Here is a 455,553-nt window from a genome sequence, read left to right as displayed (position 1 = left end):
GGCTGCATCGTGCTGGACGTCCGTCTTCCGGGCGTGAGCGGGCTCGATCTGCAGGGCCAGCTCGTCCGGCAGGGCATCAGCTATCCGATCATCTTCATGACCGGCCATGGCGACATTCCGATGTCGGTGCGTGCCATGAAGGCCGGCGCCGTGGACTTCCTCTCCAAGCCGTTCCGCGACCAGGACATGCTCGACGCCGTGACGGCGGCGCTCGAGCGCGATGCGCTGCACCGCGCCGAAGCCGCGACCAAGGACGACATCCGGGCCCAATACGAGACCCTGACGGCGCGCGAGCGCGAGGTGATGGGCCATGTCACCGCCGGCCTGATGAACAAGCAGGTCGCCGCCCTGATCGGCCTCAGCGAGATCACGGTCAAGATCCACCGCGGGAACGTCATGCGAAAGATGGGGGTTAGGTCACTGGCCGACCTCGTTCGCAAGGCCGAGGCGCTCGGGGTTTCCCAAACCCGCAGGTCTACGGACCAAACCTGAGTATAATTCCGGCGGGCCCACCCCAGGGTGCATAAGGCGTCATCGGCCGCGCAACGGGAGATATCCTCCTTGCCTTGCGGAACACCGCGGTCAGGATTGTGCGCGAATGGCCAAAACCCCCGTGATTGCGATTGTGGACGACGATGAGGGCGTTCGCACTTCGCTTGCGAGCCTGGTTCGCTCGCTTGGCTACGAGGCCGATGCCTACGAGTCCGGCGTCGACTTCCTGCGGCATGCACCGGGAGACGATCCGGCATGCATGATCGCCGACATCCAGATGCCTGTGATCACCGGCGATGAATTGCAGGCGCAATTGATCGCGTCCGGCCGCCGCTTCCCGATCATCTTCATGACCGCATTTCCAAGCGAAGCCGTGCGTCAGCGCGTGATGGCCGCCGGCGCGCATTGCTTTCTCGGCAAGCCTTCCAGCGGCGACGAGATCATCCGCTGTCTCGAGAACGCGCTGGCAGGCTACGGCGCAGCGCCGTAATCCATCCGTCCCTCGCTCGCGCGGCACCCTCGTCCCCCAAGCGTGCATTCTGGCAACCGGGTTGGTGGACCGGAAATACCGGCAGGCCCGGCCAACCTCATAGTCGCCGTCGATATTGTCGATATCGGCAGGGCGGGCACGCTCTGCCGAAGCGGATGGGGAAACATGCCAGTGAACGCCACCAGTGCTGCCGCGCCGCGCCCGCTGGTCTTCGCCGGCGTTCCGGCGAGCTCCTGGGCCTTCGCGTTGCGCGTCTGGCTGGCGATGCTGCTCGCGCTCTATGTCAGTTTCTGGCTCGAACTCGACTCGCCGTCGTCGTCCGCCCTCACCGTGGCCGTCCTTGCATTGCCGACACGCGGTCAGGGCATGGAGAAGGCCGGCTACCGGCTGCTCGCAACCGCCATCGGCGTTGCCGCATCGATCGCAATCGCGGGCCTGTTTTCCCAGACCGACGGTCTCCTGCTCGCGGTGCTCGGCATCTGGGTCGGGCTCTGCGTCTATGTCGCCGGGATGCTGGACGGCAATCGCGCCTATGCAGCGGCGCTCTGCTGCATCACCGTCGCCCTGGTCGATATCCAGCAGATCGACACGCCGCTCCAGGTGTTCCCGGCCGGCGTCGCACGCGGCGCCGCCATCGGCATCGGCGTCCTTGCAGTGGCGCTTGTGAACGAGTTTTTGGCCGCGCCGAACTACCATCCGGTGCTGGCAAGCCGCATCGAGGCGCTGTACCACCGGGCCGCGGACCTCGCACAAGGCGCCGAGCGCGCCTCCGCGCCGGCTGCGGCGAGCCTGTTGCATGACATCGCGGCACTGCGTCCGGAGATCGCCAGCCTTGCGACGGAATCCAGCATCGGCACGGCAAGGACCGAAGCTGCGCGCGCCGCGCTGGTCGACCTCGTCAGCGCGCTCTCGCTCGGCCGCATGCTCGCAGCGCTCCCCGCCGCCACCCCGGATACAGCCGGACTGATGGCGATGTCCCGATCCTGGCTCCAGACCGAGATCGGCCGAAAGAACGCGCAGGTCCGCAGCAGCCTCGACGCGCTGCGTGAAGGGACGCGGCCGTCCCATGCATGGCGCGCCCCGCTCTATCGCTCGCGCCGCATCGCGGCGGAAACCGGCGCGCGGGCCGCGATCTCGTTCACGCTGATCGCGGTCTTCTTCGTGCTGACAGGCTGGCCGAGCACCGAGCTCTGCCTCTCGCTCGTGGCGGTGATCATCGGTCTTGGCTCGACGACGCCAGCGCCACGCAGCTTCACGCTGGTGACGTTGACGGCGATGCCGATCGCCTGCGCGCTGGCCGGCATGCTGAAATACCTCGTCTTCAACGGCGTGTCCGAATTTCAATTGCTGGCGATCGGTCTTGCGCCCGTCGTCATCGGCCTCGCGTTGCTGATCTCATTGCCGAACCCGACGCTGTCGTCGCTCGGCCGTCTCGTCCTGGTGTTCACGATCGCCGTCCTCGTACCGACCAATCCGCAGAGCTACGATCCCGAGGTGTTCCTGGTGACGAGCCTCTTTGCCTGCCTGTCGGCGGTGCTCGTGTTCGCGGCGCAGATGCTGCTGCCTCCCCTGTCCGGCGACCGGCGGGTTCGGCTGCTGCTGGGAGAGGCCAGGCGCGAGCTGGACCATCTCGATCGCGGACGAACCCGACACCTCGCGCCGGAAGAAGCCGCGTTTCGCGACGCGGCCCGGATCGAACAGATCCTGACCGCGAACGGCGCCTTGCCTCTCGATGGTCAGATCACGGCCAAGGCGATGCGCTGTTTCGGCCAGGCCGAAGCCCTGCGGCGCTGCCGCGCCGAACTGGACCGGCTGCGACTGGGGCCGCTCGCCGAAGCGGCTCAGGACGCGCGAGAGGCCCTCGCGCAGCGGAACGGCGGCGCCATCCTCGCTTCTGCCGACGTGCTCCGCGAGGCGGCGGTGCGAAGCAACCTGTCCGCCAATTCGGCCATCGCCATCCTGATCGCAGCGAGCGGCGCATTCGCACCGTCACAGCCTGAAAACCGGGGCGAACGGCCATGACGAACACCTATCGGGAGCTGGTCGTCGGCGGCGTGCTCATCGCCCCCATCGTCACCTATGCGGCAATCGCGCTGCTTGCGTTCCTGCTGCTCCGTCCGCTGCTGCGCTTGGTCGGATTCGCAAGATTGTTCAGCAACCCCTCGCTGGCCGAGCTCAGTCTCTACATTGCGATGTTCGGCCTGCTCGCAATGTTCTTCTAGGGAGAAATGAGTCATGGACGTCGCGGTGGTCCGTTTCGTCCGCGATGCCGGCAAGCATCTTGCGACCCTCGGCATCGCACTGGTCGCGGTCCTGATCGCGGTTGCGACCTGGCAGTACTACGTCACCGCGCCCTGGACGCGGAACGGCAGTGTCCGTGTCCAGGTCGCCAACGTCGCGCCGCAGGTTGCGGGCAAGATCGTGGAGCTGAGGGTGGCCGACAACCAGTTCGTCCACAAAGGCGACGTCCTCTACGTGATCGATCCCTTCGACTTCGAGGTCGCCGTCCGCGTCGACAAGGCGCTGATGGACCAGCGGGCCGCGGACCTCGTGGTGAAGCAGGCCGAGTACGAGCGGCGCCAGCATCTGTCCGACCTTGCGACGACACCCGAAGAGCAGCAGATCTATGCCGGCAATGCGGCGCAGGCGAAGGCTGCCTACGAGTCGGCGGCGCACCAGCTCGCGCAGGCAGAGCTGAACCTGAAGCGCACCAGCGTGATCAGTCCGGTCGACGGCTACGTCACCAATCTGCTGCTGCGTGCGGGCGACTACGCCGTCACCGGCGTCAGCAACATTTCCGTCATCGACTCCAACAGCTTCTGGATCGACGGTTATTTCGAGGAGACCAAGATGGCGCGGGTCTGCGTCGGCGATCGTGCCGAAGCGCATCTGGTCGGCTATCCCAGGCCGATCCTCGGGCATGTGAAGACCGTGACGCGCGGCATCAGCGTGTCGAACGCGGCCGTAGGCACGCAAGGCCTGCCCAACGTCGATCCGATCTACACCTGGGTGCGGCTGGCACAGCGTGTACCGGTTCGCCTCGCCATCGACACGGTGCCGCCGGATGTGCCGCTCGTCTCCGGCATGACAGCGACGGTGACGATCCGGCAGCCGTCCGAGGGCGCCGGACAAACCTCGTTCGACCGGTTCCGCGCGAGCTTCGTCGATCCCGTCTTCGATCTGTTCGGCGCTGGACGTCCGCCCCGCCCCGATTGCCTGCAGACGACATCGCAGCAGCGCCCCGAGATTGAAACGCTTCCCTACACACGCGAACCTGCGGTTCCGCCGGCGGAGAAGATCGCACCCGGCCTCACGCCCGGCATCGACGCCTCGCCGCGCCTGCCCTGAGGCTGACGAGCCACCTGACATTGGGCGAGACGCACCTCGCGTCTCTTCGGTTCGCGTCGCCCGCTAACACCGGGCGCTCGTCCCAAGTGCTTGATCGCTTTGATCCAATTGAAGCATTTGCGACACCCGGTCGCAGTCTGCGCACTTGCAACATCTAACACCCTTTAAGCATCCGTAACGAGCCTTGCGACAGCTTCAGACTTATCGTTCGAGCATGAGCCAATTGCATTCTGCGAGCCGACAGCGGCAGCAGAATCCAGGACACGGGACGAACGATGTTCACTGATCTGCAAGCGGCCGGCGCCTGGTCGCCCTCTCAACCCAACCGTCATGAACCCGATTCCCCGCTCGGGGCACGCGCAATTCCGTGCGAGCGAAGATGGCGTCAGCCCGGCCAACACGCCGGCACGCCGCCAGAGGACATCACGATCTCGCGCTGGGTCTGCACGCAAGCAGACATAAGGCAGGAAGAAGCGACGACGCCTTGCGACCGATACTTCCTCGCCATCGCCTTGAAGACGACCCCCCTCAAATTGAGCAGAGGCCGTCGCACCATCTTCGACGGCATCATGCCGGCAGGCACGCTCTATGTCGGCGCGCCGTCGCAGCAGCTCTGCGCGTTGTTCTCCGCGCCGTACGATTTCCTGCATTTCCACCCCGCCGCCAGCGTCTATTTTCCATGCCCGCGCCCCGGCGCGGTTCCCGCCTCGTCCGAGATTTTCAACGACCTCCTTCTGCTCCGCGACCCCTTCGCCGAGCAGCTCGCGAAGGCGCTCACCGAACATGGCCATCTGGCCGACCGCGAATTTGCCCGCTGCATCGGCCGGACGCTGGCCATGCACGTTGCCCGGCACGAGCGTCCGCACACGAAAGTCAACGCGCTGGCGAAATGGCGGCTGCGGCGCGTCGAGGAGTATGTCGGGGCACATTTCGAGCGCTGCATCAGCCTGTCCCAATTGGCCAAGGTCGCGGGACTGTCCCGCATGCACTTCGCGGCCCAGTTTCGTGTCGCTACGGGCTACCGACCGCGGGAGTACCTGCTGCACGAGCGCGTCGAACGCGCCAAATCGATGCTATCGAGCTCGGACACGCCTTTGGCCGAGGTGGCGCTGGCCGTCGGCTTCTGCACGCAGGCGCACTTCTCGACCGTGTTCAAGCGCATGACGGGTGACACGCCCGCGCGCTGGCGGAGCGCCGTGCGGAACGCGTCCGCTTCGTCCAGCCGCTCGGACAGCGATCCCGCGTCGGCGCACAAGGCCATGTCGCGCGTGCTGGGCGTGGACCTCTCGTGAATCATGCGAAATGAGAAACAGCAGGGGTTCGTGAAATACGCCGGCTGCGGGATCGGCGATGATGTGCGTGTTACGTGACTTAAGACCCCCAAGTCACGGCTCGAGCCTTCCTCCTCCCTGGGCAACGAGCATTTTAGGGGCCGTCCTCCCCCAAAGGACGGCCCCCTTTTTTTCGACAGCCACGACGCGATCGACCGTATCATCGCTTCGGGACTTGCCGGCTCTAGGAGCTGAGGTGGCGCATGAGCCAGCTGCGGACGCCCTGAAGACTTCGGAAATCGTCCAGCGAGCGCGCTGGAAGCGTGGGGGCGATTTCCGCGGCCATGCCGCTCAGTGCATGTCCCGGGCCGAGCTCCAAGAAACCCGTCGCACCCGCCTCGACACAGGCTTGCAGGCAATCGGCCCATTGCACGGTTTGCGAGATCTGCGCGGCGAGCTTGTCGAGACCGGTTTCGCGCGAGACGACCGGAGCGGCATCGATTCCGCTCAGAATGCGCGCACCGTTCCGCGACGGGAACGACACCGGCGCCATATTTAAGGTCTCGCGAAATGCGACGGATGCGCCGGCTAGACGCTGGGTGTGGGAGGCAACCTCGACCGGCAAAGCGACGATCCTTGCGCCGTGCATTGCCCCCGCGTCTGCGGCGATCTGGTTCAATGCCTCCCGGCCACCACCGATGACAAAGGCATCGCCCGGATTGACGATGGCGATCGCTGCACCGTGGCGCCCGCAAAGGCGACCGGCCTGCTCTCGCGTAAGGCCGCGGACGAAGATCAGCCCATCGCCGGCATGCGTCGCCGCATCCATGGCCTCAGCCCGGCGCGCGACGAGGTCGAGCGTGAGGATCGCGTCGAACAGGCCGCCGACGCCCCAGGCCGCGACCTCGCCGACACTGTAGCCGGCAATGATCGCGCCGCGCGGAATGGCATCGCCGAGTGCGGCCATCGCTGCGAGCGCCTGCAAAGTACACAGAATCTGGCCGGCGCGATTGCGGTGCAGGGCCTCGTCGGGTTCGCGGCGCACGAATTCGCGCGGATCCCCGCCACCGAGCAATGTCGCCGCGTGCGCAAACAGGCGCTCAGCTTCCGGCGCATCGCCGGTGAGGGCGAACATCTCCCGGTGCTGCCTGCCTTGTCCCGAGCACAGGATCGCGAGTGTCATGGCTGCGGCCTAATGGGGAGAGAGCATCGCGATCGCAATCGCGAGGGTCACGATGCTGAAACCAGTGCTGGCGATGACCATGGAGCCGATCGTCGCGGAGTCCAGCCGGTAGTTGACGGCAAACAGAATGCCGAAGAAGCCCGACGGCAACGCCGCGAGCAGAATCGCCGTCTTCGCGGCATCGGGCGGAAGGTGCAAGCCGTAGACGATGCCGACCGCCACCAGCGGACGCAAGACGTCAGCAGCTCCCGTTGCGGCAACCACTCTCCAATTCAGGCGGAGCGACTGGGCAGACAGAACGAGGCCGGTCAGGAACAGCGCAACGCCTGCAGCCGCGCTCCCGATCAGGGTGAGACAGGCATGGACAAGTGGATCGAGATTCATGCCGGACAACGACAGCACGACGCCGAGCGCCGGCGCCCACACCACCGGCTTGATGAGCGCGCGCCGCACCGCCATCAGGACCGGATGCGACGGCGCATCGGCGCCGCGGGTCTTGGCGGCGCTCATCTCGACGATCACGAGGGTCAAGGGGCTGACAAGGATCGAGCCGGTTGCGAGCGCAACGGCGACCGGGACGACGCCTGTCGGCCCGAGTACGGTCGACAGGATCGGGAGACCAACGCCGGCAAGATTTGGAAAGCCGACCGTCAGAGCCTGCACCGATGCGTCGGACCTCGTCACCGCAAAGAAGCTGCGCTCGAACCAGTACCAGCCGGCATAGATGACCAGCATCGTCACGCCGAACACCAGGAAGACCGGAGCCTGCCCGGTGATCCCATCGCGCGGGGCCGATGCGGTTGCGGCGAACAGCGAGGCCGGCAGGGCGAAATCCATCACAAGCGCGTTGAGACCTTCGACGTGACCGTTGTCGACGATGCGAAATCTGCCGGCGCCGTACCCCAGCAGCAGGACGAAGAAGACCGGCACCAGCGCCATCAGGATGACATTCGACGTCATGAGGTCGGCCTCTCATGGGCGTCGACGAAGAGCGTCATGGCAAGCAGATCGGCCGATCCGCCCGGACTGAGACGGCGGGCGACGAAGCTCTCGTGGATCGATTGCGCCCGTGCGCGCCAGCCGGGCGCGCAGGCGCCGCCCGAAGCAATGAAGCGACGCGCGGCGTCATGCGCAAAGCGAAGGCCATCGAGCCCGCCGCGATGCAGGAGGTTGGTGTCTTCGACGGTTGCGATCAGGGCGAAGCACGCCTCGACCCGTGCGGCTTCCGTGTCTTGCGGCACGACAGACATTGCCCTCCGCAAGGCGGGCAAGCCGATTCTGTAGATACTCGGAAATCCTGACGCAGCCTCGATACGCGCACCGCCGGCGCGAAAGCGGCGGCGGGCCGCGCTGCCATGGCTGTGCAGCAGCACCGGACCGTCGAGGATGCTGTCGCCCCACAGGCGCGTCACGACATCGCCAAGCGGAAGCCGGGGATCGGCCAATCCACCGGCTCTCGCGCCGGCCGCCGCGCACAGCAGGCCGAGCCCGAAGATCGCGCCACGATGCGTGTTGACCCCCGACGTTGCCGCGAACATGGCGCGCTCCGCCTCGAGGCCGATGATCCGCAGCCGGCCCATGCCGCAGCCAAGCGCGCCCGCATCGGCCAGGCGTTGCAGATAAGGCCTGATCGCCACAGCGCTGCGGCGAAACGTGCCCGCATCCATGTCATCGTGACTGCCGTTGTCGACGTGGCTTACCAGCCCCGGCTTCGGCCAGGTTTCCAGCTCCTTGACGAGGCAGTCCGAGGCGACAGCGCCGATCGCGGAGACATCGGGCGCGATCTGCGCTCGGCGCAACTCCGTCCGTTCCACACCTCTCGCGGCTGTGGTGATCATGATGCCATCGCTCCCGAAATGAACTGATGCCTGCCGAGCAGCCCAACGCTGTCGATGCTCTTGACCAGAAGCTCGCTCGCGCCGCCGTGAAACTCGCGCCAGTTGACCGCGGCGCCGTCGGCCCCCATCAGCTCACCATCAAGCCGCATCGGCACATCGGCCTCGATCGCGGCGACATCGGCGACGAGGCGATCGATGTCGGTCTCGGTTCGAAACTCGAACAGGACATCGAGATCGGAACGAGTGGTCACGTAGTCGAGCCCGGTCAGCGACTGCCAGGCCAGGCTGCCGAAGGCGCGCGCATCCACCGCATCGCGTCGCGCCAGCGCGTCGAGCCGGTCGAGCGTCGGCCACCAGTTGCGCGGAGCGTAAGCCCGCGCCTGCCGCAGCAATGGCGGCCGCTCGACGGAGGTGACGTGGTCGTTATCAACCAGGAGGGAGATCCGCTTCTTGCCGGCCGAGGGCGGCAGGGGCAAGCCTAAAGCGAGCCCCTTTGTCTCGCCTGGCAAGGCGCGGCGCCTGATGGTCGGCCATCGCATTTTGGGCCAGCGCGCGACCAGCGCATCGGTTGCGAGATCGCCGCGTGCGTCCAGCATCGTGCGCCACCCTGCCGGGCTGACGAAGACGAGGTCGTGACGACCCGGTGGACGCTCAGCGTGCTTGCAGGGCGAGGTCACGAACACGCTCCGCGATCTCGGCAGTCTTGAGTCGGCCGCCACGCGCCTTGCCGAGCGCATCCCGCCGGTCCCGCGCGGCCGGCATATCGGCCAGCAGCGCCTCCAGCTGATCGGCGAGGGAGGTGGCATGGCTCCATGTCATGTGAACCGCGCCCATCTGCGCGAGATTGGACAGTCCCGGAGCGAACACCGGCGTCGACTTCGCCTTCTCCTCCAGCGCTTCCATCGACAGCTTGGTGACCTTCGCCATCGACGGCAGGTCCATCACCGCAGGGGCCGCCCCCGGCAATCCGATCAGCACGCGCGTTGCAAGGCCCGTCGCAAGCAGCGCGCCCGCCGCCGAATGACCGTAGAGAAGGCCGATCGTCGGCCGGCCGTTCATGTCCGCGTGGATCAATACCTTGGCGAGATGCGCGAGGAATTCGTTCAGCCCGAGCAGCTCATCGCGCTTGCTCATGCGCTGGCTGTCGCTGTCGACGAGCACCAGGATCGGACCGCTGTCCCGGCCGATCGACCGGAGCACATGACCGGACAATCTGATTGCCTCGTCGACACCCAGCGCGGTCCTATCAGCGACACCGAGGACGAGCATTGTGTCGCCGGATCGCAACGTCGCCGAGCCGAGAAGGACCCCTTTGTCGTTCCGGACCTCATGGCCGTCAGGGAACAGCGAAGTGATGATATCATCGAGCGTCACGGCTGGTCCTCCCGATCCTGTCAGCAAGCGCAATGAACTGATCGGCCGGCAGCTCCGGAACCGTTTCAGCATGTGCGATGCCTTCCGTCGTCCAGATGTCGACGGCATCCTCGCAGGCGCCGAAGCGGCGCAACCGGTCGGCAAGCCGCTCCTGCTCGGCCTTCAGGCTGTCGAGACCGAAAGGTCCGACCACACCCAGCAGCTCCAGCGCGGCCTCGCGGAAATCCTGCACATTGTCATCGGCAAAGACGTCGGCAGCGCCGAGCAGGCGGCGATGCTTGCCGCCCATGGTGCGCCAGACCAGCGCGCGGTCGCGGGAGTCGAACTCCTCGACGCCGCGATTGGTCTCGATCACCTCGGGGCCCGATACCGCGATGCGCCCGGGCTCCGAGACGGCAAGCGCGGAGCAGCAGCCTGCGATCAAGCCACCGCCGCCATAGCATCCGGACCTGCCGCCGATCAGGCCGATCACCTTCACGCCGGCATTGCGCGCCTCCATCACCGCCCGCATGATCTCGGCGATGGCGAGCTCGCCGGCATTGGCTTCCTGCAACCGGACGCCGCCGGTGTCGAACAGGATCAGGACGGGGATCGAGCCGATCTGGCGCGCCGCGCGGAGCAGCCCGGTCAGCTTGGCGCCGTGCACCTCGCCAAAGGCGCCGCCCATGAAGCGGCCCTCCTGCGCGGCAACGAACACCGGCGAACCGTCGAGGCGGCCGTGACCGACGACGATGCCGTCGTCGAACTGCTCGGGAAGATCGAATATCTTCAGGTGCGGACTGACCTCGCGCTGCTCCGGCTCGATGAACTCGACGAAGCTGCCGGCATCGAGCAGCAGCTCCAGCCGCGTCCGGGCCGATGCCTCGTAGAAGCTGGTGCCGCGGGCGCGTTCGGCCGGGGTGATGTCCTTGAGCGGCGCGGTCATTGGCCGTTCTCCGCGATCAATCGCACTGCCTGCGCCAGCCGCAGCGAGACCGTATCGGGGCGCGCGCCGCCGTCGTTGATCGAGAATCTTAAGCCGCCGGGCGAATAGCGCTCGACGAAATCGCCGATCACGGCGGTCCACACCTCGCCGAAGCCAGTCGCTGCGGTCTTGATGTCGAGGGCGCATTCCGCATCGGGCAGCACGCGCTCCACCAGCACTTCGAGATTGCCCGAAGCGACCACGCCGACGATCGCGCTCTTCCTGATGCCGCCGGCCCGTGCGCGAACCCTGTGCTGAAACCTGAGATCTTCCATGGCCCGTCCTCACCAGTTCCTGAATTTCGACGGCGGCGCGTAGAGGCCGCCCGACCAGCGCACAAGATCCTTGATCGAGCGCGCCGCCAGCAGGCTGCGATCCGCATCGAGCGGATTGATGCCGAGATCCTCCGGGCGGCGGATCACCCCGCGCTCGCGCAACTGCGCGACCATGTTGCGATCCCGTCCGCGGCCGACATCGGTATAGCCCGCGACACCGCGGATGGCCTGCTCGCGCTCCTGCGCGGTACGGCATAGCAGAAGGTTGGCCACGCCCTCCTCGGTGACGATGTGCGTGACGTCATCGCCATAGATCATGATCGGCGCGAGCTCGAGGTTCAGCTTCTCCGCGAGCTCGATGGCGTCGAGCTTCTCGACGAACAGCGGCACGTTCTTGTCCCCGAACGTCTCGCCGATCTGCACAACCAGCTTGCGGCCGCGGCGCATCAGGGCCGCGCCATCGGGGTCGGCCTCGGCTCCGGCTTTGAGCCAGGGCTCGCTCGGATGACGGCGGCCGCGGGCATCCGCGCCCATGTTCGGCGCACCGCCGAAGCCCGCAATGCGCGAGGTGGTGACGGTCGACGAATTTCCCTGCAGATCGATCTGCAACGTGGAGCCGATGAACATGTCGCAGGCATAGAGGCCGGCGGTCTGGCAGAAGGCGCGATTGGAGCGCAGCGAGCCGTCAGGACCGGTGAAATACACGTCGGACCGGGCGCGGATGTAGTCATCCATGCCGACCTCCGAGCCGAACGAGTGGATCTGCCGCACCCAGCCGGACTCGATCGCCGGAATCAGCGCGGGATGCGGGTTCAGCGCAAAATGGGTTGCGATGCTACCCTTCAGCCCAAGGCGCTCGCCGAAGGTCGGCAGCAGGAGCTCGATCGCGGCCGTGCTGAAGCCGATGCCGTGATTGAGCCGCTGCACGCCATAGGGCGCGTAGATGCCCTTGATCGCGAGCATCGCGGTCAGGATCTGTCCCTCGGTGATCGCGGCCGGATCGCGCGTGAACAGCGGCTCGACGAAGAACGGTTTGTCGGACTTGACGATGAAGTGGACGCGGTCCGCCGGGATGTCGACACGCGGCACCGTCTCGACGATCTCGTTGACCTGCGCGATCACGATGCCGTCCTTGAAGGCGGTCGCCTCCACCACGGTCGGCGTGTCCTCGGTGTTGGGTCCAGTGTAGAGATTGCCTTCGCGGTCGGCGCTGACGGCGGCGATCAACGCGACCTGCGGCGTCAGGTCGATGAAATAGCGGGCGAACAATTCGAGATAGGTGTGAACCGCGCCGAGCTCGATCTTGCCGCCGAACAGCATGCGGGCGATGCGCGCCGATTGCGGCCCGGAATAGGCATAGTCGAGGCGCCTGGCGACGCCGCGGTCGAACAGGTCAAGATGCTCGGGAAGAACGACGCCCGACTGCACCATGTGCAGATCGTTGACCCTCGCGAGATCGACGGCGAGAAGCGCGCGGCTGAGCAGATCGGCCTGCTTCTGGTTGTCACCCTCGAGGCAAACCCGGTCGCCTGACCTGATCACGGCCTCCAGCAGGCGCGTGGCGTCGCTCGCCTCCACGACCTTGCCGCGCGCAAACCCCGCGCCGGCCGCGATGCGCGCATCGCGCGCGGCGCGGTTGTTCTGCCAGTTGGTGCTCACGGAATCCTCCTGATGGGACAGTCGGACCGGCGGGAGTGCTGTCTCTCCCGCCGTCCTTCCTTCTGCCGGCCGTGCGTCAGGACCGGCAAAAACACATCGTCAGCGCGTGGCCGGTTGATCGATGCTGCGTGCAGCGCGAGTGATGACGGCAGCCACTTCCTTCGGATGCGACTCGTAGACGGAGTGGCTGGCGCCGGGGATCACGGTGGTCTGGCTCTTGGCGCGCTCGTAGTACCAGCGCTCGAGATCCGGATTGATGATCTGGTCGCTGCCGGCAACGATGCCCCAGCTCGGCTTGGTCTTCCACGCAGCCGCGGTCAGCGGCGTGCTGAACACCTGGGTCGCCGCCAGGACCTGGGAGCGCGCAACGAACTCGGCCCGCTCGCGCGGCAGATCGGGCGCGAACAGTTTCGGGAACTGCACGGGATCGAGATAGGTGAACTTGTCGGGCGTGACCTTGATGACGCCCTCGGTCTTGCCGAGCACGCTCGGCGTCTTCTTGCCCAGCGCCGATTCATCCTCGCCGACGTCGGGCGCGTGTGCGGCGACGTAGACGAGGCCGACGACGTTGGGATGGACGCCGGCCTCGGTGATGATCGAGCCGCCATAGCTGTGACCGACGAGGAGCGTCGGGCCGTCCTGGAGATCGAGAATCCGCTTCGCCGCGGTGACGTCGTCGGCGAACGAGGTTTCGGGCTCCTGCACCATCGTCACGCGGAAGCCTTCCTTGGTCAGGATCTCGTAGACCGGCTTCCAGCCCGACGCATCGACCCAGGCTCCGTGCACCAGGACGATGTTCTTCGGGGGTTCCGCGCGCGCCGGGACGGTCGCGAACAGGGAGAGGGCGGCAGCGAGGGCGAGGCCAGCGTTGAGGGGTTTCATGTCGGGATCACTCCGGGGTTGGAATGACGCGACACTAGGTTCGTCGCTCCCTTGCGTATTTCGGCAAACAACGGCGCTTGCCACTTCGCACGCCGGCAAGTCCGCCGCGGCTCGGATCCCGCTCAAGTCCGGTTTCTCTGATGGCACGACCTCGCGCGCGTGCAGGGCGGCTGACGTTCGTAAGCGAAAGACGGCTCGTATCGGTTCTGTCATTCGAGACCGACGTTCAACCATCGACACGAGAGGATCGACAATGACATCGAATTCACTCATCCCGATTGCAGCTGCCATGATAATCCTCGTGGATGCGGCCTCTCCGGTTCATGCAGCGTCCTGCGAGGCTTCAATCGGACATGTCCAGGCAAAGCTGGACGCCGCCATCGAGAAGAATGCCGGCGCGCATGGCTGGGGCCCGGAGAGCCTCAGTGCGCTGCGCAGTCATCAGCCCACGCCGCGATCGCTGGCGGAGGCTGAGGGCGCGAGCGGAGCGCAGCTTCGGCTCGCGCTCGATGCGCTCGATCGTGCGCGTGCCGCGGACCGCTCCAGAGACATCGCCAGGTGCCGCCGGGAGCTGTCCGAGGCAACGCTGCTGCTGCAAAAGCAGTCACAATGAGGGAGATGCTTCCCGATCGTGCGGTGAGACAGCGGGACGTGCTTTCAGGAAATACCGGGTCGCCGGCCGCTCCCTATCGTCCCGCGCAAATGAAAGACTCCGGAGCAGCCCATGCGAGAACAGCCCTCATCGAACAGGTTCGGATGCCGCCGGCTCGCATCGATGCATCTGCGCGCGGCGCTCGCAACTGGCCTGATATGGCTGATGCCGGCTGCGGCAGATGCGCAAATGACGCTGCCGACGACGCCGCCCTCCGTCGGCATGTCCGCGACCTCGCCGCTCAACCTCGGCGCGACGCGGCCTGAAGGCATTCCACTCGGCTCGACCGAAATCGCAACGCCCGGCATATCCCCGATCAATCCTTCGCTGGGCATGACGAACTGCGCGCCATCGGGCAATGCCGGATCGTCAGGCGCCCCGTTCGACGGCGGCGGGCTCTCCGGAAGCTCGTCGCTCGCGTGCCAGAGCGGCACGACGACGCCGTCGGCCCTGCCTCCCCAGACATCGACGATCGGACGCGTCGGGATTCCGCTCGGGTCCACCGAGCTCGGCGGTGCCGGAATCAGTCCATCCGTGCCGGTGCCCGGCCCCACGTCCATGGGCGGCACGACGTCAGGTAACAGCTCCGGCAATCCCTGAGATCAACAAGGACATCATTGTGAAGCGGAACCTCACCCTTGCACTCGTCGCTCTCGCCGCGATCCTGATCGGCGGAACTCTCTGGTTCTTCAGCCGCGACCAGAAGCCGGCGGTCGCCGCCGCGCCGGTGCCCGTCGTCGTGCCGGTGGTCGCCGCCACCGTCTCCGGCAAGGACGTCCCGATCTATCTGCGCGGCATCGGCACGGTGATCGCCTACAACACCGACGTCGTGCGCAGCCAGATTCAGGGACAGATCGTCAAGATCGCCTTCACCGAAGGACAGACGGTCAAGTCCGGCGACCTGCTCGCCCAGATCGACCCGCGCCCTTACGAAGCACAGATCGAGCAGCTGACCGCCAATCGCGACAGGGACCAGGCGCAGCTCGCCAATGCCGAGGCCAATCTCGCACGCTACAACCAGCTCGGCGACAAGGGCTATGCGACCCCGCAACTGATCGAGACGCAGACGGCGCAGGTGGCGCAGCTCAAGGCCGCAGTGAAGGCGGACCAGGCCCAGATCGACGAGGCCAACGTCCAGCTCAGCTACACGCGCCTGACATCGGCGATTCCAGGCATCACCGGCGTTCGCCAGATCGACGTCGGCAACGTCATTCATCCGACCGATCCCAACGGTCTCGTCGTCGTCACGCAGATCGAGCCGATCTCGCTGCTGTTCACCCTGCCGCAGACCGACCTGCCCGTGATCCAGCAGCACGCCGCAAAGGGAGAGCTGAAGGTCATCGCCTACAGCCAGGACAACAAGATGAAGCTCGACGAGGGCACGCTGCTGCTGGTCAACAACGAGATCGCGGGCACGACCGGCACCGTCCAGCTCAAGGCGGTGTTTCCGAACCACGAGCATCGGCTGTGGCCGGGCCAGCTGGTGAACGCGCGCCTGCTGCTCGAGGTTCAGAAGAACGCGCTCACTGTCGCCGGCTCGGCCGTGCAGCAGGGGCCGAACGGCAGCTATGTCTATGTCGTATCTCCCGACCAGACCGCGGCCTTGCGTCCCGTCCACGTCGCGCAGATCAGCGACGGCCAGGCGCTGATCGACCAGGGGCTGAAGTCGGGCGACGTCGTCGTGGTCGACGGCCAGTATCGGCTGACGGAAGGTAGCCGCGTCCGGGAGTTGCATGGCAAAGCTGCGCGCGAAGCCGACCTGCAGAGCGCCGTGCAGGACGCGCTTCCATGAACCTCTCCGCGCCCTTCATCCTGCGACCGATTGCAACCGCGCTGCTGATGGCCGGCCTGCTGCTGCTCGGCCTTGCGGCCTATCCGCTGCTGCCGGTCGGAGCGCTGCCGAACGTCAATTACCCGACGATCCAGATCTCGGCGCAATTGCCCGGCGCCGATCCCGGCACCATCGCCTCATCCCTCGCAACGCCGCTCGAGCAGCAGCTCAGCCAGATTCCGGGCATCACCCAGCTCACCTCGTCCAGTGCGCTCGGCGTCGCCCAGCTCACGGTGCAGTTCGAGCTGTCGCGCACCGTGGACAGCGCGGCGGTGGACGTGCTGGCCGCGATCAACGCCGCCAGCCCCTTCCTGCCACCGAACATCCCCTACCCGCCGACGATCAGGAAGGTGAATCCGGCGGAGACGCCGATCATGCTGATCGCGCTGACGTCGGACTCGTTGCCGCTGACGACGGTGGACGCCTATGCCGAAAACATCCTGCTGCCGAAGATCTCGCAGGTGCCTGGCGTCGGCCTCGTCGGCATCGGCGGCCAGCAGAAGCCCGCGATCCGCGTTCGCGTCAATCCGCAGGCGCTCGCCGCCCGCGGCATCGGCCTCGAAGACGTCCGCACCGTCATCGCCGGCGCCAATGTCGACCTGCCCAAGGGCACGCTCAACAGCCCGCGTGTCACCTACACGCTGAACACCAACGACCAGCTGCTGAAGCCTTCCGCCTACGAAGACCTCATCATCGCCTATCGCAACGGCTCGCCGGTGCGGATCCGCGACGTCGGCACGGCGATCGAGGCGCCCGAAAACGACCTCCTGGCCGGCTGGTACGGCAAGGATCCCGCCATCATCCTCGCCGTCCAGCGCGTTCCCGGCGCCAACGTCATCGAGACGGTCGACCGCATCAAGAAGCTGCTGCCGCAGCTGCAGGCCTCCGTTCCGCCGGCGATCAAGGTGACGATCGCGGCCGATCGCACCGCCACCATCCGCGCCGCGGTCTCCGACGTTCAGTTCACGCTGATGCTCACGGTCGCCCTGGTGGTGATGGTCATCTTCCTGTTCCTGCGGAATTTCTGGGCCACCGTCATCCCGGCGATCACGGTTCCGCTGGCGCTGATCGGGACGTTCGCGGTGCTTTATGTGCTCGGCTACAGTCTCGACAACCTCTCGCTGATGGCCTTGTCGATCGCGGTCGGCTTCGTGGTGGACGATGCCGTCGTGGTCATCGAGAACATCGTGCGCCATCTCGAGCAGGGCATGACGCCGCTGGAGGCGGCGCTCAAGGGCTCCGCCGAGATCGGCTTCACGATCGTCTCGATCACGCTGTCGCTGATCGCGGTGTTCATCCCGCTGTTCCTGATGGGCGGCTATGTCGGCAAGCTGTTCCAGGAATTCGCCGTCACCATCACCACCTCGCTGCTGCTCTCGCTCGTCATCTCGCTCACCCTGACGCCGATGATGTGTGCGCGTCTGTTGAAGGACGAATCGCGAAAGAAGCACGGCCGGATCTATCTGCTGTTCGAACGCGGCTTCGATGCGCTGCTCGCGCTCTACGCGCGGGGCTTGCGCGTCGTGCTGCGCCATCGCTTCGTCACGCTGCTCGTGATGCTCTCCACCATCGCGCTGACCGGCTATCTCTACGTGATCATTCCGAAGGGTTTCTTCCCGCAGCAGGACACCGGACAGATCGTCGGCATCACCGAGGCCGCCCAGGACATCTCCTTCCCCGCGATGTCCGAACGCCAGCAGGCGATCGTCAACATCCTCCTGAAGGATCCGGCAATTCAATCGGTGGCAAGCTATATCGGCCCCGGCGGCCCGACGGCGACGCTCAACCAGGGCCGCATCTTCATCGTCCTGAAACCGAAGCCCGAACGCCGGGCCAGTGCGGACCAGATCATCAACCGCCTGGGCCCCCAGCTCGCCCACATCCAGGGCATCAGGCTCTACATGCAGGCCGCGCAGGACATCACGATCGGGGCACGGCTCTCGAAGACGCAGTACCAGTACACGCTGACGGATGCCGATTCCAACGAGCTCACCCACTGGTCGGCGATCTTCCTGGAGAAGCTCCGCGCCCTCGACGCCATCACCGATGTCGCGAGCGATCAGGCCAATGCCGGTCCGCGGCTGGAGGTCACCGTCGATCGCGAGGTCGCCTCCAGCTTCGGCATCCTGCCCACGACGATCGACAACGCGCTCGACGACGCCTTTGGCCAGCGCATCGTCTCGACCATGTTCACTTCGCTGAACCAGTACCATGTCGTGATGGAGGTCGATCCACGCTTCCAGTACGGGCCCGAAGCGCTCAAGGACATCTATCTGAACTCGGCCTCCGGCCAGCAGGTCCCGCTCAGCACGCTGGTCCACAGCGTCATCAAGCCCGCGCCGATCCTGATCAATCACCAGAGCCTGTTTCCCTCGGTGACGATCTCGTTCAACCTGAAGCCGGGCGTCGCGCTGGGCGATGCGGTGACGGCGATCCAGAAGATCGAGAAGGACACCGGCAAGCCCGCCTCGCTGTCGACCTCGTTCCAGGGCAACGCCCAGGCGTTCCAGTCCTCCCTGTCGGGCACGCCGCTCCTGATCGGGGCGGCGCTGATCGTGATCTACATTATCCTTGGTGTGCTCTATGAGAGCCTGATCCACCCCATTACGATCCTGTCGACGCTGCCGTCGGCCGGCATCGGCGCGCTGTTGCTGCTGCTCGCGGTCCACATGGATCTCAGCGTCATCGCGATCATCGGCATCATCCTCCTGATCGGCATCGTGAAGAAGAACGGCATCATGCTGGTCGACTTCGCCCTCGAGGTGGAACGCCAGAATGGGCTGAGCCCCGAGGAGGCGATCTACCAGGCCTGCACGCTTCGTTTCCGGCCGATCCTGATGACCACGATGGCGGCACTGCTTGGCGGCGTGCCGCTGATGATCGGCTCCGGCACCGGTGCGGAGCTGCGCCAGCCGCTCGGCTATACCATCGTCGGCGGCCTGATGCTGTCGCAGATCCTGACGCTGTACACCACGCCTGTCGTCTATCTCTATCTCGACCGGCTCAGCAACTGGCTCACCGGGCGCAAGCCTCGGTCCGAAACATCCACCCCATCCAAGACCGAGGCAGAGACGGGAATGAGCCATGAATCCGCTTGAGAAAGTGACAACCGGCATGACGGCGGAAAAACTGGTGACCGTCACGCGCGAGATGACGGTCGGCCATGCGGTGCCGGGCATGCCTGCAGTCTACGGCACGCCGATGATGATCCTGCACATGGAGATGGCCGCGGGATCGGCGGTTCAGCCGTTGCTGCCTGCAGGTCATGTCAGCGTCGGAATGATGGTCAATATCCGCCATCTGGCGGCGACGCCGGTCGGCCGTACGGTGCGCGCGACGGCACGGGTCGTCGCGGTCGAGTCGAGGAGCATCCTGTTCGAGGTCGAGGCCTGGGACGGCGACCGCAAGATCGGCGACGGCACCCACCGCCGCGGCGTCGTCGATCTCGCCGAGTTCGAGCGGCGGTTCGGCGTGACAATATCCGTGGCCGAGATAGCCTAAAGTCGCACGCGGCTCGGCGGCAGCTTCGTGCGTTTTGGCAAAGTGCCTGCGAAAACACAAAAGACCTCCCCTCGGCGGCGCGCTAGACCTTCCGCATGACGCTCGAACGCCTGGATGGCTCTCATCCCGTAAAGCCGCAGCGATGGTGGCGCCGTCTGCTGCCGATCCAGACAATACAGGACCGGATTCTGCTGTGGGCTTGGGGTAGCCTTGTTTTGACCCTGCTGTCCTTCGCCTGTTCACTGCTTGGCGACAATTTCACGGCGATCGCTTTTGCCGCTTTTCTGGCCGCTTCGCTGACGCTCGTCGGCGCGATCATGGATATCACCGCCCTGAAGAAGGCCCACGTCGAGCTGGAGCGGAGCGAGCTGCGCTACCGCCATCTGTTCGGCCGCATGCCGATCGCGTTCCGGCAGCTCGACGCCAGCCGGCTCGTCGCGCTGTTTCGAAAGCTGCGCGCCGAAGGCGTCAAGGATCTCGGCACCTATTTCGACAGCCATCCCGAGTTCCTGCGGACCTGCATGGATGCGCTCACGTTCCAGGAGGCCAATGAACGCGCGATCCAGATGTTCGGCGGAGGCAGCGAGGGCTATGTCGGACGTTCCCTGGCCGACACCTGGAAGGAGCGCCCCGACACGTTCCGCCGGGCGATGGAGTCCCGCTATCGCGGCGAGACGAACTTCGAGGAAGAAACCAAGATGGTCACGTGGGACGGCCGCGTCGTCGACGTTCTCTTCACGACCGCCCGCGTCGGCCCCATCAACGATCTCGAGGTCAGCCTGGTCGGCACGATCGACATCTCACAGCGTGTTCGCGCCCAGCAGAAGCTTCAGCAGGTGCAGGCCGAGTTCGCGCATGCCGCGCGGGTCTCGATGCTGGGCGAGCTCACCGCCTCGATCGCGCACGAAGTCAACCAGCCCCTCGCCGCCATCGCCACCAATGGCGCCGCCGGGCTGCGATGGCTGAACAGGCCGGCTCCGGATATCGTCGAGATCCGCAAGACCATCGAGAACATCGTCGTGGATACAAAGCGCGCCGCAAACATCGTGGCGCGCGTTCACGGCATGGCCTCGCGGAAAGCGCCCGAGCAGGCCTCCCTGTCGTTTGACGAGATCGTTCGCGAAGCCCTTCTCTTCCTGCGGCACGAGATGGAATCCCGCAGCGTAACAATCCTGCACCGGCCTGATCCGGCCGCACCGCAGGTGCTCGGCGACCGCACCCAGCTCCAGCAGGTGATCGTCAATCTGGCCATCAACGCGGTGCAGGCGATGACACAGGCGGGATCTGACGATCGCAGGATCGTCATCAGCACGGTCGCGCAGGACGCGGCCACGCTGTGCTGCTCCGTGGAGGACAACGGACCCGGCATCGCCGGCGAACATGCCGGCCGGCTCTTCGACAGCTTCTTCACGACCAAGGAGAGCGGCATGGGCATGGGACTTCCCATCTGCCGGTCGATCGTCGAAGCACATGGAGGGCGGATCGGCGCCGAGGGCAGCGCCGCGCAGGGCGGCGCCCGTTTCTGGTTCACCCTGCCGATGTCCGTCGCGGCGGATTCGCCGCGGTCCGATCTCAGTGTGAATGCCTGACCGCAATTTTTCCGCGGTTACCTCTGTTGCTCCGGTCCGGCCGAGCGCACCAGACGGATCGGAACCCCCTTGTATGACGGAGTGAAACTGAGGGGGTCGCGGGCATAGAGCGGCACCAGCGGATTGGTTTCCGGATAGTACGCCGCACAGCAGCCGGTCGGGAAGGAATAGGCCACGACGCGGAAGTTGCGCACGATCCGCTCGGCGCCGTCGGTCGAGGCGGTGATGAGGTCGACGCGGTCGCCGTCGGCCAAGCCCCGCCTCTTCAACTCATACTCGTTGAGGAACACGACGTCGCGCTGGCCGAACACGCCACGGTAACGGTCGGACATCGAATAGAGCGTGGTGTTGTACTGGTCGTGGCTGCGTATGGTGGTGAGCCACAGGAAATCGTCATCGCTCTGCGGTGGATCCTCGCCGCAACCCGGAAAGACCAGGAAGTTGGCCTTGCCCGACGGCGTCGCCCAGATGCGTTCGCGCGCCGTCGAGGTAAGGTGGAAGCCGCCGGGCACGCGGATGCGGGCATTGTAGCCCTGGAAGATCGGGAACACCGCCTCGATCGCATCGCGGATGCGGTCGTAATCGGCAACGAAGCCGTCCCAGTCGACCACCGTGCGCTCGCCCAGCGTCGCCCTGGCGACGCCGGCGATGATCGCGACCTCGCTGAGGAGATGCTCCGAGGCCGGCTTGTTGCGGCCGCCGGACGCATGCACCATCGACATCGAGTCCTCCACCGTGATCGACTGCGGCCCCGATGCCTGGATGTCGATCTCGGTGCGGCCGAGACACGGCAGGATCAGGGCGGCACGGCCGTGGATCAGGTGGCTGCGGTTGAGCTTGGTCGAGACATGGACGGTCAGATCGAGCTTGCCGAGCGCCGCCTGGGTTGCCTGCCAGTCCGGAATGGCCGCGGCGAAATTGCCGCCCATCGCGAAGAAGGCCTTCACCTCGCCGCGGATCATCGCTTCCAGCGCAGTCACCACATTGTGTCCCGGTGCAGCCGGCGGCTTGAAGCCGAAGCGCTGCTCCAGGAGTTCGAGGAAGTCCGCCTTGGGAACCTCTGTGATCCCCACGGTGCGGTCGCCCTGCACGTTCGAGTGGCCGCGAACCGGGCAGACGCCGGCGCCTTCGCGTCCGACATTGCCGCGCAACAGCGCGAGGTTGGCGATCTGCTGGACGTTGTTCGCGCCGCGCCAGTGCTGGGTGATGCCCATGCCGTAGACGAGGATGGCGCGCTCCGCCTTCATGTAGGCGCCGGCCGCATATTCCATATCCTCGCGGGTCAGGCCGGACTGGCGTTCGATGTCGGGCCATTGCGTGCGCTTGAGATCATCGATCAACGCCTCGATGCCGACGGTGTGACCGCGAATGAAGTCCCAGTCGAGGATCTCCGGCTGCTCGGCTGCTTGGGCGGCCTCGTCGGCCTCCACCAGGATCTTCATGATTCCCTTGAGGGTGGCGACGTCGCCGCCGACCCGCACCTGGAACAGTTTCGAGCTGATCGTCGTCGACGACAGCGTGATCATCTCGACCGGACTCTGCGGTGCCTGGAAACGCTCCAGCGCCCGCTCGCGGAACGGATTGAAGGAGATGATGGAGGCGCCGCGGCGGGCCGCATTGCGCAGGCTGGTCATCATCCGCGGGCTGTTGGTGCCCGGATTCTGGCCGAAGATGAAGATGCAGTCGGCCTTGTCGAAATCCTCCAGCAGCACGGTGCCCTTGCCGACGCCGAGCGAGTGCGGCAGGCCGACGCTGGTCGCCTCATGGCACATGTTCGAGCAGTCGGGGAAATTGTTGGTGCCGTATTCGCGCACGAAGAGCTGATAGAGGAAGGCGGCCTCATTCGAGGTCCGTCCCGAGGTATAGAACTCCGCCATGTTCGGATCCGGCAAGGCCCTGAGCTCACGTCCGATCATGTCGAACGCATCGCTCCACTCCACCGGGAGATAGCGGTCGGATGCGGCATCATAGGCCATCGGATGCGTGAGCCGCCCGACCATCTCGAGATCGTAGTCGCTCCAGCTCGCGAGCTCCGTGACGGTGTGCTCGGCGAAGAATTCGGGCGTGCATCGCCTCGACGTCGCCTCCCACGCGATCGCCTTGCCGCCGTTCTCGCAGAATTCGAACGAGGAGGTGTGCTTCGGATCGGGCCAGGCGCAGCCGGGACAATCAAAGCCTTCCGGCTGATTCATCCGGCTCAGCGTCGCCGCGCCCTTCAGCGGCACGCGCTGCACCAGGAGCGCTTCGCTGAGCGCCTTGAGCGCGCCCCAGCCGCCGGCGGGTTCACGGTAGGGACGAACCGATTTCGTGGTCATCTCGACATCTCTCGATCTTGCCATTCTCCGGGCCAGTTAAGGATCGCGCAGGCAGCGCCGTCTTCCCAAAACAAACGCAATTCCTCAATTGCACACGTTCGGTCCCGGCCGCCCTGCCGCAGCAGCAGCCAGTGCATTCCGGCAAAAATAGCGCCGTTCCCGGAAGCTGAAACCACAGGCGGAAACTAGGCTTGGCGGTTGGAGCCCCATCGCGACGGAGGGCTTTCGACAATTTTCAGGAGCGACCCAAGATGTTTTCAAGACGTGATCTGCTGGCCATGTCCGCGGCAGGTGCCGCCATGGTCGGCTCCAGTGCGCAGGCCGCAACATTCGGCAATCCCGATGAGCCGCCGCAGGGCGCCATCAACGCCAAGAGCCCAGGAAGCCTGACCGATCCCGGTCCGCAAAATCCCGACCTGGCCAGGCAATTCCCCTCCTCACAAACGCCGCCGGCGACGGACGTCGGCGGGCTGCCGATGGATTGGGCCTCGTTCAACAATGCGCCGCGACGCATCCAGAACGGCGGCTGGGCCCGTCAGGTCACCGTCGAAGACTTCGCCATCTCCAAGGAGATTTCCGGCGTCAACATGCGCCTGGCCGCCGGCGGCATCCGTGAGCTGCATTGGCATCAGGCCGCCGAATGGGCGATCATGACCTACGGCAGCTGCCGCATCACCGTGCTGGACACGCAAGGGCGCCCTTATGTCGGCGACCTCAAGGCCGGCGACCTCTGGTATTTCCCGCCGGGCGCGCCGCATTCGCTGCAGGGCCTGGGTCCCGACGGCTGCGAATTCGTGATCTGCTTCGACGACGGCCACGCCAATGAGTTCAACACGCTGCTGGTGACGGACTGGCTCGCCCATACGCCGCCCGAGGTGCTGGCGAAGAACTTCGGCGTGCCGGCCGACGCCTTCGCAAAAATCCCGCTGCACAATCGCTGGATTTTCCAGGGCACTGTGCCCGGCGATCTCGCCGCCGATCGCGCCGCAGTCGCAAGGCAAGCCGAAGCACCGCCCTATCCCTTCATCCACTCGCTCGGCAGTTCTGCTCCGGTCAAGGAGAGCTCCGCCGGCAGCATCCGCGTCGCCGACAGCAGCAACTTCAAGGTGGCCACCACCGTCGCTGCGGCGCTGGTGACGATGCCGCCGGGCGCGGTGCGTGAGATGCACTGGCACCCGAACGCCGACGAGTGGCAGTACTACATCAAGGGCAAGGCGCGGATGACGGTGTTCGACACCGGGCCCAACGCGCTGACGACGGATTTCTCGGCCGGCGACATCGGCTATGTCCGGCGCAATCTCGGCCATTATGTCGAGAATGTCGGCGACACCGAGCTGCAGTTCGTCGGCGTGTTCCGCGCGCCGCGCTACGAGGAGGTCTCGCTCTCCAACTGGCTGACACACACGCCGCCCAAGCTCGTCGCCCAGCATTTCAACATCGACGAGAAGCTGGTCGCGCAATGGCCGGACAACAGCCCCGGCGTCATGCCCAAGTCCTGAAAACAAAATTCCAAGCGAGAAAGGCGCCGAAACCGGCGCCATTCTTTTTATCGATTGTGGCCCACAGCAACTTCGGACGAGCAGCCATCAATAATGATCCGCCGCCGCCGTCTTGCCCCGGAAGACACGATAACCGACCGCGACGTAGAGCAGCATCAGCGGGAAGACGAACAGGCCGGCGCCCCAAAACATGAAGGCGAGACTTGCATGCGGCGCCGCGGCCTCGTCGATCGTGACGACGAACGGGATCATATAGGGCCAGAACGACAAAGCGAGCGTGCCGAACGCCGCCGCGAAGATCAGCGAAACCATGTGGAAGGGCCAATAATCGTCGTGGCGCAGGATGCTCGTGGCGAGCACCGCGGCCGCGCCTGCGCCGGCGAGGGGAAACAGGAAAAGATACGGCCGCTCGATCCACCGGCGCAGGATTGGCAGATGTTCGATGAGGGCGTGGGTGAAGACGACGACGAGGAAGGCCAGCACCGCGACGGCGAGCAACGGGATCTGACGCCGCGTGGCCTCGCGGATGGACCCATCGCACTTCCGCACGAGCCAGCAGGCGCCGAGCAATGCATAGCCGAAGCACAGGCCGATCCCGCACAAGACCGAGAAGGTCGTCAGCCAGCCGAAGGTGCCTCCGGCATATTCGCCGTTCGAGAATTGAAGTCCCTCGACCAGCGCCCCGACCATGGCGCCCTGCATGAAGCTTGCGGCAAACGACCCCGCAGTGAAGCTGACGTCCCAGATCCAGCGCGTGCTTGACGCCTTGCCGCGAAACTCGAACGCGACGCCGCGCAGGATCAGTCCCAGGAGCATGACCAGGACCGGGATATAGAGCGCGGATAGCAGCATGGAATAGACCACGGGGAACGCGCCCCACATGATCACGCCGGTGACGATCAGCCAGGTCTCGTTGCCGTCCCAGACCGGAGCGACCGTGCGCAGCATCGCCTCACGCCTCGTCTCGCTGCCTGCAAGGCCAAACAGCATCCCGACGCCGAGGTCGAATCCGTCGAGAAGAAGATAGATCAGGATGCTGATGGCAAGCAGCGCAACCCAGAACGTCACCATGGCTATTCTCCCGCTTCGACGACTGCCGGCATCTTGTCGGCAAGCGACATCGGCCGGTTGGGCACCGGGACATGGAGCGGCTTGCCGCCGAGTCCCGCCGGGCCGGCGCGCAGCAGCCGATAGATGTAATAGGTCCCGAACGAGAAGATGAAGGCGTAGACCGCGACGAAGAGGATCAGCGAGGTCAGCGCGGCGGACGCCGTGAGGAACGGCGTCACGGCATCGGCGGTCCGCAACACGCCGTAGACGGTCCAGGGCTGGCGGCCGACTTCCGCGGTGTACCAGCCGGTCAGGATCGCGATCCACGGCAGCGGGAAGCTGAGGAAGATGCCCCACAGCAGCAGGCGGCTGCGCTCGAGCCGATGCTTGAGGCCGAGCCAGCTCCCGAACCAGGCCAGCCCCAGCATCACGAAGCCGCAGCCGACCATGATGCGGAAGGCGAAGAACGGGATCGCCACGGGCGGGCGATCCTGCGGCGCGAAGCTGGTCAGGCCGACCTCCTTCGACGTCAGGCTCATGCTGCCGATGATGCTGCCGAGCACCGGAATCGAGATGGCGTATCCGTTCGACTCAGTTGCGGAATCGGGGATCGCGATCAGCACCTCGGAGGCCGGCTGCTCGTCATGCCAGCGCGCCTCGATCGCGGCGAACTTGGCGGGCTGGTAGTCGTGGACGTAGTCGCCGACGAGATGCCCGATGAAGAGCTGGACCGGAAGCAGCACCGCCGCGAGCGCAAGACCCATGCGCAGCATCACATGCGCCTCGGCCCGATAGGTCCGCCGCAGCAGATACCACGCGCCGGTCGCCGCTACGCAGAAGGCACCGGTGAGATATGAGGCAAGCAGCATGTGCGGAAAGCGGACCCAGACCACCCGGTTGAAGATGATCTGCGCCCAATCGTTCGGCACGAACTGGCCGTTCTCCAATACGTAGCCGGTCGGCACCTGCATCCAGCTGTTGTTGACCATGATCCAGAACGCCGAAAGCGTGGTTCCGAGCGCGACCATCGCAGTGGAGAACAGGTAGAACCAGGGCGGCACCCGCGGCCGCCCGAAGATGAGGATGCCGAAGAAGCCCGCCTCCAGCATGAAGGCGGTGAACGTCTCGTAGGAGAGAAGCGGGCCCTGGATCGGACCCGACATCCTCGACAGCACGCTCCAGTTCGTTCCGAACTGGAACGCCATCACCACGCCCGATACCACCCCCATGCCGAAGGCGACGCCGAAGATCTTGAGCCAGAACTCGAACAGGGTCCGGTAGACGGGCCTGCCGGTGTACTGGTGCATCGCTTCGAGCACGGTGAGCCAGGCCGCAAGCCCGATCGTGAACGCCGGGAAGATGATGTGGAACGAGATGGTGAAGGCGAACTGCAGCCGCGAGAGGAGAAGCGCCGTCGGGTCCATGGCAAGCCCCCTCTCTTCCTACGCTCGCTTGGCGACCGCCGGCGCACGCGCGGCCGGCTGCGGGATGTTGTCGACCTTGAGCACCTCCGCCGTCGCTGCGCGGATCTGGCGGCAGAAATCCGCATCCTCGATCAGCGACACGCCATAGGACGGGATGATCTGCTTCAGCTTCGGCAGCCAGGCACTCGCCGTCAGCTCGCCGGCGAAGCACTTCTGCAGCACGCTGATCGCAATGAACGCCGCGGTGGAGGCGCCCGGCGAGGCGCCGAGCAGGGCGACCAGCGAATGATCGTCGGCGCCGACGAGCTCGGTCCCGAACTCGAGCAATCCGCCGCGCTTGACGTCGGGCTTGATGATCTGGACGCGCTGGCCCGCCACCTGCAGCCGCCAGTCCTTCGGATCGGCCTTCGGGAAATATTCGTCGAGTGCCGCAAGACGGTGGCTCTCGGACTGCAGCACCTGCCCGACCAGGTACTCCGTGAGGCCGAAATTGTCGCGCGCCACCGACAGCAGCGGCTTGACGTTGGCGGGACGAACGGACTCGAACAAATCGAGCAGCGAGCCGTGCTTGAGGAACTTGCTCGAAAAGCCGGCATAGGGTCCGAACAGCAGCGAGCGCTGGCCGCCGATCACGCGGGTGTCGAGATGCGGCACCGACATCGGCGGTGAGCCGACGGCGGCCTTGCCGTAGACCTTGGCATGATGACGTTTGTTGATCTCCGGATCGTCGCAGCGCAGCCAGATCCCGCTGACCGGGAAACCGCCATAGCCACGCCCCTCCGGAATCCCGGACTTTTCGAGCAGCGGCAGCGCACCGCCGCCGGCGCCGATGAAGACGAACTTGGCGCGCACCGATCGCGTCTCGCCGCTGTCGGTGTCGCGCACCTCGATGCGCCAGCGACCGTCCTGCTCGCGAGCGAGATCGGTGACGCAGCTCTTGTAGTGCGCCGCGCAGCCCGGCTGGCCGACGAGATGACGGACCAGGAGATGGGTCAGCGAGCCGTAATCGACGTCGGTCCCGGTGATGATGCGCGTCGCCGCGACGGGATCGCCACTGGCGCGGCCCTCCATCACCAACGGCGCCCACTCGGCGATTTTCGACGGATCCTCGCTGTATTCCATACCCTCATAGCAGTGATGCGCCGCCATCGCCTTGAACCGCTTCCTGAGGAAGGCGACGTTGTCGACACCGTGCACGAAGCTCATGTGCGGCACGGGATGAATGAAGGATCTGGGATCGGCGATCGCGCCGCGCGCGACGAGATAGGACCAGAACTGCCGCGACAGGTCGAACTCGACATTGACCTCGAGCGCCTTGGAGATATCGATGCTGCCGTCGGACCGCTGCGGCGTGTAGTTCATCTCGCAATTGGCCGCGTGGCCGGTGCCGGCATTGTTCCAGGCATCCGAGCTTTCGAGCGCGCAATCCTCGAGGGCCTCGAGCATCTGGATCGTGAGCGATGGCTCCAGCTCCTTGAGAAAGACACCGAGGGTGGCGCTCATGATGCCTGCGCCAATGAGGACGACGTCGGATTCGGAAGTTCCTTGCATGGCAGTTCTCTTCGTTTGGTTGGGGTGCGATGGTGTGCTCTGGATGGCCCGGTCAGGCCCGCGCCGGCTGACGCGCCTTGGCGCGGAACGGCACGTCGGCTCCCGGCCGCAGCACCACATAGGCGCGGCGCCAGGACGAATCGTCCGTCAGCTTCCAGCTGTGCCCGGAGCCCGCGGTGTCTTCCGCCAGCAGGACATTGCCGGGATGGATGAGGAAGTGGTGGCCGTCACGCGTCTGGAAATCGAGCGTTCCGCTGAGCGTGATCACGAGCTGGCGCACCGGCGCGGTGTGCCAGGCGAAAGCGCCGCCCGACTCGGTCTCCTGGAAGGAGACGCTGGCGGCATCGATCTTTCCGGTCAGGAAGTCGCCACGCTGGCCCGGCTCCAGCTCGAGGAAGCCTTCCTCGAAATGCGAGTTGTTGTCCTGTCCGGTCCATAGACGTACACAGCGGATCATCGTTCTCTCCTTTCAGCCGGCTTTCGCGCCGATCGTGAGCGGCACCTTGATCTCGGCAACGTAGGGTCTGACCATCTTGGCGGGATCGACGATGCGGTCGAACTCCGGCTCGGTCACGAAGCCGAGCTTCAACGCCGCCGATTTCAGCGTGAGATCGTTGTCCATCGCGTAATGCGCGATCCGCGACGCCTTGTCGTAGCCGATCACCGGTGCGAGCGCGGTCACCAGCATCAACGATCTCTCGACATATTCCTGGATCTTCTTGTGGTTCGGCTCGGCGCCTTCGACCAGGAAGGTGCGGAAGTTCGTGCAGCCGTCGGCGAGAATGGTGACGGACTGCGCGATGTTGTGGATGATCAGCGGCTTGTAGACGTTCATTTCGAGATAGCCGCCGGCGCCGCCGAAACCGACGGCGACGTCGTTCGCCATCACCTGCACGGCGATCATCGTCAGCGCCTCCGCCTGCGTTGGGTTGACCTTGCCCGGCATGATCGACGAGCCCGGCTCGTTCTCGGGGATCAGCAATTCGGCAAAGCCCGCGCGCGGGCCGCAGGACATCAGGCGGATGTCGTTCGCGATCTTGTAGAGCGAGCCGGCAAGCGTGCGCAGCGTGCCCGACAGCTGCACCAGCGCATCATGCGCGCCCTGCACGGCGAACTTGTTGGGCGCACTGACGAAGGGAAGACCGGTCAACCGCGCGATCTCGGCCGCGACGGCCTCCGCGAAACCCGGCGCCGCGTTGATTCCGGTGCCGACGGCGGTGCCGCCGAGCGCGAGCCGGAACACGCCCTTGAGCGCATCGTCGATGCGCGCCAGGTTGTCCGCGAGCATGCCGGCGTAACCGGACCACTCCTGCCCCAGCGTCAGCGGGGTGGCATCCTGCATGTGGGTGCGGCCGATCTTGACGACGTCGTCCCACTTGTCCGATTTCTCGGCAATCGCGTCGTGCAGCGCCTCGACGGCGGGCATGAGCCGCTCGGTCACGTTCGTGGCCGCGGCGATGTACATCGCCGACGGGAAGCTGTCGTTCGACGACTGCGACATGTTGACGTGATCGTTCGGATGGACCGGATGCTTGCTGCCGAGCGGCGTGCCCGCGATCTGACAGCACCGGTTCGAGATCACCTCGTTCACGTTCATGTTGAACTGCGTTCCGCTACCGGTCATCCAGACGTGAAGCGGAAACATGTCGTGGTGCTGGCCGGCCAGGATCTCGTCACAGACATGGACGATCAGCTTGTGAAGCTTGCCGTCGAGACGGCCACCGGCGTAGTTGGCGATTGCCGCGGCCTTTTTCAGAATCGCGTAGGACTGGATCATCTCGCGCGGCATCAGGTCCTTGCCGATGCTGAAATGTTCGAGCGAACGTTGCGTCTGCGCGCCCCAGAGCTTGTCCGCGGGAACGGACACTTCACCCAGGCTGTCTGTCTCTTTGCGAAGGTCGTTCATCCTTGCCTCTCGTGGCAGTTGATGTCGGAAGCGCCATCCCGGCACTTGCTGGAAATGATACGGCGCGCACCGCGCTACCTGCTTCCGCGAACGAACGTCGCTTTGCCGAATGGCATGGTGTGACGGCGCACAGCGGAGGACAAACCGCTCAGTCCGGATCGCGGCCGATCCGGTTCCGCCAGCACAGCAATAGCGCGCATGCGGACAAGGCGATCGGCACCGCAAGGCTGGCCGCGCCGAGCCGCATCGTGACAAAGCCGCCGATGGCGGCGCCGCACAGGAACATCAGGCAGAGCACGAGCATGGCGCCGCCGCCATGCGAGGCGTCGCGATCGGGCGTCGATACGAACTCATCGATGGCGCGCAGCATGTTGCCGGTGACGGTGACCGAGAGATAGCTCCAGCGTTCGACGTGCCTGAAGCTGGCCGATTGCAGCGCTACGCCGAAGGAGATGCCGAGAATGGCGAGCGGATCAGGGATCCGGTGCAGCAGCAGCATCACGGCCGCGAGGCAGACGATCTGCGCAACGAGACAGCGCAGCGGCGCCTGGATGCGGATCGCCACCCATGCGCCGAGAAGAAAGACGACGATCGGAAGCAGATGATGCGCCGCCCGCTCCCATTGCCCCGAAAGGGCGTCGATGCCGAGGAAGACGACATTGCCGGTCTGCGAGCTCGCGAACACACCGCCCAGCGAGAGCCAGGTGAAGGCATCGAGAAAGCCGCCCGACATCGTCAGCAGGGCCGCAACCGGCAGCGATCGTTCCGGAGCGTGCGCGGCGACCCGTAGCTCAGCTACGGGCTCCGGAGATGCTGCCTGCATCGCCATGCTGGCCAGCCCGCAATGTCAACATCCCGCGCGCGGCGCAGCCTCGTCAGGCAGCAGAACGCGTCGCGGGTGCGTGAACACGCCATATCCGTCGTCGCGGGCAATCGCCACAAGGGTGATGCCCGCTTCCTTCGCGGTCTGGATGGCGAGCGCGGTCGGAGCGGATACGGCCACGACGACCGGCACGCCCATCATCGCCGCCTTTTGCACCATCTCGACCGAGACGCGGCTCGTCAGCAGCACGGCGCCATCACGAGCCGGGCTGTCATCGCGCATGATGGCACCCGCGAGCTTGTCCAGCGCATTGTGGCGGCCGACGTCCTCCCTGACCGGGCCGATGCCGGTGCGGGGGCTCCAGAACGCCGCCGCGTGCACGGATCGCGTGTGCTGGTTCAACGTCTGCAGGGGTGACAGCGCCTGCATCGCGTCGAGCAGGTCTCGCGCGTGAAAGGCAACGCCGCGGCCTTCCACCCGCGAGGGCGTGCGGCGCGCCTGTTCGAGGCTTTCGATGCCGCATAGTCCGCACCCGACAGGACCGCTGATGGCGCGACGACGGGCGGCCAGCGTCCCCGCGCGGTCGCCATCGAGCCACATCCGCACCTCGATGCCGAGCTCGTTCGGGATCAGATCGATGCTTCTGATCTCGCTTCGTCGTTCGACGATGGCTTCCGTGAGGCTGAAGCCGATACCGAAATCCTCCAGATCGGCCGGCGTCCCCATCATCACGGCATGGGTCGAGCCGTTATAGGTGAGCGCGATGGCCGTCTCCTCGGCCACCAGCCGCGAGGTCGACCGTGTCTGACCGCCGCGCCAGGCGATCTCCCAATGCCGCGTGAATGTCGAACCCGTCATCATGGCTCACACCGTCGCCGGCTGGGCCGAGTGGCGCGACGCCCGGCTTCCGAGCGCGAAGCCCAGTGCAACGAACCAGCCCCATTTTCCGCTGATCGCGTGGAAGGCCCTTCCGAGCGACGCCTTCGAGTTCGGCATATCCGTCATGGCTTGTCCCTTGCACGCGCAACCGGTCTTCCGGTCATGGATGGGAGCAAGCGTACAAGCGGGCCCTGCGGCTCATCTTTCGCGGAAACGACGATATTATTGATCTGCACGATGCGGAGCGTTGCGCGGCGAGCTTGTACGCACGAGCGGCGAGCTTCCCGGATTGAACGCCCGCCTGCGCGCTCATTCGGCGGGCTCCATCCGCTCCCGCTGCGGCAGGGGCGAGATCGTCGCGAACACGCCATCGCGACGGATCAAGGCGTGGAACAGCGCCGCCGCCAGGTGCAGCAGCACGAGGGCGAAGAAGGCAAGGCCCAGATAACCATGGGCGTTCCAAAGCAACGTATGCCCGCGGTCGCTCTGCTGCAGCAACGCAGGAATTTCAATCCCGCCAAACAGGACGACTGGATAGGCTGCGGCCCAGAGCATGCCTAGCCCAAGCAAGGGCATGACGATCATGAAGCCGTAGAGCAGCAGATGCGACAATTTAGCGCCGAGCTTCATCACCGGCGGAAGATCGGCCGGCAAAGGCGGCGCGCCTAGGCGAAGCCGCAGCGCCAGCCTGATCAGGACGAGGATGAGGAGCGCAACGCCGAGCGTCTTGTGGATCAGGATGAGCGGCAGGTATTTCGGCGCCACGGTCGACACCATGCCGACACCGATGAAGAGCATGGCGATGATGCAGAGCGCCATCAGCCAGTGCAGCAGCCGCTGGATCGGGGCGAAGTGATGCGGAGCACTGGTCATGGCTTGGCGGCCCCGTTTCTCGGATAGTCCCCGGCTTCGGACGCCCGCAGATCGTAGGATTTGCGGTAGACCGACGAGCGCGCAGCCGGGAAAGGATCGTCAGAGACGCGGACTCCCTGCGGCAGCACGGTCGGGTCGAAATTGATGTCGCGGCAGGGTCCATCCCGCTCCGCTTCAATTCGCTGCACCGCGAGCGTTCCGACCTGCACCTTGCGCCGGTTCTCCGGCCAGGCCCTGCTTGGATCAGCAGTCGGATCGCCGGGATCGGCAACGGTGGTGACCATGGTCCATCGTTGCGGGGCGGACCGCACCCGGTCCGTGATGTCCTGCTCGAGGAAATCGGGGCCGCGCTTCTGCAGATCCGCCTGCGCGATGGGAACAGTCACTGCCGTGGGAACGAGCGACCATCGCACGGTGTGCTCATCGCCCTTCGCATTGGTGAAGACGAAGCTGTTGAGACTGTTGTAAGGCTCCTCCGCATAGCTTGCGGTCCAGGGCGCCGATTTGGCCCAGGCTGCGAACGCGCCGAACTCCGGATTGGCGCGGGTGAACGCTGTCATAGCTTCCGGATCCTTCTTGCCGGCCGCAACCAGCAGCTCGTGAAACGCCTCGGGCGTGGAGACCGCAAAGAACGGCGGGTCGATCATCGCCATTCGCCACTCCTCGCCGTCCGCCGCCGATATCTGCAGCCCGATGCCGCGCACGCGCACGGTCGCATCCACCGCGTTCGGATCGGCGGTGCCGAGATTGAAACGACCGAGGACCGGATAGCGGCCCTGCGCGAACACCTTGGCGCGGGAGAGCTCCACACCATTCCCGTTCGCTTCGAACGTGCCGGTGAAGCAGATTCCCTTGGCATGATTCCGCCGGTGTCCGAGTGGCGGGCCGCTCGGCGGCGTCAATGCCGCGATCATCCGATCCGGCGTGAGACGCCCAGGCGAGAGCCAGCCCGCGGTGTATGCGAAGGCCGCGGCACTACAGCCAAGGACGGCTGCAATCAGGATGAGCGATCCAACGCTCGAACGCTCCAGTCTGCCTGGCAGTTTCATCAGGTCTCCTTGCAACACGAAGGATGCCTGGCGATCGAACGCGCAGCTCTCCGCTCGAATGACATCAGGTCTTTCTAGCGGGGCGACGCTGGCGCGATCTTCCCAAACGCACCGTAAATTTCGCGAAGGCACGGCGGTTCACATCGTTCTCGGCGGCCACCACGAATCTGTTCCGGCGTTCTGAAAACGGCCGCGAGGTCGCGGTCGAACTTGCCGCCGAGGCTGCGGGCAATCCGGATACAAGCGCGCGGAATGGGAAGATCGCCCCGATCCATCAAAGCATGCTGATCCCGCAACAAGTTGCAGAACGTTCCGGAGCACGGGGGATGCGGCGCTCACCGAGGCCGCAACGGCATCGGATGACGCCCCCGGGGCATCCCACTGCAGCGAGAAGCTACGACGTCGAGAGTTCCGCGATCATTGCTTGCGCGCGTTTCAGGTCCGAAGTCTCGAAACCTTCGGTGAATTTGTCATGCACGGACGCAACAACGCGGCGTGCGTCCTCGGCACGGTTCTGACTCATCCTCAGCCGTGCCAGGCTGATCGCCGTTCGCAGCTCCCAGGACAGCGCGCCCTGCTCCCGCGCCACAAGGAACGCATTGTCGAAGGCCTGCTCGGCGGCGGCAACCGAACGGCATTCGCCCGGATGCAGCAACAACTCGCCCTTGATGCGCCAGAGCTCGGCTGCATACCAGCGCTCGTCCCTCGCCTCGCACCTGGCAAGCGCCTGGTCGGCGGTTGCGAGCCCCTGCGACACCTCGCCGGCCTCACCGAGGCATGCCGCCAGTTCGCCGAGTGGTAGCAGGAAGCGCGGCAGGAAGCGCGCCTCGCCCGCCAGCTCGAGCGCCTTGTGAAGCAGCGGCAATCCGGTGCCGACGTCGCCGTTTCGCACCATCACCACGCCGCGGAATGCACGCGCCCAGATGTTCCACAGCCGGATTGGATGACGTTCGGTGTGCTCGATCAGCATCGTGCAATAGCGCTCCGCCGCGCCGAGATCACCGGCAAGGAAGGTGACCGGGCAGGCGCCCTGGCCCAATATGCTGCAGAATGTCAGAGCGTGACCGCTCGCCCTCCCTTCCTCGACATTACGCTCGACGACACTCAATGCCTGATCCGGGCGACCGAGCAGCCACAGAATGCGCGCCTGGAAATAATGCGCCGAAGCTCTCAAATCGAAGCGGAAGCGAATGACCTGCGGCTTCGCAGCGAGGTCCGAGAGGCGCGACAAGGTCCGCTGAATGCGATGATGCGCCAGTTTCTGATCTCCGAGAAAGTGCAGCGACGTGGCGAGCAGCCGGTCGGCCATCATCCGGTCGACGGAATTGCTGCAATCGGCCGCGGCCTCGGCGAAACGGTGTGCGAATTCGAGCGCCTTGCGGAACTCGCCATTGTTGAACTGATCGATGCATAGTCCCCAGAGCGCTCGAAGCAGATAGTCTCTGTCGCCGAGTTGCTCGGCAAGCTGCAGGGCCGCGGCCCAGGCAGGTCCGGCCTCCCGGGCTCTTCCGACGCCATACATCAATGCCCAGCCCCGCGCGGCCGACAATTGCATGCGGAGCCGCGATGCGTTGGCGGCGCTCTCGTCGAGGCTGGCCAAGGCCAGTTCGGTCCGCTCGCGGCACTCGGACAGGAGCGACAATTGCACCCATAGCGGAACCGCCGCCGCAGTCAGCGCCGCTCCGACTTGCGCGTCTCCGCCAGGCGAGAAGGACCAGTCGAGGCACGCTCGTACGTTGTCGATGTGCCGGCCATAGAAGGCAAGCCACTCCGACTGCGGCTTCACCTCGCTGTCGGTTTCCGCGCTCGCGAAGAAGCCGCAATAGTACTTCGCCTGACGGCGGGCCGCGTCGGCAGCTTCTCCGCCGGTATGAAGCTTTTCCATCGCGTAAGCGCGCGTGGTATCCAGCAGGCGATAGTATGGGCGGTCGCCCCTGATGTCGGCGAGGACGAGCGACTTTGCCACCAGATTGGCGAGCTGCCCGGTGACATCGCCGATGTCCTCGCCGGCGACTGCGATCACCGCTTCGAGCAAGAACTCCCCGGCAAATATGCCGAGCCGCCGCAGCAGGCGGGCCTCAGACTCCGGCAGCAGGTCGTAGCTCCAGTCGAGCGTCGCGCGCAACGTTTGCTGCCTCGGTAGCGCCGTACGCCGGCCGGTCGTCAGGAATCTGAACCTGTCGTCGAGAAGGGCGGCGATCTTCGGCGGACTGAGCATCGCCGCGCGCGCCGCCGCGAACTCGATCGCGAGCGGAATGCCATCCAGCCTCCGGCAAATGGCGGCGACGGCATCGATGTTCTCGTCGTCGGACGCGAAGCTGGAACCCAAGGCCCTTGCTCGCGTCGTGAACAACTCCATGGCGGCATACGCGGATGCTGCGCCGGGTTCGAGCCGGGTTTGGGGCGGCACGCCGAGGGGAGTAACGCGATAGACATGCTCACCATCGATGCGCAGTGCTTCCCGGCTCGTCGCCATGATGGTGGTCTCGGGACAGCGACTGACGATGGTCTCCGCAACCTGGGCCACGGTGTCGACCACATGCTCGCAATTGTCGAGAACCAGCAACAATTTTCTGGCGCCGATCGCGCGCGCGATGGACTCAGGCGACACCTCTTCGCCTTCGAGCTTGATGCCGAGCACGCTCGCAACGGCGGAGCAGACGAGCCTGGGATCGGACAGCGCGGCCAGTTCGACCAGCAATCGATCTGCGGGAAAGCCTGCCGGCGGTTTTCTGGCGGCATCCAGTGCAAGCGCCGTCTTGCCGATTCCACCGGGGCCGACGAGGCTCACGACTCGATAGGCCGACATCAGCTCCCACAGATGCGTGGTCGCAGCCGCGCGGCCGATGAGATTGAATGACGCGTTGGGGATATTGGTCGACGACAGCTGTGCGGGTGCGGCAGATTGTAGCGGGGCGTCGGTCTGCCTGATCTGCCACACGCCCACCAGGCGATAGCCGCGGCCGACCGTGGTGACGAGCATGTCGCGTCCCGAACCGAGGGCCTTCCGGATCGCCGCAATGTGCACGCGGAGTGCGCTGTCCTCGACGAAGACGTCCTGCCACACGCGTTCGGTCAGATCGTTCTTGGTGACCAGTTCGCCCTGGGCCTGCGCCAATTCGGCAAGGATCTCAAAGGCACGCCCTCCCAAGGGAACGGGCGCTCCCATCGAGCGCAACTCCCGTCGGGCAAGATCGACTTCCCATTCCCCGCACACATACACGGGTCGCTGGCCTGGCTCAGCCATCATCGACAGCCCCAAGCGGTTCCTGGATCTCGTGCTCAGCCTACCACCAACCTTTCCAAAAAAAACACCTCGCCCGGAAGCCAATTCCGGCGTCAGCCTACGCTAATCACGCTTCGATGCGAAAATCTCAGCAGCCGCGGCAGATCGATCCTTCAAGCATCTTCGCGAGCCGGGCGTCTTCCTTGTCGATGGTCCGGTCCGTGCCGAGCAACGGCCCGCCCATCGCGTGACCGCCGCTCTCGGACGACGAAAGCGCGGTACCGAGCGAGTTCGTCCCGGGCCTGCCGGCACTCGTACCGAGCGCACCGCCGCTCGCCATCGACATCGACGAGCCGACGCCGCCGCGGGCAAGCGCGGCGCCGGAGAGAGCAAGGCAGGTGACGACGCAGAGAAACGAGATCAGTCTCATGGCTGCACTCCCAATTCTGTATGACCTGAATCGAGAACTGGGCGCCGCGCGCGATTTGACCATGCACGATCGCGCGATCGTTTCTGACATCGGTGACAGGATTCCATGCGACACGCACAAGGTATTCGTCGATAGCCTGGGCACCATGTCCTGCACTCGGCCATCTTCTCGCGAGCGTGATGCACGCGCACGGGTTTTGCCCGCAGGGCGACCTATATATCTCGACATAGAAGACAATTTTCGGAAACGCCACCAGCCGAGCAGCGATCCCCGCCAAGCGACTCTCCGCACGAGACAACAATGGAGAATCGCTATGAGCGCATTCAAGATCCTGATCGCTACGGCACTGATCTCAACAGCAACAATTTCATCGGCTTCCGCCGCCTGGTCCTTCGCCGACCAGGAGCCCGCGGCCTATGCCTCGATGTATCCCGACCGCGACGTGCTGAATGGCGGCGCGTTGACGCCGGCAGGACGTATGGGACTCGAGCGCCCCGGTGGCGCCGCTCCCGTGTTTGGCGCAGGCCAGGTTCACGGCTATCACTGGCGCCGATGACAAGGCGGGACGAGCAGACGCGATGCAGCCTGCAGATACAGGCGACCATCGTTCGCGTGCTCGAACGGAGTGCGACCGCGTCGTGCGCGCGCAATCGCCATGGATATCGCGCGCATGACTCCGTGCAAAGACGAAAATCATCGTTCGTTTGATACTGCGGATGGAGAGCACGCATGCACATGTCTGGCGAGCGAGCCGAGGCGTTCCCGGCATCGCTTTGTCAAGGAGACGTACGATGACGACACTGAAACTGCTCTCGGCCGGATTGATCGCCGCGGCGATGGTTGCTTCCCCGGCGATGGCGCGCGAAGGCAATACGAATGCGCGCCGGACGAATGTCGATGCCTACGCATCGGCGCAGCGTGTTCCGGTCACCTCCAAGCGCAGCTGTACCCGGGCTCCGGACGTCGGCTCCTATGCAACTGCCCCGTGGCGCCGTCCGCCTTGCGAGCCCACGTCCGGTTACTGAGCGGAGCCGGACGACGCTCCTTCGACGCGACGCGATCGCGCGCACCGAGCCAAAGCGGACCGCCGCACAGTCTCGCGGCTTTTCCATCTCACGCTGGAAGGAGGAATGGCAGCTCCTCGTGGCGCTGTCATTCCTCCGATTGCGATTCGGCAAATGCCGGATCGTTCACTCTGTCTCCGTCGCCGCTCGGGCGGTCGAGGACCGCCATCAGGAAAGATTGTCGCGACCCGGCAGGACGAGGTCGTACGGCAAGGTCCCCGTGGTCTCGAAACCCGCCGCAGCCGCGTTTCGCCACCGGCTGGGCGTGTTGCCGGTGAAGCGCCTGAACGTTGTCGTGAAGTGGGCCTGGCTCTGAAAGCCCACCGCGAGCGCGATTTCGACAATCGGCATCTCACAATCCCGCAGCAGATCCTTGGCCCGTCGTATCCGCTGCCGCAAAATGAACTCGTGCGGCCTGCAGCCCGTTGCCGTCCGGAACTGGGCCGCGAAATGCATGCGGCTCAAGCCCGCGGCCGCCGCCAGATCCGCCAGCGCGATCTTTCGACAGAAATGATTGTCGATGTAATCGAGCACGCGCTTCAGGCGCCATTTCTGCAGCCCCTGGATCGGCCGCTCACCTCGCTCGGCGGGCTGCGGCTGCCCCTCGGACCGCAATGCGAACAGTCTGGCGAGCACCGCAAGCCGCAGGGCATCGGCACAAAGGGCTGTGTGAGCCTCCTGCACTCTCTCGACGGCGAGGAGAGCTTCGGACAGGCTTTGAAGCACGGGATCGTCAGACGGCGCATCGTGAAGTCCCGCGCCGGCTCCTTTACCGGTGATGAGCGCCAGCCTCGCAGAGCTCAATCTGATTCCGGATGCGGACTGCGGCGGGATTTGAACGCGCAGCCAGCCGATATCACGCGCCGGTTCACGCGGCGGCGTCCCGGGATGACGCTGCGGGTGCGCATCGATGGCAATGACCAAGGCGAGTTGCTCAAAGGCTATTGTACTCGTGTCCCGGACCGCGAGGCCATGATCGCGCGCAACGGCAGCATGACCGACCGCATCCGAGAGCGATGCGAACGACGCCGGTGCGATGGCAAACGGCAACCCCACTCCTCCTTCATCCGCGATGGTCGTTGCCGGGACGTGTCCATCATTCGGTCGTCGCGAGGGTTGGGGCATGATCACGACTCTTGCTGTGTTACTCGGACTAGAAAGGAGGGCTGCGCAGGCCTGGCGTGCAGGCGACGGAGCTCTTCGATCGCGATGAGGGTAGCAAGGTGAGAACCGCTCGCCAGTTAAGAGACGCAAAATCAGGAATCTTCAGGTGCTCCAGTCCTCACGGAACCATGCATCGGATTCGCAAGGCGGGGAGCGGCGCGATCGGTCGATCTGATCGCTCGATCGATCCATTGGCGATACCGATCATCTCTCGATGCCGCGAATGCAGCACCTGACGGAGTCCGGAATGATGACGATCTAGGCTGCGCTGCTGTGAAGGTGGGCAGCAAAAGCCCTGAGCTCTTCCTCGGCGATCTCCCACCCTCGGTGAGACAGGGTCGCCGGACCCGAGCAGGCCAGAGCGGCCGGACGAATTCCGAAGCAGCCGGCAGGAAGTGGAATCGCAATGCTGCGCAGACCTTCGGCATATTCCGAGAGCGTGCTGACGAACCCGCTCTCCCGGGCGTGCGCGATGTCCCACATCAGCGACGACAACGTCGTTCGGGTGTTGGATGCCAGAGCGACCAGTTTGCCGCGGCACAACTCCTCCACCTCGGCATCGGCAAGCTGCGACAGGATCGCCTTTCCGGCCGCCGTGGCGTGAAGCGGCACCTTCTCTCCCAGCATGCACCGCGACGTCAGCGGCGTCGACCCTTGCCTGCTTGCAATGACAACCATCGCGCCGCATTGCAACGCACCGACATCCGTCGTCAGCCGCGTCGCCGCGCTGAGCTCTTCGACCTTTTGAATGACGACGCCGCGGAGCTCGCTCGCCGCGACGTAGACAGACGCAAGCTGCACCGCGAGCACGCCGATGCAGAAGCGATCGTCGCCGGTCCGCTCGAGCATGCCGATTTCGGTCAGGGACACCAGGAAGCGATGCGTCGTACCGTCGTCCCAACCGAGATGGCGCGCGATATCCTGCAGTCTGTAGACCGTGCATGCAGCACGTCCATCGACGACTTCGGGAATGAAGAGCTGGAGCAAGCTGCCGAGCTTCTGAACGGTTGGAACACGAAATCCCCTGCTCTGCGCTCCTCCGTGATCGCGTTTTCCGTTTCCTTCAGCCGCCCCTTCCACTTTCGTCATCTCCGATCGCCGTCACGAATTCGTGTAGCAAACGATCAGTGCGTCGATGCTTCCATCACGCAGTGATGGAACGCCGACTACTGAGAAGGTCTTCTTGACACGCCAACGATGTTCCCTGTACGACACACACGCGCATTCACGCTTTCAAATTCTTGCCAAGGATCGGTGATTTCCGGGTGGGTCCATTGCCTTTCACCGGATCACGGCAGTGAAGCTGATCCACGGACCCCTCTATGTCGCCTTCACAGGCTGGTCGAACCTACTCTTTCAAGAACTGGCTCATCGATTGCCAGCGCAGAGAACTGAGATACGACAACATCGCTGTACCGATCGGAAGCCGCGCATTCGAGATCCTCGAGAGATTGGCCGGTTCCGCCGGCCACCTGGTGACCAAGGATGACCTGATCGTAAGCGTCTGGTCAGGCCTCTCCGTCGAGGAGAACACACTGCAGGTCCATATATCCGCGGTCCGCAAGGCGCTCGGCGCGGATCGCGATCTGCTCAAGACGATTTCCGGCCGCGGATATACTCTCGCGGGGACCTGGCGAAGCGGAGAGCCGGATCGCTTCGCAGCCACGCCGGTATCCATCCCGACAGACTCCTCGTTCGCAAGCAACCTGCCGAACACGCACGCGCCTCTCATCGGCCGCGAGGATTGCCTGAACGAGCTGGCCGACGTGTTGTCCGCGTTCCGGGCCGTGACCCTGGTCGGCCCCGGAGGCATCGGAAAGACGAAGCTTGCGGTCGAGGTCGCGCACCGTGTCGCATCCTCATTCGACCATTCCGTTGCGCTGGTCGAATTCGCGACCTTGCAGGATCCGGCACTCGCGATATCCGCGACCGCCCGCGCCTTGAGGCTCGTCTTGAACGACAAGGAAGTCTCGGCCGCGGGCGTTGCCCAGACCATCGGCTCGCGCCGTCTGCTGCTCGTCCTCGACAATTGCGAGCACGTCATCGACGTCGCCGCGCAGATCGCGAGTGCCGCGCTTCGCTATTGTCCGAACGTCACCGTTCTCGCAACCAGCCGCGAGGCCCTCCGCATCGAGGGCGAATACGTCGCTGCGATCCCGCCGTTGTCGGTTCCCCGTCTGGACGTGCGCGAGCCGGACCTGCTTCTGCAGGAAAGCGCCGTGCAATTGTTCGTCGCTCGCACGCGGGCGTTGCGCACGAGCTTTGCTCCTGATGCGGAGGACCTCGTCAAGATCGCGGCGATCTGCCGCCGGCTCGACGGAATTCCGCTCGCGCTCGAGTTTGCAGCCGCCCGGGCCGCAAATCTCGGGGTGGATACCGTATCGCTTCGCCTCGACAAGCGCTTCGAGCTCCTGAGCGGCGGACGCCGTGATCAGCTGCCCCGGCACCAGACGCTACGCGCGACGCTGGACTGGAGCTACGATCTGTTGTCGCCGGAAGAGCAGCAGCTGCTTTGCCGGCTTGCGATGTTTCCCGCCGGCTTCACGCTCGATGCAGCCATCGCAATGATGGACCAAGACGCGTCGCGGCCGGACGTCATCGAGACCCTGTCCAATCTGGTCGGAAAGTCCCTCGTTTCCCTGGATCCATCCTTCGACGGGCGATGGCGCCTGCTGGAGAGCACCCGCGCCTACGCGCTGGAGAAGCTCGCGGAGGCTGGGCTCGTTGAGCAGGCCGCCCGGCGGCAAGCGGACTTTCTCAGGCAGCTCATACAGTCGCCCGGCGGCGGCACTGCAGCCTCCGACGACTCCTCCCGGCTCGCCCAGGAGATCGGAAACGTGCATGCGGCGCTGGATTGGACGTTCTCACCAGGCGGAGATGCCGCACTCGGGATCGCGCTGACGGCGGGATACGTCCCGGTATGGATGCAGCTGCTGTCCTTCGCGGAATGCTCGACGCGGATCGAGCATGCTCTTGCACATTTCAACCCCGAACTGGCCTGCGATCCCGGGCTCAAGGCGCAGCTCTATGTCGCGCTGGGGTTCGCGCTTCTCAACACGACGGGCTCGGCGGATCGCATGAAGGCGGCGCTGAACATCGGGCTCGTCCTCGCCGAGGAGCTGCGCGACCTCGAGCTTCAGCTCAAGGCCGTCTGGACGCTGTGGAGCTACAACCTCAATTCCGGCCAATACGGCGCGGCTAAGGAAGTCGGCGAGCGATACCTCGAGATCGCGCTGCGCACCGGAAATGCCGCCAACGAGACGGTGGGCCGGCGCCTGATCGGCGCCGCGACGCACTTTTGCGGCGCGCAGGAGGATGCGCGACGTGAGCTGACCCTGTCTCTGGATCGTTCGGCGCATGGGTTGAAGGACGGCACGAACCAGATGTGGTTCCTGCTGAACCAGAGCGTCCTGGCCAAGGCCATGCTGGCGCGCGTCCTACTACTGCAGGGAAAGATTGCTCAAAGCAGATTCCTGGCCGCCGAATGCCTCCAGGAGGCGGAGAGCGAGAACGACAAGCTTGCGATGGCATACGCCTTGCGGAATGCCGTCTGTCCGATTGCATTGATGACGCATGATCTCGACGCTGCCGATCGCGCGATCTCGTCGCTCCTGAAGCTCGTCACGCGCGAGGGCATCGCTTTCTGGGCGAGCTGGACATCGTGCCTGAAGGGGCAGCTGCTCGTTCTGCAGGGCGAGCATCGCGACGGAATTGCGCTGCTGCGCGATGGATTGAAAGCCCGGGCCGAGAACGGATGGCTGATGCGCAATCCCGAGTTTCTCGGATCGCTCGCCGAGGGCCTGTTCGCGACCGGCGAGAACGCACAGGCCCTGGCCGCCATAGAGGAAGCCCTGAACATGTCCCGGCAAGGCCGGCAGTTGTGGTGCCTTGCCGATCTGCTGAGGATCAAGGGCGAGGTTCTGCTGGCCGAAAGCACATCCGATACCGCCCGGGCGGAAATGCTGTTCTCGGAAGGACTGTCCGTCGCACGAGAGCAGCAGTGCCGCTTCTACGAGCTGAAGGTTGCGGCGACCTGGGCGAGGATCATGGCAGGGTCGAAACGCCGCCAGGCGGCACTCGACCTCGTCGGTCCGCTCAGCGCCCTGTTCGATCCGGAAGTCGATCTTCCCGCCCTCACCTTCGCGCGTGGCCTTGCCGCTAGACCGGGCATCGCTGCATCGCCCGGCGACCGCCCCCCTTCTCCCACCTGCCACTAGACCTTGCAGCGACGTGGTCAGGGCAACTTGTCCCGCACGTTCGTTCAATTCTCGGGACCGAACGTGATGAGCATCTCCAGACGACAGGTTTTGGGCGGCGTCGGCGCGTCATTGTTTTCGCCCGCCATCATCCGCGCCCAGGGCACGCGACCGATCAGGATCGGCGAAATCAACTCCTACAGCAGCGCGCCTGCGTTCACGTTGCCTTATCGCCGCGGCTGGCAGCTGGCGGTCGAGCAGGTGAACGCCGCAGGCGGCCTTCTCGGTCGCGAGCTCCAGATCATCAGCCGGGACGATGAAGGCAAGCCGAGCGTCGCGATTCGTGCCGCGGAGGAGCTCGTGCACAGGAACGGCGTCGATCTCCTGGCGGGGACATACCTGTCGAATGTCGGATTGGCGATCAGCGACTTCGCGCGGCAGAACCGGATCTTGTTCGTGGCGAGCGAGCCGCTGACGGACGCGCTCGTTTGGGATCGAGGACACCGATATTGTTACCGGCTGCGCCCCTCGACATACATGCTGGCAGCCATGCTGGTGGAAGAGGCGGCGCAACTGAAGGCGACACGATGGGTGACGATCGCGCCGAATTACGAGTATGGACATTCCGCCGTCAAATGGTTCACCGAGCTTCTCAGCCGCCGGCGTCCCGACGTCCAGTTCATCGACAGCCAGTGGCCGCCCCTTGGCGCAATCGATGCAGGGGCGGTCGTGAACGCGCTCGCCCAGCAGAAGCCCGAGGCGATCCTCAACGTGACCTTCGGACCCGACCTTGCGAGGTTCGTCCGTCAGGGCAATGATCGCGGCCTGTTCGAGGGGCGAGACGTCGTATCCTTCACGACCGGCGAGCCCGAATATCTGCATCCCCTCGGACAGGACGCTCCGAAAGGATGGATCGTGACCGGTTATCCCGTAACCGAGCCTCTGGGCGAGGCCAACAATGGTTTCGTTGCCGCCTATTCGGCGAGATATGGCGAGGCTCCGACGATGGGCTCCGTGGTCGGCCACGCCCTGATCAGCGCGATCACGGCGCCGATCGAGCGGCTCGGAAGCCTCGACACCGAAATGATGGCCGACGGCTTTGGCAATGTCGGCTTCACGACGCCGTTCGGACCGGCGAGCTGGCGTTCGATCGATCACCAGAGCACGATGGGTACGTTCGTCGGCCGCACAGCCCTCAAGGGCGACAAGGGTGTCATGGTCGACTGGACTTACCGGGACGGCGGAACGATGCTTCCATCGGACGCCGAGGTTCGCAAATTGCGCCCGTCGGCCTGAAGCGCCTGTAGATCCCTCGCATCTTTCGCGTCGCTTCAGGAATCTTCACGGCAACGACAAGGACATGCGCAGCCGCTTGGCTCATGGTGCGGCCCTGACCATGATGGTGGGGGCCGCAGATGATTCCCGAGCCGGATTCGCATGATCAAACGTCTGGCAAGTTGCGCGGCGGACCAGGCGCGGGCGGCCCGGGCCGGCCGGTTCTTGCCGAGTGGCAGTTGCGGCGCATCAGAGAGGCGATCGTATCCACCGATACGCCCTGGACGCTGGAAGCCATGGCGGCGCTGGTCGGCATGAGCCCGGATCGCTTCTGCAAGCGCTTTCGCGCCGCGACGGGATGTCCGCCGCATCGCTGGCTGATGCTGCAACGGATCGAGCGGGCCAAGCAACTGCTGGGCGATGGGAACCTCACATTGACCGACATCGCCTATGCCTGCGGCTATGCGAGCTCCGCACACTTCTCGACGAGCTTCGGACGCGCGACGGGCACGACACCGAGCGAATATCGACGGCTGCACGTCCGCGCATAGTTGCGCAGCCCGGTGAGGTGAGGCGATTATCGCTGCGCCGCGCACTCCTCAGCAGCCCGGCGGCAAGACCGGCGAGACTCCGGGCGTTGGCGCCGCACCTGTTGCGTTGGCCGGCAGCACCATTGCAGGCGACGTCAGATTCATCGTCATCCCTTCCGCGCAGGCCGACGCGTTGGGGCTGGGTGCGACCGCGGCGTTTGGATCGATGCCCGTGCCGCCGGCGTCGGTGATCGCCTGCGGGATCGTACCGGGCGAGGGTCCGGCCGGCACGTCCGCGATCGAGAGCGGCAAGGATGCGGCGCTCACGACAGTTCCGCCCGGCGTCGAACTGCACGCGGTGGCCGCCGCCGTCCCCGCCGGCGCAGCCGCGGAAACTGTCCCGATCGAGCTGGTGTTTTGCCCGATCGGCGGCGCGATCAGCGCCAAACTGCCTGACGCCGCCAATCCCGTGCTCGATACGGTCGGGGTCGCCGGCACAGGCGTCGGTGACGTTGATGGCGGCGCACAGACGACGACCGTACCCGGCGTCGTCGGATTCAGGGCGAGCGGCACAGGTGCCAGCGTGGTGTCGGGCGCGCCCTGTACAGTTGCTGCGGAAAATGGCCCCGGACTATTGAGCGGTGACGTGACGATCGCGCCCGGCACGGTCGGAAGGTCCATCGCGGTGCTGCCGGTCGTCGCCACCTGGGCTTTGCTGGCAGAGCAGCCGAGCAACAAGGCAGCGAGCGCCGCGCACGCGATCCGGATCATGTCTGCGCCCCCTGGCTTGCATCCTGCTTGCGAATGGTGACCTTGCTGCCCTCGGTCAGATTGACCGGCGGATTGAGCACAACTTGATCGCCGGGGTGCACGCCTTCACGCACTTCTATCGACGTGCCGAAATCCCGCGCGATCGAGACCTTCTGCAAATGAACGATGCCGTTGCGCACGACCGCGACATGAAGGCCGTTCTGATCGAAGACCAGCGCATCGGCCGCAACCGACACCGACGGCGTCTTGCGCGGAATCGACAGCTCGACCGTGCAGTAGATGCCGGGATTCAAGGCGCCGTCCGGATTGGGGACGTCGATCTCGGTCAGCAGCGTTCGGCTTCCCGGCTGCAAGGCTGTGGCGATGCGCGTGACCTTGCCCGGAAAGGTCCGGCCCGGAATCTCGGGGACGCGAATTTCGGCATCGACGCCCGGCGCCACGCCGAAGGCCTCGTCCTGCGGCACGAAGACCTGCGTCCGGATCACGTTCGAATGCATCAACGTGAACATGAAGGTCGATCCGGCCGAGACGAGGCTGCCGTTATCCACGTTGCGTTGCGTGATCACGCCGTCAAACGGCGCCACCACGCGCTGATAGGCCTTCTCCTGCTGCAGCACGCGAATCTGCGCCTCCTGCGCCGCGATGTTCGACTGCGCCACGTTCACGGCTGCCTGCTGCGCGCGCAGGGTGAGACGGTCATTGTCGCCCTGCTGGGCCGTCAACCAGCCCTGCTTGACCAGATTGCTGTCCCGCGCATTGGTGACGTCGGCAAGCTCCCGGCTCGCCTGCGCCTGCTGCAACGCGGCCTGGTTCTGTGCCAGCGTCGCCTGCGCCTGCGCGATCTGCTGGTCGAGCTCCGGCGCGGTGATCTCCGCAAGGAGATCGCCCTTCTTCACGCGATCGCCGATATCGACGTAGCGCTTCTCGATGTAGCCGCTGGCCCGCGCGAAGATGTTCGCCGCCTCGAACGCCGTCGTGGTCGCCGGCAGCGTGACCTTCATGAGGTCGCCGCTGGCACGGACCGTGGCCACCCGAACCTCCGGAATGGCGGTCCTGGCCTGCTCTGCCGATACAGCAAGATCGCGTGCAGCCTGATAGTGCCGCCAGCCGCCGACGCCGAGGCTACCCGCAAGGAGCAGGAGCACGGCGCCGCCGAGCCAGGCGCCGCCGTGCCGGCGCCGTGGCCGCGCGTCCTTGCCGGGCAGCTCCACGATGCGGCCGCTCTCCGGATCAGGCCGGCCGCTCACACCGTCGCTATTGGTCCGTACGCGAACATCGCTCATTCCGGTTGCTCCTCGAATACGCCGTGCTGAGCCTTGCCGTCATTGCCCTTGCGCAGCCAGGCGAAGAGATATGGCACGATCAGCAATGTCGTCGGCGTCGCGAACAGCAGTCCGCCGATGACGGCGCGGGCGAGCGCTGCGTTCTGTTCCTCGCCCGGGCCTCCGATCGCCATCGGGATCATGCCCACGATCATCGCGGCGGCCGTCATCAGCACGGGACGGATACGCGTGCGGCCTGCACTCAGCGCAGCATCGAACGCCGACTGCCCCTTCAGTTGTGCCTCACGCGCGAAGGTCACGAGCAGGATGGAATTGGCCGATGCAACGCCGACCGCCATGATCGCGCCCATCAGCGACGGCACGTTCAGCGTCGTCCCGGTAATGAACAGCATCGTCACGATGCCGCAGAAGGTCGCCGGCAGCGCCATGATGACGACGAAGGGATCGCCGAAATTCTGGTAATTCACGACCATCAGCATGTAGACCAGGATGGCGGCAAACAGCAGCCCGATGCCGAGATCGCGGAACGATTGATGCATGCTCTGGATCTGGCCCAGGACCTGGATCGAATTTCCCGGCTGGAGCTGCTTCTGAAGCGTCGAGGTCACCTTGTCGATCTCGGCCGCGACGCTGCCGAGATCGCGCCCCTGCACGCTCGCATAGACGTCGTACACCGGCTGGACATTGGCCTGGTTCAGATTGGTCGGTACGGTCCCGCGCTTGAAGGTCGCGACATTGCTGAGCAGGCCAGGCACCGTCTGTCCGCTTGCGGCCAGCGAGGCCGACACCGGCGTGTTGCCCAGCGCATTGAGTGAATTGGCGCGGTACTCCGGCGTCTGCACGGCCAGATAATAGGGGATGCCCGACGTCGGATCGGTCCAGAAGTTCGGCGAGACCTGGGCGGACGAGCTGAGGCTGACATTGATGTTGGTCGCCACCGTGCTGGCGTTCAGTCCCAGTTGAGCGGCCCGGGTCCGGTCGATGTCGGCATAGAACGCCGGTGCATCCACCTCCTGCTGGAGATGCGCATCGACGATCCCGGGAATTGCCGCAAGATTCTTCTGCAGTTCCTGCGCCACCGACAGATTGTTGGCGCCGTAGCCGACGGTCCTGATATCGATCTGCGCCGGCAGGCCGAAATTCAGGATCTGGGTGACGATGTCGGCCGCCTGGAAATAGAAGACGTCTTCGGGGAAGGCCTCCGGCAGGACCTGGCGCAGCTTCTTGACGTAGTCCGCGGTCGGCCTGTGGCCGTCCTTGAGCGATACGAGGATCGTTCCGTCGTTCACCCCGATCGTCGAGCCGTCGGTGAAGGCCAGATTGTAGGGACGCGCGGGCAGTCCGATATTGTCGACGATCAGCCCGCGATCCCGGTCCGGAATGACCTGGCGGATCTTGTCCTCGACCGCCTGGAAGATCGCCTCGGTGCGCTCGATGCGGGTCCCGGCGGGCGCACGAACATGGAGCTGGATCTCTCCGCCGTCGATCAGGGGATAGAAGTCCCTGCCCACGTAGACGAACATGACGGCCCCGAGGGCCAGCACCAGCACTGCAGCGACCGGCACGATGCTGCGCCGCCGGAGCAGGGTCATCAAGAGCGCGGAATAGCCGTTGCGCAGACGCTCGAAGCCGCGTTCAAACGCGGCCGAGGCGCGCGAAAACAGCCCGGACGGCCTCTCGCCCTCGCCATGGCGCCGCTCCCCCTTCAGCAGCAGGCCGATCGTGATCGGCGTGAGCGTCCGCGACAGCACGTAGGACGCCAGCATCGCGAACACCACGGCAAGGCCGAGCGGCGTGAACAGGTACTTTGCCGGTCCTTCGAGGAATACGACGGAGGTGAAGACGCAGCTGATCGCGAGCGTGGAGACCAGCGTCGGCACGGCGATCTCAGCCGCACCGTGCAGCGTTGCCTCCGACAGCGGCATCCCCTCCTCGGTCCACAGCCGATGCGTGTTCTCGATCGTCACCGTGGAATCGTCGACCAGGATGCCCACCGCGAGCGCCAGCCCGCCCAGCGTCATCGTGTTGAGGGTCTCGCCCAGGAAATGCAGGACGATGAGCGAGGACAGCATCGCGAGCGGGATGGAGATCAGGACCACGAGCGTCGAGCGCCACGATCCCAGGAAGACCAGGATCATCAGCGCCGTGAGACCCGCGGCGATCGCGCCTTCGCGCAGCACACCGTCGACCGAATGGGTGACGAAGACCGACTGGTCGAACAGCTCGCTGATCTTCAGCCCGGCAGGAGCCGACGCCCGGATCGACTTCAGGGCATGTTTGACACCGTTGACGACGGCAAGCGTCGAGGCGTTGCCGTTCTTGATCACGCTGAGCAGGACCGAGCGATGGCCGTCCTCGCGCACGATGTTCTGCTGGACCTGCGATCCGTCGCGGACCTGGGCGACGTCCTTCAGCAGGATGGTCGCACCGTTCGCGAACTTGACCGGGATCATGTTGAGATCCTTGATCGAGGCGGGCGTCGCGTTGGTCAGAATGGCGTACTGGGTGCCGCCGATCTTCGCCGTGCCCGTCGGCAGCGTCAGGTTCTGGGTGTTCACCGCATTGACGATGTCGAGCGGCGTCAATCCGCGCGACAGCAGCTTGTTCGGGTCGATATCGACCATGATCTGCCGATATTTGCCGCCCGCAGGCGTCGGCAGCGTCACCCCGGGAACCGGAGCCAGCTGCTGCCGGATCCGGTAGATGCCGAAGTCGTACAATTGCTGCTCGTTCAATTTGTCGGACTCGAGGCTGAGCTGCAGCACCGGTACGCTCGAAGCGTTGAACTGCACGATGACGGGCGGCTGAATGCCCGGCGGCATCAGGGCGCGGATGGCGTTCGTTGCCGAAACGATCTGCGAGATCGCTAGGTCGAGATTGACGTCCGGCTGGAAGTAGATCTTCTGAACCGACAGGCCATTGAGCGTCTGCGCCTCGATGTTCTTGATGCCGCTGACATTGGCGCTGATCGAGTACTGGCTGTACGTGCTGACGCGCTGCTCCATCTCCGGCGTCGAGAGGCCGGTATAGCTCCAGATCACCGTGACGACGGGAATGCGGATCTCGGGAAAGATGTCCGTCGGCATCGACCAGACCGCGATGCCGCCGAGGAACAGGATCAGGGCCGCGAGCACGTAGAATGTGTGCGGAAACCGGAGCGCGAAGCGGACAATTCCCATGATGACGAATGCCTGAAGCAGGTTGCGCGAAATCTCTGTTCAGATGGCGGCGACGCGCGACCGTTCAAATGAAAACGCGTTCAGCATCGCTGGCGGTTGGCGCAAGGGATGGTGATTGCGTGGCAAGGATGGCGGCGCGCCGGACCTTGGCAAAGGCGCGAATCTCGATTTGCCGAACGCGTTCGCTGGAGATCGAAAGCTCCCGGGCGAGTTGATCGAGTGTCGGAGGATGCTCCGCGAGCCGCCTTGCCTCCAGCACGCGCCGCTCACGCCCCGTGAGGGCTTTCAGTGCAATGCGCAGGGCGCCGGCCCGGCGCTCCGTCTGGTCCTGATCGGCAAGGATGGTCTCGGCGTCGCTCGTCTCGTCCACGAGCATGGCCTCCCACTCGGCACCGTGCTCGTCGTCGCCGACCCGCGCATTCAGCGACAGGTCGCCGTGCAGGCGGCCATCCATCTCGATCACATCACGCGCGGACACTTCGAGCTTCACGGCAATCGCCTCGGCGACTTCGGGCGTGAGCCCCGCCATCGCACCGCCGGCGGTCTTTCTCATCTCGCCGCGGAGCCGGAAAAACAGCTTCTTCTGGGCCGCCGTCGTGCCAATCCGGACCAGCGACCAGGAGCGCAGGATGTAGTCGTGAATGGCGGCCTTGATCCACCATGTCGCATAGGTCGAGAACCGCGAGTTTCGGCCCGGCTCGAACCGTGAGGCGGCGATCACGAGCCCGAGATTGGCCTCGGCCATGAGATCGGCGAACGGCAGGCCGTATCCCCTGTAGCTCCGCGCGACCTTGGCGGCGAGGCGGAGATGGCTCGTGACCAGCGTGTTGGCGGCATCAGCGTCCCGCGTCTCCTGCCAGCGGCGCGCAAGCTGCTGCTCTTCTTCGCGCTCGAGCAGGTCGTAACGGCCGATGATCGTGGAATACGCATTGGCCACACCGGCCGATGTTCGCCGGCCCGGCACGTCCATATCGATCTTGCTCAAACCCGCCTGGCGTGTTGGCATCTCATGCTCCCACATTCGAACCGGCGAACGGAGCGTAAGAGGCCTCCGACTGACGGCGCCAGTAAATTGCACTTAACAAGCCTGAATTCGCTTTCAGAGATCACGCCGTGATTTCCGCTTCGCACGCATCGCGCACGACCCTCGCGGTCACATCGGCGCGAGGCTCGCGTGACGCGCGCGAGCCGGATCGGATGCCGCGGCCTCGCGTGAGGTCTCCTCCGCCGGGGCGAAGATCTCCACCCGTCCGCCGGGCGCCGGGTAGATGGTCAGACGGAAGCCGTGCAGCTTGACGATGGCGGCGACGAGGCTCAACCCCAGTCCCACGCCCGGCGTGTTGCGCATCTTGTCGGAGCGGTAGAACCGCCGCAGCACCGCCTCGCGCTCCCCCGCGCCGATGCCGGGCCCGCTATCGCTCACGACGACGCGCGCGGCCTTGTCGTCGGACACCAGCGCGAGCGTCACCCGTCCACCGCACGGTGTGAACTTGACGGCGTTGTCGACGAGATTGGCGATCGCCTCGAACAGCAGGTCCGGGTCGCCCCGCACCTCCGCCTTGCGATCGATGGCGACGCGAAGCTCGACGTCCTTGTCTTCGGCGATGGGTTCGTAGACGTCGCACACCTGCCGCAGGATCTCGTCGAGCGCGACGTCGCCGAATCCGGCGGTGCGGCTGCTGCTCTCGATCTCGGCAAGCCGCAGCAGCGCGGTGATGATCGCGAGCGCCTGGTCGATGCCGGCAATCGCCTTGTCCACGACGTCCTGAAGGTTCTCCAGCGTGGCCGCGTGCGTGCGGCCGCGCTCCAGCGCCAGGCGGACCCGCGTGAGCGGCGTCCTGAGATCGTGGGCGATGTCGTTGCCGACACCGGCCAGTGCGTTGATCGTCGTCTCCATCTCGTCGAGCATGCCGTTGACGATCCCCGCCAGCCGCGCAAACGGGTCATCCGTATTGGTCTGCGGCAGCCGCTCGCGCAGATCGCCGGCCACGATGCGTTGAACATGCCGGTTCACCTGCTCGACGCGGCGCTGGGCGCGGATACTGAGCCAGGCCCCAGCCAGCAGGCAGAGGCAGAAGGCCGGCAGCAGGCCGAGCAGCAGCGCCTGCCCGACGACGATGGATATCTCGCGCGTCTCATCGACGTTCCGCCCCATCACCAGGATATGGCCGTCGCCGAGCCGCCTGCCGGCAGCCTTGACGACGGCATCGTGAGCGGCCTGCGGCGCGATCCGGGCGAGCCGCACGTTCTGCACCGGCCCGCCGAGATCGAGATGCGGCGGCAATCGCGCGATGTTGCCGGCAAGCCGGGTGCCTGTTCGATCGAACAGGCCGGCATATTGCACGCCCCTGGAATCCTGCTTGAGATGATCGGAGATCGCGTCATTGAGCCGGCCGGGCGGCAGCTCGGCCAGGAAGTTGAGCTGCGTTGCGATCATGCGGTCGGATCGCATGATCAGGTAGTCGTCGATCTTCCAGTAGATGAAGGCGAACAGGGCGGCGACGAACAGCGCCATCGCCGCCGCCACCGCCGCGGCCCAGAGGAAGGTGTTCGAACGGATGAACTCGATCTGGCGCATGATCCGCCGGCCTGTCAGCGAACGCGCAGGATGAATCCCGAGCCGCGAACGTTGTGGATGAGCTGGGTTTCGCCGGGGCCGTCGACCTTGTGACGGAGGCGGCCCATGTGCACGTCGATGAGGTTGGTGGTCGCCGGGACGAATTTGTAGTTCCAGACCTCTTCGAGCAGCATCGCGCGCGTCAGCAGCTGATCGCTTCGTCGCATCATGTATTCGAGCAGGCGGAATTCGCGCGGCAGCAGGTCGATCTCGCGCTCGTCGCGCCGGGCGGTCCGCTCGATCAAATCGAGCTCCAGCGGGCCGGCATGCAGCGTGGTCTCCCGGTTGTCGCTCGGACGGCGCAGCAGCGCCTCCACCCGGGCGACGAGCTCGACCAGCGCGAACGGCTTGGTGAGATAGTCGTCTCCACCGACGCGCAAGCCGCGCACCCTGTCATCGACCGCGCCGAGCGCGCTCAGCACCAGCACCGGCGTCCTCACCTGATCCTTGCGCAGGGCCTCGATGACGGTAAGCCCGTCCATTCCGGGCAGCATGCGATCGACGATCAGGGCATCGGGCGAGGATTCGCGCGCGCGGTCGAGACCGCCGATACCGTCGGGCGCCCATCGTACCTCGAACCCACGCTCGGTGAGCTCGGACACGATCGCGTCGGCGGTCTCGGTGTCGTCCTCGATCAGGAGAATCCGCGTCATTGTGCTGGTCCCACGTGCTGCGAGACGTTGAGGCCGGCGGCGAGGCATGGGCTCGCTGGTCCGCGACGACATGTTCAATACCCCTCCGGGCCGAACATGCGGGGCAGCACCGTCATGCGACGCGCCGCCGGCTCGTATTGCAGATAATCCCGTGCGGGACCGCGCACCATTAAATAGCGTGTCAAGGACGGACGTGCGGCCGCTGCCGGCGACGGCGCGCGCGCGACCGGATGTACCGTCGCCGTGATCATCTCTCATCTCCAAGCAGCAGGACGCTCCTACAGATATGCCCTTTGGGAGCCCGTTGTTACGCGCCGGCACCGCGAACATTGCCTGTTTGCACGATCGTGCTTGCCGGCAACGCCGCCATCACGGGCCGTTGAAGGCGGGTGAGCAATTCGTGCGTTTGGTTCACGCCCAATCGTACGCACCTTCCTCTCAGGCCGGCCTTGGACTGCCTGCTGTCACACAAGGAGAATCCCAATGACCACTCTCAAGCTGTTGTCGACCGGACTGATCGCAATCGCCATGCTCGGGGGACCCGTCCTGGCGCGCACCAGCCATGCCGTCACGCATCCATCCGCCATGCAAGCCGATCCGGTCGCATCGGAGGGGGTCGTCTATCAGGGCGGCCGCGCCTGCGTTCCGGCACCGCGTGTCGGCGCGTTCGCGACGGCGCCGTGGACCGGCAACAATGTTCCCTGTGAGCCGGGCACCGGCAGCTTCTGATCACGGCGACCTCGCGGCCGGCCGGGCGGGCGCCTCGCCCGGCCGTTCGCCGTCCAACGATGCGGGCGGGCCCGATCTCGGGCCCGCCATTGCTTTGCGAAGCGGGCCGGCGATGCGCCGGATCATCTCGTCGATGCTCAAGCGTTGCTCCTGACATCGAATTCAGTGGGACTGCCACGCGAGCTTCCTATCTTATTTCACGCAGGGGCTTGCCGACGGCACGAGGCGCAAGCGAACGCATCGGCCGCCGCGCATCCGGACACGAAAGGAGTCCCCTCATGAAACGAGCATTGATCATTCTTGCGACAGCGGCGCTGGCATCCACACTGGCTGTCGGAACGGCCGAGGCGCACGGCGGCGGTGGCGGTGGCCATGGCGGCGGCTTCGGCGGCGGCGGCCATATGGGCTTTGGCGGCGGCGGGCATTTCGGCGGCATGGGACATGCCGGCGGATTCGGCGGCGGACACTTCGGCGGCGAGCATCTCGGGTTCGGCGGCCATGTCGGCGGCCTGCGCCAGCACGCGTTTCACAGCTTCGGCCACCACCACGCCGGATATGGATTCTACGGCGCCTATCCGGATTGTTATGACTGGTACGCCTATCATCCCTACCAGCCGCTGCCGCTGAGCTGCAGCTAGGCACTCATGCACGGTGTCGATCGGTCCGGGCCACACAATGTCGAAGTGCCGGCCGATCGCACCGCGCTGGTTCGAATGCGCGGGCGTCGCGATGCATTGCGAGGCAACACGGCTTCGCATTCTCGCGGCCCATTTCGCCCGAGCTTTGCCTGGTCACTCCACCCTCTTCAAACCAAGAGGGCGCAGGGAAGACCGGGTGCTGACCTCGCACCCGCGGTCCGCTGCGCGAAGATGTAGCGCAAAGGAACCGCACAGCAGCATACAGGTGGTGCCAATCACTCGGCCTTCCCTGCGCGATGGTCGGACGGCTTATGCCGCGCTCTCCCGGGAGCCGAGTTCGTTCTGGCCTCCCTCACTCCCGCGAAATTCACCGGCACCGCGCCGGTTGACGCGATCACCGCCTCCGCAAGAGCTTGACCGTAGCAACGACGGCCAGGACCACACGGTTTTGCCGTACGCGCGGCCCGCCATTTCGCCGCAGTATTCCCAGCTCCGTCGACAGAGCCGAAAACTTACAGACGAGACGAACCTGTCAGCGCCGTTCGTCCACGCGAAGCCCTGGGCTCACGGAGAGCAATCCGCCCTGCCCCTGGCCATTCGCGCCCGACGCTGCTGCGTCCACCGCAAACCCGGCTCGCGAAAATGACGACCTCATGATCGCCCCATCAAGGATGAGCCGGGATGAGCGACACATACGACAAATCCGAATTCCGGTAAAGCGAAATATTCTTGCGGGGGAGGGTTGACGGAATGGAGGGTGTTTTGCCCGACAGGCAAGGCAACGGCTCGTAGCCCGGACCCAATCGACACGGAGACTCCGAATTTCGCTGCGCTCAATTTAGGCGCAATCATCGAGACTGGAGCTGGGTCACGGTTACCGAGGCAGCCGTCTCATGCAGGCGTAAGCTGAACCTGAAAAGGTGTAATGCGGCGGTAATCTCGCCCGCCGACTGTTTGCTCCCTTTCAAGTTGCTGACAGAGTTATGATGACAAGCTCGGATCGATGCGGTGAGGAGAGTCGGGGTACTCCGGTTGGGTTTTGGCTGATCGCTTCCATGACAGGGGGCCTGATTGGTGTGGTCGCGGGACATCGCATATCGCCGCTCACCGCCGCGATAGCCGGCTGCCTTATCGGATCTTTGCTTGGATGGTGGCTGCGATACGAATGCAGCTTGCTTGAGGATGATGAATGAGGGATCGGTTCGTTGACAGCACCGCTTGGTCCGACAGGCGCGCCTGGGAGAACTGGCGAAGTCGCAGCCATGTTGCGGGTGTGATGCTCACCGGCACACCGTTCTTGTTGTCCGGGATGATCGTCGGCCTTTTCCTGAGCGGGCAGTTCACGAGTGCAGGTCTGGCCTACGTGAGTCTTATCGTGTCCGGTGCTTTCGGATTTTGGCTCTGCGGTCTTTCAACGCCGCTGAGGACGCACGACCCAAGAAGATAGATCCCTCCGATGTACGCGAGACCCCGACCGTGCAGATTGGAGGCCGATCTGTGCACGACGGCGCCTCACTCGCCGATATCGTGACTCGAGCTGCAGCCAACAGGGCGTCAATGGAGGCGCCTGGATCGCAAAGACGTTCCGACAACTGCCCCGGATGCGCTCGTTAATGCGTCGCCGGGGATCGCGCAGCTCGATTCTGGATCAGACGCAGGAGCGTTCCATCCAGATCGATCAAGGCGCCCATTCGTCCACCCCCATCCTGCTCTTCGGGCGGATGAAGGCGGGGATAGCCGCTTCCCTTCTCTTCTAAGCCGGCCGACTTGCACAGCTCGTAGAACTCTGAGAGCTCATCGAGCCTCAGACAGCAGCTGAACCAGCTGGCCAGAGGGTCCAGGCCAGGATGCGCAAAGAATTCCAGCACCACCCGACCGCGATTCAGAATCATCCACTCATCGTCTCGGTACGCAAGGGTAAAACCTAGCCGCCGGTAGAATTCCTGCGTCCGATCGAAGCTGCGTGAGGGTAGATTGGGAATGGCGAGGTCGTTCATTCAGATCACTCTGGGTTTGACGCGCATATCAATCGCTGCGAGGCGCAGCGGGCGGCCTGCCGGCAGATTTTTTCGACCCCTTATCGCCTGGATCGTTGGCCATGAACCCAAATGAGCGCGGCCAACCTGACGCGATCCGGCCCGGAAACAATGGACGGCGCCAGTCGAGTCCCACTGCAGGCCGCTCGGAAGTGCGGGGCTGGCGTCACTCGCCGAACGGCCTGCATCTGGCGATGCGCGCAGAGCAGACTAGCGCGACCGCCGAACCTGCCCGGATCGAATGTCAATTTCGTCGTCGCACATTACGGATAGATTACGGAGCTCGCGATCGTATGGGAATTCAGGCACCGGACGATGGACGGCCTCGTCGTCGGTCTGGGTCTATCTGTGGCGCGCGCTATCGCGGAGGCCCATAACGGCCGGGCCACATACAAGGCATCTGCGACCGGCGGCTCAATTTCTGAGATTATTCTGCCTCTCAATGGCGTCAACGATGCCGCGCCATCCCGGTCCATGCAGCCCTGATAGCGGTTAGAGAACAGCGCTCAGCCTTTGACGGGTCTCATTGCGCGAACAACCACACCCTCCCGGAGCGAAGATCGACGGAGATCACGTAATACGTCTGCAATCGACATTCGCCAGTCAAGGGGACGGTCTCGTTTCGACAGGGGGCGAGAGGGTGTTCTGGCATTCGATGCGGCTCCCCTCTTTGGGCTCCTGGCATTGAGGTAGCGAATAGGGCTCTGGCGCGAGCCGCCTCGGTTCGTTCGCAAACCCCATGATCCATCCTGCAATGTCAGAGGGTTCTCCTTTGGTTAACGAACGGTCGCATGGAGTTGGATGACGGAGGCAAAGAATGGCCCATTTTCGAAGCCTGTGGCGCGCAGCTCGGCGACAGGCCGACCGGGAGCCGGCCCAGCCGACAGATGGCGGTAATCCTGTTGTAATGTTACAGTCATCCTTCAGTGCGCCAGGATCGCCGGAGGAGTTTGTATTGCGACTACTTGTCGTCGAGGACGATGAACAGCTGGGACCCTGGTTGAAATCCGAACTGGCCGGCGCCCTGGGTGGCGCAGATCTCGTCACAACGCTTGACGAGGCTTTGGCGGCAATCTCAGTGCGTCAATTTGACTTGATTGTGGTCGACAGGCGTTTACCCGACGGCGATGGCGTCGAGCTACTTGCGCGACTGAAGCAGTTGCAACCGCGGCCCGGAGTGCTCGTTCTGACGGCGCTTGACGATCCAAACGACATAGCGCGCGCGCTTGACGCCGGAGCTGACGATTATCTGGCCAAGCCTTTCGAGCCGATCGAGCTGATTGCGCGCGCCAAGGCGGTCATCCGTCGGCTTCAACTGGATCAAAGAGGCAGGGTAACGGTTGCCAATCTGATGTTCGATTCCACGTCAAGAATGGCTTATATCGACGGCGAGCCCATCGTCATCCCAAGGCGCGAGCTTGCCCTGCTGGAAGCGCTCGCGCGAAGATCCGGGCAAGTCGTTTTGCGGGATACGCTGGAAGCGGCCGCCTACGGCTTTGACGACGAAATCCAATCGAACGCAATCGATGCGCATATCTCCCGATTGCGAAAGCGTTTGCGCGACAATGGTTGCTTGGCCAGCATCAAGCCATTGCGCGGCCTTGGCTACCTCTTGTGCGACACCAGATGAACCGCATCCGCGGCTCGATCACGCTCATCGCCGCAGCGCTTTTGAGCGTTGTGATCGCCGTTATCCTGTCATGTGTATTGGTCCTGCAGTTCAGTCTCCTGGACGATGACGGCACCTTCGCACATTCCGACGCTGCGTCGGCAATTAAGGCCGCGCTTGGTCGTGACGAACGCGGAGGGCTGATCATCGACGAGCATGGCACGAAGGCAGCCAAGGTTGCGCCAACGCTCCTCGAGTTCAAACGCATGTTTTCGGGCTTTTGGTACGTCATCTCCGATGGCCGGAGCGTGATCGAGTACGGACCAGTGCCTAGGCGTGTCTTGGCAGGCTTGGCTAACGAGCAGAAGAAGTCGTCGTTTTCCGAATATGCAGTGAACGATACATCGATGCGGCGCTCTCTTTCGGCGGTGGTTGACCAAACGGATGCCGGCGAGATTCTGATCGAGGTCGGCGGAGCCGCCTATAGTCAGTGGCAGATGTTTATGAGCACGGTCCAGGATACTTCATATATAAGGATACCTATCCTTATCGTGCTCGTTGGCACAATTCTAGCTGCAATCGTCATTGTGCCAATGTTGATCGCGCGCCCCGTGCGCCGCGTCGCGGTCGCAGCCGAATTGATCGACGGAACGCGCGAGGGTGTCCGCTTGCCCGAGAACAGCGCGCCGTTAGAGCTCGTCCCGATGGTCAGCGCGTTCAATCGGGCGCTCGAGCGCATTGACGCGACGACCTCGGCACAGCGTCGTTTTCTGTCCAACGCAGCGCACGAATTGCGCACGCCGTTGGCACGGGCGCGGACACGGCTGGAGGGGGTCGACGACAAAGCACTGAAAGCAGCGCTGGTATCCGACCTGCAATCACTGTCTTCCATCATAACAATGCTTCTGCAACTGGCGCGCCTATCCTCGGCGCCGGTCCAGGAAACGGAAATCGACCTCGTCGCAACAGCGAAGCGGATCGCCGCAGAACATGCGCCCAGCGCGCTGGATTCCGGCGTTGAGATCGAATTCTCGGCTCCGGGCGGGTCCGTCAAGACCTACGGATCCGACCAGGCGATCAGGATTGCGCTCGCCAATATCGTTCGCAACGCGCTGCGGCATTCCCGAGAAGGTCAGCAGGTTTTGGTGGAAGTGGAGGCTCCTGCGACGGTGCGCGTGATCGACCGCGGTCCGGGAATCGCACCAGGCGACCGATCCGCGGTACTTCAACCTTTCGTACGCGGCCGTCAGGACGGCGATGGCACGGGACTTGGTCTGGCAATTGTCGCACAAGTGATGGCCTTGCACAAAGGGCTGGTGGAGATTGGCCATACGCCTGGCGGCGGCGCCACGATCGTCCTGAGATTTCCACCGGTTGAAGTGTCGTCAAATCCGGCTCGCGACTGCGAGCACGAAAAAGCACCCACCTAATCTGGCCGCATCGACATAGCCGGCGATTGCACTTGAGGGTGCAGCGCACCCCCGGCACGCTGCGCGGTCTGGAATTTCGGTCGCACTGACTCGATGGCGTCCCACTCATCGTCGACGAAATTGTGGCGCGTGTTAGCGACTTTGAGCTGCGTCGTTTTCATGCGCCAAAGTCGTCACTCGCAGGCATGCCACGGATGACCGTTGCGGCAAACGTGCGCAGCAGGGACTGCGTAATGTTATGGCAATGCTCCAGGCCCAGCGTCCCAGTATGACTACGTCGTCTTCCGACAAAAGGAACTGATATGAAGAAGCCAGCATTGATGGGAGCCGCGGCCCTGATCGCTATGATCTCGTTGTCGCCAACACGCGCACACGCAGGCGATGGCGCAATCGCGGCGGGCATCATTGGCGGCCTCGCAGTCGGCGCACTCGCGGGGAGCGCGATCGCGAATCCGCATCGGCCCCCTGTCTATGTCTATGATGACGCCCCGGTCTATCGGCCGAGGGTTCGCGTCTACAGATATTACGAAGCGCCCTATTACTCCGGGTACGATCATGATTCGGGTTATGGGTACTCGTCGGGGTATCGTGACGGCTACAATGACGCAGCGTCGGACTGGTGAGGCTGAGGGCGCCGTCGCGAAAGGTGCCCCTGCGGCCGACCATCGCCATCGGATCTGACGATCACTGGGTCGTCAGTGCCTCCGCCGTGTAGCCCCGCCCCCCCGAGGATCTACCTCCTCGGTCAGGATCAGGCATGTTGGCGAAAGGAGGCAAACCTGCATATCCACCAGGAACTGTTCATGCCGCGCCCCCGGCGGGGCACACCATGAGCATCGCCGGAGCGAAGGAGCAGCGATTACATGTCCACGGTCATCGACAGGAGATAGGTGCGCGGCGCTCCCAGGTAGAACGTTCCGAATGAAGCCACGCTGGACCAGTAACTCTCACCGGTCACATTCTGGATGTTGGCGCGGAAAATCGTGTTCTTGCCGTTGATGGTCGTCGTGTAACGAGCGCCGAGATCGAGCCGCGTCCAATCCGGGATCGGCTGCTTGTTCGCGGAATCGACGAACTGCCTGCCCGTGTAGATGACTGCCCCATTCAAGGTGAGCCCCCTCATCCACGGGAGATCCCACTCGGCTCCAAGATTGGCCTGAACGTTCGGAACGCCGATCGGCGTGTTGCCCACGTTCGCCGCGACGGCGGTCTTCGTCAGGGTGCCATCCAGCAGCGAAACGCCTCCGAGGACACGAACATCGGGCATGAGTTCGCCGAAGACGTTGAATTCGAGCCCACGCACCTGCGTTTCGGCGGTCGCCGCGAAGCGCCCGGCCGACAGTTCGCCGCTCGCCTTCGATATTTCGAAAGCGCTGAAGGTGGTTGCGACCCGCCCGAAGTCCACCTTGATGCCGGCCTCGTACTGCTTGGCGATGTAGGGCGAAAGCACTTCGCCGGAATTGGAAACACCCGACTGCGTCGGCGCAATATCGCCCCGGCTCAGGCCTTCGATGTAGTTCGCATACAGGGAGACGTCTTCCAGGGGCCGGACCACGAGGCCGACCACGGGAGTGGTCGCGCTCTTGTCGTAGGAGTTCAACGGCGTCCCGACATTGGAGACATAGTTGTTCACCTCGATACCCTGGCGACGGACACCCAAAGTCAGCAACACGCGCTCGTCGAGCACGGACAAGGTGTCGGCAATCGAGAGCCCCGTGAGCTGACTGTCCGAGAGCCGAGGGCGCCCGGGGATCTCATTTGCGAACTGTGTTGGCGCTACCGTCGGACTATAGATGTTCGACGCGACCGGGCTGCCATTGGTGAGCCGCCGGTACAGCTCGTCGTGATAGACCGAGGCCTGGACGGCGACGGCATGATGGACGAATCCGGTATCGAAGCGGGCGCGGACGCCGCCATCATACGTGTGCCGATCGATGCTGAGCCCAAAGAATTGCGGCGTCGAGGTGGTGTTGCCGCTGGCGCTGGTGATCGTCGGAAGACCGAAGAACCGCTCGACGTTGGTCCGCGATCCGCCGACATCGGCGAACAGTGTAACCTGATCGCTTACATCATATTCGTTGCGCCACAGGACAGACTGATCGTTGATGCGCGACCATTCCCAGGGTTGCGTCACGTTCAGCCGGGCGTCCGGTGCCTTTGGTACTTGCAGGCCGGGGGCCATGAGGAATGGACGTGACGGAGCGTCGAAGCGATCGGTTTGGGCGATGAGGTAGAGCCAGGACCTGTACCGTTCGCCCTGATAGTCGAGGGCCAGCGATCCGACGCCCGTCGTCTCGGACTGGCGGTCAATCGGCGTGTCGCCGTCGCGGAGACTACCACTGGCTCGCACGCCCCATTCTCTGCCGTCGCCGTAACGCCGCGCAACATCCCAGTGGCCGCCAAATCGTGCGGTCGAACCGTAGCTCGCAGTTAGGCGGGTCAAGTCCTCTTCCGCGCGCTTAGGCACGACATTAATGACGCCGCCAACGCCACCGTTTGGCGCAATTCCGGAGAGCGCGGCCGAGGGACCCTTCAGCACTTCGATGCGTTCGACGTAGTCTGTGAAGATGCGGTATGTCGGCGCGATCCCGTAAAGGCCCTCGAAGGCGAACTCACCGTTGTTGCCTTCATTGATCGGGAAACCACGAATGTTGAATGAGTCCACCACACCGCCCGTTGGGTGGGAACTTCGCACCGAAGGATCGAGGATCAAGGCATCCGCACCCGTCGCCGCCTGCTGATCCCGGATCAATTTGTCCGTGTAACTCGTCACGTTGAACGGTGACTTCATTGTGTCGGAGTTTCCGAGCAGTCCCAGCCGCGCGCCTCGCGCAACCTGGCCGCCTGCAAAGGCAGGCGCAACACCCGACCGCGACGGCTGCGGTTGCGCCGTGACGGTTTCCGGTTGCGGAGCGCGAGGCGCCGCGGTGCGGCGTGGAGCTGATCGGACCCGGGCCGCATTTCGGTTGATCGGTGCGCGGCGGAGCGACTGCTGCGTCGGAGCATCGACGGTGACGGGCGGAAGGGAGGTGGCGTCTTGCGGCGTTTGGGATTGAGCAGGCGATTCGAACCACGCCAACAACGCCACTCCACCCAGCAGTTTCGCACCCAAGCGAACCACCGTCCCAACCTCACCCGCACGTCGCATTTCCAGAAAGTCCCTCAACGGCAGCACATCGCCCAACGTGAAATAGCTCCACGCTCGGCCTGCAACGACCTATGGATCGAAGATCGAATCTCCGCGTCCGCGCTCGGCCGACACTCATCGCCCGCGCTTCAGCTCCTCTGCAGACTCACATTCGGGTCAATTGCCTACGTTATTATCGGCAACGTCCGATCGCTCTTCATCTGCATCGCTTCCTTAAAAAGACGCCATCGCGACCGCAACTCAAATGCGTGCGCCACGACTTAGAATCTCTCGATCATCTACGACTCGAGTCAGCGGGCTCGCCACGAGCGCAGTCAAATGGATGCGACAAAATGCGCCAGATGCTCGGCATCAAATTGAATAGTCGGCCGCTCGACTTATGAAGCGCGCTGCGTCGGACGAGTGACGGCGATCCCTGGCTAGCTGTGCCCTGCGGTTGACGAGTACGGCAGCATGCGGACGAGAATCTTGTCACGGCGAACCAGGTGATGAAACAGGGCCGCAGCTATGTGCAGGCCGACGACAGGCCAGGCGATCCATTTTCCGACGAGATGATGAATGGCGTCGACAGGCGGCTCGAACGCTTCCCAGCCGATCCCGCAGGTGACCTCGATCCAGGCGAACAGCGCCGTTTCACGAAAATTCGGCACCTTGAACAGCCCAAAGTCGGTATCGGCATCCGTGCCGATATAGCCGGTGAGTGGCATCAGGATCATCAGTCCGTAAAGCCCCCAATGCGCCGCCTGCGCAATTCGCTTCTCGAGCTCCGAAGTCTGCGCCTCCCCCGGCTGTACGTTCAGCAGCCGCCAGTACAGACGCGGGACAACCAAGACACCGACGAATATCCCGAGCACCCAATGGATGTTGAGCACCGGCAATGAGTCCGGCGAGCTGTCGTCCATAAACCAGATGACGTAGTAGACGACGACATAAGCACCGATGAAGGCGGCGGCGACAGTCCAATGCAGGAATTTGGCCAAAGCGCCGAATTCCTGCTTCGTGTTCTTCCATTGCATTGCGCGATCTCCTTGCGGCCCGCCGTCTTCTTACGCCATCGCGTCGATCGCTCGAACCGACCCGCCGACGCGCGCTCTTCTACGCGGTCAGGGTCGCGAATGGCAAACCTGCGTCGAAGCAGCAGACGTGGCGTCCCATTTCGCCATGCCGTCGGCAGTTTGGGCGTTGGCCTGATGGGGCGCGGCATCCTCAGGTGACTGCCCTGCACCCAGATGGACAATGGCTCGCACAGACTGCTGGCTTACGTCCGCGGCGTTCGCCTAGATTGTGGATGAACCTGAACCTTTTGCTGGAGAGTACGCTGGGCTGCCATGTCTGACGAACAGGTAGAGGCGAATAAGATTGCAGCACGATTACATTCACCTCTGACGCACTTGCGATACGGAGGCGCTGTCCAAGCAGTCCGCGATTTGTCGTTCAACAACGACGTTCGAACGCTCGAGGGGCGGGAATACTTCCCGACCATCGAGGGACTTCTTCCCTGAGATTGCGATGGTATTGACTCCAGCGGATGTCCTCTGCTGTGCGTGAGCGAGCATCGACACCGCACCGTTTAGAATGGAGTCAAATCGCGCGCCTCGGCGGAGGCCGCGTAATGTTACGATAATGTATCGGTAATGGTTGGACCGCACCGTTGGGCATCGGGGGCGGATTCAATGCGGGTTTTGGTAGTTGAGGACGACCCAAAGCTGGGACCCTGGCTATGTGATGTCCTTGCCGATGTGTTCGGTTCATCCGACATCGTGAGAACGCTGGATGAGGCGCGAGCAGCCGTGGCTGTTCGGCCCTTTGACCTCGTCGTCATCGACCGTGGCCTTCCCGACGGCGACGGACTCGGTCTTCTGACGGACTTGAGGCGTCAGCAGCCAAGCCCTGCGACGTTGGTCCTCACGGCACTCGATGAGCCGGCCAAGGTCGCCCGCGCACTCGACGAGGGGGCGGACGATTACATGTCCAAGCCTTTCTCGCCGGTCGAGCTGATCGCGCGTGCGAGAGCCGTCCTTCGTCGTCTGCTCCTGGACAAGGGCGCGATCGTTACAATCGCCAATATGAGCTACGACATCGTCAACCGTGCGGTATGCGTCGATCGGAAGCCCATCATGGTACCAAGGCGTGAGCTGGCAATTCTGGAGGCCATGGTGCGCCGTGTCGGCTGGGTTGTTGAGCGCTCGACCCTGGAGCTCGCTGCCTACGGCTTCGAAGACGAGATTCAATCCAACGCAATCGAAGCTCATGTCTCTCGCCTGCGCCGGCGTCTTCGTGAAGCCAGGTGCAATGTGACGATTCGGCCGATCCGTGGCCTTGGCTATGTGTTGAATGACGAATAGCGGCGCGAATTGGTTCGGCTTAAGCCGCATTTTTCGCTCGATCACGTTGACGGCAGCAACGTTGATCGGCGTTGTGACGACCATCATGTTGGTGTGTGCCGCGGCTTTGTTGATCCGCTTGGGTGGCGACGACGATGGCACGTGGGCCGCCGCCAACGTGGCCAACACTTTGGCCGCAGCTGCAGCACGAAACGACCAGCGACAATTGATCATCACGCAAACGCCGAAGCTGCAGGAGATCATTAGCGAATTCCCGTCGTTCTGGTATGTCGTATCCGACCAGACATCGGAAGTATCCGCCGGACCGGTACCCATATGGCGACCGCGGAAATCCGAATCGCAACGCAACGGAACGAGTTTTCTTGCATTTGCGATTGATGGCGACACGAGAAAGCTCAAGAGGATCACCGCCTCGAGAAATACGCCTGTCGGAGAGATCTGGATTGAAACGGGCGGCGTGGCCTACACCGCCAGACAACTCGTGCTTGGGACCCTCACCGAGGCGACGATCGTCGTGCTTCCAATCCTTCTCCTGCTGATGACAACCGCGCTGGCGGCCCTCGTCTTCGTTCCGGCGCTGATCGCTCGTCCAGTCCGCGCGGTTGCGGCGGCGGCGGAAACCATCGATGGCGTACCCGATGGTCGCCGCCTGCCCGAGGAGAACGCGCCGACGGAATTGTTGCCACTGGTTCTGGCGTTCAATCGCGCGCTCGCGCGCATCGACAACGCATCGAAGCTGCAACGGAATTTCTTGTCGAATGCCGCCCACGAGCTTCGAACACCGCTCACCAATGCACGTACCGCGCTCGAACAAATCCCGGACGCCGCACTCCGCGCCAGGGTCGTTGCAGAAAACGAAAAGTTGTCGGCGATTGTCACGATGTTGCTCCAACTCGCCCGCATTTCCATGGAGCCAGCCGAGTTGACCAAAGTCGACCTTGTCGCGCTCACGCGACGAATCGCAGCTGAACATGTGCCGATGGCCTTGAAGAACGGCAGCAGTATCGTATTCACAGAACCTGGACATCCTGTTTCGGCCTTAGGCTCCGAGACCGCAGTTGCAATCGCGCTTTCGAATCTGATCCGAAATGCCATACATCACGCGGAATCTGATCGGCCCATCCTCATCGAAGTGAGTGAACCCGCGCGCATTTGCGTCATCGATCACGGCCCTGGCCTCGGATTGTTCAAGCCCGACGCTTCGTTTGAACCATTCAAACGCGGCAATACAGCAGCGCAAGGCATGGGACTTGGTCTCTCGATCGTCTCTCAAGTCATGACCACCCATAACGGCGGCATTCGGGTACAAGAGACGCCAGGTGGCGGGACGACCGTCGAACTGAATTTCCCGGCAATGCGTGATCCTCCCGAACTCTGAGGGCGGAACAGTCCAAAGGAATCCAGGCGCGACCTGCCATCCATGGATAGGGCCTGCCTAGACGACCGGCCCATCGATGTCAGAGCCGTGGGGTTCGGCGTAACCGTCATCAGTAGTCATTTGCAGATTTTGCCTGGCTATATGGAGAGGGGCCTGGCTTGGGCACTTCGCGCGGCTCGATGGTCCGCCAGAACGGCCGTTCGTGCACGACACACAAAGAGCTGTTGCCCTGCATCGACGGACGGCTCAACCTGGAGCCGGGCGCGCCGCGCGTCAAAGTGCTGCAACGACGGAAAAGCCGTGTTCTGCCGCGTCGAGTGCCGCGGCGATGTCCGCTTCGCTATGGGCGGCGCAGAGAAACATATTGTGCTTGGGATGGAAGTACACGCCCCGCGCAAGCATCGCGTTACAAAAGGCAAAGCCCTTCCGGCAATCCGGATCGTCGTCGAACAGAAGAGTGGGCATTTGAACAGGGCCTGATTGACGAATTGACAGGCCGAACTGACGCGAACGCGTTTCGAGGCCCTCACGGAGTAATTGCCCGAGGCGCGCCAACCGCGTCGGCACATCGTCCCTGCGCACGACCTTCAATGTCGCCACGGCGGCTGCCATCGCGACGGCGCCGGCCCAGAATGATCCGGTGACAAAGACCTGGGATGCGGCGTCGCGGAGCCGATTGGCTCCGGTGACAGCCGCCAAGGCGTAGCCATTCGCGATTGCCTTGCTCCAGGCGGACAGGTCGGGGCGGACACCCAGCCCTTCCCAGCTGCCCGCGGCATTCAGACGGAAGCCTGCGCGGACCTCATCGATGATCAGCGCTGCGCCTCTGCCGTCACAGATGCGGCGCGCCGCGCGCGCGAACTCTACGGTCGGAAGCTGCTGGTCGAACCCAAAGTCGTGCCGGAACGCCGAGACCAGGATGCCGGCGAGATCATCGCCAGCGATCTTTGCCGCAGCCTCGAGACTCTCGACGTCATTGAAAGTGAAATAGACGAGATGCGCGCGATCCTCCGCGGCCACACCGAGCAGTGAGGGTGAGCACCACGGCACAGCCCCATGATAAGCCCCCTTGGCGACGAGGATCTTTCGTCGGCCCGTCGCGGCCCTCGCGATGGTGACGCACGTGGTCGTCGCATCGGTGCCGTTCTTCTGGAACTGGGTCCAATCGGCATGGCCGACCATATCCACCACGAGCTCGGCCAACTCGACCATGACTTCGGCCGGGCCGTTCAGGCAGTCGCCGTCACGTCGCTGGCGCTCGGCGGCTTCCTCCACTTCGGGATGGTGATGGCCGAGCAGATTGGGGCCCCAGCTACACATGAAGTCGACATAGCGGTTGCCGTCGACGTCCCAGAGCACCCCGCCCTCGCCCCGGCGGAAGAATTGCGGATAGGCCTCCGGCAGCTTGGCCGCATGGAGATGGCCCCACATCCCGCTTGGCACGACCTTGTTCGCGCGTTCGCGCAGCGCTGCGTCCCGTGTTCGGCTCAGTTCCGGCATAACGGCCTCTCCTCGGTTTTCGAGATGATATATCATATATTGCGCGGCATATTGCAAGCGGCGGTCATCTCGGTGTGTGTGCAAAGGGCGTCTTAAGGACGGAGCACGGCGCGCTTTCGCGTCGATCAGCACATCGGCCGATGGTTTGGGAAAACCCGGCGGCCTATATTATATATAAAGTGGATTCGAGTGGTTGGCGGGTCGGCCCGCGCCGGCCGCCCCTTGAGGGACCGAAATGAGTGACGTCGAACAGAAGCCAGGCGAGAGCGGCGTTGGCCCCGTCGCGCGCGATAGCCTGACGAGCCTCGTCTACAACAATCTGCGCCAGGCGCTGATGGAGGGCCGGTTCTGGCCGGGCCACCGTTTCAAGATCCGCGACCTCGCGGCGACCATGAACGTGTCGGAGACGCCAATTCGCGAGGCCCTGATGCAGCTCGTGCGCGGGCGCGCCCTCGAAATGCAGGCGGGGCGCTCGATCATGGTCGCCCACATGACGGCCAAGCAGTATATCGAGCTCAGGACCGTCCGGCTGTTTCTCGAAGGTCTCGCCGCGGAACACGCCACGACGCGCATCTCCGAAGCCGGCATCGACAAGATGGAGGCGATCCATCACGAGCTGATCAGCGCTGAAAAAGAGCACCGATGGTCCGACGCGGTTCGTGCCAACTGGCAATTCCACCGCGGCCTGTACGACGGATCGGGCCTTCCGGAGGTGCTCGCCATTCTCGACGACATCTGGATGCGCAACGGTCCGTTGTTGAATTTCCACTACCCCCATGCGCCGCCGATCTATCCGAACGAGCATCAGCACTTGTCCGTGCTCAACTATTTGCGACAACGCCGTCCCGACAAGGTGCGGGAAGCGATTCAGGCCGACATGATGGAGGGCGGCCAGAATCTCGTACGCCTCCTGGAAAAACATGGCGGCACGCGCAACATGACGCCGGGAGAGGATTGATCTCAGTTGCGCTTCCTTTCGCGCGCCGCCTTCACGGCGTCGACGATCGCGCGTTCCGACAAGCCGTACTTCTCGAAAAGATAGGCGGTCGAGCCGCCCTCGGCGAAGACGTCGCCGATGCCGACGCGGCGGAATCCGACATCGACGTCGGCTTCCAGCAGCAGTTCGGCGACAGCGCTTCCCAGTCCGCCGATGATGGAGTGGTTCTCGGCCGTCACGACCAGCGGCATGCCGCGCGCCAGTTCCGCAAGGTCCGGATCGAGCGGCTTCACGGTCGGCATGTCGACCACGGTCACCCACAGCCCCTCGCGAGCAAGCGTCTCGGCCGCGCATAGCGCGATTTCAACCATCATTCCGCAGGCGACCAGCAAGCCATCCACGCCTTGGCGCAGCACCCGCATCCTGCCGATCTGGAAGTCGGGCGTCGCCTTGACGCGCTGTCCCATGCCGTCCGCGCGCTTCAGCCGCAGATAAACCGGTCCCTCATGGGCGGCAACGGCTGCAACGGCCGCGCGCACGTCGGAAGGACCTGCTGGCTCGATCACCGTCATGTTGGGCAGGGCGCGCATCAATGCGAGATCGTCGATTGCCTGGTGCGACACGCCGAGCAGGGTCGTCAGCCCCGGAATGACCCCGACGATCTTCACGTTCGCGCGCGGATAGGCGACCTGCATGGCAATCTGATCGTAACAACGCCGGGTCGCGAACACGCAGAAGCTATGGACGAAGGGGATTTCGCCGGACCGGGCAAGTCCGCCGGCGATGCCTATCATGTTGGCTTCGGCGATGCCGACCTGGTGAAACCGGTCCGGCAGCATATCCCTGAATACGTCGGTCTCGGTCGGGAGCGTCAGATCGGCCGTCAGGCAGACGATGCGCGGATCACGCCGTGCGGCCTCGACCAGGGCTTCACCGTAGTGCTTGACCGCAGGTGCGACGCTCGTGTTGCGCTCGGTGAAATCGAGCACCTCCAGGGACTCGCGATCGGATGCGGCCGTCATGTCACGTTCTCCGCGCGCAAGTCCGACAGCTCGGCCAGCGCCTCCGCGGCCACCGACGGCGGTAATTTCAGATTGTGCGCCAGCACCCCTTCGAGCGACCGCACGCCTTTGCCGGCAAGCGTGCGCGCCACCAGACAGGTCGGCAGATCTCGTCCGCGCGCGCGCTCGAGACTGCCAAGCAGCGCAGGGATGTCGTGGCCATCGACCGTCTCGACCGCCCAGCCGAAGGCGGCAAATTTCTGGTCGATTGGGGCCACGCTCACGACCCTCTCGATATGCCCTTCGACCTGCATCTGGTTGTCGTCGACGATCAGGCAAAGATTGGAGAGACGAGCACTTCCTGCAAAGAGAGCCGCTTCCCAGAGCTGCCCCTCCTGCAGCTCGCCGTCTCCCAACAGCACATAGGTGCGTGCCGCAGATTGCCGGCGGCGCGCCGCCAGCGCCATGCCGATCCCGACGGACAGGCCCTGCCCCAGCGACCCGAGCGTGGCCTCGATCACCGTCCCCACCCGCTCCGACGCGTTGATTTCGAACGGCGATCCGTCGCCGCAATAGGACCCGACCTCGTCGCGGTCGACGAGGCCGCGCGCCGCCAGCGTCGCATAGAAAACGGCCGTGTTGTGCGCGGTCGACAACAGGAAGCGGTCGCGATCGACCCAGTCCGGGTCCGACGGATCGAGGCGCAGCTCCGCGAAATACAGGACCGCGAACAGGTCGGCCGCCCCCAACCCCTGCTGCACGTAGCCCTGGCCTGTCGGCGCGACCAGCTCGATGACATCGCGCCTCAGACGCCTTGCGATGCGTTCAAGCTCGTTGATGTCGGTCGTGCGTGGGGCGGGCTGTCGTTCGCGCGTGGCCTGCCCGATCATGCCTTCTCCTCGTGCGTCGACGACGTGAACCGGTCGAGAATGTTGCGGGTGATCTTCTGCGTGAACGGGTCGCCTCGCTTCAGCCCCATCACCCATTCGCAGGTCGCTGCGGTCAGAACCTCGCCCTTGCCGCGGGTCATGTGCACCATCATGCCCGAGCCGTACTTGTAGCGAGCCAATCCCTCCGGCGTGACCTCACCGGTGATGCATTCCACCAGGCCTTCGTGATCGCTGCTGCGCACATAGTAGCGAAAGCCTTCGCCTTCCGGCTCGTCCTCGGCGAGGACGGCGGGTGCCATGGCCAGGATCTGGATGGTCTCGGGTTGCCCGGCGGCGGGAACAGGAAACGGAAGCCCGTTGCGGAAGGTGTAGTCCAGCCCGTCGACCTCATAGGCAAAGATGTGCTGCTTGTCGCCGAAGATGTCCGCATAATGCAGCCCGGTGCCGGCGAAGGCCCAATGCTCGGGGCGGTAGACCGTAAAACCCCTCTGGCCGTTCGGCGCAAAGCCTCCCCAGGACGCATAGAGGCCGTGGGCTCCGTTCACGCCCACCGTCGAGGCGCCGGGCCAACGCACGTTGCGGTCTTCCCAGGCCGACGTCATGAGATGCGCCTGGCCGGTGCCGACGATCGGGTCCTTGTGGATCGCCTTGAACTTGTGACAGATCTGCTGCTTGCCGTTGTCTTCGAGCCGGATCTGCCACAGGAAGTTGGCACCGAAACGCGCGAGCCGCCCGCCGCCCTCGACATAGCGCTCGATCGCCTCGCGCATCTGCCATGTCCAGTACTCGTCATGACCGATGATGGTCACGCAAGGGTAGGCATCGAGCAGTTCGGGCCGGTAGTGGAGATCGGTCTGGGTGATCACATCGAGGGCATAGCCTTCCTTCTCCGCCCACAGCACGAAATGGCGGTCGTACTGGGCCCAGCCCGAGGCCGCGTAGTACTGGCCAAACCCGTTGGCGAAAGCCCACTCCTTCATCGGATAGCGCGGCGCATCTCCCATCTCGGGCGCAGGATCGGCGCAGATACGCGGCGCGCCGGCAGGCAGCCAGACCATGCCACGGGTCCACGGCCGCTCGAGTGACAACACCGGCGACGGCTCGTCGCGGTTCGGACCTTCGACACCGAAATAGTGATTGGCGCCGCCGAAATCGTTGTAGGCCGTCCAGGTGCCGGTCGGCAGGATCATCAGGATCTTCGCGCGCCTCGTGGCTTCCGTCGGGCGCACGACGAAGAAGTGATGCTGGACGAAGCGGCCGCCATTCGCCCGCTCGCAGGACGAGATCACGCGATAAAATCCGGAGCGCAGATCGGACGGCAGCTTCCACCGGTGCGAGACCGGCCAGTTGCAGCCATTGCGGTAGGCGTCCGGCGGCGTGGGCGCGAACGCACCATCCAATGCTTCGACCTCGTGCACCATCTCGGGGGCGAGGCCATCGCGATAGATCTGCAGCCGCCAGGTCTTCGCCGTCGCGCTGGAGTGGAATGCAACCTCCTCTCCCGGGTCGTACGACATCGCATCGGTATAGGTGTAGACCTCCGGCACGTCAGGGTCTTCGCGCGGCGCTTCGTACCAGGGCTGGCTGGCCCAATGCTCGTCCGCATGCATCGGGCGCACCTTGCGAGGCGCGACGTTGACTGCTCCCAATTCCGGAGCCTGGAAATGGCGTTTGTCAGTCATGGGATTCCCCTCTGCTCGAGGCCGTGTCCGCGCGCTAGTCCTGGGCGGGGATGACGAACGGCGCCGGATCACGGAACCGGTTCACGACGTTCAGGGTGATTGCGCTGATATTGTTGTCGTAGTTGTTGTGGCCCAGCGACATGCCGAACGTGATCGAACCGGTCGCGAATACCGCCCCGCCATTGGCGGTCTCGAAGAATACCATGTCGGCACGGACCAGGGCGTTCTGGGTACCGTCCAGTCCGTCGACCACGGTGCGAAACTCTTCCGGCGTCGGCAACGCGCCTGCGCCGAGGCCCTCGGAGGTCGCGATCCGCAACGCGTGCGGCGGCGTTCCCAGTTCGAGATCGTAGCGGTCGATCTCGCTGCCGACCGCACCATTGTAGCGAAAGCCGAAATCGCCGAGCTTATCGTCGCGGTCGACGCCCTCGAAGATGAAGGCGGCGCGCGCGTCCTCGCTCTCGACCGTGCGCAGATAGTAGCCGCATGTGTCGTTGATCATCGCCGAGAAGCCGACGCCGACGAGCTTCTGCGGCGCAAGGCCCGAGTGTCGCCACAGCGAGCCCGGCTCGCCGGTGCCAGCAAGGTGAACTTCACCCGGCTCAGACTCCCAGGTCCGCGTCCCGGCCATGCCGCGTCGAACCTCCAGCGCCGCAGGCGCGGCCGGATGAAAGCCGCAGCGCCAATAGAATGCGTTGCCGCCCATCGAGATGTGCCGCCCCCCGGCGTTCTGGTACGCCATGATCGCGTTCATCATGTTGAAGCTGAAATATTCCGGATGGGTCGGCGTCATCATCACCCGATAGGGTGCAAGGGCCCGCGCGCCTTCGCGGTCGAGTTCGACATCCGTGATCAGATCGTAGTCGATCCCCTTCTCCTCGAGCCAGTCGAGGATGTGGGTGTCGTTGATCAGATTGAACCAGTAGCCGCGCGGCCGCATATTGAGGATAGGCCGCAGCCAGGAGCTATAGGCGCGCCCCGAGCCGTCGACATGACAGTCGTAGGTCGACTGACCGATCTCCGGGTTCTCCTGCATGAAGACGTCGTCCTGCGGCAACCACAGAACATGCTCCATCAGGGTTTCGAAATGGACCTGATAGAGACGCAGCGCGCTGTTGGCGTATGCCAGATAGGTCGCGACCGACGCGACGATCACGAGATCGGCACGCCTGGACGTCCTGCCGGGCGTCACGAAGAAGGTCACGTAGCTTTCGCAGTCCGCCTCTGGAGCGTCGCCAGCCGGCGTCAGGCGAAGTGCATAGACGCCAGAGCGCCACCCGGCCGGCACATCGAGGGTGCATGTCGTCTGCCACCCGCAATCGTAGATGTCGTCGCTGTGGAAGTGGATCGCGGCATATTCGCGCGGCGAGAGTCGCCAGTCATGGACGCTGCCCGACCAGTGAAAGCCGGTGACGCCCCTGCGAGGTAACTGGCGGAGGCTGCCATGCAGGCAGTTCGGCGAGAGGTCCTTGACGGACAGGCTCGAGATTCCCTCCGAGAAGTCCCAGAAGGCGACGAGACCAGCATGCGTCGCGCCGGTCCGCGGCTGGCAGTCGAATGTGCGCAGCGCCTCCGCGTCCAGCGGACGGGCGAAAATCCGCGGCGCCTCGATCTTGCCGTCGAAATGAGACGTGTATTGCCGCTCGTCGTTCCGATGATGGGCTGCGATCAGGAACGGCAGTCCGGAGTCGAGCGCAAGCGCTTGCGGCAGAACGAACGATTTCGAACGCGCGACGACCGGCCGAACGCCGTCCGCAGGAACGACGACCGACAATGTCGCCGATCGCTGCGCGAGGTCGAGCGCGCACGATACGAACGCCCAGACGCGCTGACGCAGCTTCACGTCGAGAGTGAAGCGGGCCGGCACACCGATCGACTGGCCAAGCACCAGAACCGGACGTCCCTGCTCGTCGAGCTCGAGCGCATAACCGCGCGCTGAGGCCTCGCACCAATTGCCCATGACGGCCTTGGCGTTGTCGGCGATGCGCGTCGGATGAACGTAGGCTCCGAAGCACCAGTGATGGCCGGCAGGAACCAGTACCCCGTCATGCTCGATGATCGCGTTGGACCCCGGACGGATCGGCTGATCGCGACAGGCATGCTCGCCGTCGATATTGCTCGCCATCACCTCGCGCTTGAAGCCCGGACCATTGGCATCGACATCGCCACAGCGCAGCCGCAGCACCTCGATCTTCACCTTGGACCGCTTGCTGCTCAGCTGAAAGGAGACGCTCTCGCCGGCCGGAACGCTGATGCGGTCCGGATAGCCGAGATATTCATTCGTCTTATAGATCACCCGAAACCTCCGCAGGCAGCGTCACGCCGGTCATTTCCTTCCAGCGGAGCTTGAAGACGTGCCACTCGGCTTCGGCGAGCGACGTAAAGATCCGATCGTCGACAAAGGGCATCGGGTCGCCCCGCCGCGCGGGAATACGCGACAACCGCCACGCCTTGCCGGGCTCGAGCACGATGAGGACGAGCCGCCCCTCCGGCCGGCCCCACCGCATCCGTGCCAGCAACTTGCGCAGCTCCGGACTGTGCACACCGAGCGGGCTCGCGCGGAACTCCTCCACGAGATCGAGCCTGTCCGGATCGATGACGTAGCGCAGTGCATTGGGGTCACTGGTGTGATCCATGGTCATCCTCGTCGTGCTGGCCGCAAGGCCGATGGGCTCGCTGTGCCGACTATCGGGTCAGCCAGGCCATCCAGCGCTCGCGCAGTTCGTTGCGGCGCTCGCCGATCCAGGCGAAGTCGGGCTTGACCAGCTTGGCGTAGTTCTCCGCCGAGGTAGCGTAGAGATTGCGCTCTTCCGGCTTCATCAATTCGATGGCCGATTTGCTTGCGGTTGCATAGTTGACCGCGCGCATGAACGGCACGTGGGCGTCGGAGTTCGCGTAGAAATAATCGAGATAGGCCATGGCGGCGTTGAGATCAGGTGCGCCCTTGAGAACGGCCATGTAGCCGGTATCGCGAATGGCCTGATCCCAGGACATGGCGACCGGCGCCCCTTCCTTCACGACGGCGAGCGCACGACCCGAATAGCTCATGGCCATGACCACTTCACGGCTGCGCATGATCTGCTGCACCTGATCGCCCGTCTTCCACCAGACCGAGACATTCGGACGAATCTCGTTCAATTTCTTGTAGGCGCGATCGAGATCGAGCGGGAAGAGCTGCTCCGGCTTGACGCCGTCAGCGAGCAGCGCGGCGGCGGGAACCCACCAATCGCTGTCGCCGGTGTCGGGCAGGCCGCGCGGCCCCGGGAATTGCTTGACGTCCCAGAAGTCGGCCCACGTCTTCGGCGCCTTGTCCTTGAACGCATCCGTATTGTAGGTGATCAGCATGCCGCCGGTGGTGCGGGCGACGCCATAGGGTTGGCAAGCATCGGAGACACCGAACTTCTGGACGCTCGGCAGCTTCGCACAATCGATCTTCTCGAGCATGTCGGTGCGCCCGACCAGGTCGGGACCGGTGGCCGTGACGATATCAAACTCGATCTTGCCGGTTCGCTGCATCGCCTTGGCACGCGCCCACTGGTCGGGGACCTCGATCGCGACCGGGACGACCTCGACGTTCTTCGCCTTGTTGAAGGGCTCGTAGAAGTACTTCGCCAGCGTGTTGCCCATCAGGCCACCCGTCGTGGCAATCACGAGCTGGTCTTCGAGCTTTTGAGCGGCAGCCGGCAATGTTACGGAAAGGGTGGAGATCAGAGCAAGAAGTGCTGAGGTTCGCTTCCAGGTCTTCTTCGACATCGACGTTCTCCTCTTGGGGCTTTCACCCGGCGCTTGACTGGGTCTTGCTTCGCGACCTGAGGGCATGGCCCCCGAGCAAGATCGCGATGGACAGGACGATCAGCAGCGTCGCGATCGCGGGAATGACCGGCGTCAGGTTCTGCTCGATGTCCTCGAACATCCGGCGCGGCAGCGTCTTCTGGCGTATGCCGGACAGGAAGAACGACACGACGGGTTCGTCGAAGGAGATGATGAAGGCAAACAGTGCACCGCTCGCGAGACTCGGCAGGACCAGCGGCAGCGTCACGAAGCGAAAGGCCTGAAACCGCGTCGCACCACAGCTCATTGCCGCCGCTTCGAGATTGGCGTCGACCTTGCCCAGAGCCGCCGCCATCGTGAACACGACGAACGGCAGCGTCAGGACCGTATGCGCGAGCACGAAGCCGGGAACGGTTCCGGAGAGACCGATCGTCTGGAAAAACAGATAGAGACCGACGGCGAGCGCGATGTGCGGCACGATGATCGGCCCGATCAAGAGTATCTGGAACATGGTCACGAGCCGACTGCGACCTCGGACCATGGCGTAGGTGGCCGCGGTTCCGATCAGTGAAGCGCAGATTGCAGTCAGAAACGCCACCTGCACGCTGAGCCAGGTGGCCGCGCGCCACTGCCTGCTGTCGAAATACTCGGCGTACCATTTCAGGGTGAAACCCGTCGGCGGGAAAGCCAGGTAGTCGTTCTGGCTGAACGACATTGGAATGACGATGACCAGCGGCACGATGATGAACGCCAGGACTGCATAGACATAGGCGCCCAGTACGAGGGACCCTCGATCGGTCGGCGGTTTCACGAGGCGCCCCCCATCAGCCGGTCGAAACGCAACGTCTTGCTGAACACGATCGCCAGCAATGTCACGAAGGCCGTCAGCACCCCCACCAGTGCGGCGGCGAAGGGCCAGTCCAGGACCTCGCGGATCTGCTTTGACACGAGGGTCGAGATCATCATCTCCTGCGGCGAGCCGAGAAGTGCGGGCGTGATGAAAAATCCGAGCGCAGTGAGAAACACCAGCAGCGAGCCGGAAACGACGCCTGGCAGGCTCAATGGAAGGATGACTTCGAGAAAGGTGCGCAGGCGCGACGCGCCGAGCACGGCAGCCGCCCGCGCATAATCGTTCGGAATGCTGCGCAAGGCGCCGTAGATCGGCAGGATCATGAACGGCAGCAACACGTGGGTCATGGCGATGACCACCGCACTCTGGGTATAGAGCAGCTTGAACGGCTCCGAGGTCAGGCCGAGGGCCATCAGCGCCGAGTTGATCAGTCCGTTGCGCTGGAACAGGAAAGACCAGGCAGCGGTGCGCACCAATACGCTGGACCAGAGCGGCAGGATCACGCAGACCGCTACAAAGGCGGCGAGCGCGCCCCTCGCCCGGCTCATATAGTAGGCCACCGGAAAGCCGAGAACCACGGACAGGGCTGTCACCAGCGCGGCGGTCCAGAGCGTGCGCATCAGGACGCGCGCGTGAACCGGGTTGTCGATGACGCGGGCATAGTTGTCCAGGGTCGGATGCGGCTCTATGAAGCTGATCACGAGGAGCTGCGCGATCGGATAGATGAAGACGAAGGCGATGACGGCGAAGAACGGCAGCAGCAACAGCAGTGTCGACAGGCCGCTCAGCCTGCGGCCATCGGAATGCCAGAACTGCGATCGCACCGCCTTCGTCATCGCCGAGTTCCTCGGTAAAGCAGGATCGCCTCTCCGGGAACGGTAAAAGTGGCAACGTCGCCGGGAGCCAGAGCGTCGAGCTGCGAGGCACCGGGGATCCGCGCGCGGAGCTCGGTGCCATCCGGCAGGCGGCCGATCAAGAGCATGGCTGCCCCCGCATAGACGATGTCGCTCAGCGTGACCTTGACGACCTGACCCGCGGCACCGGTGCCGAGCCGTAGCCGCTCGGGCCTCACGGCCATCACCGCCGCTTCCCCGACTGTCGCCGCATCGACCGCCGCGGTCGCCGGCAGTTGCCACGTCTCCCCCCATGGCAGCCTCACCGAGACGACGTCGCCGACGCTTTCGACGGTGACGTCGACGAAATTCATCTCGCCGACGAATCCGGCGGTGAAGAGATTGGCGGGTCTTTCGTAGAGCTCGCGTGCCGGCCCGATCTGCTGGATCTTGCCGTCCTTCAGCACGGCGATCCGATCCGCCATGGTCAGGGCCTCACTCTGGTCGTGAGTGACGAAGATGACGGTAATGCCGAGCTCGGCATGCAGACGCTTGATCTCGAGCTGCATGTCCTCACGCAGATTCTTGTCGAGTGCGCTGAGCGGCTCGTCCATCAGCAGAACGCGCGGCTGATAGACAATCGCGCGCGCCAGAGCCACACGCTGCTGCTGGCCACCTGAGAGCTCGTTGGGACGGCGGCTTCCGTAACCGCCCAGACGCACCGTCGCGAGCGCGGCCTCGGCGCGCGCATGACGCTCGGCTTTCGGCAGCCCACGCATCTTCAGGGGAAAGGCGACGTTGTCGAGAATCGTCATATGCGGGAACAGCGTGTAGTTCTGGAAGACCATTCCCAGGTTGCGCCTGTTCGAGGGCACGTAGGTGAGGTCTTCGGAATCCACCTGGATGGTCCCGCTGGTCGGAAACTCGAAGCCGGCAACGCTCATCAGGATGGTGGTCTTGCCGGAGCCGGATGGTCCGAGCAAAGCGATGAACTCGCCGGCGGCGATATCGAGATTCACGCCGTCGACGGCGAAAACCGGGCCGAAGCGCTTCTCCAGGCGGCTGATGCGGATGGACGCTCCCGCTGCTGCTGATGTGGTCGATGCAGGCTTCACGAAGATCTCGTTTCCCATCTTTCCGTCCGGTACGCCCCAAGAGGACAATGCCCCCATGGTTTATGCCGGGGACTTCGGTCCGCGACCAATTCTCGATATAATATTTGATATATCAGGCTAACGTGCAATAAAGCGCGCGACAAGGGCCATTTGCGCGTCGAGCATCGGCTTTCCGCCGACGGTTCTCGCGCCCTGAGCGGCGGCCCGCGCCAGAAGCCGGGTCACCTCGGGGGTGACGATAATGTCGCTGACGGCGGTGTCCGGCCCCACCCCATCGATATCCAGCGGCAGCGGATCATCCGCCTTCATGCCGAGCGACGTCGTGTTGACGACGAGATCGAAGGCGCGCGCCTCCGCGCGCCCGGCGCTGACCTTCGTCTCCGGGTAACGCTGCGACACCGCCTCGGCGAGCGCCTGCGCCTTCGCTCCATCCCGGTTCATGATGGTCAGTTCGCGCACGCCGGCCTCAGCCAGACCGAAGGCGGTTGCACGCCCGGCACCGCCTGCTCCGACCTGCAGCACTTTCCGGCCGCGCACGGCAATCTGATGCTGTGCGAGGCTGGTCACAAAACCCCGCGCGTCGAGATTATCACCGATGAGGCGTCCGTCCGCCGTTCGCTTGACGAAATTGACGGCGCCGATGAGCGCCGCCGCGGGTGTCGTCTCATCCAGATGCTCGATCACACATGTCTTGTGCGGGATCGTGACACTAAAGCCGACCACATTGCGCATGCGCCTGATGCTCGCGAGAACGGCTCCCAGATCGGCCGGCAACACATGGAGCGGCGACGCCGCCACGTCATCGCCGATCGACTGAAAATAGGCATTCAAGACGGCGCTTGCGCGAACATGGTCGATCGGGTCCGCCAACACGAACATGATCTTGGTCTTGCCGGTGATCTCCACAACAACGCTCCTCGATCAGGCCGGCAAAGGTGCCCGGCCGTAGCTGGTATAACGCTCGATAACGCGAACCATCTCATCGTCGGGAAGGATTGCAGGCTTACCGGCCTGACAGGCCAGCAGATATTGCCTGGCGAGAGTCTCGAGTTTCACGGTGAGATCGAACGCCCCTTGCAGGCTTGTCCCCGTCGCGATCATGCCGTGATTGGCCAACAGACAAGCCTTGCGCTCGCTGAGCGCGGCAACCGCGCCATCTGCGAGAGCTCGCGTTCCAAACGTCGCATACGGAGCGCACGGCACATCGTTTCCACCGAAACTGGCGACCATATAGTGGAAGGCGGGTATCGGCTTTGCGAGGCAGGACAGCGCGACACAGCAATCGGCATGCGTGTGCACGATCACATTCACGTGCGGATAGGCGTTCATGATAGCCAGATGCATGTGCCATTCGCTCGACGGCAAGCCGCCATCGCGTACGGTGCCATCACGTCTCAGCCGCACGAGCCGATCGGGCGTCGTATTGCCGCTGTTGCCGCCCGTTGGCGTGATGAGAATGTCTTCGCCGATGCGGCAGCTCACATTGCCGCTGCTGCCATGGTTGAAGCCCCTGACTTCGAGCTTCATCACGAAATCCAGCAGGGATTGTCTCAGCTCAAGCTCGTTCAATTTATCTTCTCCGGATGCAGCATGGACTCCAGCGTCGTCATGAACAGGTCGACCGGGCCGAGCTTGCCGGACTTGAGGCAAAGGGCAATCGGATCCGCCTCATCGGTGGTGGCCGTACCGATACCCGGACCGCCATACGGACCAACCCGCAAGCTACGAATGCCGAGGTGATCAACGATCGACCCCGAGGTCTCGCCACCTGCAACGACGAAGCGGCGAACTCCGGCGGCACGAAGCGAAACAGCGAGACGGCCGAGGATGGTCTCGGCAAGTTGCGCAGCGCCTTCGCGCCCATATCGTTCCTGAACCAATTTGACGATCTCGGGCGATTCCGAGGTCGAGATGGCGACAGGCCCGTCCTTCAGCCGCGGTCGCGCCCAGTCGAGCGCCGATCCGACCGCCGACTCGACATCATCGGCAGCCAGGAGATTCATCCGGAACACCGGACGGAATTTTTCGAATTCGGCAAGTTGCTCGAGCGTGCGTTCCGCGCAACTGCCGGCGAGAACCACTCCGCTCCCATTCACAGCAGGCAAGCGCGCCTGATTGCCGGTCGGCGCGACGAGTCCCTGCGCCCTCCAGATCGCCGGGTAATGCTGAACGATCGTTGCGTTGCCCGTCATCAGCTTCCAGTCGGACGTCAATGCGGCGAGCACATCGAGATCGCGATCGTAGATCGCATCCGTAATGAAGTAGCGAACACCCTGACCGGTCGCGGATGCGATCGCCCGCTCCAGATCCGCAGGGCCCGCACTGACCAAAGGATGAGCGAGAAGGCCGACCCTGGTCGGCGTCTGTCTCTGCAACACGCGAACGAGGTCGGGATCGGTCATCGGCGTCAGCGGATCGTTCCGCTTCGGCGAGTCCGAGATCAACTCGGTCCCGAGAAAGAGATGGCCGTTGTAGACGGTGCGGCGAAGCGAGGGAGAGGCGGGGCAAAACGCAGTGTGGTCCGCGCCGGTGAGCCGCATCAGCATATCCGCGACGGGGCCGATATTGCCGCGGTCGGTGGAATCGAAAGTCGCGCAATATTTGAAGAATATCTGACGTGTGCCGCGCGCGAGCAGAGCCCGCGCTGCCTTCTCGTTCCTGGCAACGGCCTCGCCAGCCGGGATGACGCGCGTCTTCTGCGCAACCACGATGGCTGGGACGTCGCCAAGGGTTGCGACAAGATCAGGGTCAGAGACGAACGCGCAGTCGATACCGGCCGCGATGAGCATGGCGGCGGTCTCCATGCCGCCGGTCAGATCGTCCGCCACCACCCCAAGAACTGGTTTCATGATGCCCAATGCAGGAGATTTCACCTACGTCCCGCATTTTGATACATGATATATCAAATATTGCAACAGGGCTTCTGCCGAGGAGCGCCTCGGCTTCGGTCGCCGGTGCATGGTCCAGCCACTGCGCAACATGACGTGGAAAATGAACCCGCCCATTGATGCGGCCAAAACGTCGTTCGGGTGCAGGATCTACGCCCGCGGCGCGGAGCCAACGAGACTGGCTCGGCTCGAAGCAAGCTGAGCTCGCGGCGGCTTGGTAGCCGGGTCGGCCACCGCCATCAGCAGTACAAAATCGCAGGGAATCGCAGATTGTCGTGGGAAATCGTAGCTATGGTAGCGGAGGTCGATCCTTCATTCCCTCCGAGGCGAGCTATCCGAATTCGTAATCTCGATCAGCCGACTTCCGCCGACATATCAAAGGGTGAGCTCGGGGGGAGTGATGGTAGCGGGAGAGGGACTCGAACCCCCGACCCCAGGATTATGATTCCCGTGCTCTAACCAGCTGAGCTACCCCGCCACAGGGATCGCGGCGGCGAATAAGGCCGATCTCGCGAACGCGCGGCATATAAAGAAGGGGGCGGCGGGAAGTCAATCCGCGTTTGCTAAAAGCTTCCGCCTTCGCCGAGGCTTCGGCGGGACAAGCCGGCGGGAAACGACGGTTTTTCGCCAGATTCGTGGAATTTCCGGCACCAGACTCGCGGAGAGTCCCCTCACCCGGATCGGATCTGCGATGCGCTCCGGCCTCTCCCCGCAGGCAGGGAGAGATGAAGGAGGAAACCAGCCTATTTCGGCCTTACATTCGGGTCGCCGCCGGGGCTGCCGGGGGTGGGATCACCGGGGTGTTGCCGCCGGTGTCGGGGGCCGGGGCGTGCATGTCGGGGTCAACGCCGGCGGGCGGGCAGAGCACGCCGTCGGATTTGGCCAGCTTGTCGCCGAGCGGTTCCCGGGACTGGCCGGTGGTGGTGCCGTCGGCCTGACGGTTCGGGCGGTCCTGCGGGGTGCAGTTGGCCGCATGCTGCGGGGACGGCGGCGCGGTCTGTTGCGGCGGCGTCGCAGGTAGCGGCGGGGCCTGCGCGATCGCGCTGCCTGAGGCAGCGATCAGGAGGCCCGCCAATATGATGTTTGATGTCGTGCGCATGGGAGGAAAACGCGCCGGCCTTGGCGCGTGTTCCCGCGGCGCGATCACGATTTGCGGTAGCGGATCAGCGAGAAATGCCCCATCGGCGGCATCGGGCGGCGCTCGGTGAGCGTGACGCCGCCGTGTTTGGCGGCCCAGTTGACGAGCCGGGCCCACGGGAATTCCGGGCGCCAGCCGAGGCGGCGGGCGATGGGGGCGAAGGCGAGCTCGGAGAGCTTGCGAAGACCCTTCTCGGCGCCGATGTGGTTGACGAGGATCAGCTCGCCGCCCGGCTTGAGCACGCGGACGAACTCGTCGAGCGTTCCTTCGGGATCGGGCACAGCGGTGATGACATATTGCGCCACCACCGCGTCGAAGAGGTTTGCGGGGAAGGCAAGGTTCTTCGCGTCCATCACCGAGAGCACTTCGACATTGGAGAGGCGCAAGCTCCGCACGCGCGCCTGCGCCTTGCGCAGCATCGGCTCGGAGATGTCCACGCCGCAGATCTTCGTGGTGCGCGCGTAGTCGGAGAGCGAAAGACCCGTGCCGACGCCGACGTCGAGGATACGGCCGCCGATGCGGTCGGCTTCCGCAATGGTCGACTGCCGTCCGGCGTCGAAGACCTTGCCGAACACGAGATCATAGACCGGCGCCCAGCGGCCATAGGCCTTCTCGACCCCGGCCCGCGAGATGTCTGCTGCCATGCCCCCTGCCCTTACGCGAATTCTTAGAATGTAATGAACATTGGTGAGATCGATGCCAACCCCGACGTTGGTGCACCTCCCCCGCTTGCGGGGGAGGTCGGCGCGCGCGCGAGCGCGGCGGGTGAGGGCTTTATCCTCTCGCGAGATATCGCGTGCGGAAAGCGCCCTCTCCCCAACCCTTTCCCGCAGGCGGGAGAGGGGCGCACTTCCGGTGTCGCGTGAGTGCGGTCCGATCTCATGATCATTAGCCGCGCACGGCTTCCGCGAGCGGGCGTGACGTGTGGCCTGCGACCTTCGCCGCGGCGCTCTGAATAAAACCGCCGCCGAGCACGCGGGCCTGGCCCGAGGGCGCGTCGTAGAACACGCAGGCCTGGCCGGGCGAGACGCCCTCTTCGCCGGCGACGAGCTCGACCTCGTAATGACCATTGCCGCCGCGCAGCCAAGCCGGCTGCGGCGAGCGGGTCGAGCGCACGCGCACGAACATCTCTAAGCCGTTGCCGATCGCGCGGTCGATGTCGCCGCCGCCGATCCAGTTGACGTCGCGCAAGCTGATGCTGTGCATCTTCAACGCATCGCGCGGGCCGACGACGACGCGGCGATTGGCGGCGTCGAGCCGCACCACGAACAGCGGCGAGCCGGAGGCGATGCCGAGGCCGCGGCGCTGGCCGACGGTGAAATTGGCGATGCCGTGATGCTGGCCGAGCACGCGGCCGTCGAGATCGACGATGTCGCCGGGGTCCATCGCGTTCGGCCGCAGGCGGGTGATGATGTCGGTGTAGCGGCCCGTCGGCACGAAGCAGATGTCCTGGCTGTCGTGCTTGTCGGCAACGCTGAGGCCGAAGCGGCGGGCGAGCTCGCGCGTCTCGGGCTTGGTCATGTCGCCGAGCGGGAAGCGCAGGAAGTCGAGCTGCTCCTGCGTGGTCGCGAATAGGAAATAGCTCTGGTCGCGATCGGCGTCTGCCGCGCAGACCAGCGCGCGCGAGCCGTCGTCGCGCCGACGCGAGGCGACGTAATGGCCGGTGGCGAGCGCTTGCGCCCCTAACTCGCGGGCGGTCTTCAGGAGGTCGCGGAATTTGACGCTGCGGTTGCACTCGATGCACGGCACCGGCGTTTCGCCTAGCGCGTAAGAGTCGGCGAAATTGTCGATGACGGACTCGCGAAAGCGGTCCTCGTAGTCGAGCACGTAATGGGGAATGCCGAGCTTGGCCGCGACGTCGCGGGCGTCGTGGATGTCCTGGCCGGCGCAGCAGGCGCCCTTGCGGTGGGTGGCCGCGCCGTGGTCGTAGAGCTGGAGCGTGATGCCGACGACGTCGTAGCCTTCAGCCTTCAGCAGCGCAGCCGTCGTCGAGGAATCGACGCCGCCCGACATGGCGACAACGACTCTGGTGTCCTCGGGACGGCCTTCGAGATCCAGACTGTTGAGCATGGGTTCTTAAGCTGTGACGGCGGCGTTCGGCGATCCGCGATTTGCTTCTGGCCGGGACATGAACGGTCCCGGGGAACTTCGGTTCCCGCGGGGCGCGACTTGCCCGGTCGAAAGCGGCTGAGAGCTGCCTCTTTAATATAGGCCGCATTCCGGTGAAGCAATCACGCCGGCCTCAAGCTTAGGGCAATTCTTGCCGGGGCGGCAGAAATGGCGGGGCTTCTGCGCTCCTCGCAGCCGAGGCACCGATCTGACAATACATTGATTTCATTATATAAAATCGTCATTCAGGAGGTTGGCCCGCTCCTTGCTACCCCTCTGCCGAAGATGTTTCCGAGAGGTCGCCTGTGGTCGGTGTTTCGTCAGATCTAGCTGCCAGCGTCCAGGTTTCGAGTGCGCAACAGAAGCCTGCGCGCTCGCAAGGGCACAAGGACACGTCCCCGAGCGACTCCTTCGGCTCGCTGGTCGACAGCAACACCCAGGCGATCAGCAACAACGCGCCGGCCCAGGACACCGCGCCGCGCCGGACCGATTCCGCCTCGTCGTCCTCCGCCTCCGACCGCAGCTCGCGCGACGCCGCTTCCACAGATTCCTCCGCGCAAAGCAAGGCCAGCGACGACACCGACACCTCCGCGCCCGCCAAGAGCGAGGCCACGGACGATCAGGTCAAGGATCCCGCCAAGACGGGCAAGACCAAGGACAAGCTAGAAGCCTCCGACGCCAAATCGGCCGACAAATCCGAGGAGACCAAGGGCGACAAGACCGACGGCAGCGACAGCCTCGCCGGCGCCGTCGATGCCGCAACCGCGGCGCAAGTCGACGCGACGCAGCCCGCCCTGCCCGATCCGAACGCGGTCGTCGTCGCCGCGCCCGTGGTGCCGGTCGATCCGAATGCGGCCGCAAGCCAGGCCAGCGATGCCGCCGCCTCGCCGCTGACGATCGCCGCTGCCGGCATCGCCGCCAGCGCTTCCACCGCGGCGCAGATCGCCGGCACCAAGACCGACACCGCAACGCCCGGCGACAAGAGCGCCAAGACGGCCGGCGCGAAAGTCGATGCCGACACTTCGGCGACGCTGGCCGATGCCGCGACCGGCGCGACCGACGGCACCGAGGGCACCGCGACGGAGGCCAAGACCAATGGCGGGCTGATCGCCGCAGTGGACCAGGGCACGCCAAAGACCTCTTTCAAGGCTGCCGCGACCGCCGCCGGCGCAAGCGACGTCTCCAATATCGGCCAGGACGCGGGCAAGGCGAACGCCGCGCTCACGCCGGCAAATGCGACAGCCACCAACGCCGCGCATCCGCAAGCCGCCAAGCCGCAGGCCGATGGCAGCGCAACCGACGCGAAGGCCGACGTGAAGGCCGGCTCGACCGACGCGGCGCCCGCGGCGACGAACACGCACGCGCATGCGGGCGCTCAGGCTGTCGCGGCGCAGGTCGACACGAGCGCGCAGGCCGCCTCCGCGGTGCAGGCCCCGCTGACCACGACGACCTCGGCCGCGACCGCCTCGACCGCAACGTTGACCGCGACCGCGGCGACCTCCGCGGCGGTGCCGATCAATGCCGTCCCGATCGAGATCGCCGCCGCCGCGCGTGCCGGAAAAACGCGCTTCGACATCAGCCTCGATCCGGTCGACTTGGGCCGTATCGACGTCCGCATCAATGTCGACCGCAATGGCCAGGTGACCTCGCATCTGACGGTCGAGAAGCCGGAGACGCTGCAGATGCTGCGGCAGGACGCGCCTCAATTGCAGCGCGCGCTCGACGATGCCGGCTTCAAGACCGGCAGCAACGGGCTGTCCTTCAGCCTGCGCGACCAGAATTCGTCCGGCCAGCAGTCCGGCCAGAACAACGACAATGGCGGCAATGCCCGCCGGCTGATCATCAGCGAGGACGACAGCGTTCCCGCAGCGCCCGTGGGGCGCGGCTATGGCCGCATGCTCGGATCGAGCAGCGGCGTCGACATCAGAGTGTGAGGAGTATTCGCCAATGACCACCACGAATGCCGCCACCGCCCCCTCCGTCGTCTCCGGCACGACCGACATCCCGAAATCGTCCACATCGAACTCGCTGAGCTCGAGCACGGGATCGACGCTCGCCGGCAATTTCCAGACCTTCCTGACGCTGCTGACGACGCAGCTGCAGAACCAGAACCCGCTCGATCCGCTCGACACCAACCAGTTCACCCAGCAGCTGGTGCAGTTCGCCGGCGTCGAGCAGCAGCTCAAGACCAACGACTCGCTGGCCCAGCTCGTCACCCTGCAGCAGACCACGCAGGCGACCCAGGCGCTGGGCTTCGTCGGCAAGACCGCCCTGGTCGACGGCTCGACCGCGACCATGAAGAACTCGTCGGCGACCTGGCATCTCAACGTGCCGAGCGATTCCACCGTCGACATCACCGTCGCCAATGCCAGCGGCCAGACCGTGTTCACCGGCAAATACACCGCCTCCGCCGGCACCGACATTCCCTTCACCTGGAACGGCATGGGCAATGACGGCACGCAATGGCCCGACGGCAAGTACACGATCTCGGCCACGGGCAAGGACGTCGCGAACAACACTGTCGGCATCGCCGCGCAGGTGCAGGGCACGGTGTCGTCGGTCGACCTGACGCAGTCGCCGCCGCTGCTCACCATCGACGGCGCCAGCTACACGCTGAGCCAGGTGAAGAGCATTATTGCGACGAGCAATTGAGGGCGAGCGCGCGAGCCGCATATTCGGTGTCGTCCCGGCGAAGGCCGGGACCTATAACCACAGGCAGAAGTTTGGCGAAGACCAGTGGTTAGGAAGTCAATTTCCGGTACTGCTACCTGCGTCTGATTGATAGATCACGCGGTATGGGTCCCGGCCCCCGTGCGCAATTGCGCACTAGGTGTGGTCTTTCAGGAGGTTGTCCATCTGGTCTGAACCGAGGAAGCTGAGGTTGCGAAGCTTCAGTGTTCCAAGGAGAGACCAGATGAACGTGCACAAGAATGCGCCTTTGACGCCCAAAGGTCGAGAGGCGATGGTCCGAAGCGTGGTGCAAGGTGGGCTAAGCCAAGCTGGCGCGGCCGACCTGTTCAATACGACGCCGAAGACGGTCGCCAAATGGGTCAAGCGGTTCCGCGCGGAAGGTGTAGAGGGATTGCGAGATCGGTCCTCCAGGCCCCTTTCATCGCCAAGCCAAACCCCGGTCGCCACGTGCACCGCTGTGGAGGCGTTGCGCCGGCAGCGCCACACCGGCAAGCAGATCGCTGCCGAGGTCGAGGTGTCACCGGCCACCGTCAGCCGCATCCTGCGCCGCTTGGGATTAAACCGGATACGCGACCTGGAGCCGGCCGAACCGGAGCGCCGCTATGAGCGCGAGAACCCAGGCGAGATGCTCCACATCGACATCAAAAAGCTCGGGCGTTTCGAGCGTGTTGGCCACCGCATCACCGGCGATCCGAGTGGTCCAAACAAGAGCCGCGGCGCTGGGTGGGATTTCGTCCACGTCTGCATTGACGATCATTCCCGCGTCGCGTTCTCCGAGATCAAGCCCGACGAGACAGCGGACAGTGCTGTTCCCTTTCTCAAGGCGGCTGTGGCTTATTACAAAAGCCTCGGCGTCACCGTCACGCGCGTCATGACCGACAATGGCAGTTGCTACCAGTCCTTCGCCTTCCGCGACGCTTGCCGGGACCTGGGCATCAAGCACATTCGCACCAAGCCCTATACGCCCAGAACAAACGGCAAGGCCGAGCGCTTCATCCAAACCGCGCTTCGCGAATGGGCCTATGCCAAAGCCTATCCAACATCAGATCGGCGCGCCCAAGAGCTGCCGTTCTGGCTGCACCAATACAACTGGCATCGGCCCCACGGTGGGATAAAATCTCAAACGCCGATCAGCAGGCTCGGTTTGACCAAGGACAACCTCTTGAGGCTCCACAACTAGGCCGGGACGACAGTTAGGGGCCTTGCGACAGCACCGCAGCCCCAGTTCGTTAGTAAAGTATTTACCTTCTGCCCGCCTGGCCGGCCCGAACCATGCTGTTTCGCCCGCCAGGCCGGCCGCGTTCCCGCAAGTTTCAACGAGAATTGTATTGAAGCCTTAGGCTTAGCGGATTTTTAAGCCGCGGGGGTTACGGTTACTGCGTGAGTTCAGTGGTTGAGAGTTTGTGAGTACGCCATGACAGAACCCCATCGCCCGAGGGTAAAATACGTCATCGGGCCGGACGGCAGTCCGCTGACGATCGCAGATCTGCCCGCACCCGGCACCAAACGCTGGGTCATCCGCCGCAAGGCCGAGGTCGTCGCCGCCGTGCGTGGCGGACTTCTCTCCCTCGAGGAGGCCTGCAGCCGTTATACCCTGACGGTCGACGAATTCCTCTCCTGGCAGTTTTCCATCGACCAGCACGGTCTGGCGGGTCTTCGCACCACCCGCATCCAGCAATATCGCCAGTAAGCGATCCGGAAATCTGCGGCTATTGACGAAAATCGGCCTCGCCCAGCGAGGCCGATTTTTTTCATGTTTGCTTTTGGGGCGACTTTTGTCCGACCTCTTAACCTTCGTTAACCATATCGAAACCATCCCCTAGGCAATAATTGCCCAGTCGGCCGCTCGGTAGCGGGTCGAAGCTTCGGGGCGGTTGCTTGCAAGGTCTTGCGGACTTCTTAAAAAGTATCGGTGCCGCCCGGTTCGGGGCGATGATCGCGGTCACCGCCGCGCTCATCGGCTTCTTCGCGTTCGTCATCATGCGGGTCACGACGCCGCAGATGACGACGCTGTTCACGGACCTCAGCGTCGAAGATTCTTCCAGTATTATCAAGGACCTGGAACGCCAGGGCATCCAGTTCGAGATCCGCAATGAGGGCTCCATCGTCATGGTGCCCAAGGACAAGGTCACGCGCCTGCGGATGAAGCTCGCCGAGGGCGGCCTGCCCAAGGGCGGCGGCGTCGGCTACGAGGTGTTCGACAAGTCGGACGCGCTCGGCACCACCTCCTTCGTCCAGAACATCAATCATCTGCGCGCGCTGGAAGGCGAGCTCGCCCGCACCATCCGCGCCATCGACCGCATCCAGGCCGCCCGCGTCCACCTCGTGCTGCCGGAGCGGCCGCTGTTCGCCCGCGAGGCGCCGGAGCCGTCGGCCTCGATCGTGGTGCGGGTGCGCGGCTCGCTCGAAGCCCAGCAGATCCGCGCCATCCGCCACCTCGTCGCCTCCGCCGTCAACGGCCTGAAGCCGCAGCGGGTCTCGATCGTCGACGAGGCCGGCCAGCTGCTCGCCGACGGCGCCCAGACCGATCCGGAGCAGGCGCTCGGCGACGAACGCCGCACCGCCTTCGAGAAGCGGATGCGCAAGCAGGTCGAGGACATCGTGTCCTCCGTGGTCGGCGCCGGCCGGGCCCGCGTCCAGCTCTCCGCCGATTTCGACTTCAACAAGGTCACCCAGACCTCGGACAAGTACGACCCCGAGGGCCGCGTGCTGCGCTCGAGCCAGACCCGCGAAGAAAGCAGCATGACCGCCGACAACAACGGCCAGGTCACCGTCAACAACGAGCTGCCCGGCAACCAGCAGAACAACGGCGTCGCGGCCAAGGACCAGAGCAAGAAGACCGAGGAGACCAACAATTACGAGATCTCCCGCACCACCAAGACCGAGGTGACCGAGGCCGGCCGGGTCAACCGCATCTCGGTCGCGGTGCTGGTCGACGGCATCTACACCAAGAACGACAAGGGCGAGCTCGCCTACACGGACCGCACCAAGGAGCAGCTCGACCGCATCGCCACCCTGGTGCGCTCGGCGATCGGCTTCGACCAGAAGCGTGGCGACCAGGTCGAGGTCGTCAATTTGCGCTTCGCCGACGCCCCCTCCACCGCACCGATCGGTGAACCCTCAGGCTTCCTCGGCATGCTGCAGTTCACCAAGGACGACGTCATGTACTTCTTCGAGCTCGGCGTGATGATGCTGCTCGGCCTCGTCGTGATGTTCATGGTGATCCGCCCGCTGGTCAAGCGCATCCTCGCCTCCGACGAGGTCGCCGCGGCCATCACCGGCGTCCTCTCCGGCCCCGCCGCCTCGGAAGAGGCAGCGCCCGCCGGCCCTGCGCTCCTGCCGGGCGGCGCCGCCAGCGCGATCGACGTCGCTACCATCCAGGGCCAGGTCCACGCCCAGTCCGTTCATCGCGTCGGCGAGCTCGCCGAGCGCAACCCCAACGAAACCGTCGCCATCATCCGCCAGTGGCTCACCGAGCCAACCAAGTAACCGCCAAGTGAATCAAGAAGTGATCTGACATGGCCGCCTCCTTGCAAAACGCCAACTCCAACGACATCACCAGCGTGATCTCCACGCTCGGCCAGCGTGCCGGCAGCCGCACGGGCAAGGCCGAAACGGTGGCGGGACCGAAGCGCGCCGCGATCCTGATGCTGGCGCTCGGCGAGCAATATGGCGGCAAGATCTGGTCGCTGCTCGACGACGACGAGGTGCGACAGCTCTCGCTGGAGATGTCGACGCTCGGTACCGTTGAGGTCGACACCGTCGAGGACATGCTGCTCGAGTTCGTCTCGCGCATGTCGGCCTCCGGCGCGCTGATGGGCAATTTCGACGCCACCGAGCGGCTGCTCCAGCAATATCTGGCGCCCGAGCGCGTCAACGGCATCATGGACGAGATCCGCGGCCCGGCCGGCCGCAACATGTGGGAGAAGCTCTCCAACGTGCAGGAAGAGGTCCTCGCCAATTATCTGAAGAACGAATATCCGCAGACCATCGCGGTGGTACTGTCGAAGCTGAAGCCGGAGCACGCCGCGCGCGTGCTCGGCATCTTCCCCGAGGAACTCGCACTCGACGTCGTCAACCGCATGCTGAAGATGGAGGCGGTCCAGAAGGAAGTGATCGAGAGCGTGGAAAAGACGCTGCGCACCGAGTTCATGTCCAACCTGTCGCAGACCCGCCGGCGCGACGCCCACGAGGTGATGGCCGAGATCTTCAACAATTTCGACCGCCAGACCGAAACCCGCTTCATCACCTCGCTGGAAGAGGAGAACCGGGAATCGGCGGAGCGCATCAAGGCACTGATGTTCACCTTCGACGACCTCGTGAAGCTGGATTCCGGCTCGGCCCAGACCCTGATGCGCAACGTCGACAAGGACAAGCTCGGCGTCGCGCTCAAGAGCGCCAACGAGGACGTCCGCAACTTCTTCTTTGGCAACATGTCCTCGCGCGCGGCCAAGATGCTCCAGGACGACATGGCGGCAATGGGCCCGGTCCGCCTGCGCGACGTCGACGAGGCCCAGGCGCTGCTGGTCAACCTCGCCAAGGACCTCGCCGCCAAGGGCGAGATCATGCTGACCAAGAACCGCGCCGACGACGAGCTGGTGTACTGATGGCCGCTCCGGCAAAATTCCTGTTCGATACCGACTTCGCGGCGCCCGAGCGGACGACGCGCGAGAAGCCTGCGACCGCCGCCGAGATCGCCCAGAAGATCGCGGAAGCCGAGGCGCGGGCCTATCAGGACGGTTTTGCCGCCGGCCAGCGCGAGGCCAAGGCCGAGAGCGACCGCCGCGTCGCGCTCGCCATGGAGGAGATCAACATCGCGATCCGGGGCATCGCATCCGGCATCGGCAACATCGAATCCAAGATGGAGACCGAGGCGGTCGACGTCGCGGTCGCAGTGGCGCGCAAGCTGTGCGCCGACCTCGTCACCGCCGAGCCGCTCGGCGAGATCGTCGCGCTGGTCAAGGACTGCTTCTCGCATTTGGTCGCGACGCCGCATCTCGTCGTCCGCATCAACGATTCGCTCTACGACAGCGCGCGCGAGAAGATCGAGCGGCTCGCCAAGCAGAGCGGCTTCGAAGGCCGGCTGGTGATCCTGGCCGAGCCGGAAATTGCCACCGGCGACTGCCGGATCGAATGGGCCGACGGCGGTGTCGTGCTGGAGCGCGGCGCCATCGCGGCCAAGATCGACGACATGGTCGGACGCTATATCGCGTCCCGGAGGGGGAGCTAAGCCATGAGCGACACCGACGGACAGGTCCCGCTGCCCGATCTCAACGGCCCGATGCCGCCTGCCGGCACCGATGTCGGCTACAACGAGGATGAATATGCGGCGCGCGCCGCCGCCGACCTCGAGGCCGTGTTCGACGTACCGGTGCAGGTCTCGGCCGTGCTCGGCCGCTCCAAGATGGACGTCAGCGAGCTATTGAAGCTCGGACCCGGCACCGTGCTCGAGCTCGACCGCCGCGTCGGCGAGGCCATCGACATCTACGTCAACAACAAGTTGGTCGCCCGCGGCGAAGTCGTCCTGGTCGAGGACAAGCTCGGCGTGACCATGACCGAAATCATCAAGACCGAACGCACGTGATGACGCGCAATAGCGCGACCAGACGGACAGGAGACTGACATGCGGCTTCTCATCGTTGGCACATTGAAGGGCCAGCTCACCACCGCCACCAAGATCGCGATGGAGAACGGTGCGACCGTGACCCACGCCGAGGATCACGAGCAGGCGATGCGCGTGCTGCGCGGCGGCAAGGGCGCCGACCTGCTGCTGGTCGATGTCGCCCTCGACATCCGCGACCTCGTGATGCGGCTGGAAGCCGAGCACATCCACGCTCCGATCGTCGCCTGCGGCATCACCAACGACGCCCGCGCCGCAGTCGCCGCGATCCACGCCGGGGCCAAGGAATACATCCCGCTGCCGCCGGATCCGGAGCTGATCGCCGCGGTGCTGGCCGCCGTCGCCAACGATTCCCGCGAGCTGGTCTATCGCGACGAGGCGATGGCGAAGGTGATCAAGCTCGCGCAGCAGATCGCCGGCTCCGACGCCTCGGTGATGATCACGGGTGAATCCGGCACCGGCAAGGAGGTGCTGGCCCGCTACGTCCACAGCCGCTCGGCCCGCGCCAAGCGTCCGTTCATCTCGATCAATTGCGCCGCGATCCCCGAGCACCTGCTGGAGTCCGAGCTGTTCGGCCACGAGAAGGGCGCCTTCACCGGTGCCGTCGCCCGCCGCATCGGCAAGTTCGAGGAGGCGACCGGCGGCACGCTGCTGCTCGATGAAATCTCCGAGATGGACGTCCGCCTGCAATCAAAACTTCTGCGCGCCATCCAGGAGCGTGTGATCGATCGCGTCGGCGGCACCAAACCCGTTCCAGTCGACATCCGCATCATCGCGACCTCGAACCGCAACCTTGCCGAGGCCGTGCGTGAGGGCACGTTCCGCGAGGACCTGCTGTTCCGCCTCAACGTCGTGAACTTGAAGATTCCGCCGCTGCGCGAGCGTCCCGCCGACATCCTCGAGCTCGCCCAGCACTTCGTGAAGAAATATGCCGAGGCCAACGGCGTGCCGATGCGCCCGCTCTCGGCGGAGGCGCGCCGCGTGCTCTCCACCAACCGCTGGCAGGGCAACGTCCGCGAGCTCGAAAACACCATGCACCGCGCCGTGCTGATGGCGCAGGGCGACGAGATCGGCCCCGACGCGATCATCACCCCGGACGGCGATCGCCTCGATCTCGCCAAGACCGCGCCGGCCGTGGCGCACGCGACCATGGCCGCCGAGCAGGTGACGCGCGCGCTTGTGGGGCGCACCGTCGCCGACGTCGAGCGCGATCTGATCCTCGAGACGCTGAAGCACTGCCTCGGCAACCGCACCCATGCCGCCAACATCCTCGGCATCTCCATCCGCACGCTGCGCAACAAGCTCAACGAATACGCCGACGGCGGCATCCCGATCCCGCCCGCGGGGACGCCGGGCGAATATCCGCGCGTGCCGATGATGGGGTGAGCCCTGATCTTCAAGCTCGACGTCTGCACAAAGGCCCGGAGCGCCGCAAGCGTTCCGGGCCCGATCATGTCGCGATCTGTCCGAACTATTTGCCCGGCGGGACGTAGGAGCTTGCGAGCTTCGCGGCCTTTTCCGCGATGCTCTTGAATTCGCCCATCTTCCAGGCGCGCACGGTTTCGATCTTGGAGACGGCGCCACTGGCGGCGGCAACCATTCCAATCGCAATAGCATCGGAGCCGTCGGGAAACTCCGTGACGAGCACTGCGTCGTGCTGACCGGTCGTCATGAAAGCTCCCTGGAGCTTTCCGCCGGCTTTTTCGACCAGCGCACCGATGACTGAGGTACGATCGATCGGCTTGTCGACCATCCCCTTGATGCCCGCGTTTGAGTATGAGACGTACGAGATGAACAGCGGCATGGTTTCTCTCCGTCGAAGTTAGAGCGACAACACCTGTAATTTTGGAAAGAGCCCTCCGAGCGAGAGCAAGGCACGGCCTGCCGACAGCATGCGAGCTGCCTTGAAGATAGAGCTGCGGACCTCGGCACATCCAACTGGCAGCTTGCGCCGATTGTAACCGACTCAGCAATACTGCGCGAACGGTCAGCCAAGCCTACCCATTTGGAGCGCGACTATCGTGCCGCCGCGAGTGAAGCAGTTCACTATCGATGCGCATCAGGATCGGTAGAATTCTGGAGTGAGATGGCGCGTCCGCCTTCCGAAAGGCCTTCAAATCGAAAGGGCAAGTCATGAAATACCCTTTGTGGACGATCTCCCGCCTGTCGCTGATTGCAACGCTGATCACAGCTTCAGCGCCGCTGGCGCGCGCCGATGTGATCATGGACTGGAATGCAAAGGCCGACGCGATTGCTGCCGAGAAACAGATTCCTCCGGCGCCGCACAGCCGCGCCTTGTCCTTGATGCACGTTGCAATGTTCGAGGCGGTCAACGCGATTGAGCACCGCTATGCGCCATACAAGATCTCGTTGTCGGCAGATCGTTCGACGTCGCGGGAAGCTGCAGCCGCAGTTGCGGCGCACGATGTGCTGCTGTCGATCTATCCAGACCTCAAGCCGGACCTGGATGCGACACTGACGAACGCGCTGGCGCCGATTGCCGATGGCGAGTCCAAGACCGCCGGCATCGCCCTCGGGAAAGAGGCGGCAGTGCAGATCATCCAGCTTCGCGCTAACGATGGCAGCGCCGCCGTGGAAACGTACCGGCCCCTGACCACGCCGGGCGCCTATGTCCCAACCGTGGTCCCGCTTTTCTCGACCACGGGTGCGACGACGCCCTGGGTCATGACGTCGGGATCGCAGTTCCGTCCCGGACCGCCGCCCGCGCTCGATTCAGAGGTCTGGACCAGGGACGTGAACGAAATCCGCGAGGTCGGCGGCCGAGGCAGCGCGACCCGGACGCCCGAGCAAACGACGATCGGTCGATTCTGGTTCTTTGTCGGTGCCCGCACCTACAACCCGATCGTGAGGCAGGCCGCTTCGGTCAAGGGAATGGATCTCGTCGACTGCGCCCGCCTGTTCGCCCTGACGTCGATCACCGGCAACGATGCCATCGTCGCCGTGTTCGACGCCAAGTATCACTACAATTTCTGGCGCCCGATCACGGCCATCCGCAACGCCGATCTGACGTCGAATGCCGCGACGCCTCGCGATGCCTCCTGGCTGCCGCTCGGGGACACGCCGATGCATCCGGAATATCCCTGCGCGCACTGCATCGTCTCGGCCGCGATTTCGACCGTGCTCCAGACCGTGGTCGGAGATTTTGGCGAGTTCTCCCTGACCAGCCCGACGGCACCCGGGGTCACGCGCAAATGGTCGCGGCTGCAGGACTATAGCGACGAAGTCTCCAATGCGCGCATCTGGGCCGGCTTTCACTACCGCTTCTCGACCGAAGTCGGCAAGGACATGGGCCGAAAGATCGGTGCGCTGACCGTCGCGACGCAGCTTCGCGGTGTGGAGGCAATGGCGCAGCCAAGCCGCTAGGCCGGCGGCCGTTATGGAGCACCGAACACATAGCCGCACCGCATCCGGCGACTATGTCACGCCTGCGCAAGGTCCTATAACCGTGCGTGAGAACCACGAGGGTACATATGTCTGAAGCTCAAATCACGGACTGGCTGGCGTCGCAGAAGCAGGCGATGATCGATCTCTTGCGCGATGTCGTGAACGTCGATTCCGGATCCTATGACAAGGAAGGCGTCGATGCGGTCGGTACGCGGTTCGAGCGGCACTTTGTCGAGCACGGCATTCCGGTCCGGCGCGAGGCCAACACCACTTTCGGCGATGCGATCCATGCCGAGGTGGCAAAGCCCGGCAGCAACGAGAAGCCGGTGCTGTTGATGGGCCATCGCGACACCGTGTTCGGCAAGGGCGAGGCCGGGCGGCGTCCGTTCACGATTCGAGACGGTCGCGCCTATGGGCCGGGCGTCGCCGACATGAAGTCGGGCCTCGTCATGAACGTGTTCGTGGCGACCGCCTTCCATAAATTCGGCGGCAGCCCGCACCCGATCAAGGTGCTGATCACCTCCGACGAGGAGATCGGCTCGCCCGCCTGCCGCCCCATCATCGAGCGCGAGGGACGAGCCGCGCGCGCCGTGTTCAACTCCGAGCCGGGTCGCCCCACAGGCAATGTCGTGACGGGGCGTAAGGGCGGCATCTTCATGCACATGGCCATCACCGGCAAGGCCGCGCACTCCGGCGCCAATTTCGCCGCGGGCGTCAGCGCGATCGGCGAGCTCGCGCACAAGATCGTGCAGATCCACGCGCTGACCGATCTCGACAAGGGCATCACGCTGAATGTCGGTCTCGTCTCGGGCGGCCAGTCCGTCAACACCACTGCGCCTTACGCCGAAGGCCAGATTGATCTGCGCTATGTCGATCCGGCCGATCGCGCGCGGATCATGGCCGCGATCGAGACCATCGTTGCAACCTCCTACGTGCCGGGCACCAGCGCGACGCTGACGATCAAGGGCGAGTTCGTGCCGGTGGTGCAGAGCGCGGAGTCGAAGACGCTGTTCGAAGGCTATCAGGCCGCCGCAAGACAGGTCGGCCTCACCACGCTGCAAGGCGAGTTCTCCGGCGGCTGCGCCGATTCCGGCTTCACCGCCGCAGTCGGCACGCCGACCATCTGCGGCCTCGGCCCCGTCGGCGGGCTCGCGCACACGCCGGAGGAATATCTCGAGATCGACAGCATCGTGCCGCGCGCGCAGGCGCTGGCGCTGGCGATTTTAAGGGGGTGAGAGAGGTGCCGTAGGGTGGGCAAAGGCGCACTTGCGCCGTGCCCACCATTATCTTCATCGGATGGAACTGGTGGGCACGCTTCGCTTTGCCCACCCTACGAGACCTGCCGGGTTCTACGAATAACTCGGCGCGTCGGGCTTGCGGAAGATGTGGATGGGATCGCCCGGCACGATCGGGCGCCCTGAGAACATCGCGTAGGCGTAGAGCGCGAGATAGGCGATCGCGAGCGCGCCGATGGCGTAGAAGGCTAGGGTCGCGACGCGCTTCATCGATCCGCTCCAATGCCGTCCCGGCGGGACGGCTGAAGCAGCGCTTCTAGAGCGATGAGGCGGAAAAGGCCAGCCGGCGCCTACCGGCGGCGATCAAATGCCGCGCCGGGTGCGCGCGGGAAGGCTGACATCGGCGAGCCTTGCGGCGTCCTCGTCCTGGTCCACCGCCACGTACTGGCCGTGCCAATAGGCGAGCGCCGCGTTGCGCGTCGAGTTCCTGACGTCCCTGACACGGCCGATGACGATGCCGTGCGAATGCCGCTCGACGATCTCCTCGACCTCGCAGTCGAACACCGACAACGCACCGACGAGGAGCGGAACGCCTGAGACCGCCGTCACCCATTTGGCGCCGGCAAAGCGGTCGGCGCCCTTCAGCCCGCCCTTGCCGGCAAAGCGCTCGGCAATGTCGAGCTGATCAGCGTTGAGGATGTTCACGCCGAAGGCGCCGTGGCGCTTGATCAGCGGGAAGGACGAGGCATCGCGGTTGATGCTGACCAGCAGCGTCGGCGGCTCGACCGACAGCGAGGTCACCGAGGTCACCGTCATGCCGGTGATGTCCTTGCCCCGCCCGGCGGTGATGACGCTGACCCCGCCGGTGAGGTGGCGCATGGCGCCGCGAAAATCGGCGGGCGAAACGGGGATTTCGGTCATGAGATCGCGGGGCACTACATTCATGGCATGGTCCCCGAAATGGGGTTCCCCTGTATTTAGGTACGATCGTCCGCCGACAAAAGGTGGCTCAGGATCGAGCCTTCGAGCCCCGCGAGCTCGGCCGAGCCGCGTTCCCGCGGCCGGGCGGCGTTAACCACGACGTCATGGGCGATCCGGCCGTCCTCGATCACCAGCACCCGGTCGGCCAGGGCAACCGCCTCGGAGACGTCATGGGTGACCAGGATCGCGGTGAAGCCCTGGTCGCGCCAGACCCGCTCGAGGAGGCGCTGCATCGAGATGCGGGTCAGGGCATCGAGCGCGCCGAGCGGCTCGTCGAAGGCGAGCACGCGCGGACGGGAGACCAGTGCGCGGCCGAGCGCGACGCGCTGCTTCTGGCCGCCCGACAGCACCGAAGGCCACTGGTCGCGCTTGTCGGCAAGACCGACCTCCGTCAACGCCTGCTCGGCGCGGGCATGCACATCTTTTGAGGCGCGATCGCGGCCGAGGCCGACCTCGACATTGGCGAGCACGCGGGCCCAGGGCAACAGCCGCGGCTCCTGGAACATCACGCGGATGTCCTCCGGCTGAACATCCTGGCCGAAGCTGATGCTGCCGGCATCGATCTTGTCGAGGCCGGCGATCAGGCGCAGCAGCGTGCTCTTGCCGCAGCCGCTCTTGCCGACGATGGCGACGAACTGCCCGGCGGGGATGTGCAGATCGATGCCGCGCAGCACCTCGTTGCTGCCGAAGGACTTTCGCAGGCCGCGGATGCTGAGCGGCAGGCCGGTGATCTGCGCCGGACGCTCCTCGCGCACGATTCGGGCGTGAGGGGCGAAATTGGCGCGGCTGGCGAGCTCGGTTTCGGGAAGGGACGTACGAAGCGCTGTCTGCATGTGATTCCCAGTATTTCTGCTCAACGTTTCTGGAAGGCGGGGTGCCAGGAGAGCGTCGCCCGCTCCAGCACGCGGGAGGCGCTGTCGGCGAGCTTGCCGAGCAGGGCGTAGATCAGGATCGAGAGCACGACGACGTCGATCAGCATGAACTCGCGCGCCTGCATCGCCATGTAGCCGAGGCCCGACGACGCCGCGATGGTCTCGGCCACGATCAGCGTCAGCCACATGATGCCGAGCGCGAAACGGATCCCGACGAAGATCGAGGGCAGGGCGCCCGGGAAGATCACGCGGCGGAACAGCTCGCCGTCGGTCATGCCGTAGATGCGGCCCATCTCGATCAGCTGCGGATCGACGGTGCGGATGCCGTGCAGCGTGTTGAGGTAGATCGGGAAGAACACACCCAGCGCCACCAGGAACAGCTTGGCGCTCTCATCGATGCCGAACCACAGGATGACCAGCGGGATCAGCGCCAGATGCGGCACGTTACGGACCATCTGCAGCGTGGTGTCGGTGAGCTTGGCCGAGAGCTGCGACAGACCGTTGGCGAGCCCGAAGGCGAAGCCGATGCTGCCGCCGATCAGGAAGCCGATCGAGGCGCGCCAGAACGAGACCCAGATGTTGCGGACGAGCTCGCCGGAGAGCAGCAGCTTCCAGCCCGCCAGCGCGACGTCGCTCGGCGCCGGCAACACGCGCGTCGGCACGAAGCCGGTGACGCAGGCGATCTGCCAGATCGCGATGATGGCGAGCGGCACGATCCACTGGACCAGGCCATCGACCCGCGGCAGGCGGACGCTGCGCGGGAGAGAGATGCTGTCGATGAGGCTCATGATTGCGATGCCTGTTTGTGCGGGCGGAAGTCGTTGCCGACAGTCTCGCCGAACGGGCCATGGTTGGGATGCAGCCGCGTCACGTTGCTGCCATGACCGAGCGAGAGCAGCGGGAAGACGAGCTCGGCGAAGCGATAGGCTTCCTCCAGATGCGGATAGCCCGACATGATGAAGGTATCGATGCCGATGTCCTGGTATTCCTTGATCCGGGCCGCGACGGTCTGGGCGTCGCCGACCAGCGCCGTGCCGGCGCCGCCGCGGACGAGGCCGACACCCGCCCACAGGTTCGGCGCGATCTCGAGCTTGTCGCGCTTGCCGCCATGGAGCTGCGCCATGCGCTGCTGGCCGACGGAGTCCATCCGCGCAAAGTTCTTCTGCGCAGTGGCGATGGTGTCGTCGCTGACATGCTTGATCAGCTCATTCGCGGCGCGCCAGGCCTCTTCATTGGTCTCGCGGACGATGACGTGAAGACGGATGCCGAAGGAGAGCTTTCGGCCACGCGCCGCGGCGACCTCCCTCACCTTCGCAATCTTCTCCGCAACCAGGGCCGGCGGCTCGCCCCAGGTCAGATATTTGTCGACGGTGTCGACGGCGACGTCGATGCCGGCATCGGACGAGCCGCCGAAGTAAAGCGGCGGCCGCGGCGACTGCACCGGCGGGAACAGCAGCTTGCCGTCCTCGATGCGGATGTGCTTGCCCTCGACATTGACCACCTTGCCCGCGAGCAGGTCGCTATAGACGCCCAGGAACTCGCGGGTGACCTCGTAGCGCTCGTCATGGGCGAGGAAGATGCCGTCGCCCTTGTTCTCGACGGGATCGCCGCCGGTGACGACATTGATCAGCAGCCGGCCGCCCGTGACGCGGTCGAGCGTCGCCGTCATGCGCGCGGCCACGCTCGGCGATTGCAGGCCGGGCCTGACAGCCACGAGGTAGCGCAGCCGCTCGGTGAACGGCGCGACTGCGGAAGCGACGATCCAGGAATCCTCGCAGGACCGGCCGGTCGGCAGCAGCACGCCGAAATAGCCGAGCTGGTCGGCGGCCTGTGCGACCTGGCGCAGATAATTGAAATTGACCTCGCGACCGCCGATGCCGGTGCCGAGATAGCGGCCGTCGCCATGCGTCGGCAGGAACCAGAGGATGTTGGCGCTGGATTGGCTCATGGATGTGCCCCTAGCCGTAGGTCGTGCCGACGGCGGCCGCGACGATGCCGATCGACATGACGATGGCTGCGATCAAGCGTTGAACGATGCGCTTCATGTTCAGACCTTTTGAGATGGGAAGATCGGTCGGCACGGTCAGGCTGCCGGATTGCGCCAGACGATGTCGCGGATGACGATCGGCTTCGGGATCAGGCCGAGCTTGTAGAAGCGGTCGGCGACGCCCTGCTGGGTCGCGACGATGTCGTCGGTGACGGGACCGACCACGAAGGACGAGCGGTTGGCGGCGATGGTCTGGATATCCAGGGGGATGCCGGTGACGGCGGCGAGGGACTTTGCCACGTCATCGCGATGCAGCTCGGCCCATTTGGCGGTCGCGGTGGTGACGTCGACGATCTGCTGCAGGATGGCGCCGTGGTTCTTCGCGAAGTCGCGATTGGCGATGTAGAACGAGTTGGCCTTGGTGACCTCGCGCGCGTTGATCAGGATGCGGCCGTTCTGCTTGGTCTCGCCGATCGCGAAGTAAGGATCCCAGATGGCCCAGGCCTCGATGCTGCCATTGGCGAAGGCCGGGCCGGCGTCCGGCGGGGTCAGGTAGACCGGGGTGATGTCTGCATAGGTGAGGCCCGCCTTCTCCAGCGTCTGCACCACGATGTTGTGGGCGCTCGAGCCCTTGGTGAAGCCGACGCGCCTGCCCTTCAGTTCGGCGATGGAGCGTATCGGCGAATCCTTCGGCACCAGGATGCCCTGGCCGTTGGTGATCGGCTGTCCCGCGGCATAGACGATCGCGGCGCCCGCGGCCTGGGCGAACACCGGCGGGGAATCGCCGACGGCGCCGTAATCGACGCTGCCGACATTCATCGCCTCCATCATCGGGGGACCTGAGGAGAACTCGACCCATTTCACCTCGATGCCCTGGGCCGCGAAATGTTTTTCCAGGGCGGCCTGCTGGCGCGTGATGACCAGCACGCCGTTCTTCTGGTAGCCGATACGAATTTCCTTCACCGCGCCTTGTGCGATGGCAGGTGACGCGAAGGCAGCGGCGGCTGCTGTTCCAATCGACAGTTTCAGAAAGTCCCGACGCTGCATTCCACACTCCCGGCCGCATGCGGCCGTCATTTCATCTGCGTTCGGGAATGATGGTGCGCCTTATCGGAGGTGTCGAGACGTGCAGAAAAATAGCGATGCGAGCACTGCGCGTGTGGCCGAGTGCATGATTAATCTTTCAAGCGGCCGCGACGATGCAGACGGAATTTTTCCGCACGCGAATGTGAGAGCCATCCGGATTCGGTCCGGGGCCCTGACGGCCTGAACAAAAAAGTCGCAAAACAACCCCATGCACAGTAGCCGGGGTATGCGAAAACAATGGCTTACGTATTATCCGAAGCTCGTTTGACCCGTCGGGCAAAACAGGGGCATAATGGCATGATCGGGGACTGGGAGTTGCTATGGCGCGAAGGGTCTTCCAGCTCCGCTGTCATTCCCCGCGAAAGCGGGGAATCCAGTACGCCGCAGCCTCTCCGTATCCTCGCACTGCCTCTGGAATACTGGATCGCCCGCCTGCGCGGGCGATGACACCGAACGTATGATGGGATGCGTGCCACGGTCCCCGGTGCGCGCAGGCATGGGCCGTCCTAGTGCACCCACCTCACCGGCAAATTCTGCAGTCCGCGGAACGCCCAGCCGCCGATCCGCACCGGCTCGTCATCGGCGATCTCGATACGCCCCGCGCGGGCGAACAATGTCGGCAGCGCGACGTCGGCGATCATGGCGCGCGAAGCGAAGGCGCCGGCGCAGAAGTGTGGGCCGGCGCCGAAGGCAACGCTTTTGGTGGTGTCGCGTCTCACATCGAATTCGTCTGCGCGCTCAAAATGCTTCTCATCGCGGTTGGCGGAGCCGAACATCAGGAACACGCGCTCGTCGGTTTCGAATGCGACATCGCGGATAGTCCACGGCTTTGCGATGCGACGCGGCGACATGCCGATCGGCGAGATCCAACGGGCATATTCCTCAAAGGCCTGGAGCCAGGTCACCTCACCGCGCAGGACCAGATCGAGCTGGTCGGGATGGGTGAGCAGCGCCCACACCGTGCCGGCAATCGCCTTGCGCGGCTCGTTCTGGCCGCCCGATATCGCGAGTTTTACATTCGCGCGCACACTCTCCATGGCCATGCCCGAGGCAAGGAGCACGCCCAAAATGCTCTGGTCGGGATGCTCGCGCATCACCGGCAGGATGTCGTCGATCGCCGCATCGATGCCCGACGTCGCGGCGTGGCAGCGCGCCTCGACCGCGGGATCGCCGGCATAGTTGGCGATGCCCTCGATCATGCCCTGCGACCACGCGTCCATGTCCTCAAAGCCGATATTGGTGAGGCCGGTGATCGATTTCAGGCATTCGCCGGAGAACGGCAGCGCGAAGTCGCGCATGAAGTCGATCCGCCCCGGCCCGATCGCGTCGAGGATGCGATCGGCATGGGCCTGGAACAGCGCAGTCCAGTAGCCCTTCACCGTCTTCGGTGAGATCGTCGGGAACATCGCGCGCCGCTCGATCTGATGCGCCTCGCCATCCTTGCGCATCATGTTGTGACCCATCAGCCGGTTCATCAGGCCGGCGGGCTGGTGCGAGGAGAACACGTCGATCTGCTTCTCGGAGATCGAGATGTCGTCGCGGCTCGTCAGCAGCGTCGAGCCGAGCTGCGGCACGAAAGCGATCGGCGCTTCCTTTCGCATCTTTGCGAGCATCGGATAGGGATCGGCCCAGAACGAAGCAGGGTCGATGTCGATGCGCGGCGCGGTGCTCAAGGCTCGCTCCCTTGTTGTCTCCTCGATGCCAAGGCTAGCGCCTTCGTAGGTCGCCGTCTGTCCCCAGCGATTGGGACAGGCGGCCTGCTAAGACCCTCAAATAGTTAAAATATGGACATGATTTCTGCTAGGCGTCCATCTGGGCCAACCCGGGAAAAAGTAGCAATTGAGTTCCGCTGAAGGGGGGTATCAAATGCCTTGGACGAGCGAAGCACGAAGGTTCATGCAGCAATGCACGCCGCGCGTTTGAAAGATCGGTCGAATCTGATGGGTCCAGCGCGGCAATGACGGGCATCGATTTCGAGCAGATTGTGGATCGGATCCATGAGGCCGCGACTGTCCCGGAGCTCTGGCCGGACGTCCTGGAGGAAATCGCTCATGCCGCAGGTGCGCATGGAATGGTCATGATCACCACGGACTCCGATCAGTGGTCCGGTGTCTGGAATGGTGTGGTGACGTCGCCGTCGATCCGCGAGGCATTCTCGGCGTTCCTGCGTAGCGACCTCTCAAGCCGGACGGAGACGACCCCGAGACTCCTGGCGCTTGATCATCCCGGCTTCGTCGGCGAGCATGAGGCGTTTTCGCCGGAAGAATGGGAGCGCGATCCCTATCGGGTGGAATGGAATAAGAAATGGGGCTTCGAGCACGCTTGCGCGACGGCCGTCCGCAGCCCTTCCGGTGAGATCATCGTGTTCCATATGGAGAGATTGGCGGGCCGCCCCGCTTTTTCGCGGCAGGATCTCGATTTTCTCGACCGGTTTCGCCCCCATCTCGCGCGGGCAGCTCTGCTGTCGACGCGCTGGCGTCTCACCCGGATGCGGGCGGCGACCGAGGCGTTGTCGCTCGTCGGCTTGCCAGCCCTCGCGATTGCGCGCTCCGGACGGGTTCTGGCAGCGAACGCCTTGATCGAAGGCATGACGGACGTTCTGCACTGGTTGCCGAAGGACCGGATCGCCATCAGGGACCGCGCGGCCGACACCCTGCTGCGCGCCGGCTTGGCTCAGCTGGATTCGCCGGACAAAGCCGTGTGCTCCTTCGCCGTGCGTCGCACAAGCGATCTTGACCGGGTGGTCCTTCATCTCGTCCCGATGCCGGGTGAAGCGCGCGATTTGTTCGATGGGGCGGTTGGCCTCCTTGTTGCGACGCCAGTCACCGCCTCCCAGGCGCCGAGCCTGGCGCTCATTCGGGGCCTGTTCGATCTCACCCCCAGCGAGGCGCGCGTTGCCCGCGGAATCGCGCAAGGACAGACGATCGGCGACATCGCGGCGCATCACGGGCTAAGTCGCGAAACGATCCGCACGCAGATCAAGGCAGTGCTTGCCAAGACGGGAACGCGCAACCAGAAGAGCGCAGCTGCGCTCTTCGGTGCCATCCCCAAATTGCCGCTAAAAAACTGAAGCCGGACTCCTCCAGCCGGATCAGATCTACCTGGTATAAGCAAGCTCCTCTTCACCCAAATGGGTGAAGACACAAATCGGCCCTCCGGGTTCAACTCCGCCCAAATTGGATGCCTGACGAGAAGCGGCGGGGATGGTGACACCGGAGTTTCCGATTTTCGAAGTGACCCTGGCACGGCGCAGGCGGAGGAAATGGAACTGGAGCGTCTGCACCGTCCAGGGCGTGGTCGTGATGCGAGGCCGGGAATCCAGTCGACCTGCCGCAAAGTACCAGGCGGAAAGAGCGCTTTTCATGCTGCTGCTGACCGCGCCCTATCGGTCGCAACTTTCCGTATAGCGCAACGGTCACTTCCGCGGAAGGCAGAGAGGCTTACGCCTGCGCAGGCCCCTCATTGCTCACGAACGCCCGCTCTTCTAAGTCCCTCGACAATGTCGTCGTACTCACGACGAAACTGCGGATTGCTCGACCGTGCGTAGCCTATTCTCTGGAACCATTGGACCGTGAAGTCCGGTCTGATTGCATTCAATTCGGCCACCATTTGCTGGGCCATTTCCGACTTACCAGTAGCTCCATATGCTGAAATCAGATCCACATAGGGAAACCAGTCTAGTTTGTTCAAATTGATCGAGCGCCTGCATTCCTCAATGCCTTCGCTATATTGGTGCAGATGCACGTGAGCATGACAAAGGAAAAAGCGCCAAGTACTAGCGGCAGGATCCTTGGGGCTTAGGCGCAACGCAATCTGAACAGGCGCAAACGCTTCCCGCGCGCGTCCCGCCGTAATAAGTGCGATCCCCTTGGATGCATAGGCGACAGGCGAATTGGGATCAACTTCCAGAGCTGCGTCGTATTCAGGTAATGCTATCTGAGGATCTCCGTAGTTCAAGATATTTCCCTTGCCTATGTACGCGTTTGCGGTGGCCGGGCGTTTTGCAATAACTTGATCGAGTAATTTGATCGCGGTCTTTTTGTCCTCAACGGCGGACGTTGACCATCCGTAGATCACGTCATGGGCTATGCACCACGCTTTCCCGAGCATTGCATCGACGTTGTCCGGATCGAGGCGCAGCGCGCTGTCGAACATGTCTTTGGCCTGTGCGTTGGTCGACCTGATCCGGGGTTCATAGAGTTTCGCCCAGCCACGCATGCTGAAATCCACCGCATCTGGATTCCTTGATTGGTCCATTTGGCTGCGCCGGCTTTCAGCCTGGACGAGTTGGACGTTGAGAGAGCGGGCGAGCCGAGCCGTGACCTGCTCCTGCAGGGCGGCAAGATTCGTCCGATCACTGTCGAAGCGGTCCGACCAGACGTCGCGGCCGGTTGACAAGTCGGCAAGCGACACATTCATCCGGACCTGATCGCCGGCCCGCTGCACGGAGCCTTGGACGGCCCAGCGAATGCCAAGGTCCTTGCCGAGGGTTTTGAGATCGACCTGCTTGTTCTTATAGGTAAAGGCCGTCCCGCGCCCGATCACAAATGTACCGGGCATCTGTGCGAGGTCGGTCGTCAGGTCAGTCGTAATACCGTCCGCGAAATAGTCCTGCTCGGGATCGTTGTTGAGGTTCGCGAACGGCAGGACGACAAGGGACAAGCGGGGAGCGATATCGGGCCTGACCGCTGCTTCCTTTTGTGTGTTTTGCCCTTCCCGTAAGACGTCAGTGCGGATCATCTTCAAGAGGACGAGGCCGCCGGCCACCGCACCGACGGCGACAATCGAGGCAAGCACGCCGCGGACAGGCATCAGACGCACTCGCATCCGACCCGCATGACCAGGCCTTGAAAGCGCGCCCCGTCGCGCGCATTCGGCCTGGGCGGCCGGGCCAGGTCCATCCCGAACTACGGCATAGGCCCGCACCGCTCGATCGATATTCTTGAGATTCTGCTCGCCCAGATCGGCGAACTCAACGCCGACCTTCCCCTGGACTTGATCGTAAGCAGAAGCCGAGACGCAGATGCCGCCCGGTTCTGCGATACCCTCCAACCGCGCCGCAATGTTGACGCCATCTCCAAAGATGTCGTGGGGCTCGACGATGATGTCGCCGATATTGATACCCACGCGAAACGCAATGCGCCTATCTTCAGCATCTCCGATCGTCAGTTCATGGACGCGAGCCTGGAACTGTACAGCGCTTCGAACTGCTTCGACTGCGCTTGGAAACTCTGCCAACAACCCGTCGCCGGTGTTCTTCACGATGCGACCGCCGTGCTCGGCAATTGCGGGATGGACAGCTTCCATCAGGAGAGCCGTCAGTTTGGCATGCGTGACCTCTTCGTCTTGGTGCATGAGCCGCGAATAACCAGTCACGTCGGCGACCAATATCGCCGACAACCTGCGCTCGACCCGGTCCGGCCGCTCTTGCACCATGCCTGCGATCCAACCTAGACGCGATGTTGTACAACAGGCCACCTGAGATGCCCATACGGGCTGATGCCGCAATTGGGTCACAAGGCGACGGCCTCGGGGGCGGGCTGCGTGTCCGCTTTGCTCCCGGAAGCAGAGATTGCAGGCTCGGAGTATCCCTCAGTTCAAGCTGCCGGGCCCGGCCAGCAGCCGCAGCACGATCGCAAACAATTCATTCTGCGAAGAGATGCCGAGCCGCTCATAGGCGCGCTTGCGGTAGGTCAGGGTCGAATGCAGGCTGATGCCGAGTCCTTGCGAGATAGCTTCGGAGCTGAAGCCTTCGAGGATACGCCGGCAGACCTCCTGCTCGCGCGGCGTCAGCGCGGAGAGCGGCGCGCGCGTTGCGAACACGGCGGCGAGAGACTGGTCGGACGTTGTCCTCTCCTGAAAATGACGGGCGACGCTTGCCGCGATCGCCGGTGCGATGGCCTCGAGCCGGTCGCGCTGCGCGGCGCTGAAACGGCCCTGCGCGGCGATGCGATAAAAGTTGACGTAGAAGCAGGTGTCGCCGGTCCAGATCGCGGTCGCGCATTTGTCGACGATGCCGGAATCCTGGAAGAAGATTTTTCGGTAACGCGCGCCGTACATGCGCGGCGCGAATGTCGGCAGCATGATCGGCGCGCCGCCCTCGCCTTCGAATAGCGCATCACGGTTGGGATCGGATTCGTGGAACTGGCCGGCATAGGCCGCGCCGAGATCGCCGCCGATCGGGATGTTGCCGGCATCGAGCAGGCAGCTCGCCAAGCCGGCGCGCGTCAGCGCGAACACCATGCAGTGACCGACGTCCGCCTGCCGGCGCAGGGTATCGATCAGGATTTTTGGGAAATCGGAGCGGCCGATGGCAAGCACCGCGGACGTGACATCACCCGCCGCCAACCCTGAGCCTGTCCCGTGGGACCGCATCGCTTCCTCTGTCAGACGTTGTTTTGCGAAAGGATAGCAGCAACGGGATATCGACGGAAGCCGCGGCGGCCTCAAGTCCGCCTACGAGCGGTCTACTTGCCATCGTTCCATATGTCGGTGGTGAGCTTCCAGTCATTTCCGACCTTTTCCCAAACAACGACGTACTTCCCGGTCACGTCCTGCGGCGTCGGCGCCTTGGTCTTCAGAGCAAACGTGCCGATCTCGCGCGCCGCCAAAGGGCCAAGCGCCTTCACGTCAACAGTCGCGAGCTTGGGATCGCCGACCTGCTCCGCCATGCTTTTCCACATTCCCTCGATGGCTGCTCGACCCTGCACCATCGAAGAACCGGGCGGCAGCACGATCGCATCGTCGCTATAGAGCGAGGCAATGCCGGAGAAATCGCCCTTGTTGAACAATTCAACAAATTTGGCATTGATCGCTTCAATCTCGGGCTTCTGTGCCAATGCCGGAGCCGCCAGTGCGATCACAAATACAATCACCAACCCGATGTTGCGCATAATCACCTCCAACTCAATCTACGACTCGAATGCAGCGCGGCCGTTGCACCACAGGGGATGCGTTGAATGCCGCATCCCAGACCGCGTTTGACGAAACAGCAACACCGGAGGATTACCGTAAGCCATATTGACGAGATGCAGGATGCGGCAAACGAGATGACCGGCGTGACAAGTGTCCGCCGAAGAACCGAGAGCCGGCCGCGAATTCGCTCAATGGCGCAACAGCACGATATCGCGCAGCGCGCGGCTCGAGCTTAAGACAGAGCCAATTCCCAAGGCCATCAGCAGCAGGCCCACCCAGGTTGCCATCCAGCCCCCCTCGTCGGCCGCCTCCGCAACGCGGAGGCTCACCGGTGGCACCTGGATAGAGGCGGCGTCGCTTGCGGGCGCACCAAGCTTTTGCACATCCCCTATGGCGGGCGCGGCGTTCTCGGGCGTGAGCTGGCCGGCTGGAAGAGGGGCAGGGGTAGCGGCCGCGGCCGACATCGAGGGCGTCGTGCTCGTATCGACAACGAAAGCGGCATCAGCGACCTTGACCTCGCGTGGAGGCTGCGGCGGCTCGACGCCCTCTGCCGGTGCGGAGCGCGCCAACTCGGCGCGCGCATCAACGACCGAGATCCGCCGCCTGGGCGGCGCAGTTTCGTTCTCGACAGGATTGGCGCGGCGATGGGCCACGCGACGATAAGCCGGCTTTTTCACCGTGCTGACATGCTCGGTCAGGAACCAGCATCTGCGGCCCTGGTCTCGCCGATAGACCCAGTGCTGGTCCGCACCGGCCGAGTTACCGGGCCGCGACAAGCATTCGGCCTGCGCCGGAGCGGTCGCCGCCGGCTCGCGCGCAGGGCTATTGAAAAGATCGGCAAATGGGTCGGAGAACGCAGGTTGCGCGGCCAGAACCCCAACAAGAACCAAACTCGCCTGACAAAGTCGCAAATGACCGGACATCGAAAACTCCCGGTGTTGCGCCCCCACCGGCATGACCCTTCTCGGCGAGATGGGCCGCCATGCGGCTCAAATCTGGCGGAGCCATGGATTCATTGTGCGCGGGTAGCGAGGAACCGTCGGGCGAATGCAAGGCCCGCCCAGTAGCGCCCCGGTGGCAACGCGATGCATCTTCTTTGCTGCGCCGGAACGAACCCCAAAAGGAGTTCGGAGCTTCCGACATTGAGAAGCGGTTGGCAGGTGGGCTGCGAGCCATCAACGGAAGCCGACAGCTGGTCGACTAATTCCGATTCACCAGTCCAAGCCCAAGCCTACCTAGGTATGTCCCCTTCATACCCCTGCGCAATGGCGCCAATCGAGGGCCTGATGCTACCAATAAGTCCAGAGTGAAAAGCAACGGAACCGGTCTTGCGGGCCGGCAGTTGCGGAGCAGGGTCGGCGGCGTAATGCCCGCCGGCCTTCCTCGACCAGGCGGACTGCCACGGCTAACTGCAGAGAGTACGCCATGAGAAACATCGCCGATCTCCTGATGCGGTTTTGGCAAGGGAACCAGTCCACATCCCATACCGAGGTTGTGGCTTTTGCCGAAAACCTGGATCGATCCAGCATGGCTGATTTCGTCCGGATCCTGCAGTCCTACGATCAAGACCAGTACGGCAGGAGCTAGAGGCGACCGCGTCAGTCCGTGATGCGATTGTCAGAGCCATCGAAGCTCAGGACTTGAGACCGCCCGCGTCCAGCTTTTCATGTCTGCCACATCCGTTGCGGGTCGGAAGTCACCCGCGGTGCGGGAGCCATCAAAGTGGCCCCGCTGATCGACGTACACGACCTCTTCCGCGCAGGATGATCAGCCCACCGGCCCCAGTGTCCAGTTGTCCCCTGCAAGCGGGCTGACTTTCACGTCCTTGATGACTCCGCGCTCCAGGCTTGGATCGAAATGGCGCATCGTCCGCTCGTTGAAGTCGATGATGCGGCCGGGCCTGAGTGGTCCCACGTCATTGATCTTGACGATGACCTTCTTGCCGACGGCCTCGACCAACGCAAATTTCGGCCTCGCACCAAATAGCACTCCACCGAATTTCCGACGCAAGGTCGTCTTGATCGCAGCCGCCCAATCGGAGGGATCATAGCGCTCGCCGGAGGCTGTCTTCGGACCGCCCTCCTCCTTGCCGGGCTTGAACGGATTGTACGTGGATGCAGCGCCAACGACCGCCTCCCCGGAGGCGGCATCGACGACGGCGTTTGCGTGACCCCCACGCGTTTCACTTCGAGCAACGTTGACAGAAACGGCAAGCGCAATCAGGGCGCCGCAAAGTGCGGCGCTCGAGCGGAACAGCATCATAACTCCTGTGTTTTTTCGTCGACCGGTTCCCGTCCCCGCAAACAGGGCAAGCGAACGCGAAAGCGTTCATGAAGCTTGCGCCGGATTTTTACGGGTTCGTGCCAACCCCTTGGCTATGGAACCGTTGTGCGAACCAAAATGGTTCCCACGCAGTGTTTTACGTTGTCGCCGGTTAAGACAGAGATTGCGTCAGCAACATGACCTGACGAGCGGCCTATTCCGCCGCTGCTTTCACTGGGGCGACATTGATCGCGAGCTTGCCGTAGCGATCCGTAAAAGCCTCAGTGTCAATTTCTTCCAGCTTGATCTCACCGCTCATCACGCCTTGCTTCCACGCAGCTTGTGCCGGATCGTTCTGGAACTCCGGCATCACTTCGCGACTAAACAACTCCAGCGATTCGCAGATGTGTTCGTGGCTGTTCTTGCCCGCTTGATTTAGCAGGATGACCTGATCGATATGCGAAGACTGGAAGCGCTTCAGCTTCCTTCGGATCGTCTCGGGCGAGCCGATCAGGCCGCCGCGCAGCGCCGCCTCCTGCGCTTCCGGGTTATCGCGCTTCCACTTGTTGTACTCGTCCCACATGTTGACGGTGTAGGGCGCGGGACGCTGGCGATTTTGCGCGGCGCCGTAGTAGCGCAGCGCGAACTGGAAGAAGGTGGCGCCGTCGGCGCGCGCTCGCGCCTCTTCGTCGGTCTTCGCGCACATGAAGAACGACACCAGCGCCATGTTCGGGTTGATCTCGTAGTCCGCGAGCTTGTGCAGCCGCTTGGTCATCGCATTGTAGTAAGCATGCACCCAGGCGTGCGCGGCATCGGCACTGACGAACTGAAAACCGAGCGCACCAAAACCGTGGCGGCCGGCGCGCTCGATGGTCGGCAGTTGCGAGCAGGCCATCCACAGCGGCGGATGCGGCTTCTGCACGGGCTTCGGCACGACGTTGCGCAAGGGGATGTCGAAATACTTGCCGTGATGCTCGCTGCCTGCGTCCTTGAACATCGGGAAGATCGCGGCGACGGCCTCCTCGAACACCTCCTTCTTGGTCTCCATGTCGCGGCCGAACGGCGTGAGCTCGGTGATGGACGCGCTCTCGCCCATGCCGAACTCGCAGCGGCCGTTGCTGAGCAGGTCGAGCACCGCGACGCGCTCGGCGACGCGCGCCGGATGGTTGGTGGTGAGCTGGAGGATGCCGTGGCCGAGGCGGATGCGCTTCGTGCGCTGGCTGGCGGCGGCGAGGAAGGATTCCGGCGAAGGCGAGTGGGAATATTCCTCGAGGAAGTGATGCTCGACCACCCAGGCGTGGTCGTAGCCGAGCCGGTCGGCGAGTTCCATCTGCGAGAGGGCATTCTGGTAGAGCGCGAGCTCGTCGCCGGCCACCCAGGGCCGCGGCAGCTGCAGCTCGTAGAAGATGCCGAACTTCATGACGCCTCTCCCGCTTATTGTTGTTGAGGTCATCGTAAAGTGTGAGGCGGAGCTGTCTACGGAGCGGCAATTCCACCGTGCGGGAGAATGATCCCGGGCCTGATATGGCCACGCATGCCCGCCCCGGCGCCGCCGCTGCGACATCCGCGCAAGTCGAGAGATTGATCCAGATCAACGCCGCGGCGGCCCAATTGCAGCAAAAGTGCTGCAAGGCAACGGCCCGGATGCCGTCCCGATGATTCCCATACCATCCCGAAGAGACCGAATATGTCGGCCCCTGACGACACGACTTCGCGCGTGCGCCGTAAGCGCATGGAGATTTTTGCGTTCCTGTTCCTGACCGCGGTCGTGATGCCCGTCCTCGCGGTCGGAACGGTCGGCTCCTACGGGCTCGGCGTCTGGATCTACCAGATGTTTGCCGGCCCTCCCGGCCCGCCGACCTCCGCGCATTGATCGTCCGAACAGCGAAAGACAGGCATCATGGCCCAAGCCAGAGTCACCAGAGCCAAACTCAACCGCCGCGCCCTGATCACCGGCCGCGTGCTCGGCGCCGACCGAATCGTGCCGCCGCCGGGCGCCGAGATCGCCAGTATCATCGTGCAGGCGCGCCCCGAAAAGCTCGCCGAGGTCGAAGCCGAGATCACGGCGATGCCCGGCTGCGAGATCCACGTGCGCGACGAACGCGGCAAGCTCATCGTGGTCACCGAAGCACCCGATGCCGGCAGCCTCGGCACCATGCTCAACACCATCCAGTCGCTGCGACACGTCTATTCCGCGGCGCTGGTCTTCCACGCCATCGAAACCGCCTGAGTCAGGAAGAGCCATCATGACATCGCCGAAGCTCGACCGCCGCCAGATGCTGAAGCTCGAGGCTGCCGCGATCGCCGCGGCCGCTGCCGGGCTCCCGGCGCCGGCGCTCGCCGCCAACCTCGCCGCCGAGCGCGAGGTGAGCGAATTGAAATGGGACAAGGCCGCCTGCCGCTTCTGCGGCACCGGCTGCTCGGTGATGGTCGCGACCAAGGACAACCGCGTCGTCGCCACCCATGGCGACATCAAGGCCGAGGTCAATCGCGGCCTCAACTGCGTCAAGGGCTACTTCCTCTCCAAGATCATGTACGGCCACGACCGCCTGACCCAGCCGATGCTGCGCAAGACAAACGGCAAGTACGACAAGAACGGCGACTTCACGCCTGTGTCCTGGACCGAAGCCTTCGACATCATGGAGCAGAAGTGGAAGGAGGCGATCAAGAAGCGCGGGCCGAACGGCGTCGCCATGTTCGGCTCCGGCCAGTGGACGATCTGGGAAGGCTATGCGGCGTCAAAGCTGTTCAAGGCCGGCTTCCGCACCAACAACATCGACCCCAATGCGCGGCACTGCATGGCCTCGGCCGTCGCCGGCATGATGCGCACCTTCGGCATCGACGAGCCGGCCGGCTGCTATGACGACATCGAGGCGACCGACGCCTTCGTGCTGTGGGGCTCCAACATGGCGGAGATGCACCCCATCCTGTGGACGCGCCTCGCCGACCGCCGGCTCTCCGCGCCGCATGTCCGCGTCGCCGTGCTCTCCACCTTCGAGCACCGCTCGTTCGACCTCGCCGACATCGGCATGGTGTTCGTGCCGCAGACCGATCTCTACATCCTCAACGCCATCGCCAACCACATCATCACGACCGGCCGCGTCAACAAGGACTTCGTCAACGCCCATACCATCTTCAGGCGCGGGCAGACCGACATCGGTTATGGCCTGCGGCCCGAGCACCCGCTGCAGAAGAAGGCGACCGGCGCAGCCAAGGCCAACGACTCCACCGACATGAGCTATGACGAATACGTCAAGTTCGTCTCGGACTACACGCTGGAGAAGGCCGCAAAGATGTCCGGCGTGCCGCTGAATCGGCTCGAGGCGCTGGCGGAGCTCTATGCCGATCCCAAGACCAAGGTGATCTCGTTCTGGACCATGGGGTTCAACCAGCACACCCGCGGCGTCTGGGCCAACAACCTCGTCTACAACATCCATCTTCTGACCGGAAAGATCGCCTCGCCCGGCAACAGCCCGTTCTCGCTGACCGGCCAGCCGTCGGCCTGCGGCACCGCGCGCGAGGTCGGCACCTTCTCGCACCGCCTGCCCGCCGACATGGTCGTGACCAACAAGGAGCACCGCACCAAGACCGAGCACATCTGGCAACTGCCCGAAGGCACCATTCCCGACAAGAACGGCGCACACGCCGTGCTGCAGAGCCGGATGCTGAAGGACGGCCTGATCAATGCCTATTGGGTGCAGGTCAACAACAACCTGCAGGCCGGCCCCAACGTCAACGAGGAGACCTATCCGGGCTTCCGCAACCCCGACAATTTCATCGTGGTCTCGGATGCCTATCCGACCGTGACGGCGCTCGCCGCCGACCTGATCCTGCCGACCGCGATGTGGGTGGAGAAGGAAGGCGCTTACGGCAACGCCGAGCGGCGCACCCAGTTCTGGCACCAGCTCGTCACCGCGCCCGGCGAGGCCAAGTCGGACCTGTGGCAGCTCATGGAATTTTCAAAGCGCTTCAAGATCGAGGAGGTCTGGCCCGAGGAGCTGATCGCCAAGAAGCCGGACGTTCGCGGCAAGACGCTGTTCGACGTGCTCTACAAGAACGGCCAGGTCGACAAATTCCCTGTGACGGAGATCGAGCAAGGCTACGCCAACGAGGAAGCCAAGGCGTTCGGCTTCTACGTGCAGAAGGGCCTGTTCGAGGAATATGCCCAGTTCGGCCGTGGCCATGGCCACGACCTCGCGCCGTTCGACACCTATCACCGGGAGCGCGGCCTGCGCTGGCCCGTGGTCAACGGCCAGGAGACGAAGTGGCGCTTCCGCGAGGGCAGCGACCCCTACGTCAAGCAGGGCACCGACGTGCAGTTCTACGGCTATCCCGACGGCAAGGCGCGCATCTTCGCGCTGCCTTTCGAGCCGGCGGCGGAATCGCCCGACAACGACTATCCCTACTGGCTCTCGACCGGCCGCGTGCTGGAGCACTGGCATTCCGGCACGATGACGCGCCGCGTGCCCGAGCTGTACAAGGCGTTCCCCGAGGCCGTCTGCTTCATGCATCCGGACGATGCGCAGGACATGAAGCTGCGGCGCGGCGATGAAGTGAAGGTGGTCTCGCGCCGCGGCTTCATCCGCGCCCGCGTCGAGACCCGCGGCCGCGACCGGCCGCCGCGCGGCCTGGTGTTCGTGCCCTGGTTCGACGAATCCAAGCTGATCAACAAGGTGACGCTGGACGCCACCGATCCGATCTCGCTGCAAACCGACTTCAAGAAATGCGCCGTGCGCATCGAGCGGGTGAACCTGTCATGATGAAACGATTTGGTATCGCCCTGCTCGCGGTCGCGATTGCCGCCGGCGCGAGCTCGCTGACCGCGCAGACGGTGACCTCCGGGCTGCGCGGCGCAGCGCCGCTCAACGACGAGGGCCCGGCGCCGCCGATGCTGCCCAACCGCAACACGTCCGAGAAGGAGGTGCGCAACTATCCGGAGCAGCCGCCCGTCATCCCGCACACGATCGACGGCTACCAGATCGATCTCAACGGCAACAAATGCCTGTCCTGCCACGCGCGGGCGCGGACCGCGGAATCGCAGGCGCCGATGGTGTCGATCACGCATTTCATGGACCGCGACGGCCAGTTCCTGGCCTCGATCTCGCCGCGCCGCTTCTTCTGCACCGAATGCCACGTGCCGCAGAACACGGCCAGTCCGCCCGTCAGCAACGATTTCACGGACATCGACACGCTGCTGTCGCGCGCAAGCCCGGGTGGCCGGCGATGACGACGACTGCTGACGAGCCCAAGGAGAAGCTGGAGACCAAGCGCGGCTTCATCGCGCGAAGCTGGGATTTTGCGCTCGAGCTCTGGGGCGTGCTGACCCGCCCGAGCTCGGTGTTCGCGCTCGGCACGCTGGTGCTGGCGGGCTTCGTGGCCGGCGTGATCTTCTGGGGCGGCTTCAACACCGCGCTGGAAATCACCAACACCGAGAAGTTCTGCACCGGCTGCCACGAGATGAAGGACAACGTCTTCGCCGAGCTGAAGTCGACCATCCACTTCACCAACCGCTCCGGCGTGCGCGCGACCTGCCCGGACTGCCACGTGCCGCACAACTGGACCGACAAGATCGCGCGCAAGATGCAGGCCTCCAAGGAGGTCTGGGGCAAGATCTTTGGCACGATCGACACGCGCGAGAAATTCCTGGATCACCGGCTCGAGCTCGCCGCGCATGAATGGGCGCGCTTCAAGGCCAATGACTCCCTGGAATGCCGCAACTGCCACAGCGCCGATTCCATGGACATCACCAAGCAGTCGCCGCGGGCCTCGGTCGCGCACCAGCGCTTCCTGTTCACCAAGGAAAAGACCTGCATCGACTGCCACAAGGGCATCGCCCACCAGCTGCCGGATATGCGTGGCGTTCCGGGCTGGCAGTAGGGGCGCGGTCAGCCGGATTCGCCCCGCTTGAACCGGCGGGGCGAATGGTTAGTTTTGGGGGATGGCGAATCGCCTCGTTTCGCCCCTCCTCAAGACAGACATGGCCACTTTCACCCCGCATCAGGATGCCGCGCTCAAGGCCGTCGGCGATTGGCTCAAAGCCAAACCGGGACGGGGCGGCACGCCGCCCGTCTTCCGCCTGTTCGGCTTCGCCGGCACCGGCAAGACCACGCTGGCGCGGCATATCGCCGAGGGCGTGGACGGCGAGGTGAAATTCGCCGCCTTCACCGGCAAGGCGGCCCTCGTGATGCGCAACAAGGGCTGCGACGAGGCCTCCACCATCCATTCGCTGATCTACCGCGCCCGCGAATCCGGCGAGGAGCAGCCGAGCTTCGAATTGTGGGACGACGCGCCGGCCTCGAAGGCCAAGCTGATCGTGATCGACGAATGCTCCATGGTCGACGCCGAGCTCGGTCGCGACCTGATGTCGTTCGACTGCCCGCTGCTGGTGCTGGGCGACCCCGCGCAGCTGCCGCCGATCCAGGGCGGCGGCTTCTTCACCAATTCAGAGCCCGACGCGATGCTGACCGAGGTGCACCGCCAGGCCCAGGACGACCCGATCGTGCGGATGTCGATGGACGTCCGCGAGGGCCGCGAGCTCGACATCGGCCGCTACGGCGAGAGCGAAGTGGTGTCGCGGAAAGAACTCGACCCCGATCGCGTCATGGGCGCCGACCAGGTCCTGGTCGGGCGCAACAACACGCGGCGCGCATACAACATGCGGGTGCGCCAGCGCCAGAACATCGAGGATGTCTTTCCGGTTGCCGGCGACAAGCTGGTGTGCCTGCGCAACAACCGCAAGAAAGGCCTGTTCAACGGCGGCCTGTGGCGCGTGAAGTCGCGCAACACCTCGCGCTCGAAATCGCGCATCCTCTCCATGCGGCTGTCGCCGGACGAGGATTTCGGGCACAAGGTGACCAAGGTGTCCGTGCGCGCCGACTGCTTCGAGGGCGGCATCGAGCAGATCGCCTGGGAGCAGCGCAAGCCCTATGACGAGTTCGATTACGGCTACGTGCTGACCGTGCACAAGTCGCAAGGCTCGCAATGGGACGACGTCGTGCTGTTCGACGAGAGTTTTGCGTTTGGGGAGAGCCGGGCGCGTTGGCTGTATACGGGGATCACGCGGGCGGCGAAAAGGTTGAGTATCGTCGTCTAGAACTCCGCTGCCGTAGGGTGGGCAAAGGCGCAGCGCGCCGTGCCCACGATCTCTTTCCATAAGCAAATAAAACGCGTGGGCACGCTTCGCTTTGCCCACCCTACGGCACCTTTGCCCACCGTACGGCACTTGTAGCCCGGATGGAACGCAGCGTAATCCGGGGTTGGATCCGCGATCGCGATTCCCGGATTTCGCTGCGCTCCATCAGGGCTACGGCCTCCCTCCAAAGCCTCACTTCCCCGCAACAAAATAAAAATCCTCGCGGCCCGGCGGCGAGCCATACGTGAACGGCTGCTGCTCGTGCTTGGTCGCGGCCCAGACGTCGTCGCGGACGATGTCGAACAGCTTTCGGATCTCGACCTTCGGCTCCCTGATCTCGCGGGCGAGCGCGGTGGCGAACGGGCTGTTGGCGGCACCGTCGCCATCCATCGCGGTCTCGCCGTGCTTGGCGGCATAGACCACCATGAAGCCGGCGCCGGGCTCGATGTTGGAAAAACCCTTGTCGACCAGCTTCAGCGACAGCGTGCGCTGCATGGCCGGCGCGAACGGATTGTCGCGGCAGGCATCGAGGACCACGAGCCGCATTTTTCGCGCGGCACCGACTGCGGCGATGACCTGCTCCAGCGCGACGGCCTGCGTCTCGGCGTCCTTGTCGGCGGCGAGCTTGGCATCGACGGGGACGAGATAGTTCACCCCGCCGATCTCAAAGCCGTGGCCGGCGTAATAGACCACGGCCCAGTCGGCCTTCTCCGCCTCCTCCGCGAAGGTCTTGAGCGCGTCGAAGAACTTGTCGCGGGTGAGATCGCTGACGGAGATCACGGTCTGGAAACCGACATCCTTCAGCACGCTCGCGATCAATTTCGAGTCGCGCGGCGGATTGGGCAAGGCGTGCACGTTCTTGTAGGCGCCGTTGCCGATCACCAGCGCGACGCGGCGCCCGCTGGGCGTGCCCGCTGGGGTCTGCGGCGTCAGCGCGGCGAGCCGCTCCTGCGCGATGGCGCGGGCGCGCGCGACGTCGATCTCGTCGAACCTCGTCAGCGAGTAGGCCGCCGCGCGATAGTCGGCTCTAGCCTGGGCGAGATCCTTCCTCCGCTCGTAGATCTGGCCCCGGCCGGAATGGGCCCGGACATTGTTGGGATTGATCTCGATCGCCGTGTTGTAGTCCTTCAGCGCGGCGTCGAGATCGCCCTTCATCATCGCGACGTCGGCGCGATTGTTGATCGCGAAGACGTTCCTGGGCTGCTTCTGGATCAGGCCGTTGCAGTCGGCAAAAGCCTGCTCAAACTTGCCCATCATGCCCCAGGTGATGCAGCGGTTGCTTACGATCTGAGGCGCGGCCGGATCGATCTTCTCGGCTTCCGCAAAGTCGGCGATCGCGCCGTTGAAATCCTTCATCAGCGTGCGCACGCGGGCGCGATTGGTCCAGCCAAGCAGAAATTTCGGCGTGTACTTGATCGACAGGTTGAAATCGTCGAGCGCGCTTTGCAGCGCGCCACGGCGCAGCTGGATCACGCCGCGATTGTTGTAGGGCACGCCATAGGTCGGCCGCTTCTGGAGCGCGAGGTTGTAGTCGGCCATCGCGAGGTCGTCCTGGCCCTTGCGCTCATAGGCGAGGCCGCGCAGGTTGAGCGCAATGACGTAGTCAGGATCGAGATCGACGGCCATGGACAGGGTCTCGATGGCGTGGACGTAGTCGCGCTTGTTGATCAGGGTGTTGCCGCGCACGGACAGCGCGACGGCCTTGTCCTTGCCGGTGAGGCGATCGGCGTTGAGCAGATTGTCGCAGGCCGGTGCGCGGACCTGCATGTCGGCCTGGCGGTCGCGGCAGATGGCGAGATCGTCGCTGACTTGGTCTGCCGAAGCAACGGCGACACTGGCGATCAGGGTGACGAGGGTCAGGGAAACGACGCGCAGCATGTTGTCAGGCCAGCTCCAGCCACCACTTTTTTAGGTCGATCGTCGATCGCGCGGGTTCATCTACCGCGGAGTTCCCAACCCTGCCAAGCCGGCTGTTTCAACCCGCGTCTTTCACAGACTCGTGTCCGTATCGGCGTAACAATCGGTCCCTGCCCCCGTATCTCCAGTGACTGAAATGCGGCCGGGCAGGCTGTTCGCCCGGTGCCAACCGACCTAGACTGTCGCAACCTTCCGCCAAAGAGGCTCCGCCATGCGTCGTCCTGCCCTCCTGACCCTGCTCGCCGCCACCGCCGCCGCGACACTGGCCTTTGCCGTGCCGTCCCGGGCCGCCGAGGACGCCGTCGTGATCCCCGCCCCGGCCGTGGACGCAAGCCCGGCGAGCGGCATCCAGACCGCGGTGGTCGCCGGCGGCTGCTTCTGGGGCGTGCAGGGCGTATTCCAGCACACCGCGGGCGTCGTCAACGCGGTCTCCGGCTATGCCGGCGGCACCAAGGCGACCGCCGACTACCAGACCGTCTCGGGCGGCCGGACCGGCCATGCGGAATCGGTCGAGATCAAATACGACCCGAAGAAGATCTCTTACGGAAAGATCCTCCAGATCTACTTCTCGGTGGTGCACGACCCGACCCAGCTCAACCGCCAGGGCCCCGACATCGGCACGCAATATCGCTCGGCGATCTTCACCACCTCCGACGAGCAGAAGAAGGTGGCGGAGGCCTATATCGCCCAGCTCAACGGCGCCAAGGTGTTCGGCAAGCCGATCGTGACCAAGGTCGGCGCGCTGGAGGCGTTCTATCCGGCGGAGGCCTATCATCAGGATTATCTGACGCTGCACCCGAACCAGCCCTACATCGCCTATAACGACCTGCCCAAGGTCGAGAACCTGAAAAAGCTGTTCGCGGATAACTACATCGAGAAGCCGACGCTGGTGAATGCCAGCAAGGCCACCAACTGATCGCGAGATCATCGAAGCAAGATCACTGAAGAAACGGGAGACCCATGCCCGACACCAAGGCGAAAACCACCGACGACAAGGTCATCAAGAGCGAAGAGCAGTGGCGGCGCGAATTGACGCCGATGCAGTACGCGGTGCTGCGCGAGAAGGCGACCGAGCGTCCCTTCACCGGCGAATATGAGCACGACCCTCGCGCAGGTACCTATGTCTGCGCCGGCTGCGGCAACGTTCTGTTCGAATCCGACGCCAAATTCGATTCCGGCTGCGGCTGGCCGAGCTTCACCGCGCCTGCGGTCGAGAGTCATATCGACGAGGAGCGGGATGTCAGCCACGGGATGATCCGCACCGAGGTGCTCTGCTCCAAGTGCAGCGGCCATCTCGGCCACGTCTTCCCCGACGGCCCCGGTCCGACCGGCCTGCGCTACTGCATCAACTCCGCGGCGCTGAAGCTCGAGCCCAAATAACCCAGCGCGCCGTCGGGTTCCCCCATGGAACCCGACGGCGCGATGTGCTTTTCTTCCTTGGCGGTTCCTTGGCGGTGCGCCGATTAGCGCATTCCGGCGGGCCGCCAGGGAGGATGCCATGACCCTTGGGACCGTCCTGATCATCCTGGTGATCATCTATCTCGTCGGCGGCCTGTCCGGCCGGTTCGGCGGCTACGGCTATGGCCTCGGCCATTCCGGCATGGGCATTGGCGGGGTCGTTCTGGTGGTGCTGATCGTGCTGCTGCTTGCTGGCAAAGTTTAACCCAATAAGCCATTGAAATAACTTATGTTTATGCGGCTGCGGGGCTGCCATGCGTTGATTCATCATCTCGCATCGCGGGGGTCGCATTTCTGTCAAAACGGCCTATATTAGGGGGCGAAAATGACATGTGCGGCGGGCCCACCCGACGGTGGCCCCTGCCCTCCCAAACCCCACGCGCTTAAAGCCCCAGAGAGATCACGAGGTCTTTGACCATGCGTCCACTGCGTCCGTTCAACTTCAACACTTCCGCCGAACTCTTCCCCGCTGCGATCCGCAAGAAGAAGCGCGCCGGCTTCACCTATCGCCGGTTCGGCACCGCGGCCGAGGCTGTGCAGTTCGCGATGGAGCAGTTGCCGACGGACTCGCTGAACGGCGCCTATCTCCAGGTCGAGGAAGCGCGCTTCGACCAGAACGGCATCCGCTCGCTCTATGAGAGCGAAGCCTTCCCGCTGCCGCGCCGCCCCCGGCCGGCGCCGGCCGCAGAGACCGACGCCGACGCGGCGTAAGTTTTCGCAAAAACTCCGATGTGCACGCAAAGCGCGATGGCCGAACGGCTGTCGCGCTTTTTGCGTTTTGGGGGCTCTCTCTCCCCCGTCATTGCGAGCGCAGCGAAGCAATCCAGAATCTTTCCACGGAAGGGAATCTGGATTGCTTCGCTACGCTCGCAATGACGACGCAGAGAAATCCGGCGCATTGTCGACCAGATGGAATCGTGGCGAGCGCTCTTACATCCGCGGCTGCTTGTCGAGCCAGCGGCGGAGCAGGCGGACGTTGCGCATGTTGGCGCGGAACATGACGTCGAAGGCATCGCCTGCGAACGGGACCATGCCGACCACGCCGTCGACCGCGACATTGCCGAGCATGCGTGCGGTGATGTACCAGGGCGCCCCCAGCGCCCTCGCCTCGCGCACCAGCCACAGCGAGATCGCGGTCGTGATGATGTCGCCGACCACGGGGATCAATCCGATCAGCCCGTCGATACCGTAGCGGATCTTGGTGCCGGGCAGGATGAAGGCGACGTCGAGCAGTTTTGCGATGGCCTCGAGCCGCGCGATGCGCTGCTCGCGCGTCAGATTGCCGAACGGATTGCCTTGCCCGAACTCGAAGCGAAACTCGCGAAAACCCTGCTCCAGCGTCTCCGGGCGGATCTCGTGCCCTTCCTGATCGATGATCGGTCCGCGCGCCTCGGCGCCTGAAAAGGTCGTGCGCGAATGGCTCCCGGAACGGGATTTGCGGGGCGCAAGAATGTCGTCGTCGGACATGGTCATAACCTGATGGAAACGCGCCAACGCGGCGGAGGTTGCTGCACCGCGCCCGAACGCCGCGCGTTCAGGTCGGTGCCGCCGCGGATTGCGGCTCCTCGACATATCTATGCACGAGCCAGGAGGAAATCACCGACGGCACGAAGCCGACCATGCCGTACAGGATGAACTGCACCACGCCCGAATCCGGCCCGCGCGAGCTGTAGGTCAGCGAGGCCAGCACGAAGGCGAACAGGCCAACGAGGAGCATCCGCAAGGTGGGGCCGATCCGGCGGATGTGGATCAGGATGTCGTCGACCGCGCCGATCATCAGCGAAGGCAGGAAGCCGAACAGATAGCTGTATTGCAGGGTCTTGAAGAACACCACGAACAGCTTGCCGACCTCGCCGAGAGTGGTCTGGGTCCAATAGCCGGATTGATACGTCGTCGTCAGCAGCAGCAGGAACCCGCCGACGAACGGTCCAACCAGCGCAAACACCAGATAGCGTTTCATCAAATGCCCTCACACATCGCCCCGTTATAGCAGCGCGGCGGGAACCTTGAACAGCGGGGCGCCGGCCGCCTCGAAGGGGAACAAGTAGCAAGGCGACGAGTTCAAACAGGGATCTGAATCATCCCAGTCGGACTGGAGCCGCCGATGTCCCATAAATTCATTCTGGCGACGATCACCGTGGTCGCCCTGAGCGGCCTGCCGGGCGCGCCCGCTTTCGCCCAGGGCCACATGGGCACGCCGCAGGAGCAGAATGCCTGCTCGCGCGATGCGTCGCGGCTGTGCCGCAAGGAACTCGGCAATGACGGCGCGGTGCAGAGCTGCCTGCAGGCCAACCGGGCCAAGCTGTCGAAAGGATGCAGCAAGGTGTTCGCCAGCCACGGCATGTGAGGATCGAAAAACGCCCCTGCGAACGGAGAGTGAAGCCATGCTGCGTGACGAACAACTCTCGATCCTCAGGGACATCAGCCAGTCCGTCGCCTTCGCCGACGACAGGCAGGGCAAGATCGGCGAGTTGATCGCCGACGGCTATGTGATGAAGGACGGCGATCTGTTCGAGCTCACCGCGAAGGGCGTCACGGCGGTCGAGGAACATGCCGCTTCGCTCGGTGCTGATGATGCGGAACAGGCGAGCGCATCATCAGACCGGCTGATCTGATCGCGCCACCTCGCTTGTTGCGTGACGTGCGTGCAACAATTGCGAATTCCTTTGCGCTGACCATTGCAGGCCCGTGACAATGGCGCATACTTCGCTCGGGCGGCGCAGCACTTTCGATTCGACATCAAGTAATCGAGCGACCACATGCGGGATCAGGATCCCGGCGTGAAGGCTGTGACATGCGGCAGGTCAAGCCGCGTGCGGCGCCCCAAAACCAAGCGGCTCAAGCCCTACGGAACTCGGGGACCCATCCTTCATGACACGCTATCAGACCATCGCTTCGCTCGTCGCACTCGCCACCACCCTCGCACTCCAGACATCGCCCAGTCTCGCCTTCTCGCAAGAAGCCCAGCAGATGTGCTCGGGCGATGCGATGCGGCTGTGCTCCAGTGAAATCCCTGACATCCCCAGGATCACCGCCTGCATGGTGCGGAAAAAGGCCCAAGTCAGCCCCGGCTGCCGCGCCGTGATGGACCGCGAGCACGCGGCCGCTACGGCGGCACGGAAGCGGGAAGCGGCGGCGCAGTAGGAGGGGTGGCGACGCCTGCCGCTCCGCCGTCATTGCGAGGAGCGCTTGCGACGAAGCAATCCAGGACTGTCACCGTGGAAAGACTCTGGATTGCTTCCGCCTTCGCCAAAGGCTTCGGCGGACTAGTCGCTTCGCCCGCGATGACGGAGTGTGTGGCGACGCCTCCGGCCATGCAGGCCGCGGTCTCTCGGAGCTAACCTAATCGCCCCACTGCGCGAAGGCGTCGTTGAAGGCGCGCTCGCCCGGGGCGCCCTTCTCGATGGCGATGATGGCGCGGCGCTGGTTGGCGTAGACCAGGGGCACGTCGAACCAGGAACGCTCCTTCAGGAGCTGGACGTTGCGGGCGCGGTCGGCGTCGACATTGGAGAGGCCGACCAGGAAGAAGCCGTCGGTGACCTTGACCGCGAGGCCGGCGAGCGGCGTGCCGCGGGCCTGCTCGTTCGACTTCATCAGGATGCCCGGCACGTTGGAGACGCTGCCGCCCGGAAAATCCGGCGGCAGGATGAAGGTCAGTTCCGCGGTGTGGCTCGCCGGCAGCGAGGAGTCGGTATTGCGGCGGAACGACATCGTCATCTTGAACTTGCGGTCGGGGATCTCGATCTCGGCGCGCACGGCGACGTCGGCCTTCTGGTTGCCCGACGCCTTGATCGGCTCGAGCCGCCACACCACCGAGCCGACATATTGCTTGCCCTTCGGGTCGGACGGATCCTCGTCATAGAGCACGACCTTCTGCGCCACCGGCGCAACCGGCTGGTCGCTGGCCGAGGGCTGGCCGACACGGTCGGGGATCTTCGGCTTGCTCTGCGGCTGCGAGGTATCCTTCGGCGCCTCCACCACCTGCGTGGGCGACGACTTGAATAGATTGGTCGCGGTCTTGAGCAGCGACTCGCGCGCGACCATTCCGACGCCGACCAGGATCAGCACGATGCCGACGGCGATCGCGCTCTTGAACGGGAACGCGGAGCCGCGGCGCTTGGCCTTCTTGGCGTCGCGGTCGAGGACGGGGATGTGCGGGCGCGGCGACGGCGGCTGCGGCGTGTAGCGCTCGGCCTCCTCGATCGACTCGTCATAGGAATAGGGCGCGTCCTGCTCGCCGACGCGGTTCTCCAGGCTCGGCTCGAGCCGGTCGAATTCCGGCGAGGGCGAGGGCACGTTGGCGTAGGTGCGGCGCGCGGCGCGGTTGGCCTGCGCGGCCGCGCCGCCGAGATCGTTGGCATCAGCCGTGATGTCGCGGAAGCCGCGCACACCCGGGGCCGGCGGCAGCGCCGGCGGCGGTCCGATATCAGGCGGACGGCGCCCACCCGCACGGCCTGCCGGTGGCGGCGCCGGCGGCTCCGGCGTCGGCGGCGGCCCAGGCGGACCCGGCTGGCGCGGCGCGTCGAAACGCGGTGCGCGCGGCGGACGCTGGGCATCGCCCTGGTCATCGACGTTGAAGGACGGGCGGTCGGCCCGCGGCGGTGTCGGGGCCGGACGGGTGCGCGGCTGGGACGGGGGCGGGCCCGCCTCGGTGGCACGGGTGCTGGCGCGGCGGAAGGCATCGCCGCTGCCACTGCCGCCGCTGCGGCCGCCACCACCACCACCGGGGCGCGAGGCGTCGCGGGCGCGCTGGGCGGCCTCCGATTCGACCTTGCGAACGGCCTCTTCCAGCGACAGCCGTTCGCGGGTGATCTCGGACTCGGAGAGCGGCGGCTGCACGCTGCGCAGCTGCGCGATCAGTGCCGTGCGCGCTCGCTCATAGAGCGCGCGACGGCTTTCGCCGGGAGCGTTGGGGTCCAGGGCGGCAATAGCGCGGGCGATCAGCGGATAGTAATCAGCCATTTCTACTCAACTATACGCGCGTCCCGGTAAGATATCGTTAAGCCTCAAACGGATTTTGCACCAGGATAGTATCCTCGCGTTCGGGGCTGGTGGAAAGCAGCGCGACCGGACACCCGACCAATTCCTCGATCCGGCGGACATATTTGATGGCCTGGGCCGGCAGTTGCGCCCACGACCGGGCATTGGCGGTCGGCTCCTTCCAGCCCTCGATGGTCTCGTAGATCGGCTCGACCCGGGCCTGGGCGCCCTCGCCGGCCGGGAAATGGTCGATCTCCACGCCGTCGAGCTTGTAGCCGGTGCAGACCTCGATCGAATCGAAGCCGTCGAGGATGTCGAGCTTGGTCAGCGCGAGACCGTTGATGCCGCAGGTGCGGACCGCCTGGCGGACCAGCACGGCGTCGAACCAGCCGCAGCGGCGGGGCCGCCCGGTATTGGTGCCGAACTCGCGGCCGCGCTCGCCGATCTTGCGGCCGATCTCGTTGTCCTGCTCGGTCGGGAACGGGCCCTGGCCGACACGGGTCGTGTAGGCCTTGCACAGGCCGAGCACATAGCCGACCGCGCCCGGCCCGAGGCCGGCACCGGTCGCGGCCTGCGCCGCCACCGTGTTGGACGAGGTGACATAGGGATAGGTGCCGTGGTCGACGTCGAGCAGCGCGCCCTGCGCGCCCTCGAACAGCATGCGCTTGCCGGCGCGCCGCTCGATGTCGAGCAGGCGCCACACCGTCTCGACATAGGGCAGCAGCTGCGGCGCCAGCGCGCTCAATTCCTTCAGGATCTCCTTGCCGTCGAACTCCGGCAGGTTGAGACCGCGGCGCAGCGCATTGTGGTGCGCCAGCAGCCGGTCGATCTTGTGCGGCAGGGTGTTGAGGTCGGCGAGATCCATCAGGCGGATGGCGCGGCGGCCGACCTTGTCCTCGTAAGCCGGACCGATGCCGCGGCGGGTGGTGCCGATCGCGGTTGCCGCGTTCGAGGACTCGCGCAGGGCGTCGAGCTCGCGGTGCAGCGGCAGGATCAGGGTGACGTTCTCGGCGACGCGAAGATTGTCCGGGGAGACCGCGACGCCCTGCGAGCGCAGCTTGGTGACCTCGTCGAGGAAGGCGGTGGGATCGAACACCACGCCGTTGCCGATCACCGACAGCTTGCCCTCGCGCAGCACGCCGGAGGGCAGCAGCGCAAGCTTGTAGGTCTTGCCGTTGATCACCAGCGTGTGGCCGGCGTTATGGCCGCCCTGGAAGCGGACGACGATGTCCGCCTGCTCCGACAACCAGTCGACGATCTTGCCCTTTCCTTCGTCGCCCCACTGGGCGCCGACGACGACAACGTTGGCCATTCGCGGGTAATCCCTGTTCAATCTGTCTTCAGGAGGCATGATCCTCGCGGAAAACCGGTGTCCACTCTTCCGGGATCATGCCTGGCGCCCAGCCGATCCGCGGCCCAGGACCGCTCGCACGCAAGGCAGCCAACCGGATAAAGGAAGCGGCCCCTCTAGGCAAGCAAGAACGGGGCTTTTTCGAGGTCCCGAGGCCGGTCCAAGCCTTTGATATCCCCTTAAAATCTCGCAACCTTTGCCGCCGGCGCCAGGGCTTCGACCAAAGCCTGAGAAGCCACCTTCGCCGCGGCATGGGCGCGATGCATCCGCCCCCCGTTGATGCAACCGCGATTTCCGTGTCTTTGGACCGTGCCGGGCGATCGAAGCCGGCCCGGATATCGCCGGGCCGGGGCCTCGGCGCATGACGCGGGGCCATAACAACCACAATGTCCGCCACCGGCCAGACCACGAGCGCCGACACATCCGGTCACAACTGGGTCGCCAACCAGCCTTATCTGCTGCTCAGCATCACCGCACTGTGCTGGGCCGGCAACGCCATCGTCGGGCGGCTCGCCGCCGGCCATATCCCGCCGGTGACGCTGTCGTTCCTGCGCTGGCTGCTCGCCTTCCTGCTGGTGCTGCCGTTCGCCTGGAAACACCTGGTGCAGGATTGGCCCGCGATCCGTGGGCGGCTCGGACTGATGGTCACGCTCTCGATCACCGGCATCGGCGCCTTCAACACGCTGCAATACTGGGCGCTCGAGCACACGCAGGCGCTCAACACGCTGCTGCTCCAGTCGGCCGCGCCGCTGCTGGTGGCGCTGTGGTCGCTGGTCATCCTCGGCATCCGCCTCACCGCGGCGCAGGCCTTCGGCGTGCTGCTGTCGATGTGCGGCGTGCTGACCATCCTCCTGCATGGCGACTTCACCACGCTGTCGAACATCGAGTTCAACAAGGGCGACCTGATCTTCCTGCTCGCGCTTCTGATCTTCGCGCTCTATTCGGTGCTGAGCCTGAAGCGGCCGGCGATGCACGGCCTGTCGTTCCTCGCCTTCACCTTCGGTGCCGGCGCCGCTTGCCTCATCCCGCTGGAGATCTGGGAGCTCTCCGCGCGTCCGGTGATGAAGCCCGATGCGCAGAACCTGCTCACCCTGCTCTACGTCGCGGTGTTCCCCTCGACCCTCGCCTATCTCTGCTTCAATCGCGGCGTACGCCTGATCGGCGCCAACCGCGCCGCGCCGTTCTTCCACGTCGTGCCGGTGTTCGGCTCGATCATGGCGATGGTGTTTCTCGGCGAGCACCCGCAGGCCTTCCACTTCATCGGCTTCGCGCTGGTGCTGTCAGGCGTGTTCGCGGCGTCGAGGAAGCAGGCGGGTTAATTCGCTCTCGTAGGGTGGGCAAAGCGAAGCGTGCCCACCATGCCAGCTGCAACGGAGAGGATGGTGGGCACGGCGCGCGAAGAGCGCGCCTTTGCCCACCCTACGAATCTGTCAGACGCGGAGAGCCAAGCCTTCGATGTTCAACATATTAGCCGCCAATGACACCTCCTCAGGTGATGCGCGCATTGTAGCATTGCGGCCCTGTGACTTGTGCCACGGCGGCGATCGGGCGCAAGTTGTATCCGACACCCATGACGATTGCTTCGCCCGCGCCACCGGCCGCCAATCCGGCCAGCTGGCTCAACAACCAGCCTTATCTGCTGCTCAGCCTGAGCTCGCTGTTCTGGGCCGGCAACATCGTGCTCGCGCGCCATGTCGGCGCGCATGTGCCGCCGCTGACGATGACCACGATCCGCTGGTTCGGCGTGTTCCTGATCCTGTTGCCGTTCGCCTGGCCGCATCTGAAGCGCGACTGGCCCGCACTGCGCAGGAGCCTGCCGCTGATGCTGTTCCTGTCGCTGGTGGGCTTCGCCTTCAACAACGCGATCTCGTACTGGGCGATGCAATACACCGAGGCGCTGAATGCGCTGCTGATCCAGTCGGCAGGTCCCCTGTTCGTGGCGCTGTGGTCGCTGGTGCTGTTCGGCGTGCGGCTGACCGGCGGGCAGCTCGCCGGCATCGCGATCTCGCTGCTCGGCGTGCTGATCATCATCCTGCGCGGCGATCTCGCCGCGCTCGCCGGCATCAGCTTCAACCGGGGCGATCTCATGTTCGCCTACTCGCTGATCGCGTTCGGCCTCTACTCCGCCTTCATCCCGCGCCGGCCCAAGATCCACCAGCTGTCCTTTCTGTCCTTCACCACCTGCTGCGGCGCCGTGATGCTGCTGCCCACCGCGATCTGGGAAGCAATGAGTGGCCGCGTCCTGCATTTCGATGCGCTGACGCTGGCAACGCTGGGCTACATCCTGATCTTCCCGTCGACGCTGGCCTATCTCTTCTTCAACCGCGGCGTCGCGCTGATCGGCCCGAACCGGGCCGCACCGTTCTTCCATCTGGTGCCGGTGTTCGGCTCGGCGATGGCGATCGTCCTGCTCGGCGAAAAGCTGCAGCCGTTTCACCTGATCGGCTACGCGCTGGTGCTCGCCGGCGTCGTGATCGCCTCGCGCCAGGGTTCGGCGGCGAAGTAATTCCGCAGCGCGGACGCAAGTCTCGTGTCCCGGACGCGGCGCAGCGCGAAGCGGTGCGACGCAGAGCCGGGACCCAGATTGCCGCAGAGATGGGCCCCGGTTCAGCAGCGCATCACTACGTGCTGCGCTGCGCCCGGGGCACGAGACCAAGTTGACTCACGTCTTCCGATTTTTACGAGGACAAGCTAGGTTCCCCGCCAACGAAAAAGAGGGAACGACCAGACATGCTTTCAGCGTTGATCCGAAACCTGCGCATCGTCGGCACGGCCGCGCTTTGTCTCGCCGCGTCAGCCGCCCAGGCCGACAATTACCCCAGCCGCAACATCACGCTGGTGCTGCCGTTCGCGGCCGGCAGCGGCACCGACACCACGACGCGGCTGATCTCGCAGCATCTGTCGCAGGCGCTCGGCGTCGGCATCGTGATCGAGAACAAGGCCGGCGCCAACGGCATGATCGCCGCGACCTTTGTCGCGCGTGCCGCTCCCGACGGCTACACGCTGCTGGTGACCACCAACACCACGCATTCGGCCAATCCCTATCTGCTCAAGAGCCTGACCTACGATCCGGTCAAGGATTTCACCCCGATCGCGCGCACCGGCGATCTGCCCTTCATGCTGGTCATTCATCCCGACGTCCCGGCCAAAACCGTCGGTGAGCTCGTCGCTTACGGCAAGGCCAATCCGGGCAAGCTGAGCTACGCCTCGGGCTCGTCCTCGGCGATCGTGTCGGGCGCGACCTTCGCGCACAATGCCGGGCTCGACCTCTTGCATGTGCCCTACAAGAGCTCGCCGCCGGCGCTCAACGACGTCATGGGCGGCCGCGTCTCCATGATGTTCGTGGACATCCTGACCGGCCTGCCCCACGTCCAGGGCAACGCACTACGCGCGCTCGCCGTCACCACCAAGGACCGCTCGCCGCTGGTGCCGAACCTGCCCTCGATGCAGGAGGCCGGCGTGCCTGATTTCGACATCTCGTCGTGGCAGGGCTATTTCGGGCCCGCCGGCATGCCGAAGGAGATCGTGACGCGGCTCAACGCCGAGATCCGCAAGATCGTCGAGAAGCCGGAGATCAAGGCCCAGCTCGCCACGCTCGGCATGGACGCCTTCTCAGGCACGCCGGAGCAGCTCGGCACGTTCGTGAACGAGCAGCTGGTGCTGTGGGAGAAGCTGATCACCAACGCGAAGATCGAGAAGCAGTAGGACGGTCTCGTAGGGTGGGCAAAGCGCAAGCGTGCCCACCGAGACGTCACCGCGAACTCAAAAAGAGAAGGTGGGCACGACGCTTCGCGTCTTTGCCCACCCTACGAGATCAGGGGGGAAATTACGCCGCCCGCACCTTGGCGAGGAAGCCATCCACCGCGTTGCGCAGCGCGCCGGATTGGCTGTCCAGCTCGCGGGCGTTGGTCAGCACGTCGCCGGCCGCCGCTCCGGTCGCTTCCGCGGCAGAGGTGACGCTGCCGATATTGGCGTTGATCTCGCTCGAGCCGGCGGCGACCGACTGGATGTTGCGGGCGATCTCGCGGGTCGCCTCGCCCTGCTGCTCGATCGAGGCGGAAATGCCCGCCGTGATCTCGCTCATCTCGGCGATGGTCTGGGTGATGCCGCCGATCGCCGCGACCGCATCGCTGGTCGAGGTCTGCATCGCCGCGACCTGGGCCGAGATTTCCTCGGTGGCCTTGGCGGTCTGGTTGGCGAGCGCCTTGACCTCGGAGGCGACGACCGCGAAGCCACGGCCGGACTCGCCGGCACGCGCCGCCTCGATGGTGGCGTTGAGCGCGAGCAGATTGGTCTGCGCCGCGATCGAGTGAATGAGCTTGACCACCTCGCCGATCTTCTCGGCGCCGGTGGAGAGTTCCTGCACCGTGGCGTTGGTACGCTCGGCGTCGCTGACGGCGCGGCTCGCGACTTCGGTCGAGCGCGTCACCTGGCGGGAGATTTCCGCAACCGAGCTCGACAGCTCTTCGGCCGCCGCAGCAACCGTGCCGACGTTGCCGGAGGCCTTCGACGAAGCGGCACCAACCGTTGCAGCACGCGAGGAGGCGTCGCTGGCGGTCGCGGTCATCGACTGCGCCGTGCTCTGCATGCCGGCTGCGGCCGAGGAGACCGAGCGGACGATGCCGTTGACGCTGCGCTCGAAGTCGCTGGCGATCTCTTCCATCGCGCTGCGACGTTCCGCCGCGGCGCGTTCCTTGGCATCCGCCTCGGTCTTCTCGAGGTCGCGGATGCGGACCGCGTTGTCCTTGAAGATCTGGACGGTCGCGGCCATCGCGCCGACCTCGTCGCCGCGACCAACGCCGGGAATCTCACCCTCGAGCTTGCCGTCGGCGAGATCCTTCATGCGCGTGCCGAGCAGCGCCAGCGGACGGCTGATGCTGCGGCCGATCATCCAGGCGACGCTGCCGGCGACGATGACGATGCCGAGCATGGCGAGGCCGAGCAGCCAGTAGACCGGACCCATCTTCTCGTCGATGTCCTCGAGATAGGCGCCGGTGCCGAGATACATCTCGAAGCCGGGGACGGCGACCGCGTAGCCGAGCTTGCGGATCGGCTTCTCCTGGCCGGGCTTCATGTATTCGTAGAAGAGCAGGAGTTCACCGTTGGCCTTGACGCCGTCCATGATCTCGCGGGACAGCTTGCGGCCGTTCGTCTCCACATCCATGCGGTTCTGGCCGATCACCTTCGGATCGGGCGCAAGCTGCGTGATGCCGTCATAGCTGGTGCCGAACAGATAGCCGGAGCCCTTGTCGTAAGTCATCGCGTTGCCGTAGCGGCGCAGTTCCGCAAACGCGGCGTCCTTGGTCATCTCGCCGGCATTGACCCGCTTCATCAGCGTCGCGGCGTAGTTGCGGGCCAGCTCGACGATCGCCTTGGTCTGGTCGATGCGCGCATTCACCATCTCGCGCTTCATCAGGTAGCCGGCGAGAACTCCGGAGATGCACAGGCCGAACAAGGTGACGCCGACAAGGATGCCAAGCTTGGGGGCGATCTTCAGATTGCTCAACTTCACGGGATAGCTCCGGCAAAAAAGGGATACGGGCACGCGAGTGAATCGATCGAAATTGAGTCAACCTTTAGTGTGAGACCCCTTAGCAAGTTACTTACGCGCCTCCGTAGAAGCCCCGACAATGCCGGCAAAACCGGCAATATTCATCGCTCGGGACAACCGGCAATTGTACGCACCCGCCTCGATTTCGCGTAAAAGACGCAAAGGCCCGGGAGAAGGCCGGGTCACAACAAGAAACCAAATCGGGAGCAGGAAATGCCGAAATACAGGGTGGTGACGCCAAAGGGCGCGAGCTTCACGGTCGCGGGCAGCGATTATTCCTTTGAGCGCGAGGCGCTCGATCCGATCGATGCCGAGATCGTCGAAGCCCCCGCGAGCGAGGCCGAGTTCATCGCCGCCGCCAAGGATGCCGATGCCATCTATGCCAAGGGCATCCCGATCACCAAGACCATCATCGACAGCCTGCAGAGCTGCAAGGTCATCACGCTCGGCTCGGTCGGCGTGGACAGCGTCGACGTGAAGGCCGCCACCGCCCGCGGAATTCCCGTCACCAACATTCCCGATACTTTCATCGAGGAGGTCGCCGACCACGCCATGATGCTGCTGCTCGCCGGCTTCCGCCGCCTGGTCGAGCAGGACCGCATGGCGCGCGACGGCCGCTGGGCCGAGGGCCGGCCGGCGCTGCTCAAGATCCCGAGGCTGATGGGCCAGACGCTCGGCTTCATCTCGTTCGGCCGCGTCGCGCGCGCGGTTGCGAAACGCGCGGCGCCCTTCGGCCTGCGCATGATGGCCTACGATCCCTTCATCCAGGAAACGCTGATGTACGACCACGGCGTGATCCCTGCGACACTGGGCGAGGTGCTGTCGCAATCCGACTTCGTCTCGATGCACGCACCCGCGCGGCCCGAGGTGCACCACATGCTGACCGAGAAGCACTTTCGGCAGATGAAGAAAGGCTCGATCTTCATCAACACCGGGCGCGGCGCCACGGTGGACGAGGAGAGCCTGATCAAGGCGCTGCAGGAGGGGTGGATCGCGCACGCCGCCCTCGACGTGCTGGAGAAGGAACCGCCCTCGCACAACAATCCGCTGCTCGGCATGGAGAACGTGACCCTGACCGCCCATGTCGCCTCGGCCTCGGCACGGTTCGACGAGGCGCGCAAGCGCCGCGTGGGCTACGAATTGTCACTGGTGCTTCAGGGCATGTGGCCGGTAAGCTGCGTCAATCCGTCGGTGCTGCAGAACACCGCGCTCCGCCGCTGGCAGCCCGTCAGCATGGACCGCGGACCGAACAGCTAGGCGGCCGGCGCAACAAGCGCCGAAGACCGAAACGGCCCTTCACCGGCGATCAACGCCGGGAAGGGAACACATAGGGAGGTACTGATGAGGAGCGACATCACACGTCGTGATGCCTTGGCGCTGGGCCTGTCCGCTGCAACGCTCGCGGCCACCGGTGCTGCAGCGCAAACATCCAATATCAAAGCGGCCGATGTCACGGCCCCCAAGTTCGACATCGAGAAGGGCGCATCGCTGCGCATGCTGCGCCCGGTACGCTTCGTCCAGGCCGACGAGGACGTGTTCCGCGCCAATGCGGCCAAGTTCACCAAGGACACCGGGGTCGAGGTCAAGGTCGACTTCGTCGGCTGGGAAGACATCAACCAGCAGACCGCGGTGACCTCGAATTCCGGCGCCGGCCCCGACATCATCATCGGCTTCTCCGACGCGCCTCACATCTACATCGACAAGCTGATCGAGCTCACCGACGTCGCCGACTATCTCGGCAAGCGCTATGGCGGCTGGCTGCCACTGGCGCAACGCTACGGCAAGAAGAACAAGAGCGAGGCCTGGATCGGACTGCCGTTCGGCGCCACTGCGGGTCCCCTGATCTACCGCAAATCGGCCCTGCAATCGGTCGGCTTCGACAAGGTGCCGGAAGATCATGCCGGAATTCTCGACCTGTGCCGCAAGCTGCACAAGGCCGGCAAGCCGGCCGGTTTCGCACTCGGCAACGCCAAGGGCGACGGCAACGGCTTCGCCAACTGGGCGCTGTGGTCGCACAACGCCTCGCTGCTCGACGAGGAAGGCAACGTCATCATCAACAGCAAGGAGACGATCGCCGCCCTGAACTGGGTCAAGGAGGTATACCCGACCTTCATCGCCGGCACGCCGTCATGGAACGACGTCAGCAACAACCGCGCCTATTCCTCGCAAGAGATCTTCCTGACCGCCAACGGCGTCTCGCTGTATTTCTCACTGAAGAACGACCCGGCGACGAAGGCGATTGCCGAGGATAGCGAGCATCAGCTGCTGCCCAAGGGTCTCGCCAAGGTCTCGCCGATGGCGGGCCTGACGCTGAACGCCATGGTGTTCAAGCACAGCCCGTACCCCAACGCCGCAAAGGCCTTCCTGCAATACATGCTGGAGAAGGACCAGTACGAGCCGTGGCTCAATGCCAACTCGGGCTACTGGTCGCAGCCGCTGGCCGCCTATGCCGAGGCCGCCGTGTGGTCGCAGGATCCCAAGGTGAGGCTGTTCAAGGACACGATGAACAGCACCTACTATGACGGCTACAAGGGCCCGATCTCGACCGCGACCGGCGCGGTCAGCGCCGATTATGTGCTGATTCAGATGTGCGCGTCCGTCGCCACCGGCGCTGCCACGCCGGAAGCCGCGGCTTCGGAAGCCGAGCAGCGCTGCAAGCGGTACTTCCGGCGGCAGAGATAGAGACCGTCATTGCGAGCGAAGCGAAGCAATCCAGTCCGTCCCCGCAGTAACAGCCTGGATTGCTTCGTCGCTTCGCTCCTCGCAATGACGACGTGGTGAAAGCTTAGAACAGGACAACGCCCTAATGTCCGTGACGACCCTCTCTTCCCCCGCGCTGGCGCAGCGGCAGCCGAACTGGATCGTGCGGCTGTTCGACTACAAGCCCTTCCTGATCGTGATGTGCCTTGCACCGGCGCTCGGGCTGCTCGCCGTCTTCCTCACCTACCCGCTCGGCCTCGGCGTCTGGCTCGCCTTCACCGACACCACGATCGGGCGGCGCGGCATCTTCGTCGGCCTCGAGAATTTCCAGTATCTGCTGACCGATCCCTTGTGGTGGAACGCGGTGTTCTACAGCGTGTTCTACACGGGGATCGCGACCTTCGGGAAGTTCGCGCTCGGCTTCTGGCTCGCGCTGCTGCTCAACAACCATTTCCCGTTCAAGAGCGTGCTGCGCGCCATCGTGCTGTTGCCCTGGATCGTGCCGACGGTGCTCTCGGCGCTGGCGTTCTGGTGGATCTACGATCCGCAGTTCTCGATCATCTCGTACCTCCTGGTCGACGTGCTGCACTGGAAGTCGAGCAATATCGACTTCCTCGGCTCGCCCTGGCCGGCGCGCTTCTCGCTGATCGCCGCCAATATCTGGCGCGGCATTCCCTTCGTCGCGATCTCGCTGCTGGCGGGCCTGCAGACCATCTCGCCCTCGCTCTACGAGGCCGCGATGCTCGACGGCGCCAGCGCCTGGCAGCGTTTCCGCTACATCACCTTTCCGATGATGATGCCGATCCTCGCCATCGTCATGACGTTCTCGATCATCTTCACCTTCACCGACTTCCAGCTCGTCTATGCCATCACCCGTGGCGGTCCGGTGAACTCGACCCACCTCTTGGCGACGCTGGCGTTCCAGCGCGGCATCGCCGGCGGCGAGCTCGGCGAAGGCGCCGCGATCGCGGTGTCGATGATCCCGTTCCTGGTGTTCGCGACGCTGTTCTCCTATTTCGGCCTGGCGCGCCGCAAATGGCAGCAGGGAGAGGCCAATGACTGACACCGTCGCGCAAGGCGCCACCGTCGCCAAAGCCGCACCCGACACCATGGCCTGGGATTCCGGGCTGCGGCGGCTGATGATGATCTATCTGCCGCTCGGCTGCTTCGTGCTGATCCTGCTGTTCCCGTTCTACTGGATGGCGATCACCTCGTTCAAGCCGAACGCGGAGCTGATGAACTACCGGGATAACAACCCGTTCTGGATCTCCTCGCCGACGCTCGCCCATATCAAGCATCTGCTGTTCAACACCGCCTATCCGCACTGGCTGAAGACGACGATGCTGGTCGCGATCGGCTCGACCACGCTGTCGTTGATCGCAAGCACGCTGGCGGCCTATGCGATCGAACGCCTGCGTTTCCGCGGCAGTCCCTATGTCGGCCTCGGCATTTATCTGGCCTATCTCGTGCCGCCCTCGATCCTGTTCATTCCGCTCGCCACCGTCGTGGTGCAGTTCGGCCTGTTCGACTCGCCGCTTGCCCTGATCCTGGTCTATCCGACCTTTCTGGTGCCGTTCTGCACCTGGCTCCTGATCGGCTATTTCAAGTCGATCCCCTACGAGCTCGAGGAATGCGCGCTGGTCGATGGCGCCACGCGCCTCCAGATCCTGCGCCGGATCACGCTGCCGCTGGCGGTGCCCGGCCTGATCTCGGCCGGCATCTTCTCCTTCACGCTGTCCTGGAACGAGTTCATCTACGCGCTCGCCTTCATCCAGAGCGGCGCCAACAAGACCGTGCCGGTCGCGATCCTGACCGAGCTCGTCACCGGCGACGTCTACCAATGGGGTGCGCTGATGGCGGGCTCGCTGCTCGGCTCGCTGCCGGTCGCGATCTTCTACTCGCTGTTCGTGGACTACTATGTGTCGTCCCTGACAGGTGCGGTAAAGGAGTAATCTGCAGGCAGCTTTACAGGTGACGATCGCGTGCATAGGCTCCAGAACATTGCTTTTTCATTTTCTGGAGCATTTGACATGAAGACATTGGCGCTGATCGTGGCCGCTGTTCTGCTGCTCGCCCCTGCATCCAGCGTGCAGGCTCAAACCGGAAGCTCGACTGCAACCAAGAAGAACACCAAGCAGCCGCAGACGAAAAACCTTCCCCGATGCAGCCGCGCCATGCAGATGTCCGGCAAGCCGTGCTACGGCGGCTAACGCCCAGCGCCAGGTGCGACAAGGCTGCGGAGCATCACGCCGGAGCGTTGCGCCTGCGGCCTTTCGCCCGGCTTCACAAAACTGCAACACGCGATCCGCATAAGGCGTCGTCCGCCAAAAGGAGACGCACATGCGCGCGACTTTTCTCAGCACCGTCGCAACGATCATTCTCACCGCGAGCACCGCGCTCGCCCAGAACGAGGGCGAATTTCCGGCCAAGCTCGCCGGCCACGTGGTGATGCCGGCCGCCACCTTCATCGACGCGCCGGCCGATGCGCCCGCCGATCTCAAGACCTCCGGCAAGTACACCACGGGAAAACGCGTCGACGCGCTCGGCACCGTCATGGGCAAGTCCTATGAGCGTCCGACCGGCGTGTCGCTGCCGTTCAAGGGCCAGCCGCTGCAGGGCCATTCCGGCATCAAGCATATGCCCGACGGCAGCTACTGGGTGATCACCGACAACGGCATGGGCGCACGCGCCAACTCGCCGGATTCGATGCTGTACCTGAACCGCTACAAGATGGACTGGGCCAACGGCAAGATCGAGCGCCAGGAGACCATCTTCCTGCACGACCCCGACAAGAAGGTCCCGTTCCGCATCGTGCATGAGGACACCCAGAAGCGCTACCTCACCGGCTCTGACTTCGACACCGAGGGCTTCCAGATCATCGGCGACACCTTCTGGATCGGCGACGAGTTCGGCCCCTACATCCTGAAGGCGGACAAGACCGGAAAAATCCTCGGCGTGTTCGAGACGGTTGCCGACGGCAAGCCGGTGCGCTCGCCGGACAACTGGGCCGTCGCGACGCCGGGCGCGCCCGGCGCGACCTACACCAACGTCAACCTCCGCCGCTCCAAGGGCTATGAGGGCTTCGCCGCGTCGAAGGACGGCAAGTTCATCTACGGCCTGCTCGAGGGGCCGCTGTGGGATGCCGATAAGAAGGACTGGGAGAAGGTCGACGGCAAGGAAGCCTCGCGCATTCTGGAATTCGACGTCGCCGCCGAGAAGTTCACCGGCCGCTACTGGCAGTATGTGTTCGAGCAGAACGGCAACGCCATCGGCGACTTCAACATGATCGATCAGGCCTCCGGCCTCATCATCGAGCGCGACAACGGCGAAGGCACCGCCGACAAGGCCTGCCCGCAAGGCCAGCGCGGCGAGAACTGCTTCCCCGACATCGCCAAGTTCAAGCGCGTCTACAAGATCGAGCTCTCCGACGCCAATGTCGGCAAGCCCGTGCGCAAGATCGGCTATATCGACCTGATGAAGATAAAGGATCCCGACAAGAAGGCAAGGAAGCCGCTGAATGACGGCGTCTACACCTTCCCGTTCTTCACCATCGAGAACGTCGATCGCGTCGACGACACCCACATCATCGTCGGCAACGACAACAATCTGCCGTTCTCCTCCAGCCGCGATCCCAACAAGGCCGATGACGACGAGTTCATGCTGCTCGAAGTCGCGGACTTCCTGAAGGCGAAGTAAGGCGACGCTCTCTCCTCTCCCGCCTCGCGCGGGAGAGGAGCCCGGTCACCTCCCGAAGATCACCGGGATGTTGATCGGGACCGTCGCATAGGTGATCTCGGGCGGCATTGCTGGAAATGGTTGCGCCTGACGCATCATTGCCGCGGCCTGGGCGTCGAGCGCCGCAACGCCCGACGATCCGCTGACGCGGCTGGACAGCACCTGGCCGCCGCGGCCGAGCGTGAAGCTCAGCCCGACGACACCTTTCTGACCATTGGCACTTGCCGGATACTGGTGGAAGCGCATCAGGTGCGCACGGACGCGCTGGTAATAGGTCGCCATCGCGGAAGCGACCGCGCCCGCACTCACGGCGGAGGCCAGCGGGGCCTGGCGTTCCGCACGCGGCGGCGCGCTGGTACGGGGAGCGGGCGGCGCCTCCGACGGCTTCCGGGCGTCGGGGCGCACCACCCTGGGCTTTACCGGCGCCGGCTTCTCCACGGGCTCAATTTTCGCAGGCTCAGGCTTGGGCGGACTTGGCTCGAGCTTCTGCTCCGGCGGCGCAACCACATCCGGCTTTTCCTGCGGCGGTGTCGGTGCAAGCATCTGTTCGACCGCCTGCTGCTGCACCAGCTCGGGCGGCGACGCATCCGCCTGCTCCATCACCGGTCCCGGCGCGATATCCAGCGGCGTCGATTGCGGCGCCGACGTCTCCGGCGTCATGTCGACGAGGATCGCCGGCATGTTGACGCCCTGGTCCGGCACCTGCTTCAGCCAATTCATCGCAAGCAGTGCGACGGCAAGATGCAACGCCACGATCACCATCGCCGATACGCCCCAGCGCGCGGTTTCGCGTTCGCCGGGCGGTTCGTGCAAGGCAAAGGCGTTCGCGGCCATCAGCTGCGTCCGTCGAGGCCGACCAGAGCGACCTTGAGATAGCCGGCATTGCGCAAGGTGTTCATCACCTCCATCAGGTCGCCATAGCTCACGGCCTTGTCGGCGCGGAGATAAATGCGCTCGTCCTTGCGGCCCCTGGTTGCGGCGTCGAGTGCGTTGACGAGACCATCGCGGGTCATTCTGTCCTCGCCGACGGCAACGGTGAGATCCGGCTTCACCGTCACGAAGGTCGGCTTGTCCGGCCGCGGCTGCGGCTCGGCCGCGGTCGCGGGCAGCTCGACGCCGATGTCGACGGTGGCGAGTGGAGCTGCCACCATGAAGATGATGAGCAGCACGAGCATCACGTCGATGAACGGCGTGACGTTGATCTCATGGGTGACGTCGAGATCACCGGGGTCGCCGCGCTTGAGTGGCGAACGTGCGCCGAGCTTCGCAGCCATGGCCTACTCCGCCGCCCGCGCCAGGCGGAACTCCCTGTGGTCGCGCTGGCGGCTGACCAGCAGCATGAGTTGCGCCGAGGCGTCGCCCAGCAGCGCGCGGTAATTGGCGATGCCGCGGACAAGATGGTTGTAGATCACCACCGCCGGGATCGCGGCGACGAGGCCGAGTGCGGTGGCGAGAAGCGCTTCCGCGATGCCGGGCGCGACCACGGCAAGGCTCGTGGTGTGGCTCTCGGAGATGCCGATGAAGGCGTTCATGATGCCCCAGACCGTGCCGAACAGGCCGACGAAGGGCGCGGTGGCGCCAATGGTCGCGAGCACGCCGGTGCCGCGCGCGATCTGCCGCGACATCGCCGCCTCGACGCGCTCCAGCCGCAGCGCCACGCGTTCCTGAAGGCCGTCGTCGATGATGCCGCCGGAGAGCTCCGCTTCCTTCGCGCATGACTGGATGAGCTGGGCGACGGCATCGTGCGCATCTCCGGTCCGCTCCGCTGCCTCAGCGAGCTTCATCCTGCCTTCGAGCGCGCGCGTGCGCGCTACGGCGAGCGTGCTCTTGCGGCGCAGCTCGATGGTCTTGGCGAGCCACACTGTCCACGTCACCAGCGAGGCGACGGCGAGCCCGACCATCACCGTCTTCACGACGATGTCGGCACCGAGAAACATGCCCCAGGGCGACAGATTGCGCGGCAGCAACGCCTCGTCGATGGCGAAGGCCGGCGCCGGCGCGAGCGTCATCGCGGTTGTTAGGATCACGTGCCGAAGTCTGGACCTGCTTTGCATCCTGATCTCCCGACAAAAACAGAAGCTACGCCGCGATCCGATCTGCGAGCTGACGGAACCGCTCCAGTTGGTCGCTGCGCAGCGCGCGGGTCTCGTCGCGGCCGACGAACACCTTGAACATGATGCCGCCGTCGGCATTGACGAAGGCGATGAAGGCGGACGTCTTGCCCATGAAGGGCCGCTCGACGAGAGCGACGGCCGCGCAACGCTCGTGGCGGAGATGACCGTGCAATCCCTTGGGCTGCATCAGGTTGAAATAGCCGCGGCCGATCTCGCCCGCGGGAATTGCGCCCGTGAACTCGAAGATCGCGTCATCCGTGTGGACGATCAGCGTCACCTCGCCCCATTCCACGATGTCCTGCATGGCGGCGGCGAAATGCTCGCCGCTGCCGATGCGCACCATGGACGGCGGCAGCGCCTCGATCACCGCACGCGGTGCGACCTTGCGCTCGCGCGCAACGTCCTCAATCACCGCGCCGGGATTGTCGGCCATGTATGCCTTGAGATCGGCGAGATCGGTGCTCAGCATGTCCGGCTTCCTTCCGTGATCGGCCGCGATCTCAAGCGGCTGCGCTCGCCTTGCGCTCGGTCATGATGACCTCGAACCCTTCGAACCTGGGGTGGCCGAGATAGAGGCTTTCTCCGGTCTTGTTGTCGGCGCGCGCATGCGCGCGGCGGAATTCCTCCGAACGCGTCCAGGCCTCGAAGGCCGCCTTGTCGACCCACACCGTGTGCGAGGAATACAGCGTGTGGTCCTCGGCGACCGGACCCTTCAGCAGATGAAATTCGACGAAGCCGGCCATGCTGCCGAGATAGGATTCGCGGGTGCGCCAGACGGTCTCGAACGCGGCCTCCGAGCCGAGCTTCACCTGGAAACGATTCATGGCGATGAACATAAAGGTCTCTCCTTGTTATCAAGACGAACGGGTTATCAAGACGAAAACGCACTGAGGCCGCGCTGGAGCATCAGCGCGGCCCGGCGGAAGTTCATGGTGTTGCGGCGCCTTCCGGCTTACGCACCTCCGAAGTGGATCTTCATGCCGGCCTTGTAGACCCTGCCCGGTCCCGGGCTCGTCCACAGCACGTCGTTCTGTGAGGTGCCGTCGGTCGAGCTGCCGGGAATGGCGTAAGGCCGGTAGTACTGGTTCAGGAGATTGTCGATCGACGCCGAGAACACGATGTCCTTGGTCGCGTTGTAGGTCAGGTACAGATTGACCAGCTCGTACCCGGTCGCCGGCAGATAGCCAGCGGGCACGTCGTTGTTGGGACCGAACGAGGCCCACTGCGCCGACAGGATCAGCGTGCGATCGAGCAGGCGGACACCGCCGGTCGTGACCACCTTGCGCGGGGTGATGGTCGCGAGCCCGACATTGGTGACTGCATTCTTGCCCTGGATGTAGTGGCCGGCGACCCCGACGAACCAGTTGCCGGCATCGTACATCGTCTCCGCCTCGAAGCCCTGGATGCGGGCCTGCGCGATGTTCTGATACTGGTAGTACTGCGCGAACGAGCCGACGCCCGGGAACGTCACGAATCCGAACGAGACGAGGTCGATGTAGTCGCTGACGTCGTTGCGGAACAGGTTGATCTTGCCGCGGAAAGAGTCGGAAGCGGTGAAGATGTTGTCGTACTTCAGATTGAAGCCGACTTCCTTGTTCTTGCCGACCTCGGGGCGGAGGTTCGGGTTGGGCAGGAAGCAGAACAGGCCGACGGTGCCGTCGGGACAGGGGAAGAGAGCCGGTCCGCCACCGGTCGCGTGAGCGCCGGAGATCACGGTCTCGGTGATCGACGGGGCACGATAGCCTTCGGCATAGCTCACATAAGGCTGGAAGCCCGGCACCGGCGTGACGCCGAGCGTGATCTTCGGCGAGAAGCGGTCGCCGCTGCCGTTGGTCTTGCCCGATTCCAGATCGTAGCGGTCGTAGCGAATCGCGCTCACTGCCTCGAACCAGGTGCTGTAGTTCTGCTTCAGCTGAAGGAAGCCGCCCGACACGGTGCGGATGCCGCTCGGCGTGGTGATGTTGGAGTTGCCGCGGCTGTCGGTCGTGATCACATCATCCTGGAAGGCATCGAAGCCCACGGTGAGTGCATTGCGCCAGTCGCCGACGTTGAAGCGCGTGGTGTTGTTCGCGTCGATGCCGTACGTGTTGAGGACATAGCCACGCTTGTCGCCGACACAGCCGGAGATGTTGTTGCCGAAATTGCCGGTGCCGCACAGGGCCGCGCCCGACGTCGAATAGTGATAGGTCTTGGTCTGGTCGTTGTCGACGCGATTGCCGTAGATCGACACGTGCGAGTCGAACAGATTGTCGCTCGGCAGCGAGTAGTTCCAGGTCACCGTTCCCGTGTAGTTCTTGGCGTCAGACGCATAGACCGACGAGCCCTGATACAGCGCGCGCTGTGCTGCGGTCGCGACCGGCCCTCTGTTGAACTGGCCGATATCGTATTGATAGTCTTGGAACACCGCGCCGAACTTGACCTCGTGACCGAGGGCGGGACGCACCGTGAGCTTCATCAGGCCGGCCTCGACCTGGTTGCCGGTGTTGCCGATCTCGGTGCCGTTGCCGTCCTTGTAATTGCCTTGCGTACGGTAGACCGCGCCGCCGAAGATATCGACGTCGGGCGTGGCGCGCACGCCGCCGAAGACCGAGCCGAGGCCGCGATTGTTGTTGGAGCCGTAGGAACCCGAGAGATCGACGCCCCAGCGCTCGCCGGGACGCAGCACGTCCTCGATGTCCTTGGTGCGGAACGAGACCAGGCCGCCGATCGCACCGGAGCCGTAGATGTTCGCGGTCGGGCCCCGCACCACGTCGACGCCGCCGATCAATTCAGGATCGAGGAAGAAGGAGCCGTTGGCGTTGTGACCGGTGCGCTGATAGTTCTGCCGCGCGCCGTCGACGACCACCGCGACGCGCCCGAACTCCTGCAAGCCGCGGATATTGATGACCGTCGCCGGATCGTCGCCGCGCTCCTGGAACGACACGCCGGGAATGGCGTAGAAGATATCCGACAGCCGGTTCGGCTGCAGCCCCTGGATCTTCTCGAGCGTCACGGTGCTGACCGGCGCGAGCGAGTCGATCGCACGCTCCTCGACCTTCGTTGCCGCAACCGTAATCGCGTCGAGCGTCTGAACGGGTGCAGCGCCACCGGCCTGCGCACGGGCGTTCAGGACTTCAGGCGTTGCTTGCTGTGCGGCTTGCGGCTTGGACGGCTTGCGCTTGGCCTGCTTCGGGGACACGTTTTCAGCCCGCGGCGATGCGGTCTGCGCAAAGCCGCTTGCCGGCAGCACTGCCGCAATTGAAACCACCGACGCGCCCAAAATCAGGACGCGCGAATACCTAGCCCCGTCAGCCATATCAGCCCCAGCCTGCACTTCACTTCAGTTTTGTTGTCGTAGTTTTGTTGTCGTCTGGCTGGCGTGCGCCGCACGGCGCGGCGACTGGCTGGCTGATTTCTCGAGGCGCGGATATCCGTCCGCCGCCGTATTTGGTTACGTGGCAACACTCTGACGGTCAATGACGCCGGGTTGCAGTTTATATCAATTGTAAATTGCCGCCGTTGGAATGCGCCTGATGCCGCCTATACAAGCAGGCAGCATCTGAATTTACGAAAGCGCATCACACCCAATATGTCGGCAACATCAGGAGACAATGGCGGCGATGCGGCAGGGCCGACACAAAGCCCTTCTGCGACAACGAGAACTCTCACCATGCGCGGAAGCCGGATCGACAGCCGCGAGCTGTTCGCGCATGAGCGCGAGATCATCATCGCACATGGCGAGGACAGCTATCGGCTTCGCCTGACCTCGCAGAACAAGCTGATCCTGACGAAGTAACCTGCAATGACATTTTGTCGCACCCTTGCAAACTTCATGCTCACTGGCACCCTCGCGCTTGCGTCCAGCGTGCACGCCGCAGGCATCACGGTGCATGACGCGCGCAATCGCGACGTCACTGTCGCCGACTTCGCGCGCACGGTCTCGATCGGCGGCGCCATCACCGAGATCCTCTATGCGCTCGGTCTGGAAAGCCGGCTGGTCGGCGTCGACACCACGAGCCTCTATCCAGCGGCAGCGCTGCACGACAAACCCAATGTCGGCTACATGCGCCAGATCTCGGCCGAGGGCGTGCTCGGCCTCAATCCGACGCTGATCCTCGCGATCCAGGGATCGGGCCCGCGCGAGACCATGGACATTCTGGAGACGGCGAAGGTGCCGCTGGTGCTGGTGCCCGAGAGCTTCTCCGAGGAAGGATTGATCGAGAAGATCAAGCTCGTCGGCCACGCCATGGGCGTCGATGCGCGCGCCGAGTGTCTCAGCGCCGCGGTCGGTGCCGATCTCAAACAGCTTCGCGCGCTGCGCGCCAAAGTGGCGAAGCCGGTGCGCGTGATGTTCGTGATGTCGCTCCAGAACGGGCGGGCGATGGTCGCCGGCCACAAGACCGCGGCGGACGAGATCATCCAGCTCGCAGGCGCCGCCAACGCGGTCGACGATTACGACGGCTACAAGGTGATCGGCGACGAGGCGATCGTGGCCGCAAAGCCTGAATTCGTGCTGTCGATCGAGCGCGGCAAGGATTCGCTGCAGGCCGATGCAGTCTATGCGCATCCCGGCTTTGCGCTGACGCCGGTCGCCGCCAACAAAAGCTTCATCACGATGGATGGGCTCTATCTGCTCGGCTTCGGGCCACGCACGGCCGCGGCGGCGCGCGATCTCTCGGTCAAGCTCTATCCGGCCCTGGCCGATGGCGACGCATTCGCGTCGGCCCTGTCGGCGGCGAATTGCCGGCAATGAGCGTGGCGGTCGGGACCGAGGCACGGAGCCTGCGACGACGTGCAGGACGACGGTCCGCATCGTTCGCGATCCCTCTTCTGCTTGCGGTGCTGTTCGCCACCGCCATGGTCGCCCTGACGGTCGGAGCCGCCGGCATTCCGCTCTCCAGGCTGCCTGCGGCACTCGGCTTTGCAGGCAACACGACCGCCGATGCCATGACCGCGCGTGACCAGCTCGTGCTGTGGTCGATCCGCATCCCCCGCATCGCCGCGACCGCGATGGTCGGCGGGCTGCTGGCGGCGGCCGGCGCGATCATGCAGGGGCTGTTCCGCAATCCGCTCGCCGATCCCGCCCTGGTCGGTGTCTCCAGCGGCGGCGCGCTCGCCGCCGCGAGCGCGATCGTGTTCACGGATTCACGCTTCGGCGAGGCGCTGCGCTTCCTGCAGACCGAGCTGCTGCCGCTCGCCGCCTTCGCGGGATCGCTGGCGACGACCGCCATTCTCTACGGCATCTCCAGCCGCTCGGGGCGGACCTCGATCGCGATCTTCCTGCTTGCGGGCGTCGCCATCACCGCGATCGCCAACGCGGGCATCGGACTTCTGGTGTTCATCGCCGATGACCGCCAGCTGCGCGACATCACGTTCTGGATGCTCGGCTCGATGAGCGGCGCGACCTGGACCAAGGCGGCCGTGCTCGCGCCGGTTCTCGTCATCGGGCTCGGAGCCTGCGCCTTCATCGCGCGCGACCTCGATTTGCTGGTGCTCGGCGAAGCGGATGCCTTTCACGGCGGGGTCGACGTCGAGCGTCTCAAGCGGATCTCGATCGTCATGGTCTCCGCCATGACCGGCGTTGCCGTGTCGATCAGCGGCGTGATCGGTTTCGTCGGCATCGTGGTGCCGCATCTGCTGCGCCTCCTCATCGGACCTGCGCATCGGCTGCTGCTGCCCGCCTCGATACTGCTTGGCGCGATCCTGATGGTCGGCGCCGACACGCTGGCGCGCACTATCGTGGCACCGGCGGAGATGCCGATCGGAATCCTGACCGCGGCAGTGGGCGCACCGGTCTTCCTCGGCATCCTGCTGCGGCAGCGCGGGCTCGCTGCGCTATGAGCGCGGTGATCGAGGCACGCGGCCTGGTCAAGCGCGCCGGCCGCACGACGTTGCTCGACGGCGTCGGCCTGACGGTTGCGGCCGGCGAGATGGTCGCCATCATCGGCCCCAACGGCGCCGGCAAGTCGACACTGCTGCGGCTACTCTCCGGCGACCTCCGCCCGAGCGAGGGCGAGGTGCGGCTGAAACAGCGCGACATAGGCAGCTACACGCCGCGCGAGCTTGCCGCGCGCCGTGCGATGCTGTCCCAGCACATCAACGTCACCTTCCCCTTCACGGTCGAGGAGATCGTCCTGATGGGCGCGGGCGAGCGCAGCCCGCGTGACACCGGCCCGCTCGTCGACGTCGCCCTGGACGAGGTGGGCCTTTCGCATTTCCGCGAGCGGCAATTGCCGACGCTGTCGGGCGGCGAGCAGCAGCGCGCCCATTTCGCCCGTGTGCTGGTGCAACTCGCCTGCGGCGAGGCCGAGCATGGACCGGGACTTCTGCTGCTGGACGAGCCGACCTCGAGCCTCGACCTGCGCCACCAGATCGACCTCGTCGAAGCCTCGCGCCGCCGCGCTGCCAGCGGCACCGCCGTGATCGCGATCCTGCACGACCTCAATCTCGCGATCCGCTTCGCCGACCGGCTGGTCGTGCTGAGCGGCGGCAGGCTCGCCGCCGACGGCCCGCGCGCCGAGGTCGTCACGCGCGCGAGGATTCGCGACATTTTCGAGATCGACGCCGTCGTCCATCAGGCCGACGGCGTGCCGTATGTGCTGCCGCAGTCGATGCGAGCGGCACCCCGGTGAAGGTGCGCTCCCTCCCCCGCAAGCGGGGGAGGGTTGGGGAGAGGGTGTCTCCACAACGGGACAATCCCCTAGAGGAGAGAGCCCTCACCCCAGCCCTCTCCCGCAAGCGGGAGAGGGAGCGCACTTCCTTCGCGGCTAGCGTCCTACCCCGCCGGCACGATCACCATGCTCTTGTCCTTCGGCCAGCGGATGCGCCAGGCGAAGTTGATGTCCTTGACTTCGCCCGGCTTGGCGTCGAACGACCATTCCAGCACGCCGCGCCTGTCGCGGATGTTGCTCGCGGTCGGCGCGGTGGTCGAGGGCAGCATCTCGACGACGATGTCCTCGTTCTCGCTGACCGGCAGCTGATCCTCGATCGCGACCTTGATCGGGAAGTCGTGACCGTTGCGGATCGTGGTCTTGAATGAACGCTCGTCGGTCTTCGACGTCGTAACGAGCAAGCCCGCCGAACCTTCGTTGCGCTTGAGCACGGCGCGTTCGATCTTGATCTTGTCGTCGGCGCCGAAACCGAGCCGCACGATGTCGTCCTTGGCCGAGGCAGAAATCTTGCCGCGGCCGACGAAGACGCCGTCGCGATAGATCGCGACCTTGCCCGGCAGCAGGGTCGCCTCGTCGGTCTGCTTGAAGCTGGCTTCGAGGAAGGCGGTCGGATCCATCACCGGCGCGGCGCGCACCGCGAGATCGGCGGGCACGCTCATCGACGCGATGCGCAGGCTCTTGGCCCCTTCGGCGGCGCCGAGGCTGACGCGGCCGGGAATCTTGAAGGTGGCCTGGAAGTCGCCGATCTCGGCGACGGCCTGCTGCTCGTCGGCGCGCTCGCGCAGCTCACCCGCCTCGGCGACTTTTGCCGAAAGATGGGGTTGCATCTGACGTGCGACCGGGGCGGGCCGCGCCAGATCCGAGGCCGTACCGAGCGCCATCGGCTTCGGCACTTGCGGATATTGCGCCATCAGCGAACCCAGTTCGGGCGCGCTGCCGCCGCGGCTGATGCGGACCGTGGAGACGCCCAGCGTCACGTTCGACCAGTCCTCGCCGGTCGATTGCGTGATCTCGGCGCGGCGGACCAGCTCCAGCTGCGGCTTGCGGTCCTTGGCGCCGGTGTCGAGCCGGGCGTCATAGAGCGGTAGCCAGCGCGCATTGCGCACATTGTAAGTGACCCGCAACGTCGCCTTGGTCGCGGCTGTCGCGGCGATGTCCATGCGGACCTCGAGCTTGCTCGGCGGCTTGGCCTTGCGCTCGACATCGAGCTGGGCGATCTGCCGGTCGATCTCGCGCATCTTGCGCGTGGCGTCACGGATTGTGGTATCGGCGCTCGCAATTTCGTCGCCGACTGCGGTAAAGGCCGTACGCCATTCGGCGATCGGCCGCGCCTCGCCCTTCTCGCCGATGCCGACGGGGGCGGCTTCCGCAAAATGCTCCGCAAACTTGCGCCGTGCGTTGGCCGAGTCGATTGCGCCCTGCAGATCGGCGCGCTGGTCGTTCAGCGCCTCGATCCGCTTGTCCAGCTCGGGCAGATTGACCGGCGCCGCGCGCGGCGGCCGCGCGTCGATCGTGCCGATGGTGAGCTTTACGCCCCCCTCCCCCTCGACGCGGATGGAGGACGCATCGAGACCGAGCGGGAAGTCCTTGGCCACCAGCGTCGAGTCACCGGACGGCAAATCGACCGTGATGACGCGGGTGACGGTGGCGCCATCAGGGTAAACCGTGACGGTGTCGATCGCCGAATTGGCGTCGAGATCGGCGGCCCATGACGGCGACGCAACTGCCATGGTCACCAGAACAAGGCTCGTCGTTGCCAAACATCTTGCGGTGATGCGCATCAAGTCCCTCCTGCCGTATCGCCGCGCTGCCAGCCGGACGCGCGATCAAAATGCCTCGCCAACATGGTTGGACGCGGCAGCGAAGGAACCGGTTCGATTGGGGTTTCCGTGGGGCGCCGCTGCGGCAGCACCAAGGCCGCGGAACGTGTCATCGCCCCGCGACGGCGGCCGTCAGACCTGGGCGGGCGAGCCCTGGCCGAAGATGCGGCGAAGCAGATCGGTCACGTTCTTGGCGCCGGCCTTTTTCAGGATGCTGGCGCGGTAGCCTTCGACCGTCCGGGCGCTCAGGTGCATGCGCCGGGCGATCTCCTTGTTGGTGAGACCGGCGGCAAGATGCTCGAGCACGTCGCCTTCGCGCCCGGTCAGGGGCTCGCAGCCGGGCAACCAGCGCTGCCGGCTCGAACCGGGCTGCGCGACCTCGTCGATGGCGGCATCGATCCGGCCAACGATGTCGTGGGTGCGGAACGGCTTTTCGATGAAGTCGGTCGCGCCGCTCTTGATCGCATCGACCGCCATGGCGATGCTGCCGTTCGCCGAGGTCACCAGGACCGGCGCCATGCAGTTCTCCTCGCGCAGCCGCTTCAGCACGTCGAGCGCAGAGCGATCCGGCGGCATCTCCAGCAGCACGCAGGCCGGCATCCGCGCCTTGGCTTCCGAGAGCAGGGACGCCCCGTCGGCAAAGCAGATCACGTCATAGGCGCTCTGTTGGAGCGCGATGGAAAGTTGTTCGCGGGAGGCGGCGTCAGTTTCAATGACGAATACCTCACCCTTGGAAAGCATGTTCCCCGGCATAGTCCCGATCCAGCAATGTCTTGGTCAAATGGTCCGAGACGGCCGGGGGCCCCGTCGCGCCCGCCGTCATACGCACGGCATTCACGCCCGTGCTTCGGTTTCCCTTATGTATGTTCCGTCCTGTTCCGGGATTTGACGGATGGGGACAGAAACTTTACATTTCGGGACATCTGCGGGAATGGCTGGCAGGAACGGTTCGCATGACCGACCTCATTCGCAGCGCAAGCTTGAGCTATTACGCGGAGGTCGCCCGGTCGGTCGGGCTCGACCCCAGGCAGATGATGCGCAAGGTGCGGCTGCCGCTGGCCGTGCTGGACAAGCCCGATACGCCGATTGCCGTGACCAGCCTGCGCCGCCTGCTCGAATTGTCGGCAGAGGCCTCGGGTGCTGAAGATTTCGGCTTGCGGCTCGCCGAGCGCGGCGGACTCACCAATTTCGGAGCGGTCGGCCTGATCGTGCGCGAACAGGCGACCGTCGGTGAAGCCATCAAGGCGTTCTCGCGCTTCATCCATGTCCATCACGACGGCATGAAGCTCGACGTCACCAGCGACAAGCAGACGGTGAAAGTCACGCTGCACCTGCGCGGCCGGCAGCCGCGCGCGCCGCGGCAGTCGATCGACATGGCGCTCGGCAGCGTCCACCGCATCATCCAGTCGCTGTTCGGCAGCGATTGGCGGCCGCAGGCAGTGCACCTGCACTATCCGCCGCCGCACGACCGCAAGCGCTATCGCGACTTCTTCGGCTGCCGCGTGACCTTCAATGCCGATGACGATGCGATCCTGCTGTCGGCGCACGACATGGAGCGCCGCATCCCGAGCGCGCATCCCCTCATCGCGAATTACCTGCGCAAGCGGATCGAGGCGATCGAGACCCGGCCGGCAAGCTGGGAGGGAAAGGTCGACGAGGTGGTGCGGACCCTGCTCGCCAGTGGCGAGTGCACCGTCGAGCGCGTGGCCGAGCATCTGGCCTGCACCCGTCGCACCATCCACCGCCACCTAGCCGCGTCAGGCACCAGCTTCTCGGCCATCCTCGACGCGCAGCGCGCCGATCTCGTGATCCAGCTGATCGACGATCCCGACCGGCCGCTGGCCGATATCGCCGCGCAGCTCGGCTTCTCCGCGCAAAGCGCGATGGCCCGCTGGTTCCGCGGCCGCTTCGGCTGCACCATCACCGCATGGCGCAAGGGCGTGCGGCCGCTGGGAAAACCGGACGATATCCCCTCGGCGACCGCGGCTTAGGTTCAGCGTGCCGGAGCGGGCACGCCCATGATGGCAAGGGCGCGCCGGGGGCTGCCGGCGAGCAATGGGCCGAACGCGATCGCAAAGCCGAGGAACGCAGCGACCCAGCCGAAGGCCGCGACATGCAGCAGCACATCACCATGCGCAGGCACGACCACTGCGCAGACCCGCGCCAGCGCCGCGACGACGATCGCGACATAGATGGCTTGCGTCGCCGGTGAAGCCGTCAGCGCCTGCCCGGTGTGACCGAGGCTTGCACGCGTCATCACCGCGAGCGTCATGGTCCCTGCCGCGCCGGCCATCCAGGCATGAATGCCCGCGCTCGGCGGCAGTTCGCCGAAGGCGGCCAGGGCATTCAGGATGAAGCCGAGCGGCACGAAGACGTAACCGACATGGAGGATCAGCAGCAGCCGCTCGCGCGTGGTGCGGTCGCCGGCCCAGCGTGCGAGCCGAACCAGATGCAGCACGCCGACCACGGCCATCAGAACGCCGGTGAACGTGTTCAGCGGCGCCACGATCCACGCGATCAGTGCCAGCGCGCTCGCTCCGATCACCGCGCCGTCAAAACGTCCGAACGGTACCGGCAGGCGTCCGGGATTGAACTTGACCAGCCAGTTGCGGGTGAAGCTCGGAATGATGCGGCCGCCGATCAGCGCGATCAGCAGCATCACCACACTGACGCCGACGCGGATGCTGACATCGGCCGCGCCTTCGAAATGCGCTTCGAGATGAAAGCCGACATTGCCGGCGAGCAGCATGAGCACCAGCACCACCACCGGCAGGTTGCGCCAATTGCCGCCCGCGATGATCTCACGCGTCGCAGCCGCAACGACCAGCGCCAGGAAAGCAGCATCGACGACCAGCGCGAAGGCCCATCCGATATCGGCCGACAAGGTCACGGCAAGGCGTCCGGCCAGCCAGACCACCAGCAGCGCGCCGAGCGAGGTCCCCTGGATCGGCAGCCGCCCGGTCCAGTTCGGGATCGCCGTGAACAGGAACCCGGTGATGACAGCCGGCAGGAAGCCATAGAGCATCTCGTGGACGTGCCAGTCGCGCGGCGCGAAGGCTGAGGTCACCGACAATTCACCGTAGAACATCGGCAGCCAGGCCAGAATCGACAGCCCGGCCTGGATGGCAGCGAGCAGGAAAAAAGGCCGAAAACTGTTCGCAAACAGCGGCCAGCCCGCAAAATTGCGGGATCGGGCGCCAGCCATGGGGCAACTCCTGTCAATTCAGATCGTCGTTTGGAAAAATACTGCCGTCCGGGGCGGCCGGTTTTGCGCTATCGCAAATTGCAGGACGATTGCAGGTGCCATCACACTCCGGAGCGCCAAGGAGGCAGAATGGCCAAGGTCGACACATCGCTGGTTGCGCATTTGCCGCTGTTTGCCGGGGTCGCGCCGGACGCTCTGGACGAGATCCTGCGCGAGGCCCGCTCAGTGCGCTACCCGAAGAACACCGCCATCTTCGAGCAGGGCGCAGACGCGCAGTCGTTCTTCCTGCTGCTGCACGGCCATGTCCGCGCGGCCAAGACCACGCCGACCGGCGAGCAGATCGTGGTGCGCTATGTGGCGCCCGGCGAGACCTTCGGGCTCGCGATGGCGATCGGAGCCACGCGCTACCCAGCCACCGCGATGGCCGTCGACGACAGCGTGGTGCTGATCTGGCCGACCTCGGCCTGGCCGCGGCTGATCGAGCGGTTTCCCTCGCTCGCCGCCAACACGCTCCAGACCGTCGGCGCGCGGCTGCAGGAGAGCCACACCCGCATCCTGGAAATGTCGACCCAGCAGGTCGAGCAGCGCATTGCCCATGCGCTGCTACGCCTCGCCAAGCAGTCCGGCAAGAAGCTCGACCAGGGCATCGAGATCGACTTCCCGATCAGCCGCCAGGACATCGCGCAGATGACCGGCACCACCCTGCACACCGTGAGCCGCATCCTGAGCGGCTGGGAGAGCCAGGGTCTCGTCGAGAGCGGCCGTCAGCGCATCATCCTGCGCGAGCCGCACAAGATCGTCGTGCTGGCGGAGCGGACTCCCGACAGCGGCGCGGCGTAGTTCTTCTCCCTCTCCCGTTCTTACGGGGCCGCGACGAGCTCCGCTCGCGCTGAGAGGGTTGGGGTGAGGGGCTCTCTCCACACGCGCGATCGCGGTGAGAACTGTCCCCCCTCACCCGGATTGCATCTGGCGATGCAATCCGACCTCTCCCCGCAAGCGGGGAGAGGTGAACGCGAAAGATAGGGGTGAGGGCGCTTCCGCTCGCGGCAGAAGCTTGACCCTCACCCGGGAATCCGCGCGCGCCCGCGCGAACTCCGGATCGTCTCACGCCGGCACGCAGTCGCAGAGTGCAGCGAGGAATTTGTCGCGGTCGATGCCGTGCTCACGGCAGGCGTCTTCCACCGTGTGGAAGGTTGCGATCGGGCAGCCGACGCAGGCCAGCCTGAAAGCAAGAAACACGCGGATCGTGTGCGGCGCCGTGCGCATGATGTCATCGACCAGATCGTCGGATCCAAAAGGCATGGACAACTCCGTTCGGAAACGACGATAGCGGAGCGGGGGCCGGTTTCTTTGTTGGAGCGCAAGCTGGGTTGTCATTCCGGGGCGCGCCGTTAGGCGCGAGCCCGGAATCCATCATGCAGCGGATATCGTGGATGAATGGATTCCGGGCTCGTGCTTCGCACGCCTCGGAATGACGGAGAGAGTCTACACCGCCCTGCTGTGCAGCTGCTTTCCCGGATCCAGATGCGCGTCGAACGCGGCGGCGACGCTGCGGACCAGGAAGCGCGAGTCGCTTGCGACTGCGAGCCGGTCGCCGTCCAGCCTGACGACGCCGTCCGAGATCAGCGGCTTCAGACGCGACGCCGATTTGAGCATCGGGCCGGCCTCGACACCATGGCGCGCGCAGATGTCGCCGAGATCGGCGCTGAACTCGCACATGATGCGCTCGATGATGTCGGCACGCAGCCGGTCGTCGTCGGTGAGCCCGTAGCCCTTGGCGGTGGCGAGGCGGCCGCCGGTGATGTTTTGGGCGTAGGCGCCGATCTGCACCTCGTTCTGCACGTAACCCTGCGGCAGATGCCCGATGGCACTGGCGCCGAAGCCGAGCAGGACTTCGCCCTTATCGGTGGTATAGCCCTGGAAATTGCGCCGCAGCGTGCGCTCCTCGAAGGCCACGGCCATGGCATCGTCGGGTCGGGCGAAATGATCGAGCCCGATCTGCACATAGCCGGCCTCCTTCAGCGCATTGGCGATCGCGCAGGCCTGGTCGTGACGCGCAAGACCGTCGGGCAGGACCGCCTCGTTGATCATCCGCTGGTGCTTCTTGAAAGCGGGCACGTGCGCATAGCCGAACACTGAAAAACGGTCGGGTGCGAGCTCGAGCGCGCGCCGCACGGTGTCGAGACAGGAGGCGACGGTCTGATGCGGCAGTCCATAGATCAGATCAAAATTGATCCCTGCGATGCCCGCACCCCGAAGCATCTCGACGACGAACGCCGTCTGCTCAAAGCTCTGCACGCGGTTGATCGCGCGCTGCACAACGGAATCGAAGCTCTGCACCCCCAGGCTGGCGCGGTTGACGCCGGACAGCCGCATGGCCTCGACCATGTCGGCGGTCAGCGTCCTCGGGCCGATCTCGACCGCGATCTCGGCCGTCGGCAGCACGAAGAACGAATGCCGCATCGCCGCCATCAACTCGGCAAAGGCCTCCGGCGCCATGATCGTCGGCGTGCCGCCGCCGAAATGGATATGCTCGACCTTGATGCGGCGGCCGATGGTTTCGGCGACCTGGGAGATCTCGCTGCGCAGCGTGCGCTGATAGGCCGCGATCAGCCCGTCACGCCGCACGATCTGGGTATGGCAGCCGCAATACCAGCACATTTCGCGACAGAACGGCACGTGCAGATAGAGCGAGGCGCTGGCACCGGCAGGGAGCTCGGACAGCCACCGGGCGTAGGTCTCGGCGCCGATTGCCGCCGAGAAGTGCGGCGCGGTCGGATAGCTCGTGTAGCGCGGCAACCTCTCTTCGCCGTAGCTCGCTGCGAGATCTAGTCTCATGTCTTACCCATTCGTGAATCGATGCCGCGGCGTGGCGCGGCAAATCCCGGTTGGCATTGGATTACCCGTTTTCGAGCGAGCGACCTTGCGCTCGCTCAAAGTCTGAGCGCCTGACTTGGCCGATGATGACGTTTAAGCGTTGCTTCCTGGAGATAGGCCATGGCGTCGTTCGCGCTCGATCTCGTTGTTTGGCTCGCCGGCATCCGCGGCCACATCCCGCGCTTCGACGATTTCCGTCCTGTCCCTGCCGCGCCCGCAAGCGGTGCAAATTATCTCGCGCGCGTTCTGGCAATCATGGCCACCGTCTTTGCCGCGTTGTCGCTCGCAGTCTGGGGCACGGTCTGGATGGCGATACACCTGCTTTGATCGACCACATCCATACGTTCACGACCGAATGCAGCTGAACATGCGAACGATTTGCCGCTTGCGCGGCTGACGATGCGCGACGTCGATGCGACTTCGGCGCACCTCGTAAGGAATTTACCGGAGGCGAATCCGGCAGAAGCTTGTCGCAGCGCAAACACTCTTGCCGCAACAGGCGCACACTGCATCCGTCATCAAGACCATTTCAGATGAAGGATGCTTCCGATGTTCACCCGCAGAGCCGCATTGATCAGCGCCGCCGCGACCGCCCTGATGCTGGCGACACCCGCCCTGGCTGCCGATGATCTCAAACTGCCGCGTCAGAAGGTCGAGCTGGTCGCTCCGCCCTTCGTGCATGCGCACGAGCAGGCGACCAAGCAGGGTCCCAAGATCATCGAGTTCAAGCTGACGATCGAGGAGAAGAAGGTCGTCATCGACGAGAAGGGCACGACCTTCCAGGCCATGACCTTCAATGGCTCGATGCCGGGCCCGCTGATGGTGGTGCATGAGGGCGATTACGTCGAGACGACGCTGGTCAATCCCGCGACCAACACCATGCCGCACAACATCGACTTCCATTCCGCGACCGGCGCGCTCGGCGGCGGCGCGCTCACGCTGATCAATCCCGGCGAGCAGGTGGTGCTGCGCTGGAAGGCGACCAAGACCGGCGTATTCGTCTATCACTGCGCGCCGGGCGGCCCGATGATCCCCTGGCACGTCGTCTCCGGCATGAACGGCGCCGTGATGGTGCTGCCGCGCGAGGGACTGAACGACGGCAAGGGCCACGCGCTGAAGTACGACAAGGTCTACTATATCGGCGAGCAGGACATGTACGTGCCGCGCGACGAGAAGGGCAATTTCAAGTCCTACGACTCGCCGGGCGAGGCCTTCACCGAGACCGAAGAGGTGATGAAGAAGCTCACGCCCTCCCATGTCGTGTTCAACGGCAAGGTCGGCGCACTCACCGGCAAGAACGCGCTGACGGCCAATGTCGGCGAGAACGTGCTGATCGTGCACTCGCAGGCCAATCGCGACAGCCGTCCGCATTTGATCGGCGGTCATGGCGACTATGTCTGGGAGACCGGCAAGTTCGGCAATGCGCCCGAGGTCGGGCTCGAGACCTGGTTCATCCGCGGCGGGTCGGCGGGAGCTGCGCTGTACAAATTCCAGCAGCCCGGCATCTACGCCTATGTCACGCATAATCTGATCGAGGCCGCCGATCTCGGTGCCACCGCGCACTTCAAGGTCGAAGGCAAGTGGAACGACGATCTGATGATGCAGGTGAAGGCGCCTGCGGACATCCCGGCCAACACCAACTAGACGCGACAAGGGGCCGGTGATCCACCGGCCCCTTCTTCCTTTCGGGGGACGACCATGCTGATCGCATTCAAGCTGAAACTGCTGCTCGCCTGCGCCGCCGGGCTTGCAGGGCCGATCGCGATGGCGCCCCTGGTCTCGGACATGGCGGTCCACGGCACGGCCGCGGAGCCCGCGATCGTCAGGATCGCGCCTAGCAACGTCTCCTATCGCGAAGCCGGCGATTTCACGCGTGGCGGGCAGCAGGCGGAAGCACCGCTGCGCGCGATGCGGTTCACGAGGCCGCTGCACATCATGCGCAATCAGGTCTCGTCGTCCGACTATCAGCTTTGCGTGCAGGATGGCGCCTGCCGCGCGCTCGATCGCGGGGTAACGGTTGCCATCGATCGTCCCGCTGTGCAGGTGAACTGGCACGATGCCGAGGCCTATGCCGGCTGGCTGTCACGCAAGACCGGCCAGACGTGGCGCCTGCCGAGCGATGCGGAATGGGCGTTTGCGGCGGGCTCCAGATTCAAGGACGATGGCGCGCCGGTGGACCGGGACAATCCCTCGAAGCGCTGGATCAGCCGCTATGAGCGCGAATCCGAGCGCGATCCCTTCGACACCGCGGCCTATCCGTTCGGCAAGTTCGGCGTGAACGAGCACGGCATCGAAGATCTCGCCGGCAACGTCTGGGAATGGACCTCGACCTGCTTCGTGCGCTCGCGCGTCGACGAGGCCGGCAATGCCGGCCGGGCGACCGTGAACTGCGGCGTGCGCGTCGCCGAAGGCGCGCACCGCGCCTATGTCACCGACTTCATCCGCGACGCCCGCGCCGGCGGCTGCGCCCAGGGCGTGCCGCCCGCCAATCTCGGCTTCCGCCTGGTGCGGGAGGAGCGGACGTGGATGGCCAACGTGTCGGCGCGGTGGGGCAAGGCGTGGGCGAGGTCGTGATTGCGTAGCCCGGGTGAGCGAAGCGACACCCGGGAAAGTAGACCCGTATGTCGCTTCGCTCATGCGGGCTACTGCATATCACATCGTCCGCGCAAACATGCGAAAGCCGGGCGCGCCGATGATCGCTTCGAACGCCGGATCGCGCTTCTCTTCCGCGAAGGCAAACCCGGCCTTGGCGTAGGCGCGCTCGGCGGGCTCGTTGCCGATCAGGAATGATATCGTCGCCCGCTTGAATCCGGCCGGCCGCCCCTTCTCCAGCGCATGCGCGAGCAGTGCCTGCACGAGACCACGGCCGCCATAGGCTGGATCGGTCGCGACATGCTCGATCATCCAGTCGCCCTCGCCGCCCTGAACCCAACAGCCGCGGGTGTAGGTGCCGCGTCGGCGGATGGCGTCCACCTCTGACGCAGCGAGCCCGGTTTCGGCTGCGACCTCCTCGATCGCGCGCCAGGCCGCGGGACCGGTGCCGGCCGCAGGCACGGCACAGAGCGCCGCGCCCGGCTCACCCTCGACCTCCGCGATCCAGAACTGCGAGACGTGCCACATCGACACCGCACGCGCTGTTGCGACGCGCGCGATGAAATCCAGGCACTGGGCTTCGGGCCAGCCGAGCGCAACGTCAAACCAACCGCGCGGCCGGTAGCCGCGCATCGACCGCAGGATAGTCTTGGCGATGAATTCGGCGTCTTCGGGACGCGCAGACCGTATCGTCATGCGCGCCCCATCGCGAACCCTTACGTGTTCTTCAGCGCGACGCGGAATTCGGCTTCGGTCTTGGCCTTGACCTCGTCGAGCGAGACGCCGTCGGCGAGCTCGATCAGGGCCATGCCGCCGTCGCCGTGCTTGTCGATGGTGAAGACCGCGAGATCGGTGACGACCATGTCGACCACGCGCTCGCCGGTCAGCGGCAGGTTGCACTGCTTCAGCAGCTTCGGGCCGTCCTTGGCCGAATGCTCCATCACCACGACGACGCGCTTGACGCCGGCGACGAGATCCATCGCGCCGCCCATGCCCTTGACCATCTTGCCGGGGATCATCCAGTTGGCGAGATCGCCGTTCTGAGCCACCTGCATGGCGCCGAGGATCGAGAGGTCCATGTGGCCGCCGCGGATCATGCCGAAGGAATCCGCGCTCGAGAAATACGAGGTCGAGGGCAGCTCGCTGACGGTTTGCTTGCCGGCGTTGATCAGGTCCGCGTCCACCTCGTCTTCATAGGGGAACGGGCCCATGCCGAGCATGCCGTTCTCGCTCTGCAAGGAGACGTCCATGCCGTCGGGGATGTAGTTCGAGACCAGCGTCGGGATGCCGATGCCGAGATTGACGTAGTAGCCGTCGCGCAATTCCTTCGCGGCGCGCGCAGCCATCTGTTCACGGGTCCAGGCCATGTGAGTCTCCTGTTACGCTTAAGCGGCGGTACGCGGGCGGGTGTTGCGGAATTCGATGCGCTTCTTGGCCGTGCCGACCTCGACGATGCGCTTCACGAAGATGCCGGGCGTATGGATGTGGTCGGGATTGAGTTCACCGGCCGGAACCAGATGCTCGACCTCCGCCACCGTGATCTTGGCGGCGGTCGCCATCATCGGGTTAAAGTTGCGCGCGGTCTTGCGGTAGATGAGGTTGCCGGCGGTGTCGCCCTTCCAGGCGTGCACGATGGCGAGGTCGGCGAACAGGCCGCGCTCCATCAGGTACTTCTCGCCGTCGAACTCCTTCACTTCCTTGCCCTCGGCGATCAGCGTGCCGACGCCGGTCTTGGTGTAGAAGGCCGGGATGCCGGCGCCGCCGGCGCGGATGCGCTCGGCCAGCGTGCCCTGCGGGTTGAATTCGAGTTCCAGCTCGCCGGCGAGGAATTGCTGGGCGAACAGCTTGTTCTCGCCCACATAGGACGAGATCATCTTCTTGATCTGCCGGGTTTCCAAGAGGCGGCTGAGCCCGATGCCGTCGACGCCGGCATTGTTGGAGACGACCGTCAGCCCCTTGACGCCCGATTCGCGGATCGCGTCCGACAGCTCCTCGGCAATGCCGCAGAGGCCGAAGCCCCCCGACATGATCATCATGTTGTCTTTCAGAATGCCGTCGAGCGCCGACTTGGCGTCGGGATAGACCTTGTTCATGCAAAAAACCTCGACTGAACCTTCGGCTTGCAGCCGCCGCACCTTGTTGGCGGCGATTATTAGGCGAAATCCGCCAAAGCCGTCAATGATACGGGGTTCTCCGCTCCGCGGGGCGGTGGTAGAAGCTGCCCAGCCCGTGGGCAGAACCGCCCGCGGCCTTGAAAGCGACAAGAAAACCCATCAAGTTGCGGCACTTAACCTAACGGGACTTGTGACCTAACAAGACTTGTAACCTGACCGAACTTGTAGCCTAACAGACCTTGGGCGTGGGGCGCGCAGGTTTCCCGGCTCGCCCTTCTGGACCCAACAACCAACCCGATCAGGACATGCCATTGACCATGGCCCAAGGAATGAAGCGCCTCGGGACGCCGATCGCGGCGCTGCTCGGCATCGCGCTGATCGCCCTGGTCGCGACCTCATGGCTCATCAACCGCGACGCGCTGCGCAAGGCGGTGGAGGCGCAGATCCGCGACGTCACGGGCCTGGAGCTCAATGTCGCAGGCAGCATCGACATTTCGGTGCTGCCGGCGAGCTACATCTCCTTCCATGACGTCGGCCTGAAGGGTGGCGGCACCAGCGATCCCGCGCTCCATGTCGACGTGCTCACCGCCAATCTGCGGCTGTTGCCGCTGCTGCTGCAACGGTTCGAGATCGCCGACCTGACGCTGCTCAGGCCGCGCATCCATGTCAGCCTCAAGCCGGACGGCGAGAGCAACTGGACGCCCTTCATCCAGACCATTGCCCGCACCATGAAGCCCGGGGCCGACAACCAGGTGTCGTTCTCCGAGATCAGGATCCAGGACGGCCTGCTCAATTACGAGGACGCCGCCACCCGCGCCACCGAGAAGTTCGAGGACATCGACCTGTCGCTGGCCTGGCCGTCGATCTCGCGCTCCTTTGCCGCAACCGGGCAGTTCGACTGGCGGGGCGAGCGGGTCGACGGTTCGATCAGCTTCTCCGATTTCGTCGCCGCCCTCTCGGGCGACCGGTCCGGCCTGAAGGCGCGGATCGCCAGCGCGCCGCTCAAGCTCGCCTTCGACGGCAGCGTCGCCAACCGCACCAGCCCGATGATGGAGGGCACGCTCACCATCGACAGCCCGTCCCTGCGCAACGCGCTGCGCTGGACCGGACAGCCGCAGCCGGCCAGCGGCGGCTTCGGCCGCTTCGCGCTGAAAGCGCGCGCCAACGTGGTGGGCGCCTCGATCGCGCTCACCAATGTCAATGTCGAGCTCGACGGCAACACCGCCGAGGGCGTCATGACCTACGCCAATAACGGAAGGCAGACGCTGCAGGCGACGCTCGCCGCCGACGCGCTCGACTTCACACCTTATATCTCGACCTTCCGCCTGCTCGCGAGCGGCGCCCGCGACTGGAACAGGCAGCTGTTCGATCTCAACGGGCTGTCGACCACCGACCTCGACATGCGCCTGTCGGCAGCGCGGCTGACCGTCGGACCGACGAAACTCGGCCGCACCGCGATCGGCGCCAATTTGCGCAACGGCACGCTGGCGCTCTCGGTCGGCGAGGCCCAGGTCTATGGCGGCATCGCCAAGGGTTCGTTCGGCATCGCCCGCACCGACAGCGTCGCCGACATCAAGGCGCAATTCCAGTTCACCGACGTCGATCTGCAGGCCTGCGCCACCGAGCTGTTCGGCCTCAACAAGCTGTCCGGCCGCGGCAACATCAACGTCTCCCTCCTTGCCTCCGGCTCGAGCCCGTTCGGCCTCGTTCAGTCGCTCGACGGCAGCGCCACGGTCACCGGCCATGACGGCGCGATCTCCGGCTTCAACGCCGAGCAGCTCCTGAAGCGGCTGGAGCGGCGGCCGCTGTCCGGGGGCGGCAATTTCCGCAGCGGCTCGACCCCTTACGACAACCTCACCATCGCGGTGAAATTCTCCGACGGCATCGCCACCGCCGAAGACATCCGCGTCGAGGGGCCGGCAGCGAAGATCACGCTCACCGGCACCGCATCGGTGCCGACGCGCGAATACGACATGAAGGGCGTGGCGAGCCTCAACAGTTCATCGGGCTTCGAATTGCCCTTCGTGGTGCAGGGGCCCTGGGATGATCCCCTGATCTTCCCCGATCCGGAAAGCCTGATCCGCCGCTCGCCGGCTTCCGCGCCCCTGCTCGACATGCTGAAGGACCGCAAGGGGAGCGATGCCGTGCGCTCCGCGATCGAGCGCATCACCGGCGCAGGCAAGCGTCCCGCACCGGCGGAATCGCCGACGGCGGAGAACGCCAAAGAAAACGCTAAGGAAAACGCCAAGTCGAACTGACGCCGCTCTCTTCGGGTTCAAGCGGCCGATTGCGTCGTCGAAACCCAGCTCGCGTTCTCCTGCACCACTGGCGCTCCGCCGATCGTCGTCCCGGCCGCGGCCTCAAGAGTGGCGCCCTGCCCCAGTTCACGGGCCAATACTTCGCGGTCACAGGCATCCTCCCACAGCGAGATGGTGATGGCTGCGACACAGTTGCTGATCATGCTGGTCAGCGCCCGCGCCTCCGACATGAAGCGGTCGATGCCGACGAGCAGCGCCACGCCGGTCACGGGCAGATCCGGCATGACGGAGAGGGTCGCGACGAGTGCGACGAAGCCGCTGCCAGTGACACCTGCCGCCCCTTTGGACGTCAGCAGCATCAGTCCAAGCATCGCCGCGATCTGCCCCCACGACAGTTGAATGTCGCAGGCCTGCGCGATGAAGATGGACGCCAGTGTGAGGTAAATGGCGCTGCCGTCGAGGTTGAAGGAGTAGCCCATCGGCAAAACGAGCCCTGACACGCCTTTGCGGCATCCGAGCTGCTCCAGCTTGCGCAGTGCGGAAGGCAGCGCCGGCTCGGACGAGGACGTGCCGAGCACGATCAGCAGCTCTTCCTTGAAGTAGCGGATCGTCTTCCCCAGGCTGAAACCGTTCAGCCGCGCCAGCAAACCAAGCACGACCACCACGAAGACGGAGCAGGCGATATAGAAGGTCAGGATCAGCAGTCCGAGCGAGCCGATCGAACGGATGCCGTAGCGGCCCGCCGTGAAGGCCATGGCGCCAAACGCGCCCAGTGGAGCGAGCTTCATGATGAAGCCGAAGGATACGAACAGCACATGAGAGAATGAGGCGACTGCGTTTGTCACCGCGACACCACAATCGCCGGCTCGGCTCAGGCCGAAAGCGATCAGGATCGAGACCAGCAACACCGGCAGCACTTCACCGTCGGCGAAGGCCCCAAAGAACGAATGCGGGATGATGTGCAGCATGAAGTCCGCAAATCCGGTCGCCCCTGCCTGCTTGCTGAATTTCGCGGCCACCGACGGATCCAGCGTATTGACGGACACGTGCATGCCAGCGCCCGGCTGGATCAGTGACACGGCGATGAGCCCGGCCAGCAACGCGAGCACCGTCAGCAGGTAGAACAGCGCCATGGACTTCACCAGCGTGCGGCCGACCTCGCGGGAATCGCTGATGCTGTTGATGCCGCTCACGATGGTGCAGAACACGATCGGCGCGATCATCATCTTGACCAGCTTGATGAAGCCGTCGCCAAAGGGCTTCAGCGCAGCGCCGAATTCGGGCCAGAAATGGCCGGTGAGGACACCCAGCGCGAGGCCGATCAGCACCTGAACATAAAGAATCCGGTAGAAGGGTTTCCCAGCCTCGGTGCTCGCGTGAGCGACCAGCGTTTCCTTGTGCATTCTCATCTCTCCCATGGCTCTGATTTTTGTGACGGTTTCGGAAGCGGCGGGCTTCAGGCCGCCAGCACCGAATGAGGCACGTGCGATCGACGGGCGAAGACGTGGCCCTCGAAGATTCGCCGGGCGGTCCGCAGCACCCTGGCAACCGGGCCGGGCTCCAGCCGAACCACGAGCTGGCCGGAGGGATGGGCAAGGGTGACCGGCAGCGGGGGCGCCAGTGGTCCGACCATCTCTGCTGCAATCGTCCCTGGCGTGACGCACGCCGTCGCGATCGCGACCGCGCCGGTCACCGCCAGCGCGCTATGGCAGTCATGCGGCATGAAGTACCTGGTGTTCAACGTCGCCTCACCCCCGCGCGCGATCAGGACCGGCTTCGGGATCACCATGTTCGCGGAATCCGGAAAGCCCATCCGCCGTCCAGCCTCGATCCGCAGAGCTTCGAGTCGCGCGCGAAATCCGCCGTCGGCGAAGTCCGAGGGAGCCTCGCGGCCGGTCCATCCCAGATCCGCCGCGCGGACCAGCATGACGGGCATCGCCGCGTCGATGCAGGTCACATCGATCCCTTCGATGCGATCGACCGGTCGTCCAGTGGGCAGGAGACGACCGGTGCGTGCGCCGGCCGCGTTGGGGAACGACAGTTCGATTGGCGCGGCCGTTCCCGGCACACCGTCGATCCGCGCCTCGCCGTCGTAAGTCACGCGCCCTGCGGGGGTCGGCACGGTCGCGTCAATCAGCTTGCCGGTGTTAACGTTGTGGATGCGCACATGGGTGCGATCTACGGCGGCGGCGACCAGACCGGCTTCAATTGCGAATGGCCCCACCCCCGCCAGCATGTTTCCGCAGTTCGGTGAGGTATCGACGATGCCTTCACGAACACGCACCTGGGCGAACAGGTAATCGACATCGGCGCCGGGCACCGATGCCGGTCCAATGATCGCGGCCTTGTTGATGACGGCATTGCCGCCGCCGATCCCGTCGATTCCAAGATCGTGCCCCCCTCCCATCACAGACAGCAGGATCGCGTCGCGCAGTTTCGGATCGGCGGGAAGATCGCGGGCCAGGAAAAATGGCCCCCGCGAGGTGCCTCCGCGCATGACCACACAGGGAATGGCAATCTGATCGTTCATGGAGCTCTTCCGTCGGCGACAATTCGCACGAACCAGAACATTCACCGCCAGAACTCTTTTGTGAAATGCAAATATCTGAGGTATTATTCCGATTATCGATATAATGGAGACCGGCCAATGAACGCGGAACTACTCGACCTCAAGGCGTTCATCACCGTGGCGGAGACGGGAAGCTTCGTCCGAACCGCCAGGGCGCTGAACCTGTCGCAGCCGGCGCTCAGCCGGCGCATCCAGAAACTGGAAGAAGGTCTCGGCGCGCCGCTGCTCGAACGCTCGACGCGCCACGTTAATCTCACCATGACCGGCCGTGATTTCCTGCCGAAGGTGCGCCGCCTCATCGACGAGTTCGAGACCTCGGTGCTCGCCATCCACGATATCGGCGCGCGAAGTTCGGGCCTCGTCTCGGTGGCTGCGGTGCCGACAGCGGTGTTCTATTTCCTGCCGCGTGCGATCGGCCGGTTTGCCGAAGCGTATCCACGCATTCGCATCCGAATTCTCGACATCGGCGCCAATGAGGGATTGGAAGCGGTCGCGCGCGGAGAAGCCGACTTCGGCATCAATTTCATCGGTGCGTCACATGCCGAAATCGAGTTCGAGAAATTGGTCGAGGATCCTTTCGTTCTGGCCTGCCGTCATGACCATCCGCTGGCATCGCGCAAACAGGTCACCTGGTCGGAGATCGTGCCGCACCGGGTCATCACCGTCGGTCGCAACAGCGGCAATCGCGCGCTGATCGACAATGCGCTGGCGCGGCACGGCCTGCAGCTGAACTGGTCCTATGAAGTCGCTCACCTCTCCGGCTCCCTCGGCCTCGTCGAAGCGGGACTGGGCATCGCGGTGCTGCCGAGGCTTGCGACGCCAGCGGCCGGTCATCCCATCATCCACACCATTCGGTTGAACGAGCCGGAAGTGTCGCGGACGATCGGAATCGTCCGCAGGCACGGGGCCACACTATCTCCTCATGCGAGCCAGTTTCTCAAGATGCTCCTCGAGGCCTGGCACACGCCTTCCGGGACGAGCGGGCAAGACAAGCCGCGGCCCCGATCCGCTCAGGCAAATTCGAATGCCGTTTCGGCGGGCCGGAAGGAGAAACGCTGATAGCTCGTCGGCGCAGCGCTGTTCCCGTCGACACGGAAGTTCCTCGGATCAGCCCCGCCGGCATTTCGGCTCCTCCGGCCGCAGCAGCGTGGTGGCCGGCCAAGTGCGTTGCGTTCAGTCTTCATACCGCTTACAAAGCCCGGCTTCGCCGGTCGCGAGCAGGTATGGAATTGCGCATGGTCACGCGATCAGAACGCAGAACCCGAATTAATTGCCGCGAATTGATGCGGCGATTGGATCGATGCGCACGTTAAGCATCTCCTCCGGCGCAAGGCCCACGACCTAGGTCTGACAAGATGCCGCTAGATCGGCTCTCCGCCATGCGCTAGTGTTTTACACGACCGGTTAAAAACACCGGCCGTTTGAGGGAGAAAAACGTGAGATCCAAGGTTATTGGCGCAGTGTCACTGGCGGTCGCTGCGGTTGGGCTGTTCGCGGTCACTGCACCCGCCTTTGCGCAGCAGAAGACGATTACGGTCTGGTGGGGCAAGGGCTTCTATCGCTCCGAAGACGACGCGCTGATCGATACGATCAAGAAATTCGAAGCCAAGACCGGCATCAAGGTCGAATTGTCGCAATACGCGATCCAGGACATGATTCCGAAGACGGTTGCCGCGCTCGATGCCGGCACCGTCCCCGATGTGGCCTATTCCGATTCCTATGACGTGCAGGCGCAGGGCAAGTGGGCCTATGAGGGCAAGCTCGAGGACCTCTCGGACGTCATGGAGCCGATCAAGGACCGGTTCGTGCAGAACACGCTGGACGCCTCGATCCTCTATAACGACGTCGCCAAGAAGAAGGCCTATTACGGCTTCCCGCTGAAGCAGCAGAGCATGCACGTCCAGATCTGGAACGACATGCTGGAGAAGGCCGGCTTCAAGCAGAGCGACATCCCGAACGACTGGACGGGCTACTGGACGTTCTGGTGCGACAAGGTGCAGCCGGCGATCCGCAAGGCCACCGGCCAGCGCATCTACGCCGTCGGCCAGCCGATGGGCGTGGAATCCACCGACGCCTTCCAGTCGTTCTACACCTTCATGGACGCCTACCACGTCAAGCTGGTCGACAACGACGGCAAGCTCCTGGTCGACGATCCCACGGTTCGCGAGAACCTGATCAAGGCGATGAAGGACTACACCGACACCTACATCAAGGGCTGCACGCCGCCCTCCTCGACGACCTGGAAGGACCCGGACAACAACGTCGCCTTCCACAACAAGACCATCGTGATGACCCACAACTTCACGATCTCGATCGCGGCGAAGTGGTTCGAGGACTCGCAGAACCAGGCCCTGACCCAGGAGCAGCGCGACGCCGGCAAGAAGGCCTACGAGCAGGACATCGTCACGGCGTCCTTCCCGAAGGCGCCTGATGGCTCGACCATCCGCTACCGCTCCGACGTCAAGACCGGACTGATCTTCACCGCGGCCAAGAACAAGGCCGAGGCCAAGCAGTTCATCAGCTTCCTGCTCCAGGAAGAAAACGTCCGTCCCTATATCGAGGGCGCACTCGGCCGCTGGTTCCCGGTGACGAAGGAAAGCCAGGAAAGCCCGTTCTGGCAGGCTGACAAGCACCGCAAGGCCGTCTATGCGCAGTTCAAGGGTGGCACCGCGGCGTTCGACTTCACCAAGAACTGGAAGTTCACGATCCTCAACAACGAAAACGTGTGGGCGAAGGCGATGAACCGCGTCGTCAGCGAGAAGGTTCCTGTCGACAAAGCCGTCGACGAACTGATCGCCCGCATCAAGCAGGTCGCGGGTTAAGGTATATCCCTTCCTCTCCCCGCATCTCGCGGGGAGAGGCGAAACGCTAACACCGGCCGCCTCGTGCGGCCGGAAGTCCTTTCAAAGAGTCCGAAAAGAATGGCGATCACGCTCTCTGGCGATCAGGCACTCCCCGGCCCGCCCCTGTCGTCGCGGCTGACCCCGGCGCAGGTCTGGGGCATTATTCTGCTCGCGCCCTATCTGCTGGTCTTCCTTGCCTTCGTCGTCTATCCCGTCTGCTACGGGCTGTGGCTGGCGCGGGACCCCGCGAACTATGTCGCACTGTACAACGATCCGATCTTTGCGCGTGCCGCAGTCAACACGCTGATCTTCCTGGTCATCGGCATCAACATCAAGATGCTGATCGCGCTGTTCCTGTCCGGCTTCTTCGCCATGCAGCGCACCTGGATCAAATGGCTCTCGGTGATCTTCATCCTGCCCTGGGCGGTGCCGTCGATCCCGACCATCCTGTCGGTGCGCTTCATGTTCAATCCCGAATGGGGCGTCATCAACCACCTGATCTTCTCCTTCACCGGCGATGACGGCCCGAACTGGCTGAACGACCCGGCCGTGGCGCTCAGCATGGCGATCGGCGTGCACATCTGGAAGTCGCTGCCGTTCTGGACGCTGATCCTGATCACCGGACGCCTTGCGATCTCGCACGACCTGTTCGAGGCCGCCGAAGTGGACGGCGCGAGTTGGTGGCAGAAATTCCGCTTCATCACCTGGCCGTCGATGCAGACGCTCTACGTGACCTGCACGCTGCTCTCGATGATCTGGACGCTGGGCGATTTTAACAGCGTCTACCTCCTCACCGGCGGTGGCCCGGCCGACCTCACGCACGTGCTGGCGACGCTCGGTATCCGCTATCTCCGGCTCGACCAGCTCTCGCTCGCGATGGCCTCCATCGTCTGCGCGATGCCGTTCGTCCTGCCGCTCGTGTACTTCATGATGAAACGGTTGTCGCGATGAAGCTTCCCTCTCTCCGTGACGTCGCGACGGAAGCGCGGCTGCTCCTGATCGGCATTCCCGTCTTCCTGTGGACGATGATCCCGATCTACCACATGTTCCTGTTCGCGATCTCGCCCAAGGAGGACGCGTTCTCGGGCAAGCTGTGGCCGGACCATCCGACGCTGCACAACTTCGAGATCGTGTTCAAGCAGCAGCACTACTTCCTGCGCGACTTCTACGTCCAGTTCTGGAATTCGACGCTGATCGCAGCAGCCGTCGGCGTGCTGACGCTGTTCATCGCCACGGCCGCGGCGTTCTCGATCTCGCGGCTGAAGGTGCCGGGCGGGCGCATGGTGCTGAACCTCGCGCTCTTCACCTATTTCATCCCCGCGGCGTTCCTCGCGGTGCCGATGTATCGCACCATGGGCAATTACGGCCTGCTCAACAATCACTGGTCGCTGATCCTGGCCATGGTGACGATCGCCTCGCCTTACGCGATCTGGGTGCTCAAGCAGGCCTCCGACAAGCTGCCGGTGGAGCTGGATGAAGCCGCGGTCATGGACGGCGCCACCACGCTGCAGATCTTCCGCCTGGTCTATCTGCCGCTGATGATGCCCTCGCTGGTCGCGATCGGTACCTATGCGGTGCTGCTCGCCTGGAACGAATACCTCTACGCGTTCCTGCTGCTGTCGAACGACCGCGAGATCACCCTCCCCGTCGCGCTCGGCAACTTCCTCGCCGCCGACGACTCGCCGTGGGAGCTGCTGATGACCACCGGCTTCATCTACGCGCTGCCGCCGGCCGCGGTCTATTACGCCTTCCGCCGCTACATGGTGGGCGGGCTCACGGCGGGTGCGGTGAAGTCCTGACGCGACAGGACGCACCGGGTCGCCGCAAGCACAGCGCTTGAGCGACAACGCGAGCAATTGCGAGTTGTCTGCGCCTGCTTTAACCTCCGTGCCCCAATGTTACGGGGCACGGCAGCATGCGCAGCAACGACGCGATCCATCTCGGCCTGATGCTGCTGGCGCTCGCGGCCGCGTATCTGGTGCCGTTCGAGCTGTTGCTGCTGGCCTATGTCGTGCTCGGCCCCGCGCATTATTTCACCGAGATCTCGTGGCTGCACGACCGCAGCTACTACCTGCCTCACCGCGGGATTGCGGTGGTCCTGGCCATCGTCGCCGTGGTCGCCGCGCTGATCGACAACGCCTCGTGGTTCGGCTTCGCGATGTGGAGCGCGCTGGTCGTCTGCGCCATGCTGGCGGCGACCGCCACAGCGATCGAGAGCATGCTGCTGTTCATGGTGGCGATCGCGCTGTCCGCGATCATGTATTCGAGCGGATCGTCGCTCGCCGTCATCGGCATCCTGATTCCGACGCTGATCCACGTCTCGCTGTTCACGCTGATCTTCATGGTGCTCGGCGCCTATCGGTCCGGCAGCCGCGTGCAGGCCGCGCTGGTGGTGATCTACCTCGTCGCAATCGCCACGATCCTGCTGCTGCCGCCGGCCGCCGAAATCCGGATCGCGAGCTTTGCGCGCGTCGGGCAGGACTATTTCGGCAATGTCGGCCCGGCACTTAGCCGGCTGTTCGGCGTGCCCGGGCTCGTGCTCGACACCAGGCTGACCAGCCTGCTCGCCTTCGTCTACACCTATCACTACCTCAACTGGTTCATCAAAGCCGACGTGATCCGCTGGGCTGAGGTGCCGAAGGCGCGGCTGGCGGCGATGGCCGCTGCCAGCGCGGCGTCCACCGCGCTGTATTTCTACGACTATGCGTTCGGCTTCACCTTCCTGCTGGCGCTCAGCCTGATCCATATCCTGCTGGAATTTCCGCTCAACAGCCTTGCGCTGCGCCAGCTTGGATCCGCTATCCAGGGCACAGTGCGCGCGCGCTACGTCGGGCCCGTCGTGGTGACCACGACGCGGTCGCGCTCTACCGGCACAAAAGCCTCGAAACGAGCCCCCCGGTCGCGCTGATCACCCCGCCTTGCGCACGGTCTGCAGGAACTCCGCCACGTCCTTCTTGAGCGCGCGTGCCTGATCCTGCAAGGCCGAGGCGGCCGTGAGTGCGGCTTCGGCGCCGGCATCGGTCTCGCCGGCCACGGTGCGGACGGCGCCGACCTGGTCGGTGACCGCCGCTGTCCCGTTCGCGGCCTGCTCGACATTGCGCGCAATCTCGCTGGTTGCGGCCCCCTGCTCCTCGACGGCGGAGGCAATCGTCGTCGCGATCTCCGTCATCTCGGCGATGGTTCTTCCGATCTGGCCGATCGCAGCGACCGACTGTCCGGTCGAGCCCTGGATCTCGGCGACGAGCCCTGCGATCTCCTCGGTGGCGCGCGCGGTCTGGGTTGCGAGGCTCTTCACCTCGTTGGCGACCACGGCAAAACCCTTGCCGGCATCGCCGGCCCGTGCCGATTCGATCGTGGCGTTGAGCGCAAGAAGGTTGGTCTGGCTCGCGATCGCCTGGATCAGCTGGACCACGGTACCGATCCGCTCGGCTGAATCCGACAGCGCCCGCATCAGCGCCTCGGTGCGCGAGGCCTCCTCCTTGGCCTGATCCGATACCGATACGGAGCGTGCCACCTGGCTCGAAATCTCCTTGATCGAGGCGGCGAGTTGATGCGTCGCCGCCGCAACGGTCTGCACATTCGAGGACGCCTGGGCCGATGTCGCGGCGACCTGCTCGGCAAGCGAGCGCCCCCGCTCGGCGACTCGCGCAAGACTTCCGGCGCTCTGCCCCATCTCTTCGGCACGGCTCGAGACGCCGCCAATGACGCCCTCCATGCCGCGATCGAAGCGGTCGGCGAGCTGCGTCATCATGGCCGCGCGTTCCGTCTCGGCTGCGGCGCGCTGCGCGGCAGACTCCTGTTCCATGCGCCGGACGGTCTGTGCACTCTGGCGGAATACCTCGACCGCGCCGGCCATGTGACCGATTTCGTCGCCGCGCCCGCCGCCCGGGATCGCCTCGTCGAGTTCGCCCGCCGCAAGGCTCTGCATGCGCAAGGTCATCTGGCCGATGGGGCGCGAAACGCTGCGTCCGATCAGCCAGGCCAGCAATGCGCCCAGGACGAGCGCGACAATGGCCACCGTGAACACGAGATTGCGGGTTTGCTCGACCGATCCAGCCGTCCGCCGGCTCTGCTCGGTGCGCGTTGCGCCGAGGGCCCGGCTGATCTCGGCCGCCTTGGCATCGATCGCGCTGCTGGATTTGACGAGATCGCCCTGCGCCTTGCGCAGCTCGCTCATCGCGGCAGCAAGCTCCTTCAGCGTCGCCGATTGATCGGCGAGCACCTTCTTCAGGGCCGCGATCAGATTCTTCAATCGCGGCGCCTCGGCATCGGCGATCTCCGCCTCGCTATCGGCCACCGCGGCCAGTGCATAGCCGATCGTCAGCCCGCTATCGTCGGCGTCGACCTGGGCCTGGGTGATGGTGAAACGCAGCATCGCCACGCGTATCGCATCCACCGTGCCGGCCAGGCGCAGCGGCTGGAGCAGGCGGTCGGGCTGGTTGGCGAGCGTCACATTGATCGCGCCGACTGCGAGGCCTGCCGAGGCGCCGAGCGCCTCGCTCTTGGTGCTGGCGGCGCGCAGACGATCGACGGCGGCGGCGACCGCCGTGAAGGATTGTCGATAGGTGCCAAGCGCGTCCACCAGCGCGCTCCGGCCAGCGGCAATCGCCGGCAGGCGAGCGAATTGCTGGTCGACCTGGTCGAAGGTCTGGCCAAAGCCGTCGATCGCCTTCGTGGCGCTATCGCGGTCGCCGAGATTGCGCGTGCGGACGAATTTCTCGACCGCGACATTCGACGAGAGCAGCGCGGCGTGCACCCTCGCCATGCCGGCATCGCCATCGGCGCTGGTGACGAGCTCTCCGACGGTGCCGCCGATCTCGGACAGCCGCATGACGGCGAGCAGCGCCAGCACGCAGAGGAAACCCAGGACCAGCGCGAAGCCGCCGAAGATACGCGGGCGGATGCCGATGCGCGACAGAAGCAATGACAGGTTCATGATGTTTCCCGCGATTACGGCGTAGCCCGGATCCGGGCGAGCAGATCCTTGCCGAAGCGCTTCTCGAATTCGGGCTCCAGGGACTTCACGGCGTCGATGAAGGGCTGGCGATCGACCTTCTCGATGATCTCCATGCCGCCCTTGCGCAGCTCCTCCAGCTTCTTCGTCTCCTCCGCGACGCCACTCTGCCAGGTCGCCTCCGCAGCGGCCTTGGCCGCGGCGATGATGGCGGCCTGGTCGGCGGGCTTCAGGGCCTGGAACACCTCGCGATTGGCGACGAAGGCGATCGGCGCGAAGAAATGGCCGGTCAGGCTGGCATATTTCTGCACTTCCTCGAGATGGCTGGCGGCGATCGTCGCGACCGGGTTCTCCTGCCCGTCGATGCGACCGTCCTTCAGCGCGGAATAGACCAGCGTGAACTCCATCGGCACGACCTCGGCGCCCAGCGCCTTGAAGGTCATCTGATAGACCTCGTTCGGCAGCACGCGGATCTTCAGGCCGCGGAGGTCCGCAGGCGAATGAATCGGCCGCTTCGAATTCGTGACATTGCGAAAGCCCTGCTTGCCGATCGCGAGCAGCACCAACCCCTTGTCGGCGAAATGCTTGGCGAACAGCGCGCCGACCGGGCCCTCTGCGACTGCCTTGGCCTGCGCCGCATCGCGGAACAAGAACGGCACGTCGAAGACGCCGAACTCCGGCACAGCGGAGCTGACCACCGAGCCCGACAGCGTCGCCATGTCCACCACGCCGCTGCGCATGGCGGCCAGGATCGCCGTCTCGCTGCCCATCGCGTTGCCAGCGCGTTCATCGAGGATGACACGGCCCTGTGCGATCTCGGCGAGCTTGCGGCGAAATTCGTCGGAGCCGATCTGCTGCGGCGACTGCGGCGAGCCGTTGTACACGAGCGACACCATCTGCGTCGCACCGGCCGACGGCTGAACAGCAAGACAGAGTAACGCCAGAACCGTGCTGGCCACACCAATATAAAGCCGCTTCATCGCCCCTCTTCCCCAAGCAAGGCGACGATAGCCAGATAAGCTATATGAATTGTTAACTATGTCAGGCGGTGCCTGAGCACCACAGGCGTTCGGCTTCACCCTGCAGTTCGGTTGCGCCGATCATTCCTCCGCGCGCTTGCGTCGATACGCGACCAGCAGCGCGATGGTCGAGCCGATGAAATAGCCGGCGGTGGCGCCGGAGACGGCACGTCCGATGATGATCGCAAGCGTGCGGTCGCTGGCATCGATCGCCGAAATCACACCCACCGCGTATTGCAAGACAAACACGATGAGATTGCGGATCAAGGCGAAGTTGCTGCCGGGACGGATGATCTCGCCTGTCTTATGATCCACGTCGAACGGACGCGGCGTCAGTACGCCGACCGGCAACAGCGCAAGCGCGGCCGCGGTCCAGGCGACCATCGGCCATGAACTGTCCTGATGTCCGAGGCCGATCCGTGAGACGCCCCAGACGATGAACACGACCGGCACAATCAACGCCCGCCAGATCGATGTCGTGCGCGGCTGCATCGCCTTGATGCCCTGCCAAACAAGATAAGCCAGTAGCATCCAAACCCAGAGCGGCGTGTGGATCAGGACCTGATAGGTGAACATCATGGCCCGTCTCCCTTCCTACAGCGGCGCGGCGCTCTCGCCCTGCGAGCTCGAGAGTTTCGAGGCCAGCGAGGCGATGACGATGACGACCGCGATCAGGGCGATCACCAGCGTGCAGATCGCGTTGATCTCGGGCTTCACCCCGAGCCGCACCTCCGAATAGATCCGGATCGGCAGCGTTGCCGAGCCGGGGCCGGTGGTGAAGCTCGCGATCACGAGATCGTCCAGCGACAGCGTGAACGCCAGCATCCAACCGGCGACGATCGCGGGCGCGATCAGCGGCAGGGTGACGGCGACGAATGCGCGGACCGGGTTGCAGCCGAGGTCCATCGCCGCCTCCTCCAGCGAGCGATCGAGCGAGCCGAGGCGGGACTGCACGACCACCGCGACGAAGCACATCGTCAGCGTGGTGTGGGCGATCGTCACCGTCCAGAAGCCGCGCTCGGCGTTCAGCGCCACGAACAGCAGCAGCAGCGACAATCCGGTGATCACCTCCGGCATCACCAGCGGCGCATAGAGCATGCCGGAGAACAACGTGCGGCCGCGAAAGCGCTCGCCGCGCGACAGCGCCACCGCCGCGAGTGTGCCGAGCAGCGTGGCGATGGTCGCGGAGGCGACCGCGACCCTCAGGCTCATCCAGACCGCCTCGATCATGGCGCGGTCGTTGAAGAAATCGCGATACCAGCGCAGCGACCAGCCGCCCCACACCGTCACCAGACGCGAGGCGTTGAAGGAATAGAGCACGAGGATCAGGATGGGCAAATAGAGAAACGCCAGCCCGAGCGCCAGCGAGGCGATATTGAAGCGGGACAGGCGGGAGACCTTGCGCATCATCTCAGCGCCCCTGTTCGAGCTGCCGCTTCTGCAGCCGCTCATACAGCAAGAGAGGCACCAGCAGCACGACGAGCAGCACGATGGCCGCGGCGGAGGCGACCGGCCAGTCCTTGTTGGTGAAGAATTCGAGCCACAGGGTCTGGCCGATCATCAGCGAATTGGAGCCGGCCAAGAGATCCGGAATCACGAACTCGCCGACGATCGGGATGAAGCACAAGAGTACGCCGGCGCCAACGCCGGGCAAGGACAGCGGAAAGGTGACGAGCCAGAATACCTGCCACGGCGGCGCACCGAGATCGGAGGCCGCCTCCTCCAGCGCCGGCTCCATCTTCGCGAGCGTGGCGTAGAGCGGCAGGATCATGAACGGCAGATAGGAATAGACGATGCCGATATACATCGCGGTGTCGGTGGAGAGCCACACCACGGGCTGGCTGACCAGATGCAGCGCCAGCAGGATCTGGTTGAGCAGGCCGTCATGCTGGAGGATGTTGATCCAGGCATAGATGCGGATCAGGAACGAGGTCCAGAACGGCACGATCACCAGCACCATCGCCACCGCCTGCCAGCGTTTTGGCAATCGCGCCATGCCATAGGCGATGGGGTAGCCGATCAGGAGCAGCAGCGCGGTCGCCGTGACGGCAACGGTGAGACTGCGGACATAGGCAAAGACATAGATGTCGTCGGAGCCGAGCAGTTTGAAATTGTCGATCGAGAGCGCTGCAAAGGCCGCCTTGAGCGCTTCCCATCCTGCAGTCAGATCAAACACCGGCTCGTAGGGCGGCTGCGCGATCGCGGTCTGCGACAGGCTGATCTTGAGCACGAAGGCGAACGGCACCAGGAAGAACAGCGCCATCCAGACATAGGGCGCGATCGCAGCGAAGCGCGCCGGCCGTGCGAAGATGCGGCGGGAGCTCATGACGGCAGCACCACGCAATCGTCGGGCGTGAACCAGGCGACGACGTTCTGATTCAGGCTGTACGCGTCGACGTCGGTGCGTGCGCTGTTGGCGACCGAAGCCTGCAGCATCCCGCCGGTATCGAGCTTCACCTTGTAGGTGGTGGTGCCGCCGAGATAGCAGATATCGGCAATGACGCCGTCCAGCCGGTTGATCGCCGTCTCACGACCGGCCTCGCTCACCGGGCCGCGGCGCGACAGCTTGACCTTCTCGGGGCGGATCGCGACCGCGAACCTTCCCGCGCCGACCGGCTCGCGCGGTTCGGCCACCACCAGCGTACCCGCATCACGCGTGCCAATGACCAGACGATGGCCGTCGCGCAATCTGGACTCGCCGTCGAACAGATTGATGTCGCCGACGAACTCCGCGATCCAGCGCGAGCGCGGTGCCTCGTAGAGCTCGCGCGGGGGCGCGATCTGGGCGAGCTTGCCTGATTTGATCACCCCGATCCGGCTCGCCATCGTCATCGCCTCCTCCTGGTCATGAGTGACGATGATGAAGGTCATGCCGAGCCGGCGCTGCAGCTCCATCAGCTCGCCTTGCATGCTCTCGCGCAGCTTCTTGTCGAGGGCTGCGAGCGGCTCGTCGAGCAGCAGGAGTTGCGGCCGGCGCGCCAGGGCGCGGGCGAGTGCCACGCGCTGGCGCTGGCCGCCGGACAGCTGGTCGGGCTTGCGCTTTTCCAGCCCATCGAGCTTCACCAGCGCGACCATTTCCCCAACGCGGGTAGCGATGTCCGCGCGCGCCATGCCGGCACGCTTCAAGCCGAAGGCGATGTTGTCGCGCACCGACAGGTGCGGAAAAAGCGCGTAATTCTGGAACATCATGTTGATCGGGCGCTCATGCGGCAGCGCCTGCGCGATATCCTTGCCGCCGAGCAGGATGCGCCCCTCGTCCGGCGCCTCGAAGCCGGCGAGCATGCGCAAGAGCGTGGTCTTGCCGCAACCGCTGGGGCCCAGCAGCGCGAAGAACTCGCCGGCCTTGATGTCGAGCGACACGCCGTCCACAGCCCGGAACGTCCCAAAGGTCTTGGCGACGCCCTCGATGCGCAGCAGCGGCTGCCCCGCCGCTGGAAGCATATCTCCGCCGGCTGCATCCGCTTGAACATCCCTTCCGGGCAACTCTTCCGCCATGATCCCTGCCAACCCCGATTCCGCCGCACGCTAGCGGCCGATTGGCCTTTGCTCAACCGGTTCGGGGGGAGATCATCCCAGATAGGCCTTCATGCCGGACGTCAAAGGGCGTATGATCGCGACATGACCAAGTTGCTGGATCACGCCCTGGACATCGCGCGCAGTCTGCCGACGGATGCACAGGACGACATCGCTCGGGTCGTGCTGCAGCTCGCCGGTGAGGAAGCATCTGCGCCCGTCATCCTCTCGGATGATGAAAGGTCGGCGATTGCCGCATCCAAGGCGGCGACTAAACGGGGTGAAGTCGCAACCGAAGCGCAAGTCCGAGCGACTTGGGCCAAGCACGGACTGTGAAACTCCGCTACACGCTCCCGACGCCGGCCGACCTCGATTTCATTCTAGCCAACATTGCGGTCCCGTAGCCCGGATGGAGCGCCAGCGTAATCCGGGACGGTCCATCGGCGGAGAGACTTTCCCGGATTGCGCTTCGCTCCATCCGGGCTACGCCATGAACGCCGCCAGCTTGTCGCGGTCCGCCGTCGGCATGGTCAAGCCGAGCTTGGAACGACGCCACAGGATGTCCTCGGGGAAGCGCGCCCATTCGTGACCCATTAGATAACGCACCTCGGCGCCAGTCAGCTCGGGGCCGAAGGCGGGGCCGAGCGCGTCGCGGCTCTTCGCCTCGCCGAGCACTGCGGGCAATCGCGAGCCGTAGGCCGCGACCAGGCGCTGGGCCTCCGGCTCCGACAGAAAGCGCCAGCGGTCGCGCGCAAGGTCAACCTCGGTGTCGAAACGATCCCAGGCGAAATCGCCACCGGGCAGCGCAGCGCCGGCGGTCCAGGGCGGCGACATCGGATAGAACGGGGTCAGCTTCGTCACCGCCCGCTCTGCGCGGAGGCGCGAGGTGGTGACGTCGCCGCCGAACATCGTCAGCAGCGGCGCCTTGCGCCGGCGCGCATGGAACAGCGTCGTGCCCTCGCGCCCGCGCGCGGACGCCAGCGCCAGATTGACGCCGGAGACCGTGCGGACCACGTCGGTCGGCCCGACGCGCTCGCGGAAATAGCGGCTGGCGGCCTCGCAGAGATAGCTGACCTCGGCACCGGGCATCGCGACGATGGCAGGATCGCCGGTGAAAGCATGGGTGACAGTGCCGATCAGCGTGAAGTCGCGCTCGAAAGGCCGGGCGAAGATCAGCCGCCCGTCAGTGTGCTGGAAGACGTAGACGTTTTCAGAATCGAACAGGCGCGGCACGACGATCTGGCTCATCTGCATGGCCGCCATCGGGGCTTGCTGCTGCCGCAGCACGGTGTCCGCGACCATCGAGGTCCAGGCGCCGGTGGCGTTGGCCAGGGCCCGCGCCGTGACGATACGCCGATAGCCGCGATCGACCACGGCGAGCCGCCAGGTCTCGGTTCGATCGGCACGCACGCAGCGCGCCCCGGTCCGGATCGCAGCGCCACGTTCGGCGGCATCCAGCGCCGTGAGCACCACCAGGCGGGAATCGTCGACGACGCAGTCCCAATATTCGAACGCCGTGCCGAACGGACGTTTCAGCGCGTTGCCGACCGGATGATGCGTAATGTCGAGGGTCGCTGACGGCGGCAGGCCGCCCCGGTTGGTGAGGCCGTCATAGACATAGAGACCGGCGCGCAAGAGCCATGGCGGACGCTCCTCGGAATGCGCGGGGATCACGAAGCGCATCGGCCGGACCAGGTGGGGCGCGATGGCGAGCCAGATCCGGCGCTCGGCGAGCGCGCGGCGTACTCGCCAGAAGCCGCGGCGCTCCAGCACCGACAGGTCGCCGTGGATCAGCCGCGGTGTCGCCGACGACGCGGCGCCGGCGAGATCGCCCTGCTCCAACAGAATCACGCGCAGGCCGCGGCCGGCCGCATCGCGCGCGAGGCTGACACCGTTCAGGCCGCCGCCGATGATCGCAAGGTCGTAGTCCGCCATGAAACCGTCGAGAAGGAGCCAAGCCCTCTCATCACTAGAGCCATTTCCGCTCCGATGAAATCGGAACAGGCTCCAGATTTTTGTTTCGGCGCGTTTTCTTGACGCAAACCGGCATCCACTTTGCTCGAGGACGCTCTAGCCGGTCTTGAGCGCAAGCTCCATGGTCTCAGCGCGGCCGACGAGATCGGCATATTTGCCGATCGGCAGCGGCTTGCCGAGCAGATAGCCCTGCACGCCGTCGCAGCCCTCCTTGGCGAGGAAGGCCAGCTGTTCGAGCGTCTCGACGCCCTCGGCGATGATCGACATTTCGAGGCCGTGGCCGAGATCGATCACGGCACGCACGATCGCCGCCGATTGCGGGTTGCGGCCGAGATTGATGATGAAGGCGCGGTCGATCTTGATCTTGTCGAACGGGAACGCCTGGAGATAGCTCAACGAGGAATAGCCGCTGCCGAAATCGTCCATGGAGATGCGCACGCCCAGCGCCTTCAAGCGGCGCAACAGCGCCAAGCCGCGATCAAAATCCTCGATCAGCACGCCCTCGGTGATTTCCAGCTCGAGCCGGCCGGGCGCAAGGCCGGTCTCGATCAGGATCGAGTGGACCAGCCCGACCACGTCGCCGTGCATGAACTGCACCGGCGACAGATTGACCGCGACCTGGAGCGGCTTCGGCCATGAGGCCGCCTCGCGGCAGGCCTCGCGCAGGATCCACTCGCCCATCTCGACGATCAGGCCGCTCTCCTCGGCGATCGGGATGAATTCGGCCGGCGAGACCTGGCCGCGTACTGGATGCTGCCAGCGCGCCAGCGCCTCGAAACCGATGATCTCGCTCTCGGCGACGCTGTGGCCCGCGGCCCCCTGCGGCTGGAAGGCGAGCGAAAGCTCGCCGTTCTTGATCGCCATCGAGAGGTCCTGGTGCAGCACGCGGCGATCGCGGATCTGCTGGTCCATCTCCGGCTGGTAGAGGCTGATCGTGCCGCGCGACTTCTGCTTGGCGCGGAACAGTGCCGCGCCGGCATTGGCGAGCAGCGAGGCGCCATCCGTGCCATTGTGCGGGAAGATCGCCATGCCGGTGGTAACGCCGGCACGGACCGGCCGGCCGTCGATCTGGAACTCCTGCGCGACGGCTTCGCCGATCTGCTGCGCCAGTGCGAGACCCGCTTCCGGCTGCTTGCCGTCGATGATCAGGCCGAACTCGTCGCCGGACAGGCGCGCCACCACGCCGCCGCGGGCGGAATCCTGCAGCCGCTGGGCCACCTCGACCAGGAGCTTGTCGCCGAGCGCATGGCCGAAGACGTCGTTGACCTCCTTGAGCCCATCGAGGTCGACGCAAAGGACGGCGAACTCCTCGCCGGTGCCTTCGCAGGCCTCGATCATCTGGGTCAGCGCCTGCAGGAAGGCGGCGCGGTTGGGCAGATCGGTGAGGCCGTCGTGGTAGGCCATGTGCGCCATGCGCGACTCGGTCTGCCGGCGGTCGGTGACGTCCTCGTGGGTCTTGATCAGATATTGCGGCTCGCCGGCATCGCTGAGCACGGTGGCGCGGCGGGTCAGGAACAGCCGCAGGCCGTCCTTGGTGGAGATCGGATGCTCCTCGGTGATCATCCCGCGCTTCTTGATCGCCGCCTCGTCGCGGGCGATGATCAGCTTGGCTTCCTTGGGATTGAAGATGTCCGACGCGGTCAGGCCCGTGGCTTCCTCGCGCCGGCGGTTGAGGATCGTCTCGGCGCTGCGGTTGGCGAGCAGATAACGGCCGTCCTTGACCTGCTCCACGATCAGCGCGACCGGGATATTATCGACGACGAGCTCGAGGAACTTCTTGGTGCTTTCCAGCTCCTGCGACAGCGAGCGACGGTCGGTGATGTCCTCGAACACCAGCAGCAGGAATTCGGGCTTGTTGCTCTCGTTGCGGACCACGATCCGGATCGAGGCGACCATGCGCCGCTCACCGCCGCGGTCGACCTCGAATTCATTGCGGAATTGACCATCCGGCGCCGCCAGCGCCGCACGGTCGGCCGCCTCGATGCTCGCTGCCGAGCCCGGCGCAAACAGCTCCCGCGCGTTCCTGCCGACGGCGTAGTCCCGCGACAGTCCCCAGAACCGCTCATAGGCGCTGTTCGCGAAGATGTAGCAACCGTCGTCGATGTTCTTGGCGGCCACGCAGGCCGGCACATGGTCGAGCACCGATTCCAGAAACTGCTTGGTGGAGGCGAGCTGCCGCGACAGCTTGCGCTGGTCACTGACGTCGAGATGAGTCGCGACCGATCCGCCGTTCGGCAGGATGAAATATTTCACCAGGATGGCCCGCCCGTCGGGCAGCTCGGTGATCAGGCCGTTGGGGCTTGCCGCCTTCTCGTAGAATTCGTCGTCCGAGATGCCGCCGAGGACGCCCCGCTTGCGCCTGAGCTCGAGGATGTCGTAGCCGTTCATGCCGGCCCACAGGTCCGAGCGGGTCAGGCCGTAAATATCGAGATAGCGGTCGTTGCAGAAGATGATGCGCCGCTGCGCATCGGTCATCACCACGCCCTGGTTGAGATTGTTCATGGCGGAGGAGACGAAGGCGTTGCGCCGCAATTGCAGCCGCCTCGTCCGGCGCAGCGCCGAATGGACCCACAAGGCGACGGAGGCCAGGAACGCGCAGATGACGATGCCCGCGATCAGGACTTCCCAGATCAGGTTGGGATCGAGCTGGCCGATGTAGCTCGGCGGGGCGAGGCCGTCCGAGAGCGCAAAGGCGCGCGCAGGCGCGACCGCGCTGGCCAGGCACACGACGGCCTGCACAGCAATCGGAAGCGTGCTGCCCACGTGCCAGTTCTTCTCAGCCATCAGCCACCCGCGATTTCAACGTCGGATTGTCTGGCCTCGCGGGTTTGGATCGGGTAAACGCCTGTACGTGCAACAGAAAAATGTGACGCCAAATACGGCAATTGCCCTGACATGATAAATGCTTCCTTAACGGAAAACGGCCCCAAGCCCTCGTTCTCAGGTCCAATTCCACCGGCGCTTCCAGCGGACGTCCTGCACAACCATGGATAAGGTCGACTGCATCGTCATCGGAGCCGGCGTCGTCGGGCTTGCGGTGGCCCGGAGGCTTGCGCAGGCCGGGCGCGAGGTCATCGTGCTCGAGGAAGCCGAGGCCATCGGCACCATCACCTCCTCGCGCAACAGCGAGGTGATCCATGCCGGCATCTACTACCGCGCCGGAAGCTGGATGGCCCGGATGTGCGTCAGCGGCAAGCACGCGCTCTACCGCTACTGCGGCGAGCGCGGCATCCCCCACAAGAACTGCGGCAAGCTGATCGTCGCGACCAACGCGAAGGAAACCGAGAAGCTGCAATCGATCAAGGCGCACGCCGAGGCCAATGGCGTGCTCGACATGCAGCTGCTCACGGGCGAGGCCGCACGCGCGCTGGAGCCTGCGCTGGCCTGCGACGCCGCGCTGCTCTCACCTTCGACCGGCATCATCGACAGCCACGCCTACATGCTCTCGCTGCGCGGCGAGGCCGAGGAGGCCGGCGCGGCCTTCGCGTTTCACACGCCGCTGCTCCGCGCCAAGGCGGCGGCCGGCGTGATCGAAGTCGAGGCCGGCGGCGAGGCGCCGATGACGCTGCAATGCAGCCTCCTCGTCAACGCTGCGGGACTCTCCGCGACGACGGTCGCACGCAACATCGAGGGCATGCCGCTGGACCGGATTCCGCCGGCTTATCTCGCCAAGGGAAACTACTTCAGCTGCAGCGCCAGGGCGCCGTTCTCGCGCCTGATCTATCCGGTGCCCGAGCCCGGTGGGCTGGGGGTGCATTTGACGCTTGATATGGCAGGGCAGGCGCGTTTCGGTCCTGATGTCGAGTGGATCGAGACGATCAACTACGAGGTCGACCCGTCACGTGCCGAGCGCTTCTATCCGGCCATCCGCAAGTACTGGCCGACGCTGCCCGACGGCGCGTTGATGCCGAGCTATTCGGGCATCCGTCCGAAGATCGTGCCACCGGCGGTCGCCACGCAGGATTTTTTGATGCAGGGGCCGCGCGATCATGGCGTCGCAGGCCTGATCAACCTGTTCGGCATCGAATCGCCGGGACTGACGTCCTCGCTCGCGATCGCCGATCACGTTGCCGAGCTCGCAGAGATCTAGGCCACGCGCAACGATGATTGCGCGAGGTCTCGCACCTTGCAGCAGGGATGAGCGCAAAGGCTCTCATCCCTGCTGCAAGGGTACGATCAACTCAACACTGTTACGGGGGTTACTAGTGGAGCGTATCGCCTTGCTTCAGACGCTCGATCTGGTCCTTGACCATCAACTTCCGGCGCTTCAACTCAACAATTTGCAGGTCGTCTGTTGAAAGGTGCACGAGAGCTTCGTGCAATTCGTTTTCGAGAAGTTTGTGTTTCCGCTCCAATTCAACAAGATGTGCCTGAATTGTCATTCGAAACCTCCTCGGTAGGGTTGAACCTCAGGATTCGATCCGGACGGCGAAGTCTACATCACCGATTCGTTCTGTCGATGGGTATCCGTCGTCGCTCCGTCATTTTTGAAAATTCATATGTAATAAGGCGTGAGTACGGAACCGCGCGGGAAAAATCCATGATATCAATGCGCTTGCGCAGTGCCGCAGCGAACCGTTGAAATATCTTGCGGGAGATCGGTGCGCGACGGCCCGAGATCGCTTGCGGTCCCGCCGCGCAAGGACGATAATTTCCACAGGGCATCCACAGCCCAGATCACACGCCTATCGGTTTTCGGCCACCGCAGACATGACCCATGAAGACGAGCGTGAGCTCGAAGCCGAGCTCACCCGGTTGCAGCAGGAACACCGAGATCTCGATGCCGCGATCGATGCACTGCATCAATCGCCTGCCCCCGACCTATTGCGGTTACAGCGGCTGAAGAAGCGCAAGCTGTTGTTGCGCGACCGCATCGCGTTCATCGAAGACCAGATCACCCCCGACATCATCGCCTGATCGCGTCTCGCGCTGTCGTGACGCCTCCCCGCGCCTGAATCCGCTTGACTCAAAAAGAACAAAATAGGAACATTCCTGCGACCGACGCCCCCAGGAAACTCCCAACGGAAACGCCCAAGGGAAACTGACGAGGACAACGCAGATGCCGGCACCCGCCCTTTTGGACAACAGCCACTATGAACAGGCCTGCGATCAGGCGATCGCGATGTGCGACGGCAATCTGCGCAGCACCATCAAGGCGCTGATCATGGCCAACGAATATCTGGAGGCGGAGCTCGAAGAATTGCAGGCGGCAATTTCCGCCGGCTGCATTCCCGAGACCACGCGCAGCAAGGTGCGGAGCAAGAGCAGCGCCGCTTAACTTTCAACATTGGAGCAACGCCATGTCGGATGTGACCTATTACGTTGCAATGCCCTTTTTGATCGATGCCGACGGATCGCCGGTCGCAGGCGCGGCTGAGGAGTGTCAGTCCTCGTCGGCAGCACTGCGGCGCGCCGAGATTCTGGCGCGCGGTGCCGGCCATATCGGCGCGGTCGCCTTCAGCCGCAGCGGCGATCCCATGACCGGCGAATTCGGCGACGCGACGCTGCTGCGCAAATTCGGCAACGTGCCGGAAGATCTCGCCACGCTGTAAGAGTAATTGTTTGAGCATGATCTTTTCGGAAAACCGCTTCACACTTTTCCGGATCATGCTCTAGCTGCTGATGAGCCTGATCCGCGGCTCGTGTCGGCGACGCGCCTTGCGCACGTACATGGCGGCATCGGCCTCCTCCAGGGCGCGGCCTGCATCGGAATGCGGACCGAGCAAGGCTATTCCTGCGGAGGCGCCCGCGGTCACGTGCTGCCCGCGGAAGTCGAAGGACAATTCGTCGATCGCCTGCTCGAAGGTCGCGGCCTTCGCCTTGGCATCGGTCTCATTGAGATTCCACAACAGCAGCGCGAACTCGTCGCCACCAAGCCGGCCGACCACGTCGGAGGCGCGGACCTGCCGCGTCAGCGTCGCGACGATCGCCTTGAGCACCACGTCGCCGGCGGCATGGCCGTAGGAATCGTTGATCGGCTTCAGCCGGTCGACATCGAGCACGATCAGCGCGCCGCTGGCGCGATACCGCTTCATGTAGGCAATGGCGCGCGTAAGCTCGCGCTCGAAGCCGCGCCGGTTGGGAATCTCTAGCAGGAAGTCGGTGTCGGCGGCCGCCTCGAGTTCCGAGACCCGCAGCAGGGCCGCCTTGAGCTTGCCCCTGAGGTTTCGGATGGTCGCTTTGCTGTCATCGGCAGCCGGCGCTCTGCGCGAGGCCAGCCTGGCCGGGCGATTCGAGACGGCTTTGGATCGGCCGGCGCTGGTCTTCCGGCCCTTTTTGGCCTTCGCAGCGCTTGCCCTTTTTGGTTTCTTCATGGGCATCCTGCTCAATGAAGGCTTGCGGGGATTCACCAAGACAGGATAGTGCATTCCCTTCTCCTTGCCACCGCCTTGCGAGCCGCCGGCCGGAACCGTTAATCTGGCCTATGTTTCTGTTTTCCCGAGCACAATTGACGTCATGACCGCGCCGATCGCCATCATCATGGGAAGCCAGTCGGATTGGGACACGATGCGGCATGCCGCCGAGACGCTCGACGCGCTCGGCGTCGCCGCCGAGACCCGCATCGTTTCGGCCCACCGTACTCCCGACCGGCTGTTTGCCTTCGCCAAGGGCGCCAAGGCGGCAGGTTACAAGGTCATCATCGCCGGTGCCGGCGGCGCTGCGCATCTGCCGGGCATGGCGGCGGCGCTGACGGAACTGCCGGTGTTCGGCGTTCCCGTCGAATCGAAGACACTCAAGGGCCTCGATTCGCTTTATTCGATCGTGCAGATGCCCGCGGGCATCCCGGTCGGCACCCTCGCCATCGGCAAGGCCGGCGCGATCAACGCGGCGCTGCTTGCGGCCGCCGTGCTGGCATTGTCCGACCCGGCCCTGTCCGGCCGCCTCGCCGCCTGGCGCAAGGCGCAGACCGACGCGGTTGCCGAGCGTCCGGAGGACAAGGCGTGACTGACGCAAAGCAGGTGAAGCTGAAGCCCGGCGACACCATCGGAATCCTCGGCGGCGGACAATTGGGGCGGATGCTGGCGATGGCTGCGGCGCGGCTCGGCCTGCGCTGCCAGGTGTTCTCGCCCGATCCGGATTCGCCGGCCTTCGACGTCGTGCTCAACGCGACTTGCGCCGAATATGCCGACGTCGAAGCGCTGGAGCTGTTCGCCCACGACGTCGACGTCATCACCTACGAATTCGAGAACGTGCCGGCGGCCGCCGCGATGGTGCTGGACGCACGCCGCCCGGTGCTGCCCAATCGCAGGATCCTCGAGACCACCCAGGACCGGCTCGCCGAGAAGGATTTTGTGACGAAGCTCGGCATCGGCACTGCGGCCTATGCTGACGTCACCTCCGTCACCTCGCTGCGCGAGGCGATCCTGAGGATCGGCCTCCCGGCGGTGCTGAAGACCCGCCGCTTCGGCTATGACGGCAAGGGCCAGGCCATCATCCGCGACGGCGACGATATCGCCAAGGTGTGGACCAGCCTTGCCACCAAATCGGCGATCCTGGAAGCCTTCATCCCGTACGAGCGCGAGATCTCCGTGATCGCCGCGCGCTCGGCCACAGGTGAGGTCGAGTGTTTCGACGTGACCGAGAACGAGCACCGCGACCACATCCTGAAAATATCGCGCGCGCCCGCACCGATCCCGGACGCGCTCGCGGATGAGGCGCGCAGCGTCGCGAGCAAGATCGCAACCGCGCTCGACTATGTCGGCGTGCTGGCGGTGGAGATGTTCGTGCTTGCCAACGGCACCGGCCCGAAGGTGCTGGTCAACGAGATCGCCCCGCGCGTGCACAATTCCGGGCACTGGACGCTGGACGGCGCCTCGGTCTCGCAGTTCGAGCAGCACATCCGCGCCATTGCCGGCTGGCCGCTCGGCAAGCCGGTGCGCCACGGCGAGATCGTCACCATGACCAATCTGATCGGCGACGAGATCAACGACTACGACAAATGGCTGACCGTCCCGGGCGCCACGGTGCACATCTACGGCAAGGGCACGCCGCGCCCCGGCCGCAAGATGGGCCACGTCACCGAAGTCCGGCCCGCCAAGGAGAAGTGAGCGGGACCGCAGCAAAGGCTGCAATCCCGCTTGGCGATCACGCCGTCTTCACGCCCGCGACGACGCCGGTGGGCTCTTCGCTGAGCCAGCGATAGATCACCCCGCCGAGCGCACCGCCGATCAGCGGCGCAACCCAGAACAGCCAGAGCTGCGCCAGCGCCCAGCCGCCGACGAACAGCGCAGGGCCGGTGCTGCGCGCCGGGTTCACCGACGTGTTGGTGACGGGAATGCTGACGAGATGGATCATCACCAGCGCGAGCCCGATCGCGAGCGGCGCGAAGCCCGCAGGTGCCCTTCCGTGCGTGGCGCCCATGATGATGAACAGGAACATCATCGTCATCACCACCTCGGTGAGGAAGCAGACCATCATGCTGTACTGACCAGGCGAATGGGCATCGTAGCCATTGGACGCGAAGCCCTTGGTGACGTCGAAGCCCGGGGCGCCGCTGGCGATCACATAGAGCAGCGCAGCTGCAACGATCGCACCGACGACCTGCGCGACGATGTAGGGCAGGATCTGTCCGGTTGGAAACCGGCCACCCGCTGCAAGACCGACCGTGACCGCCGGATTGAGATGGCAGCCCGAGATGTGGCCGATGGCGTAAGCCATGGTGACCACGCTGAGGCCGAACGCCAGGGACACACCGACCAGACCGATTCCGACCTGCGGGAAGCCGGCCGCGATCACCGCGCTGCCACAACCTGCGAATGTGAGCCAGAAGGTGCCGATAGCTTCGGCAGCATATTTTTTCATATCCATTGTCGTCCCCTGATTTCAAAGATTCCGGAACAAAGCTCCGGTCGCGGCCTCGCCAGGGGCGTCAAACCGCCCAAATCAGGGCCGCGCAGGGCCATTTTCGCCTCATTTAATGGCTGAACTTGGCCCGAAAGACCTCTTGGCAGGTGGACATCTCAGGTTTTGTCTGATACATCCGCGCGCTCAAGGTTAAGGGCGTCGGGCTTTTTGCCATCCCCTTTGACTTACCAGAATTCAAATCCGATCCACTGAAGAGGATGCCGCGTGCAGGTTCTCGTTCGCGATAACAATGTCGATCAAGCCCTCAAGGCGCTGAAGAAGAAGATGCAGCGCGAGGGAATTTTCCGCGAGATGAAGCTCCGCGGTCACTACGAAAAGCCCTCCGAGAAGAAGGCCCGCGAAAAGGCCGAGGCTGTGCGCCGCGCGCGCAAGCTGGCCCGCAAGAAGCTGCAGCGCGAAGGCCTGCTGCCGATGAAGCCGAAGCCGGTGTTCGGCGCCGGCCCCGGCGGCGACCGTGGTGGTCGTGGCGGCCCGGGTGCAGGTCCGCGCGGACCGCGCTGATCTTTCGGGATTTACCAGACTTCAGTTTTCGATGACGCGGGCCCAGAGCCCGCGTTATTATTTTGTAGCGGTGCCTTTCTGGGATGGGGCACTACCGATGCGGAACCAGCGCGAGCGAACCGTAGATGGCCTCCCCTCTCCCCGAGCGCCGCTTGGCGCGACGACGCCTGATCTTGCGCCAGCCGCTCGCGCTGACTTTGATGGGAATTGCGCTCTGCGGCTGCTCCTTCGACTTGGGATCCTTGATGCCGGAGAAGGAGAAGCCGCAGGAGGCGCCGAAGGCGGCGGCGACTGCCGAGAGCGCGGTCAGCGCCGGCAACGTCACCGAAGCCCAGGCCCATACGGCAAAGGCCCAGTCCCTCGCCAAGTCAGGCGAGACCGCGGCCGCGCTCGACGAGTTCAACCGCGCCGTGGGGCTCGATCCCTACAACGCACAGGCGCTCTATGGCCGCGCGCTGATCTACCAGGGCAACAACCAGCACGATTTCGCCGTCGCCGATTTCAGCGCGGCAAGCGGGCTCAACCCGCAAAAGGCCGAGCCGCTGCTCGGCCGCGCCATCAGCTATCTCGCCCTCGGCAAGGTCAAGGAGGCCACGGCCGATCTCGACGAGGCGTCCGAGGCCGATCCGCACAATGCCCAGGTCTGGACCGCGCGCGGACAGGCCTATGAGCGGCTCGGCGACAGGGCCAAGGCGGCGGCGTCCTACAACAAGGCCGTTGCCCTGCGTCCACGCGACGATGCCGCCCGCAGCGGCCTCGCCCGCGTCGGCGGCTGACAGCGGGGTGAAGCCGCCGGCTTAATCGGGAGTGGAGCTCTTCGGCAGGACGGAGTGGAACATCGACTTCATGCCCGACAGCATCTCGTCCGCGACGTTGGTCTTCTTCGGCCGAGGCATGGTCGCGCCGGCATCGGCACGCAGGTCGAGCGGCGGTGCGATCACCGGAACGGGAATGTCAGCCGGCGGCGAGATCCGATTCGGGTCGTCGTTGCCGACCGAGGCCGTGTAGGACGGCGGCGAACCGGCATTGCCATACGACTCCGGTGAGGGCGTAGACACCGTGATCGGCGGCGGCAGCGGACGGACCGCGGACGGCTCCGTCGTGACGACACGCGGGGCCTCGGGGACGCGGGTGGCTTCGCGCACCGCGGGCTCAGGGGTCCGCTCGACCGGCTTGGTCTCGGCAGCCTTGGCTTCGGCAGCCTTGGCTTCGGCAGCCTTGGCTTCGGCAGCCTTGGCTTCGGCAGCCTTGCCCTCAGGCGACTTGCGAAGACGCTCGATGGCGGCACGCGCCAGATCGTTCGCGTCGGGGGCTGCAGCCGGGGACGCAGCGGCCGCGGAATTGGCCTCCACCACCGGGGTGGTGGCTGCCGGGGTCGACTTCGCGGCCGCCTTCTCGCGCGCCGGGCGGCCATGCGAGGCGGTCTCGGCGGGAGCTGTGTCCGCAGCCTTGGTCTCGGGCTTGTCGGCAGCCTTCTCGGCCGCAGCCTTGTCCGTCACGCTCTTCTCGGAGACGCTCTTCTCGGACACACCCTTGGCCTTGACGCCGGGCGCGGGAAGGTTGGCGGTATCCGCCGGCTTGGCGTCCTTGCCGGCCTCGGCAGGTGCAACGACGGCGGTGGGGGTATCCGCCGCCGGCTTGGCGTTGATGTAGTGGTTAACGATGTAGGCCCCGATGATCGTCGCGAGCACCGAGGGGAAAATATCCATCGAGATTTTAGCGAGGTATTTCAGCATTTCTCGGCCACTCCCCGCGCGACCAGATGCGGGAACTTTGGGGCAATTGTAAGGGATCAACTGCGACGGATCGATGGCAAAGGGTAACCCTACGCCTTCAGCTCGATCTCAAGGAACACGATCTCAGTTGAGGTTTCGTTAAGTACGTCGTGCTGGACGCCGGCCTTGCGGAAGTAGGATTTTCCGGCGGCAAGCTGCGCCTTCGAGCGCTCGCCATTGGGCGCCACGATGGTCATTTCGCCGGCGACGACGGGAACAATCACATAGTCCATCCCGTGGGTGTGGTGCCCGGTCGCGCTGCCCGGGGCGAGCCGCCACTCGGTCACCCGGACCTCTTCGTTGTCGATCTGGACGTCGGACTTGGCGGCAAGCATCGGGAACCTTTCCTGGGACGGAGCACTTCAGGGCACGAAAACCATGAACACGTAGACGGCAAATACCACCATATGGACCAGGCCGAACAGCACATTGGTCCTGCCTGTGCCGAAGGTCAGCATGCTCAGGAAGAAGGTCAGCAGCAACAGCACGCTGCCCTGGGCGCTGAGGCCGAGCTCGAGCTCCTTGTCGAGCGCGTAGGTGGCGATACCGACGGCGGGGATGGTCAGGCCGATGGTCGCCAGGGACGAGCCGAGCGCCAGATTGATGCTCTTCTGGAGATCGTTCTTGCGCGCCGCCGCGATGGCCGCGACGCCCTCCGGCATGAGGATCAGCAGCGCGACCAGAAGGCCGGCGAAGGCCGGTGGCGCGCCGATCCTGGCGCCGACGGCATCGACCACCAGCGAGAATTTCTTGGCCAGCAGCACGACCGCCAGCAGCGAGACTAGGAGCAGCGCCACGGTGAGCGCGAGCGCTCCGACCGACAGGTGCACCGCACCACCCTCGCCCTCCGCCCGTTCATGAACGAAGTAATCCTTGTGCAGGACGGTCTGGGTGTAGAGGAACACCGCATAGAGCGCGAGCGTGACCACATCGACGAAGCCGAGCTGAACGCTCGAATAGACTGGTCCCGGCGTGGTGGTCGTGTAGTTCGGCATGATCAGCGTGATGGTCGCGAGCGCGAACAGCACGCTGAGATAGACGTTGGCGCCGGAGAGCTGAAAGCCCTGCTCGCGATAGCGCAGCCCGCCGATGAAGATGCAGAGCCCGACGAGGCCGTTGCAGACGATCATGACCACGGCGAACACGGTGTCGCGCGCCAGTTCCGGCGCCGGCTTTTCGCCCAGCATGATCGTGGTGATCAGCGCCACCTCGATGATGGTCACCGAGAGCGTCAGCACCAGCGTGCCGTAGGGTTCACCGACCCGTTCGGCGATCACTTCGGCATGATGGACGGCGGCGAACACCGTTCCGAACAGGATGACCAGGAGGACGACGGCGAAGCCGAGCCCGGCCAGCGACAGCGTGAAGACGTAATCCGTCACGCTGACGGCTACGAACAACAGCACGGCCAGCGCCGGGAAAATCCAGGCCGACCGGGGCATCGGACTATGCGCGCTCATCCACTGGCTCCAGTTGTGCAACCGAGCAGTAGCAAATCGGCAGTCAGATTCAATGCCAGTGCAGGATCGGCGCGACCGGCAGGACCGTCAGCAGCAGGAACAGCGGGATCAGCACCGCGCCAGCGCGCAGCAGATAGCCGAAGAAGCTCGGCATCTCGATGCCGTTCTCGTTGGCGATGCTGCTGACCATGAAGTTCGGCGCATTGCCGATATAGGTGAGCGCGCCCATGTAGACCGCGCCCATGGAGATGGAGGCGAGCGTGCCCGACAGGGCATGCATCAGCACTTGCGGGTCGCCGCCGGCCAGCTCGAAGAACAAGAGATAGGTCGGCGCATTGTCGAGGAATGCCGACATCAGCCCGGTGCACCAGAAATAGGCGACCTCGCGCGGCGTGCCGTCCGGCCCCGTGACCGCCGACAGCAGCCAGGCGAAGGCGCCGTGATGGCCGGCATCGAGCATGGCAATGACCGGAATGATGGCGACGAAGATGCCCGCGAACAGCTTTGCGACCTCGCGGATCGGCTCCCAGGTGAAGCCGTTGGCCTGCCTGTGCTCGTCCGGCGTCAGCCACACCGAGAGCGCCGCAATCGCCAGCAGCGCCACGTTGCGGGCGAGGTCTTCCAGCTCCAGCTTCGTTCCGAGAACATCGAAGGCGATGCCGGGCTTCCACATCGCCGACACCAGCAGGCTGGCGACGATCGCCGCGATCAGCACCAGATTGACGAGGCCGCGGATCCGCACCGGCTTCCCAGGCCCCGCGTCGCTGAGTTGCGGCTCGCGCCTGAAACGCCAGACGTCGACGGCGACAAAGATCACGAGCAGCAGTCCGGCAACGATCATCGTCTGCAACCAGATGTTCCGCGTGGTCCAGAAGAAGTCGACGCCGTGCAGGAAGCCGACGAACAGCGGGGGATCGCCGAGCGGGGTCAGCGCGCCGCCGACGTTGGCCACCAGGATGATGAAGAAGATGACGACATGAGCATTGCGGCGCCGCGGCCGGTTGGCGCGGATCAAGGGACGGATCAGGATCATCGCCGCCCCGGTGGTGCCGACGACGCTCGCCATCAGCGTACCGAGCGCGAGGATGCCGGTATTCGCCGCCGGCGTGCCCTTGATGTCGCCCGTGATGAGGATGCCGCCGGCCACGACATAGAGCGAGAACAGCAGCACGATGAAACCGAGATACTCGGCAAGCATGGCGTGGACCAGCGCGGCCAGCGTCGCCATGCTTCCAGCGAAGAGCACGAGCGAGCCGAGCGCGAGCAGCGACCAGATCGCGGCGATCTTGCCGTAGTGATGGTGCCAGAATTTTGCGAACAGCAGCGGCCCGAGCGCGATCGACAGCAACAGGCCGGCAAAGGGCAGCGCATAGGGCCAACGCATCGCCGCGCCGTCGATCCCCATTGCCGCCCATGCGGGCTGCGGCAACAGCGCGAGAGGCGCGGCCATGACCACGCAGCCCCGCCAGGTCGCAAACCGTCTAGGGAGCAATGAAGCGCCTCGCTGTCTCGATCGCGCCGAACGCATCGAGATTGTCGTGTCCGCCGCCCGCAAAGCGAACGAACTGCTTCGGTTCATGCGCGAGCGCGAACAGACGCTCCCCGAACACCATCGAAATGGCAAGGTCATTAGTGCCATGCATGACCAAGAGCGGCACCGTGACGCGCTCGATGCGCTGATCGGAGCGAAACTGATCGCGCATCAGCAGGCGAACCGGAACGAAGCGGAACGCCGCGGCGGCCACGTCGACGGTCGAAGTGTACGGCGCCTCCAGGATCAATTTGCCGACGGGATGTTCGGATGCGATGGCAACCGCAACGCCCGTCCCCAGCGAGAAGCCCCATGCGACGATTCGGTCCGCGGCATAGCGCGCGGTGGTGAAGGCGTAGGCGGAAGCGGCATCGCGCAGCAGCCCCTCCTCGCTCGGCGCGCCGCTCGAGCCGGCATAGCCGCGATACGACAGCGCCACGAGACCGGTGCCGTCAGCCGTCATCGCCTTGAAGCGATCGATGCGGCCGGCGAGGTAATCGCCATTGCCCGGAAAGAACAGGATCACGGGACGGCCGGGCCTCGCCGGCACGTGCCAGAGGATGACCTTCTCGCCATCGGACGTGGTCAGGACATGCTCTTCCGCCTCTGGCAGACCAGCGGCATCGGGCGCGGTGCGGCCGACGGGCGGGATCGGAAACAGCATCTCGCGCTGGCGGACATACAGCATGACGAGACCGGCAAGATAGACGGTCACGAGCAGGATGAGGGTCCATTTGACGATGGTCATCATTTGCGCGGCCCGCCCCCGATCCAGACTAGGGCTTGCGATGGCTCCGCAGCAATTTCATGACGTCGGGCCGGATGCTGGCGGGAACGTCGCGGCAGCCGCACGCCGCCTTGTGGGCGGCGTGCCAGGCGATGCGCTGCTCGCGCGTTGCCTTGGGCGGCATGCGATGGGACCGGTGCCATTCCTTGTTGATGGCCACGGTCCCTCCCGCATTACATCGCCTTGACGATGTTCTCGGTGACCTTCTTGGCGTCGCCGAGCAGCATCATGGTGTTGTCGCGGTAGAACAGCGGATTGTCGATACCGGCATAGCCCGACGCCAGCGAGCGCTTGATGAACATCACCGTGCCGGCCTTCCAGACCTGAAGCACCGGCATGCCGTAGATCGGCGAGGTCTTGTCCTCTTCGGCCGCCGGGTTGGTGACGTCGTTGGCGCCGATCACGAAGGCGATGTCGGCCTGCGCGAACTCCGAGTTGATGTCCTCGAGCTCGAACACCTCGTCATAGGGCACGTTGGCTTCGGCGAGCAGCACGTTCATGTGGCCGGGCATGCGGCCCGCGACCGGGTGGATGGCGTACTTCACCTCGACGCCTTCCTTCTTCAGGATATCGGCCATCTCGCGCAGCGCATGCTGGGCCTGCGCCACCGCCATGCCGTAGCCGGGCACGATGATGACCTTGGAGGCGTTCTTCATGATGAAGGCGGCATCGTCCGCCGAGCCGAGCTTGGCGGGCTTCTGCTCGCCGGTGCCGCCGCCGGCCGCAGCGGTCTCACCGCCGAAGCCGCCGAGGATGACCGAGATGAAGGACCGGTTCATCGCGTGGCACATGATGTAGGACAGGATCGCGCCCGACGAGCCGACCAGCGCGCCGGTGATGATCAGCGCCGAGTTGCCCAGCGTGAAGCCGATGCCGGCCGCGGCCCAGCCCGAATAGGAGTTCAGCATCGAGATCACGACCGGCATGTCGGCGCCGCCGATCGGGATGATCATGAGCACGCCGAGCGCCAGCGCCAGGATGACGATCATCCAGAAGTCGAACGCGCCGCCGGTGAGCACGAGGCGGACGATGAAGAACACCAGCGCCAATGCGAGCGCGATGTTGATGCCGTGGCGGAACGGCAGGATGATCGGTGCGCCGCTCATGCGTGCGGACAGCTTCAGGAACGCGATGACCGAGCCGGTGAAGGTCAGCGCGCCGATGGCGACGCCGAGCGACATCTCGACCAGGCTCTGCGGATGAATATTGCCCGGCGTACCGATGTCGAAAGCCTCGGGCGCGTAGAAGGCGCCGGCGGCGACCAGCACCGCGGCCATGCCGACCAGCGAGTGGAAGGCCGCGACGAGCTCCGGCATCGAGGTCATCGGCACGCGCCGCGCGATCACCGCGCCGATCGCGGCGCCGATCGCGATGCCGACGATCACCAGCACCCAGGCGAGACCGTCTGCCGGCGGATGGTTGGCTAGCGTCGTGGCGACCGCGATCGCCATGCCGATCATGCCGAACAGATTGCCCTGGCGCGACGAAGCCGGGCTCGACAACCCGCGCAGCGACAGGATGAACAGCACTCCCGCCACGAGATACAGAAATGCAGAGAGGTTGGCGCTCATCTCAGGTCCCCATTGATCCCATCAGCCCGAGGTGGCCGCTTACTTCGACTTCTTCTTGTACATCGCCAGCATGCGCTGGGTGACAAGGAAGCCGCCGAAGATGTTGATGCAGGCAAAGATCAGCGCAACGAAGCCGAAGGCGCGCGCCCAGCCCGAGCCGCTCGAAACATTGGCGACGCCGCCCGCAAGCAGCGCGCCGACCACGATCACCGAGGAGATCGCATTGGTCACGCTCATCAGCGGCGTGTGTAGCGCGGGCGTCACCGACCACACCACGAAATAGCCGACGAAGACGGCGAGAACGAAGATCGACAGCCGGAAGATGAAGGGGTCGACGACCTGTGCAGCATGCTCCATGGCGGCTCTCCTTAAACCTTCGGCTGGAAGTTCGGGTGGACGACGGCGCCGTCTTTGGTCAGCGCGGTGGCCTTGACCAGCTCGTCGTCCCAGTTCACGGCGAGCTTCTTCTCCGTCTTGTCGACCATGGTCTCGATGAAGGAGAACAGATTGCGTGCGTAGAGGCTGGAGGCCGAGGCAGCGACGCGGCCGGCGACGTTGGTGTAGCCGACGATCTTGATGCCATCGAGGTCGACGACCTCACCGGCCTTGGCGCCTTCGACATTGCCGCCGCGCTCGACGGCGAGATCGACCAGCACCGAACCCGGCTTCATCGACTTGACCATGTCGGCGCTGACGAGCTTCGGCGCCGGCCGGCCCGGGATCAGCGCCGTGGTGATCACGATGTCCTGCTTCTTGATGTGCTCGGCGGTCAGCGCAGCCTGCTTGGCCTGGTACTCCTTGGACATTTCCTTGGCGTAGCCACCGGCAGTCTGCGCGTTCTTGAACTCCTCGTCCTCGACCGCGAGGAACTTTGCGCCGAGCGATTCGACCTGCTCCTTGGTGGCAGGGCGCACGTCGGTCGCGGTCACCACGGCGCCGAGACGGCGCGCGGTCGCGATCGCCTGGAGGCCGGCGACGCCGACGCCCATCACGAACACCTTGGCGGCGGGCACGGTGCCGGCCGCGGTCATCATCATCGGAAAGGCGCGGCCGAAGGCCTCGGCGCCCTCGATCACGGCGCGGTAGCCGGCGAGGTTGGCCTGCGAGGACAGCACGTCCATCACCTGCGCACGGGTGATGCGCGGCATCAGTTCCATCGCGAAGGCGGCGACGCCGGCATCGGCCATCGTCTTCAGCGCGGCCTCGTTGCCGTAAGGATCCATGATGGCGATGACGAGCGCGCCGCGCTTGTACTGCGCAAGCTCGGAGGCCTCGGGGCGCTTCACCTTGATGATGATGTCGGCGTCCTTCAGCGCATCGGCGCTGACGGTGGCACCCACGGCGGTGAATTCAGAATCCGGCAGGCCCGACTTGAGGCCGGCACCCGGCTCGACGGCGATCTCGGCGCCAAGCGCCTTGAACTTCTTCACCGTATCAGGCGAAGCGGCGACACGCGGCTCCGACGGATCGATTTCCTTGGCAACGGCAATCTTCATAGGCCCTCCGGCGGCGCGGGACAAAGCGCGCACGCGAACTTAGCGTCACTCCCGCAACGTTGGATACCGGTTTTGGCACCGGCTTGAATGCAAATTTTATGGGCACCGACGACGCTGGCGGTGCAGCAGGCGATAGATCAGGTGAGGAAGATCGCCATCAGGATCACGATGAGCGCGACCGAGGCCGTGCCGTACTTCACCAGCTTGATGAAGCCCTCATAGGTCTGCTCGTGGGCAACGTAGTCGTTGCCGTCGGCAGTGGTGTACGCCACTTCGCTATGGTCAGCCATGGATTGTCCCCAGTCGAAAGTCGAATTCTCGGGCTGGGATACCTGAAAGATTTAGACAGGGCAACGGCACTCGGCAGCGGTTTTCCGCCAAATCAGGTCATTTGGAATCCAGATTGTCGCGGATCCAGCGCGTCAGGCCCTCCTCGCTGACTTCGCCGGCGGCAAGGGAGAGGATGATGGCTGCCGCCTCTGCCTCGGGCACAACGAAGTCGACGCCGTTGACGCCAAGGAAAGTGTACAGCGCCAGCAGAGACGTGCGTTTGTTGCCGTCGGCCAAGGGATGGTTGCGCGCAATGCCGAAGGCGTACGCTGCCGCCAATTCAGGAAGATCGGCGTTCTCGTCAGTCCATTTGTTTCTGGGCCGATCGAGCGCGGATTCGAGCATGCCTTCGTCCCGAAGGCCGCTTGCACCACCATGGATCGCCAGCTGTTCGTCGTGGATCGCAATGATGATCCGACGTGTCAGCCAGAACGGCTCGCTCATTTGGCAAGTTCGGCGAGGGCGTTGTGATAACGCTTCATTCCTCGCCGTGCGATTTCCATCGCTTTTTCGAAGTCGGGATCATACGGCGTCAACAAGACGCCACCGTCCGATTGCTCGACCGGAAACAGCTTGTCGCCCTCTTTGAGATTCAGACGAGCGGCAAGTTCCTTCGGCAGGATAACGCCGATGGAATTGCCGATCTTGCGCACCTGAAGCACGGTGGAGTCGTTCTTCAGGTCCTTGGGGTCCGCATTCTCGTTCATGACCGCACCTCGTTATACATCTGTATAACATCCGGCAAGCAGACGTTCAACAAATGTTTTACAGACCGCCCACCGCCTCAGCCCATCGCCTCCAGCTCGTCGATCATGCCGGCGATGACGCTAAGGCCACCGTCCCAGAATTTGGGATCCTTGGCATCGAGCCCGAACGGCCGCAGCAGCTCGGAATAGTGCTTGGTTCCACCGGCGGCGAGCATGTCGAGATAGCGCTCGGCAAAGCCTTCGGCCGCGTTCTCGTAGACGGCGTAGAGCGAGTTCACGAGGCAATCGCCGAAGGCATAGGCGTAGACGTAGAACGGCGAATGGATGAAGTGCGGGATGTACATCCAGTAGTTCTCGTAGCCCGCCTTGATCTCGATCGCGGGCCCCAGGCTCTCCCCCTGCACCGACAGCCAGATCTCGCCGAGCCGCGTCGCGGTGAGCTCGCCATTCTTGCGCTCGGTATGGACCGCGCGCTCGAAGGAATAGAACGCGATCTGCCGCACCACGGTGTTGATCATGTCCTCGACCTTGCCGGCGAGCATCGCCTGACGCTGTTTTGCGCTTTTGGTCTGGGCCAGCAGCCGCTTGAAGGTGAGCATCTCGCCGAACACGCTTGCGGTCTCCGCCAGCGTCAGCGGCGTCGGCGCCATCAGCGCGCCGTTCTTCGCCGCCAGGACCTGGTGCACGCCGTGGCCGAGCTCATGGGCGAGCGTCATCACGTCGCGCGGCTTGCCCTGGTAGTTCATCAGCACGTAGGGGTGCGCCGACGGCGTGGTCGGATGCGAGAACGCGCCCGGCACCTTGCCCGGACGCACCGGCGCATCGATCCAGCGATCGGTGAAGAAGCGCTCGGCGATGTCGGCCATTTTAGGCGAGAAGCCGCGATAGGCCGTCAGCACCATGTTGCGCGCATCGGGCCAGCCGATGACGTCGGTCGCGGCAAAAGGCAGCGGCGCGTTGCGATCCCAATAGGCCAGCCGCTTCTTGCCGAACCACTTCGCCTTCAGCGCGTAATAGCGATGCGACAGCTTTGGATAGGCGGCACGGACCGAGGCGACCAGCGCATCCACCACTTCGCGCTCGACGCGGTTGTTCAGATGGCGGGAATCCGCGACGTCCTTGAAACCGCGCCAGCGGTCGGAGATGTCCTTGTCCTTGGCGAGCGTGTTGGTGATCAGCGCGAAGGTGCGCTCGTTGGCCTTGAAGGTTTTTGCCAGCGCTTCGGCCGCTGCCTTGCGTTTGGCGCCGTCGCGGTCCTGCAGGAAATTAAGCGTCGGCTCGATTGCCAGTTCTTTCGCACCGACCTTGAAACGCAGGCTGGAGATGGTCTGGTCGAACAGGCGGTTGAAGGCGGAATAGCCGGTCTGCGCCTTCTCCAGGAAGAGCTGTTCGAGCTTGTCGTCGAGCTGGTACGGCTTCTCCTTGCGCAGATCCTCGATCCACGGACGGTAATACGCGAGCTCCGGAGCCTGCATCGCGCGGGTCAAAATATTGTCATCGATGCGGTTGAGCTCGAGCGCGAAGAACAGAAGATGCGTCGACGCCGCCGTCAGGCGTTCGGACACATCGCCGTAAAACTTTGAAATCTTGGGGTCAACGCTGTCGCCGGCATGGACGAGACCGGCATAGGAGCCGAGACGGCCGGCGAGATCGTCGATCGCCTCATAGCGCCGCACGGCTCCCGCGAGCCATTTTCCGCCATCTTCGTTTGCTGTCCCTGTCGCGAGCTTGCCCTTGTAGTCGGTCTCGAACGCGACGCAATCGGCATCCATCTTCTCGAGATCGCGCGCCACTTCCGGTGCATCGATCCCGGAATAAAGATCGGCGAGGTTCCACTCCGGAAGCTTGCCGGTCTTGCTCGCAGCTTTGGAGGACTTCACCTTGGCGGCAGATTTCTTGGTGCTTGGCTTGCGGAGAGCGGGCTTGCTGGAGGCAGACTTCTTGGGAGCGGGCTTTTTGAGAGCGGGCTTGGAGCGCGAATTCATTGTGTGGGAAACCTGTGTTCAACAAGCGCGACGGCGGGCGGGGACTTCAAGGTTTAAGAGTGCGTTAATCGGCTTCGGCCAGAGTGCCCCGATTCGAGACAGATAGTAGTAGCGTGCGGGGAACACCATGGCTGCCTGTATTTTGATCGCCGACGACGACGCTGTAGCCCGCCGGCTGGTCGAGAACATGGTGCAGAAATGCGGCTATGAAACGATTGTCGTGGAGTCCGGCGATGCCGCGATCGCCGCCCTCACCGCCCCCGACGCACCCGCCATCGACGGCGTCATCCTCGATCTCGTGATGCCCGGCCTCGACGGCTTGGGCGTGCTGGCGAAGATCCGCGAAGCGGGCCTCTCCGTACCCGTCATCGTACAGACCGCCCATGGCGGCATCGACAATGTGATCTCGGCGATGCGCGCAGGCGCCGCCGATTTCGTGGTCAAGCCTGTCGGCATGGAGCGGCTTCAGGTCAGCTTGCGCAACGCGCTCAACACCTCCGCGCTCAAAGGCGAATTGCAACGCATCCGTCACAGCCGCGAAGGACGGCTGACCTTCTCCGACATCATCACCCGCGCCGAGGCGATGGCACCCGTCATGCGCGCGGCGCAGAAGGCGGCGAATTCCTCGATCCCCGTGCTGATCGAAGGCGAGTCCGGCGTCGGCAAGGAGATGTTTGCGCGCGCCATCCATGGCAGCGGCGAGCGCAAGGCAAAGCCCTTCGTCGCGGTCAATTGCGGCGCAATCCCCGACAACCTCGTCGAGTCAATCCTGTTCGGCCACGAGAAGGGTGCCTTCACCGGCGCCACCGAACGCCACACCGGCAAGTTCGTCGAGGCCCATGGCGGCACGCTGTTCCTGGACGAGGTCAGCGAGCTGCCGCTGACGGCTCAGGTCAAGCTGTTGCGCGCACTCCAGGAAGGCGCGGTCGAGGCGGTCGGCGGCCGCAAGCCCGTCAAGGTCGACGTTCGCATCGTCTCGGCGACCAACCGCAAGCTGCTGGAGCGGGTGAAGCAGGGCCATTTCCGCGAAGACCTGTTCTATCGCCTGCATGTGCTGCCGCTGACGATCCCCTCGCTGCGCGCCCGGCGCGAGGACGTCCCGCATCTGCTGCGGCATTTCCTGGCGCGCTTTGCCGCCGAGGAGAACCGTCCCATCACCGGCATCAGCGGCGAGGCCGTGGCACATCTCGCCCAGCTCGACTGGCCCGGCAACATCCGCCAGCTCGAGAACGCGGTCTACCGCGCCGTGGTGATGAGCGACGGCGACCAGCTTGGCCTCGCCGACTTCCCCCTGCTCACCACCCAGCCGCATGGCGCAACGGACATCCCGACCGCTCCGCTGATACTAGAGCCGATCGCCGCGCCCTCGGTGGTGTCGGGTAGTGAAATACCAATCGCACCGCTTCCCCTGGCGGGAAACCTGTCGATGCTGACGCCGACCGGCGACGTCCGCCCGCTGGAGGACATGGAGAGCGAGATCATCCGCTTTGCGATCTCGCACTATCGCGGACAGATGTCGGAAGTCGCCCGCCGCCTCAAAATCGGCCGGTCCACCCTTTACCGGAAGCTCGACGAAGCCGGGGTTCCCGGCCATGGCGGGAAAAGCGGTGAGGAGACGCACTGAGCCTCATGCGAACGCACGTTCGCGCGAGGCTGGGAAGCGACCGCAAGCCGTTGAATTACGGCAAAATTCGACTGTGGCTTGAACCGTGACTTGGAAGTGACAGACAGAGGGAAAAGCGCGCGCGGCAAGCGCACAATCCGTTGCCAAGAGGCTCCCTTGAAGTCAGTTTGTCGTGAGTTGTCCCGGGTAGCGCTGGCTGCAAAATCGGGGCCTGTATATCGTCTGGCGTAGGGAATCGTTGCGTGCAGGCGTGCGACTTTCGAGAGGCCGGCGCGATTAGCCGAAACTCAATTAGGCGATAACGAAGCTGTTCCACGAGGGACAGTTCACCCGAGGGGTGTGACACAATGCGTGACTGTTTGAACCACCGTGCAGGCTTTGACCGTGTCTTGATGACGGTCGCGGCCACCTTCCTCACGGTGTCGGCCGGCTCGGCGCTGGCGCAGGATCAGGCGCGCAGCAGCGCGGCCGAGCTCGCGATCGAAGCCGCGATCCCGCGCCCCGAGCCCGCCAACGTTCCGCCCCCGACCGCTTCCGACATCAAACTCGACACCACCGCCACCGTGCAGGATCCGGCGAAGGAAACTGCCAAGGAAACTGTCAAGGAGCCCGTCAAGGCGGACGGCGCGCCCGCGCCCGACAAGGTCGAGACCAAGCCGTCCGATGTCGCCACCACGCCCGCGCCGGAGGCACCGAAGAGCGAGACGGCGAAGACTGAGCCGGCAAAGAGTGAACCCGCCAAGGCTGACACCGCGACCGCCCCGCCGGCCGCGCCCGCAGCGCCTGCCACTGCGGCGGCTCCGGCCGCCGAGCCGGTCAAGGCTGCCAGCAACGTTCCCGCCGCCGACCAGCCGGTCGCCGACAAGCTCAAGGACATCATCGGCGCCAAGACCTCGCGCCATTTCGACCGCAAGAACGAGCGTGCGGCGATCGAGAAGTTCTACGGCGCCCGCGACTTCGCGCCGGTGTGGACACAAGGCGGCAGCCTGACTGCCGCGGCCAAGGGCGTGATCGCGCGGCTCAAGGATGCGGCCTCCGACGGCCTCAATCCCGCCGACTATCCGGTGCCGGATTTCGCCGCCGCCACGACGCCCGATGCGCTCGCCGACGCCGAGCTGAAGCTCACCGCCAGCATGTTCGACTATGCGCGCCAGGCGCAGAGCGGCCGCATGCACTGGTCCCAGGTCAGCGGCGACATCCTCTATCCCGAGCATCCGGTCGACCCGAGCGAGGTGCTCGCCAAGGTCACGACCGCGTCTGACGCGTCCGCGGCGCTCGACAGCTACAACCCGCCGCACAAGCTCTACAAGGAGCTGAAGGCCAAGCTCGCGGAGCTCCGCGGCCAGGGCAGCGGCCCGGTGATCGAGATCGCCGACGGTCCTGCGCTGAAGTACACCCCGGCCGGCAAGAAGCAGGCGGAGATCGTCGTGGACGATCCGCGCGTGCCGCAGCTGCGCGCCAAGCTCGGGATCACCGAGAACGCCAGCGACACCCGCTATGACGCTGCGGTTGCCGAAGCCGTGCGCAAATTCCAGAACGGCGCCGAGATGAAGCCGACCGGCATCCTCGACGACAAGACGGTCAAGGCGCTCAACACCCCCAAGCGCGACAAGCAGATCGACACCGTGCTGGTGAACATGGAGCGCTGGCGTTGGCTGCCGCGCGACCTCGGCGTGCCCGCGCTGGGCGATGCCTATGTCATCCTCAACATTCCCGACTACACGCTGAAGGTGATGCAGCGCGGCCAGCAGGTCTGGACCACCCGCGTCGTCACCGGCAAGCCCGGCCAGCACGCCACCCCGCTGCTGACCGAGACGATGAAGTACATCACGGTCAACCCGACCTGGAACGTGCCTCCGTCGATCGTCTACAACGAATATCTGCCGGCGCTTCAGCAGGATCCGACCGTCCTCCAGCGCATGGGCCTCAAGCTCGAGCAGAACCGCGACGGCTCGGTGCACATCTCGCAGCCGCCCGGTGAAGCCAACGCGCTCGGCCGCATCCGCTTCAACTTCCCGAACAAGTTCCTGGTCTATCAGCACGACACGCCGGACAAGAACCTGTTCGCCCGGGACGACCGCGCCTTCAGCCATGGCTGCATGCGCGTGCAGAACCCGGATCAGTACGCCTCCGTGCTGCTCAACATCGCGATGCCGAACGAGAAGTACACGCCCGAGCGCGTGCGCAGCATGTACGGCAAGAGCGAGATCGACCTGAAATTCCCCACCCCGATCCCGGTCAACATCACCTACCAGACCGCGTTCGTGGACGACGCCGGCAAGCTGCAATTGCGCAAGGACGTCTATGGCCGCGACGCGACCATGCTCAACATCCTGAAGAACGGCCGCGGCAAGGATCTCGAGAACGTCGTCGCGCACTCGCAGCCGAGCTATTCGCGCCCGGCGACCACCCTGCCCTCGGGCGTTGCGGTGGCCAACAATGGCGGCGGCTTCGGCTCGTCCGGCCCGAACTTCTTCGAGCGGCTGTTCGGAGCGCCGACCCCGCCGCCGGCTCCGGTCGGCCGCCGGCCGCAGCGGGTGTTCACCCGCTGAGGCCCGCCCGGCGCCTCATTTCCTGAAATTCTGCAATGAAATCAGCGCCCTCATCCCCAGGATGGGGGCGCTTAACGTTAACCATTCTCCGACCTGCCCTCAGGCAGCGGGCGTTTTTTTGCCACAGTCAACCGTTTAGGATTGTAGCCTGACTTGGTTTGGGGGCGGGAAGGTCAACCTCGAATTAACCTTCTTGCTTTAAGAAAGCGTTCACCCTCTTTCGCGCGCTAACGGGGTTGGCGGGAGAGTCCATTTGAACGCTCGTCGACTGGGTGGGCTCATACGTGCTGACTGGTCTTGCACGCCAACTTGCTGTGCTGTCGTTGTCCCATGCGGGAGTGAAGGTCGGATCCCGGATCGGCCTCGCTTCCGTATTGCTGCTGGCTGCCGCCGGCTCGGTCCATAACGCCGCCGCGCTGAACGAGACCAAGACCCTCTCCTTCCACCACACCCATTCCGGCGAAGACCTCACCGTCACCTTCAAGCGCGACGGACGCTATGACGAAGCCGCGCTGAAGCAGCTCAATCATTTCCTGCGCGACTGGCGCACCCAGGACGAGACGGTCATGGACCGTCACCTCTTCGACATCCTCTGGGAAGTGTACCGCGACGTCGACGGCAAGCAGCCGATCCAGATCATCTCCTCCTACCGCTCCCCCGCCACCAACGCCATGCTCCGCCGCCGCTCCTCGGGCGTGGCGCGCTTCAGCCAGCACATGCTGGGCCATGCGATGGACTTCTACATCCCGGGCGTACCGCTGGAGCAGATCCGCTTCGCCGGCCTGCGCCTGCAGCGCGGCGGCGTGGGCTTCTACCCGACCTCCGGCTCGCCCTTCGTGCATCTGGACACCGGCAGCATCCGGCACTGGCCGCGCATGACGCATGACCAGCTCGCCCGCGTGTTCCCGGACGGAAAGACGGTGCATCTGCCGACCGACGGCACACCGCTGAAGGGTTATGAGCTCGCCAAGGCCGAGATCGAGCGTCGCGGCAGCGGCGATGACGGCGCCAGCAAGCCGAACTTCTTCGCCGCCCTGTTCAAGAGCAAGTCGGCGCCGGCGGCCAGCAGCGGCGACGAGGATGACGAGGGCGCGCCGGCCCCGGCCGCGAAGTCGTCCGGGCCGACCGTGGTCGCCGCCGCAGCCAAGCCGGCCGACCCGGTCCCGACCCCGCGCGTCAAGCCGCAGGTCGCAGCCACCCTCCAGCTCGCCTCGGCCGATGCGCAGCTCGTCGCGCCGCCCAAGCCGAAGCCCGCGCCCGTGGCTGACAAGCCCGCCACCAAATCTGCCGAGGCCAAGCCGGAGACCCCGGCCGACATCATCAATGCCCGCGGCTTCTGGGATGCCCCCGCCACGCCGCAGCAGGCCACGCCCGCCCAGGTCGCGGCGCTGAAGGCCCGCCAGGCGCTTGCCTCCGCGAGCGATCCGCAACCCACCGCGAGCGTGTCCAGCGCAACGCTTCAGGCACTGGCTTACGCGCCTGCCGCCTCCCCGGTCGATCGCAGCAACGTGGTCGCCGCCTCCGCGCCGATCCCGCGCTCTGCCCGTCCCGGCGCGCGCGGCGCGGCACCCGCGACCGAGATCAACAGTGTGGTCGGCAAGAGCGTCGACGGCATGGTCGCGACCGCGACCCGCCTGTCCGCGGCCAAGAACGAGAGCATCTGGCTCAAGATCGTGATGCTGTCGCCGAGCGCCAGCCGTGCGATGTCGGTCACGCTGATGGGCGAGCTCGATACGGCGGCGCTGCGCGGCTATTTCGTCAAGCCGCAGACGGTGATCGCGATGGGCTTCACCGAGGACCCGATGCCGGGCCTGTCCTGCGACAGCTTCTCGGGCAGCGCGACCGCGAAGCTCGAGACGACGTCCTTCGTCATGCGCACCGCGGCGCTGCGCTAAAGGCGCAGAACGACCTCCACGAATTCAGTCTCGTAGCCCGGATGAGCGCAGCGACATCCGGGAAAACGGCGCGCGCTGAGACATCCCGGATATCGCTTCGCTCATCCGGGCTACAGGTTCACAGCATCTATTTCGCTTTCCCGCCCCGCCGATCCAGATGATAGGTCAGCGCCAGCGACAAGCAGACGGCAAGCTCCCGCTTTTGCAATTTGCCCGCCACCGGCAGCAGCAGTGCCCTGGTCTGCCGGTACTCGAACTGATCTGGAAAGCGCTCGCGAAAGCTGTCGACCAGCGTCGTCCTGCAGTTGAACAGAATGGCGGCGTGCTCGGAGTCCTTGATGCGGCCGAGCCTGATCGTTGAGCCGCTGCCCGTCTCTTCGGTCAGATAGGCGGGCTCGCCCCATTTCAGGGTTTCGCTGAGCCGGCCGACCTCCTCATGCACTGCCGCGGTCGCAAAGATCAGATCGCGCACCTGAAGGAGCCGCTTGCGCATCGGCGCCGGAAAGGCGTCGAAGGCCCGGCTCACCTCGCGCGGCAATATCGGCTCGGTCACGGTCTCGCTCTCGATGGATCGGCAATCGGTCTCCGCCGTGCGCCAGATCAAGTCGGCAGGCCAGCCCGAAGAAGGCCTGCCTCATAGCGCTGACGATCGACCTCCCGCTTATAATGCTGGGTGGAAAGATGATTGGCGACGGAAAATGCCGGCTCACGCTTGAGAACTTCGGCCGCGTGCGCGCCGGCAGCCACTGCATTGCCCATCTGCGCGAAGATCCCGGCGAGGAACGCATGATGGGTGTGATCGGGGCGTGAGATCCGCGAGAAGGCTTCGGCGGCTTCGGCGTATTTCTCGGCACAGTAATAGGCACGCCCGAGATGGCTCCAGAATCGTTCCGGGTGATACGGGTTGAGCCGCATCGCCTTCTTGATCCAGTCGATGCCCTCCTCCGGCCTGCCCAGCCAGGTCAGCAGTTCGCCCTGCTGCACCACCACGAGGTCATAATTCGGGTTGAGCGCGAGCGCGCGTTCCTGATGATAGGTGGCCTTGTCATGGTCGTCGCGATTCAGATTGAGCGCCGCGAGGATGCGGTGGACGTCGCTGTCATTGTCGTCGAGGCCCAGCGCGGTTTCCAGCTCTGAAGCCACCTGCTCAAAGGTAGCGTCGCGATCCGCGCACCAGCTATAGACCCAGGTCTGGCCCAGGACGCACGCCTTCCACGCATGCGCGTGCGCATAGTTCGCGTCGAGTTCGAGCGCCCGGTTGAGCAGAAGCTGCGCCCGCGCATTGTCTTCGCGATTGGAGCGATGGTGCAAAACCTTTGCGGCCAGCACGCATTCATAGGCCGCCATGTTGTCCGTCGGCTTGCGGTTCGCCCGATCGTGCGTCGCCGCCTCGACACGGCCGGGCAACGTGGCGGCGATCGCACGCGTCATCTCGTCCTGGATGGCGAAGATGTCCTTGAGCTCGCCGTCATAGCGTTCGGCCCAGATATGCCGATCCGTCTCCGCATCGATCAGCTGCACGGTGACGCGGACGCGATCCCCGGCCTTTCGCACGCTTCCCTCGATAACGTAGTCGACACCGAATTCGCGGCCAACGTCCTGAACCTTGACCGACTTTCCCTTGTACACGAAGGTCGAGTTGCGCGAGATCACCAGCAGGTCGTGGAAGCGGGAAAGTTCGGTGATGATGTCCTCGGTCAAACCGTCCGCAAAGAACTCCTGCTCCGGATCGCCGCTCATGTTGGCGAAGGGCAGCACGGCGATTGACGGCTTCTTCGACTTGCCGGTCGCCTTTGCAGCGGCCGTCGTGCCGGCTGGCGCGCTTGCCGACCCATCCTCCAATCGAATCCGGTAGACGCGGATGGCGCGCGCGATGTTCTTGACGTTCTGCTCGCCGATATCTTCGAACGCGACGCCATCGAGGCGCTCGCCCAACTGGTCGCGCACCGCGCTGGAGATGCAGATGCCTCCAGGCTCGGCCAGTGCCTCCAGCCGTGCCGCGACGTTGACACCGTCGCCGAAGATGTCGTTCTGATCGACGATCACGTCGCCCAGATTGATACCGATGCGGAATTGGATCCATCGCGGCGGCGGGACATCGGCGTTGCGACGCCCCATCCGGCTCTGAATTTCAGCAGCGCACAACACGGCGTCGACGACGCTATGGAATTCGACGAGCAGGCCGTCGCCCGTCGTCTTGATAATGCGGCCGTGATTTTTGGCGATCGCCGGATCGATGAGCTCGATCCGGTGGGTCTTGAGGCGCGCGAGCGTGCCACCCTCGTCGACCTCCATGAGCCGACTAAAGCCGACCATGTCAGCCGCGAGGACCGCGGCGAGCCTGCGCTCTGGTCCAGGCACATCCATAGCTCGGTCCCTTTGCCGAGCATTCTAGCAGACGCGCCGATTTTGCCCAAGCGCGGGCCCCGCAAATTGCGGCCTGGCGAGGTACTCTTACGGAGGAGGGCGGTTCTGCCGCCTTCAGAGCATCCCCAGCGCCTGCATGTAGGTCTCGAGAATGGTCTCGGCCTCGGCGCGCTCGTTGGGGTCCTGCTTGCGCAGGCGCACGATGGTGCGCAGCGCCTTGACGTCATAGCCGTTGCCCTTGCTCTCGGCATAGACGTCGCGAATGTCGTCGGAGATCGCCTTCTTCTCTTCCTCCAGCCGCTCGATGCGCTCGATGATGGATTTGAGCTGGTCCTTGGCAAATTTCGTCGCGGGCTCATCGTCGCGGACGGCGGCGGAGGTGGCCATCTTGGTACTCCCAATGGAACTGGCAAAACGAGGTGACGCCGGCATCCTCACCGCGCGTGCTGGGTAGACCCTTAAGCGTTAGCGCCCCCAGCGTTCAAGCAAGCATCGCGCTCGTCCACAGCGCGCCCACACCTTCCTGCGGCGGCCTGAAGAAAGCTGTTGTGTGGTGCGACTCAGGCGATTGCCGCCCGGGGCCGTTCAGTGCCCGTGGGGATGGACCTTCTTCATCGCCTCGAGCTGCTCAGCCGTGGCCGTGCCCTGGTACTTCGCCTTCCAGGTCTCGTAGGGCATGCCGTAGACGGCCTCCCGGCTCTCGTCCTTGCTCAAGGCGACCCCTTGCGCGTCTGCGGCGTCCTTGAGCCAGTTGGACAGGCAATTGCGGCAGAAGCCGGCCAGATTCATCAGGTCGATGTTCTGGACGTCCGTCCGCGTCTTCAAATGGTCGACCAGGCGCCGGAAAGCGGCCGCCTCGAGCTCCGTTCTGGTTTTGTCGTCGATTGCCATAGCTGGATCCCTCGGCTGGCCCTAAGACATCGTCACCCTTACGGGATCAGGTGGGGGCCTGTCACAGATTTTGCCATATCACGGCGCAAACGGGCCGGAGCTCGGCTTTGGGGCGGTTCCCCGGCCCTACGCCAAATCGTCAATCATCTGGTATACGTTCCGCGACAATGATCGCCGAATCTCCCCGCTTCCCTCTTCGCCTGCTCGCCCGGTTGGTCCCGGTGCTGGTGGTCGCCCTGCTGTGCCTGTGGAGCAACCCGGCTTCGGCCGATTTCCGCCTCTGCAACAACACCTCGAGCCGGGTCGGCATCGCGCTCGGCTACAAGGACGCCGAAGGCTGGACCACGGAGGGCTGGTGGAACATCTCGTCCCGCTCCTGCGAGACGCTGCTGCGGGGCACGCTGGTCGCCCGCTATTACTACATCTACGCCATCGACTATGACCGCGGCGGCGAATGGTCGGGCCAGGCCTTCATGTGCTCGCGCGACAAGGAGTTCACCATCCGCGGCACCGAGGACTGCCTGGCACGCGGCTATGACCGCACCGGCTATTTCGAGGTCGATACCGGCGAGCAGCGCGCCTGGACGGTGCAGCTCACCGACGCCAACGAACAGCCGGCGCAGCAGCGCGTGCCTGGCCTGCCCGGACCGGTTGGCCCGGGCGGCGTTCCGGGTTTGCCCAATGTCCCGCCCGGTGCTACGCCCCCGGGCTCGCCCGGCCTGCCACCCCCTTCCGGAAATAAGCCATGAGGCGTCTTCGCCGTATCAAGATTCTTGCGACCCTGGGACCTGCCTCTTCGGACCTCGCAATGATCCGCCGCCTGTTCGAGGCCGGCGCCGACCTGTTCCGCATCAACATGAGCCACACCCCGCATGACAAGATGCGGGAGCTGGTGGCGACGATCCGCAATGTCGAGAGCAGCTACGGCCGCCCGATCGGCATCCTGGTCGACTTGCAAGGCCCCAAGCTCCGGCTCGGCGCCTTCGCCGAGGGCGCGGTCCAGCTCCAGAACGGGCAGACCTTTACCCTCGATTCCGACAAGGCGCCGGGCGATGCGACCCGCGTCAACCTTCCGCATCCGGAGATCCTGGCCGCGCTCAGGCCGGGCCATGCGCTGCTGCTCGACGACGGCAAGGTGCGGCTGATCGCGGAGGAGACCTCGAAGGAGCACGCGGTGACGCGCGTCGTGGTCGGCGGCAAGATGAGCGACCGCAAGGGCGTCAGCCTGCCCGACACCGACCTGCCGGTCTCGGCGATGACGCCGAAGGACCGCGCCGACCTCGAGGCGGCGCTGGTCACCGGCGTCGACTGGATCGCGCTGTCCTTCGTGCAGCGCGCCGACGACGTGATCGAGGCCAAGAAGATGATCCGCGGCCGCGCCGCCGTGATGGCCAAGATCGAGAAGCCGCAGGCGATCGACCGCCTCGCCGACATCATCGAGGCCTCCGATGCGCTGATGGTGGCGCGCGGCGACCTCGGCGTCGAGCTGCCGCTGGAGCGCGTGCCGAGCCTGCAGAAGCAGATGACGCGGATGGCGCGCCGCGCCGGCAAGCCGGTGGTGATCGCGACCCAGATGCTGGAATCGATGATCCAGTCGCCGGTGCCGACCCGCGCCGAAGTCTCCGACGTCGCCACCGCCGTCTATGAGGGCGCCGACGCCATCATGCTGTCGGCGGAATCGGCGGCCGGCAAATTCCCGGTCGAGGCGGTCTCGACCATGAACCGCATCGGCGAGGAGGTCGAGCGCGACCCGACCTATCGCTCGGTGATCACCGCCCAGCGCCCGGCGCCGGAATCCACCGCGGGCGACGCCATCGCCGACGCCGCGCGGCAGATCGCCGAGACGCTGGACCTGCCGGCCCTGATCTGCTGGACCAGCTCGGGCTCGACGGCCGTGCGCGTGGCGCGCGAGCGGCCGAAGCCGCCGGTCGTGGCGATCACGCCGAACATCACCGCCGGCCGCCGGCTCGCCGTCGTCTGGGGCGTGCATTGCGTGGTGGCGGAAGACGCGCGCGACCAGGACGACATGGTGAGCCGCGCCGGCCAGATCGCCTTCCGGGACGGCTTCGTCCGCGCCGGCCAGCGCGTGATCATCGTCGCCGGCGTGCCGCTCGGCATCCCCGGCACCACCAACATGGTGCGCATCGCCTCGGTCGGCCCCGAGGGCGACGCCAACATTTAGGCCCCGCCAGCGCGGCCAAACAAAAAAGTCGGAAAACAACCCCATGCACAGTAGCCGGCCGGTCCGGCTGATAGGCTGGGGTTTCACGAAAAGGCACGCTCAGGCAATGACCTGAGCGCGATCGGGGCGCGACCTCTGTCGCTGCGCGATTTTACGCCCCGACCAGCGCCTTCGTGGTCGGCAGCAGCGTCTGCTGGACCACGAGGCCACGGGCGCGGGCGTCCATGACCCCGACGGCGCGCAGCGCCAGCAGCGTCACGGTCTGCACTGCATCGCGCATCTTGACGGGATCTTCGAGATTGTCGGGCGCGAGCGGCCCGACCAGAGCCTCATGCAGCGCCCCCAGCAGCGCGGTGGCGGCAAGGGCGGTATCCTGCGCCGGCAAATGGCCGGCACGCACGGCCGCATCGATCCTCGCGGCGATCTCGCCAGCGATCTCGCGCCGGCTGGCAAGCCGGGAGGCGCTGACGTCAACATCAACAGGCTCGGCCAGGATGCCCCAGGCCAGCCGCCGCTGCGACAGGGTATGGACCGCCACCGTGGTGACCGCCGCGGCCAGCGCCGAGGACGGGCCCGGCGCGGCGTCGGCCGCCCGGCGGATCGCCGCGAGCTCGTCCCGGGAGACCTCGGCGATCAATTCGGAGATCAGCTCGGCCTTGGAGGGGAAGTAGCGATAGACCGTGCCGGCAGCGACATTGGCCCGGACCGCGACCGGCGCGATCTGCACCGCAGCCATCCCGCCTTCCGCCGCCGCCTCCCGCGCCGCCGCCAGTATCGCACTGCGCCGGGCCGCAAGGCGCTTAACCACTTGATGCGTCCGCCGATAAACCATGGCGCGCTTCCTGTCCCACACACGCCGTCCGCACGCCCTGCGGCCGAACGCTTCGTCACGCAATTCGCTTGCAAATCGCCCCGCAAGGACTGAACAACTATTCAGGGGGGATGACAAGATGCATTTGCGTCAAGCGTCACGCCAAAGCCGCAGGCGACAAATGCGCAAAGTGCGAGTGCCGGTTGATAGACGGCTAACCACGATTGTTACCGTCATCTTAAAGCAGGTCCGCGACCTTACCGCCGGACTGCGATCCTCAAGTTTACGCATGATCTTCTCGGAAAACCGCTTCGCACGTTGCGCTGACGCGGCCCTCCGGGTCCGGATCATGCTTTCGCTCGGTGCAGCATGCTCGATTCGGACGCCCGAACCGCCTGGCGGCTCTTCAATCTGAACTGGCTTCCCATCGTTGCCATGGGCGGCCTGCTGGCGATTGGCCTCCCCGCGACCGGTCTGAGCCTCGAGCCCGTCGCCTACAGCATCACGGTGGCAATCGCGGCCATCCTGGTCGGCATCGCCTGTGGCCACCAGCTGACCAAGGGCGAGCTTGCCGATCCGAAGCTGGTGTTCTCGCTCGGCACGATCGGACAGGTCATTTTCACCTGCGCCATCGTCGGACCTCTGAGCTACGTCGCGGGCAAGATGAACTGGCCGCTCCAGGACGAGGCGCTGCTGGCGATCGACCGCGCGCTCGGCCTCGATCCCGAACCGATCGCGCGCTTCGTCAACGACCATCCCTGGCTGGCGGACGTCCTGGCGCGCGGCTACGGGCTGATCAAATGGCCGCTGCTCGGCGTTCCCGTCGTGCTGACGCTGACGGCACGTTATGTGCGGCTGCAGGTGTTCATGCTCGCGATGAGCCTCGCGCTCGCTGTCACCATCGCCGTCTCCGCAATGGTGCCGGCGATCGGCACCTATTACGGGCTGCAATTGCCGGCCGCGCATTTCCCCGAGATCAACACCGCGGTCTATGCCGGGCAGCTGCGCGACATCCTCGCGCTGCGCGACGGCAGCCTGCATGAGCTGCGGCTGTTCTTCCTCTCCGGCATCGTCTCGTTTCCGAGCTTTCACGCCGCATCCGCCGTGCTCTACATGTGGGCGCTGTGGCCGGTGCGCGGCATCGGCGCAATCGCGGCCGCGCTCAATCTGCTGATGATCGCGGCGACGCCGGCGATCGGCGCGCATTACCTCATCGACGTCGCCGGCGGCATCGCGCTTGCCGCAGCGTCGATCTGGGTGACGAAGCTTTGTGTTGAACGGCTCGGGCGCGCGGCACCGGTGTCCGCCGAACCTGCGCTGCCGCCGGTGTGGCAGCCCAGCCTTGCGGAATAGCGGGGCACTCGTCGCCGTCACAAGCACGCTGCCGTAGGGTGGGCAAAGGCGCGAAGCGACGTGCCCACCATCTCTCTGCAACTGAGATCGAAGTGACGGCACGCTGACGCCTCCCGTCATTGCGAGCGGAGCGAAGCAATCCAGAGTCTTTCCGCGCAGGCAGTCTGGATTGCTTCGCTCCGCTCGCAATGACGGTGTGGATGCGACGTGCCCCATCATCTGCGGATGGTGGGCACGCTACGCTTTGCCCACCCTACGGGGGCTTCGAGCTCGGTGGCACTTTGCCCACCCTACGATCGCTAGCTTCCATTCCGTCATCCCCGCGTAACGGCGAAGCCGTTATCGCTGGAGGTGCGAGCCATGGGGCGCAACGCGTCCCATGGAGAACCTCGAAGGATGAACGGCCGAGATGCAGCCGGGCCGTCGCCCTTCGAGGGCCGCTTCGCGGCCACCTCAGGGTGACGGTGATGAATGCGCGGGCTCGGAAATGATGGCGTCCGCCCAAAAGAAAAGAGCCCCGTCGAAGACGAGGCTCTCAGAATTCCCAGGTCGTTCGGCCTTACTTGAGGCTGGACGAGATCGAGCCGAACTTGGTGTTCAGCGTGCTGCCGAGGTTGTTGACGACGGTGATGATCGCGAGCGCGATGCCGGCAGCGATCAGGCCGTATTCGATCGCGGTGGCGCCGGATTCATCCTTCACGAAACGCGCAACGAGGTTCTTCATAGAGTGCTCCCAAAAAGTACACAAGGCTACAAGTGGTCTGGTCTCTTCGGCTTCCCAGCGCCGCCCGACCATGGAACCGAACCTAGGGACAAAGAATTGCGCCGCAGTTAATTCGACTGCGGAAACAAACAGCGGTTTGCGAGTATTCGCCGATGGTAAACCGGAATTGAAAACAATCCGTTAAATTGTAACGACATCGCACAGTCGCCGCGGTTTACCCGAAGTTATGACCGACGTGGTCGAATGCCGCTCGCCAATCCGACAAGAACAAGCAGGACGACGAGGCGGCATGTCCCTTTCCTTTGAGAGCAGCATCGCAGTACAGAACCGCGCGCGTGCGCTGGTGCCGCTCTGCGTCGGAGCGGGTGCGTATCTCTTCTTTCTCTGTGTCGGCGATACGCTGCTTCAGGACTCCGACTCGTTCTGGCAGATCAAGATCGGGCAATGGATTCTCGACCACCATGCCCTCCCCACCACCGACTTCTATTCCTTCACGCGGCCCGGGGCGCCCTGGGTTTCGACGTCATGGTTGTCGCAGGTCGCGTTCGCGCTGTCCTATACGCAATGGGGCTGGGCCGGCCCGGTGATCCTCACCGCGGCCGCGGTCGCATTGTCGGCAGCGATCCTCGTCTATCTGCTCGACGCCCATCTGGAGATGCCGCGCTCGGTGCTGTTCGCGATGCTGGCGGTCGTGCTGTCGCTGCATCACATCCTGGCGCGGCCGCACATGCTGGCGCTGCCCGTGATGATCGCATGGGTCGGCATGCTGATGGCGGCAGCCGATCGCAAGGGCACGCCGTCATGGTACTGGCTGCCGCTGATGTCGCTGTGGGCGAACCTGCATGGCGGCTTCGTGCTGGGCCTCGCGCTGATCGGCCCGATGTCGTTCGTGGCGTTGTGGGGCATGGAGTCCGGCAAGCAGGTCCGGCTGCTGCTGCGCTGGTTCCTGTTCGGCGTTGCCGCACTGGCCGCGTGCTGTGTCACGCCCTATGGCTGGCGCACATTGCTGGGTGCGACCAACATCCTCAATCTCGGCGAGCTGCTCACGGTCATTTCCGAATGGTCACCGGCCAACTTCGCAACCTTCACCGCGTTCGAAGGCGCGCTGCTCGGCCTGATCGCGCTCGGGCTCTATCGCGGCCTGACACTGTCGCCGCCGCGCATCCTGATGATCCTGCTGCTGACCTGGATGGCGCTCAGCCATGTCCGGAGCATCGAGGCCTTTGCCTTCCTGGTGCCGCTAGTGCTGGCCAAGCCGCTCGGCGAGAGATCGTCCCTGCAGCAAGCCGATGCGCAGACGGGTGAGAGCTGGCCTGCCCGGTACGTGACCGCAGCGGGCGCGTTGATGATCGTGGCCGCAAGCTGGACCTCGACCTCGATCTTCATGTCGCACCACCGCTTCACCTTCACGATGGACCAGACGCCGGTTGCGGCGACCGACCTGCTCGAGAAGCGTGGAGCGCAGCGCATCTTCAACGCCTACAGGTTCGGCGGCTACCTGATCGGGCGCGACATCCCGGTGTTCGTCGACGGCCGCGCCGAGCTCTATGGCGAGAAATTCGTGATGGACTTCTTCAAGGCGACCGAAGGGAAGAAGCCCGAGCTGCTGCCCCGCCTGCTCGAGGAGTACAAGATCGACGCAACGCTGCTGGCCGCCGATGCGCCGGGCCCCCAGATCCTCGATCACCTCAAGGGCTGGAAGCGGATCTATGCGGACAATATCGCGGTGATCCATGTGCGCGAGGACGCCACGGCTCCGTAACGATCCCATGCACGGACTGCGCGTCCATCGATCGTTGAGCTTGCCGCGCCGGCTCGCGAACGCGAGGCCCGGTGATCAATCGGGAGATCGCTCTGTCACCGACGAAGCGTCCTTCCGCGCAGTCGGCTCGCCCGCGCCCGCGGAAAATACGCAGAGCCGTTGCGTTCGATAGAGCGCGCCGCTCTGCGCGTCCGGGCTCTGGCAGATATCGATGACATAGCCGATGCCATTGCGCGATGCATAGGCGAGGCGCTCGTCGAGCGAATTCAGGCCGTCGACATCGGTCAACCTGCTTCGCCACGTCTGGTAATAGGACGGCATCCACATCGAGGTTCCGCCGCGCTTGTGATCGATCCAGACACGGCGGTGCGAGACGTATTCAAACACGCTGGCGCGATCGAGCGCCATGTCGGCGGTGCTCACCTCCGAGCCGTCAAGTCCCGGCCTCCTTGGGGTGAGGAACATGGCGTTCAAGGGCGTGTTGTTGCGCGCCCATGCGCCGACGGCGCCCCACTCTTCGATGGCCTCGTTGCAGATCCGGTTGAAGTTGAAGTCGGTTCGGATCGCGAACGGGTAGGCAACGAAAACAGTCGCGGCGAGCACCAGATGGCCCGTGGCGCGCTGATAGGATGGCGCAGGTCCCGATTCCATCGTTCGAAGCGCATACACCAGAGCGGCGACGACGAAGGCCAGGCTGCCCCAGCCGTCGAAGCTCAGGAACAGCACGATGAGACAGGTGGGAAGGAAAGTCGCATCCTTGCCTCGCCGCAACCACTTCGTCGCCAATGCTGCGATCGCAAGGCCGGCCAGAAGATGAATGACCGTGCTCGATCGCAGGAAATGAAGGTTGAGGATGAACGGCGATCGCGTGACGAAGGGAACGACGACGCCGATCAGATAGACCAGGATTGCGCCCACATAGGCCACCCGCAATTCCGCAGCGGCCTGCCTCAGCGCGAAAAACGCCAGCGCTCCGATGGCGGTGACGGCCAGGAGGCCCACGATTTCGCTCGGCGCCATCGAGTCGATCAGCATGTGGCCAGGAAAATACTGACGGAGGAAGTCGGCATAATCGATGCCGAACGGACGACCGAACTCCGGATTGGCGAGGAAACCGTAAAGCACCGCGAAAGCCAACGGCAGACACAGGGCCAGGCCGATCAGCACCCGGGACGAGAGCTCGCCGATTGTCATGTTCCGCTGCAACAGGAAGTGTATCCCGATCAGCGCCAACGGCAGCACGAGCCAGACTGCAAAGAAGGCGTTGATGAAGAACGTGATCCCGACAGCAATCGCCGCCGCGGTGAAGCGGCCCCGGGCGGCAAAGTAGATCGCCAGCAGGGCCACACCATTCGCCATCTCCGAATGGGTGAAGGTGTTGATGAAGAGGCCACCGGAGCCGGCGTAGCTGTAGCCGTCGAGAAAGGCGACGAAGCAGAGGATCAGGCTGAAGACGACCCTGTCGCGTTGTTCGGTGACTCCCAGCAACGAGGCACAGCATAGAAACCCGACAAAGCTGAGCAGCCGGGACAGGAAGAACAGAACCAGGAACAGCAGCGGAACGTTGTCAAAGTATCGTTCGACGCCGCTCAGGATCAGCCAGACACCGGACGCGAAATAGCGCAGCGACTGGATGAACCGGTCATCCGCATATTGCGGCTCATTGTAGAGACCGGCAACGATCGGCAGATGATAGAGATTGTTGGTGAGACCGAAGACGAAACCCGTCCGCAACACCGACACCGCCGACGCGAAGACGGCGACCGAAAATATCTCGACCCAGAAGTTCGAGGCGCCGACCGCGCGATGGCGGCCGATCATGTCGGAAGTGACGTTGACGTCTGCCATTCGAGTGCCGGTGAAAGCGACCGCTGCGGATCAGCCTCGGTTGAGCGCCGTGCCGGCCATCCGTCCTGAAAGCGCCCGCCCGGCTCGCAGAGCGATGAAGACGGACAGCAGCAGAGCTAAACCACAAACGCTAATGGCGGATGAATCGGCGTTCCAGAATTGGCACACCGGCTGATGGTAAATGGCGGGCAAAGGCCCGCGACACGATCGCCCCGGTCTGGAACAGCGATCGTAGGGTGGGCAAAGCGCTAGGCGTGCCCACCACGTGTGTCGCGACTGCCGAGAGATGGTGGGCACGGCGCAGGGGCGCCCTTGCCCACCCTACGGCTTGCTACGTCCTGTAGCCGGATCGGTGATTTGCGCGCCGCATTACCTGCAGGGATGGCGGCTGCCGTCGAAGCCCAGGTAGGTGCCCGTTGCCGGGTCGAAGGAACGATAGCGCTCGGCGCAAGACCGCGAGCCATCCGCGCGAGCCACCACGTTGTCCACGCCTTGCGCAGGAGCTGCGCCGTCCGGCAGCTCGAGGCCCAGCCGGCCTGCAGGCGTCAGCGTGCCATTCAGGTTGCGATTGGGGTTCTCCGCCTCGTACGTATCCGGGTGGCTGCTTGCAAAGCCGGATTGCGCGTAGGCGGTGGTTGCGGTCAGGGCCGACAACAAGGCCACGGCAGCGAAAGTCTTGAATCCAGTCATGGTCGATCTCCATCATGGGCCGGTGCATCGTGCGGCCGGTGCGGCAGGAAGTGGATCGACATGGTGCGCCGGACAAGCTAGAGGCGCCCGATACGCGCGGCGGGGCGCAATGTCGCCGTTCGAATGCAGAAAGAGTCGTTTGTTTGCGGAACGCGGCGAATGATCCATCTCCGCAGGGCCAGCGAGTTCTGCCGTGTTCACGTCTCGGTGCGACGCGGCCTCGAGACTGACGCGCCGGCGTCGCAATGCGCTAATATCCGACGATCGAACAGGAAGGCGCATCATGATAGTTCGCAATCTCTTCGCCGCATTGCTCATCGCCGTCTCGATCAGCACGGCGCACGCGGCACCGCGATGGCTGAACCTGCCGCCGACGCCGACCTTGCCCAAGGCGGCGCAGAGCGGCTTTGCGCCGGTCAACGGCATCAAGGTCTGGTACGCCGTGTTCGGCCGGGGCGAGCCCGTGCTGTTGCTGCATGGCGGTCTCGCCAACGCCAATTACTGGGGGCATCAGGTCCGCGCGCTGCAACGGCATTATCAGGTCATCGTCATGGAGAGCCGCGGACACGGGCGCAGCAGCCGCAACCAGGAGCCCTATGGCTATGATCGGATGGCATCGGACGTGATCGGACTGCTCGATCACTTAGAGATCAAGAAGGCGGCGATCGTCGGCTGGAGCGACGGGGCGATCATCGGTCTCGACATCGCCATGAAGCATCCGGAGCGGGTGAGCAGGCTGTTCGCGTTTGCAGCGAACTCCGATCCATCAGGCGTCGCCGACATTGCGGCGAGCGAGGTCTTCAACGCCTACATCGCGCGGGCGGGCGAAGAGTACAAGCGCCTCTCGCCGACGCCGACGCAGTACAAGAGCTTCGTCGACGAGATCACCAAGATGTGGGAGAGCCAGCCGAAATGGACGGCCTCGGACCTTGCGGGAATCAAGGTGCCGACCTGGATCGTGGACGGCGACCACGACGAGGCGATCAAGCGCGAGAACACAGAGTTCATGGCGGCGAACATTCCCGGCGCCGGCCTCTTGATCCAGCCGGAGGTCAGCCACTTCTCGTTCCTGCAGGATCCGGAGCAGTTCAACGAGGACGTGCTGCGTTTTCTGGAGCGGCGGGATACGCCGAGAGCTGCGGCGAAGTGAGATATCGTAGGGTGGGCAAAGCGACAGTGTGCCCACGACTTCTCTCATGACCGCCGAGAGATGGTGGGCAAGGCGCTACGCGCCTTTGCCCACCCTACGAGGCCGGTGCCGCGTCGTTAAAGCGGAGCTGCATCCACATCGTCATTGCGAGCGCAGCGAAGCAATCCAGAGCCTTTCCGCGGTGACAGCCTGGATTGCTTCGCTGCGCTCGCAATGACGAGACCAACAAAAAACGCGGCGTTGCCGCCGCGTTTTTCAATTCACTATGCCGCTTGCATTATGCCTGCGGCTGCGGCTCCAGGCCGGGATCCGGATCGGGCCGCGGGCGCGACTTGCCGGCCGGGGGCACGGCGGAGGCGCGCGGGGTGGTCGGCTCGAGCACGGACTCGCGGTTCGGCTTCTTGCCCTTGAGCAGGTCGACGATCTCGTCGCCGGAGAGCGTTTCGAACTCGAGCAGGCCCTTGGCGAGTGCTTCGAGGTCGGCGTGCTTCTCGGTGAGGATGCGGGTCGCTTCCTTGTAGCCTTCCTCGACCAGACGGCGGATCTCGGAGTCGATCTTCTGCACGGTCGCTTCAGAAGCGTTCTGCGTGCGCGAGACCGACATGCCCAGGAAGACCTCGTCCTGGTTCTCACCATAGGAGACGGTGCCGAGCTCTTCCGACAGGCCCCAGCGCGTCACCATCATCCGGGCGAGGCGCGTGGCCTGCTCGATGTCGGAGGCGGCACCCGAGGTCACCTTCTCGCGACCGAAGATCAGCTCTTCGGCGACGCGGCCGCCCATCATGATGGCGAGGCGCGAGGTCATCTGCTCCAGCGACATCGACAGCTTGTCGCGCTCGGGCAGCTGCATGACCATGCCCAGCGCACGTCCGCGCGGGATGATGGTCGCCTTGTGGATCGGATCGGTCGCGGGCACGTTGAGGCCGACGATGGCGTGGCCGCCCTCGTGATAGGCCGTCAACAGCTTCTCTTCCTCGGTCATGACGAGCGACTTGCGCTCGGCGCCCATCATCACCTTGTCCTTGGCCTCCTCGAACTCGGCCTGCGTCACCATCCGCTTGTTGCGGCGGGCGGCGGTCAGCGCAGCCTCGTTGACCAGGTTCATCAGGTCGGCGCCGGAGAAGCCCGGAGTGCCGCGCGCGATGGTCTTGAGGTTGATATCCGGGGCCAGCGGAACCTTGCGGACGTGGACCTTGAGGATCTGCTCGCGGCCGACGACGTCGGGGTTCGGCACCACGACCTGACGGTCGAAGCGGCCCGGACGAAGCAGCGCGGGATCGAGCACGTCGGGACGGTTGGTCGCGGCGATCAGGATCACGCCCTCGTTGGCCTCGAAGCCGTCCATCTCGACCAGCAGCTGGTTCAGCGTCTGCTCGCGCTCGTCATTGCCGCCGCCGAGACCGGCGCCGCGGTGACGGCCGACGGCGTCGATTTCGTCGATGAAGATGATGCAGGGCGCGTTCTTCTTGGCCTGCTCGAACATGTCACGGACGCGGGATGCGCCGACGCCGACGAACATCTCGACGAAGTCCGAACCGGAGATGGTGAAGAAGGGCACGTTGGCTTCGCCCGCGACCGCACGCGCGATCAGGGTCTTACCGGTGCCGGGAGGGCCGACCAGCAGCACGCCGCGCGGAATGCGGCCGCCGAGGCGCTGGAATTTGCCGGGGTCGCGGAGGAATTCGACGATCTCCTGCAGGTCCTGCTTGGCCTCGTCCACGCCGGCGACGTCCTCGAAGGTGACGCGGCCATGCGCTTCGGTCAGCATTTTTGCGCGCGACTTGCCAAAACCCATGGCCTTGCCGGCGCCGCCCTGCATCTGGCGCGACAGGAAGATCCAGACGCCGATCAGCGCGATGAAGGGCAGCCAGGAGACCAGCAGCGAGACGAACCAGGGCACGTTGTCGCCCGGCGGCTTCGCGGTGATCTGGACCTTGCTGTCATAGAGGCGCTTGACCAGCGTCGGGTCGTTCGGCGCATAGGTCTGGAAGCTGGAGCCGTTGGTGAAGGTGCCGTGGATGTCCGGGCCCTGGATCACGACGTCGCGCACATTGCCGCGGTCAACTTCGCTCAGCAGCTGGGAGAAGGCGATGTCCTGCGAGGAGGCGCGCTGACCCGGATTCTGGAAGAGCGTGAACAATGCCAACAGCAACAAGACAATGATGACCCAGAGGGCGAAGTTGCGCAGATTGGCGTTCATCGATCTTCCTTCGTGGTCGCGCGGATCGCGGCCCTGATCCTTCAGGAGTTACTCGACCCAGTGACTTGGGGCAATTCGAGGAAATCCCCAAGGAATCCTCATCGTTAGACGCATACAATTTAGGTGCCGCCCCGCCCGCTGCCAAGGGAACGAGATGGGACTATTTAGCCCATCTTAGAGCGATTCCCGCTGAAATAATGGCGCCGGAAGCCGGGTTTTTCCTGCCTGGTTAAGGTGTCCTGACGGCGGCATGCGGAAGCGGCCGGTGTCATGATCCGCCCTCATCCGCCCTTCTAGTCCCCTTTCGGGGCCGCCGCGCCGGCGCAGGCGCGATGTGGATACGCCCGCCGGCAAGGCTGATCAAGGCTCCCGCAAGGGTCTGCTTCAGGACCGATCGGCCATTTGCGGCTGCGCGGGGACCCAGAGCCAGGGCCTGATCGAGCACGGACAACAAAGTTTCGACCTTGCCGAGTTCCGCCGGCCCTTCATGGCCGAGGGCATTGATGGCGCGCAGCAGGAGGCGCAGGCGGACTTCCTCCGGCAGGAGGGCAAAGGCGTCGGCCTCGAAGCTGCGAACGCCCACCTGCGGCGCATCGCCGCGCGCCCGCAATTGAAGAAACCGCTCGGCACCATCGACCAGCACCTCGACCGCCGCATTGGCGCGCGACAGCCTGCCCGCGAGCCGTGCAAGGCTCCTGCTGTCGCCGCCCTCGGCTGCGAGCTGCGGCAGCAGCGCGCGCAGCCGCGGCCGGGTGAAGGCCGTGTCGCGGTTGGTGGGATCGTCGGCGAAGGCGACTTTCGCCCGCTTCAAGGTCGCGATCAGCTGCGACTTCGGGATGTCGAGCAGCGGACGCGCCAGCACGATGCCGTCGCGCTCCGTCAGCTGTGCCATCGCCGACAGTCCTGCAAGCCCGCTGCCCCGAAGCATGCGCATCAGGAGGGTCTCGGCCTGGTCGTCGCGGGTGTGGGCGGTCACCACATGGCTCGCGCCGGCGGCGCGCGCCGCTTGCGTCAGCAGGCGGTAGCGCGCCTCGCGCGCGGCTGCAGGCAGTCCAGTCTTCGGCTTGGCGCCCCGCCAGCGCAGGGTCCGGTGCGGCAGGCCGAGCTCGGCCGCAAGCCGCTTGACCTCGCGCGCCTCGCGCGCCGCCTCCGGCCGCAGGCCGTGATCGACGGTGACAACGAGCAGACGAGGACCGCGCGAAAAACTGCGCTGCCAGCGCGCCGCGAGCCACATCAGCGCGACGGAGTCGGGCCCGCCGGAGACCGCGAGCACCAGGGCCGGCGCGCCGCGGAGATCAGCGAAGAGTTGCTTCGCCGCGCGCGCCGAGATCGGTGAATTGTCGTCGTCTGACATGACGCTGCAATCGTCCACGGATGGATCGACTGTTTAGCGCAATGCCATCCGCCTTGTCAGCGGATCAGCACTTCACCCGCTTCTGCTCGCGGTCGACCGCGGCTTTGACGCCGGCGGAGGCGCGCGGATATTTGCGGCCGATCTCGCCGAAGGCGGCGCAGGCGGCCTCCTTCTCCTTCAGCGCGGCGAGCGACTGGCCGAGCCGCAGCAGCGCATCGGGCGCCTTGGCCGATTTGTCGTATTTGGTGGTGACGGCGAGGAATGCCTCGGCGGAATCGCGATATTGCTGGCGCTGGAAATAGCTCTCGCCGAGCCAGTATTGCGCGTCGCCGAGCAGCGGGTCGTTCGGATATTTCTGCGCAAAGTTCTTCATGGTCTGCTCGGCCAGCGCATAGTCCTTGCGCTGCATGTAGCCGATGCCGAGGTCGAACTCGTCGCGCGGCGTCGCCGAGGGCGGCAAGGTCGTGAGGCCAGCGCCGCCACCCTGCGCCGGATAGCCCTGCTGGGCCGGCGGATAGCCCGGCTGGGCCGCGGGCGGCACACCTTGCTGGTAGCGCGGGCTGGTATTGGCGAGATCGAGCGGGTCGCCGGCATTGCGTCCGCCGGGCGCGCCGGCTCCCGCCGACATCGGCTGCTGTCCGCCGCCGAGGGCGCGGGGCGCGCCGGGCGCGTTCGGATTCTGGTTCGGATCAAAGGCATCGCCGCGGCGGCGCGTGCCGGGGGCGCCGGGCGCCGGCTGCTCCTGAACGATCGGCGCGGGGCCTGCGGTCTGCGGCTGCTCGTAATTGGGTTGCACGGCCTGCTGCTGCTGGCGATAGGCCGGCGCGCCTTGAGGGGGCGAAATTTGCGCCGGCGGTACGGCCGCGACGCCGGGCTGGACCGGCTGCTGTCCCGGCTGGACTTGCGCGCCGCCCTCGAGCGCGCGCAGGCGCTCCTCGAGCTGCCGGTTGCGGTATTGCAGTTCCTCGTTCTGGCCGGTGAGCTGGCGCAGCTGGTTCTCCAGGCGCTCGATCCGCATCTCGGGATCGTCATCCGTCTGGGCCAAGATCGATTGAGCCAGGACCGGCGCGCACAAGGAGAGCAGCGCGGCGGTCGCCACGGAGCCGGTAAGAACCTTAAATCTGGATGACATCTTGCCCTGACGACGAAAGCGAAATGGCCTGCGACGGAACCTTCGACGCGCCACACATTGAAGTGGAGTACGCCAAAAATGTGACTGCTACAAAGGGGTTTCTGTCACAGATCGCTGAAACGAAACCGGCGCCCGTGAGGGCGCCGGCATGATCGTTTTCTGAAGATGAACGGCGCCTGACTGAAGCGTCAGGAGCTCGCGTTCAGCACGGTGACGGCGCGGCGGTTCTGCGACCAGCAGGAGATGTCGTTACAGACGGCGACCGGCCGCTCCTTGCCGTAGGAGATCGTGCGCATGCGGTTCGGATCGATGCCGCGCGAGGCGAGGAACGAACGCACCGACTGGGCACGACGCGCGCCGAGCGCGATGTTGTATTCGCGGGTGCCGCGCTCGTCGGCATGACCCTCGATGGTGAAGGAGTAGCGCGGATAGGTCTGGAGCCACTGCGCCTGCTTCTCCAGGGTCACGATCGCCTGCGGGGTCAGATCGGTCTGGTCGCTTTCGAAGAACACGCGGTCGCCCACGTTCACGACGAAGTCCTGCTGGCTGCCCGGCGTCGCCGCATTGGCCATCGCATCCGTCGCAGCATTCTTGTTGGCGCAGGCGCCCATCGACAGCGCGACGGCAAGCACCGCGGCCAGCTTCAATCCCTGGAGGATACGCATAGGATGTTTCATTCCGGAGCCTCCACGCTCACGTTAGTCCACTGCTGTCCGGTCTACAGGGGGTTGGTTAAGCGAACGTTCCGTCAACCTTGACGGAACCTTGCCACAGCCGGTCAAATGCCCCCAACCAGCGAAAAGCAACCGTCATGGTTAATGGGTTGTAAATGTGGCGCGAGGGTGAAGGCAAGCCGCGTTAGCCGGCAAAATCGCTGGCTTTGCTTGAATTTTGGGCCTGAGCCCCTTGCTGCCGACAGCCTTCAGTCAGGCGTGAACGGCGTCCGCCACCAGCACGCGCCGCTGCGGGACCTGGCGCTGACCGCCGCGCCCGAACAGCATCCGCCGCTCGAAGGCGGTGGAGCGCATGATCGGATAGCGCTCGAACACCTTCCTGCGGAAGGTCGGGAAGTCCGCCGCCATCAGTCCGAACGGCTTGGTGAGACCGGGGACCAGCCGCGGCTCGGCAATGGTCTCGTGCAGGAACACCCGCCGGTAGAAGGCCTGATGCTCCGGACGCACGATCGCAAGGCCGAGATCGGCATGGAAATGCTCGCACGCCATGTAGGCGAGCCGGGTCGTCAGATAGGGCAATTCGGGGACGCGCTTGACCTGGTCGGGATCGGCGACGAACCGGGTCGGGTCGATCATGATCTCGCCGCGATCGAGCCGCGGCAGCAGGATATCGGGAAAGACGTCGGCCGAAGTGGACTGGCGCCATTCCGAGGTCAGCACGCTGATGCGCACCGAGCTGCAGAGCTTGCCCCGGAGATAGACGCCGAAGGTCCACGCGTTCGGCAGTTCGTCGTACTGGTCGGTGACGCGCGTATCAGGAGATTCCTTGACGGCGCCCTCGCGCAGATAGGCGCGATAGCGGAGATTGTAGATCTCCTCCTTCTCCGCGGCCGTTTCCGCAAGATGATAATCGACGTCGGTCAGGAGCTCGGCACCCCGTCCAACAGCCGAAATGATCGCTCTGGCTGAGGACTGCATTCCAACTCCTTACCCGCCACCGCACACCGCATCCGCGCGGGACAACTTCCACGCGCGTGATGATTTATTAACAGCTTCTTAACAATGAAGCAAAGCAATCGAAGTGTTAGGGTTAACCCCCCGTAGCACTACGGTAGCCGGCAACAAGTTGAAACAACGGGAGATTTCGGGAAGCGGAATCAGGCGAAGGAGCGCGAGCCCACGACCTGGAGCAGGCTCTCGCCGCGCCGTCCATGCGAGGCGTTGAGGAGCTGGCGCATCCGCACGGCGGGCACCGGACGGCTGAACAGATAACCTTGCGCCTCGGACACGGTGCCGTCGGCGCTGATCAGCTCGAGCTGCTCGTTGGTCTCGATGCCCTCGACCACGACAGCCATGCCGAGGTCGGCCGACAGGCGTGCCACGCCGCGCAGCAGCGTGAGCGGCCGGTCGGTGTCGATTCCTTCCAGGAACGAACGGTCGATCTTCACCTTCTGCATCGGGAAATTGTGCAGATAGCTGAGGCTGGAATAGCCGGTGCCGAAATCGTCGAGCGAGATGCGCACGCCGAGCGCATGCAGCTGCGACAGGATATCGTGGGTGAGCTGGGTGTTGCGCAGCAGGGAGGACTCGGTGATCTCGATCTCAAGGCGATGCGCCGGAAGCCCTGAGACCTCCAGCGCGTAGCGGATCTCGCTCAGCACGTCGCGCTGGTGGAATTGCTGCGGCGAGAAGTTGACGGCGACGCTGACGCTCTCCGGCCACTTCATGCATTCCATGCAGGCGCGGCGCAGGATCCAGCGGCCGAGATCGACGATCAGGCCCATGTCCTCGGCGACCGGGATAATGTCGACAGGCGAAACCGTGCCGCGCACCGGATGATTCCAGCGCAGCAGCGCCTCGCAGGTCGTGATCTTGCCGGACTTCAGATTGACCAGCGGCTGGTAGAACAGCTCGAACTCCTCGTTGGCGAGCGCCTTGCGCAGGTCGAGTTCGAGGATGCGGCGCGCCTCGACGGTCGCCGCCATCTCGTCGCGGAAGAAGCAGAAGGTGCCGCGGCCGTCGGCCTTGGCGCGGTACAGCGCCATGTCGGCGTTCTTCAGCAGGGTGTCGGCGCTGACCTTGCCGTCCGGCGAGGTCAGCGCGATGCCGACGCTGGCGCCGATCTCAACCAGGTGATTGTCGATGCGGTAGCGCTCGCTCAGGCGCTCGACGATGCGGCGGGCGAGGCTCGCGGCGTCCTCGGCCGAAGAGATGTTCTGCTGGAACACGACGAACTCGTCACCGCCGAAGCGGGCGACGAAATCCTCGGGCCGCAGCATCTCGCGCAGGCGATTGGCGACCGCGCACAGGAGCTGGTCGCCGCAGGGATGACCGAGCGTGTCGTTGACCTGCTTGAACTGGTCGAGGTCGACGAACAGCAGCGCCGAGAGCCGTTCGGCGTGGTGGGCAAAGGCCAGCAGCCGTTCGATCTCGTCGCGGAAAGAGACCCGGTTGGGCAGCGCGGTGAGCTCGTCATAGCGGGCGAGATGGCTGATGCGGGCTTCGGCGTTGGTGCGCTCGGTGATGTCTTCGAGCAGCAGCACGGTGCCGCCGCCGGTCATCGGCTGGAACGTCCAGGCCAGGGTACGGCCGCGCGAAAGATCCGGATCGGCGGTGACGATCTCGCAGATCCGCGCATGGGCGATCTCGGCCAGGATCTGGTTGCCGCTCTCCGCCGAGATGGAGCCCGCGGCGATGCAGGCCGACACGATGTCGGCCGCGGTGGCGCCGCGCTTGACCAGGTCCTCGGGCAGGCCCATCAGCTCGCCGAAGCGATGGTTCATCACTGCGAGGCGCCGGTCGGCGCGAAACATGCACAGGCCATGCGGCATGTTGTTAAGCGCGGTGTCGAACTGGCTCGCCAGCGCGGATTCGCGGAAGCTCGAGGTCAGCGCCTTGACGAAGATCGCATGCAGGCTGAGGTTGATGTTCTTCAAGCCGATGAAGAAGAACATCAGCAGGATCGCAAGACCGACGTGGTAGGGGCCGCCGTGCAGCAGCAGCCCGAGCGACATCGGACCGCAGGCGAGCGCGACGTGCCATTGGATCACCCGGGGCTGGCCGTAATTGCGGGCGGCGCCGCCGGCGGTGTAGCCGATGCCGATGGCGACAGCGAGCATGTCGGCCACCGGATCCTCGTTGTTGTAGATGACGACGAAGGACCATATGCCGAGTACCGCCGCATAGCTGAGGGCGCCGAACCAGTAGCGCGGCTCCAGATGCTTGGCTTCCTCGAACGACAGCGGGTGCGCGCGGTTCTCGTATCCGCGCATCTGGAACGCGCGCGCAGTGCCGATGGCGATCAGCAGAAATGCGAGCGGCCATAGCCAGACGTCGCCGGTCTTGAGCGCAGTCATGACCGCGGCCACGGCCGCGGAGGCCGAGCCCAGGAAGATCGCCCAGAAATTCTGCACCATAGAGTTGATCAGAGCGGCGTAGAGTATCGGCTCCAGCTCGTCTCGATCGCTCTGCTTCTGGTCGGCCAGCTGCATTGGCTAATTACGCGTCCTGTTTAGAGCGTACTTTTACCCAGCCCAGGTGAAGCCTTTCTGAGGGAACATCGTTAAAGTCGAGTTGTTTTTCGGCAATTGCGAACTCGATTCTGCTGAAATATCAAGCAACTAGGCAAGCGTTGCCGCGCACAAGGTGAAGGAAAGCTTGCTTTCCCCACCGAACGCGAAAAAATCGGCGCTTTTTTTCGGAAACATCGCGCGTCTGAACACGCGATTTATTGGCCAGCAGTCGAGGACAATAGCGGGGACCATGCCGGGTCTGAGGCGAAGCCTGGCGTCGGCACCTTCAGCTCGTTGCGGCCGGAAATGTCGACGCTGTACAGCGACGGTCCGCCGTTGCCACCGGGATCGCGGAAGAACATCAGCACGCGGCCGTTGGGCGAGAAGGTCGGACCCTCGTTGTGGAAGCCGGAGGTGAGCAGCCGCTCGCCGCTGCCATCGGGCTTCATGACGCCGATCGAGAATTGCCCGCCGCCTTGCCGGGTAAAGGCGATGTAATCGCCCTTCGGCGACCACACCGGTGTCGAATAGCTGGCGTTGGTGTCGTCCTTGGAGAAGGAGATGCGCTGCGCCTGTCCCCCGCCCGCCGCCATCACATAGATCTGCGACCTGCCGCCGCGATCGGACTCGAAGCAGATGCGGGTGCCGTCCGGCGAATAGGAAGGCGACGTGTCGATCGCCGGCGTGTCGGTGAGGCGCGTGGTCGAGCGCGAGCGCAGATCCATCACGAACAGGTTGGAATTGCCGCCCTGCTGCAGGCTCATGATGACGCGCTGGCCGTCCGGCGAGAAGCGCGGCGCGAAGGTCATGCCGGGGAAGTTGCCGACGATCTCGCGCTGGCCGGTCTCGATGTTGAAGAGATAGACCTTCGGATCGCCCTGGCCGAACTCCATGTAGGTGATCTCTTGCGAGTTCGGCGAGAAGCGCGGCGTCAGCACGAGGTCGGAGCCGCGGGTGAGGTACCGCACATTGGCGCCGTCCTGGTCCATCATGGCGAGCCGCTTGACGCGGCGCTCCTTCGGCCCGGTCTCGTCGACAAACACGACGCGGCTGTCGAAATAGCCCTTCTCGCCGGTCATGCGCTCGTAGATCTGGTCGGAGATGATGTGGGCGATGCGGCGCCAATATTCCGGCGAGGTGAAATATTGCTGTCCCGCCAGCTGCTGGCCGGTGACCACGTCCCACAGGCGGAATTCGGCCTTGAGGCGGCCGTCCGGCTGCCGCGTCATGCGGCCGGTGACGAGGGCCTGCGCGTTGATGGTCTTCCAGTTCTGGAATTGCGGCGCGACGTCGATGTTGCTGATGCGCTCGATGAAGGCGGCCTGATCGATCGGTGCGAACAGGCCCGAGCGCTTCAGGTTGTTGGTGATGACCTGGGTGACGCCGTTGCCGACGTCGCCGTCGGACGGCGAGCCCGGCACGAAGCCGGAGATCGCGATCGGGATCGGCTGGAATTCGGTAGGATCGATGCGCAGTCGCGGCTGGCCTTGAGCGAACGCATGTCCGCCCCCGAGCATGGCGAGCGCCGATCCGGTGACGGTCATGAAGCGGCGGCGGGTGATCGATCGGGCGTCATTCATTGCAAAATTCTTTTGTTCGGATGTCACAACATATCTTTCAGGCCGAAAGTCATCGGAATGAGCTTCCAGCTCTCGTACTGCTGCTTCGGCATGAACGAATAGACCTGGCACTGCACGATGGCGCGCTTGGCGCTCTCGGCTACCGCCTGGGCGATCGACCGCGACGGTCCCCTCACCGCGACGACGATCGGCTCGGATGCCAGCGATCCATCGATCTTCATGGGAATGTCGATGTCGGCCTCGTATTGATCGGCGTCCTGGCCGTTATAGGTGGGCGTGAAGCAGCGCTTGACCGCGCCCTGGAATGCACCGCGCCAGGTCGCGACGTTGTTGGCCGCGGTCCCGGTCGCCGCTCCCAGCGAGGCCGACGCATTCAATGCGGAGCCGGTCTGCTCGTGGCGGGTCGCAGCGCGCTTGTCGAGATCGCGCTGGATCTGCGCGGGATCGAAGCTGCGCTCCTTCGGTTTCGGCTGCTGCTGCGGCTGCACGGCCGCGACCTTCTGCTCGACGGGCTTCGGCGGCGGCTTCTTGGTATCCAGCTTCTTCTGCAGCTCGGCGATCGGATCTTCCTTGGCCGGATCAGGCTTCTTTTCCTGCGGCTTCGGCTCTTCCTTCGGCTTCGCCTCGGCGACCGGCTTCGGCGGCTCAGGCTTCTTCTCGACCGGCTTCTCCACGGGCTTCGGCGGCGGCTCCGGCGTCGAGTTGGTCTTGATCAGCTCTTTCTTCTCGGTGACCTTGCCGACGGCGTCCTCTTCGGGCTTGGCCTCGGCGATCTTCTCGACCTTGGGCTTCGGCTCTTCCTTCTTGCCGGTCTTCTGCCCCGCCATCATCTTGGCGAGCTGATCGGTGGAGATGATGTCGACCGGAAGCGACTCCTCCGGCGCGATGTAGGCCTTGCTGCTAAAGGTGACGAGGCCCCATCCCAGCACGAGGACATGGAGGGCAATCGACGCAACGAGTGTCTTGTCGACGTTCACCTTCACCGGCTTAGGACCCCTGATCCGCTTCCGTGACGAGGGCGAGCTTCTTGAATCCGGCACCGGACAACAGGCCCATCACCTTGGCCACCGTGCCGTAATCCGCCTTCTTGTCGGCGCGCAGATAGATGCGCTCCTCGAGCCCGCCGCGCGCGTCCGTGATCGCCTTCAGCTTCGGTATCAGATCGTTGATCGCGATCTCGGAATCGTTGATGAACACCTTGCCCTTGATGTCCACCGACATCTGGATCGGCTTCTGGTCGTTGTTCTCGAGGCTCTTGGCCTGGGTCTGCGGCAGGTCGAGCGGCACGCCGACCGTCAGCATCGGCGCCGACACCATGAAGATGATGAGCAGCACCAGCATCACGTCGACCATCGGCGTGACGTTGATCTCGGCCACGACGGGCTTGCGCCGGCCACGGCGCCCGCCGCCGCCGGACGAACTCGCAACGTTCATGGCCATGATCGCGTGCCCAAATTGCCCTTCACACTAAAGACCTTTCCGTTCCGATGGAATCGGAGCGAGGCTCTGTATCCTGGTTTTGACGCGTTTTCTTTACGCGAACCGGTTCCCACTTCGCTCGAAAACGCTCTATACATGCCGTCCGTCAGCCCCGCTCGTCGATCTGACGGGACAAGATGGCTGAAAATTCATCAGCGAAGCCTTCGAGCCGCTGGGCCTGCCGGTTCACCTCGGAAGTGAACTTATTGTAGAAAATAGTGGCAGGAATGGCGGCGATAAGGCCGACCGCGGTCGCAAACAGCGCCTCGGCAATACCGGGGGCCACCACCGCAAGGGAGGTATTTTTCGACGCCGCGATCGACTGGAAGCTCGACATGATGCCCCAGACCGTGCCGAACAGGCCGACGAAGGGGCCGGCCGAGCCGACGGTGGCGAGCACCAAAAGGCGGCGTTCCAGCCGCTCGACTTCGCGGGCGATCGAGACGTTCATGACCTTGTCGATCCGCATCTGCAGGCCCGCGACCGAGCGGGCGTGGCTCTCGAACGAGCGCTTCCACTCGCGCATCGCCGCCACGAAGCAGGCCGCCATGGAATGCGTCGGCTTGGCCGAGAGGGTGCGATAGAGCTCCTCGATCGACTCGCCGGACCAGAAGGCCTGTTCGAACCGGTCCATCGAGCGGCGGGTGCGGGCGAACAGGAAGATCTTGTCGATGGCGATCGCCCAGACCCAGACCGAGCAGGACAGAAGTCCCAGCATCACCGCTTTCACGATCCAGTGAGCCTGCCAGAACAGCGCGATCAGCGATACGTCCGCGGAAGCGGCAACCGGAAGGGCTGACTGAGCCACGTCGGCCGGATTCATAAGCAGTATCCTCTCAAGGCGATCTTCAACCTCATGTCCCGGCCGGTAAATGTCCGCCGGTTCCCCAACCGCCGCGCCAACCGCGCAGCCGGCAAGCCCGCTCAAAGCCTTGTCTTTCTGGGGTGCAGGGCTCGTCCAAAGCCGGCCGCCTGCATTCCCTGCCAAGATGTCAAAACTAAGGGGCCTTGACCCCAGGCCTTGACTTCGGGCTCCGGGCACGCCTGTCCACCCTTACCAGAGCCCGCCGATGGTTAATGCGGGGTTACCGCCGGCGAATTTGGCTGCGGGAAAGGCAGGCGGCGCAGGGGGATGGGGGCTTTGCGGGGGCGGGAGCCGCTGCGGAGGCGGAAGCTGCCAGCTCCGACCGAGGTCAGTCCCTCCCCTTGCGGGGAGGGTTAGGGAGAGGGGGTGCCAAACGGGGATCGCTCCATAAGGCGCCTCGAAGCGCGACGACGGACACACCTTTTCCTGGGCCACCCCTCTCCCCGCCCTCCCCCGCAAGGGGGGAGGGAGCGCAGTGCGACCCGGGGCTGGTATCGCGCGTCACCTCAACCTCATGCTCCCTCCGCGGGCGCGAGCTGATAGGGTCCGTTCGCGGACAACAACGTGCCGACATCATCGGCCAGCCCTGAGGAACTCCCCATGCCGAAACCACAAACAAATGTGCGGTGGATGACCGCCGCGGTCGTATCGATCTGCCTCGTAACATCCAGCCCCGCGCGCGCGGCATCGGTTGCGCCGGTCGCCGCGGAAAACGGCATGGTGGTGTCCGCGCAGCATCTGGCGACACAGGTGGGCGTCGAGGTGCTCAAGCGCGGCGGCAATGCCGTCGATGCTGCTGTGGCCGTAGGTTATGCCCTTGCCGTCGTCTATCCGGCGGCCGGCAATCTCGGCGGTGGCGGCTTCATGACGATTCAGCTCGCCGACGGCCGCAAGACCTTCCTCGATTTCCGCGAGACGGCTCCCAAGGGGGCGACGGCCAATATGTATCTCGACAAAGACGGCAACGTCATCAAGGGCATCTCGACCAAGGGGCATCTGGCCGTGGGCGTGCCGGGGTCCGTCTCGGGTATGGAATATGCGCGCGAAAAATACGGCACCATGAAGCGCGCCGACCTGCTCGCGCCCGCGATCCAGCTCGCCGAACAGGGATTTGTGCTCGACCAGGGCGACATCGACCTGCTGCGCACGGCAACCGACGATTTCAAGGACGACCCGGCATCCAGCGCCATCTTCCTCAACAACGGCCAGCCATTCGGCGTGGGCGACAGGCTGATGCAATCCGAGCTGGCGAAAACCCTGCGCGAGATCAGCAGCAAGGGCACCGACGGCTTCTACAAGGGCTGGGTCGGCAGCGCCATCGTGGCATCCAGCCAGGCCGGCAAAGGCCTGCTGACGCAGGACGACCTCGACGGCTACAAGACGCGCGAGCTCGCACCTGTCGAATGCGACTATCGCGGCTATCACGTGGTTTCCGCGCCGCCGCCAAGCTCGGGCGGCGTCATCATCTGCGAAATCCTGAATATCCTTGAAGGCTATCCGCTCAAGGAGCTGGGCTATCACTCCGCAGCTGCGACGCACGTGCAGATCGAAGCGATGCGGCACGCTTACGTGGACCGCAACAGCTATCTCGGCGATCCCGACTTCGTGAAGAATCCGCTCGACCGCCTGCTCGACAGGGCCTACGCGGCCAAGATCCGCGCCGTGATCGACCCGAACAAGGCCGGCGTCTCCAAGGACATCAAGCCGGGTGTCGCGCCGCACGAGGGCAGCAACACCACGCATTATTCAATCGCGGACAAGGACGGTAACGCGGTGTCCGTCACCTACACGCTGAACGACTGGTTCGGCGCCAAGGTCACGGCTGCAAAAACCGGCGTGCTGCTCAATGATGAAATGGATGACTTCACCGCCAAGGTTGGCGTTCCGAACCTGTATGGCCTGGTGCAGGGTGAGGCCAACGCCATCGCGCCCGGCAAGCGGCCGCTCTCCTCGATGAGCCCGACCATCGTCAGCAAGGACGGCAAGCCGGTGATGGTGGTGGGCACGCCCGGCGGCAGCCGCATCATCACGGCCGTGCTGCAAACGATGATCAACGCCATCGACTACGGCATGAACGCGCAGGAAGCCGTCGACATGCCGCGCATCCACCAGCAGTGGCTGCCCGATATCACCAACGCCGAGAATTATGCGCTGTCGCCTGACACGCAGAAGATTCTGGAGGGCATGGGCCACAAATTCGGCCCGCCGCAGCCGGCCAACCATCTGGCGGTGATCATCGTGGGCGCGCCGTCGCTTGGCGGCAAGCAAGTCGGCAACAACCGCTACTATGGCGCCAACGATCCGCGCCGCAACTCGGGGCTCGCTGCCGGATATTGAGCCGTCGCTATGCAGCTTGTGCCACGCGCGAGGGTTTATTTCACCCGTCGATCGGCAACACACTCTATTGGCTTTGTTTGCGGGCCGCCCGACAACGCGGGAGTGGGCCGCTCGCAGGCAATCGATTATAGTGGCTGACGAACTGCCCGACGACCTCGTACGGGAGAATCCGCATGGAACAGATTCTGATCAACCTCGTCTCAGGCGCGCTTGGTGGAGTTGGCGCGGGCAAGTCTTCGCCGACATTTGATCTCGGAATGGCCGGAAACATCATTTCGGGTTTGGTCGGCGGCGGGGTGCTGGGCCAGGTCGTTACGTTGCTGCTTCCGTCCATCATGGCCGCGGCACAATCTGGAAACTTGAGCGTTGGCGGCATCGTGTCACAAGTTGTCGCCGGTGGCGCCGGCGGGGCGATACTCACCGCGATCATTGGAGCCATCAAGAACAAGGCTGCCGCCTGATCGGCGAGGCAAGTGCTAAGGCCTCACCACTTCTCCCTCGAGTGCGTAGGGTGGGTTACGCCCACCCTATAGTCACTGGGCTCCCCCTGCCCTGCCCCCGTAAGGGGGGAGGAAGCGCAATTTGCCGCGCGGCAATCACCGCCTCCGCAAGCACGGCATGAAGGCTGTCACTCTGTCGCTAGGAACCAGCCCCGGCCCCAAAAATTGTCCGGAAAATCACTTTCGGCGAGGCATTGCCATGAGCATCAACCCCAAGACGACGGCCGCCATCGGCGACCATCCGCTCCACCCCATGATCATCCCGTTCCCCGTGGCGTTTCTGGTCGGCGCGCCCATTGCCGATCTGGCCTTTATTGGAACCGGCGACGGTTTCTGGGCCAGGGCTGCAATGTGGCTGATCGGCGCCGGCATCGTCATGGCGCTGGTTGCCGCCGCGGCCGGCTTTACCGATTTCCTGAATGAGCCCCGCATCCGCCGTCTCAACGATGCCTGGTACCACATGGTCGGCAATCTTGCGGCGGTGGTGCTGGCGCTGGTCAACTTCTACCTGCGCTATGCGCAAGGCAGCGAGGCCGCGATCAAGCCCTGGGGCGTGGTGCTGTCGCTGATCGTGGTCGGCATCCTGCTGTTCACGGGATGGAAGGGTTGGGAGATGGTCTATCGCTATCACGTTGCGGTGCTGGATGCACCGGGCCAGACCAGCTCGGAGCCGGTCACGCCGCCCCATGGCGGCGAGAGCCATCGCCGCGCCGCCTGATGGCGCTTCAAGCCGCGGAGGCCGGCTCTGGGCAGTTGGTCAATCGCGCGGGATTGCCGACCGCGGTGCAGCCGGCGGGAACGTCCGACGTCAGAAGCGTGCCGGCGCCGATCTTGGCGAAATCGCCGATGCCGATGTCGCCGAGGATGGTCGCACCGCCGCCGATGTAGACGCCGCGGCCGATGCGGGGTGAACGCGCCGGCAGCTCGCTGTGACGGCCGATGCTGACGTTCTGCAGGATGGTGACCTCGTCGCCGATCACCACATTCGCGCCGATCACGATGCCGGTGGCGTGGTCGAGATAGACCGCCGATCCGATACTGGCGGCGGGGTGGATGCTGACCTGCAAGGCGTTCGAGGCCTCGTTCTGGAACAGCAGCGCCGCATCGATTTGCCCGCGATGCCAGAGCCAGTGCGAGACGCGCCAGGCTTGCAGCGCCACGTAGCCCTTGTAGTGCAGCAGTGGCGGCAACAGCTCGGCGATGGCGGGATCGCGACGCGCGATGCCCTGCAAGTCGCGGCTGGCGGTCTCGATCAGGTCCGGCTGGCTGCGAAAGGCGTCAAGGGAAAAATTGGTGAAACGCGCCCGCTCCGCTGCGGAGCCGCCAAGCCTGCGTCCGATCAGATCGGCCAGGGCGGCAGCAAAATCGCCATGGATCAGGACTGTATCGGCAAGGGACTTGCCGAAGACGGGATCGGCCGCCATCGCGCGCCGCGCTTCATCGCGTATGTTCTGCCAGAGACTGTCGCTCGCCGTGGTCGCAGCTGCCATCATCGCTGCCCCTTCCTTCTCACCTGTCGAATATAGGCCGTGGGCAGCCCGCGCGCCACGCCGTGCCGGCGGCAGAGGTGACACGCCTCGCAACATGCCGCAGGTCCCCGTGAGGCTACGAGCTTGCATGCCAGGCACCGGCAACCATATAGTCCATCGCGTTTCGGCCGACGCTGCTTCGGCCGGGGATGTACGCGCAAGGCATCCTGTCCCAGCCCCCGCGGTGGTCCGCCATCCGCGGGTTTTTCATACCCGGCGTCCTCCTGCGCTGCCGAGACAAATTCCAAGATCCCCCACTCGAGGTCACACCGAAGCATGTCGCCCAACGCTCCCGCCGACGACCATCACGACGACGTCATGTACCCCTCCGCCATACCGTTCGTGCTGGTTCATCTCGGCTGCTTCGCCGCGATCTGGTCGGGCGTCACCTGGCAGGCCATCGCGATCTGCGGTTCGCTGTACGTCGTGCGCATGTTCGCAATCGGAGCAGGTTACCACCGCTATTTCTCGCACAAGGCTTTTGCCACCAGCCGGGTGTTTCAGTTCGTCCTGGCCGTTCTCGCACAAAGCACCGCGCAGAAGAGCGTCTTGTGGTGGGCGGCCAAGCATCGGCACCATCATCTGCATTCCGATACCGAATTGGACGTGCATTCGCCGCGCCAACGCGGCTTCCTGTACAGCCATGTCGGCTGGATCTTCTATCGGGAGCACGACGAGACCGATCTCGTGAAAGTCGGCGATCTCACGGTCTATCCGGAGCTGATGTGGCTGCATCGGCTGGAGCTGCTGCCGGCCGTTGTGCTTGCAGCGCTCTGCTTCGCAGGTGCGGGGTGGTCGGGCCTGGTCGTCGGCTTCCTGTGGAGCACGGTGCTGGTCTATCACGCGACCTTCTGCATCAACTCCCTCGCCCATGTGCATGGACGCAAGCGCTACGTGACGGGCGACGATTCCCGCAACAACTGGCTGCTGGCGTTACTCACCCTAGGAGAGGGCTGGCACAACAATCACCACGCCTACCAGAGCAGCGTGCGACAAGGCTTTCGCTGGTGGGAAGTCGACGTGACCTATTACATCCTGAAGGTCCTGTCCTGGTTCGGCATTGTCTGGAACATGAAGGCGCCGCCCGAACTGGTGCTGCGCAACGAGCAGCCGCTCGGCGCGCGCGTCATCAATCGGGCGGCCCGGCAGCTCGCCGGACGGTTCGATGCTCACGCGCTGGCGCACGCGATCTCGTCGGCGCTGCACCGCGCTGACCTCGCCCAGCTGCAACTGCCGACGCTGCACGACATCTTCAATCGCGCCCACGAAGGCGTCGATGCGCTGACGCATCTGCACCTGCCGAAGATCCCGACCCGCGACGAGTTTCTCACCGAGGCCAGGGCGATGTTCGCGCGAACGCGCTCACTCAACGAGATCGTGGACCACGCCTACGAGCACTTCCTGACGTCGGTTCGCGCGCAGCTGGTCACGGTGCGCTGAACTTTTCGGCGCCGGTTGTGCCGCCGGGACGCGTGCCCGCGCGCGCGCGGCCCGGCCGCGCCCGCCTGCGCAGGCTGAGCGCATAAAGCCAGCCGCCCGCCGCGATGAGGGCCGGCAGGACGTAAAGGGCGAAATCGCGCAGCAGGATCATGGGGCAAGCTCCGCTGTCGCCAACTTGACGGCGCGCCGCAGCGCGAACGCGGCGAGTTGATAGAGGCCGAGACTGAGAAAGACCTTCCAGGCATTTCCGACCACGAATTCGGGATAGAACTTGATCTCGGTCGGCCAGTGATTGAGGAATGCGATCGTCAGCGGAATATAGTCCCCGAACCGATCGAACAGCGTCGCCGCGCGCTCAAGTAGCGCTGTCGCCTGGATGATCTCCTTGCCTTCGTTCGTCATGGCGGTGCCCGTTGGCGCTGTCAGGGCTTGGTCGGGCCGGGCGCGAAATCGGTTCTAGCGGTCCTGCACATGTGCGTGATCGACGCCACAGAGCGAGCGCCCGCCGGCACAGAGGCGAAAATGGCAGTCGGGATCGAGCGCGCAGCTGCCATAGACGACGCTGACATAACCGAGCACCGCCAATGCGGTGATGCCAAGCAGCAGGCGGGTGCGGAGATCCATGCGTCTTTGGTGTCGGCGAACCGTGTGACGGTTCGGGGACGCAATCTACTCCCTCTCCCCCGGGGCCGCGACGAGCTTCGCTCGCGCTGAGAGGGTCGGGGTGAGGGGCCTCTCTCCGCACGCGAGGTCGTCGATAGACCTGTACCCCCTCACCCGCCGCGCTTCGCGCGTCGACCTCTCCCCGCAAGCGGGGAGAGGTTAAAAACCAAACCGCCCGCCTGCGGGTTGCGCAGACGGGCGGCTCGGGGCCATCAGGACTTTGGGGGCATGCGCCTGAAGGCTTTGAGAGGTTAAGAACCTTCAGATCAGCCTTGCTGCTGGTCGGTCGGCGGCGGGGTCGGGCGCGTCTTGTGCTGCGCCATGAACTGGTCGAACTCTTCCTTGTCCTTGGCGTGACGCAGACGGTCGAGGAAGTTCTTGAACTCGACCTGCTCTTCCTCGAGCCGGCGCAACGTCTCGCTGCGGTACTCGTCGAAGGCGCGGTTGCCGGAGGACGGCGGGCCGAAGCCAAAGCCGAAGCCGCGGCGATCCATGCGGTCGCGCATGCGGTCCATCTTGTACTGCATCCGCTCCATCTTGTTCTGCCAGCGGTCCTGATTGCTCCAGCACGACATTCTTCTGCTCCCGAGTGTGAAAAAGAGAAGGGCAAGTCCGATCGGCCACCAGATGATGAAGCCGAGGATGGTCACGGCGATCCAGCCGGGATGCCAGGGCGTGTCGAGCATGCGGGGGCGCTCGTACTGTTGGTATTGATCTGAAGGGCCGCGCCATCGATTGACATCAGCGGTGTAGGCCATTTCCCATCTCCATCACGGCACCAGCGCCGTTGTGAATGTAAATAACATTTACATAGCTAGACCATCCCGCGATTTTGTCAAGCTGGCCGCCTGACAGGCCGGGCGAATTATTTGCGCAACTTTATTTCGGCTTGCCCCAGGGACCGCCGGGCGGCACGCCCGAACCGGAGGAGGCCTCCGGCGGCACCGGCGGCGGCTCGGCGCCCTTGGCCGGCGGCCTGCGGTCGGTCGGGAAGCCGAGCCCGCGCAGATAGATCAGGACCTCGGCCTCGAGCAGCTCGTCCGGCGACATCGGCAGCTTTCGCCGCGCGGCATCGCCACGCGAGAACAGCGAAGCGACGCCATGCGCCATCGACCAGATGTGCAGCGCCATCATCATCGCCGGCGGGCGCGGCGTGCCGGGCGGGGCCAGCGCAGCAAGCCGCTCGGCGGCGGCGCGGATGATGTTGAAGGCACGTTCGCTGGCGGCCTGCAGCGCCGGATTGGCGTCGACCGGCAGACCCGATTCGAACATCGCGTTGTAGAACGCCGGCTCCTCGCGGGCGAAGGCGAGATAGGCCCTGCCGACGCGCTCGAACGCGGTGACCGTATCGGGACGGCCGTCGTCCCAGGCTGCAGTGAGGCGCGCCTCGAACTGCTCGAAGCCGCGCTGGGCGATCGAGGACAACAGCTCGTCGCGATCGCGGAAATGCCGGTAGGGCGCCGCCGCACTGACGCCGGCCATGCGCGCGGCATCGGCGAAGGTGAAGCCGGCCGCCCCCTTCTCGGCGATCAGCCCGAGGGCGGCCTGCAACAGGGCTTCCTTCAGATTTCCGTGGTGGTAGCCGCGCTCGGCGCGGCGCTGCTCCTTGCGCCAGCTCATGTGAACGGCTTTTACATGAGCCGGGCGTGAAGGTCACTAGCGCAGGCCGGGTTTGATTAACCGGTATTTTCCGCAGTCATTCCGGGGCGATGCGAAGCATCGAACTACGGTGCGCGCTTGCGCACCTGAGAATCTCGAGATTCCGGGTTCGGTCCTGCGGACCGCCCCGGAATGACGGCCAACTGTTCGAGGCTACATCTGCGGAATCGGCAGCACGGGCATGACCTCGATCGCCTCGCCCGGGAAGATCGCAAAATGCGGGTGGTTCTCGAACAGCTTTGCAGCGTCCTCCTGCGAGGCGGCCCGCACCACCGTGAAGCCGGTCAGCGCGTTGCTGATCTCGGTGATGCCGCTTGCGTCGATCCTGCGGGTCTTGCCGAGCGGGCCGCCCATCTCGACGATGACGTCCTTGTGCTTCTCGACCCAGCCGGTCCAGGCGGCCATGCCCTCGCGCTCTCTGGCCTTCCGCTCCGCCTCGGGCATCGCGTGCCAGGCCTTCATTTTTTCGCCGCTCACGCTGCCGAGATAGACGGCGAGGAATTTGTGTTCGGTGCTCATCGGTTCTCTCCTTGTTGATCGATTGACGGCAGCCGCGAATGTATCCGCGGCCGCGGTGACTATTGCTTCAGTTCGTCGAAGCCGGCGGCGGCTGCCTGCACCTCCGGCGGAAAGTCGCTCATCTCCTGCACCTGCCGGATCTCGATGATTTCGTTCGACGAGGCCGGGCACTTCTTGGCCCACGCGATCGCCTCGGCGCGCGAGGCGACGTCGATCATCCAGTAACCGCCCAGAACTTCCTTGGCCTCAGCGAAGGGACCGTCGGTCACGACAGGCTCGCCGGTCGCAAACGAAACGCGCGCGCCCATCGAGGGCGGATGCAGGCCGTCCAGCGTGATCAGCACGCCGGCATCCTTCAGCGCCTCGTTGTAGCGCATCATCGCGGAGACGCGCTCGGGATCGAGTTGGACGTCCGCCGGCGCGCTCTCGTAGCCGAGCGGGATCATCAGCATCATGAATCGCATGGTGTTCCCTACCTTCACTGTCGGGAGGAGCAGCGGCGGGCCGCCTGCCCTCGCCTTCAAGACGAATGAACGCCCGGGGAACCGACATGCCGCAGAAAAAATGTTTGCGGAGGTCCCCGACGCAACAAGACCGGCAGCCGGGCAACAGCGGGGAAATCTCACCCCTCCTCGGGGAACATCCCGAAATAGGGCTCGGCTTCTCTCAAGACCCGCATCACCGATGGACGTACTTTCAGCCGCTCGAGATAGCTGGTGATATTGGGGCGGTCAGTGCCGATCGGCTCGACCCTGTTGGCATAGAACAAGGCGGGCAGCGCCGAGCAGTCCGCGAGCGTGAACGCCTCGCCCGTCGCGTAAGGTTCGGTCGCCATCCGCTGATCGAGCATTGTGTAGGCTGAACGTATGCGACCTCGCGCCGCTTCCACACCCAACGGATCCCTCTTGTCGTGCGGCCGCAGCCGATCGCCAACGATCTGCTGCATCGGCATGTGGACGTAGAGACGGTCGCACAGACGGGTCCGCAGCGCGCGGTCCGGGTCCGTCGGTATCAGAGGCGTGGGGCCGGCATAGTGGCGATCGAGGTATTCGATGATGATGCTCGACTCCGGCACCGTCTCGCGCCGCTCGGCATCCACCAGCACCGGGAACTTGCCGATCGGCCAGAGCTTCAGGAAGGCCTCACGCTCGGCAGGATTACCCAGGTCGACCGGATTCGGCGTGAACGGCACGCCGTTCTCGTAAAGCGCGATCAACACCTTCCAGCAAAAGGACGACAGCGGATGGAAATGCAGTGTCAGGGACATGGCTCCTCCTGATATCCCCTTCAAGACGAACGAGGTTTTATACAGCCGACATGATGACGGTAATTATTTGGGACGTCATCGCGCCGCGCTAGCGCGGCTGCGGCAGGAAACGGCCATCCTGCCGGGCGGCGCCGAAATAGACCTCGATGCGCCGGACCTTGCCGCCGGCGAAGGTGAAGAACTCGGTGTTGCGAAAGCTCCTGCCATCCTTTGCCAGGCAGCAATAGGTGACGAAGGCCTCGTCACCCCGGACGAAGATCCGTTCGATGTCATGCCGCGCGATCCAGCCCGTGTCCCTCCAGCAGCGTTCGAAATAGGCCGCCTTGTCGAGGTCGTCGTCGAACGGGCTGGTGAAGCGGAAGTCGTCGGCGAGCGCATCGCTCACCCGTTGCCGGTCGTTGGCGATATAGGCAGCAAACAGGTTCCGGATCACGCGCTCATGGTCATCAGACATCACCGTCTCCGCGGCAAGCATCCCCTGATGCAAGACGATTCCCGAACGGCCGTGCCGACACCGCACGCGGACTGCGGCACGACGCGGAAAATAACTCGCATGCATTCCGTACAAATACGGCCCCGTTCTATGAACTTCGCCGTGCACATGAAACGGGAACGCCTGTCAGTTGAAAGACATGGCAAACGCACGTGGAGCTTCGGAGCCGAGACAGGTTTTTCCTACGGTTTACAGATGCTCAAGAAGAGCATGCAACTTTTTCCCTGAGGGGAAACAGATTCTCCCAATTGCCACCGAAAAACATTGCGGAGCTCACGTGTTCAATTTTCAAAGCAAGAAAGTCAGACATGCGATCGCAGAGGTCGAGGCGCTCGACCGGTCGCAGGCGGTGATCGAATTCGATCTCGACGGCACCATCCTCGATGCCAATGAGAACCTGCTCAAGATGAGCGGCTACACGCTCGCCGAGATCAGGGGCAAGCATCACAGCATCTTCGTCAGCCCGGCGGAGCGCGAGAGCGCCCGCTATCGCGACTTCTGGGCCAGCCTGAACCGCGGCGAGTTCCAGACCACGCAGTACAAGCGTTTCGGCAAGGGCGGCAAGGAAGTCTGGGTCCACGCCTCCTACGCGCCGCTGCGTGACGGGAACGGCAAGGTGGTCAGCTTCATCAAGTTCGCCACCGACATCACCGCGTACAAGATCAAGACCATGGAGGATTCCGGCAAGATCGCCGCGATCAATCGCGCGCAGGCCGTGATCGAGTTCAACATGGACGGCACCATCGTCACCGCCAACGAGAATTTCCTAAGCGCGATGGGTTATTCGCTCGACGAGATCAAGGGCAAGCACCACTCCATGTTCGTGACGCCCGAGGACCGCGCGAGCCCGGCCTATGCTGCGTTCTGGGCCAAGCTGAACCGCGGCGAGTTCGAGGCAGCCGAATACAAGCGGCTCGGCAAGGGGGCCAAGGAGGTCTGGATTCTCGCGACCTACAACCCGATCCTCGACGAGAACGGCAAGCCGTTCAAGGTGGTGAAGTTCGCGACCGACGTCACCGCGCAGAAGATGAAGGCGGCCGACAATGACGGCCAGCTCGCCGCGATCCAGAAGTCGCAGGCGGTGATCGAGTTCAACATGGACGGCACGATCCGCACCGCCAACGAGAACTTCCTGAAGGCGATGGGCTATGCACTGGCCGAGATCAAGGGCCAGCACCATTCCATGTTCGTCGAGCCGAGCGAGACGAACTCGACCGCCTACCGCCAGTTCTGGGAGACGCTCAACCGCGGCGAATACCAGGCCGCCGAATACAAGCGCATCGCCAAAGGCGGCCGCGAGATCTGGATCCAGGCCTCCTACAACCCGATCTTCGACCTCAACGGCAAGCCGTACAAGGTGGTGAAATACGCCACCGACATCACCGCGCAGGCGATCGGCCGCAAGAAGGCCGACAATGCGCGCGGGCTAATCGACGCGGTCGCGGCCGGCAGCGAAGAGATGAGCGCCTCGATCCGCGAGATCGCCGAGACCATGGCGAAGTCGCGCGAGACGTCCAAGGTCGCGACCACCAGGGTCGAATCCGCCGACCTCCAGGCCCAGAAGCTGACCGCGGCCGCGCAGGCCATGAGCGGCATCGTCGAGATGATCTCCGGCATCACCAGCCAGATCAATCTGCTCGCGCTCAACGCCACGATCGAATCGGCCCGCGCGGGCGAAGCCGGCCGCGGCTTCGCCGTGGTCGCCTCCGAGGTGAAGAGCCTCGCCAATCAGGCCAAGCAGGCGACCGATACGATCACGACCGAGATCGACGCGCTGAACAGCATCTCCGGCGACGTCGCGACCTCCCTGACCGCGATCAAGGTCGCGATCGCTTCCGTCAACGAGTTCATCGCCTCCACCGCCGCGGCGGTCGAGGAGCAGAGCATCGTGACGGAGGACATGTCGACCAACATGCAGCGTGCCTCGGCCGAGCTGGCGTAAGGCGCGACTTCCGTCCATCTCCGTCATCCTGAGGCCCTCACCGTGCAAAGCACGGTGAGCCTCGAAGGATGAATCGGCCCGGCCTGTGGCCGTCGCCCTTCGAGGGCCGCTGAAGAAGCGGCCGCCTCAGGGTGACGGTTCAAACGCGTGGCGCCTAGCTCCACCTGCAAAAGCCCTTCCTCGCCGGAACGAAAGCGAAGTAAAAGGCGGTGGCCGCCCGTGCGGCTTCCGTTTCCGCCAGAAGGACAGACCAGCCCATGCCGCAAGCCCCGCAAAAAGTCGTCCTCGTCACCGGAGCCGCGCGCGGCATCGGGCTTGCGACCGCGAAGAAGTTCCTTGGCGAGGGCTGGCGCGTGGCGCTGCTCGACATCGAGGGCGAGCTGCTCGGCCGTGCGGTCGCGGAGATCGGCCGGGACGAGGCCACGCTGGCGCTGACCTGCGACGTCTCCGACGCGGCCGCCGTCGGCGCCGCGATGGCGGCGATCGAGCGGCGCTTCGGCCGACTGGACGCGCTCGTCAACAATGCCGGCATCGCCGTGTTCGCGCCGCTGATGGAGACATCGGATGCCGACTGGCGCCGCGTGCTCGAGGTCAACCTCTCCGGTCCGTTCCTCTGCACCAAAGCCGCGGTGCCCCTGATGCGCGACAGCGATGGCGGCGCCATCGTCAACATCACCTCGATCTCGGCGGTGCGCGCCTCGACGCTGCGCTCGGCCTACGGCACCAGCAAGGCGGGCCTTGCGCACCTGACAAAGCAGCTGGCAGTCGAGCTTGCCTCGCTCAACATCCGCGTCAACGCGGTCGCGCCCGGTCCGGTCGACACCGCGATGGCCAAGCAGGTGCATACCAAAGAGATCCGCGCCGATTATCACGACGCCATTCCGCTCAACCGCTACGGTCTCGAAGAGGAACTCGCGGAAGCGATCTACTTCCTGTGCTCGGAACGATCGAGCTACATCACCGGCCAAATTTTGGCCGTTGATGGCGGCTTCGATGCGGCCGGCATCGGCCTGCCGACGCTGCGCGGGCAACGGCGGAACGGGTAGAACCTTGTAGGGTGGGCAAAGGCGCTAAGCGCCGTGCCCACCACCTTCTCCGGATTTGCCGTGCCGACGGTGGGCACGCTACGCTTTGCCCACCCTACGAAACCGAGTTGGTGGAGAGTTCATGCGACGCGTCACCTCCCTCAAAGCCCTGATGCTCGCATCCGCGCTCTTCGCCGCCACGCCCGCTGCCGCCGAAATCCGCATCATCCAGTCGCCGGGGGGACAGGTGGGGCCGTTCCTCGACCTGTTCGAGAAGGTGCGCGAGAGCGGCGAGCGCGTGGTGATCGACGGTCCCTGCCTGTCCGCCTGCACGCTGGTGCTGAGCATCGTGCCGGGCGAGCGCATCTGCGTCACGCGGCGCGCCGTGTTCGGCTTCCACGCCGCGCGTTCGATCGACCGGCGCGGACGCATCTATGCCGAGCCGGAAGCATCCGAAGCGGTGCTAGCCGCCTATCCCGGCCCGGTGCGCGACTGGATCAGCCGCCGCGGCGGTCTCACCTCGCGGTTGCTGCTGCTGAAGGGGCGCGACCTCGCCGCGATCTATCCGCGCTGCCGGTGACGCCCGGCGGCGCGTGACCGCGATCAGCCCGCCACTGTCCGGCGATTAGGCAGTTCGGTGAAAATCCCCTTCCGAGGCCGCTGAATCCGCTCAAGCGCTTTGCAATGGCTGCACAATTTACGCGGTTTGCAGCTTTTCCCTGCTGACTATGATGAATTTGGCCAGACTGAGGCCGCGGCGGCGTCACAATCTCAGCGGTGGTCACAGACTAATATGGTTTTGCCTTTTCAAGATTGCTCATTTTCAAGCGGGTCGCACACTATGCAGCCCATCGATTTTCGCTACCGCCTGTCGGACCAGGGACGGATCGTCCTCGGTCAACTGAGCTCCGAGGAAACCGTCGAGTTCGAATTGCTGTCGCGACGCGACCGCGAGGGCCTGATGGACCTCGCGTCCGAGCTGCGGCTGCTCGACCTCTATGTGAAATATGTCGGCTCGGGCGTAGACGCCGCGCTCGCGCCGCAACCCGACCGGCACGGCGTCGAGCCGCGGCGACCGACGCCCTCCCGGACGGCACGACCGCGCAACTACATCGTCTCGATGCTCGTCATCGCAAGTGTCAGCTTCACGCTCATCGCATTGCTCGTGAGCTGACGGGCAAGCGCGCCGGCGACATTGCGCCTGTCCCACGCTTCGTCGGTTCTAGAAGAACCGCTGGATCATCTGCGCCAGTTCCATGCTCGCGCAGATGAGCATACCCCAGAGTGCAAAGTTGATCTGTAGCGCCGCTGCCATCGGTCGCTCCCCTTCCAAGTCACGCCCATCCCAGTTTGTAGAATTTATGAAGAAATGATTAGCGATTCTGACGCTGAGTTCACAGCCTATTATTGCGCCAGTTGTTGTGCGATGCGGGCCGCACCTCTCCACGAAGCGGCCTCACTGCTCCCGCAAAGTGATGCGAGATCATGATCCCTTATTCGGCCATGCCGGCCGTCGTTTCCCTTAAGTTCCATTTAACTGGCGCGATGCGATACTTCCCAAGCGGAATTTGCGTGTCGCGTACCGCTCCAAAGGCCCGGCATGATGCGACACGGCTTCTTCTTGCTCACTTTTTGCGCAGCGCTCATTGGGTGCGCGGTCGCACCGGCGCAGGAGCGTCGTCCGATCGCATGGGACGGCCTCGGCAAGGATCCGAATCGCACTCACGTCACAAAGCGGCGCGCCGCCAGTCCCGCACCTGCGCAGGACAATCCCAATCAGGAGCGGGAAAAGGTGCTCGCCACCTTGCGTCCGTACTCCGAGGCGTGGTGGGCGGTCCACGACGAGATCGAAGCGGAGAACGACAGGACCCTCGGCACCAAGCTCGTGATCTGTCCGCGCTGCGTTCAGCCTTCGCCGTCCGGCGAAGACGTGACCGGATCAATCCGGTGAGAGACATACCGGCCGGCCGCCAGATGACGTGCCCAGCCTGGGCGCGCCCTGCCCCGCAATGATCGAAAGGGCGCGCCGCCGGGCGTGTCAGGCGACCGCTTCTGTCACATGCCCTCGGCCGGGCAATTCACCATCCAGGGAATGCCGAACCTGTCGACGCACATGCCAAAGCCCTTGGCCCAGAACGTCTTGCTGAACGGCATGGTGACGGTGCCGCCGTCGGCGAGCGCGTTGAACTTGCGCTCGGCGTCCGCGACATCCTTGATCGTCAGGGATACCGAAAAGCCCTGCGGCTTGTGAAAATGTTCGCCCGGCGCATCGGAGGCCATCAAGACGCTGCCGTCTGGCAGCGACATCCGCGCATGCATGATCATCTTCTCGCGGCCGGGTGCAGCCGGCATGTCCGGCGGCGCTTCGGATGCACGCATCATCGCGTCGATCTTGCCGCCGAGAACCTTGGCGTAATAGGTGAACGCCGCTTCGCAGGTGTCCTGATAGAACAGATAGGGATTGAGCATCGTTTCTCTCCTCTTCTCTTCCTTGGGCAGTGAGGTTCATTATTTCTCGGTGAGCTTCTTCAGGCTCGCAAGGCCGGTCTCGAAATCCTTGCCGATCATGCTGTCCATGTTGATGAAGACCTGCATCACCTTGGACATGAACGGGGCGGGACCGTACATCGCCCATGTGACCAGAGTGGTATCGCCTTGCGGCACAAAGGTGAACTCGGCGGTGTTGTGGCCTTCGAAGGGTCGCTCGAAATCGAGCTTGATGCGCAGCTTTGACGACGCATTCGCCTCGAGGATCTCCATGTGGCCGGCGCCGACATTGTTGTTGCCGTCCCAGGCGTAGGTTGCGCCCTTGCCCTGCGTTGTTCCACCGTAAGTGCGCTTCATGGCGGGATCGCGGTTCTCGTAGGGCGACCAGCTGGTCCAGAAGCGGAAATCGGCGACCTGCGGATAGATCGCGGCGGCCGGTGCTTTCATGGCGAGGGAACGCTCAACGCGGAACGTGTCCGGTTTGGTCAATGCGAAGACGAGGACTCCGGCGATGCCGACGGCGAGAACGATGGCGATGACGGTAATGGCTTTCAGCATAAGTGGCTCCCTGGATATGGGATTAAGACGAAGGAGGATGGCTGGGGCCGACAAGACGGAAACGGAATTATTTCAGCGTCATTCCGGGGCGGTCCGCAGGACCGAACTCTGGTGCGCAATTGCGCACCTGAGAATCTCGAGATTCCGGGTTCGATGCTTCGCATCGCCCCGGAATGACGAGAATCGCCGTCACTTCACCTTCGCGCTTTCCTTTGCCTTCGGCTGGCTATCCCGGATCAGCCGGTCGAGATGCATGCGGATATGGGCGGCTTCGGCGGAGGTGTTGGCCAGCGCGATGGCGCGGTCGAAGGCGATTCGAGCCTCGTCATTGCGGCCGAGCTGCATCAGGAAGGCGCCCCGCACGCCATAGAAGTGAAAGTAGTTGGCAAGCTTCGGCCCCAATGGCTCGATCAGGTCGAGCGCGGCCTGGGCCCCGTGCACCTTGGAGACCGCGACGGCGCGGTTAAGCGTCACCACGGGCGAAGGCTGCACCAGCTCGAGCGCGCCATAGAGCAGGTCGATCTGGGCCCAGTCGGTCTCCTCCGGCGTTGCCGCACGCGCATGCAACGCGGCGATCGCGGCCTGGATCTGGTACGGCCCGCTGCGGCGATGGCGCATCGCCTTGTCGATCAGCGCCAGCCCCTCCGCGATCATGGTGCCGTTCCACAGCGAGCGGTCCTGATCGTCCAGCAGGATCAGCGAGCCGTCCGCGGCAAAGCGCGCGGCGCTGCGTGCATGCTGCAACAGGATGAGCGCGGTCAGTCCCATGATTTCCGGCTCGCTCGGGAACAGCCGCAGCAGCAGCCGCGCCAGGCGGATCGCCTCCTCGCACAGCGGCGTGCGGATCGCCGCGGTGTCGCCGCTCGCGGAATAGCCCTCGTTGAAGATGAGGTAGATCATCGCCGCCACGCCGGCGAGCCGCTCGGAGCGCTCGATTGCACCGGGTGCCTCGAACGGCGTTCCCGCCTCCGCCACCTTCGCCTTGGCGCGCGTGATGCGCTGCTCCATCGCCGCGTCCGAGACCAGGAAGGCGCGGGCGATCTGCTTCACGGTGAGGCCCGAGACGATGCGCAAGGCCAGCGCGATCTGCTGCGTCGCCGGCAGCTGCGGATGGCAGCAGATGAACATCAGCCGCAGGATGTCGTCGCGATAATGCGAGCCGTCGAGCCGCTCGGCGAGTGCGCCCTCGGCGTCGTCGAGATCGGAGATCGCCTGATCGTCCTCGGGCAGCGGCTGCTGCTTGCGGGTCCGGCGCACCTCGTCGATCGCGACGTTGCGGCCGACCATGATCAGCCACGCCGCGGGATCGCGCGGCGGCCCGTTCTGCGGCCAGGTTTTCAGCGCGCGCAGGCAGGCGTTCTGGAAGGCTTCTTCGGCGGTGTCGAGATCGCGGAAATAGCGCAGCAGCGCGCCTACCGCCTGGGGTCGCGCCGAGGTCAGCGCAGTCTCGATCCAGGCGGTTTCGGTCTCGCTCACGTCAGGTTTCCTCCGGGCCGGAACACGCCGACGGGACGCACCTCATAGGCGCCGCCGGGATTGACCGCAGCCAGTTCGCGCGCGACGTCGAGCGCGTCGTCGAGGTTCTTGCAATCGACGATGTAGAAGCCGAGCAATTGCTCCTTGGTCTCGGCATAGGGACCATCCAGCACCAGCGGCGGGTCCTCCTTGCGCAGGGTCGCCGCCGCCGTGGTCGGCAGCAGCCGCGCTACCGGGCCGAGTCGTCTCTGCTGCGTCAGCTTGTCCTGCACCACGGCGAGCTTCTTCATCACGGCCTCGTCCTGCTCCTTGCTCCAGGAGCCGACGAAGTCCTCATCGTGATAGCAAAGAATCGCATAAAGCATGGGCAGTACCTTCCCCGACCTCTTGTTCTGAAGACGAGCCACTATGCCCTGCCCCGACAGGGCTGCGGAAAAATTTTGCAAGAAAAATCCGGCAGATCGTGCCAAGGAGAGCCTCCAAAAGCGGAACCTTATGAGGCACTTCGAATGACCATGGGCACACTCGCCGTCCTGATCAACAGCACGCAGCAGAACTGGCTGCCGGAGCGCTGGAAGGCCCGGTTCGATGCGGTCTGCGGCGGCCGCCGCGTGGTGCTGCTGCCCGATCCCGGGCTCGATCCGGCCGAGGTGCACTATGCGGCCGTTTGGAAGCCGGTGCCGGGCGATCTCGGCGCGTTCCCCAATCTGCGGGCCATCTTCAATCTCGGCGCGGGCGTCGATGCGCTGATGGCCGACAACAGCCTGCCCGACGTGCCGCTGGTCCGCGTCGCCGTGCCCGACCTCACCAACCGCATGACCGAATATGTCGTGCTGCACGTGCTGATGCACCACCGCCAGGAGCTGTATTTGCGGGAGTCGCAGCGCGAGAAGCGCTGGGAGCCGAAATATCAGTGGCCGGCGAGCGCCGTCACTGTTGGTGTCATGGGGCTCGGCACCCTCGGCGCGGACGCGGCCGACGTGCTGCGGCGGCTCGGCTTCCGCGTCACCGGCTGGAGCCGCAGCCCGCGCACGATCGCGGGCGTCGAATGCTTCCATGGCACTGCCGGCATGGACGCCTTCCTGCGCAAGACCGACATCCTGGTGTCATTGTTGCCGCTGACGCCGGATACGCACGGCATCCTCAACCGCGACGTCTTCTCCAAGCTCAACCGCAAGGGCCCGTTCGGTGCACCCGTGCTGATCAATGCCGGCCGCGGCGGCTTGCAGAACGAAGCCGACATTCTCGCCTGCCTTGATGACGGCACGCTGGGCGCCGCCTCGCTCGACGTCTTCGTCCAGGAGCCGCAGCCGAAGGACAGCCGGTTCTGGACCCATCCCAAGGTGCTCTTGACCCCGCACAACGCCGCCGACACCGACGCGGAAGCGATCTCGGCCTACGTCGCCGAGCAGATCGCAAGCTTCGAGGCGGGCCGCGCGCTGGAGAACGTGGTGGACCGGGTCAGGGGGTATTGAGGCCCCGAGAGGCGCACGACGGCGCCTCATAATCGCTGTCGTCCCCGCGCACGCGGGGACCCATACCGCGTGATTTATCGTTGGGGATGGTCGCAGTACCGAACCACCAATCTTCGCCAAACTTCTCCCTGTGGTTATGGGTCCCCGCCTGCGCGGGGACGACAGCTGTGCTTTTGGCCGGCGGCCACCACCCCACAACCAGCGCGCTCCCCCGTCCCGTTCACCCTCTCTTAGCGAGAAGTTGATAGGCGTTCTTAACCAACGCTCAAACAACGAGTCGGACATGCGGGCGAGCCTCGGCCTCAGGATGCGGATCACGGTTGCGCTGGCGGTGACGGCGGCGGCGACGGCGCTGATCGCGGTGCTCGGCGCGATGTGGATCATCGCGGGGATCATCGACCGCGCCGACCAGCGCGAGCTGCGCAGCCATTACGACGCCCTGCTATCGCGCATCGCGGAGGAGTCGCATCGCGCCGCCGCGATGAGCGCCGTGGTGGCGGCAATGCCGGCGACGCAGGAGGCGATGGCGAAGCAGGACCGCGAGGCGCTGGTGCGCCTGTTTGGGCCGGTGTTTGCCGCCATCAAGTCCGACTACGGCGTCGACCAGTTCCAGTTCCACGTACCGCCGGCGACCTCTTTCCTGCGCGTGCATCAGCCGACGAAATTCGGCGACGATCTCTCCGGCTTCCGCAAGACCGTCGTCGCCGCCAACCAGGACCGCAAGGTCGTGGTCGGGCTCGAGGGCGGCGTCGCCGGTCTCGGCATCCGCGGCGTGGTGCCGATCGTGCAAGGGGCGAAGCATCTCGGCACGGTCGAATTCGGCCTGACCTTCGGCCAGCCCTTCTTCGACGACTTCAGGACCAACCGCCATGTGGACGTCGCTTTCCATCTCGCCGATGGCTCGAACTTCAAGCTGTTCGGCGGCACGCTGAAGGGCAAGAGCTTCTTCGATGCGGCCGCGTACGGCCGCGCCGCCGGCGGCGACTTCACGGTGCGGCAGGCCAGGCTCGACAATACGCCGGTCGCCGCGCTGCTCGGACCGATCAGAGACTTTTCCGGCAAGCCGATCGGCGCAGTCGAACTCGTGATGGACAATGCCGATTACGAGGCTTCCGCCGACCGCGCCTGGTGGCTTTCGATCGGCATCGCCGCGCTGGGACTCGTGCTGGCTGCGATCGTCGGCTATCTCATTGCCCGCAGCATCTCGCGGCCGATCCTGTCGATCACGTCAGTGATGCGCGATCTCGCGGACGGACGTCTCGACGTCGCCGTGCCCGTCAGCAAGGCGAACGACGAGGTCGGCGCCATGGTGAAGGCGGTCGCCGTGTTCCGCGACAACGCCGTGAATTTTGCAAAGCTGCAGACCGAGCAGCTCGAGGCCAAGGCGCAGTCCGAAGCGGAGAAGCGGCGCGCCTTTGCCGCGCTGGCCGACAATTTCGAGGCCAGCATCCGCGACGTCGTCACCACGGTGTCGGCCGCAGCGGTCGAGATGGAGCACACCGCGCGCTCGATGTCGGCCATCGTCGCGCAGTCGCGCGAGCAGACCCGCACGGTGTCGTCGGCCTCGGCGCTCGCTTCGGAGAACGTGCAGACGGTGGCTGCGGCCGCGGAAGAATTGTCCTCGTCGATGACCGAGATCAGCCGGAGGCTGGCGCATGCGACCGAGGTGGTCGGCAAGGCCGCCAGCGACGGCCGGCAGTCGAATGCGCGGGTGCAGAGCCTTGCGGACGCCGCGCAGAAGATCGGCGACGTCGTCTCCTTCATCAACGGCATTGCGGGACAGACCAACCTCTTGGCGCTCAATGCGACGATCGAAGCGGCGCGGGCGGGCGAAGCCGGCCGCGGCTTTGCCGTGGTCGCCTCCGAAGTGAAGGCACTGGCGACCCAGACCGCGAAGGCGACGGAAGAGATCGGCGCACAGGTGACGGCCGTTCAGGGCGAAACCAGTGGCGCGGTGGATGGCATCCAGTCGATCTGCGCGACGATCCAGCAGGTCGATGAGATCTCCGCGGCGATTGCCGCCGCCGTCGGCCAGCAGGGCACGGCGACGCAGGAGATCGCGCAGAACGTCCAGCAGGCCGCGGCCCGCACCGGCGAGGTCTCGCAGAACATCGCGGGCGTCACCGACGGCATCGCAGCCACGGGCACGGCCGCCGAGGAAGTGCTGGGCTCGGCGATCGAGCTGGCGAAGCAGTCGCAGCGGCTGCGGGATGAGGTCGATCGGTTCCTGGCGCAAATTCGGGCGGCGTAAGCGGGACGAGGCTGGCGCGTCATTCTCCGTGTCGTCCTGGCGAAAGCCAGGACCCATTACCCCAAGGCGTATTGCGGCGCGACGGCGGCAACCCCGAGTCATCGCCAAACTGCATTCGGTGGTTATGGGTCCTGGCTTTCGCCAGGACGACGTTGGGGAGAGAGTTCGCGCCACAAACTCGCTGTCGTCCCGGCGCAGGCCGGGACGACAGCTAGGGCTTAGCCCCCACCATCACATCGATCGCGCCCTTCACGATCGCTTCGAGCTCCTTGCGCGGGACGCGCGCGCGTGAGCGGATGGCGATGGTGTGGACGGTGGCGGAGGCGATCTGCGCCAGGGCGAACGGATCGGCGCTCTCCGGCAGCTCGCCCTTCTCCCTGGCGCGGCGGAAGCAGCTTGCAAACGCCTTGTCGAGGCCGGTGAGACCGTCGAGCACCATGGCGCGGATCTCGGGATCGCCGACGGCCTCGGAGGCCGCGGTGACAACCGTGAAGCAGCCGCGCGGACCGGTGTCGCCGGACAGATAGATGTCCAGCGCTGCAGCGTAGATGCGCTCCAGCCGCTGGCGCAGCGGCATCTCCTGACGAAAGATCTCGACCATGGAAGCAGCAGCCTCCTCGCGATAGCGCTGGTAGCTCTTGATGTAGAGCTCGCGCTTGTCGCCGAAGGCGCCGTAGAGGCTCGGCCGGTTCATGCCGGTCGCTTCGCTGAGATCGTCGAGCGAGGTGGCCGCAAACCCTTGCTTGCGAAACAGGTCGAGCGCCTTGCCGAGCGCGATGTCGGGCTCGTAGGCGCGGGGACGGCCGCGACGCTTGGGTTCGCCGCGGCGCTCGGGTTCGCCGCGGCGCTCGGGCTGATTGGCAGCAGTTGGCGGTTTCGATTTTTGTACCATTTCGCAAAATAATCCTTGACCACGGGTATATTATGCAAGATGGTACAAAAATCAATCTGGCCAGGTTGAGCGACACCCAAAGAGGAATTGCCCAAGGAGGCTACAGATGGATCTCTATTTCTCGCCGCTCGCCTGTTCCATGGCGACACGCGTCGCATTGTATGAAGCCGGCGCCGAGGCGAACTATCTCGAAGTCGATCCGCCGACCAAGACCGTGCTGAACGACGGCTCCGACTTCCGTACCGTCAACCCGATCGGCCTCGTGCCGACGCTGCGCACCGACGAGGGCGTGGTGCTGACCGAGAACGCCGCGATCCTGCAATATGTCGCGGACCGTTTTCCGCAATCCGGTCTCGGCGCCACGGCGGGCATCGAACGCACAAGGCTGCATCAATGGCTCTGCTTCATCGGCACCGAGCTGCACAAGGGCTTGTTCATCCCCGTGCTCGACCGCAAGGCGCCGCAGGAAGCGAAAGCCTATGTGCTGGAGAAGAACCTGTCACGGCTCGATTATCTCGACGACTACCTGAAAGGCCGCGAGTTCCTGCTCGAGCATTTCAGCGTGGCCGATGCCTATCTCGTCACGGTCATCAACTGGACCATGGCGACGCCGCCGATCGAGCTTGCGAAATGGCCGAACGTGAAGGCGTATTACGAACGCCTGCGCCAGCGGCCGTCGGTCGCAAAGGCGATCGCGGAGGAGTTCGAGCTGTACAAGGCCGAGCTCGCGCGGAAGAAGGCGGCGGCCTGAGGCCAACGCCGTCTCCGTAGTACGCGCGGCAGCGACGCCGTCCCGGCTCGGTCGGGACCGCGTCGTTGCGTCCTGCAGCTCGACTATCTCGGCGCCTGCAGCACGATCCCATAGCGGCCGTAGATGCGGTCAATCGTGCCGTCGCTTCGCAGCCGCTCCACGGCTCCGTCGATGGCTTCGCGCAACGCATCGTCCGGACGGATCATGCCGACGGCGACGTTCCAGTTGAGATCGGCGACGCTCTCGTCGCGATCCAGGATCCGGAGCGCCTTGTCCGGATGCGTCAGGTTGAAGTAGCTCGCCGCGGTGGGCGTGACGGCGGCGGCATCGATCTCGTGGTTCGACACCGCCTCCAGGCTGTCGTTCTCGAAGCCGAAGGTCGACGTCGGCACGCGTCGTTGGCCGATGATCATGGCTGCGATCGATCCAACCTGCACGCCCACCTTGGTTGCCGCGTTAAGGCTCCCGAACGAGGTGAGCGTGCTGGATGACGGCACCGCGAGCGCGACGCCCGTGCGATAATATGGCTTCGAGATCCTCAAGCGGGTTTCGCCCTGCGCTTCGCGGTCCGCGATGACGTCCAGAAGAATGTCGCAGCCGGCGCTGCGCATCTGATACTGCGTGATGATCCAGTCGAGCCTGAGCGAGACGCCGAGCTCGCGTGCCAGCACCCGGCCGAACTCGACCTGAAAGCCGGGGGGATCACCGGCCTTCTGCGCAAAGGGAAGCGAATTGGGATGCGCGCACAGCCCGATCACGCCGCTCGACCGGATTGCGTCCAGGGTTCGCGCCGGCGCCGGTCCCGACAGAACGATGGCGGCAGCGACGATGGCCGGGGCGAATGCCTTCATTCCGTGTCTCTTGGATGGATCGGGTCTTGATGGATCGAATCTTGATGGGTCGAGTCCTGGCGGTTCAGCCCTCGCGCGGTTTCAAGGCGCGGATGTATTTGACGATCTGATCGATCTGGGCGTCGGTGAACGCGCCGTCGAATGCCGGCATCGCCCCCTGCTTGCCGTGCTTGATGCGGTCGCGAATGAAGTCGTCGTCGCGCGGCGAGTTCATCAGTTGCGGTCCCTTGCCGGCTGCCCGGCCACCGTTGGAGTGACAAAAGCCGCAAGTTCCCGCGAACACCTGCTCGACCTCGATCGTCCCGTTCTCGGGCGCCGGCGTGGCGGATTGTGCTTGAGCCATCACAGCGCACAGCAACGAGGCGGCCAGTGCCGCCGGAACCGTTTTCAAATGCAATCTCAACACGTCCGCTCCATTCCTGAATCACGCCGCCGCTTCGATCCACCGGGGAGCGGGCTTGCGCCCGCTTCCCGACGAACGTTTACGGCAGACTATTTCAGGCTGAAGACGATGAGCGCGCCGTCGTCACGCGGCATGCTCTTGTAGGCGCCGCCGAAGTTCGGCGCATACTCGTCCGCCAGCATGCCGCCGAAGCCCGCGGTCACGGCGATATATTGCTTGCCGCCGGCGGAGTAGCTGACGATGCCGCCCTGGTGGCCGGTGCCATTGTTGTGCTTCCACAGCTCGGCCCCTGTTTCGGCATCGTAGGCGTGAAGGACGCCGCGGGAATCAGGCACGAACACCAGATTGCCGGCGGTCGACAGCACGCTCCCGAGCGGCGGCTCGGGGTAGCGAACCTCCCATTTCTTTGCCCCCGTGATGGGGTCGCGCGCGTCGAGGTGTCCATAGATCTCACCGCCCGGAGGCGGCACCATCTTGAAATCGGCGCCGATGTTGAGCTGAACCTGCGGCGCGGTGACCGGCGTCGTCTTCTGGATATCGAGCGTCATGCACCATTCCTGGCCGATCTTGTAGTAGAGACCGGTCTTCGGGCTGTACGAGCCGGCATTCCAGCTGATGCCGCCGCCGATGAACGGACACAGCGGCGGTTCGGTGACCTTCCCGACCGGGAAATCGCGACGGCCGATCAACGCGCCGGTCTTGGGATCGATATCCTTGACGAAGTTGATGTTCTCGACCAGCCGCCAGACGTTCTTCACGCCGAGATTGCGGTCGTAGACGAAGACGAAGCCGCCCTTGTTCGGATGAACCACGTATTTCTGGCCGTCTCGCTCGAGCATCACGAATTCGCCGACGGCGCTGTCGAAGTCCCAGGCATCGTGCGGCAGCTCCTGATGGTAGGATTTCAGCTTTCCGGTATCGATATCGAGAGCGATCACTGAACTCGTATAGAGATTGTCGCCGGGACGCGCCCCTTGCGTCTTGTAGTCGGCGCCCGACCAGTCGTAGAGCGGCGCCGGGTTGGCGGTGCCCCACAGGATGGTGTTGGTCTCGGAATCGTAGGTGCCCGGCATCCAGCCGCCACCGCCGCCGGTGCGCCAGGAATCGTTGCCCCAGGTCTTCATGGCCTCGTCCGTGCCCGCGACCGTCAGGAACTCCCATTTCTTCTTTCCAGTGGTGGCATCGACCGCGAAGATCGGGCCGCGGCCCGGCCATTCGCCGCCTTGCGAGCCGATGATCACACTCCCCTTCGCGTAAAGCGGCGCTCCGGTGAAGCCGACCGTGAGCTTCTGCGAGTCGATCAGCCTGGTCTCCCAGAGGACCTTGCCGGTCTTCGCATCGAGCCCGAAGAGACGACCATCCATCGTGCCGACGAAGACCTTGCCTTCGCCGAGAGCTACGCCGCGGTTGTAGGGAGAGTGGGTCTGGCGGCTGATGAGCGCCTCATCCAGCTCCGGAAAGAACGACCAGATCACCTCGCCCGTCGCGCCGTTCAGCGCGAAGACACGGCTGTAGGAACCCGAGTAGTACAGCACACCGTCGGCCGCGAGCGGCATCGACTGCAGTCCGCGCGTCGATCGTCCTGGAATGTGCATCCAGGCGACGCCCAGATTGCCGACGTTGTTCGCGTTGATCTGCGCGAGCGGGCTGTAATGGTGGGATTTGTATGAACCGTGATAGGTGAGCCAGTCGTTCTGACCGGCGCCCTCGATGCGGGCCGTATCCACGGTTTGGGCCAACGCCGCCGACGCCGCAAATGCCGCAACGGCGAGAACAGGTAAGCCCGAGTTGAGCCACTGCTTCCTCATATGCACTTCCTCCCGCTTGATGTTTATTGATTGCGTCTCGTGAACGCCGCTGCGAGGAATGTTTGCAGTTCAGTATGCGTCGATTGTCCTCCACCGGACATGAGTTGCAAACAAATGCCCCTTCTCTCGGCGCTTGTCGCCAAGGGAGCCACGTTCACTGCCGTGATTGCTGTCGCACGTCTGCTTGCACAGCGTACGACGGATCACAGAACGTGCAAAGACGGAATGCGCGCGAGGGGCGAATTGGCGCGGGGCGAATTGAAACGACAGCAGCGCTGACCGTTCGATCGCCATCGGACTGAAACGGCTATCCGTAAAGCACCCGCGGCAGGATCGTGACGCTGCCGGGCCAGAGCGTCAGCAGCGGCACGAAGCCGATCGATCCGTTGGCATCAACGCGCATACCCGTAAAGCTTGATTGCGTTGGCCGAGGACACGAGACCGCTCGCGACGTCGTCGTTGACGGCCGCACGGTCGCGTTCGGTCGGTGCGCCGATGCCCGCGCCGCCGGGCGTCATCACGACCAGCCGGTCGTCCGGCGGCACCTGTTGAAAACCTTTTCCACGCAGCTTCTTGCCGGACTTGAGGCCGACATAGCCGGCCTCGCCATTCCGGCCGCCATCGCGGCCGCGTGGCGGATGATCGATGCGATCGAACGCCGCGAGAATATCGAACGGAGCATCGACGCCGCTGCCGACCTCGATGATCTGACCGAGGCCGCCGCGGGTGCGCCCTGCTCCACCGGAATCCGGACGCAGCTCCTTGCGCCAGAAGATCAGCGGCGTCTGCGTCTCCGCGATCTCGACCGGCGTGCCGCGCACACCGCTTGGGTAAGCGGTGGCGGAGAGGCCGTCCTTGCCGAAGCGCGCGCCGGTGCCGCCGTTGGAGGTGACCGCCATCGAGAACCCGTAATTGCCGCCGGCGCCCGAGCGGGTCTGGCCGCGGACGACGAGATTCCAAAGGCACGAAGTACCCTCCGCCGGCACGCGCTCCGGAATGATCTGGCGCAGGCAGCCGAACACGACGTCGGGCAGCATCTGGCCGATGATGTGGCGCGAGGCGACCGGTGCCGGTTTCGGCGCATTGAGGATCGCGCCAGGGGGAGCCGACACCGTCAACGGCGCGAGCGAGCCGGCATTGTTGGGGATCTGCGAGGCGACGACGCAGCCGAGGCCGAACACGGTGTAGGCCGTGGTGTAGGACAGCGGCACGTTGATGCCGAATTTCGACGCGGCCGACGTGCCGTCGAAATCGACGTGAATCCCCTGCTCCGAGATCGTCAGCGTCGCGGCCAGCGTGACCGGCGCATCATAGCCGTCCACGACCATGGTGTTGCGCCAGCTGCCCTTCGGCAGCTTTGCGATCTCGGCCAGCACCGCCTCGCGCGAGCGGTCGCAGATGTAGTCGCCGAGCTCGTCGAGCGTGTCGATGCCGAACTCGGTCATCATCTCGACCAGGCGCTCGCAGCCGACGTCGTTGCAGCCGGCGAGCGAGTAGGTGTCGCCTTCGGTGTCGATCGGCAGCCGCGTGTTGGTGCGGATCATCGCCATCAGCGTCTCGTTGACGACGCCCTGGTCGATCAGCTTCAGCATGGGGATGTAGAGCCCCTCCATGAACACGTCGGTAGCGTCAGGCCCGAAGCCGATGCCGCCGATGTCCATGAGATGGCTGGTGCAGGAGAACAGCGCGACGACCTTGCCGTCCTTGAAGCAGGGCGTGGTCACGACGAAGTCGTTGAGATGGCCGGTGCCCATCCAGGGATCATTGGTGATGTAAGCGTCGCCTTCCTTCATCGTTTCCAGCGGGAAGCGGTTGATGAAGTGCTTGACCGATTCCGCCATCGAGTTGACGTGACCGGGCGTGCCGGTCACCGCCTGCGCCAGCATCCGCCCCCTGAGGTCGAACACGCCGGCCGAGAGGTCGCCGCATTCGCGCACGATCGGGCTGAAGGCAGTTCGGAGCAGCACCTGCGCCTGCTCCTCGACCACGGCGATCAGCCGGTGCCACATGATCTGAAGGTCGATCAGGCTCGCGCCGCTTGCCTTGCTCATGATCAAGCCGCCTTTCGTTCCATGACGATGCTGCCGGCACCGTCGATATGCGCGTCAAAACTGGTGGAGACGAAGGTGGACGTCTCGTCTTCCGCGATCACGGCGGGGCCCGCGATGGTCGCCCCCGGCGCCATGTCCTCGCGGCGATAAAGCGGGATCTCGATGACCTCGCCTGCGCGGCCGTCGAAGAATTTTCGGCTGCCGACAGCCTTGGCCGCGGGCTTGCGCGCAACGGCCGCAACCGCGGAAGGATTGCGCGCGTCGGTGGTTGCGAGCACCGACCAGCTCAAGACCTCGATCGCCGCGCCCGGGATCGGACGCTCGAACATCGCGGAATAATCCGTCTCGAACTTCTGGCGCAGGCCGGCGAGATCGGCCGAGGTCAGCGGCCGGTTCGGCAGCTCGACGGTAATCTCATGGCCCTGACCGACGTAGCGCATGAAGGCCGCGCGGCGTTCGCGCACCGGCGCACCGGCTGCACCGGGCTCGACCAGCGCACGCGCCTCGGTCGCCATCTCCTGAAGCAAATCGGAGACGGCCTTGGTGTCGAAATCGTCGAGCCGGACGTGACGGCTACGCACCAGCTCGTAGGCGATGGGCGCCGCCAAGAATCCGACCGCCGAGCCGACGCCGGCATTCGACGGCACGATCACGCGGGAGACACCGATCTTCTCGGCGACGCGCGCCGCATGCAGCGGCGCGGCGCCGCCGAAGGCGATCAGCGTATGCTGACCGACGATCTCGCCACGCTCGACGGCGTGCACGCGCGCCGCGCTCGCCATGTTCTCGCAGACGACCTCGTGCACGGCATAGGCCGCGGTCTCCGCCGATAGGCCCAGCGCCTCACCGACATCGCGCAGCAGCGCCTGCTTCGACAGCTCCGGGTCGAGCTTGATCGTGCCGCCCGCAAACGCGTCGGGATCGATCATGCCGAGCGCGACGTCCGCATCCGTCACCGCCGGACGCTGGCCGCCGCGGCCGTAACAGGCGGGGCCAGGCTCCGACGAGGCGCTCTCCGGACCCACGGTGACGCGCTTCATCGCGTCGACATGCGCGATCGAGCCGCCGCCCGCACCGATCTCGACCATCTCGATCACCGGGATGCGCACCGGCAGGCCCGAGCCCTTGAGGAAGCGCGCGGCACGGTCGACCTCGAACACGCGCGAGGTCTCCGGCTGGTATTTTTCGATCAGGCAGATTTTTGCCGTGGTGCCCCCCATGTCGAAGGAGAGCACCTTGCTCTCCCCCAACCGTGCCGCGATCTGCGCCGCGAAGATGGCGCCGCCGGCCGGGCCGGATTCGACGAGACGCACCGGAAAGCGCCGCGCCGTCTCGATCGAGGTGACGCCGCCGCCTGACGTGACGAGATAGATCGCACCGCGAAACTGCTCGACCTGCAAGGCATCGGCCATGCGGGCGAGATAGCCGTCGATCAACGGCTGCACATAGGCGTTCGCGACCGCCGTGGAGGTGCGCTCATATTCGCGGATCTCCGGACACACGGCCGATGACACCGTCACCGAAATGCCGGGCATCTCTTCTGCAATGATCGCGGCGGCGCGGCGCTCATGCTCGGGATTGGCATAGGAGTGCAGGAAGGCGATCGCGACGCTCTCGACGCCCAGCTGACGCAATTTCGGCGCGAGTGCGCGCACTGCCGTCTCGTCGAGCGGGAGGCGGACGGCGCCATGGGCGTCGATGCGTTCGGGCACGGTGAAGCGGAGGCTGCGCGGTGCCAGCGGCTTCGGCTTGTCGATGCTGAGATCGTACTGGTCGTAACGGCTCTCGGTGCCGATATCGAGCACGTCGCGAAAACCGTCGGTCGCGATCAGCGCCGTCTTGGCGCCGCGGCGCTCGATGATCGCGTTGGTCGCGAGCGTGGTGCCGTGAATGAAGACGTCGATGTCGCTGATATGCGCGCGCGCATCGGCAAGAATAAGGCGCATACCGTCCAGCACGGCCTGCTCGGGGCGCTGCGGCGTGGTCAGCACCTTGCGCGTCTTGCGCGCCTCGCCCACGTCCAGCACGATGTCGGTGAACGTGCCACCGATATCCACGGCAAGCCGCACCTCGGCTCCCTCAAGCATTCCAAATTCTCCGTGCTGATCGTCAAGACTGGGGTCCAAAAACGCAGCAATTTTCATACCAGCAGGAGCGCGTTTGGTGAAGCCGCCGGGGCGGGCTTGCGTGGCACCTATGCAGCATTGCCAGCCGCGCTTTGGGCGTCCCCGACAGGTCAGGGTCGGTCATGCGACCGGCCCTGACAACATCGCTCATGAACGGTTCGGCAACCCGCGCATGAATTCGACGAGCGCGGCGCTGACCTCGCTCGGACGCTCCTGCTGTGTCCAGTGGCCGCAGCCGGGAAGCATCTGCACCTTCCGCAGGCCGGGAACGAGCGTCTTCAGATTTGCGAGCAGCTGGTCCGTCCCGGGAGAAGACAGCAGGAAGTCGCGATCACCCGCCATGTAGAGCGCGGGGATCGTGACCTGGAGGCCCGCCAAGGCACCTGTGATTTCCCAATTGCGATCGAGATTGCGGTAATAGTTCAGCGCGCCGCGAAAGCCGGTTCGCCTGAACTCCTCACCGTAATGGTCGATGTCGCGCTCGCTGATCCAGGATGGCAGGGTTGCCGGCGCACTTGGTCCCCGCAGGAAGCCGCCGCCCTTCGGGACCATCGCTAGGTTCGGCGTCGTTCCGCCGGCCGCACGGCTCGCTGCTACACCGTCACCGGACGCGCCGAACAGCATGTTGCGTAGCGTCGCACGCGGATCGCGGCCGAGCTCGGCCTCCGCGGGCCCCGGCTCCTGGAAATAGAGCTGGTAGAACTGCGCGGTCTCCGTGCGCGGCATGAGACTGGTCGGTGACGCCTTGGCGCGGGGCCGGAACGGGACGCTGAGCGCAGCGATGGCCCTGAAGCGATCGGGCCGCGTGAGCGCCGCCTGCCAGGCAACGCTGGCGCCCCAATCATGCCCGACGATGACAGCGGTCGGCGCGCCCAATGCGTCGAGAATGCCGACCATGTCACCGACGAGATGCAGGATCGTATATTGGTCGATCGCCGGCGGTGCATCGCTCCTGCCATAGCCCCGCATGTCGGGAGCGACGACGCGGAAGCCGGCCGCAGCAAGATCGTCGATCTGGTGCCGCCAGGAATACCACGTCTCAGGAAAACCGTGGACCAGCAACACCAGCGGCCCTTCGCCCCGTTCGGCAATGTTGATGCGGAGTCCGTTCGCTTCGATCATTCGTTGTGTGATCCCAGTCATTTTCTCATCCCGTTCCGCACTCGCTGCAAAGGCGTTTGATGACACCGCGGGTGGCATCGCCTGCAAAGCGATCGGAGCCAAAGCCGCACCCAGAAACCGTCGTCTGTCCATGAGCATTCCTCCGGTCAGGCCGTCGGCTTCGCGGCGGGCGCCAGCAACTCGGACTGCCGCTCGCGAACGAATTGCTCGAACGTCTTCGGCGCCGCACCGCCGATCTCCTCGATGGTATCGGTGACGGCGAAACGCGCGGTCTCGGCCGAAAGCCGGGCGGCCCGTAGCGACTTCCAGAGCGAGGACAGATGCTCGACCGCGTGCGCGTTCCAGCCGCGCGACAGAACCTCGTCGCGCCATGCTTCGTCGCTGATCTCTTCGTAGTGGACGTCCCTGTCGAAGACGTGCGCGAACGCTCGGACGATGTCGCCCACGGAATTGACGCTCCCGATGATGGGATACGCGGATCCCGCAGCTTGCGCGGGACCCGCGAGCAGACCGACGGCGACCCGCGCCACGTCCTCGGCCGAGATCAACGGCAGGATGGTGCCTTCGTCGCCGAGCGGCAGGCGGATGGCACCGCGTTCCGGCAGGTTGGCGCCGACAAGACGCGCCACGTTCTCGTAGAACACCGTGGCCCGCAGATGCAGCGGCCCGACGCTGGCCCATTCGAAGACCTGTTCCGACAGATAGTTCTGCCGCATGCGCGGTGTCGGCGCATCGAGCGACGACTGGTACATCACGAGATTGACGAGCCGGGAAACGCCATGTCGGCGCGCCGCAAACGCGACCGCGGCGGTTGCTTCCGCCAGTCCGTCCTGGACGGGATAGGCAAAATAGACCGACGAGACACCCTTGACTGCCAGTTCGACGGACCGGACGTCGAGGAAATCGCCGACGAAGATCTCAGCGCCGAGCGACTTCAACCGGTCGGAACGGCTGTCGATTTGACGCACGAATGCACGGACGTGATGACCCTGCCGAAGCAGCATTTCGGACACATGCCGGCCAGTCTGGCCCTGGGTGCCGCCTGCCGCGGCGGTCACGAGGATTATCTCTGCCATCGTCTCGATCCTTTCCCGTTTCACTTCGCTGTGGTACGATACGGTACCAGGCGAGGATCGATATGGTACCGACTGGTACCGAGTCAAGGGGAAGCAAGGAGAAGATTGCGTCCATGAGTCCGAAGACAGAGCCGCCCGAGCAAGACGCTGAAGGCCTTGAAGTCCGGAAGCGGATCCTGGGCGCAGCGCTTTCCGCGTTCATGGAGGGCGGCTACGCGCAGACCAGCACCCTGGAGATCGCGACGCGCGCACGCGTGTCAAAGCGCGAGCTCTACTCCCTGTTCGGCAACAAGGAGGCGATGCTGGTCGCCTGCATCACCGAGCGCGCTCAGCGGATCAAGGCTCCGGCAGACCTGCCGGCGATCCACGACCGAGAGATGCTGGCGAAGGTGCTCACCGCGTTCGGAATGAAGCTTCTGACGGAAACGACCGACCCGGTCGTCGTCGCCGTGTTCCGGCTGGCGATATCCGAAGCCGTCAATGCACCAAAGGTCGCGCATGCGCTGGACAGCATCGCCCGCAAGCCCACTCGCGATTCGCTGCGGACGATCATGGCGAACGCCAGATCGACGGATCTCGTCGCCGGCGATCCTGAAGCAATGGCCCAGACCTTCCTGGGTCTGTTATGGGGAGACCTGATGACGGGTCTGCTGTTGGAGGCCATCAATCGCCCAAGCAGCAGCGAGATCGCGCGGCGCGCGAGCGAGGCGTCAACGGCGTTCCTGAAGCTCTATCCGCAGTCCGGCTAACCGCCCCGTTTCAGAGCAGGAATGCAAGCGCCGCTTCGCAGCGCTCCTCGACTTTCAGCGTCAGAAGATCGTCGGCGCGGGTGCGACCGAGATTGACCGCGGCGATCGGAATCTGCCGTTTCGCCGCCGCCTGCACGAAGCGGAATCCGGAATAGACCATCAATGACGAGCCGACGATCAGCATGGCGTCGGCCTGCGCCAGGTGATCCTGCGCCGTGGCGACGACGTCGCGCGGCACGTTCTCGCCGAAGAACACCACGTCGGGCTTGAGGATGCCGCCGCAGGCTTCGCAAGGAGGCACCCTGAACGACGAGAACTCCGCGTGCTCCAGATCGGCGTCGCCATCAGGCGCATCCGCGGCATCGAGCGTCAGCCACTCCGCGTTCATGCGCCCCAGCGTGTCCTGGAATTCGCTCCGCGGCGTCTTCGTCCCGCAGCCCATGCAGCGGACGAGATCGAGCCGGCCATGCAGGTCGATGACCTGCCGGTGGCCGGCGGATTGATGCAGCCGGTCGACATTCTGGGTCAGCAGCATGCCGCAGCGCCCGCCCGCCTCGAGCCGGGCCAGCGCACGGTGCGCATCATTCGGCTTCGCCTGGCCGAACCGCCGCCAGCCGACCAGGCTGCGCGCCCAATAGCGCTGGCGCGTGTGCTCGTCCGACATGAAGGCCTGGAAATTGACCGGCTGGGTCCGCTTCCAGTTGCCATGACTATCTCGGTAGTCGGGAATGCCCGAATTGGTGCTGCAGCCGGCGCCGGTCAGCACGAACAGATTTCCGTGCCGACCGATGAAATCCTGAAGGGGAGCGTTTGCCAGCGGAGCATTTGTCATGGCGCAGATGTAGTCTGCGCCGGCGGATTCTGCCAGATGCCGCGGGGATCCCGCCTGCGGCGAACCGAGCTAGCTCGCCCAGTTCTCGCGAAACTCCGGAAACAGCGTGATACCTCCGCAAGCGTAGATGGTCTGCCCGGTGATGTAACTGGCGTCATCCGAGGCGAGGAAGGCGAACACGGCGGCGATCTCTTCCGGCGTGCCGACACGGCCCATGGGAATGTGGCTGGTGACGACGCCGCGCTTTTCGGGATCACCGGTCCAGGCTGCGTTGATCGGCGTGTCGATCGCGCCGGGACCGACCGCATTGACGCGGATGCCGCGGCCGGCGAACTCCAGCGCCAGCGTCCGCGTCAGACCGGCCATGCCACTCTTGCTGATGGAATAAGCGAGATAGCCCGGCTTCGGGATGATCTGGTGGACGCTGGAGCAGTTGATGATGCTGCCGCCTCCGCCGCGCGCGACGAAGTGCGCCAGCGCCTTCTGCGCACAGAGCACGGCGCCGTTCAGATTGACGTCGATGATGCGGCGATAGGTTTCGACGTCGAGCGCATCGCTCGGGGATTCCCGTTGGAAGCCGGCATTGTTGACGAGACAGTCGAGACGCTTGAAGCGCGCAAGAACCGTCTCGAACATCGCGGCGATCTCCTGCGCGTTGCCAACATCGGCCTTGACGATGACATGATCGAGCCTGCCGTGGCCGCGGTCGCTCGATGCCGTCCGCGCAAGGGCGAGCGTCTCCTCGGCCTTCTCAGGATGATCGAAATAGTTGATGGCGACGGTCGCGCCTTCCTGCGCCAGCCGGATGGCGACGGCGCGGCCGATACCTTGCGAGGCGCCGGTCACCAGCGCGTGTTGGCCGACGAGGCGCGAAGGAAAGGAAGTTGAGCGTTCGATTTGCGGCATGTGTTGTCTCCGGAATGCCTCATCATGGATGGAACCGGCGTTTTGTTCCATCCCTTCGGCGCATTGCTGGGATTCATTCGGCGCGGCACGCCAGCGGCGAGGTCAGGATCTGATACAGGATGATGGCGCCGAAGGTCGCGGTGCCGATGCCGCCGATGGTGAATGCACCGAATTTGAGCGTGAGGTCGCCCGCGCCTGCGGTCAGGGCCACGGCGACGGTGATCAGGTTCGCCGGGTTTGCGAAGTCGACCTTGTTCTCGACCCAGATCCGGCCCGCCATCGCCGCGATCAAGCCGAACAGCACGATTGAGAGGCCGCCGATGACGGGGCCCGGGATCGACAGGATCAGCGCGCCGAATTTCGGCGAGAAGCCGAGCAGGATCGACACTGTGGCCGCGAAAGCAAACAGCAGGGTCGAATAGACCTTCGTTGCCGCCATGACGCCGATATTCTCGGCATAGGTGGTAACGCCGGTGCCGCCGCCGCAGGCCGCCACGATCGTCGCGAGGCTGTCGGCAAACAGAGCGCGACCGAGATAAGCATCGAGGCTGCGGCCCGTCATGGCGCCGACGGCCTTGATGTGCCCGAGATTCTCGGCGACGAGGATGACCGCGACCGGCGCGATCAGAAAGATCGCATCGGCCTGGAAGGTCGGCGTGGTGAATTTCGGCAGGCCGAGCCACGCCGCGGCCGAAAGCTGGGTGAAGTCGATCGGCTTGCCGAAGCCGAGGCCGTTCGCGAAGAGAAAATACAAAAGATATCCGCCGATCGCCCCGAGGATGATCGGCAGCCGGCGCCACAGGCCTGGCGCTGCAACGGCAACCACGCCGATGATCAGAATGGTCGCAAGCCCGATCCAGGTGTCGAACGCATTGGCGCTCACCGCCTTGACCGCGACCGGCGCGAGGTTGAGACCGATCGCGGCGACCACGGCGCCGGTGACGGCCGGCGGCATCAGCCGCTCAACCCAGCCGACGCCCGACCACATCACGATCAGCGCAATCGCGCCGTAGAGCACCCCGGCCCCGACGATGCCGCCGAGCGCAACGGAGATGTTCGGGTTCGGCCCCTGCCCGGCATAGCCCGTGGCGGCAAGGACGACGGCGATGAAGGCGAAGCTCGAGCCGAGATAGCTCGGCACGCGCCCGGCGACGATGACGAAGAAGATCAGCGTGCCGACGCCGGAGAACAGGACCGCGACATTGGGATCGAATCCCATCAGCAGCGGCGCGATGATCGTCGCGCCCGACATCGCGACGCAATGCTGCAGACCGGAGATGATGGTCTGGCCCCACGACAGCCGCTCCTCCGGCATGATCACGCCCGAGGTCTTGAGTTTCCAGCGCGGAAAATAGCCTTGCGTCTGCTCGTCCGAGCCTGTCGTGGTTGTCATATTCCCCCCGTTGCGGTGCAGCGATCGATGTTCGTGCGATCCGACAAAAATGTGATTGTCGCTTCTGCGGCGGCCATCACATGATGCGAGTCATGCAAGATTCAAATCTTGCAAAATCAATGTGTTCCGGGGCTCATCATATGACACAGATTGCGATCCAGCCAGCCGTCCATCGCCGGCACCAGCCCTGGTACAAGATCCTCTACGTCCAGGTGCTGATCGCGATCGTGCTCGGCGTGCTCATCGGCTATTTCTATCCCGATCTCGGCAAGGCCTTGAAGCCGCTCGGCGACGGCTTCATCGCGCTGATCAAGATGATGATCGCGCCAGTGATCTTCTGCACCGTGGTGCACGGCATCTCCTCGATGGGCGACCTCAAGCGGGTCGGCAGGGTCGGGCTGAAGTCGCTGATCTACTTCGAAACAGTCTCGACCGTCGCGCTCGCGGTTGGCCTCCTGGTCGGCGAGGTTCTCCAGCCCGGACACGGCTTCAACATCGATCCAGCCACGATCGACCCGAAGTCGGTGGCGACCTACGTCACCCAGGCCAAGGAGCAAGGCATCGTCGCCCATCTGATGGCGATCATTCCCGACAGCTATCTTGGCGCGATCGCACGCGGCGACCTGCTCCAGGTACTGCTGATCTCGATCCTGTCGGGCTTCGCCATCGCTTTCCTCGGCAAGGCCGGCGAGCCCATTGCGGAGGCGATCGACAAGGCGGCGAAGATGTTCTTCGGCATCATCCGCATCATCGTGCGCGTGGCGCCGATCGGCGCCTTCGGCGCGATGGCGTTCACCGTCGGCGCCTATGGCCTCGGCTCGCTGCTCAACCTCGCCGCCCTCATCGGCACGTTCTATCTCACCAGCATCCTGTTCGTGCTGATCGTGTTGGGTGCGATCGCCCGGCTCGCCGGCTTCTCGATCCTGCGCTTCATCGCCTACATCAAGGACGAGCTCCTGATCGTGCTCGGCACCTCGTCCTCGGAGACGGTGCTGCCGCAGATGATCCAGAAGATGGAGCATCTCGGCGCCTCGCGCTCGGTGGTCGGTCTCGTGATCCCGACCGGCTACAGCTTCAACCTCGACGGCACCAACATCTACATGACGCTGGCGACGCTGTTCCTGGCACAGGCGACCAACACGCATCTGACCATCTGGCAGGAGCTCGGCATTTTGGGTATCGCCATGATCACCTCGAAGGGCGCCTCGGGCGTGACCGGCGCCGGCTTCATCACGCTCGCCGCGACGCTGTCGATCGTGCCTGATATCCCGATCCAGTCGATCGCGATCCTGGTCGGCATCGACAAGTTCATGAGCGAATGCCGCGCGCTGACCAATCTCATCGGCAATGGCGTCGCCTGCGTCGTCATCAGCATCTCCGAAGGTGAGCTCGACCGCGACGCGCTGCACGAGACCATGGCGCATCCGCTGGAGATCGGTGAGGCGCTGGAACCGGGCGGCGGCGCTTCTTAACCTCTCCCGCCCTTCCGCGGGGAGAGGTCGGAGCGCACCGGCGATGCGACGCATCGTCCGGCGCGATCCGGGTGAGGGGCAGGGCACGTCGCCACTCCGGGCAAGCGTCCATCCGACTCGCAAGGACAGTTGCCTCGCAACCAAGACTGAGTTCGCGGAGGCGGCCCCTCACCCCACCCTCTCCCCGTAAGAACGGGGAGAGGGAGTGAGACAGTAGGCCCAGTCTCCGACCGCGGTAGTTTCCCGGAGTAGAAATTTGATGCGGCGCGCGTCACAACAGTGGCGTTGGGATCACTGATTGATACTCATTTCTTTCCACCCGACGCGCTGGGGGCAGGGCGTCGGGTTTTTATTGTTCGACTAACGGGCGTTTGGAATCACGTTCGCCGGTGAGATCGAATCGCCGCGTAATGCCGATCGCCTGCAGGAATGCCTCGTCATGACTGACGACAAGCAACGCGCCCTCATAAGCTCTCAAGCCTGATTCAACGGCCTCGATGGACTCGATGTCCAGATGATTGGTCGGCTCGTCCAGGATCAGCAGAGACGGCGGCATTGGCCCGCCCAGCACACAGGCAAGGCCGGCGCGAAGCATCTGCCCGCCACTGAGATGTCCGACTTCTTGCAAGGCAGCATCGGCGCGAAACATGAACCGCGCCAGCGCGGCATGGCATTCATTCGCGCCCGCCTTCGGGTTGAGACGCCGGAAGTTTTCCAGGATCGAGATCGCGGGATCGAGCAGGCTGACCTTCTGGTCGAACAACGCGAAGTCCGGCCTGACTCTCACGGTGCCCGAGAGCGGGCGCAGCTCGCCCGCGACGAGTTTCAGCAGCGTCGTCTTGCCGGAACCGTTCGGGCCAACCAGCGCGACCCGTTCCGGCCCGACAATCGCAAGCGAAAGATCGCGCAAGACCGGCCGCTCCGGCCGATAGCCGGCGCTGATCCGGTCCAGTGAAAGCACCTCCCTGCCCGCCGGCAGGACAGCCGCGGGCAACTTGACCGACAGCGGCTGGAGAATCTCGATGCGTCGGCGCGCCGTGTCGACAGCCTCGAGAGCCTCCGCGCGCCGCCGCTCGGCGATCAGTGCGGCCTTGCCGCCAGTGTCTTCGCTGCGATCCCTGCGCGCGCCGGCGAGGATGCGCGGCATGTCGCCCTTCGCACGCTTCTTCCGGCCGCCGCTGTCCTTGCGCGCCTTCCTCTCTGCGGCCTCCTGCGCCTTGCCGTCAATCTCGGACAGGCGCTTCTCGGCATGCGCGAGGTCGTGCCTCACGGCCGCCAGCTCGACGGCCTTCTGTGCGCGATAACTGCTCCAATTGCCGCCGTATCGCGTGACGCCGAGCGACGTCAGCTCGACGATCGCATCCATCGTTTCGAGCAGATCCCGATCATGGCTGACGACGATCGCTCCGCCGCGCCAGGCGCCGAGGAGATCGGCCACGGCCTTGCGCCCGTCCCGGTCGAGATTGTTGGTAGGCTCGTCGAGCAGGAGGAAGTCCGGCTCGGCGAACACCAGTGCCGCGAGGCGAACCCGTGTGATCTGGCCGCCGGACAGGCAGGAGAGCTCCGTGTCCGGGGCAAGATCGAACCCGGCGCGCGCCAGAGCGGTTTCCAGTCGCGCTTCGAGCGTCCAGTCGATCGCAGCGATGTCGTCAGCGGAGGCATCGCCCCGCTCGGCGCGGCGCAACAGCTCCAGCGCTGGCCGCACGCCGAACAGATCGGCCACGGTCGCGCCCGCGAGCACCTGCACGTCCTGGCGCAGCAGGCCGATGGTGCCGTTGACCAGAACGCGCCCGGATTGGGGGACATGTTCCCCCGAGATCGACGCAAGCAACGTCGTTTTCCCGACGCCGTTGCGGCCGACGAGACCAATCCGCTCGGCAGCGAATGTCAGATCGATGTTGGAGAGAAGAGGACGGCCGTCAGGCGTGGACAGCGACAGGTTCGACAGGATGATTGAAGCAGGCATGGAATTCCCCGTGGGCAAGGCGGATGAGCGTTGCGGTCGGGGTGAAATCCATGGCTGCGAATATCCTGGTTGAGGAACTCCCTAAGTAGTCCCATCGAAGGGCGAGATCAAGGCGCGGGGACAACGGCGCGGAGACCGCCGTCGTCCTTCGTCGGCCTTTCGCGATCAGCCCTTGAGCGCGGTGACGACCACCTCGATCAGCGCGCCGCCTCCGAGATCGCCGACGCCGACGGTGGCGCGGGTCGGCAGATTGTCGCCGAAGAACTCGGTCCAGGCCGCGTCCATCTCCTTCTTCTTGGAGAGGTCGGTGACGAAGATCGAGGCGCTGACGACGCGGCTCTTGTCGGTGCCGGCTTCCTTCAGATAGCCGGCGATCTTGCCGAGGATGTTGCGGGTCTGGTCGCCCATCGAGACCGAGGTGTCGTCGGCGATGGTGCCGCCGACGAAGACGAAGCCGTTGGCTTCGACCGCGCGGTGCATGATGGGCGTGCGGATGCTGCGGGTGATGCTCATGAAATCCTCTTATTGCTAGAGCGTGGAAGGATGGAAGCGGTCGATGCCGAGATCGCTGACGCGGGTCTGGGTGCCGCCATTGACGATGAGCTCGGCCATGACCGCGCCGGCACCGGGGCCGAGCTGGAAGCCGTGCAGCGAGAAGCCGAACTGGTGATAGAGGCCCCTGTGGCGCGAGCTCGGCCCGAACACGGGGATGTCGTCCTTCATCTTCGCCTCGATGCCGGCCCAGGCGCGGACGATGGTGGCGCTGCGCATCACCGGGAACAGCTCGAACACGGTCTGCGCGCTGGTCGCAAGGCTCTTCCAGTCCAGCACCGTCTCGTTGCGGTCCTGATAGGGCTTTGCGAGATGGCCGCCGCCGATCAACACGGTGCCGTTCTTGAACTGCTTGAAGGAGAGTTTTCGCCCGCGCAGGATCACGACGGGATCGATGAAGTGCGGCACGCGCGAGGTGATCATCAGCATCGGTGCCACGGTCTCGACCGGCACCGGCTCGCCGAGATCAGCCGCGATCTTGCCGGCCCAGGCGCCGGCGGCATTGACCAGCACCGGCGCGGCAAAGGTTTCAGTGCCGACATCGACATACCAGAGGCCGTCGCTGTAGCGGATGTTGTGGGCCGCCACGCCCTCGCGCACGGTGGCGCCGAGCTGCTGGGCCTTGCGGCGGAATGCCGTCGTCGTCTGCGCCGGATTGGCCGCGCCGTCGCGGCGCGAGACCACGCCGCCGGGACAGGTCTCGGCCACCGCCGGCACCAGCCGGCGCAATTCGGTTGCGTCGATCAGCTCTTCATGGGTGAAGCCGAGTGCATTGAGCTCGGCGACGCGCGCGCGGCAGACGGCAAGCTCCTCCTCGTCCTCGGCGACCAGCACCTGGCCGTGGCTCTCGAAGCTGCAATCGTCGTCGAGGAGATCGTTGATCTTCTCCCAGATCCCCATCGAGCGGATCGACAGCGGGATCTCCGGAATGTGCCGCGCGAGCTGGCGCACGCCACCGGCGTTGACACCGGAGGCATGGCGGCCGGCATAGTCCTTCTCGATCAGCACCGGTTTCAGGCCGGCGAGGCACAGATGCAACGTGGTCGAGCACCCGTGGATGCCGCCACCAATGACGATCGCATCCACGTTCTTGCTCATCCGCGCACCACGGCCTTGACGTCGGCCTCGCTCTTCGGAACGGCGGCGAGCTCGGCGAGCGTGATCGGCTTCACCGGCGCGCGCAGCCGGTAATAGCCGATCTCCTGCGGGGTCTTGCCGCGTGCCTGCGCCATCAGCTCGGTGACGGTGAGGCCGCAGAGCCGGCCCTGGCACGGGCCCATGCCGGTGCGGCGATAGGCCTTGAGCTGGTTCGGCCCGGTCGCGCCGATCGCGACGGAATCCAGAACGTCCTTTGCCGTCACTTCCTCGCAGCGGCAGACGATGGTATCGCCCGAGGGAATACGGAACTGCGGCGCCGGCCGGAACAGCGTATCGAGGAACAGGCGACCACGCTCGGCCTTGGCGAGATCGGAGCGGAGCGTTGCCATTGCGGGAAGTTTTGCGGCAGACGCGGGCGCGAGTGCGTCCACCGCGGCGCGCGCGGCAATGCGACCGCGCACCACGGCAGCATTGGCACCGCCGATGCCGGCGCCGTCGCCGGCGATCGCGATGCCGGCGACCGAGGAATTGCCGCTCGCGTCCAGCACCGGCGACCAGCACAATTGCAGATCATCCCAGCGATGCTCGATGCCGGCCGCCATCGCCAGGTTGACGTTGGGCACGACACCCTGATGCAGCAGCAAGAGATCGGTGGGAATGGTCTCGCGCTTGCCGCCGGCAACATAGCTGACGCTCGCGAGCTGACCGTCGCCGGATGCGGCAAGCTCGGTGACGCCCGACACGACCTGCACTTTCGCCTTCACCTCGCGCATCATCGACAGGCCCTTGGCGAAATAGGGCGAGGTCAGGAACGCGAAGGCGTGCGGTAGCGCGGCGAAATAATTGCCGCGTTCAGTCGTGTCGAGAATGCGATCGATGCGGCCGCCGAGACGCAGGATCTGCGCGGCGAGCAGCCAGAGCAGCGGGCCCTGCCCCGCGATCACCGTGCGTCCATCCGGCACCAGCGCCGAGGACTTCAGCATGGTCTGCGCCGCGCCAGCGGTCATCACGCCCGGCAGCGTCCAGCCGGGAATCGGGAACGGCCGCTCCAGCGCGCCGGTCGCGAGGATCACGCGCTTCGCCTTGACGAAGGCGGAGGCGCCGCCGATCGAGACGGCGATATCGAGATTGCGGTCGAGGCTCCAGACCGTCGCACGATGGATCACTTCCGCATTGCTCGCGCGCAGCGACTGCACCAGATCAGCTCCGACCCAATAATCGGCGCCGAGCTGATTGCGCTCGGTCACGGGTGTCGATGCGATCGCGCGGAACACCTGGCCGCCGGGGCCGATATTCTCGTCGAGCAGCAGCGTGGACAGGCCGGCTTCGGCGGAGGTCGCGGCGGCGGCAAGGCCAGCGGGGCCTGCACCAATCACCACGACGTCGTAATCTTCGCGTTTGGGAGCCACAGTCATCTTCCGATCTCCCGCTTGCCCTTCTGAATCTCGATCTGCATGCCCTCGGCGACAGGCACGAGGCAGCCCTGCCGGTTGCCGACGCCATCGATGGTGACGAGGCAGTCGAAGCACACGCCCATCATGCAATAAGGCAGACGCGGCGCGCCGCTCACCGCGGTGGAACGACGAGCGTCCTGACCGGATGCCAAAAGCGCGGCGGAGACGGTGTCGCCCTGGCGCGCCGCGACGGCAACGCCGTCGACGAAGATCTGCACCTGTGGCCGCTTGTCCTGTTCGGATCGTCTAAACATGGGGATGCCTCTTGGCTCCTTAAAAATCTCTAATACCCGCTGCTGTTGGCAGCGCCCGCGCCGCCAAAGCGGCTGGCCGAGAACGCACCGACCAGCTCGGGCTCGAGCGCGCCCTGCGCCACCATGCGCGCGATCTCGAAAGCGTGGTTGGAGGCGAGCGTCACGCCGGAATGGCAGCAGGCGACGAAGGCGCCGGGATGCGTCTCCGACTGGTCGTAGATCGGAAAGCCGTCCTGCGGCATGACGCGGATGCCGGACCAGCTCCTGACCACGTTGAGTCGCGACAGATGCGGGAACATCCGCTGCGCGCGATCAGCCATCACGCCGCTGATCGAAGGCTTCAGCGTGCGATCATCCAGCTCATCCTCCTTGCTGTCGCCGATCATCACCGTGCCCTCGTCGGTCTGGCGGATCGTGGTCAGGGGATGCGGCAGGAACGGCATGGTGCGCTCGGTCACGACGACCTGGCCGCGGGTCGGCCCCATCGGCGCATAGAGACCGACCATCGGCGCCAGCGTCTGGTTGGCATTGCCGGCGGCAAGCACGACCTTGGCGGCACGCAGCTCGCCCTCGGGCGTGGTCAGGCGGAATTCGCCGCCGCTCTTGCTGAGCGCCGAGACCGGACGCTCCGGAAAATAGTCGATGCCGAACGCCTTGAAGCCGGTGTGGAACGCGCGGAACGTGCGCAGCGAATTGACGTGGCCGTCGAGCGGACAATAGCTGCCGCCGGAGACCTCGGGCCCGATCAGCGGCAGCGCCTTCTTGATCTCGGAGGGCCGCAGCATCTCCATCTTGTAGTCGGCAGCGCCGGATTGATTGTGCATGCGCTTGACCAGCTCGGTGCGCTGGCCGAATTCGTCCTCGCCGAGCGTGAGATGGAAGCCGCCATTCTGCTGAAGGGAAACATCGAGCCCCGTCTGCTGCTTCAGCTCGGAGGCAAGCCGGCCCCACGCCTGCGACGCCTGCACGGTCCAGACCGTGTAGGCCGGCATGCCCAGGCCCTTGCTCTGCACCCACACCAGCGCAAAATTCGCGCGCGAGGCGCGCTTGGTGATGTCGCCTTCGTCGAACACGGCAACCTTCTTGCCGAGGCGGCCGAGGCCCCAGGCAATGGCGGAGCCGAGCAGTCCGCCGCCGACGACGGCGACGTCGTAGTCTCCTGACATAATTTCTCCTATCGTCCCGTGTCGCCCTTGCCGGCGAGCACGCGGTCGAGCCCGTAGAAGCGGTCGAGCAGAATGAGGGCGGTCATGGTGATCGCGATCACGCAGGCCGAGACCGACGTCACCAGCGGATCGATGTTGTCCTGGATGTAAAGGAACATGCGCACCGGCAACGTCTCGGTGCCGGGCGCAGCGAGGAAGACGGTCATGGTGAGATCGTCGAAGGACTGGATGAAGGCGAGCGCCCAGCCGCTGATGACGCCGGGCAGGATAAGCGGCAGCGTCACGCGGCGGAACAGCGTCCAGCCGCCGGCGCCGAGCGAGACCGCGGCCATCTCGACGGTGCGATCCATGCCGGTCGCAGCCGCCAGCGTCAGCCGCAGTGCGAACGGAAACACGATGATGACATGGGCGATGATCAGCGCCGCAAAGCTGCCGCCAAGCCCGGCCGAGGTGAAGAAGCGCAGGAAGGCGATGCCGAGCACGACATGCGGGATCATCAGCGGCGACAGGAACAGCGCCGCGAGCGCATCGCGGCCGCGGAAGCGATAGCGCGCGATCGCCAGCGCCGCGGGCACCGCGAACAAGAGCGACACGAAGGACGAGAGCGCACCGAGGCCGAGGCTGACCCAGAAGGCGTGGATGAATTCGGGGTAGTTCAGGATGGTCCTGAACCAGCGCAGCGAGAAGCCGTTGGTCGGCAGCGACAGAAAGCCTTCGGGCGTGAAGGCGACGAGGCAGACCACCAAGATCGGCGCCACCATGACGATGACGAAGATGGTGTGGAAGATCAGCGCGAGCGGGCCGTTTTGTCTCATCGAAACACCTCGGCATAGCGGCGCTCGATCAGCGAATTGCTGCCGACGACTATCAGCACCAGTGCGACCAGCAGGAGCGTCGCGACCGCAGCCCCCAGCGGCCAGTTCAGCGTATTGAGGAATTCGTCATAGGCGAGTGTCGCCGCGACCTTGAGCCGGCGGCCGCCGATGATCGCGGGCGTCGCAAAGGCGCTGGCCGAGAGCGAGAACACGATGATCGCGCCTGACAGCACGCCCGGCATGATCTGCGGCATGATGATGCGGCGGATGATTGTCATGGGGCCGGCGCCGAGCGACATCGCAGCGTTCTCGATCTGCGGATCGAGCCGCTGCAGGGCTGCCCACACCGACAGCACCATGAATGGCATCATGACGTGCGCGAGCGCGACGACCATGCCGGTTTCGGTGAACATGAAGGGAATGGGGGAGCGGATCGCGCCGAGCGACATCAGGAGCTTGTTGACAAGCCCGTTGTTGCCGCCGAACAGCAGCGCCCAGCCGAGCGTGCGCGCGACCACGGAGATCAGCAGCGGCCCGAGGATGACCAGCAGGAAGAAGCTCTTCCAGCGGCCGCTCATGCGGTTGAGGATGTAGGCTTCGGGCGCGCCGAGAATGGCAGTCAGCAGCGTAGTCAGGATCGCGATGCGAAACGTCCGCCAGAACATCTCGGCGTAATAGGGATCGGTCGCGATCTCATGCCAGTTCTTGAGGATGAAGACCGGCTCGATGCCCTTGTACTGGCCCCAATCGTGGAACGACAGCATCACCGTCATCGCCAGCGGAATCAGCAGCACGCCGACGAACAGCATCAAGGCGGGCGCCGTCAGCGCCCATGGCGCACGTGCGCTGCGCTCCTCGGCGACCGCGCTCATGCGTCAGCCCTCGCGCGGACGCTCATGTCCTCGGGCCGCCAGGTGAGGCGAACCGCGTCGCCTTCGGCCGGCTGCGCCTGGCCGTCATTCTGGCGGATCACGATCGCCGGGCCGCATTCGCTGTCACACTGGAACAGCCAATGATTGCCCTGGAAGATGCGCGTGATGATTTTTGCGCTGAGCCCTGTATCGCCGAAGCCGATTCTTTCGGGACGAACGCTGACGGTGACGGGACCGCCGAGCCCGGCCGGCGCCGGCGCGCGCCAGGAGCCCGCCACCAACTGCGTCGGCGAGACGGTCCGGTCGATCGTTCCGGCAAAGTCGTTGGTCTTGCCCAAAAACTGCGAGACGAAGGCCGAGGCCGGCTTCTCATAGGTTTCCTGCGGCGTGCCGATCTGCTCGATCTTGCCCTGGCTCATCACCACGATGCGGTCGGACAGCGACATCGCCTCGTTCTGGTCGTGGGTGACGAGGATCGTAGTGGTGCCGATGGTGCGCTGGATCTGGCGCAGCTCGATCTGCATCTCCTCGCGCAGTTTTGCGTCGAGGTTGGACAGCGGCTCGTCGAGCAGTAGCACGCTCGGCTTGATCACCAGCGCCCGCGCCAGCGCCACGCGCTGCTGCTGGCCGCCGGACATGCGGCGCGGATGGCGATCCTCGTAACCGGCAAGGCCGACCATGACGAGCGCGGCGCGGACGCGCTCGGCCCGCTCATTGCGCGGCACATTGCGCATCTCCAGACCGAAGGCGACGTTCTCCGCCGCGGTCATGTGCGGAAACAGCGCGTAGCTCTGGAACACGATGCCGAGGCCGCGCTTGGCCGGATGGATCGCGGTCAGGTCCTTGCCCTCCAGGCGGATCGCACCGCGCGTGGGATCGAGGAAGCCCGCGATCATCTGCAACGTCGTGGTCTTGCCGCAGCCGGACGGGCCGAGGAAGGAGATGAACTCCCCCTTCCCCACCGACAGGCTGAAGTCGTCGACCACAGTCTGCGCGCCGAACTGCTTTGCGACCCGATCGAGCTCGAGATAGGCCATGACGCTGTCTCCGCTGCGAACGATCAGCGTTCGACCTCACGATTCCAGCGCTTGGTCCACTCCTCACGCTTCTCGTTGATGACGGTCCAGTCCGGATTATAGAGCTTCGCCGCGCGCTCGCCGATCGGCGCCATCTTGCCGAGCTCCGGCGGGATCACCAGCGATTTCAGCACCGGGCCGTAGCCGTAATCCTTGAGCATCACGAGCTGGATCTTGGGATCGAGCAGCATCTTGACGAAGCTTACAGCGAGCGGCGAAGCATTCGGCTTGGTGATCGGGCACGCCGTCGTCAGCAGCGTCGCGGCGCCTTCCTTCGGATAGACGAAATCGACGGGGAAGCCGGTATTGGCAAAGCTCTGCACCCGGCCGGTGCCCCACACCGCGATCACGGCCTGGCCAGACTGGAACAGCTCGGTCATCTTGCCCGGCGACGGCTCATAGGCGAGCACGTTCGGATTGATCTGCTCCTTGAAGATCTTGAAGCCGGAATCGACGTTGGTCTCGCCGCCGCCATTCATCTTCGACAGCATCACCAGCGCTTCGAGACCGTAGGTGTTGTTGATCGGCGGGATCACCAGCTGCTTGGCGTATTTCGTGTCCTTCAGATCGTTCCACGAGGTCGGCGGCGCCCAGCCTTTCTCGGCGAACACCTTGGTGTTGTACATCAGGCCGGTGGCGACGATGCCGATCGCAACGGCGCGATCGTCCTTGAAGCGCGCGGTGTCGTAGAGATCGGCCGGCAGGCCGTCGAGCTTGCCGCAGAAGCCGAGCTGGATCGCCTGGTACATCGGGCCGTCATCGACGATGGCGACGTCGATCTGCTGATTGCCCTTCTGCGCCTGAAGCTTGGCCAACGTATCGGTGGAGTTGCCGGCGACGTATTCGACCTTGACGCCATTCTCTTTCTCGAAGGCCGGGATCACCTCGTCGCGGATGGTCTTCTCGAACGAGCCGCCGTAGCCGGCGACATAGAGCGTTTTCTGCTGGGCCGAGGCGACCGAGGGGGCGGCAATGAGCGCCGCGATGCTGACCGCTGTCAGAAGGCGAAGAGTCTTCATATGGACCGATCTCCAATACCGGAATGAGGTGACGTGCCGACGAGTCTCGCTGGCTGGAGCGTCTTCCGCATCTCCTTCCGCGCGAATCCCTCTCCGATCAGGGCTCCGGCCCCCATTCGGCGGGTTTTGGCGCGATCTGGAGGTTTGAACCCCTCCAATCTGCCGAAAAAGCGGGCTGTCTCCAGTCCTGATGAAAAAGATCGCAACCTATACTTCCATCGTCCAATGAATAATGGCACCCTTTGCATGCCAAAATGTTATGAATGGAATTGAGGATGGCGCGGATCAATTCGCGGCAGGTGGAGGCATTCCGGGCGACGATGCTGACCGGCAGCGTCACCGAGGCGGCGAAACTGATGGCGGTGACCCAGCCGGCGGTCAGCCGGCTGCTGCGCGACCTCCAGGCGCTGCTGAAGATGGAGCTGTTCGAGCGGCGCGGCACCGGCCTCGTGCCGACCGCGGCGGCGATGGCGCTCTACACCGAAGTGGAGCGCTCCTTCGTCGGTCTCGAACGCATCACGGCGGCGGCCGAGGAAATCCGGGGACGCCGCACCGGCTCGTTGCGCATCGCTGCGCTGCCGGCACTGGCGAACGGATATCTGCCACGCCTTGCCGGACATTTCCTGATGGAGCGCCCCAACCTCAACCTTGCCTTCTTCGGCGTGATCTCGCCGATCGTGGTCGACTGGGTCTTGAACAATCAGTGCGACATCGGCTTTGCCGAGGTGCCGATCGCGCATTCCGGCCTGCCGAGCCAGCGGCTGCCGGCATTGGCGCGCGTCGCGGTGCTGCCGACCGGTCATCGTCTCGCCCAGAAGGAAGTCCTGGAGCCGCGCGATTTCGAGGGCGAGACCTTCATCTCGCTGTCGGCGGGATCGTCGAGCCGGCATCTCGTCGACCAGGTCTTCCACCGCCACGATGTCCGCCGCGTGCTCCGCGTCGAGACCACGCTGTCGGAGATCATGTGCGGCATGGTGTCGTCGGGGCTCGGCGTCTCGATCTGCGATCCCTTCACGGCGCAGGAATTTGCAACGCGCGGCGTCGTCGTGCGCCACTTCCTGCCGCGCATCGACTTCGAATTCTCCGCGGTGTTTCCGGCGCAGCGCAGCCCCTCGCCGGTGGCGCTGGATCTGGTCGAGACCATGCGCAAGGCGCTGGTGGCATTTGACGACTAAGCCGAATGCCTTTGGGTCCAGACCACCTAGCCACGCACTCGCTGCGACCTCTCCCGCTTGCGGGGGAGGTCGGCGCGAAGCGCCGGGTGGGGGCTCTCTCCGCATAGGGAGTGTCCCGGTTGGAGAGAACCCTCTCCCCTGCCCTCTCCCGCAAGCGGGAGAGGGAGTGCACCTTCTTCGTCGCTCCCGAGACGCCCGTCACCCGTTGAACGCCGCCTGCGCCTCCGGCAAATCCCAGATCTTGCTGATGGCAGCGCTGCCCGCTGCCGTGATCGCCGCTTCGTCCGCGCCGAGATAGCGTCCCTCGTCGACCAATACGCGGCCGTCGACCATGACCTGGTCGATATTGGCGCGGTTGGCGAGCGCGATCAGCGCGCGGCGCGGATCGAACAGCGGCTGAAGATGCGGATGGGTGAGATCGACGACGGTGAGATCGGCGGTCGCGCCCGGTTCGATGCGGCCGAGATCCGGCCGCTTGATGACATCGGCGGCGACAGCCGTGTTCGCCTCGATCAGCTGAGGCGAGTTCGCGACATCAGGGCGCGCCGAGGTGATCTTGGAGATCAGCGAGGCCGCATTGAGCTCGCCGAGCAGGTCCATGTTGTAGCCGTCGGTGCCGACCACGGTGCGCACGCCGTGCTCGGCGAAGCGGCTAAAGGCGGCGGTGATGCCGGCGCGCGCGAACACGCGCGGGCAGTTCAAGACAGTCATGCCGCGCGCGGCCATGAGCTTGAGATCGTCGTCGCTGCTGAACATGCAATGCGCCGCCATCAGATCGGGCGCGAGCAGGCCGAGCCAGTCGAGATATTGTGCCGGGGTGCGGCCGCCATAGCGCTTGCCGATGGTCTCGACCTCGGCGCGGCTCTGCGCCATGTGCGTCGTGATGGGGACGCCGAGTTCGCGCGCCCGGGTGGCGCAGGCCTTGAGCAGATCGGGGCCGCAGGTGTCGGTGGCATGCGGACTCATGGCAAGCGAGATGCGGCCGTCGCCGCGATTGTTCCAGCGCTGATAGAGCGCGTCCCACGTCGCCATGTCGGCGGCGCCGTCATCGCCGGAATAGCGCACCACGCCGTCGGGGCCGGCCTTGGCATCGGACGTCGAGAACAGGTAGGGCGCGCCGTAGAAGCGGATGCCCATCTCCTCCGCCGCGTCGAACATCTCAGGGATCGAATTGCGGAACGGCTCCATCACCGTGGTCGCACCACCCTTCAGAAGCTGGAGGATGCCGAGCCGCGCCACCGCGAGGCGCTCTTCCGCCGACAGGATATCGGCGCCGCGCTTGGTGAGCGGCAGCAGCACCGTGTAGACGATGCTCTGGTTGTTCTTGCGGCCGTTGCCGTCCTCGGTGTGGCTGCGCGCCACCGCCTCGGAGAAGCAGTGATTGTGCAGGTTTAGGAGGCCCGGCAGCACGAAGCGGCCGGGCCGGTCGTAGACCGTATCGGCGCGCGGCTTGTCGCGCGTGATTGCGGCGATCCTCTTGCCCTCGACCAGGACCCAATGGTCGCGCAGCACATCCTGCGCGCCGTCTTTCCGTGACAGCACATAGCTGCCAAAAATTGCTGTGGTGCTCATGCGGGGCGTACGTTCCAGAACACGGCGGTGCCGTCGAGAATGCCGGTGATGGCCTTGCGATAGGCGGTCGGCTGCTTGTACAGACCGATCGGAATATAGGGGATTTCCTCGAACGCGACCGCCTGGATCTCGCGGCAGATGCGCTGCTGCTCGGCGAGCTGGGAAGCCGCCAGCCACTGGCTGCGCAATTCGCCCATCTTCGTGCTCGCATACCAGCCGGCGACCTTGCCTTCGCCGCGAATGTTGGTGTTGCCGGCCGGATTGAGCCAGTCGATGCCCTGCCAGTTGCCGACCGCCGCGCTCCAGCCGCCCTGCGGAAGCGGATCCTTCTTGAGCTGGCGCTGCAACACCACGGCGAAATCGAGCCCGGCATATTCGACGTTCATGCCGGCCTTGCGCAAGCTATCCACCGCGATCTCGCCGAGCGGCTTCTGCGCCAGCGAGTTGGTGGGGACGAGCACCACGATCTTCTCGCCATTGTAGCCGGCGGCCTTGAGGTCAGCCTTGACCTTGGCGTAGTCGCGCGGACCACGGAACACATCGAGACCGACGTCGCTCGCCATCGGCGTACCCGGGGCGAAATAACCGATCGGCGAAACCTGAAAGGCTGGATCGACGCCGGCGACCGCGGTCATGAACGCGGACTGATCGATCGCGCCCAAAAGCGCGCGGCGGACGGCCGGATTGTCGAACGGCGGCTGAAGGTGATTGAGGCGCAGCATGCAGGCGTAGCCTCTGGGATCGAGGACGCGGGTCTCGATATCGCCGGCAGCCTTGATCACCGGCAACAGATCATGGGGCGTGGTCTCCTGCCAGTCCTGCTCGCCAGTCTGGAGCGCGGCGACGCCGGTGCCGGCATCGGGCGTGGTGGTCCAGACCACGCGGTCGTAGTGGACGATCTTCGGACCGGCCGTCCAATCCGGCTTGCCGTCGGTGCGCGGCTGGTAGCGCTCGAATTTGGCATAGGCGTTGCGCGCGCCCTGCACCCGCTCGTCGGCCAGATAGCGGAACGGGCCGCTGCCGATGACCTCGGTCAGCGGCTTGAACGGGTCCTGGCTCGCCAGCCGCTCCGGCATCATGAAGCAGGCATTGATCGCGGCCTTGCCGAGCGCCTGCGGCAGCAGCGGGAACGGACGCTTGAGACGGAAGCGGATGGTGCGGTCATCGGCGGCCGACAGTTCGGCGGTCGCTTCCAGCAGTTCGCCACCAAAGCCGTCGCGCGCCGCCCAGCGGCGGATGCTGGCAACGCAGTCTCGCGCCAGCACGCGCTCGCCATCGTGCCAGAACAGGCCATCGCGCAGGCTGAGATCCCACTGGAGCTGGTCGGCGGAGACGACATGGCCCGACAGCATCTGCGGCGAGACCTGCAGGGACGAGCTCATGCCGTAGAGGGTGTCATAGACCATGAAGCCATGGTTTCGCGACACCTGCGCGGTCGAATAGATGGGATCGACGAAGGCGAGATCGATGACAGGGATGAAGCGCAGCGTGGACTGGGATTCAGCGCGGACGATGCCCGGCAGCGACAGCGCCGGCATGGCTGCGGCGGCCTTGAGGAGCGAGCGGCGGGAGATGGGCATTACGAGAGGCTCCTAAGTGCGCGGCATTGGCGGTGTGCTCCCTCCCCCGCTCGCGGGGGAGGGTTGGGGAGAGGGTGCTTCCGCAGGCGAGGACCCCCAAGAGGAAACAACCTTCACCCGCGCCTTCGGCGCGACCTCTCCCGCAAGCGGGAGAGGTTGCAGCGAGTGCGCGGCCTGAGAGGTGCCAGAAAAACGGAGGTTCATCACTTGCCGCCTACGTGTTGAGCAAGACCGCGCCGATCGCGGCAGCGACCGCCTGCTGCGCCGGCTCGATCACGGGCACGCCGATCGCCTCCGCGATCGCCGCACGATGCGCAGCCATGCCGGCGCAGCCCATCACCACCACGTCGGCGCGGCATTGCGTGACCAGCGCACGCCCGGCGTCGATCAGCCGCCCGCGGATATCGGCGCCTGCCGTCTCGGCGGCGCTCGCGCCGACCGACCAGCTTCCGGCATAGCGGCTGTCGACGCCCATCACCCGCGTCATGCGCTGCTGGCGGCGAATGCTCGACGGCGACAGCGCGATGATTCCAAAGCGTTCGCCCAGCATCAGCGCACGAAAGATGGCGCATTCCGCGATGCCCATCACCGGGCGTCCACCGGCCGCCTCACGCACCGCATGCAGGCCGGGATCGCTGAAGCAGGCCAGCACGAAGGCATCGGCATCGTCACGCGTGACGCGATTGACCAGCGGCATGACGACGCTGTCGGCGTCGCGTTGCGAGCTGATGCCCGGCGGGCCCTCGGCAAGGCCGACCACCTCGATCTCAGGCCCGCCGGCGATGCGCAGCGGCGCCACCGCGTCGTCGATCGCCGCCGTCACCGACGCCGAGGAGTTGGGGTTGATGACGAGGATGCGGGACATGGCGTTGCCTAGCGGTTGGCCGCTTCGTGGCGCAGGAAGTTTTCCGCGATCTTCTCGCCGGTGGTGATCCAGACATCCGGGCACGACTTGGCGTAAGTGAGGAACTCACGCAGCAGACGCAGCCGCATCGGACGGCCGCTGCATTGCGGATGCAGCACGGTCGTCACCATCGCGCCCCAGTCGCGGATCTCGTCGAGCTCGTCCTTCCACATCGAGAGCACATGCTCCTTGGGGAAGATCGAGCGCGGGCTGAAGCGGGCGGACAGACCGTGCATCCAGTCGTCATAGCTCGCGGTGACCGGCAGCTCGATCGTGCCGGGCTTGCCGTCGGCGAGGCGATGGCGATAGGGCCGCACATCGTCGCGGAACGAGGAGGTGTAGACGATGCCGTGGCGCACCAGCGCAACGCGCAGCTCCTCGGTGAACTCGCCATAGGGCGCGCGATAGCCGGTCGGCTTGACACCAAGCCGGCGCTTCAGCGCCTCAAAACCGCGCTCCAGCTCCTCCTCGATCCAGGGATCGCCGGGATCGGGCAGCAGATGGTGATAGCCGTGATGGCCGATCTCGTGGCCGGCCTTCAGAATCGATTCGGCCATCGCGGGATGCGCGTCGACCGACCAGCCCGTGACGAAGAAGGTCGCCTTGAGATCGAGCTGGTCGAGCAGCTCCAGCAGTTTTGGCGTGCCGACGCGCGCCTCATAGCCGCCATAGCTCATGGTGATGAGCCGCTGCGCATGCACCGCGTCCTTGCTGGTCCACGCACTCTCCGCATCCACGTCGAACGACAGGAACATCGCCGACGTATACGGCTTCGGCCAGGGATATTCGGGCGCGGGATCCGCAGTGTTGGCCGGGACGAGCGGGATGCTCTTGAGTGCCTTACTGTCCAGCATTGATGGTCGCCTTCTCTAATCCGTTGTCGTTGAGTTTCCACTTGGCAAGCAGGGTACGATAGGTGCCGTCGGCGATCAGCGCATCGACGGCCTCGAGAATGGCCTGCTGAAGTGCCTTTTCCTTGACCGGCAGGGCGATGCCGGTGAACTGCGTCGCGAAGGGATCACCGACCGGCGCATAGGTGCCCGGCTCGAGATCCATCAGATAGGGCAGCGTCTCGTTGCCCTGCACGGCGGCGTCGATACGGCCCTGCCTGAGCTGGTTACGCGCATCGGCCGAGCCGTCGGTGCCGACGAACTGGATCGGATTGCTGCCGCAGTTCTTCTGGCTCCACTTTTCGATCTCTGCCGGAAACATGGTCCGGCGGCTGGCGCCGACCTTCTTGCCGCAGAACGCAGCCATGTCCTTGAACTCGGACGCACGGGACTGCTGCACGAAGAACTTCGGACCGCTGCGCAGATAATCGACGAAGGACGCGATCTCGTGCCGGCTCGCATAATCGGTGAAGCCGGACAGGATGGCATCCACCCGCCCGGTCGAAATCGACGGCATGAATTCGGCGAAGCTGGTCTCGGTCCATTCGATCTTGACGCCGAGCTTGCGGCCGATCGCCTCGCCGAGATCGATGTCGAAGCCGGACAGCGCGTTGGTGGCGGGATCGCGGAACTCCATCGGCGGATAGTTCGGCACCAGCGCCACCTTGAGGCTGCCGCGCTTGGCGATGTCAGGCGGCAGCTCGATCGCCAATGCCGAAACGGTCATGGCACCAACCAGCGCCGCCGCAACCAAAAGCCTCTTCATCACCACACCCCCAATGTCAGATCACTGCCGAAAGAAATGCCTTGGTGCGCTCCTCGCGCGGCGCGCCCAACACGTCCGAGGCGCGGCCCTGCTCGACGATCGCGCCCTGGTCCATGTAGACGACGCGGTCGGCGACCTCGCGCGCGAAGCCGAGCTCGTGCGTCACCACCATCATGGTCATGCCGCTTCGCGCCAGCTCCTTCATCACCGCAAGCACCTCGCCGACGAGTTCGGGATCGAGCGCGCTGGTCGGCTCGTCGAACAGCATCAGCATCGGCTTCATGGCGAGCGCCCGCGCGATCGCGACGCGCTGCTGCTGGCCGCCGGAGAGCTGCGCGGGATACGAATCGGCCTTGGCCGCAAGCCCGACGCGGCGGAGCAGTTCGAGCGCTTCAGTGCGCACCTCATCGGCTTTACGCCCCTGCACCTGAGTCGGGCCCTCGGTAATGTTCTCCAGCGCGGTCTTGTGCGGAAACAGATTGAAGCGCTGGAACACCATGCCGGTCTTCAGCCGCTGCCGCCCGATCTCGCGCTCGGAGAGGCGATGAAGCTTCCCACCATGCTCGCGCACGCCCAGCAGCTCGCCGTCGAGCCAGATGCCGCCACTGTCGATCGTCGCGAGCTGGTTGATGCAGCGGAGCAATGTGGTCTTGCCCGAGCCGGAGGCGCCGATCAGGCACATCACCTCGCCGGGCCAGACGTCGAGCGAGACGCCTCTGAGAGCCTGAAACTCTCCAAAATTCTTGCTGACGGTGCGGATCGCGACGAGGGGTTTTGTCATCGCGCCAGCCGCAATGTGCCGCGGGCAAAGCGGCGTTCGAGCAGCATCTGCAGCGGGGTCAGGATCGAGACCACGAGCAGGTACCAGAGCCCGGCGACGATCAGGAGCTCGATGACGCGGGAGTTGGCGTAATAGATGTTCTCGGCGTTGTGCAGCAGTTCCGGATACTGGATGACGCTGGCGAGCGAGGTCGCCTTCACCATGCCGATGAACTCGTTGCCGAGCGGCGGGATCACCACCCGCATCGCCTGCGGCAACACGATCCGGCGCAGCGCGCGCAGCCGTCCCATGCCGATCGCCTGCGCCGCCTCATATTGCCCGACATCGACCGACAGCATGCCGGCACGCATCACTTCGGAGGTGTAGGCGCCCTGGTTGATGCCGAGCCCGAGCAGCGCGGCGAGGAACGGCGTCATGACGTCGACGGCCCGCGCGCTCCACAGGCCGGGAATGCCGATGGTCGGAAACACCAGCGCGAGGTTGAACCACAGCAGCAGTTGCAGGATCAGCGGGGTGCCGCGAAACAGCCAGGTGTAGCCGGCGGCCACCGTCTTCAGCACCGGATTGGGCGAGAGCCGCATGATCGCGACGACGATGCCGAGGACAATGCCGAGCATCATCGCCAGCACCGCCATCACCATGGTGTTGACGATGCCTTCGAGGATGACCTTCACGGTCAGGAAGCGGCTGACATAGGACCACTCGATCTGGCCGTTCGCAAACGCGCGCGCGATCGCCGCCAGCACGAGGATAATCAGGGCCGCGCTGATCCAGCGAAACCAGTGCGGCTCGCGCGCGATCCGCATGCCCGACAGATCGGGAAATCCCTCCGCGAGTGCCGGCGCCGGTTTCATTGCGGCGCCGCGTTCAGCATGGGCTGGGCCACCGCATTGGCCCCCAAGCCCCATTTGTCGAGAATGGCCTTGTAGGCGCCGTCGGCGATCATGGCGGCGAGCTTCTCGGTCACCACCTCGCGCAAGGCGGCATCGTCCTTGCGGAACATGATGCCCTGATATCCCCTCGCGAAGGCCTCACCGACGATGCGGTATTTTCCGGGCTCCTGGGATTGCGCATAGGGCAACGTCTCGCTGCCCTGCACGGCCGCATCGATGCGGCCCTGCTTGAGCTGGTTGCGGACGTCGATCGAGTTCTCGCCCGGAACATACTGGATCGCCGGCTTGCCGGCCGGCTCGCAATTCTGCTTGCTCCACTTCTCGATCTCGACCGGGAAGCTGGTGCTGCGGGTGGTGCCGACCTTCTTGCCGCAGAGATCGGTCGCGTCCTTGGCGGCGCTGTCCGCCATCACGAAGAACTGCGGGCCGGTCGCGAGGTAGTCGACGAAATCGGCGGTCTCGCGCCGCGAGGCGCGGTCCGAGATGCCGGAGATGATGAAATCGGCGCGCCTGGTCTGGAGCGAGGGGATCAGCTCGGCGAACGGCGTCTCGCTCCAGACGATCTTGAGACCGCCGAGCCGCTTGGCGAGCTCATTGGCCAGATCGATGTCGAGCCCGACCAGCTCGTTGGTCGCGGGATCGCGATATTCCATCGGCGCGTAGGTGGAGTTGACCGTGAGCTTCAGCGTGCCGGCCTGCTTGATCTCCGCCGGCAACTCTGCGGCCCGCGCGGAGGTCACCGCGGCCAGCGCAGCAACAGCGAGAGAAAACGAGAGGCGTGTCATGTCAGCTCCTTTGCCCATGTCAGCTCCTTTGCCAGCGCTGTGCCACTTGCTCAGTCGGCGTCGAGAACGGCCGGCTCGATGACGCCGGCGCGTTCGGTGATCACCCGGTATTGCTCGGGCCGCCGGTGGGCGGCGAAGTTGAACATCTTGTCCTTGCCCTGGCGGCAGAGATCGAGATCGATGTCTGCGACGATCACCTCGTCCGCGAGCGTCTGCGCCTGTGCGACGATGCGCCCGTTGGGATCGACGATGCAGGAGCCGCCGATCAGCCCGGAGCCGTCCTCCTCGCCCGCCTTCGCCACCGAGATCGCCCAGGTCGCGTTCATGTAGGCGTTGGCCTGCGTCACCAGCGTCGAGTGGAAGGTGCGGAGCGCGCCGTCTTCAGTGGTGCCGCCGTTCGGATCATAGGCCGCCGAATTGTAGCCGATGCAGACGAGCTCGACGCCCTGCAGACCGAGCACGCGCCAGGACTCCGGCCAGCGGCGATCGTTGCAGATCATCATGCCCATGATGGCGTGGGCCCAGGCCGAGCCGGCGCGGAAGGCGGGAAAGCCGAGATCGCCATATTCGAAATAGCGCTTCTCGAGCTGCTGGTAGCGGGCGCCCTCGCGCGGCTCGACCGAGCCCGGCAGGTGCACCTTGCGATAGCGGCCGAGGATCTCGCCGTCGCGATCGACCAGGACGGCGCAATTGTAGCGGCGGCCGTCCGGCGTCAGTTCGGCATAGCCGACATAGAAGCCGACGCGCAGCGCACGCGCGCGGTCGAACAGCTTCGCCACCGCCGGGTTCGGCATGCCGCGCTCGAAATAATGGTCGAGCGCCTCGCCCTCGAGCAGCCAGCGCGGAAAGAAGGTGGTGAAGGCAAGCTCTGGAAACACCACGAGGCTGGCGCCGCGGCCGGCGGCCTCCTCCAGCAGCGCGAGCATCCGCGCCAGCGTATGCTCGCGCGTATCGGCTTTTTGCGTCGGCCCCATCTGGGCGGCGGCGGCGCGAAGGACACGAACCAAGATTGCCTCCAATCTGTGCGCAGTGCTGCCTCAATGGGCGAATGAACCCATTGATGCAACGCGCAAATCCGCTGCCATTACGGAGAAGCGGGGCTGCAAAATCAATTCGTTCTGCTATGATGTTTTGGCCCTGAGTATAACCGGCAGTGATATGAACCTGCGCCAGCTCGAGATCCTCCGCGCCGTCATCCGCCACCGCACCACGGTGGCGGCGGCGGACGAACTGGCGCTGTCGCAGCCCGCGGTCAGCAACGCGCTGAAGATCATGGAAGCGCAGGCGGGCTTTGCGCTGTTCGAGCGCGTCAACAACCGGCTGTTTCCTACCGCCGAAGCGATGGCGCTCTACAAGGAGAGCGAAGCAATCTTCGCGCTGCACGCCAAGCTCGAGAGCCGCGTGCGCGATCTGCGCGAGAACCGATCCGGGCATCTCGCGATCGTCGCGACACCGCCGCTCGCCTACAGCATCATCCCCTCCGCGCTGTCAGGTTTCCTGCGCAGGCGCCCGGAGACGCGCGTGTTCTTCGACGTGCGGCGCTATGAGGGCATCATCGAGGGCGTGCTCAGCCGTGTCGCCGAGCTCGGCTTCGCGCTCGGGCTGACGCATCATCCCGGCATCGCGTATGAGGTCGTGCACACCGGCGAGATGGTCTGCGTGCTGCCGCCGCAGCACCCGCTCGCCGACAGGCCAGTGATCTCCGCGGCGGACCTGTCCGGCCTGCCCTTCATCGGGCTCGAGCGCGGCACGCGGCTTGGCGAAGCCGTGCGCGACAGTTTTGCCCGTGCCGGCGCCCCCTTCCAGCCGACCGTCGAGGTGCGCTACTGCAACACGGCCTGCGTGCTCGCCGCCGCCGGCGTCGGTGCCGCGGTGGTCGACCCGTTCTCGCCGCGCCAGAACGGTGGCAGCGGCCTCGTCGTGCGGCCGTTTGCGCCGACAACGCACGCCGTCGCCTATATGCTGTGGTCGGAGGCCGAGCCGCTGTCGCGCCTCGCCAAGGCTTTCCTCAACGAAGTGCGCAAGGAAAGCGCGCTGCTGGAGCGTACAGCGCCACACCAGCAACATGGGGCAGAAAGCGACTGAGCTTCGCAACCTTTCGACCCGGGGGGCACATGGCACGCATCACCATCATCGAGACCGGACAGGTCCCGCCGAAATATCGCGAGCGGCACGGCTCGTTTCCGGACATGTTCGAGCGCATGGTCCGCGCCGAGGATCCGACGGCGACCGTCGAGGTCGTCAGCATTCCCAACGGCGATGCGCTTCCCGATCCCGGCAAGCTCGAAGCCGTGCTGATCACGGGCGCTGCCGCCGGCGTCTATGACGGGCTCGAGTGGATCGCGCCGCTCGAGGACTTCGTCCGCAAAGCCTACACCAACAAGACACCGATGGTCGGCATCTGCTTCGGCCATCAACTGATCGCGCAGGCGCTCGGCGGCATCGTGCGCAAGTCCGAGAAGGGCTGGGGCATCGGCCGTCACGTCTACCAGGTATTGCCCGAGAACGGCGTCGTCGACGGCGAAGCGGTCGCGATCGCCGCCTCGCACCAGGACCAGGTGATCGAACCGCCAAACGACGCCCTGACGATCCTCTCCTCCGAATTCACCCCGCATGCCGGCCTGCTCTACGCCAACGGCGCCACGCTGACGGTGCAGCCGCACCCGGAGTTCGATGTAGGGTTCGCACAAGTGTGCTGCGACCTGCGCGACGGCAAGGCTCCGGACGACGTCGTCGCCACGGCGAGAGCGTCGCTGGCAGAGCCGATGGATAATGCGAAGCTCGGCGGGGCGATTACGAGGTTTTTGGCGCGCAAATCTCTCCCCTCATCCTGAGGAGCGCGCTCTTGCGCGCGTCTCGAAGGATGAAGGCCCGGATGCAGCAGCGGGGCCTGCATGGTTCGAGACGCCGCATCGCGGCTCCTCACCATGAGGGGCGAGAGTTGTTTGCGCGTCTCAGAACGGATCCGTCCCCAGCCCCGGCACATCCGCCGGCCGCGGCCCGGGCGCCGCCCAGTGAAAGCGGCGGTCCTTCTCCGCAATCGCGATGTCGTTGATCGAGGCCTCGCGGCGTTTCATCAGGCCGTGCTCGTCGAACTCCCACTGCTCGTTGCCGTAGGAGCGGTACCACTGGCCGTTTGCATCGTGCCATTCGTACTGGAAGCGCACGGCGATACGGTTGCCGTCGAAGGCCCAGAGGTCCTTGATCAGGCGGTAGTCCTGTTCCTTCTCCCATTTGCGGGTGAGGAACGCGACGATGGCTTCGCGGCCCTGAAACACTTCGGAGCGGTTACGCCAGCGGCTGTCCTCGGTATAGGCGAGCGAGACTTTCACCGGATCGCGAGAATTCCAGGCGTCCTCGGCCATGCGGGCCTTCTGCGCGGCGGTCTCTCGGGTAAAGGGCGGAAGCGGCGGGCGCGACATGGTGGCCTCATCGGTTGGCGGGAGCGGCAATCTACGCCGGCATGCCGCGGAGTCGAGAGGCCATCACCTATCGGCCGATCACTTATCGGGCGATCAGGAAATCAAATCAGCCTTCATCAAGGTGCGGATCGATTTCGGGATCGGCTGGGCGCGGCCGTCGCTGATGAAGGCGACGCGCACCTCGGCCTTCACCAGCACGTCCTCGCCGCGCCGCACCTCCTGCGCCAGCATGATGGAGGCGCCCTTCACCGCGATCGGCCAGGTCACGACGTCGAGCACGTCGTCCATCCGCGCGGGCTTGAGGAAATCGAGATGCATCGAGCGCACGACGAAGGCAAAGCCGGCGCCTTCCGTCTCCACCTGCTCGAACAGCGCCTGCTGCTCGGCGCCCATCAGCCTGAGATGATTGGTCCGGCCGCGCTCCATGTAGCGCAGATAATTGGCGTGATAGACGATCCCGGAAAAATCCGTGTCCTCGTAGTAGACGCGGACCTGCATGTGGTGGCGGCCGTCGCGGATCTCGCCGTCGAGATGGGCAGTCACGTCGCGAGCCTCTTCGCTTGTCGCTGTCGCTCCGTTTTGCGCAAAAATCGCGGTCCGCGCAAGCGGGTCAGGATACTACCGGCGCGGCCCGCCCCAACGTAACCTCGACGATCTCCGGCGGCACGCCGAAACGGACCGGCATGATGCTGCAACCGAGACCGCCGGAGATGATGACGTCGCATTTCAGCCTGACGTGACCATAGGCAAGCCGGATGCCTTGCTGCTTCGGAACGGCCGGCGACCAGCCGAGCAGGCGGACCTGGCCGCCATGGGTATGACCGGACAGTTGCAGCGCGACGCGCGCAGGCACGCGCGGCGCGATGTTGGGCTCGTGTGCAAGCAGGACGACGGGCGCGTCGTCGGTGACCTTGGCGAGCGTTGCCGTGAGATCGTCGGCGCCGAAGCGCCCCGTGCTGCGGAAACGCCGCGCCGGCAGGAAGGCGAGCTGATCGCCGAGACCGGCGAGCCAGAACGGGCGGCCGTCCTTGCTGAGGCGCACGGCATCGTTCTCGTAGACGGGAATACCGGCCGCCTCCAGCGCGCGGTGAGCAACCGTCGGCCCGTGCCCGACCTGCTGCACGGCCTTATCGACCCAATAGTCGTGATTGCCCATGACGGCGTGGACGCCGAGCGGCGCCTTCAGGCCCGCCAGCACCCTCGCCCATTCGCTCGACGGAATGAAGCGCGTGACCTGGTGAAGGCCGGCGACATAGTCGCCGAGCAGCACGATGAGGTCGGGGTTGAGCGCGTTGGTGCGATCGACGATGCCCTCGATCCGCTCCAGCGACATCCAGGGATCGCAGGCATGGATGTCGGCGATCGCGGCAATCTTCAGCGGAAAATCCGCCGGCCATTGCCGCGGGATCGGATGGTAGCGGGTGACGCGGAGCCGCAGCACCGGCTCGATCCCGACGCCGTAGGCAGCGGTCGAGACGCCGAGGGCTGACAAGGCCCCGATGGACCGGATGAAACGACGCCGTGTGATCATGGAAGCCCGATGGTGATGCAGCTTCTTGATGCGGTCCGATTGGAGCGGAATTGGGGTGCGCTCGTGCAGGCCGTCTGCATTTGCGTGCAGAGGCCTGCACAAACCTACCAGCGGCTCTCGCCGACCAGCGCATCCAGCCGTGACTTCAGCTCGTCGGACGCCCGGTAATACCAGACACCGCCGAGCAGGTCACGAAAACGTTGGTTGATCCGCGCCTCGTGCTCGATGCGGTCGATCGTGCCGACACTGATCACGTCTTCGAGGGGACCAGCGGCCAGCAGGGCCAGCAGCACCGGATTGGACTCGATCTTCACGATCTCGAGGATCAGGTCGATCATCCCGTCGGGATCTTCCTCGCGCAGGTCGCGCTCGAAATCCATGATGGTGAACAGATTGTCGTCCTGGTCGCGATCGGACCTCGAATATTGCTCGACCCAGGCGTGGGCGAGCTCGGAGACCGACATGCTGGCGCAATCGAGCGGCTCGCGCGGCGTGCGCTGCGCCAGATGGTCGGCCTGCCAGGCCTCGCTGTCGGCGATGCGCGCGATGCGGGGCGTCAAGGGTTCGTCAGGGCCACCATGCACGCCGCCGAGCAGCCAGCGCAGCCGGTCATTGTGCGCGGCCTCGCGCTCGATCCGCGCGATCACCTCCGGGCCGTGCGCATAGAGCAGCGCCAGCAGGAATTTGTCGTTAAGCTGCATCACCGTCGGCTTGTCGGCCTCCGTCTTCAGCACCCCCAACACCAGATCGAGCGCAGCCTGCGGCAGGCGGTGCGGCAAATGGTCGAAATAGAGTTTGATGGCCCAGATGCTGCCGGCCTGGTCGCGCCGGCTGACGCGCTGGAGCGCGCACCACATCGACGCCAGCTCACCCAGCGGCAGGGAATCGAGGAATGCCTCGGTCTGGTCGGGCGTGCGCAGCTGCGGTGCCGCCGCGACGGTCTCGAGCAATCCGCTATCGTCCGCTGGCGCCATTCCTTCCCAATCCAATCCTCGGCGGCGATCACGCCGCGCGTTCGGATTAGTGATCGAATGAAACCCGCGGGTTCATCGGCTGCGGCGATCAGTCGTCGCTCTCGTCGGTGCCGAACAGGCCGAACTGTGCCGCATCGCGATTGGGCTCGGCGAGGCCGAGATGGCGGAAGGCATGCGAGGTGAGCAGGCGGCCGCGCGGGGTGCGCTGGAGATAGCCGCACTGGATCAGATAGGGCTCGATGATGTCCTCGATCGCATCGCGCGGCTCGGAGAGCGCGGCGGCCATGGTCTCGACACCGACCGGACCGCCACCATAGTTGAGCGCGATGGTCGAGAGATAGCGGCGGTCCATGGCATCGAGGCCCGCGGCGTCGACCTCGAGCGCGCTCAATGCATGGTCGGCGATCTTGCGGTCGATCGTATCGGCATTCGCCGCCGACGCAAAATCGCGGACACGACGGAGCAGGCGGCCGGCGATGCGCGGCGTGCCGCGGGCGCGGCGCGCGATCTCGTTGGCGCCGTCCGCGCTCATGCCGACATTGAGCACGCGCGCGCCGCGGCTGACGATGCTCTCGAGCTCCTCGATGGTGTAGAAATTGAGCCGAACCGGAATGCCGAAGCGGTCACGCAGGGGATTGGTGAGGAGCCCTGCGCGCGTGGTGGCGCCGACGAGGGTGAATTTCGACAGCTCGATCTTCACCGAACGCGCCGCCGGACCCTCGCCGATGATGAGGTCGAGCTGAAAGTCCTCCATCGCGGGATAGAGCACCTCTTCGACCGCGGGGCTCAGGCGATGGATCTCGTCGATGAAGAGCACGTCGCGCTCTTCGAGATTGGTGAGCAGGGCGGCGAGATCGCCGGCCTTGGCGATCACCGGGCCCGAGGTGGCACGAAAGCCGACGCCGAGTTCTTTCGCCACGATCTGCGCCAGCGTGGTCTTGCCGAGGCCGGGAGGACCGACGAACAGCACGTGATCCAGCGCCTCGCCGCGCTTTCGCGCCGCCTCGATGAAGATCGAAAGGTTCTTGCGCGCCTGCTGCTGGCCGACGAAATCGGACAGCGATTGCGGACGCAGCGCGGTGTCGCCGACATCGTCGCTGCGGCGCTCGGGCGAGACCATGCGGGAGGCTTTGGGATCGCTCACTTCGCCAATTCCTTCAAGCCGAGGCGAATGAGCTGCGCCGTCTCGGCGCCTTCACCCGCGCTGCGCGAGGCCGAGGCAATCGCGGCGGCGGCCTGCGGCTGGCCGTAGCCGAGATTAACCAGCGCGGAGATCGCATCCGCCACCGGCCGCGGCGCGCGCTGGTCGTCGACGGCGCCGGCGAGATGCACGACGGCGGGATCCACACTGGCAAAGGCCGGCGCCTTGTCCTTCAGCTCGGTGACGATGCGCTCGGCGACCTTGGGGCCGACACCGGGCGAACGCGACACCGCCGCCTTGTCGCGCAGCGCGATGGCATTGGCGAGATCGGAAGGCTGTAGCGTGCCGAGCACCGCGAGCGCGACCTTGGCGCCGACGCCCTGCACGGTCTGCAGCAGGCGAAACCATTCGCGCTCCTGGTCGGTGCGGAAGCCGAACAGTTTGATTTGATCCTCGCGGACGTAAGTCTCGATCGACAGCACGGCGGCTTCGCCGGGCGAAGGCAGATGCTGCAGCGTGCGCGACGAGCAGTGCACCTGATAGCCGACGCCGCCGACGTCGAGGATGACGAAGTCCTCGCCGTAGGTGTCGATCAGGCCCTTGAGCTTGCCGATCATAACCCCGCCACCTTCAGCCTGAGCGCCGTGCTCTGGCGGTGATGGGCGTGGGTGATGGCGATGGCGAGCGCGTCGGCAGCATCAGCGGACGGCGGCTCGGCTTTCGGCAGCAATATCTTGAGCATCATCGCAATCTGTTGCTTGTCGGCGTGGCCGGCGCCGACCACCGTCTTCTTGACCTGGTTCGGCGCATATTCGGCGACACTGATGCCGAACATTGCGGGCGCCAGCATGGCGACGCCGCGGGCCTGGCCGAGCTTGAGCGTCGCAACGCCGTCCTTGTTCACAAAGGTCTGCTCGACCGCGGCTTCCATCGGCTTGTGGCTGGACAGGACGGACGCGAGCCCTTCATGGATCGCGAGCAGCCGGCTCGACAGCGGCAGATCATCCGGCGGTTCCACCGAGCCGCAGGCGACATAGATCAGCCGATTGCCCTCGGCCTCGATCACGCCCCAGCCGGTGCGGCGCAGGCCGGGGTCGATGCCGATGATGCGTACGGGGCCACGAATCGGGAGCGCAGTCATGGGCCAGTGATAGCGGCTGGCCGCGGCGGGGGAAACAGAAACAGAACGGAAGTAACAGGGGAAAGGCGGTCTCGTGCCCCGGGCGCGACGCAGCGCAAAGCGGTGCGGCGCTGAACCGGGGCCCATATTGCCGCCGGCATATGAGGCATCATGGGTCCCAGCTCTGCGCAGCAGCGTACCGGACGATGCTTCGCATCGCCGGGGACGCTGCAGCGCGTCCGGGACACGAGCTGCCCTACCCGCCCATCTTCGCAACAAGCGCGTCCGACACCTCGAAATTGGCGTAGACGTTCTGGACGTCGTCGTGCTCGTTGAGCAGGTCCATCAGTTTCAAGAGCTTCTCGCCGGTCTCGTCGTCGACCGCGACCGTGTTCTGCGGCTTCCAGATCAGCGCGGCCTTGCGCGGCTCGCCGAACTTGGCTTCGAGCGCCTTGGCGACGTCGCGATAGCCTTCGGTCGAGGCATAGATCTCGTGGCCGCCTTCGCCGGAGACGACGTCGTCGGCGCCGGCCTCGATCGCGGCATCGAGCACCGCATCGTCATCGGCGACGCTGCGGTCGTATTCGATGATGCCGGTGCGGTCGAACATGAAGGAGACCGAGCCGGTTTCGCCGAGATTGCCGCCGGACTTGGTGAAGAAGGAGCGGATGTCGGAGGCGGCGCGGTTGCGGTTGTCGGTCAGCGCCTCGACGATGACGGCGACGCCGCCGGGGCCATAGCCCTCGTAGCGGATTTCGTCATAGTTCTCGCCGTCGCTGCCGAGCGCCTTCTTGATGGCGCGCTCGATATTGTCCTTCGGCATGTTCTCCTGGCGCGCGGCGATCACGGCGGCGCGCAGGCGCGGGTTCATGGCGGGGTCGGGGGTCCCCAGCTTGGCGGCGACGGTGATTTCCCGCGCCAGCTTGCCGAACAGTTTCGACTTCTGCGCATCCTGCCGCCCCTTGCGGTGCATGATGTTCTTGAATTGGGAATGTCCGGCCATGCGTGGTCTCTTGTGGGATAGTCAGCCAAAGGTGAGCGTGGGAAGCGCGGCCTTATAGGCCGCCAACCCACCGGAATCAAAGGGCCCTGAGGCTTCAAGGTAGCACTGCAGAGATAGCCACCCCAACGGTCCGTGCCCAGATGTCGGGCATTGTTAACCCTGATTTCATTCCGGCCTGCGAAAATAGCGTCCGCCCGCCCGCCGACAAGAGAGACCTCATGGCATTCGGACTGTTTCGGAAGCGTCCGCCGGATACGGCTGCGCCGGCGGCCACCCCGCAGGCTGTGCAGCCGGCGACCATTTCCGAGCCGGTCCCGGCCAATGAGGGCGATTCGGCCAGGGAAATCCTGGAACTGCTGGAACTCGAGCTCGGGGCCATGATCCGCCAGCTCGAGCGCGCCGCCAATTCGGTGGCCGGCGGCGCCGAGGCGACCGCTGAGACGCTTGCCGCCATTCGCGACCGCACCGATGCCCTGACCGGCCGCACCAACGCCGCCCAATCGACCGCATCCACCTTCGCCCATGCGGCCGACAAGTTCACCCAGTCCGCGCAAGGCATCGGGGCGCAGGTGCGCGCGGCCGGCAAGCTCGCCGACGAGGCCAGTGCTGCGGCACAGGAAGCGCGCGCCAATGTCGACCGCTTGCGCGAGTCCTCCGCCGCGATCGGCAACGTCGTCAATCTGATCGCGCAGATCGCGCGGCAGACGACGCTGCTCGCGCTCAACTCGACCATCGAGGCCGCACGCGCCGGCGCCGCCGGCAAGGGATTTGCGGTCGTCGCCACCGAGGTCAAGGCGCTCGCGGTGCAGACGCAAGGCGCGACCGAAGAGATCACAAAAAAGATCGACGCGCTGCAGCGCGATGCCGCGGGCTCGGCCGATGCCGTGCACCGCATCTCGCAGGCGATCGAGGCGATCCGCCCGGTGTTCGAGACCGTCAACGGCGCGGTGGCCGAGCAGAACGCCACCACGAGCGAAGTCTCCGGCAATGCCGCGAACGCCTCGGAGTTCATCATCTCGGTCGGCGAGAGCGCGGCCGAGATCGACGCCGCGACCAAGGCGGCGGAAACCCATGGCGAGAGCGTCGCCAGCGCCGGCAGGGCCGTCACCACCTTCGCCCGGAAGCTGAAGTCGCGCTGCGCCGTGCTGCTGCGCCAGAGCGAGCACGACGACCGCCGCAAGACCGAGCGGCTGCCCTGCCACCTCAAGTTCGAGAGCGCGCGCGGCGTGATGCCGGTCTATGAAATCGCGATGGACGGCGTCCTGATCGGCGGCGCGGACGCCGGCCGGCTGGCGCCGCAGGCGATCATCGAAGGCAGCCTCGAACAGGTCGGCGCCTGCCGCCTGCGCGTGACGGAGCAATCCAAGGCCGGTGCCCGCGCGCAGTTCGTCAGCCCCAATGCCGAGCTCTGCGAGAAGATCGAGGACAAGCTCTGGTCGATCCACGAGGAGAACACCGAGTTCGTCACCCGCGCGATGGAGGCAGGCAACGCGCTGACCCAAATCTTCGAACAGGCGGTTGCTCGCGGCGAGATCAAGGTCGACGACCTCTTCGACACCGACTATGTCGAGATCGCCGGCACCAATCCGCAGCAATACCGCACCCGCTATCTGGACTGGGCCGACCGTGCGCTGCCGCCGTTCCAGGAAGCCTTTCTCGCCAAGGACCCGCGCATGGCGTTCTGCGCCATGGTCGACCGCAACGGCTTTTTGCCGGTGCACAACAAGATCTATTCGCACCCGCAGCGGCCGGGCGATGTCGCCTGGAACACGGCCAACAGCCGCAACCGGCGCATCTTCAACGATCCGGCGGGGCTCGCCGCCGCCCACAACCAACGCTCGTACCTGGTCCAGAGCTATGCCCGCGACATGGGTAACGGGAACACGGTGATGATGCGCGAGATCGACGTGCCGATCCGCGTCACGGGCCGGCACTGGGGCGGATTCCGCACAGCTTATAAGCTGTAATGCCCGCTCTCGTGCACTCCTGGGCAAGACGCCGGACGCGAATCATCCTCTAAGGTCAAAACTGGAATGGGAATGCCGCCGAGGGCCGATCACCGGCTCGGACTGGAGAAAGCGCGTACATGTCCCTGGCACAACTTGCAGTACTGGACACCGGATCGAACCGGACGCTTGCCGAACGCCTGATCGATCAGCTTGCCGACCGCATCGGCGGTCTCGGCGTCGAGCTCGCCGACATCGCCGGCAACGTCCAGGAAGTGGCCAACCGTGTCGCCAACCAGTCGGAACGGTTCCACCATCTCCAGAAGACGGCGGAGACGATGGTCTCGGCCAACCACGACATCGCCAACGCATCGCAGGCGGTGCAGACGACGACGTCCGCGGCGGTCGGCGAGATCGCGCAGTCGCGCAGCGCGGTCGATACCGCCGTCAGCCACATCTCCGAATTGGTCGCAGCGGTGGAACGCATCGAGGCGCGGCTGAGCGCGGTGGGCTCGGCGCTGGCGCAGGTCGCAAAGGTGTCCGGCTCGATCGAGGCGATCGCGAAGCAGACCAACCTGCTCGCGCTCAACGCAACCATCGAAGCCGCGCGCGCCGGCAATGCCGGCCGCGGCTTTGCGGTGGTCGCGAGCGAGGTGAAGAACCTCGCGGAAGCCACCCGCCAGGCCACGCATCAGATCTCCGACACCGTGCGCGATCTCGACGGCCAGATCGAAGGCCTGATCGGCGAAAGCAGCGACGCCTCGCAACGCGCCAAGACCGCCGGCGAAGGCGCGCAAGCGATCTCCGGCATCATCTCGCGCGTCCAGCAGGGCTTCGCCTCGGTGGAAGCCGAGATAGACAGCGTCGCGCGCGCGGCGACCTCCAATCTCGGCCACTGCGACACCGTCATCAGCGAGCTCAACGAGCTCGCCAAGGGCGTCGACCTCTCCTCGCGCGATCTCAAGAGCGCCGATCAGCGGGTGACGAAGCTGCTCGACACCTCCGAAGGCCTGATCGCGCTGATCGCCGACAGCGGCGTCGACACGTCGGACGCGCCGCTGATCCGCGTCGTGGTCGAAACCGCCAAGCGCATCACGGCCGAGTTCGAGGCCGCGATCGACCGCGGCGAGATCACGCTCGACCAGCTCATGGACGAGAACTACCGCGAGATATCAGGGACCGATCCAAAGCAGTACAACACGGCCTATGTCGAGTTCACCGATCGCGTGCTGCCCGCGATCCAGGACCCGATCCAGAAGTCCGATCCCCGCATCGTGTTCTGCGTCGCCTGGGCCAAGGGCGGGTATCTGCCGACCCACAATCCGAACTACCGCCTGCCGCAGGGCAAGGATCCGGTCTGGAATAACGCCAACTGCCGCAACCGCCGCCTGTTCACCGATCGCGCGGTGAAGAAGGTCGCGGCCAACACGAAGCCGTTCCTGCTGCAGACCTATCGCCGCGACATGGGCGGCGGGCAGTTCGTGCTGATGAAGGACCTGTCCTCGCCGATCGTGATCCGCGGCAGGCACTGGGGCGCCTTCCGGATGGGCTTTCGCCAGGGCTGACGGGCGGCGCGACGGCGTCCCTGAAATAAAAGCTCGAAACAACCCCATGCACAGTAGCCGGGGCGTGCGGAATCAATGGCTTGAACCATGATCGATTGAAGTCGAATCGGCCGACAGTGCCAGGCGTTAAGGGTTAGGCGATCGAACGGTCTCCGCCGAGGTCACGGTCGCGGCCAGCCCGCGTGAATATGCGTCGAATGGCCGGCATCGCCGGGCCCGAGCACTTCCGTTGCTCCAAGCTCGCGGCAGCGTTGCTGAAACGAACCAGCCGACGGGCCGGCGCCCACATGCTGGCCGTTGATTGTGTTGATGTCGGCGGTGCACCCTGCGTAGTGCCGGGAGTTCGTGTTGTGGCTGCCACCGCAAAACTCCGATACCGAGAAGCTGAACGATTCCGCCAAATCGAGCATGCCTCTGAGCATTCGGGGATCGAGGTTGACCACACCGCCGGGCGCGTTTCCGTAGGAGCTGCGGTGAGCCGCGCGCCCCTCAGCCGTGTCCTTGATGTTGTCGAAGGCGGTGGCGTTGTCCTGGACTCCCGAGGAATGCCCGCGGGCAAGGACGATTTTCGGTGATTGTAGTATTCGCATTGCCAGCGAGGCCGTCGTTTCGCTGGCATCCATTGCGAGATGGGCCGCCGGCGGCTCGAGCTCGCTCCAGACTTCGTCCGCTACGCTGTCTGCGACGAAGCGCGCGTCAGCAGGCCGGGTGGCGTTCGAATACCACGCAAGGACGAGAGACCCCCCGGTCAATGCGCTCACGACCTCCGTAGCATATCGATTCTCGACGGCGAGACATCCGTCGCTCCGTCCTATCCGGCCGGTACGCCTGATCATATCCTGGGAAACATAATCCGCGCCGTGCACGACAACGGCGCGCGCGCGAGCGTTGGAGTTGGACGGTTCAAGGCCATCGAGGCGCATCGAAAAGCCGTGCGCTCCATTATAGGTCTCGGCGCAATGGTAGACACCGAGCGACGTGCAGTTCGACCGGGGTTGATTGGAGAAGACGCTCGCATAACCGTCGTCCGTCGGGCCCTCAGATCCCTTGCCGTGAACGCAGAGGTAGGACTGGACGTGGTTGTCCCTGACGTCGAACAGGAAGAGTCTGGGCTCGCTGGATCGCCGGTCGAAATCGGCAATCGCCCAGTAGCGGGCCGATATGGGAGCGCCGTGGTCGTTCCTGAATCTGATCAGGGTGTCCATCGGCTCGGAGAGTTCATGGCTCGCTGCGAGCTCGCGCAAGATCGCCTCGTCGTTGTCGCGCGCGGCGACTGCGGGAGCGTCCGCCACGGCCGGCTCCGCCAGCAGGGGGCTCGCGAACGCCGCCACATCCATGGCGGGGCCCCGGGTGACGAGCATCGGCGCGCTGCCGAATGCATCGACGAACGTCACGTTGCGATCGATCGCAACGCCGCCGATCTTGTCATCCGGAATGATGTGCTGAACCATGCAGTAACCACGGTGCGGAATGTCGGGCACGTTGCTGCCGGACTTCCAATAATGTTTTGTCTTGAGACTTAAATAGAGCTCGTCCGCAGACAGAATACAGTTCGCGCCGACGTAAACACCTGTCGTATAGCCGGCGCTCTCCACCTCCTTGAACCAGGCATTGCAGTAGGCGATGACCGCGCTCGCCGGCGTCCCCGCCGCGATCCCCTCCAGATCGAGCCATACGCTGGACTTCTCCGGCAACCCGATGGCCCGGGCATGCGCAGCGGCGTTGTCGCCGCACTCGACCCCGAGCGTATCGGAAGGTGTCCAGCCGGACGGAGCGACATGCTGGACCGCCATGACGGCAAGCCCCGCGTCCAGGATGATATCGAGCTCGTCGGCGGTCAGATCCTTGGCAGGCGGTTTCGCTTTGCGTGACAAATAGCGGATCGCGAACTTGAATCCCGCTTCTTTCAGAGCCTTCGCCGTCGTCGCCGTCAGCTTTGTATTCGCGTCGAATCCATGCATCCCGGCCTCGGCCGGTTCTGCTCTCACGCTGGGAATACTGTCCGCCTCCACGCTGTCCGATCGCAACGCCCGGATCATGGAAGGAGCCCCCAGCACGGCTAGAAACTCGTCGACGGCGTCTCGGCGCAGCCATTCGTCAATTTCATGTCGCTTGACGGGGCCATTGGCCCTTACGGTTCGGCGCAGAAGGCGAGCAATGTATTCCATCGCCAGAAGATGGTCGCGCTTCATGGCCTTTTGGAATGCGTTCCCATCCAGTGAGCCGACCTTTGTGAGAACAAGATTCTTGAGCTCCGGCCCAAATACCATGGAGTTCGCACTGACCTGCCAGGCGCCCGCTTCAATCGTGGTCGGCGTCGTCGATGTCGGATTGTGGCTATCGACACCTGCGTTCCAGTCCCAGGATGATTCAAAACCCGCAAGCACGCGCATCACTTCCAGCATGGCGGCGCGGCGATGCGGAAGCCCCTGCCAGGGGCCGAGCACCTCGACCACGCTCGAATAAACGTCTGCGTTTTCGTTCGGGGCGAAGATGTCGTCGGGCGCCGTTCTGCCCCAGGCAATTAATTCATCGAGAAAACCGTCCGGCGGGATACCGCGATTGAGAACCTTCTGCTTCGTCGCACGGAAAGCCATCGTGAGATTCTCCCTCGCGTGTTCGTGCGGATTGTTGGTTTAATGATGCCAGCCAACAATTTGGCTTTGCAGTTGCCGTTCTACCAAAAGATGAACTATTTCACGATGCTACATCAAGGTGGGAATGCCGGCAAGTAGTGGCATCTCAGGACATATTCCAGGACGCGATAAGCCGGGTACTGGCGATCAGCGAGACTGATGCAAGAGGCAGCCGCGGCCTGACACCCATCCCCGGACATGTCGCCAGGGTCGACCAAGCGGAAAACAACGGGTCGACAGATCTCGCAACAGCATGGCCTTCTGAACAAGGCATGCTCGCCACCGCCCGACTTTCCCGATCGCACGAATTTCGTCATCGCACGTCTTTGCGCATTCGCACGACGATTTGCGAAGGCCGACGACGCGCGCGATGAAAATGCGTCAAAAAATGACGATTATCATATCAATTAGCCCAAAACGCTCGCCGCGATCCCGCACAAATTCGTGAAAGTCATGGCCTGTCGCTTCAACCGCGCAAATATGCATTGCGAGAAATAACGATGCTTCATCGTTTCGCATCGATATGATTAGGGTCGCGCGCAAATCGCGGACGCCGTAAGCGCTCGTCGAGCAAGGGGATCACATGGCAACAACTCTCATCGTCAACGGCGAAACGAAATCGTTCGACGCGCCACCTGAAATGCCCTTGCTGTGGGTGCTGCGCGACATCCTCGGCATGACCGGCACCAAGTTCGGCTGCGGCATCGCGCAATGCGGCGCCTGCACGGTGCATGTCGACGGCAAGGCGGTGCGCTCCTGCGTGCTGCCGGTGAGCGCGGTCGAAAACCGCACGGTGACCACCATCGAGCATGTCGGCAGCACGCCAACAGGCGCGAAGGTGCAGAAGGCCTGGCTCGAGGCCGAGGTGATCCAGTGCGGCTATTGCCAGTCCGGCCAGATCATGGCGGCCGCGGCGCTGCTGGCGGCAACGCCGAACCCTGACGATTCCGACATCGACGCCGCGATGGCCGGCAACATCTGCCGCTGCGGCACCTATGTCCGCATCCGCGAGGCGATCAAGCACGCGGCCTCCGGCCGGCAGTCGTGAGGTCCGCCATGAATGCACACAACAACCTCACCCGCCGCGCGCTGCTGACCGGCGGCCTCGCCACCGGCTTCGTGCTCGCCTTCCATCTACCGCTGCGCGCCGCCGTCAACGAGCCGGTGCAGCCGCGCGATACGACCAAGGGCAAGTTCGCGCCCAACGCCTTCATCCGCATCGACGAGACCGGCCGCACCGTGCTGATGATGCCGCAGGTCGAGATGGGCCAGGGCACCTATACCTCGATATCGGCGGTGCTCGCCGAGGAGCTGGATGCCGACTGGAGCAAGGTCGAGGTCCAGCACGCGCCTCCCAACGACAAGCTCTACGGCAATCCGACCTTCGGCCTGCAGGTCACCGGCAATTCCAACTCGATCCGCGCCTGGTGGCTGCCGCTGCGCAAGGCCGGCGCCACCGCGCGCGCGATGCTGGTGCAGGCCGCCGCCAGCCAGTGGGGCGTCGAGCCTGCAAGCTGCACCGCGTCGAAGGGCGAGGTCGCGCATGCCGCGAGCGGCCGCAAGCTCGCTTACGGCGAACTGGCGCTCGCAGCGCAGGGCCAGACGCCGCCGAAGGACGTCGCGGTCAAGGATCCCCGGGATTTCGTCCTCATCGGACAGCCGCTGAAGCGGCTCGACACGCCCGACAAGGTCAACGGCAAGGCCGTTTACGGCATCGACGCGATCCTGCCCGGCATGAAGTTCGCGACCGTCGCGGCCTGCCCGGTGTTCGGCGGCAAGGTCGGCAAGGTCGACGACAGCGCCGCGGTGAAGCTGCCCGGCGTGCGCAAGGTCGTGGTGCTCGACGACATGGTCGCCGTGATCGGCGATCACATGTGGGCGGCAAAGAAGGGCCTCGAAGCGCTTAAGATCGAGTGGAACGAGGGCCCCAACGCTGAGATCACCACGAAAGACATCTGGGACGATCTGCGCAAGGCCAGCCAGAAGGACGGCGCGGTCGCAAAGTCCGACGGCGACATCGCCAAGGCGCTCGCCAGCGGCGACCGGTTCGAGGCGGCCTACGAGCTGCCCTTCCTGGCGCATGCCTCGATGGAGCCGATCAACGCCACGGTGCACGTGAAGCCCGACTCCTGCGAGATCTGGACCGGCACGCAGATCATGACGCGCGTGCAGTCGGAGGCGGCGAAGGCCGCTGGGCTTCCCGTCGACAAGGTCATCGTCAACAACCACCTGCTCGGTGGCGGTTTCGGCCGCAAGCTCGAGCCCGACATGGTGGTCGCGGCGGTGAAGATCGCCAAGCAGGTCGACTACCCCGTGAAGGTGGTGTGGACCCGCGAGGAGGACATCCAGCACGACGTCTACCGTCCGGTCTATCGCGACCAGATCACGGCGTCGCTGGTCGACGGCAAGGTCGCGGGCTGGAAGTACAAGGTCGCCGGCTCCGCCGTGCTGGCGCGCTGGCTGCCGCCGGCGTTCCAGAAGGGCATCGACATCGACGCGATCGACGCCGCGGTGGATGCGCCCTACGACTTCGCCAACTTCCACGTCGAATATGTCCGCGCCGAGCCGCTGTCGGTGCCCACAGGCTTCTGGCGCGGCGTCGGTCCGAACAACAACGTGTTCGCGGTCGAATGCGCGATGGACGAGCTCGCGCGCAAGGCCGGCAAGGATCCGATCGAATTCCGCAAGTCCATGCTGACGAAGAACCCGCGCATGCTCGCGGTGCTGGGCCAGGTCGCGGAGAAATCCGGCTGGGGGCAGCCACTGCCGCCCCGCGTCGGCCGCGGCGTCTGCGTGCAGCCGTCATTCGCGAGCTTCATCGCAACCGTGGTGGAAGCCGAGATCGACGACATCGGCGAGATCACGCTCCGCCGCATCACCTCGGTGGTGGACACCGGCATCGCGGTGAACCCCGACACGGTGAAGGCGCAGATCGAGGGCGGACTGATCTTCGGCCTCACCGCCGCGCTCTATGGCGAGATCACCATCGACAAGGGCCGCGTGCAGCAGTCGAACTTCCACGACTACCGCATGATGCGCATCAACGAGACGCCGAAGATCGAGGTCACCGTCGTGAAAAGCGGCGAGGCGCCCGGCGGCATCGGCGAGGCCGGCGTCAACGCCGGACCGCCGGCGCTGCGTAACGCGATTTACGCGGCAACCGGCGTGGCGCTGCGGCGCCTGCCGATCGATCGGAAACTGCTGGCTGCGGGGAAGAAGGCATGAGCAGGACAATGCGTATCCTCGGAAGCCTCGTCGTGATTGCCATCGTGGTGGCGGGACTCGCGGTCTGGATCATCCGCGGGCCCGGCCCGCTCGACTTTGCCGGCGGCAGCAAGGTGGCGCTGGCGGATTACCGCGCCGGCAAGCCGACGGGCGTGCCGGCCAGGCTCGAGAAAGCGAGCCTGGTCGAACGCGGCGAATATCTGGCGAAGGCCGCCGACTGCATGGTCTGCCACACCAAGCCCGGCGAGAAGGACTATTCCGGCGGGCTCGCCTTCAAGCTGCCGTTCGGCACGCTCTATTCGACCAACATCACCCCGGACAAGGACACTGGCATCGGCAATTACAGCGACCAGGATTTTCTGAACGCGGTCCAGCACGGCAAGCGCCGTGACGGCGCGCGGCTCTATCCGGCGATGCCGTACACGTCCTACACCTTCATGACCGACGAGGACGTGCTGGCGGTGAAGGCCTACCTGTTCAGCCAGCCGGCGGTGCGCGCCAAGGCGCCGGACAACACGCTGTCGTTCCCGTTCAACCAGCGCTGGGCGATGATCGTCTGGTCGGCCGTGTTCAATCCGGATACGCGATTTATGCCTGACACCTCGAAGAGCCCGGAGTGGAATCGTGGTGCGTATCTTGCGGAGGCACTGGCGCATTGCGGCGAGTGCCACACGCCGCGCAATCTCGGCTTCGCGCTGGATAACCGCAAGAAGTTCGCCGGCGCCATCACGGCAGGCTGGCGCGCATTCAACATCTCCTCCGACAAGGCGACGGGTCTCGGCAACTGGAGCGACCAGGACCTGATCTCGTATCTGTCGCTCGGCCATGCGCCGGGTCACGGCTCGGCCTCGGGTCCGATGGGCGAAGCGGTCGACCACAGCTTCAGCCAGTTCGCGCCCGAAGACATCCGCAGCATCGTTGCCTACTTGCGCAGCGTACCGCCGCAGCCCTCGCCCGACCTGCCCGCTACCACCGCCCCGGTCGCCCCCGCCTCGCACCGTGACGGCGTCACGGCAGACGCGCGCGGCAAAAAAGTGTTCGCCAGCGCCTGCGCCAGCTGCCACGGCTGGAGCGGCGAGAGCCCGGTCTCGCCGATGGCAACGCTCACCGGCACCTGGGCCGTCAACGACCCCGCCGCCACCAACGTCGCGCAGATCGTGATCTCCGGCACCAAGCGGCATACGCCTGACGGCGCCCTGTCGATGCCGGCGTTCGGGAGCGCGTACACGGACGACGAGATCGCAGCGGTGGCGAACTATGTCACGGCGCGGTTCGGTGCGAAGGGCTCGAAGCTGACGGCGAAGGATGTCGCGGAGCTGCGGGAGCAGACGGCGGAGTAGGCGCGATCTGGCGGAAGGCAAAAAAGCGTCAAGCGTGATCAGAGGATCTTTCGGGTCCCGGTGGTTGCCCCGGCGCTTTTCTTTCTCGCCAGAGGACCTCGAATTCCTCAAAGAAGTCATGTCTGTCGATGTGGCCGAAGCGTTGAAACAGATTAACTGAGACGCCGTGCTTGGCAGCCGCTTGGGCAAACCAATTGGGGTGGTGGACTTTGAACCAAAGAAGAAGGCATCGCTCTTCCATATCAAACGCCGCACCAAGACGCTGCAGTCCGCTGAGACAGGCGACTAGAATTGCTTCGTTTGTAGCTTGGTCGAATTCAATTTCGCCGTCGGGGTCTTTGCGTGCATGCTTCCAAGTTAGGCTTTTTTGTCTATCGATATGCCAGCTAGCGGCATCAAGAATGTGAGCGAGAAAAATATGCCAAACAACAGAACCGCTAGCAGTATCACGTCGCTCGTTTCGCCCGATCCGCGTTGGATGAAGATGACATATGATACAATGCAAATGGCGCAGAAACCGGACAGACCGACAACTAGGACCATCCGCTTAGTACCAGCGAGTGTTTTGCTCAATTGACTGCCAACCGCAAAGCCAGCCATGGACGCGCCTGCAGCTATCAAGCTGAATGACCGCAAGTCAGACGGCACGAGAAGTCCGTAGCTAAGGATTAGCGAAACGAATGCCAAAAGCGCGGCGATGCCAAGTCCCACCATACTATCGAGCACTATTTGCGGGAACGAGCAGCCGGATGGTCGTTGCGAAGAACAAACGGTCTTCTCTGTCCATTAGAATTAAGTCCGATGAAACTTGTCGCAAGGCTGAAGCCGGGACGATTGCGACGGATTTCGGGTCGCGAGCTGGTGGAGCTAGCACGAGATACTGTTGCTGAGAGCGACTGTCTATCTCTTGCTCAGAGTACAGATCGCGAAGCGCTTTGGAATCCAGCTTGATAGGACCTCCCGAACCAAGTTGCTTGGATAAGGAAGTATATTGCTCACTACTAAGATCGCTGGGAATTGCTAGTGCAAGCTTAGCGTTTGAGGTTCGTTCAAAAACAATTCTCCAACGATCCTGATCAGTCTTCCCTTGGTCTGTCCAAAGTGCAACGTGCACTGCTTCGATGGTTCCGGATGATGTGCGATAGCTCGTATCAACAATCGATGCTGTAGACGGAGTGCTAGCAGTTTTCGTCTCAGCAAACACAGCGGCTCGTTGAGTGGTCTCATTGGTGCCAAATGTAATCGGAGCGTTATCATCTAAAGCGGTAGAACCCGTAACGACGTAGCGATTGCAGTCGACCCCATTCGGCTCTAGCGGATTTCCCAACGCGCGTCGTAAGTCAGCTTTGGGCCACTTATAGGAAAGACCGCGCTGATCCGTGTTTTTGATGTAATGCCAGACCCACCTGCGATCGTTCCTCACATCAACATCTGACGCCCATTCGAAATGGATAGTACCGTTGTTGACGTTGTCGACGATCTTCGCCGGAGGCGTCTGGTCATAGCCAGAAACATCGCAGCCAGCACTGCTTGTACAAGAGCCAGAAATTAGAATTCCGAAGACTAGTATCGAATACGTGAAATTCGCTCGCGGCGTCATGATTTAACTCCTCAGCTGACTTTCGCGAGCAAGTATCTGATTGTCAATCAGAAATTGTACCCTCGTTGCAAGGTCACCGCCGATACCGATCCGGCCTGTTGGCGTGCGCCATCTCCGCGAACGCCCTCGCCAACCGTTCGCCGCCGTGCTTGTCCTTGAACGCCAGCCACGCCGCTTTGAAGCGCACTGACGCTTGGTCTCACGTCGCTTTCGGGAAATGCTTGGCTACCCACGCTGCGGGGTCTGTTCTCAGCAGCCGAGCGTCTGCGCAGTCGCGGGCCATCTGGTCTAGCTGGGCCTGCTTCCGCTCCGGAGATGGAGCGGCCCTCTCCTGCTGACCGGCGTTGTAGGTTGCCTTGGAGAAGCTGGGGCCATTGTCTGGATGCCGATTGCTCATCTTGAAAGTATAGCACAAATGGGTGCCGGGCGGCCCGTGAGGGGCTTTTCAGGGACTTTGCCCGGCCAACTATTTGAAATCTATAGCATTCCGTTCTCCCACAACAAGGGGAGAAGGTGCAGCGGCGATTGCCGCGCTAATCAGCTCAACCAGAACCTCGGCGTCGCCGGCTCCAGCCGGCCGCCGACGCGCACCGGCGCAATCTTCAGCGCGAGGCCTGTCGCGTCATCCGTCTCCACCGCCACGCCGCTGAGCGTCGCAGCGCCCGCGGCCGGCTCGAAGCGGCTTGACGGAATCCCTGATGTGAACCGGCGCAGCGGTTCTTCCTTCTGCATGCCGATAATGGAATCGTAATCGCCGGTCATGCCGGCGTCGGTCATGTAGGCGGTGCCGCCTGCGAGGATCTGGTGGTCGGCGGTCGGCACATGTGTGTGGGTGCCGACGACGAGACTGGCGCGGCCGTCGCAGAAGAAGCCGATGCCCTGCTTCTCGCTGGTCGCCTCGCAATGGAAATCGACGACGATGGCGTCGGCGGCAACACCGAGCGGGCAGGCGCCGAGCTCGCGCTCGAGCGCGGCGAAGGGATCGTCGAACGGGGTCATGAAGACGCGGCCGAGCGCGTTGACGACGAGGGCGTGCTTGCCGTTCTTGGTCTCGACCAAGGCGGCGCCGCGGCCGGGCGTGCCGCGCGGATAGTTTGTGGGGCGCACCAGGCGGTCGGCGCGCTCGATGAACACCAGGGCCTCGCGCTGGTCCCAGGAGTGATTGCCGAGCGTCACCGCGTCGGCGCCAGCCTCGAGAAACTCCTGATAGATCGCTTCGGTGATGCCGAAGCCGCCGGCCGAATTCTCGCCGTTGACCACGACGAAATCGAGCGACCAATCCTTGACCATGCCGGGCAGATATTCGGCGACGGCCTCGCGCCCGCTACGGCCGACGACATCACCCACGAAGAGAATGCGCAACTTCAGAACTCCGGAAATCGAACACGTCCGATTCCGTTAGCACATAATCCAGCGCCACGTCGTGGGATAGTGCCGGAACCGCCTCGATCTCCTGCGCCGCAAACGCAAGGCCGATGCCGACGATCTGCTTGGCTTTCCGCAAGTGCGCGAAGGTGTGGTCGTAGTGCCCCGCGCCATAGCCGATGCGATGGCCGAGGCGGTCGAAGGCGGCGAGCGGCGTCAGCATGATGTCGGGGATGACCTCGGCGGCTGCCGGCGACGGCTCGGGAATGCCGAGCGGGCCGAGCATCAGGCGGTCGTTCGGATGGAAGATGCGGAAGATCAGCGATTGGCCGCGCGCGGTGACGCAAGGCAGCGCCAGCCTGGCGCCCTGCTCCGCAAGCGTCTTCAACAGCGGCATCGGATCTATCTCGCTGCGGATCGGTGAATAGCCAGAGATGATGCTCCCGGGCAGCAGCTCGAACGGCAGCCCGCGCTTGGCGAGCTTTGCGGCCGCTGCCGTGCGCTTCTTCTCGCTCAGCGCATCGCGCTTGGCGAGGGCTTTGGCACGGAGCTCGGCTTTGGAGTTGGACATGCGCTTTGGTCCCCCACGTCATCACCCGCGAATGCGGGTGATCCAGTATTCCAGAGGCGGTGGTGATTCACACAAAGGCCGCGGCGTACTGGATGCCCCGGTCCTCCGTGCGCAATTGCGCACTAGGGGGCATGACACCTGTTGAACTGGCCGCAGTCCGTTTCAACAAGCACAAACCAAGCAAACAAAAGTGCGAAGCCGCGTACGCCGTTGAAGCACTCGATCCCGGAGTTCCCTACGAAAGTAGGTGGGCACCATATGTCCGGGCCCACGGGCCCGGCCAGGGACAGTTCCCTAAAGGATCGATAAGGCCCCGGGGATATATGGCTCCTGACGCACGTCGCAGCCTCGCCTGCGCAATGTAACAACGATGCTGACGAATCGCCAGCCCGGCGAGCGGCCTCGCTGTCGCGGCCCTCACGGTGCCACCCTCCCCTGGAGGGGGACGGTCGATCGCGCGAAGCGCGAGCGGGGTGGGGTGATCTCTCCACACGAACAGTGCCCGAGTGGAGAGATCACCCCACCCCGCATCGCATTCCGCTGCGCTCCATGCGTTGCGACCCTCCCCCTCCAGGGGAGGGTAAGGGCGCGTGGACAGATCGAGAAACCAAATGCGATCCGCAGCCTCTACCCGATCGCGATCCCGTTGCCCACGGTCCGGTTCAGGACCTGGGTCGACTTCTCGATGCGTTCGGCGGCGGCGTTCAGGGCGTTCACCACCGCGGTCTGGGTCATGCGGGCGCGCTCGACGGCGGCGTTGCGGAAATCCCGGAGCTCGGTCAATTCCTGCTCCAGGGTTCGGACACGGTTGGTGGTGTCGACCAGCTCGTCGCAGACGGTCAGCGCCGCCATCACGGTCAGCCGTGCATCGCCGATCTCGCCGAATTTTCCGCGCAGCGACTGGATGCGTGTCTCCAGGGCTTCGGCGAGCTTGAGCAGCCGCACCTCCTGGCCCTCCTCGCAGGCCATGCGGTATTGCCGGCCGTTGATGGTGACGTTGATGTGGCTCATCCATCCTCTCCGGTATCGAGCACCGAACGTATCGTGACGATCGCGGAATCCAGCCGGTCGGAGATCTCGCGATTGGTGCGCTCGAGCTTGCGCGCCTTCACCAGCGCGCCGTCGAGCTCGTCGGCAAGCCGCGAGCGGTCCGCACCCAATGCCTGGATTCGCGCCGCAAGTTCGTTCTCGTCGCGATCGGCATCGCGTCGCCGCTCGACCGCGCTTTCGAGCGCATCGAGAGCCGCCATGAGCCTGCGGGTCGCGATCTCGATCTCGACGGCGGAGGACTCCGTCATGGCAGAGCTGTTGGACACGCGATCGTTCATGCAGTCAGCGGCGGAACCTGGCGGCCTTTGCCCAGTGGCCTTTCCCTGGAGCTTGCCGTCCGGCAAAAGACTCGGTTCGGCAAGCGGTTAGAAGCAGAAATTTACGTGGCAAGCTAGCCAAGCGCAACGCCGCCCCGAAATTGTGCACCGATAGATCGGAAGGCATCGTCCTGATCCGTCAATTCCTCCCGGTGCAATCTCGGGGGAAAACCGGGCTCCACAGAGGCAACTTTTACGGTCAAACGGGCGTTTGATTGCCTTGGACTCCCGGAACTGAGGTGCTATCCCAGCCCCGACCTTCCAGCGGCCGAAAGGCTCCTTCCCCGCGCGGGCGTGCACGCCAAGCGCCTCATTTCAGACGGATTTCAGACATGACGCAGGTCGACCACACCCGTATGGCCAACGCCATCCGCGGCCTTTCGATGGACGCCGTCGAGAAGGCGAAATCGGGCCATCCCGGCCTGCCGATGGGCGCCGCCGACATCGCCACGGTGCTGTTCACGCAGTTCCTGAAATTCGACGCTGCCGCGCCCGCCTGGCCGGACCGCGACCGCTTCGTGCTGTCGGCCGGCCACGGCTCGATGCTGCTCTATTCGCTGCTGTATCTCACCGGCAATGCCGAGATGACGCTGGACCAGATCAAGCAGTTCCGCCAGGTCGATTCGCTGACCCCCGGCCATCCCGAGAACTTCCGCACCAAGGGCATCGAGACCACGACCGGTCCGCTCGGCCAGGGCATCTCGACCGCGGTCGGCATGGCGCTCGCCGAGAAGATGCTCGCCGCCGAATTCGGCAAGAAGATCGTCGACCACCACACCTATGTGCTCGCCTCCGACGGCGACCTGATGGAAGGCGTCTCGCAGGAAGCGATTGCGATGGCCGGGCACTGGAAGCTCAACAAGCTGATCGTGCTCTATGACGACAACGGCATCTCGATCGACGGCCCGACCTCGCTCGCCGATTCCGTCGACCAGGTGAAGCGCTTCAAGTCCGCCGGCTGGGCCGCCGAGAAGATCGACGGCCAGGACCAGGCCGCAATCGCCGCTGCGATCACACGCGCGCAAAAATCCAACAAGCCGACGCTGATCGCCTGCCGCACCACCATCGGCTTCGGCGCGCCGAACAAGGCCGGCACCTCGAAGGTGCACGGCGAGGCGTTAGGGGCCGACGAGCTCAAGGCCGCCAAGGAAAATCTCGGCATCTCGCTCGAGCCGTTCACGGTCGCCGATGATGTGCTGAAGGCGTGGCGTGCAGCCGGCAGCCGCGGCGCCGCGGCACGTCAGGAATGGGAAGCGCGGCTCGGCGAGCTCGGCAGCCGCAAGCGCGCCGAGTTCGAGCGCCGCCTGCGCCACGAGCGTCCGGCCTCGCTGGCGAAGGCGCTGCGCGCGCACAAGAAGGAGCTGCTGGAGAAGCCGCTCGTTGCCGCCACGCGCAAATCGTCGGAAGCGGCGATCGAGGCGATCGCTGCCGCAATGCCCATGGAATTTTTGGCGGGCTCGGCCGACCTCACCGGCTCCAACAACAACAAGGCGAAGTCGGCGACCGCCTTCTCGGCGAAGACGCCGAAGGGCCGCTTCATCCATTACGGCATCCGCGAGCACGGCATGGCCGCCGCGATGAACGGCATCTTCCTGCATGGCGGCTTCGCACCGAACGGCGCGACCTTCCTCGTCTTCACCGACTACGCACGGCCTGCGATGCGCCTTGCCGCGCTGATGGGCGCCGGCGTCGTCTACGTGATGACCCACGATTCCATCGGCCTCGGCGAGGACGGCCCGACCCATCAGCCGGTCGAGCATCTCGCCGCACTTCGCGCCATGCCCAACATGCGCGTGTTCCGCCCCTGCGATTCCATCGAGGTCGCCGAGTGCTGGGAACTGGCGCTGAACCGCGTCGACGGTCCGACCGTGCTGGCGCTGACGCGGCAGAACCTGCCGCAGCTCCGCACCACCGCACCGAACGACAGTCCCTGCGCCGCCGGCGCCTATGAACTGGTTCCGGCGCAGGGCGAAGCCAAGGTATCGCTGTTCGCGTCGGGCTCCGAGGTCGAGATCGCGGTTGCCGCGCAGAAGCAGCTCGCCGAGCGCGGCATCGCGTCACGGGTGGTGTCGGTGCCCTCGCTCGAGCTTTTGTTAGCGCAACCAGAAGCCAAGCGCGCCGCCATCATTGGCAATGCGCCGGTGAAGGTCGCAATCGAGGCCGCGGTGCGCTGGGGCTGGGATGCCGTGATCGGCCAGGATGGCGAATTCATCGGCATGCATTCGTTCGGCGAAAGCGGTCCGGCGAAGGAGCTTTACAAGCATTTCGGCATCACCGCCGAGGCTGCGGTTAACGCTGTGCTGAAGCGCGTTAGCTGAGAGTTGAGCTTGCCAAAAAAAAGGACTACGTAACGTCTCATATGATCAAGCCCCCGCCCGGCCGAACCGGGCGTCCGCCCTAAAAAACCCACGCAGGCGCGCGAAGCGCGTTGTGCGGGACGACAACGGTCATTGAAGGAGACGAAACATGGCAGTCCGCGTCGGAATCAACGGTTTTGGCCGCATCGGCCGCAACGTGCTGCGGGCCATCGCCGAGTCAGGCCGCAAGGACATCGAGGTCGTCGGCATCAACGATCTCGGCCCGGTCGAGACGAACGCCCATCTGCTGCGTTTCGACAGCGTCCATGGCCGCTTCCCCGGCACCGTCACCGTCGACGGTGACTCGATCAGCCTCGGCGCCAACAAGATCAAGGTGACCGCCGAGCGCGATCCCTCGAAGCTGCCCTGGAAGGATCTCGGCGTCGACATCGCGCTCGAGTGCACCGGCATCTTCACCTCGAAGGACAAGGCCTCCGCGCATCTGACCGCCGGCGCCAAGCGCGTGCTGGTCTCCGCGCCCGCCGACGGCGCCGACGCCACCATCGTCTACGGCGTCAATCACGACACGCTGACCAAGGATCATCTGGTCGTCTCCAACGGAAGCTGCACCACCAACTGCCTCGCGCCGGTCGCCAAGGTGCTGAACGATCTCGTCGGCATCGAGACCGGCTTCATGACCACGATCCACGCCTACACCGGCGACCAGCCGACGCTGGATACGCTGCACAAGGATCTCTACCGCGGCCGCGCGGCTGCGATGTCGATGATCCCGACCTCGACCGGCGCCGCCAAGGCGATCGGCCTCGTGCTGCCCGAGCTGAAGGGCAAGCTCGACGGCGTCGCGATCCGCGTGCCGACCCCGAACGTCTCGGTGGTCGACCTCAAGATTGTCGCCAAGCGCGCGACCGATGCCAAGGAAATCAACGCGGCGATGAAGCGCGCCTCTGAGCAGCAGCTCAAGGGCATCCTCGGCTACACCAGCGCGCCGAACGTCTCGATCGACTTCAACCACGACCCGCACTCCTCGACCTTCCACGAGGACCAGACCAAGGTGCAGAACGGCACGCTGGTGCGCGTGATGTCCTGGTACGACAACGAGTGGGGCTTCTCGAACCGCATGGCGGACACCGCCGTCGCGTTGGCGAAGGTGATCTAAGCCAAGGTCTTCGTGTCCCGGACGCGGCGTAGCGCGCTTGCGCTGCTCCGCAGAGCCGGGACCCATCTTAACCGCGGGACTCGCCGCAACGTGGGTCCCGGTTCTGCACAGCGGCACTGCGCGCCGCTATGCGCCCGGGACAAGGGCCTCCGATGACCAACAAATTCCGCACCCTCGACGACGTTGACGTGAAGGGCAAGCGCGTGCTGCTGCGCGTCGATCTCAACGTGCCCATGGACAACGGGCGCGTCACCGACGCAACCCGGCTCGAGCGCGTCGCGCCGACCATCACCGAAATCTCGGACAAGGGCGGCAAGGTCATCCTGCTCGCGCATTTCGGCCGGCCCAAGGGCCGCGATGCCAAGGACTCGCTGAAGCCCGTTGCTGAAGCGCTATCGAAGGTCGTGAAGAAGCCCGTCGCCTTCGCCGACGACTGCATCGGCGAGCCTGCGGCCACGGCCGTCGCTAGCCTGAACGACGGCGACATTCTCTGCCTCGAGAACACCCGCTTCCACAAGGAAGAGGAAAAGAACGATCCCGCCTTCGTCGCGGAGCTCGCAAAGCTCGGCGACATCTGGGTCAGCGACGCGTTCTCGGCGGCGCACCGCGCGCACGCCTCGACCGAAGGCCTCGGCCACAAGCTGCCGGCCTATGCCGGCCGCACCATGCAGGCCGAGCTCGACGCGCTGGAGAAGGCGCTGGGCTCGCCGACCAAGCCGGTCATCGCCATCATCGGCGGCGCAAAGGTCTCGACCAAGATCGACCTGCTCGAAAATCTCGTGACCAAGGTCGATGCGCTGGTGATCGGCGGCGGCATGGCCAACACCTTCCTGCACGCCCAGGGCGTCGCGGTCGGCAAGTCGCTGGCCGAGAAGGACCTCGCGCCGACGGCGCTGCGCATCATGGAGAAGGCGGAAGCCGCCAACTGCGCGATCATCCTGCCGGTGGATGCCACCGTCGCCTATCATTTCGCGGCGAACGCGCCCTCGCATGCCTATGGCCTCGATGCGATCCCCGCCGACGGCATGATCCTCGACGTCGGCCCGCAATCGGTCGTGCGCGTCCAGGCCGCGATCGACGATGCGGCAACCCTGGTCTGGAACGGCCCGCTGGGAGCCTTCGAGCTGCAGCCGTTCGACCGCGGCACCATGGCGGCCGCCAAGCACGCTGCCGGACGCACCAAGGCCAAGAAGCTGATCTCGATCGCGGGCGGCGGCGACACCGTTGCGGCCCTCAACCAGGCCCATGTGGCCGGTGACTTCACCTATGTCTCGACCGCCGGTGGCGCATTTCTTGAATGGATGGAAGGCAAGCCCCTGCCCGGCGTCGAAGTCCTGCGCATCAAGTAATTCGTCGGCAAGAAAGAAGCGGCCCATAGGCCCAAACGGAGAAAAAGACACATGGCTCGGATCACGTTACGTCAATTGCTCGACCATGCGGCGGAGAACGATTACGGCGTACCGGCCTTCAACATCAACAACATGGAGCAGGCGCTGGCGATCATGGACGCGGCCAACCAGGTCGACGCCCCCGTCATCATCCAGGCCTCGCGCGGCGCGCGCTCCTACGCCAACGACATCATGCTCAAGCACATGATGGACGCGGTCACCGAGATCTATCCGCACATCCCGGTCTGCGTGCATCTCGACCACGGCAACGAGGCCGCGACCTGCATGACCGCGATCCAGGCCGGCTTCACCTCCGTCATGATGGACGGCTCGCTCAAGGCCGACGGCAAGACGCCGGGCGACTGGGGCTACAATGTCGGCGTCACCAAGACCGTGACCGACATGGCCCATCTCGGCGGCATCTCGGTGGAAGGCGAGCTCGGCGTGCTCGGCTCGCTCGAGACCGGCATGGGCGACAAGGAAGACGGCCACGGCGCCGAGGGCAAGCTCAGCCACGACCAGCTCCTGACCAATCCGGACGAGGCCGTGAAGTTCGTGCAGGAGACCAAGGTCGACGCGCTCGCGATCGCGATGGGCACCTCGCATGGCGCCTACAAGTTCACCCGCAAGCCCGACGGCGACATCCTCGCCATGAACGTGATCGAGGAGATCCACCGCAAGCTGCCGAACACGCATCTCGTCATGCACGGCTCCTCCTCGGTGCCGCAGGACCTGCAGGACATCATCAACGCCTATGGCGGCAAGATGAAGCCGACCTGGGGCGTGCCGGTGGCCGAGATCCAGCGCGGCATCAAGCACGGCGTGCGCAAGATCAACATCGACACCGACAACCGCATGGCCATGACCGGCCAGATCCGCAAGGTGCTGAAGGACAATCCGGAAGAGTTCGATCCGCGCAAGTACCTGAAACCGGCGATGGAGGCGATGACCAAGCTGTGCAAGCAGCGCCTGCAGGAGTTCAACACCGCGGGCCAGGCCTCCAAGATCAAGAAGGTGCTGACCACCGCCGAGATGGCCAAGCGCTACGCCAAGGGCGAGCTCGACCCGAAGGTCGCGTAAGGCCCTCGGAGCACTCCACTCCCGTCATTCCGGGACACGCGAAGCGTGGGCCCGGAATCCATAACCCCAGGCTGTGGTTATGGATTCCGGGCCTGCGCCTTTCGGCGCATCCCGGAATGACCGAGAACGGCTTTACCCTGCGACGAACGTTAACTCGGCAATTGCCCGAGAACGGTCTATTTTCACAGGCAAGGGCAGAATCGTTTTGGGAGGACCTCTCGATGAATCTGACTGAGCTCAACAGGATCGCGACCGCCATGGTTGCCCCCGGCAAGGGTATCCTTGCCGCCGACGAATCCTCCGGCACCATCAAGAAGCGTTTTGACGCGATCGGCGTGGAATCGACCGAAGCCAATCGCCGCGACTACCGCGAAATGCTGTTCCGCTCCAACGAAGCCATGAGCCAGTATATTTCCGGCGTGATCCTCTATGACGAGACGATCTGGCAGGATGCCAAGGACGGCACGCCCCTCATCAAGCTGATCGAGCAGAGCGGCGCCATTCCCGGCATCAAGGTCGACGAGGGTACGCAGGCCCTGCCGATGTGCCCGGGTGAGCTCGTCACCGTCGGGCTCGACAAGCTCGCCGAGCGGCTGAAGAAATATTACGAGCGCGGCGCGCGCTTCGCCAAATGGCGCGCGGTGATCGACATCGGCAGCGGCATCCCCTCGATGACGGGGATCAGCGTCAACGCCCATGCGCTGGCGCGCTATGCCGCGCTGTGCCAGACCGCGCAGATCGTGCCGATCGTCGAGCCGGAGGTGCTGATGGACGGCGACCACGACATCGAGCGCTGCTATGACGTCACCCAGCGCGTGCTCAACAAGACGTTCCAGGAATTGCGCGTGCAGCGCGTCGCGCTCGAAGGCATGGTGCTGAAACCGAACATGGCGATCTCAGGCAAGAAGTCACCGAAGCAGGCTGGCGTGGAAGAGGTCGCGGAGAAAACCGTGCGCCTCCTCAAGGCCTGTGTACCCGCAGCCGTGCCGGGCATCGCTTTCCTCTCCGGCGGCCAGTCGGACGAGGAGGCAACCGCGCATCTCAACGCCATGCACAAGCTCGGTCCGCTGCCCTGGGGCCTGACCTTCTCCTACGGCCGCGCGCTGCAGGCCGCGCCGCAGAAGGCCTGGTCCGGCAAGGCCGAGAACGTCGCGGCCGGACAACGCGCCTTCAGCCATCGCGCCCGCATGAACGGCCTCGCCTCCAAGGGCGAATGGCAAAGTAGCCTGGAAAAGAAGGCAGCCTAGATCTTGTCGAACAAACCGCCCCCGCCGCGCCCGGCGCCGCGTCTCTATCTCGCGACGCCTGTCGTCGATGATCCCGCTGCGCTCGTCGCCGAATTGCCGGGCCTGCTCGCGGCCGCCGATGTCGCAGCCGTGCTGCTGCGACTGAAGGAGACCGACCAGCGCACCATGATCACGCGCATCAAGGCGCTGGCGCCGCCGGTGCAGAAAGCGGGCGCGGCGCTCCTCGTCGACGGCCATCCTGAGCTGGTCGCACGGGGCGGCGCCGACGGCGCACACCTGCCCGGCATCGCCGCGCTGAAGGAGGCGCTGCCATCGCTCAAGCCCGATCGCATCGCCGGGGTCGGCGGGCTGACGACGCGGCACCATTCCATGGATGCGGGCGAGATCGGTGCCGACTATTTGCTGTTCGGCGAGCCCGACGCGAAGGGCCAGCGGCCGTCGGCGCAAGCGATTGCCGAGCGGCTGGACTGGTGGGCCGAGCTGTTCGAGCCGCCCTGCGTCGGCTTTGCGACGTCGCTGGAAGAGGCCTACGACTTCGCGGCCAGCGGCGCCGATTTCGTGTTGGTCGGTGAGTTCATCTGGGCCGATCCGCGCGGACCAAAGGCTGCGCTCATCGAGGTCGATGCTGCGATCAAGAAGGCCCATGCGGCCGCGTCTGGCGGCCAAGATACTGCCGGCCAGGAGCACGGCTAGCGCCCGACATGAAGCTCCCGCGCATCACCATTCTGGCCACGCTGCTGCTCACGGCGCCGGCGGCCGCACAGCTCCAGATCACGCCGCCGGCCACGACGCCGAGCCCTGCGGCCGAGAAGCAGAAGCCTAAGGCGCCTCCGGCCGCCAAGAAGAAGGAGGCCGCGCCGGCGCCAAAGCCTTCGGCCTCGCCCAAGCCCGCCGCCTCCCCAAGCCGGCCCTGCCCGCGACCGTGATCCCGGCGCCGCCGACCGACACGCCCGGTGTCGACCTGGTGTTCGGCGCCTATCAGCGCGGCCAGTACAAGACGGCGTTCGAGCTCGCCACCGCCCGCGCTGCAACCGGCGATCCCAAGGCGATGACCATGCTGGGCGAGCTCTATTCCAACGCCATGGGCATCCGGCGCGACTACGCCAAGGCGCTGGAATGGTACAAGCGGGCCTCCGATGCCGGCGACCGCGAGGCGATGTTCGCGCTCGCCATGCTGCGTATCTCCGGCCGCGGCGGCCCGGTTGACAAGGGTGAGGCGGTCAAGCTGATGGCGTCCGCCGCCAAGCTCGGCGAGCCCAAGGCGGCCTATAATCTCGCGCTGCTTTATCTCGACGGCCAGACCCTGCCGCAGGACGTCAGGCGTTCGGCCGAGCTGTTGCGCCAGGCTGCGGACGCCGGCCTGCCCGAGGCGCAATACGCGCTCGCGACCTTCTACAAGGAGGGCACCGGGGTGCCGAAGGACCCGGAACGCGCCGTGCGCCTGCTGCAGGCCGCCTCGCTGGCCGACAATGTCGATGCCGAGGTCGAATACGCCATCGCCATGTTCAACGGCACCGGGACCCTGAAGAACCAGCCGGCGGCCGTCGCGTTGCTCCGCAAGGCCTCCCGCCAGGGCAGTGCGATTGCACAGAATCGTCTGGCCTGGGTGCTGATCAACGGCATGGGCGCGTCCGCGGACAAGATCGAGGGTTTCAAATGGCACCTGGTGGCCAAGACCGCCGGCAAGGGCGATCCGGAGCTCGACAAGCAATTGTCCGATCTGCCGGCCGAGGAACGCTCCAAGGCCGAGGCCGCCGCCAAAAAATGGCTCGGGACCAAATGACTTGACCTTGCGGCTCCCGCAGGGCACCCAATCCCTCAACAGGCGCGATTTCGCGCCAATTCCCCCCGATCAAGACCTAGAGCTCATGCTGTACTCCGCCACTATCAACGTCATGGTCAAGGCCGCGCGCCGCGCCGGCCGCAGCCTCAAGCGCGATCTCGGCGAGATCGAGCATCTCCAGGTCTCGCTGAAGGGGCCGGCCAATTTCGTCTCGCTCGCCGACAAGCGTGCCGAGGAGATCCTGTACCAGGACCTCGCCAAGGCCCGGCCCGGCTACGGCTTCATCGGCGAGGAAGGCGGCATGCGCGAGGGCACCGACAAGAGCCACACCTGGATCGTCGATCCGCTCGACGGCACCACCAACTTCCTGCACGGCATCCCGCAATTCGCGATCTCGATCGGCCTCGCGCGCGAGGGCACGGTGATCGCGGGCGTGATCTACAATCCCGCCAATGACGAGCTCTACATCTCAGAGCGCGGCAAGGGCGCCTTCCTCAACGACCAGCGCCTGCGCGTCGCCGGCCGCCGCCAGCTCAATGAATGCGTGGTGGCCTGCGGCCTGCCCCATATCGGCCGCGGCGATCACGAGGAATTCCGCCGCGAGATGACCGCGATCCAGGACCGCGTCGCGGGCCTGCGCCGCTTCGGCGCCGCCTCGCTCGACCTCGCCTTCGTCGCCGCCGGCCGCCTCGACGGCTATTGGGAGCGCAATCTGCAATCCTGGGACATCGCCGCCGGCATGCTGATGGTGCGCGAAGCCGGTGGCACCGTGAGCGACATCGCAACGCCGGGCGACCCGCTGGTTACGGGACACGTCGTGTGCGGGAACGAGTTCGTGCACGGGGAGCTGGTGAGGATTTTGCGGAAGCCTGCGACTTAACCTCTCCCCGCTCTTCCGCGGGGAGAAGTCGGATTGCATCTGGCGATGCGAAGCATCGTCCAGTGCAATCCGGGTGAGGGGCAAGGCAGGACGTCAGCCAAGCCGATAGTCGATCCGGCACACATGGCCGTGGCGCGGGTCGGGCGCTCAGAGCGCAGCATGAAAAGCGAGTTCGCGGGAGCAGCCCCTCACCCCACCCTCTCCCCTAAGAACGGGGCGAGGGAGTGAGACAGCGTGCGCCCCTTACCGGTCTGTTGCCTTACGGCTTGACCGACAACGGCGCGGCCCGCAACGACTAAGAGTCGTCTTCGTCGGATTCCTCGTCGCGATACTCACCGCCGAGGGTCAAGCCCTCGATCGTCGTGGCGCCTTTCTGCTTGATCACCCGGCGAAGCGGGACCGAGCTCTCGCTTCGCAATGCCTCCATCAGTTGGTCCGAATGGGTGACAATCCAGATGTCGGCACGGCGTGATGCCTTGGCGACCAGCCGCGCCAATGGCGCCAGCAGCGACGGATGCAGGCTGCTCTCCGGTTCGTTCAGCGCGATGAAGGGCGGCAGCCGATAGCCCATGAATACCGCGAGCAGGCAGATGTATTTCAGCGTCCCATCGGACAATTCGTGAGCCTTGAATGGCCGCGGCATATCCGCCAGCTGCAAATCAAATTCACATAAGCCATTGTCTGCCCATGCGCGGAGCTCGGCGCCCGGGAATGCATCCTGGATCGCGTCCTGCAGGTCGGTGGCATCCTCCCGAATGGAATAGAGGGTCGCAAGGGCGGCAGCCAAATCGCTTCCATCGGCACTGAGCGAGGGCGTCGTGATCGCCAGACAGGGCTTTCGTATCGGCGACGCCGGATCGGTGCGAAAGTCATGATAAAATCGCCAGCCCAGCATCGCGTTTCTGATCAGTTCGATCTCAGGGCATTCCTTGCCATCGGAGAAACCCGCAAGCGCCGTCTCTGACGGCAGCACCGCATCCTTGTGGCTGTTCCAGGCACCGCTCTCGCCGCGGACGCTGACGAGCGAATTTTTCCGCTCCATGAGTCGAACCGTTCGTCTGCCTTGCGTCGCCTCGATGCTTTCGGCCTTGATCATCGGCTCGCCGGAAAATGCCGCCTCAACCGGGCCGGGAAATCCGAGCTCAATGGAATATCTGAGACGATCGAATCTGGCCGACAAACGCAGTCGACCATCTTCGCCTCGCCTGCGAAGGCCGGACCAGCAGACGGAATTCAATCCGCCCTCCTCGGCGATCGTGCGCGTGATTCGACCTGCCGCCGCGTCGCGCAACAGCGACAAGGATTTGTAGAGATTGGATTTGCCGACACCATTTTCACCCACGAACACGGACAAGGGGTGAATGGGTATCGAGAGCTGGCGAATGGAGCGATAATTGGAGATCGCAACGTCGGTCGGACGCATCACATGCTCTCAATCGGCGGGTTCGCACCGCAGTGCGAATGCATGTCCATTCAATCCAGAGCTGCAGTCTGGATTGACGACCCCGAGAAAGCAAGCCGACCGATCCGGCGCTCAGTGGCCGGCTCTTGCCGGCGCCGGTGGCCCGTAGGCCTCGCCGTCCCGCGCCGCCTTCGGCTCCCGATCTCCCGCCAGCACGCGCTGCACGGAGACGAAGAACACCGGCACCATCAGCAGCGCCAGGATCACCACGGCGATCATGCCGCCCATCACGACGCTGCCGAGCGCCTGCTGGCTGGCGCCGCCGGCGCCATGGGCGATGGCCATCGGCAGCACGCCGCAGATGAAGGCAAGGCCCGTCATCAGGATCGGGCGGAAGCGCAGGCGGCAGGCTTCGATGGTGGCTTCGACCAGCGGCTTGCCCTCTTTGCGCAGATCCTTGGCGAATTCGATGATGAGGATCGCGTCCTTGGCGGCAAGGCCGATGATGGTGATGAGGCCGACGGTGAAATAGACGTCGTTCGGCAGGCCGCGCAGCATCGCCGCGGCCACGGCGCCGACGATGCCGAGCGGCACGGTGAGCAGCACCGCGAGCGGGATGGTCCAGCTCTCGTAGAGCGCGGCGAGACACAGGAACACCACGAACACCGAGAGCGCGAGCAGGAACGGCGCCTGCGAGCCCGACAGCTTCTCCTGCAGCGACTGGCCGGTCCATTCATAACCGAAGCCGCGCGGCAGCTTGCCTGCGAGCCGCTCCATCTCGGCGATGGCATCGCCCGAGGTGAAGCCGGACCTGGCTTCGCCGGAGATGCGCACCGCCGGATAATAGTTGAAGCCGGCGATCTGCGTCGGGCCGCGCGCCCATTCCACCGTGGCGAAGGAGGAGAACGGCACGAGCTGGCCGCGGCTGTTCTTGACGTTGTAGTTGAGGATGTCCTCGGTCCGCATGCGGTCGCGGCTATCTGCCTGCACCACGACGCGCTGCATGCGCCCGCGGTTCGGGAAGTCGTTGATGTAGTTCGAGCCGAGATTGGTCGAGATCGTGTTGTTGATGTCCTCGAAGGTGACGCCGAAGGCGCCGGCCTTTTCGCGGTCGATCACGAGGTTGACGACGCCCGCCTCCGGCAGGCCTTCGATGTAGACCTTCTGCAGCACCGGGCTCGCATTGGCTTCCGCGATCAGCTGGTCGGCGGCGCGCATCAGGGCCGCATAGCCCTTCTGGCCGCGATCCTGCAGGCGGAACGAGAAGCCCGAGGAGTTGCCGAGATTGTCGATCGGCGGCGGCTGCAGCGCCGAGATTTTTGCGTCGCGGATCGACGCCCCGAGATCGCGGTTGATGTCGTTGACGATGGCAGCGGCGGAGTCCTTCGGCCCGCGCTCCGACCAGTCCTTCAAGGTGATGAAGGCCTGCGCGGTGTTCATGCCCTGGCCGGAGAAGCTGAAGCCGGTGAGGAAGGTAACGTTGTCGACGCCGGGCCGCTGCGCGAGATATTTCTCGACCTTCTCGATCACGGCCTCGGTGCGGGCATAGGACGAATCCGAGGGCGTCTGCACGTCGGTGGTGACGAAGCCCTGGTCGTCGATCGGCAGGAAGCCGCCCGGCAGATTGACGAAGGCCCAGGACAGACCGACCAGCAGCGCGACATAGACCAGCATCAGCCGGCCGGTGCGCTTGAGCGAGAAGCCGACCGTGCGGGAATAGCCCTCTTTGCCGCCCTCGAGCATGCGGTTGAACCAGCCGAACACGCCCCGCTTCGCGTGGCCGTGGCCGGCGGTGACCGGCTTGAGCAGCGTCGCACACAGCGCCGGCGTCAGCGACAGCGCCAGGAACGCGGAGAAGCCGATCGCGGCCACCATGGTGACCGAGAACTGGCGGTAGATGATGCCGACCGAGCCCGGGAAGAACGCCATCGGCACGAACACCGCCATCAGCACCAGGGTGATGCCGATGATGGCGCCCGAGATCTGCGACATCGCCTTGCGCGTCGCCTCCTTCGGCGGCAGGCCTTCCTCGCTCATGATGCGCTCGACATTCTCGACCACGACGATGGCGTCGTCGACGAGGATGCCGACCGCGAGCACCATGCCGAACATCGAGAGCATGTTGATGGAGTAGCCTGCAAGCAGCAGCGTGGTGCAGGCCCCTAACAGCGCCACCGGCACCACGATGGTCGGAATGATGGTGTAGCGGATGTTCTGCAGGAACAGGAACATCACCACGAACACCAGCACCACTGCTTCGACCAGCGTCATCAGCACCTTCTTGATCGAGGCCTCGACCACGGGCGTGATGTTGTAGGGAATCTCGTAGGAGATGTTGGCCGGGAAGAAGCGCGACAGCTCCTTCATTTTCGCTTCGACCGCACTCGCCGTCGCCAGCGCGTTGCCGGTCGGCGACATCAGCACGGAGAGACCGGCGGTCGGTTTGCCGTCGAGACGCGTGTTGAACTGGTAGCTGAGGCCGCCGACCTCGACGCGCGCGACGTCGCGCAGGCGCACGGTCGAACCGTCGGCATTGGCGCGCAGGATGATGGCGCCGAATTCATCGGGCGAGGAGAGCTGGCCCTTGACCAGCACCAGCGCCGAGGTGCGCTGGCTCGAGGTCGACGGCTCGGCGCCGATGCTGCCGGAGGCGACCTGGGCGTTCTGCGCGGCGATCGCCTTGTTGACGTCGTCGGCGGTCAGCCCGTAGCCGACCAGTTTTGCCGGATCGACCCACACACGAAGACTGCGTTCGGTCGAATACAGCGTGGCGCGGCCGACGCCGGGAATGCGCCGGATTTCGCCGAGCACGTTGCGGATCATGAAGTCGCCGAGGCCGACCTCATCCAGGCTGCCGTCGGTCGAGTTCAGCGTGATGATCTGGAGCACTGCGCTCGAGGCTTCCTCGATCAGGATGCCCTGCTGGATCACCGCGCGCGGCAGGCGCGCCTCGACGCGCTTGATGCGGTTCTGCACCTCGACCGAGGCGGCGCTGGTATCGGTGCCCGGCTGGAAGTTGGCGATGATCTCGACCTGGCCGAGCGAGTCGCTGGTCGATTCGAAATTGAGGATGCCGGAGGCGCCGTTGAGCTCCTCCTCGATCAGGCGCGTGACGCTGTTGTAGAGGTTTTCCGGCGAGGCACCGGGATAGCTGGTCGAGATCGAGATCGAGGGCGGCGCGATGATCGGATATTGCGCGATCGGCAGCAGCGGCACCGAGATCGCGCCGATCAGACAGATGAACAGCGCGACCACCCAGGCGAAGATCGGCCTGTCGATGAAGAAACTGGCCATGGCGCGTTACCGCGTGAGCTTCTGGGCGTGCCGGTTGTCCGCGGTCGCATCCGCCTCGGACCAGGATTGCGGCTTGACCCTGTCACCGGCCGCGAACTTCTGGAAGCCCTCGACCACGACCTTGTCACCGGCCTTCAGGCCTTCGGTGACGAACCAGAGTCCGTCCTGCACCGAGCCCGTGCGCACCGGCTGCACCGCGATGTGGTTGTCGTCCTTGACGACGAACACCTCGCTGCCGCCGCCGCCATTGCGCTGGATCGCCTGCTGCGGCACCGCGATGGCGTCGCTGTCGAGACCCTGGTCGATGCGGACGCGGACATACATGCCCGGCAGCAGCTCGCGCTTGGGGTTGCGGAATTCGCCGCGCAGCGTCACCTGGCCGGTATGGGCGTCGACCTTGGCATCGGAGAACAGCAGCTTGCCGTCGAGCGAATAGAGCGTGTTGTCGTCGAGCACGAGGCGCACCTTGGCGGCATCCGCCGCAATGCGCTCGAGATCGCCGCTCTCGAAGGCGCGGCGGAGCTGGTTGAGCTCGGTCACCGACTGGGTGAAGTCGGCATAGATCGGATCGAGCTGCTGGATGGTGGCAAGATTGGTCTCGTTCTGCACCGCGAGCGCGCCCTCGCTGACGAGGGCCGCGCCGACGACGCCGTCGATCGGCGCGCGCACGGTGGCGTAGTCGAGGTTGAGCTTGGCGCGGGCGAGCTCGGCCTTGCGTCCCTCGACCTCGGCATGGGCCTGGCGTTCGGCTGCGATCGCCTTCTCGTTCTCGGCTTCCGGCGCCGCGCGATCCCTGGTGAGGGTGGCGATGCGGTGCGCCTGCTGCTTGGCCTGCATCAGCGCAGCCTCGGACTTGGCGACCGCCGCCTCATTGGCCATCACCTCGACCTCGAACGGACGCGGATCGATGCGGTAGAGCGGATCGCCGGCCTTGACCTCGCTGCCCTGGCGGAACAGACGCTCGACCACGATGCCGGAGACGCGCGGCCGCACGTCGGAGACGCGCGTCGGCGCGATGCGGCCCGGCAGCTCGCGCACCACGGCGCGCGGTTGCGGCTTGACGACGACGATGCTGACGTCAGGATCGGTGGGCGGAGCGGCAGAGACGGCCGAACTCGATTCATCGCAACCCGCGAGCAGCGGCGCCAGGGCCGCGAGCATCATTGCAACGCATGCCGATCGCGCGCGAAGTCCTGACATGAAGTGAAGTGCCCCGAAATTGTTGAATCTGATCACGCACGCCTGCCCGTTCTGGGCGATTTGCGCGCAGCTGATGTCGTCAAGATAGAATGGACCTGCTGCGACGCAACGGATGCTGCGGGCGGCTCAATGTCACACGACCTATCGTGCTGACTTTTTGAGGCTTTTCGGGTCTCACCGGATTGTGAGTCGGGTTCCATCAGCGGCTGCTGCGACAGAAGATCGCAATCACTCGGCCGCCTTCATCCGGTAGCGGCTGACGCCCCATTCGGTTCCGTCGGCATAGCCGAACAGGCCCGATGTCACCAGGAACAGCCAGCGCCAGCGGCGCATCCAAAGACCGGTGTCATCGCCATAGACCTTGCGCAAGGCCGCCTCGATCGTCTCGCGATGCGCGTCGAAATTGGCGAGCCAGTCGTTGGCGGTGCGCTGATAATGCGTGCCGCTCCAGCACCATTCCTTCTCGACGGTGAAGATGTCATCGAACTGCCCGACGAGGTGATGGCTCGGCATCAGCCCGCCGGTGAAGACGTGCTGGGCGATCCAGTCCTCGCGATCGGCCGGGTCGAACAGATGGGAGCCGGTGCGATGCGTGGCGATGTGCATGAAGCAGCGCCCCTCGGGCGCAAGCCATGAGCGCAGGCGCGGCATCAGCTTGCGCCAGTTCATCATGTGCTCGAAGGTCTCGACCGCGACGATGCGATCGAACTGGCCATCGGGCGCGAACACGTTCATGTCCGCACTGACCGCGCGGAGGTTGGACAGCCCGCGCAGCCGCGCCCCCTCCTCGATCAGGGCGCGTTGCGCCCGCGAGTTCGACACGGCCGTCACCGTGGCGTGCGGAAATTGCCGCGCCATCCACAGCGAGAGCGAGCCCCAGCCGCAGCCGAGCTCGAGGATGGCCTGGCCGTCGGCAAGACCGGCATGCTCCACGGTCTGGCGCAGCGCCTCCTCCTCCGCCTCCTGCAGGGTGGTCGCGTCCGTTTTGTAGAAGCAGCACGAATATTTACGGTTGGGGCCGAGCACCTCTGCGAAGTAGGACGCAGGCACCTCCTCATGCCCAGCATCCGCGTCCCCGGCGATGGGCCGCAGCAGCATCCGCCCGGCGATGGCGGCATCGCCGGCCGCATCGTGCGCGGTGAGACGGGTTGCGGTGCGGGAGCAGAGGCGCTGGATCGCAGCCCGGATCATGACATCGGGCAGCGGCACGCGTTCTGCTGTCCCGATGATCGCGGAAACGACGCTCATGCGACCACTCCCTTGGTCAGGTCTCGTCGGGCGGCGGAGGGAAGAACGGGCAGGTGCCGGCAACGGCCGGGGCAGCCACAGGGCACCGGCGGCCTGCGGGATGCCGAAGTCTTGCAAATGTCACGCTATCAAAGCGCGATTTCCGCTTCGGGTTCCGGCGCTGTCCACGAAATCGGCGTATCCGGCGCTTTTTTTGGGCCGGGCCTGTGCCATAGTGCGCCCCGCAATCACGTTCGTAACGGATGATACCGGCCATGCCGTCTGGCACCTCGCCCCGCTCCCCCATGGACATCGAATATACAAAACTGTCCTCGCCCAGCGTGTTCCTGGTGCGGATGCTGGTCTTCCTGGTGCTCTGCACCCTGGTCGGCGTGGTGCTCTACAAGCAGATCATCCTGGCCTTCTTCGCCAATCCCGGGCTCAACGCCCTGATCGGCGGCGTCCTGTTCATCGGCATCATCCTGGCCTTCCGCCAGGTGATCCGGCTCTACCCTGAGGTGTCCTGGGTCAACAATTTCCGCATTGCCGATCCGGGCCTTGCGCCCGCCCGGCATCCGAAACTGCTGGCGCCGATGGCGATGATCCTGGGCGGCGAGCGCACCGGGCGGATGACCATCACCCAGACCACCATGCGGCATCTGCTCGATTCGATCGCGACTCGCCTCGACGAGGCCCGCGACATCTCCCGCTACATGACCGGCCTCTTGGTCTTCCTCGGCCTGCTCGGCACCTTCTGGGGCCTGATCGAGACGGTCGGCTCGGTCGGCAAGGTGATCGACGGGCTCAAGGTCGGCGGCGATTCCGGCGCCCTGTTCGACACGCTGAAGGAGGGTCTCGCCGCCCCGCTCGGCGGCATGGGCATCTCGTTCTCCAGCTCCCTGTTCGGCCTCGCCGGCTCGCTGATCCTCGGCTTCCTCGATCTGCAATCGAGCCAGGCGCAGAACCGCTTCTACACCGACCTCGAGGACTGGCTCGCCACCACCGTGCGCGAATATGGCCGCGGCGAGGTACCCGTCGCCGCCGCCGCCGGCGGCGGGGTTGCCAGCGGCGAGCTTCAGGCAGCGGTCGAGCGCTTGCGCTCCGTGCTCGAGGAAGGCAGCGCCAGCCGCGGCACCACGGCGGCGATGGCGAGCCTTGCTGAAGCGATCCAGGCGCTGGTCTCGCACATGCGCACCGAGCAGCAGATGATCCGCGAATGGGCCGACGGCCAGGGCGAGCAGAACCGCGAGATCCGGCGCCTGCTGGAACGCCTCGCGCGCCAGCCCGAGAAGGGTTAGACGCTCGCGTGCCCCGGACGCGACGCAGCGCGAAGCGATGCGGCGCTGAGCTGGGGCCCAGAGACGAGGGATAGGTCCCGGCTCTGCGCAGCAGCGTTGCACGCTGCAGCGCGTCCGGGACACGAGAGAACGGAGACGTAAATGGCTCTAGCCCGCGGCCGCCGCAGCGAAGGCGCCTTCAACTACTGGCCCGGCTTCGTCGACGCGCTGTCGACGCTGGTCCTGTCGATCGTGTTCCTGCTGTCTGTGTTCCTCGTCGTGCAGTTCTTCCTGTCGCAGGAGGTGACCGGCAAGGACAAGGCGCTGGAGCAGCTCAACGCCAAGATCGCCCAGCTCAACGAGCTGCTGTCGTTGGAGAAGCTGGGCAAGCTCACGCTGGACGACCAGGTCTCGCAGCTGAGGGCCGGCCTCGCTTCGGCCGAGTCCGAGCGCGACCGCGTCAAGGGCCTCTATGAGGGCCTGGCGGCCGCCGGCAGCGACGCGCAAGGAAAGACCACCGAGCTCGGCAAGGCGCTGGACTCCGAGAAGGCCGTTTCAGCGCGGGCGCTGGCGCAGATCGAGGTGTTGAACCAGCAGATCAGCGCGCTGCGCCGGCAGCTGGCGGCGCTGGAGGAGGCGCTCGATGCGAGCGAGAAGCGCGACAAGGAATCGCAGAACCGGATCGCAGATCTGGGTTCTCGCTTGAATGTCGCCTTGGCGCAGCGCGTGCAGGAATTGTCGCGCTACCGCTCGGAGTTCTTCGGCCGGCTGCGCGCCATCCTCGGCAATCGCCCCGACATTCGCATCGTCGGCGACCGCTTCGTATTCCAGTCCGAAGTGTTCTTCGACACCGGCCAGGCGGTGCTGCTGCCCGAGGGCCGCGCCGAGCTCGACACCTTGGCAGCCGCGCTGATCGAGCTCGACAAGAAGATCCCGAGCGACATCCCCTGGGTGCTGCGCGTCGATGGCCACACCGACGTGCGGCCCGTCAGTGGTGCGAACTTCAAGTCGAACTGGGACCTGTCGGCGGCGCGCTCGATCTCGGTGGTGCAATACCTGATCTCGCTCGGCGTGCCCGCCCAGCGCCTCGTCGCCGCCGGCTTCGGCGAGTTCCAGCCGCTCGACACCGGCACCACGGAAGAGGCCTTCAAGCGCAACCGCCGCATCGAGCTGAAGCTGACGGAGCGGTAGTGAGCGCGCTCCACCTCCGCCCTTACCGCCCCGAGGACGAGACAGCCTCGATCGACCTCTGGCATCGCACCTGGCAAGAGGCCTATCCGCAGATCGATTTCGCCGCGCGGCTGGAATGGTGGCGCGAGCGTTGGCGCAAGGATCTGGTGCCGAAGGCCCAGGTCGTGGTCGCCGAGCAAAACGGCGTGCTGACCGGCTTCGTCACCATCGACGGCGAGGGTTATCTCGACCAGCTCGTGGTCGATCCCGCGCATTGGGGCTCGGATGCGGCACGGCTGCTGGTGGACGAGGCCAAGCGGCTGTCGCCATCAGGCGTCACGCTGCTCGTCAACAAGGACAATTCCCGCGCCATCCGCTTCTACGAGCGCAACGGCTTTGCCCACGCCGGCGACGATGTGAACCCGACCTCGGGCCGGCCGGTGCTGAAGATGGTGTGGCGGGCGTGAGGCCTGTCACGGTTGGATCCCGCGGCGCCGGTTATTCGTTGTCCCAGGCATGACAAGCCGATGGAGACGATCGATGAAGCTGAGCGAGCTGGCCAAGGGGTCCTCGGTGATGCTGGGCGTCATCGTCGCCGGATATCTGTCGACGACCTATGTCGACCAGCGCTTTGCGACATCGAGCGTCCCTGCGAAGACGAACGGCCCCGGATCATCAGCCTGCGTGGACGCGGACGGAAGCTGGAAGAACTGGCTGTGGCCGAACGTGCCGGCGCTCTCGCCGAAGTGCCGGTAAGGTGCGAAGTTCCCTCCACACGTCATTGCGAGCGCAGCGAAGCAATCCAGAGTCTTTCCGCTGAGACAGTCTGGATTGCTTCGCTTCGCTCGCAATGACGAGAGTGAGGCGACGCCTCACGCTCCCTCGAACTGCAATCTCGCCAGCCGCGCATAGAGCCCGTTCGCCGCCACGAGCTCGGCATGCGTGCCCTGCTCGACGATCTTGCCGTGGTCCATGACCAGGATGCGGTCGCAGGACAGGACGGTGGCGAGGCGATGGGCGATCACCAGCGTGGTGCGGTGGCGCATCAATTCTTCCAGCGCGGTCTGCACCAGGGTCTCGCTTTCGGCATCGAGCGCGGAGGTGGCCTCGTCGAGCAGCAGCAGCGGCGCATCGCGCAAAATGGCGCGGGCGATCGCGATGCGCTGGCGTTGGCCGCCTGACAGCGTCACGCCGCGTTCACCGAGCGGGGTGTCGAAGCCTTCCGGCAGGCGGCGGATGAATTCGGAGGCATGCGCGAGCTCGGCGGCGCGCTCGACTTCGGCATCGCTCGCATCGGGCCGGCCGAAGCGGATGTTCTCGCGGGCACTCGCGGCAAACACGTTGGATTCCTGCGGCACCAGCGCGATGCGGGAGCGGAAGTCGCGGGGATCGGCGGACTTCACCGGCACGCCGTCTAGCGAGATCGCGCCACCACGCGGATCGTAGAAGCGCAGCAGCAGATGGAAGATCGTGCTCTTGCCGGCGCCGGAGGGACCGACGATCGCGACCTTCTCGCCGGGGCGCACGGTGAACGACACGGCGTCGAGCACGTTGACGTCGGGACGCGCCGGATAGGCGAAGCTGACGCGGTCGAAGCCGACCTCGCCGCGCGGCGGCACCGGCAGCGCACGCGGAGACGCGGGCGCCTTGATGTCGGGCTGCACATGCAGGATCTCGAACAGGCGCTCGGCGGCGCCCGAGGCGGCCGAGACCTCGCCCCAGACCTCGCTGAGCTGGCCGAGGCCGGCGGCGGCGAAGGCCGCATAGAGCACGAACTGGCCGAGCCGGCCCGGCGTGATCGCGCCGGTCAGGACGTCATGCGAGCCGATCCAGAGGATCGCGACCACGCTTGCGAACACGATGAAGATGATGATGGCGGTGAGCACGGCGCGGGCCTGGGTCGAGGTGCGCGCGGCTTCATAGGCCTGCTCGACCTCACCGCCGAAACGCTTCTCGGCGAAGCCCTCGCTGGTATAGGCCTGCACGGTGCGGATCGCGCCGACCAGCTCGCCGGCATAGGCGGACGCGTCGGCGAGCGTGTCCTGCGCGTTGCGCGAGAGCCGGCGCACCCAGCGCCCGAAAGCGACCAGCGGCAGCACGATCAGGGGAATGGCGAGCAGCACGAAGCCCGACAGCTTCGGGCTGGTGATCACCATCATCGCGGCCGCGCCGAAGAACATCATCAGGTTGCGCAGCGCGATCGACACCGAGGCGCCGACGGCGGACTTGATCTGGGTGGTGTCGGCGGTGAGGCGAGAGATCAGCTCGCCGCTGCGCGCGGAATCGAAGAAGGACGGCGACAGCGACAATAGATGCGCGAACACGTCACGGCGCAGATCGGCGACGATGCGCTCGCCGATCGTCATCACGAGGTAGTAGCGCGCCGCGCTCGCCAGCGCGAGCACGGCGACGACAGCGATCATCACCGAGAAGTAGCTGTTGATCAGCTCGATGCCCTCGGGCGTCAGACCGAAATCGATCATCCGGCGCACTGCGACCGGCACCAGCAGCGTGGTCAGCGCCGCGATCGTGAGCGCGACAAAGGCGAGCGCGGCGCGCCCGCGATAGCGGCTCACATAGGGCGCGAGCGCCAGCAGCGGCCGCAGCTTCGCGCGTCCCTTGGCGGGCTGCTCGATCAGCTCGGCCTCGATCGACGGGGTGTCTGCCGGCGCGGTGTCGCGCCCGTCGCGGTACTGGTCGTCAAGCCGTTCCACAGCGCTCATGAGATCGGACCCAAGGAGACAATTCTCCCCACATAGGCCGGTGCAGGAGGAGTGGCAAATCCGGGATGTCCCTTAGGGGGCGGCCCGGTTCTCCAGTCCCCACAATGGCTTGTTTTGAGGGGGACTGTGGGGTATAGAGCCGCCCAAATCCGTCATCGATCATCACTCTAGCGATAGGCGCAGGGCGCCGAGGAATTGCCATGAAAGCCGAAATTCATCCGAATTATCATACGATTACGGTCGTGATGACCGACGGTTCCGAGTACCAGACCCGCTCGACCTGGGGCAAGGAAGGCGACAAGCTGCACCTCGACATCGACCCGAAGTCGCACCCGGCCTGGACCGGCGGCTCCCAGCAGCTGATGGACCGCGGCGGCCGCGTCTCGCGCTTCCAGAAGAAGTTTTCGGGCTTTCTCAAAAAGGATTGATCCGGCCCGCAAGGCTGGAGACGAAAAACGCCCCCGGAGGACCGGGGGCGTTTTTGTTTTTGTCCGTCATTCCAGGGCGCCCGAAGGGCGAGCCCGGAATCCATAACCACGATCGGGAGTATGGATTCCGGGCCCGCGCCAAGTGGCGCGTCCCGGAATGACGAAAGAGATTGTTGATGGACCTTACCGCTCGAACGCGGCCTTCAGCGCGTTGAGGTGCGGCACCAGCGGGTTGCCGATGGCGACGTGTTCGGCAGGCGCGGTGTGGATCGAGCTGTCGAGGCGGCGCACGCGGGTCTGCAGGCTCATCGAGCGGTGGATCAGCTCCTGGAGCTGCGAGGGCAGCTTCTCGATGGTGTCGGCCGGGCCGGGATCGGCGGCGGTGAGCTTGACCTTGGTCTTCTCGCGGTTGGCCTGCATCAGCGTCATCTCGCCTTCCTTCACCGCGCGGTGCAGCAGCAGCCAGGAGGCGAGCTGCATCAGGCGGGTGGTGAGGCGCATGCTCTCGGTCGCGTAGGTGAGGCTGACGGCGCGGTCGAGCGCCTTGGCCTCGGTGCGGCCGGCGCCATCGAGATAGGCCGCGGTCTCTTCGACGAGGTCCATGCCCTCGCGGAACAGGGCGCCGAACGCCGCAGAATTGGTGAACCGCTCGCTGAGTTGAACGAGAGCACCTTCGACTTGCAAACGTTCCATGGTTAACGCCCCTTACGCAACTGTTTACCCGCCCGGCTTGGCGCCGGATTATGATGAACAAATCATTGCGCGGGCGAAGCGCGGAGTCCAGCGACAAGCGCGGATATGGTTTCCGCGGGTCATTCCTCGGAATTCAACCTATGAGAGACGCAAAAAAAGAGCCGCCGGAGACCGGCGGCTTTGAAAGTTGATAACAGGGAGGCGTCAAACAGAGTGGACAGGAGCCACTCGGTGTCCAAACGAGGACAGTTCCAGTCATAAACCCGAAAGCTTAATCGACCGTAAACGAGCTAATTTTTTGAGAGTTCGTTAGCCATGTCGGCCGCTGGCCGAGTGCGGTGCGGAACAAAACTCGCCGTCTTCGCACCGGGCCAGGTTGGGCACGGGGCATTTGGTACTGGCTGGCGCAACGCGCTCCGCTGTCGTCCCGGCGAAGGCCGGGACCCATAACCACAGGGAGTAGTGTGACGAAGACTCGTTGTTCGGTTCTGCTGTCAGCGCCCATAGAGAGATCACGCGGTATGGGTCCCGGCCTTCGCCGGGACGACAGCGGTGATGCGGTGGCGACTACGACTTGAAAAAACTGTCCGCCGCATCGCGCGAGGCGCGCTTCTTGGTGGCGGCTTCTTCCAGCCTGGCGATCTCGGTCTTCAGGAGAGCGACGCGCTCGGTCAGTTCCTCCACTGACAAGAGTGAGAGATCCTGTCCGATTTCGTGCGTGACCTTCTTGCGCGGGCGGTCGTCGTCTTCGATCGGCATGTCGTTCCTCCTGCGTTCGCGCCTGTCACACGGCTGAGGCGGTTGCCAGCTTGGGCCGCGCTGGCTAAGCAATGGCCTCGTTCCTCCCGCACCTTTGCTCAAGGACACATCATGGACAAGCTGCCCGCGCAAATGACCGTGGTCGCCATCTCCACGCCCGGCGGACCGGAGGTGCTGGTGCCGGAACAACGCAGCGTTCCGCAGCCCGGTCCCGACGAGATCCTGGTCAAGGTGATGGCCGCCGGCGTCAACCGGCCCGACGTCGCGCAGCGCTCCGGCGCCTATCCGCCGCCGCCCGGCGCCAGCGACCTGCCCGGCCTCGAGATCGCCGGTGAAGTGGTCGCGGTCGGCAGCAACGCCAAGCGGCACAAGATCGGCGACAAGGTGATGTCGCTCGTCGCCGGCGGCGGCTATGCGCAGTACTGCATCGCCCAGGATGCCCAGGCGATGAGCGTGCCGCCGGCGCTGTCGATCAAGGAAGCCGGTGCCCTGCCGGAAACCCTGATGACGGTCTGGCACAACGTGTTCGAACGCGGCGGCCTGAAGGCCGGTGAGACGCTGCTGATCCATGGCGGCTCCTCCGGCATCGGCACCATGGCCATCCAGCTCGCCAAGGCGTTCGGCGCAAAAGTGTTCGTCACCGTGGGATCGCAGGACAAGGTCGATGCCTGCCTCAAGCTCGGTGCGGACCGCGCCATCAACTACAAGACGGAAGACTTCGTCACTGTCGTCAAGGAAGAGACGGGCAAGGCCGGCGTCAACCTGATCCTCGACATGGTCGCCGGCGACTATGTCGACCGCAACTACGATGCTGCCGCGGTCGACGGCCGCATCGTCCAGATCGCGACCCTCAACGGCCCCAAGATCACGGCCAACATCGCCAAGGTGATGGTCAAGCGCCTGACCCATACCGGCTCGACGCTGCGCCCCCGTAGTAATGCGGACAAGGCGGCGATGGTGGCCGCAATCGAGCAGAAAGTGATGCCGCTCTTGCGCGAAGGCCGTGTCAAACCGCTGATGGACAGCACTTTCCCGCTGGAAAAGGCAGCCGACGCCCACCGGCGCATGGAGACGAGCGCACATATTGGCAAAATTGTGTTGGAGGTGTAGGCCAGCGACCCACAGGGGACGCCGGAAACCCTTTGATTTTCCTCGCTTTCGTGGCATCTATCGCGACGCACCGAACCAATTCTGTCCGGTGTGAAATCGTCTTCCACCGAAGAGTTGCGTCGAACGCGGAGAACTGACCTTGCGTCTGATCAGGTGCCTCGCGCCCATCGCGCTGGGCCTCATGATTCTCGTCGCCGCGTACCCTGCGCGCGCGCTCGACGCCGTCAGCGTCCGCGGTGACGCGCCCGCGATCGACCTCACCGGCGTGCTCGAGCATCAGCGCAGCGATGCCGACCGCATCCAGGTCTCGACCGCGCCCGGTACCGACGGCATCGTCCGCCGCATCGAGGTGCGTGCCCGCGAAGGCGGCCAGAACTGGGTGGTATTCGCGCTCGCCAACAACACCGACGACCAGCTCGACCGCCTGATTGTCGCGCCGCATTACCGCATCGTTTCGTCCGGCCTGCTGTGGCCCGACCTCGGCCTCTCTCGCATCGCGACCATCACACCGTCGATCGGCGACCGCCCGGAGCGGCAGGAGAGCGCGACGGCCGACGTGTTCCGCATCACGCTCGATCCCGGCGCCGTCGTCACCTTCGTCGCGGAGCTGCGCACCGACAAGCTGCCGCAACTCTATCTGTGGGAGCCCGAGTCCTACAAGGACAAGGTCAACTCGTTCACGCTGTACCAGGGCATCGTGATCGGCATCTCCGGACTCTTGGCGCTCGTTCTCACCATTCTGTTCGTGGTGAAGGGCAGCATCATGTTCCCGGCCGCCGCGGCGCTGGCCTGGGCGGTGCTGGTCTATATCGGCGTCGATTTCGGCTTCTGGGGCAAGGTGCTCGACATGTCGAACAACGCCGAGCGCATCTGGCGCGCGGCGGGCGAGGCGATTTTGGCGGCAACGCTGCTGGTGTTCCTGTTCGCGTATCTGAACCTCAGTCGATGGCATGTGCGCTACTCGCACATCACGGTGGGCTGGCTTGCGTTCCTCGGCTCTCTCGTCGCCCTCGCTTTGTTCGATCCGGCGGTCGCCTCCGGCATCGCGCGCATCTCGCTGGTGCTGATCGCCTTCGCCGGCTTTGCGCTGATCGTCTATCTCTCCACTCACGGTTTCGACCGCGCGGTGCTCCTGATCCCGACCTGGTTCCTCCTCGTGGTCTGGGTGGTCGCGGCCGGCATGACGGTGGCGGGCTCCGTCACCAACGACATCGTCGGCCCCGCCCTGCTCGGCGGCCTCGTGCTGATCGTGATGCTGATCGGCTTCACGGTGATGCAGCACGCCTTTGCCGGCGGCGGCGCCACCACCGGCGTCGTCTCCGACATCGAGCGGCGCGCCTTGGCGCTGGCCGGCTCCGGCGACCTGATCTGGGATTGGGACGTCTCCGCCGACAAGGTCTTCACCAGCCCCGAGACCGAAGCCCTGCTCGGCCTCAAGCGCGGCACGCTGGAAGGCCCGGCGGCCTCGTGGCTCGAGGTGCTGCACCCGCTCGACCAGGACCGTTTCCGCGCCGCGCTCGACAGCGTGCTCGACCAGCGCCGCGGCCGCCTGGTGCAGGATTTCCGTCTGCGCACGCCGGACGGCCACTTCATGTGGTTCGCGCTGAAGGCCCGCCCCGTGGTCGGCTCCGACGGCGAGGTCTCACGCGTGGTCGGCACGCTCACCGACGTCACCGAGCTGCGCAACGCCGAGGAGCGCCTGCTGCACGATTCCGTGCATGACAACCTCACCGGCCTGCCCAACCGAAAACTGTTCATGGACCGGCTCGGCGCCGTCGCAAACTTCGCTAAGACCATGCCGACGCTGCGGCCGACGCTGATGGTGATCGACCTCGACCGCTTCAAGCAGGTCAACGATTCCGTTGGCATCGCGGTCGGCGACTCCATCCTGCTGACGCTCGCGCGCCGCCTCACCCGCATCCTGAAGCCGCAGGACACGCTGGCGCGGCTGGCCGGCGACCAGTTCGGCCTGATCCTGCTGTCGGAACAGGATCCGGCGCGGATCACCAATTTCGCCGAGACCATCCGCAAGACCATCCGCGCGCCGATCGCTTTCAACGATCGCGAGATCTTCCTCACCGCCTCGATCGGCCTTGCGCTCTCCGACCCGCAGGTTCAGCTGACGGACGAGATCATCAAGGACGCCGAGCTTGCGATGTATCATTCCAAGCGCATCGGCGGCGACCGCATCGATGTGTACAAGCCGGCGATGCGCGCGCGAAAAACCGATCGCCTGACGCTGGAGAGCGAATTGCGCCGTGCCATCGAGCGGCAGGAGATCACGATCCTCTACCAGCCGATCGTGCGGCTGGAGGATCGCTCCGTCGCCGGCTTCGAGGCCCTGGCGCGCTGGGATCATCCCAAGCTCGGGCGCATGGCGCCCTCGGAGTTCATCTCAATCGCGGAAGAGACCGGCCTGATCGTCGACCTCGGCATGTTCGTGCTCGACCAGACCGCAAAGCAGCTTTCGGTGTGGCAGCGCGCCATGCGCTCGCGCGAGCCGATCTTCGCGAGCGTCAACGTCTCCTCGCGGCAGCTGCTGCGCCACGACCTCATCCACGACATCCGCACCGTGCTGTCGCGCTCCTCGGTGGCGCGCGGCACGCTCAAGCTCGAACTGACGGAATCGCTGGTGATGGAGAACCCGGAGCACGCAGCCCAGATGCTGACGCGCATCCGCGAGCTCGGCACAGGGCTCTCGCTCGACGATTTCGGCACCGGTCATTCCTCGCTGGCCTATCTGCAGCGCTTCCCGTTCGACACCATCAAGATCGACCAGTCCTTCGTGCGCACCACCAACCGCGGCACGCGGCCGGTGATCCTGAAGTCGATCATCGCGCTCGCGCACGACCTCGGCATGGACGTGGTCGCCGAAGGCGCCGAGACCGATTCCGACGCGGTCGAGCTCTACCAGATGGGCTGCGAATACGCGCAAGGCTTTGCCTTCGGCGAGCCGATGGACGCCGATGCGGCGATGCGCCTCTTGACGGAAGTGCGGCTGGAAGCGGCGAGCTGAGGCTCCCGCGAGTCCGGTATCGTAGGGTGGGCAAAGGCGCACTTGCGCCGTGCCCACCATCCCTCCACACATGCCGCGCCAATGGTGGGCACGCTTCGCTTTGCCTACCCTCCGATTCCAACTGGAAGCGGCGAACAGCCCCCCTCCTCCCCCTTCTTGAGGGGCCGCCCGCGAAGCGCGCGGGGTGAGGTGCCGATGAGGCCGTGCTTGATCCAGATCAATGGACTGCTGTTCAACCGCCGCGAAAATTGGCGCGCAGCATTCGATCCAGAACGGGTTCGTCATCGAGATCGTTGGGCTCGCCACTGTCGTTCTCGGCGTGCTCACACGCGTCAAACGCAACGACAGGAATGAGCAGACCAAGCGCGTCCTTCTCAGGAGTTACGGATGAGCCGGCACCTTTTCTACGCGATCACCCTCATAGGCACCGGAATGTTCCTCGCCTCCTCGGCCGAAGCAGTGACGGCTGCACGATGCGAGGATCGAGGCGCAAACTGCGTCGGCACATGTGCCGACTACACCGGCGGGGCTGGTGACGTTCGGGGCCGCCAGAACGTGTGCATGCGCGCCTGCGACCGGCAGACAACGAGGTGTCTGATACGAGCACACGCCGACGTCGAACGCTGGCTCCGTGAGCGCTAATGAAGGTCTTGGCTCGGCACCTCGGCTAGCGGCGACCGTTCCCACGCTCGCGTGGAGCGCGCGTCCACTTGATCTCGTACCGTAGGGTGGGCAAAGGCGCACTTGCGCCGTGCCCACCATCCAACCCTACGACAGAGGTGGTGGGCACGCTCCGCTTTGCCCACCCTACGATACTTGTCTTACTCTCCCCTGGAGGGGGAGGGTCGATCGCGCGCAGCGCGAGCGGGGTGGGGTGATCTCTCCACTCGGGCACCGTTGGACGTGGAGAGACCGTCACCCCACCCCGTCTCACATTTCGCTACGCTCAATGTGAGCCGACCCTCCCCCTCCAGGGGAGGGTGGAGAGCGTGCCGTACGCACTACCGCCGCCGCTCGCTCTTCTGCTTCCTGAACCGCACGCTCTGGCCATCGGGCATCCGTGTCGCCACGAAGCCGGCGGCGAGGCAGGCTTCGCGCTGCGGCATCTGGATGTCGGGGCTGCGCAGGCTGTCCCACCATGAGGCACGATTGGCCGCGCGCGGCAGCGCCGCGCCGATGATCTCCTCGATCTCTTCGAAGGTCAGCACGAATTCCGTCTGCTTCTGCCGCAGCAGATAATCGCGCAACGTGTCGTAGTCGTTCACACTCGTCCTCTCGTCCGCAGCCCGGATCTCTTCACATGAGGCCTGCCGAAAACCGCTAGCCGCATCAACCGATTCTTAACTCATTGCGGCAGCGCCGTACCAGCTTAAACACTGCTCAAGGTTTAGGGCGCATCCATCAGGGTCGGGAGCAAACGATGCTGTCTGGATGGCGCGAAGTCATGGCCCGCCGGCCGTGGCGGATTTCGGCGAAACTGCTGATCATCTCGTCCGTGGTGACGGTGATCGGCTTTTCCGCCATTTGCGTCAACGTCATGCTCGACATGCGCCGCGGCGAAGAGGCGCTGGCCCGCCAGACCCTGGAAAACCTCGCCACCACCATCGAATCCGACATCAGCCGCAACATCGAAATCTACGATTTGTCGCTGAAGGCGGTCGCCAGCAACATGCTGCTGCCGGAGCTCGCCACAGTCTCGAAGCCGGTCCGGCACCTGATCCTGTTCGATCACGCGACGACGGCCCGGCATTTCGGCGCCATCCAGGTCTATGACGCGGAGGGCCGGCTGACCATCGACGCCTCCACGCTCGATCCGTCTCCCGAGAACCGCGGCGACGAAGACTATTTTAGGGTTCACCGTGACAATCCCGGCGCCGGCCTCTTCATCAGCCGCCCGATGCTGTTCCGCGGCGCCTATTCGATCGTGCTGAGCCGGCGCATCAGCGACACCGACGGCGGCTTCCTCGGCGTCGTCACCGGCTCGATCCGCTTCAGCTATTTCCACGAATTGTTCGAACGCCTGAGCCTCGATCCCGAAGACACCATCACGGTGCTCAAGCGCGACCGCACCATCATGATGCGGCGACCGTTCGACCTCGACGTGATCGGCAGGAATTTGAACGACCGTCAGAACTGGAAGGCCGACAATCTCCGCGCCGGCACCTCCTATGCGGGGCAAGGCCCGGTCGACACCACGCCGCGGCTCTATGTTCGCAGCAACGGCGACAGCCCGCTGTTCGTCGTGGCCGGCAAGCCCCTGAGCGCGGTGTTCGAGCTGTGGCAGAAGGAGGCCTATCGTATCGGCGCCGTGGTGCTGGCGCTGATCGTGTTCATGCTGGCATCGACACTCGTGCTCGCCCGCGAGATCGGCCGGCGCGCCGAGGCCGAGCGCAAGCTCGAGGAGCTGGCGACGACGGATGCGCTCACCGGCTTGAAGAACCGCCGCAAGTTCGACACCGTCATCGACGTGGAATGGCGGCGCGCCATGCGCCAGAAGACGCCGGTCGCGCTGCTGATGATCGATGCCGATCACTTCAAGGCCTACAACGACACCTTCGGCCATCAGGCCGGCGACCAGGTGCTGGTCGGCATCGCCATCTGCATTTCTGACTCGGTGCGGCGCGCCGGCGACTGCGCCGCGCGCTATGGCGGCGAGGAATTCGCGGTGCTGCTGCCGGACACCTCGGCAGCCGACGCCTTCAAGACCGCCGAGACGATCCGCCTTAAGGTGCAGGGCTGGTCCGACGACCAGGCGGCATCGACGGTGTCCTGCGGCATCGCCAGCCTCGTCCCCGCCGCCGGCATGGACTGGACGATCCTGGTCGCCGCCGCCGACAAGGCGCTCTACGCCGCCAAAGCCGGCGGCCGCAACCAGTCCGTGGTCGCGAGCCTGCCGAAGCTGTCGCTGGTGGCGTGACGAGTTCTCTCCCCGTCATTGCGAGGAGCTCTTGCGACGAAGCAATCCAGACTTTCTCCGCGGAAAGATTCTGGATTGCTTCGCTTCGCTCGCAATGACGGCGGGAACTACTGCCCCAGATACTTCTTCATCTCCGCGATCAGCCCGTCGCGCAGCTCGGGGCGCTTGAGGCCGTAGGCGATGTTGGCGCGGAGGAAGCCGGGCTTGGAGCCGCAATCATGGCGCTCGCCCTCGAACTCGACGCCGTAGAATTTCTGCGACTTGGCGAGGCCGATCATGGCGTCGGTGAGCTGGATCTCGCCGCCGGCGCCGCGCTCCTGCGTTTCGAGGATCTTGAAGATCTCCGGCTGCAGGATGTAGCGGCCGGTGATCGAGAGGTTGGAGGGCGCGGTGCCCTTGGCCGGCTTCTCGACCATGCCGTCGACCTCGAACATCTTGCCGGTGCGTTTTCCGACGCCGCAGATGCCGTATTGATGGGTGAGATGATCGGGCACCGCCTCGACCGCGATGACATTGGATTTCTCGCCGAGCGTTGCGGCGGTCTCGATCATCTGCTTCAGGCAGCCGGGCGTGTTGAGCACGAGCTCGTCCGGCAGCACGACCGCGAACGGCTCGTTGCCGACGATGTCGCGTGCACACCAGACCGCGTGGCCGAGGCCGAGCGGCGCCTGCTGGCGGGTGAAGCTGACGGCGCCGGCATCCGGCTGGTTCTGCGCCAGGATCTCCTGCTCGGCCTTCTTGCCGCGTGCAGCCAGCGTGGCGTCGAGCTCGAACATCTTGTCGAAATGATCTTCTATGACGTTTTTGTTGCGGCCGGTGACGAAGATGAAGTGCTCGATGCCGGCCTCCCTCGCCTCGTCATACACGTACTGGATCAGCGGCTTGTCGACGATGGTCAACATCTCCTTCGGCATCGCCTTGGTGGCGGGCAGGACGCGGGTGCCGAGGCCGGCGACGGGGAATACGGCTTTGCGAATTTTCATGGGATTGATCGAATACCTGAGGACGTGAAGGGAGCAATGGTGTCTTGCTAGACTGTTTGCAGCCGCTAACAAAGGCGGATGTGGGGCCTCGCGATCACAGAGTTAAGAAAAAAGAAGCCACTAAAATTTCACCTTTGTTAAGCTATTGGCAACCGGTACCGGGCCTCCTGATGACGGATTTTTGGCCGGACAGGTGGGACATGATGCAATCGATGGCAGGGCTGGCAAAACGTGCGGCATCCGTGACCGGTGGAGCTGTGATTGCGGCCGCCTTGTTGCTGCCGGTTCATGCATACGCCCAGTCGCAGAACGGGCTGTCGAACCTGTTCGGCGGCATTTTCTCCGGGACGAATCCCGCGCCCTCGCAAGGCGCACCAAGCCCAGGCGGCGCGCAACCCTGGAGCGGCGAGGACGGCGCCTCCGGCCATCCGCTGATGACGGCCGCCGCGATCCGCGAAGCCGCCGGCAATTTCGACAATTGCGTCGCAGGCATGTGGCCCGATGCCGCACGGCGGGGCATCACCCAGGACAACTTCCAGCGCTTCACCGCGGGCCTCAGCCCCGATCTGCGCATCATGGACCTGATGGACTCGCAGCCGGAGTTCACCAAGTCGATCTGGGATTATCTCGACATCCTCGTGAACGACAATCGCCTCGCCAAGGGCCGCGAGGTGCTTGCCAAATACAAGGCGCAGTTCGATGCCACGGAAAAGGCCACCGGCGTCGATCGCTACATCATCGCCTCGATCTGGGGCATCGAGTCCAATTACTCGACGCAGATGGGCGATCGCAGCGTGCTGCAATCGACCGCGACGCTCGCCTGCATCGGCCGCCGCCAGGCCTATTTCAAGGATGAATTCCTCTCCGCATTGGAGATCCTCAACCGCGGCGATCTGCGTCCGGAGCAGATGCGCGGCTCCTGGGCCGGCGCCTTCGGCCCGACCCAGTTCATGCCGACCGCGTTCAAGCGCTTTGCCGTCGACGGCGACGGCGACGGACGGCGCGACGTCGTCGACAATCCGACCGACCTGATTGCGTCGACCGCCAACAATCTGAAGAAGGACGGCTGGCAGTCCGGCCAGACCTGGGGCTTCGAGGTCGTGGTGCCGCAAGGATTCAACTACATGCTGGCCGACCGCGCCAAGGCGCAGACGATTGCGCAGTGGGAGAAGCTCGGGCTGAAGCGCCCGGCGGGCCAGCCCTTCCCGAACCCGGCGGAGAAAGCCTATCTGCTGGCGCCGGCGGGCGCGCAGGGCCCGGGCTTCCTGATGTTGCAGAACTACCGCGTCATCATGAAGTACAACCCGGCCGAGGCCTATGCGCTGGCGATCGGCCATTTCGCCGACCGCCTGCGCGGAGGGCAGCCCTTCGTGCAGCCCTGGCCGCGCCAGGAGCGCGAGCTGTCCCGCACCGAGCGGCTGGAACTGCAACAGCTTCTGGCCCAGCGCGGCTTCTATAAGGGCACCCCGGACGGCCAGTTCGGCGGCCAGACGAGGGAGGCCCTGCGCAACTTCCAGGCCTCGATTGGGGTGCCGGCGGACGGATTTGCCTCCTCCGACGCGCTGGACCGGCTGCGCGGGCGGTAAAATCGCGCTGAAAGTAACCCTGAACAGGGATTTTGCCCGGCGGTCTTGACGGGACCGGCTGTTCCCCGGTGTATGGCGCGAGAATCCGTCAAAAATCCGCAACGGAATCTGCCCGTTTGGCGCCCAATTCCGTTATTATACCGAGCCTATTCCAGACCCCATTGTGCGCGGCCGAGATCGCATGTCGAAGAAGTCCCTGTTCAAGGCGCTGACCGAGACCGGCCCGCTGATCGCGCTGGGGACGGCGCTTGCGATATTGGTCTCGGTCGCGGGGCCCGCTTCCGCGCAGTTCTTCAACTTCCCCGGCTTCGGCGGCCCGCCGCAGCGTTCGGCCCCGCCGCCGCGCCAGGGCGGAGGCGGCGGTGGCTGGTTCGGCGGCGATTTCTTCGCGCCGTTCCAGCAGCAACAGCAGCAGGCACCGCGCCAGGATTTTTCGCGCGCACCGGCACCAGCCAAGCGCGACACCACGCCCGACAAGAACGTGCTGGTGATCGGCGACGCCATGGCCGACTGGCTCGCCTACGGCCTCGAAGATGCCTATAGCGAGCAGCCCGACATGGGCGTCGTCCGCAAGCACAAGACCACGTCCGGCCTGATCAAGTACCAGCCGAAGGGCGAGCCTTCGGACTGGACCGCGGCGGCGAAGGGCATCCTCGAGACCGAGAAGCCCGACGTGATCGTCGTCATGCTCGGCCTCAACGACCGCATCGCGATCCGCGAACCTGTCGCCGACAAGTCGGACAAGGACAAAGACAAGGACAAGAAGAACGACAAGGGCGCCCGCGCCAAGCAACCGGCGAAGCCCGGCGATGCCAAGCCCGGCGACACCGCCGCCAAGCCGGACGACAAGCCTGCCGATGCCGACCTGCCGCAGGATGACGCCGACAATGCCGACACGCCTGCGGCCGCACCGGAAAAGACGGCGCGCAATCCCAACGGCCTCTACGAATTCCGCGACGAACGCTGGGTCGAGATCTACACCAAGAAGGTCGAGGAACTGGCCAATTTGCTCAAGGCCAAGGGTGTGCCGGTGCTCTGGGTCGGCCTGCCCGCGATCCGGGGACAGAAAGGGACGGCCGACATGCTGTTCCTGGATTCGCTCTATCGCGAGGGCGCGGCCAAGGCCGGCATCACCTATGTCGATGTCTGGGACGGTTTCGTCGACGAGGCCGGCCGCTTCCTGCAGAAGGGCCCGGACTTCGAAGGCCAGATCCGCCAGCTCCGCAGCTCCGACGGCGTCTACTTCACCAAGCCCGGCGCGCGAAAACTCGCTCACTATGTCGAGCGCGAGATCACGCGCCTCCTGGCCGGGCGCTCCGGCCCGATCGCGCTGCCGAGCGAGCCTGCGACGCCCGATACCAGCGCCGAGCCCGGCAAGCCGGCGCCGCGGCCGCTGGCCGGCCCAATCGTGCCGCTGGTCGCGGCCTCGATCTCGACCGATCAATTGCTGGGCGGCCCAGGCTCGCGTCCCGCCGCCGTCGATGCGCTCGCTGCGAAGACGATGGTGAAGGGCGAGCCGCTGACGGCGCCCGCCGGACGCGCCGACGATTACGCCTGGCCGCGCCGTGAGGTCGGCCGCGAGCAGGCCAAGGGTGATACGCCGATGGCGGCGACGACGCCTGACGGCGCCACCGCCTCTCCCAATGCATCGGGTGCGGCCGCTGCGATCGCCCCGCCCAAGCTCGCGCCGAAAAAGCCGCCGGTCGCGCCACAGCAGCAGCCGGCGCAGGCCACGCCGTCATTCCGGGATTTCTTCGGCTTCGGCTCGCCGCCGCCGGCGCCGCGTCAACTGGCGCCGGCGCCCGGGCCGCGCAATCCGGCGCAGAACCCCGCGATTCCGCGTCCGCCGGGTAATGTCGGGCGATCGGCGGAAGTGATCCGATAGTCGATTTCGTGTCCCGGACGCGGCGCAGCACCTCTTGGTGATGCGACGCAGAGCCGGGACCCAGCATCTACTTCAAAAAGAATGGGCCCCGGCTCTGCGCAGCAGCGCTCTAGCGCTGCAGCGCGTCCGGGGCACGAGAGATACGTGTTTACGGCTATCAGCCGTAATAGCGCCAGCGCGGCGGCGGACGGCGGGCGGGGCGCGACATCAGCAGCGCCAGCGCAAAGCCGATGCCGCCGGCAACGAGCAGCGCGCCGAGCGGATTGTCCTGCACTTTCTTCGACAGCGCCTGCGTGCCATCACGGAAGGTGTCGCCGCTGTTCTCATAGGCGTCCTTGGCGTAGTTCGTCGCGGTATCCGCAGCATCACGCACCGCATCCTTGGCCTGGCCGTAGAGGTTCTGCACCGTGCCTGCAGCTTCGCGCGCCTTGCCCGACGCCTCCGTCTTGGCATCGCCTGCCATGTCTCCGACTGCGCCTTCCGCGCGTCCGGCGTATTCCTTGGCTGATCCGACAATCCGATCCGTGTCCATGATGCTCCTCCTCGGGGGTCAGCCCAAGTAACCGATCAGGCGCAGCGCAGTTCCAAGTGTCGACGAAAGTGTAGTGTGTAGCCCGGATGGAGCGCAGCGTAATCCGTGACAGCGTCAGTCGTATTGAAGGACCCCGGATTGCGCTGCGCTCCATCCGGGCTACGGGATCCTCTACAGGATCAGCCCGCCATCGACGACCAGCGTCTGGCCGATGACGTAGGACGACAGCGGCGAGGCCAGGAACAAGGCTGCGCCTGCCATGTCGGCCGGCGTGCCCAGTCGCCGCAGCGGAATGCGCGCGAGCGCGCCTTCGAGCCGCTTGGGGTTGTCGGTCGTCACCTTCGTCATCTTGGTGTCGACGAGGCCGGGTGCGATGCCGTTGACGCGGATGCCGTCCTCGGCCCAGGCCTCGCCCAGCGTGCGCGTCAATCCGACCGCGCCAGTCTTCGAGGCGTTGTAGGCGGGATTGCCCATCGTGGAATGATAGGCCGCGGTCGAGGACACCATGATCAGCGCGCCCTTGGCATCCCGCAACATGGAATGAAACCGCGTGGCGCAGGCCATCAGGCTCATCAGATTGACCTCGACGACCTTGCGGAAGCCGCTCATCTCGAACTCGCCGCGGCGATAAATCACCGCGCCCTGCGCGAGCACCAGGATGTCGAGCCGCTCGAACGACGGCTTGAACGCATCGATCGCAGCGGCATTGCTGACGTCGAGCTGCGCATAGGAAAGACCGGTGAGATCGGAGCCTTCTTCGGCTGAATATTCCGTTGCGTGAGCACGCGTGCCGCAAACGGCGACGGCTGCGCCCCTGGCGCGAAAGGCCTGTGCGATGCCGTTGCCGATGCCGCTGGAACCGCCGACGACCAGCACCTGCTTGCCTGAAAAATCCAGCTCGTTCGCCATCGCGGCCTCCCATTTTGTCTTGCTTGTTTGACCTGTCTGCGGATCGATGCCAGCCTTGTCAATCATAACAACAAACAAGACCCAGCGAGGAAACAGCATGTCCGAGTTCAAAGAGCTCAGCCGCTCCGTGAAGGGCCTGACCGTTCTCGTCACCGGAGCTGCCAGCGGCATGGGGCGCGCCACCGCGCGCGTGTTCGCAAGCGAGGGCGCGAACGTCGCTGTCACCGATTACGACGAGCAGGGTGCATTGTCTCTCGCGAAGGAGATCGCGGCGAGCAGCGGCGCGGCGAAGGCGTGGAAGCTCGACGTTGCCGACGCCGGCGAGATCAAGCGCGTGGTCGGCGATGTCGCCGCGCATTTCGGCGGGCTCGACATCGTCGTCAACAATGCCGGCATCTCCGTGCGCGTTGCAATCGACGACGAAGGTTACGAAGACGCCTGGGCCAAGGGCATCGCCGTGATGCTGACGGCGCATCCGCGCATCATCCGCGCCGCGCTGCCGCATTTACGCCGGTCGAAGAGCCCGCGCATCGTCAACATCGCTTCCACCGAGGCGCTCGGCGCCACCGCATTGCACAGCCCCTATTCGGCGGCGAAGGGCGGCGTCGCGAGCCTCACCCGCTCGCTCGCGGTGGAGCTCGGCCGTGAAGGCATCACCGTCAACTGCATCTGCCCGGGCCCGATCCGCACCGCCATCACCGACCGCATTTCCGAGGAGCACAAGACCATCTACGCCAAGCGCCGCACCGCACTCGGCCGTTACGGCGCCCCCGAAGAGGTCGCGCATATGACGCTGAGCCTGTGCCTGCCGGCGGCGTCCTTCCTGACCGGCGCGGTGATCCCGGTCGATGGTGGGTTGATGGCGCGGAACGCGTGAGAGGCATCAAAGGTGCGTAGCCCGGATGGAGCGCAGCGCAATCCGGGACGGTCTTTCCACGAGGTGAGAACCCCGGATTACGCTTCGCTCCATCCGGGCTACGGGCTGCTATGCGCACTGAGCGTTGACAACCACGAGTGCGGGAGTAGCTTTTTCACCGACAGAACGGGACCAACCGTTCGCGGCACGCGGGAGAGAACGTCATGACGATCGCCATCCGGCAGCTTCAGAAACATTTTGTGGGCGAGGTGTCCGGCCTCGATCTGCGCAAGCCTCTCACACCTGACGAGGCGCGCGAGGTCGAGGCCGCCATGGACAAATACGCGGTGCTGGTCTTCCACGACCAGGACATCAACGACGAGCAGCAGATGGCCTTCGCGCTGAATTTCGGCCAGCGCGAGGATGCGCGCGGCGGCACCGTGACCAAGGAGAAGGATTACCGGCTGCAGTCGGGCCTCAACGACGTCTCCAATCTCGGCAAGGACGGCAAGCCGCTGGCGAAGGACAGCCGCGCGCATCTGTTCAATCTCGGCAACTGCCTGTGGCATTCCGACAGCTCGTTCCGCCCCATCCCGGCAAAATTCTCGCTGCTGTCGGCGCGGGTGGTCAACCCGAAGGGCGGCAACACCGAGTTCGCCGACATGCGCGCGGCCTACGACGCGCTGGACGAGGAGACCAAGGCGGAGATCGAGCATCTCGTCTGCGAGCACTCGCTGATGTATTCGCGGGGATCGCTCGGCTTCACCGAGTACACCGACGAAGAGAAGGAGATGTTCAAGCCGGTGCTGCAGCGGCTGGTGCGGACGCATCCCGTGCATCGCCGCAAATCGCTGTATCTCTCATCGCATGCCGGCAAGGTGGTCGGCATGAGCGTGCCGGAGGGACGCCTCTTGCTGCGCGATCTGAATGAACACGCGACGCAAGCAGAGTTCGTCCACGTCCACAAATGGAAGCTGCATGATCTCGTGATGTGGGACAACCGCCAGACCATGCACCGCGTCCGCCGCTACGACCAGTCCCAGCCCCGCGACATGCGCAGGGCGACGGTCGCAGGGACCGAGCCGACGGTGCAGCAGCAGGCAGCGGAGTAGGCGCGGCAGTCGTGGTGAAGGCAGCGACGGCAGAGATGCCGACGACAGGGCGCGGGCGCTTCAACACACTCCGTCATTGCGAGCGAAGCGAAGCAATCCAGAATCCCTCCGCGTCGGGATTCTGGATTGCTTCGTCGCTTCGCTCCTCGCAATGACGTGGTGGGAGTTGAGCTACACTCAACTCCAGCTACGCGTGCCCCGCCTCGTTCGAGAGCATGCCGGGGTCGATGCCGATCTTGCGCAGGGCGCGGCCGTATTTCTCGTCGACGTCGTCGCCGAAGATCAGGTCGGCGTCCGCATCGCAATGCAGCCAGCCATTGCTCTGGATCTCGGTCTCGAGCTGGCCCGGTGCCCAGCCGGCATAGCCGAGCGCGAGGATGGCGTGCTTGGGGCCGGAGCCATTGGCGATCGCGCGCAGGATGTCGACGGTCGCGGTGAGGCAGACACCGTCGTCGATCCGCAGCGTAGCCTTCTCGATGTAGAAGTCGCTGGAATGCAGCACGAAGCCGCGGCCGGTGTCGACGGGACCGCCTTGCAGCACCTTCATGCTCTCGGCGTTCCCCGGCAGCTTGATGTGCTCGCCCTTCTTGATGATGCCGAGCTGCTGCAACAGCTCGGGGAAATCGATGCTGCCGGCCGGGTGGTTGACGATGATGCCCATGGCGCCTTCGGCCGAGTGGGCACAGAGATAGATCACCGAGCGCTCGAAACGGGGATCGCCCATCACGGGCATCGCGATCAGGAGTCGGCCGTCGAGATAACCGGCCGAATTGGGGAGCCCGGCGCCCGCGCCGCGGGTGCTTTCGCCCGTCCTCTTGCCAGTGGGAGCCATCGCTGAAGCACTCCGGTTTCAATTCCTATCCTGATGTCGGACCTAGCCGCTGTCAAATCAAGGCTTGCAGAGATTTGATTCGAGTGCATGCATCACAAGCAATTCAATGGTTTGCCTAGGTGTGACCCTGTAAAGACGTGCCATGCTGACAAGAGTTCCCCTGCGTGCGGCGATTGGCGTCGCGACAACCCTGCTTGCGTCGGCGCTTGCCGCGCGCGCCGACGACGCCTCGCCCTGGCAGCGCGACGGACATTCCGCAGTGCGGCTGCTGGCGGGATCGCGCAGCGGCGCCGTGCTGCTCGGCGGTATCGCCTTCCAGCTCCAGCCCGGCTGGAAGACCTATTGGCGCATGCCCGGCGATTCCGGCGTTCCGCCGCGGTTCGATTTCTCGAAATCAGAAAATGTCGAAGCGGTGACGGTGATGTGGCCGGCGCCGCTGAAGTTCGACGACGGCGCGGGCGGCCATTCGATCGGCTATCGCGACCAGATCGTGCTGCCGCTGCGCATCGTCGCCAAGTCGGCCGACAAGCCGGTGACCTTGCGCGCCGAGATCAACTACGCGGTGTGCGAAAAACTTTGCATTCCTGTCGAGGCCAGCGCCGAGCTTGGCTTCAACAGCGTCGCATCGACCGAGGACGCGAACTTGCGTGCCGCGCTCGACACCGTGCCCAAGCCCGCCACGATCGGCGATCCCAATCCGCTCACCATCCGCGACATCAAGCGCGACGGGGCCAAGAATGTGGTGGTCGACGTGATTGTGCCTGATGGCCGCAACGTCAATCTGTTCGTCGAAGGGCCGACGCCCGACTGGTCGTTGCCGATCCCCGCGCCGGTCGAGCCCAGCCCGCCCGGCGTGAAGCGCTTCTCATTTGAGCTCGACGGGCTGCCGCCGGGCGCCAAGGCCGAGGGCGCAGCGCTGAAGTTCACGCTGGTTGGGCCGGAGAAGTCGTACGAGTTCAATACGAACCTGGAATGATGTTTCCCGATCGTCACGCTCCCGTGCATAATTGCACACGAGAACGTGTACTCGAGAAGGCGCAGACGTCAGCCTCTGACGCTCAAGCGGAAATCTTACGATCAGCCAGAGCATTACTGTTCCTGGACCAGAGCAGTCCCAATTTTGGCGATGCCGAGCAGCATGGTCAGTCACGCAAGCGTCGTATAGGCTCTGTCAAGCGTGGCATTCAGCGCCACGTCAAACCACAAGGAGCAAGCCATGATGAATCCAGGGATTCTTGGCGCGGCCGTGGTTGCGGCATCCGCCTTGTTCAGTTCTGCTGCACCAGCGCAGTGGGCCCAATCCAATCCGGACCTCTGCCAAGCTGAATTCGCCAACTGCACGGGTCTTGGGACCGGCAATACCCCCACCGCTCCTCGGTATCGGCAAGCAGCTCGGCGAGCGGCGTATCAACAGCCGGCGCCAGCAGGCGCTCCCGCCGCCGGCAGCTGGGGCAATCCCGGCGGTTGGGGCAATTCCTACGCGATGTACGGCGGCGGCGGCGGTCCCGGCTGGAACGGCAGCTGGTCTCAATATGCCGCCCGCAACGGCATCGTCTGCAGGCCTGGCACCCTTTACAAGGGTACTGACGGTCGCCAGCATCTCTGCCAATAAGCCATCTGCACTTAGGCTACGTCAGGCGGCCCCAAAGGGCCGCCTGTTTGCCGGACCGTGGTTCTCGTCCTGAGCGGGTCAACGTGGAGGCGGCCAGGCGCTTGTCTTCCAGCTGATGGTCGCTGGCCCCTCTCGGCACAGCACTGACCTCATACGCGGCCTGATCACCGCGCCAGTTCATGCGTACGCGCCCTAGGCCGGGACAACATCGTTGACCCAACCGTATCTTAACGAATGGTTGCTAGGTCAAAGGCTGCCGCAGCATGCGGAACGCTTGGTGCGGGACGCTTGGGGATCCTCGAATTGGCCGTGATGGATGCAGAGCCAGCAACGACCGGACCGGCCGGACTGATCGCGCGGCTGCGGGCTAAGCTCACGGGCGGATCGAGCGAGGCGTCGCTGACGCGGCGGCTGGCAGGCACCATCTTCATCATTCGCGTGATCAGTGCGGGCCTTGCCTATGTCTCGCAGGTGCTGCTCGCGCGCTGGATGGGCACGTCCGACTACGGCATCTATGTCTATGTCTGGACCTGGGTGCTGCTGCTCGGCAGCATGATGGATTTCGGCATCTCGGCCTCCGCGCAAAAAATCATCCCGGAGTACCGCACGAGCGGCGCGCATGCGCTGCTGCGCGGCTTCCTCTCCGGCAGCCGCTGGCTGACCTTTGCCGTCTCCACGCTGGTGTCGCTCGGCCTTGCCGGCATCGTCAGACTGCTGTCGCCCTGGATCGATCCGGCCGAGGTGCTGCCGCTCTATATCGGCTGCATGACGCTGCCGGCCTTCGTCGTCGCCAACACCCAGGACGGCATCGCACGCTCGCACGACTGGATGCAGCTCGGCCTGATGCCGCAATTCATCATCCGCCAGGCGCTGATCATCGGCATCACGGGCGCCGCCTTCCTGCTCGGCTACCATCTCGGCGCGGTCGCCGCGATGGTCGCAAGCCTGGGCGCGGTGTGGATCGCGATGACCGGGCAGATGGTGGTGCTGAACCGCAAGCTCGCCGATCACATCGAGCCGGGCCCGAAGGCCTACGATGTCAGCGGCTGGCTCGCCATATCGCTACCGATCCTGCTGGTGGAGAGCTTCTACCTGCTCTTGTCCTATACCGACGTGCTCGTGCTGCAACAGTTTCGGCCATCCGACGAGGTCGGCGTCTATTTCGCCGTGGTGAAGACGCTGGCGCTGGTCTCGTTCATCCACTACGCGATGTCGGCGACAACGGCGCATCGCTTCGCGGAATACAACGCCAGCGGCGACAAGGCGCGGCTGTCGGCGTACGTCGCGCACGCCATCAACTGGACGTTCTGGCCGTCGCTGGCGGCGACCATCGTGCTGCTCGCGCTCGGCAAGCCGCTGCTGTGGCTGTTCGGGCCGCAATTCGTGGTCGGCTACGATATCATGTTCGTCGCCGCGATCGGCCTCGTGGTGCGCGCCGCGATCGGCCCGGTCGAGCGCCTGCTCAACATGCTCGGCGAGCAGAGGATCTGCGCGCTGGCCTACGCGCTGGCCTTCGCGATGAATCTCGTGCTCTGCATCGCGCTGGTGCCGCGCTATGGCGGCCATGGCGCGGCCGCGGCGACCTCGATCTCGCTGAGCTTCGAGACGGTGCTGCTGTTCTGGATCGTGCGGCAGCGGCTGGGACTGCACGTGCTGGCGTTCGGCAAGTAGGCGCTGCGCGTCTTGCCGGTGCGGTGGAACGGCTGTTTCGCGGCATGGCGCGGAATGAGGCGAAACTCCTACCCATTCAGAACCAGCAGCATGATTTTTCTTATTCCTCCCAAGTAGTTGCCACTCAGGGAAAGTTTATTCTACGTCGTATTGCCCAACCGACGAGATAACCCTAAGATTCTCCAGACCATGATCGATCCACTCTACGTCGCCTCCGGATTTGGCGTCGGCCTGCTTGTCGGGATGACCGGCGTAGGTGGCGGCTCGTTGATGACGCCGCTGCTGATCCTGCTGTTCGGCGTCCATCCCTCCACCGCCGTCGGCACCGACCTGCTCTATGCCGCCGCCACCAAGACCGGCGGCAGCATCGTGCATGGCTGGTCGCGCAGCGTACACTGGCCGGCGGTGCTGCGGCTCGCCTGCGGCAGCATTCCGGCGAGCGCGCTGACGCTGCTGGTGCTGTGGAAGCTCGATCTCAAAAGCGATACCGAGCGCAGCCTGGTCAATCTGGTGCTGTGCTTCGCACTGCTGCTGACCGCCACGTCGCTGATCTTCCGCAAGGCGATCATGGAGCGCTATCGCAGGAGGCTGGAGCAGGTCGACGATCGCACCACGGCGGTTGCGACCGTCATCACGGGCATCGTGCTCGGCGTGCTCGTCTCGATTTCGTCGGTCGGCGCCGGCGCCGTCGGCGTGACCGTGCTGCTGCTGCTCTACCCGCGCCTGCCGATGGCAACCATCGTCGGCTCCGACATCGCCCATGCCGTGCCGCTGACGCTGGTGGCCGGCGTCGGGCACTGGGCGCTTGGCGATGTCGACTGGGCGCTGATGGGCGTGCTGCTGCTGGGCTCGCTGCCCGGCATCATCGTCGGCAGCTACAGCGCGACACGCGTCCCCGAGACGGTGCTGCGCCTGACCCTTGCCAGCGTGTTGTTCGTGGTCGCCGGCAAGATCATGTTCGCGGAGCTGAACCTGTCGTCGGCGATCGTGACGGCGCTGGCCTGGACGCATTGAGCGAAGACCCAGCGCAGCTCTCGTAGGGTGGGCAAAGCGAAGCGTGCCCACCGCTCTTTCTCAACCGCGGACAAATGGTGGGCACGGCGCTGGCGCGCCTTTGCCCACCCTACGGCATCGAGCGCTTACTCCGCGGTCCAGCCGCCGTCGATCGACAGGTTGGTGCCGGTGATCTGCGCGGCATCGTCGCTGCACAGGAACAGCGCAAGGGCGGCGACCTGCTCGGAGGTGACGAACTCCTTGGTCGGCTGCGCGTCGAGCAGCACATCGTTGATGACCTGCTCGCGCGTCAGGCCGCGCGCCTTCATCGTGTCGGGGATCTGCTTCTCCACCAGCGGGGTCCAGACATAGCCGGGGCTGATGCAATTGCAGGTGATCTTGTGGGTCGCGACCTCGAGCGCCACGGTCTTGGTCAGGCCGGCGATGCCGTGCTTGGCCGACACGTAGGCCGACTTGAAGGGCGAGGCGACCAGCGAATGCGCCGAGGCGGTGTTGATGATGCGGCCCCAGCCCTTCTTCTTCATGCCGGGCACGGCGGCGCGGATGGCATGGAAGGCGGAGGACAGGTTGATCGCGATGATCTGGTCCCACTTCTCGACCGGGAACTCCTCGATCGGCGAGACGAACTGGATGCCGGCATTGTTGACGAGGACGTCGACCGAGCCGAACGACTTCTCGCCGAGCGCGATCATGCCGGCGATTTCGGCGGGCTTGGTCATGTCGGCGGGCGAGTATACCGCCTTGACGCCGAAATCGGATTCGATCTTGGCGCGCTCCTTCTCGATGTCCTCGGGCGAGCCGAAGCCGTTGATGACGACGTTGGCACCGGCCGCGGCAAAGGCGCGCGCATAGGCGAGCCCGATGCCGCTGGTCGATCCGGTCACGACGGCGTTTTTGCCTGACAGAGTACCCATGTTATTCGCTCCTTTTTGGCGGGGGCGCGGTGACGTCCCCCGTGAGATCGTAGGTCACCATGGTCTCGCCGGACTGCGGCTGCTCGAGCCAGTCCTTGTGGCGCATCGACAGGTGCACGTCGCGCACGCCGGCTTCCCAATGCTCGACCATGGCGACATGCGAGAAGTCGTAATCCTTGGACGAGGATTCGTAGTTCTTGCTGCGATAGATCAAATGCACCACCGTGACGGTGCTCTCACGTGCTGCCTTGGCAAGGAATTCGACGGAAGGGTCGTTCTTGAGATAATCGGGCAATTTGGAAATCAGGTCGCGCACGGCCCGGCGGGCATTGTGAATCTGCTTGTTCTTATCCGTATTCATGCGCGTGCGGCTGGAGAAGCGGATGTCCTTCTCGCGTTCGGTGGCCTCGAGCAGCGAATTCGGCAAATCGCCGCGCGCCGAGAACAGGTCGACCTGGAAGATCAGCATGTCGCGCGCGAGCTCGGCATCGAGCACGTAGTCGAGCGGAGTGTTCGAGGCGATGCCGCCGTCCCAGTAATGCTCGTCGTCGATGATCACGGAGGGAAAGCCCGGCGGCAGCGCGCCGGAAGCCATGATGTGCTCGGGGCCGATCTTCTTGCCGAGCTTCTTGAACTCGTAATTGTCGAAATATTTGAAGTTGCCCGAGGTGACACCGACCGCGCCGACCGAGAAGCGTGTCTTGAGGTCGTTGATGCGGTCGAAATCGACCAGCCGCTCCAGCGTCTTCTTCAGCGGCGCGGTGTCGTAATAGCTTTCCGCTTCGGGATGGCCCGGCGGCCACATCGGCGCGGGCGGGACGCGCGGCACGAAGAAGCCGGGCACGCCGAAAGTGGCGATCAGCGCCGCACTCGTCGAGTTGAACAGCTCGCGGCTGTGATCGCTCTTGCCGACCGGCTTCCACGGCACCGGCGCCGAGACCATTTCCCAGAATTCCTTCAGCCGCTTGACGCGGGTGTGGCCCTCGTTGCCGGCGATGATGGCGGCGTTGATCGCGCCGATGGAGATGCCGGCGACCCAATCCGGCTCGAAGCCGTAGCCGCATAGCGCCTGAAAGGCGCCGGCCTGATAGGAGCCGAGCGCGCCGCCGCCCTGCAGGACCAGGACGCGTTGCGCATTGGCGGGGACGCTGGCGGATTCCGGGCTATGATCGGTCATAAGGGAACAATAGCATAAGGGAACAACAGCAAATGGCGCGCCACCCTGGCGACAGTCCGCCGCGGCGTCAATGCATCCGGGGATCAAGTCTGGCTTATCGGGGCTCGGTCGAGGCCAGGATCATGGTCCAGAACACCTTGTACTTGGTGCCCGGAGCATAGCTCGCCGCGATGCCTAATTTTGTGACACCGCTCTTGAGCATGTTGGCGCGGTGCGGAGGCGAGTCGCGCCAGCCGGAAAAAGCTTCCGCCAGCGTATGATAGCCGGCCGAGACGTTCTCGACGGCAACCGTGGCCGGATAGCCTCCGGTGGCAAGGCGCTTGGCCAGCGGCGCGCGGACGTCGTGGTCCATCTTGTTGGCCGCGGCCATGGCCTGGGACTGGGATTCGGCGAGCCGCATCAGATCAGGGTCGATCACGATGGTGCCGAGCATGTTGTTCTGGCGGTATTGCGAGATCATCACCGCGGCAGCCTGCGCGTCGAGCTGGGCGCCGGGGACCGCCATGTCCGTATACATCGACGGCTGCTGGACCGGCGCTTCATTGCCGGCGCAGCCAGCGAGCAGCAAAGTGATGAGAATTGCGGCCGCAGCGCGCATGAATCGAGGCCCCCAATGAGGGGGCCGTTGTTGCATACCAACCGTGGCTGAAAGGTGAATTTTGAAGAAAATCGTAGCCGTCATTCCGGGGCAGTGCGCAGCACTGAACCCGGAATCTCGCGCCACAATCTCAGGATTCCGGGTCTGGTCCTTCGGACCATCCCGGAATGACGGGGCCTTAGCCCGCAAAGATCCGGTAGCGGCGGGGATTGAGGCCGATGGTGTCGCCGGCGCGCAGTTCCTTGTCGCGGGGGGCGTCGATCTCGATGGTTTCGCCGCCTGACAGCGCGACCTCCGCCCGCTGTACCGGGCCGAAATTGCGGACATGCTGGACCGCGCCCTCGAAGGCGCCGGTGCCGGGCGGGCCGACCAGCATGTCATGTCGCCGTACGAACAGCTTTGACGCGCCAGGCACGAGGCCCTCCGCCGCGAGCTGAAGCGGCCGGTCGCCGAGCCTGATCACGCCGCTATCGACCTGGACCGGCAGCTCGATGGATTCGCCGATGAAGCCATGCACGAAGGCCGTCGCCGGGGTTTCATAGACGTCGTCGGGTGAGCCGATCTGCTCGATCCGGCCCTTGTCCATCACCACGACGCGGTTGGCGACCTCGAGCGCCTCCTCCTGGTCGTGGGTGACGAAGATCGAGGTGACGTTGATCTCGTGGTGCAGCGAGCGCAGCCATCTGCGCAGCTCTTTCCGCACCTTGGCATCGAGCGCACCGAAGGGCTCGTCGAGCAGGAGGATGCGCGGCTCGATCGCCAGCGCACGGGCGAGCGCAATGCGCTGGCGCTGGCCGCCGGAGAGCTGGCTCGGATAGCGGTCGGCGAGCCAGTCGAGCTGGACGAGATCGAGCAGCTCTTTGACACGCGCGCGAATGGTGGACTCATCCTTGCGGACCGCGCGCGGCTGCACGCGCAGGCCGAAGGCGACGTTCTCGAACACCGTCATGTGGCGGAACAGTGCATAATGCTGGAACACGAAGCCGACGTGACGCTCGCGGGCTCCTTGCGCCAGCGCGTCCTCGCCGTTGAAGGAGACTTCGCCGGAATCCGGCCAGTCGAGACCGGCGATGATCCGCAGCAAGGTGGTCTTGCCGGAGCCGGAGGGCCCGAGCAGCGCCAGCAGCTCGCCATTGTCGACCTTGAGGTCGACGCCGTCGAGGGCGGCAAAGCTGCCGAACTTCTTGACGAGATTCCTGACTTCAATGGTCACTTGCGTCTTCTCCTTCGTCGAGATGACGTTCGAGGACGGTTTTTGCGATCAGCGTGATCAGCGCCAGCATCGCCAGCAGCGAGGCGATCGCGAAGGCGGCGACGAACTGGTACTCGTTGTAGAGGATCTCGACCAGCAGCGGCATGGTGTTGGTCTCGCCGCGGATGTGGCCGGAGACGACCGAGACCGCGCCGAACTCGCCCATCGCGCGGGCGTTGCAGAGCAGGACGCCGTAGAGCACGCCCCATTTGATGTTGGGCAACGTGACGCGGAAGAAGGTCTGCAGGCCCGAAGCGCCGAGCGAGATCGCGGCCTCCTCCTCCTGCGTGCCCTGCTCCTGCATCAAGGGGATCAGCGCACGCGCCACGAACGGGAACGTCACGAAGGTGGTTGCAAGCGCGATGCCGGGCACCGCGAACAGGATCTGGATGTCGTGATCCCTAAGCCAGCTGCCGAAATAGCCTTGGGCGCCGAACAGCAGCACGAAGACGAGGCCCGAGATCACCGGACTCACGGAGAACGGCAGGTCGATCAGCGTGATCAGGAAGGTCTTGCCTCTGAATTCGAACTTGGCGATCGCCCAGGCGGCGACGAGGCCGAACACGAGATTGAGGCCGACCGAGATCGCCGCGACGATCAACGTCAGCTTGATCGCCGCTATCGCCTCCGGCTCGGCAAGTGCGGAAAGATAAGCCAGGACGCCTCTCGAGAACGCCTGCGCGAACACGACCACCAGCGGCAGCACCACGAAGACGCTGAGGAAGACGATCGCCAGCGTGATGATGGCGATGCGCACCGCGCGCGGCTCAGTGCGCAAATTGTCCTGCGCCGCTGCGGCATGCGCGCGCGACTTGGCCTCAGAGGCCGAGAGCGACACGGTATCTGCGATCTGCATCGTCATCGCATCCTCCTCAGCGCGCCGGAATCCGGCTCTGCGCCCAGCGCTGGAGCCGGTTGACGGCGAAGATGACGACGAAGGAGACGACAAGCATGACCACCGCAATGGCGGTCGCATCGGCATAGCGGAATTCGGAGAGGCGGATCACGATCAAGAGCGGTGCGATCTCCGAGACGTTGGGCAGATTGCCGGCGATGAAGATCACCGAGCCGTATTCCCCGACGGCGCGGGCAAAGGCCAGCGCAAGCCCCGTCAGCAGCGCCGGTGCGAGCGAGGGCAGGATCACGCGAATGATGGTCTGCCAGCGGCTGGCCCCCAGGCTGCCCGCGGCCTCCTCGATCTCGGGGTCGAGATCCTGGAGCACCGGCTGCACGGTGCGGACCACGAAGGGGATGCCGATGAAGATCATGGCAACGAATATGCCGACCGGCGTAAACGCCACCTTGATGCCGAGTGCCGCGAGCGGCGCTCCCAGCCAGCCCTTCTCGGCGAACAGCGCGGTCAGCGCGACGCCGGCCACCGCCGTCGGCAGCGCGAAAGGCACGTCGACGATGGCATCGAAGATGCGCCGGCCGGGAAAGCGGTAGCGCACCAGCGCCCAGACGATGATGCTGCCCATCACCAGATTGACGCAGGCGGCCGCGAACGCGAGCCCGAAGGAGACGCGGAGCGCGTTCAGAGTGCGGCGGCTGGAGAGGATGTTCCAGAACTGCTCGGGACTGAGCTCGAACGATTTCAGGAACAAGCCGGCGAGCGGAATCAGGATGATGATCGACAGCCAGGAAAGCGTCAGTCCCATCGTGAGACCGAAGCCCGGCAATGTCCGGCGTCGTGCTGCTAGTGCGCTCACCAGGCCCCCTGCTAAAGCCTCCTACGACAGCGCCCGATCAGTTCTTGTAAATCTGATCGAAAACGCCGCCGTCGGCAAAATGTTCCTTCTGCGCCTTGGTCCAGCCGCCGAAGACGTCGTCGATCGTGAACAGCTCGACCTTGGCGAAGGCGTTTTCGTACTTCTTGGCGATCTCGGCATCGCGCGGACGGTAGAAGTTGCGCGCGGCGATCTCTTGCCCCTCCTTGGTGTACCAGTACTGAAGGTAGGCATCGGCCGCGTTGCGCGTGCCCTTCTTGTCGGAAACCTTGTCCACGATCGCGACCGGCGGCTCGGCGAGGATCGACTGGGGCGGCGCCACGATCTCGAACTTGTTCGCGCCGAACTCCTTCAGCGCGAGGAACGCCTCGTTCTCCCAGGCGAGCAGCACGTCGCCGACGCCGCGCTCGACGAAGGTCACGGTGGCGCCGCGCGCGCCGGTGTCCAGCACCGGAACCTGCTGGTAGAGTTTTCCGATGAAGTCCTTGGCCTTGTCGGCCGAGCCGTACTTCTTCTGCGCAAAGCCCCAGGCGGCGAGATAATTCCAGCGCGCCCCGCCCGAGGTCTTCGGGTTGGGCGTGATTACGGCAACGCCCGGCTTGAGCAGATCGTCCCAGTCCTTGATGCCCTTGGGATTGCCCTTGCGCACCAGGAACACGATGGTCGAGGTGTAGGGTGATGAATTCTGCGGCAGCCGCTTCTGCCAGTCGGCCGCGGTGAGGCCCTTGTTTGCGATGGCGTCGATGTCATAGGCGAGCGCCAGCGTCACCACATCGGCCTGCAAGCCGTCGATCACGCTACGCGCCTGCGAGCCGCTGCCGCCATGCGACTGCTTGATCTCGACGCTCTTGCCGGTCTCCTTCTGATAGGCGGTCGCGAACGCCTTGTTGAACTCGGCATAGAGCTCACGCGTCGGATCGTACGACACGTTCAGAAGATTGATGTCGGCGGCGAGAGCCGAGCTTGCCCAAAGCAGTCCTGCCACGAGCGGAACGATACGGCGCATCATGTCCATCTCCATTCACCTCGACGACATCGGCGTCATCGATGGCAGGCATAACTCGGGGCGAAACGCGCTTAAGTCAACGGAACCGGATTTTCTTGTTCGCAGCCGGGCAACTCAACTGTGCTACGAAATCTTCATCGTGTGGATGCCGCATTCCGTCTTCGACCGGCCGCGCCAGCGACCGGCGCGCGCATCCTCGCCCTCGGCCGTTCTGCTGGTGCAAGGCATACACCCAACCGACAGGAAACCGGAGGCAGCCAGTGGATGACGCGGCAATTTGGCGCGGACGAAGATCGCCTCGAGTTCCTCACGCGAGACATTGGCGAACGGATTGAACTTCAACCGCGCACCGTCGATCTCGACGACGGGAATATCGGCGCGTGCATTGCCTTGGAAGCGCTTGCGGCCGTTGAGCCAGGCGTCGAACGGCTGCAGCGCGCGCGCCAGCGGCTCGACCTTACGAATGCGGCAGCAGGCATCGGGATCGGAGAACCAGAGGTCGCGGTCGGGATCCTCGCGCGACAGCGTCTCCTCCGCCGGCTTGATCGAGCGCACGTCCTTCAAGCCCAGCGCCGCGATCAGCGTGTCGCGATAGGCCAGCGTCTCCTCGAACAGCCATCCGGTGTCGAGGAAGACCACGGGGATCGCAGGATCGACATCCGCCATCACCTTCAAGAGCGTCGCCGATTCCGTGCCGAAGGACGACACCAGCGCAAGCTTCTCGCGCCCGACCGTCTTCACCGCCGCGGCAATGACCTCCGCGGGCGAGGCATCGCGCAAGGCGCGATCGAGCTCCTCCGCCGAAGGCAGCGCAGAGATGGACGAAACCTGAGGCGCGATCGCGTTCACGTGCCGACACCTTCGGAGTGACGCAGCTGCATGCGCCGGTGCAGCGCCGTGACACGGCCGTCGCCGGTCGGCTGGTAGAACACCGAATAGCGCTTGGCGGTCTGCATGAAGGCTTCTGCGTCGGCCTGCTTCTTGACCTCGAAGGAATCGAAGCCGGCACGCAGCATGAACACGAACTGGTCGCGGAGCACCTGGCCCGTCGCGCGCAGCTCGCCGCGATAGTTGTAGCGTTCGCGCAGCAGCCGCGCCTGGCTGTAGGCGCGCCCGTCCCGGAAGGTCGGGAACACCAGCGCAACCGCGGCGATCTTGCCGAGATACGGCACAAGCTCGGCGATGTCGCGATTGTTCGGCCAGATCACGCCGACCTTGCCCGAACGCTTGAGCAGCGCGTCGGCCTCGCCGAGGAAGCGCTCTGCCGGCACCAGGATGTCGCCGCCCTCGGGCAGCGGGGTGTCGACGGCCAGCTTGACGAAGCTGTCGTCGGCGATCTTTCCGCCGTTAACGAGTGGCATAGACGCGCTCCTTGAAGGGTTCGACACCGAGGCGCTTCACCGTGTCCATGAACAATTCTTCCGGGCGCTCGCGCAGCGCCAGATACGCCTCCACGACGTCCTCGATGACGTCGGCGACCTCGTCGAACTTGACGCCGGGACCGATCAGGGTGCCGAGCGCGGCGTTCTCGTCGGCGCGGCCGCCGATGGTGATCTGGTAGACCTCCTCGCCGTTCTTCTCGACGCCGAGAATGCCGATATGGCCGACATGGTGATGTCCGCAGGCATTGATGCAGCCGGAGATGTTGATGTGCAGCCGCCCGATCAGGTTGGCGAGCTCATGATTGGCAAAGCGCCGCGTCAGCTCCTGCGCGATCGGGATCGAGCGCGCATTCGCCAGCGAGCAATAGTCGAGCCCGGGGCAGGCGATGATGTCGGTGATCAGATTGACGTTGGGCGTCGCAAGACCAAGCTTGTCGAGCGCCTTCCATAACGCCGGCAAATCGCGCTTGGCGACGTGCGGCAGCGCCAGATTCTGCTCATGGCCGACCCGGATCTCGCCGAAGGAATATTTGTCGGCGAGGTCAGCGAGCGCGTCCATCTGCTCGGCCGTGGCATCGCCCGGAGGCCCGCCGGTCGGCTTCAGCGAGATCGTGACGATCGAATAGCCCTGCACCTTGTGCGGAGCCACCGAGTTCTTGCGCCACGCCTCGAACTCGGGATCGGCCGCGGCCTGGCGCAGCTCGTCCGGCATGTGCGGCAGCTTCTCATAGGCCGGATAGGTGAAGCGCGAGCGGATGTCCTCGATCACCTCGTCGTCGATCTGGAGCGAGGAGTTGCGAATGTGCTGCCACTCCTCCTCGACCTCGCGCGAGAATTTCTCGATGCCGAGCTCGTGCACCAGGATCTTGATGCGCGCCTTGTAGATGTTGTCGCGGCGGCCGTACTGGTTGTAGACGCGCAGGATCGCCTCGATGTAGCTGAGGATGTCGCGGCCGTGCACGAAGTGCTTGATGGTCTTGGCGATGAACGGCGTGCGGCCGAGACCGCCGCCGACCAGCACCTCGAAACCGGTCTCGCCCTTCTCGTTCTTGATCAGGCGGAGGCCGATGTCGTGGATCTTGATCGCGGCGCGATCGTGGTCCGAGGCGGTGATCGCAATCTTGAACTTGCGCGGCAGGAACGAGAATTCCGGATGCAGCGTGGTGTGCTGGCGGATCAGCTCCGACCAGATGCGGGGATCCTCGATCTCGCCCGGCGCGACGCCGGCCCACTGGTCCGAGGTGACGTTGCGCATGTTGTTGCCGGAGGTCTGCATCGCGTGGATGCCGACCTCGGCGAGATCAGCCAGCGCATCCGGCAGCTCGGCGAGCTTGATCCAGTTGAACTGGATGTTCTGGCGCGTGGTGAAATGGCCATAGCCGCGGTCATATTTGCGCGCGACATGCGCCAGCGCCCGCAACTGGTTCGTCGCCAGCGTCCCGTAGGGGATCGCGACGCGGAACATATAGGCGTGCAGTTGCAGATAGACGCCGTTCTGCAAGCGCAGGATCTTGAACTCGTCCTCGGTGAGCTCGCCGGACAAGCGCCGCTTCACCTGGTCGCGGAACTCCGAGACGCGCTCGTTGACGAGCGTGCGGTCGATTTCGTCATAAGCGTACATAGAAGGATGCCTTAAACCTGGGCCGGCTGTCCGATGGTGACGCCGGTGCGGCGGATCTGTTCGCGCAGGTTGCCGGGCAGGATCTTGCCGTCCTCGCCGACCTGCACGGGCGCGATATAGGGACCGATGGCGCCAACGTCATCGGCCACCGACTCCGCAAGCAACGCCTTGGCCTCATCGGAGTTGCGCACGATCGCAGCTTCCGAGAGGTCCGCGGACCAGCTCTTGGCGGCGGTGCGGTACACCACGATGCCGTCCCAGGTGCGATTGGCGGTCACAACCGAGGGGCCGGCGATCTTGATCTTCTTCTGTTCGAGCGGAGAGGTCATTCGGCTGCATCCAATAGGTCAGAGATGATTTGCTTGGGTGTTTGGCGGCGAAGCGAGCCGGCATGCCGGACCACGTCGCCGATGATGAGGATGGCGGGACCGCCCTGGATCCGCCGCACGAGCTCGGGCAGGTCGCGCAGCGTACCGACCGCTCCTTGCGCATCGGGCCGGGTGACACGAGCGAACACGCCGACCGGCGTTTCCGGCGAACGTCCGGCCGCGAACAGGCCGGCGCGCACGGCGGGTGCCGCAGTCATGCCCATGTAGACCACGACCGTCATTTTCGTGTCGGTCATCGTGGACCAGTCCACGGCTTCGGCATCGCGCGCCTTGTGCGCGGTGAGGAAGGTGATGCGGGTTGCTTCGTGACGGTAAGTGAGCGGCACCTCGAAATCGGCAGCGCCACCCAGTCCTGCGGTGATGCCGGGAATGATCGAATAGGCGACGCCGGCGGCACGCAGCGCTTCCACTTCCTCACCGCCGCGGCCGAACACGAGGGGATCGCCGCCCTTCAGCCGCACCACGCGCTGGCCTGATTGCGCGGCCTCGATCATACGCTTGTTGATGGCGTCCTGGCCGATGCCGGGCTTGCCGACGCGGCGGCCGACCGGCACGCGCGTGGTGTCGCGGCGGATGCGGTCGAGAATCTCGGGCGAAACCAGCTCGTCGTGGAAGACGATGTCGGCGTCCTGAAGTGCGCGCAGCGCCTTGATGGTGAGGAGGTCAGGATCGCCGGGACCGGCACCGACCAGCGCGACCGAGCCTTCCGGCTTGTCGGCACGCGCGAAATCGGAGGGATCGGTAATCGCCTTGAGCGCCGCGTCCGCTTCGCCCTTGCGCCCCGAGAGCACGGCGGCGCCGATCGGACCGTCGATGACGCGCTCCCAGAAGCGGCGGCGCAGCGGAAACTCGGCGATGCGCTCGTTGATGGATTTGCGAAAGGTGCCGATGAACTCGGCGAGCTCGCCGATGCGCGCCGGCAGCAGCGCCTCGATCTTCTCGCGCACGCGCCGCGCTACCACCGGCGATGTGCCGCCGGTGCCGACCGCGACCACGACATCGCCGCGATCGACGATAGCCGGGAAGATGAAGCTGGAATGCTCGAGATCGTCCATGACGTTGACGGGCAGGCCGAGCGCCTTCGCCCGCGCCGACATGGCAACGCCGACGTCGCCCGCACCCGCACAGACGATAGCGATGACGCCGGAGAGATCAGCGGTCAGCGGATCGCCGGCCGCGATTTCGATGCGCGCCGCGTCCTCGGAGCCAAGGCCCAGGTCATGATTGCCGTCGATCGCATGCACGCGGAGGCGCGCGCCGGCAGCGGCGAGCACGCGCAGCTTGGCGCGCAAAAGCTCACCCGCGCCGATGAGGACCACCGGACCGGCCTTCAGATCGAGAAACACCGGCAAGAACCGCATGCGATACTCGCTTCCCCCACATCCGGGGTTGACTGGAATTATTTTCTATATATGTGTCGTTTCGAGCGCGCAAAGAGAAAATTTTTTCTTCTCTTCTGCACCGCAACTATAGAAAATTCGCCTCCAAACGCAAAGTGGCAGAGATGCATCTTCTCAAGGACGATTCCGCAGCTGTCGGAGTGAGCAGCCCGGCCTCCGCCAGCCGCTCAGGCTCGCAAGAATTTTCTGCTGACGTTGCGCCCAGCATGGACCACCTCGACCAGCTCGAGGCGCAGAGCATCTACATCTTTCGCGAGGCCTTCGCCCGCCTGAAGAAGATCGCCCTGCTGTGGTCGCTCGGCAAGGACTCCAACGTCATGATCTGGCTGGCGCGGAAAGCGTTCTTCGGCCGCATGCCGTTCCCGGCGCTCCATGTCGACACCGGCAAGAAGTTTCCGGAGATGTATCGCTTCCGCGATCATTACGGGAAGGAATGGGATCTCGATCTGCGCGTCGAGCCCTGCCCGCCCATCGATGCCGTCGACCCGACGCTTCCCCCCGCCGCCCGTTCCGCCGCGCGCAAGACCGAGGGCCTCAAGATGGCGCTCGCGAAGTACGGTTTCGACGGCCTGATCGCCGGCATCCGCCGCGACGAGGAAGCGACCCGCGCCAAGGAGCGCGTATTCTCGCCGCGCGGCCTCGAAGGCAATTGGGACGTGCGCGACCAGCCGCCGGAGTTCTGGGACCACTTCAACGCCTCGCCGCCGCAAGGCGCACATTTGCGCATCCATCCGATCCTGCATTGGACCGAGGCCGACATCTGGGCCTACACCAAGCGCGAGAACATTCCGATCATCCCGCTTTATCTGTCGCAGAACGGCAAGCGCTATCGCTCGCTGGGCGATCAGGACATCACCAACCCCGTGAATTCGACGGCATCGACCATCGACGAGATCCTGGTCGAGCTCGAGCAGACCAAGGTGCCGGAGCGTGCCGGACGCGCGCTCGACCACGAGACCGAGGACGCCTTCGAGCGCCTTCGCGTCGCCGGCTATCTCTGACCTTAGGACGCTTTGCGGCTATGAACATGATCGTCACTCCCGCTTCGCCTGCGACCCCGAACGGCACCACGCGTCCGCAAGTGCGCATCGTCATTGTCGGCCACGTCGACCACGGCAAGTCGACGCTGGTCGGCCGCCTGCTGCATGAGACCGGCAGCCTACCCGACGGCAAGCTCGAAATGCTCAAAGCCGTCAGCGCGCGGCGCGGCATGCCGTTCGAATGGTCGTTCCTGCTCGATGCACTACAGACCGAGCGCGACCAGGGCATCACCATCGACACCACGCAGATCCGCTTCCGCACCAATTCGCGCGACATCGTCTTGATCGACGCGCCCGGCCATGCCGAATTCCTGCGCAACATGATCACCGGCGCCTCGCAGGCCGACGGCGCGGTGCTGATCATCGACGCGCTGGAGGGCGTGCGCGACCAGACCAGGCGGCACGGCTATCTCCTGCATCTGCTCGGCGTGAAGCAGGTCGCCGTCGTCGTCAACAAGATGGACCGCGTCGATTTCTCGGCCGATCGCTTCAAGGACATCAGCGACGAGATTTCCGCGCATCTCAACGGTCTCGGCGTGACGCCGACCGCCGTGATCCCGATCTCCGCGCGCGACGGCGACGGCGTTGCCGAGCGCACCGACCGCATCGGCTGGTACAAGGGGCCGACCGTGGTCGAGGCGCTCGACAGGCTCGAACCCGCGCGGCCGCTCGAAGCGCTGGCGCTGCGCCTGCCCGTGCAGGCGATCTACAAGTTCGACGACCGCCGCATCGTGGCAGGCCGCATCGAATCCGGTAGCCTCATTGCTGGCGACGAGATCGTGATCATGCCGGCCGGCAAGATCGCGAAGATCAAGACGGTCGAGAGCTGGCCGGTGACGCCGGTCGCGGGACGGCAAGGAGCGGGCCGCTCGGTCGGCATCACGCTCGACCGCGAGCTGTTCATCGAGCGCGGCGATATCGTCGCGCATGCCGGCACCGCCCCGCGCGAGACGCGCCGCCTGCGCGCGCGCATCTTCTGGCTGCACGACAAGCCGCTCGCCAAGGGCGACCAGCTGCTGGTGCGCTGCGGGCCGAAGGAAAGCCGCGCCACCGTCGTCGCCATCGAGAAGGCGGTCGATCCCGGCGAGCTCTCGAGCAGCGAGAACAAGGCGATCGGCCGCAACCATGTCGGCGAGATCGACATTTCTCTGTCCAATCCGATTGCCACCGATCCCTACACCGAGAATCCGCGCACCGGCCGTCTCGTCATCGAGGTTTCCGGCCGTATCGCCGGCGGCGGCCTCGTGCTGTCGGTCGATGCCGGCCAGCGCGCCGTGCCCGTCGATATCGTACCGGTGGAATCGGCACTGCGACCCGACGAGCGCTCGGCGCGCTATCGCCACAACGGCGCCGTGGTCTGGCTCACCGGCCTGCCGGCCTCCGGCAAGTCGACGCTGGCGAAGGCGCTGGAGCGGCGTCTCTTCAGCAATGGCGGCTCGCCGATCCTGCTCGACGGCGACACGCTCCGCGCCGGCCTCAACGGCGATCTCGGCTTCTCGGCCACCGATCGCAGCGAGAACATCCGCCGCCTCGCCGAGGTCGCGACGCATCTCGCCCGCAACGGCCACATCGCCATCGTCGCCGCCGTCTCGCCGGCGCGCGAGGACCGCGCTACCGCGCGCCGCATCGCCGATACCGCGTTCCGCGAGATCCATGTCGCAACGCCGGCCGGCGTCTGCGAGGAGCGCGATCCCAAGGGCCATTACAAGAAGGCGCGCGCCGGCGCGCTTGCCTCTTTCACAGGCATCGGCAACGACTACGAGGCGCCGCAGGCGGCCGAGCTCGTGATCGACACGTCGAAGCGGACGGTGGCCGAGGCGGCCGACGAGATCGAGCAGATGCTGAAGAGATCAGGCGTACTGTTCGACGAGCTCGTGGACCTCGCCGCGAATATTTGAGGCACGTGCTCCGCTTAAGGGGCACACTCCGCGCCACATCAACGGTGTCGTCCTGGCGGGGGCCGGGACCCACCGCGTGATCTTTCGGTAGGGATGGGTTGCCAGTCCCCGAACGACGAGTCTTCGCCAAACTCCTCCCTGGGAGAATGGGTCCTGGCTTTCGCCAGGACGACGTCGGGGAGAGACCGTCGCCTTCGCGTCCACGCGATCCGACCCAGTCCCCCACCTCACCTTGACATTTTGACAAACCCCCGGGGGTCTTCTCACCGCCCCGATTTTGGGGCTAATAGGTCCCGAAAGCCGCCCCTCGTGGGCGCATTTTGCTGCTGTCGGGTCAAAAGCAGCCAAAAACAGCCATTTCCAACAAGAAAGCCCATCATGAAACGCGTCGACGCCCACGGATTGAAGATCGCTCCCGTCCTGTTTGACTTCATCGCCAAGGAAGCGGCCCCGAAAACGGGGATCGCGCCGGATGCGTTCTGGGCCGGGGTTGCCGCCATCATCAAGGACCTCGGACCGAAGAACCGAGCGCTGCTGGCGGTGCGTGACACGCTGCAGGTCAAGATCGACGACTGGCACCGCGCCAATAAGGGCAAGGCGTTCGACCTCGACGCCTACACGGCCTTCCTGAAGGAGATCGGCTATCTCGTCCCGGAGCCGGCGACGCAGAAGGTCGAGACCGCCAATGTCGACGAGGAGATCGGCAAGATCTGCGGCCCGCAGCTGGTCGTGCCGCTCACCAATGCGCGCTATGCGCTGAACGCGGCGAACGCGCGCTGGGGCTCGCTCTACGACGCCTTCTACGGCACCGACGCGATCCCGCACGACCCGTCCGAGAGCGGCAAGGGCTATAACAAGGCGCGCGGCGACAAGGTGATCGCGAAAGCAAAAGCGTTCCTCGATGCCGCCGCGCCGCTGGCGACCGGCAGCCACACCGACGTCACAGCCTACAGCGTGGTCGCGGGCCAGCTCGCGGTGAAGCTGAAGAGCGGCAACGCCACCGCGCTGAAGAACGCCGCGCAGTTCGCCGGCTTCCAGGGCGATGCGGCTGCACCTTCCGCGGTGCTGCTCGTCAGCAATGGCCTGCATGTCGAGGTGAAGATCGACCGCAGCAGCACGATCGGCAAGGACGATCCGGCCGGCGTCGCCGACATGATCATGGAAGCCGCGGTCTCCACCATTCTGGACATGGAAGACTCGGTCGCCGCGGTCGATGCCGAAGACAAAGTTCTCGTCTATCGCAACACGCTCGGCCTGATGAACGGCACACTGTCAGCCGATTTCGAGAAGGGCGGCAAGACGCTGACGCGTTCGCTCAACGCCGACCGCGTCTACAAGACGCCTGACGGCAAGGGCGAGCTCAAGCTGCATGGCCGGAGCCTGCTCTTGATGCGCAATTGCGGTCACCACATGTTCACCGACGCGGTGCTGGACGAGAAGGGCGAAGAGGTTCCGGAAGGCCTGCTCGATGCCGCCGTCTCCGGACTGCTCGCCATCCACGACCTCAAGGGTAACTCCAAGGTCAAGAACAGCCGCACCGGATCGGCCTATATCGTCAAGCCGAAGATGCACGGCCCCGACGAAGTCTCGCTCACCTGCGAGATCTTCGACCGCGTCGAGAAAATGCTCTCGCTGCCGGAGAACACGCTCAAGGTCGGCATCATGGACGAGGAGCGGCGCACCACCGTCAACCTCAAGGCCTGCATCCAGCGCGCCTCCAAGCGCATCATGTTCATCAACACCGGATTCCTCGACCGCACCGGCGACGAGATCCACACCTCGATGGAAGCGGGCCCGATGATCCGCAAGAACGAGATGAAGGCGCAGGCCTGGATCAAGGCCTATGAGGACTGGAACGTCGACATGGGCCTGACCTGTGGCCTGCCCGGCCATGCCCAGATCGGCAAGGGCATGTGGGCCGCGCCCGACAAGATGGCGGACATGCTGGCGCAGAAGCTCGCCCATCCGCAGGCCGGCGCCACCACCGCCTGGGTGCCCTCGCCGACGGCTGCGACGCTGCACGCACTGCACTACCACCAGGTCAACGTGATCACGCGCCAGCAGGAGCTGACCAAGGGCGGGCCGCGTGCAAAGCTCTCCGACATCCTCACCATTCCGGTGTCGAAGTCGAACTGGGCGCCCGACGACGTCAAGCAGGAGATCGACAACAACTGCCAGGGCATCCTCGGCTATGTCGTGCGCTGGATCGACCAGGGCGTCGGCTGCTCCAAGGTGCCCGACATTCACGACGTCGGCCTGATGGAAGACCGCGCGACATTGCGCATCTCCAGCCAGCATCTCGCCAACTGGCTGCACCAGGGCGTGATCACCGAGGCGCAGGTGATGGAATCGCTCAAGCGCATGGCGGTCGTCGTCGACAAGCAGAACGCCGGCGATCCCATCTACAAGCCGATGGCGCCTGCCTTCGACGGCGTTGCCTTCAAGGCCGCCTGCGACCTGATCTTCAGGGGACGCGAGCAGCCGAACGGTTATACCGAGTACATCCTCACCGCGCGCCGCCGCGAGGCGAAGGCGCTGGGTTGAGCTGATCTGTTGAACGCCAAAAGCCCCGGCAACAGCCGGGGCTTTTTTGTTGGGCACGCGTAGCCCGGATGAGCGAAGCGACATCCGGGACCGGCGGAGCTTGGGGCAAGACCCCGGATATCGCCTCGCTCATCCGGGCTACAAGGCCATCGCTTGTGGCAGACGAAACGTCGCGACACACCACGGAACGGCTGCGCGCGCCTCGCGTTGTCCGGCCATCAACCCATGGGAGATGGTCATGGACTGGAATCGGATCGAAGGAAACTGGAAGCAGTTCAAGGGATCGGCCAAGGAGAAATGGGGCAAGCTCACTGACGACGATCTTCAATTGATCGAGGGCCGCCGCGAGCAGCTCGAAGGCCGGATCCAGGAACGCTACGGCAAGGCCAAGGACCAGGTTCGTCAGGACGTCGACGACTGGCTGAAGTCGCTGCACTAGCATAGCATGAACGAAGCCCCGGCTCAGGCCGGGGCTTCTTGTGTGGTGATCCGTAGCCCGGATGAGCGAAGCGACATCCGGGACCTTTGTTGCGGCTCCCCGGATATCGCTGCGCTCATCCGGGTTACGATACTGTCGCTAGAACACCGCGAGATATTTCAACAATGACACGATGCCGATGATGATGACGATGACGCGCGCGATCTGCTTGGCACGGCCATCCATCGGCAGCATGTTGATGAGATAGAGTACGAGGATGACGACGAGGAAAGTGACGAGGACGCCGATCAGCATTGCAGGGACCCCCCTTCTGGCAAATTGCTAACGGTATCCTAACGCCCATCTCGCGCGCCGGTTCCATCCAGGCAACCCATTGCAACTTCTAGTAAATGCGTATTTCTACCAGCCGGCTGGCTGCCTAAAACTTTACCCTTTTCCTTTCACATGCGGAAACCGTCTGGCCTTGAGGCGCCAACGGCATGTGATTGCCGATCCTAACGGGCCCCTTTGTTTTCGATGTTGCCGGGGCGCCGTCTCGAACTTCGATATGGGAATTGGGGGACCTCGATGCTGAATCGTCTGACCGTATCCGCGCTGCTCAAGGCAGTGATCGCGATCACGTCGGTCTGCGTGGTCGTCGTGCTCTCGCTCACGGCCTATGCCTCCTGGGACCGGTTGAAGACCGCCAACCGCATCTCGCAGATCGCCGACGCGTCCGCCGACCTGTTCAAGGCGATGCACAATCTGCGCACCGACCGTTCGACCACCAACCGGCTCCTCAACGCGACCGAGCCGATGGATGCAGAGATCGAGAAATATCTGCGCGCGATCCGGGATGCCGAGATGCCGGCAATGGCACATGCGCTGGAGCTGCTGCCGACGATGGAGTTTCCGCAGTCCGGCACGCTGGTGCCGGAGCTTGCGCGCCTCTACAAATCGGCGAGCGAGCAGCAGAAGCAGTTCTGGGAGGAGGTCGTCAAGCCCAAGGACCAGCGCCGCGCCGGCCTGCCGAAGGACTATATGGAGACGACGCAGGGCCTGCTCGACACGCTCGACAAGCTCTCGAACGCCTTGGCCGCGACCGTCAATCACCAGGACGCGGCGATCGACCAGCTGCTGTCGATCAAGCAGAATGCCTGGCTGCTCCGCAACACCGCGGGTGAGGCGTCGCTGATCATCTCCCTCGGACTCAACAGCGGCCGCATCGCGCCGGAGGCGCGCCTCGCCTACACACAATTCGTCGGCGGAACGGCCGCGATGTGGAAGGCGCTGGAATTGTCGGCCTCGGGCATGGAGCTGCCGCCGGCCCTGTCGTCCGCCATGACTGCTGCCAAGACCGCCTATTTCGATCCGCAATATCTGGCCCTTCGCGATCGCCTTGCCAACACGCTCGCCAATGGCGAGAAGGCCGAAATGACCGCGAACCAGTGGACGCCCGTCACGGTGGGCCGTCTGTCGAGCGCGGTTGCCGTCGCCGAGACCGCTCTCGACGCCGCCAAGAACCACACGCTGGAGCAGCGCGGTGCTGCGCTGCGCGCGCTGATCGTGCAGCTCGTGCTGCTCGCGCTCGCCGTCGCCCTCGCCGTCGGCGCGATCATGCTGGTCAGCCGCCGCGTGATCCGTCCGCTCAACACCATCCGCGACGCCATGCTCAAGGTCGCCGGCGGCGATCTTGCCGTCGACAGCGGCTATCTCGACCGCAGGGACGAGATCGGCGCGCTCGCCGGCGCGCTGGAGGCCTTCAAGCAGCAGGCCACCGACAAGCTCAAGATCGAGGCGCAGGAAAGCGAGCGCAATGCCGGCGCCACTGCGCGCCAGCGCGCGATCGAGACCTATGTCGGCGAGTTCGAGGGCATGGTCCGCAAGACGCTCGGCGAACTCAGCGAAGCTTCCGGCGAGATGCGCAAGACCTCGGGCGATCTGTCCGCCGTGTCGCGCCAGACCAACGACCGCGTCCAGGTCGCCGGCAAGGCCTCCAACGACGCCTCGATGAGCGTCGACAGCGTCGCCGCCGCTGCCGAGGAACTCTCGGCCTCGATCAACGACATCAGCCAGCAGGCCGCCCATGCCGCCGGCATCGCCGGCCGCGCCGTCACGCAAGCGCGCGAGACCGACGGCACCGTGCAGGGCCTGGCAAAATCCGCCGGACGCATCGGCGAGGTCGTCGGCCTCATCAACACCATCGCAGCGCAGACCAATCTGCTCGCACTCAACGCCACGATCGAGGCGGCGCGCGCCGGCGAGGCCGGCCGCGGCTTTGCCGTGGTTGCCTCCGAGGTGAAGTCGCTGGCGAGCCAGACCGCGAAGGCCACTGAGGAAATTTCGGAGCAGATCGCTGACATCCAGAAGGTCGCCGGAGACGCCATCAACGCGATCCAGACCATCGGCGGCATCATCGGCGAGGTGAACGAAGTTGCCACCGCGATTGCGGCCGCCGTGCAGGAGCAGGGGGCGGCGACCCAGGAAATCACGCGCAGCACGCAATTTGCGGCGCAGGGCACCAAGAACGTCTCGGACAACATCACCGGCGTCAAGGCCGACGCGGATGCCGCCGCCGCGGCCGCGGACAATGTGAAGCACGCCTCCGAGATGCTGGAGAGCCAGAGCCGCCAGCTCGGCCACGAGGTCAGCGACTTCCTCGGCAAGATCCGCGCGGCGTAGGGCGAGGTCGCCACACTCCCGGTGTCGTCCCGGCCTAGTGCGCAATTGCGCACGGGGGCCGGGACCCATACCGCGCGATCTATCGATCTGAAGCGGCAGAAGTACCAACAACGAGTCTTCGCCAAACCGCTCCCTGTGGTTATGGGTCCCGGCCTGCGCCGGGACGACGGCGTAGATTGAGGCACTAGCTTCGGTCAAATGCCGGCAGCGCAACGGCTCCTCATCATCGTTAGCGCCCGTAATTTTACGGCAGAAGCACTGTCTAAGTTTTTACCCTTTTCGGGCCAAATGCGCCTCAGGCGCCTGCCGCACGGCAGGCGCCTCTGTCACGTGCAACCCTTTGGTCTTTCGAAGTTCGTCGAGGGGCTGCCGTTCGGGGCCACGAACTTCGAAATGCGTACCGGGGTGTCCGATGCTCAACCGCCTGACCGTATCCACGCTGCTGAAAGCGGTGATCCTCTCCACCGCGCTCGTTGTGGTCGTCGGCTTCTCGATCAGCGCATGGAGTTCATGGACCCGGCTTCAGCAGGCGAACCGGATCGTTGCGGTTTCCGGCGCCTCGGCCGAAGTGTTCAAGGCGATGGCGAACATCCGGGCCGACCGCTCGACCAGCAGCCGTCAGCTCACCTCGGATGTCCAGTTGGACCAGGACATTGAAAGATACATCCGCGGAATCCGCGACATCCTGATGCCGGCACTGGCGCGCGCAATCGAGATTCTTCCCTCCATCGACTTGCCGCAGGGCGAGGCGATGGTGTCCGACCTCAGTCGGCTGAACAAGCTGCTGCTTGAGAAGCAGGCAGAATTCTGGACCGAGGTCGCCAAGCCCAAGGCTTCGCGCCGCGCAGCACTCGCCAAGGAATATACCGACGCCGAGGACGGGCTGATGGCGATCCTCGAAAAGCTGGCGCCGATGCTCGGCGCGAGCGTCAATCATCAGGACGCGATCATCGACCAGTTCCTGATGATCAAGCAGATGGCCTGGCTCTTGCGCCTGAGTGCCGGCGAGTCCTCGCTGATCGTCGGAAACGCGCTCGGCACTGGCAAGATCACGCCCGAGCTTCAACTCGCCTATACGAAGTTCGTTGGTGGCACCGATACCGCCTGGAATGCGATCGAGCTCGCCACGGTCGGCATGCAACTACCGCCGGCGCTCGCCGCGGCCATGGCGAACGCCAAGGCGGTTTATTTCGACCCGCAATACGCCGCCACGCGCGACGGCATCATTGCCGCGGTCGCCAAGGGCGAAAAGCCGTCGATGACCGCGAACCAGTGGAGCCCCTACTCGGTGGGCCGCATGGCGAGCGCGATCAAGCTCGCCGACGCCGCGCTCGAGGCGGCCAAGGACCATTCCGCGGCCCAGCGCGCGGCCGCGGTGCAGCTGCTGATCGTCAACATCGCCCTCCTCGTTGCCGCGATCGTCCTGACCGGCGCTGCCATGCTGGCGGTCAGCCGCCGCGTGATCACGCCGCTGCACCGGATCCGCGACGCCATGCTGGAGGTGGCCGGCGGCGACCTCACCATCGACAGCGGCTATCTCGACCGTCACGACGAGATCGGCTCGCTTGCGGGCGCGCTGGAGACGTTCAAGCAGCAGGCGATCGACAAGCTGAAGATCGAGGAGCAGGAGCGCGAGCGCAATGCGGGTGCCGCCGCGCGCCAGCGCGCGATGGAGGCCTATGTCGGCGAGTTCGAGGGCGTGGTACGCAAGTCGCTGGGCGAATTGAGCGAGGCCTCCGGCGAGATGCGCAAGACCTCGGGCGACCTCTCCGCGGTCTCGCGCCAGACCAACGAGCGCGTCGAGACCGCCGGCAAGGCCTCCAACGACGCCTCCATGAGCGTCGACAGCGTGGCCGCTGCCGCCGAGGAACTGTCGGCTTCGATCAACGACATCAGCCAGCAGGCCGCGCATGCCGCCGGCATCGCCAGCCGCGCCGTCAACCAGGCCCGCCAGACCGACAGCACCGTTCAGGGACTGGCGCAATCGGCCGGGCGGATCGGCGAGGTCGTCGGTCTCATCAACACCATCGCGGCGCAGACCAACCTGCTGGCACTCAATGCCACCATTGAAGCCGCACGCGCCGGCGAGGCCGGACGCGGCTTTGCCGTGGTCGCCTCCGAGGTGAAGTCGCTGGCCAGCCAGACCGCGAAAGCGACCGAGGAGATCTCCGAGCAGATCGCCGACATCCAGAAGGTCGCCGGCGATGCCATCAACGCGATCCAGGCGATCGGCGGCATCATCGGCGAGGTCAACGAGGTCGCGACCGCGATCGCCGCAGCCGTTCAGGAACAGGGCGCGGCGACGCAGGAGATCACCCGCAGCACACAATATGCGGCGCAGGGCACCAAGAACGTCTCGGACAACATCACCGGCGTCAAGGCCGACGCCGACACCGCGGCCGGCGCCGCGGAGAACGTCAAGCAGGCCTCCGAAACGCTGGAGACGCAAAGCCGCCAGCTCGGCCAGCAGGTCAGCGACTTCCTGGGCAAGATCCGCGCGGCGTAAAAAAGCGAGTTGGTGAGAAGGCTGTAGCCACACCTTCGGTGTCGTCCCGGCGCAGGCCGGGACCCATACTCCCAGGCAGAAGTTGCGGCGCGAGCCGGCAACTACGAATCATCGCCAAACCACCTCCTGTGGTTATGGGTCCCGGCCTGCGCCGGGACGACGACAATGATTGTGGTACCCGCATCGCATCCCACGTGATGCCAGCCTATTCCTTCGCCACCACCGGCATCTGGCGGAATTGGGCCCGGACCGAATCCGGCAGCGGCGAGAAATTCATCGCGACGCCGCGGCGGTCGTTGGCGTTGCGGTTCGCAACGACCAAACCGCCCGCGCCCGCAACGATGTCACCCTTGCGCAAGGTGGGGTCGTCCTCGACCTTGACCTGGGAAAGCCCCACCGGATCCTTGCCGTTGCAGGTGCAGCCCGCAACGATCTCGTTGCGGTAGCGGAACGCGTTCGGCAGGTCGGAGTAGGATTTCCCGCTCTCGGTCGTGGCGTCGTCGATGTTGCTGCCATAGACCAGCGAGGTCTCCGACGTCGGACAGAAGCTCTTGCAGGATTGCGCCTTGCTCTCGGCGTCACTCCCCTGTGCAGGGAAATAGCGACCGTCACAGCCGCGCACACAGTAGGCCGTGCCGCCGCCATAGGCGGCCCGCTGCCGCGGCGCATCGTAGCGCGGCATGTCGTCATTCGGGAACGGAGTGCGGATTTGTGGAGGCCGCACTCCGAAGGCGCCGAACAGTGCCGAGAAAAAATCTTCCGCATGCGCGGACGGCGCCAATCCCAGACCGGCTGAGATAGCGACCATAACTGCCGCTCCGCCAGCCAGCTTGCCAATCACGCGTCTCTTCATATCACCTCACTCAAACTCTTCAGTTCACGGCAGACGGCGAGATGTTCAAGGCCTGCCGGCCCGAGGGCAACGCCGTCGCCGCGGGGCGCCTGCGCCAGGAATCACTTCCCTTGTCACCGCCCTTCGCCATCAGCGGGGCGTTCTTCGGCAGCACGACGACCTTGGCGCCGACATTGACGCGGCTGAACAGGTCGGTGACGTCTTCGTTGGTCATGCGGATGCAGCCGGAGGAGACGAACTTGCCGATGGTGGTGGGATCGTTGGTACCGTGGATGCGATACTCACTCGATCCCAGATACATCGCGCGCGCGCCGAGCGGATTGCCGGGGCCGCCGGCGACGAAGCGCGGCAGGTAAGGCTGGCGCGCGATCATCTCGGCGGGCGGATGCCAGTCCGGCCATTCCGCCTTGCGGCTGATGTTCTGGACGCCCGACCAGGTAAAACCCTCGCGGCCGACGCCGACGCCATAGCGGATCGCCCGGCCATTGCCGAGCACGTAATAGAGGTATGTATTGCCGGTATCGATCACGATGGTGCCGGCCGGCTCGCCGCGGTCGAATGCGACGATCTGCTTGCGCAGGCGGTCGGGGAGCCGGGCATCCTCATCGGTTGCCTGCGCCTCGTCGTTCACATAGCCGTGCGAATAGGTCTGACCTTGCGGATAGGCTTGCGGCTGCATCGGGACATAGCCGAGCGTTTGCGCGCTCGCGGCTCCGAAGGGCACGACAAGCAGTGCGGCGGCGAAGGCAAAAGCAGTGGCGGCGCGCGGCGAGAAGCGGCGGGCTGGAGAGACCATTGTCATGAGCTGCCCCGTTGGATCTGCGCATCAGGGTGATGCGGCTTGCCAACAAACGCAGCCGGGCCGACTCAGGTTCCGCCTCTCCATGCAGCGACGACGTCACAGTCAAGCGAGCGCAACTTCACGAAGCCGCGATGGAACCCCGGCGCCGCCTCGGACGTTGTGACGTCATCAATGGGCGCGCGGAAGCTTTCCGTGCAGGAGAGGTATTGTGCGCGTCCTTCCCAGTGAACGTCTGATTCCCGGCAGCGGCGAAGGTGACCCGCTCCCCGGCAGTCATAGCGAACTGCCGCCGATCATCCGCCGCACCGAGTTCGTCGCCTTCGCACTCGCCGGCCTATTGCTGATCGCAGTGGTCGCGGTGCTCTATGTCGCCAAGGCGTTCTTCCTCCCCGTGGTGATGGCCTTTGTCATCGGCACCATGCTGTCTCCGGCGGCAACCTTCCTGGAAAACCGCAAAGTGCCACGCGGTCTGGGCGCCGTCCTGATCGTGATTGCCGTGACCGCCGTGGTGACCTTCGTCGTCGCACTGATCGCCTCGCCCGTGATGGAGTGGAGCTCGCGCCTGCCCGAGCTCGGCGCGCAGTTGAAAGGCAAGCTGCACGTGTTCGACCGCCCGCTGATGCTGTGGCGCGAGCTGCAAGCCATGATCGGCGGCTCGGAGGGGCTGCCGAGCTTCCAGCTGCCGAAATTCGAATGGGTGCAGCCGACGCTGGAATTCCTCTCGCCCACCTTCACCGAATTCCTGCTGTTCTTCGTCACGCTGATCCTGTTCATCGCGAGTTGGCGCGATCTACGGCGGGCGTTGATCATGACCTTCAGCGATCGCGATGCGCGGCTGCGCACGCTGCGCATTCTCAACGAGATCGAGGTCCATCTCGGCAGTTACCTGCTGACGGTGACCGTCATCAATATCGGCGTGGGCATTGCCGCCGGACTTGTCTGCGCCCTGACCGGCATGCCCAACCCGGCCGGCCTGGGCGCACTTGCAGCAACCCTCAACTTCATCCCGATCATCGGGCCGATCGCGATGTTCGCCATATTGGTCGTGGTGGGGCTCGTCGCCTTCCCGACCATCGGCGGCGGCCTGGCTGCCGCCATCGCCTTCGGCGGCATCACGTTCCTGGAGGGACATTTCGTCACGCCGACCATCATCGGCCGCCGCCTGGCGCTGAATGCGCTGGCGGTGCTGCTGGCGCTGGCGTTCTGGACCTGGTTGTGGGGGCCGATGGGTGCCTTCCTGTCGTCGCCGCTGCTCATCGTCGGGCTGATCCTGAAGGAACATCTTTTGCCGGAGGATGCGCCGCAGCTGCCGCAGGAGTAACCGGTTTCCGCAATCGGAACTTACCCGACGACGAAACGTTTTCCGGCTATCTCAGCCGCAAACAGTTCGGAGCTTCCTGATGTCAACGACAAGTGCCGAAGCCGGGATGAGCGACTGGACCGACAAAGCCTCCAGAGAACGCCTCGAGAAGGATGTAGCAGCCGTGAAAAGCGATATCGCCGCCCTCACCGACCAGATCACCGACGCGCTCAATACCTTTGCCAATTCCACCAGCAAGCAGGCCAGGCGGGGCTATCGCCAGGCCCGCGAGAACATGGATTCCGCGATCGACGACATGTCGGAGCGCAGCAGCGCCATGATGGGCGCGGCGCAGGATGCCTATGGATCGATCGAGGAGACGCTGGAAGAGGCGATCACGCAGCGGCCGCTGGCGACCGTCGGACTCGCGCTCGGCATCGGCTTCCTGATCGGCGTCGCCTGGCGCCGCTAAGGATGCCCGGCCAACGTTGAGGCGGCGCCGCCGCGCCGCCAAGGCCGGCTTGTGACATCCAGGCTTGTGGGGATCTGAGGAGCAAGGCCATGTTCCAGCGCATCATCGACGGGATCAGTGCATCCACCGGCACGACTGTGCGGCTGACCTCCCTTGCCGCGGGCGCGGCATTCGCGCTGTTCATCACGACATGCTTCCTCTGCGCTGCAGCCTTCATTTCGGTCCTCGAAAAATATGGTCCGGTGCAGGCCTGCCTCGCGGGTGCCGGCGTTTTCTTTCTGCTGACGCTGACCGCCGCGGTGAGCTATTGGGCGTACAAGCGGCAGTTGCGCAAGGAAGCCCACATCGCCGCCGAGCGCGCCGCAAAGTCGACGGCGCACAGCATGCTCACCGACCCCATGCTGCTCGCCACCGGGCTGCAGATCGTCCGTGCCATCGGGGTCAAGCGGCTGTTGCCGATCCTGGCCATCGGCGGCGTCGCACTGGGAATCATGGCGAGCCGCGCCGGCGTCCCCGACGAAGCATCGGCGGAGCCCGCCGAGTAACGGCGAGCAATTCAGCTGCGGCTGCGGACGATACAGATCGCGGCCACCGCGAGCGGAATGGTCAACGCGCCCCAGGACAGCGGCAGCCAAATCCCGGTCTGACCAATCAACGCCGCGAACAGGCCGAAAATGCTCAGGGCCGCCAGCAACGCAGGCCAGCGCCAGATCAGGTTGGGCGAGCGGCGGGCAGTCATTCTGCTGCTCCCGGCGACGACAGCGGCAGGGCCGCGGCGGGCCGCTGTTGCGTCTTCGCGGCCTGCGACCGCGCAAGCCAGAGATAGAGCCCGCTGCCGAGCACGAAGATCGTCACGAGATCCAGCACCACCCAGATGATCTTCAGCGGCATGCCGCCATAGTCGCCGAAATGCAGCGGGCGCGAGAGCTCCAGCGCGCGCAGATACCAGGGCATGGTCACCGCCGACACCAGGGCGCCGCTTCTCGCATCGACCAGCACCGGGCTGAACAGGCGGGAGGTCAGCGGCTCCTTGCCCTTGGTCCAGACCACGTAGTGGAAGGGCGAACCGAACGGCGAGCCCGGATACACCACGCTGGTCGCTGTCATGTCGGGGAAGGCCGCCTTCACCGTGTCATAGGCCGCCTGCGGCGACGACAGCTCCGAGGTGTGCGGCACCGGCTTGCCCTGCAGCGGCGCCAGCATCGCGCGCACGTCGGTCTGTTGCCACAGCGCGAACAGCGGCGTCGAGAGCTCGTTGATCACGCCGGTGGCGCCGACCACCAGCGCCCAGCCGACGGTGACGACGCCGAGCAGGTTATGCAGGTCGAGCCATTTCAACCGTGGCGACCTCGCCGCGCGCACGGTGCCGAAATCCAGCTTGCGCATGAAGGGCCCGTAGATCGCGATGCCGGAGACGATCGCCGCGATGAACAGAAGCGCCATCGCGCCGAGGAACAATTCGCCCGCAAGCCCTGCGAACAGGTCGCGGTGCAGCGACAGCATCAATTGCAGGAAGGTGAGTCCGTCCTCCCCGAACGGCTTGGTCTGCTTCAGCACGTCGCCGGTGTGGACGTCGAACCTGATCGAGTGCAGCGATCTGCGGTTGGTCTTGAAGGCCTCCCAGGAGCTCGCCATGAACACCATGATCTTGGGCTCGTCATCGTCGACGAACACCGAGAGGATGGTCTCACCGGGATACAGCTTCCGACTGGCCTCGACCACCCGGTCGAGGCTCACATTGGGCGTGCCCTCCGCGACCTGCGCATAGGGCAAGGCGTCGTCGAGCAGGCCGTCGATCTCGTCGCGCAGCACCAAGGGCAGGCCGGTGATGCAGATCAGCAGCAGGAACAGCGTGCAGATCAGGCTCGACCACTTATGCACGAACAGCCAGCGCCGAAGCGCCGGCTTTCGCTCATAGATGTGTCTCCTGGAGAGCGCCTGTTCGGTCATGCCGTTCCTCTACCAGTGGTAGCGCAGCGTCGCAATCACGTTACGACGGAGGCCGTAATAGCAGCCGATGTCCTGGCAAAGCGTCACATAGGTCTTGTCGAAGATGTTCGTGGCGTTGACCTGCGCCGAATAACCCTTGAACATCGCCCCCAGTGTGAATCGCCGCATCGAACAACGTGACGTCCGGGACATAGAAAGTGTTTGCTGTGTTACCTGCCGTCTCGCCGATATAGCGCACGCCGCCGGACAGGCCGAAGCCGTCGAGCGGGCCGCCATGGAAGGTGTAATCGACCCAAGCCGATGCCGAGTTCATCGGGGCGATGACCGGATGCTTGCCGAGCTGGCTCGGCGTGTTGGTCCGCGTCACGATGTTGTCGAGATAGGTGTAGGACGCCAGCACTGTCAGCTCACGGCTGATCTCGGTCTTGGCCTCCAGCTCGATGCCGCGCGAACGGATTTCGCCGGTCTGAACACGCGAGCCGGGAGGATGGGTCGGATCCGTATCCGGCGTCAGCACGTTCTGCTGGATTAGGTTGAACGCGGCGAGCGTGTAGAGCGAGTTTGCGTTTGGCTGGTACTTGATGCCTGCTTCTTCCTGCTTGCCGGTTGTCGGCGAGAACGGACGGAGAAGAGCATCCGTGCCGGCGGTCGGCTGGAACGACTCGGTGTACTGGATGTAGGGCGCGATCCCGTTGTCGAACTTGTAGAGCAGCGCACCGCGCTTGGTGACCGCCGTGTCGGACTTTGGCGCGGTCGAGGTGGTCCCGTTCGCGTAGGTCAGCGTATCGGTGCTGGACTGCGCCCGATCATGACGGATACCGAGCAGCGCGACCCAGCGGTCGAATTTGATCTGATCCTGCGCATAGACACCGAGTTGATCGATCGTCTGCCGGACATTCGTCGTATTGGGCACCGGACCGAACGGCACGCCATAGACCGGATTGAACGCGTTGATCGACGGCGGCCCAACCAGGAGCTGGCCGTTGAGCCGCTTGTCGACGGCGTTGGTGTAGTCGAGGCCCGCGAGCACGGTGTGCTCGAACGGACCGGCGTTGAATCTGGTCTCGAGCTGGTTGTCGACATTGATCGAGCGGATCGATTCCAGCGTCGTGAAGGCCGCGCGCTTGAGGTTGGTCGGATCCGTCTGGCTGCCGTTGGGGGACACCACCGCGAAATCGGTGCTGAGGTCCATGTAACGCAGGTTCTGTCGCACCTTGACGTTATTGTTGAAGCTGTGTTCGAGCAAATAGCCGACTGTACCGACTGTGCGGTCGGTCTTGTCGAAATTCGGCTCGCCGGAATAGAAGCTCGTCGGGATGTAGCTGCCCTTGTAGGGCGTGATGGTGCCGATGCCGCTCGGCAGCAGCTGGTTGTAGAAGCCGGCCTTGGGATCGCGTTGATAGGTGCCGAGCACCGTCAGCGTGGTCTGGTTGTCCGGCCGCCAGGTCAGCGACGGCGCGATCGAGATGCGCTGGTAGTCGGCGTGATCGACCTGGCTGCCCACATCGAAGCCGGACGCGGTGAAGCGGTAGAGAAACTCCCTGTTCTTGTCGATTGGACCGGACAGGTCGACGCCCGCCTGGACGCGGCCGTAGCTGCCGGTCGACACGAACATCTCGTGATAGGGCTCCAGCGTCGGACGCTTGGAGACGAGATCGACGATGCCGCCCGGCGACGACTGACCGTAGAGAACGGAGGCCGGACCATGCAGGATCTCGACGCGCTCGAGATTGAAGGGCTCGACGATCGGATAGGCGAAGACGCCAAAATTCAGCAGCCGCAGCGAGTCCAGGTATTGGTCGGCCAAGAAGCCGCGAATGTAGATATTGTCGAAGCGCGCGTCGGCCCCGAGATTTTCGCTCCTCACGCCCGACGTATAGCGCACCGCCTGCGCAATGCTCTGCGCGCCCTGGGCCTGGATCTGATCCTGCGTCACGACGGAGATCGCGACCGGCGTCTCGATCAGCGGCGCGTCGGTCTTTGTGCCGGTCGCGCTCCTTGTCGCGACCACGCCGTCGACATGGCCGAACGCCGATTCCTTGTGGCCTCCCCCCGCGCCGGCGCCAGCGGCGGCTGCCGCGGCGGCGCCAGCGGGCGCATTGCCGCGCGAAACCGCGCGCGCGCGGGCCGCGCTGCGGCTACGCGAGGATGGTGCGCTGGTGCGCTTGCGAGCCTCGCTTGCCTGGACGACGACCGTTCCAAGCTCGGTCCCCGCCCCCGCGGACGCACCCGAGGTCGATGATTGGGCCGCCGCCCCACCCGTACCAACGATCAAGACAACCGAGCTGACGGCCCCCATGAGCCGCCAGCGCCCCACTTCCAAAATGCCCACCGCAAACTTCCCCAACTTCCAACGACTGCGCAATGCAGCCAGCCGGAACAAGGAGTTAGCGCAGCGGTTCGACGTTGCGGGGTGAAAGGTTTCCAGCCTGGAGCTTTTCTATTTCCAGACTACAGAGACATTGCAGCCGGTAGCAGAACGGTGCAGTACCGGGAGCGACCGATGCCTGTCGCGACCGCAGGCGGATTGTCGCCTTTGCAAAAGTTGCGACTGGGGCGGGTTCAACGCAGACCTGCAAAAGCAGCGGCATGCCCTGCGCAATTTCAGACCAATCGGGACAAACCAGTCTCGCTCACGTAAACGCTACTCGGATAGGCAGGCGGTTGCCGGTAAAAGCATCACCCTGATTCTCAAAGCTATTTTACTCAATGAAACCGTCCGTCAAGGCGAACCTCGCCGCATTTCAGCACGACGCCAGACTCTATCTGACGCTCGGCATCGCCAATTGGTCCGTATTCGTCGACCATATTCCGAACAACGTCGTCAACCTGCTGACGCTGCGGAATTTCGGCTTCAGCGGCGCGGCCGATCTATTCGTGTTCGTGGTGGGCTACGGCGTCGCCATCATCCACGGCAGGATGGCGCTGGAGCGCGGCTACATCGTCGCGGCGACGCGAATCTTCCGCCGCGTCTGGCGGCTCTATGCCGCCTATGTCGTGCTGTTCGTGATCTATATCGACACCATCGCCTACGTCGCCTCGCAATCGATGGCGCCGGAGATCATCCACGAATACAACATATCCGGGATTCTCGAGCACCCGTTGCGCATCCTGATCCGCGGCCTCGTGCTCCAGGAAGAGCCGCTGAACCTCGACCTGCTGCAACTGATGATCCCGCTGATGGCGTTCTTTCCGCTCGTGCTGTGGGGGCTGCTGCGATGGCCGAACCTGACGCTGGCGGCATCGGTCGCGCTGTACGTCGCCGCGCGCTGGTTCGACTGGAATTTCCGGGTCTACCCGGACCAGGAATGGACCTTCAATCCGCTGTGCTGGCAGATGCTGATGGTGCTGGGCGGCTGGTTCGCCGTCACAGGCGCGCCGGGGCGTGCGCTGCGCGGCATGTCCTGGCTGCGGATGCTCGCAGGCGCCTATCTGGTCTTCGCGATGGCCGTCACCCTGATGCGCCACTCGCCGACGCTGTCCACCTACCTGCCCGATCTGCTCCTCAACAGCATCGCACCGACCGACAAGGAAAACCTCGCGCCCTATCGCGTGCTCCACTTCCTCGCCCTCGCGCTCATTGCGACCCATCTCATTCCGGCGGATCATCCCGGCCTGACATGGAGGCCGCTGCAGGCGGTGATCGCATGCGGCGAGGAATGGCTCGCGGTGTTCTGCGTCGCCGTGTTCCTGTCCTTCGCCGGCCACCTCATCCTGATCACCGGGCCGAACCTGGTAGTGATGCAGGTCGCGGTGAGCATCACCGGCTTCGCCGCGATGACCGGGCTCGCCTATTACATCGCATGGTCGAAACGGCAGGATCTGCCGGCAGCCCTGCGGCAGCAGGCCTAAAACCAAATCGCTCCGACAACAAAATCGTGCGATTCTGCTAGGCCGAAAGCGGCCGCTGCGCTATGCCGGGACTCTGCGTGAGGAGACCGGCGTGGCGATGGCGAAAGGCGGGGGTGAAGAGGCGGAGAGCGCGCCCCGGCGCGGTCGGCCAAGGTCGATCGAGACCACCAACGCCATCCTCGAAAGCGCCTATGCGCTGATGGCGGCCACGGGCCTTGCCACCACCACGATCGATGCGATCGCACGCCACTCCAGCGTGTCCAAGATGACGATCTACAAATGGTGGCCCTCGCGGGAGGCGCTGCTGATCGACGCCTTCCTCCACCATGCCGCGCAGATGCTGCCGCTGCCGCCCGCAAGCGCCGGTACGCCCGCGGCGCGCGCGCGCCGCCACGCCGCCGCCTATGCCGAGGCGCTGCAGGGCGAGTTCGGCAAGGTCCAGCTCGCCGTCATCTCCGAATGCATCTCCAAGACCGGCTCGGCGGAGCTGTTCTACGCCCGCTACTTACAATTCCGCCGCGACGCGCTGGTGGACATGATCGCCGCGGGCCAGCAGGACGGCAGCATTCTGGCCGGGGGACTGCCCGAGGATCTCTACGACGCGATCTATGGCAGCCTGTTCTACCGCTACATCTTCGGCATCGCGCCGATCACACCTGGCTACGCGCGCAATCTGGTCGATCTGGTGTTGCGGCCGAAGGATTAAATCAGCGCACGGGGCGCACCGGCGCCGAGATCTTGTCCGTGCGGTCGCGCTCGGTCATGTCGACCACCGTCTCCATCGGCGCGGTCAGTTCATAGACGTAGGAGACGTCGGTGAAGAAGCGCTTGGCGGTGCCCCCCAGCGCCTCGGGCGCGACGCGGTCCAGCAGGATCAGGCCGAAGTCGGAATCGGGCCGGCGCGTCGCCTCGCTGGTGTTGAACTCCTCCCAGCGGAAATGGAAGACCTCTTCGGGCGCTTCGCCGGTCACCGTCCAGTTGGCGGTGATGTGCGGATGCTTGCCGACCAGCGACAGACCCTCGTCGGAATGCGAGGCGAGCTCGAAGAACAGCAGCGACAGGCTCTGCGCGGCGCGCGCGCTGACCGCGATGTCGGGGCCGGTGACGGCAATGCGATCGGCATGCGGAATCGCGCGCGCCTCGAACAGGCCCTTCAGCTTGACGCCCTGCCACTGGCTCTCGCTGAGCAGCGAGACCACGTTGGACATGGCGTGGATGCGGCCGATCAGGAGCTCGCGCGCGACGTCGATGTCCGAGCCGTGGCGCAGCGTGCGCGTCACGATCGACTGGATCACGGCCAGGATGTTCTTCACGCGGTGATTCAGCTCGTCGATGACCGCGGTCAGGCGGCGCTCGAAGCCGATCCGCACCTGGATCTCCCGGCTGAGCCGCAGATTGTTGTAGGCGACATACCCGAACAGGCCGCACACCATCGCGGTGATGGCAAAACCGATCGCCGCCACGATGATCGCGGTCTGCTCGGCGCGGCGTGCCGAATTGGTCTTCGCGTAGTAGCTGAGCTGCCAGTCGCGGCCACCGAAGCTCACCGTGCGCGTCGCCGATGGCGCCGGACCGTCCGCGCCCATGCGCGTGGAGACAATGCCCTGGTCGTTGGCGACGAGCTCGCCGCCCTCCTTGCGCGGATCCTTGAGTGCAACCGAGAACAACGACATGTCGTCGTTGGTCAGCATCAGTGTGGCAAGCTCGTAGGAGAACGTGACGAAACCGGCCGGCTCCGTTGCCCCCTCGGGAACCACGGGCGCAGCCACAATGATGCCGATCGGGCCGTTCCCGCGCAGCAGCGGCACCGGATCGGAAGCAACCGATCGCTTCTCGATCCTGGCCCGGGCGAGCATCGCGCTGCGCACCGGATCCTGGTCATAGCTGCGGCCAGGCAGCGCCTTGGTCTCGTCACTGCGCGGCTCGAGGTCCATCAGCACGTCGATCGGATGGGTGAGGCTCGCGGGGGCGATGGGCTTGTCACTGTAGTCACGGATCTGGGGCTTCGGGAATCCGGCCGCCGCGATCGCTGCCTGCGCCGCCGCGAGCTCGTTCGGCTGAAGCCGGGCAACCCAGCCGGCCACCACGAAGTCAGTCTTGAACGCGTAGATCGCCGAGCGCAGCGGCTCCAGCATATTGGGCTTGAGCACCGACGGCGCACGGAACAGGCCTGAGGCGACGCGCGCGAGCAGCTCGCGCTCGGTAAGCCGGTCCTGAACCAGGCTGGCATGGACGTCGATCGCACGCGCGAGCGCGATCCGGTCCAGCGCCAGCTCCTGGTCGTGGACGCGATAGGCCGCAAGCCCGGAAAGCAAGGCTCCGAGCAGAGCGATGAAGCCGATAATGAAACCCAGCCGGACCACGCGACTACTCAGACGGAAGCGGGAGGTCGGCAATAAACACGGAGCATATGAACGCCGCTCGAACGGCCATGTGCCGAAACAGGGTGAACCCCAATGGCGCAGATAATGGAGGAGGAGGCATCAGTACGCAACTTGGGTCGCCTGGAAAGCTTAATCCGCCCGGCCGAGGGTCCGGCCGGGGATGGAATTGCCCCGGGCACCGGAGGTATTCAATCGCCGTGTCCGAAATTTGTTCCGCAAGGCGCGGCCCTGCCCCAGGCGTTAACGACGAAAACCGCCTGCGCCAAGTCGTCGCGTCGGTCAGCCCGCCCGTTTCAGCCCGCCTTTGGCCTCGATGAAGCCGACGATGCGGTCGAGCCCCTCGCTCTTCTTCAGGTTGGTCATGACGAAGGGGCGCTCACCGCGCATGCGCCTCGCGTCCGTCTCCATCTTCTCGAGGGAGGCGCCGACATGGGGCGCAAGATCGATCTTGTTGATGACCAGCAGGTCGGACCGGGTGATGCCGGGGCCGCCCTTGGACGGGATCTTGTCGCCGGCGGCGACGTCGATGACGTAGATGGTGAGGTCGGCGAGCTCCGGGGAAAAAGTGGCAGCGAGGTTGTCGCCGCCGGACTCGATCAGCACGAGATCGAGGCCCGGGAATTTCGCGCGCATGTCCGCGACCGCCGCGAGGTTCATCGAGGCGTCCTCGCGGATCGCCGTGTGCGGGCAGCCGCCGGTCTCGACGCCGGCGATACGATCTGGCGTCAGCGAGCCCGAACGCACCAGGAATTCCGCATCCCATTTGGTGTAGATGTCGTTGGTGATCGCGGCGATGTCATAGCGCTCGCGCATGGTCTTGCAGAGCAGGTCCATCAGCGCGGTCTTGCCTGACCCGACCGGGCCGCCAACTCCGACACGCAAGGGGCCGTGAGACGTAGCCATAGATTTTTCCCTATCGTCGTCCTGGCGAAAGCCAGGACCCATTACCACCGAACTCAATTGTCGCGGCAAGCTGTGGCCCCAGCTGTCCATAATCACAGGCATTCGTGGTTATGGGTCCCGGCCTTCGCCGGGACGACGCTGAGAGCATAGCACTCATGACCTGAACAACCGCGTATACTGCGTCTCGTGCCGCAGGCTGGCGAGATCGGCGCGGAAGGTGGCACTGCCGAGATCGTCCAATGCTGCAGTCAGCGCACGGCTGGCGGTGGCTGCCACCGCCGCTTCCAGCCTCACCAGCACGCGCTGGCTGTCGGTCTGGCCGAGCGGAACGAGGCGGCTGGCCGCCGAGATCCAGTTCGAGACCAGCGCATGCAGGAAGGCGTGCAGCGTCGGTGCCAGCGGCACGCCGTGCATTGCGGCAACCACACCGACGGCGACGGGATAGACCACTGGCGTGCTGCATGCCGCAACCATGGCATCCAGGCCTTCCGCATCCCACGCGGCGCGGGAGATATCGATGAAGGCGCGGCCCTGCGAGACAGTCTCCAGCTGCCGCTCGCGCGACGGCACGAAGGCGCTCGCGAGTTCCGCGATGTCGCGCAGGGAGGTCTCCTCGCCCGCCTCGGTGGCGCGATAGGCCTGGACCAGGAAGACTGCATCGCAAAAGCCCGAGCCGTCGCCGAGCATCGCATCGAGCCAGTCCGCCAGCGTCGCGACGTCGACGATGTCGCCCGCTTCGACCGCCCATTCGATGCCGCTGGAATAGGAGAAGCCGCCGACGGGGAACGCCGGCGACAGCCAGGTCATCAACCGGTACAGCGCCGCCGCCTCGCGCCCGGCGAGGTCACCGGCACCGACAGGCTCATTTGTGGTCATGAGCATGCTTGTGGCCGTGGTGATGGTCGGGATGGTCGCAATGCTCGTCGTGGTGATGGTGGTGCTCGTGTCCATGATCATGCGCGGCATGGTCATGATGATGGTGGTCATGGCTGTGATGATCATGACCGTGATGGTCATGGTGATCGTGACCATGATCGTGATGGTGATGGCCGTGATCGTGGTGCGCATGGTCGTCGTGCCCATGCGCGTGACCGGCGTCCGCATAGGCGCCGCCTTCGGGATCGAACGGTGCCTCGATCTCGATCACGCGCGCGCCGAGGCCTTTCACCATGGCCTCGATGACGTGGTCGCGGCGGATGCGCAGGCTCTTGGCCATGATCTGCGTCGGCAGGTGGCGATTGCCGAGATGCCAGCCGACGCGGATGAGGTGGTGCGGATCGCGGCCGCGGATCTCGAGCAGCGGCTCCGGAGCCGCGACCACCTCGACCAGTCTTCCGTCCTCCAGCACCAGCGCATCGCCGCCGCGCAGCGCGACGGCGTTCTCCAGGTCGAGCAGGAATTCGAGGCCGCGCGTCCCCGTCATTGCCATGCGGCGACGGTGCCGATCGTCAAAATCGAGCACGACCGTGTCCGCTGGCGCTTCCGTGAAGCGGTGTTGTCCCCTGACCTGCGTCGCCCGGATCATGCGTCTTACCTCTTTACCGTGTCTCGACCTTCTCGGGCGTGATGATTTCGACCTTCGGTGGCGCCGAGAAACACTTCACCGCGATGCGGCCGAACGTCTTCATGTGCTCCATGGCGCGATGCGGCACCAGCGCCTCGGCATTCTCCCACTGCTCGACGAACACCATCTTGCTGGGATCGGTGACGCTCTCATGCATGTCGTAGGCGATGTTGCCGGGCTCTTTCCGCGTCTCCTTGATGCAGGCGGTGGCACCTGCAATGAATTCGGCGCGCGTCTCGGGCTTGATGGTCAGGGTTGCAACGACGTAGATCACGAGAAATCCTCCCGGCTTTTCTTCTAAGGGTTAGATACCGGGCGGGACATTAGACCAGGCGGGACCGAACGCAAAACCGGAAAAGCCGTCCCCGGACACGCACTCAAGCCATATTCCTGGGACATGCGTTGAGGCGCTATTTCAGTACATGAAATAACGCTGCGCCATCGGCAGCACCTCCGCCGGCGCACAGGTGAGCAGCTCGCCGTCGGCGCGAACCTCGTAGGTCTCCGGATCGACCTCGATATTGGGCGTGGCGTCGTTGTGGATCATGCTCTTCTTGGAGATCTTGCTGCGGGTGTTCTGGACCGCATAGAGCTTCTTCTCGATGCCGAGCTTTCGCGCGAGACCCCCGGTGATCGCAGCCTTCGAGGTGAAGACCACCGAGGACGAGGTGCGCGCTCTCCCGAAGGCGCCGAACATCGGCTGATAGTGCACCGGCTGCGGCGTCGGAATCGAGGCATTGGGATCGCCCATGGGCGCTGCGACGATGGTGCCGCCCTTGACGATGCAGTCCGGTTTGACGCCGAAGAAGGCGGGCGACCACAGCACGAGATCCGCGAGCTTGCCCTTCTCCACTGAGCCGATCAGCTTCGACACGCCGTGCGCGATCGCCGGATTGATGGTGTATTTGGCAATGTAGCGCTTGACGCGAAAGTTGTCGTTGTCCTTGCCCTTGTCCTGCGGCAGCGACCCGCGCTGCTTCTTCATCTTGTCGGCGGTCTGCCAGGTGCGGATGATGACCTCGCCGAGACGGCCCATGGCCTGCGAGTCCGAGGACATCATCGAGAGCGCGCCGAGATCGTGCAGGATGTCTTCGGCCGCGATCGTCTCCTTGCGGATGCGGCTTTCGGCGAACGCCAGATCTTCCGCAATCGAGGGATCGAGGTGGTGGCACACCATCAGCATGTCGAGATGCTCGTCGATGGTGTTGCGGGTGAAGGGCCGCGTCGGATTGGTCGAGGACGGCAGCACGTTCTTCAGCCCGGCGACCTTGATGATGTCAGGGGCGTGACCGCCGCCGGCGCCTTCGGTGTGGAAGGCATGGATGGTGCGGCCCTTGAACGCCTTGATGGTGTCCTCGACGAAGCCGGATTCGTTCAGCGTGTCGGAATGCAGCATCACCTGGATATCGTAATCGTCGGCAACCGACAGGCAGTTGTCGATCGCGGCCGGCGTGGTGCCCCAGTCCTCGTGCAGCTTCAGCGCGCAGGCGCCGCCCTTGATCATCTCGACCAGCGCGGCGGGCCGCGAGGCATTGCCCTTGCCGGAAATGCCGAGATTGACCGGGAAGGCGTCGAACGACTGGATCATCCGGCCCATGTGCCACGGCCCCGGCGTGCAGGTGGTGGCGAAGGTGCCGTGCGAGGGTCCGGTGCCGCCACCCAGCATCGAGGTGACGCCTGACATCAGCGCGTGCTCGATCTGCTGCGGGCAGATGAAATGGATGTGGCTGTCGAAGCCGCCGGCGGTGAGGATCTTGCCCTCACCCGCGATAACGTCGGTGCCGGGCCCGATGACGATGGTGACGCCGGGCTGGATGTCGGGATTGCCGGCCTTGCCGATCGCGGAGATCATGCCGTCCTTGATGGCGACGTCGGCCTTCACGATACCCCAGTGATCGACGATCAGCGCATTGGTGATGACCGTGTCGGCCGCGCCCTGCTTGTTGGTCACCTGCGACTGCCCCATGCCGTCGCGGATCACCTTGCCGCCACCGAACTTCACCTCCTCGCCGTAAGTGGTGAAATCCTTCTCGACCTCGATGATGAGGTCGGTGTCGGCCAGCCGCACCTTGTCGCCGGTGGTCGGGCCGAACATGTCGGCATAGACGGAACGCTTTATTTTGACGGACATCACAAGCCCCGTTTGCGATTGAACTGTTGGCTGCTCACAGCAAAGCTCTCGCTGCTTTCACAGCATCGTCGAATTTCGTATCGAGCCACGCATTGCCGCCGCGGCAACCCGCTACGACCTGCGTGGCCCAGTCGCTGTAGTCGGCGAGGTCGTCGCGTTCTTCAGCGGTCGGATCGGTTTGAATGCGCGCGCCGATGTTGCTGATCTTGTCGGCGATCTTGATCAGCTTTGCGCCGGGGGATTTGTGCGGAGCGTCCTCGATCTGTTTCTGGCGCCGCTTTGCCTTCGGCAGGCTCATGTCATCGGTACACTCGACGACGAGGGACGCGACACGCTCGGAGAACGTCTGCGCGAGCTCCTCGCGCGTGGTATCGGTGTCCTCGATCGTATCGTGCAGCCAGCCGGCTGCGACCAGCTCGGCATCGGCGCCATCGGTCGCGGTCGCAAGCAGGTTCGCGACCTCGGCGAGGTGATTGATATAGGGCTCCTTGCCGCGCCCTTTGCGCGCCATGCCGTTGTGGCGGCGCGCGGCGAGGTCGGCAGCTTCCGATACGAGGCGGATTGGGAAAAGCATGGCAAATACCTCCGTTTCCGCCTCAACCGTGCCGCGCCGCGCTCGTTCCTGTGGAGGTCACAGCTTCCCCATGACGTCGCCGCGGAAGCCGTAAATCGTCTTCTTGCCCGCCATGGCGACGAGCTGGACGTCGCGGGTCTGCCCGGGCTCGAAGCGAACGGCGGTGCCGGCGGCGATGTCGAGGCGCATGCCGCGCGATTTCTTGCGATCGAACTTCAGCGCGGGGTTGGTCTCGAAGAAATGGTAGTGCGAGCCGACCTGGATCGGCCGGTCACCGGTGTTGGCCACCGTCAGCGTCACGGTCTTGCGGCCGGCATTGAGCTCGATCTCGCCGTCCTGGATGAAGAGTTCGCCGGGGATCATGTTTGCCTTCCTCCGTCATTCCGGGGCGAGGCGAAGCCTCGAACCCGGAATCTCGAAACCAAAACCTCTGGATTCCGGGTTCGCCCTGCGGGCGCCCCGGAATGACGAATTCGAATTACCTGATCGGCTGGTGCACGGTGACGAGCTTGGTGCCGTCGGGAAAGGTCGCCTCGACCTGGATGTCGTGGATCATCTCGGGGATGCCCGGCATCACCTGGTCGCGGGTCAGGACCTGCGCACCGGATTGCATCAGCTCGGCGACGGTGCGGCCGTCGCGCGCGCCTTCGAGGATGAAATCAGAGATGATCGCGATCGCCTCGGGATGGTTGAGCTTGACGCCGCGGTCCAGCCTGCGGCGCGCCACGATCGCCGCCATCGAGATCAGAAGCTTGTCCTTTTCGCGGGGAGACAGGTTCATGAAGAATCTCTTCCGTTCAACACGTCAATTCAGCCAGTCATCAGTTCAGCCAGAGCCGCGGCAGGACCGCGCCGGTGCGCGCCAGCACGGTCATCATGTCGGCGCGCAAACGCGCCGCATCTTGGGCACAGAACCGCGCCATTGCAAAGCCATTCCACGCGGAGATTCCGACCTCGCCGGAGAAAGACTCCGACGCTTCCCGGATGCGCTCGACCAGGGCCTCGTCGCCGGGCACGATCAGGGCCGTGCCGATCGCCGCACCGCCCTTGGCCACGGCCGATCGCGCGAGCTTCGCGCCGATATCGCCGTCGAGCCGGACGGTTTCTGCGAACACCAGTCTGCCGCCGCGGCGCATCCGCCAGCGGTCGACGAACTCGCCCTGCTCCATCCGCTCGCCCATGGCGGTGCGGCCGAACACGACGATCTCGCAGAGCAGGAGCGAAGCCGTCTCGTCGAGCTCGATGTCGAAGCGGCGCTGCACGCGCGCACGGTCGAACAGAATCGTCTCTTGCGGCAGCCAGGACAAATGCGCGCTGGCGCCGGCCTTCAGTGAGATATTGAGCTGCGCCGCGGGCCCCGGCGCGCGATAGACCTTTTCGGCGGCCGCCGTGGTCAGCGTCAGCCGCGCCGCATCGGAGGCTGATATCTCGATATCGAAGCGATCGCCGCCGGCAACGCCGCCGGCCGTATTGACGAACACGCCGGAGAGGCCCTGATCTTCCGGCGATGGAAAGCGGACACGGAGCGAGCCGGATTCATGCAACGCGCCGCGCCGCGTCACGCCGTCGCGCGCATGCACGTCGAAGCGCACCGCGCCACGGGCACGGTTGGCTTCGAATAGCATGGACGTGGCTGACAGCTCGCTGCGCATCCGTCTCCCCAGCCGGTCGCGGCAGGAATTTTGGCTTACAGCGCCATCTGGCGGCTGATTTCGCCGGGATCGAGATTGGAGCGGTCGCAGGTGAATTTCACCGCGCCGCGATCCATCACCGCGAAACTGTCGCCGAGTTCGCAGGCAAAGTCGAGATATTGTTCAACCAGCACGATGGCGATGTTGCCGAGGTTGCGCAGGTACGAGATGGCGCGGCCGATGTCCTTGATGATCGAGGGCTGGATGCCCTCGGTCGGCTCGTCGAGCAGGAGCAGCTTTGGCCGCATCACCAGCGCGCGGCCGATCGCGAGCTGCTGCTGCTGGCCGCCGGAGAGGTCGCCGCCGCGCCGGCCCAGCATGGATTGCAGCACCGGAAACAGCGAGAACACGTCGTCCGGAATGTGCTTGTCCTCGCGCTTGAGCGGGCCGAAGCCGGTCTTGAGGTTCTCCTCGACCGTCAGCAGCGGAAAGATCTCGCGGCCCTGCGGCACGAAGCCGATGCCCTTGCGCGCCCGCTCATAGGGCTTGAGGCCGGTGATGTCGCTGCCGTCGAACACGATCGCGCCCGATGAGATCGGATATTGCCCGACCATGGCGCGCAGCAGCGAGGTCTTGCCGACGCCGTTACGCCCGAGCACGCAGGTCACCTTGCCCGGCTCGGCCGAGATCGAGACGCCGCGCAGCGCCTGCGCCGCGCCGTAGAACAGGTTGATGTCCTTGACCTCAAGCATCGCTCAGCGTCCCAGATAGACTTCGATGACCCGCTCGTTGGACGAGACCTGGTCGATGGTTCCTTCCGCGAGCACCGTGCCTTCGTGCAGGCAGGTGACCTTGACGCCGAGCTCGCGCACGAACGTCATGTCGTGCTCGACCACCATGACGGTGTGGGTCTTGTTGATCTCCTTCAAGAGCTCGGCGGTGAGATGCGTCTCGACGTCGGTCATGCCCGCGACGGGCTCGTCGACCAGCAGCAGCTTCGGATCCTGCGCCAGCAGCATGCCGATCTCGAGCCATTGCTTCTGGCCATGGCTGAGGCTGCCGGCGAGGCGGTTGCGGGCCTCGGTGAGGCGGATCGTCTCCAGCACCTTGTCGATGCGCTCCGACTCCGCCTTGCTGCCGCGCCAGAACAGCGTGCCGCGGACCGAGTGGTCGACATTGAGCGCAAGCAGGAGATTGTCCTGCACGGTCTGGCTCTCGAACACCGTCGGTTTCTGGAATTTGCGGCCGATGCCGAGTTCGGCGATGCGGGTCTCGTCGAGGCGCGTCAGGTCGGTGACGCCGTCGAACAGCACGGTGCCCTCGTCGGGCTTGGTCTTGCCGGTGATGATGTCCATCATCGTGGTCTTGCCGGCGCCGTTCGGACCGATGATGGCGCGCATCTCGCCAGGCTCGAGCGTCAGCGACAAATTGTTGATGGCGTGGAAGCCGTCAAACGAGACGTGCACGCCGTCCAGGTAAAGCATCGCGGAGGTTGCGCGGGTGTCCATGACGTTCATGACCGCCTACTCCGCCATCTTGGGTTCGGTGACGCCGTCTTCGGCTGCGGCGCTCACCGTGGTCGCGGCGGCGCGTTTCTCCTTCGACTGATCCCACCAGGCATTGAAGGTGCCGACGATGCCCTTGGGCAGCAGCAGCGTCACCAGGATGAACAGCGCGCCCAGCATGAACAGCCAGTACGGCGCGAGCATGCCGGAGGTGAAGAAGGTCTTGGCGTAGTTGACGACGACGGCACCGAGTGCGGCACCGACCAGGGTGCCGCGGCCGCCGACCGCGACCCAGATCACCGCTTCGATCGAATTGCCCGGCGCAAATTCGGACGGGTTGATGATGCCGACCTGCGGCACGTAGAGCGCACCGGCGACGCCGGCCATGCAAGCCGACACCGTGAACACGAACAGCTTGTAGGATTCGACGCGGTAGCCGAGGAAGCGCGTGCGCGATTCCGCGTCACGGACCGCGATCAGCACCTTGCCGAGCTTGGAGGAGACGATGGCGCGGCAGATCAGGAAGCCGATGATCAGCGCCAGGCAGCTCAGCGCGAACAGCGCCGCGCGCGTACCCTCCGCCTGCACGTTGAAGCCCAAAATGTCCTTGAAGTCTGTCAGGCCGTTGTTGCCGCCGAAGCCGAAATCGTTGCGGAAGAAGGCGAGCAGCAGCGCGTAGGTCATCGCCTGCGTGATGATCGACAGATAGACGCCGGTGACGCGGGAGCGGAAGGCGAGCCAACCGAAGCAGAAGGCGAGCAGGCCCGGCACGAACAGCACCATCAGCGCCGCGAACCAGAACATGTCGAAGCCGTACCAGTACCAGGGCAGCTTCTGCCAGTTCAGGAACACCATGAAGTCGGGCAGGATCGGATTGCCGTAGACGCCGCGGGTGCCGATCTGTCGCATCAGGTACATGCCCATCGCGTAGCCGCCGAGCGCGAAGAAGGCGCCGTGACCAAGCGAGAGGATGCCGCAATAGCCCCAGATCAGGTCGATCGAGAGCGCCAGGATCGCGTAGCAGACATACTTGCCCCAGAGCGCGACGAGATAGGTCGGCACCTGCAGGAACGAGCCCGCGGGCAGCAGCAGGTTGGACAGCGGGATCAGCACGCCCAGCGCGGCGACCACCAGCAGGAAGATCGTCGCGCCGCGGTCCAGCGATCGCGTCAGCATGTGAGGGGTCATGCTTCCACCGCACGGCCCTTGAGCGCGAACAGGCCGCGCGGCCGCTTTTGAATGAACAGGATGATGAGAACGAGGATCGCGATCTTGCCGAGCACCGCGCCGGCGACCGGCTCCAGGAACTTGTTGGCGATGCCGAGCGTGAAGGCGCCGACCAGCGTGCCCCAGAGATTACCGACGCCGCCGAACACCACGACCATAAAGCTGTCGATGATGTAGCTCTGGCCGAGATTGGGGCTGACATTGTCGATCTGCGACAGCGCCACGCCGGCGATGCCGGCGATACCCGAGCCGAGGCCGAAGGTCAGCGCGTCGACGCGCGAGGTGGCGATGCCCATCGAGGCCGCCATGCGGCGGTTCTGCGTCACCGCGCGCATCTCGAGACCGATCGCGCTGTAGCGCAGCATCGCAAGCAGGATCGCGAACACGGCGAGCGTGAAGCAGAGGATCCAGAGCCGGTTATAGGTGATGGTGATCTGGCCGAGCTCGAACGCGCCGCTCATCCAGGAGGGGTTGCCGACCTCGCGATTGGTCGGACCGAACATGGTGCGCACCGCCTGCTGCAGCACCAGCGACAGGCCCCAGGTCGCCAGCAGCGTCTCCAGCGGGCGGCCGTAGAGGAAGCGGATGATGCTGCGCTCGATCAAGACGCCGATCGCGCCGGCGACGACGAAGGCGAGCGGCACGGCGATCAGCAGCGAATAGTCGAACAGGCCGGGGTAGCGGGTGCGGATCACCTCCTGCACCACGAAGGTGGTGTAGGCCCCGATCATCACCATCTCGCCATGCGCCATGTTGATGACGCCCATCACGCCGAAGGTGATGGCAAGCCCGATTGCGGCGAGCAGCAGCACCGAGCCGAGCGACAGGCCGTACCAGGCGTTCTGCACCGTGGACCAGACCGCGAGCGAAGACTGGATCGAGCTGATCGCACTGGCTGCAGCCTTGGTCACCGAAGGCGGCTGATCACCCATGCCGGTGAGCAGCGCCATCGCCTCCTGGTCGCCGCGCGCCTTGAGGGTGGCGACGGCCTCGAGCTTCTCGACCTCCGTGGCATCGGACTTGAACAGCAGGATCGCCGCACGGGCTTCACCGAGCGCCGTCTTGACCGACTTGTTGGTTTCCTTGGCCAGCGCGGCATCGACGGCCTCGAGCGCCGTCTCCTCGTGCGACTTGAAGACGGATTGCGCGGCCTGCAGGCGCGTTCCGACTTCCGGCGACTGCAGGGTCAGGCTGCCGAGCGCGGCATCGACGCTGCGGCGCAGGCGGTTGTTGAGGCGGACCGCGCTCGCACTGTCGGGAACGCTGGCGACGGCCTCGCCGGTCGCGGCGTCGATCGACTTGCCGTCGGTGCCGGTGACGTAAACCTTCTTGCTATCAGGATCGGCCATCAACCGGCCGTCCTGGAGCGCGCTGATGATGGGAAAAGCCAGCTTGTTGCCGCTGCTGGCGATCACACCGACCGCTTCCTCGGTGTCGGAAAAATCGTCGTTGGCGAACTTGGCGACCGCATCCTCGAACGGACCGGCAAAGGCCGGCAGCGCGAACGCGATCAGAAACAACGAGAGTACAAACGAGCAGAAGCGAGCGGACAATTTGGTTGGCACTTTGGATCACCCCGGCAGAAGTGGGGAGAAGGCGGCGGAATAGCCGTCTTCTCCCGTCGTGCGATAAAACGTCAGATCCGGATCAGGAGCCGGAGCCGAGGCACTTGTTGGTCTTGGTGTTGAAGTTGCCGCACTTCTTGCCGACCCAGTCGCCGATCAGGTCCTTGGAGCCGTCGAGCTCCTTCGACCAGGCGTCACCCGCGACGAGGCCCGGGGTCTTCCAAACCACGTCGAACTGGCCGTTGCCCTTGATCTCGCCGATGAACACCGGCTTGGTGATGTGGTGGTTCGGCAGCATCTTCGACACGCCACCGGTCAGGTTCGGCGCCTCGATGCCGGGAAGCGCGTCGATCACCTTGTCCGGATCGGTCGACTTCACCTTCTCGACCGCCTTCACCCACATGGCGAAGCCGATCACATGCGCTTCCATCGGGTCGTTGGTCACGCGCTTCGGATTCTTGGTGTAGGTCTGCCAGTCCTTGATGAACTTCTCGTTCGAGCCGTCCTTGGTCTTGATCGACTCGAAGTAGTTCCAGGCGGCCAGATGGCCGACCAGCGGCTTGGTGTCGATGCCGGCGAGCTCTTCCTCACCCACCGAGAACGCGACCACCGGGATGTCCTTGGCCTTGATGCCCTGGTTGCCGAGCTCCTTGTAGAAGGGAACGTTGGCGTCGCCGTTGATGGTCGAGACCACCGCGGTCTTCTTGCCGGCCGAGCCGAACTTCTTGATGTCGGCCACGATCGTCTGCCAGTCGGAGTGACCGAACGGCGTGTAGTTGATCATGATGTCTTCCTGGGCGACACCCTTGGACTTCAGGTAGGCTTCCAGGATCTTGTTGGTGGTGCGCGGATAGACGTAGTCGGTGCCCGCGAGCACCCAGCGCTTCACCTTCTCTTCCTTCATCAGATAGTCGACGGCGGGAATCGCCTGCTGGTTCGGCGCCGCACCCGTGTAGAACACGTTGCGCTCGCTCTCCTCGCCCTCATACTGCACGGGGTAGAACAGGATGTTGTTGAGCTCCTTGAACACCGGGAGCACCGACTTGCGCGACACCGAGGTCCAGCAGCCGAACACGACCGAGACCTTGTCCTTGGTGATCAGCTCGCGCGCCTTCTCGGCGAACAGCGGCCAGTTCGAGGCGGGATCGACCACGACGGCCTCAAGCTTCTTGCCGAGCACGCCGCCCTTCTTGTTCTGCTCGTCGATCAGGAAGAGGATGGTGTCCTTCAGCGTGGTTTCGCTGATGGCCATGGTGCCGGAGAGGGAGTGAAGCACACCGACCTTGATGGTATCGTCCGCGGCCTTGGCGCCGGTCAATGAGGCCAGACCGAGCATCAGTCCGGCGGTCGCGGCGAGAACGCCGCGGCGGCTAAATGACGCCGCTCTATCGCGAGTGGATTTGGTAAGCATTTGTGTATCATCTCCCTGACGCAGACGTGAAAAGTCGCTGCGAAACGGCCCCACGGCCGCCTGCGATTAATGGAATCGCAAGAACCATGCCATGGGCTGAACACGCGGTAACGCGTTGGTTTTGTTTAGAAATTCTGCAGAAAACAAAGTTTCGCCGTAGTCAAATTGCTCAAATCTTGAGCGAATAAAATGTATGCTAATGCGGCAGACAGTTCATTTTCTGGGCAAAATGGCGCTTCTGTCTAAATTTCCGGCATAACTATTTCTGCACCGCAACCGCGGTTTGGCGCGGACTTGCCTTGAAAGCGCCCCCTCGATGTTCCATATGAACAGCCGAGACCTCTTGCGAATCAAGGGGTCGTAGCGAGCCGCGTGTTCTTAAGCCCCCTCCGGGCCTCTGGCTTGCCCCATATCATCCAAGCCATCCGACACCCCAAACACGCAGGTGTCTTCTCGACACCCTTTTGCGCGCGCCGCGCTGAATGCGCCGGGCGCCCGCTTTTGACATGGAAAGAACCCATCTTTTGACTTCGTTTCAGGACTTCGGCCTCGCCGAACCCATCGCGCGCGCTCTTCGTGAAGAGAATTACGTCACCCCAACCCCGATCCAGGCCCAGACCATCCCGCTGGCGCTGACCGGCCGCGACGTCGTCGGCATCGCCCAGACCGGCACCGGCAAGACCGCGTCCTTCGCGCTGCCGATCCTGCACCGCCTGCTCGAGAACCGCATCAAGCCGCAGCCCAAGACCGCCCGCGTCCTGGTGCTGTCGCCGACCCGCGAGCTTTCGGGGCAGATCCTCGACAGCTTCAACGCCTATGGGCGCCACATCCGCCTGTCCTCGACGCTCGCCATCGGCGGCGTTCCGATGGGCCGCCAGGTCCGCGCCCTGATGCAGGGTGTCGACGTGCTGGTCGCCACCCCCGGGCGCCTGCTCGACCTCGTGCAGAGCAACGGATTGAAGCTTTCGAGCGTTGAATTCCTCGTACTCGACGAGGCCGACCGCATGCTCGACATGGGCTTCATCAACGACATCCGCAAAATCGTCGCCAAGCTGCCGATCAAGCGGCAGACGCTGTTCTTCTCGGCCACCATGCCGAAGGACATCGCCGAGCTCGCAGACTCCATGCTGCGCGATCCCGCCCGCGTCGCGGTGACCCCGGTCTCCTCGACTGCCGAGCGGATCAACCAGCGCATCCTGCAGGTCGACTTCTCGGCCAAGCCCGCCTTCCTGACCAAGCTGCTGAAGGACGAGCCGATCAACCGTGCGCTGGTCTTCACCCGCACTAAGCACGGTGCCGACAAGGTCGTGAAGACACTCGAAAAGGCCGGCATCCCCGCCAGCGCCATCCACGGCAACAAGTCGCAGAACCATCGCGAGCGCACGCTGGCACAGTTCCGCTCCGGTGAAATCCGCACGCTGGTTGCCACCGACATCGCCGCCCGCGGCATCGACGTCGACGGCATCACCCATGTGATCAATTTCGACCTGCCCAACGTGCCCGAGACCTATGTGCACCGCATCGGTCGCACCGCGCGCGCCGGGGCCGATGGCACCGCGATCTCGCTGGTCGCCGGCGGCGAGGAGCTCAGCTACCTCCGCGACATCGAGCGGCTGATCAAGGTGGCGCTGCCGCGCGAAGACCTCCGCACCGATGCCGGCCGCCGCGATGCGGGTCCTCCCGCGCCGCAGCAACGGCAGGGCCGCGGAGGCCGCCCGGGCCAGCGTCCGCAAGGCGCACGGCACGGTGACGGACGTCGGGCCGACGAAAGGCATGGCGACGGACGTCACCATAGCGCCGGCAAGCAGGGCGACGGACGTCCCGGCGAAGGCCGGCACGGCGGCGACGGGCGGCATGTCGACGGACGATTCAACGACGGCCAGAACGCCTCGAAGGGGTCTCGCCGCCGCCGCCGCTCCGGTGCTAATAAGCTGGGACATTCGCAATCCGATCGGTCGGAACAGCGTCCCGCGCATAGCGCCGGCAAGCCTGATGGGATACAAGGCGTGGCCTTTCTGCGCCGTGAGAGTCGGCCGAACGGCCAATCGACCCGCAAACCCTATTCGCACTAGCCGTCCACGACCTGGAGATATCAATGGCTAAGGAAGAGCTGATCCAGTTCGAAGGACTGGTCACCGAAATCCTCCCCGACGCCCGCTACCGCGTGCAGCTCGACGCCGGACACGAGATCGTCGCCTACACCGCCGGCAAGATGAAGAAGAACCGCATCAAGACGCTCGCGGGCGACCGGGTGACGGTGGAGATGTCGCCCTATGACCTCGAGAAGGGCCGGCTGATTTTCCGCCACAAGGACGAGCGTCCCGCAACGGCCGGAGGACCGCCTCGCCCCGGTCAACGTGGTGGCCAGTTCCGCCGTCGTTGATCCGCTTCCAGCGCATCGATACGGAAGTAAAATTCTGACCTGTATGCTGATCCGCCGCGCGCATCGCGGCGGATCAAAAAATCGTGCACGTCCGGATTGTTTTGAAGCCCCAATTCCAATAAAATGAATTAATCGATTTTCGGCCGGACGACATTGGCATCCACCGGTATAGCCGGTTCAGACACGCTGACGACCCTTCCAGAAATTCGATCTAACCTGTCCGCGCGAGCGGACTTTTACATTGTTTATCTGAGAGGGAACTACCCCATGAGCATGGGAACCGTGAAGTGGTTTAACGCGACCAAGGGCTTCGGCTTCATCCAGCCCGACGATGGCGGCCAGGACGTGTTCGTTCACATCAGCGCCGTCGAGCGCGCCGGCCTCGGCACGCTGCGCGAAGGTCAGAAGCTCTCCTACGAGATCGTCGCCGATCGCCGGTCCGGCAAGTCGGCCGCCGACAATCTTCGCTCCGCCGGCTGAACCTGCGGACCTTCGGTCCGGATCGGCTCGACCGAGCAAGTCGAAGCAACAATGGAAAAGGCCGTGCGCGACGCACGGCCTTTTTTCATGTCGGAGATCGATGCACTCAGTAGATCGTGCAGGCGGTATCCGGGCTGTAATAGACGCAGGTCGACTGGCGCGGCCTCGTATAGGCGACGTCACTCAGCGTGATCGCGCTCTTCAGCGCATAGCCGACCGACGGCGTGTAGGTGTAGCTGACCTCGCTGAAGATCAGATAGGTGCCACCGATCGCCAGCGTCGTGGGAATCGTCACCGCGGACTTCGGCGTCCGTGGCACCGATCCCTTGCTCCACTGCACATGCGCTTGCAGAGTCGAGGGATCGACATAGAGCTCGGTGATCGTCGCCGAGACCGGCGAGGTGGCATAAGGCGTCATGATGCCGGTCGAGGCAGCGAAGAAGTTGGTCATGTCGGTATCGCCGACCGACGTCGACTGCGAGGTGAGGTCCGACAGCGTCCGCGCCATCAGCGTCACCTTGCGATCGATTGCCACCGCCGACGAGAACTCCACCGTGCCGAAAAACATCACCAGCATCAGCGGCACGACCACGACGAATTCGGTGGCCGCAAGCCCCCTGCTATCGGCGAGGAATTCGTACGCGGTCAGACGCGTCGCCTGCCACAATTTCGCAATCGCCTGCATCGTTTCGCCCGATCACTTGTCCTGTTGTTTGAGCATGATCTTGCCGGAAAACCGCTACGCACCTTTCCGGATCATGCTTTAGTAAGGCTCGTTCTTGAACGCGGCCGTGGCCACCAGCAGTCGCTTGCTGCCGGTGAGATTGGCGATGTTGTACCCGAGCCCGGTGACGAACAACGGCCACTGATAGAACAGCCGCACCACCACGATGTCGCCGGCGCTGCCCGGGCTGTAGCTCATGCTCGTGTCGAAACCTCCGGAGCCGTCGATGTGGCTCGACAACGTCACTGCAGAGAAGGACGAGTAGCTCGTGACGTCGACATAGAGCTTGCTGCAATCGAACAGCGCCGGGATCTGGCTGCAGACGTAGGTCTTGAACGTTGCTTGCGTGCACGGCGTGCCGACGCCGGACACCGCGCAGGCGGTCACCGAACCCGATTGCGCCTGCCCGGTCAGCACCACCCGCGCAGAGTTCTGCGTGATGGTCTCGAGCACCTGGCTCGCAAAGAACATGAGCGCCGTTTCGATGATGGCGAACAGCAGCGCGAAGAAGATCGGCGCGACCAGCGCGAACTCGACGGCCGCGGAACCGCGGCGATTGCCGCGAAACCGACGCAGCACGGTTCGGAACGTGAACCTCACAGGTGCAGGCGATGGCATCGCGTCAAATTTCCCCAGCCAGCGGCGATCATCCGCTCAATGAAATAGCTAAAACTGATTGTTTAAGTGTTGCAGGCCGGCCGCGGCCGGCGACGCGCGCCGTTAAGGGGTCGTTAACCAGGGACCACCCGAGGCGCGCGGAAGAAGGGCGCAGGAAGAAGAGCTCGTCCTCGCCGGTGCAGGTGCCCGGACCACACGATCCCGCCCAAGCACCTCGCCGATCTGACTTACTAGTTGGTCTTGCTAGTTGGCTTGCTAGTTGGTCTTGGCGCCCGCGCCGGCGTTGCCGCTGGCATTGCTGCTCAGCGAACCGGCCTGGCCCATCGTGGTGTTGAAGTAGTTGTCGCTGTCGCCCAGCGTCACGCGGCGCTGGCAGAGCGGCAGGCAACTGTAGGACTCGCGCTCAACCCCGCGATAGACGGTGACGAGCCGATCGCTCGGACCTTCGACCTGGATCTGGCGGTCGACCAGGATCTCGCCGGCCCGGTCCAGCGCGATGAAATTGGTGGCGCCGTAGCCCTTTCCAGTCACGACGATCATGCCGCCGGGCTGGAGCGTGACGTCGGCGATCAGGGGATTGCCGACCACGATGGTCGCCACCTTGCCGGGCAGCCGGACCAGCTTGGCCTGGTCGACATTGACGGCGATGGTATCGGCGGTGGGTTCGGCAAGGCCGGCAGAAGGCAATGCCAGCACCGCAGCCGCAACCAGAAGACAGACGCGCGCATGGCGGCGCAGCAGTTCTTTACGCATACTCTTACCCCCGGGACGTCACAAACCGGCAGAAGCGATCAGATACAGCGGAGCCGGTGCCCGACCCCGCTAACCTGCCCTCAATTCGTGAACGTTCCGCAAATTCGCCTTCTATTGTTTGAACGGACTGACGATTTGCCGCTCTGGAGCCCCCTAAAGCGCGATGAGATTGGGATGAATCGTCATCGCGCTTTAGGTTGTTGTTTACGCATGATCTTTCCGGAAAACCGCTTCGCACTTTTCCGGATCATGCTTTAGCGGCGGAACGGATAGGCAAGCTGCCCTCCGATCTCCTTCGGCATGGTCGCTTCGTCCTTGCCGTAGTCCTGCGGCAGTTTCCCCTCCGGCATGCGGAAGGTGCCGAACAGCACGTCCCAGATCGGAAACGTCCCGGCGAAATTGGTGTCGCCACCGTCTTCGAGCGGGGTGTGGTGCCAGCGATGGAATACCGGCGTCGCCAGCACATATTTGAACGGCCCGAACGTCCAGTTCAGGTTGGCGTGCACGAAGGCCGAATGGAAGGTCGTGAACGGGGAGACCCAGATCATGACGTTCGGGGAGATGCCCGCCATCAGCAGCACGACGTCGACCCCGATCGTGCCGAGCACGAGATTGACGGGATGGAAGCGGGCCGCCGAAATCCAGCTGATCTCCTCGGAGGAGTGATGGATCGCGTGGTACTTCCAGAACTCGCCGCCATGGAAGAGCCGGTGCAGCCAGTACAGCATGAAGTCCGACAGCACCAGGAACAGCGCGGCCTGCATCCAGAGCGGCAATTGCGCCAGCGGGCCGTGGCCGTTGTCGTAGAAGGCGATGAGATCGTCGGCGTCGTGGATGTTGAAGAAGACGCCCGCCCCAACGATCAGGAGCCCGATCCGCATGGTCCGGGCGAATACGGGGACGAAGAACCAGTAGCAGATGTCGGTGACGATCTCCCGCTTGCGCCACCACGGCAGGCCGGGATTGCAGGCCCAGAAATGCTCGAGCACCGTGAAGACCAGCGCGAGCACGAAAGTGACGGGGACCACCTTCGCAATGGTCTCGCCGAGCATCAGGGCGACTTGCATGGGCAGGCTCGACATCGTCGCCTCTCTTCCGAATTGCTGGTCCTCTTACGCCTACTCCGCGAAATTTAAGGGAGGGTGAAGCCGGCGACGCAGTTACAGTGCGTCCGGAACCGGAGCGAATTTCGATGGGTGCTTTAAGGTGAGATTCACTCTGGGCAAAAGCATCGCGCAGCAATTGGGTTTACACGATCGAATTAACTCTACCGAAAGAGCTCGGCTCTCATGGTCATCGCGTCAACGACAGCGCCGAACGAGGCGATCCCACCCAAGATGGAGTTTGTTCATGAAGAACTTGATTGCGCGTTTCGCCAAGGATGAATCCGGCGCCACTGCCATCGAATACGGCCTGATCGCCGCCGGCATCGCGCTGGCCATCATCACCGTCGTCAACAATCTCGGCAGCACGCTGAACACCAAGTTCGGCTCGATCAGCAGCTCGCTGAAGTAAGCGACCGACAAACGACGGCAAAAGCCCCGGACCTCCGGGGCCTTTGTTTTTCCGAGTACGGCGAGTTCCAGTGGCGTTGCGAAAGTACAGAACGGATGCCGCGGTTGCGGCGAGCGAGGCGCAGGCGGCGCCGACCGGCTCGCCGGCCTATTGGGTGTGCCTTGCATTGCTGCTCGCAACGGTCGCACTCGCGGCGCGCATCGCCAGCCTCTGGTGAGCGGGCCGCTACGGGGTTCTCGCTGCCGCCATTGTCGGTTTGTTTAGCACTGCCGGCTAGCATCGCGCGACGGCAGATCCCGCGACAAACCCAGGCCTCAAGACGCAGCCCATGATCCTCGACCTTGCGCGCCTCATGATCTTCCCGGCCCTGATGGCGTTCGCGGCTGCGAGCGATCTCTTCACGATGACCATCTCGAACCGTGTGTCGCTGGCGCTGGTCGCGGGCTTCTTCGTGCTCGCCCTTGCCGGTGGCATGGCACCTTACGAGATGCTCACACATGTCGGCGCCGGCGCGCTTCTGCTGGTCGTGGCCTTCACGTGCTTTGCGATGGGCTGGGTCGGCGGCGGCGACGCCAAGGTCGCGGCCTCCGTCGCGCTCTGGTTCGGCTTCGCGCACCTGATGAACTTCCTGCTCTACGCCTCGCTGTTCGGCGGAGCGCTGACGCTGCTCCTGCTCCAGTTCCGGCAATGGCCGCTGCCCTACGGCCTCGCGGGCCAGGCCTGGCTTGCACGGCTGCACGCCAAGGAGAGCGGCATTCCCTACGGCATCGCGCTCGCGCTGAGCGCGCTGATGGTCTACCCGGAGACCGAATGGGTGAAGGCGATCGACCTCGCTCACCTCGCACTGCGCTGAACGCCCTGGGTAAACCCGGCGTTAAGCCGATTTAGATACGCCTCATTAACCATGCTTTGACGAATAGCTGGTCAACTGCCGATTACGGCGGCGGCAGCGTCGCGGCGTTTTTGTTGGAAAGTGAAGCGTATGAATAGGGCACGCATTGTCGTCCTGACGGTCGCCATCTGCGCCGGCGGCGTCGCCGCGTACCTGGCGAGCGGCTCGGACAATTCTGCGCCGCCTCCAGCGGCTCCGGTCGCGCAGCTTCCGACCGTCGACGTGCTGGTGGCCAAGAACGACATCGGTCTTGGCCAGACCGTCAAGCCTGAAGACGTGCAGTGGCAGACCTGGCCGGCCGCGACCGCCAGCGCCACCTTCATCCGCCGCAACGAGCGCCCGGAGGGCGCGACCCAGGTGACGGGCTCGATCGCGCGCGCCCCCTTCATCCAGGGTGAGCCGATCCGCGACCAGAAGCTGGTCAAGGCCGAGGGCTCCGGCTTCATGGCGGCGATCCTGCCCACCGGCATGCGCGCGATCTCGACCGAGATCTCGCCCGAGACCGGCGCGGGCGGCTTCATCCTGCCCAACGATCGCGTCGACGTGCTTCTGACCCGCCGCCTCAAGAACCCGGACCAGAGCAGCGGCGCTCCCGATCTCATCACCTCCGAGATCATCCTGGCCAACATCCGCGTCCTGGCGATCGACCAGGCACCGAAGGAGAAGGACGGCCAGAACGCGGTGGTCGGCAAGACCGTCACCCTCGAGCTCAATCCCGCACAGACGGCGACGCTATCCGCCGCGCGCCAGAGCGGCACGCTGTCGCTGGCGCTGCGCAGCATCGTCGACGTCAAGATGAGCGAGATCACGCTCGATGATTCCGCACAGAAGCGCGATGGCGTTTCGATCATTCGCTACGGCATCCCGAGCGCGACGGCAAAGGCACGATGAGGGCAGTCGATATGAAATGCAGGGCAGATTTGACGACGATGCGAACCTCCGTGGTCCGCGCCCTGTCGTTTTCGGCCGCCCTCGCGCTGGTGCTCAACCCGGCGCTGACCCCCGTGGTCGCCGCCGACTACCGCCCCGTGGCGCCGGCCGCCGCCGACGGCCAGATGAACGCGCGCTTCCTTTCGCTCGGCGTCGGCAAATCGATCGTGATCGACCTGCCGCGCGACATCAAGGACGTGCTCGTCGCCGACCCCAAGATCGCCAATGCGGTGGTGCGCTCGGCGCAGCGCGCCTACATCATCGGCGCCTCGGTCGGCCAGACCAACATCGTGTTCTTCGATTCCGCCGGCCAGCAGATCGCGGCCTACGACATCGCGGTCAAGCGCGACCTCAACGGCGTGCGCGCCGCATTGAAGCAGGTCCTGCCCAATTCCGACATCCAGATCGACGGGCTCGGCGAGGGTGTCGTGCTGACCGGCAGCGTGGCGAGTCCGATGGAGGCGCAGCAGGCCAACGAACTCGCCGCGCGGCTCGCCGGCGGCGCCGACAAGGTGGTGAACTCGATCGTGGTCCGCGGCCGCGACCAGGTCATGCTGAAGGTGACGGTGGCCGAGGTCCAGCGCAACATCGTCAAGCAGCTCGGCATCGACCTCTCGGCGAACCTGAACTACGGCACCTCGGTGGTGAGCTTCACCAATTCCAACCCGTTCACCGCCCTTGGCCACAATCTCGTGGACGGCAACAGCCTGACCACAAAGTTCGGCGCGACGCCTTCGGTGCAGGCCACCCTGCGCGCGATGGAGACCGCCGGGGTGATCCGGACGCTGGCCGAGCCGAACCTGACCGCGATCTCCGGGGAATCGGCGACCTTCATCGCCGGCGGCGAATTCCCGGTGCCGGCGGGCTATGCGTGCGATCCCACGACGCATGTCTGTACCACCCAGATCAGCTTCAAGAAGTTCGGCATTTCGCTCAACTTCACTCCCGTTGTTCTGACCGAGGGCAAGATCAGCCTGCGCGTGATGACTGAGGTCTCGGAGCTTTCGAACGAGAATTCGATCACGCTGTCGCAGGCCGTGACCTCGACGTCGGTGAACTCGGTGACGGTGCCCTCGATCCGGACCCGCCGCGCCGAAACCTCGCTGGAAATTCCCTCCGGCGGCGCAATGGCGATGGCCGGCCTGATCCAGCAGCAGACCAAGCAGGCGGTGAGCGGACTGCCGGGCCTGATGCAGCTTCCGGTCCTCGGCACGCTGTTCCGCAGCCGCGACTTCGTCAACAACGCGACCGAGCTGGTCGTGATCGTGACGCCCTATGTCGTTCGCGCAGCAGCGCCGAAGGACCTGTCGCGACCGGATGACGGCTTCGCCGCGCCTGCCGACCCGCAGGCCGGCCTGATCGGCAACATCAACCGCATCTACGGCGTGCCTGGCCGGACCGAACCGGCCCAGAACTACCGTGGCACCTACGGCTTCATCACCGACTGAGGCGGAACGGGGACTTCACGATGATCACAAGACCACCCCAGCTTCGCCAACGCGCCATCCGCTTCGGTGGCGCGCTCGTCGGCATCGCGCTTGCGCTCGGCGGCTGCCAGCACGACGAGGTGATGACCGCCTCCATCCCCGACGACTACAAGCAGCGTCACCCGATCGCGGTCGAGGAGCAGAACCGCTCGATCGTCGTCTTCGTCGGCCACGCCCGCGGCGGATTGACCGCCGCCCAGCGCGCCGACGTGATGGGCCTGGCATCGGCCTGGCTGCACGAAGGCACCGGCGCCATCCATATCGACGTGCCGTCCGGCACGCCGAATACGCGCCCGGCAGCGGAATCGATGCGTGAGATCCAGGCCATGCTGGCGGCTGCGGGCATTCCCCCGCGCGGCATCATCACCCGTCCCTACCAGCCGACGGACAAGCGCTTCCTGCCGCCGATCCGGCTGACCTATTCCAGGATCGCCGCAGTCGCGGGTCCCTGCGGCCTGTGGCCGGAGGACATCGGCCCCTCGATGAAGAACAAGAGCTGGTTCGAGAACAAGGACTATTACAATTACGGCTGCGCCTATCAGCGCAACATGGCCGCCATGGTCGACAACCCGGCGGACCTCGAGCAGCCGCGTTCCGAAACGCCGTCCTACACGACGCGACGCACCGCCGCGTTCGAGAAATATCGCAAGGGAACTCCAACCGCGGTTATCTATCCTGACGCCGAAAAGGCCAAACTCAGCGACACCGGCAAATGATCAGTTACGCTCGCCAGTCACAAGAAGAGCAGCCGGAAGCATCGCTCCCGCCGGTCGAGGAGCATATTGCGCCCGCGCCGCGCGTGTCGGTCCAGGCCTTCTGCGAGACCGTCGAGACGGCTGCCGCGGTGCAGTCGGCCGGCGAGGATCGCCGCCTCGGCAAGGCTCACCTGAAGATTCAGATGGGGGGCATGGCCGCCGCGATCGAAGCCTACCGCTCGGCGCCCACGCCGAACGTGATCGTGCTCGAGAGCGACGGCCGCAACGACCTCTTGGGCGGCCTCGACCAGCTCGCCACCGTCTGCGACGCCGGCACCCGCGTGGTGGTGATCGGCCGCATCAACGACGTCACGCTCTATCGCGAGCTGGTGCGTCGCGGTGTCAGCGACTACGTGCTCGCGCCGGTCGGCCCCATCGACGTCGTGCGCTCGATCTGCAACCTGTTTTCCGCACCGGAAGCCAAGGCGGTCGGCCGCATCATCGCGGTGGTCGGCGCCAAGGGCGGCGTCGGCGCATCCACCATCTCCCACAACGTCGCCTGGGCGATCGCACGCGATCTCGCGATGGACGCGGTGGTCGCCGATCTCGACCTTGCCTTCGGCACCGCCGGGCTCGACTACAATCAGGACCCGCCGCAGGGCATTGCCGACGCCGTGTTCTCGCCCGATCGCGTCGATACCGCCTTCATCGACCGTCTGCTGTCGAAATGCACCGACCACCTCAGCCTGCTGGCGGCGCCTGCCACGCTCGACCGGGTCTATGATTTCGGCACCGACGCCTTCGACGCCGTGTTCGACACGCTGCGCTCCACCATGCCGTGCATCGTGCTCGACATCCCGCACCAATGGTCGGGCTGGACCAAGCGCGCCCTGATCGGCGCGGACGACATCCTGATCGTGGCGGCGCCGGACCTCGCCAATCTGCGCAACACCAAGAACCTGTTCGACCTGCTGAAGGCCTCGCGCCCGAACGACCGGCCGCCGCTCTACTGTCTGAACCAGGTCGGCGTCCCCAAGCGGCCCGAAATCGCCGCCACCGAGTTCGCCAAGGCGATCGAGAGCCAGCCGGTCGTCTCGATCCCGTTCGAGCCGCAGATCTTCGGCTCGGCAGCCAACAACGGCCAGATGATCGCGGAGATCTCTGCCAACCACAAGTCGATCGAGATGTTCCTCCAGATCGCCCAGCGCCTGACCGGCCGCAGCGAGACGAAGAAACAAAAGTCATCCTTGCTTTCACCCCTGATTGAGAAGTTGCGGGGAAAATAAGCCGCCGCATGGAGTCGTTAAGTGTTCGGTAAGCGTAGCGGAACAGACACCGATCTTCGGGCCCCCAAGCCCGGCGCCGTGTCGCCAGAGCCTGCCCCGGCTCCGGCGCCGACGGTGTCGCGCGCGCCGCCCCCGCCGGCCGTCGCCTCGCCGCCGCTCGCCCCGATCAAAGCCCCGCCGCCTCCTCCCATGGAGAACCGGCGCTCGGACAATTATTACGAGGTCAAGGCGACCATCTTCGGCGCGCTGATCGAAGCCATCGATCTCGCCCAGCTCGCCAAGCTGGACTCCGAGTCCGCGCGCGAGGAAATCCGCGACATCGTCAACGAGATCATCGCGATCAAGAACATCGTGATGTCGATCGCCGAGCAGGAGGAGCTGCTCGACGACATCTGCAACGACGTGCTCGGCTACGGTCCGCTGGAGCCGCTGCTGTCGCGCGACGACATCGCGGACATCATGGTCAACGGCGCCAACACCGTCTACATCGAGGTCGCCGGCAAGATCCAGCGTACCGGCATCCGCTTCCGCGACAACCAGCAGCTCCTCAACATCTGCCAGCGCATCGTCAGCCAGGTCGGCCGGCGCGTCGACGAATCCTCGCCGATCTGCGACGCACGCCTCGCCGACGGCTCCCGCGTCAATGCCATCGTGCCGCCGCTGTCGATCGACGGGCCCACGCTCACCATCCGCAAGTTCAAGAAGGACAAGCTGACGCTGGATCAGCTCGTCAAGTTCGGCGCGATCTCACCGGAGGGCGCCGAGATCCTCCAGATCATCGGCCGCGTCCGCTGCAACGTGCTGATCTCCGGCGGTACCGGCTCGGGCAAGACCACGCTGCTCAACTGCCTCACCAACTACATCGAACACGACGAGCGCGTCATCACCTGCGAGGACGCCGCCGAGCTCCAGCTGCAGCAGCCCCACGTGGTGCGGCTCGAGACCCGCCCGCCCAACATCGAGGGCGAGGGCCAGGTCACCATGCGCGAGCTGGTGCGCAACTGCCTGCGTATGCGTCCTGAACGGATCATCGTCGGCGAAGTCCGCGGACCCGAGGCGTTCGACCTGCTGCAGGCCATGAACACCGGCCATGACGGCTCGATGGGCACGCTGCACGCCAACAATCCGCGCGAGGCTCTCTCGCGCTGCGAATCCATGATCACGATGGGCGGCTTCTCTCTGCCCTCGCGCACCATCCGCGAGATGATCTGCGCCTCGATCGACGTCATCGTCCAGGCGGCGCGCCTGCGCGACGGTTCGCGCCGCATCACCCACATCACCGAGGTGATGGGCATGGAGGGCGACACCATCATCACCCAGGACATCTTCGTCTACGACCTGGTCGGCGAGGACGCCAACGGCAAGATCATCGGCCGGCACCGCTCGACCGGCATCGGCCGTCCGAAGTTCTGGGAACGCGCCCGCTATTACGGCGACGAGAAGCGCCTTGCCGCCGCGCTGGACGCTGCGGAAGTGGCGCCGACGAAATGAGCGGGTCAGCGACGTCATGAACATGCAGGTTCTCGCCCTCGCCTTCCTCGCCACCGCCGCTGTGGGCGGCATCGCCTGGGTCTTCCTCTATCCGTTGCTATCAGGAGAACGGCAGGCTGAGAACCGCCGCGCCTCGATCGCACGCGCCGACGCGCCGGCAGCCAAGCAGACCGAAAAGAGCCAGCGCTCCCGCCGCGAGCAGGTCGAGAGCTCGCTCAAGGATCTCGAGGCACGGCGTCAGCAGGAAAAGAGCGTTCCGCTCAGCGTCCGCCTGTCACAGGCAGGGCTGGACTGGACACCGCAGAAATTCTGGATCGTGTCCGCCGTCGTGGCGGGCGTGCTGTTCGCGGCCGCCATGTTCGTCGGCGGCGGCCTGCTCGGCGCCGCCGGCCTTGCCTTTGCCGGCGGCCTCGGCCTGCCGCGCTGGGCACTCGGCTTCCTGAAGAAGCGTCGCGAAGCCAAATTCCTGAAGGCGCTGCCCGACGCCGTCGACGTGATCGTCCGCGGCATCAAGGCGGGCCTGCCGCTGTTCGAATCGATCAAGGTCGTCGCCGCCGATTCGCCCGAGCCGCTGCGCAGCGAGTTCCTGGCGATCATCGAGACGCAGGCGATCGGCATGCCGCTCGGCGAAGCCTGCTCGCGCCTCTACGAACGCATGCCGCTGCCGGAAGCCAATTTCTTCGGGATCGTCATCTCGATCCAGCAGAAGTCGGGCGGCAATCTCTCCGAAGCGCTCGGCAACCTCTCCAAGGTGCTGCGCGACCGCAAGAAGATGAAGGAAAAGATCCAGGCGATGTCGATGGAAGCCAAGGCCTCGGCCGGCATCATCGGCTCGCTGCCGCCGATCGTGATGTTCCTCGTTTATCTCACGACACCGCACTACATCTCGCTGCTGTGGACCCATCCTACCGGCCAGCTCATGCTGGTCGGCTGCGTCATCTGGATGTCGATCGGCATCCTGGTGATGAAGAAGATGATCAACTTCGATTTCTGACGGTGGCGTATGGTCGAATTTCTCGTTTCGAAACTTCATGACGTCCGCTTCATGACCATGCTGCTGGCGGCCATCGCCGCCAGCGCCACCGTCTACACGCTGGTGATGCCGCTGTTCGCCGGCGAAGGCCTCTCCAAGCGCATGAAGGCGGTGGCAAGCGAACGCGAACGCATCCGGCAGCGCGAGCGCGACCGCCTCAACAAGAACGAAAAGGTCTCGCTGCGCCAGACGCCGAAGCAGATCGTCTCCAAGGTCGTCGAGGACTTCAACCTCACCAAATGGCTCGCGCAGGAAGCCGCCCGCGACAAGCTCATCATGGCGGGCTACCGCGGCCAGGCGCCCTACATCACCTTCCTGTTTGCGCGCATGGTCGCTCCGCTCGTGCTGTTCATGGGCTCGATCCTGTACGTGTTCCTGATCGCGCACATGGACAAGCCGCTGCCGGTCAAGATCGGTATCTGCATCGGCGCCGCCTATGCCGGCCTGCAGGCGCCGATGCTGTTCCTCAAGAACGCGATCTCCAAGCGTCAGCTCTCGATCAGGCGCGCCTTTCCCGACGCGCTCGACCTGCTGCTGATCTGCATCGAATCCGGCATGTCGGTCGAAATGGCGTTCCGGCGGGTCGCCACCGAGATCGTTGGCCAGTCGATCGCGCTGTCGGAAGAGTTCGCGCTGACCACCGCCGAGCTCTCCTATTTGCAGGACCGCAAGGTGGCCTACGAGAACCTGGCGCGGCGCACCGGGCTCGAGGGCGTCAAATCGGTGTGTCTCGCGCTTCAGCAGGCGGAACGCTACGGCACTCCGCTCGGGCACTCGCTGCGCGTCATGGCGCAGGAAAACCGCGACATGCGCATGAACGAGGCAGAGAAGAAGGCCGCCGCGCTGCCGCCGAAGCTGACGGTGCCGATGATCCTGTTCTTCCTGCCGGTGCTGTTCGTCGTCATTCTCGGGCCGACCGGCATCAAGATCTCCGAGCTGCAGTGACGCGAAAGGCGGACCGCGTGCGGTCCGCCTCGGCAATCAGGACGAGATAATGCGGGGCGATCAGTCGGACTGGCTGAGCGAGGCGACCGGCGTCCGCTTCGGCGCGCCGCGCTGGCCCTCGCTGCGGTTCAGCATGTCCTTGAGATAGGCGACATTGGCCGCGGCCTGGTCCGGCGGCAGGTCCGCCTTCACGATGGTCTCGGCCTCGGCGAAGCGGCCCTGGAGACCGACGACCAGGCCGAGATTCTGCCGCACCCGGCTACTGGCCCGCGGCGATGCATAGGCCTGCCGCAGTGCCTCTTCGGCCTTGGGCAGGTCCTTCGACAGCATGTAGGACAGGCCGAGATTGGAGAGCACGCCGGGATCGCCCGGTGCGATCTTCAGTGCGCTCGCATAATACGAGCGCGCCTCCTCGTGACGGCCCATCTGATCGAGCGCCGTGCCCTGCACCGAGAGCAGGCGCCAGTCCGGATTGTCGGGCGAATGCGCCTTCGACAATACGTCGAAGGCCTGCTGGAAATTGCCGTTGTCGGCGAGCGCGCGGCCGTACTGGGCGAGCAGCGCCTTGTTACCGGGATTGGCGATGGTCGCCTGCTCGAGCACGGCGGCGGCCTGGGCGCGCTGGCCGTTGGCGCGCAGGGCCTGGCCATAGCCAAGCGCGGCCTCGGCGTCCTTGGGATTGGCACGGTAGCCCTCGCCATAGACCTCGACGGCGCGCGCGGGATCGGTGGGCGCGGCCTCCGCGCGCGACCCGGCCGACCCGATCGAGCCGGTGACGTCGGAGAGCTTTGACATTGCCGTGCAGCCGCCGAGGCTGACCGCCACCATCGCGACGAGAGAGGCAGACGCAAGAAGCCGGGCAGGACTGAACCGTTGACGCATGACGCTTTGACTCTCGAGCGGATGGATCGAGCCGAACGCGCCAGCAATAGACTGTTAACCCTAATGGCCGGTTAACGCCGGGCCCTCATGGCGGCGTCGGTGGCGGGGCCTCGCCACCGAGCCCCAGATCGAGGCCGAGCTCCTTCATTTGCGCGTTGATGTCCCGCAGCAGTTGCAGCACCTGCGCCTCGGCCTCGGTACCCGTGCGTGGCATTCCCTGGCATTCGCGCCGGAGATCCTCACGGCTGACCACACGCCGCGCAAGGAGCTCGTCGAGCTGAAGCTGATCGATGCCGAGCACGCCGGCGGATTGCTCGACCAACCGGCGCAGCAGTAGCGCCACCGCGGCAACCGCGTCGGCGCCATGCCTGGTCCCCGACCTCGAGAACTTGCGGTCGAGATCGGCCCAGGCCTGAGAGGTGACCAGATAGGCGTGGAGCGCATTCACCGAAGCCGGCTCGCCGTCGGCGTAGAAGGCACGGCGCATCAGGAGCCGGCGCGCCAGCGCCGCCACCAGATCCCGCCTCAGTGTCGCGATTGAAGCAATCTCGATCGCCGTCTGGACGGCGGGATCGCGGGAATAATCCCGCCCTGCCGGCAGGCGGATGACGCCGTCCGGCAGGTTCGAGTCGAGCAGGCGGAAGCCGCCACCAATGCGCGGCCGCGAATGGCGCGCGATCGCAAATCCATAGTCCGAATTGCCGGCATCGGACATTGGGCCAAAATGGATGATGTTGAATCCGGCATCGTCGCCGCCCTGCCCGGTCGAGGACGGACAGGACAGCACGTAGACGGTGCGCCAGAACGCTTCACTGCCGTTGCTCCGCATCGCGCGCGGATCGGGAATCGAATAGCGGGTCAGTCCCTCGACATGCCGGTGACCGTGCAGGACCAGATCGACGTTGAGCGAGGTCGCCGCTTCAAGGAAGGTCGCGGGCGCGGCGAGATACATCAGCGGCTCGTCCGGAGCGCCGAGGAACCGCTTTGCCTCGCCGGTCGCCTGCGGCAGCGGATGATGGTGCATCGCCAGCACCCGCACCAGGTTTTCGGCCGGCTCGAAATAATCGGCGCGTCCCGCCGATCCAAGGCTGCCTGCAAGCTCGACACTCAGCCGGGCGGAATCGGCGACCATGGCGCTGTAGGAGCTCTGGTCGATCGTGCCGCTCGCCAGCGTCGTGAGGCTTGCGCGATTTGAATCCAGCAGTACCAGATCAAGGCCGGCCTGGCGGTAGTAGACGCTCTTCGAGCTCCGCGGCAGATGCAGGTAATCGTAGACGTCGTGACGGCCCGCACGCTGGCTCGCCCGCTTGACGTCGTGATTGCCGGCGACCGCCTGGATGTCGGTGAACAGCCCGGTCTGCCGGAAGGACGCGATGACCGCGAGCGCTTCGTCGAGCGCGCGCGGCGTTGGATCGTCGACGAGATCGCCGGTGATCAGCAGGATGCGATCGGGAACGTCGGCGAAATCCGCCATGCTCTCGCGCAGAGCAGTGCCAAGCGCCTCGATCGTCGCGAGCAGCCGGCCTGACCCGTCCAGATGCAGGTCGGAGATCTGCGCAATAACGAACGATCTATCCATTTTGCGCCGCTCATTGCGAATGCTGCGCCGCCCAAAACGATGAGAGAAATTGCCTTCAGAAATTGCCTTCGACGAATAGCTTGATGCCGGTCTCAGCCCGGGCAAGGATCACCCGGGCAACCGCATTCCTGCGCTCGATGCGTGCAGAAATGCACGGCACAATCTAAAATGCTCACCAATAGTGCCACAACCGCAGCGCTAGTAAAGCCCTGCGACCGCGCTCTCGTGAACGGCAGTTCTCAACGTGGATACGAGAGCTCCCGCACAGCGGTTTCGTTTCGTCCGATCAATATTCGATGGCCAGCCGCTTGCGGATTTCGTCGACGCGCTTGTCGAGCGCATCGAAGCGTGCGTGGACGGAGCGATCGTGAAGATAAAAGACGTAGCCGCCGGCAAGGAAGGCAAAGATCCAATGATGATGCTCGACATAGCCAAAGATCGCCTCGACGGCCTGGCCGATGAATGTGACCACGCTCCACAGAAATTCCATTGCATTTCCTCCCGGCAGGCCTCGCCTTTCGGCTGCCGGCGATCTCCGTACACCTGACAGCCATTGCCGGAACCTAGCATGGCCCACTTGCTGCGAGTAGCGGCTCACTGAGCGGTGACGGCAAAGCCGATTGCGGCCACGGCAAAACTCTGCGAAGTCTTCTGGAGTTCGCATGACCTGCCTGACCTGACGATCCGGACACCCGCCAATGCCCTCTGTCTTCGAGACGTCCTCAACCGCCATTCCGATCACCTTCGTCACCAAGTCGAGCTGGGAAGGGTTGCGTGAGACGCTGTCGCCGGCGCAACGCCAGTTCGCGACCGCCAGCGCTTATTCCGCCAAGCCCGGCGGTTATCTCGCGCTGCCCGCATCCGATGGGGCGATCGCACAAGTGCTGTTCGGCCTCGAGGACGAAGGAGCAAGATCGCGCGACCTGTTCCGGCCGGGCGCCCTGCCCGGCCTGTTGCCGCCGGGGACCTATCGCTTCGCCAATGCGCCGCACGATGCGCGGCTGGCGGCGCTCGCTTTTGCACTGGGGTGCTACCGCTTTTCCCGCTACCGCAAGGCCGAAAGGCCCGAGGTCCGCCTGGTGCCGCCCGACGGCGTCGACGCCGCCGAGATCGATCGCATCGCGGACGCTGCGATGCTGGCGCGCGATCTCATCAACACGCCCTCCAACGACATGGGTCCGGAGCAGCTCGCCGCGGCCGCGCAAGCGCTCGCCACCGAATTCGGCGCGAGCTTTGCCTGCACCATCGGTGAAGACCTGGAGAAGAACTTTCCGCTGATCCATGCCGTCGGCATGGCCTCCGACCGCGCACCGCGGCTGATCGATATCGGCTGGGGCGATCCTGATCATCCCAAGGTGACGCTGGTCGGCAAGGGCGTGTGTTTCGACACCGGCGGGCTCGACCTCAAGCCGTCGAGCGGCATGCTGATCATGAAGAAGGACATGGGCGGCGCCGCCAACGTGCTGGCGCTGGCGCGCATGGTGATGGACGCGAGGCTGAAGGTGCGGCTGCGCGTGCTGATCCCGGCGGTGGAAAACGCGGTCTCCGGCAACGCCTTCCGCCCGCTCGACATCTTTACCTCGCGCAAGGGCATCACGGTCGAGATCGGCAACACCGATGCGGAAGGACGTCTGGTGCTCGCCGATGCATTGGCATTGGCGGACGAGGAGAAGCCAGATCTGCTGATCGATCTGGGCACGCTGACCGGTGCCGCGCGCGTCGCGCTGGGACCGGATTTACCGCCCTTTTACACCAATGATGAGACGCTGGCCGCCGAGGTCGCGCGCTGCGCGGTGAAGGAGAACGATCCGTTGTGGCGCATGCCGCTGTGGCCCCCTTACGATGCGTGGCTTGATTCCAAGACCGCCACCATCACCAACGCGCCGTCAGGCGGTTTTGCCGGCTCGATCACCTGCGCGCTGTTCCTGCAACGCTTCGTCGAGCAGGCCGGAAGCTGGCTCCATGTCGACATCTATGGCTGGACACCGTCGGCAAAACCGGCGCGGCCCGAAGGCGGCGAGTGCCAGGCCGCACGCGCCATCTACGCCTTGTTGAGCGAGCGCTATGCGTGATCCAGGATACGATCCAAGGCTGACGCCGGCGCGGGGCGACCTCGCCGCCAAATACCTCGAAGGCAAGGTCGAGGCGGACCGCTTCGTCGAGGGTGAAGAGTTCGAGGTGGTCGAACCGATCGCTTCCGTGCGCGAGCAGTCGTCCTCAGGCGCGATGCTGATGACAGAGGCACTGCGCGGCGAGCGCGTCACGGTCTACGATCGCAACGGCGAAGGCTGGGCCTGGGGCCAGCTCAATGCCGACGGTTATGTCGGCTGGCTGCCGGATGCCGGGCTGATGAAACCGGCGGCCGCGCCGACGCACAAGGTCGGCGCGCTGCGGACGTTGGCCTTCCCCGGTCCTTCCATCAAACTGCCGCCGGCCGCCACGCTCGTACTGGGCTCGAAGCTCGTGGTGGCACGCGAGGACGGCAGCTTCGCCGTGACGCGCGACGGGACCTTCGTGCCAAAGACGCACCTCGTCCCGCTTGATCATCGTGAGCCGGATTTCGTTGCTGTCGCCGAGCGCTTCATCGGCACGCCCTATCTGTGGGGCGGCAAGAGCAGCCTCGGCATCGACTGCTCGGGCCTCGTGCAGGTGTCGTTGACCGCTTCCGGCATCGGCTGTCCGCGCGACAGCGACATGCAGCTGGCGGGACTCGGCCGCGCACTCGAGACACATGAGCGGAGCAAGCTGCAACGCGGCGACCTGATCTTCTGGAAAGGGCATGTCGCCATCGTGCGCGATGCCAGCACCATGGTTCACGCCAACGCGCATCACATGGCCACGGTGATTGAGCCGATCGAGCCGGCGATTGCGCGGATCAAGCAGGCCGGCAGCGAAGTCGCGGCGATCAAGCGGCTGTAGGGTTGGGCCCGAAGCGGATCCGCATCTGATGGATCTCAGACATCGCTATGCTGCTTCGGCACGTTGCCGGTGCTGGTCTTCGGCTTGGAAATCGGAGGGATGCAGCTGCCGAAGCGTGGATCGAGCGGATCGTAACGCGACCTCGTTCTCGCGACGATATACAGCGCCGCCAGCGCGAAGGAACCGAGCAGCAGCAGTATCCACGCAGGTGGCCGGCTTGCGATCAAGAGCACTGTTGCTCCAACCAGCAGCAAGGCAACAGTAACCGAAGACAGCTTCAAAACCATCACCGCCTCCGCGGCAAGTGCTTGGGTCGGATATTACCGCGTATGTCGATATATTTGGGCGAAGCCGACTGCGACACTCCAACGCAGATAGCCAGAAGTCTCGTACGTTCCCCAGGCTCATTTCCAGGGAACACGCGCACGATCATTCGGGCGACTAACAGGCACCTCGCGGCGCAGCTACGGAACAACGTTACAACTGAGAGATTTGCGGAACGAAACGCGCCGTCGATCTTTCTCTGGCTTAGAGAGGTCCCATGAGTTCTCAGGCCAGAGAAGGCGCGTGTGCATTCGCTTGGCGGAACTATTTGCTGCTCCATAGCGGCATCAGCGAGAATGATAACAGGCGTTCCGCCCTCGACCGCTACATCGCCAATCTTCGCGATATCGGCGAAGATGACTTCGATCTCTTGCAAATAGCCGCAGTCGCTTATTTGAAAAAATTGGATGAACTGCATGACGACCAATGCGCGCGCCTCGCGGCAGACCAAGTCTTGGCCGAGTGCTTGGAAGCACGCATTCACAACCGGAGAGGTGACTTTAGGCCATAACACCCAGAGCGAAGGAACGAATACGATGGCAGACAAGATCCCTACCGCAAACGATCTCGCGCGCGATCCACAACGGCGCATCGCCGCAACGACAGCAATCGGCATGAATGCCTTGAAGCCGATAATCCACTTTCAGGCCTCGATGCTGAGGATGTGGGCCGATAGTATCGAGAAGTTCGCGGGCAATTACGAAAAGAAGCTGGAAGAAACAGCGACCACGGTCGAGGAACGCGACAAGGAACGCGCCGCGTAGATCAACTCGACTGGTAGGTGCAAACCCGCTTTCGCTACAAACAGAAGCATCCCAGGGGACGCGCTACGCGCGCCCCCTGAATGACGAACGTTATGTCGCCACTGCCCCGTTGCCCGCCGTCTCCAGCCGGAACGCCGCCGCAAACAAGGCGCGCGTGTAATCCGTCTTCGGGTTCTTGAACAGCTCGGCGGCCTGGCCTTCCTCCACCACCTTGCCACCGCGCATCACGATGAGGTGGCTGGCGAGCGAGGCGACGACGCGCAAGTCGTGCGAGATGAACATGTAGGTCAGCTCGCGCTTGCGCTGGAGCTCGCGCAGCAGTTCCACCATCTGCGCCTGGAACAGCATGTCGAGCGCGCTGGTCGGCTCGTCCAGCACGACGAAATCCGGCTCCAGCACCACCGCGCGCGCGATGCTGATGCGCTGGCGCTGGCCGCCGGAGAATTCGTGCGGATAGCGGAAACGCGTATCCGGATTGAGCCCGACATCCTCGAGCGCCTTGACGACGCGCGCCTCGCGTTCCTCGCCCGACAGCTTCGGCTGATGCACTGAGAGGCCTTCGGCAATGATGTCGGCGACCGACATGCGCGGGCTGAGCGAGCCGAACGGATCCTGGAACACGATCTGCATGTCGCGCCGGAAGGGGCGCATCTCCTTGAAGCGCAGGCCCTGGATGTCACTGCCGAGGAACACGATACGGCCGTTCGAGGAGATCAGCCGCAGCAGCGCCAGCCCCAGCGTGGTCTTGCCCGAGCCTGACTCACCGACCACGCCGAGCGTCTCGCCCTTGCGCACGGTGACGCTGACGCCGTCGACCGCCTTGATGTGGCCGACCGTCTTGCGCATCAGGCCGCGCTTGATCGGAAACCACACTTTCAGGTCATCGGCCGACATCACCACCGGCGCATTCGGCTGCGGCGGCGCCGGATCGGGCTTGGGCTCGGCCGCGAGCAGGTCGCGCGTATAGGGATGCTTCGGGGTCTTGAAGACCTGCTCGACCGGCCCCTGCTCGACGATCACGCCGCCCTTCATGACACAGACCGTGTCGGCGATACGGCGCACGATGCCGAGATCGTGGGTGATGAAGAGCAGGCTCATGCCGAGCCGCGAGCGGATCTCGGCGAGCAGCGCCAGGATCTGCGCCTGCACGGTGACGTCGAGCGCCGTCGTCGGCTCGTCCGCGATCAACAGGTCCGGCTCGTTGGCGAGCGCCATCGCGATCATCACGCGCTGGCGCTGGCCGCCGGAGAGTTGGTGCGGATAGCTCTTCAGCCGCGTCTCGGGCTCGGGGATGCCGACCTGCGTCAGCAGCTCCAGCGTCCGCTTGCGCGCCTCGGCATTGCTGGTCGGATTGTGCAGCTGGATGATCTCGCCGATCTGCGCCTCGATCGTGTGCAGCGGATTGAGCGAGGTCATCGGCTCCTGGAAGATGATCGAGATGTCGCTGCCTCTGATCTCCCGCATCTGCTGCTCGGACTGGTCGATCAGCTCCTGCCCCTTGAAGCGGATGCTGCCCGAGGGATGGGAGGCATTCGGATACGGCAGGAGCTTGAGAATCGACAGCGCGCTGACCGACTTGCCAGAGCCGGATTCGCCGACCAGCGCAACGCATTCGCCGCGCTTGATCTGGAACGAGACCTTGTCGACCGCGAGCGTCGTCGCGCCGCCCTGGTGGAAGGCCACCGAGAGATCGCGCACGCTGAGCAGGGGCTGGTTGATCGCGTCCATTGGCCTTACCTGAACGTCTTGCGCGGATCGAAGGCGTCGCGCACGGCTTCGCCGATGAAGATCAAAAGCGACAGCATGATCGCGACCGAGAAGAAGCCGGAGAAGCCGAGCCAGGGCGCCTGCACATTGGCCTTGGCCTGCGACAGCAATTCGCCGAGCGAAGGCGATCCCGGCGGCAGGCCGAAGCCGAGGAAATCGAGCGCCGTCAGCGTCATCACCGAGCTCGACACGATGAACGGCAGGAAGGTCATGGTCGCGACCATCGCGTTCGGGAGCAGGTGGCGGAACATGATGACCGGGTTGGAGACGCCGAGCGCCCGCGCCGCCTGGATGTATTCGAAGTTGCGCCCGCGCAGGAACTCAGCCCGCACCAGACCGACCAGCGAGACCCAGGAGAACAGCAGGAGGATGCCGAGCAGCACGAAGAAGCCGGGCACGAGCACCGAGGACAGGATCAGGAGAAGATAGAGCGAAGGAATCGCCGTCCAGATCTCGATGAAGCGCTGAAAGATGAGGTCGACCCGGCCGCCGAAATAGCCCTGCACCGCGCCCGCCGCGATGCCGATGATGGACGAGACGATGGTGAGGCAAAGGCCGAAAAGCACGGAGATCCGGAAGCCGTAGATCAGCCGCGCCACCACGTCACGGCCCTGATCGTCCGTGCCGAGCCAGTTGTATTCGAGATCGCGGCAGCTCTTCAGCCCCTTCTTCTCCACCACCGGCTGGCATTGCTTCTCCGTCAGCATCCAGGTCGGCGGCGACGGCGCCGGTGTCGGCAAGTCGAGATTGTGCGTGTCGTAGGAGTAACGGATCAGCGGCCAGACGATGGTGCCGCCCTTGTCCTTGATCAGCTTCTGCAAATAGGGGTCGCGGTAGTCGGCCGCCGTCTCGAAATCGCCGCCGAAGGTCGTCTCCGAATAGGTCACGAAGGCGGGCCAATACAGGCGGCCGTCGAACTTGATCAGGAACGGCCGATCGTTGGCGATCAGCTCCGCGAACAGCGAGACCACAAACAGGATGATGAAGATCCAGAACGACCAGTAGCCGCGGCGGTTGGCCTTGAAGTTCTGCCATCGCCGCTTGTTCAGCGGCGATGGGGCGAACGGCTTGCGCGTGATCGGAACGACATCGCCGAGCGGCGACTTCGCTGTGGTTTCGATCGGCGTCGGCGCGGTGATCGTCATCAGACCTCCCGTGCCTCGAAATCGATGCGGGGGTCGATCCACATATAGGTCAGGTCGGAGATCAGGTTGATCACGAGTCCGACCAGCGAAAAGATGTAGAGCGTGCCGAACACCACGGGATAGTCGCGGTTGAGCACGCTCTCGAAGCTGAGCAGCCCCAGTCCGTCCAGCGAGAAGATGGTCTCGATCAGAAGCGAGCCGGAAAAGAAGGCGTGGATGAAGGTCCCGGGGAAGCCGGCGATCACGATCAGCATGGCGTTGCGGAAGACGTGGCCGTAGAGCACCCGGTTCTCACTGCAGCCCTTGGCGCGCGCGGTCATGACGTATTGCTTGCGGATCTCGTCCAGGAACGAGTTCTTGGTCAGGAACGTCATGGTGGTGAACGCACCTAACCCCATGGCGATCAGCGGCAGCGTCAGGTGCCAGAAATAATCGATGATCTTCCAGTACCAGGGAAATTGCGACCAGCCGTCCGAGGTCAGTCCGCGCAGCGGGAACCAGTTGAAGAACGAGCCGCCGGCAAACAGGATGATCAGGAGGATCGCGAACAGGAAGCCGGGAATGGCATAGCCGAGCACGAGCACGGTCGAGGTCCAGGTGTCGAACCGTGCGCCGTCGTTCACGGCCTTGCGAATGCCGAGCGGGATCGAGATCAGGTAGGTCAGAAGCGTCAGCCAGATCCCGAGCGAGATCGAGACCGGCAGCTTCTCCTTGATGAGCTGGAGCACGCTGACGTCGCGGAAATAGCTCTTGCCGAAATCGAAGCGGGCAAAGTTCCACACCATCAGCGCGAAGCGCTCCGGTGCCGGCTTGTCGAAGCCGAACTGCGCCTCCAGCTTCTTGATGAAATCAGGGTCGAGACCCTGCGCCCCGCGATATTTCGAGTTGATGGCATCGCCGCCGGCACCGACCTGCCCCGGCGCGCGCTGCGCAAAATCACCACCGCCCGAAATGCGCGACGTTCCGCCAGTGTCGGCACCCGAGAGCTGCGCGATCACACGCTCGACCGGACCGCCCGGCGCGAACTGCACCACGACGAAGGAGACGAAGAGGATCCCGAGCAGGGTCGGGATCATCAGAAGGAGACGGCGGGCGATATAGGCGCTCATGATTATTTCGTCTGCTCGAGCTTGGCCGCCCTGGCGCCATCATACCACCAGATGTCGGGAGCACCGACACCGTTGGCGTAACGCGGCAGCTTCTGGGGGTGACCGAACTGATCCCAATAAGCCAGCCGGTGCGTCTTGTTATACCATTGCGGCACCCAATAGCGGCCGGCGCGGAACAAACGATCGAACGCACGGCAGGCGACGGTCAGTTCCTCGCGGCTGTCGGCGGCCATGAGCTTCTCGACCATGGCGTCGATGGCCGGGCTGGCGACGCCCGCGAGATTGTAAGAGCCCTTGGTGTTCGCAACCTGCGACGAGAAGAATGCGCGCATGGCATCGCCCGGCGTCGCCGACATGCTGAAGCGCTGGATGGTCATGTCGAAGTCGAAATCTTCCTGGCGCGCCTTGTGCTGCACGGCGTCGACGACGCGCACGCTCGCCTCGATGCCGAGAGTGCCCAGATTCTTGATGTAAGGCGCGTGGTGCGGCTGGAACGAAGGCTCGTCCAGCAGGAACTCGATCTTGAACACCTCGCCGTTCGGCAGCACCCGCTTGCCGTCCTTGATCGGCACGCCGGCCTCGTTCAGCAGTTGCTGCGCCTTGCGGAGCAGGCTGCGATCCTGCCCGGAGCCGTCGGAGACCGGCGGGGTAAACGGCGCCGCGAACACATCCTCGGGAACCTGGCCGCGGAACGGCTCCAGCAGCTTCAGCTCCTCCGGCGATGGAGGCTCGTTGCTGGCCATCAGGTCAGAATTCTGGAATGGCGACACCGTACGGGCATAGGCCCCGTACATGATGGTCTTGTTGGTCCACTCGAAATCGAACGCGTTGATCAGCGCCTCGCGCACGCGCGGATCCCTGAACTTGTCGCGCCGCGTGTTGATGAACCAGCCCTGCGCACCGGACGGCGTATCGTCGGGCACGACCTCCATCTTGACGCGCCCGTCCTTCACCGCCGAAAAGTCGTAGCGCGTCGCCCAGATGCGGGAGGTGAATTCCTCGCGGTAGAGATAATTCTTGCCAGTAAAGCCCTCGAAAGCGACATCGCGGTCGCGATAGAATTCGTAGCGCACGACGTCGAAATTGTAGCTGCCGCGACATACCGGCAGATCGGCGGCCCACCAGTCCTTCACCCGCTCGTATTCGATGTAACGATTGACCTCGAATCTGCCAACCTTGTACGGGCCCGAGCCCAACGGGATCTCCAGCGACGACTCGTCGAACGGGCGGGACGCATAATACGCCTTGGAGAAGATCGGCAGGCCCGCGACATAGAGCGGCACGTCGCGCGCGCGACCTTTGGCGAAGGTGACGACGAGCGTCGCATCGTCGAGAACTTCCGCACTGACCATGTCGCGCATCTGCACGATGATCAGCGGGTGCCCCTTGGTCTTCAGCGCCGTCAGCGAAAACGCTGCATCGTGGGCGGTGAGCTTGCTGCCGTCGTGGAATTTCGCCTCAGGCCGCATGGTGAAGCGATAGACCAGCTTGTCCGGCGAGATCTGCACGGATTTGGCGGCCAGCCCGTACATCGCGTCAGGCTCGTCATTTGCACGCACCATCAGCGGCACGAACGTCATGTCCATGCCTTGCGCGCCGTCGCCCTTCAGGATGTAGGCATTGAGCGAGTTGAAGGTCTGGTAGGACTGGTTGTAGGCGCGCACCGACGGGATGAGCGAGAAGGTGCCCCCCTTCGGCGCGTCCAGATTGACGTAGTCGAAATGGTGGAAGTTGGCGGGATATTTGAGATCGCCGAAGGCGGAGATGCCGTGGGCTTCGGCCGGCCCTTCCGACGCCGCCGCGCCGCGCGACAGGGCGGCGCTGAGTGCACCGCCGGCACTTAAGGCCAGCACATGCCGGCGTGAAAGCTGCGCCATGCGGAGGATATCCTTCACGATTTCTTTGCGATCCGTGCCGCCTTATCTGCGTCGTACCACCAGATGAATGGGAAGCCGGACTGACCGTACTTGGGCAGTTCCGATGGCCGGCCGAAGCGATCCCAGCGCGCGGTGCGCACCTTGGTGTAGGTCCACTGCGGCACGACGTAGTGATTCCACAGCAGCACGCGGTCAAGCGCCTTGGTGGCCGCGACGAGATCGTCGCGATCCCTGGCGTAGATCAGCCGCTCGATCAGCTTGTCGACCGCCGGATTCTTGGTGCCTGTGATATTGCGCGAGCCGGCAATATCGGCCGACTTGGACGACCAGAACTCGCGCTGCTCGTTGCCTGGCGATTGCGACTCGCCCCAAGAGTTGGTGACGACGTCGAAATCCCACTCGCGCGTCCTGTTCTCGTATTGGGTCGGGTCGACCGTTCGCACGCTCACGGCGATGCCGAGCCGTTCCAGCGACGGCTTGTAGAACAGCGTGACCCGCTCGAAGCTCGGATCCTGGTTCAGCAATTCCAGCGAGAACTGTGCGCCGGTCTTGACGTCGATCAGCTTGCGGTCGCGCACCTCATAGCCGGCCTCCTTGAACAGGCGCAGCGCCTCGCGCAGATTATCGCGCACGGCTTCGGGACTGCCGCCGACCGGATTGGTGTAGGCTGTCGTGAAGACTTCGGGCGGCACTTCGGCACGAACGGTCTCGAGGATTTCGAGTTCCTTGCCCTGAGGCAATCCGGTCGCCATGAGCTCGTCGATGCCGTCGAAATAGCTGCTGATGCGCTTGTACTGCCCGTAGAAGATCTGCTTGTTCATCTCCTCGAAGTCGAACGCGTAGTTGAGCGCACGACGTACGCGGGGATCCGCAAACTTGGCGCGGCGCAGGTTCGGGACGAAAGCCTGCATCACGCCCGAGCTGCGATTGGCGAACTCCTCGAGGATCACGCGCTTTTCTGCCACGGCCGGGAAGTCGTAGGCCGTCGCCCAGCTCTTCGCACTGTTCTCGGTGCGCCAATCGACCTGATCGGCCTTGAAGGCCTCGATCGCCACGGTGGCGTCGCGGAAATACTCGTAACGCAGCTCGTCGAAATTGTTGCGGCCGACATTGGCGGGCAGGTCGCGCCCCCAATAATCCTTGACGCGCTCCAGCGCGATCGAGCGTCCGGCGACGAATTCCTTGACCTTGTAGGGCCCGGAGCCGAGCGGCACTTCCAGCGTGGTCGCGGAGACATCGCGCTTGCGGCCCTGCGCGTCGGTCCCCTCCCACCAATGCTTCGGCAGAACCGTGAGCTGCCCCACGATCTGCGGCAATTCGCGATTGCCCGGCGCGTCGAACACGAACTTCACCTCGCGCTCGCCGACCTTCTCGGCCTTCACGACATGACTGTAATAGGCCGAATACATCGGGTGATGCTTCTTGAAGGAATCGAGCGAGAAGATCACGTCCTCGACGGTGACGGGCTTGCCGTCGTGCCATTTGGCCTGCGCTCGCAAGCGATAGGTGACGAAGGAGAAATCGTCGGGGTGGCTGACGGCTTCGGCCAGCGCGCCATATTCGGTCGAGACTTCGTCGAGCGCAGGCGTCAGCAGGGATTCGTAGATGAACGCGACCGCTCCGGAGACCTGGCCCTTCACCCCAGACACGACGATGTTGAAATTGTCGAATGTGCCGACGGCGATCTGGCGCGCGACGCCGCCCTTCGGGGCTTCCGGATTGACGTAGTCGAAGCGCTTGAAGTCGGCGGGGTACTTGACCTTGCCAAACAGCGACAGCGCATGGCGCCAAGGCAACCCATTTGAAGGCAGCTCGCTCGCCGATTGCGCCTGTGCCGCACCGATGACGGGAACGCCCGCCACGGAACCGAGGGCGGGGAGCGCTGCGGCAGCAGTGCCAGTGAGCAGGAGATCGCGTCGGGTAATGGCCAAATCAATAGTCCTGTCTTGAAGGAGGCTACTCCTTTAAGGTCCCAATATAGGCGAGGTTTCGACGGAATATGTTGCTTTTTCCTCATGTTGGAAGGCCGGACGGCCTCCCGGATGCGGCCAAACGCCCCGATAACGAGCTCGCGAGGCCCGCATAAGGAAACGGCCAGGCTTTTCAGCCTGGCCGCATCTTCCAAAATCGGTTCTTGAAGCCTTATTTCGACGCCGTCGGCAGCGGCTGCGGATGCTCCGACAGCGAGTTCAGATAGGCGATGACGTCGGCGCGCTCGGAATCCTTCGGGATTCCGGCGAAGCCCATCGCGGTGCCCGGGATGAAGCCCTTCGGATTGGCGATGAACTTGTTGAGGTCGTCGAAGGTCCAGGTGCCGCCCTTGCCCTTCATCGCGGCCGAGAAGTTGAAGCCGTTGCGGCCCTGGCCCCTGGCCTCGCCGACGACGCCATAGAGGTTCGGACCGACGCGATTCGGGCCGCCCTTCTCGAAGGTGTGGCAGGCGCCGCACTTCTTGGCGGCGGCAGCGCCCTTCTCGACGGAGGCAGTCTGCAGCAGTTTCTCGATCGGCTCCGAGGAGGCCGCGGCGGCGCCGCCTTCCTTACCGTGGCCGGCGTCTTCCTTCACGGCGATCTCGAAGCCCGGCTTTTCCGGCATCTTGGGCGAGAACAACGCCTGGGCGGTGAAGCTGGTCACCAGAAGAAAGAGACAGGTACCAAGCACGGCACCCATGATTTTATTGAGTTCGAAAGAGTCCATTTCCGGCCAGGCCCCACACCGCAAGAAGGAAACAGCGGCCCAAGCGGCCGCCAGGACGAGCCTCGGGAGAATCAGAACGTTCCTTATTGTTTCCCCGAGTTTTGCCATTGAGATATCGGTTTGCCCGGGGTCTGGCAACCCGTATAAGCGACCCGGCTTCGAACCCGTCCCCACCCCATTTCTCGGCGCGGAAAACGCTCCATTTCCAGGCCCTTGAACCGATGACCGATCCCCGCATCCTGGTGCTGATCCCGGCCCGCATGGCCGCCACCCGCCTGCCCGGCAAGCCGCTCGCCGACATCGCGGGCCTGCCGATGATCGTGCATGTCCTGCGCCGTGCGGAAGCCGCCGGCATCGGCCGGGTTGCGGTCGCCACCGACACGGACGAGATCGCCTCGGTCGTGACGGCCCATGGCGGCGAGGCGGTGATGACCCGCGCCGACCACCCCTCCGGCTCGGACCGCATCCACGAGGCCATGCAGAAGCTCGACCCCGCGGGCAAGGTCGAGATCGTGATCAATCTCCAGGGCGATTTCCCGACCATCACGCCGCAGACGATCCGCGAGGTGCTGCCGCCCTTTGACGACCCCGCGGTCGACATCGTGACGCTGGCCTCCCAGATCCACACCGAGGAGGAGGATCTCGCCCCGAGCGTGGTGAAGGCGATCGGCTCGCCGATCGGGCCGAAGCGTCTGCGCGCACTTTATTTCACGCGCGCCACCGCCCCGTACGGAAACGGACCGCGATACCACCACATCGGCCTTTATGCCTATCGCCGCGCGGCGCTGGAGCGGTTCGTGTCGCTGCCGCCCTCGCCCCTCGAAAAACAGGAGAGCCTGGAGCAGCTCCGGGCGGTGGAGGCCGGCATGCGCATCGACATCATGATCGTCGACAGCGTGCCCCGCGGCGTCGACACGCCGCCCGATCTCGAAACCGCGCGCAGCATCCTTTCCAAATCCTGAGCCGCTGCTACAAGGCCGACCATGAGCAAGATGAAGATCGCATTCCAGGGCGAACCCGGAGCCAATTCCCACATCGCCATCGTCGAGGCCTATCCCGACGCCGAGCCGATGCCCTGCGCCACCTTCGAGGACGCCCTGTCGGCGATCTCGTCGGGCGAGGCCGACCTCGGCATGATCCCGATCGAGAACTCGGTCGCCGGTCGCGTCGCCGACATCCATCATTTGCTGCCGGCCTCCGGCCTGTTCATCATCGGCGAATGGTTCTTGCCGGTCCGGCATCAGCTGATGGCGGTGAAGGGCACCAAGCTCGAAGACATCAAGAGCGTCGAGAGCCATGTGCATGCGCTCGGCCAGTGCCGCCGCATCATCCGCAAGCTCGGCATCAAGCCGATCGTGCACGCCGACACCGCCGGCAGCGCCCGCGACATCTCCGAGCGCAAGGACAAGACCGTCGCCGCAATCGCCTCGCGCCTCGCCGCGAAGATCTACGGCCTCGATATCCTCGCCGAGGACATCGAGGACGAGGCCCACAACACCACGCGCTTCGTGGTGCTGGCGCGTGAGCCGAAATGGGCTCCCCAAGGCTCGGGCCCGCTGGTCACCACTTTTGTATTTCGCGTGCGCAACCTGCCCGCCGCGCTCTACAAGGCGCTCGGCGGCTTTGCCACCAACGGCGTCAACATGACCAAGCTCGAGAGCTACATGGTCGACGGCAATTTCTTCGCCACGCAGTTCTATGCCGACGTCGACGGCCATCCCGAAGACAAGGGCCTCGCCTTCGCGATCGAGGAGCTGAAATTCTTCTCGCGCGAATTCCGCATCGTCGGCGTCTATCCGGGCCACCCCTTCCGCGCGACGTTCAGCGAGACGCAGGATTGATGTCGTGTCCCGGACGCGCGAAGCGCGAGCCGGAACCCAGAAGCAGCGATTGACAGAGCTGCGATGGGCCCCGGCTCTGCAGCGCATCACTGCGTGCTGCGCTGCGTCCGGGGCACGAGAACTTTTACGCAGCCTTCGCCAGCCCAAACGCTTCCGCCAGCAGCGAATACGACTTCTTCCGCGCCTCGTGGTCATACACAGCGGTGATCACCATCAACTCGTCCGGCTTGCTCGCATCGATCAGCGGCTGCAGCTTCCTCTGCACCGTCGCCGGGTTGCCGACGAACAGGCGCGAACGGTTGCGAGCGATCGAGATGCGCTCGGAATCCGTATAGGGATAAGCCAGCGCCTCCTCGACGCTCGGCAGCGGCAGATATTGGCCGCGGTCGCGGCGGAGGCGATTGAGATCGAACGAGGTCGCGAGCTTTTCGGCTTCCTCGTCGGTCTCCGCCGCAACGACGGCGACCGCGAGGATCGCATGCGGGCTCGCGCGCCAGGCCGACGGCTGGAAGCGATTGCGGTAATGCACCATCGCATCGATCGCATCGTGGGACGCAAAATGATGCGCGAAGGCGAAGCCCATGCCGACTTGCGCCGCGAGCTCCGACGAATAATCGCTGGAGCCGAGCAGCCAGATCGGCGGCAGGGGGGTATCGTCGGGCATCGCGACGACGTTGTTATAGGGGTGCCCTGACGGGAATTCGCGGGTCTGCCACAGGATCAATTCGTGCAGCCGCTCCAGGAAATCGTCGCCCTCGCGGCGATCGAGCCGGCTGCGCAGCGCGTAGGCGGTTGCGCCGTCGGTACCGGGGGCGCGGCCAAGCCCGAGATCGATACGACCGGGAAACAGCGCCTCCAGCATCTTGAAGCGCTCGGCCACGACCAACGGCGCGTGGTTGGGCAGCATCACCCCGCCGGAGCCGACGCGGATGTGCTTCGTCACCGCCGCGATCTGCCCGATCATCACGTCGGGCGCCGGGCTTGCGACGGAGGCAAGGTTGTGATGCTCGGCGAGCCAGTAGCGGACATAGCCGAGCCCATCGACATGGCGCGCCAGGTCGATGCTGTTGCGCAGCGCGGCGGCCGGCTTGGTGCCTGTGGTGACGACGGAGAGGTCGAGGACTGAGAGCGGGATCATGGCGCGTTAACGTAGTGAAGGGCTGCGTGGCGGCAATGGTTGGCCGCGCAGGTCTGGCGTGTGCGCGCCGCGCGCGCAGTTGAGCTCGCGGTATTGGGCCAAAGACAGCGGCGTACACACCATCTTCAAACTGCCCACATGAATTCGAGCGGTATCTTGCGCCCCGTAACATTATGGTATCACTGTGTAATTTATACTTCAAACCTTATCCCACATCAGCTTCAAAACGGCACAAAATAGCACACTGCCCAACGGAAGTGGGCTACTTCCCACTTCCGATGGGCTGTCGGCCAGACGGCCTTTGTCCTATCTTACCCGCTCCAAACTTGACCTGACGGCCGGCCACGAAGACTTGGCGGGATCCTTGCGATGAGTGGTGCCATGACTGACCTGACGACGCCTGCGACAGCCGACCGGCAAGACGGGCACCTGAAGCGGCCTGCGATCTCCTTCGAGTTCTTTCCGCCCAAGTCCGAGGAGATGGAGCGCAATCTCTGGGAGACCATCAACCGGCTGGCCCCGCTCGATCCGAAATTCGTCTCGGTGACCTATGGCGCCGGCGGCTCGACCCGCGAGCGCACGCATTCGACCATCTCCCGCATCCTCAAGGAGACCGCGCTGCTGCCGGCCGCGCATCTGACCTGCGTCGGCGCCTCGCGCGGCGAGATCGACGAGATCGTCGACCGCTATCACGAGGTCGGCGTCCGCCACATCGTGGCCTTGCGCGGCGATCCCGCCGGCGGCATCGGCACGCCCTACTCCAGCCATCCCGACGGCTACCAGAGCTCCGCGGACCTCGTCGCTGGGATCAAGAAGCGGCACGCGGATATCGAAGTGTCGGTCTCGGCCTATCCCGAGAAGCACCCCGAGGCGCGCGACTTCGACGCCGATCTCGACACGCTGAAGGCCAAGGTCGATGCCGGCGCGACGCGCGCGATCACCCAGGTGTTCTTCGATAACGACTTTTACTTCCGCTATCTCGATCGTGTCCGCGCGCGCGGCATCGACATTCCGATCGTGCCGGGCATCATGCCCATGCACAATTTCAAGCAGGCGCGCAATTTCGTCACCCGGAACGGCACCACCGTGCCCGACTGGCTCGCCGCGAAATTCGAGGGCCTCGACGGCGATGCAGAGACGCGCAAGCTGGTCGCCGCGACGGTCGCCGCCGGCCAGGTGCAGAAGCTCGCCAAGCACGGCGTCGACACCTTCCATTTCTACACCATGAACCGCGCCGATCTCGTGTTCGCGATCAGCCATTTGCTCGGCATTCGCGCCAAGAGCGCCCAGAAGGCTGCGTAAGAGAAAATGACCGTACCCGTTTCCGCCAAGCGAACTGCCCTGCTGAACGCCGCGCGCGAGCGCATCCTCGTGCTCGACGGCGCCATGGGCACGATGATCCAGAACCTCCAGTTCGACGAGAAAGCCTTCCGCGGCGAGCGCTTCAAGGATTTCCATCGCGACCTGCGCGGCAACAACGACCTGTTGATCCTGACCCAGCCGCAGGCGATCGAGGACATCCACGCCGCCTATTTGCGCGCCGGTGCCGACATCGTCGCAACCAACACGTTCTCGACGACGTCGATCGCGCAGGCCGACTACGACCTCACCGACATCGTCTACGAGATGGCGCGCGAAGGCGCCCGCCTCGCCGGCAATGCTGCAAGGCGCGTTGAAGCCGAGGACGGCAAGCCGCGCTTCGTTGCGGGAGCCATTGGTCCCACCAACCGGACCGCCTCGATTTCCCCCGACGTCTCCAATCCCGGCTACCGCGCCGTCACTTTCGACGATTTGCGCAAGTCGTACGGCGAGCAGATCCGCGGCCTGATCGACGGCGGCGTCGACCTCTTGCTGGTCGAGACCATCTTCGACACGCTCAACGCCAAGGCGGCGCTCTATGCCATCGCCGAAATCACCGAGGAGCTCGGCATCGACATGCCCGTGATGGTGTCGGGCACCATCACCGACAAGTCCGGCCGCCTGCTGTCCGGGCAGATGCCGGAAGCGTTCTGGAATTCGGTGCGGCACGCAAAGCCTGTCACCATCGGCTTCAACTGCGCGCTCGGCGCCGAAGATTTGCGCGCCCATATCGCCGATATCGGCCGCGTCGCCGACACGCTTGTGTGCGCCTATCCCAACGCCGGCCTACCCAACGAGTTCGGTCAGTACGACGAGACGCCGGAATACATGGCGCGCCTCGTTGGCGAATTCGCCCGTGACGGCCTCGTCAACATCGTCGGCGGCTGCTGCGGCACCACGCCGGATCATATCGCGGCAATCGCCGCCGCGGTCGCTCCGCACAAGCCGCGCATCGTGCCGGAGATCGAACCGCGCCTGCGTCTCTCCGGCCTCGAGCCGTTCGTGCTGACGGACGCCATTCCCTTCGTCAACGTCGGCGAGCGCACCAACGTCACCGGCTCTGCCCGCTTCCGCAAGCTGATCACCGCCGGTGACTACACCGCCGCGCTGCAGGTCGCGCGCGACCAGGTCGAGAACGGCGCGCAGATCATCGACGTCAACATGGACGAAGGCCTGCTCGATTCCGAAGCCGCGATGGTGACGTTCCTGAACCTCGTTGCCGCCGAACCCGACATCGCCCGTGTCCCCGTGATGGTGGACTCCTCGAAATTCTCTGTGATCGAAGCCGGCCTGAAATGCGTGCAGGGCAAGCCGGTCGTCAATTCGATCTCGATGAAGGAAGGCGAGGAGAAGTTCATTCACGAGGCGAAGATCGCCCGCCGTCACGGTGCGGCCGTCGTCGTCATGGCGTTCGACGAAGTCGGCCAGGCCGATACCTTCGCGCGCAAGACCGAGATCTGCAAGCGCGCCTATGACATCCTGGTGAACAAGGTCGGCTTCCCGCCTGAGGACATCATCTTCGATCCGAACATCTTTGCGATCGCGACCGGCATCGAGGAGCACAACAATTACGGCGTCGACTTCATCGAGGCGACGCGCTGGATCCGGCAGAACCTGCCGGGCGCGCACATCTCGGGCGGCGTCTCCAATCTGTCGTTCTCGTTCCGCGGCAACGAGCCGGTGCGCGAGGCCATGCACTCGGTGTTCCTGTATCACGCCATCAAGGCCGGCATGGATATGGGCATCGTCAATGCCGGGCAGATGATCGTCTATGACGACATCGACCCTGAATTGCGCCAGACCTGCGAGGACGTCGTCCTCAACCGCGACCCCAGCGCCTCCGAGCGGCTGCTGGCGCTCGCCGAGAAATTCCGCGGCAAGAAGACCGAGAGCAAGGAAGCCGATCTGGCCTGGCGCGAATGGCCGGTGGAGAAGCGGCTGTCGCATTCGCTGGTGCACGGCATCACCGAGTTCATCGAACAGGATACGGAAGAGGCCCGCAAGAATTCCTCGCGTCCGCTCGATGTGATCGAGGGGCCGCTGATGGCGGGCATGAACGTGGTCGGCGACCTCTTCGGCGACGGCAAGATGTTCCTGCCGCAGGTCGTCAAGTCCGCGCGCGTCATGAAGCAGGCCGTTGCCTACCTCATGCCGTTCATGGAGGAAGAGAAGGCGCGCAACCTTGCGAGCGGCATCGGCACCGAGAGTTCGTCGTCCGCCGGCAAGATCGTGCTCGCGACGGTGAAGGGCGACGTCCACGACATCGGCAAGAACATCGTCGGCATCGTGCTCCAGTGCAACAATTATGAGGTGATCGACCTCGGCGTGATGGTGCCGGCCGCCAAGATCGTCGAGACGGTGAAAGCGGAGAAGGCCGACATCGTCGGGCTATCAGGCCTGATCACGCCCTCGCTCGACGAGATGGCGTTCTTCGCCGGCGAATTGCAGCGCGAAGGGCTGAAGCTGCCGCTCTTGATCGGCGGCGCCACGACCAGCCGCGTGCATACGGCGGTGAAGATCGACCCGAGCTATCGCGCCGGGCCGGTCGTGCATGTCAACGACGCCAGCCGCGCCGTCGGCGTCGCCTCCTCGCTGCTCTCGCCGGAGAAACGCGAGGCCTATGCGGCCGAGGTGCGCGCCGAATACGCCAAGATTTCCGACGCGCATCTGCGCGCGCAGGCCGACAAGAAGCGGTTGAAGCTCGCTGCCGCCCGCGCCAATCGCGTGCCGGTCGACTTTTCCAAGAACAAGCCGGTGAAGCCGACCTTCCTCGGCACGCGCAGCTTCGACGCATACGATCTCGCCGAGCTCGTGCCGCATATCGACTGGACGCCGTTCTTCCAGACCTGGGAGCTCGCGGGGCGCTTCCCCGCCATCCTCGACGACGCCAAGGTCGGCGAGGTCGCGCGCTCGCTCTACGACGATGCGCGCAAGATGCTCGACACCATCGTCAAGGAAAAATGGTTCCGGGCCCGTGCGACGATCGGCTTCTGGCCGGCGAACGCGCAAGGCGACGACATCGTGCTCTATGCCGACGAGAGCCGTACCAAGAGCATCGCGACGCTGCACACGCTGCGGCAGCAGCTCGAGAAGCGTGAGGGCCGTTTCAACGCGGCGCTTTCAGACTTCATCGCGCCCGCCGGCGTGCCCGACTATATCGGCGGCTTCGTCGTCACCGCGGGCATCGGCGAGGACGCGGTCGCCGACCGCTTCAAAATGGCGAACGACGATTACTCCTCGATCCTGTGCAAGGCGCTGGCCGACCGTCTCGCCGAGGCCTTCGCCGAGCGCATGCATGCCCGCGTGCGCCGCGAGTTCTGGGCCTATGCGCCGGACGAGGCGCTTTCCAACGACGAGCTGATCCTCGAAAAGTATCAGGGCATCCGTCCCGCGCCCGGCTATCCCGCGCAGCCCGATCACACCGAGAAGGCGACGCTGTTCGAACTGCTCGATGCAGAAGCGACCGCCGGCGTGAAGCTGACCGAGAGCTTTGCGATGTGGCCGGGCAGCAGCGTGTCCGGGCTCTATTTCGCGAACCCCGAGAGCTTTTATTTCGGGGTCGGCAAGATCGAGCGCGACCAGGTCGAGGACTACGCGGCGCGCAAGGGCATGACGGTGGCGGAAGCCGAGCGCTGGCTCGCGCCGGTGCTCAACTACATCCCGTCGCAGCAGACCGACAAGGCCTTCGCGGCAACGCCGGCGAACGACGAGGCGTCAAACGACCTCGCCTCGCATCCGCCGGGCTGCACCTGCGCGGTGCATCTGGTCTGGCAGAAGAAGCGCGCGGGCGCGGGATAAGCGCCTTCAAAACAAAAACGCGAAAACAACCCCATGCACAGTAGCATGGGGTTGAAAGGGTTGACGAATTTTCGGTCTTACCGAAAGCAAGTTGCGGCGTCGGGCAAAACAGCGGTAATATTTCATCATCGCCGACCGCCTGGCATCGTCAGTTTTGGGGTGCGTCCCACACCACTGGTGCCGTTCAGGCGAGCAAGAGCGTAGCCCGCATGAGCGAAGCGACATGCGGGACCGGTCTTCCCGGATATCGCTTCGCTCATCCGGGCTACGACACTCGCCCTGCTGTCTCTCCATCCGTGAACCGGCGCGCGCCTCGTACCGACAAACACGCGGTCGGCGCGCGCGGGAGGGTGCCATTCGCAATCGTCTGGAAATCCTGGCCTTCTGCCTCGTGATCGCCGGCGGGATCTCCGTTTCGCGTCAAGCCGCCTCACCCGATGCGGCGATGGCGCCGGCCGCGCAGCAGCCATCGAAACCAGCGGACGCACGTTCAACCATGCAAACCGTCACAAGGCTTCTCGCCGAGCCCCGCTCGCCGTCGCGCGACGACCAGCTCTATGCCGCTGCGGTGGCCCTGTTCAAGGCGATCGAGGCAGGCGAGGAGCCGGTCGAGAGCCGCGGCATGCTGGCCAGGGCGCTGCACGAAGCTGCGCTCGGCGGGCACGCCAGCGCGTGGGTCGACTATGGCCGCTGCCTGTGGAACGGCTGGGGGGTGCCGCGCGACCGCGAGGCGGCGGTCGACGCCTACAAGCGCGCGGCTGAGCTCGGCCTGGACTACGGCGCCTATCTCGCCGCCTACAATCTCTATTGGACGTTCCAGAGATATGACGACGCCTATGGCTATGCGCAGAAGGCGCTTGCAGGTGGCGATCCCGACGGCGCTGTGCGCTATCTCCTGGGACTGATGGCCTATAATGGTCGCGGGCGTCCCAAAGACGTCGCGGCAAGTCTTGCATTGCATCTGGAGGCGGCGAAGCGCGGCAATGCAGATGCCTATTTCGAGCTGTTCGTCTATGCGATGCAAGGCATCGGCGACCGCAGCAAGGCGGTGTTCTACCTGAAGCAGGCCGGACAACGCGACCAGCCGCGCGCCTGCGCCAATCTCGGCGTGTTCTATGCCACCGGGCAATTGCCTGGCATTGCGCAGGATTTCAACGAGTCCGTCCACTGGTACAAGCGCGCCGCCGATCTCGGCGTCGGCCGCGCCGCAGCAGCGCTCGGCGTGATGGCGACGCGCGGCGAGGGGATGGAGAAGGATCTCGACGCAGCGGAATCCTATTTCGATCGCGCCGAGGAACTGGGGTTCGAGCTGGACGAGTATCTCGACAAGGTTGGCGTGAAGCGGAGCAGATAGTTCACGACACTTCGTCATTCTCGGGTGCGTGCCGACGTCGGGCCCCGAATGATGGAGCCGGCAACTCAGGTCCCACACGCGCGGTGCCCATCCTCCCCTTGAGGGGGAGGATCGGTTCGCATGCAGCGAAGCGGAATGCGGACCGAGGTGGGGTGACAGTCTCTCCACCGAAGCGCTGCCCGTGGTGAGAGATCACCCCACCCCGCTCGCGCTGCGCGCGATCGACCACGGGCGAGCTACGCTCGTCCCGGACCCCTCCAGGAGAGGGTAAGGGACCTCATCCCTTCGGCGGGGCCAGCGGCTGCACGATCTCCTGGAATGGGGCCAGCGCCTCGCAGCGCTCGGTATGCGCGCTGAGCGCCGGATAGCGTGCGGCATCGAACAGCTGCGGATGCGCTTCGCGGGTGAAGCGGACGACACAGGCGACTGCGATGTCGGCGTGACCGATGCGCTCGCCAAGCCAGTACGGCGTCGTCACCCTGACGCACTCGGCTTCGAGCACGCCGAGCACGTCCGCGATCTGCGCCTGACAGCGCTCGACCCAGAGCGCGAGCTGCTCCTTCCGCAGAACGCGCTCGTAGAGCAGGCTGACCGCCTTGTCGCCGAGGCCGGAGGCGAGCGCGCAGATGCGCAGATGCTTGCGCCGGCCGGCGCCGCTGCGCGGCAGCATCGCCTTCCCCTCGCCGACGAGCTCGTCGAGATAATCGAGGATGATCGTGCTCTCGATCAGCGCCTCGCCGTCGTCGAGCACCAGGGTCGGCACGCGGCGCAGCGGATTGTACGGCGCGATCTTCTCGGCATCGCCGAAGGTCGACCACGGCTTGTGCTCGAAGGCGAGCCCATAGAGCCGCAGCGCAATCGCGACACGGCGGACGAAGGGGGAATCGTATTGGCCGATCAGGAACATGGTTCGCGCTCTTCTCGTTCAATGGACAAGGCGGGGCCGATCAGTATCCGCGGGAAGAACGGCGCGGCGCAAGGAAGATATTGGACATGGAGCATTGAGCCGGATGCAACGGCGCGCTCGACAGCATCGCGCGCACAAGACACGCGCGGCGCGCTCAAAGACCGTCTCGGATCTCGCGTTTGATGGCGGCGATCGCGGTTTCGTTGCGCTTGTACATCGTCCACTGCTTGATGCGCTTGGCGCGCACCAGCTTTGCCGCCGTCAGCACCCGCATGTGCTCGCTCAAGGTCGGTGCGCTGACGCCGAGCTTTTCGGCGATCAGCAGTCCGCAGACGCCGTCCTCGACCAGGTCGCCATCGGCCTGCTCGCGGAAATGCTTTCGCGGATCCCGCAGCCAATCCAGGATTTGCAGGCGGCGTTCGTTGGCGAGCGCTCGCAAGGCGACGGCAAATTTCATTTAGCCATTTTGCTAATTACCTAATTGATGTCAACTCTCCGATGCGGTAAGAGGGATGCCATCATGACAGCGACAATGGACATCAATCGGGAGCGGATCGCGGCGACCGAGGCGGTCATTCGTCCGCATATCAGGCGCACGCCGCTCATTCAGGCCGACCTCGCCGATTTCGGCCTGCCGGCGGCACGCGTCATGTTCAAGCTCGAGATGCTGCAGCATTCCGGATCGTTCAAGGCGCGGGGCGCTTTCGCCAATCTGCTGCTGCGGCAGGTGCCGGAGGCCGGCGTCGTCGCGGCATCCGGAGGCAATCACGGCGCGGCGGTCGCGTACGCGGCGCAGCAGCTCGGCATTCCCGCCACGATCTTCGTGCCCGACATCACCTCACCGGCCAAGGCCGAGCGCATCAGCGGCTATGGCGCAAAGCTCGTGATCGCCGGCAACCGCTACGCCGATGCGCTCGCCGCCAGCGAAGCGCATGTCGCGCGGACCGGCGCGTTGGCCGTTCATGCCTATGATCAGGCCGAAACCCTGCTCGGCCAGGGCAGTGTCGCCCTGGAGCTGGAGCAGGATGCGCCCGGCATCGACACGTTGCTGGTGGCGGTCGGCGGCGGCGGACTGATCGGCGGCATCGCGGCGTGGTACGCCGGCCGGACGCGCATCGTCGCGGTCGAGCCGGAGCAGTCGCCGACCCTGCACGCCGCGTTCGAAGCGGGCACGCCGGTCGATGCGCCGGCCGGCGGCATCGCCGCCGACAGTCTCGCGCCGCGGCGCGTCGGCGCGTTGATGTTTCCGTTTGCGCGGTCCCATGTCGAGCGCGTCGTCCTCGTCAGCGACGAGGCGATCCGGCAGGCCCAGGCCGCCCTGTGGTCGCGCCTGCGTCTCGTCGCCGAGCCCGGCGGCGCAGCCGCGTTTGCCGCGCTGCTTTCCGGCCGCTATCGTCCCGCGGCCGGCGAGCGCATCGCGGTCCTGGTCTGCGGCGCCAACACGACGGCGGTGAATTTCGACAGCTAATTGCGGGGTGCATGATCACGTCGGGCGCAGCGCGCGGGATTCACGTGCCGGTCGGAGCAGATTGGGCTGACGTGCTTCAACGCCATGCAGCGGGGGCTTTCGCTAGCGAGGGCGGAGCAGAAGGTGTTTTGAGGAGTGCGTGAGGAGTAGCCCGCATGAGCGTAGCGACATGCGGGGACGTCCTCTAAGAGCTGCCCCGGATATCGCTTCGCTCATCCGGGCTACGACGCCGTTGCGTGTTGATGTGTCGACTTGAAGGGAAGCAGCAGCACCACGCTCGGTCATTGCGAGCGCAGCGAAGCAATACAGAATCTTTCCGCGGAGGCAGCCTGGATTGCTTCGTCGCAAGGGCTCCTCGCAATGACGGTGGGGAGGCGCCGCGCACTACTCAATGATCGGCACATGCCTCGCCGCAGTTCGCGGTGCGGCGCCGTCGAGACGCGGATCGTCGGCAATCTCGATCTGGCGGCGGAAGGGGCGGAAGCCGGAGCGCTGGTAGAACGCGACGGCGGAGGGATGATCGAAGGTGCAGGTGTGGACCCAGACGCGGTGGACATCGCGTGACCATGTGAGCTCCAGCGCGCGGTTCATCAGGAAGCGGGCGGCACCGGTACCGATCAAGCCGGCGGTGACGCCGAAATAGACCAGCTCGCAGTGGCCGGGCTGCCGGAAGTCCAGCTCCAGCAGACCTTCGTCGCGGCCGTCCACGGCCAGGGCATAGAGTTCGATTCCCGGCGCGTGGATGATTGCGGCGAGCTCCGTGTCGCTCATGCGTGCGCGGGAGAACCATAGCCAGTCTTCGCCGACGCGGCGGTAGATGTCGCGGTACCAGTCGGGCGCGGGGGTGTCGATCTTGCGCAGGGTCCAGCTGCCGGGCGGATCGGCGCGGCGTGCGGGTGGTGCGGTCATTTCGAGATGGGTGACGACGGCGGCGATCTTGCCGGCGGGGACGTCGGAATAGCCGTCGGGGAGGATCATTGCGGTTTCCTGTTGAGCCAAGCGCGAGCCACATATCCTATGTCGTCCCGGCGAAGGCCGGGACCCATAACCACGAGTGTAGATTATTTGGCGAAGCTGGAACGACGAGTCCCGTTCACAACATCGGCTGCGGAGTATGGGTCCCGGCTTTCGCCGGGACGACGTTGATAGAGAGCTATCAGCCCTCGCCCTCGTCGCTCGCCAGCACGCCCTTCACCGCCCTTGCCCAGCCGGCGAGCTTCCGCTCGCGCGTTGCTTCGCTCATGTTCGGCTTGAAGCGGTGCTCGAGGCGCCAGTTGTCGGCGAATTTTGTCGGCTCGGGATAGACGCCCGCATTGAGGCCGGCGAGATAGGCGGCGCCCAGCGCCGTGGTCTCCTGGATCACGGGGCGGTCGACCGGGGCGTTGAGGAGATCGGCGAGGCGCTGCATGGTCCAGTCGGAGGCGGTCATGCCGCCGTCGACGCGGAGCACGACGCTGGCGGTTTCCGAGCTCGGCCAATCCGCGCGCATCGCGGCCCAGAGGTCAAACGTCTGGTAGCAGACGCTTTCGAGCGCGGCATGGGCCAGCTCGGCGGGACCGGTGTTGCGGGTGAGGCCGAACAGCGCGCCGCGGACGCGCGGATTCCAGTAGGGCGCGCCCATGCCGACGAAGGCGGGGACGAGATAAACGCTCTGCATGGAGTCCGACTGATCGGCAAGAGGCCCGGTCTCGGCGGCGTGCTTGATGATGCCGAGGCCGTCGCGCAGCCACTGCACCGCCGAGCCGGCGACGAAGATCGAGCCTTCAAGCGCGTAGGTGCGTTTTCCGTCGAGCTGATAGGCGACGGTGGTGAGCAGCTTGTTCCTGGAGACGACGGGCGTCGTGCCGGTGTTGAGCAGGGCAAAGCAGCCGGTGCCGTAGGTGGATTTCATCATGCCAGGACGGAAGCAGGCCTGGCCGATGGTGGCGGCCTGCTGGTCGCCGGCGATGCCGGAGATCGCGATGGCGCCGCCGAACAGGTCGGGCGTGCTCTCGCCGAAGCGGGCGGAGGAATCCTTCACCTCGGGAAGCATCGAGCGCGGCACGCCGATGATCTCCAGCAGCTCGTCGTCCCACTGGCCGGTGTGGATGTTGAACAGCAGCGTGCGCGAGGCATTGGTGGCGTCGGTGGCGTGCACCTTGCCGCCGGTGAGGCGCCACAGCAGATAGCAATCGATGGTGCCGAACAGCAGCTCGCCGCGCGCGGCGCGCGCGCGGGCGCCGGGAACGTGGTCGAGGATCCAGGCGACCTTGGTGCCGGAGAAATAGGGATCGATGATCAGGCCGGTCTTCTGCGAGATCACCGGCTCACGGCCGTCGGCTTTCAGTTTCGCGCAGATGTCGGCGGTGCGACGGTCCTGCCAGACGATGGCGCGGTGCACGGCCTGGCCGGTGGCGCGGTCCCACACCACGGTGGTCTCGCGCTGGTTGGTGATGCCGATCGCGGCGATGTCCTTTGCGCTGATGCCGGCATGCTCGATCGCCTCGCGGCACACCATCACGGTCGAGGTCCAGATGTCCTCCGGCTCGTGCTCGACCCAGCCAGAGGCCGGAAAGTGCTGCGGAAACTCGGCCTGCGCCTTCGCCGCGATGGAAATGTCGCCGCGAAACACGATCGCGCGCGATGAGGTGGTGCCCTGGTCGATGGCGAGGACGAAAGACATGGCGGCTTACCTTCGCGTTTTCTTGGCGTTTCCCTGATAGGGTCATTGTGTCGGGCCAAAGGGAGCGGATTGGAGGCGGAAGGTCAAGGTTGGATGATGGTGGTGTCCTTACCCTCCCCTGGAGGGGGAGGGTCGCTACGCATGCAGCGAAGCGGAATGCGTTGCGGGGTGGGGTGACAGTCTCTCCACCGATGCGGTGCCCGAGTGGAGAGATCAGCCCACCCCGCTCGCGCTACGCGCGATCGACCCTCCCCCTCCAGGGGAGGGTAAGAGAGACATCGCCCGGAGCACCAGGTCCGACGATGCTTCAAGGGTGTGGTCTCAGCCTCGCGCGATCCGTAGAGCTCGAC

421 protein-coding genes, 1 tRNA gene, 1 other RNA gene and 5 pseudogenes (2 of these 428 running past the window's edge) are annotated in these 455,553 nt (G+C 64.8%); 174 read left to right on the top strand and 254 right to left on the bottom strand.

Going from position 1 to position 455,553, the window contains the following annotated elements; translation table 11 throughout:
• The 6 genes from N2603_RS10180 to N2603_RS10155 form a co-directional block, all read left to right on the top strand.
• On the top strand, window positions 1-492 hold the 3' portion of the coding sequence (locus N2603_RS10180; protein WP_260388623.1) for a response regulator transcription factor. It extends 180 nt beyond the left edge of the window; 492 of the gene's 672 nt are visible here — the last part of the coding sequence; the start codon falls outside the window, past its left edge; the stop codon is at window positions 490-492.
• A 106-nt stretch (window positions 493-598) separates the two neighbouring features.
• Complete coding sequence (locus tag N2603_RS10175) at window positions 599-982, top strand: response regulator transcription factor (RefSeq protein WP_260388622.1); 384 nt, start codon at window positions 599-601, stop codon at window positions 980-982.
• A 165-nt stretch (window positions 983-1,147) separates the two neighbouring features.
• Window positions 1,148-3,004, top strand: coding sequence for an FUSC family protein (locus tag N2603_RS10170; RefSeq protein ID WP_260388621.1), 1,857 nt, complete (start codon window positions 1,148-1,150; stop codon window positions 3,002-3,004).
• Entirely contained in the window at window positions 3,001-3,204 is a 204-nt protein-coding gene (locus N2603_RS10165) for a DUF1656 domain-containing protein (protein WP_260388620.1), read from the top strand. The genes N2603_RS10170 and N2603_RS10165 overlap by 4 nt, the downstream gene beginning before the upstream one ends.
• Window positions 3,205-3,217: 13 nt before the next feature.
• Window positions 3,218-4,330: an HlyD family secretion protein gene (locus N2603_RS10160; RefSeq protein WP_260388619.1), complete on the top strand. Its 1,113-nt coding sequence runs from the start codon at window positions 3,218-3,220 to the stop codon at window positions 4,328-4,330.
• Window positions 4,331-4,605: 275 nt separating this feature from the next.
• Window positions 4,606-5,622, top strand: a complete 1,017-nt coding sequence (locus N2603_RS10155; RefSeq protein WP_260388618.1) for a helix-turn-helix domain-containing protein — start codon at window positions 4,606-4,608, stop codon at window positions 5,620-5,622.
• 223 nt (window positions 5,623-5,845) lie between these two features.
• Here N2603_RS10155 and N2603_RS10150 read toward each other — a convergent pair whose 3' ends face one another.
• The 9 genes from N2603_RS10150 to N2603_RS10110 all read right to left on the bottom strand — a co-directional run bounded on the left by N2603_RS10150 (window position 5,846) and on the right by N2603_RS10110 (window position 13,776).
• Window positions 5,846-6,784 (bottom strand): acyltransferase domain-containing protein, encoded by a 939-nt coding sequence (locus N2603_RS10150; protein WP_260388617.1) that lies wholly within the window; start codon window positions 6,782-6,784, stop codon window positions 5,846-5,848.
• A 9-nt stretch (window positions 6,785-6,793) separates the two neighbouring features.
• Window positions 6,794-7,744, bottom strand: coding sequence for an AEC family transporter (locus tag N2603_RS10145; protein ID WP_260388616.1), 951 nt, complete (start codon window positions 7,742-7,744; stop codon window positions 6,794-6,796).
• Complete coding sequence (gene mdcB / locus N2603_RS10140) at window positions 7,741-8,622, bottom strand: triphosphoribosyl-dephospho-CoA synthase MdcB (RefSeq protein ID WP_260388615.1); 882 nt, start codon at window positions 8,620-8,622, stop codon at window positions 7,741-7,743. The genes N2603_RS10145 and mdcB overlap by 4 nt, the downstream gene beginning before the upstream one ends.
• Window positions 8,619-9,299 carry a malonate decarboxylase holo-[acyl-carrier-protein] synthase gene (gene mdcG, locus N2603_RS10135; protein ID WP_260388614.1) on the bottom strand — a complete coding sequence of 227 codons (681 nt, stop codon included), beginning with the start codon at window positions 9,297-9,299 and terminating at the stop codon, window positions 8,619-8,621. The genes mdcB and mdcG overlap by 4 nt, the downstream gene beginning before the upstream one ends.
• Window positions 9,274-9,996, bottom strand: coding sequence for a biotin-independent malonate decarboxylase subunit gamma (mdcE, locus tag N2603_RS10130; RefSeq protein WP_260388613.1), 723 nt, complete (start codon window positions 9,994-9,996; stop codon window positions 9,274-9,276). The genes mdcG and mdcE overlap by 26 nt, the downstream gene beginning before the upstream one ends.
• A complete protein-coding gene (locus N2603_RS10125; protein ID WP_260388612.1) occupies window positions 9,983-10,921 on the bottom strand; it encodes a biotin-independent malonate decarboxylase subunit beta in 939 nt (312 codons plus the stop codon). Before N2603_RS10125 ends, mdcE begins: the two co-directional genes overlap by 14 nt.
• On the bottom strand, window positions 10,918-11,235 hold the full coding sequence (mdcC, locus tag N2603_RS10120; RefSeq protein ID WP_260388611.1) for a malonate decarboxylase acyl carrier protein: 318 nt from the start codon (window positions 11,233-11,235) through the stop codon (window positions 10,918-10,920). Before mdcC ends, N2603_RS10125 begins: the two co-directional genes overlap by 4 nt.
• Before the next feature lie 9 nt (window positions 11,236-11,244).
• On the bottom strand, window positions 11,245-12,894 hold the full coding sequence (mdcA, locus tag N2603_RS10115) for a malonate decarboxylase subunit alpha (RefSeq protein ID WP_260388610.1): 1,650 nt from the start codon (window positions 12,892-12,894) through the stop codon (window positions 11,245-11,247).
• Window positions 12,895-12,993: 99 nt separating this feature from the next.
• A complete protein-coding gene (locus tag N2603_RS10110; RefSeq protein ID WP_260388609.1) occupies window positions 12,994-13,776 on the bottom strand; it encodes an alpha/beta hydrolase in 783 nt (260 codons plus the stop codon).
• A gap of 253 nt (window positions 13,777-14,029) precedes the next feature.
• On the opposite strand from N2603_RS10110, the gene N2603_RS10105 reads away from it, so the two are divergent.
• From N2603_RS10105 to N2603_RS10080, 6 genes are all read left to right on the top strand, one after another.
• The gene (locus tag N2603_RS10105; protein ID WP_260388608.1) at window positions 14,030-14,389 is read left to right on the top strand and encodes a hypothetical protein; all 360 of its coding nucleotides are present in this window, start codon (window positions 14,030-14,032) and stop codon (window positions 14,387-14,389) included.
• A gap of 111 nt (window positions 14,390-14,500) precedes the next feature.
• Entirely contained in the window at window positions 14,501-15,028 is a 528-nt protein-coding gene (locus N2603_RS10100) for a hypothetical protein (protein ID WP_260388607.1), read from the top strand.
• A gap of 19 nt (window positions 15,029-15,047) precedes the next feature.
• Window positions 15,048-16,220, top strand: a complete 1,173-nt coding sequence (locus N2603_RS10095; protein ID WP_260388606.1) for an efflux RND transporter periplasmic adaptor subunit — start codon at window positions 15,048-15,050, stop codon at window positions 16,218-16,220.
• On the top strand, window positions 16,217-19,357 hold the full coding sequence (locus N2603_RS10090; protein ID WP_260388605.1) for an efflux RND transporter permease subunit: 3,141 nt from the start codon (window positions 16,217-16,219) through the stop codon (window positions 19,355-19,357). The genes N2603_RS10095 and N2603_RS10090 overlap by 4 nt, the downstream gene beginning before the upstream one ends.
• Window positions 19,344-19,760, top strand: coding sequence for a thioesterase family protein (locus N2603_RS10085; RefSeq protein WP_260388604.1), 417 nt, complete (start codon window positions 19,344-19,346; stop codon window positions 19,758-19,760). The genes N2603_RS10090 and N2603_RS10085 overlap by 14 nt, the downstream gene beginning before the upstream one ends.
• Before the next feature lie 95 nt (window positions 19,761-19,855).
• The gene (locus tag N2603_RS10080) at window positions 19,856-21,349 is read left to right on the top strand and encodes a sensor histidine kinase (RefSeq protein WP_260388603.1); all 1,494 of its coding nucleotides are present in this window, start codon (window positions 19,856-19,858) and stop codon (window positions 21,347-21,349) included.
• A gap of 17 nt (window positions 21,350-21,366) precedes the next feature.
• On the opposite strand, the gene N2603_RS10075 is transcribed toward N2603_RS10080, so the two are convergent.
• Window positions 21,367-23,664, bottom strand: coding sequence for an FdhF/YdeP family oxidoreductase (locus tag N2603_RS10075; RefSeq protein ID WP_260388602.1), 2,298 nt, complete (start codon window positions 23,662-23,664; stop codon window positions 21,367-21,369).
• 251 nt (window positions 23,665-23,915) lie between these two features.
• Here N2603_RS10075 and N2603_RS10070 point away from each other — a divergent pair, with 251 nt between their 5' ends.
• Window positions 23,916-25,163: an oxalate decarboxylase family bicupin gene (locus tag N2603_RS10070; protein WP_260388601.1), complete on the top strand. Its 1,248-nt coding sequence runs from the start codon at window positions 23,916-23,918 to the stop codon at window positions 25,161-25,163.
• An 87-nt stretch (window positions 25,164-25,250) separates the two neighbouring features.
• Here N2603_RS10070 and cydB read toward each other — a convergent pair whose 3' ends face one another.
• The 12 genes from cydB to N2603_RS10010 form a co-directional block, all read right to left on the bottom strand.
• On the bottom strand, window positions 25,251-26,234 hold the full coding sequence (gene cydB, locus N2603_RS10065; protein WP_260388600.1) for a cytochrome d ubiquinol oxidase subunit II: 984 nt from the start codon (window positions 26,232-26,234) through the stop codon (window positions 25,251-25,253).
• Window positions 26,235-26,236: 2 nt separating this feature from the next.
• Window positions 26,237-27,637, bottom strand: a complete 1,401-nt coding sequence (locus N2603_RS10060) for a cytochrome ubiquinol oxidase subunit I (RefSeq protein ID WP_260388599.1) — start codon at window positions 27,635-27,637, stop codon at window positions 26,237-26,239.
• 18 nt (window positions 27,638-27,655) lie between these two features.
• Entirely contained in the window at window positions 27,656-29,188 is a 1,533-nt protein-coding gene (gene mqo, locus N2603_RS10055) for a malate dehydrogenase (quinone) (RefSeq protein WP_260388598.1), read from the bottom strand.
• A 52-nt stretch (window positions 29,189-29,240) separates the two neighbouring features.
• Window positions 29,241-29,645, bottom strand: coding sequence for a cupin domain-containing protein (locus N2603_RS10050; protein ID WP_018641396.1), 405 nt, complete (start codon window positions 29,643-29,645; stop codon window positions 29,241-29,243).
• A 12-nt stretch (window positions 29,646-29,657) separates the two neighbouring features.
• Window positions 29,658-31,094, bottom strand: coding sequence for a class II fumarate hydratase (gene fumC / locus N2603_RS10045; RefSeq protein WP_260388597.1), 1,437 nt, complete (start codon window positions 31,092-31,094; stop codon window positions 29,658-29,660).
• A gap of 148 nt (window positions 31,095-31,242) precedes the next feature.
• Entirely contained in the window at window positions 31,243-31,923 is a 681-nt protein-coding gene (locus N2603_RS10040; protein ID WP_260388596.1) for a YoaK family protein, read from the bottom strand.
• A gap of 18 nt (window positions 31,924-31,941) precedes the next feature.
• Window positions 31,942-32,778, bottom strand: coding sequence for a formate dehydrogenase accessory sulfurtransferase FdhD (gene fdhD, locus N2603_RS10035; RefSeq protein WP_260388595.1), 837 nt, complete (start codon window positions 32,776-32,778; stop codon window positions 31,942-31,944).
• 3 nt (window positions 32,779-32,781) lie between these two features.
• A complete protein-coding gene (locus N2603_RS10030) occupies window positions 32,782-32,922 on the bottom strand; it encodes a hypothetical protein (RefSeq protein WP_260388594.1) in 141 nt (46 codons plus the stop codon).
• Between the two features lie 183 nt (window positions 32,923-33,105).
• Window positions 33,106-33,669, bottom strand: coding sequence for a cytochrome b (locus N2603_RS10025; protein WP_260388593.1), 564 nt, complete (start codon window positions 33,667-33,669; stop codon window positions 33,106-33,108).
• Entirely contained in the window at window positions 33,666-34,718 is a 1,053-nt protein-coding gene (locus N2603_RS10020; protein ID WP_260388592.1) for a catalase family peroxidase, read from the bottom strand. The genes N2603_RS10025 and N2603_RS10020 overlap by 4 nt, the downstream gene beginning before the upstream one ends.
• 394 nt (window positions 34,719-35,112) lie before the next feature.
• On the bottom strand, window positions 35,113-37,887 hold the full coding sequence (locus tag N2603_RS10015; protein ID WP_260388591.1) for an ATP-binding protein: 2,775 nt from the start codon (window positions 37,885-37,887) through the stop codon (window positions 35,113-35,115).
• Between the two features lie 205 nt (window positions 37,888-38,092).
• Window positions 38,093-38,374 (bottom strand): hypothetical protein, encoded by a 282-nt coding sequence (locus tag N2603_RS10010; protein ID WP_260388590.1) that lies wholly within the window; start codon window positions 38,372-38,374, stop codon window positions 38,093-38,095.
• Window positions 38,375-38,687: 313 nt separating this feature from the next.
• On the opposite strand from N2603_RS10010, the gene N2603_RS10005 reads away from it, so the two are divergent.
• Window positions 38,688-38,930: a hypothetical protein gene (locus N2603_RS10005; protein ID WP_260388589.1), complete on the top strand. Its 243-nt coding sequence runs from the start codon at window positions 38,688-38,690 to the stop codon at window positions 38,928-38,930.
• A gap of 235 nt (window positions 38,931-39,165) precedes the next feature.
• Window positions 39,166-39,399 carry a hypothetical protein gene (locus N2603_RS10000; RefSeq protein WP_260388588.1) on the top strand — a complete coding sequence of 78 codons (234 nt, stop codon included), beginning with the start codon at window positions 39,166-39,168 and terminating at the stop codon, window positions 39,397-39,399.
• 207 nt (window positions 39,400-39,606) lie between these two features.
• Here the strand turns inward: N2603_RS10000 and N2603_RS09995 are convergent, their stop codons facing one another.
• Window positions 39,607-40,494: a helix-turn-helix domain-containing protein gene (locus N2603_RS09995; RefSeq protein WP_260424175.1), complete on the bottom strand. Its 888-nt coding sequence runs from the start codon at window positions 40,492-40,494 to the stop codon at window positions 39,607-39,609.
• Window positions 40,495-40,860: 366 nt separating this feature from the next.
• Window positions 40,861-41,589, bottom strand: a complete 729-nt coding sequence (locus N2603_RS09990) for an IclR family transcriptional regulator (protein WP_260388587.1) — start codon at window positions 41,587-41,589, stop codon at window positions 40,861-40,863.
• Window positions 41,590-41,924: 335 nt separating this feature from the next.
• Between N2603_RS09990 and N2603_RS45180 the strand changes: the two are divergent.
• From N2603_RS45180 to N2603_RS09970, 4 genes and pseudogenes are all read left to right on the top strand, one after another.
• Window positions 41,925-43,253 (top strand): annotated as a pseudogene (locus N2603_RS45180) (ATP-binding protein); the annotation flags it as partial.
• A 1,632-nt stretch (window positions 43,254-44,885) separates the two neighbouring features.
• Window positions 44,886-46,094, top strand: a complete 1,209-nt coding sequence (locus N2603_RS09980) for an ABC transporter substrate-binding protein (protein ID WP_260388585.1) — start codon at window positions 44,886-44,888, stop codon at window positions 46,092-46,094.
• A gap of 119 nt (window positions 46,095-46,213) precedes the next feature.
• On the top strand, window positions 46,214-46,624 hold the full coding sequence (locus N2603_RS09975) for a helix-turn-helix transcriptional regulator (RefSeq protein ID WP_260388584.1): 411 nt from the start codon (window positions 46,214-46,216) through the stop codon (window positions 46,622-46,624).
• Window positions 46,625-46,730: 106 nt separating this feature from the next.
• Window positions 46,731-47,414: a hypothetical protein gene (locus N2603_RS09970; RefSeq protein ID WP_260388583.1), complete on the top strand. Its 684-nt coding sequence runs from the start codon at window positions 46,731-46,733 to the stop codon at window positions 47,412-47,414.
• Here the strand turns inward: N2603_RS09970 and N2603_RS09965 are convergent.
• From N2603_RS09965 to N2603_RS09940, 6 genes are all read right to left on the bottom strand, one after another.
• Window positions 47,371-48,657: an efflux RND transporter periplasmic adaptor subunit gene (locus N2603_RS09965; protein ID WP_260388582.1), complete on the bottom strand. Its 1,287-nt coding sequence runs from the start codon at window positions 48,655-48,657 to the stop codon at window positions 47,371-47,373. The genes N2603_RS09970 and N2603_RS09965 overlap by 44 nt on opposite strands.
• Window positions 48,654-51,836, bottom strand: coding sequence for an efflux RND transporter permease subunit (locus N2603_RS09960; protein ID WP_260388581.1), 3,183 nt, complete (start codon window positions 51,834-51,836; stop codon window positions 48,654-48,656). Before N2603_RS09960 ends, N2603_RS09965 begins: the two co-directional genes overlap by 4 nt.
• 64 nt (window positions 51,837-51,900) lie before the next feature.
• Window positions 51,901-52,842, bottom strand: a complete 942-nt coding sequence (gene rpoH, locus N2603_RS09955) for an RNA polymerase sigma factor RpoH (RefSeq protein WP_425248979.1) — start codon at window positions 52,840-52,842, stop codon at window positions 51,901-51,903.
• 147 nt (window positions 52,843-52,989) lie between these two features.
• On the bottom strand, window positions 52,990-54,414 hold the full coding sequence (locus N2603_RS09950) for a sensor histidine kinase (protein ID WP_260388580.1): 1,425 nt from the start codon (window positions 54,412-54,414) through the stop codon (window positions 52,990-52,992).
• A 14-nt stretch (window positions 54,415-54,428) separates the two neighbouring features.
• Entirely contained in the window at window positions 54,429-55,106 is a 678-nt protein-coding gene (locus N2603_RS09945) for a response regulator transcription factor (protein WP_260388579.1), read from the bottom strand.
• Window positions 55,107-55,180: 74 nt separating this feature from the next.
• Window positions 55,181-55,357: a hypothetical protein gene (locus N2603_RS09940; protein ID WP_018641418.1), complete on the bottom strand. Its 177-nt coding sequence runs from the start codon at window positions 55,355-55,357 to the stop codon at window positions 55,181-55,183.
• A gap of 232 nt (window positions 55,358-55,589) precedes the next feature.
• On the opposite strand from N2603_RS09940, the gene N2603_RS09935 reads away from it, so the two are divergent.
• A complete protein-coding gene (locus N2603_RS09935) occupies window positions 55,590-55,835 on the top strand; it encodes a hypothetical protein (RefSeq protein WP_260388578.1) in 246 nt (81 codons plus the stop codon).
• A gap of 278 nt (window positions 55,836-56,113) precedes the next feature.
• The gene (locus N2603_RS09930; protein WP_260388577.1) at window positions 56,114-56,473 is read left to right on the top strand and encodes a hypothetical protein; all 360 of its coding nucleotides are present in this window, start codon (window positions 56,114-56,116) and stop codon (window positions 56,471-56,473) included.
• Window positions 56,474-58,083: 1,610 nt separating this feature from the next.
• Here the strand turns inward: N2603_RS09930 and ble are convergent.
• Window positions 58,084-58,470 (bottom strand): BLMT family bleomycin binding protein, encoded by a 387-nt coding sequence (gene ble / locus N2603_RS09925; protein WP_018641422.1) that lies wholly within the window; start codon window positions 58,468-58,470, stop codon window positions 58,084-58,086.
• A 946-nt stretch (window positions 58,471-59,416) separates the two neighbouring features.
• Between ble and N2603_RS09920 the strand changes: the two genes are divergently transcribed.
• The 3 genes from N2603_RS09920 to N2603_RS09910 all read left to right on the top strand — a co-directional run bounded on the left by N2603_RS09920 (window position 59,417) and on the right by N2603_RS09910 (window position 62,171).
• The gene (locus N2603_RS09920) at window positions 59,417-60,139 is read left to right on the top strand and encodes a response regulator transcription factor (protein ID WP_260424173.1); all 723 of its coding nucleotides are present in this window, start codon (window positions 59,417-59,419) and stop codon (window positions 60,137-60,139) included.
• Window positions 60,136-61,548, top strand: a complete 1,413-nt coding sequence (locus N2603_RS09915) for a sensor histidine kinase (protein WP_260388576.1) — start codon at window positions 60,136-60,138, stop codon at window positions 61,546-61,548. The genes N2603_RS09920 and N2603_RS09915 overlap by 4 nt, the downstream gene beginning before the upstream one ends.
• A 302-nt stretch (window positions 61,549-61,850) precedes the next feature.
• Window positions 61,851-62,171, top strand: a complete 321-nt coding sequence (locus N2603_RS09910) for a hypothetical protein (protein ID WP_260388575.1) — start codon at window positions 61,851-61,853, stop codon at window positions 62,169-62,171.
• A gap of 236 nt (window positions 62,172-62,407) precedes the next feature.
• Here the strand turns inward: N2603_RS09910 and N2603_RS09905 are convergent, their stop codons facing one another.
• Together N2603_RS09905 and N2603_RS09900 are read right to left on the bottom strand one after the other, a co-directional pair.
• On the bottom strand, window positions 62,408-64,732 hold the full coding sequence (locus tag N2603_RS09905; RefSeq protein ID WP_260388574.1) for a TonB-dependent receptor: 2,325 nt from the start codon (window positions 64,730-64,732) through the stop codon (window positions 62,408-62,410).
• A gap of 383 nt (window positions 64,733-65,115) precedes the next feature.
• Window positions 65,116-65,712: a cytochrome b gene (locus tag N2603_RS09900; protein WP_260388573.1), complete on the bottom strand. Its 597-nt coding sequence runs from the start codon at window positions 65,710-65,712 to the stop codon at window positions 65,116-65,118.
• Between the two features lie 657 nt (window positions 65,713-66,369).
• Here N2603_RS09900 and N2603_RS09895 point away from each other — a divergent pair.
• The gene (locus N2603_RS09895) at window positions 66,370-67,041 is read left to right on the top strand and encodes a response regulator (protein WP_260388572.1); all 672 of its coding nucleotides are present in this window, start codon (window positions 66,370-66,372) and stop codon (window positions 67,039-67,041) included.
• Window positions 67,031-68,419: a sensor histidine kinase gene (locus N2603_RS09890; protein ID WP_260388571.1), complete on the top strand. Its 1,389-nt coding sequence runs from the start codon at window positions 67,031-67,033 to the stop codon at window positions 68,417-68,419. The genes N2603_RS09895 and N2603_RS09890 overlap by 11 nt, the downstream gene beginning before the upstream one ends.
• Before the next feature lie 273 nt (window positions 68,420-68,692).
• Here the strand turns inward: N2603_RS09890 and N2603_RS09885 are convergent, their stop codons facing one another.
• The gene (locus tag N2603_RS09885) at window positions 68,693-69,919 is read right to left on the bottom strand and encodes an aminotransferase class III-fold pyridoxal phosphate-dependent enzyme (protein WP_260388570.1); all 1,227 of its coding nucleotides are present in this window, start codon (window positions 69,917-69,919) and stop codon (window positions 68,693-68,695) included.
• Between the two features lie 235 nt (window positions 69,920-70,154).
• On the opposite strand from N2603_RS09885, the gene N2603_RS09880 reads away from it, so the two are divergent.
• Window positions 70,155-70,877: a GntR family transcriptional regulator gene (locus N2603_RS09880; RefSeq protein ID WP_018641435.1), complete on the top strand. Its 723-nt coding sequence runs from the start codon at window positions 70,155-70,157 to the stop codon at window positions 70,875-70,877.
• Between the two features lie 2 nt (window positions 70,878-70,879).
• Here N2603_RS09880 and N2603_RS09875 read toward each other — a convergent pair whose 3' ends face one another.
• The 16 genes and pseudogenes from N2603_RS09875 to mnmA form a co-directional block, all read right to left on the bottom strand.
• Window positions 70,880-71,878, bottom strand: a complete 999-nt coding sequence (locus tag N2603_RS09875) for a transketolase family protein (RefSeq protein WP_260388569.1) — start codon at window positions 71,876-71,878, stop codon at window positions 70,880-70,882.
• Window positions 71,875-72,747, bottom strand: coding sequence for a transketolase (locus tag N2603_RS09870; RefSeq protein WP_260388568.1), 873 nt, complete (start codon window positions 72,745-72,747; stop codon window positions 71,875-71,877). The genes N2603_RS09875 and N2603_RS09870 overlap by 4 nt, the downstream gene beginning before the upstream one ends.
• Window positions 72,744-74,429: a N,N-dimethylformamidase beta subunit family domain-containing protein gene (locus N2603_RS09865; protein ID WP_260388567.1), complete on the bottom strand. Its 1,686-nt coding sequence runs from the start codon at window positions 74,427-74,429 to the stop codon at window positions 72,744-72,746. The genes N2603_RS09870 and N2603_RS09865 overlap by 4 nt, the downstream gene beginning before the upstream one ends.
• A 34-nt stretch (window positions 74,430-74,463) precedes the next feature.
• The gene (locus N2603_RS09860; protein WP_260388566.1) at window positions 74,464-76,725 is read right to left on the bottom strand and encodes a LamG domain-containing protein; all 2,262 of its coding nucleotides are present in this window, start codon (window positions 76,723-76,725) and stop codon (window positions 74,464-74,466) included.
• The gene (locus tag N2603_RS09855) at window positions 76,715-77,071 is read right to left on the bottom strand and encodes a N,N-dimethylformamidase alpha subunit family protein (protein ID WP_260388565.1); all 357 of its coding nucleotides are present in this window, start codon (window positions 77,069-77,071) and stop codon (window positions 76,715-76,717) included. Before N2603_RS09855 ends, N2603_RS09860 begins: the two co-directional genes overlap by 11 nt.
• 43 nt (window positions 77,072-77,114) lie before the next feature.
• Window positions 77,115-78,182 carry an extracellular solute-binding protein gene (locus N2603_RS09850; RefSeq protein ID WP_260388564.1) on the bottom strand — a complete coding sequence of 356 codons (1,068 nt, stop codon included), beginning with the start codon at window positions 78,180-78,182 and terminating at the stop codon, window positions 77,115-77,117.
• Between the two features lie 22 nt (window positions 78,183-78,204).
• Window positions 78,205-79,011: an ABC transporter permease gene (locus N2603_RS09845; RefSeq protein WP_260388563.1), complete on the bottom strand. Its 807-nt coding sequence runs from the start codon at window positions 79,009-79,011 to the stop codon at window positions 78,205-78,207.
• Window positions 79,008-79,886 carry an ABC transporter permease gene (locus N2603_RS09840; RefSeq protein WP_260388562.1) on the bottom strand — a complete coding sequence of 293 codons (879 nt, stop codon included), beginning with the start codon at window positions 79,884-79,886 and terminating at the stop codon, window positions 79,008-79,010. The genes N2603_RS09845 and N2603_RS09840 overlap by 4 nt, the downstream gene beginning before the upstream one ends.
• A complete protein-coding gene (locus tag N2603_RS09835) occupies window positions 79,883-81,016 on the bottom strand; it encodes an ABC transporter ATP-binding protein (protein WP_260388561.1) in 1,134 nt (377 codons plus the stop codon). Before N2603_RS09835 ends, N2603_RS09840 begins: the two co-directional genes overlap by 4 nt.
• A 99-nt stretch (window positions 81,017-81,115) precedes the next feature.
• Complete coding sequence (locus N2603_RS09830) at window positions 81,116-81,904, bottom strand: shikimate dehydrogenase family protein (RefSeq protein WP_260388560.1); 789 nt, start codon at window positions 81,902-81,904, stop codon at window positions 81,116-81,118.
• A gap of 15 nt (window positions 81,905-81,919) precedes the next feature.
• Window positions 81,920-82,525: a class II aldolase/adducin family protein gene (locus N2603_RS09825; RefSeq protein WP_260424172.1), complete on the bottom strand. Its 606-nt coding sequence runs from the start codon at window positions 82,523-82,525 to the stop codon at window positions 81,920-81,922.
• 38 nt (window positions 82,526-82,563) lie between these two features.
• Window positions 82,564-83,847 (bottom strand): 3-oxo-tetronate kinase, encoded by a 1,284-nt coding sequence (gene otnK / locus N2603_RS09820; protein ID WP_260388559.1) that lies wholly within the window; start codon window positions 83,845-83,847, stop codon window positions 82,564-82,566.
• Window positions 83,848-84,287: 440 nt separating this feature from the next.
• A tRNA-Met gene (locus tag N2603_RS09815) sits at window positions 84,288-84,364 on the bottom strand.
• A gap of 265 nt (window positions 84,365-84,629) precedes the next feature.
• A pseudogene (locus N2603_RS09810) lies at window positions 84,630-84,985 on the bottom strand (hypothetical protein).
• Between the two features lie 44 nt (window positions 84,986-85,029).
• On the bottom strand, window positions 85,030-85,668 hold the full coding sequence (locus tag N2603_RS09805) for a class I SAM-dependent methyltransferase (RefSeq protein ID WP_018641458.1): 639 nt from the start codon (window positions 85,666-85,668) through the stop codon (window positions 85,030-85,032).
• Window positions 85,669-85,912: 244 nt separating this feature from the next.
• Window positions 85,913-87,094: a tRNA 2-thiouridine(34) synthase MnmA gene (mnmA, locus tag N2603_RS09800; protein ID WP_260388558.1), complete on the bottom strand. Its 1,182-nt coding sequence runs from the start codon at window positions 87,092-87,094 to the stop codon at window positions 85,913-85,915.
• Window positions 87,095-87,438: 344 nt separating this feature from the next.
• Between mnmA and N2603_RS09795 the strand changes: the two genes are divergently transcribed.
• From N2603_RS09795 to flbD, 9 genes are all read left to right on the top strand, one after another.
• On the top strand, window positions 87,439-89,067 hold the full coding sequence (locus tag N2603_RS09795) for a flagellar hook-length control protein FliK (RefSeq protein ID WP_018641462.1): 1,629 nt from the start codon (window positions 87,439-87,441) through the stop codon (window positions 89,065-89,067).
• A 13-nt stretch (window positions 89,068-89,080) separates the two neighbouring features.
• Window positions 89,081-89,785 carry a flagellar hook assembly protein FlgD gene (locus N2603_RS09790; protein ID WP_018641463.1) on the top strand — a complete coding sequence of 235 codons (705 nt, stop codon included), beginning with the start codon at window positions 89,081-89,083 and terminating at the stop codon, window positions 89,783-89,785.
• A 262-nt stretch (window positions 89,786-90,047) separates the two neighbouring features.
• Window positions 90,048-91,004: an IS481 family transposase gene (locus N2603_RS09785; RefSeq protein ID WP_260388557.1), complete on the top strand. Its 957-nt coding sequence runs from the start codon at window positions 90,048-90,050 to the stop codon at window positions 91,002-91,004.
• A 234-nt stretch (window positions 91,005-91,238) separates the two neighbouring features.
• A complete protein-coding gene (sciP, locus tag N2603_RS09780) occupies window positions 91,239-91,514 on the top strand; it encodes a CtrA inhibitor SciP (RefSeq protein WP_002714638.1) in 276 nt (91 codons plus the stop codon).
• 188 nt (window positions 91,515-91,702) lie between these two features.
• Window positions 91,703-93,313 carry a flagellar basal-body MS-ring/collar protein FliF gene (fliF, locus tag N2603_RS09775; protein ID WP_260388556.1) on the top strand — a complete coding sequence of 537 codons (1,611 nt, stop codon included), beginning with the start codon at window positions 91,703-91,705 and terminating at the stop codon, window positions 93,311-93,313.
• A gap of 29 nt (window positions 93,314-93,342) precedes the next feature.
• Window positions 93,343-94,431, top strand: a complete 1,089-nt coding sequence (gene fliG, locus N2603_RS09770; protein WP_018641465.1) for a flagellar motor switch protein FliG — start codon at window positions 93,343-93,345, stop codon at window positions 94,429-94,431.
• Window positions 94,431-95,054 carry a FliH/SctL family protein gene (locus N2603_RS09765; RefSeq protein WP_260388555.1) on the top strand — a complete coding sequence of 208 codons (624 nt, stop codon included), beginning with the start codon at window positions 94,431-94,433 and terminating at the stop codon, window positions 95,052-95,054. Before fliG ends, N2603_RS09765 begins: the two co-directional genes overlap by 1 nt.
• 3 nt (window positions 95,055-95,057) lie before the next feature.
• Window positions 95,058-95,408, top strand: coding sequence for a flagellar motor switch protein FliN (gene fliN / locus N2603_RS09760; protein WP_018641467.1), 351 nt, complete (start codon window positions 95,058-95,060; stop codon window positions 95,406-95,408).
• A gap of 39 nt (window positions 95,409-95,447) precedes the next feature.
• Window positions 95,448-96,830, top strand: a complete 1,383-nt coding sequence (gene flbD / locus N2603_RS09755; RefSeq protein ID WP_018641468.1) for a sigma-54-dependent transcriptional regulator FlbD — start codon at window positions 95,448-95,450, stop codon at window positions 96,828-96,830.
• 85 nt (window positions 96,831-96,915) lie between these two features.
• Here flbD and N2603_RS09750 read toward each other — a convergent pair whose 3' ends face one another.
• Entirely contained in the window at window positions 96,916-97,248 is a 333-nt protein-coding gene (locus tag N2603_RS09750) for a GYD domain-containing protein (protein ID WP_018641469.1), read from the bottom strand.
• A 329-nt stretch (window positions 97,249-97,577) separates the two neighbouring features.
• Between N2603_RS09750 and N2603_RS09745 the strand changes: the two genes are divergently transcribed.
• Both N2603_RS09745 and N2603_RS09740 read left to right on the top strand, forming a co-directional pair.
• Entirely contained in the window at window positions 97,578-98,828 is a 1,251-nt protein-coding gene (locus N2603_RS09745; RefSeq protein ID WP_260388554.1) for a vanadium-dependent haloperoxidase, read from the top strand.
• A gap of 107 nt (window positions 98,829-98,935) precedes the next feature.
• A complete protein-coding gene (locus N2603_RS09740; protein ID WP_260388553.1) occupies window positions 98,936-100,084 on the top strand; it encodes a M20 family metallopeptidase in 1,149 nt (382 codons plus the stop codon).
• Window positions 100,085-100,198: 114 nt separating this feature from the next.
• Here the strand turns inward: N2603_RS09740 and N2603_RS09735 are convergent, their stop codons facing one another.
• The 8 genes and pseudogenes from N2603_RS09735 to N2603_RS09700 form a co-directional block, all read right to left on the bottom strand.
• Window positions 100,199-100,354: a hypothetical protein gene (locus tag N2603_RS09735; RefSeq protein ID WP_260388552.1), complete on the bottom strand. Its 156-nt coding sequence runs from the start codon at window positions 100,352-100,354 to the stop codon at window positions 100,199-100,201.
• 93 nt (window positions 100,355-100,447) lie between these two features.
• The gene (locus N2603_RS09730; RefSeq protein ID WP_260388551.1) at window positions 100,448-101,029 is read right to left on the bottom strand and encodes a flavin reductase family protein; all 582 of its coding nucleotides are present in this window, start codon (window positions 101,027-101,029) and stop codon (window positions 100,448-100,450) included.
• 32 nt (window positions 101,030-101,061) lie between these two features.
• A pseudogene (locus N2603_RS09725) lies at window positions 101,062-101,697 on the bottom strand (ABC transporter ATP-binding protein); the annotation flags it as partial.
• Between the two features lie 221 nt (window positions 101,698-101,918).
• Window positions 101,919-102,725, bottom strand: a complete 807-nt coding sequence (locus N2603_RS09720) for an ABC transporter permease subunit (protein WP_018641475.1) — start codon at window positions 102,723-102,725, stop codon at window positions 101,919-101,921.
• A complete protein-coding gene (gene ssuD, locus N2603_RS09715; protein WP_260388549.1) occupies window positions 102,722-103,885 on the bottom strand; it encodes an FMNH2-dependent alkanesulfonate monooxygenase in 1,164 nt (387 codons plus the stop codon). Before ssuD ends, N2603_RS09720 begins: the two co-directional genes overlap by 4 nt.
• Before the next feature lie 10 nt (window positions 103,886-103,895).
• Window positions 103,896-104,018 carry a hypothetical protein gene (locus tag N2603_RS09710; protein ID WP_260388548.1) on the bottom strand — a complete coding sequence of 41 codons (123 nt, stop codon included), beginning with the start codon at window positions 104,016-104,018 and terminating at the stop codon, window positions 103,896-103,898.
• A 2-nt stretch (window positions 104,019-104,020) separates the two neighbouring features.
• A complete protein-coding gene (locus N2603_RS09705; RefSeq protein ID WP_260388547.1) occupies window positions 104,021-104,971 on the bottom strand; it encodes a sulfonate ABC transporter substrate-binding protein in 951 nt (316 codons plus the stop codon).
• Window positions 104,972-105,516: 545 nt separating this feature from the next.
• Window positions 105,517-106,683, bottom strand: a complete 1,167-nt coding sequence (locus N2603_RS09700; RefSeq protein WP_260388546.1) for a cytochrome P450 — start codon at window positions 106,681-106,683, stop codon at window positions 105,517-105,519.
• A gap of 284 nt (window positions 106,684-106,967) precedes the next feature.
• Between N2603_RS09700 and N2603_RS09695 the strand changes: the two genes are divergently transcribed.
• Complete coding sequence (locus N2603_RS09695; RefSeq protein WP_260388545.1) at window positions 106,968-108,080, top strand: helix-turn-helix transcriptional regulator; 1,113 nt, start codon at window positions 106,968-106,970, stop codon at window positions 108,078-108,080.
• Between the two features lie 389 nt (window positions 108,081-108,469).
• Here N2603_RS09695 and N2603_RS09690 read toward each other — a convergent pair whose 3' ends face one another.
• The 4 genes from N2603_RS09690 to N2603_RS09675 form a co-directional block, all read right to left on the bottom strand.
• Window positions 108,470-110,446 (bottom strand): adenylate/guanylate cyclase domain-containing protein, encoded by a 1,977-nt coding sequence (locus N2603_RS09690; protein ID WP_260388544.1) that lies wholly within the window; start codon window positions 110,444-110,446, stop codon window positions 108,470-108,472.
• Between the two features lie 156 nt (window positions 110,447-110,602).
• A complete protein-coding gene (locus N2603_RS09685; protein ID WP_260388543.1) occupies window positions 110,603-111,385 on the bottom strand; it encodes a helix-turn-helix transcriptional regulator in 783 nt (260 codons plus the stop codon).
• 92 nt (window positions 111,386-111,477) lie between these two features.
• Window positions 111,478-111,903, bottom strand: a complete 426-nt coding sequence (locus tag N2603_RS09680; RefSeq protein WP_260388542.1) for a YybH family protein — start codon at window positions 111,901-111,903, stop codon at window positions 111,478-111,480.
• A 210-nt stretch (window positions 111,904-112,113) separates the two neighbouring features.
• Window positions 112,114-112,848 carry a hypothetical protein gene (locus N2603_RS09675; protein ID WP_260388541.1) on the bottom strand — a complete coding sequence of 245 codons (735 nt, stop codon included), beginning with the start codon at window positions 112,846-112,848 and terminating at the stop codon, window positions 112,114-112,116.
• Between the two features lie 502 nt (window positions 112,849-113,350).
• Here N2603_RS09675 and N2603_RS09670 point away from each other — a divergent pair.
• Entirely contained in the window at window positions 113,351-113,512 is a 162-nt protein-coding gene (locus tag N2603_RS09670; protein WP_260388540.1) for a hypothetical protein, read from the top strand.
• Between the two features lie 180 nt (window positions 113,513-113,692).
• Here N2603_RS09670 and N2603_RS09665 read toward each other — a convergent pair whose 3' ends face one another.
• Together N2603_RS09665 and N2603_RS09660 are read right to left on the bottom strand one after the other, a co-directional pair.
• A complete protein-coding gene (locus tag N2603_RS09665) occupies window positions 113,693-114,187 on the bottom strand; it encodes a septal ring lytic transglycosylase RlpA family protein (protein WP_018641484.1) in 495 nt (164 codons plus the stop codon).
• A gap of 214 nt (window positions 114,188-114,401) precedes the next feature.
• On the bottom strand, window positions 114,402-115,607 hold the full coding sequence (locus tag N2603_RS09660; protein ID WP_260388539.1) for an LLM class flavin-dependent oxidoreductase: 1,206 nt from the start codon (window positions 115,605-115,607) through the stop codon (window positions 114,402-114,404).
• 267 nt (window positions 115,608-115,874) lie between these two features.
• Here N2603_RS09660 and napE point away from each other — a divergent pair, with 267 nt between their 5' ends.
• From napE to N2603_RS09630, 6 genes are all read left to right on the top strand, one after another.
• Entirely contained in the window at window positions 115,875-116,060 is a 186-nt protein-coding gene (napE, locus tag N2603_RS09655; RefSeq protein WP_018641487.1) for a periplasmic nitrate reductase, NapE protein, read from the top strand.
• A gap of 27 nt (window positions 116,061-116,087) precedes the next feature.
• Window positions 116,088-116,417 (top strand): chaperone NapD, encoded by a 330-nt coding sequence (locus N2603_RS09650; RefSeq protein ID WP_260388538.1) that lies wholly within the window; start codon window positions 116,088-116,090, stop codon window positions 116,415-116,417.
• A 16-nt stretch (window positions 116,418-116,433) separates the two neighbouring features.
• Window positions 116,434-118,947, top strand: coding sequence for a nitrate reductase catalytic subunit NapA (gene napA, locus N2603_RS09645; protein WP_260388537.1), 2,514 nt, complete (start codon window positions 116,434-116,436; stop codon window positions 118,945-118,947).
• Complete coding sequence (locus N2603_RS09640) at window positions 118,944-119,414, top strand: nitrate reductase cytochrome c-type subunit (protein ID WP_260388536.1); 471 nt, start codon at window positions 118,944-118,946, stop codon at window positions 119,412-119,414. The genes napA and N2603_RS09640 overlap by 4 nt, the downstream gene beginning before the upstream one ends.
• A complete protein-coding gene (locus tag N2603_RS09635; protein ID WP_260388535.1) occupies window positions 119,411-120,064 on the top strand; it encodes a NapC/NirT family cytochrome c in 654 nt (217 codons plus the stop codon). Before N2603_RS09640 ends, N2603_RS09635 begins: the two co-directional genes overlap by 4 nt.
• Before the next feature lie 100 nt (window positions 120,065-120,164).
• Window positions 120,165-121,280: an ATP-dependent DNA helicase gene (locus N2603_RS09630; RefSeq protein WP_026311764.1), complete on the top strand. Its 1,116-nt coding sequence runs from the start codon at window positions 120,165-120,167 to the stop codon at window positions 121,278-121,280.
• A gap of 231 nt (window positions 121,281-121,511) precedes the next feature.
• Here the strand turns inward: N2603_RS09630 and N2603_RS09625 are convergent, their stop codons facing one another.
• Window positions 121,512-123,197 carry a caspase family protein gene (locus N2603_RS09625; protein ID WP_260388534.1) on the bottom strand — a complete coding sequence of 562 codons (1,686 nt, stop codon included), beginning with the start codon at window positions 123,195-123,197 and terminating at the stop codon, window positions 121,512-121,514.
• A 250-nt stretch (window positions 123,198-123,447) separates the two neighbouring features.
• On the opposite strand from N2603_RS09625, the gene msrA reads away from it, so the two are divergent.
• The 4 genes from msrA (at window position 123,448) to N2603_RS09605 (ending at window position 125,405) form a co-directional block, all read left to right on the top strand.
• Window positions 123,448-124,152: a peptide-methionine (S)-S-oxide reductase MsrA gene (gene msrA, locus N2603_RS09620; protein ID WP_260388533.1), complete on the top strand. Its 705-nt coding sequence runs from the start codon at window positions 123,448-123,450 to the stop codon at window positions 124,150-124,152.
• Window positions 124,153-124,196: 44 nt separating this feature from the next.
• Entirely contained in the window at window positions 124,197-124,616 is a 420-nt protein-coding gene (gene msrB, locus N2603_RS09615; RefSeq protein ID WP_018641495.1) for a peptide-methionine (R)-S-oxide reductase MsrB, read from the top strand.
• 118 nt (window positions 124,617-124,734) lie between these two features.
• On the top strand, window positions 124,735-124,899 hold the full coding sequence (locus N2603_RS09610) for a DUF3309 family protein (protein WP_018641496.1): 165 nt from the start codon (window positions 124,735-124,737) through the stop codon (window positions 124,897-124,899).
• Window positions 124,900-125,111: 212 nt separating this feature from the next.
• Window positions 125,112-125,405: a hypothetical protein gene (locus N2603_RS09605; RefSeq protein WP_014492502.1), complete on the top strand. Its 294-nt coding sequence runs from the start codon at window positions 125,112-125,114 to the stop codon at window positions 125,403-125,405.
• A gap of 219 nt (window positions 125,406-125,624) precedes the next feature.
• On the opposite strand, the gene N2603_RS09600 is transcribed toward N2603_RS09605, so the two are convergent.
• Entirely contained in the window at window positions 125,625-126,167 is a 543-nt protein-coding gene (locus N2603_RS09600) for a DUF4112 domain-containing protein (protein WP_260388532.1), read from the bottom strand.
• 61 nt (window positions 126,168-126,228) lie between these two features.
• A complete protein-coding gene (locus N2603_RS09595) occupies window positions 126,229-126,654 on the bottom strand; it encodes a DUF5413 family protein (RefSeq protein WP_018641498.1) in 426 nt (141 codons plus the stop codon).
• A gap of 144 nt (window positions 126,655-126,798) precedes the next feature.
• Between N2603_RS09595 and N2603_RS09590 the strand changes: the two genes are divergently transcribed.
• The 3 genes from N2603_RS09590 (at window position 126,799) to N2603_RS09580 (ending at window position 127,838) form a co-directional block, all read left to right on the top strand.
• Window positions 126,799-127,041 carry a cysteine rich repeat-containing protein gene (locus N2603_RS09590; RefSeq protein WP_260388531.1) on the top strand — a complete coding sequence of 81 codons (243 nt, stop codon included), beginning with the start codon at window positions 126,799-126,801 and terminating at the stop codon, window positions 127,039-127,041.
• 37 nt (window positions 127,042-127,078) lie between these two features.
• On the top strand, window positions 127,079-127,309 hold the full coding sequence (locus N2603_RS09585) for a hypothetical protein (RefSeq protein WP_026311765.1): 231 nt from the start codon (window positions 127,079-127,081) through the stop codon (window positions 127,307-127,309).
• A 256-nt stretch (window positions 127,310-127,565) separates the two neighbouring features.
• Complete coding sequence (locus N2603_RS09580; protein ID WP_026311766.1) at window positions 127,566-127,838, top strand: hypothetical protein; 273 nt, start codon at window positions 127,566-127,568, stop codon at window positions 127,836-127,838.
• A 198-nt stretch (window positions 127,839-128,036) separates the two neighbouring features.
• Here N2603_RS09580 and N2603_RS09575 read toward each other — a convergent pair whose 3' ends face one another.
• On the bottom strand, window positions 128,037-129,656 hold the full coding sequence (locus N2603_RS09575) for a hypothetical protein (protein WP_260388530.1): 1,620 nt from the start codon (window positions 129,654-129,656) through the stop codon (window positions 128,037-128,039).
• 37 nt (window positions 129,657-129,693) lie between these two features.
• Window positions 129,694-130,986 (bottom strand): adenylosuccinate synthase, encoded by a 1,293-nt coding sequence (locus N2603_RS09570; protein ID WP_260388529.1) that lies wholly within the window; start codon window positions 130,984-130,986, stop codon window positions 129,694-129,696.
• A gap of 425 nt (window positions 130,987-131,411) precedes the next feature.
• Between N2603_RS09570 and N2603_RS09565 the strand changes: the two genes are divergently transcribed.
• The 3 genes from N2603_RS09565 (at window position 131,412) to N2603_RS09555 (ending at window position 134,730) form a co-directional block, all read left to right on the top strand.
• Window positions 131,412-132,344 (top strand): DMT family transporter, encoded by a 933-nt coding sequence (locus N2603_RS09565; RefSeq protein ID WP_260388528.1) that lies wholly within the window; start codon window positions 131,412-131,414, stop codon window positions 132,342-132,344.
• A gap of 251 nt (window positions 132,345-132,595) precedes the next feature.
• Window positions 132,596-133,531 carry a DMT family transporter gene (locus N2603_RS09560; RefSeq protein WP_260388527.1) on the top strand — a complete coding sequence of 312 codons (936 nt, stop codon included), beginning with the start codon at window positions 132,596-132,598 and terminating at the stop codon, window positions 133,529-133,531.
• 224 nt (window positions 133,532-133,755) lie between these two features.
• Window positions 133,756-134,730: a Bug family tripartite tricarboxylate transporter substrate binding protein gene (locus N2603_RS09555; RefSeq protein ID WP_260388526.1), complete on the top strand. Its 975-nt coding sequence runs from the start codon at window positions 133,756-133,758 to the stop codon at window positions 134,728-134,730.
• A gap of 121 nt (window positions 134,731-134,851) precedes the next feature.
• Here the strand turns inward: N2603_RS09555 and N2603_RS09550 are convergent, their stop codons facing one another.
• Complete coding sequence (locus N2603_RS09550) at window positions 134,852-136,537, bottom strand: methyl-accepting chemotaxis protein (RefSeq protein ID WP_018641505.1); 1,686 nt, start codon at window positions 136,535-136,537, stop codon at window positions 134,852-134,854.
• A gap of 252 nt (window positions 136,538-136,789) precedes the next feature.
• Between N2603_RS09550 and N2603_RS09545 the strand changes: the two genes are divergently transcribed.
• The 6 genes from N2603_RS09545 to N2603_RS09520 all read left to right on the top strand — a co-directional run bounded on the left by N2603_RS09545 (window position 136,790) and on the right by N2603_RS09520 (window position 142,972).
• Entirely contained in the window at window positions 136,790-137,833 is a 1,044-nt protein-coding gene (locus N2603_RS09545) for a C-terminal binding protein (protein WP_260388525.1), read from the top strand.
• An 84-nt stretch (window positions 137,834-137,917) separates the two neighbouring features.
• Window positions 137,918-139,258 (top strand): ABC transporter substrate-binding protein, encoded by a 1,341-nt coding sequence (locus N2603_RS09540; protein ID WP_260388524.1) that lies wholly within the window; start codon window positions 137,918-137,920, stop codon window positions 139,256-139,258.
• Between the two features lie 124 nt (window positions 139,259-139,382).
• On the top strand, window positions 139,383-140,339 hold the full coding sequence (locus N2603_RS09535; RefSeq protein WP_260388523.1) for a carbohydrate ABC transporter permease: 957 nt from the start codon (window positions 139,383-139,385) through the stop codon (window positions 140,337-140,339).
• Window positions 140,332-141,228, top strand: coding sequence for a carbohydrate ABC transporter permease (locus N2603_RS09530; RefSeq protein WP_260388522.1), 897 nt, complete (start codon window positions 140,332-140,334; stop codon window positions 141,226-141,228). The genes N2603_RS09535 and N2603_RS09530 overlap by 8 nt, the downstream gene beginning before the upstream one ends.
• Before the next feature lie 78 nt (window positions 141,229-141,306).
• Window positions 141,307-141,486, top strand: a complete 180-nt coding sequence (locus N2603_RS09525; protein ID WP_260388521.1) for a hypothetical protein — start codon at window positions 141,307-141,309, stop codon at window positions 141,484-141,486.
• A gap of 130 nt (window positions 141,487-141,616) precedes the next feature.
• Window positions 141,617-142,972, top strand: coding sequence for an esterase-like activity of phytase family protein (locus tag N2603_RS09520; protein ID WP_260388520.1), 1,356 nt, complete (start codon window positions 141,617-141,619; stop codon window positions 142,970-142,972).
• Window positions 142,973-143,017: 45 nt separating this feature from the next.
• On the opposite strand, the gene N2603_RS09515 is transcribed toward N2603_RS09520, so the two are convergent.
• From N2603_RS09515 to N2603_RS09490, 6 genes are all read right to left on the bottom strand, one after another.
• Window positions 143,018-143,845: a TonB family protein gene (locus tag N2603_RS09515; protein WP_260388519.1), complete on the bottom strand. Its 828-nt coding sequence runs from the start codon at window positions 143,843-143,845 to the stop codon at window positions 143,018-143,020.
• On the bottom strand, window positions 143,845-144,285 hold the full coding sequence (gene exbD / locus N2603_RS09510; protein ID WP_018641515.1) for a TonB system transport protein ExbD: 441 nt from the start codon (window positions 144,283-144,285) through the stop codon (window positions 143,845-143,847). The genes N2603_RS09515 and exbD overlap by 1 nt, the downstream gene beginning before the upstream one ends.
• Window positions 144,286-144,288: 3 nt before the next feature.
• The gene (gene exbB / locus N2603_RS09505; RefSeq protein WP_260388518.1) at window positions 144,289-145,065 is read right to left on the bottom strand and encodes a tonB-system energizer ExbB; all 777 of its coding nucleotides are present in this window, start codon (window positions 145,063-145,065) and stop codon (window positions 144,289-144,291) included.
• A gap of 25 nt (window positions 145,066-145,090) precedes the next feature.
• A complete protein-coding gene (hutX, locus tag N2603_RS09500) occupies window positions 145,091-145,594 on the bottom strand; it encodes a heme utilization cystosolic carrier protein HutX (protein WP_260388517.1) in 504 nt (167 codons plus the stop codon).
• Window positions 145,595-145,625: 31 nt separating this feature from the next.
• Window positions 145,626-145,961 (bottom strand): heme-degrading protein HmuQ, encoded by a 336-nt coding sequence (hmuQ, locus tag N2603_RS09495; protein ID WP_260388516.1) that lies wholly within the window; start codon window positions 145,959-145,961, stop codon window positions 145,626-145,628.
• 116 nt (window positions 145,962-146,077) lie between these two features.
• Complete coding sequence (locus tag N2603_RS09490) at window positions 146,078-148,420, bottom strand: TonB-dependent hemoglobin/transferrin/lactoferrin family receptor (RefSeq protein WP_260388515.1); 2,343 nt, start codon at window positions 148,418-148,420, stop codon at window positions 146,078-146,080.
• 273 nt (window positions 148,421-148,693) lie between these two features.
• On the opposite strand from N2603_RS09490, the gene N2603_RS09485 reads away from it, so the two are divergent.
• From N2603_RS09485 to N2603_RS09470, 4 genes are read left to right on the top strand one after another with little or no spacing between them, the layout of a single operon-like run.
• A complete protein-coding gene (locus N2603_RS09485; protein WP_026311768.1) occupies window positions 148,694-148,900 on the top strand; it encodes a hemin uptake protein HemP in 207 nt (68 codons plus the stop codon).
• A 6-nt stretch (window positions 148,901-148,906) separates the two neighbouring features.
• Window positions 148,907-149,857, top strand: a complete 951-nt coding sequence (locus tag N2603_RS09480; protein ID WP_260388514.1) for a heme/hemin ABC transporter substrate-binding protein — start codon at window positions 148,907-148,909, stop codon at window positions 149,855-149,857.
• Window positions 149,854-150,945 carry a FecCD family ABC transporter permease gene (locus tag N2603_RS09475; RefSeq protein ID WP_260388513.1) on the top strand — a complete coding sequence of 364 codons (1,092 nt, stop codon included), beginning with the start codon at window positions 149,854-149,856 and terminating at the stop codon, window positions 150,943-150,945. Before N2603_RS09480 ends, N2603_RS09475 begins: the two co-directional genes overlap by 4 nt.
• On the top strand, window positions 150,942-151,736 hold the full coding sequence (locus N2603_RS09470) for a heme ABC transporter ATP-binding protein (protein ID WP_260388512.1): 795 nt from the start codon (window positions 150,942-150,944) through the stop codon (window positions 151,734-151,736). Before N2603_RS09475 ends, N2603_RS09470 begins: the two co-directional genes overlap by 4 nt.
• A 143-nt stretch (window positions 151,737-151,879) precedes the next feature.
• Here N2603_RS09470 and N2603_RS09465 read toward each other — a convergent pair whose 3' ends face one another.
• Window positions 151,880-153,556 carry a mucoidy inhibitor MuiA family protein gene (locus tag N2603_RS09465; protein WP_260388511.1) on the bottom strand — a complete coding sequence of 559 codons (1,677 nt, stop codon included), beginning with the start codon at window positions 153,554-153,556 and terminating at the stop codon, window positions 151,880-151,882.
• Window positions 153,557-153,727: 171 nt separating this feature from the next.
• Entirely contained in the window at window positions 153,728-154,348 is a 621-nt protein-coding gene (locus N2603_RS09460) for a response regulator transcription factor (RefSeq protein WP_260388510.1), read from the bottom strand.
• 200 nt (window positions 154,349-154,548) lie between these two features.
• Here N2603_RS09460 and N2603_RS09455 point away from each other — a divergent pair, with 200 nt between their 5' ends.
• Window positions 154,549-155,586 (top strand): AraC family transcriptional regulator, encoded by a 1,038-nt coding sequence (locus N2603_RS09455; RefSeq protein ID WP_260388509.1) that lies wholly within the window; start codon window positions 154,549-154,551, stop codon window positions 155,584-155,586.
• A 2-nt stretch (window positions 155,587-155,588) separates the two neighbouring features.
• Here N2603_RS09455 and N2603_RS09450 read toward each other — a convergent pair whose 3' ends face one another.
• Window positions 155,589-156,800, bottom strand: a complete 1,212-nt coding sequence (locus tag N2603_RS09450) for an NnrS family protein (protein WP_260388508.1) — start codon at window positions 156,798-156,800, stop codon at window positions 155,589-155,591.
• Window positions 156,801-156,929: 129 nt separating this feature from the next.
• On the opposite strand from N2603_RS09450, the gene N2603_RS09445 reads away from it, so the two are divergent.
• Entirely contained in the window at window positions 156,930-157,640 is a 711-nt protein-coding gene (locus tag N2603_RS09445; protein ID WP_018641527.1) for a Crp/Fnr family transcriptional regulator, read from the top strand.
• A 264-nt stretch (window positions 157,641-157,904) separates the two neighbouring features.
• Here the strand turns inward: N2603_RS09445 and N2603_RS09440 are convergent, their stop codons facing one another.
• Both N2603_RS09440 and hemN read right to left on the bottom strand, forming a co-directional pair.
• Window positions 157,905-158,102, bottom strand: coding sequence for a DUF1858 domain-containing protein (locus N2603_RS09440; protein ID WP_011089822.1), 198 nt, complete (start codon window positions 158,100-158,102; stop codon window positions 157,905-157,907).
• Between the two features lie 183 nt (window positions 158,103-158,285).
• Window positions 158,286-159,638 (bottom strand): oxygen-independent coproporphyrinogen III oxidase, encoded by a 1,353-nt coding sequence (gene hemN, locus N2603_RS09435; protein ID WP_260388507.1) that lies wholly within the window; start codon window positions 159,636-159,638, stop codon window positions 158,286-158,288.
• A gap of 159 nt (window positions 159,639-159,797) precedes the next feature.
• Between hemN and N2603_RS09430 the strand changes: the two genes are divergently transcribed.
• From N2603_RS09430 to N2603_RS09420, 3 genes are all read left to right on the top strand, one after another.
• Window positions 159,798-160,004: a hypothetical protein gene (locus N2603_RS09430; RefSeq protein ID WP_260388506.1), complete on the top strand. Its 207-nt coding sequence runs from the start codon at window positions 159,798-159,800 to the stop codon at window positions 160,002-160,004.
• 222 nt (window positions 160,005-160,226) lie between these two features.
• The gene (gene nirK / locus N2603_RS09425) at window positions 160,227-161,321 is read left to right on the top strand and encodes a copper-containing nitrite reductase (protein ID WP_260388505.1); all 1,095 of its coding nucleotides are present in this window, start codon (window positions 160,227-160,229) and stop codon (window positions 161,319-161,321) included.
• A 54-nt stretch (window positions 161,322-161,375) separates the two neighbouring features.
• Complete coding sequence (locus N2603_RS09420; RefSeq protein ID WP_260388504.1) at window positions 161,376-162,251, top strand: formylglycine-generating enzyme family protein; 876 nt, start codon at window positions 161,376-161,378, stop codon at window positions 162,249-162,251.
• Between the two features lie 78 nt (window positions 162,252-162,329).
• Here N2603_RS09420 and N2603_RS09415 read toward each other — a convergent pair whose 3' ends face one another.
• From N2603_RS09415 to N2603_RS09405, 3 genes are read right to left on the bottom strand one after another with little or no spacing between them, the layout of a single operon-like run.
• Complete coding sequence (locus N2603_RS09415) at window positions 162,330-162,965, bottom strand: GNAT family N-acetyltransferase (RefSeq protein WP_260388503.1); 636 nt, start codon at window positions 162,963-162,965, stop codon at window positions 162,330-162,332.
• A 20-nt stretch (window positions 162,966-162,985) separates the two neighbouring features.
• Entirely contained in the window at window positions 162,986-163,636 is a 651-nt protein-coding gene (locus tag N2603_RS09410; protein WP_018641532.1) for a CoA transferase subunit B, read from the bottom strand.
• Between the two features lie 18 nt (window positions 163,637-163,654).
• Window positions 163,655-164,362, bottom strand: a complete 708-nt coding sequence (locus N2603_RS09405; protein WP_011089830.1) for a CoA transferase subunit A — start codon at window positions 164,360-164,362, stop codon at window positions 163,655-163,657.
• 338 nt (window positions 164,363-164,700) lie between these two features.
• Between N2603_RS09405 and N2603_RS09400 the strand changes: the two genes are divergently transcribed.
• On the top strand, window positions 164,701-166,641 hold the full coding sequence (locus N2603_RS09400) for an AsmA family protein (protein WP_260424171.1): 1,941 nt from the start codon (window positions 164,701-164,703) through the stop codon (window positions 166,639-166,641).
• A gap of 17 nt (window positions 166,642-166,658) precedes the next feature.
• On the opposite strand, the gene dctA is transcribed toward N2603_RS09400, so the two are convergent.
• On the bottom strand, window positions 166,659-168,044 hold the full coding sequence (gene dctA / locus N2603_RS09395; protein WP_260388502.1) for a C4-dicarboxylate transporter DctA: 1,386 nt from the start codon (window positions 168,042-168,044) through the stop codon (window positions 166,659-166,661).
• A gap of 53 nt (window positions 168,045-168,097) precedes the next feature.
• Window positions 168,098-169,171, bottom strand: a complete 1,074-nt coding sequence (locus N2603_RS09390) for a 4-oxalomesaconate tautomerase (protein ID WP_260388501.1) — start codon at window positions 169,169-169,171, stop codon at window positions 168,098-168,100.
• Window positions 169,172-169,288: 117 nt separating this feature from the next.
• Here N2603_RS09390 and N2603_RS09385 point away from each other — a divergent pair, with 117 nt between their 5' ends.
• The 5 genes from N2603_RS09385 (at window position 169,289) to N2603_RS09365 (ending at window position 174,961) form a co-directional block, all read left to right on the top strand.
• On the top strand, window positions 169,289-170,269 hold the full coding sequence (locus N2603_RS09385) for a LysR family transcriptional regulator (protein ID WP_260388500.1): 981 nt from the start codon (window positions 169,289-169,291) through the stop codon (window positions 170,267-170,269).
• Window positions 170,270-170,646: 377 nt separating this feature from the next.
• Window positions 170,647-172,032: an ABC transporter substrate-binding protein gene (locus N2603_RS09380; RefSeq protein WP_020607807.1), complete on the top strand. Its 1,386-nt coding sequence runs from the start codon at window positions 170,647-170,649 to the stop codon at window positions 172,030-172,032.
• 99 nt (window positions 172,033-172,131) lie between these two features.
• A complete protein-coding gene (locus tag N2603_RS09375; protein ID WP_018641535.1) occupies window positions 172,132-173,004 on the top strand; it encodes a carbohydrate ABC transporter permease in 873 nt (290 codons plus the stop codon).
• The gene (locus tag N2603_RS09370; RefSeq protein ID WP_018641536.1) at window positions 173,001-173,852 is read left to right on the top strand and encodes a carbohydrate ABC transporter permease; all 852 of its coding nucleotides are present in this window, start codon (window positions 173,001-173,003) and stop codon (window positions 173,850-173,852) included. The genes N2603_RS09375 and N2603_RS09370 overlap by 4 nt, the downstream gene beginning before the upstream one ends.
• Window positions 173,853-173,968: 116 nt before the next feature.
• Entirely contained in the window at window positions 173,969-174,961 is a 993-nt protein-coding gene (locus N2603_RS09365; RefSeq protein ID WP_260388499.1) for a hypothetical protein, read from the top strand.
• On the opposite strand, the gene N2603_RS09360 is transcribed toward N2603_RS09365, so the two are convergent.
• The 6 genes from N2603_RS09360 to N2603_RS09335 form a co-directional block, all read right to left on the bottom strand.
• Window positions 174,962-176,989: a methyl-accepting chemotaxis protein gene (locus N2603_RS09360; protein WP_260388498.1), complete on the bottom strand. Its 2,028-nt coding sequence runs from the start codon at window positions 176,987-176,989 to the stop codon at window positions 174,962-174,964.
• Between the two features lie 14 nt (window positions 176,990-177,003).
• Window positions 177,004-177,987 (bottom strand): TRAP transporter substrate-binding protein, encoded by a 984-nt coding sequence (locus N2603_RS09355; RefSeq protein WP_425248978.1) that lies wholly within the window; start codon window positions 177,985-177,987, stop codon window positions 177,004-177,006.
• Window positions 177,988-178,107: 120 nt separating this feature from the next.
• Window positions 178,108-178,605 (bottom strand): DUF6622 family protein, encoded by a 498-nt coding sequence (locus tag N2603_RS09350; protein WP_260388497.1) that lies wholly within the window; start codon window positions 178,603-178,605, stop codon window positions 178,108-178,110.
• A gap of 15 nt (window positions 178,606-178,620) precedes the next feature.
• Complete coding sequence (locus N2603_RS09345) at window positions 178,621-179,433, bottom strand: ABC transporter permease (protein ID WP_260424169.1); 813 nt, start codon at window positions 179,431-179,433, stop codon at window positions 178,621-178,623.
• Between the two features lie 4 nt (window positions 179,434-179,437).
• Window positions 179,438-180,352 (bottom strand): ABC transporter permease, encoded by a 915-nt coding sequence (locus N2603_RS09340; protein ID WP_018641542.1) that lies wholly within the window; start codon window positions 180,350-180,352, stop codon window positions 179,438-179,440.
• The gene (locus N2603_RS09335) at window positions 180,349-181,521 is read right to left on the bottom strand and encodes an ABC transporter ATP-binding protein (RefSeq protein ID WP_260424168.1); all 1,173 of its coding nucleotides are present in this window, start codon (window positions 181,519-181,521) and stop codon (window positions 180,349-180,351) included. Before N2603_RS09335 ends, N2603_RS09340 begins: the two co-directional genes overlap by 4 nt.
• Before the next feature lie 123 nt (window positions 181,522-181,644).
• On the opposite strand from N2603_RS09335, the gene N2603_RS09330 reads away from it, so the two are divergent.
• Complete coding sequence (locus N2603_RS09330; protein WP_260388496.1) at window positions 181,645-181,875, top strand: hypothetical protein; 231 nt, start codon at window positions 181,645-181,647, stop codon at window positions 181,873-181,875.
• Between the two features lie 147 nt (window positions 181,876-182,022).
• Here N2603_RS09330 and N2603_RS09325 read toward each other — a convergent pair whose 3' ends face one another.
• Window positions 182,023-183,474: a glycerol-3-phosphate dehydrogenase gene (locus tag N2603_RS09325; RefSeq protein ID WP_260388495.1), complete on the bottom strand. Its 1,452-nt coding sequence runs from the start codon at window positions 183,472-183,474 to the stop codon at window positions 182,023-182,025.
• Window positions 183,475-183,609: 135 nt separating this feature from the next.
• Complete coding sequence (locus tag N2603_RS09320) at window positions 183,610-186,297, bottom strand: EAL domain-containing protein (RefSeq protein ID WP_260388494.1); 2,688 nt, start codon at window positions 186,295-186,297, stop codon at window positions 183,610-183,612.
• 202 nt (window positions 186,298-186,499) lie between these two features.
• On the opposite strand from N2603_RS09320, the gene N2603_RS09315 reads away from it, so the two are divergent.
• Window positions 186,500-187,603 (top strand): NAD(P)/FAD-dependent oxidoreductase, encoded by a 1,104-nt coding sequence (locus tag N2603_RS09315; RefSeq protein ID WP_018641546.1) that lies wholly within the window; start codon window positions 186,500-186,502, stop codon window positions 187,601-187,603.
• Between the two features lie 112 nt (window positions 187,604-187,715).
• On the opposite strand, the gene N2603_RS09310 is transcribed toward N2603_RS09315, so the two are convergent.
• Window positions 187,716-187,895, bottom strand: a complete 180-nt coding sequence (locus tag N2603_RS09310; RefSeq protein WP_025034152.1) for a YdcH family protein — start codon at window positions 187,893-187,895, stop codon at window positions 187,716-187,718.
• Window positions 187,896-188,223: 328 nt separating this feature from the next.
• On the opposite strand from N2603_RS09310, the gene N2603_RS09305 reads away from it, so the two are divergent.
• From N2603_RS09305 to N2603_RS09295, 3 genes are all read left to right on the top strand, one after another.
• The gene (locus N2603_RS09305; RefSeq protein ID WP_018641547.1) at window positions 188,224-188,430 is read left to right on the top strand and encodes a YdcH family protein; all 207 of its coding nucleotides are present in this window, start codon (window positions 188,224-188,226) and stop codon (window positions 188,428-188,430) included.
• A gap of 142 nt (window positions 188,431-188,572) precedes the next feature.
• Window positions 188,573-188,791: a hypothetical protein gene (locus N2603_RS09300; protein ID WP_018641548.1), complete on the top strand. Its 219-nt coding sequence runs from the start codon at window positions 188,573-188,575 to the stop codon at window positions 188,789-188,791.
• Between the two features lie 22 nt (window positions 188,792-188,813).
• Window positions 188,814-189,065, top strand: coding sequence for a hypothetical protein (locus tag N2603_RS09295; protein WP_018641549.1), 252 nt, complete (start codon window positions 188,814-188,816; stop codon window positions 189,063-189,065).
• A 60-nt stretch (window positions 189,066-189,125) separates the two neighbouring features.
• On the opposite strand, the gene N2603_RS09290 is transcribed toward N2603_RS09295, so the two are convergent.
• Window positions 189,126-189,827, bottom strand: a complete 702-nt coding sequence (locus N2603_RS09290; RefSeq protein ID WP_260388493.1) for a GGDEF domain-containing protein — start codon at window positions 189,825-189,827, stop codon at window positions 189,126-189,128.
• 142 nt (window positions 189,828-189,969) lie between these two features.
• Between N2603_RS09290 and purE the strand changes: the two genes are divergently transcribed.
• Window positions 189,970-190,458, top strand: coding sequence for a 5-(carboxyamino)imidazole ribonucleotide mutase (gene purE, locus N2603_RS09285; RefSeq protein ID WP_211407116.1), 489 nt, complete (start codon window positions 189,970-189,972; stop codon window positions 190,456-190,458).
• Window positions 190,455-191,561, top strand: a complete 1,107-nt coding sequence (locus N2603_RS09280; RefSeq protein ID WP_260388492.1) for a 5-(carboxyamino)imidazole ribonucleotide synthase — start codon at window positions 190,455-190,457, stop codon at window positions 191,559-191,561. Before purE ends, N2603_RS09280 begins: the two co-directional genes overlap by 4 nt.
• A gap of 37 nt (window positions 191,562-191,598) precedes the next feature.
• On the opposite strand, the gene aqpZ is transcribed toward N2603_RS09280, so the two are convergent.
• The gene (gene aqpZ, locus N2603_RS09275) at window positions 191,599-192,321 is read right to left on the bottom strand and encodes an aquaporin Z (protein ID WP_018641553.1); all 723 of its coding nucleotides are present in this window, start codon (window positions 192,319-192,321) and stop codon (window positions 191,599-191,601) included.
• Between the two features lie 261 nt (window positions 192,322-192,582).
• Between aqpZ and rpsU the strand changes: the two genes are divergently transcribed.
• A complete protein-coding gene (gene rpsU, locus N2603_RS09270; protein WP_008546194.1) occupies window positions 192,583-192,879 on the top strand; it encodes a 30S ribosomal protein S21 in 297 nt (98 codons plus the stop codon).
• A gap of 125 nt (window positions 192,880-193,004) precedes the next feature.
• On the top strand, window positions 193,005-193,655 hold the full coding sequence (locus N2603_RS09265) for a tetratricopeptide repeat protein (protein ID WP_260388491.1): 651 nt from the start codon (window positions 193,005-193,007) through the stop codon (window positions 193,653-193,655).
• Between the two features lie 21 nt (window positions 193,656-193,676).
• Here the strand turns inward: N2603_RS09265 and N2603_RS09260 are convergent, their stop codons facing one another.
• From N2603_RS09260 to N2603_RS09200, 13 genes are all read right to left on the bottom strand, one after another.
• Window positions 193,677-194,615 (bottom strand): hypothetical protein, encoded by a 939-nt coding sequence (locus tag N2603_RS09260; protein ID WP_260388490.1) that lies wholly within the window; start codon window positions 194,613-194,615, stop codon window positions 193,677-193,679.
• Between the two features lie 89 nt (window positions 194,616-194,704).
• Complete coding sequence (locus N2603_RS09255; protein WP_018641556.1) at window positions 194,705-194,989, bottom strand: cupin domain-containing protein; 285 nt, start codon at window positions 194,987-194,989, stop codon at window positions 194,705-194,707.
• Between the two features lie 27 nt (window positions 194,990-195,016).
• Window positions 195,017-196,114, bottom strand: a complete 1,098-nt coding sequence (locus N2603_RS09250) for a calcium:cation antiporter (protein ID WP_260388489.1) — start codon at window positions 196,112-196,114, stop codon at window positions 195,017-195,019.
• A gap of 49 nt (window positions 196,115-196,163) precedes the next feature.
• On the bottom strand, window positions 196,164-197,642 hold the full coding sequence (locus N2603_RS09245; RefSeq protein WP_425248977.1) for a sodium:proton antiporter: 1,479 nt from the start codon (window positions 197,640-197,642) through the stop codon (window positions 196,164-196,166).
• On the bottom strand, window positions 197,596-198,393 hold the full coding sequence (locus tag N2603_RS09240) for an alpha/beta hydrolase (RefSeq protein ID WP_260424167.1): 798 nt from the start codon (window positions 198,391-198,393) through the stop codon (window positions 197,596-197,598). The genes N2603_RS09245 and N2603_RS09240 overlap by 47 nt, the downstream gene beginning before the upstream one ends.
• 28 nt (window positions 198,394-198,421) lie before the next feature.
• Window positions 198,422-198,592: a hypothetical protein gene (locus N2603_RS09235; RefSeq protein ID WP_260388487.1), complete on the bottom strand. Its 171-nt coding sequence runs from the start codon at window positions 198,590-198,592 to the stop codon at window positions 198,422-198,424.
• 13 nt (window positions 198,593-198,605) lie between these two features.
• Window positions 198,606-200,003 carry an NAD(P)(+) transhydrogenase (Re/Si-specific) subunit beta gene (locus N2603_RS09230; protein WP_260388486.1) on the bottom strand — a complete coding sequence of 466 codons (1,398 nt, stop codon included), beginning with the start codon at window positions 200,001-200,003 and terminating at the stop codon, window positions 198,606-198,608.
• 39 nt (window positions 200,004-200,042) lie between these two features.
• On the bottom strand, window positions 200,043-200,360 hold the full coding sequence (locus tag N2603_RS09225) for a proton-translocating transhydrogenase family protein (protein ID WP_014492434.1): 318 nt from the start codon (window positions 200,358-200,360) through the stop codon (window positions 200,043-200,045).
• Between the two features lie 11 nt (window positions 200,361-200,371).
• Window positions 200,372-201,499, bottom strand: a complete 1,128-nt coding sequence (locus tag N2603_RS09220) for a Re/Si-specific NAD(P)(+) transhydrogenase subunit alpha (RefSeq protein WP_260388485.1) — start codon at window positions 201,497-201,499, stop codon at window positions 200,372-200,374.
• A gap of 137 nt (window positions 201,500-201,636) precedes the next feature.
• On the bottom strand, window positions 201,637-201,789 hold the full coding sequence (locus tag N2603_RS09215; protein WP_008136857.1) for an aa3-type cytochrome c oxidase subunit IV: 153 nt from the start codon (window positions 201,787-201,789) through the stop codon (window positions 201,637-201,639).
• A 97-nt stretch (window positions 201,790-201,886) separates the two neighbouring features.
• Window positions 201,887-202,273: a type II toxin-antitoxin system death-on-curing family toxin gene (locus N2603_RS09210; RefSeq protein WP_260388484.1), complete on the bottom strand. Its 387-nt coding sequence runs from the start codon at window positions 202,271-202,273 to the stop codon at window positions 201,887-201,889.
• On the bottom strand, window positions 202,270-202,536 hold the full coding sequence (locus N2603_RS09205) for an AbrB/MazE/SpoVT family DNA-binding domain-containing protein (RefSeq protein ID WP_260388483.1): 267 nt from the start codon (window positions 202,534-202,536) through the stop codon (window positions 202,270-202,272). Before N2603_RS09205 ends, N2603_RS09210 begins: the two co-directional genes overlap by 4 nt.
• 77 nt (window positions 202,537-202,613) lie before the next feature.
• Window positions 202,614-204,521: a M3 family oligoendopeptidase gene (locus N2603_RS09200; protein WP_260388482.1), complete on the bottom strand. Its 1,908-nt coding sequence runs from the start codon at window positions 204,519-204,521 to the stop codon at window positions 202,614-202,616.
• A 127-nt stretch (window positions 204,522-204,648) separates the two neighbouring features.
• Between N2603_RS09200 and N2603_RS09195 the strand changes: the two genes are divergently transcribed.
• The 3 genes from N2603_RS09195 to N2603_RS09185 all read left to right on the top strand — a co-directional run bounded on the left by N2603_RS09195 (window position 204,649) and on the right by N2603_RS09185 (window position 210,592).
• Entirely contained in the window at window positions 204,649-206,145 is a 1,497-nt protein-coding gene (locus N2603_RS09195) for a sigma-54-dependent transcriptional regulator (RefSeq protein ID WP_260388481.1), read from the top strand.
• A gap of 347 nt (window positions 206,146-206,492) precedes the next feature.
• Complete coding sequence (locus N2603_RS09190; protein WP_260388480.1) at window positions 206,493-208,697, top strand: L,D-transpeptidase family protein; 2,205 nt, start codon at window positions 206,493-206,495, stop codon at window positions 208,695-208,697.
• 272 nt (window positions 208,698-208,969) lie between these two features.
• The gene (locus N2603_RS09185) at window positions 208,970-210,592 is read left to right on the top strand and encodes a peptidoglycan L,D-endopeptidase MepK (RefSeq protein ID WP_260388479.1); all 1,623 of its coding nucleotides are present in this window, start codon (window positions 208,970-208,972) and stop codon (window positions 210,590-210,592) included.
• 127 nt (window positions 210,593-210,719) lie between these two features.
• Here the strand turns inward: N2603_RS09185 and N2603_RS09180 are convergent, their stop codons facing one another.
• The 4 genes from N2603_RS09180 to N2603_RS09165 form a co-directional block, all read right to left on the bottom strand.
• Window positions 210,720-211,145, bottom strand: coding sequence for a DUF1801 domain-containing protein (locus N2603_RS09180; protein WP_260388478.1), 426 nt, complete (start codon window positions 211,143-211,145; stop codon window positions 210,720-210,722).
• Window positions 211,146-211,192: 47 nt separating this feature from the next.
• A complete protein-coding gene (locus N2603_RS09175) occupies window positions 211,193-212,959 on the bottom strand; it encodes an adenylate/guanylate cyclase domain-containing protein (protein ID WP_260388477.1) in 1,767 nt (588 codons plus the stop codon).
• 114 nt (window positions 212,960-213,073) lie between these two features.
• The gene (locus N2603_RS09170; RefSeq protein ID WP_018641571.1) at window positions 213,074-213,346 is read right to left on the bottom strand and encodes a DUF2312 domain-containing protein; all 273 of its coding nucleotides are present in this window, start codon (window positions 213,344-213,346) and stop codon (window positions 213,074-213,076) included.
• Window positions 213,347-213,544: 198 nt separating this feature from the next.
• Window positions 213,545-213,850 carry a DUF1244 domain-containing protein gene (locus N2603_RS09165; RefSeq protein WP_260388476.1) on the bottom strand — a complete coding sequence of 102 codons (306 nt, stop codon included), beginning with the start codon at window positions 213,848-213,850 and terminating at the stop codon, window positions 213,545-213,547.
• A gap of 167 nt (window positions 213,851-214,017) precedes the next feature.
• Here N2603_RS09165 and N2603_RS09160 point away from each other — a divergent pair, with 167 nt between their 5' ends.
• Both N2603_RS09160 and pyk read left to right on the top strand, forming a co-directional pair.
• Window positions 214,018-214,599, top strand: coding sequence for a DUF1036 domain-containing protein (locus tag N2603_RS09160; protein ID WP_260388475.1), 582 nt, complete (start codon window positions 214,018-214,020; stop codon window positions 214,597-214,599).
• Window positions 214,596-216,032, top strand: coding sequence for a pyruvate kinase (gene pyk / locus N2603_RS09155; RefSeq protein ID WP_018641574.1), 1,437 nt, complete (start codon window positions 214,596-214,598; stop codon window positions 216,030-216,032). Before N2603_RS09160 ends, pyk begins: the two co-directional genes overlap by 4 nt.
• 151 nt (window positions 216,033-216,183) lie before the next feature.
• Here the strand turns inward: pyk and N2603_RS09150 are convergent, their stop codons facing one another.
• Window positions 216,184-216,864 (bottom strand): TetR/AcrR family transcriptional regulator, encoded by a 681-nt coding sequence (locus N2603_RS09150; protein ID WP_026311776.1) that lies wholly within the window; start codon window positions 216,862-216,864, stop codon window positions 216,184-216,186.
• Window positions 216,865-217,212: 348 nt separating this feature from the next.
• Between N2603_RS09150 and N2603_RS09145 the strand changes: the two genes are divergently transcribed.
• A complete protein-coding gene (locus N2603_RS09145) occupies window positions 217,213-218,196 on the top strand; it encodes a phosphatase PAP2 family protein (protein ID WP_260388474.1) in 984 nt (327 codons plus the stop codon).
• A 559-nt stretch (window positions 218,197-218,755) separates the two neighbouring features.
• Here N2603_RS09145 and N2603_RS09140 read toward each other — a convergent pair.
• Window positions 218,756-218,920, bottom strand: a complete 165-nt coding sequence (locus N2603_RS09140) for a Flp family type IVb pilin (RefSeq protein ID WP_018641576.1) — start codon at window positions 218,918-218,920, stop codon at window positions 218,756-218,758.
• A 289-nt stretch (window positions 218,921-219,209) separates the two neighbouring features.
• On the opposite strand from N2603_RS09140, the gene N2603_RS09135 reads away from it, so the two are divergent.
• Window positions 219,210-220,682 carry a hypothetical protein gene (locus tag N2603_RS09135; protein ID WP_260388473.1) on the top strand — a complete coding sequence of 491 codons (1,473 nt, stop codon included), beginning with the start codon at window positions 219,210-219,212 and terminating at the stop codon, window positions 220,680-220,682.
• Between the two features lie 75 nt (window positions 220,683-220,757).
• On the opposite strand, the gene N2603_RS09130 is transcribed toward N2603_RS09135, so the two are convergent.
• The gene (locus tag N2603_RS09130; protein WP_260388472.1) at window positions 220,758-222,530 is read right to left on the bottom strand and encodes a DUF6798 domain-containing protein; all 1,773 of its coding nucleotides are present in this window, start codon (window positions 222,528-222,530) and stop codon (window positions 220,758-220,760) included.
• 369 nt (window positions 222,531-222,899) lie between these two features.
• Window positions 222,900-223,220: a BA14K family protein gene (locus N2603_RS09125; RefSeq protein WP_260388471.1), complete on the bottom strand. Its 321-nt coding sequence runs from the start codon at window positions 223,218-223,220 to the stop codon at window positions 222,900-222,902.
• 283 nt (window positions 223,221-223,503) lie between these two features.
• On the opposite strand from N2603_RS09125, the gene N2603_RS09120 reads away from it, so the two are divergent.
• Window positions 223,504-224,370: an alpha/beta fold hydrolase gene (locus N2603_RS09120; RefSeq protein WP_260388470.1), complete on the top strand. Its 867-nt coding sequence runs from the start codon at window positions 223,504-223,506 to the stop codon at window positions 224,368-224,370.
• Between the two features lie 277 nt (window positions 224,371-224,647).
• On the opposite strand, the gene ftsH is transcribed toward N2603_RS09120, so the two are convergent.
• From ftsH to N2603_RS09065, 11 genes are all read right to left on the bottom strand, one after another.
• Complete coding sequence (gene ftsH, locus N2603_RS09115) at window positions 224,648-226,570, bottom strand: ATP-dependent zinc metalloprotease FtsH (RefSeq protein ID WP_018641582.1); 1,923 nt, start codon at window positions 226,568-226,570, stop codon at window positions 224,648-224,650.
• 268 nt (window positions 226,571-226,838) lie between these two features.
• Window positions 226,839-227,924: a tRNA lysidine(34) synthetase TilS gene (gene tilS / locus N2603_RS09110; RefSeq protein WP_260388469.1), complete on the bottom strand. Its 1,086-nt coding sequence runs from the start codon at window positions 227,922-227,924 to the stop codon at window positions 226,839-226,841.
• Window positions 227,925-227,988: 64 nt separating this feature from the next.
• Window positions 227,989-229,056 carry a tol-pal system protein YbgF gene (gene ybgF, locus N2603_RS09105; protein WP_018641584.1) on the bottom strand — a complete coding sequence of 356 codons (1,068 nt, stop codon included), beginning with the start codon at window positions 229,054-229,056 and terminating at the stop codon, window positions 227,989-227,991.
• A 188-nt stretch (window positions 229,057-229,244) separates the two neighbouring features.
• Complete coding sequence (gene pal / locus N2603_RS09100) at window positions 229,245-229,733, bottom strand: peptidoglycan-associated lipoprotein Pal (protein ID WP_018641585.1); 489 nt, start codon at window positions 229,731-229,733, stop codon at window positions 229,245-229,247.
• Window positions 229,734-229,982: 249 nt separating this feature from the next.
• Window positions 229,983-230,708, bottom strand: a complete 726-nt coding sequence (locus tag N2603_RS09095) for an N-acyl amino acid synthase FeeM domain-containing protein (RefSeq protein ID WP_260388468.1) — start codon at window positions 230,706-230,708, stop codon at window positions 229,983-229,985.
• A 179-nt stretch (window positions 230,709-230,887) separates the two neighbouring features.
• Window positions 230,888-233,221, bottom strand: coding sequence for a putative bifunctional diguanylate cyclase/phosphodiesterase (locus N2603_RS09090; protein WP_260388467.1), 2,334 nt, complete (start codon window positions 233,219-233,221; stop codon window positions 230,888-230,890).
• 236 nt (window positions 233,222-233,457) lie between these two features.
• Window positions 233,458-234,822, bottom strand: coding sequence for a Tol-Pal system beta propeller repeat protein TolB (gene tolB / locus N2603_RS09085; protein WP_260388466.1), 1,365 nt, complete (start codon window positions 234,820-234,822; stop codon window positions 233,458-233,460).
• Between the two features lie 23 nt (window positions 234,823-234,845).
• Window positions 234,846-235,805 (bottom strand): protein TolA, encoded by a 960-nt coding sequence (locus N2603_RS09080; RefSeq protein WP_260388465.1) that lies wholly within the window; start codon window positions 235,803-235,805, stop codon window positions 234,846-234,848.
• 4 nt (window positions 235,806-235,809) lie between these two features.
• On the bottom strand, window positions 235,810-236,262 hold the full coding sequence (gene tolR / locus N2603_RS09075; RefSeq protein WP_260388464.1) for a protein TolR: 453 nt from the start codon (window positions 236,260-236,262) through the stop codon (window positions 235,810-235,812).
• A gap of 145 nt (window positions 236,263-236,407) precedes the next feature.
• Window positions 236,408-237,124 carry a protein TolQ gene (tolQ, locus tag N2603_RS09070; RefSeq protein ID WP_018641591.1) on the bottom strand — a complete coding sequence of 239 codons (717 nt, stop codon included), beginning with the start codon at window positions 237,122-237,124 and terminating at the stop codon, window positions 236,408-236,410.
• 554 nt (window positions 237,125-237,678) lie between these two features.
• Window positions 237,679-237,885, bottom strand: coding sequence for a hypothetical protein (locus N2603_RS09065; RefSeq protein WP_260424459.1), 207 nt, complete (start codon window positions 237,883-237,885; stop codon window positions 237,679-237,681).
• Between N2603_RS09065 and ggt the strand changes: the two genes are divergently transcribed.
• The 3 genes from ggt (at window position 237,797) to N2603_RS09050 (ending at window position 240,721) form a co-directional block, all read left to right on the top strand.
• Complete coding sequence (ggt, locus tag N2603_RS09060; protein ID WP_260424166.1) at window positions 237,797-239,503, top strand: gamma-glutamyltransferase; 1,707 nt, start codon at window positions 237,797-237,799, stop codon at window positions 239,501-239,503. The genes N2603_RS09065 and ggt overlap by 89 nt on opposite strands.
• 173 nt (window positions 239,504-239,676) lie before the next feature.
• Window positions 239,677-239,964, top strand: a complete 288-nt coding sequence (locus N2603_RS09055) for a hypothetical protein (RefSeq protein ID WP_018641593.1) — start codon at window positions 239,677-239,679, stop codon at window positions 239,962-239,964.
• Window positions 239,965-240,202: 238 nt separating this feature from the next.
• Entirely contained in the window at window positions 240,203-240,721 is a 519-nt protein-coding gene (locus N2603_RS09050) for a DUF2231 domain-containing protein (protein WP_260388463.1), read from the top strand.
• Between the two features lie 7 nt (window positions 240,722-240,728).
• Here the strand turns inward: N2603_RS09050 and N2603_RS09045 are convergent, their stop codons facing one another.
• Window positions 240,729-241,496 carry a serine acetyltransferase domain-containing protein gene (locus N2603_RS09045; protein WP_260388462.1) on the bottom strand — a complete coding sequence of 256 codons (768 nt, stop codon included), beginning with the start codon at window positions 241,494-241,496 and terminating at the stop codon, window positions 240,729-240,731.
• 312 nt (window positions 241,497-241,808) lie between these two features.
• On the opposite strand from N2603_RS09045, the gene N2603_RS09040 reads away from it, so the two are divergent.
• A complete protein-coding gene (locus N2603_RS09040) occupies window positions 241,809-242,972 on the top strand; it encodes an acyl-CoA desaturase (RefSeq protein WP_260388461.1) in 1,164 nt (387 codons plus the stop codon).
• Here the strand turns inward: N2603_RS09040 and N2603_RS09035 are convergent.
• From N2603_RS09035 to N2603_RS08995, 9 genes are all read right to left on the bottom strand, one after another.
• A complete protein-coding gene (locus N2603_RS09035) occupies window positions 242,959-243,123 on the bottom strand; it encodes a hypothetical protein (protein WP_260388460.1) in 165 nt (54 codons plus the stop codon). The two genes, N2603_RS09040 and N2603_RS09035, sit on opposite strands and share 14 nt — an antisense overlap.
• Complete coding sequence (locus N2603_RS09030; RefSeq protein ID WP_260388459.1) at window positions 243,120-243,374, bottom strand: hypothetical protein; 255 nt, start codon at window positions 243,372-243,374, stop codon at window positions 243,120-243,122. Before N2603_RS09030 ends, N2603_RS09035 begins: the two co-directional genes overlap by 4 nt.
• A gap of 54 nt (window positions 243,375-243,428) precedes the next feature.
• On the bottom strand, window positions 243,429-243,596 hold the full coding sequence (locus N2603_RS09025) for a hypothetical protein (protein WP_260388458.1): 168 nt from the start codon (window positions 243,594-243,596) through the stop codon (window positions 243,429-243,431).
• Window positions 243,597-243,901: 305 nt separating this feature from the next.
• Window positions 243,902-244,393 carry a DUF2852 domain-containing protein gene (locus N2603_RS09020; RefSeq protein ID WP_145831466.1) on the bottom strand — a complete coding sequence of 164 codons (492 nt, stop codon included), beginning with the start codon at window positions 244,391-244,393 and terminating at the stop codon, window positions 243,902-243,904.
• Window positions 244,394-244,514: 121 nt separating this feature from the next.
• A complete protein-coding gene (locus N2603_RS09015; protein WP_260388457.1) occupies window positions 244,515-245,255 on the bottom strand; it encodes a TetR/AcrR family transcriptional regulator in 741 nt (246 codons plus the stop codon).
• A gap of 192 nt (window positions 245,256-245,447) precedes the next feature.
• On the bottom strand, window positions 245,448-245,813 hold the full coding sequence (locus tag N2603_RS09010) for a hypothetical protein (RefSeq protein WP_018641602.1): 366 nt from the start codon (window positions 245,811-245,813) through the stop codon (window positions 245,448-245,450).
• A gap of 59 nt (window positions 245,814-245,872) precedes the next feature.
• Window positions 245,873-246,277: a YciI family protein gene (locus N2603_RS09005; protein ID WP_018641603.1), complete on the bottom strand. Its 405-nt coding sequence runs from the start codon at window positions 246,275-246,277 to the stop codon at window positions 245,873-245,875.
• 158 nt (window positions 246,278-246,435) lie between these two features.
• Window positions 246,436-247,080: a glutathione S-transferase family protein gene (locus tag N2603_RS09000; RefSeq protein WP_260388455.1), complete on the bottom strand. Its 645-nt coding sequence runs from the start codon at window positions 247,078-247,080 to the stop codon at window positions 246,436-246,438.
• A gap of 88 nt (window positions 247,081-247,168) precedes the next feature.
• Window positions 247,169-247,534 (bottom strand): nuclear transport factor 2 family protein, encoded by a 366-nt coding sequence (locus N2603_RS08995; protein ID WP_026311780.1) that lies wholly within the window; start codon window positions 247,532-247,534, stop codon window positions 247,169-247,171.
• 316 nt (window positions 247,535-247,850) lie between these two features.
• On the opposite strand from N2603_RS08995, the gene N2603_RS08990 reads away from it, so the two are divergent.
• The 5 genes from N2603_RS08990 (at window position 247,851) to N2603_RS08970 (ending at window position 252,491) form a co-directional block, all read left to right on the top strand.
• Complete coding sequence (locus tag N2603_RS08990; RefSeq protein WP_260388454.1) at window positions 247,851-249,515, top strand: methyl-accepting chemotaxis protein; 1,665 nt, start codon at window positions 247,851-247,853, stop codon at window positions 249,513-249,515.
• Window positions 249,516-249,772: 257 nt separating this feature from the next.
• Window positions 249,773-250,561 carry an SDR family NAD(P)-dependent oxidoreductase gene (locus tag N2603_RS08985; protein ID WP_260388453.1) on the top strand — a complete coding sequence of 263 codons (789 nt, stop codon included), beginning with the start codon at window positions 249,773-249,775 and terminating at the stop codon, window positions 250,559-250,561.
• Between the two features lie 121 nt (window positions 250,562-250,682).
• The gene (locus N2603_RS08980; RefSeq protein WP_260388452.1) at window positions 250,683-251,120 is read left to right on the top strand and encodes a hypothetical protein; all 438 of its coding nucleotides are present in this window, start codon (window positions 250,683-250,685) and stop codon (window positions 251,118-251,120) included.
• 261 nt (window positions 251,121-251,381) lie between these two features.
• Entirely contained in the window at window positions 251,382-251,714 is a 333-nt protein-coding gene (locus N2603_RS08975; RefSeq protein ID WP_260388451.1) for a hypothetical protein, read from the top strand.
• Window positions 251,715-252,140: 426 nt separating this feature from the next.
• On the top strand, window positions 252,141-252,491 hold the full coding sequence (locus tag N2603_RS08970; protein ID WP_260388450.1) for a hypothetical protein: 351 nt from the start codon (window positions 252,141-252,143) through the stop codon (window positions 252,489-252,491).
• A gap of 104 nt (window positions 252,492-252,595) precedes the next feature.
• Here the strand turns inward: N2603_RS08970 and N2603_RS08965 are convergent, their stop codons facing one another.
• The 4 genes from N2603_RS08965 to N2603_RS08950 form a co-directional block, all read right to left on the bottom strand.
• Window positions 252,596-253,009, bottom strand: coding sequence for a VOC family protein (locus N2603_RS08965; RefSeq protein ID WP_018641612.1), 414 nt, complete (start codon window positions 253,007-253,009; stop codon window positions 252,596-252,598).
• A 39-nt stretch (window positions 253,010-253,048) separates the two neighbouring features.
• Window positions 253,049-253,585: an SRPBCC family protein gene (locus N2603_RS08960; RefSeq protein ID WP_018641613.1), complete on the bottom strand. Its 537-nt coding sequence runs from the start codon at window positions 253,583-253,585 to the stop codon at window positions 253,049-253,051.
• Between the two features lie 189 nt (window positions 253,586-253,774).
• The gene (locus N2603_RS08955; RefSeq protein WP_260388449.1) at window positions 253,775-255,061 is read right to left on the bottom strand and encodes an RNA polymerase sigma factor; all 1,287 of its coding nucleotides are present in this window, start codon (window positions 255,059-255,061) and stop codon (window positions 253,775-253,777) included.
• On the bottom strand, window positions 255,058-255,426 hold the full coding sequence (locus N2603_RS08950) for a YciI family protein (RefSeq protein WP_260388448.1): 369 nt from the start codon (window positions 255,424-255,426) through the stop codon (window positions 255,058-255,060). Before N2603_RS08950 ends, N2603_RS08955 begins: the two co-directional genes overlap by 4 nt.
• A 144-nt stretch (window positions 255,427-255,570) precedes the next feature.
• On the opposite strand from N2603_RS08950, the gene N2603_RS08945 reads away from it, so the two are divergent.
• Both N2603_RS08945 and N2603_RS08940 read left to right on the top strand, forming a co-directional pair.
• Window positions 255,571-256,536 carry a 2-hydroxyacid dehydrogenase gene (locus N2603_RS08945; protein ID WP_260388447.1) on the top strand — a complete coding sequence of 322 codons (966 nt, stop codon included), beginning with the start codon at window positions 255,571-255,573 and terminating at the stop codon, window positions 256,534-256,536.
• A 283-nt stretch (window positions 256,537-256,819) separates the two neighbouring features.
• The gene (locus tag N2603_RS08940; RefSeq protein ID WP_260388446.1) at window positions 256,820-258,787 is read left to right on the top strand and encodes a methyl-accepting chemotaxis protein; all 1,968 of its coding nucleotides are present in this window, start codon (window positions 256,820-256,822) and stop codon (window positions 258,785-258,787) included.
• Window positions 258,788-258,998: 211 nt separating this feature from the next.
• Here the strand turns inward: N2603_RS08940 and N2603_RS08935 are convergent, their stop codons facing one another.
• Window positions 258,999-259,679, bottom strand: coding sequence for a TetR/AcrR family transcriptional regulator (locus tag N2603_RS08935; protein WP_260388445.1), 681 nt, complete (start codon window positions 259,677-259,679; stop codon window positions 258,999-259,001).
• A gap of 106 nt (window positions 259,680-259,785) precedes the next feature.
• Between N2603_RS08935 and N2603_RS08930 the strand changes: the two genes are divergently transcribed.
• Window positions 259,786-260,430 carry a glutathione binding-like protein gene (locus tag N2603_RS08930; RefSeq protein WP_260388444.1) on the top strand — a complete coding sequence of 215 codons (645 nt, stop codon included), beginning with the start codon at window positions 259,786-259,788 and terminating at the stop codon, window positions 260,428-260,430.
• Window positions 260,431-260,513: 83 nt separating this feature from the next.
• Here the strand turns inward: N2603_RS08930 and N2603_RS08925 are convergent, their stop codons facing one another.
• The 7 genes from N2603_RS08925 to N2603_RS08895 form a co-directional block, all read right to left on the bottom strand.
• The gene (locus N2603_RS08925; RefSeq protein ID WP_260388443.1) at window positions 260,514-261,281 is read right to left on the bottom strand and encodes a substrate-binding periplasmic protein; all 768 of its coding nucleotides are present in this window, start codon (window positions 261,279-261,281) and stop codon (window positions 260,514-260,516) included.
• Between the two features lie 64 nt (window positions 261,282-261,345).
• Window positions 261,346-261,624 (bottom strand): c-type cytochrome, encoded by a 279-nt coding sequence (locus tag N2603_RS08920; RefSeq protein ID WP_080648026.1) that lies wholly within the window; start codon window positions 261,622-261,624, stop codon window positions 261,346-261,348.
• 149 nt (window positions 261,625-261,773) lie between these two features.
• Window positions 261,774-263,492 (bottom strand): pyrroloquinoline quinone-dependent dehydrogenase, encoded by a 1,719-nt coding sequence (locus tag N2603_RS08915; RefSeq protein WP_260388442.1) that lies wholly within the window; start codon window positions 263,490-263,492, stop codon window positions 261,774-261,776.
• 392 nt (window positions 263,493-263,884) lie between these two features.
• A complete protein-coding gene (locus N2603_RS08910) occupies window positions 263,885-265,543 on the bottom strand; it encodes a hydantoinase B/oxoprolinase family protein (protein ID WP_260388441.1) in 1,659 nt (552 codons plus the stop codon).
• A 2-nt stretch (window positions 265,544-265,545) separates the two neighbouring features.
• Entirely contained in the window at window positions 265,546-267,630 is a 2,085-nt protein-coding gene (locus tag N2603_RS08905) for a hydantoinase/oxoprolinase family protein (RefSeq protein WP_260388440.1), read from the bottom strand.
• Between the two features lie 186 nt (window positions 267,631-267,816).
• Window positions 267,817-268,812 carry an alpha/beta fold hydrolase gene (locus N2603_RS08900; protein WP_260388439.1) on the bottom strand — a complete coding sequence of 332 codons (996 nt, stop codon included), beginning with the start codon at window positions 268,810-268,812 and terminating at the stop codon, window positions 267,817-267,819.
• Between the two features lie 125 nt (window positions 268,813-268,937).
• Window positions 268,938-269,867, bottom strand: a complete 930-nt coding sequence (locus N2603_RS08895; protein WP_260388438.1) for an NmrA family NAD(P)-binding protein — start codon at window positions 269,865-269,867, stop codon at window positions 268,938-268,940.
• Window positions 269,868-269,980: 113 nt separating this feature from the next.
• On the opposite strand from N2603_RS08895, the gene N2603_RS08890 reads away from it, so the two are divergent.
• Window positions 269,981-270,616, top strand: a complete 636-nt coding sequence (locus tag N2603_RS08890) for a TetR/AcrR family transcriptional regulator (protein WP_260388437.1) — start codon at window positions 269,981-269,983, stop codon at window positions 270,614-270,616.
• 10 nt (window positions 270,617-270,626) lie between these two features.
• Here N2603_RS08890 and N2603_RS08885 read toward each other — a convergent pair whose 3' ends face one another.
• From N2603_RS08885 to N2603_RS08875, 3 genes are all read right to left on the bottom strand, one after another.
• Complete coding sequence (locus N2603_RS08885) at window positions 270,627-271,448, bottom strand: NAD-dependent protein deacetylase (RefSeq protein WP_260388436.1); 822 nt, start codon at window positions 271,446-271,448, stop codon at window positions 270,627-270,629.
• A gap of 69 nt (window positions 271,449-271,517) precedes the next feature.
• Window positions 271,518-272,354: an SDR family oxidoreductase gene (locus N2603_RS08880; RefSeq protein ID WP_260388435.1), complete on the bottom strand. Its 837-nt coding sequence runs from the start codon at window positions 272,352-272,354 to the stop codon at window positions 271,518-271,520.
• A 73-nt stretch (window positions 272,355-272,427) separates the two neighbouring features.
• Window positions 272,428-273,747 (bottom strand): uracil-xanthine permease family protein, encoded by a 1,320-nt coding sequence (locus N2603_RS08875; RefSeq protein ID WP_260388434.1) that lies wholly within the window; start codon window positions 273,745-273,747, stop codon window positions 272,428-272,430.
• A gap of 140 nt (window positions 273,748-273,887) precedes the next feature.
• On the opposite strand from N2603_RS08875, the gene N2603_RS08870 reads away from it, so the two are divergent.
• Window positions 273,888-275,219, top strand: a complete 1,332-nt coding sequence (locus N2603_RS08870; RefSeq protein WP_260388433.1) for a dicarboxylate/amino acid:cation symporter — start codon at window positions 273,888-273,890, stop codon at window positions 275,217-275,219.
• A 349-nt stretch (window positions 275,220-275,568) separates the two neighbouring features.
• Here the strand turns inward: N2603_RS08870 and N2603_RS08865 are convergent, their stop codons facing one another.
• The 10 genes from N2603_RS08865 to N2603_RS08820 form a co-directional block, all read right to left on the bottom strand.
• Window positions 275,569-277,185, bottom strand: coding sequence for an ABC-F family ATP-binding cassette domain-containing protein (locus N2603_RS08865; RefSeq protein WP_260388432.1), 1,617 nt, complete (start codon window positions 277,183-277,185; stop codon window positions 275,569-275,571).
• A gap of 165 nt (window positions 277,186-277,350) precedes the next feature.
• Window positions 277,351-277,698: a RidA family protein gene (locus tag N2603_RS08860; RefSeq protein WP_260388431.1), complete on the bottom strand. Its 348-nt coding sequence runs from the start codon at window positions 277,696-277,698 to the stop codon at window positions 277,351-277,353.
• Window positions 277,699-277,713: 15 nt separating this feature from the next.
• Entirely contained in the window at window positions 277,714-278,835 is a 1,122-nt protein-coding gene (locus N2603_RS08855) for an NAD(P)/FAD-dependent oxidoreductase (RefSeq protein ID WP_260388430.1), read from the bottom strand.
• Entirely contained in the window at window positions 278,832-280,250 is a 1,419-nt protein-coding gene (locus N2603_RS08850; RefSeq protein WP_260388429.1) for an FAD/NAD(P)-dependent oxidoreductase, read from the bottom strand. Before N2603_RS08850 ends, N2603_RS08855 begins: the two co-directional genes overlap by 4 nt.
• Window positions 280,247-280,543: a (2Fe-2S)-binding protein gene (locus N2603_RS08845; RefSeq protein WP_018641635.1), complete on the bottom strand. Its 297-nt coding sequence runs from the start codon at window positions 280,541-280,543 to the stop codon at window positions 280,247-280,249. Before N2603_RS08845 ends, N2603_RS08850 begins: the two co-directional genes overlap by 4 nt.
• A 29-nt stretch (window positions 280,544-280,572) precedes the next feature.
• Window positions 280,573-281,709, bottom strand: a complete 1,137-nt coding sequence (locus N2603_RS08840; RefSeq protein ID WP_260388428.1) for an NAD(P)/FAD-dependent oxidoreductase — start codon at window positions 281,707-281,709, stop codon at window positions 280,573-280,575.
• Window positions 281,710-281,717: 8 nt separating this feature from the next.
• Window positions 281,718-282,524, bottom strand: coding sequence for an ABC transporter permease (locus tag N2603_RS08835; RefSeq protein ID WP_260388427.1), 807 nt, complete (start codon window positions 282,522-282,524; stop codon window positions 281,718-281,720).
• Complete coding sequence (locus tag N2603_RS08830) at window positions 282,521-283,396, bottom strand: ABC transporter permease (protein WP_260388426.1); 876 nt, start codon at window positions 283,394-283,396, stop codon at window positions 282,521-282,523. Before N2603_RS08830 ends, N2603_RS08835 begins: the two co-directional genes overlap by 4 nt.
• A complete protein-coding gene (locus N2603_RS08825) occupies window positions 283,393-284,433 on the bottom strand; it encodes an ABC transporter ATP-binding protein (protein ID WP_260388425.1) in 1,041 nt (346 codons plus the stop codon). Before N2603_RS08825 ends, N2603_RS08830 begins: the two co-directional genes overlap by 4 nt.
• Before the next feature lie 23 nt (window positions 284,434-284,456).
• Entirely contained in the window at window positions 284,457-285,491 is a 1,035-nt protein-coding gene (locus tag N2603_RS08820) for an ABC transporter substrate-binding protein (RefSeq protein WP_260388424.1), read from the bottom strand.
• 275 nt (window positions 285,492-285,766) lie between these two features.
• Between N2603_RS08820 and N2603_RS08815 the strand changes: the two genes are divergently transcribed.
• Window positions 285,767-286,666: a LysR substrate-binding domain-containing protein gene (locus tag N2603_RS08815; RefSeq protein ID WP_260388423.1), complete on the top strand. Its 900-nt coding sequence runs from the start codon at window positions 285,767-285,769 to the stop codon at window positions 286,664-286,666.
• 198 nt (window positions 286,667-286,864) lie between these two features.
• Here the strand turns inward: N2603_RS08815 and N2603_RS08810 are convergent, their stop codons facing one another.
• The 9 genes from N2603_RS08810 to N2603_RS08770 form a co-directional block, all read right to left on the bottom strand.
• A complete protein-coding gene (locus N2603_RS08810) occupies window positions 286,865-288,238 on the bottom strand; it encodes an amidohydrolase family protein (RefSeq protein WP_260388422.1) in 1,374 nt (457 codons plus the stop codon).
• On the bottom strand, window positions 288,235-289,818 hold the full coding sequence (locus tag N2603_RS08805; protein WP_260388421.1) for an ABC transporter substrate-binding protein: 1,584 nt from the start codon (window positions 289,816-289,818) through the stop codon (window positions 288,235-288,237). Before N2603_RS08805 ends, N2603_RS08810 begins: the two co-directional genes overlap by 4 nt.
• Window positions 289,819-290,032: 214 nt before the next feature.
• A complete protein-coding gene (locus N2603_RS08800) occupies window positions 290,033-290,683 on the bottom strand; it encodes an aspartate/glutamate racemase family protein (RefSeq protein WP_260388420.1) in 651 nt (216 codons plus the stop codon).
• A gap of 8 nt (window positions 290,684-290,691) precedes the next feature.
• On the bottom strand, window positions 290,692-291,576 hold the full coding sequence (locus N2603_RS08795) for a polysaccharide deacetylase family protein (RefSeq protein WP_260388419.1): 885 nt from the start codon (window positions 291,574-291,576) through the stop codon (window positions 290,692-290,694).
• Entirely contained in the window at window positions 291,563-292,378 is an 816-nt protein-coding gene (locus tag N2603_RS08790) for an ABC transporter substrate-binding protein (protein ID WP_260388418.1), read from the bottom strand. Before N2603_RS08790 ends, N2603_RS08795 begins: the two co-directional genes overlap by 14 nt.
• A 16-nt stretch (window positions 292,379-292,394) precedes the next feature.
• A complete protein-coding gene (locus N2603_RS08785; protein WP_260388417.1) occupies window positions 292,395-293,159 on the bottom strand; it encodes an amino acid ABC transporter ATP-binding protein in 765 nt (254 codons plus the stop codon).
• Window positions 293,156-294,013 carry an amino acid ABC transporter permease gene (locus tag N2603_RS08780; RefSeq protein WP_260388416.1) on the bottom strand — a complete coding sequence of 286 codons (858 nt, stop codon included), beginning with the start codon at window positions 294,011-294,013 and terminating at the stop codon, window positions 293,156-293,158. The genes N2603_RS08785 and N2603_RS08780 overlap by 4 nt, the downstream gene beginning before the upstream one ends.
• Window positions 294,010-294,837 (bottom strand): ABC transporter substrate-binding protein, encoded by an 828-nt coding sequence (locus N2603_RS08775; RefSeq protein ID WP_260388415.1) that lies wholly within the window; start codon window positions 294,835-294,837, stop codon window positions 294,010-294,012. Before N2603_RS08775 ends, N2603_RS08780 begins: the two co-directional genes overlap by 4 nt.
• Before the next feature lie 50 nt (window positions 294,838-294,887).
• Window positions 294,888-295,811 carry an N-carbamoyl-D-amino-acid hydrolase gene (locus N2603_RS08770; RefSeq protein WP_026311787.1) on the bottom strand — a complete coding sequence of 308 codons (924 nt, stop codon included), beginning with the start codon at window positions 295,809-295,811 and terminating at the stop codon, window positions 294,888-294,890.
• Window positions 295,812-295,995: 184 nt separating this feature from the next.
• On the opposite strand from N2603_RS08770, the gene N2603_RS08765 reads away from it, so the two are divergent.
• The gene (locus tag N2603_RS08765; RefSeq protein WP_260388414.1) at window positions 295,996-296,922 is read left to right on the top strand and encodes a LysR family transcriptional regulator; all 927 of its coding nucleotides are present in this window, start codon (window positions 295,996-295,998) and stop codon (window positions 296,920-296,922) included.
• A 29-nt stretch (window positions 296,923-296,951) separates the two neighbouring features.
• On the top strand, window positions 296,952-297,671 hold the full coding sequence (locus N2603_RS08760) for a type 1 glutamine amidotransferase (RefSeq protein WP_260388413.1): 720 nt from the start codon (window positions 296,952-296,954) through the stop codon (window positions 297,669-297,671).
• Between the two features lie 120 nt (window positions 297,672-297,791).
• Here N2603_RS08760 and N2603_RS08755 read toward each other — a convergent pair whose 3' ends face one another.
• The 8 genes from N2603_RS08755 to N2603_RS08720 all read right to left on the bottom strand — a co-directional run bounded on the left by N2603_RS08755 (window position 297,792) and on the right by N2603_RS08720 (window position 304,028).
• Window positions 297,792-298,259 carry a nuclear transport factor 2 family protein gene (locus tag N2603_RS08755; RefSeq protein WP_260388412.1) on the bottom strand — a complete coding sequence of 156 codons (468 nt, stop codon included), beginning with the start codon at window positions 298,257-298,259 and terminating at the stop codon, window positions 297,792-297,794.
• Between the two features lie 93 nt (window positions 298,260-298,352).
• Window positions 298,353-298,802: a tol-pal system-associated acyl-CoA thioesterase gene (gene ybgC, locus N2603_RS08750; protein ID WP_260388411.1), complete on the bottom strand. Its 450-nt coding sequence runs from the start codon at window positions 298,800-298,802 to the stop codon at window positions 298,353-298,355.
• A gap of 67 nt (window positions 298,803-298,869) precedes the next feature.
• On the bottom strand, window positions 298,870-299,790 hold the full coding sequence (locus N2603_RS08745; protein ID WP_260388410.1) for a metallophosphoesterase: 921 nt from the start codon (window positions 299,788-299,790) through the stop codon (window positions 298,870-298,872).
• Window positions 299,791-299,894: 104 nt separating this feature from the next.
• Entirely contained in the window at window positions 299,895-300,764 is an 870-nt protein-coding gene (locus tag N2603_RS08740; RefSeq protein ID WP_260388409.1) for a DUF6869 domain-containing protein, read from the bottom strand.
• Between the two features lie 88 nt (window positions 300,765-300,852).
• Entirely contained in the window at window positions 300,853-301,908 is a 1,056-nt protein-coding gene (ruvB, locus tag N2603_RS08735; RefSeq protein ID WP_018646709.1) for a Holliday junction branch migration DNA helicase RuvB, read from the bottom strand.
• Window positions 301,905-302,522 (bottom strand): Holliday junction branch migration protein RuvA, encoded by a 618-nt coding sequence (gene ruvA, locus N2603_RS08730; RefSeq protein ID WP_260388408.1) that lies wholly within the window; start codon window positions 302,520-302,522, stop codon window positions 301,905-301,907. The genes ruvB and ruvA overlap by 4 nt, the downstream gene beginning before the upstream one ends.
• On the bottom strand, window positions 302,519-303,046 hold the full coding sequence (gene ruvC / locus N2603_RS08725) for a crossover junction endodeoxyribonuclease RuvC (protein ID WP_260388407.1): 528 nt from the start codon (window positions 303,044-303,046) through the stop codon (window positions 302,519-302,521). The genes ruvA and ruvC overlap by 4 nt, the downstream gene beginning before the upstream one ends.
• A gap of 235 nt (window positions 303,047-303,281) precedes the next feature.
• Window positions 303,282-304,028, bottom strand: coding sequence for a YebC/PmpR family DNA-binding transcriptional regulator (locus tag N2603_RS08720; protein WP_260388406.1), 747 nt, complete (start codon window positions 304,026-304,028; stop codon window positions 303,282-303,284).
• 218 nt (window positions 304,029-304,246) lie between these two features.
• On the opposite strand from N2603_RS08720, the gene N2603_RS08715 reads away from it, so the two are divergent.
• Both N2603_RS08715 and N2603_RS08710 read left to right on the top strand, forming a co-directional pair.
• Entirely contained in the window at window positions 304,247-305,995 is a 1,749-nt protein-coding gene (locus tag N2603_RS08715; protein ID WP_260388405.1) for a methyl-accepting chemotaxis protein, read from the top strand.
• A 119-nt stretch (window positions 305,996-306,114) separates the two neighbouring features.
• Entirely contained in the window at window positions 306,115-307,539 is a 1,425-nt protein-coding gene (locus tag N2603_RS08710; protein ID WP_260388404.1) for a methyl-accepting chemotaxis protein, read from the top strand.
• 161 nt (window positions 307,540-307,700) lie between these two features.
• Here the strand turns inward: N2603_RS08710 and N2603_RS08705 are convergent, their stop codons facing one another.
• Window positions 307,701-310,136, bottom strand: a complete 2,436-nt coding sequence (locus tag N2603_RS08705; protein WP_260388403.1) for a murein L,D-transpeptidase catalytic domain-containing protein — start codon at window positions 310,134-310,136, stop codon at window positions 307,701-307,703.
• Window positions 310,137-310,758: 622 nt separating this feature from the next.
• On the opposite strand from N2603_RS08705, the gene N2603_RS08700 reads away from it, so the two are divergent.
• From N2603_RS08700 to N2603_RS08690, 3 genes are read left to right on the top strand one after another with little or no spacing between them, the layout of a single operon-like run.
• Window positions 310,759-311,223 carry a (2Fe-2S)-binding protein gene (locus N2603_RS08700; protein ID WP_260388402.1) on the top strand — a complete coding sequence of 155 codons (465 nt, stop codon included), beginning with the start codon at window positions 310,759-310,761 and terminating at the stop codon, window positions 311,221-311,223.
• Between the two features lie 8 nt (window positions 311,224-311,231).
• Window positions 311,232-313,400: a xanthine dehydrogenase family protein molybdopterin-binding subunit gene (locus N2603_RS08695; RefSeq protein ID WP_260388401.1), complete on the top strand. Its 2,169-nt coding sequence runs from the start codon at window positions 311,232-311,234 to the stop codon at window positions 313,398-313,400.
• A complete protein-coding gene (locus N2603_RS08690; protein WP_260388400.1) occupies window positions 313,397-314,740 on the top strand; it encodes a c-type cytochrome in 1,344 nt (447 codons plus the stop codon). Before N2603_RS08695 ends, N2603_RS08690 begins: the two co-directional genes overlap by 4 nt.
• Before the next feature lie 715 nt (window positions 314,741-315,455).
• Here N2603_RS08690 and N2603_RS08685 read toward each other — a convergent pair.
• The 6 genes from N2603_RS08685 to N2603_RS08660 all read right to left on the bottom strand — a co-directional run bounded on the left by N2603_RS08685 (window position 315,456) and on the right by N2603_RS08660 (window position 319,604).
• On the bottom strand, window positions 315,456-316,340 hold the full coding sequence (locus N2603_RS08685) for a hypothetical protein (RefSeq protein ID WP_260388399.1): 885 nt from the start codon (window positions 316,338-316,340) through the stop codon (window positions 315,456-315,458).
• A gap of 537 nt (window positions 316,341-316,877) precedes the next feature.
• Window positions 316,878-317,702 carry a TIGR00282 family metallophosphoesterase gene (locus tag N2603_RS08680; RefSeq protein WP_018646698.1) on the bottom strand — a complete coding sequence of 275 codons (825 nt, stop codon included), beginning with the start codon at window positions 317,700-317,702 and terminating at the stop codon, window positions 316,878-316,880.
• Entirely contained in the window at window positions 317,680-318,276 is a 597-nt protein-coding gene (locus N2603_RS08675) for a 5-formyltetrahydrofolate cyclo-ligase (protein WP_260388397.1), read from the bottom strand. The genes N2603_RS08680 and N2603_RS08675 overlap by 23 nt, the downstream gene beginning before the upstream one ends.
• A 191-nt stretch (window positions 318,277-318,467) precedes the next feature.
• Window positions 318,468-318,628: non-coding RNA, 6S RNA (gene ssrS / locus N2603_RS08670), on the bottom strand.
• A gap of 275 nt (window positions 318,629-318,903) precedes the next feature.
• Complete coding sequence (locus N2603_RS08665; RefSeq protein ID WP_260388396.1) at window positions 318,904-319,287, bottom strand: cell division protein ZapA; 384 nt, start codon at window positions 319,285-319,287, stop codon at window positions 318,904-318,906.
• On the bottom strand, window positions 319,284-319,604 hold the full coding sequence (locus tag N2603_RS08660) for a DUF4164 domain-containing protein (RefSeq protein WP_020608063.1): 321 nt from the start codon (window positions 319,602-319,604) through the stop codon (window positions 319,284-319,286). The genes N2603_RS08665 and N2603_RS08660 overlap by 4 nt, the downstream gene beginning before the upstream one ends.
• A gap of 371 nt (window positions 319,605-319,975) precedes the next feature.
• Between N2603_RS08660 and tkt the strand changes: the two genes are divergently transcribed.
• The 8 genes and pseudogenes from tkt (at window position 319,976) to N2603_RS08620 (ending at window position 329,495) form a co-directional block, all read left to right on the top strand.
• Entirely contained in the window at window positions 319,976-321,961 is a 1,986-nt protein-coding gene (tkt, locus tag N2603_RS08655) for a transketolase (RefSeq protein ID WP_260388395.1), read from the top strand.
• Between the two features lie 148 nt (window positions 321,962-322,109).
• On the top strand, window positions 322,110-323,117 hold the full coding sequence (gap, locus tag N2603_RS08650) for a type I glyceraldehyde-3-phosphate dehydrogenase (protein ID WP_018646694.1): 1,008 nt from the start codon (window positions 322,110-322,112) through the stop codon (window positions 323,115-323,117).
• A 152-nt stretch (window positions 323,118-323,269) separates the two neighbouring features.
• Window positions 323,270-324,466: a phosphoglycerate kinase gene (locus N2603_RS08645; protein ID WP_018646693.1), complete on the top strand. Its 1,197-nt coding sequence runs from the start codon at window positions 323,270-323,272 to the stop codon at window positions 324,464-324,466.
• A 51-nt stretch (window positions 324,467-324,517) separates the two neighbouring features.
• Window positions 324,518-325,585, top strand: a complete 1,068-nt coding sequence (fba, locus tag N2603_RS08640; protein ID WP_018646692.1) for a class II fructose-bisphosphate aldolase — start codon at window positions 324,518-324,520, stop codon at window positions 325,583-325,585.
• A 221-nt stretch (window positions 325,586-325,806) separates the two neighbouring features.
• A complete protein-coding gene (locus tag N2603_RS08635) occupies window positions 325,807-326,832 on the top strand; it encodes a class I fructose-bisphosphate aldolase (RefSeq protein ID WP_260388394.1) in 1,026 nt (341 codons plus the stop codon).
• 3 nt (window positions 326,833-326,835) lie between these two features.
• Window positions 326,836-327,525, top strand: a complete 690-nt coding sequence (locus N2603_RS08630; RefSeq protein ID WP_260388393.1) for a thiamine phosphate synthase — start codon at window positions 326,836-326,838, stop codon at window positions 327,523-327,525.
• Between the two features lie 8 nt (window positions 327,526-327,533).
• A pseudogene (locus tag N2603_RS08625) lies at window positions 327,534-328,615 on the top strand (tetratricopeptide repeat protein).
• An 85-nt stretch (window positions 328,616-328,700) separates the two neighbouring features.
• The gene (locus tag N2603_RS08620; protein ID WP_018646688.1) at window positions 328,701-329,495 is read left to right on the top strand and encodes an inositol monophosphatase family protein; all 795 of its coding nucleotides are present in this window, start codon (window positions 328,701-328,703) and stop codon (window positions 329,493-329,495) included.
• Window positions 329,496-329,790: 295 nt separating this feature from the next.
• Here the strand turns inward: N2603_RS08620 and N2603_RS08615 are convergent, their stop codons facing one another.
• The 4 genes from N2603_RS08615 to N2603_RS08600 all read right to left on the bottom strand — a co-directional run bounded on the left by N2603_RS08615 (window position 329,791) and on the right by N2603_RS08600 (window position 336,639).
• Window positions 329,791-330,918 (bottom strand): AAA family ATPase, encoded by a 1,128-nt coding sequence (locus N2603_RS08615; RefSeq protein ID WP_018646686.1) that lies wholly within the window; start codon window positions 330,916-330,918, stop codon window positions 329,791-329,793.
• A 111-nt stretch (window positions 330,919-331,029) separates the two neighbouring features.
• Window positions 331,030-334,191: a multidrug efflux RND transporter permease subunit gene (locus N2603_RS08610; RefSeq protein WP_260388392.1), complete on the bottom strand. Its 3,162-nt coding sequence runs from the start codon at window positions 334,189-334,191 to the stop codon at window positions 331,030-331,032.
• A 6-nt stretch (window positions 334,192-334,197) separates the two neighbouring features.
• Window positions 334,198-335,391 carry an efflux RND transporter periplasmic adaptor subunit gene (locus tag N2603_RS08605; protein ID WP_260388391.1) on the bottom strand — a complete coding sequence of 398 codons (1,194 nt, stop codon included), beginning with the start codon at window positions 335,389-335,391 and terminating at the stop codon, window positions 334,198-334,200.
• A gap of 228 nt (window positions 335,392-335,619) precedes the next feature.
• The gene (locus tag N2603_RS08600) at window positions 335,620-336,639 is read right to left on the bottom strand and encodes an SAM-dependent methyltransferase (RefSeq protein WP_260388390.1); all 1,020 of its coding nucleotides are present in this window, start codon (window positions 336,637-336,639) and stop codon (window positions 335,620-335,622) included.
• Window positions 336,640-336,893: 254 nt separating this feature from the next.
• Here N2603_RS08600 and N2603_RS08595 point away from each other — a divergent pair, with 254 nt between their 5' ends.
• From N2603_RS08595 to N2603_RS08580, 4 genes are all read left to right on the top strand, one after another.
• The gene (locus N2603_RS08595) at window positions 336,894-337,916 is read left to right on the top strand and encodes a flagellar motor protein MotA (protein ID WP_260388389.1); all 1,023 of its coding nucleotides are present in this window, start codon (window positions 336,894-336,896) and stop codon (window positions 337,914-337,916) included.
• A 141-nt stretch (window positions 337,917-338,057) separates the two neighbouring features.
• Window positions 338,058-339,086, top strand: a complete 1,029-nt coding sequence (locus N2603_RS08590) for a peptidoglycan -binding protein (RefSeq protein WP_260388388.1) — start codon at window positions 338,058-338,060, stop codon at window positions 339,084-339,086.
• Window positions 339,086-339,532, top strand: a complete 447-nt coding sequence (locus tag N2603_RS08585; RefSeq protein WP_260388387.1) for a GNAT family N-acetyltransferase — start codon at window positions 339,086-339,088, stop codon at window positions 339,530-339,532. The genes N2603_RS08590 and N2603_RS08585 overlap by 1 nt, the downstream gene beginning before the upstream one ends.
• 73 nt (window positions 339,533-339,605) lie before the next feature.
• A complete protein-coding gene (locus N2603_RS08580; protein ID WP_260388386.1) occupies window positions 339,606-339,821 on the top strand; it encodes a hypothetical protein in 216 nt (71 codons plus the stop codon).
• 116 nt (window positions 339,822-339,937) lie between these two features.
• Here N2603_RS08580 and N2603_RS08575 read toward each other — a convergent pair whose 3' ends face one another.
• The gene (locus N2603_RS08575; RefSeq protein ID WP_260388385.1) at window positions 339,938-341,788 is read right to left on the bottom strand and encodes an ABC transporter ATP-binding protein/permease; all 1,851 of its coding nucleotides are present in this window, start codon (window positions 341,786-341,788) and stop codon (window positions 339,938-339,940) included.
• Between the two features lie 200 nt (window positions 341,789-341,988).
• Here N2603_RS08575 and rpmE point away from each other — a divergent pair, with 200 nt between their 5' ends.
• Window positions 341,989-342,216 (top strand): 50S ribosomal protein L31, encoded by a 228-nt coding sequence (gene rpmE, locus N2603_RS08570; protein ID WP_018646677.1) that lies wholly within the window; start codon window positions 341,989-341,991, stop codon window positions 342,214-342,216.
• A gap of 183 nt (window positions 342,217-342,399) precedes the next feature.
• Here rpmE and rcdA read toward each other — a convergent pair whose 3' ends face one another.
• Both rcdA and N2603_RS08560 read right to left on the bottom strand, forming a co-directional pair.
• Entirely contained in the window at window positions 342,400-342,909 is a 510-nt protein-coding gene (gene rcdA / locus N2603_RS08565) for a protease adaptor protein RcdA (RefSeq protein WP_260388384.1), read from the bottom strand.
• Window positions 342,910-343,476: 567 nt separating this feature from the next.
• Window positions 343,477-343,668, bottom strand: a complete 192-nt coding sequence (locus tag N2603_RS08560) for a DUF1192 domain-containing protein (RefSeq protein WP_260388383.1) — start codon at window positions 343,666-343,668, stop codon at window positions 343,477-343,479.
• Between the two features lie 111 nt (window positions 343,669-343,779).
• Between N2603_RS08560 and N2603_RS08555 the strand changes: the two genes are divergently transcribed.
• Window positions 343,780-344,778, top strand: coding sequence for an NAD(P)H-quinone oxidoreductase (locus N2603_RS08555; RefSeq protein WP_018646674.1), 999 nt, complete (start codon window positions 343,780-343,782; stop codon window positions 344,776-344,778).
• A 139-nt stretch (window positions 344,779-344,917) separates the two neighbouring features.
• The gene (locus N2603_RS08550; protein ID WP_260388382.1) at window positions 344,918-347,794 is read left to right on the top strand and encodes a sensor domain-containing phosphodiesterase; all 2,877 of its coding nucleotides are present in this window, start codon (window positions 344,918-344,920) and stop codon (window positions 347,792-347,794) included.
• Window positions 347,795-348,795: 1,001 nt separating this feature from the next.
• Here N2603_RS08550 and N2603_RS08545 read toward each other — a convergent pair.
• Entirely contained in the window at window positions 348,796-349,059 is a 264-nt protein-coding gene (locus N2603_RS08545) for a DUF7662 domain-containing protein (RefSeq protein ID WP_130363225.1), read from the bottom strand.
• Window positions 349,060-349,214: 155 nt separating this feature from the next.
• On the opposite strand from N2603_RS08545, the gene N2603_RS08540 reads away from it, so the two are divergent.
• A complete protein-coding gene (locus N2603_RS08540; RefSeq protein ID WP_260388381.1) occupies window positions 349,215-350,711 on the top strand; it encodes a sensor domain-containing diguanylate cyclase in 1,497 nt (498 codons plus the stop codon).
• A 107-nt stretch (window positions 350,712-350,818) separates the two neighbouring features.
• On the opposite strand, the gene N2603_RS08535 is transcribed toward N2603_RS08540, so the two are convergent.
• Window positions 350,819-351,694: a UTP--glucose-1-phosphate uridylyltransferase gene (locus N2603_RS08535; protein ID WP_018646668.1), complete on the bottom strand. Its 876-nt coding sequence runs from the start codon at window positions 351,692-351,694 to the stop codon at window positions 350,819-350,821.
• Window positions 351,695-351,894: 200 nt separating this feature from the next.
• Between N2603_RS08535 and N2603_RS08530 the strand changes: the two genes are divergently transcribed.
• Both N2603_RS08530 and N2603_RS08525 read left to right on the top strand, forming a co-directional pair.
• Window positions 351,895-353,280 carry a lytic murein transglycosylase gene (locus N2603_RS08530; protein ID WP_260388380.1) on the top strand — a complete coding sequence of 462 codons (1,386 nt, stop codon included), beginning with the start codon at window positions 351,895-351,897 and terminating at the stop codon, window positions 353,278-353,280.
• Between the two features lie 181 nt (window positions 353,281-353,461).
• Window positions 353,462-355,165 (top strand): SGNH/GDSL hydrolase family protein, encoded by a 1,704-nt coding sequence (locus N2603_RS08525; protein WP_260388379.1) that lies wholly within the window; start codon window positions 353,462-353,464, stop codon window positions 355,163-355,165.
• Between the two features lie 157 nt (window positions 355,166-355,322).
• Here the strand turns inward: N2603_RS08525 and N2603_RS08520 are convergent, their stop codons facing one another.
• The gene (locus N2603_RS08520) at window positions 355,323-355,697 is read right to left on the bottom strand and encodes a CsbD family protein (protein ID WP_018646665.1); all 375 of its coding nucleotides are present in this window, start codon (window positions 355,695-355,697) and stop codon (window positions 355,323-355,325) included.
• A gap of 171 nt (window positions 355,698-355,868) precedes the next feature.
• Window positions 355,869-356,606 carry an SDR family NAD(P)-dependent oxidoreductase gene (locus N2603_RS08515; RefSeq protein ID WP_260388378.1) on the bottom strand — a complete coding sequence of 246 codons (738 nt, stop codon included), beginning with the start codon at window positions 356,604-356,606 and terminating at the stop codon, window positions 355,869-355,871.
• Window positions 356,607-356,703: 97 nt separating this feature from the next.
• Here N2603_RS08515 and N2603_RS08510 point away from each other — a divergent pair, with 97 nt between their 5' ends.
• Entirely contained in the window at window positions 356,704-357,483 is a 780-nt protein-coding gene (locus tag N2603_RS08510; RefSeq protein WP_260388377.1) for an SDR family NAD(P)-dependent oxidoreductase, read from the top strand.
• Window positions 357,484-357,686: 203 nt separating this feature from the next.
• Entirely contained in the window at window positions 357,687-358,574 is an 888-nt protein-coding gene (locus N2603_RS08505) for a TauD/TfdA dioxygenase family protein (protein WP_260388376.1), read from the top strand.
• Between the two features lie 187 nt (window positions 358,575-358,761).
• Here N2603_RS08505 and N2603_RS08500 read toward each other — a convergent pair whose 3' ends face one another.
• Entirely contained in the window at window positions 358,762-359,406 is a 645-nt protein-coding gene (locus tag N2603_RS08500; protein WP_018646661.1) for a YqgE/AlgH family protein, read from the bottom strand.
• Window positions 359,407-359,548: 142 nt separating this feature from the next.
• Between N2603_RS08500 and N2603_RS08495 the strand changes: the two genes are divergently transcribed.
• The 4 genes from N2603_RS08495 (at window position 359,549) to N2603_RS08480 (ending at window position 363,703) form a co-directional block, all read left to right on the top strand.
• Window positions 359,549-360,382, top strand: a complete 834-nt coding sequence (locus N2603_RS08495) for a protein-disulfide reductase DsbD domain-containing protein (protein ID WP_260388375.1) — start codon at window positions 359,549-359,551, stop codon at window positions 360,380-360,382.
• A gap of 240 nt (window positions 360,383-360,622) precedes the next feature.
• On the top strand, window positions 360,623-361,018 hold the full coding sequence (locus N2603_RS08490; protein WP_260388374.1) for a hypothetical protein: 396 nt from the start codon (window positions 360,623-360,625) through the stop codon (window positions 361,016-361,018).
• A gap of 303 nt (window positions 361,019-361,321) precedes the next feature.
• Window positions 361,322-362,689: a flippase gene (locus N2603_RS08485; protein WP_425249001.1), complete on the top strand. Its 1,368-nt coding sequence runs from the start codon at window positions 361,322-361,324 to the stop codon at window positions 362,687-362,689.
• A 189-nt stretch (window positions 362,690-362,878) separates the two neighbouring features.
• Window positions 362,879-363,703, top strand: coding sequence for a sulfite exporter TauE/SafE family protein (locus N2603_RS08480; protein WP_260388372.1), 825 nt, complete (start codon window positions 362,879-362,881; stop codon window positions 363,701-363,703).
• 125 nt (window positions 363,704-363,828) lie between these two features.
• Here the strand turns inward: N2603_RS08480 and N2603_RS08475 are convergent, their stop codons facing one another.
• The 12 genes from N2603_RS08475 to cysG all read right to left on the bottom strand — a co-directional run bounded on the left by N2603_RS08475 (window position 363,829) and on the right by cysG (window position 375,130).
• Window positions 363,829-364,617, bottom strand: coding sequence for a 3-hydroxybutyrate dehydrogenase (locus N2603_RS08475; RefSeq protein ID WP_260388371.1), 789 nt, complete (start codon window positions 364,615-364,617; stop codon window positions 363,829-363,831).
• A 1-nt stretch (window position 364,618) separates the two neighbouring features.
• Window positions 364,619-365,794 (bottom strand): DUF3734 domain-containing protein, encoded by a 1,176-nt coding sequence (locus N2603_RS08470; RefSeq protein WP_260388370.1) that lies wholly within the window; start codon window positions 365,792-365,794, stop codon window positions 364,619-364,621.
• Between the two features lie 94 nt (window positions 365,795-365,888).
• Window positions 365,889-366,392, bottom strand: coding sequence for a CAP domain-containing protein (locus N2603_RS08465; protein ID WP_018646654.1), 504 nt, complete (start codon window positions 366,390-366,392; stop codon window positions 365,889-365,891).
• 178 nt (window positions 366,393-366,570) lie between these two features.
• Window positions 366,571-367,605 carry a sulfate/molybdate ABC transporter ATP-binding protein gene (locus tag N2603_RS08460; protein ID WP_260388369.1) on the bottom strand — a complete coding sequence of 345 codons (1,035 nt, stop codon included), beginning with the start codon at window positions 367,603-367,605 and terminating at the stop codon, window positions 366,571-366,573.
• Entirely contained in the window at window positions 367,595-368,506 is a 912-nt protein-coding gene (gene cysW, locus N2603_RS08455) for a sulfate ABC transporter permease subunit CysW (RefSeq protein ID WP_260388368.1), read from the bottom strand. Before cysW ends, N2603_RS08460 begins: the two co-directional genes overlap by 11 nt.
• 10 nt (window positions 368,507-368,516) lie before the next feature.
• On the bottom strand, window positions 368,517-369,302 hold the full coding sequence (gene cysT / locus N2603_RS08450) for a sulfate ABC transporter permease subunit CysT (RefSeq protein ID WP_035667571.1): 786 nt from the start codon (window positions 369,300-369,302) through the stop codon (window positions 368,517-368,519).
• An 88-nt stretch (window positions 369,303-369,390) separates the two neighbouring features.
• Window positions 369,391-370,392 (bottom strand): sulfate ABC transporter substrate-binding protein, encoded by a 1,002-nt coding sequence (locus tag N2603_RS08445; RefSeq protein ID WP_311741206.1) that lies wholly within the window; start codon window positions 370,390-370,392, stop codon window positions 369,391-369,393.
• Window positions 370,393-370,500: 108 nt separating this feature from the next.
• The gene (locus tag N2603_RS08440) at window positions 370,501-371,226 is read right to left on the bottom strand and encodes a phosphoadenylyl-sulfate reductase (protein WP_260388366.1); all 726 of its coding nucleotides are present in this window, start codon (window positions 371,224-371,226) and stop codon (window positions 370,501-370,503) included.
• Window positions 371,223-371,738, bottom strand: coding sequence for a DUF934 domain-containing protein (locus N2603_RS08435; RefSeq protein ID WP_018646648.1), 516 nt, complete (start codon window positions 371,736-371,738; stop codon window positions 371,223-371,225). The genes N2603_RS08440 and N2603_RS08435 overlap by 4 nt, the downstream gene beginning before the upstream one ends.
• Entirely contained in the window at window positions 371,725-373,380 is a 1,656-nt protein-coding gene (locus tag N2603_RS08430; RefSeq protein WP_018646647.1) for a nitrite/sulfite reductase, read from the bottom strand. The genes N2603_RS08435 and N2603_RS08430 overlap by 14 nt, the downstream gene beginning before the upstream one ends.
• Before the next feature lie 11 nt (window positions 373,381-373,391).
• Window positions 373,392-373,709 (bottom strand): DUF2849 domain-containing protein, encoded by a 318-nt coding sequence (locus N2603_RS08425; RefSeq protein ID WP_018646646.1) that lies wholly within the window; start codon window positions 373,707-373,709, stop codon window positions 373,392-373,394.
• Window positions 373,706-375,130 (bottom strand): siroheme synthase CysG, encoded by a 1,425-nt coding sequence (cysG, locus tag N2603_RS08420; protein ID WP_260388364.1) that lies wholly within the window; start codon window positions 375,128-375,130, stop codon window positions 373,706-373,708. The genes N2603_RS08425 and cysG overlap by 4 nt, the downstream gene beginning before the upstream one ends.
• A gap of 245 nt (window positions 375,131-375,375) precedes the next feature.
• Here cysG and cysD point away from each other — a divergent pair, with 245 nt between their 5' ends.
• The 4 genes from cysD (at window position 375,376) to N2603_RS08400 (ending at window position 381,090) form a co-directional block, all read left to right on the top strand.
• The gene (gene cysD, locus N2603_RS08415) at window positions 375,376-376,170 is read left to right on the top strand and encodes a sulfate adenylyltransferase subunit CysD (RefSeq protein WP_020608061.1); all 795 of its coding nucleotides are present in this window, start codon (window positions 375,376-375,378) and stop codon (window positions 376,168-376,170) included.
• A 20-nt stretch (window positions 376,171-376,190) separates the two neighbouring features.
• The gene (cysC, locus tag N2603_RS08410) at window positions 376,191-378,107 is read left to right on the top strand and encodes an adenylyl-sulfate kinase (RefSeq protein WP_260388363.1); all 1,917 of its coding nucleotides are present in this window, start codon (window positions 376,191-376,193) and stop codon (window positions 378,105-378,107) included.
• A 378-nt stretch (window positions 378,108-378,485) separates the two neighbouring features.
• Window positions 378,486-380,651 (top strand): malate synthase G, encoded by a 2,166-nt coding sequence (locus N2603_RS08405; protein ID WP_260388362.1) that lies wholly within the window; start codon window positions 378,486-378,488, stop codon window positions 380,649-380,651.
• Between the two features lie 238 nt (window positions 380,652-380,889).
• Window positions 380,890-381,090: a CsbD family protein gene (locus tag N2603_RS08400; protein ID WP_026312563.1), complete on the top strand. Its 201-nt coding sequence runs from the start codon at window positions 380,890-380,892 to the stop codon at window positions 381,088-381,090.
• Between the two features lie 138 nt (window positions 381,091-381,228).
• Here the strand turns inward: N2603_RS08400 and N2603_RS08395 are convergent, their stop codons facing one another.
• Complete coding sequence (locus N2603_RS08395; protein ID WP_018646636.1) at window positions 381,229-381,384, bottom strand: Thivi_2564 family membrane protein; 156 nt, start codon at window positions 381,382-381,384, stop codon at window positions 381,229-381,231.
• Between the two features lie 273 nt (window positions 381,385-381,657).
• On the opposite strand from N2603_RS08395, the gene N2603_RS08390 reads away from it, so the two are divergent.
• Together N2603_RS08390 and N2603_RS08385 are read left to right on the top strand one after the other, a co-directional pair.
• On the top strand, window positions 381,658-383,751 hold the full coding sequence (locus tag N2603_RS08390) for a methyl-accepting chemotaxis protein (RefSeq protein ID WP_260388361.1): 2,094 nt from the start codon (window positions 381,658-381,660) through the stop codon (window positions 383,749-383,751).
• A 412-nt stretch (window positions 383,752-384,163) separates the two neighbouring features.
• On the top strand, window positions 384,164-386,257 hold the full coding sequence (locus N2603_RS08385) for a methyl-accepting chemotaxis protein (RefSeq protein WP_260388360.1): 2,094 nt from the start codon (window positions 384,164-384,166) through the stop codon (window positions 386,255-386,257).
• 205 nt (window positions 386,258-386,462) lie between these two features.
• On the opposite strand, the gene N2603_RS08380 is transcribed toward N2603_RS08385, so the two are convergent.
• Window positions 386,463-387,110 (bottom strand): DUF2865 domain-containing protein, encoded by a 648-nt coding sequence (locus tag N2603_RS08380; protein ID WP_260388359.1) that lies wholly within the window; start codon window positions 387,108-387,110, stop codon window positions 386,463-386,465.
• Window positions 387,111-387,129: 19 nt separating this feature from the next.
• Window positions 387,130-387,912 (bottom strand): L,D-transpeptidase, encoded by a 783-nt coding sequence (locus tag N2603_RS08375; RefSeq protein WP_018646630.1) that lies wholly within the window; start codon window positions 387,910-387,912, stop codon window positions 387,130-387,132.
• Between the two features lie 208 nt (window positions 387,913-388,120).
• Between N2603_RS08375 and N2603_RS08370 the strand changes: the two genes are divergently transcribed.
• From N2603_RS08370 to N2603_RS08360, 3 genes are all read left to right on the top strand, one after another.
• Entirely contained in the window at window positions 388,121-389,233 is a 1,113-nt protein-coding gene (locus N2603_RS08370) for an AI-2E family transporter (RefSeq protein ID WP_260388358.1), read from the top strand.
• Between the two features lie 79 nt (window positions 389,234-389,312).
• Window positions 389,313-389,684 carry an ElaB/YgaM/YqjD family protein gene (locus N2603_RS08365; protein ID WP_260388357.1) on the top strand — a complete coding sequence of 124 codons (372 nt, stop codon included), beginning with the start codon at window positions 389,313-389,315 and terminating at the stop codon, window positions 389,682-389,684.
• Window positions 389,685-389,773: 89 nt separating this feature from the next.
• Window positions 389,774-390,229 (top strand): hypothetical protein, encoded by a 456-nt coding sequence (locus N2603_RS08360; RefSeq protein WP_260388356.1) that lies wholly within the window; start codon window positions 389,774-389,776, stop codon window positions 390,227-390,229.
• An 11-nt stretch (window positions 390,230-390,240) separates the two neighbouring features.
• Here N2603_RS08360 and N2603_RS08355 read toward each other — a convergent pair whose 3' ends face one another.
• Genes N2603_RS08355 through N2603_RS08345 form a run of 3 tightly spaced genes read right to left on the bottom strand, consistent with a single transcriptional unit; the run spans window position 390,241 to window position 393,966 of the window.
• Window positions 390,241-390,423: a DUF4175 domain-containing protein gene (locus N2603_RS08355; protein ID WP_260388355.1), complete on the bottom strand. Its 183-nt coding sequence runs from the start codon at window positions 390,421-390,423 to the stop codon at window positions 390,241-390,243.
• Window positions 390,420-391,634: a PepSY-associated TM helix domain-containing protein gene (locus N2603_RS08350; protein ID WP_260388354.1), complete on the bottom strand. Its 1,215-nt coding sequence runs from the start codon at window positions 391,632-391,634 to the stop codon at window positions 390,420-390,422. The genes N2603_RS08355 and N2603_RS08350 overlap by 4 nt, the downstream gene beginning before the upstream one ends.
• 40 nt (window positions 391,635-391,674) lie before the next feature.
• A complete protein-coding gene (locus N2603_RS08345) occupies window positions 391,675-393,966 on the bottom strand; it encodes a TonB-dependent siderophore receptor (RefSeq protein WP_260388353.1) in 2,292 nt (763 codons plus the stop codon).
• A gap of 377 nt (window positions 393,967-394,343) precedes the next feature.
• Here N2603_RS08345 and N2603_RS08340 point away from each other — a divergent pair, with 377 nt between their 5' ends.
• Entirely contained in the window at window positions 394,344-395,486 is a 1,143-nt protein-coding gene (locus N2603_RS08340; RefSeq protein ID WP_018646621.1) for an OpgC domain-containing protein, read from the top strand.
• A gap of 97 nt (window positions 395,487-395,583) precedes the next feature.
• Entirely contained in the window at window positions 395,584-396,192 is a 609-nt protein-coding gene (locus N2603_RS08335) for a TetR/AcrR family transcriptional regulator (RefSeq protein WP_260424165.1), read from the top strand.
• Window position 396,193: 1 nt separating this feature from the next.
• Here N2603_RS08335 and N2603_RS08330 read toward each other — a convergent pair whose 3' ends face one another.
• From N2603_RS08330 to urtA, 15 genes are all read right to left on the bottom strand, one after another.
• A complete protein-coding gene (locus tag N2603_RS08330; protein ID WP_260388352.1) occupies window positions 396,194-397,849 on the bottom strand; it encodes a CHASE domain-containing protein in 1,656 nt (551 codons plus the stop codon).
• A 300-nt stretch (window positions 397,850-398,149) separates the two neighbouring features.
• Window positions 398,150-398,773, bottom strand: coding sequence for an urease accessory protein UreG (ureG, locus tag N2603_RS08325; RefSeq protein WP_018646618.1), 624 nt, complete (start codon window positions 398,771-398,773; stop codon window positions 398,150-398,152).
• Between the two features lie 153 nt (window positions 398,774-398,926).
• Window positions 398,927-399,655, bottom strand: a complete 729-nt coding sequence (locus N2603_RS08320; protein ID WP_260424164.1) for an urease accessory protein UreF — start codon at window positions 399,653-399,655, stop codon at window positions 398,927-398,929.
• A complete protein-coding gene (gene ureE / locus N2603_RS08315) occupies window positions 399,636-400,298 on the bottom strand; it encodes an urease accessory protein UreE (RefSeq protein ID WP_260388351.1) in 663 nt (220 codons plus the stop codon). The genes N2603_RS08320 and ureE overlap by 20 nt, the downstream gene beginning before the upstream one ends.
• Before the next feature lie 13 nt (window positions 400,299-400,311).
• Entirely contained in the window at window positions 400,312-400,611 is a 300-nt protein-coding gene (locus N2603_RS08310; protein ID WP_018646615.1) for a putative quinol monooxygenase, read from the bottom strand.
• Window positions 400,612-400,752: 141 nt separating this feature from the next.
• Window positions 400,753-402,468, bottom strand: coding sequence for an urease subunit alpha (gene ureC, locus N2603_RS08305; RefSeq protein WP_026312558.1), 1,716 nt, complete (start codon window positions 402,466-402,468; stop codon window positions 400,753-400,755).
• Between the two features lie 34 nt (window positions 402,469-402,502).
• A complete protein-coding gene (locus tag N2603_RS08300; protein WP_260388350.1) occupies window positions 402,503-403,042 on the bottom strand; it encodes an HD domain-containing protein in 540 nt (179 codons plus the stop codon).
• Window positions 403,043-403,099: 57 nt separating this feature from the next.
• Complete coding sequence (locus tag N2603_RS08295; protein ID WP_035708642.1) at window positions 403,100-403,405, bottom strand: urease subunit beta; 306 nt, start codon at window positions 403,403-403,405, stop codon at window positions 403,100-403,102.
• 115 nt (window positions 403,406-403,520) lie between these two features.
• Window positions 403,521-403,823 carry an urease subunit gamma gene (locus N2603_RS08290; RefSeq protein WP_025033968.1) on the bottom strand — a complete coding sequence of 101 codons (303 nt, stop codon included), beginning with the start codon at window positions 403,821-403,823 and terminating at the stop codon, window positions 403,521-403,523.
• A gap of 40 nt (window positions 403,824-403,863) precedes the next feature.
• Entirely contained in the window at window positions 403,864-404,694 is an 831-nt protein-coding gene (locus N2603_RS08285) for an urease accessory protein UreD (protein WP_260388349.1), read from the bottom strand.
• A gap of 35 nt (window positions 404,695-404,729) precedes the next feature.
• On the bottom strand, window positions 404,730-405,425 hold the full coding sequence (gene urtE, locus N2603_RS08280; RefSeq protein ID WP_036021619.1) for an urea ABC transporter ATP-binding subunit UrtE: 696 nt from the start codon (window positions 405,423-405,425) through the stop codon (window positions 404,730-404,732).
• A 3-nt stretch (window positions 405,426-405,428) separates the two neighbouring features.
• Window positions 405,429-406,190: an urea ABC transporter ATP-binding protein UrtD gene (urtD, locus tag N2603_RS08275; RefSeq protein WP_018646608.1), complete on the bottom strand. Its 762-nt coding sequence runs from the start codon at window positions 406,188-406,190 to the stop codon at window positions 405,429-405,431.
• 6 nt (window positions 406,191-406,196) lie between these two features.
• Complete coding sequence (gene urtC, locus N2603_RS08270) at window positions 406,197-407,366, bottom strand: urea ABC transporter permease subunit UrtC (RefSeq protein ID WP_260388348.1); 1,170 nt, start codon at window positions 407,364-407,366, stop codon at window positions 406,197-406,199.
• Complete coding sequence (urtB, locus tag N2603_RS08265) at window positions 407,363-408,970, bottom strand: urea ABC transporter permease subunit UrtB (RefSeq protein ID WP_260388347.1); 1,608 nt, start codon at window positions 408,968-408,970, stop codon at window positions 407,363-407,365. The genes urtC and urtB overlap by 4 nt, the downstream gene beginning before the upstream one ends.
• 82 nt (window positions 408,971-409,052) lie before the next feature.
• Window positions 409,053-410,381 carry an urea ABC transporter substrate-binding protein gene (gene urtA / locus N2603_RS08260; RefSeq protein ID WP_026312557.1) on the bottom strand — a complete coding sequence of 443 codons (1,329 nt, stop codon included), beginning with the start codon at window positions 410,379-410,381 and terminating at the stop codon, window positions 409,053-409,055.
• A 482-nt stretch (window positions 410,382-410,863) separates the two neighbouring features.
• Between urtA and N2603_RS08255 the strand changes: the two genes are divergently transcribed.
• The 3 genes from N2603_RS08255 (at window position 410,864) to N2603_RS08245 (ending at window position 413,244) form a co-directional block, all read left to right on the top strand.
• Complete coding sequence (locus tag N2603_RS08255) at window positions 410,864-412,453, top strand: DEAD/DEAH box helicase (protein ID WP_260388346.1); 1,590 nt, start codon at window positions 410,864-410,866, stop codon at window positions 412,451-412,453.
• Between the two features lie 23 nt (window positions 412,454-412,476).
• Window positions 412,477-412,764 (top strand): translation initiation factor IF-1, encoded by a 288-nt coding sequence (infA, locus tag N2603_RS08250; RefSeq protein WP_018646603.1) that lies wholly within the window; start codon window positions 412,477-412,479, stop codon window positions 412,762-412,764.
• Window positions 412,765-413,031: 267 nt separating this feature from the next.
• Window positions 413,032-413,244, top strand: coding sequence for a cold-shock protein (locus N2603_RS08245; RefSeq protein WP_008131892.1), 213 nt, complete (start codon window positions 413,032-413,034; stop codon window positions 413,242-413,244).
• 106 nt (window positions 413,245-413,350) lie between these two features.
• Here N2603_RS08245 and N2603_RS08240 read toward each other — a convergent pair whose 3' ends face one another.
• From N2603_RS08240 to N2603_RS08225, 4 genes are all read right to left on the bottom strand, one after another.
• The gene (locus N2603_RS08240) at window positions 413,351-413,929 is read right to left on the bottom strand and encodes a TadE/TadG family type IV pilus assembly protein (protein WP_260388345.1); all 579 of its coding nucleotides are present in this window, start codon (window positions 413,927-413,929) and stop codon (window positions 413,351-413,353) included.
• Between the two features lie 78 nt (window positions 413,930-414,007).
• A complete protein-coding gene (locus tag N2603_RS08235; RefSeq protein WP_026312555.1) occupies window positions 414,008-414,586 on the bottom strand; it encodes a TadE/TadG family type IV pilus assembly protein in 579 nt (192 codons plus the stop codon).
• Between the two features lie 255 nt (window positions 414,587-414,841).
• Window positions 414,842-415,339, bottom strand: coding sequence for a pilus assembly protein N-terminal domain-containing protein (locus tag N2603_RS08230; protein WP_260388344.1), 498 nt, complete (start codon window positions 415,337-415,339; stop codon window positions 414,842-414,844).
• Between the two features lie 254 nt (window positions 415,340-415,593).
• Window positions 415,594-416,421 (bottom strand): sterol desaturase family protein, encoded by an 828-nt coding sequence (locus N2603_RS08225; protein WP_260388343.1) that lies wholly within the window; start codon window positions 416,419-416,421, stop codon window positions 415,594-415,596.
• Window positions 416,422-416,689: 268 nt separating this feature from the next.
• On the opposite strand from N2603_RS08225, the gene N2603_RS08220 reads away from it, so the two are divergent.
• The 10 genes from N2603_RS08220 (at window position 416,690) to N2603_RS08175 (ending at window position 425,613) form a co-directional block, all read left to right on the top strand.
• Entirely contained in the window at window positions 416,690-416,854 is a 165-nt protein-coding gene (locus N2603_RS08220; protein WP_018646598.1) for a Flp family type IVb pilin, read from the top strand.
• 70 nt (window positions 416,855-416,924) lie between these two features.
• A complete protein-coding gene (locus N2603_RS08215; RefSeq protein ID WP_167526376.1) occupies window positions 416,925-417,071 on the top strand; it encodes a hypothetical protein in 147 nt (48 codons plus the stop codon).
• A 111-nt stretch (window positions 417,072-417,182) separates the two neighbouring features.
• Window positions 417,183-417,707: an A24 family peptidase gene (locus N2603_RS08210; RefSeq protein ID WP_260388342.1), complete on the top strand. Its 525-nt coding sequence runs from the start codon at window positions 417,183-417,185 to the stop codon at window positions 417,705-417,707.
• A 129-nt stretch (window positions 417,708-417,836) separates the two neighbouring features.
• Window positions 417,837-418,637, top strand: coding sequence for a Flp pilus assembly protein CpaB (gene cpaB / locus N2603_RS08205; protein ID WP_026312554.1), 801 nt, complete (start codon window positions 417,837-417,839; stop codon window positions 418,635-418,637).
• 11 nt (window positions 418,638-418,648) lie between these two features.
• Complete coding sequence (locus tag N2603_RS08200; protein WP_260388341.1) at window positions 418,649-420,124, top strand: type II and III secretion system protein family protein; 1,476 nt, start codon at window positions 418,649-418,651, stop codon at window positions 420,122-420,124.
• A 20-nt stretch (window positions 420,125-420,144) separates the two neighbouring features.
• On the top strand, window positions 420,145-420,879 hold the full coding sequence (locus tag N2603_RS08195; RefSeq protein WP_018646593.1) for a CpaD family pilus assembly protein: 735 nt from the start codon (window positions 420,145-420,147) through the stop codon (window positions 420,877-420,879).
• The gene (locus N2603_RS08190; RefSeq protein WP_018646592.1) at window positions 420,876-422,144 is read left to right on the top strand and encodes a CpaE/TadZ family protein; all 1,269 of its coding nucleotides are present in this window, start codon (window positions 420,876-420,878) and stop codon (window positions 422,142-422,144) included. Before N2603_RS08195 ends, N2603_RS08190 begins: the two co-directional genes overlap by 4 nt.
• Before the next feature lie 21 nt (window positions 422,145-422,165).
• Complete coding sequence (locus tag N2603_RS08185; protein ID WP_018646591.1) at window positions 422,166-423,635, top strand: TadA family conjugal transfer-associated ATPase; 1,470 nt, start codon at window positions 422,166-422,168, stop codon at window positions 423,633-423,635.
• A gap of 16 nt (window positions 423,636-423,651) precedes the next feature.
• The gene (locus N2603_RS08180) at window positions 423,652-424,629 is read left to right on the top strand and encodes a type II secretion system F family protein (RefSeq protein ID WP_018646590.1); all 978 of its coding nucleotides are present in this window, start codon (window positions 423,652-423,654) and stop codon (window positions 424,627-424,629) included.
• A 9-nt stretch (window positions 424,630-424,638) separates the two neighbouring features.
• Window positions 424,639-425,613, top strand: a complete 975-nt coding sequence (locus N2603_RS08175; protein WP_018646589.1) for a type II secretion system F family protein — start codon at window positions 424,639-424,641, stop codon at window positions 425,611-425,613.
• Between the two features lie 60 nt (window positions 425,614-425,673).
• Here the strand turns inward: N2603_RS08175 and N2603_RS08170 are convergent, their stop codons facing one another.
• The 3 genes from N2603_RS08170 to N2603_RS08160 form a co-directional block, all read right to left on the bottom strand.
• The gene (locus tag N2603_RS08170) at window positions 425,674-426,495 is read right to left on the bottom strand and encodes a tetratricopeptide repeat protein (protein ID WP_260388340.1); all 822 of its coding nucleotides are present in this window, start codon (window positions 426,493-426,495) and stop codon (window positions 425,674-425,676) included.
• Between the two features lie 85 nt (window positions 426,496-426,580).
• Window positions 426,581-428,074 (bottom strand): metallophosphoesterase family protein, encoded by a 1,494-nt coding sequence (locus N2603_RS08165; RefSeq protein WP_260388339.1) that lies wholly within the window; start codon window positions 428,072-428,074, stop codon window positions 426,581-426,583.
• Window positions 428,075-428,360: 286 nt separating this feature from the next.
• The gene (locus N2603_RS08160; protein ID WP_018646585.1) at window positions 428,361-428,564 is read right to left on the bottom strand and encodes a hypothetical protein; all 204 of its coding nucleotides are present in this window, start codon (window positions 428,562-428,564) and stop codon (window positions 428,361-428,363) included.
• 208 nt (window positions 428,565-428,772) lie between these two features.
• Here N2603_RS08160 and N2603_RS08155 point away from each other — a divergent pair, with 208 nt between their 5' ends.
• The gene (locus N2603_RS08155; protein ID WP_260388338.1) at window positions 428,773-430,146 is read left to right on the top strand and encodes a leucyl aminopeptidase family protein; all 1,374 of its coding nucleotides are present in this window, start codon (window positions 428,773-428,775) and stop codon (window positions 430,144-430,146) included.
• Window positions 430,139-430,993: a C40 family peptidase gene (locus N2603_RS08150; protein WP_260388337.1), complete on the top strand. Its 855-nt coding sequence runs from the start codon at window positions 430,139-430,141 to the stop codon at window positions 430,991-430,993. Before N2603_RS08155 ends, N2603_RS08150 begins: the two co-directional genes overlap by 8 nt.
• A 35-nt stretch (window positions 430,994-431,028) precedes the next feature.
• Here N2603_RS08150 and N2603_RS08145 read toward each other — a convergent pair whose 3' ends face one another.
• Window positions 431,029-431,280 carry a hypothetical protein gene (locus N2603_RS08145; protein ID WP_145832042.1) on the bottom strand — a complete coding sequence of 84 codons (252 nt, stop codon included), beginning with the start codon at window positions 431,278-431,280 and terminating at the stop codon, window positions 431,029-431,031.
• 254 nt (window positions 431,281-431,534) lie between these two features.
• On the opposite strand from N2603_RS08145, the gene N2603_RS08140 reads away from it, so the two are divergent.
• Both N2603_RS08140 and N2603_RS08135 read left to right on the top strand, forming a co-directional pair.
• Entirely contained in the window at window positions 431,535-431,828 is a 294-nt protein-coding gene (locus N2603_RS08140) for a hypothetical protein (RefSeq protein ID WP_018646581.1), read from the top strand.
• 25 nt (window positions 431,829-431,853) lie between these two features.
• Window positions 431,854-432,081: a hypothetical protein gene (locus N2603_RS08135; RefSeq protein WP_018646580.1), complete on the top strand. Its 228-nt coding sequence runs from the start codon at window positions 431,854-431,856 to the stop codon at window positions 432,079-432,081.
• A 90-nt stretch (window positions 432,082-432,171) separates the two neighbouring features.
• Here the strand turns inward: N2603_RS08135 and N2603_RS08130 are convergent, their stop codons facing one another.
• The 6 genes from N2603_RS08130 to N2603_RS08105 form a co-directional block, all read right to left on the bottom strand.
• On the bottom strand, window positions 432,172-433,809 hold the full coding sequence (locus N2603_RS08130) for an ABC transporter ATP-binding protein (protein WP_260388336.1): 1,638 nt from the start codon (window positions 433,807-433,809) through the stop codon (window positions 432,172-432,174).
• 5 nt (window positions 433,810-433,814) lie between these two features.
• The gene (locus N2603_RS08125; protein ID WP_260388335.1) at window positions 433,815-434,993 is read right to left on the bottom strand and encodes an ABC transporter permease; all 1,179 of its coding nucleotides are present in this window, start codon (window positions 434,991-434,993) and stop codon (window positions 433,815-433,817) included.
• Entirely contained in the window at window positions 434,993-436,102 is a 1,110-nt protein-coding gene (locus tag N2603_RS08120) for a microcin C ABC transporter permease YejB (protein ID WP_018646577.1), read from the bottom strand. The genes N2603_RS08125 and N2603_RS08120 overlap by 1 nt, the downstream gene beginning before the upstream one ends.
• A 2-nt stretch (window positions 436,103-436,104) precedes the next feature.
• Complete coding sequence (locus N2603_RS08115) at window positions 436,105-437,979, bottom strand: extracellular solute-binding protein (protein ID WP_260388334.1); 1,875 nt, start codon at window positions 437,977-437,979, stop codon at window positions 436,105-436,107.
• 14 nt (window positions 437,980-437,993) lie between these two features.
• Complete coding sequence (locus N2603_RS08110; protein WP_260388333.1) at window positions 437,994-439,910, bottom strand: extracellular solute-binding protein; 1,917 nt, start codon at window positions 439,908-439,910, stop codon at window positions 437,994-437,996.
• A 211-nt stretch (window positions 439,911-440,121) separates the two neighbouring features.
• A complete protein-coding gene (locus N2603_RS08105; RefSeq protein WP_018646575.1) occupies window positions 440,122-440,676 on the bottom strand; it encodes a c-type cytochrome in 555 nt (184 codons plus the stop codon).
• A gap of 221 nt (window positions 440,677-440,897) precedes the next feature.
• Here N2603_RS08105 and N2603_RS08100 point away from each other — a divergent pair, with 221 nt between their 5' ends.
• Together N2603_RS08100 and N2603_RS08095 are read left to right on the top strand one after the other, a co-directional pair.
• On the top strand, window positions 440,898-441,638 hold the full coding sequence (locus N2603_RS08100; RefSeq protein WP_260388332.1) for a 3-deoxy-manno-octulosonate cytidylyltransferase: 741 nt from the start codon (window positions 440,898-440,900) through the stop codon (window positions 441,636-441,638).
• A 21-nt stretch (window positions 441,639-441,659) separates the two neighbouring features.
• Window positions 441,660-442,517: a prephenate dehydratase gene (locus N2603_RS08095; RefSeq protein ID WP_260388331.1), complete on the top strand. Its 858-nt coding sequence runs from the start codon at window positions 441,660-441,662 to the stop codon at window positions 442,515-442,517.
• 124 nt (window positions 442,518-442,641) lie between these two features.
• Here N2603_RS08095 and N2603_RS08090 read toward each other — a convergent pair whose 3' ends face one another.
• Window positions 442,642-443,655 (bottom strand): LLM class flavin-dependent oxidoreductase, encoded by a 1,014-nt coding sequence (locus tag N2603_RS08090; RefSeq protein ID WP_260388330.1) that lies wholly within the window; start codon window positions 443,653-443,655, stop codon window positions 442,642-442,644.
• A gap of 381 nt (window positions 443,656-444,036) precedes the next feature.
• On the opposite strand from N2603_RS08090, the gene metF reads away from it, so the two are divergent.
• The 3 genes from metF (at window position 444,037) to N2603_RS08075 (ending at window position 450,166) form a co-directional block, all read left to right on the top strand.
• Complete coding sequence (metF, locus tag N2603_RS08085; protein ID WP_260388329.1) at window positions 444,037-444,957, top strand: methylenetetrahydrofolate reductase [NAD(P)H]; 921 nt, start codon at window positions 444,037-444,039, stop codon at window positions 444,955-444,957.
• Window positions 444,958-444,963: 6 nt separating this feature from the next.
• Window positions 444,964-448,812: a methionine synthase gene (gene metH, locus N2603_RS08080; RefSeq protein WP_260388328.1), complete on the top strand. Its 3,849-nt coding sequence runs from the start codon at window positions 444,964-444,966 to the stop codon at window positions 448,810-448,812.
• Window positions 448,813-449,308: 496 nt separating this feature from the next.
• The gene (locus N2603_RS08075; RefSeq protein WP_260388327.1) at window positions 449,309-450,166 is read left to right on the top strand and encodes a tetratricopeptide repeat protein; all 858 of its coding nucleotides are present in this window, start codon (window positions 449,309-449,311) and stop codon (window positions 450,164-450,166) included.
• A gap of 277 nt (window positions 450,167-450,443) precedes the next feature.
• Here the strand turns inward: N2603_RS08075 and N2603_RS08070 are convergent, their stop codons facing one another.
• A complete protein-coding gene (locus tag N2603_RS08070) occupies window positions 450,444-451,073 on the bottom strand; it encodes a glutathione S-transferase family protein (protein ID WP_260388326.1) in 630 nt (209 codons plus the stop codon).
• A 154-nt stretch (window positions 451,074-451,227) separates the two neighbouring features.
• Window positions 451,228-451,530 carry an ArsR/SmtB family transcription factor gene (locus tag N2603_RS08065; RefSeq protein ID WP_235543256.1) on the bottom strand — a complete coding sequence of 101 codons (303 nt, stop codon included), beginning with the start codon at window positions 451,528-451,530 and terminating at the stop codon, window positions 451,228-451,230.
• A 27-nt stretch (window positions 451,531-451,557) separates the two neighbouring features.
• On the opposite strand from N2603_RS08065, the gene N2603_RS08060 reads away from it, so the two are divergent.
• Window positions 451,558-452,541: a threonine/serine dehydratase gene (locus tag N2603_RS08060; protein ID WP_260388325.1), complete on the top strand. Its 984-nt coding sequence runs from the start codon at window positions 451,558-451,560 to the stop codon at window positions 452,539-452,541.
• A gap of 384 nt (window positions 452,542-452,925) precedes the next feature.
• On the opposite strand, the gene N2603_RS08055 is transcribed toward N2603_RS08060, so the two are convergent.
• The 3 genes and pseudogenes from N2603_RS08055 to N2603_RS08045 form a co-directional block, all read right to left on the bottom strand.
• A complete protein-coding gene (locus tag N2603_RS08055) occupies window positions 452,926-453,519 on the bottom strand; it encodes a GNAT family N-acetyltransferase (RefSeq protein WP_260388324.1) in 594 nt (197 codons plus the stop codon).
• A 178-nt stretch (window positions 453,520-453,697) separates the two neighbouring features.
• Window positions 453,698-455,203, bottom strand: coding sequence for a glycerol kinase GlpK (glpK, locus tag N2603_RS08050; protein ID WP_260388323.1), 1,506 nt, complete (start codon window positions 455,201-455,203; stop codon window positions 453,698-453,700).
• An 83-nt stretch (window positions 455,204-455,286) separates the two neighbouring features.
• Window positions 455,287-455,553 (bottom strand): annotated as a pseudogene (locus N2603_RS08045) (endonuclease domain-containing protein); it runs 332 nt beyond the window's last position.

It is taken from the genome of Bradyrhizobium huanghuaihaiense, assembly GCF_025200885.1.
In the GTDB taxonomy this organism is placed as follows: domain Bacteria; phylum Pseudomonadota; class Alphaproteobacteria; order Rhizobiales; family Xanthobacteraceae; genus Bradyrhizobium; species Bradyrhizobium huanghuaihaiense.
Note: the sequence above shows the minus strand (reverse complement) of the source record. Positions and strands in the feature narration are given on the sequence as shown.

Excerpts from the sequence above, each read along its gene's own strand:
- N2603_RS09900 (WP_260388573.1), bottom strand. The coding sequence starts at position 65,712 with ATGCAATGGAAGAACACGAAGCAGGAATTCGGCGCTTTGGCCAAATTC.
- N2603_RS08070 (WP_260388326.1), bottom strand. The coding sequence starts at position 451,073 with ATGTTCCTGATCGGCCAATACGATTCCCCCTTCGTCCGCCGTGTCGCG.
- N2603_RS08775 (WP_260388415.1), bottom strand. The coding sequence starts at position 294,837 with ATGACACGCCTCTCGTTTTCTCTCGCTGTTGCTGCGCTGGCCGCGGTG.
- N2603_RS09150 (WP_026311776.1), bottom strand. The coding sequence starts at position 216,864 with ATGGTTTATCGGCGGACGCATCAAGTGGTTAAGCGCCTTGCGGCCCGG.
- N2603_RS09480 (WP_260388514.1), top strand. The coding sequence starts at position 148,907 with ATGACATTTTGTCGCACCCTTGCAAACTTCATGCTCACTGGCACCCTC.
- N2603_RS10000 (WP_260388588.1), top strand. The coding sequence starts at position 39,166 with ATGACGACACTGAAACTGCTCTCGGCCGGATTGATCGCCGCGGCGATG.
- N2603_RS08335 (WP_260424165.1), top strand. The coding sequence starts at position 395,584 with ATGGCGAAAGGCGGGGGTGAAGAGGCGGAGAGCGCGCCCCGGCGCGGT.
- exbD (WP_018641515.1), bottom strand. The coding sequence starts at position 144,285 with ATGGCTGCGAAGCTCGGCGCACGTTCGCCACTCAAGCGCGGCGACCCC.
- ureE (WP_260388351.1), bottom strand. The coding sequence starts at position 400,298 with ATGATCCGGGCGACGCAGGTCAGGGGACAACACCGCTTCACGGAAGCG.
- N2603_RS08505 (WP_260388376.1), top strand. The coding sequence starts at position 357,687 with ATGACGATCGCCATCCGGCAGCTTCAGAAACATTTTGTGGGCGAGGTG.
- ureG (WP_018646618.1), bottom strand. The coding sequence starts at position 398,773 with ATGGCTACGTCTCACGGCCCCTTGCGTGTCGGAGTTGGCGGCCCGGTC.
- N2603_RS08970 (WP_260388450.1), top strand. The coding sequence starts at position 252,141 with ATGATGCGACACGGCTTCTTCTTGCTCACTTTTTGCGCAGCGCTCATT.
- N2603_RS09005 (WP_018641603.1), bottom strand. The coding sequence starts at position 246,277 with ATGCGATTCATGATGCTGATGATCCCGCTCGGCTACGAGAGCGCGCCG.
- N2603_RS08560 (WP_260388383.1), bottom strand. The coding sequence starts at position 343,668 with ATGCCGATCGAAGACGACGACCGCCCGCGCAAGAAGGTCACGCACGAA.
- N2603_RS08155 (WP_260388338.1), top strand. The coding sequence starts at position 428,773 with ATGCCCTCTGTCTTCGAGACGTCCTCAACCGCCATTCCGATCACCTTC.
- N2603_RS08145 (WP_145832042.1), bottom strand. The coding sequence starts at position 431,280 with ATGGTTTTGAAGCTGTCTTCGGTTACTGTTGCCTTGCTGCTGGTTGGA.
- N2603_RS09840 (WP_260388562.1), bottom strand. The coding sequence starts at position 79,886 with ATGACGAAGGCGGTGCGATCGCAGTTCTGGCATTCCGATGGCCGCAGG.
- N2603_RS10090 (WP_260388605.1), top strand. The coding sequence starts at position 16,217 with ATGAACCTCTCCGCGCCCTTCATCCTGCGACCGATTGCAACCGCGCTG.
- N2603_RS09250 (WP_260388489.1), bottom strand. The coding sequence starts at position 196,114 with ATGAGCGCGCATAGTCCGATGCCCCGGTCGGCCTGGATTTTCCCGGCG.
- N2603_RS09825 (WP_260424172.1), bottom strand. The coding sequence starts at position 82,525 with ATGAAGCTCGAAGTCAGGGGCTTCAACCATGGCAGCAGCGGCAATGTG.
- N2603_RS09020 (WP_145831466.1), bottom strand. The coding sequence starts at position 244,393 with ATGGCCTACACCGCTGATGTCAATCGATGGCGCGGCCCTTCAGATCAA.
- N2603_RS08950 (WP_260388448.1), bottom strand. The coding sequence starts at position 255,426 with ATGCTTTATGCGATTCTTTGCTATCACGATGAGGACTTCGTCGGCTCC.
- cysD (WP_020608061.1), top strand. The coding sequence starts at position 375,376 with ATGGACCACCTCGACCAGCTCGAGGCGCAGAGCATCTACATCTTTCGC.
- rpoH (WP_425248979.1), bottom strand. The coding sequence starts at position 52,842 with ATGCCAACACGCCAGGCGGGTTTGAGCAAGATCGATATGGACGTGCCG.
- N2603_RS09685 (WP_260388543.1), bottom strand. The coding sequence starts at position 111,385 with ATGCGGTCCCACGGGACAGGCTCAGGGTTGGCGGCGGGTGATGTCACG.
- N2603_RS08600 (WP_260388390.1), bottom strand. The coding sequence starts at position 336,639 with ATGAGCGTCGTTTCCGCGATCATCGGGACAGCAGAACGCGTGCCGCTG.
- N2603_RS09210 (WP_260388484.1), bottom strand. The coding sequence starts at position 202,273 with ATGAGCGAGCCGTTCTGGCTGACACGTCGGATCATCATTGCGATCCAC.
- N2603_RS09450 (WP_260388508.1), bottom strand. The coding sequence starts at position 156,800 with ATGGCTGGCGCCCGATCCCGCAATTTTGCGGGCTGGCCGCTGTTTGCG.
- N2603_RS08175 (WP_018646589.1), top strand. The coding sequence starts at position 424,639 with ATGGTCGAATTTCTCGTTTCGAAACTTCATGACGTCCGCTTCATGACC.
- N2603_RS08765 (WP_260388414.1), top strand. The coding sequence starts at position 295,996 with ATGAACCTGCGCCAGCTCGAGATCCTCCGCGCCGTCATCCGCCACCGC.
- N2603_RS08190 (WP_018646592.1), top strand. The coding sequence starts at position 420,876 with ATGATCAGTTACGCTCGCCAGTCACAAGAAGAGCAGCCGGAAGCATCG.
- N2603_RS10125 (WP_260388612.1), bottom strand. The coding sequence starts at position 10,921 with ATGACCGCGCCGCTCAAGGACATCACCCCGGCCGAACGCGCCCGCGGC.
- tilS (WP_260388469.1), bottom strand. The coding sequence starts at position 227,924 with ATGTCAGACGACGACAATTCACCGATCTCGGCGCGCGCGGCGAAGCAA.
- N2603_RS09565 (WP_260388528.1), top strand. The coding sequence starts at position 131,412 with ATGTCCGCCACCGGCCAGACCACGAGCGCCGACACATCCGGTCACAAC.
- tkt (WP_260388395.1), top strand. The coding sequence starts at position 319,976 with ATGACGCAGGTCGACCACACCCGTATGGCCAACGCCATCCGCGGCCTT.
- N2603_RS09915 (WP_260388576.1), top strand. The coding sequence starts at position 60,136 with ATGAACCGCATCCGCGGCTCGATCACGCTCATCGCCGCAGCGCTTTTG.
- N2603_RS09460 (WP_260388510.1), bottom strand. The coding sequence starts at position 154,348 with ATGCCGGGGAACATGCTTTCCAAGGGTGAGGTATTCGTCATTGAAACT.
- N2603_RS09470 (WP_260388512.1), top strand. The coding sequence starts at position 150,942 with ATGAGCGCGGTGATCGAGGCACGCGGCCTGGTCAAGCGCGCCGGCCGC.
- N2603_RS09875 (WP_260388569.1), bottom strand. The coding sequence starts at position 71,878 with ATGACGGCCGCATCCGATCGCGAGTCCCTGGAGGTGCTCGATTTCACC.
- pal (WP_018641585.1), bottom strand. The coding sequence starts at position 229,733 with ATGAAACATCCTATGCGTATCCTCCAGGGATTGAAGCTGGCCGCGGTG.
- N2603_RS09960 (WP_260388581.1), bottom strand. The coding sequence starts at position 51,836 with ATGGGAATTGTCCGCTTCGCGCTCCGGTTTCCGCACACATTCTACGTG.
- N2603_RS10060 (WP_260388599.1), bottom strand. The coding sequence starts at position 27,637 with ATGGACCCGACGGCGCTTCTCCTCTCGCGGCTGCAGTTCGCCTTCACC.
- N2603_RS09055 (WP_018641593.1), top strand. The coding sequence starts at position 239,677 with ATGGAACAGATTCTGATCAACCTCGTCTCAGGCGCGCTTGGTGGAGTT.
- N2603_RS09785 (WP_260388557.1), top strand. The coding sequence starts at position 90,048 with ATGAACGTGCACAAGAATGCGCCTTTGACGCCCAAAGGTCGAGAGGCG.
- N2603_RS09545 (WP_260388525.1), top strand. The coding sequence starts at position 136,790 with ATGCCGAAATACAGGGTGGTGACGCCAAAGGGCGCGAGCTTCACGGTC.
- N2603_RS08385 (WP_260388360.1), top strand. The coding sequence starts at position 384,164 with ATGCTCAACCGCCTGACCGTATCCACGCTGCTGAAAGCGGTGATCCTC.
- N2603_RS10050 (WP_018641396.1), bottom strand. The coding sequence starts at position 29,645 with ATGATCCGCTGTGTACGTCTATGGACCGGACAGGACAACAACTCGCAT.
- N2603_RS10175 (WP_260388622.1), top strand. The coding sequence starts at position 599 with ATGGCCAAAACCCCCGTGATTGCGATTGTGGACGACGATGAGGGCGTT.
- N2603_RS08695 (WP_260388401.1), top strand. The coding sequence starts at position 311,232 with ATGAATGCACACAACAACCTCACCCGCCGCGCGCTGCTGACCGGCGGC.
- hemN (WP_260388507.1), bottom strand. The coding sequence starts at position 159,638 with ATGAGACTAGATCTCGCAGCGAGCTACGGCGAAGAGAGGTTGCCGCGC.
- N2603_RS08815 (WP_260388423.1), top strand. The coding sequence starts at position 285,767 with ATGGCGCGGATCAATTCGCGGCAGGTGGAGGCATTCCGGGCGACGATG.
- mdcC (WP_260388611.1), bottom strand. The coding sequence starts at position 11,235 with ATGGAAGATCTCAGGTTTCAGCACAGGGTTCGCGCACGGGCCGGCGGC.
- flbD (WP_018641468.1), top strand. The coding sequence starts at position 95,448 with ATGCGGCTTCTCATCGTTGGCACATTGAAGGGCCAGCTCACCACCGCC.
- N2603_RS08940 (WP_260388446.1), top strand. The coding sequence starts at position 256,820 with ATGCGGGCGAGCCTCGGCCTCAGGATGCGGATCACGGTTGCGCTGGCG.
- N2603_RS09885 (WP_260388570.1), bottom strand. The coding sequence starts at position 69,919 with ATGCCGGAACTGAGCCGAACACGGGACGCAGCGCTGCGCGAACGCGCG.
- N2603_RS08645 (WP_018646693.1), top strand. The coding sequence starts at position 323,270 with ATGACCAACAAATTCCGCACCCTCGACGACGTTGACGTGAAGGGCAAG.
- mdcB (WP_260388615.1), bottom strand. The coding sequence starts at position 8,622 with ATGATCACCACAGCCGCGAGAGGTGTGGAACGGACGGAGTTGCGCCGA.
- N2603_RS10105 (WP_260388608.1), top strand. The coding sequence starts at position 14,030 with ATGACATCGAATTCACTCATCCCGATTGCAGCTGCCATGATAATCCTC.
- N2603_RS09410 (WP_018641532.1), bottom strand. The coding sequence starts at position 163,636 with ATGGCCTGGACCCGTGAACAGATGGCTGCGCGCGCCGCGAAGGAATTG.
- ble (WP_018641422.1), bottom strand. The coding sequence starts at position 58,470 with ATGAACGACCTCGCCATTCCCAATCTACCCTCACGCAGCTTCGATCGG.
- N2603_RS09950 (WP_260388580.1), bottom strand. The coding sequence starts at position 54,414 with ATGCGCCAGATCGAGTTCATCCGTTCGAACACCTTCCTCTGGGCCGCG.
- N2603_RS09050 (WP_260388463.1), top strand. The coding sequence starts at position 240,203 with ATGAGCATCAACCCCAAGACGACGGCCGCCATCGGCGACCATCCGCTC.
- msrB (WP_018641495.1), top strand. The coding sequence starts at position 124,197 with ATGCCCGACACCAAGGCGAAAACCACCGACGACAAGGTCATCAAGAGC.
- cysW (WP_260388368.1), bottom strand. The coding sequence starts at position 368,506 with ATGACGATGCAGATCGCAGATACCGTGTCGCTCTCGGCCTCTGAGGCC.
- N2603_RS08075 (WP_260388327.1), top strand. The coding sequence starts at position 449,309 with ATGCAAACCGTCACAAGGCTTCTCGCCGAGCCCCGCTCGCCGTCGCGC.
- N2603_RS08090 (WP_260388330.1), bottom strand. The coding sequence starts at position 443,655 with ATGATCCCGCTCTCAGTCCTCGACCTCTCCGTCGTCACCACAGGCACC.
- N2603_RS10080 (WP_260388603.1), top strand. The coding sequence starts at position 19,856 with ATGACGCTCGAACGCCTGGATGGCTCTCATCCCGTAAAGCCGCAGCGA.
- N2603_RS09625 (WP_260388534.1), bottom strand. The coding sequence starts at position 123,197 with ATGCTGCGCGTCGTTTCCCTGACCCTCGTCACCCTGATCGCCAGTGTC.
- N2603_RS09095 (WP_260388468.1), bottom strand. The coding sequence starts at position 230,708 with ATGCAGTCCTCAGCCAGAGCGATCATTTCGGCTGTTGGACGGGGTGCC.
- N2603_RS09295 (WP_018641549.1), top strand. The coding sequence starts at position 188,814 with ATGTCGGATGTGACCTATTACGTTGCAATGCCCTTTTTGATCGATGCC.
- N2603_RS09485 (WP_026311768.1), top strand. The coding sequence starts at position 148,694 with ATGTCGGCAACATCAGGAGACAATGGCGGCGATGCGGCAGGGCCGACA.
- N2603_RS08785 (WP_260388417.1), bottom strand. The coding sequence starts at position 293,159 with ATGACAAAACCCCTCGTCGCGATCCGCACCGTCAGCAAGAATTTTGGA.
- N2603_RS08935 (WP_260388445.1), bottom strand. The coding sequence starts at position 259,679 with ATGGTACAAAAATCGAAACCGCCAACTGCTGCCAATCAGCCCGAGCGC.
- N2603_RS08805 (WP_260388421.1), bottom strand. The coding sequence starts at position 289,818 with ATGCCCATCTCCCGCCGCTCGCTCCTCAAGGCCGCCGCAGCCATGCCG.
- N2603_RS08920 (WP_080648026.1), bottom strand. The coding sequence starts at position 261,624 with ATGGCTCAAGCACAATCCGCCACGCCGGCGCCCGAGAACGGGACGATC.
- N2603_RS08795 (WP_260388419.1), bottom strand. The coding sequence starts at position 291,576 with ATGCTGGACAGTAAGGCACTCAAGAGCATCCCGCTCGTCCCGGCCAAC.
- N2603_RS09910 (WP_260388575.1), top strand. The coding sequence starts at position 61,851 with ATGAAGAAGCCAGCATTGATGGGAGCCGCGGCCCTGATCGCTATGATC.
- N2603_RS10145 (WP_260388616.1), bottom strand. The coding sequence starts at position 7,744 with ATGACGTCGAATGTCATCCTGATGGCGCTGGTGCCGGTCTTCTTCGTC.
- N2603_RS09805 (WP_018641458.1), bottom strand. The coding sequence starts at position 85,668 with ATGGCAGCAGACATCTCGCGGGCCGGGGTCGAGAAGGCCTATGGCCGC.
- N2603_RS08830 (WP_260388426.1), bottom strand. The coding sequence starts at position 283,396 with ATGAGCGCGGTCGCCGAGGAGCGCAGCGCACGTGCGCCATGGGCGCTG.
- N2603_RS09195 (WP_260388481.1), top strand. The coding sequence starts at position 204,649 with ATGGCTGCCTGTATTTTGATCGCCGACGACGACGCTGTAGCCCGCCGG.
- N2603_RS09765 (WP_260388555.1), top strand. The coding sequence starts at position 94,431 with ATGGCCGCTCCGGCAAAATTCCTGTTCGATACCGACTTCGCGGCGCCC.
- N2603_RS08740 (WP_260388409.1), bottom strand. The coding sequence starts at position 300,764 with ATGGCGCCAGCGGACGATAGCGGATTGCTCGAGACCGTCGCGGCGGCA.
- N2603_RS09030 (WP_260388459.1), bottom strand. The coding sequence starts at position 243,374 with ATGACGAACGAAGGCAAGGAGATCATCCAGGCGACAGCGCTACTTGAG.
- N2603_RS09165 (WP_260388476.1), bottom strand. The coding sequence starts at position 213,850 with ATGGCAATCGACGACAAAACCAGAACGGAGCTCGAGGCGGCCGCTTTC.
- N2603_RS08300 (WP_260388350.1), bottom strand. The coding sequence starts at position 403,042 with ATGCTTTTCCCAATCCGCCTCGTATCGGAAGCTGCCGACCTCGCCGCG.
- N2603_RS10025 (WP_260388593.1), bottom strand. The coding sequence starts at position 33,669 with ATGACCAGTGCTCCGCATCACTTCGCCCCGATCCAGCGGCTGCTGCAC.
- N2603_RS09520 (WP_260388520.1), top strand. The coding sequence starts at position 141,617 with ATGCGCGCGACTTTTCTCAGCACCGTCGCAACGATCATTCTCACCGCG.
- gap (WP_018646694.1), top strand. The coding sequence starts at position 322,110 with ATGGCAGTCCGCGTCGGAATCAACGGTTTTGGCCGCATCGGCCGCAAC.
- fba (WP_018646692.1), top strand. The coding sequence starts at position 324,518 with ATGGCTCGGATCACGTTACGTCAATTGCTCGACCATGCGGCGGAGAAC.
- N2603_RS10155 (WP_260388618.1), top strand. The coding sequence starts at position 4,606 with ATGTTCACTGATCTGCAAGCGGCCGGCGCCTGGTCGCCCTCTCAACCC.
- N2603_RS10010 (WP_260388590.1), bottom strand. The coding sequence starts at position 38,374 with ATGAGACTGATCTCGTTTCTCTGCGTCGTCACCTGCCTTGCTCTCTCC.
- N2603_RS09850 (WP_260388564.1), bottom strand. The coding sequence starts at position 78,182 with ATGTCGAAGAAGACCTGGAAGCGAACCTCAGCACTTCTTGCTCTGATC.
- N2603_RS08225 (WP_260388343.1), bottom strand. The coding sequence starts at position 416,421 with ATGTCGAGCCTGCCCATGCAAGTCGCCCTGATGCTCGGCGAGACCATT.
- N2603_RS09930 (WP_260388577.1), top strand. The coding sequence starts at position 56,114 with ATGAAACGAGCATTGATCATTCTTGCGACAGCGGCGCTGGCATCCACA.
- N2603_RS09745 (WP_260388554.1), top strand. The coding sequence starts at position 97,578 with ATGAAATACCCTTTGTGGACGATCTCCCGCCTGTCGCTGATTGCAACG.
- N2603_RS08905 (WP_260388440.1), bottom strand. The coding sequence starts at position 267,630 with ATGCTTGAGGGAGCCGAGGTGCGGCTTGCCGTGGATATCGGTGGCACG.
- N2603_RS09035 (WP_260388460.1), bottom strand. The coding sequence starts at position 243,123 with ATGATCCTGCTGCGCGATTTCGCCCTTTACGTCCTGCCGGCCCTCATC.
- N2603_RS09560 (WP_260388527.1), top strand. The coding sequence starts at position 132,596 with ATGACGATTGCTTCGCCCGCGCCACCGGCCGCCAATCCGGCCAGCTGG.
- ybgF (WP_018641584.1), bottom strand. The coding sequence starts at position 229,056 with ATGTCATCCAGATTTAAGGTTCTTACCGGCTCCGTGGCGACCGCCGCG.
- N2603_RS08230 (WP_260388344.1), bottom strand. The coding sequence starts at position 415,339 with ATGCGTAAAGAACTGCTGCGCCGCCATGCGCGCGTCTGTCTTCTGGTT.
- N2603_RS08240 (WP_260388345.1), bottom strand. The coding sequence starts at position 413,929 with ATGCAGGCGATTGCGAAATTGTGGCAGGCGACGCGTCTGACCGCGTAC.
- N2603_RS08115 (WP_260388334.1), bottom strand. The coding sequence starts at position 437,979 with ATGGCGCAGCTTTCACGCCGGCATGTGCTGGCCTTAAGTGCCGGCGGT.
- N2603_RS09730 (WP_260388551.1), bottom strand. The coding sequence starts at position 101,029 with ATGAATGTAGTGCCCCGCGATCTCATGACCGAAATCCCCGTTTCGCCC.
- N2603_RS09920 (WP_260424173.1), top strand. The coding sequence starts at position 59,417 with ATGTTACAGTCATCCTTCAGTGCGCCAGGATCGCCGGAGGAGTTTGTA.
- N2603_RS08985 (WP_260388453.1), top strand. The coding sequence starts at position 249,773 with ATGCCGCAAGCCCCGCAAAAAGTCGTCCTCGTCACCGGAGCCGCGCGC.
- N2603_RS08435 (WP_018646648.1), bottom strand. The coding sequence starts at position 371,738 with ATGCCACTCGTTAACGGCGGAAAGATCGCCGACGACAGCTTCGTCAAG.
- N2603_RS08400 (WP_026312563.1), top strand. The coding sequence starts at position 380,890 with ATGGACTGGAATCGGATCGAAGGAAACTGGAAGCAGTTCAAGGGATCG.
- N2603_RS09365 (WP_260388499.1), top strand. The coding sequence starts at position 173,969 with ATGCGCAGCAACGACGCGATCCATCTCGGCCTGATGCTGCTGGCGCTC.
- N2603_RS08340 (WP_018646621.1), top strand. The coding sequence starts at position 394,344 with ATGAAACCGTCCGTCAAGGCGAACCTCGCCGCATTTCAGCACGACGCC.
- N2603_RS09065 (WP_260424459.1), bottom strand. The coding sequence starts at position 237,885 with ATGCCGTTTTCCGCGGCGACCGGCGCAACCGATGCCGCGCGCGCGGGG.
- N2603_RS09355 (WP_425248978.1), bottom strand. The coding sequence starts at position 177,987 with ATGAAGCGGCTTTATATTGGTGTGGCCAGCACGGTTCTGGCGTTACTC.
- N2603_RS09350 (WP_260388497.1), bottom strand. The coding sequence starts at position 178,605 with ATGATGTTCACCTATCAGGTCCTGATCCACACGCCGCTCTGGGTTTGG.
- N2603_RS08895 (WP_260388438.1), bottom strand. The coding sequence starts at position 269,867 with ATGGCAGAGATAATCCTCGTGACCGCCGCGGCAGGCGGCACCCAGGGC.
- N2603_RS08745 (WP_260388410.1), bottom strand. The coding sequence starts at position 299,790 with ATGATCACACGGCGTCGTTTCATCCGGTCCATCGGGGCCTTGTCAGCC.
- N2603_RS09750 (WP_018641469.1), bottom strand. The coding sequence starts at position 97,248 with ATGCCGCTGTTCATCTCGTACGTCTCATACTCAAACGCGGGCATCAAG.
- N2603_RS08350 (WP_260388354.1), bottom strand. The coding sequence starts at position 391,634 with ATGACCGAACAGGCGCTCTCCAGGAGACACATCTATGAGCGAAAGCCG.
- N2603_RS09015 (WP_260388457.1), bottom strand. The coding sequence starts at position 245,255 with ATGAGCTGGCGCAAGGAGCAGCGCCGCGCCGAGCGCGGCTACCACCAC.
- N2603_RS09330 (WP_260388496.1), top strand. The coding sequence starts at position 181,645 with ATGACCAAGTTGCTGGATCACGCCCTGGACATCGCGCGCAGTCTGCCG.
- N2603_RS08510 (WP_260388377.1), top strand. The coding sequence starts at position 356,704 with ATGTCCGAGTTCAAAGAGCTCAGCCGCTCCGTGAAGGGCCTGACCGTT.
- infA (WP_018646603.1), top strand. The coding sequence starts at position 412,477 with ATGGCTAAGGAAGAGCTGATCCAGTTCGAAGGACTGGTCACCGAAATC.
- dctA (WP_260388502.1), bottom strand. The coding sequence starts at position 168,044 with ATGCACAAGGAAACGCTGGTCGCTCACGCGAGCACCGAGGCTGGGAAA.
- N2603_RS09580 (WP_026311766.1), top strand. The coding sequence starts at position 127,566 with ATGACACGCTATCAGACCATCGCTTCGCTCGTCGCACTCGCCACCACC.
- N2603_RS09340 (WP_018641542.1), bottom strand. The coding sequence starts at position 180,352 with ATGAGCTCCCGCCGCATCTTCGCACGGCCGGCGCGCTTCGCTGCGATC.
- N2603_RS08255 (WP_260388346.1), top strand. The coding sequence starts at position 410,864 with ATGCGCCGGGCGCCCGCTTTTGACATGGAAAGAACCCATCTTTTGACT.
- N2603_RS08800 (WP_260388420.1), bottom strand. The coding sequence starts at position 290,683 with ATGTCCCGCATCCTCGTCATCAACCCCAACTCCTCGGCGTCGGTGACG.
- N2603_RS08710 (WP_260388404.1), top strand. The coding sequence starts at position 306,115 with ATGTCCCTGGCACAACTTGCAGTACTGGACACCGGATCGAACCGGACG.
- N2603_RS09595 (WP_018641498.1), bottom strand. The coding sequence starts at position 126,654 with ATGAAACGCTATCTGGTGTTTGCGCTGGTTGGACCGTTCGTCGGCGGG.
- N2603_RS09325 (WP_260388495.1), bottom strand. The coding sequence starts at position 183,474 with ATGGCGGACTACGACCTTGCGATCATCGGCGGCGGCCTGAACGGTGTC.
- N2603_RS09265 (WP_260388491.1), top strand. The coding sequence starts at position 193,005 with ATGGCCTCCCCTCTCCCCGAGCGCCGCTTGGCGCGACGACGCCTGATC.
- N2603_RS09690 (WP_260388544.1), bottom strand. The coding sequence starts at position 110,446 with ATGGTGCAAGAGCGGCCGGACCGGGTCGAGCGCAGGTTGTCGGCGATA.
- N2603_RS09225 (WP_014492434.1), bottom strand. The coding sequence starts at position 200,360 with ATGGAGCATGCTGCACAGGTCGTCGACCCCTTCATCTTCCGGCTGTCG.
- tolQ (WP_018641591.1), bottom strand. The coding sequence starts at position 237,124 with ATGAATCCGGCCGACGTGGCTCAGTCAGCCCTTCCGGTTGCCGCTTCC.
- N2603_RS09240 (WP_260424167.1), bottom strand. The coding sequence starts at position 198,393 with ATGACCATCGTCAAATGGACCCTCATCCTGCTCGTGACCGTCTATCTT.
- N2603_RS08790 (WP_260388418.1), bottom strand. The coding sequence starts at position 292,378 with ATGAAGAGGCTTTTGGTTGCGGCGGCGCTGGTTGGTGCCATGACCGTT.
- urtA (WP_026312557.1), bottom strand. The coding sequence starts at position 410,381 with ATGCTTACCAAATCCACTCGCGATAGAGCGGCGTCATTTAGCCGCCGC.
- N2603_RS08870 (WP_260388433.1), top strand. The coding sequence starts at position 273,888 with ATGACACAGATTGCGATCCAGCCAGCCGTCCATCGCCGGCACCAGCCC.
- N2603_RS09705 (WP_260388547.1), bottom strand. The coding sequence starts at position 104,971 with ATGCAGCGTCGGGACTTTCTGAAACTGTCGATTGGAACAGCAGCCGCC.
- N2603_RS08495 (WP_260388375.1), top strand. The coding sequence starts at position 359,549 with ATGCTGACAAGAGTTCCCCTGCGTGCGGCGATTGGCGTCGCGACAACC.
- N2603_RS08490 (WP_260388374.1), top strand. The coding sequence starts at position 360,623 with ATGATGAATCCAGGGATTCTTGGCGCGGCCGTGGTTGCGGCATCCGCC.
- N2603_RS10015 (WP_260388591.1), bottom strand. The coding sequence starts at position 37,887 with ATGGGAGCGCCCGTTCCCTTGGGAGGGCGTGCCTTTGAGATCCTTGCC.
- N2603_RS08975 (WP_260388451.1), top strand. The coding sequence starts at position 251,382 with ATGCAGCCCATCGATTTTCGCTACCGCCTGTCGGACCAGGGACGGATC.
- N2603_RS09465 (WP_260388511.1), bottom strand. The coding sequence starts at position 153,556 with ATGCGCATCACCGCAAGATGTTTGGCAACGACGAGCCTTGTTCTGGTG.
- N2603_RS09315 (WP_018641546.1), top strand. The coding sequence starts at position 186,500 with ATGGATAAGGTCGACTGCATCGTCATCGGAGCCGGCGTCGTCGGGCTT.
- N2603_RS09490 (WP_260388515.1), bottom strand. The coding sequence starts at position 148,420 with ATGGCTGACGGGGCTAGGTATTCGCGCGTCCTGATTTTGGGCGCGTCG.
- exbB (WP_260388518.1), bottom strand. The coding sequence starts at position 145,065 with ATGCAAAGCAGGTCCAGACTTCGGCACGTGATCCTAACAACCGCGATG.
- N2603_RS08445 (WP_311741206.1), bottom strand. The coding sequence starts at position 370,392 with ATGGAGATGGACATGATGCGCCGTATCGTTCCGCTCGTGGCAGGACTG.
- N2603_RS08635 (WP_260388394.1), top strand. The coding sequence starts at position 325,807 with ATGAATCTGACTGAGCTCAACAGGATCGCGACCGCCATGGTTGCCCCC.
- N2603_RS09040 (WP_260388461.1), top strand. The coding sequence starts at position 241,809 with ATGTCGCCCAACGCTCCCGCCGACGACCATCACGACGACGTCATGTAC.
- N2603_RS09190 (WP_260388480.1), top strand. The coding sequence starts at position 206,493 with ATGCGTGACTGTTTGAACCACCGTGCAGGCTTTGACCGTGTCTTGATG.
- N2603_RS09855 (WP_260388565.1), bottom strand. The coding sequence starts at position 77,071 with ATGACCATGGATCACACCAGTGACCCCAATGCACTGCGCTACGTCATC.
- N2603_RS08690 (WP_260388400.1), top strand. The coding sequence starts at position 313,397 with ATGAGCAGGACAATGCGTATCCTCGGAAGCCTCGTCGTGATTGCCATC.
- N2603_RS08515 (WP_260388378.1), bottom strand. The coding sequence starts at position 356,606 with ATGGCGAACGAGCTGGATTTTTCAGGCAAGCAGGTGCTGGTCGTCGGC.
- N2603_RS08890 (WP_260388437.1), top strand. The coding sequence starts at position 269,981 with ATGAGTCCGAAGACAGAGCCGCCCGAGCAAGACGCTGAAGGCCTTGAA.
- N2603_RS09975 (WP_260388584.1), top strand. The coding sequence starts at position 46,214 with ATGATTCCCGAGCCGGATTCGCATGATCAAACGTCTGGCAAGTTGCGC.
- N2603_RS09895 (WP_260388572.1), top strand. The coding sequence starts at position 66,370 with ATGCGGGTTTTGGTAGTTGAGGACGACCCAAAGCTGGGACCCTGGCTA.
- N2603_RS08285 (WP_260388349.1), bottom strand. The coding sequence starts at position 404,694 with ATGCGCAGCGAGCTGTCAGCCACGTCCATGCTATTCGAAGCCAACCGT.
- urtD (WP_018646608.1), bottom strand. The coding sequence starts at position 406,190 with ATGAACGTCATGGACACCCGCGCAACCTCCGCGATGCTTTACCTGGAC.
- N2603_RS08685 (WP_260388399.1), bottom strand. The coding sequence starts at position 316,340 with ATGACGCCGCGAGCGAATTTCACGTATTCGATACTAGTCTTCGGAATT.
- N2603_RS09200 (WP_260388482.1), bottom strand. The coding sequence starts at position 204,521 with ATGAATTCGCGCTCCAAGCCCGCTCTCAAAAAGCCCGCTCCCAAGAAG.
- tolB (WP_260388466.1), bottom strand. The coding sequence starts at position 234,822 with ATGAATGACGCCCGATCGATCACCCGCCGCCGCTTCATGACCGTCACC.
- N2603_RS09175 (WP_260388477.1), bottom strand. The coding sequence starts at position 212,959 with ATGGATGTGCCTGGACCAGAGCGCAGGCTCGCCGCGGTCCTCGCGGCT.
- N2603_RS09790 (WP_018641463.1), top strand. The coding sequence starts at position 89,081 with ATGACCACCACGAATGCCGCCACCGCCCCCTCCGTCGTCTCCGGCACG.
- ruvC (WP_260388407.1), bottom strand. The coding sequence starts at position 303,046 with ATGACTGCGCTCCCGATTCGTGGCCCCGTACGCATCATCGGCATCGAC.
- N2603_RS08475 (WP_260388371.1), bottom strand. The coding sequence starts at position 364,617 with ATGGGTACTCTGTCAGGCAAAAACGCCGTCGTGACCGGATCGACCAGC.
- N2603_RS08355 (WP_260388355.1), bottom strand. The coding sequence starts at position 390,423 with ATGACTGCCCGCCGCTCGCCCAACCTGATCTGGCGCTGGCCTGCGTTG.
- N2603_RS08825 (WP_260388425.1), bottom strand. The coding sequence starts at position 284,433 with ATGGCCTATCTCGAGCTCGATCGGGTCGCAAAGCAGTTCGGCGCGCAG.
- N2603_RS08105 (WP_018646575.1), bottom strand. The coding sequence starts at position 440,676 with ATGGACTCTTTCGAACTCAATAAAATCATGGGTGCCGTGCTTGGTACC.
- N2603_RS09635 (WP_260388535.1), top strand. The coding sequence starts at position 119,411 with ATGACGACGACTGCTGACGAGCCCAAGGAGAAGCTGGAGACCAAGCGC.
- N2603_RS09575 (WP_260388530.1), bottom strand. The coding sequence starts at position 129,656 with ATGGCTGATTACTATCCGCTGATCGCCCGCGCTATTGCCGCCCTGGAC.
- N2603_RS09515 (WP_260388519.1), bottom strand. The coding sequence starts at position 143,845 with ATGGCCGCGAACGCCTTTGCCTTGCACGAACCGCCCGGCGAACGCGAA.
- N2603_RS09865 (WP_260388567.1), bottom strand. The coding sequence starts at position 74,429 with ATGACTGACAAACGCCATTTCCAGGCTCCGGAATTGGGAGCAGTCAAC.
- N2603_RS09255 (WP_018641556.1), bottom strand. The coding sequence starts at position 194,989 with ATGCTTGCCGCCAAGTCCGACGTCCAGATCGACAACGAAGAGGTCCGG.
- N2603_RS09145 (WP_260388474.1), top strand. The coding sequence starts at position 217,213 with ATGCTCGATTCGGACGCCCGAACCGCCTGGCGGCTCTTCAATCTGAAC.
- N2603_RS08705 (WP_260388403.1), bottom strand. The coding sequence starts at position 310,136 with ATGGCTTTCCGTGCGACGAAGCAGAAGGTTCTCAATCGCGGTATCCCG.
- N2603_RS08525 (WP_260388379.1), top strand. The coding sequence starts at position 353,462 with ATGTCGAAGAAGTCCCTGTTCAAGGCGCTGACCGAGACCGGCCCGCTG.
- metF (WP_260388329.1), top strand. The coding sequence starts at position 444,037 with ATGACTGACCTGACGACGCCTGCGACAGCCGACCGGCAAGACGGGCAC.
- N2603_RS08595 (WP_260388389.1), top strand. The coding sequence starts at position 336,894 with ATGCCGTCTGGCACCTCGCCCCGCTCCCCCATGGACATCGAATATACA.
- N2603_RS09530 (WP_260388522.1), top strand. The coding sequence starts at position 140,332 with ATGACTGACACCGTCGCGCAAGGCGCCACCGTCGCCAAAGCCGCACCC.
- urtE (WP_036021619.1), bottom strand. The coding sequence starts at position 405,425 with ATGCTTGAGGTCAAGGACATCAACCTGTTCTACGGCGCGGCGCAGGCG.
- N2603_RS09600 (WP_260388532.1), bottom strand. The coding sequence starts at position 126,167 with ATGACCATGTCCGACGACGACATTCTTGCGCCCCGCAAATCCCGTTCC.
- N2603_RS08880 (WP_260388435.1), bottom strand. The coding sequence starts at position 272,354 with ATGCCGCAAATCGAACGCTCAACTTCCTTTCCTTCGCGCCTCGTCGGC.
- N2603_RS08820 (WP_260388424.1), bottom strand. The coding sequence starts at position 285,491 with ATGAAGACTCTTCGCCTTCTGACAGCGGTCAGCATCGCGGCGCTCATT.
- N2603_RS09345 (WP_260424169.1), bottom strand. The coding sequence starts at position 179,433 with ATGCGCAAGGTCTCCCGCCTGTCCCGCTTCAATATCGCCTCGCTGGCG.
- N2603_RS09740 (WP_260388553.1), top strand. The coding sequence starts at position 98,936 with ATGTCTGAAGCTCAAATCACGGACTGGCTGGCGTCGCAGAAGCAGGCG.
- N2603_RS08125 (WP_260388335.1), bottom strand. The coding sequence starts at position 434,993 with ATGACGATCACCGCGCCGACGCCGATCGAAACCACAGCGAAGTCGCCG.
- N2603_RS09170 (WP_018641571.1), bottom strand. The coding sequence starts at position 213,346 with ATGGCCACCTCCGCCGCCGTCCGCGACGATGAGCCCGCGACGAAATTT.
- N2603_RS08865 (WP_260388432.1), bottom strand. The coding sequence starts at position 277,185 with ATGCCTGCTTCAATCATCCTGTCGAACCTGTCGCTGTCCACGCCTGAC.
- ruvA (WP_260388408.1), bottom strand. The coding sequence starts at position 302,522 with ATGATCGGCAAGCTCAAGGGCCTGATCGACACCTACGGCGAGGACTTC.
- N2603_RS08470 (WP_260388370.1), bottom strand. The coding sequence starts at position 365,794 with ATGACCGATCATAGCCCGGAATCCGCCAGCGTCCCCGCCAATGCGCAA.
- N2603_RS09120 (WP_260388470.1), top strand. The coding sequence starts at position 223,504 with ATGATAGTTCGCAATCTCTTCGCCGCATTGCTCATCGCCGTCTCGATC.
- N2603_RS08860 (WP_260388431.1), bottom strand. The coding sequence starts at position 277,698 with ATGAGCATCACCCGCAGCATCCGCACGCCCATCATGCACCGCGCGGTC.
- cpaB (WP_026312554.1), top strand. The coding sequence starts at position 417,837 with ATGAATAGGGCACGCATTGTCGTCCTGACGGTCGCCATCTGCGCCGGC.
- N2603_RS09305 (WP_018641547.1), top strand. The coding sequence starts at position 188,224 with ATGACCCATGAAGACGAGCGTGAGCTCGAAGCCGAGCTCACCCGGTTG.
- aqpZ (WP_018641553.1), bottom strand. The coding sequence starts at position 192,321 with ATGGATATGAAAAAATATGCTGCCGAAGCTATCGGCACCTTCTGGCTC.
- N2603_RS09010 (WP_018641602.1), bottom strand. The coding sequence starts at position 245,813 with ATGAGCACCGAACACAAATTCCTCGCCGTCTATCTCGGCAGCGTGAGC.
- N2603_RS09320 (WP_260388494.1), bottom strand. The coding sequence starts at position 186,297 with ATGGCTGAGAAGAACTGGCACGTGGGCAGCACGCTTCCGATTGCTGTG.
- N2603_RS08150 (WP_260388337.1), top strand. The coding sequence starts at position 430,139 with ATGCGTGATCCAGGATACGATCCAAGGCTGACGCCGGCGCGGGGCGAC.
- N2603_RS08380 (WP_260388359.1), bottom strand. The coding sequence starts at position 387,110 with ATGAAGAGACGCGTGATTGGCAAGCTGGCTGGCGGAGCGGCAGTTATG.
- N2603_RS08980 (WP_260388452.1), top strand. The coding sequence starts at position 250,683 with ATGCGACGCGTCACCTCCCTCAAAGCCCTGATGCTCGCATCCGCGCTC.
- hmuQ (WP_260388516.1), bottom strand. The coding sequence starts at position 145,961 with ATGTTCATCGCCATGAATCGTTTCCAGGTGAAGCTCGGCTCGGAGGCC.
- N2603_RS08245 (WP_008131892.1), top strand. The coding sequence starts at position 413,032 with ATGAGCATGGGAACCGTGAAGTGGTTTAACGCGACCAAGGGCTTCGGC.
- N2603_RS08850 (WP_260388429.1), bottom strand. The coding sequence starts at position 280,250 with ATGACTGTGGCTCCCAAACGCGAAGATTACGACGTCGTGGTGATTGGT.
- nirK (WP_260388505.1), top strand. The coding sequence starts at position 160,227 with ATGTTCACCCGCAGAGCCGCATTGATCAGCGCCGCCGCGACCGCCCTG.
- N2603_RS09455 (WP_260388509.1), top strand. The coding sequence starts at position 154,549 with ATGACCGACCTCATTCGCAGCGCAAGCTTGAGCTATTACGCGGAGGTC.
- N2603_RS10100 (WP_260388607.1), top strand. The coding sequence starts at position 14,501 with ATGCGAGAACAGCCCTCATCGAACAGGTTCGGATGCCGCCGGCTCGCA.
- N2603_RS08100 (WP_260388332.1), top strand. The coding sequence starts at position 440,898 with ATGACCGATCCCCGCATCCTGGTGCTGATCCCGGCCCGCATGGCCGCC.
- N2603_RS08720 (WP_260388406.1), bottom strand. The coding sequence starts at position 304,028 with ATGGCCGGACATTCCCAATTCAAGAACATCATGCACCGCAAGGGGCGG.
- N2603_RS08160 (WP_018646585.1), bottom strand. The coding sequence starts at position 428,564 with ATGGAATTTCTGTGGAGCGTGGTCACATTCATCGGCCAGGCCGTCGAG.
- N2603_RS09205 (WP_260388483.1), bottom strand. The coding sequence starts at position 202,536 with ATGAACGAGAATGCGGACCCCAAGGACCTGAAGAACGACTCCACCGTG.
- fliG (WP_018641465.1), top strand. The coding sequence starts at position 93,343 with ATGGCCGCCTCCTTGCAAAACGCCAACTCCAACGACATCACCAGCGTG.
- N2603_RS09260 (WP_260388490.1), bottom strand. The coding sequence starts at position 194,615 with ATGCTGAAATACCTCGCTAAAATCTCGATGGATATTTTCCCCTCGGTG.
- fdhD (WP_260388595.1), bottom strand. The coding sequence starts at position 32,778 with ATGATGACGGGTTCGACATTCACGCGGCATTGGGAGATCGCCTGGCGC.
- N2603_RS09310 (WP_025034152.1), bottom strand. The coding sequence starts at position 187,895 with ATGACAATTCAGGCACATCTTGTTGAATTGGAGCGGAAACACAAACTT.
- N2603_RS08960 (WP_018641613.1), bottom strand. The coding sequence starts at position 253,585 with ATGCTGAAAGCCATTACCGTCATCGCCATCGTTCTCGCCGTCGGCATC.
- N2603_RS09570 (WP_260388529.1), bottom strand. The coding sequence starts at position 130,986 with ATGGCCAACGTTGTCGTCGTCGGCGCCCAGTGGGGCGACGAAGGAAAG.
- N2603_RS08365 (WP_260388357.1), top strand. The coding sequence starts at position 389,313 with ATGTCAACGACAAGTGCCGAAGCCGGGATGAGCGACTGGACCGACAAA.
- N2603_RS09720 (WP_018641475.1), bottom strand. The coding sequence starts at position 102,725 with ATGAGCCTCATCGACAGCATCTCTCTCCCGCGCAGCGTCCGCCTGCCG.
- N2603_RS08615 (WP_018646686.1), bottom strand. The coding sequence starts at position 330,918 with ATGCGTCCGACCGACGTTGCGATCTCCAATTATCGCTCCATTCGCCAG.
- N2603_RS08900 (WP_260388439.1), bottom strand. The coding sequence starts at position 268,812 with ATGACTGGGATCACACAACGAATGATCGAAGCGAACGGACTCCGCATC.
- N2603_RS09420 (WP_260388504.1), top strand. The coding sequence starts at position 161,376 with ATGCTGATCGCATTCAAGCTGAAACTGCTGCTCGCCTGCGCCGCCGGG.
- N2603_RS09735 (WP_260388552.1), bottom strand. The coding sequence starts at position 100,354 with ATGAAGCGCGTCGCGACCCTAGCCTTCTACGCCATCGGCGCGCTCGCG.
- pyk (WP_018641574.1), top strand. The coding sequence starts at position 214,596 with ATGAGGCGTCTTCGCCGTATCAAGATTCTTGCGACCCTGGGACCTGCC.
- N2603_RS09555 (WP_260388526.1), top strand. The coding sequence starts at position 133,756 with ATGCTTTCAGCGTTGATCCGAAACCTGCGCATCGTCGGCACGGCCGCG.
- N2603_RS08760 (WP_260388413.1), top strand. The coding sequence starts at position 296,952 with ATGGCACGCATCACCATCATCGAGACCGGACAGGTCCCGCCGAAATAT.
- N2603_RS08200 (WP_260388341.1), top strand. The coding sequence starts at position 418,649 with ATGAAATGCAGGGCAGATTTGACGACGATGCGAACCTCCGTGGTCCGC.
- N2603_RS09640 (WP_260388536.1), top strand. The coding sequence starts at position 118,944 with ATGATGAAACGATTTGGTATCGCCCTGCTCGCGGTCGCGATTGCCGCC.
- N2603_RS09475 (WP_260388513.1), top strand. The coding sequence starts at position 149,854 with ATGAGCGTGGCGGTCGGGACCGAGGCACGGAGCCTGCGACGACGTGCA.
- N2603_RS08135 (WP_018646580.1), top strand. The coding sequence starts at position 431,854 with ATGGCAGACAAGATCCCTACCGCAAACGATCTCGCGCGCGATCCACAA.
- N2603_RS09045 (WP_260388462.1), bottom strand. The coding sequence starts at position 241,496 with ATGATGGCAGCTGCGACCACGGCGAGCGACAGTCTCTGGCAGAACATA.
- N2603_RS09290 (WP_260388493.1), bottom strand. The coding sequence starts at position 189,827 with ATGAAGAAACCAAAAAGGGCAAGCGCTGCGAAGGCCAAAAAGGGCCGG.
- N2603_RS09675 (WP_260388541.1), bottom strand. The coding sequence starts at position 112,848 with ATGTCCGGTCATTTGCGACTTTGTCAGGCGAGTTTGGTTCTTGTTGGG.
- N2603_RS09680 (WP_260388542.1), bottom strand. The coding sequence starts at position 111,903 with ATGCGCAACATCGGGTTGGTGATTGTATTTGTGATCGCACTGGCGGCT.
- N2603_RS08755 (WP_260388412.1), bottom strand. The coding sequence starts at position 298,259 with ATGTCGCGCCCGCCGCTTCCGCCCTTTACCCGAGAGACCGCCGCGCAG.
- N2603_RS09335 (WP_260424168.1), bottom strand. The coding sequence starts at position 181,521 with ATGGCGGAAGAGTTGCCCGGAAGGGATGTTCAAGCGGATGCAGCCGGC.
- purE (WP_211407116.1), top strand. The coding sequence starts at position 189,970 with ATGACCGCGCCGATCGCCATCATCATGGGAAGCCAGTCGGATTGGGAC.
- N2603_RS09610 (WP_018641496.1), top strand. The coding sequence starts at position 124,735 with ATGACCCTTGGGACCGTCCTGATCATCCTGGTGATCATCTATCTCGTC.
- N2603_RS08430 (WP_018646647.1), bottom strand. The coding sequence starts at position 373,380 with ATGTACGCTTATGACGAAATCGACCGCACGCTCGTCAACGAGCGCGTC.
- cysG (WP_260388364.1), bottom strand. The coding sequence starts at position 375,130 with ATGCGGTTCTTGCCGGTGTTTCTCGATCTGAAGGCCGGTCCGGTGGTC.
- N2603_RS09585 (WP_026311765.1), top strand. The coding sequence starts at position 127,079 with ATGCTGCGTGACGAACAACTCTCGATCCTCAGGGACATCAGCCAGTCC.
- N2603_RS09665 (WP_018641484.1), bottom strand. The coding sequence starts at position 114,187 with ATGATGCTGTTCCGCTCGAGCGCCGCACTTTGCGGCGCCCTGATTGCG.
- N2603_RS08610 (WP_260388392.1), bottom strand. The coding sequence starts at position 334,191 with ATGGCCAGTTTCTTCATCGACAGGCCGATCTTCGCCTGGGTGGTCGCG.
- N2603_RS08130 (WP_260388336.1), bottom strand. The coding sequence starts at position 433,809 with ATGGACGCGATCAACCAGCCCCTGCTCAGCGTGCGCGATCTCTCGGTG.
- N2603_RS09215 (WP_008136857.1), bottom strand. The coding sequence starts at position 201,789 with ATGGCTGACCATAGCGAAGTGGCGTACACCACTGCCGACGGCAACGAC.
- N2603_RS08665 (WP_260388396.1), bottom strand. The coding sequence starts at position 319,287 with ATGAGCCACATCAACGTCACCATCAACGGCCGGCAATACCGCATGGCC.
- N2603_RS10085 (WP_260388604.1), top strand. The coding sequence starts at position 19,344 with ATGAATCCGCTTGAGAAAGTGACAACCGGCATGACGGCGGAAAAACTG.
- N2603_RS08375 (WP_018646630.1), bottom strand. The coding sequence starts at position 387,912 with ATGACAATGGTCTCTCCAGCCCGCCGCTTCTCGCCGCGCGCCGCCACT.
- tolR (WP_260388464.1), bottom strand. The coding sequence starts at position 236,262 with ATGGCCATGAACGTTGCGAGTTCGTCCGGCGGCGGCGGGCGCCGTGGC.
- N2603_RS08500 (WP_018646661.1), bottom strand. The coding sequence starts at position 359,406 with ATGGCTCCCACTGGCAAGAGGACGGGCGAAAGCACCCGCGGCGCGGGC.
- N2603_RS09540 (WP_260388524.1), top strand. The coding sequence starts at position 137,918 with ATGAGGAGCGACATCACACGTCGTGATGCCTTGGCGCTGGGCCTGTCC.
- N2603_RS08060 (WP_260388325.1), top strand. The coding sequence starts at position 451,558 with ATGTCAACTCTCCGATGCGGTAAGAGGGATGCCATCATGACAGCGACA.
- cysT (WP_035667571.1), bottom strand. The coding sequence starts at position 369,302 with ATGGGACTGACGCTTTCCTGGCTGTCGATCATCATCCTGATTCCGCTC.
- N2603_RS08915 (WP_260388442.1), bottom strand. The coding sequence starts at position 263,492 with ATGAGGAAGCAGTGGCTCAACTCGGGCTTACCTGTTCTCGCCGTTGCG.
- N2603_RS08395 (WP_018646636.1), bottom strand. The coding sequence starts at position 381,384 with ATGCTGATCGGCGTCCTCGTCACTTTCCTCGTCGTCATCCTCGTACTC.
- N2603_RS09220 (WP_260388485.1), bottom strand. The coding sequence starts at position 201,499 with ATGAAGATTGCCGTTGCCAAGGAAATCGATCCGTCGGAGCCGCGTGTC.
- N2603_RS08140 (WP_018646581.1), top strand. The coding sequence starts at position 431,535 with ATGAGTTCTCAGGCCAGAGAAGGCGCGTGTGCATTCGCTTGGCGGAAC.
- N2603_RS09590 (WP_260388531.1), top strand. The coding sequence starts at position 126,799 with ATGTCCCATAAATTCATTCTGGCGACGATCACCGTGGTCGCCCTGAGC.
- N2603_RS08810 (WP_260388422.1), bottom strand. The coding sequence starts at position 288,238 with ATGAGCACCACAGCAATTTTTGGCAGCTATGTGCTGTCACGGAAAGAC.
- N2603_RS09300 (WP_018641548.1), top strand. The coding sequence starts at position 188,573 with ATGCCGGCACCCGCCCTTTTGGACAACAGCCACTATGAACAGGCCTGC.
- cysC (WP_260388363.1), top strand. The coding sequence starts at position 376,191 with ATGAACATGATCGTCACTCCCGCTTCGCCTGCGACCCCGAACGGCACC.
- N2603_RS08210 (WP_260388342.1), top strand. The coding sequence starts at position 417,183 with ATGATCCTCGACCTTGCGCGCCTCATGATCTTCCCGGCCCTGATGGCG.
- N2603_RS08235 (WP_026312555.1), bottom strand. The coding sequence starts at position 414,586 with ATGCCATCGCCTGCACCTGTGAGGTTCACGTTCCGAACCGTGCTGCGT.
- N2603_RS08965 (WP_018641612.1), bottom strand. The coding sequence starts at position 253,009 with ATGCTCAATCCCTATCTGTTCTATCAGGACACCTGCGAAGCGGCGTTC.
- N2603_RS10070 (WP_260388601.1), top strand. The coding sequence starts at position 23,916 with ATGTTTTCAAGACGTGATCTGCTGGCCATGTCCGCGGCAGGTGCCGCC.
- N2603_RS08390 (WP_260388361.1), top strand. The coding sequence starts at position 381,658 with ATGCTGAATCGTCTGACCGTATCCGCGCTGCTCAAGGCAGTGATCGCG.
- N2603_RS08195 (WP_018646593.1), top strand. The coding sequence starts at position 420,145 with ATGATCACAAGACCACCCCAGCTTCGCCAACGCGCCATCCGCTTCGGT.
- N2603_RS09945 (WP_260388579.1), bottom strand. The coding sequence starts at position 55,106 with ATGACGCGGATTCTCCTGATCGAGGACGACACCGAGACCGCCGACGCG.
- N2603_RS08885 (WP_260388436.1), bottom strand. The coding sequence starts at position 271,448 with ATGACAAATGCTCCGCTGGCAAACGCTCCCCTTCAGGATTTCATCGGT.
- N2603_RS08780 (WP_260388416.1), bottom strand. The coding sequence starts at position 294,013 with ATGAAACCGGCGCCGGCACTCGCGGAGGGATTTCCCGATCTGTCGGGC.
- N2603_RS09135 (WP_260388473.1), top strand. The coding sequence starts at position 219,210 with ATGTCCCTTTCCTTTGAGAGCAGCATCGCAGTACAGAACCGCGCGCGT.
- N2603_RS08180 (WP_018646590.1), top strand. The coding sequence starts at position 423,652 with ATGAACATGCAGGTTCTCGCCCTCGCCTTCCTCGCCACCGCCGCTGTG.
- N2603_RS08535 (WP_018646668.1), bottom strand. The coding sequence starts at position 351,694 with ATGAAAATTCGCAAAGCCGTATTCCCCGTCGCCGGCCTCGGCACCCGC.
- N2603_RS08320 (WP_260424164.1), bottom strand. The coding sequence starts at position 399,655 with ATGCTCATGACCACAAATGAGCCTGTCGGTGCCGGTGACCTCGCCGGG.
- N2603_RS08520 (WP_018646665.1), bottom strand. The coding sequence starts at position 355,697 with ATGGACACGGATCGGATTGTCGGATCAGCCAAGGAATACGCCGGACGC.
- N2603_RS09125 (WP_260388471.1), bottom strand. The coding sequence starts at position 223,220 with ATGACTGGATTCAAGACTTTCGCTGCCGTGGCCTTGTTGTCGGCCCTG.
- N2603_RS09360 (WP_260388498.1), bottom strand. The coding sequence starts at position 176,989 with ATGAACCTGTCATTGCTTCTGTCGCGCATCGGCATCCGCCCGCGTATC.
- ftsH (WP_018641582.1), bottom strand. The coding sequence starts at position 226,570 with ATGAACGCCAATCTGCGCAACTTCGCCCTCTGGGTCATCATTGTCTTG.
- N2603_RS08295 (WP_035708642.1), bottom strand. The coding sequence starts at position 403,405 with ATGATCCCCGGCGAACTCTTCATCCAGGACGGCGAGATCGAGCTCAAT.
- N2603_RS10075 (WP_260388602.1), bottom strand. The coding sequence starts at position 23,664 with ATGACCACGAAATCGGTTCGTCCCTACCGTGAACCCGCCGGCGGCTGG.
- ggt (WP_260424166.1), top strand. The coding sequence starts at position 237,797 with ATGACCGCCGCGGTCGTATCGATCTGCCTCGTAACATCCAGCCCCGCG.
- N2603_RS08845 (WP_018641635.1), bottom strand. The coding sequence starts at position 280,543 with ATGTTTAGACGATCCGAACAGGACAAGCGGCCACAGGTGCAGATCTTC.
- N2603_RS10160 (WP_260388619.1), top strand. The coding sequence starts at position 3,218 with ATGGACGTCGCGGTGGTCCGTTTCGTCCGCGATGCCGGCAAGCATCTT.
- N2603_RS08620 (WP_018646688.1), top strand. The coding sequence starts at position 328,701 with ATGCTGTACTCCGCCACTATCAACGTCATGGTCAAGGCCGCGCGCCGC.
- napE (WP_018641487.1), top strand. The coding sequence starts at position 115,875 with ATGTCGGCCCCTGACGACACGACTTCGCGCGTGCGCCGTAAGCGCATG.
- N2603_RS08770 (WP_026311787.1), bottom strand. The coding sequence starts at position 295,811 with ATGGGGCCGACGCAAAAAGCCGATACGCGCGAGCATACGCTGGCGCGG.
- N2603_RS09160 (WP_260388475.1), top strand. The coding sequence starts at position 214,018 with ATGATCGCCGAATCTCCCCGCTTCCCTCTTCGCCTGCTCGCCCGGTTG.
- N2603_RS08530 (WP_260388380.1), top strand. The coding sequence starts at position 351,895 with ATGATGCAATCGATGGCAGGGCTGGCAAAACGTGCGGCATCCGTGACC.
- urtC (WP_260388348.1), bottom strand. The coding sequence starts at position 407,366 with ATGACCCCTCACATGCTGACGCGATCGCTGGACCGCGGCGCGACGATC.
- N2603_RS09650 (WP_260388538.1), top strand. The coding sequence starts at position 116,088 with ATGGCCCAAGCCAGAGTCACCAGAGCCAAACTCAACCGCCGCGCCCTG.
- N2603_RS08120 (WP_018646577.1), bottom strand. The coding sequence starts at position 436,102 with ATGAGCGCCTATATCGCCCGCCGTCTCCTTCTGATGATCCCGACCCTG.
- sciP (WP_002714638.1), top strand. The coding sequence starts at position 91,239 with ATGACAGAACCCCATCGCCCGAGGGTAAAATACGTCATCGGGCCGGAC.
- N2603_RS10150 (WP_260388617.1), bottom strand. The coding sequence starts at position 6,784 with ATGACACTCGCGATCCTGTGCTCGGGACAAGGCAGGCAGCACCGGGAG.
- N2603_RS08930 (WP_260388444.1), top strand. The coding sequence starts at position 259,786 with ATGGATCTCTATTTCTCGCCGCTCGCCTGTTCCATGGCGACACGCGTC.
- fumC (WP_260388597.1), bottom strand. The coding sequence starts at position 31,094 with ATGAACGACCTTCGCAAAGAGACAGACAGCCTGGGTGAAGTGTCCGTT.
- N2603_RS09670 (WP_260388540.1), top strand. The coding sequence starts at position 113,351 with ATGAGAAACATCGCCGATCTCCTGATGCGGTTTTGGCAAGGGAACCAG.
- N2603_RS10170 (WP_260388621.1), top strand. The coding sequence starts at position 1,148 with ATGCCAGTGAACGCCACCAGTGCTGCCGCGCCGCGCCCGCTGGTCTTC.
- N2603_RS08220 (WP_018646598.1), top strand. The coding sequence starts at position 416,690 with ATGAAGAACTTGATTGCGCGTTTCGCCAAGGATGAATCCGGCGCCACT.
- N2603_RS08405 (WP_260388362.1), top strand. The coding sequence starts at position 378,486 with ATGAAACGCGTCGACGCCCACGGATTGAAGATCGCTCCCGTCCTGTTT.
- ssuD (WP_260388549.1), bottom strand. The coding sequence starts at position 103,885 with ATGAGCCAATCCAGCGCCAACATCCTCTGGTTCCTGCCGACGCATGGC.
- metH (WP_260388328.1), top strand. The coding sequence starts at position 444,964 with ATGACCGTACCCGTTTCCGCCAAGCGAACTGCCCTGCTGAACGCCGCG.
- mnmA (WP_260388558.1), bottom strand. The coding sequence starts at position 87,094 with ATGCTCAACAGTCTGGATCTCGAAGGCCGTCCCGAGGACACCAGAGTC.
- N2603_RS09385 (WP_260388500.1), top strand. The coding sequence starts at position 169,289 with ATGAACGCGGAACTACTCGACCTCAAGGCGTTCATCACCGTGGCGGAG.
- mqo (WP_260388598.1), bottom strand. The coding sequence starts at position 29,188 with ATGCAAGGAACTTCCGAATCCGACGTCGTCCTCATTGGCGCAGGCATC.
- N2603_RS08875 (WP_260388434.1), bottom strand. The coding sequence starts at position 273,747 with ATGACAACCACGACAGGCTCGGACGAGCAGACGCAAGGCTATTTTCCG.
- N2603_RS08840 (WP_260388428.1), bottom strand. The coding sequence starts at position 281,709 with ATGTCAGGAGACTACGACGTCGCCGTCGTCGGCGGCGGACTGCTCGGC.
- N2603_RS09090 (WP_260388467.1), bottom strand. The coding sequence starts at position 233,221 with ATGCAGCTGGCCGACCAGAAGCAGAGCGATCGAGACGAGCTGGAGCCG.
- N2603_RS10110 (WP_260388609.1), bottom strand. The coding sequence starts at position 13,776 with ATGAAACCCCTCAACGCTGGCCTCGCCCTCGCTGCCGCCCTCTCCCTG.
- N2603_RS10020 (WP_260388592.1), bottom strand. The coding sequence starts at position 34,718 with ATGAAACTGCCAGGCAGACTGGAGCGTTCGAGCGTTGGATCGCTCATC.
- ureC (WP_026312558.1), bottom strand. The coding sequence starts at position 402,468 with ATGTCCGTCAAAATAAAGCGTTCCGTCTATGCCGACATGTTCGGCCCG.
- N2603_RS08055 (WP_260388324.1), bottom strand. The coding sequence starts at position 453,519 with ATGATCCTCCCCGACGGCTATTCCGACGTCCCCGCCGGCAAGATCGCC.
- N2603_RS09835 (WP_260388561.1), bottom strand. The coding sequence starts at position 81,016 with ATGGGAAACGAGATCTTCGTGAAGCCTGCATCGACCACATCAGCAGCA.
- N2603_RS08925 (WP_260388443.1), bottom strand. The coding sequence starts at position 261,281 with ATGAAGGCATTCGCCCCGGCCATCGTCGCTGCCGCCATCGTTCTGTCG.
- N2603_RS08095 (WP_260388331.1), top strand. The coding sequence starts at position 441,660 with ATGAGCAAGATGAAGATCGCATTCCAGGGCGAACCCGGAGCCAATTCC.
- rpmE (WP_018646677.1), top strand. The coding sequence starts at position 341,989 with ATGAAAGCCGAAATTCATCCGAATTATCATACGATTACGGTCGTGATG.
- N2603_RS09130 (WP_260388472.1), bottom strand. The coding sequence starts at position 222,530 with ATGGCAGACGTCAACGTCACTTCCGACATGATCGGCCGCCATCGCGCG.
- hutX (WP_260388517.1), bottom strand. The coding sequence starts at position 145,594 with ATGCTGAGCACCGATCTCGCCGATCTCAAGGCATACATGGCCGACAAT.
- N2603_RS09230 (WP_260388486.1), bottom strand. The coding sequence starts at position 200,003 with ATGAGCGCCAACCTCTCTGCATTTCTGTATCTCGTGGCGGGAGTGCTG.
- napA (WP_260388537.1), top strand. The coding sequence starts at position 116,434 with ATGACATCGCCGAAGCTCGACCGCCGCCAGATGCTGAAGCTCGAGGCT.
- N2603_RS09535 (WP_260388523.1), top strand. The coding sequence starts at position 139,383 with ATGTCCGTGACGACCCTCTCTTCCCCCGCGCTGGCGCAGCGGCAGCCG.
- N2603_RS09880 (WP_018641435.1), top strand. The coding sequence starts at position 70,155 with ATGAGTGACGTCGAACAGAAGCCAGGCGAGAGCGGCGTTGGCCCCGTC.
- N2603_RS08065 (WP_235543256.1), bottom strand. The coding sequence starts at position 451,530 with ATGAAATTTGCCGTCGCCTTGCGAGCGCTCGCCAACGAACGCCGCCTG.
- N2603_RS09400 (WP_260424171.1), top strand. The coding sequence starts at position 164,701 with ATGGCCCAAGGAATGAAGCGCCTCGGGACGCCGATCGCGGCGCTGCTC.
- N2603_RS10005 (WP_260388589.1), top strand. The coding sequence starts at position 38,688 with ATGAGCGCATTCAAGATCCTGATCGCTACGGCACTGATCTCAACAGCA.
- N2603_RS08605 (WP_260388391.1), bottom strand. The coding sequence starts at position 335,391 with ATGTCAGGACTTCGCGCGCGATCGGCATGCGTTGCAATGATGCTCGCG.
- N2603_RS08575 (WP_260388385.1), bottom strand. The coding sequence starts at position 341,788 with ATGAGCGCTGTGGAACGGCTTGACGACCAGTACCGCGACGGGCGCGAC.
- N2603_RS08290 (WP_025033968.1), bottom strand. The coding sequence starts at position 403,823 with ATGAACCTGTCTCCCCGCGAAAAGGACAAGCTTCTGATCTCGATGGCG.
- N2603_RS08995 (WP_026311780.1), bottom strand. The coding sequence starts at position 247,534 with ATGTCTGATGACCATGAGCGCGTGATCCGGAACCTGTTTGCTGCCTAT.
- N2603_RS08465 (WP_018646654.1), bottom strand. The coding sequence starts at position 366,392 with ATGCGCGCTGCGGCCGCAATTCTCATCACTTTGCTGCTCGCTGGCTGC.
- N2603_RS09405 (WP_011089830.1), bottom strand. The coding sequence starts at position 164,362 with ATGAACAAGGTCTATCCCGACGCCAAGTCGGCGCTCGACGGCATTCTG.
- N2603_RS09445 (WP_018641527.1), top strand. The coding sequence starts at position 156,930 with ATGGCCAAGGTCGACACATCGCTGGTTGCGCATTTGCCGCTGTTTGCC.
- cydB (WP_260388600.1), bottom strand. The coding sequence starts at position 26,234 with ATGGTGACGTTCTGGGTTGCGCTGCTTGCCATCAGCATCCTGATCTAT.
- N2603_RS09440 (WP_011089822.1), bottom strand. The coding sequence starts at position 158,102 with ATGCCTTTTGGATCCGACGATCTGGTCGATGACATCATGCGCACGGCG.
- rcdA (WP_260388384.1), bottom strand. The coding sequence starts at position 342,909 with ATGGAACGTTTGCAAGTCGAAGGTGCTCTCGTTCAACTCAGCGAGCGG.
- N2603_RS08835 (WP_260388427.1), bottom strand. The coding sequence starts at position 282,524 with ATGAGACAAAACGGCCCGCTCGCGCTGATCTTCCACACCATCTTCGTC.
- N2603_RS08945 (WP_260388447.1), top strand. The coding sequence starts at position 255,571 with ATGACCATGGGCACACTCGCCGTCCTGATCAACAGCACGCAGCAGAAC.
- N2603_RS08700 (WP_260388402.1), top strand. The coding sequence starts at position 310,759 with ATGGCAACAACTCTCATCGTCAACGGCGAAACGAAATCGTTCGACGCG.
- N2603_RS09000 (WP_260388455.1), bottom strand. The coding sequence starts at position 247,080 with ATGTCCCTGACACTGCATTTCCATCCGCTGTCGTCCTTTTGCTGGAAG.
- N2603_RS08170 (WP_260388340.1), bottom strand. The coding sequence starts at position 426,495 with ATGCGTCAACGGTTCAGTCCTGCCCGGCTTCTTGCGTCTGCCTCTCTC.
- N2603_RS09390 (WP_260388501.1), bottom strand. The coding sequence starts at position 169,171 with ATGAACGATCAGATTGCCATTCCCTGTGTGGTCATGCGCGGAGGCACC.
- N2603_RS10040 (WP_260388596.1), bottom strand. The coding sequence starts at position 31,923 with ATGGCGATGCAGGCAGCATCTCCGGAGCCCGTAGCTGAGCTACGGGTC.
- N2603_RS08855 (WP_260388430.1), bottom strand. The coding sequence starts at position 278,835 with ATGAGCAAGAACGTGGATGCGATCGTCATTGGTGGCGGCATCCACGGG.
- N2603_RS09605 (WP_014492502.1), top strand. The coding sequence starts at position 125,112 with ATGCGTCCACTGCGTCCGTTCAACTTCAACACTTCCGCCGAACTCTTC.
- N2603_RS08555 (WP_018646674.1), top strand. The coding sequence starts at position 343,780 with ATGGACAAGCTGCCCGCGCAAATGACCGTGGTCGCCATCTCCACGCCC.
- N2603_RS09935 (WP_260388578.1), top strand. The coding sequence starts at position 55,590 with ATGACCACTCTCAAGCTGTTGTCGACCGGACTGATCGCAATCGCCATG.
- N2603_RS09660 (WP_260388539.1), bottom strand. The coding sequence starts at position 115,607 with ATGAAGTTCGGCATCTTCTACGAGCTGCAGCTGCCGCGGCCCTGGGTG.
- N2603_RS09245 (WP_425248977.1), bottom strand. The coding sequence starts at position 197,642 with ATGCGTTCGGCGCGATCGAGACAGCGAGGCGCTTCATTGCTCCCTAGA.
- N2603_RS08715 (WP_260388405.1), top strand. The coding sequence starts at position 304,247 with ATGGCATTCGGACTGTTTCGGAAGCGTCCGCCGGATACGGCTGCGCCG.
- N2603_RS09525 (WP_260388521.1), top strand. The coding sequence starts at position 141,307 with ATGAAGACATTGGCGCTGATCGTGGCCGCTGTTCTGCTGCTCGCCCCT.
- glpK (WP_260388323.1), bottom strand. The coding sequence starts at position 455,203 with ATGTCTTTCGTCCTCGCCATCGACCAGGGCACCACCTCATCGCGCGCG.
- N2603_RS09140 (WP_018641576.1), bottom strand. The coding sequence starts at position 218,920 with ATGAAGAACCTCGTTGCGCGTTTCGTGAAGGATGAATCCGGCGCCACC.
- N2603_RS09430 (WP_260388506.1), top strand. The coding sequence starts at position 159,798 with ATGGCGTCGTTCGCGCTCGATCTCGTTGTTTGGCTCGCCGGCATCCGC.
- N2603_RS09630 (WP_026311764.1), top strand. The coding sequence starts at position 120,165 with ATGGCCACTTTCACCCCGCATCAGGATGCCGCGCTCAAGGCCGTCGGC.
- N2603_RS09870 (WP_260388568.1), bottom strand. The coding sequence starts at position 72,747 with ATGATCGGGCAGGCCACGCGCGAACGACAGCCCGCCCCACGCACGACC.
- N2603_RS09980 (WP_260388585.1), top strand. The coding sequence starts at position 44,886 with ATGAGCATCTCCAGACGACAGGTTTTGGGCGGCGTCGGCGCGTCATTG.
- N2603_RS09965 (WP_260388582.1), bottom strand. The coding sequence starts at position 48,657 with ATGAGCGATGTTCGCGTACGGACCAATAGCGACGGTGTGAGCGGCCGG.
- fliN (WP_018641467.1), top strand. The coding sequence starts at position 95,058 with ATGAGCGACACCGACGGACAGGTCCCGCTGCCCGATCTCAACGGCCCG.
- msrA (WP_260388533.1), top strand. The coding sequence starts at position 123,448 with ATGCGTCGTCCTGCCCTCCTGACCCTGCTCGCCGCCACCGCCGCCGCG.
- N2603_RS09025 (WP_260388458.1), bottom strand. The coding sequence starts at position 243,596 with ATGGATCTCCGCACCCGCCTGCTGCTTGGCATCACCGCATTGGCGGTG.
- N2603_RS10165 (WP_260388620.1), top strand. The coding sequence starts at position 3,001 with ATGACGAACACCTATCGGGAGCTGGTCGTCGGCGGCGTGCTCATCGCC.
- N2603_RS09695 (WP_260388545.1), top strand. The coding sequence starts at position 106,968 with ATGACGGGCATCGATTTCGAGCAGATTGTGGATCGGATCCATGAGGCC.
- N2603_RS09375 (WP_018641535.1), top strand. The coding sequence starts at position 172,132 with ATGGCGATCACGCTCTCTGGCGATCAGGCACTCCCCGGCCCGCCCCTG.
- N2603_RS09890 (WP_260388571.1), top strand. The coding sequence starts at position 67,031 with ATGACGAATAGCGGCGCGAATTGGTTCGGCTTAAGCCGCATTTTTCGC.
- N2603_RS09370 (WP_018641536.1), top strand. The coding sequence starts at position 173,001 with ATGAAGCTTCCCTCTCTCCGTGACGTCGCGACGGAAGCGCGGCTGCTC.
- N2603_RS08165 (WP_260388339.1), bottom strand. The coding sequence starts at position 428,074 with ATGGATAGATCGTTCGTTATTGCGCAGATCTCCGACCTGCATCTGGAC.
- N2603_RS08360 (WP_260388356.1), top strand. The coding sequence starts at position 389,774 with ATGTTCCAGCGCATCATCGACGGGATCAGTGCATCCACCGGCACGACT.
- N2603_RS08590 (WP_260388388.1), top strand. The coding sequence starts at position 338,058 with ATGGCTCTAGCCCGCGGCCGCCGCAGCGAAGGCGCCTTCAACTACTGG.
- N2603_RS08580 (WP_260388386.1), top strand. The coding sequence starts at position 339,606 with ATGAAGCTGAGCGAGCTGGCCAAGGGGTCCTCGGTGATGCTGGGCGTC.
- N2603_RS08910 (WP_260388441.1), bottom strand. The coding sequence starts at position 265,543 with ATGAGCAAGGCAAGCGGCGCGAGCCTGATCGACCTTCAGATCATGTGG.
- N2603_RS08660 (WP_020608063.1), bottom strand. The coding sequence starts at position 319,604 with ATGAACGATCGCGTGTCCAACAGCTCTGCCATGACGGAGTCCTCCGCC.
- N2603_RS08480 (WP_260388372.1), top strand. The coding sequence starts at position 362,879 with ATGATCGATCCACTCTACGTCGCCTCCGGATTTGGCGTCGGCCTGCTT.
- otnK (WP_260388559.1), bottom strand. The coding sequence starts at position 83,847 with ATGAAACCAGTTCTTGGGGTGGTGGCGGACGATCTGACCGGCGGCATG.
- N2603_RS09415 (WP_260388503.1), bottom strand. The coding sequence starts at position 162,965 with ATGACGATACGGTCTGCGCGTCCCGAAGACGCCGAATTCATCGCCAAG.
- N2603_RS10030 (WP_260388594.1), bottom strand. The coding sequence starts at position 32,922 with ATGACGGATATGCCGAACTCGAAGGCGTCGCTCGGAAGGGCCTTCCAC.
- N2603_RS08675 (WP_260388397.1), bottom strand. The coding sequence starts at position 318,276 with ATGTCCAACTCCAAAGCCGAGCTCCGTGCCAAAGCCCTCGCCAAGCGC.
- N2603_RS08425 (WP_018646646.1), bottom strand. The coding sequence starts at position 373,709 with ATGACCTCTCCGCTCGAACAGAAGAAGATCAAGATCGCCGGCCCCTCG.
- N2603_RS08540 (WP_260388381.1), top strand. The coding sequence starts at position 349,215 with ATGCTGTCTGGATGGCGCGAAGTCATGGCCCGCCGGCCGTGGCGGATT.
- N2603_RS09940 (WP_018641418.1), bottom strand. The coding sequence starts at position 55,357 with ATGATCACGGCGACGGTACATCCGGTCGCGCGCGCGCCGTCGCCGGCA.